471 protein-coding genes, 6 tRNA genes and 2 pseudogenes (1 of these 479 cut by a window edge) are annotated in these 433,802 nt (G+C 69.9%); 166 read left to right on the top strand and 313 right to left on the bottom strand.

Going from position 1 to position 433,802, the window contains the following annotated elements; all coding sequences use genetic code 11:
* Positions 1–212 precede the first annotated feature (212 nt).
* The gene (locus ACIBEJ_RS17175; RefSeq protein WP_397183702.1) at positions 213–638 is read left to right on the top strand and encodes a hypothetical protein; all 426 of its coding nucleotides are present in this window, start codon (positions 213–215) and stop codon (positions 636–638) included.
* On the opposite strand, the gene tsaD is transcribed toward ACIBEJ_RS17175, so the two are convergent.
* From tsaD to ACIBEJ_RS17240, 13 genes are all read right to left on the bottom strand, one after another.
* Entirely contained in the window at positions 582–1,607 is a 1,026-nt protein-coding gene (gene tsaD / locus ACIBEJ_RS17180; protein WP_397183703.1) for a tRNA (adenosine(37)-N6)-threonylcarbamoyltransferase complex transferase subunit TsaD, read from the bottom strand. The two genes, ACIBEJ_RS17175 and tsaD, sit on opposite strands and share 57 nt — an antisense overlap.
* Positions 1,600–2,034, bottom strand: coding sequence for a ribosomal protein S18-alanine N-acetyltransferase (gene rimI, locus ACIBEJ_RS17185; RefSeq protein ID WP_397184318.1), 435 nt, complete (start codon positions 2,032–2,034; stop codon positions 1,600–1,602). Before rimI ends, tsaD begins: the two co-directional genes overlap by 8 nt.
* An 11-nt stretch (positions 2,035–2,045) precedes the next feature.
* Positions 2,046–2,717 (bottom strand): tRNA (adenosine(37)-N6)-threonylcarbamoyltransferase complex dimerization subunit type 1 TsaB, encoded by a 672-nt coding sequence (gene tsaB / locus ACIBEJ_RS17190; protein ID WP_397183704.1) that lies wholly within the window; start codon positions 2,715–2,717, stop codon positions 2,046–2,048.
* 25 nt (positions 2,718–2,742) lie between these two features.
* A complete protein-coding gene (locus ACIBEJ_RS17195) occupies positions 2,743–3,606 on the bottom strand; it encodes a phosphotransferase family protein (RefSeq protein ID WP_397183705.1) in 864 nt (287 codons plus the stop codon).
* Between the two features lie 43 nt (positions 3,607–3,649).
* Positions 3,650–4,177 (bottom strand): class F sortase, encoded by a 528-nt coding sequence (locus tag ACIBEJ_RS17200; RefSeq protein WP_397183706.1) that lies wholly within the window; start codon positions 4,175–4,177, stop codon positions 3,650–3,652.
* A gap of 2 nt (positions 4,178–4,179) precedes the next feature.
* Positions 4,180–4,806: a hypothetical protein gene (locus tag ACIBEJ_RS17205; RefSeq protein ID WP_397183707.1), complete on the bottom strand. Its 627-nt coding sequence runs from the start codon at positions 4,804–4,806 to the stop codon at positions 4,180–4,182.
* 207 nt (positions 4,807–5,013) lie between these two features.
* The gene (gene tsaE, locus ACIBEJ_RS17210) at positions 5,014–5,475 is read right to left on the bottom strand and encodes a tRNA (adenosine(37)-N6)-threonylcarbamoyltransferase complex ATPase subunit type 1 TsaE (RefSeq protein WP_397183708.1); all 462 of its coding nucleotides are present in this window, start codon (positions 5,473–5,475) and stop codon (positions 5,014–5,016) included.
* Positions 5,475–6,518, bottom strand: coding sequence for an alpha/beta fold hydrolase (locus tag ACIBEJ_RS17215; RefSeq protein ID WP_397183709.1), 1,044 nt, complete (start codon positions 6,516–6,518; stop codon positions 5,475–5,477). The genes tsaE and ACIBEJ_RS17215 overlap by 1 nt, the downstream gene beginning before the upstream one ends.
* On the bottom strand, positions 6,515–7,639 hold the full coding sequence (gene alr, locus ACIBEJ_RS17220) for an alanine racemase (RefSeq protein ID WP_397183710.1): 1,125 nt from the start codon (positions 7,637–7,639) through the stop codon (positions 6,515–6,517). The genes ACIBEJ_RS17215 and alr overlap by 4 nt, the downstream gene beginning before the upstream one ends.
* Positions 7,640–7,686: 47 nt before the next feature.
* Positions 7,687–9,126 (bottom strand): NAD(P)H-hydrate dehydratase, encoded by a 1,440-nt coding sequence (locus tag ACIBEJ_RS17225; RefSeq protein WP_397183711.1) that lies wholly within the window; start codon positions 9,124–9,126, stop codon positions 7,687–7,689.
* 9 nt (positions 9,127–9,135) lie between these two features.
* Positions 9,136–9,489, bottom strand: a complete 354-nt coding sequence (locus ACIBEJ_RS17230) for a holo-ACP synthase (RefSeq protein ID WP_397183712.1) — start codon at positions 9,487–9,489, stop codon at positions 9,136–9,138.
* 9 nt (positions 9,490–9,498) lie between these two features.
* Positions 9,499–10,224 (bottom strand): TetR/AcrR family transcriptional regulator, encoded by a 726-nt coding sequence (locus ACIBEJ_RS17235; protein WP_397183713.1) that lies wholly within the window; start codon positions 10,222–10,224, stop codon positions 9,499–9,501.
* Between the two features lie 86 nt (positions 10,225–10,310).
* Positions 10,311–11,723: an alkaline phosphatase PhoX gene (locus tag ACIBEJ_RS17240; protein ID WP_397183714.1), complete on the bottom strand. Its 1,413-nt coding sequence runs from the start codon at positions 11,721–11,723 to the stop codon at positions 10,311–10,313.
* 166 nt (positions 11,724–11,889) lie between these two features.
* On the opposite strand from ACIBEJ_RS17240, the gene coaA reads away from it, so the two are divergent.
* Positions 11,890–12,792 carry a type I pantothenate kinase gene (coaA, locus tag ACIBEJ_RS17245; protein WP_397184319.1) on the top strand — a complete coding sequence of 301 codons (903 nt, stop codon included), beginning with the start codon at positions 11,890–11,892 and terminating at the stop codon, positions 12,790–12,792.
* On the opposite strand, the gene ACIBEJ_RS17250 is transcribed toward coaA, so the two are convergent.
* The gene (locus tag ACIBEJ_RS17250) at positions 12,764–12,910 is read right to left on the bottom strand and encodes a hypothetical protein (protein WP_397183715.1); all 147 of its coding nucleotides are present in this window, start codon (positions 12,908–12,910) and stop codon (positions 12,764–12,766) included. The two genes, coaA and ACIBEJ_RS17250, sit on opposite strands and share 29 nt — an antisense overlap.
* 62 nt (positions 12,911–12,972) lie before the next feature.
* Between ACIBEJ_RS17250 and ACIBEJ_RS17255 the strand changes: the two genes are divergently transcribed.
* From ACIBEJ_RS17255 to ACIBEJ_RS17275, 5 genes are read left to right on the top strand one after another with little or no spacing between them, the layout of a single operon-like run.
* On the top strand, positions 12,973–13,899 hold the full coding sequence (locus tag ACIBEJ_RS17255; RefSeq protein WP_397183716.1) for a DUF389 domain-containing protein: 927 nt from the start codon (positions 12,973–12,975) through the stop codon (positions 13,897–13,899).
* A gap of 40 nt (positions 13,900–13,939) precedes the next feature.
* Complete coding sequence (locus ACIBEJ_RS17260) at positions 13,940–14,851, top strand: ABC transporter ATP-binding protein (protein WP_397183717.1); 912 nt, start codon at positions 13,940–13,942, stop codon at positions 14,849–14,851.
* Complete coding sequence (locus ACIBEJ_RS17265; protein ID WP_397183718.1) at positions 14,841–15,698, top strand: ABC transporter permease subunit; 858 nt, start codon at positions 14,841–14,843, stop codon at positions 15,696–15,698. Before ACIBEJ_RS17260 ends, ACIBEJ_RS17265 begins: the two co-directional genes overlap by 11 nt.
* On the top strand, positions 15,695–16,609 hold the full coding sequence (locus ACIBEJ_RS17270; protein WP_397183719.1) for an ABC transporter ATP-binding protein: 915 nt from the start codon (positions 15,695–15,697) through the stop codon (positions 16,607–16,609). The genes ACIBEJ_RS17265 and ACIBEJ_RS17270 overlap by 4 nt, the downstream gene beginning before the upstream one ends.
* Positions 16,609–17,328, top strand: a complete 720-nt coding sequence (locus ACIBEJ_RS17275) for an ABC transporter permease subunit (protein WP_397183720.1) — start codon at positions 16,609–16,611, stop codon at positions 17,326–17,328. The genes ACIBEJ_RS17270 and ACIBEJ_RS17275 overlap by 1 nt, the downstream gene beginning before the upstream one ends.
* A gap of 111 nt (positions 17,329–17,439) precedes the next feature.
* Here the strand turns inward: ACIBEJ_RS17275 and glmM are convergent, their stop codons facing one another.
* From glmM to rplM, 3 genes are read right to left on the bottom strand one after another with little or no spacing between them, the layout of a single operon-like run.
* The gene (gene glmM, locus ACIBEJ_RS17280; protein ID WP_397183721.1) at positions 17,440–18,789 is read right to left on the bottom strand and encodes a phosphoglucosamine mutase; all 1,350 of its coding nucleotides are present in this window, start codon (positions 18,787–18,789) and stop codon (positions 17,440–17,442) included.
* Complete coding sequence (gene rpsI, locus ACIBEJ_RS17285) at positions 18,790–19,314, bottom strand: 30S ribosomal protein S9 (protein WP_397183722.1); 525 nt, start codon at positions 19,312–19,314, stop codon at positions 18,790–18,792.
* A 26-nt stretch (positions 19,315–19,340) separates the two neighbouring features.
* Positions 19,341–19,784 (bottom strand): 50S ribosomal protein L13, encoded by a 444-nt coding sequence (rplM, locus tag ACIBEJ_RS17290; protein WP_397091260.1) that lies wholly within the window; start codon positions 19,782–19,784, stop codon positions 19,341–19,343.
* Between the two features lie 309 nt (positions 19,785–20,093).
* On the opposite strand from rplM, the gene ACIBEJ_RS17295 reads away from it, so the two are divergent.
* The 3 genes from ACIBEJ_RS17295 to ACIBEJ_RS17305 all read left to right on the top strand — a co-directional run bounded on the left by ACIBEJ_RS17295 (position 20,094) and on the right by ACIBEJ_RS17305 (position 24,313).
* Positions 20,094–20,834 (top strand): CAP domain-containing protein, encoded by a 741-nt coding sequence (locus ACIBEJ_RS17295; RefSeq protein ID WP_397183723.1) that lies wholly within the window; start codon positions 20,094–20,096, stop codon positions 20,832–20,834.
* A 17-nt stretch (positions 20,835–20,851) separates the two neighbouring features.
* Entirely contained in the window at positions 20,852–21,670 is an 819-nt protein-coding gene (locus ACIBEJ_RS17300; protein WP_397183724.1) for a hypothetical protein, read from the top strand.
* A gap of 102 nt (positions 21,671–21,772) precedes the next feature.
* Positions 21,773–24,313 (top strand): hypothetical protein, encoded by a 2,541-nt coding sequence (locus ACIBEJ_RS17305; protein WP_397183725.1) that lies wholly within the window; start codon positions 21,773–21,775, stop codon positions 24,311–24,313.
* Between the two features lie 334 nt (positions 24,314–24,647).
* Here ACIBEJ_RS17305 and truA read toward each other — a convergent pair whose 3' ends face one another.
* The 57 genes from truA to ACIBEJ_RS17590 all read right to left on the bottom strand — a co-directional run bounded on the left by truA (position 24,648) and on the right by ACIBEJ_RS17590 (position 70,561).
* Complete coding sequence (gene truA, locus ACIBEJ_RS17310; protein WP_397183726.1) at positions 24,648–25,496, bottom strand: tRNA pseudouridine(38-40) synthase TruA; 849 nt, start codon at positions 25,494–25,496, stop codon at positions 24,648–24,650.
* A 78-nt stretch (positions 25,497–25,574) separates the two neighbouring features.
* On the bottom strand, positions 25,575–26,129 hold the full coding sequence (rplQ, locus tag ACIBEJ_RS17315; protein WP_397183727.1) for a 50S ribosomal protein L17: 555 nt from the start codon (positions 26,127–26,129) through the stop codon (positions 25,575–25,577).
* A 123-nt stretch (positions 26,130–26,252) separates the two neighbouring features.
* Positions 26,253–27,269 (bottom strand): DNA-directed RNA polymerase subunit alpha, encoded by a 1,017-nt coding sequence (locus ACIBEJ_RS17320; RefSeq protein ID WP_397183728.1) that lies wholly within the window; start codon positions 27,267–27,269, stop codon positions 26,253–26,255.
* A gap of 101 nt (positions 27,270–27,370) precedes the next feature.
* Positions 27,371–27,997 carry a 30S ribosomal protein S4 gene (gene rpsD, locus ACIBEJ_RS17325; protein ID WP_397183729.1) on the bottom strand — a complete coding sequence of 209 codons (627 nt, stop codon included), beginning with the start codon at positions 27,995–27,997 and terminating at the stop codon, positions 27,371–27,373.
* Positions 27,998–28,017: 20 nt separating this feature from the next.
* The gene (rpsK, locus tag ACIBEJ_RS17330; RefSeq protein ID WP_020542285.1) at positions 28,018–28,422 is read right to left on the bottom strand and encodes a 30S ribosomal protein S11; all 405 of its coding nucleotides are present in this window, start codon (positions 28,420–28,422) and stop codon (positions 28,018–28,020) included.
* Positions 28,423–28,466: 44 nt separating this feature from the next.
* Positions 28,467–28,847 (bottom strand): 30S ribosomal protein S13, encoded by a 381-nt coding sequence (gene rpsM, locus ACIBEJ_RS17335; RefSeq protein ID WP_397183730.1) that lies wholly within the window; start codon positions 28,845–28,847, stop codon positions 28,467–28,469.
* A 195-nt stretch (positions 28,848–29,042) separates the two neighbouring features.
* Positions 29,043–29,156, bottom strand: a complete 114-nt coding sequence (gene rpmJ / locus ACIBEJ_RS17340) for a 50S ribosomal protein L36 (RefSeq protein WP_003956441.1) — start codon at positions 29,154–29,156, stop codon at positions 29,043–29,045.
* Between the two features lie 65 nt (positions 29,157–29,221).
* Entirely contained in the window at positions 29,222–29,443 is a 222-nt protein-coding gene (gene infA / locus ACIBEJ_RS17345; RefSeq protein ID WP_012887858.1) for a translation initiation factor IF-1, read from the bottom strand.
* Between the two features lie 303 nt (positions 29,444–29,746).
* Positions 29,747–29,995 (bottom strand): hypothetical protein, encoded by a 249-nt coding sequence (locus tag ACIBEJ_RS17350; RefSeq protein ID WP_397183731.1) that lies wholly within the window; start codon positions 29,993–29,995, stop codon positions 29,747–29,749.
* 145 nt (positions 29,996–30,140) lie between these two features.
* Positions 30,141–30,542, bottom strand: coding sequence for a hypothetical protein (locus ACIBEJ_RS17355; protein ID WP_397183732.1), 402 nt, complete (start codon positions 30,540–30,542; stop codon positions 30,141–30,143).
* A 97-nt stretch (positions 30,543–30,639) separates the two neighbouring features.
* A complete protein-coding gene (locus ACIBEJ_RS17360; RefSeq protein WP_397184320.1) occupies positions 30,640–31,071 on the bottom strand; it encodes a DUF1707 domain-containing protein in 432 nt (143 codons plus the stop codon).
* Positions 31,072–31,090: 19 nt separating this feature from the next.
* The gene (gene map / locus ACIBEJ_RS17365; protein WP_397183733.1) at positions 31,091–31,897 is read right to left on the bottom strand and encodes a type I methionyl aminopeptidase; all 807 of its coding nucleotides are present in this window, start codon (positions 31,895–31,897) and stop codon (positions 31,091–31,093) included.
* 109 nt (positions 31,898–32,006) lie between these two features.
* Positions 32,007–32,657, bottom strand: a complete 651-nt coding sequence (locus ACIBEJ_RS17370) for an adenylate kinase (protein WP_397183735.1) — start codon at positions 32,655–32,657, stop codon at positions 32,007–32,009.
* On the bottom strand, positions 32,657–33,967 hold the full coding sequence (secY, locus tag ACIBEJ_RS17375; protein WP_397183736.1) for a preprotein translocase subunit SecY: 1,311 nt from the start codon (positions 33,965–33,967) through the stop codon (positions 32,657–32,659). Before secY ends, ACIBEJ_RS17370 begins: the two co-directional genes overlap by 1 nt.
* A gap of 171 nt (positions 33,968–34,138) precedes the next feature.
* On the bottom strand, positions 34,139–34,594 hold the full coding sequence (gene rplO, locus ACIBEJ_RS17380) for a 50S ribosomal protein L15 (RefSeq protein ID WP_397183737.1): 456 nt from the start codon (positions 34,592–34,594) through the stop codon (positions 34,139–34,141).
* Between the two features lie 2 nt (positions 34,595–34,596).
* Positions 34,597–34,779 carry a 50S ribosomal protein L30 gene (rpmD, locus tag ACIBEJ_RS17385; RefSeq protein ID WP_020542293.1) on the bottom strand — a complete coding sequence of 61 codons (183 nt, stop codon included), beginning with the start codon at positions 34,777–34,779 and terminating at the stop codon, positions 34,597–34,599.
* A gap of 2 nt (positions 34,780–34,781) precedes the next feature.
* Complete coding sequence (gene rpsE / locus ACIBEJ_RS17390; protein ID WP_397183738.1) at positions 34,782–35,414, bottom strand: 30S ribosomal protein S5; 633 nt, start codon at positions 35,412–35,414, stop codon at positions 34,782–34,784.
* A 52-nt stretch (positions 35,415–35,466) separates the two neighbouring features.
* Positions 35,467–35,850, bottom strand: coding sequence for a 50S ribosomal protein L18 (gene rplR / locus ACIBEJ_RS17395; protein WP_397183739.1), 384 nt, complete (start codon positions 35,848–35,850; stop codon positions 35,467–35,469).
* 2 nt (positions 35,851–35,852) lie between these two features.
* On the bottom strand, positions 35,853–36,395 hold the full coding sequence (gene rplF, locus ACIBEJ_RS17400) for a 50S ribosomal protein L6 (protein ID WP_397183740.1): 543 nt from the start codon (positions 36,393–36,395) through the stop codon (positions 35,853–35,855).
* A 16-nt stretch (positions 36,396–36,411) separates the two neighbouring features.
* The gene (rpsH, locus tag ACIBEJ_RS17405) at positions 36,412–36,810 is read right to left on the bottom strand and encodes a 30S ribosomal protein S8 (protein ID WP_397183741.1); all 399 of its coding nucleotides are present in this window, start codon (positions 36,808–36,810) and stop codon (positions 36,412–36,414) included.
* Positions 36,811–36,978: 168 nt separating this feature from the next.
* Complete coding sequence (locus ACIBEJ_RS17410) at positions 36,979–37,164, bottom strand: type Z 30S ribosomal protein S14 (RefSeq protein ID WP_020542298.1); 186 nt, start codon at positions 37,162–37,164, stop codon at positions 36,979–36,981.
* Positions 37,165–37,167: 3 nt separating this feature from the next.
* Complete coding sequence (rplE, locus tag ACIBEJ_RS17415; protein ID WP_397183742.1) at positions 37,168–37,743, bottom strand: 50S ribosomal protein L5; 576 nt, start codon at positions 37,741–37,743, stop codon at positions 37,168–37,170.
* Positions 37,743–38,039 (bottom strand): 50S ribosomal protein L24, encoded by a 297-nt coding sequence (rplX, locus tag ACIBEJ_RS17420; protein ID WP_397184321.1) that lies wholly within the window; start codon positions 38,037–38,039, stop codon positions 37,743–37,745. Before rplX ends, rplE begins: the two co-directional genes overlap by 1 nt.
* Before the next feature lie 12 nt (positions 38,040–38,051).
* Positions 38,052–38,423 carry a 50S ribosomal protein L14 gene (rplN, locus tag ACIBEJ_RS17425; RefSeq protein ID WP_090769698.1) on the bottom strand — a complete coding sequence of 124 codons (372 nt, stop codon included), beginning with the start codon at positions 38,421–38,423 and terminating at the stop codon, positions 38,052–38,054.
* 209 nt (positions 38,424–38,632) lie between these two features.
* Positions 38,633–38,914, bottom strand: coding sequence for a 30S ribosomal protein S17 (gene rpsQ, locus ACIBEJ_RS17430; protein WP_397183743.1), 282 nt, complete (start codon positions 38,912–38,914; stop codon positions 38,633–38,635).
* On the bottom strand, positions 38,907–39,146 hold the full coding sequence (gene rpmC, locus ACIBEJ_RS17435) for a 50S ribosomal protein L29 (RefSeq protein ID WP_157252530.1): 240 nt from the start codon (positions 39,144–39,146) through the stop codon (positions 38,907–38,909). Before rpmC ends, rpsQ begins: the two co-directional genes overlap by 8 nt.
* Positions 39,146–39,565, bottom strand: a complete 420-nt coding sequence (rplP, locus tag ACIBEJ_RS17440; RefSeq protein WP_397183744.1) for a 50S ribosomal protein L16 — start codon at positions 39,563–39,565, stop codon at positions 39,146–39,148. The genes rpmC and rplP overlap by 1 nt, the downstream gene beginning before the upstream one ends.
* A 2-nt stretch (positions 39,566–39,567) precedes the next feature.
* Complete coding sequence (gene rpsC, locus ACIBEJ_RS17445) at positions 39,568–40,422, bottom strand: 30S ribosomal protein S3 (RefSeq protein WP_397183745.1); 855 nt, start codon at positions 40,420–40,422, stop codon at positions 39,568–39,570.
* Positions 40,422–40,775 (bottom strand): 50S ribosomal protein L22, encoded by a 354-nt coding sequence (gene rplV / locus ACIBEJ_RS17450; protein WP_397183746.1) that lies wholly within the window; start codon positions 40,773–40,775, stop codon positions 40,422–40,424. The genes rpsC and rplV overlap by 1 nt, the downstream gene beginning before the upstream one ends.
* Positions 40,776–40,804: 29 nt before the next feature.
* The gene (gene rpsS, locus ACIBEJ_RS17455; protein ID WP_030451498.1) at positions 40,805–41,083 is read right to left on the bottom strand and encodes a 30S ribosomal protein S19; all 279 of its coding nucleotides are present in this window, start codon (positions 41,081–41,083) and stop codon (positions 40,805–40,807) included.
* 11 nt (positions 41,084–41,094) lie between these two features.
* Positions 41,095–41,931, bottom strand: coding sequence for a 50S ribosomal protein L2 (gene rplB, locus ACIBEJ_RS17460; protein ID WP_379570559.1), 837 nt, complete (start codon positions 41,929–41,931; stop codon positions 41,095–41,097).
* 90 nt (positions 41,932–42,021) lie between these two features.
* Positions 42,022–42,324 (bottom strand): 50S ribosomal protein L23, encoded by a 303-nt coding sequence (rplW, locus tag ACIBEJ_RS17465; RefSeq protein ID WP_397183747.1) that lies wholly within the window; start codon positions 42,322–42,324, stop codon positions 42,022–42,024.
* Positions 42,324–42,980, bottom strand: coding sequence for a 50S ribosomal protein L4 (rplD, locus tag ACIBEJ_RS17470; protein ID WP_397183748.1), 657 nt, complete (start codon positions 42,978–42,980; stop codon positions 42,324–42,326). The genes rplW and rplD overlap by 1 nt, the downstream gene beginning before the upstream one ends.
* Complete coding sequence (gene rplC / locus ACIBEJ_RS17475) at positions 42,977–43,630, bottom strand: 50S ribosomal protein L3 (RefSeq protein ID WP_397183749.1); 654 nt, start codon at positions 43,628–43,630, stop codon at positions 42,977–42,979. Before rplC ends, rplD begins: the two co-directional genes overlap by 4 nt.
* Before the next feature lie 14 nt (positions 43,631–43,644).
* A complete protein-coding gene (gene rpsJ, locus ACIBEJ_RS17480) occupies positions 43,645–43,953 on the bottom strand; it encodes a 30S ribosomal protein S10 (RefSeq protein ID WP_012887830.1) in 309 nt (102 codons plus the stop codon).
* A 267-nt stretch (positions 43,954–44,220) separates the two neighbouring features.
* Positions 44,221–45,414 carry an elongation factor Tu gene (tuf, locus tag ACIBEJ_RS17485; protein ID WP_379614540.1) on the bottom strand — a complete coding sequence of 398 codons (1,194 nt, stop codon included), beginning with the start codon at positions 45,412–45,414 and terminating at the stop codon, positions 44,221–44,223.
* A gap of 116 nt (positions 45,415–45,530) precedes the next feature.
* Entirely contained in the window at positions 45,531–47,630 is a 2,100-nt protein-coding gene (gene fusA / locus ACIBEJ_RS17490; protein ID WP_397183750.1) for an elongation factor G, read from the bottom strand.
* Between the two features lie 36 nt (positions 47,631–47,666).
* Positions 47,667–48,137 (bottom strand): 30S ribosomal protein S7, encoded by a 471-nt coding sequence (gene rpsG / locus ACIBEJ_RS17495; protein WP_184958080.1) that lies wholly within the window; start codon positions 48,135–48,137, stop codon positions 47,667–47,669.
* A gap of 2 nt (positions 48,138–48,139) precedes the next feature.
* Positions 48,140–48,514, bottom strand: coding sequence for a 30S ribosomal protein S12 (gene rpsL, locus ACIBEJ_RS17500; protein WP_020542315.1), 375 nt, complete (start codon positions 48,512–48,514; stop codon positions 48,140–48,142).
* A gap of 831 nt (positions 48,515–49,345) precedes the next feature.
* On the bottom strand, positions 49,346–53,221 hold the full coding sequence (locus tag ACIBEJ_RS17505; protein ID WP_397183751.1) for a DNA-directed RNA polymerase subunit beta': 3,876 nt from the start codon (positions 53,219–53,221) through the stop codon (positions 49,346–49,348).
* 14 nt (positions 53,222–53,235) lie between these two features.
* Complete coding sequence (gene rpoB / locus ACIBEJ_RS17510) at positions 53,236–56,703, bottom strand: DNA-directed RNA polymerase subunit beta (RefSeq protein ID WP_397183752.1); 3,468 nt, start codon at positions 56,701–56,703, stop codon at positions 53,236–53,238.
* Positions 56,704–57,139: 436 nt separating this feature from the next.
* The gene (locus tag ACIBEJ_RS17515) at positions 57,140–57,637 is read right to left on the bottom strand and encodes a hypothetical protein (protein ID WP_397183753.1); all 498 of its coding nucleotides are present in this window, start codon (positions 57,635–57,637) and stop codon (positions 57,140–57,142) included.
* On the bottom strand, positions 57,634–58,125 hold the full coding sequence (locus ACIBEJ_RS17520) for a hypothetical protein (RefSeq protein ID WP_397183754.1): 492 nt from the start codon (positions 58,123–58,125) through the stop codon (positions 57,634–57,636). The genes ACIBEJ_RS17515 and ACIBEJ_RS17520 overlap by 4 nt, the downstream gene beginning before the upstream one ends.
* Positions 58,101–59,291 (bottom strand): MlaD family protein, encoded by a 1,191-nt coding sequence (locus ACIBEJ_RS17525; protein WP_397183755.1) that lies wholly within the window; start codon positions 59,289–59,291, stop codon positions 58,101–58,103. Before ACIBEJ_RS17525 ends, ACIBEJ_RS17520 begins: the two co-directional genes overlap by 25 nt.
* Entirely contained in the window at positions 59,288–60,268 is a 981-nt protein-coding gene (locus ACIBEJ_RS17530) for an MCE family protein (protein WP_397183756.1), read from the bottom strand. Before ACIBEJ_RS17530 ends, ACIBEJ_RS17525 begins: the two co-directional genes overlap by 4 nt.
* The gene (locus ACIBEJ_RS17535; protein WP_397183757.1) at positions 60,265–61,254 is read right to left on the bottom strand and encodes an MCE family protein; all 990 of its coding nucleotides are present in this window, start codon (positions 61,252–61,254) and stop codon (positions 60,265–60,267) included. Before ACIBEJ_RS17535 ends, ACIBEJ_RS17530 begins: the two co-directional genes overlap by 4 nt.
* The gene (locus tag ACIBEJ_RS17540; protein WP_397183758.1) at positions 61,245–62,237 is read right to left on the bottom strand and encodes an MCE family protein; all 993 of its coding nucleotides are present in this window, start codon (positions 62,235–62,237) and stop codon (positions 61,245–61,247) included. Before ACIBEJ_RS17540 ends, ACIBEJ_RS17535 begins: the two co-directional genes overlap by 10 nt.
* Positions 62,234–63,292, bottom strand: a complete 1,059-nt coding sequence (locus ACIBEJ_RS17545) for an MCE family protein (protein WP_397183759.1) — start codon at positions 63,290–63,292, stop codon at positions 62,234–62,236. The genes ACIBEJ_RS17540 and ACIBEJ_RS17545 overlap by 4 nt, the downstream gene beginning before the upstream one ends.
* On the bottom strand, positions 63,289–64,068 hold the full coding sequence (locus ACIBEJ_RS17550; protein ID WP_397183760.1) for an MlaE family ABC transporter permease: 780 nt from the start codon (positions 64,066–64,068) through the stop codon (positions 63,289–63,291). Before ACIBEJ_RS17550 ends, ACIBEJ_RS17545 begins: the two co-directional genes overlap by 4 nt.
* Complete coding sequence (locus ACIBEJ_RS17555; protein WP_397183761.1) at positions 64,068–64,805, bottom strand: MlaE family ABC transporter permease; 738 nt, start codon at positions 64,803–64,805, stop codon at positions 64,068–64,070. The genes ACIBEJ_RS17550 and ACIBEJ_RS17555 overlap by 1 nt, the downstream gene beginning before the upstream one ends.
* 63 nt (positions 64,806–64,868) lie before the next feature.
* A complete protein-coding gene (locus ACIBEJ_RS17560; protein WP_397183762.1) occupies positions 64,869–65,870 on the bottom strand; it encodes an ABC transporter ATP-binding protein in 1,002 nt (333 codons plus the stop codon).
* A 115-nt stretch (positions 65,871–65,985) separates the two neighbouring features.
* Positions 65,986–66,111, bottom strand: a complete 126-nt coding sequence (locus tag ACIBEJ_RS17565) for a hypothetical protein (RefSeq protein WP_397183763.1) — start codon at positions 66,109–66,111, stop codon at positions 65,986–65,988.
* A gap of 458 nt (positions 66,112–66,569) precedes the next feature.
* Positions 66,570–66,962: a 50S ribosomal protein L7/L12 gene (rplL, locus tag ACIBEJ_RS17570; protein WP_397183764.1), complete on the bottom strand. Its 393-nt coding sequence runs from the start codon at positions 66,960–66,962 to the stop codon at positions 66,570–66,572.
* 67 nt (positions 66,963–67,029) lie between these two features.
* Positions 67,030–67,554, bottom strand: a complete 525-nt coding sequence (gene rplJ, locus ACIBEJ_RS17575; RefSeq protein ID WP_397183765.1) for a 50S ribosomal protein L10 — start codon at positions 67,552–67,554, stop codon at positions 67,030–67,032.
* Positions 67,555–67,803: 249 nt separating this feature from the next.
* The gene (locus ACIBEJ_RS17580; RefSeq protein ID WP_397183766.1) at positions 67,804–68,649 is read right to left on the bottom strand and encodes a DUF1396 domain-containing protein; all 846 of its coding nucleotides are present in this window, start codon (positions 68,647–68,649) and stop codon (positions 67,804–67,806) included.
* 100 nt (positions 68,650–68,749) lie between these two features.
* Positions 68,750–69,565 carry a maleylpyruvate isomerase family mycothiol-dependent enzyme gene (locus ACIBEJ_RS17585; RefSeq protein WP_397183767.1) on the bottom strand — a complete coding sequence of 272 codons (816 nt, stop codon included), beginning with the start codon at positions 69,563–69,565 and terminating at the stop codon, positions 68,750–68,752.
* 48 nt (positions 69,566–69,613) lie between these two features.
* Positions 69,614–70,561 carry a helix-turn-helix domain-containing protein gene (locus ACIBEJ_RS17590; protein ID WP_397183768.1) on the bottom strand — a complete coding sequence of 316 codons (948 nt, stop codon included), beginning with the start codon at positions 70,559–70,561 and terminating at the stop codon, positions 69,614–69,616.
* Between the two features lie 71 nt (positions 70,562–70,632).
* On the opposite strand from ACIBEJ_RS17590, the gene ACIBEJ_RS17595 reads away from it, so the two are divergent.
* The 5 genes from ACIBEJ_RS17595 (at position 70,633) to ACIBEJ_RS17615 (ending at position 74,372) form a co-directional block, all read left to right on the top strand.
* Positions 70,633–70,962: a cupin domain-containing protein gene (locus tag ACIBEJ_RS17595; RefSeq protein WP_397183769.1), complete on the top strand. Its 330-nt coding sequence runs from the start codon at positions 70,633–70,635 to the stop codon at positions 70,960–70,962.
* Positions 70,963–71,256: 294 nt separating this feature from the next.
* Positions 71,257–71,430 carry a hypothetical protein gene (locus ACIBEJ_RS17600; protein ID WP_397183770.1) on the top strand — a complete coding sequence of 58 codons (174 nt, stop codon included), beginning with the start codon at positions 71,257–71,259 and terminating at the stop codon, positions 71,428–71,430.
* Positions 71,427–71,822 (top strand): DNA-binding protein, encoded by a 396-nt coding sequence (locus tag ACIBEJ_RS17605; RefSeq protein ID WP_397183771.1) that lies wholly within the window; start codon positions 71,427–71,429, stop codon positions 71,820–71,822. The genes ACIBEJ_RS17600 and ACIBEJ_RS17605 overlap by 4 nt, the downstream gene beginning before the upstream one ends.
* Positions 71,823–72,002: 180 nt before the next feature.
* Positions 72,003–73,262, top strand: coding sequence for an ATP-binding protein (locus ACIBEJ_RS17610; protein WP_397183772.1), 1,260 nt, complete (start codon positions 72,003–72,005; stop codon positions 73,260–73,262).
* A 408-nt stretch (positions 73,263–73,670) separates the two neighbouring features.
* Positions 73,671–74,372 carry a hypothetical protein gene (locus ACIBEJ_RS17615; RefSeq protein ID WP_397183773.1) on the top strand — a complete coding sequence of 234 codons (702 nt, stop codon included), beginning with the start codon at positions 73,671–73,673 and terminating at the stop codon, positions 74,370–74,372.
* A gap of 299 nt (positions 74,373–74,671) precedes the next feature.
* Here the strand turns inward: ACIBEJ_RS17615 and ACIBEJ_RS17620 are convergent, their stop codons facing one another.
* The 6 genes from ACIBEJ_RS17620 to ACIBEJ_RS17645 all read right to left on the bottom strand — a co-directional run bounded on the left by ACIBEJ_RS17620 (position 74,672) and on the right by ACIBEJ_RS17645 (position 78,216).
* Positions 74,672–75,088, bottom strand: a complete 417-nt coding sequence (locus ACIBEJ_RS17620; RefSeq protein ID WP_397183774.1) for a DUF2690 domain-containing protein — start codon at positions 75,086–75,088, stop codon at positions 74,672–74,674.
* Between the two features lie 570 nt (positions 75,089–75,658).
* Positions 75,659–76,378: a 50S ribosomal protein L1 gene (gene rplA / locus ACIBEJ_RS17625; RefSeq protein WP_397183775.1), complete on the bottom strand. Its 720-nt coding sequence runs from the start codon at positions 76,376–76,378 to the stop codon at positions 75,659–75,661.
* Between the two features lie 64 nt (positions 76,379–76,442).
* Positions 76,443–76,874, bottom strand: a complete 432-nt coding sequence (gene rplK, locus ACIBEJ_RS17630; protein ID WP_397183776.1) for a 50S ribosomal protein L11 — start codon at positions 76,872–76,874, stop codon at positions 76,443–76,445.
* Positions 76,875–76,983: 109 nt separating this feature from the next.
* A complete protein-coding gene (gene nusG, locus ACIBEJ_RS17635) occupies positions 76,984–77,781 on the bottom strand; it encodes a transcription termination/antitermination protein NusG (RefSeq protein ID WP_397183777.1) in 798 nt (265 codons plus the stop codon).
* A gap of 42 nt (positions 77,782–77,823) precedes the next feature.
* Entirely contained in the window at positions 77,824–78,069 is a 246-nt protein-coding gene (secE, locus tag ACIBEJ_RS17640; RefSeq protein ID WP_397183778.1) for a preprotein translocase subunit SecE, read from the bottom strand.
* A gap of 74 nt (positions 78,070–78,143) precedes the next feature.
* Positions 78,144–78,216 (bottom strand) — tRNA-Trp (locus tag ACIBEJ_RS17645).
* Positions 78,217–78,387: 171 nt separating this feature from the next.
* Between ACIBEJ_RS17645 and ACIBEJ_RS17650 the strand changes: the two genes are divergently transcribed.
* Positions 78,388–79,590, top strand: coding sequence for a pyridoxal phosphate-dependent aminotransferase (locus tag ACIBEJ_RS17650; RefSeq protein WP_397183779.1), 1,203 nt, complete (start codon positions 78,388–78,390; stop codon positions 79,588–79,590).
* A gap of 328 nt (positions 79,591–79,918) precedes the next feature.
* On the opposite strand, the gene ACIBEJ_RS17655 is transcribed toward ACIBEJ_RS17650, so the two are convergent.
* From ACIBEJ_RS17655 to ACIBEJ_RS17670, 4 genes are read right to left on the bottom strand one after another with little or no spacing between them, the layout of a single operon-like run.
* Positions 79,919–80,398 carry a hypothetical protein gene (locus tag ACIBEJ_RS17655; protein WP_397183780.1) on the bottom strand — a complete coding sequence of 160 codons (480 nt, stop codon included), beginning with the start codon at positions 80,396–80,398 and terminating at the stop codon, positions 79,919–79,921.
* A gap of 23 nt (positions 80,399–80,421) precedes the next feature.
* Positions 80,422–80,958, bottom strand: a complete 537-nt coding sequence (locus tag ACIBEJ_RS17660) for a hypothetical protein (RefSeq protein WP_397183781.1) — start codon at positions 80,956–80,958, stop codon at positions 80,422–80,424.
* Between the two features lie 30 nt (positions 80,959–80,988).
* Positions 80,989–81,894 carry a PASTA domain-containing protein gene (locus ACIBEJ_RS17665; RefSeq protein ID WP_397183782.1) on the bottom strand — a complete coding sequence of 302 codons (906 nt, stop codon included), beginning with the start codon at positions 81,892–81,894 and terminating at the stop codon, positions 80,989–80,991.
* Complete coding sequence (locus ACIBEJ_RS17670; RefSeq protein ID WP_397183783.1) at positions 81,891–82,385, bottom strand: SigE family RNA polymerase sigma factor; 495 nt, start codon at positions 82,383–82,385, stop codon at positions 81,891–81,893. Before ACIBEJ_RS17670 ends, ACIBEJ_RS17665 begins: the two co-directional genes overlap by 4 nt.
* A 67-nt stretch (positions 82,386–82,452) precedes the next feature.
* Here ACIBEJ_RS17670 and ACIBEJ_RS17675 point away from each other — a divergent pair, with 67 nt between their 5' ends.
* Positions 82,453–83,478, top strand: a complete 1,026-nt coding sequence (locus ACIBEJ_RS17675) for an adenosine deaminase (RefSeq protein WP_397183784.1) — start codon at positions 82,453–82,455, stop codon at positions 83,476–83,478.
* A gap of 6 nt (positions 83,479–83,484) precedes the next feature.
* Here ACIBEJ_RS17675 and ACIBEJ_RS17680 read toward each other — a convergent pair whose 3' ends face one another.
* Entirely contained in the window at positions 83,485–84,267 is a 783-nt protein-coding gene (locus ACIBEJ_RS17680) for a hypothetical protein (protein WP_397183785.1), read from the bottom strand.
* The gene (locus ACIBEJ_RS17685) at positions 84,254–84,793 is read right to left on the bottom strand and encodes an RNA polymerase sigma factor (protein ID WP_397183786.1); all 540 of its coding nucleotides are present in this window, start codon (positions 84,791–84,793) and stop codon (positions 84,254–84,256) included. Before ACIBEJ_RS17685 ends, ACIBEJ_RS17680 begins: the two co-directional genes overlap by 14 nt.
* Positions 84,794–84,906: 113 nt before the next feature.
* On the opposite strand from ACIBEJ_RS17685, the gene ACIBEJ_RS17690 reads away from it, so the two are divergent.
* On the top strand, positions 84,907–85,644 hold the full coding sequence (locus ACIBEJ_RS17690) for a class I SAM-dependent methyltransferase (protein WP_397183787.1): 738 nt from the start codon (positions 84,907–84,909) through the stop codon (positions 85,642–85,644).
* Here the strand turns inward: ACIBEJ_RS17690 and ACIBEJ_RS17695 are convergent, their stop codons facing one another.
* Positions 85,645–86,196: an isochorismatase family protein gene (locus tag ACIBEJ_RS17695; RefSeq protein WP_397183788.1), complete on the bottom strand. Its 552-nt coding sequence runs from the start codon at positions 86,194–86,196 to the stop codon at positions 85,645–85,647.
* Positions 86,197–86,261: 65 nt separating this feature from the next.
* Here ACIBEJ_RS17695 and ACIBEJ_RS17700 point away from each other — a divergent pair, with 65 nt between their 5' ends.
* The 5 genes from ACIBEJ_RS17700 to ACIBEJ_RS17720 all read left to right on the top strand — a co-directional run bounded on the left by ACIBEJ_RS17700 (position 86,262) and on the right by ACIBEJ_RS17720 (position 91,917).
* Positions 86,262–86,642 (top strand): VOC family protein, encoded by a 381-nt coding sequence (locus tag ACIBEJ_RS17700; RefSeq protein WP_397183789.1) that lies wholly within the window; start codon positions 86,262–86,264, stop codon positions 86,640–86,642.
* 53 nt (positions 86,643–86,695) lie between these two features.
* Positions 86,696–88,558 (top strand): acyl-CoA dehydrogenase family protein, encoded by a 1,863-nt coding sequence (locus ACIBEJ_RS17705; protein WP_397183790.1) that lies wholly within the window; start codon positions 86,696–86,698, stop codon positions 88,556–88,558.
* Positions 88,559–88,763: 205 nt separating this feature from the next.
* Positions 88,764–90,038, top strand: coding sequence for an extracellular solute-binding protein (locus tag ACIBEJ_RS17710; RefSeq protein WP_397183791.1), 1,275 nt, complete (start codon positions 88,764–88,766; stop codon positions 90,036–90,038).
* Positions 90,039–90,108: 70 nt separating this feature from the next.
* Positions 90,109–91,029: a carbohydrate ABC transporter permease gene (locus ACIBEJ_RS17715; RefSeq protein WP_397183792.1), complete on the top strand. Its 921-nt coding sequence runs from the start codon at positions 90,109–90,111 to the stop codon at positions 91,027–91,029.
* On the top strand, positions 91,030–91,917 hold the full coding sequence (locus ACIBEJ_RS17720; RefSeq protein ID WP_397183793.1) for a carbohydrate ABC transporter permease: 888 nt from the start codon (positions 91,030–91,032) through the stop codon (positions 91,915–91,917).
* Positions 91,918–91,991: 74 nt separating this feature from the next.
* Here ACIBEJ_RS17720 and ACIBEJ_RS17725 read toward each other — a convergent pair whose 3' ends face one another.
* A complete protein-coding gene (locus ACIBEJ_RS17725) occupies positions 91,992–93,059 on the bottom strand; it encodes an epoxide hydrolase family protein (RefSeq protein ID WP_397183794.1) in 1,068 nt (355 codons plus the stop codon).
* A 45-nt stretch (positions 93,060–93,104) separates the two neighbouring features.
* Between ACIBEJ_RS17725 and ACIBEJ_RS17730 the strand changes: the two genes are divergently transcribed.
* On the top strand, positions 93,105–94,034 hold the full coding sequence (locus ACIBEJ_RS17730; protein WP_397183795.1) for a helix-turn-helix transcriptional regulator: 930 nt from the start codon (positions 93,105–93,107) through the stop codon (positions 94,032–94,034).
* A 122-nt stretch (positions 94,035–94,156) separates the two neighbouring features.
* On the opposite strand, the gene ACIBEJ_RS17735 is transcribed toward ACIBEJ_RS17730, so the two are convergent.
* The 7 genes from ACIBEJ_RS17735 to ACIBEJ_RS17765 form a co-directional block, all read right to left on the bottom strand.
* A complete protein-coding gene (locus ACIBEJ_RS17735) occupies positions 94,157–95,335 on the bottom strand; it encodes a tyrosinase family protein (protein ID WP_397183796.1) in 1,179 nt (392 codons plus the stop codon).
* Between the two features lie 119 nt (positions 95,336–95,454).
* Complete coding sequence (locus tag ACIBEJ_RS17740) at positions 95,455–96,600, bottom strand: acetyl-CoA C-acetyltransferase (protein ID WP_397183797.1); 1,146 nt, start codon at positions 96,598–96,600, stop codon at positions 95,455–95,457.
* Positions 96,601–96,662: 62 nt separating this feature from the next.
* Positions 96,663–97,310, bottom strand: coding sequence for a hypothetical protein (locus ACIBEJ_RS17745; protein WP_397183798.1), 648 nt, complete (start codon positions 97,308–97,310; stop codon positions 96,663–96,665).
* 20 nt (positions 97,311–97,330) lie between these two features.
* Positions 97,331–98,056, bottom strand: coding sequence for a class F sortase (locus ACIBEJ_RS17750; protein WP_397183799.1), 726 nt, complete (start codon positions 98,054–98,056; stop codon positions 97,331–97,333).
* Between the two features lie 2 nt (positions 98,057–98,058).
* Entirely contained in the window at positions 98,059–99,363 is a 1,305-nt protein-coding gene (locus ACIBEJ_RS17755) for a hypothetical protein (RefSeq protein WP_397183800.1), read from the bottom strand.
* A 131-nt stretch (positions 99,364–99,494) separates the two neighbouring features.
* The gene (locus tag ACIBEJ_RS17760) at positions 99,495–100,298 is read right to left on the bottom strand and encodes a class F sortase (RefSeq protein WP_397183801.1); all 804 of its coding nucleotides are present in this window, start codon (positions 100,296–100,298) and stop codon (positions 99,495–99,497) included.
* On the bottom strand, positions 100,298–101,533 hold the full coding sequence (locus ACIBEJ_RS17765; RefSeq protein WP_397183802.1) for a hypothetical protein: 1,236 nt from the start codon (positions 101,531–101,533) through the stop codon (positions 100,298–100,300). The genes ACIBEJ_RS17760 and ACIBEJ_RS17765 overlap by 1 nt, the downstream gene beginning before the upstream one ends.
* A 317-nt stretch (positions 101,534–101,850) precedes the next feature.
* Between ACIBEJ_RS17765 and ACIBEJ_RS17770 the strand changes: the two genes are divergently transcribed.
* From ACIBEJ_RS17770 to ACIBEJ_RS17780, 3 genes are all read left to right on the top strand, one after another.
* A complete protein-coding gene (locus tag ACIBEJ_RS17770; protein WP_397183803.1) occupies positions 101,851–102,141 on the top strand; it encodes a low temperature requirement protein A in 291 nt (96 codons plus the stop codon).
* Positions 102,142–102,585: 444 nt separating this feature from the next.
* Positions 102,586–103,731, top strand: coding sequence for an acyl-CoA dehydrogenase family protein (locus tag ACIBEJ_RS17775; protein WP_397183804.1), 1,146 nt, complete (start codon positions 102,586–102,588; stop codon positions 103,729–103,731).
* Positions 103,732–103,757: 26 nt separating this feature from the next.
* Complete coding sequence (locus tag ACIBEJ_RS17780) at positions 103,758–103,919, top strand: hypothetical protein (protein ID WP_397183805.1); 162 nt, start codon at positions 103,758–103,760, stop codon at positions 103,917–103,919.
* Here the strand turns inward: ACIBEJ_RS17780 and ACIBEJ_RS17785 are convergent.
* From ACIBEJ_RS17785 to pdxH, 5 genes are all read right to left on the bottom strand, one after another.
* The gene (locus ACIBEJ_RS17785; RefSeq protein WP_397183806.1) at positions 103,916–104,686 is read right to left on the bottom strand and encodes an alpha/beta fold hydrolase; all 771 of its coding nucleotides are present in this window, start codon (positions 104,684–104,686) and stop codon (positions 103,916–103,918) included. The genes ACIBEJ_RS17780 and ACIBEJ_RS17785 overlap by 4 nt on opposite strands.
* A 17-nt stretch (positions 104,687–104,703) precedes the next feature.
* The gene (locus ACIBEJ_RS17790; RefSeq protein ID WP_397183807.1) at positions 104,704–106,923 is read right to left on the bottom strand and encodes a SpoIIE family protein phosphatase; all 2,220 of its coding nucleotides are present in this window, start codon (positions 106,921–106,923) and stop codon (positions 104,704–104,706) included.
* 123 nt (positions 106,924–107,046) lie between these two features.
* Positions 107,047–107,751, bottom strand: a complete 705-nt coding sequence (locus ACIBEJ_RS17795) for a metal-dependent transcriptional regulator (protein ID WP_397183808.1) — start codon at positions 107,749–107,751, stop codon at positions 107,047–107,049.
* A gap of 144 nt (positions 107,752–107,895) precedes the next feature.
* Positions 107,896–109,137 (bottom strand): MFS transporter, encoded by a 1,242-nt coding sequence (locus ACIBEJ_RS17800; protein WP_397183809.1) that lies wholly within the window; start codon positions 109,135–109,137, stop codon positions 107,896–107,898.
* Positions 109,138–109,147: 10 nt separating this feature from the next.
* Complete coding sequence (pdxH, locus tag ACIBEJ_RS17805) at positions 109,148–109,789, bottom strand: pyridoxamine 5'-phosphate oxidase (RefSeq protein WP_397183810.1); 642 nt, start codon at positions 109,787–109,789, stop codon at positions 109,148–109,150.
* 154 nt (positions 109,790–109,943) lie between these two features.
* Here pdxH and ACIBEJ_RS17810 point away from each other — a divergent pair, with 154 nt between their 5' ends.
* Complete coding sequence (locus ACIBEJ_RS17810) at positions 109,944–111,050, top strand: citrate synthase 2 (RefSeq protein WP_379614659.1); 1,107 nt, start codon at positions 109,944–109,946, stop codon at positions 111,048–111,050.
* Positions 111,051–111,099: 49 nt separating this feature from the next.
* On the opposite strand, the gene ACIBEJ_RS17815 is transcribed toward ACIBEJ_RS17810, so the two are convergent.
* Entirely contained in the window at positions 111,100–113,697 is a 2,598-nt protein-coding gene (locus ACIBEJ_RS17815) for an ABC transporter substrate-binding protein (RefSeq protein WP_397183811.1), read from the bottom strand.
* Positions 113,698–113,788: 91 nt separating this feature from the next.
* On the opposite strand from ACIBEJ_RS17815, the gene serC reads away from it, so the two are divergent.
* Positions 113,789–114,898 (top strand): phosphoserine transaminase, encoded by a 1,110-nt coding sequence (gene serC, locus ACIBEJ_RS17820; RefSeq protein ID WP_397183812.1) that lies wholly within the window; start codon positions 113,789–113,791, stop codon positions 114,896–114,898.
* On the opposite strand, the gene ACIBEJ_RS17825 is transcribed toward serC, so the two are convergent.
* Entirely contained in the window at positions 114,877–115,251 is a 375-nt protein-coding gene (locus ACIBEJ_RS17825; RefSeq protein WP_397183813.1) for a BlaI/MecI/CopY family transcriptional regulator, read from the bottom strand. The two genes, serC and ACIBEJ_RS17825, sit on opposite strands and share 22 nt — an antisense overlap.
* 140 nt (positions 115,252–115,391) lie before the next feature.
* On the opposite strand from ACIBEJ_RS17825, the gene ACIBEJ_RS17830 reads away from it, so the two are divergent.
* Positions 115,392–115,952: a TIGR00645 family protein gene (locus tag ACIBEJ_RS17830; protein ID WP_397183814.1), complete on the top strand. Its 561-nt coding sequence runs from the start codon at positions 115,392–115,394 to the stop codon at positions 115,950–115,952.
* On the opposite strand, the gene ACIBEJ_RS17835 is transcribed toward ACIBEJ_RS17830, so the two are convergent.
* From ACIBEJ_RS17835 to ACIBEJ_RS17850, 4 genes are all read right to left on the bottom strand, one after another.
* Positions 115,949–116,560, bottom strand: coding sequence for a rhomboid family intramembrane serine protease (locus ACIBEJ_RS17835; protein ID WP_397183815.1), 612 nt, complete (start codon positions 116,558–116,560; stop codon positions 115,949–115,951). The genes ACIBEJ_RS17830 and ACIBEJ_RS17835 overlap by 4 nt on opposite strands.
* Positions 116,561–116,658: 98 nt before the next feature.
* Entirely contained in the window at positions 116,659–117,426 is a 768-nt protein-coding gene (locus ACIBEJ_RS17840) for a crotonase/enoyl-CoA hydratase family protein (RefSeq protein ID WP_397183816.1), read from the bottom strand.
* Positions 117,427–117,432: 6 nt separating this feature from the next.
* Positions 117,433–118,206: an SDR family oxidoreductase gene (locus ACIBEJ_RS17845; RefSeq protein ID WP_397183817.1), complete on the bottom strand. Its 774-nt coding sequence runs from the start codon at positions 118,204–118,206 to the stop codon at positions 117,433–117,435.
* A 59-nt stretch (positions 118,207–118,265) separates the two neighbouring features.
* Positions 118,266–118,604 (bottom strand): STAS domain-containing protein, encoded by a 339-nt coding sequence (locus tag ACIBEJ_RS17850; RefSeq protein ID WP_397183818.1) that lies wholly within the window; start codon positions 118,602–118,604, stop codon positions 118,266–118,268.
* Between the two features lie 77 nt (positions 118,605–118,681).
* Between ACIBEJ_RS17850 and ACIBEJ_RS17855 the strand changes: the two genes are divergently transcribed.
* Positions 118,682–119,698 carry a potassium channel family protein gene (locus ACIBEJ_RS17855; protein WP_397183819.1) on the top strand — a complete coding sequence of 339 codons (1,017 nt, stop codon included), beginning with the start codon at positions 118,682–118,684 and terminating at the stop codon, positions 119,696–119,698.
* On the opposite strand, the gene ACIBEJ_RS17860 is transcribed toward ACIBEJ_RS17855, so the two are convergent.
* The 4 genes from ACIBEJ_RS17860 to ACIBEJ_RS17875 all read right to left on the bottom strand — a co-directional run bounded on the left by ACIBEJ_RS17860 (position 119,676) and on the right by ACIBEJ_RS17875 (position 124,084).
* Positions 119,676–120,419: an energy-coupling factor ABC transporter ATP-binding protein gene (locus ACIBEJ_RS17860; RefSeq protein ID WP_397183820.1), complete on the bottom strand. Its 744-nt coding sequence runs from the start codon at positions 120,417–120,419 to the stop codon at positions 119,676–119,678. The genes ACIBEJ_RS17855 and ACIBEJ_RS17860 overlap by 23 nt on opposite strands.
* Positions 120,416–121,174 carry a cobalt ECF transporter T component CbiQ gene (cbiQ, locus tag ACIBEJ_RS17865; RefSeq protein ID WP_397183821.1) on the bottom strand — a complete coding sequence of 253 codons (759 nt, stop codon included), beginning with the start codon at positions 121,172–121,174 and terminating at the stop codon, positions 120,416–120,418. The genes ACIBEJ_RS17860 and cbiQ overlap by 4 nt, the downstream gene beginning before the upstream one ends.
* A gap of 2 nt (positions 121,175–121,176) precedes the next feature.
* Positions 121,177–122,187, bottom strand: a complete 1,011-nt coding sequence (locus ACIBEJ_RS17870) for an energy-coupling factor ABC transporter permease (RefSeq protein WP_397183822.1) — start codon at positions 122,185–122,187, stop codon at positions 121,177–121,179.
* Positions 122,188–122,263: 76 nt separating this feature from the next.
* Entirely contained in the window at positions 122,264–124,084 is a 1,821-nt protein-coding gene (locus tag ACIBEJ_RS17875) for a glycosyltransferase family 2 protein (RefSeq protein ID WP_397183823.1), read from the bottom strand.
* Between the two features lie 312 nt (positions 124,085–124,396).
* Between ACIBEJ_RS17875 and ACIBEJ_RS17880 the strand changes: the two genes are divergently transcribed.
* Positions 124,397–124,735 (top strand): hypothetical protein, encoded by a 339-nt coding sequence (locus tag ACIBEJ_RS17880; protein ID WP_397183824.1) that lies wholly within the window; start codon positions 124,397–124,399, stop codon positions 124,733–124,735.
* 17 nt (positions 124,736–124,752) lie between these two features.
* On the top strand, positions 124,753–125,121 hold the full coding sequence (locus tag ACIBEJ_RS17885; protein WP_397183825.1) for a ClpX C4-type zinc finger protein: 369 nt from the start codon (positions 124,753–124,755) through the stop codon (positions 125,119–125,121).
* A 764-nt stretch (positions 125,122–125,885) separates the two neighbouring features.
* Here the strand turns inward: ACIBEJ_RS17885 and ACIBEJ_RS17890 are convergent.
* A complete protein-coding gene (locus ACIBEJ_RS17890; RefSeq protein ID WP_397183826.1) occupies positions 125,886–126,248 on the bottom strand; it encodes a MerR family transcriptional regulator in 363 nt (120 codons plus the stop codon).
* A gap of 67 nt (positions 126,249–126,315) precedes the next feature.
* Here ACIBEJ_RS17890 and ACIBEJ_RS17895 point away from each other — a divergent pair, with 67 nt between their 5' ends.
* The 3 genes from ACIBEJ_RS17895 (at position 126,316) to ACIBEJ_RS17905 (ending at position 129,880) form a co-directional block, all read left to right on the top strand.
* Entirely contained in the window at positions 126,316–127,377 is a 1,062-nt protein-coding gene (locus tag ACIBEJ_RS17895) for a dihydrodipicolinate reductase (RefSeq protein WP_397183827.1), read from the top strand.
* Between the two features lie 60 nt (positions 127,378–127,437).
* A complete protein-coding gene (locus tag ACIBEJ_RS17900) occupies positions 127,438–127,935 on the top strand; it encodes a carboxymuconolactone decarboxylase family protein (protein WP_397183828.1) in 498 nt (165 codons plus the stop codon).
* Positions 127,936–128,284: 349 nt separating this feature from the next.
* The gene (locus ACIBEJ_RS17905; RefSeq protein ID WP_397183829.1) at positions 128,285–129,880 is read left to right on the top strand and encodes a GMC oxidoreductase; all 1,596 of its coding nucleotides are present in this window, start codon (positions 128,285–128,287) and stop codon (positions 129,878–129,880) included.
* A 185-nt stretch (positions 129,881–130,065) separates the two neighbouring features.
* Here ACIBEJ_RS17905 and ACIBEJ_RS17910 read toward each other — a convergent pair whose 3' ends face one another.
* Positions 130,066–130,380, bottom strand: coding sequence for a hypothetical protein (locus ACIBEJ_RS17910; RefSeq protein WP_397184337.1), 315 nt, complete (start codon positions 130,378–130,380; stop codon positions 130,066–130,068).
* Positions 130,381–130,640: 260 nt separating this feature from the next.
* A complete protein-coding gene (locus ACIBEJ_RS17915; protein WP_397183830.1) occupies positions 130,641–130,883 on the bottom strand; it encodes a hypothetical protein in 243 nt (80 codons plus the stop codon).
* A gap of 69 nt (positions 130,884–130,952) precedes the next feature.
* On the opposite strand from ACIBEJ_RS17915, the gene ACIBEJ_RS17920 reads away from it, so the two are divergent.
* The gene (locus ACIBEJ_RS17920; protein ID WP_397183831.1) at positions 130,953–131,972 is read left to right on the top strand and encodes an ankyrin repeat domain-containing protein; all 1,020 of its coding nucleotides are present in this window, start codon (positions 130,953–130,955) and stop codon (positions 131,970–131,972) included.
* Between the two features lie 145 nt (positions 131,973–132,117).
* Here ACIBEJ_RS17920 and ACIBEJ_RS17925 read toward each other — a convergent pair.
* The 4 genes from ACIBEJ_RS17925 to ACIBEJ_RS17940 all read right to left on the bottom strand — a co-directional run bounded on the left by ACIBEJ_RS17925 (position 132,118) and on the right by ACIBEJ_RS17940 (position 135,018).
* Positions 132,118–132,190 (bottom strand) — tRNA-Thr (locus ACIBEJ_RS17925).
* Between the two features lie 21 nt (positions 132,191–132,211).
* The gene (rlmB, locus tag ACIBEJ_RS17930) at positions 132,212–133,174 is read right to left on the bottom strand and encodes a 23S rRNA (guanosine(2251)-2'-O)-methyltransferase RlmB (protein WP_397183832.1); all 963 of its coding nucleotides are present in this window, start codon (positions 133,172–133,174) and stop codon (positions 132,212–132,214) included.
* 23 nt (positions 133,175–133,197) lie between these two features.
* Complete coding sequence (gene cysS, locus ACIBEJ_RS17935; protein ID WP_397183833.1) at positions 133,198–134,589, bottom strand: cysteine--tRNA ligase; 1,392 nt, start codon at positions 134,587–134,589, stop codon at positions 133,198–133,200.
* Positions 134,590–134,631: 42 nt separating this feature from the next.
* On the bottom strand, positions 134,632–135,018 hold the full coding sequence (locus ACIBEJ_RS17940) for a PPOX class F420-dependent oxidoreductase (RefSeq protein ID WP_397183834.1): 387 nt from the start codon (positions 135,016–135,018) through the stop codon (positions 134,632–134,634).
* 55 nt (positions 135,019–135,073) lie between these two features.
* Between ACIBEJ_RS17940 and ACIBEJ_RS17945 the strand changes: the two genes are divergently transcribed.
* On the top strand, positions 135,074–135,994 hold the full coding sequence (locus ACIBEJ_RS17945) for a DUF2637 domain-containing protein (RefSeq protein WP_397183835.1): 921 nt from the start codon (positions 135,074–135,076) through the stop codon (positions 135,992–135,994).
* A gap of 63 nt (positions 135,995–136,057) precedes the next feature.
* A complete protein-coding gene (locus ACIBEJ_RS17950) occupies positions 136,058–137,236 on the top strand; it encodes a fumarylacetoacetate hydrolase family protein (RefSeq protein ID WP_397183836.1) in 1,179 nt (392 codons plus the stop codon).
* Here ACIBEJ_RS17950 and ACIBEJ_RS17955 read toward each other — a convergent pair.
* From ACIBEJ_RS17955 to ACIBEJ_RS17970, 4 genes are all read right to left on the bottom strand, one after another.
* Positions 137,233–137,502 (bottom strand): GlsB/YeaQ/YmgE family stress response membrane protein, encoded by a 270-nt coding sequence (locus ACIBEJ_RS17955; protein WP_397183837.1) that lies wholly within the window; start codon positions 137,500–137,502, stop codon positions 137,233–137,235. The genes ACIBEJ_RS17950 and ACIBEJ_RS17955 overlap by 4 nt on opposite strands.
* 73 nt (positions 137,503–137,575) lie before the next feature.
* Positions 137,576–137,863, bottom strand: coding sequence for a GlsB/YeaQ/YmgE family stress response membrane protein (locus ACIBEJ_RS17960; protein WP_397183838.1), 288 nt, complete (start codon positions 137,861–137,863; stop codon positions 137,576–137,578).
* 163 nt (positions 137,864–138,026) lie between these two features.
* Complete coding sequence (ispF, locus tag ACIBEJ_RS17965; protein WP_397183839.1) at positions 138,027–138,488, bottom strand: 2-C-methyl-D-erythritol 2,4-cyclodiphosphate synthase; 462 nt, start codon at positions 138,486–138,488, stop codon at positions 138,027–138,029.
* Between the two features lie 17 nt (positions 138,489–138,505).
* Positions 138,506–138,988 (bottom strand): CarD family transcriptional regulator, encoded by a 483-nt coding sequence (locus ACIBEJ_RS17970; RefSeq protein WP_030451583.1) that lies wholly within the window; start codon positions 138,986–138,988, stop codon positions 138,506–138,508.
* A gap of 242 nt (positions 138,989–139,230) precedes the next feature.
* Here ACIBEJ_RS17970 and ACIBEJ_RS17975 point away from each other — a divergent pair, with 242 nt between their 5' ends.
* Positions 139,231–139,803, top strand: a complete 573-nt coding sequence (locus tag ACIBEJ_RS17975; RefSeq protein WP_397183840.1) for a copper chaperone PCu(A)C — start codon at positions 139,231–139,233, stop codon at positions 139,801–139,803.
* Positions 139,804–139,849: 46 nt separating this feature from the next.
* Here the strand turns inward: ACIBEJ_RS17975 and ACIBEJ_RS17980 are convergent, their stop codons facing one another.
* Positions 139,850–140,542 (bottom strand): response regulator, encoded by a 693-nt coding sequence (locus ACIBEJ_RS17980; RefSeq protein ID WP_397183841.1) that lies wholly within the window; start codon positions 140,540–140,542, stop codon positions 139,850–139,852.
* Positions 140,539–141,717 (bottom strand): sensor histidine kinase, encoded by a 1,179-nt coding sequence (locus ACIBEJ_RS17985; protein ID WP_397183842.1) that lies wholly within the window; start codon positions 141,715–141,717, stop codon positions 140,539–140,541. Before ACIBEJ_RS17985 ends, ACIBEJ_RS17980 begins: the two co-directional genes overlap by 4 nt.
* Positions 141,718–141,841: 124 nt before the next feature.
* On the opposite strand from ACIBEJ_RS17985, the gene phoU reads away from it, so the two are divergent.
* Positions 141,842–142,486, top strand: coding sequence for a phosphate signaling complex protein PhoU (gene phoU, locus ACIBEJ_RS17990; protein WP_397183843.1), 645 nt, complete (start codon positions 141,842–141,844; stop codon positions 142,484–142,486).
* 48 nt (positions 142,487–142,534) lie between these two features.
* Here phoU and ACIBEJ_RS17995 read toward each other — a convergent pair whose 3' ends face one another.
* Genes ACIBEJ_RS17995 through mshA form a run of 3 tightly spaced genes read right to left on the bottom strand, consistent with a single transcriptional unit; the run spans position 142,535 to position 145,062 of the window.
* Positions 142,535–143,272 (bottom strand): phosphoglyceromutase, encoded by a 738-nt coding sequence (locus ACIBEJ_RS17995; protein ID WP_397183844.1) that lies wholly within the window; start codon positions 143,270–143,272, stop codon positions 142,535–142,537.
* Positions 143,273–143,282: 10 nt separating this feature from the next.
* Entirely contained in the window at positions 143,283–143,768 is a 486-nt protein-coding gene (locus ACIBEJ_RS18000; protein WP_397183845.1) for a YbjN domain-containing protein, read from the bottom strand.
* 10 nt (positions 143,769–143,778) lie between these two features.
* Positions 143,779–145,062: a D-inositol-3-phosphate glycosyltransferase gene (gene mshA, locus ACIBEJ_RS18005; RefSeq protein WP_397183846.1), complete on the bottom strand. Its 1,284-nt coding sequence runs from the start codon at positions 145,060–145,062 to the stop codon at positions 143,779–143,781.
* Positions 145,063–145,195: 133 nt separating this feature from the next.
* Here mshA and ACIBEJ_RS18010 point away from each other — a divergent pair, with 133 nt between their 5' ends.
* Positions 145,196–145,939, top strand: coding sequence for an SDR family NAD(P)-dependent oxidoreductase (locus ACIBEJ_RS18010; RefSeq protein WP_397183847.1), 744 nt, complete (start codon positions 145,196–145,198; stop codon positions 145,937–145,939).
* Complete coding sequence (locus ACIBEJ_RS18015; protein WP_397183848.1) at positions 145,932–146,717, top strand: class I SAM-dependent methyltransferase; 786 nt, start codon at positions 145,932–145,934, stop codon at positions 146,715–146,717. Before ACIBEJ_RS18010 ends, ACIBEJ_RS18015 begins: the two co-directional genes overlap by 8 nt.
* Positions 146,718–146,757: 40 nt before the next feature.
* On the opposite strand, the gene ACIBEJ_RS18020 is transcribed toward ACIBEJ_RS18015, so the two are convergent.
* Complete coding sequence (locus ACIBEJ_RS18020; protein WP_397183849.1) at positions 146,758–147,282, bottom strand: O-acetyl-ADP-ribose deacetylase; 525 nt, start codon at positions 147,280–147,282, stop codon at positions 146,758–146,760.
* A gap of 54 nt (positions 147,283–147,336) precedes the next feature.
* Here ACIBEJ_RS18020 and ACIBEJ_RS18025 point away from each other — a divergent pair, with 54 nt between their 5' ends.
* From ACIBEJ_RS18025 to ACIBEJ_RS18045, 5 genes are all read left to right on the top strand, one after another.
* Positions 147,337–147,693: a BlaI/MecI/CopY family transcriptional regulator gene (locus ACIBEJ_RS18025; RefSeq protein ID WP_397183850.1), complete on the top strand. Its 357-nt coding sequence runs from the start codon at positions 147,337–147,339 to the stop codon at positions 147,691–147,693.
* Positions 147,690–148,598: a M56 family metallopeptidase gene (locus ACIBEJ_RS18030; RefSeq protein WP_397183851.1), complete on the top strand. Its 909-nt coding sequence runs from the start codon at positions 147,690–147,692 to the stop codon at positions 148,596–148,598. Before ACIBEJ_RS18025 ends, ACIBEJ_RS18030 begins: the two co-directional genes overlap by 4 nt.
* A 60-nt stretch (positions 148,599–148,658) precedes the next feature.
* Positions 148,659–149,150, top strand: a complete 492-nt coding sequence (locus ACIBEJ_RS18035; RefSeq protein WP_397183852.1) for a helix-turn-helix domain-containing protein — start codon at positions 148,659–148,661, stop codon at positions 149,148–149,150.
* A 3-nt stretch (positions 149,151–149,153) separates the two neighbouring features.
* A complete protein-coding gene (locus tag ACIBEJ_RS18040; RefSeq protein ID WP_397183853.1) occupies positions 149,154–149,573 on the top strand; it encodes a hypothetical protein in 420 nt (139 codons plus the stop codon).
* 110 nt (positions 149,574–149,683) lie between these two features.
* Positions 149,684–150,049, top strand: coding sequence for a DUF2516 family protein (locus ACIBEJ_RS18045; RefSeq protein WP_397183854.1), 366 nt, complete (start codon positions 149,684–149,686; stop codon positions 150,047–150,049).
* Here the strand turns inward: ACIBEJ_RS18045 and ACIBEJ_RS18050 are convergent.
* Entirely contained in the window at positions 150,034–150,597 is a 564-nt protein-coding gene (locus tag ACIBEJ_RS18050; protein WP_397184322.1) for an SGNH/GDSL hydrolase family protein, read from the bottom strand. The two genes, ACIBEJ_RS18045 and ACIBEJ_RS18050, sit on opposite strands and share 16 nt — an antisense overlap.
* Before the next feature lie 168 nt (positions 150,598–150,765).
* Between ACIBEJ_RS18050 and ACIBEJ_RS18055 the strand changes: the two genes are divergently transcribed.
* Positions 150,766–151,500: an alanyl-tRNA editing protein gene (locus ACIBEJ_RS18055; protein WP_397183855.1), complete on the top strand. Its 735-nt coding sequence runs from the start codon at positions 150,766–150,768 to the stop codon at positions 151,498–151,500.
* Between the two features lie 70 nt (positions 151,501–151,570).
* On the opposite strand, the gene ACIBEJ_RS18060 is transcribed toward ACIBEJ_RS18055, so the two are convergent.
* Positions 151,571–152,479, bottom strand: a complete 909-nt coding sequence (locus ACIBEJ_RS18060) for a TetR/AcrR family transcriptional regulator C-terminal domain-containing protein (protein ID WP_397183856.1) — start codon at positions 152,477–152,479, stop codon at positions 151,571–151,573.
* A 111-nt stretch (positions 152,480–152,590) separates the two neighbouring features.
* Between ACIBEJ_RS18060 and ACIBEJ_RS18065 the strand changes: the two genes are divergently transcribed.
* Positions 152,591–153,673, top strand: coding sequence for an FAD-dependent monooxygenase (locus ACIBEJ_RS18065; protein WP_397183857.1), 1,083 nt, complete (start codon positions 152,591–152,593; stop codon positions 153,671–153,673).
* Between the two features lie 25 nt (positions 153,674–153,698).
* Here ACIBEJ_RS18065 and ligD read toward each other — a convergent pair whose 3' ends face one another.
* Complete coding sequence (gene ligD, locus ACIBEJ_RS18070; protein ID WP_397183858.1) at positions 153,699–154,604, bottom strand: non-homologous end-joining DNA ligase; 906 nt, start codon at positions 154,602–154,604, stop codon at positions 153,699–153,701.
* 60 nt (positions 154,605–154,664) lie between these two features.
* Between ligD and ACIBEJ_RS18075 the strand changes: the two genes are divergently transcribed.
* From ACIBEJ_RS18075 to ACIBEJ_RS18085, 3 genes are read left to right on the top strand one after another with little or no spacing between them, the layout of a single operon-like run.
* Positions 154,665–156,275 (top strand): DUF2207 domain-containing protein, encoded by a 1,611-nt coding sequence (locus ACIBEJ_RS18075; RefSeq protein WP_397183859.1) that lies wholly within the window; start codon positions 154,665–154,667, stop codon positions 156,273–156,275.
* Positions 156,272–157,216 (top strand): RNA polymerase subunit sigma-70, encoded by a 945-nt coding sequence (locus ACIBEJ_RS18080; protein WP_397183860.1) that lies wholly within the window; start codon positions 156,272–156,274, stop codon positions 157,214–157,216. Before ACIBEJ_RS18075 ends, ACIBEJ_RS18080 begins: the two co-directional genes overlap by 4 nt.
* The gene (locus ACIBEJ_RS18085) at positions 157,209–158,306 is read left to right on the top strand and encodes a serine hydrolase domain-containing protein (protein WP_397183861.1); all 1,098 of its coding nucleotides are present in this window, start codon (positions 157,209–157,211) and stop codon (positions 158,304–158,306) included. The genes ACIBEJ_RS18080 and ACIBEJ_RS18085 overlap by 8 nt, the downstream gene beginning before the upstream one ends.
* Here the strand turns inward: ACIBEJ_RS18085 and ACIBEJ_RS18090 are convergent.
* Together ACIBEJ_RS18090 and ACIBEJ_RS18095 are read right to left on the bottom strand one after the other, a co-directional pair.
* Complete coding sequence (locus ACIBEJ_RS18090; protein WP_397183862.1) at positions 158,301–158,921, bottom strand: response regulator; 621 nt, start codon at positions 158,919–158,921, stop codon at positions 158,301–158,303. The two genes, ACIBEJ_RS18085 and ACIBEJ_RS18090, sit on opposite strands and share 6 nt — an antisense overlap.
* Complete coding sequence (locus ACIBEJ_RS18095; RefSeq protein WP_397183863.1) at positions 158,918–159,958, bottom strand: sensor histidine kinase; 1,041 nt, start codon at positions 159,956–159,958, stop codon at positions 158,918–158,920. The genes ACIBEJ_RS18090 and ACIBEJ_RS18095 overlap by 4 nt, the downstream gene beginning before the upstream one ends.
* 179 nt (positions 159,959–160,137) lie before the next feature.
* Here ACIBEJ_RS18095 and ACIBEJ_RS18100 point away from each other — a divergent pair, with 179 nt between their 5' ends.
* Entirely contained in the window at positions 160,138–160,644 is a 507-nt protein-coding gene (locus tag ACIBEJ_RS18100; RefSeq protein WP_397183864.1) for a heme-binding protein, read from the top strand.
* A gap of 184 nt (positions 160,645–160,828) precedes the next feature.
* On the top strand, positions 160,829–161,410 hold the full coding sequence (locus ACIBEJ_RS18105) for an ankyrin repeat domain-containing protein (RefSeq protein ID WP_397183865.1): 582 nt from the start codon (positions 160,829–160,831) through the stop codon (positions 161,408–161,410).
* On the opposite strand, the gene ACIBEJ_RS18110 is transcribed toward ACIBEJ_RS18105, so the two are convergent.
* Positions 161,411–162,322, bottom strand: a complete 912-nt coding sequence (locus ACIBEJ_RS18110) for an asparaginase (RefSeq protein WP_397183866.1) — start codon at positions 162,320–162,322, stop codon at positions 161,411–161,413. It lies immediately after the preceding gene.
* A 49-nt stretch (positions 162,323–162,371) separates the two neighbouring features.
* On the opposite strand from ACIBEJ_RS18110, the gene dtd reads away from it, so the two are divergent.
* Positions 162,372–162,797, top strand: coding sequence for a D-aminoacyl-tRNA deacylase (gene dtd / locus ACIBEJ_RS18115; protein WP_397183867.1), 426 nt, complete (start codon positions 162,372–162,374; stop codon positions 162,795–162,797).
* Between the two features lie 77 nt (positions 162,798–162,874).
* Positions 162,875–163,288, top strand: a complete 414-nt coding sequence (locus tag ACIBEJ_RS18120; RefSeq protein WP_397183868.1) for a hypothetical protein — start codon at positions 162,875–162,877, stop codon at positions 163,286–163,288.
* 2 nt (positions 163,289–163,290) lie between these two features.
* On the opposite strand, the gene ACIBEJ_RS18125 is transcribed toward ACIBEJ_RS18120, so the two are convergent.
* The 4 genes from ACIBEJ_RS18125 to ACIBEJ_RS18140 all read right to left on the bottom strand — a co-directional run bounded on the left by ACIBEJ_RS18125 (position 163,291) and on the right by ACIBEJ_RS18140 (position 165,728).
* Entirely contained in the window at positions 163,291–164,229 is a 939-nt protein-coding gene (locus ACIBEJ_RS18125; protein ID WP_397183869.1) for a YgfZ/GcvT domain-containing protein, read from the bottom strand.
* Between the two features lie 10 nt (positions 164,230–164,239).
* Positions 164,240–164,653: a Fur family transcriptional regulator gene (locus ACIBEJ_RS18130; protein WP_397183870.1), complete on the bottom strand. Its 414-nt coding sequence runs from the start codon at positions 164,651–164,653 to the stop codon at positions 164,240–164,242.
* 283 nt (positions 164,654–164,936) lie between these two features.
* Positions 164,937–165,233: a DUF2470 domain-containing protein gene (locus tag ACIBEJ_RS18135; RefSeq protein ID WP_397183871.1), complete on the bottom strand. Its 297-nt coding sequence runs from the start codon at positions 165,231–165,233 to the stop codon at positions 164,937–164,939.
* Between the two features lie 6 nt (positions 165,234–165,239).
* Positions 165,240–165,728 carry an FABP family protein gene (locus ACIBEJ_RS18140; RefSeq protein ID WP_397183872.1) on the bottom strand — a complete coding sequence of 163 codons (489 nt, stop codon included), beginning with the start codon at positions 165,726–165,728 and terminating at the stop codon, positions 165,240–165,242.
* A gap of 89 nt (positions 165,729–165,817) precedes the next feature.
* On the opposite strand from ACIBEJ_RS18140, the gene ACIBEJ_RS18145 reads away from it, so the two are divergent.
* The gene (locus ACIBEJ_RS18145; protein WP_397183873.1) at positions 165,818–166,180 is read left to right on the top strand and encodes a DsrE family protein; all 363 of its coding nucleotides are present in this window, start codon (positions 165,818–165,820) and stop codon (positions 166,178–166,180) included.
* On the opposite strand, the gene ACIBEJ_RS18150 is transcribed toward ACIBEJ_RS18145, so the two are convergent.
* The 6 genes from ACIBEJ_RS18150 to ACIBEJ_RS18175 all read right to left on the bottom strand — a co-directional run bounded on the left by ACIBEJ_RS18150 (position 166,174) and on the right by ACIBEJ_RS18175 (position 174,032).
* Positions 166,174–166,518: a hypothetical protein gene (locus ACIBEJ_RS18150; RefSeq protein ID WP_397183874.1), complete on the bottom strand. Its 345-nt coding sequence runs from the start codon at positions 166,516–166,518 to the stop codon at positions 166,174–166,176. The two genes, ACIBEJ_RS18145 and ACIBEJ_RS18150, sit on opposite strands and share 7 nt — an antisense overlap.
* Positions 166,515–167,228, bottom strand: a complete 714-nt coding sequence (locus ACIBEJ_RS18155) for a type 1 glutamine amidotransferase (protein ID WP_397183875.1) — start codon at positions 167,226–167,228, stop codon at positions 166,515–166,517. Before ACIBEJ_RS18155 ends, ACIBEJ_RS18150 begins: the two co-directional genes overlap by 4 nt.
* Positions 167,218–168,447 carry a MurT ligase domain-containing protein gene (locus ACIBEJ_RS18160; RefSeq protein WP_397183876.1) on the bottom strand — a complete coding sequence of 410 codons (1,230 nt, stop codon included), beginning with the start codon at positions 168,445–168,447 and terminating at the stop codon, positions 167,218–167,220. Before ACIBEJ_RS18160 ends, ACIBEJ_RS18155 begins: the two co-directional genes overlap by 11 nt.
* A 15-nt stretch (positions 168,448–168,462) precedes the next feature.
* Positions 168,463–169,068, bottom strand: coding sequence for a thermonuclease family protein (locus ACIBEJ_RS18165; protein WP_397183877.1), 606 nt, complete (start codon positions 169,066–169,068; stop codon positions 168,463–168,465).
* Between the two features lie 10 nt (positions 169,069–169,078).
* Complete coding sequence (locus ACIBEJ_RS18170) at positions 169,079–171,913, bottom strand: ATP-binding protein (RefSeq protein ID WP_397183878.1); 2,835 nt, start codon at positions 171,911–171,913, stop codon at positions 169,079–169,081.
* A gap of 169 nt (positions 171,914–172,082) precedes the next feature.
* A complete protein-coding gene (locus ACIBEJ_RS18175) occupies positions 172,083–174,032 on the bottom strand; it encodes a hypothetical protein (RefSeq protein ID WP_397183879.1) in 1,950 nt (649 codons plus the stop codon).
* Positions 174,033–174,202: 170 nt separating this feature from the next.
* Here ACIBEJ_RS18175 and ACIBEJ_RS18180 point away from each other — a divergent pair, with 170 nt between their 5' ends.
* The 3 genes from ACIBEJ_RS18180 to ACIBEJ_RS18190 are packed head-to-tail and all read left to right on the top strand — an operon-like array spanning position 174,203 to position 176,436.
* Complete coding sequence (locus ACIBEJ_RS18180; protein ID WP_397183880.1) at positions 174,203–174,862, top strand: hypothetical protein; 660 nt, start codon at positions 174,203–174,205, stop codon at positions 174,860–174,862.
* On the top strand, positions 174,859–175,503 hold the full coding sequence (locus ACIBEJ_RS18185) for a hypothetical protein (protein ID WP_397183881.1): 645 nt from the start codon (positions 174,859–174,861) through the stop codon (positions 175,501–175,503). Before ACIBEJ_RS18180 ends, ACIBEJ_RS18185 begins: the two co-directional genes overlap by 4 nt.
* Before the next feature lie 6 nt (positions 175,504–175,509).
* Positions 175,510–176,436, top strand: coding sequence for a hypothetical protein (locus ACIBEJ_RS18190; protein ID WP_397183882.1), 927 nt, complete (start codon positions 175,510–175,512; stop codon positions 176,434–176,436).
* Here ACIBEJ_RS18190 and ACIBEJ_RS18195 read toward each other — a convergent pair.
* Positions 176,426–177,685: a hypothetical protein gene (locus ACIBEJ_RS18195; protein WP_397183883.1), complete on the bottom strand. Its 1,260-nt coding sequence runs from the start codon at positions 177,683–177,685 to the stop codon at positions 176,426–176,428. The genes ACIBEJ_RS18190 and ACIBEJ_RS18195 overlap by 11 nt on opposite strands.
* A 141-nt stretch (positions 177,686–177,826) precedes the next feature.
* On the opposite strand from ACIBEJ_RS18195, the gene ACIBEJ_RS18200 reads away from it, so the two are divergent.
* Entirely contained in the window at positions 177,827–178,195 is a 369-nt protein-coding gene (locus ACIBEJ_RS18200) for a tetratricopeptide repeat protein (protein ID WP_397183884.1), read from the top strand.
* Here the strand turns inward: ACIBEJ_RS18200 and ACIBEJ_RS18205 are convergent.
* Entirely contained in the window at positions 178,150–179,415 is a 1,266-nt protein-coding gene (locus tag ACIBEJ_RS18205; RefSeq protein ID WP_397183885.1) for a benzoate/H(+) symporter BenE family transporter, read from the bottom strand. The genes ACIBEJ_RS18200 and ACIBEJ_RS18205 overlap by 46 nt on opposite strands.
* A gap of 46 nt (positions 179,416–179,461) precedes the next feature.
* Here ACIBEJ_RS18205 and ACIBEJ_RS18210 point away from each other — a divergent pair, with 46 nt between their 5' ends.
* Positions 179,462–180,025: a helix-turn-helix domain-containing protein gene (locus tag ACIBEJ_RS18210; RefSeq protein WP_397183886.1), complete on the top strand. Its 564-nt coding sequence runs from the start codon at positions 179,462–179,464 to the stop codon at positions 180,023–180,025.
* Here ACIBEJ_RS18210 and ACIBEJ_RS18215 read toward each other — a convergent pair.
* From ACIBEJ_RS18215 to ACIBEJ_RS18265, 11 genes are all read right to left on the bottom strand, one after another.
* Positions 179,992–180,723: a methylated-DNA--[protein]-cysteine S-methyltransferase gene (locus tag ACIBEJ_RS18215; RefSeq protein ID WP_397183887.1), complete on the bottom strand. Its 732-nt coding sequence runs from the start codon at positions 180,721–180,723 to the stop codon at positions 179,992–179,994. The two genes, ACIBEJ_RS18210 and ACIBEJ_RS18215, sit on opposite strands and share 34 nt — an antisense overlap.
* Entirely contained in the window at positions 180,720–181,271 is a 552-nt protein-coding gene (locus tag ACIBEJ_RS18220) for an RNA polymerase sigma factor (protein WP_397183888.1), read from the bottom strand. Before ACIBEJ_RS18220 ends, ACIBEJ_RS18215 begins: the two co-directional genes overlap by 4 nt.
* A 204-nt stretch (positions 181,272–181,475) precedes the next feature.
* Positions 181,476–181,781: a DUF1416 domain-containing protein gene (locus ACIBEJ_RS18225; protein WP_397183889.1), complete on the bottom strand. Its 306-nt coding sequence runs from the start codon at positions 181,779–181,781 to the stop codon at positions 181,476–181,478.
* Positions 181,781–182,620: a sulfurtransferase gene (locus tag ACIBEJ_RS18230; RefSeq protein WP_397183890.1), complete on the bottom strand. Its 840-nt coding sequence runs from the start codon at positions 182,618–182,620 to the stop codon at positions 181,781–181,783. Before ACIBEJ_RS18230 ends, ACIBEJ_RS18225 begins: the two co-directional genes overlap by 1 nt.
* Entirely contained in the window at positions 182,617–183,030 is a 414-nt protein-coding gene (locus ACIBEJ_RS18235) for a DUF4395 domain-containing protein (RefSeq protein WP_397183891.1), read from the bottom strand. The genes ACIBEJ_RS18230 and ACIBEJ_RS18235 overlap by 4 nt, the downstream gene beginning before the upstream one ends.
* Positions 183,031–183,089: 59 nt before the next feature.
* Positions 183,090–183,203 carry a putative leader peptide gene (locus ACIBEJ_RS18240; protein ID WP_397183892.1) on the bottom strand — a complete coding sequence of 38 codons (114 nt, stop codon included), beginning with the start codon at positions 183,201–183,203 and terminating at the stop codon, positions 183,090–183,092.
* 3 nt (positions 183,204–183,206) lie between these two features.
* Positions 183,207–183,632, bottom strand: a complete 426-nt coding sequence (locus ACIBEJ_RS18245; RefSeq protein ID WP_397183893.1) for a thioredoxin family protein — start codon at positions 183,630–183,632, stop codon at positions 183,207–183,209.
* Between the two features lie 118 nt (positions 183,633–183,750).
* Positions 183,751–184,560 carry an anti-sigma factor family protein gene (locus tag ACIBEJ_RS18250; protein ID WP_397184323.1) on the bottom strand — a complete coding sequence of 270 codons (810 nt, stop codon included), beginning with the start codon at positions 184,558–184,560 and terminating at the stop codon, positions 183,751–183,753.
* The gene (locus ACIBEJ_RS18255; protein ID WP_157254790.1) at positions 184,560–185,072 is read right to left on the bottom strand and encodes a sigma-70 family RNA polymerase sigma factor; all 513 of its coding nucleotides are present in this window, start codon (positions 185,070–185,072) and stop codon (positions 184,560–184,562) included. Before ACIBEJ_RS18255 ends, ACIBEJ_RS18250 begins: the two co-directional genes overlap by 1 nt.
* A gap of 49 nt (positions 185,073–185,121) precedes the next feature.
* Positions 185,122–185,787, bottom strand: coding sequence for a DUF2993 domain-containing protein (locus ACIBEJ_RS18260; protein ID WP_397183894.1), 666 nt, complete (start codon positions 185,785–185,787; stop codon positions 185,122–185,124).
* A gap of 62 nt (positions 185,788–185,849) precedes the next feature.
* Positions 185,850–186,101: a MoaD/ThiS family protein gene (locus tag ACIBEJ_RS18265; protein WP_397183895.1), complete on the bottom strand. Its 252-nt coding sequence runs from the start codon at positions 186,099–186,101 to the stop codon at positions 185,850–185,852.
* 166 nt (positions 186,102–186,267) lie between these two features.
* Between ACIBEJ_RS18265 and ACIBEJ_RS18270 the strand changes: the two genes are divergently transcribed.
* Positions 186,268–186,960 (top strand): response regulator transcription factor, encoded by a 693-nt coding sequence (locus ACIBEJ_RS18270; RefSeq protein WP_397183896.1) that lies wholly within the window; start codon positions 186,268–186,270, stop codon positions 186,958–186,960.
* 556 nt (positions 186,961–187,516) lie between these two features.
* On the opposite strand, the gene ACIBEJ_RS18275 is transcribed toward ACIBEJ_RS18270, so the two are convergent.
* Entirely contained in the window at positions 187,517–188,044 is a 528-nt protein-coding gene (locus ACIBEJ_RS18275) for a GNAT family N-acetyltransferase (protein ID WP_397183897.1), read from the bottom strand.
* A gap of 510 nt (positions 188,045–188,554) precedes the next feature.
* Here ACIBEJ_RS18275 and ACIBEJ_RS18280 point away from each other — a divergent pair.
* The gene (locus ACIBEJ_RS18280; protein ID WP_397183898.1) at positions 188,555–188,821 is read left to right on the top strand and encodes a hypothetical protein; all 267 of its coding nucleotides are present in this window, start codon (positions 188,555–188,557) and stop codon (positions 188,819–188,821) included.
* A gap of 616 nt (positions 188,822–189,437) precedes the next feature.
* Here the strand turns inward: ACIBEJ_RS18280 and ACIBEJ_RS18285 are convergent.
* Complete coding sequence (locus tag ACIBEJ_RS18285) at positions 189,438–191,222, bottom strand: bifunctional metallophosphatase/5'-nucleotidase (RefSeq protein ID WP_397183899.1); 1,785 nt, start codon at positions 191,220–191,222, stop codon at positions 189,438–189,440.
* 107 nt (positions 191,223–191,329) lie between these two features.
* Between ACIBEJ_RS18285 and mshD the strand changes: the two genes are divergently transcribed.
* Positions 191,330–192,295 (top strand): mycothiol synthase, encoded by a 966-nt coding sequence (gene mshD, locus ACIBEJ_RS18290; protein ID WP_397183900.1) that lies wholly within the window; start codon positions 191,330–191,332, stop codon positions 192,293–192,295.
* On the opposite strand, the gene ACIBEJ_RS18295 is transcribed toward mshD, so the two are convergent.
* On the bottom strand, positions 192,228–193,232 hold the full coding sequence (locus tag ACIBEJ_RS18295) for an anion permease (RefSeq protein ID WP_397183901.1): 1,005 nt from the start codon (positions 193,230–193,232) through the stop codon (positions 192,228–192,230). The genes mshD and ACIBEJ_RS18295 overlap by 68 nt on opposite strands.
* Positions 193,233–193,850 carry a DUF47 family protein gene (locus ACIBEJ_RS18300; protein ID WP_184958320.1) on the bottom strand — a complete coding sequence of 206 codons (618 nt, stop codon included), beginning with the start codon at positions 193,848–193,850 and terminating at the stop codon, positions 193,233–193,235.
* A 198-nt stretch (positions 193,851–194,048) separates the two neighbouring features.
* Between ACIBEJ_RS18300 and ACIBEJ_RS18305 the strand changes: the two genes are divergently transcribed.
* Positions 194,049–195,278: an MFS transporter gene (locus ACIBEJ_RS18305; RefSeq protein WP_397183902.1), complete on the top strand. Its 1,230-nt coding sequence runs from the start codon at positions 194,049–194,051 to the stop codon at positions 195,276–195,278.
* On the opposite strand, the gene dcd is transcribed toward ACIBEJ_RS18305, so the two are convergent.
* Positions 195,250–195,825, bottom strand: coding sequence for a dCTP deaminase (gene dcd, locus ACIBEJ_RS18310; RefSeq protein ID WP_397183903.1), 576 nt, complete (start codon positions 195,823–195,825; stop codon positions 195,250–195,252). The two genes, ACIBEJ_RS18305 and dcd, sit on opposite strands and share 29 nt — an antisense overlap.
* A 92-nt stretch (positions 195,826–195,917) precedes the next feature.
* On the opposite strand from dcd, the gene ACIBEJ_RS18315 reads away from it, so the two are divergent.
* Together ACIBEJ_RS18315 and ACIBEJ_RS18320 are read left to right on the top strand one after the other, a co-directional pair.
* Positions 195,918–195,991: transfer RNA gene (locus ACIBEJ_RS18315), tRNA-Gly, on the top strand.
* Between the two features lie 506 nt (positions 195,992–196,497).
* Positions 196,498–199,512, top strand: coding sequence for an NACHT domain-containing protein (locus tag ACIBEJ_RS18320; RefSeq protein ID WP_397183904.1), 3,015 nt, complete (start codon positions 196,498–196,500; stop codon positions 199,510–199,512).
* Between the two features lie 67 nt (positions 199,513–199,579).
* Here ACIBEJ_RS18320 and ACIBEJ_RS18325 read toward each other — a convergent pair whose 3' ends face one another.
* Positions 199,580–199,897, bottom strand: a complete 318-nt coding sequence (locus tag ACIBEJ_RS18325) for a hypothetical protein (protein ID WP_397183905.1) — start codon at positions 199,895–199,897, stop codon at positions 199,580–199,582.
* A gap of 1,061 nt (positions 199,898–200,958) precedes the next feature.
* On the opposite strand from ACIBEJ_RS18325, the gene ACIBEJ_RS18330 reads away from it, so the two are divergent.
* Positions 200,959–201,366, top strand: coding sequence for a hypothetical protein (locus tag ACIBEJ_RS18330; RefSeq protein ID WP_397183906.1), 408 nt, complete (start codon positions 200,959–200,961; stop codon positions 201,364–201,366).
* Between the two features lie 414 nt (positions 201,367–201,780).
* On the opposite strand, the gene ACIBEJ_RS18335 is transcribed toward ACIBEJ_RS18330, so the two are convergent.
* Together ACIBEJ_RS18335 and ACIBEJ_RS18340 are read right to left on the bottom strand one after the other, a co-directional pair.
* Positions 201,781–202,347, bottom strand: coding sequence for a hypothetical protein (locus ACIBEJ_RS18335; RefSeq protein WP_397183907.1), 567 nt, complete (start codon positions 202,345–202,347; stop codon positions 201,781–201,783).
* A 42-nt stretch (positions 202,348–202,389) separates the two neighbouring features.
* Entirely contained in the window at positions 202,390–203,184 is a 795-nt protein-coding gene (locus ACIBEJ_RS18340) for an SDR family NAD(P)-dependent oxidoreductase (protein WP_397183908.1), read from the bottom strand.
* A 65-nt stretch (positions 203,185–203,249) separates the two neighbouring features.
* On the opposite strand from ACIBEJ_RS18340, the gene ACIBEJ_RS18345 reads away from it, so the two are divergent.
* A complete protein-coding gene (locus ACIBEJ_RS18345) occupies positions 203,250–204,041 on the top strand; it encodes an Imm10 family immunity protein (protein WP_397183909.1) in 792 nt (263 codons plus the stop codon).
* 20 nt (positions 204,042–204,061) lie between these two features.
* Here the strand turns inward: ACIBEJ_RS18345 and ACIBEJ_RS18350 are convergent, their stop codons facing one another.
* Positions 204,062–204,901, bottom strand: a complete 840-nt coding sequence (locus ACIBEJ_RS18350) for an LLM class F420-dependent oxidoreductase (protein WP_397183910.1) — start codon at positions 204,899–204,901, stop codon at positions 204,062–204,064.
* Between the two features lie 64 nt (positions 204,902–204,965).
* Between ACIBEJ_RS18350 and ACIBEJ_RS18355 the strand changes: the two genes are divergently transcribed.
* Together ACIBEJ_RS18355 and ACIBEJ_RS18360 are read left to right on the top strand one after the other, a co-directional pair.
* Positions 204,966–205,247, top strand: a complete 282-nt coding sequence (locus ACIBEJ_RS18355) for a hypothetical protein (RefSeq protein ID WP_397183911.1) — start codon at positions 204,966–204,968, stop codon at positions 205,245–205,247.
* A 176-nt stretch (positions 205,248–205,423) separates the two neighbouring features.
* Positions 205,424–205,576 (top strand): hypothetical protein, encoded by a 153-nt coding sequence (locus tag ACIBEJ_RS18360; protein ID WP_397183912.1) that lies wholly within the window; start codon positions 205,424–205,426, stop codon positions 205,574–205,576.
* A 1-nt stretch (position 205,577) separates the two neighbouring features.
* Here ACIBEJ_RS18360 and ACIBEJ_RS18365 read toward each other — a convergent pair whose 3' ends face one another.
* Positions 205,578–206,099: a hypothetical protein gene (locus ACIBEJ_RS18365; protein WP_397183913.1), complete on the bottom strand. Its 522-nt coding sequence runs from the start codon at positions 206,097–206,099 to the stop codon at positions 205,578–205,580.
* Positions 206,100–206,238: 139 nt separating this feature from the next.
* Here ACIBEJ_RS18365 and ACIBEJ_RS18370 point away from each other — a divergent pair, with 139 nt between their 5' ends.
* Positions 206,239–206,484: a hypothetical protein gene (locus ACIBEJ_RS18370; protein WP_397183914.1), complete on the top strand. Its 246-nt coding sequence runs from the start codon at positions 206,239–206,241 to the stop codon at positions 206,482–206,484.
* A gap of 51 nt (positions 206,485–206,535) precedes the next feature.
* Here ACIBEJ_RS18370 and ACIBEJ_RS18375 read toward each other — a convergent pair whose 3' ends face one another.
* The 5 genes from ACIBEJ_RS18375 to ACIBEJ_RS18395 are packed head-to-tail and all read right to left on the bottom strand — an operon-like array spanning position 206,536 to position 210,767.
* Entirely contained in the window at positions 206,536–207,207 is a 672-nt protein-coding gene (locus tag ACIBEJ_RS18375; RefSeq protein ID WP_397183915.1) for a molybdate ABC transporter substrate-binding protein, read from the bottom strand.
* On the bottom strand, positions 207,204–208,451 hold the full coding sequence (gene otnK / locus ACIBEJ_RS18380; protein ID WP_397183916.1) for a 3-oxo-tetronate kinase: 1,248 nt from the start codon (positions 208,449–208,451) through the stop codon (positions 207,204–207,206). Before otnK ends, ACIBEJ_RS18375 begins: the two co-directional genes overlap by 4 nt.
* Positions 208,448–209,077: a hypothetical protein gene (locus ACIBEJ_RS18385; protein WP_397183917.1), complete on the bottom strand. Its 630-nt coding sequence runs from the start codon at positions 209,075–209,077 to the stop codon at positions 208,448–208,450. Before ACIBEJ_RS18385 ends, otnK begins: the two co-directional genes overlap by 4 nt.
* Positions 209,074–209,820, bottom strand: coding sequence for a hydroxypyruvate isomerase family protein (locus tag ACIBEJ_RS18390; protein WP_397183918.1), 747 nt, complete (start codon positions 209,818–209,820; stop codon positions 209,074–209,076). The genes ACIBEJ_RS18385 and ACIBEJ_RS18390 overlap by 4 nt, the downstream gene beginning before the upstream one ends.
* An 11-nt stretch (positions 209,821–209,831) precedes the next feature.
* The gene (locus ACIBEJ_RS18395; RefSeq protein WP_397183919.1) at positions 209,832–210,767 is read right to left on the bottom strand and encodes a phosphoglycerate dehydrogenase; all 936 of its coding nucleotides are present in this window, start codon (positions 210,765–210,767) and stop codon (positions 209,832–209,834) included.
* A gap of 88 nt (positions 210,768–210,855) precedes the next feature.
* On the opposite strand from ACIBEJ_RS18395, the gene ACIBEJ_RS18400 reads away from it, so the two are divergent.
* Positions 210,856–211,539 (top strand): GntR family transcriptional regulator, encoded by a 684-nt coding sequence (locus tag ACIBEJ_RS18400; RefSeq protein WP_397183920.1) that lies wholly within the window; start codon positions 210,856–210,858, stop codon positions 211,537–211,539.
* Here ACIBEJ_RS18400 and ACIBEJ_RS18405 read toward each other — a convergent pair.
* Positions 211,536–211,769, bottom strand: coding sequence for a hypothetical protein (locus ACIBEJ_RS18405; RefSeq protein ID WP_397183921.1), 234 nt, complete (start codon positions 211,767–211,769; stop codon positions 211,536–211,538). The two genes, ACIBEJ_RS18400 and ACIBEJ_RS18405, sit on opposite strands and share 4 nt — an antisense overlap.
* A gap of 12 nt (positions 211,770–211,781) precedes the next feature.
* The gene (locus ACIBEJ_RS18410) at positions 211,782–213,128 is read right to left on the bottom strand and encodes a TRAP transporter large permease subunit (RefSeq protein WP_397183922.1); all 1,347 of its coding nucleotides are present in this window, start codon (positions 213,126–213,128) and stop codon (positions 211,782–211,784) included.
* 97 nt (positions 213,129–213,225) lie between these two features.
* Between ACIBEJ_RS18410 and ACIBEJ_RS18415 the strand changes: the two genes are divergently transcribed.
* Positions 213,226–213,735, top strand: a complete 510-nt coding sequence (locus tag ACIBEJ_RS18415; RefSeq protein ID WP_397183923.1) for a DinB family protein — start codon at positions 213,226–213,228, stop codon at positions 213,733–213,735.
* 7 nt (positions 213,736–213,742) lie between these two features.
* Positions 213,743–214,198 (top strand): hypothetical protein, encoded by a 456-nt coding sequence (locus tag ACIBEJ_RS18420; RefSeq protein ID WP_397183924.1) that lies wholly within the window; start codon positions 213,743–213,745, stop codon positions 214,196–214,198.
* Here ACIBEJ_RS18420 and ACIBEJ_RS18425 read toward each other — a convergent pair.
* Positions 214,195–214,779, bottom strand: coding sequence for a TetR/AcrR family transcriptional regulator (locus ACIBEJ_RS18425; protein ID WP_397183925.1), 585 nt, complete (start codon positions 214,777–214,779; stop codon positions 214,195–214,197). The genes ACIBEJ_RS18420 and ACIBEJ_RS18425 overlap by 4 nt on opposite strands.
* Before the next feature lie 52 nt (positions 214,780–214,831).
* Here ACIBEJ_RS18425 and ACIBEJ_RS18430 point away from each other — a divergent pair, with 52 nt between their 5' ends.
* Positions 214,832–215,698 carry an SDR family oxidoreductase gene (locus ACIBEJ_RS18430; RefSeq protein WP_397183926.1) on the top strand — a complete coding sequence of 289 codons (867 nt, stop codon included), beginning with the start codon at positions 214,832–214,834 and terminating at the stop codon, positions 215,696–215,698.
* Here the strand turns inward: ACIBEJ_RS18430 and ACIBEJ_RS18435 are convergent.
* A complete protein-coding gene (locus ACIBEJ_RS18435) occupies positions 215,695–216,201 on the bottom strand; it encodes a hypothetical protein (protein WP_397183927.1) in 507 nt (168 codons plus the stop codon). The genes ACIBEJ_RS18430 and ACIBEJ_RS18435 overlap by 4 nt on opposite strands.
* A gap of 17 nt (positions 216,202–216,218) precedes the next feature.
* Here ACIBEJ_RS18435 and ACIBEJ_RS18440 point away from each other — a divergent pair, with 17 nt between their 5' ends.
* Both ACIBEJ_RS18440 and ACIBEJ_RS18445 read left to right on the top strand, forming a co-directional pair.
* Entirely contained in the window at positions 216,219–216,719 is a 501-nt protein-coding gene (locus ACIBEJ_RS18440; protein ID WP_397183928.1) for a GNAT family N-acetyltransferase, read from the top strand.
* On the top strand, positions 216,709–217,149 hold the full coding sequence (locus tag ACIBEJ_RS18445) for a GNAT family N-acetyltransferase (RefSeq protein ID WP_397183929.1): 441 nt from the start codon (positions 216,709–216,711) through the stop codon (positions 217,147–217,149). Before ACIBEJ_RS18440 ends, ACIBEJ_RS18445 begins: the two co-directional genes overlap by 11 nt.
* Positions 217,150–217,176: 27 nt before the next feature.
* Here ACIBEJ_RS18445 and ACIBEJ_RS18450 read toward each other — a convergent pair whose 3' ends face one another.
* Positions 217,177–218,337, bottom strand: coding sequence for a GlxA family transcriptional regulator (locus tag ACIBEJ_RS18450; protein ID WP_397183930.1), 1,161 nt, complete (start codon positions 218,335–218,337; stop codon positions 217,177–217,179).
* A gap of 72 nt (positions 218,338–218,409) precedes the next feature.
* Between ACIBEJ_RS18450 and ACIBEJ_RS18455 the strand changes: the two genes are divergently transcribed.
* Positions 218,410–219,597, top strand: a complete 1,188-nt coding sequence (locus ACIBEJ_RS18455; RefSeq protein WP_397183931.1) for an MFS transporter — start codon at positions 218,410–218,412, stop codon at positions 219,595–219,597.
* A gap of 183 nt (positions 219,598–219,780) precedes the next feature.
* Here ACIBEJ_RS18455 and ACIBEJ_RS18460 read toward each other — a convergent pair whose 3' ends face one another.
* The 4 genes from ACIBEJ_RS18460 to ACIBEJ_RS18475 all read right to left on the bottom strand — a co-directional run bounded on the left by ACIBEJ_RS18460 (position 219,781) and on the right by ACIBEJ_RS18475 (position 226,361).
* Positions 219,781–220,395: an RloB family protein gene (locus tag ACIBEJ_RS18460; RefSeq protein WP_397183932.1), complete on the bottom strand. Its 615-nt coding sequence runs from the start codon at positions 220,393–220,395 to the stop codon at positions 219,781–219,783.
* Entirely contained in the window at positions 220,392–221,714 is a 1,323-nt protein-coding gene (locus ACIBEJ_RS18465) for an ATP/GTP-binding protein (RefSeq protein WP_397183933.1), read from the bottom strand. The genes ACIBEJ_RS18460 and ACIBEJ_RS18465 overlap by 4 nt, the downstream gene beginning before the upstream one ends.
* A gap of 272 nt (positions 221,715–221,986) precedes the next feature.
* Positions 221,987–223,120 carry an acyl-CoA dehydrogenase family protein gene (locus ACIBEJ_RS18470; protein WP_397183934.1) on the bottom strand — a complete coding sequence of 378 codons (1,134 nt, stop codon included), beginning with the start codon at positions 223,118–223,120 and terminating at the stop codon, positions 221,987–221,989.
* 16 nt (positions 223,121–223,136) lie between these two features.
* Positions 223,137–226,361, bottom strand: coding sequence for an indolepyruvate ferredoxin oxidoreductase family protein (locus ACIBEJ_RS18475; RefSeq protein ID WP_397183935.1), 3,225 nt, complete (start codon positions 226,359–226,361; stop codon positions 223,137–223,139).
* A 121-nt stretch (positions 226,362–226,482) separates the two neighbouring features.
* On the opposite strand from ACIBEJ_RS18475, the gene ACIBEJ_RS18480 reads away from it, so the two are divergent.
* Positions 226,483–226,947, top strand: a complete 465-nt coding sequence (locus tag ACIBEJ_RS18480; RefSeq protein ID WP_397183936.1) for an Lrp/AsnC family transcriptional regulator — start codon at positions 226,483–226,485, stop codon at positions 226,945–226,947.
* On the opposite strand, the gene ACIBEJ_RS18485 is transcribed toward ACIBEJ_RS18480, so the two are convergent.
* Both ACIBEJ_RS18485 and ACIBEJ_RS18490 read right to left on the bottom strand, forming a co-directional pair.
* A complete protein-coding gene (locus ACIBEJ_RS18485) occupies positions 226,944–228,362 on the bottom strand; it encodes a WGR domain-containing protein (protein ID WP_397183937.1) in 1,419 nt (472 codons plus the stop codon). The two genes, ACIBEJ_RS18480 and ACIBEJ_RS18485, sit on opposite strands and share 4 nt — an antisense overlap.
* Positions 228,363–228,442: 80 nt before the next feature.
* A complete protein-coding gene (locus ACIBEJ_RS18490) occupies positions 228,443–228,817 on the bottom strand; it encodes an SgcJ/EcaC family oxidoreductase (protein WP_397183938.1) in 375 nt (124 codons plus the stop codon).
* A gap of 91 nt (positions 228,818–228,908) precedes the next feature.
* On the opposite strand from ACIBEJ_RS18490, the gene ACIBEJ_RS18495 reads away from it, so the two are divergent.
* Complete coding sequence (locus ACIBEJ_RS18495) at positions 228,909–229,136, top strand: hypothetical protein (RefSeq protein ID WP_397183939.1); 228 nt, start codon at positions 228,909–228,911, stop codon at positions 229,134–229,136.
* A gap of 14 nt (positions 229,137–229,150) precedes the next feature.
* Here the strand turns inward: ACIBEJ_RS18495 and ACIBEJ_RS18500 are convergent, their stop codons facing one another.
* Both ACIBEJ_RS18500 and ACIBEJ_RS18505 read right to left on the bottom strand, forming a co-directional pair.
* On the bottom strand, positions 229,151–232,489 hold the full coding sequence (locus ACIBEJ_RS18500) for a S8 family serine peptidase (protein WP_397183940.1): 3,339 nt from the start codon (positions 232,487–232,489) through the stop codon (positions 229,151–229,153).
* Positions 232,490–232,714: 225 nt separating this feature from the next.
* Entirely contained in the window at positions 232,715–234,088 is a 1,374-nt protein-coding gene (locus ACIBEJ_RS18505; protein ID WP_397183941.1) for a carbohydrate-binding protein, read from the bottom strand.
* A gap of 313 nt (positions 234,089–234,401) precedes the next feature.
* Here ACIBEJ_RS18505 and ACIBEJ_RS18510 point away from each other — a divergent pair, with 313 nt between their 5' ends.
* Genes ACIBEJ_RS18510 through ACIBEJ_RS18520 form a run of 3 tightly spaced genes read left to right on the top strand, consistent with a single transcriptional unit; the run spans position 234,402 to position 235,977 of the window.
* Positions 234,402–235,034 carry an HAD family hydrolase gene (locus tag ACIBEJ_RS18510; RefSeq protein WP_397183942.1) on the top strand — a complete coding sequence of 211 codons (633 nt, stop codon included), beginning with the start codon at positions 234,402–234,404 and terminating at the stop codon, positions 235,032–235,034.
* The gene (locus ACIBEJ_RS18515; protein WP_397183943.1) at positions 235,031–235,507 is read left to right on the top strand and encodes a GNAT family N-acetyltransferase; all 477 of its coding nucleotides are present in this window, start codon (positions 235,031–235,033) and stop codon (positions 235,505–235,507) included. The genes ACIBEJ_RS18510 and ACIBEJ_RS18515 overlap by 4 nt, the downstream gene beginning before the upstream one ends.
* Before the next feature lie 47 nt (positions 235,508–235,554).
* Positions 235,555–235,977 carry an ester cyclase gene (locus ACIBEJ_RS18520; RefSeq protein ID WP_397183944.1) on the top strand — a complete coding sequence of 141 codons (423 nt, stop codon included), beginning with the start codon at positions 235,555–235,557 and terminating at the stop codon, positions 235,975–235,977.
* Here ACIBEJ_RS18520 and ACIBEJ_RS18525 read toward each other — a convergent pair.
* Positions 235,961–236,992, bottom strand: coding sequence for an AI-2E family transporter (locus ACIBEJ_RS18525; protein WP_397183945.1), 1,032 nt, complete (start codon positions 236,990–236,992; stop codon positions 235,961–235,963). The two genes, ACIBEJ_RS18520 and ACIBEJ_RS18525, sit on opposite strands and share 17 nt — an antisense overlap.
* 68 nt (positions 236,993–237,060) lie before the next feature.
* Between ACIBEJ_RS18525 and ACIBEJ_RS18530 the strand changes: the two genes are divergently transcribed.
* Complete coding sequence (locus tag ACIBEJ_RS18530) at positions 237,061–237,996, top strand: ribose-phosphate diphosphokinase (RefSeq protein ID WP_397183946.1); 936 nt, start codon at positions 237,061–237,063, stop codon at positions 237,994–237,996.
* Between the two features lie 22 nt (positions 237,997–238,018).
* Positions 238,019–238,708 carry a nucleotidyltransferase domain-containing protein gene (locus ACIBEJ_RS18535; RefSeq protein WP_397183947.1) on the top strand — a complete coding sequence of 230 codons (690 nt, stop codon included), beginning with the start codon at positions 238,019–238,021 and terminating at the stop codon, positions 238,706–238,708.
* A 114-nt stretch (positions 238,709–238,822) separates the two neighbouring features.
* Here ACIBEJ_RS18535 and ACIBEJ_RS18540 read toward each other — a convergent pair whose 3' ends face one another.
* Positions 238,823–239,368: a TetR/AcrR family transcriptional regulator gene (locus ACIBEJ_RS18540; RefSeq protein ID WP_397183948.1), complete on the bottom strand. Its 546-nt coding sequence runs from the start codon at positions 239,366–239,368 to the stop codon at positions 238,823–238,825.
* Positions 239,369–239,438: 70 nt separating this feature from the next.
* Here ACIBEJ_RS18540 and ACIBEJ_RS18545 point away from each other — a divergent pair, with 70 nt between their 5' ends.
* From ACIBEJ_RS18545 to ACIBEJ_RS18555, 3 genes are read left to right on the top strand one after another with little or no spacing between them, the layout of a single operon-like run.
* Complete coding sequence (locus ACIBEJ_RS18545) at positions 239,439–240,065, top strand: FMN-dependent NADH-azoreductase (protein WP_397183949.1); 627 nt, start codon at positions 239,439–239,441, stop codon at positions 240,063–240,065.
* Complete coding sequence (locus ACIBEJ_RS18550; RefSeq protein WP_397183950.1) at positions 240,062–240,376, top strand: DMT family transporter; 315 nt, start codon at positions 240,062–240,064, stop codon at positions 240,374–240,376. The genes ACIBEJ_RS18545 and ACIBEJ_RS18550 overlap by 4 nt, the downstream gene beginning before the upstream one ends.
* Before the next feature lie 20 nt (positions 240,377–240,396).
* Entirely contained in the window at positions 240,397–241,032 is a 636-nt protein-coding gene (locus tag ACIBEJ_RS18555) for a maleylpyruvate isomerase N-terminal domain-containing protein (protein ID WP_397183951.1), read from the top strand.
* Here ACIBEJ_RS18555 and ACIBEJ_RS18560 read toward each other — a convergent pair.
* Positions 241,029–241,595, bottom strand: a complete 567-nt coding sequence (locus ACIBEJ_RS18560) for a TetR/AcrR family transcriptional regulator (protein ID WP_397183952.1) — start codon at positions 241,593–241,595, stop codon at positions 241,029–241,031. The genes ACIBEJ_RS18555 and ACIBEJ_RS18560 overlap by 4 nt on opposite strands.
* A gap of 61 nt (positions 241,596–241,656) precedes the next feature.
* Here ACIBEJ_RS18560 and ACIBEJ_RS18565 point away from each other — a divergent pair, with 61 nt between their 5' ends.
* Both ACIBEJ_RS18565 and ACIBEJ_RS18570 read left to right on the top strand, forming a co-directional pair.
* Positions 241,657–242,775, top strand: coding sequence for an FAD-dependent monooxygenase (locus ACIBEJ_RS18565; protein WP_397183953.1), 1,119 nt, complete (start codon positions 241,657–241,659; stop codon positions 242,773–242,775).
* Positions 242,776–242,855: 80 nt separating this feature from the next.
* Positions 242,856–243,674: an NAD(P)H-binding protein gene (locus ACIBEJ_RS18570; RefSeq protein WP_397183954.1), complete on the top strand. Its 819-nt coding sequence runs from the start codon at positions 242,856–242,858 to the stop codon at positions 243,672–243,674.
* 37 nt (positions 243,675–243,711) lie between these two features.
* On the opposite strand, the gene ACIBEJ_RS18575 is transcribed toward ACIBEJ_RS18570, so the two are convergent.
* Complete coding sequence (locus ACIBEJ_RS18575; protein ID WP_397183955.1) at positions 243,712–244,767, bottom strand: alpha/beta hydrolase family protein; 1,056 nt, start codon at positions 244,765–244,767, stop codon at positions 243,712–243,714.
* 109 nt (positions 244,768–244,876) lie between these two features.
* Between ACIBEJ_RS18575 and ACIBEJ_RS18580 the strand changes: the two genes are divergently transcribed.
* A complete protein-coding gene (locus tag ACIBEJ_RS18580; RefSeq protein WP_397183956.1) occupies positions 244,877–245,980 on the top strand; it encodes a sensor histidine kinase in 1,104 nt (367 codons plus the stop codon).
* Entirely contained in the window at positions 245,977–246,624 is a 648-nt protein-coding gene (locus tag ACIBEJ_RS18585; protein ID WP_397183957.1) for a response regulator, read from the top strand. Before ACIBEJ_RS18580 ends, ACIBEJ_RS18585 begins: the two co-directional genes overlap by 4 nt.
* On the opposite strand, the gene ACIBEJ_RS18590 is transcribed toward ACIBEJ_RS18585, so the two are convergent.
* From ACIBEJ_RS18590 to ACIBEJ_RS18615, 6 genes are all read right to left on the bottom strand, one after another.
* Entirely contained in the window at positions 246,625–247,629 is a 1,005-nt protein-coding gene (locus tag ACIBEJ_RS18590; RefSeq protein WP_397183958.1) for an ABC transporter ATP-binding protein, read from the bottom strand.
* Positions 247,626–248,591, bottom strand: a complete 966-nt coding sequence (locus ACIBEJ_RS18595) for an ABC transporter ATP-binding protein (RefSeq protein WP_397183959.1) — start codon at positions 248,589–248,591, stop codon at positions 247,626–247,628. Before ACIBEJ_RS18595 ends, ACIBEJ_RS18590 begins: the two co-directional genes overlap by 4 nt.
* Positions 248,588–249,460, bottom strand: coding sequence for an ABC transporter permease (locus ACIBEJ_RS18600; RefSeq protein WP_397183960.1), 873 nt, complete (start codon positions 249,458–249,460; stop codon positions 248,588–248,590). Before ACIBEJ_RS18600 ends, ACIBEJ_RS18595 begins: the two co-directional genes overlap by 4 nt.
* Positions 249,457–250,512: an ABC transporter permease gene (locus tag ACIBEJ_RS18605; protein ID WP_397183961.1), complete on the bottom strand. Its 1,056-nt coding sequence runs from the start codon at positions 250,510–250,512 to the stop codon at positions 249,457–249,459. Before ACIBEJ_RS18605 ends, ACIBEJ_RS18600 begins: the two co-directional genes overlap by 4 nt.
* Entirely contained in the window at positions 250,509–252,323 is a 1,815-nt protein-coding gene (locus ACIBEJ_RS18610) for an ABC transporter substrate-binding protein (RefSeq protein ID WP_397183962.1), read from the bottom strand. Before ACIBEJ_RS18610 ends, ACIBEJ_RS18605 begins: the two co-directional genes overlap by 4 nt.
* Before the next feature lie 113 nt (positions 252,324–252,436).
* Positions 252,437–254,071: an ABC-F family ATP-binding cassette domain-containing protein gene (locus tag ACIBEJ_RS18615; RefSeq protein ID WP_397183963.1), complete on the bottom strand. Its 1,635-nt coding sequence runs from the start codon at positions 254,069–254,071 to the stop codon at positions 252,437–252,439.
* Positions 254,072–254,125: 54 nt separating this feature from the next.
* Between ACIBEJ_RS18615 and ACIBEJ_RS18620 the strand changes: the two genes are divergently transcribed.
* The 3 genes from ACIBEJ_RS18620 to ACIBEJ_RS18630 all read left to right on the top strand — a co-directional run bounded on the left by ACIBEJ_RS18620 (position 254,126) and on the right by ACIBEJ_RS18630 (position 255,261).
* Positions 254,126–254,467 (top strand): DUF2809 domain-containing protein, encoded by a 342-nt coding sequence (locus ACIBEJ_RS18620; RefSeq protein ID WP_397183964.1) that lies wholly within the window; start codon positions 254,126–254,128, stop codon positions 254,465–254,467.
* Between the two features lie 64 nt (positions 254,468–254,531).
* Entirely contained in the window at positions 254,532–254,759 is a 228-nt protein-coding gene (locus ACIBEJ_RS18625) for a hypothetical protein (protein ID WP_397183965.1), read from the top strand.
* Complete coding sequence (locus tag ACIBEJ_RS18630; protein WP_397183966.1) at positions 254,722–255,261, top strand: type 1 glutamine amidotransferase domain-containing protein; 540 nt, start codon at positions 254,722–254,724, stop codon at positions 255,259–255,261. Before ACIBEJ_RS18625 ends, ACIBEJ_RS18630 begins: the two co-directional genes overlap by 38 nt.
* A 974-nt stretch (positions 255,262–256,235) precedes the next feature.
* On the opposite strand, the gene ACIBEJ_RS18635 is transcribed toward ACIBEJ_RS18630, so the two are convergent.
* On the bottom strand, positions 256,236–256,865 hold the full coding sequence (locus ACIBEJ_RS18635; RefSeq protein ID WP_397183967.1) for a class I SAM-dependent methyltransferase: 630 nt from the start codon (positions 256,863–256,865) through the stop codon (positions 256,236–256,238).
* 358 nt (positions 256,866–257,223) lie between these two features.
* Positions 257,224–258,417: a cytochrome P450 gene (locus ACIBEJ_RS18640; protein WP_397183968.1), complete on the bottom strand. Its 1,194-nt coding sequence runs from the start codon at positions 258,415–258,417 to the stop codon at positions 257,224–257,226.
* Positions 258,418–258,517: 100 nt separating this feature from the next.
* Between ACIBEJ_RS18640 and ACIBEJ_RS18645 the strand changes: the two genes are divergently transcribed.
* The 3 genes from ACIBEJ_RS18645 to ACIBEJ_RS18655 all read left to right on the top strand — a co-directional run bounded on the left by ACIBEJ_RS18645 (position 258,518) and on the right by ACIBEJ_RS18655 (position 260,740).
* Positions 258,518–259,177 carry a TetR/AcrR family transcriptional regulator gene (locus ACIBEJ_RS18645; RefSeq protein WP_397183969.1) on the top strand — a complete coding sequence of 220 codons (660 nt, stop codon included), beginning with the start codon at positions 258,518–258,520 and terminating at the stop codon, positions 259,175–259,177.
* A gap of 40 nt (positions 259,178–259,217) precedes the next feature.
* A complete protein-coding gene (locus tag ACIBEJ_RS18650) occupies positions 259,218–260,060 on the top strand; it encodes a helix-turn-helix domain-containing protein (RefSeq protein ID WP_397183970.1) in 843 nt (280 codons plus the stop codon).
* 71 nt (positions 260,061–260,131) lie between these two features.
* On the top strand, positions 260,132–260,740 hold the full coding sequence (locus ACIBEJ_RS18655) for a dihydrofolate reductase family protein (protein WP_397183971.1): 609 nt from the start codon (positions 260,132–260,134) through the stop codon (positions 260,738–260,740).
* Here ACIBEJ_RS18655 and ACIBEJ_RS18660 read toward each other — a convergent pair.
* Complete coding sequence (locus ACIBEJ_RS18660; protein WP_397183972.1) at positions 260,737–261,579, bottom strand: undecaprenyl-diphosphate phosphatase; 843 nt, start codon at positions 261,577–261,579, stop codon at positions 260,737–260,739. The two genes, ACIBEJ_RS18655 and ACIBEJ_RS18660, sit on opposite strands and share 4 nt — an antisense overlap.
* Positions 261,580–261,728: 149 nt before the next feature.
* Between ACIBEJ_RS18660 and ACIBEJ_RS18665 the strand changes: the two genes are divergently transcribed.
* Positions 261,729–262,214: a SigE family RNA polymerase sigma factor gene (locus ACIBEJ_RS18665; RefSeq protein ID WP_397184324.1), complete on the top strand. Its 486-nt coding sequence runs from the start codon at positions 261,729–261,731 to the stop codon at positions 262,212–262,214.
* On the top strand, positions 262,211–262,918 hold the full coding sequence (locus ACIBEJ_RS18670; RefSeq protein WP_397183973.1) for a hypothetical protein: 708 nt from the start codon (positions 262,211–262,213) through the stop codon (positions 262,916–262,918). Before ACIBEJ_RS18665 ends, ACIBEJ_RS18670 begins: the two co-directional genes overlap by 4 nt.
* Here the strand turns inward: ACIBEJ_RS18670 and ACIBEJ_RS18675 are convergent.
* The gene (locus tag ACIBEJ_RS18675; RefSeq protein ID WP_397183974.1) at positions 262,915–263,721 is read right to left on the bottom strand and encodes an NmrA family transcriptional regulator; all 807 of its coding nucleotides are present in this window, start codon (positions 263,719–263,721) and stop codon (positions 262,915–262,917) included. The genes ACIBEJ_RS18670 and ACIBEJ_RS18675 overlap by 4 nt on opposite strands.
* A gap of 75 nt (positions 263,722–263,796) precedes the next feature.
* Between ACIBEJ_RS18675 and ACIBEJ_RS18680 the strand changes: the two genes are divergently transcribed.
* The 4 genes from ACIBEJ_RS18680 to lipB all read left to right on the top strand — a co-directional run bounded on the left by ACIBEJ_RS18680 (position 263,797) and on the right by lipB (position 266,100).
* Positions 263,797–264,708 (top strand): AraC family transcriptional regulator, encoded by a 912-nt coding sequence (locus ACIBEJ_RS18680; protein WP_397183975.1) that lies wholly within the window; start codon positions 263,797–263,799, stop codon positions 264,706–264,708.
* Positions 264,705–265,211 carry an HAD domain-containing protein gene (locus ACIBEJ_RS18685; RefSeq protein ID WP_397183976.1) on the top strand — a complete coding sequence of 169 codons (507 nt, stop codon included), beginning with the start codon at positions 264,705–264,707 and terminating at the stop codon, positions 265,209–265,211. Before ACIBEJ_RS18680 ends, ACIBEJ_RS18685 begins: the two co-directional genes overlap by 4 nt.
* A gap of 63 nt (positions 265,212–265,274) precedes the next feature.
* Positions 265,275–265,463: a PspC domain-containing protein gene (locus tag ACIBEJ_RS18690; RefSeq protein ID WP_397183977.1), complete on the top strand. Its 189-nt coding sequence runs from the start codon at positions 265,275–265,277 to the stop codon at positions 265,461–265,463.
* Between the two features lies 1 nt (position 265,464).
* Positions 265,465–266,100 (top strand): lipoyl(octanoyl) transferase LipB, encoded by a 636-nt coding sequence (lipB, locus tag ACIBEJ_RS18695; protein WP_397183978.1) that lies wholly within the window; start codon positions 265,465–265,467, stop codon positions 266,098–266,100.
* Here lipB and ACIBEJ_RS18700 read toward each other — a convergent pair.
* Together ACIBEJ_RS18700 and ACIBEJ_RS18705 are read right to left on the bottom strand one after the other, a co-directional pair.
* On the bottom strand, positions 266,097–267,623 hold the full coding sequence (locus tag ACIBEJ_RS18700) for an amino acid permease (protein ID WP_397183979.1): 1,527 nt from the start codon (positions 267,621–267,623) through the stop codon (positions 266,097–266,099). The two genes, lipB and ACIBEJ_RS18700, sit on opposite strands and share 4 nt — an antisense overlap.
* A gap of 381 nt (positions 267,624–268,004) precedes the next feature.
* Positions 268,005–268,247: pseudogene (locus ACIBEJ_RS18705) on the bottom strand (transposase); the annotation flags it as partial.
* A 131-nt stretch (positions 268,248–268,378) separates the two neighbouring features.
* Between ACIBEJ_RS18705 and ACIBEJ_RS18710 the strand changes: the two are divergent.
* The 3 genes from ACIBEJ_RS18710 to ACIBEJ_RS18720 all read left to right on the top strand — a co-directional run bounded on the left by ACIBEJ_RS18710 (position 268,379) and on the right by ACIBEJ_RS18720 (position 270,985).
* Entirely contained in the window at positions 268,379–269,575 is a 1,197-nt protein-coding gene (locus ACIBEJ_RS18710) for a macrolide family glycosyltransferase (RefSeq protein WP_397183980.1), read from the top strand.
* Positions 269,575–270,060 carry a hypothetical protein gene (locus ACIBEJ_RS18715; RefSeq protein WP_397183981.1) on the top strand — a complete coding sequence of 162 codons (486 nt, stop codon included), beginning with the start codon at positions 269,575–269,577 and terminating at the stop codon, positions 270,058–270,060. Before ACIBEJ_RS18710 ends, ACIBEJ_RS18715 begins: the two co-directional genes overlap by 1 nt.
* A gap of 271 nt (positions 270,061–270,331) precedes the next feature.
* Positions 270,332–270,985, top strand: a complete 654-nt coding sequence (locus ACIBEJ_RS18720; RefSeq protein ID WP_397183982.1) for a hypothetical protein — start codon at positions 270,332–270,334, stop codon at positions 270,983–270,985.
* Positions 270,986–271,167: 182 nt separating this feature from the next.
* Here ACIBEJ_RS18720 and ACIBEJ_RS18725 read toward each other — a convergent pair whose 3' ends face one another.
* Genes ACIBEJ_RS18725 through ACIBEJ_RS18735 form a run of 3 tightly spaced genes read right to left on the bottom strand, consistent with a single transcriptional unit; the run spans position 271,168 to position 273,641 of the window.
* Positions 271,168–272,619: an amidase gene (locus ACIBEJ_RS18725; protein WP_397183983.1), complete on the bottom strand. Its 1,452-nt coding sequence runs from the start codon at positions 272,617–272,619 to the stop codon at positions 271,168–271,170.
* A 19-nt stretch (positions 272,620–272,638) separates the two neighbouring features.
* On the bottom strand, positions 272,639–272,800 hold the full coding sequence (locus tag ACIBEJ_RS18730; protein ID WP_397183984.1) for a hypothetical protein: 162 nt from the start codon (positions 272,798–272,800) through the stop codon (positions 272,639–272,641).
* On the bottom strand, positions 272,793–273,641 hold the full coding sequence (locus ACIBEJ_RS18735; protein ID WP_397183985.1) for an SPFH domain-containing protein: 849 nt from the start codon (positions 273,639–273,641) through the stop codon (positions 272,793–272,795). The genes ACIBEJ_RS18730 and ACIBEJ_RS18735 overlap by 8 nt, the downstream gene beginning before the upstream one ends.
* Positions 273,642–273,697: 56 nt before the next feature.
* Between ACIBEJ_RS18735 and ACIBEJ_RS18740 the strand changes: the two genes are divergently transcribed.
* A complete protein-coding gene (locus ACIBEJ_RS18740; RefSeq protein ID WP_397183986.1) occupies positions 273,698–274,870 on the top strand; it encodes a pyridoxal-phosphate dependent enzyme in 1,173 nt (390 codons plus the stop codon).
* A 15-nt stretch (positions 274,871–274,885) separates the two neighbouring features.
* Here the strand turns inward: ACIBEJ_RS18740 and ACIBEJ_RS18745 are convergent, their stop codons facing one another.
* From ACIBEJ_RS18745 to ACIBEJ_RS18755, 3 genes are read right to left on the bottom strand one after another with little or no spacing between them, the layout of a single operon-like run.
* A complete protein-coding gene (locus tag ACIBEJ_RS18745) occupies positions 274,886–275,569 on the bottom strand; it encodes a hypothetical protein (protein ID WP_397183987.1) in 684 nt (227 codons plus the stop codon).
* The gene (hrpB, locus tag ACIBEJ_RS18750; protein WP_397183988.1) at positions 275,566–278,004 is read right to left on the bottom strand and encodes an ATP-dependent helicase HrpB; all 2,439 of its coding nucleotides are present in this window, start codon (positions 278,002–278,004) and stop codon (positions 275,566–275,568) included. The genes ACIBEJ_RS18745 and hrpB overlap by 4 nt, the downstream gene beginning before the upstream one ends.
* A gap of 4 nt (positions 278,005–278,008) precedes the next feature.
* Positions 278,009–278,323 carry an ArsR/SmtB family transcription factor gene (locus ACIBEJ_RS18755; RefSeq protein ID WP_397183989.1) on the bottom strand — a complete coding sequence of 105 codons (315 nt, stop codon included), beginning with the start codon at positions 278,321–278,323 and terminating at the stop codon, positions 278,009–278,011.
* Positions 278,324–278,413: 90 nt separating this feature from the next.
* Between ACIBEJ_RS18755 and ACIBEJ_RS18760 the strand changes: the two genes are divergently transcribed.
* A complete protein-coding gene (locus ACIBEJ_RS18760) occupies positions 278,414–279,529 on the top strand; it encodes an MFS transporter (protein ID WP_397183990.1) in 1,116 nt (371 codons plus the stop codon).
* On the opposite strand, the gene ACIBEJ_RS18765 is transcribed toward ACIBEJ_RS18760, so the two are convergent.
* Positions 279,487–280,413, bottom strand: coding sequence for a LysR family transcriptional regulator (locus ACIBEJ_RS18765; RefSeq protein WP_397183991.1), 927 nt, complete (start codon positions 280,411–280,413; stop codon positions 279,487–279,489). The two genes, ACIBEJ_RS18760 and ACIBEJ_RS18765, sit on opposite strands and share 43 nt — an antisense overlap.
* A gap of 71 nt (positions 280,414–280,484) precedes the next feature.
* On the opposite strand from ACIBEJ_RS18765, the gene ACIBEJ_RS18770 reads away from it, so the two are divergent.
* Complete coding sequence (locus ACIBEJ_RS18770; protein ID WP_397183992.1) at positions 280,485–281,792, top strand: FAD-binding oxidoreductase; 1,308 nt, start codon at positions 280,485–280,487, stop codon at positions 281,790–281,792.
* Positions 281,793–281,889: 97 nt separating this feature from the next.
* Here ACIBEJ_RS18770 and ACIBEJ_RS18775 read toward each other — a convergent pair whose 3' ends face one another.
* From ACIBEJ_RS18775 to ACIBEJ_RS18790, 4 genes are all read right to left on the bottom strand, one after another.
* Complete coding sequence (locus ACIBEJ_RS18775) at positions 281,890–282,735, bottom strand: aldehyde dehydrogenase family protein (RefSeq protein WP_397183993.1); 846 nt, start codon at positions 282,733–282,735, stop codon at positions 281,890–281,892.
* A 179-nt stretch (positions 282,736–282,914) separates the two neighbouring features.
* Positions 282,915–284,336: an aldehyde dehydrogenase family protein gene (locus ACIBEJ_RS18780; protein ID WP_397183994.1), complete on the bottom strand. Its 1,422-nt coding sequence runs from the start codon at positions 284,334–284,336 to the stop codon at positions 282,915–282,917.
* A gap of 2 nt (positions 284,337–284,338) precedes the next feature.
* Positions 284,339–285,268: a deoxyribose-phosphate aldolase gene (gene deoC, locus ACIBEJ_RS18785; protein ID WP_397184325.1), complete on the bottom strand. Its 930-nt coding sequence runs from the start codon at positions 285,266–285,268 to the stop codon at positions 284,339–284,341.
* A gap of 56 nt (positions 285,269–285,324) precedes the next feature.
* Positions 285,325–286,371 carry a hypothetical protein gene (locus tag ACIBEJ_RS18790; RefSeq protein WP_397183995.1) on the bottom strand — a complete coding sequence of 349 codons (1,047 nt, stop codon included), beginning with the start codon at positions 286,369–286,371 and terminating at the stop codon, positions 285,325–285,327.
* A 151-nt stretch (positions 286,372–286,522) separates the two neighbouring features.
* Here ACIBEJ_RS18790 and ACIBEJ_RS18795 point away from each other — a divergent pair, with 151 nt between their 5' ends.
* A complete protein-coding gene (locus ACIBEJ_RS18795) occupies positions 286,523–286,669 on the top strand; it encodes a hypothetical protein (protein ID WP_397183996.1) in 147 nt (48 codons plus the stop codon).
* 163 nt (positions 286,670–286,832) lie between these two features.
* Positions 286,833–289,691, top strand: a complete 2,859-nt coding sequence (locus ACIBEJ_RS18800; RefSeq protein WP_397183997.1) for an AAA family ATPase — start codon at positions 286,833–286,835, stop codon at positions 289,689–289,691.
* Positions 289,692–289,749: 58 nt separating this feature from the next.
* Here the strand turns inward: ACIBEJ_RS18800 and ACIBEJ_RS18805 are convergent, their stop codons facing one another.
* The 5 genes from ACIBEJ_RS18805 to ACIBEJ_RS18825 all read right to left on the bottom strand — a co-directional run bounded on the left by ACIBEJ_RS18805 (position 289,750) and on the right by ACIBEJ_RS18825 (position 293,786).
* A complete protein-coding gene (locus ACIBEJ_RS18805; RefSeq protein WP_397183998.1) occupies positions 289,750–290,316 on the bottom strand; it encodes a TMEM165/GDT1 family protein in 567 nt (188 codons plus the stop codon).
* A 221-nt stretch (positions 290,317–290,537) separates the two neighbouring features.
* Positions 290,538–291,569: a UDP-N-acetylmuramate dehydrogenase gene (locus tag ACIBEJ_RS18810; RefSeq protein WP_397183999.1), complete on the bottom strand. Its 1,032-nt coding sequence runs from the start codon at positions 291,567–291,569 to the stop codon at positions 290,538–290,540.
* A gap of 121 nt (positions 291,570–291,690) precedes the next feature.
* The gene (locus ACIBEJ_RS18815; RefSeq protein WP_397184000.1) at positions 291,691–292,872 is read right to left on the bottom strand and encodes a hypothetical protein; all 1,182 of its coding nucleotides are present in this window, start codon (positions 292,870–292,872) and stop codon (positions 291,691–291,693) included.
* A 34-nt stretch (positions 292,873–292,906) separates the two neighbouring features.
* Positions 292,907–293,335: a MaoC family dehydratase gene (locus tag ACIBEJ_RS18820; protein WP_397184001.1), complete on the bottom strand. Its 429-nt coding sequence runs from the start codon at positions 293,333–293,335 to the stop codon at positions 292,907–292,909.
* Between the two features lies 1 nt (position 293,336).
* On the bottom strand, positions 293,337–293,786 hold the full coding sequence (locus tag ACIBEJ_RS18825; RefSeq protein ID WP_397184002.1) for a MaoC family dehydratase N-terminal domain-containing protein: 450 nt from the start codon (positions 293,784–293,786) through the stop codon (positions 293,337–293,339).
* Between the two features lie 181 nt (positions 293,787–293,967).
* On the opposite strand from ACIBEJ_RS18825, the gene ACIBEJ_RS18830 reads away from it, so the two are divergent.
* A complete protein-coding gene (locus ACIBEJ_RS18830) occupies positions 293,968–295,053 on the top strand; it encodes a calcium:proton antiporter (RefSeq protein WP_397184003.1) in 1,086 nt (361 codons plus the stop codon).
* Between the two features lie 270 nt (positions 295,054–295,323).
* On the opposite strand, the gene ACIBEJ_RS18835 is transcribed toward ACIBEJ_RS18830, so the two are convergent.
* The 3 genes from ACIBEJ_RS18835 to ACIBEJ_RS18845 are packed head-to-tail and all read right to left on the bottom strand — an operon-like array spanning position 295,324 to position 297,490.
* Positions 295,324–295,809, bottom strand: a complete 486-nt coding sequence (locus tag ACIBEJ_RS18835) for a DinB family protein (RefSeq protein WP_397184004.1) — start codon at positions 295,807–295,809, stop codon at positions 295,324–295,326.
* Between the two features lie 21 nt (positions 295,810–295,830).
* Positions 295,831–296,574 carry an ABC transporter permease gene (locus ACIBEJ_RS18840; RefSeq protein ID WP_397184005.1) on the bottom strand — a complete coding sequence of 248 codons (744 nt, stop codon included), beginning with the start codon at positions 296,572–296,574 and terminating at the stop codon, positions 295,831–295,833.
* Positions 296,555–297,490, bottom strand: coding sequence for an ATP-binding cassette domain-containing protein (locus ACIBEJ_RS18845; protein WP_397184326.1), 936 nt, complete (start codon positions 297,488–297,490; stop codon positions 296,555–296,557). Before ACIBEJ_RS18845 ends, ACIBEJ_RS18840 begins: the two co-directional genes overlap by 20 nt.
* A gap of 246 nt (positions 297,491–297,736) precedes the next feature.
* On the opposite strand from ACIBEJ_RS18845, the gene ACIBEJ_RS18850 reads away from it, so the two are divergent.
* From ACIBEJ_RS18850 to rpmG, 9 genes are all read left to right on the top strand, one after another.
* On the top strand, positions 297,737–298,747 hold the full coding sequence (locus ACIBEJ_RS18850; protein WP_397184006.1) for a lysozyme: 1,011 nt from the start codon (positions 297,737–297,739) through the stop codon (positions 298,745–298,747).
* An 82-nt stretch (positions 298,748–298,829) separates the two neighbouring features.
* Positions 298,830–299,351: a C40 family peptidase gene (locus ACIBEJ_RS18855; protein WP_397184007.1), complete on the top strand. Its 522-nt coding sequence runs from the start codon at positions 298,830–298,832 to the stop codon at positions 299,349–299,351.
* 70 nt (positions 299,352–299,421) lie between these two features.
* Entirely contained in the window at positions 299,422–299,625 is a 204-nt protein-coding gene (locus tag ACIBEJ_RS18860) for a transposase (RefSeq protein ID WP_397184009.1), read from the top strand.
* A gap of 31 nt (positions 299,626–299,656) precedes the next feature.
* Positions 299,657–300,076 carry a hypothetical protein gene (locus tag ACIBEJ_RS18865; RefSeq protein ID WP_397184010.1) on the top strand — a complete coding sequence of 140 codons (420 nt, stop codon included), beginning with the start codon at positions 299,657–299,659 and terminating at the stop codon, positions 300,074–300,076.
* Positions 300,073–300,735 carry a two-component system response regulator CseB gene (gene cseB, locus ACIBEJ_RS18870; protein ID WP_397184011.1) on the top strand — a complete coding sequence of 221 codons (663 nt, stop codon included), beginning with the start codon at positions 300,073–300,075 and terminating at the stop codon, positions 300,733–300,735. Before ACIBEJ_RS18865 ends, cseB begins: the two co-directional genes overlap by 4 nt.
* Entirely contained in the window at positions 300,732–302,270 is a 1,539-nt protein-coding gene (locus tag ACIBEJ_RS18875) for an ATP-binding protein (protein WP_397184012.1), read from the top strand. The genes cseB and ACIBEJ_RS18875 overlap by 4 nt, the downstream gene beginning before the upstream one ends.
* A 164-nt stretch (positions 302,271–302,434) precedes the next feature.
* A tRNA-Thr gene (locus ACIBEJ_RS18880) sits at positions 302,435–302,510 on the top strand.
* A 157-nt stretch (positions 302,511–302,667) separates the two neighbouring features.
* Positions 302,668–302,741, top strand: a tRNA-Met gene (locus tag ACIBEJ_RS18885).
* A 70-nt stretch (positions 302,742–302,811) separates the two neighbouring features.
* Positions 302,812–302,976 (top strand): 50S ribosomal protein L33, encoded by a 165-nt coding sequence (gene rpmG / locus ACIBEJ_RS18890; RefSeq protein ID WP_101786011.1) that lies wholly within the window; start codon positions 302,812–302,814, stop codon positions 302,974–302,976.
* A gap of 318 nt (positions 302,977–303,294) precedes the next feature.
* Here rpmG and ACIBEJ_RS18895 read toward each other — a convergent pair whose 3' ends face one another.
* On the bottom strand, positions 303,295–303,789 hold the full coding sequence (locus ACIBEJ_RS18895) for a flavoprotein (protein ID WP_397184013.1): 495 nt from the start codon (positions 303,787–303,789) through the stop codon (positions 303,295–303,297).
* A 44-nt stretch (positions 303,790–303,833) separates the two neighbouring features.
* Here ACIBEJ_RS18895 and ACIBEJ_RS18900 point away from each other — a divergent pair, with 44 nt between their 5' ends.
* Positions 303,834–304,304: an NUDIX hydrolase gene (locus ACIBEJ_RS18900; protein ID WP_397184014.1), complete on the top strand. Its 471-nt coding sequence runs from the start codon at positions 303,834–303,836 to the stop codon at positions 304,302–304,304.
* On the opposite strand, the gene ACIBEJ_RS18905 is transcribed toward ACIBEJ_RS18900, so the two are convergent.
* From ACIBEJ_RS18905 to ACIBEJ_RS18915, 3 genes are all read right to left on the bottom strand, one after another.
* Positions 304,279–305,760, bottom strand: a complete 1,482-nt coding sequence (locus tag ACIBEJ_RS18905; protein ID WP_397184015.1) for a hypothetical protein — start codon at positions 305,758–305,760, stop codon at positions 304,279–304,281. The two genes, ACIBEJ_RS18900 and ACIBEJ_RS18905, sit on opposite strands and share 26 nt — an antisense overlap.
* A 23-nt stretch (positions 305,761–305,783) precedes the next feature.
* Positions 305,784–306,635 carry a zinc metalloprotease HtpX gene (gene htpX, locus ACIBEJ_RS18910; protein ID WP_397184016.1) on the bottom strand — a complete coding sequence of 284 codons (852 nt, stop codon included), beginning with the start codon at positions 306,633–306,635 and terminating at the stop codon, positions 305,784–305,786.
* Between the two features lie 217 nt (positions 306,636–306,852).
* A complete protein-coding gene (locus tag ACIBEJ_RS18915) occupies positions 306,853–307,344 on the bottom strand; it encodes a YajQ family cyclic di-GMP-binding protein (RefSeq protein WP_397184017.1) in 492 nt (163 codons plus the stop codon).
* Between the two features lie 217 nt (positions 307,345–307,561).
* Here ACIBEJ_RS18915 and ACIBEJ_RS18920 point away from each other — a divergent pair, with 217 nt between their 5' ends.
* Together ACIBEJ_RS18920 and ACIBEJ_RS18925 are read left to right on the top strand one after the other, a co-directional pair.
* Positions 307,562–307,903: a cupin domain-containing protein gene (locus ACIBEJ_RS18920; RefSeq protein WP_397184018.1), complete on the top strand. Its 342-nt coding sequence runs from the start codon at positions 307,562–307,564 to the stop codon at positions 307,901–307,903.
* Positions 307,904–307,993: 90 nt separating this feature from the next.
* Positions 307,994–308,075 (top strand) — tRNA-Tyr (locus ACIBEJ_RS18925).
* 144 nt (positions 308,076–308,219) lie between these two features.
* Here the strand turns inward: ACIBEJ_RS18925 and ACIBEJ_RS18930 are convergent.
* From ACIBEJ_RS18930 to ACIBEJ_RS18970, 9 genes and pseudogenes are all read right to left on the bottom strand, one after another.
* Positions 308,220–308,366, bottom strand: a complete 147-nt coding sequence (locus ACIBEJ_RS18930; RefSeq protein ID WP_397184019.1) for a hypothetical protein — start codon at positions 308,364–308,366, stop codon at positions 308,220–308,222.
* 11 nt (positions 308,367–308,377) lie between these two features.
* A complete protein-coding gene (locus tag ACIBEJ_RS18935; protein WP_397184020.1) occupies positions 308,378–308,824 on the bottom strand; it encodes a hypothetical protein in 447 nt (148 codons plus the stop codon).
* 13 nt (positions 308,825–308,837) lie between these two features.
* Positions 308,838–309,683, bottom strand: coding sequence for a hypothetical protein (locus tag ACIBEJ_RS18940; RefSeq protein ID WP_397184021.1), 846 nt, complete (start codon positions 309,681–309,683; stop codon positions 308,838–308,840).
* 300 nt (positions 309,684–309,983) lie between these two features.
* Positions 309,984–311,483 carry an NADH-quinone oxidoreductase subunit N gene (locus ACIBEJ_RS18945; RefSeq protein WP_397184022.1) on the bottom strand — a complete coding sequence of 500 codons (1,500 nt, stop codon included), beginning with the start codon at positions 311,481–311,483 and terminating at the stop codon, positions 309,984–309,986.
* On the bottom strand, positions 311,480–313,285 hold the full coding sequence (locus tag ACIBEJ_RS18950) for an NADH-quinone oxidoreductase subunit M (RefSeq protein WP_397184023.1): 1,806 nt from the start codon (positions 313,283–313,285) through the stop codon (positions 311,480–311,482). Before ACIBEJ_RS18950 ends, ACIBEJ_RS18945 begins: the two co-directional genes overlap by 4 nt.
* Positions 313,282–315,249 (bottom strand): NADH-quinone oxidoreductase subunit L, encoded by a 1,968-nt coding sequence (locus ACIBEJ_RS18955; RefSeq protein WP_397184024.1) that lies wholly within the window; start codon positions 315,247–315,249, stop codon positions 313,282–313,284. The genes ACIBEJ_RS18950 and ACIBEJ_RS18955 overlap by 4 nt, the downstream gene beginning before the upstream one ends.
* A gap of 215 nt (positions 315,250–315,464) precedes the next feature.
* Positions 315,465–315,761: pseudogene (gene nuoK / locus ACIBEJ_RS18960) on the bottom strand (NADH-quinone oxidoreductase subunit NuoK); the annotation flags it as partial.
* Positions 315,761–316,351 (bottom strand): NADH-quinone oxidoreductase subunit J, encoded by a 591-nt coding sequence (locus ACIBEJ_RS18965; RefSeq protein WP_397184025.1) that lies wholly within the window; start codon positions 316,349–316,351, stop codon positions 315,761–315,763. The pseudogene nuoK (ACIBEJ_RS18960) and the gene ACIBEJ_RS18965, both read right to left, overlap by 1 nt.
* Positions 316,348–317,508 (bottom strand): 4Fe-4S binding protein, encoded by a 1,161-nt coding sequence (locus tag ACIBEJ_RS18970; protein ID WP_397184026.1) that lies wholly within the window; start codon positions 317,506–317,508, stop codon positions 316,348–316,350. Before ACIBEJ_RS18970 ends, ACIBEJ_RS18965 begins: the two co-directional genes overlap by 4 nt.
* A 151-nt stretch (positions 317,509–317,659) precedes the next feature.
* Here ACIBEJ_RS18970 and ACIBEJ_RS18975 point away from each other — a divergent pair, with 151 nt between their 5' ends.
* Complete coding sequence (locus ACIBEJ_RS18975) at positions 317,660–318,844, top strand: serine/threonine-protein kinase (RefSeq protein WP_397184027.1); 1,185 nt, start codon at positions 317,660–317,662, stop codon at positions 318,842–318,844.
* Positions 318,845–318,852: 8 nt separating this feature from the next.
* Here the strand turns inward: ACIBEJ_RS18975 and ACIBEJ_RS18980 are convergent, their stop codons facing one another.
* Genes ACIBEJ_RS18980 through ACIBEJ_RS19010 form a run of 7 tightly spaced genes read right to left on the bottom strand, consistent with a single transcriptional unit; the run spans position 318,853 to position 324,857 of the window.
* Entirely contained in the window at positions 318,853–320,004 is a 1,152-nt protein-coding gene (locus tag ACIBEJ_RS18980) for a hypothetical protein (protein WP_397184028.1), read from the bottom strand.
* The gene (nuoH, locus tag ACIBEJ_RS18985; protein ID WP_397184029.1) at positions 320,001–320,942 is read right to left on the bottom strand and encodes an NADH-quinone oxidoreductase subunit NuoH; all 942 of its coding nucleotides are present in this window, start codon (positions 320,940–320,942) and stop codon (positions 320,001–320,003) included. The genes ACIBEJ_RS18980 and nuoH (ACIBEJ_RS18985) overlap by 4 nt, the downstream gene beginning before the upstream one ends.
* Positions 320,943–320,947: 5 nt before the next feature.
* Positions 320,948–321,469 carry an NADH-quinone oxidoreductase subunit C gene (locus ACIBEJ_RS18990; protein WP_397184030.1) on the bottom strand — a complete coding sequence of 174 codons (522 nt, stop codon included), beginning with the start codon at positions 321,467–321,469 and terminating at the stop codon, positions 320,948–320,950.
* Positions 321,466–321,975: an NADH-quinone oxidoreductase subunit B gene (locus tag ACIBEJ_RS18995; protein ID WP_397184327.1), complete on the bottom strand. Its 510-nt coding sequence runs from the start codon at positions 321,973–321,975 to the stop codon at positions 321,466–321,468. The genes ACIBEJ_RS18990 and ACIBEJ_RS18995 overlap by 4 nt, the downstream gene beginning before the upstream one ends.
* Before the next feature lie 58 nt (positions 321,976–322,033).
* Positions 322,034–323,101, bottom strand: coding sequence for a M48 family metallopeptidase (locus tag ACIBEJ_RS19000; RefSeq protein WP_397184031.1), 1,068 nt, complete (start codon positions 323,099–323,101; stop codon positions 322,034–322,036).
* A gap of 18 nt (positions 323,102–323,119) precedes the next feature.
* Positions 323,120–323,491: an NADH-quinone oxidoreductase subunit A gene (locus ACIBEJ_RS19005; RefSeq protein ID WP_397184032.1), complete on the bottom strand. Its 372-nt coding sequence runs from the start codon at positions 323,489–323,491 to the stop codon at positions 323,120–323,122.
* Between the two features lie 19 nt (positions 323,492–323,510).
* The gene (locus ACIBEJ_RS19010; protein ID WP_397184033.1) at positions 323,511–324,857 is read right to left on the bottom strand and encodes a glutamate-1-semialdehyde 2,1-aminomutase; all 1,347 of its coding nucleotides are present in this window, start codon (positions 324,855–324,857) and stop codon (positions 323,511–323,513) included.
* Positions 324,858–324,969: 112 nt separating this feature from the next.
* On the opposite strand from ACIBEJ_RS19010, the gene ACIBEJ_RS19015 reads away from it, so the two are divergent.
* The 5 genes from ACIBEJ_RS19015 to ACIBEJ_RS19035 all read left to right on the top strand — a co-directional run bounded on the left by ACIBEJ_RS19015 (position 324,970) and on the right by ACIBEJ_RS19035 (position 331,014).
* Positions 324,970–326,430, top strand: a complete 1,461-nt coding sequence (locus tag ACIBEJ_RS19015; protein ID WP_397184034.1) for a polysaccharide deacetylase family protein — start codon at positions 324,970–324,972, stop codon at positions 326,428–326,430.
* 33 nt (positions 326,431–326,463) lie between these two features.
* Positions 326,464–326,538, top strand: a complete 75-nt coding sequence (locus tag ACIBEJ_RS19020) for a putative leader peptide (protein ID WP_376773454.1) — start codon at positions 326,464–326,466, stop codon at positions 326,536–326,538.
* Positions 326,539–326,733: 195 nt separating this feature from the next.
* Positions 326,734–328,584, top strand: a complete 1,851-nt coding sequence (locus ACIBEJ_RS19025; protein ID WP_397184035.1) for a 2-oxoacid:acceptor oxidoreductase subunit alpha — start codon at positions 326,734–326,736, stop codon at positions 328,582–328,584.
* A complete protein-coding gene (locus ACIBEJ_RS19030) occupies positions 328,577–329,623 on the top strand; it encodes a 2-oxoacid:ferredoxin oxidoreductase subunit beta (protein ID WP_397184036.1) in 1,047 nt (348 codons plus the stop codon). The genes ACIBEJ_RS19025 and ACIBEJ_RS19030 overlap by 8 nt, the downstream gene beginning before the upstream one ends.
* A gap of 482 nt (positions 329,624–330,105) precedes the next feature.
* Positions 330,106–331,014, top strand: coding sequence for an NAD-dependent epimerase/dehydratase family protein (locus tag ACIBEJ_RS19035; protein WP_397184037.1), 909 nt, complete (start codon positions 330,106–330,108; stop codon positions 331,012–331,014).
* A gap of 53 nt (positions 331,015–331,067) precedes the next feature.
* Here the strand turns inward: ACIBEJ_RS19035 and ACIBEJ_RS19040 are convergent, their stop codons facing one another.
* Positions 331,068–331,436 carry a hypothetical protein gene (locus ACIBEJ_RS19040; RefSeq protein ID WP_397184038.1) on the bottom strand — a complete coding sequence of 123 codons (369 nt, stop codon included), beginning with the start codon at positions 331,434–331,436 and terminating at the stop codon, positions 331,068–331,070.
* Between the two features lie 162 nt (positions 331,437–331,598).
* Here ACIBEJ_RS19040 and ACIBEJ_RS19045 point away from each other — a divergent pair, with 162 nt between their 5' ends.
* From ACIBEJ_RS19045 to ACIBEJ_RS19060, 4 genes are all read left to right on the top strand, one after another.
* Positions 331,599–332,237: a hypothetical protein gene (locus ACIBEJ_RS19045; protein ID WP_397184039.1), complete on the top strand. Its 639-nt coding sequence runs from the start codon at positions 331,599–331,601 to the stop codon at positions 332,235–332,237.
* 237 nt (positions 332,238–332,474) lie between these two features.
* Positions 332,475–333,131: a polysaccharide deacetylase family protein gene (locus ACIBEJ_RS19050; RefSeq protein ID WP_397184040.1), complete on the top strand. Its 657-nt coding sequence runs from the start codon at positions 332,475–332,477 to the stop codon at positions 333,129–333,131.
* Positions 333,128–334,021 (top strand): glycosyltransferase family 2 protein, encoded by an 894-nt coding sequence (locus tag ACIBEJ_RS19055; RefSeq protein WP_397184041.1) that lies wholly within the window; start codon positions 333,128–333,130, stop codon positions 334,019–334,021. The genes ACIBEJ_RS19050 and ACIBEJ_RS19055 overlap by 4 nt, the downstream gene beginning before the upstream one ends.
* Positions 334,018–335,010, top strand: coding sequence for a GNAT family N-acetyltransferase (locus tag ACIBEJ_RS19060; RefSeq protein ID WP_397184042.1), 993 nt, complete (start codon positions 334,018–334,020; stop codon positions 335,008–335,010). The genes ACIBEJ_RS19055 and ACIBEJ_RS19060 overlap by 4 nt, the downstream gene beginning before the upstream one ends.
* Here the strand turns inward: ACIBEJ_RS19060 and ACIBEJ_RS19065 are convergent.
* Entirely contained in the window at positions 335,002–336,051 is a 1,050-nt protein-coding gene (locus ACIBEJ_RS19065; protein WP_397184043.1) for an acyltransferase family protein, read from the bottom strand. The two genes, ACIBEJ_RS19060 and ACIBEJ_RS19065, sit on opposite strands and share 9 nt — an antisense overlap.
* A gap of 109 nt (positions 336,052–336,160) precedes the next feature.
* On the opposite strand from ACIBEJ_RS19065, the gene ACIBEJ_RS19070 reads away from it, so the two are divergent.
* Both ACIBEJ_RS19070 and ACIBEJ_RS19075 read left to right on the top strand, forming a co-directional pair.
* A complete protein-coding gene (locus tag ACIBEJ_RS19070) occupies positions 336,161–337,474 on the top strand; it encodes a nucleotide sugar dehydrogenase (protein WP_397184044.1) in 1,314 nt (437 codons plus the stop codon).
* Complete coding sequence (locus ACIBEJ_RS19075) at positions 337,464–338,654, top strand: glycosyltransferase family 4 protein (protein ID WP_397184045.1); 1,191 nt, start codon at positions 337,464–337,466, stop codon at positions 338,652–338,654. Before ACIBEJ_RS19070 ends, ACIBEJ_RS19075 begins: the two co-directional genes overlap by 11 nt.
* 244 nt (positions 338,655–338,898) lie before the next feature.
* On the opposite strand, the gene ACIBEJ_RS19080 is transcribed toward ACIBEJ_RS19075, so the two are convergent.
* Positions 338,899–339,729, bottom strand: coding sequence for a glycosyltransferase (locus ACIBEJ_RS19080; protein WP_397184046.1), 831 nt, complete (start codon positions 339,727–339,729; stop codon positions 338,899–338,901).
* A gap of 26 nt (positions 339,730–339,755) precedes the next feature.
* Here ACIBEJ_RS19080 and ACIBEJ_RS19085 point away from each other — a divergent pair, with 26 nt between their 5' ends.
* On the top strand, positions 339,756–340,301 hold the full coding sequence (locus ACIBEJ_RS19085) for a dTDP-4-dehydrorhamnose 3,5-epimerase family protein (RefSeq protein WP_397184047.1): 546 nt from the start codon (positions 339,756–339,758) through the stop codon (positions 340,299–340,301).
* Positions 340,302–340,314: 13 nt separating this feature from the next.
* Complete coding sequence (locus ACIBEJ_RS19090; RefSeq protein WP_397184048.1) at positions 340,315–341,367, top strand: hypothetical protein; 1,053 nt, start codon at positions 340,315–340,317, stop codon at positions 341,365–341,367.
* On the opposite strand, the gene ACIBEJ_RS19095 is transcribed toward ACIBEJ_RS19090, so the two are convergent.
* The 11 genes from ACIBEJ_RS19095 to ACIBEJ_RS19145 form a co-directional block, all read right to left on the bottom strand.
* A complete protein-coding gene (locus tag ACIBEJ_RS19095) occupies positions 341,322–342,716 on the bottom strand; it encodes an O-antigen ligase family protein (RefSeq protein WP_397184049.1) in 1,395 nt (464 codons plus the stop codon). The two genes, ACIBEJ_RS19090 and ACIBEJ_RS19095, sit on opposite strands and share 46 nt — an antisense overlap.
* Before the next feature lie 2 nt (positions 342,717–342,718).
* Positions 342,719–343,423 carry a hypothetical protein gene (locus ACIBEJ_RS19100; protein ID WP_397184050.1) on the bottom strand — a complete coding sequence of 235 codons (705 nt, stop codon included), beginning with the start codon at positions 343,421–343,423 and terminating at the stop codon, positions 342,719–342,721.
* A 10-nt stretch (positions 343,424–343,433) separates the two neighbouring features.
* Positions 343,434–344,315: a hypothetical protein gene (locus ACIBEJ_RS19105; RefSeq protein WP_397184051.1), complete on the bottom strand. Its 882-nt coding sequence runs from the start codon at positions 344,313–344,315 to the stop codon at positions 343,434–343,436.
* 285 nt (positions 344,316–344,600) lie between these two features.
* Positions 344,601–345,461 (bottom strand): glycosyltransferase family 2 protein, encoded by an 861-nt coding sequence (locus ACIBEJ_RS19110; protein ID WP_397184052.1) that lies wholly within the window; start codon positions 345,459–345,461, stop codon positions 344,601–344,603.
* Entirely contained in the window at positions 345,458–346,894 is a 1,437-nt protein-coding gene (locus ACIBEJ_RS19115) for a lipopolysaccharide biosynthesis protein (RefSeq protein ID WP_397184053.1), read from the bottom strand. Before ACIBEJ_RS19115 ends, ACIBEJ_RS19110 begins: the two co-directional genes overlap by 4 nt.
* Entirely contained in the window at positions 346,891–347,853 is a 963-nt protein-coding gene (locus tag ACIBEJ_RS19120) for a hypothetical protein (RefSeq protein ID WP_397184328.1), read from the bottom strand. Before ACIBEJ_RS19120 ends, ACIBEJ_RS19115 begins: the two co-directional genes overlap by 4 nt.
* On the bottom strand, positions 347,853–349,091 hold the full coding sequence (locus ACIBEJ_RS19125) for a DUF4910 domain-containing protein (protein WP_397184054.1): 1,239 nt from the start codon (positions 349,089–349,091) through the stop codon (positions 347,853–347,855). The genes ACIBEJ_RS19120 and ACIBEJ_RS19125 overlap by 1 nt, the downstream gene beginning before the upstream one ends.
* The gene (locus ACIBEJ_RS19130; protein WP_397184055.1) at positions 349,088–350,107 is read right to left on the bottom strand and encodes an NAD-dependent epimerase/dehydratase family protein; all 1,020 of its coding nucleotides are present in this window, start codon (positions 350,105–350,107) and stop codon (positions 349,088–349,090) included. Before ACIBEJ_RS19130 ends, ACIBEJ_RS19125 begins: the two co-directional genes overlap by 4 nt.
* A 1-nt stretch (position 350,108) precedes the next feature.
* Positions 350,109–350,747 carry a PIG-L deacetylase family protein gene (locus ACIBEJ_RS19135; protein ID WP_397184056.1) on the bottom strand — a complete coding sequence of 213 codons (639 nt, stop codon included), beginning with the start codon at positions 350,745–350,747 and terminating at the stop codon, positions 350,109–350,111.
* On the bottom strand, positions 350,744–351,505 hold the full coding sequence (locus tag ACIBEJ_RS19140) for a glucose-1-phosphate cytidylyltransferase (RefSeq protein ID WP_397184057.1): 762 nt from the start codon (positions 351,503–351,505) through the stop codon (positions 350,744–350,746). The genes ACIBEJ_RS19135 and ACIBEJ_RS19140 overlap by 4 nt, the downstream gene beginning before the upstream one ends.
* Entirely contained in the window at positions 351,502–352,707 is a 1,206-nt protein-coding gene (locus ACIBEJ_RS19145; RefSeq protein ID WP_397184058.1) for a methyltransferase domain-containing protein, read from the bottom strand. Before ACIBEJ_RS19145 ends, ACIBEJ_RS19140 begins: the two co-directional genes overlap by 4 nt.
* Positions 352,708–352,756: 49 nt before the next feature.
* On the opposite strand from ACIBEJ_RS19145, the gene ACIBEJ_RS19150 reads away from it, so the two are divergent.
* The gene (locus tag ACIBEJ_RS19150) at positions 352,757–353,332 is read left to right on the top strand and encodes a dTDP-4-dehydrorhamnose 3,5-epimerase family protein (RefSeq protein WP_397184059.1); all 576 of its coding nucleotides are present in this window, start codon (positions 352,757–352,759) and stop codon (positions 353,330–353,332) included.
* Here ACIBEJ_RS19150 and rfbD read toward each other — a convergent pair.
* The 6 genes from rfbD to ACIBEJ_RS19180 form a co-directional block, all read right to left on the bottom strand.
* Positions 353,314–354,165, bottom strand: a complete 852-nt coding sequence (gene rfbD / locus ACIBEJ_RS19155) for a dTDP-4-dehydrorhamnose reductase (protein WP_397184060.1) — start codon at positions 354,163–354,165, stop codon at positions 353,314–353,316. The two genes, ACIBEJ_RS19150 and rfbD, sit on opposite strands and share 19 nt — an antisense overlap.
* Positions 354,165–355,094 (bottom strand): dTDP-glucose 4,6-dehydratase, encoded by a 930-nt coding sequence (gene rfbB / locus ACIBEJ_RS19160; protein ID WP_397184061.1) that lies wholly within the window; start codon positions 355,092–355,094, stop codon positions 354,165–354,167. Before rfbB ends, rfbD begins: the two co-directional genes overlap by 1 nt.
* Positions 355,091–356,155, bottom strand: coding sequence for a glucose-1-phosphate thymidylyltransferase (locus tag ACIBEJ_RS19165; protein ID WP_397184062.1), 1,065 nt, complete (start codon positions 356,153–356,155; stop codon positions 355,091–355,093). Before ACIBEJ_RS19165 ends, rfbB begins: the two co-directional genes overlap by 4 nt.
* A gap of 2 nt (positions 356,156–356,157) precedes the next feature.
* The gene (locus tag ACIBEJ_RS19170) at positions 356,158–357,567 is read right to left on the bottom strand and encodes a sugar transferase (RefSeq protein ID WP_397184063.1); all 1,410 of its coding nucleotides are present in this window, start codon (positions 357,565–357,567) and stop codon (positions 356,158–356,160) included.
* Positions 357,568–357,881: 314 nt separating this feature from the next.
* Positions 357,882–358,232 carry a hypothetical protein gene (locus ACIBEJ_RS19175; protein ID WP_397184064.1) on the bottom strand — a complete coding sequence of 117 codons (351 nt, stop codon included), beginning with the start codon at positions 358,230–358,232 and terminating at the stop codon, positions 357,882–357,884.
* Positions 358,233–358,279: 47 nt separating this feature from the next.
* Positions 358,280–358,648, bottom strand: a complete 369-nt coding sequence (locus tag ACIBEJ_RS19180) for an MmcQ/YjbR family DNA-binding protein (RefSeq protein WP_397184065.1) — start codon at positions 358,646–358,648, stop codon at positions 358,280–358,282.
* A gap of 73 nt (positions 358,649–358,721) precedes the next feature.
* Here ACIBEJ_RS19180 and ACIBEJ_RS19185 point away from each other — a divergent pair, with 73 nt between their 5' ends.
* Together ACIBEJ_RS19185 and ACIBEJ_RS19190 are read left to right on the top strand one after the other, a co-directional pair.
* Positions 358,722–361,976 (top strand): BTAD domain-containing putative transcriptional regulator, encoded by a 3,255-nt coding sequence (locus tag ACIBEJ_RS19185; protein WP_397184066.1) that lies wholly within the window; start codon positions 358,722–358,724, stop codon positions 361,974–361,976.
* Positions 361,977–362,042: 66 nt separating this feature from the next.
* Positions 362,043–363,182 carry an FAD-dependent monooxygenase gene (locus tag ACIBEJ_RS19190; protein ID WP_397184067.1) on the top strand — a complete coding sequence of 380 codons (1,140 nt, stop codon included), beginning with the start codon at positions 362,043–362,045 and terminating at the stop codon, positions 363,180–363,182.
* Between the two features lie 5 nt (positions 363,183–363,187).
* On the opposite strand, the gene ACIBEJ_RS19195 is transcribed toward ACIBEJ_RS19190, so the two are convergent.
* Positions 363,188–363,826 carry a TetR/AcrR family transcriptional regulator gene (locus tag ACIBEJ_RS19195; protein ID WP_397184068.1) on the bottom strand — a complete coding sequence of 213 codons (639 nt, stop codon included), beginning with the start codon at positions 363,824–363,826 and terminating at the stop codon, positions 363,188–363,190.
* 99 nt (positions 363,827–363,925) lie between these two features.
* Between ACIBEJ_RS19195 and ACIBEJ_RS19200 the strand changes: the two genes are divergently transcribed.
* Entirely contained in the window at positions 363,926–364,411 is a 486-nt protein-coding gene (locus tag ACIBEJ_RS19200; protein ID WP_397184069.1) for a GNAT family N-acetyltransferase, read from the top strand.
* On the opposite strand, the gene ACIBEJ_RS19205 is transcribed toward ACIBEJ_RS19200, so the two are convergent.
* Entirely contained in the window at positions 364,408–364,785 is a 378-nt protein-coding gene (locus tag ACIBEJ_RS19205) for a hypothetical protein (RefSeq protein ID WP_397184070.1), read from the bottom strand. The genes ACIBEJ_RS19200 and ACIBEJ_RS19205 overlap by 4 nt on opposite strands.
* A gap of 81 nt (positions 364,786–364,866) precedes the next feature.
* Between ACIBEJ_RS19205 and ACIBEJ_RS19210 the strand changes: the two genes are divergently transcribed.
* The 4 genes from ACIBEJ_RS19210 to ACIBEJ_RS19225 all read left to right on the top strand — a co-directional run bounded on the left by ACIBEJ_RS19210 (position 364,867) and on the right by ACIBEJ_RS19225 (position 368,088).
* Positions 364,867–365,724 carry a DMT family transporter gene (locus ACIBEJ_RS19210; RefSeq protein ID WP_397184071.1) on the top strand — a complete coding sequence of 286 codons (858 nt, stop codon included), beginning with the start codon at positions 364,867–364,869 and terminating at the stop codon, positions 365,722–365,724.
* Between the two features lie 9 nt (positions 365,725–365,733).
* A complete protein-coding gene (locus ACIBEJ_RS19215; protein ID WP_397184072.1) occupies positions 365,734–366,348 on the top strand; it encodes a GntR family transcriptional regulator in 615 nt (204 codons plus the stop codon).
* Between the two features lie 98 nt (positions 366,349–366,446).
* Positions 366,447–367,541, top strand: a complete 1,095-nt coding sequence (locus ACIBEJ_RS19220; protein WP_397184073.1) for a helix-turn-helix domain-containing protein — start codon at positions 366,447–366,449, stop codon at positions 367,539–367,541.
* A gap of 49 nt (positions 367,542–367,590) precedes the next feature.
* The gene (locus ACIBEJ_RS19225; RefSeq protein WP_397184074.1) at positions 367,591–368,088 is read left to right on the top strand and encodes a hypothetical protein; all 498 of its coding nucleotides are present in this window, start codon (positions 367,591–367,593) and stop codon (positions 368,086–368,088) included.
* A 117-nt stretch (positions 368,089–368,205) separates the two neighbouring features.
* Here ACIBEJ_RS19225 and msrA read toward each other — a convergent pair whose 3' ends face one another.
* Positions 368,206–368,868, bottom strand: coding sequence for a peptide-methionine (S)-S-oxide reductase MsrA (gene msrA, locus ACIBEJ_RS19230; RefSeq protein ID WP_397184075.1), 663 nt, complete (start codon positions 368,866–368,868; stop codon positions 368,206–368,208).
* Between the two features lie 123 nt (positions 368,869–368,991).
* On the opposite strand from msrA, the gene rarD reads away from it, so the two are divergent.
* Positions 368,992–369,903: an EamA family transporter RarD gene (rarD, locus tag ACIBEJ_RS19235; RefSeq protein WP_397184076.1), complete on the top strand. Its 912-nt coding sequence runs from the start codon at positions 368,992–368,994 to the stop codon at positions 369,901–369,903.
* A gap of 114 nt (positions 369,904–370,017) precedes the next feature.
* Here rarD and ACIBEJ_RS19240 read toward each other — a convergent pair whose 3' ends face one another.
* The 17 genes from ACIBEJ_RS19240 to ACIBEJ_RS19320 all read right to left on the bottom strand — a co-directional run bounded on the left by ACIBEJ_RS19240 (position 370,018) and on the right by ACIBEJ_RS19320 (position 388,380).
* On the bottom strand, positions 370,018–371,007 hold the full coding sequence (locus tag ACIBEJ_RS19240) for a polyprenyl synthetase family protein (RefSeq protein WP_397184077.1): 990 nt from the start codon (positions 371,005–371,007) through the stop codon (positions 370,018–370,020).
* Positions 371,008–371,016: 9 nt separating this feature from the next.
* Complete coding sequence (gene nuoN / locus ACIBEJ_RS19245) at positions 371,017–372,600, bottom strand: NADH-quinone oxidoreductase subunit NuoN (RefSeq protein WP_397184078.1); 1,584 nt, start codon at positions 372,598–372,600, stop codon at positions 371,017–371,019.
* On the bottom strand, positions 372,597–374,156 hold the full coding sequence (locus ACIBEJ_RS19250; protein WP_397184079.1) for an NADH-quinone oxidoreductase subunit M: 1,560 nt from the start codon (positions 374,154–374,156) through the stop codon (positions 372,597–372,599). The genes nuoN and ACIBEJ_RS19250 overlap by 4 nt, the downstream gene beginning before the upstream one ends.
* On the bottom strand, positions 374,156–376,000 hold the full coding sequence (gene nuoL, locus ACIBEJ_RS19255) for an NADH-quinone oxidoreductase subunit L (RefSeq protein ID WP_397184329.1): 1,845 nt from the start codon (positions 375,998–376,000) through the stop codon (positions 374,156–374,158). The genes ACIBEJ_RS19250 and nuoL overlap by 1 nt, the downstream gene beginning before the upstream one ends.
* A 70-nt stretch (positions 376,001–376,070) precedes the next feature.
* Positions 376,071–376,367: an NADH-quinone oxidoreductase subunit NuoK gene (nuoK, locus tag ACIBEJ_RS19260; protein WP_397184080.1), complete on the bottom strand. Its 297-nt coding sequence runs from the start codon at positions 376,365–376,367 to the stop codon at positions 376,071–376,073.
* Positions 376,364–377,128, bottom strand: coding sequence for an NADH-quinone oxidoreductase subunit J (locus tag ACIBEJ_RS19265; RefSeq protein WP_397184081.1), 765 nt, complete (start codon positions 377,126–377,128; stop codon positions 376,364–376,366). The genes nuoK (ACIBEJ_RS19260) and ACIBEJ_RS19265 overlap by 4 nt, the downstream gene beginning before the upstream one ends.
* Positions 377,121–377,636: an NADH-quinone oxidoreductase subunit NuoI gene (nuoI, locus tag ACIBEJ_RS19270; RefSeq protein WP_397184082.1), complete on the bottom strand. Its 516-nt coding sequence runs from the start codon at positions 377,634–377,636 to the stop codon at positions 377,121–377,123. The genes ACIBEJ_RS19265 and nuoI overlap by 8 nt, the downstream gene beginning before the upstream one ends.
* Positions 377,623–378,960 carry an NADH-quinone oxidoreductase subunit NuoH gene (gene nuoH, locus ACIBEJ_RS19275; RefSeq protein WP_397184083.1) on the bottom strand — a complete coding sequence of 446 codons (1,338 nt, stop codon included), beginning with the start codon at positions 378,958–378,960 and terminating at the stop codon, positions 377,623–377,625. Before nuoH (ACIBEJ_RS19275) ends, nuoI begins: the two co-directional genes overlap by 14 nt.
* Positions 378,957–381,305 (bottom strand): NADH-quinone oxidoreductase subunit G, encoded by a 2,349-nt coding sequence (locus ACIBEJ_RS19280; RefSeq protein WP_397184330.1) that lies wholly within the window; start codon positions 381,303–381,305, stop codon positions 378,957–378,959. The genes nuoH (ACIBEJ_RS19275) and ACIBEJ_RS19280 overlap by 4 nt, the downstream gene beginning before the upstream one ends.
* Positions 381,306–381,328: 23 nt before the next feature.
* Positions 381,329–382,618, bottom strand: a complete 1,290-nt coding sequence (gene nuoF, locus ACIBEJ_RS19285; protein WP_397184084.1) for an NADH-quinone oxidoreductase subunit NuoF — start codon at positions 382,616–382,618, stop codon at positions 381,329–381,331.
* A complete protein-coding gene (gene nuoE / locus ACIBEJ_RS19290) occupies positions 382,615–383,271 on the bottom strand; it encodes an NADH-quinone oxidoreductase subunit NuoE (protein ID WP_397184085.1) in 657 nt (218 codons plus the stop codon). Before nuoE ends, nuoF begins: the two co-directional genes overlap by 4 nt.
* Entirely contained in the window at positions 383,268–384,593 is a 1,326-nt protein-coding gene (locus ACIBEJ_RS19295) for an NADH-quinone oxidoreductase subunit D (RefSeq protein WP_397184086.1), read from the bottom strand. The genes nuoE and ACIBEJ_RS19295 overlap by 4 nt, the downstream gene beginning before the upstream one ends.
* The gene (locus tag ACIBEJ_RS19300; RefSeq protein ID WP_397184331.1) at positions 384,590–385,195 is read right to left on the bottom strand and encodes an NADH-quinone oxidoreductase subunit C; all 606 of its coding nucleotides are present in this window, start codon (positions 385,193–385,195) and stop codon (positions 384,590–384,592) included. The genes ACIBEJ_RS19295 and ACIBEJ_RS19300 overlap by 4 nt, the downstream gene beginning before the upstream one ends.
* Positions 385,196–385,242: 47 nt before the next feature.
* On the bottom strand, positions 385,243–385,794 hold the full coding sequence (locus tag ACIBEJ_RS19305) for a NuoB/complex I 20 kDa subunit family protein (RefSeq protein ID WP_397184087.1): 552 nt from the start codon (positions 385,792–385,794) through the stop codon (positions 385,243–385,245).
* A 2-nt stretch (positions 385,795–385,796) separates the two neighbouring features.
* Complete coding sequence (locus tag ACIBEJ_RS19310; protein WP_397184088.1) at positions 385,797–386,192, bottom strand: NADH-quinone oxidoreductase subunit A; 396 nt, start codon at positions 386,190–386,192, stop codon at positions 385,797–385,799.
* 76 nt (positions 386,193–386,268) lie between these two features.
* Positions 386,269–387,519 (bottom strand): geranylgeranyl reductase family protein, encoded by a 1,251-nt coding sequence (locus ACIBEJ_RS19315; protein ID WP_397184089.1) that lies wholly within the window; start codon positions 387,517–387,519, stop codon positions 386,269–386,271.
* 141 nt (positions 387,520–387,660) lie between these two features.
* The gene (locus tag ACIBEJ_RS19320) at positions 387,661–388,380 is read right to left on the bottom strand and encodes a demethylmenaquinone methyltransferase (protein ID WP_397184090.1); all 720 of its coding nucleotides are present in this window, start codon (positions 388,378–388,380) and stop codon (positions 387,661–387,663) included.
* Positions 388,381–388,489: 109 nt separating this feature from the next.
* Here ACIBEJ_RS19320 and ACIBEJ_RS19325 point away from each other — a divergent pair, with 109 nt between their 5' ends.
* Positions 388,490–389,701 (top strand): hypothetical protein, encoded by a 1,212-nt coding sequence (locus ACIBEJ_RS19325; RefSeq protein WP_397184091.1) that lies wholly within the window; start codon positions 388,490–388,492, stop codon positions 389,699–389,701.
* Here the strand turns inward: ACIBEJ_RS19325 and ACIBEJ_RS19330 are convergent.
* Positions 389,698–389,916 (bottom strand): DUF4229 domain-containing protein, encoded by a 219-nt coding sequence (locus tag ACIBEJ_RS19330; protein ID WP_397184092.1) that lies wholly within the window; start codon positions 389,914–389,916, stop codon positions 389,698–389,700. The genes ACIBEJ_RS19325 and ACIBEJ_RS19330 overlap by 4 nt on opposite strands.
* Before the next feature lie 277 nt (positions 389,917–390,193).
* On the opposite strand from ACIBEJ_RS19330, the gene ACIBEJ_RS19335 reads away from it, so the two are divergent.
* Positions 390,194–390,415, top strand: a complete 222-nt coding sequence (locus ACIBEJ_RS19335) for a BldC family transcriptional regulator (protein WP_157248821.1) — start codon at positions 390,194–390,196, stop codon at positions 390,413–390,415.
* Positions 390,416–390,668: 253 nt separating this feature from the next.
* Here ACIBEJ_RS19335 and ACIBEJ_RS19340 read toward each other — a convergent pair whose 3' ends face one another.
* The gene (locus ACIBEJ_RS19340) at positions 390,669–390,911 is read right to left on the bottom strand and encodes a hypothetical protein (RefSeq protein WP_397184093.1); all 243 of its coding nucleotides are present in this window, start codon (positions 390,909–390,911) and stop codon (positions 390,669–390,671) included.
* 10 nt (positions 390,912–390,921) lie between these two features.
* Positions 390,922–391,656 carry a hypothetical protein gene (locus tag ACIBEJ_RS19345; RefSeq protein WP_397184094.1) on the bottom strand — a complete coding sequence of 245 codons (735 nt, stop codon included), beginning with the start codon at positions 391,654–391,656 and terminating at the stop codon, positions 390,922–390,924.
* A 559-nt stretch (positions 391,657–392,215) separates the two neighbouring features.
* On the opposite strand from ACIBEJ_RS19345, the gene ACIBEJ_RS19350 reads away from it, so the two are divergent.
* Positions 392,216–392,536, top strand: a complete 321-nt coding sequence (locus tag ACIBEJ_RS19350; RefSeq protein WP_397184095.1) for a PLDc N-terminal domain-containing protein — start codon at positions 392,216–392,218, stop codon at positions 392,534–392,536.
* 9 nt (positions 392,537–392,545) lie between these two features.
* On the opposite strand, the gene ccsA is transcribed toward ACIBEJ_RS19350, so the two are convergent.
* From ccsA to ACIBEJ_RS19375, 5 genes are all read right to left on the bottom strand, one after another.
* Positions 392,546–393,505, bottom strand: coding sequence for a cytochrome c biogenesis protein CcsA (gene ccsA, locus ACIBEJ_RS19355; protein WP_397184096.1), 960 nt, complete (start codon positions 393,503–393,505; stop codon positions 392,546–392,548).
* Positions 393,495–395,057: a cytochrome c biogenesis protein ResB gene (locus tag ACIBEJ_RS19360; RefSeq protein ID WP_397184097.1), complete on the bottom strand. Its 1,563-nt coding sequence runs from the start codon at positions 395,055–395,057 to the stop codon at positions 393,495–393,497. The genes ccsA and ACIBEJ_RS19360 overlap by 11 nt, the downstream gene beginning before the upstream one ends.
* Positions 395,057–395,779 carry a cytochrome c biogenesis CcdA family protein gene (locus tag ACIBEJ_RS19365; RefSeq protein WP_397184098.1) on the bottom strand — a complete coding sequence of 241 codons (723 nt, stop codon included), beginning with the start codon at positions 395,777–395,779 and terminating at the stop codon, positions 395,057–395,059. Before ACIBEJ_RS19365 ends, ACIBEJ_RS19360 begins: the two co-directional genes overlap by 1 nt.
* Positions 395,772–396,338 (bottom strand): TlpA family protein disulfide reductase, encoded by a 567-nt coding sequence (locus ACIBEJ_RS19370; protein WP_397184099.1) that lies wholly within the window; start codon positions 396,336–396,338, stop codon positions 395,772–395,774. The genes ACIBEJ_RS19365 and ACIBEJ_RS19370 overlap by 8 nt, the downstream gene beginning before the upstream one ends.
* A gap of 79 nt (positions 396,339–396,417) precedes the next feature.
* Complete coding sequence (locus tag ACIBEJ_RS19375; RefSeq protein WP_397184100.1) at positions 396,418–397,056, bottom strand: histidine phosphatase family protein; 639 nt, start codon at positions 397,054–397,056, stop codon at positions 396,418–396,420.
* Between the two features lie 238 nt (positions 397,057–397,294).
* On the opposite strand from ACIBEJ_RS19375, the gene ACIBEJ_RS19380 reads away from it, so the two are divergent.
* Positions 397,295–398,152: an EamA family transporter gene (locus ACIBEJ_RS19380; protein ID WP_397184101.1), complete on the top strand. Its 858-nt coding sequence runs from the start codon at positions 397,295–397,297 to the stop codon at positions 398,150–398,152.
* Here ACIBEJ_RS19380 and ACIBEJ_RS19385 read toward each other — a convergent pair.
* Positions 398,145–399,044, bottom strand: a complete 900-nt coding sequence (locus ACIBEJ_RS19385) for a LysR family transcriptional regulator (RefSeq protein ID WP_397184102.1) — start codon at positions 399,042–399,044, stop codon at positions 398,145–398,147. The two genes, ACIBEJ_RS19380 and ACIBEJ_RS19385, sit on opposite strands and share 8 nt — an antisense overlap.
* Positions 399,045–399,237: 193 nt before the next feature.
* On the opposite strand from ACIBEJ_RS19385, the gene ACIBEJ_RS19390 reads away from it, so the two are divergent.
* A complete protein-coding gene (locus ACIBEJ_RS19390; RefSeq protein WP_397184103.1) occupies positions 399,238–400,134 on the top strand; it encodes an EamA family transporter in 897 nt (298 codons plus the stop codon).
* Here the strand turns inward: ACIBEJ_RS19390 and ACIBEJ_RS19395 are convergent.
* The 8 genes from ACIBEJ_RS19395 to ACIBEJ_RS19430 all read right to left on the bottom strand — a co-directional run bounded on the left by ACIBEJ_RS19395 (position 400,053) and on the right by ACIBEJ_RS19430 (position 408,616).
* The gene (locus ACIBEJ_RS19395) at positions 400,053–400,646 is read right to left on the bottom strand and encodes a GNAT family N-acetyltransferase (protein WP_397184104.1); all 594 of its coding nucleotides are present in this window, start codon (positions 400,644–400,646) and stop codon (positions 400,053–400,055) included. The genes ACIBEJ_RS19390 and ACIBEJ_RS19395 overlap by 82 nt on opposite strands.
* A 497-nt stretch (positions 400,647–401,143) precedes the next feature.
* Entirely contained in the window at positions 401,144–402,433 is a 1,290-nt protein-coding gene (gene hemL / locus ACIBEJ_RS19400) for a glutamate-1-semialdehyde 2,1-aminomutase (RefSeq protein WP_397184105.1), read from the bottom strand.
* 25 nt (positions 402,434–402,458) lie between these two features.
* Positions 402,459–403,100, bottom strand: coding sequence for a bifunctional DNA primase/polymerase (locus ACIBEJ_RS19405; RefSeq protein WP_397184106.1), 642 nt, complete (start codon positions 403,098–403,100; stop codon positions 402,459–402,461).
* Between the two features lie 137 nt (positions 403,101–403,237).
* Positions 403,238–404,221 carry a porphobilinogen synthase gene (gene hemB / locus ACIBEJ_RS19410; RefSeq protein ID WP_397184107.1) on the bottom strand — a complete coding sequence of 328 codons (984 nt, stop codon included), beginning with the start codon at positions 404,219–404,221 and terminating at the stop codon, positions 403,238–403,240.
* A gap of 12 nt (positions 404,222–404,233) precedes the next feature.
* The gene (locus ACIBEJ_RS19415) at positions 404,234–405,736 is read right to left on the bottom strand and encodes a uroporphyrinogen-III synthase (RefSeq protein ID WP_397184332.1); all 1,503 of its coding nucleotides are present in this window, start codon (positions 405,734–405,736) and stop codon (positions 404,234–404,236) included.
* 35 nt (positions 405,737–405,771) lie between these two features.
* A complete protein-coding gene (gene hemC, locus ACIBEJ_RS19420; protein WP_397184108.1) occupies positions 405,772–406,677 on the bottom strand; it encodes a hydroxymethylbilane synthase in 906 nt (301 codons plus the stop codon).
* Positions 406,674–407,942, bottom strand: a complete 1,269-nt coding sequence (locus ACIBEJ_RS19425) for a glutamyl-tRNA reductase (protein WP_397184109.1) — start codon at positions 407,940–407,942, stop codon at positions 406,674–406,676. The genes hemC and ACIBEJ_RS19425 overlap by 4 nt, the downstream gene beginning before the upstream one ends.
* Positions 407,939–408,616 carry a redox-sensing transcriptional repressor Rex gene (locus ACIBEJ_RS19430; protein ID WP_397184110.1) on the bottom strand — a complete coding sequence of 226 codons (678 nt, stop codon included), beginning with the start codon at positions 408,614–408,616 and terminating at the stop codon, positions 407,939–407,941. The genes ACIBEJ_RS19425 and ACIBEJ_RS19430 overlap by 4 nt, the downstream gene beginning before the upstream one ends.
* Before the next feature lie 115 nt (positions 408,617–408,731).
* On the opposite strand from ACIBEJ_RS19430, the gene ACIBEJ_RS19435 reads away from it, so the two are divergent.
* Entirely contained in the window at positions 408,732–408,968 is a 237-nt protein-coding gene (locus ACIBEJ_RS19435; RefSeq protein ID WP_397184111.1) for a glutaredoxin family protein, read from the top strand.
* A gap of 7 nt (positions 408,969–408,975) precedes the next feature.
* On the opposite strand, the gene ACIBEJ_RS19440 is transcribed toward ACIBEJ_RS19435, so the two are convergent.
* On the bottom strand, positions 408,976–410,415 hold the full coding sequence (locus ACIBEJ_RS19440) for an antibiotic biosynthesis monooxygenase (RefSeq protein WP_397184112.1): 1,440 nt from the start codon (positions 410,413–410,415) through the stop codon (positions 408,976–408,978).
* Between the two features lie 178 nt (positions 410,416–410,593).
* Between ACIBEJ_RS19440 and ACIBEJ_RS19445 the strand changes: the two genes are divergently transcribed.
* The 3 genes from ACIBEJ_RS19445 (at position 410,594) to ACIBEJ_RS19455 (ending at position 412,859) form a co-directional block, all read left to right on the top strand.
* Positions 410,594–411,232, top strand: coding sequence for a sigma-70 family RNA polymerase sigma factor (locus ACIBEJ_RS19445; protein WP_397184113.1), 639 nt, complete (start codon positions 410,594–410,596; stop codon positions 411,230–411,232).
* Positions 411,233–411,294: 62 nt separating this feature from the next.
* Positions 411,295–411,975: a DUF5667 domain-containing protein gene (locus ACIBEJ_RS19450; RefSeq protein ID WP_397184114.1), complete on the top strand. Its 681-nt coding sequence runs from the start codon at positions 411,295–411,297 to the stop codon at positions 411,973–411,975.
* Positions 411,976–411,986: 11 nt separating this feature from the next.
* Positions 411,987–412,859, top strand: a complete 873-nt coding sequence (locus ACIBEJ_RS19455; RefSeq protein ID WP_397184115.1) for an HAD family hydrolase — start codon at positions 411,987–411,989, stop codon at positions 412,857–412,859.
* A 42-nt stretch (positions 412,860–412,901) separates the two neighbouring features.
* Here ACIBEJ_RS19455 and ACIBEJ_RS19460 read toward each other — a convergent pair whose 3' ends face one another.
* From ACIBEJ_RS19460 to ACIBEJ_RS19505, 10 genes are all read right to left on the bottom strand, one after another.
* Positions 412,902–413,882, bottom strand: coding sequence for an alpha/beta fold hydrolase (locus tag ACIBEJ_RS19460; protein WP_397184116.1), 981 nt, complete (start codon positions 413,880–413,882; stop codon positions 412,902–412,904).
* 33 nt (positions 413,883–413,915) lie between these two features.
* Complete coding sequence (locus ACIBEJ_RS19465) at positions 413,916–414,932, bottom strand: LCP family protein (RefSeq protein ID WP_397184117.1); 1,017 nt, start codon at positions 414,930–414,932, stop codon at positions 413,916–413,918.
* Positions 414,933–414,934: 2 nt separating this feature from the next.
* Positions 414,935–415,516 (bottom strand): RNA polymerase sigma factor, encoded by a 582-nt coding sequence (locus ACIBEJ_RS19470; RefSeq protein ID WP_397184118.1) that lies wholly within the window; start codon positions 415,514–415,516, stop codon positions 414,935–414,937.
* Positions 415,517–415,574: 58 nt separating this feature from the next.
* Complete coding sequence (locus ACIBEJ_RS19475; protein WP_397184333.1) at positions 415,575–416,369, bottom strand: SDR family NAD(P)-dependent oxidoreductase; 795 nt, start codon at positions 416,367–416,369, stop codon at positions 415,575–415,577.
* Positions 416,370–416,432: 63 nt separating this feature from the next.
* Positions 416,433–417,266: a lysophospholipid acyltransferase family protein gene (locus tag ACIBEJ_RS19480; RefSeq protein ID WP_397184119.1), complete on the bottom strand. Its 834-nt coding sequence runs from the start codon at positions 417,264–417,266 to the stop codon at positions 416,433–416,435.
* Positions 417,263–418,249, bottom strand: coding sequence for an NAD-dependent epimerase/dehydratase family protein (locus ACIBEJ_RS19485; RefSeq protein WP_397184120.1), 987 nt, complete (start codon positions 418,247–418,249; stop codon positions 417,263–417,265). Before ACIBEJ_RS19485 ends, ACIBEJ_RS19480 begins: the two co-directional genes overlap by 4 nt.
* A gap of 21 nt (positions 418,250–418,270) precedes the next feature.
* Positions 418,271–418,369, bottom strand: coding sequence for a 30S ribosomal protein bS22 (locus ACIBEJ_RS19490; RefSeq protein ID WP_018654693.1), 99 nt, complete (start codon positions 418,367–418,369; stop codon positions 418,271–418,273).
* A 184-nt stretch (positions 418,370–418,553) separates the two neighbouring features.
* Positions 418,554–418,757, bottom strand: coding sequence for a helix-turn-helix domain-containing protein (locus ACIBEJ_RS19495; RefSeq protein ID WP_026214222.1), 204 nt, complete (start codon positions 418,755–418,757; stop codon positions 418,554–418,556).
* 312 nt (positions 418,758–419,069) lie between these two features.
* A complete protein-coding gene (locus ACIBEJ_RS19500; RefSeq protein ID WP_397184121.1) occupies positions 419,070–419,852 on the bottom strand; it encodes a phosphatase in 783 nt (260 codons plus the stop codon).
* Between the two features lie 7 nt (positions 419,853–419,859).
* Positions 419,860–421,023, bottom strand: a complete 1,164-nt coding sequence (locus ACIBEJ_RS19505) for an acetoin utilization protein AcuC (protein ID WP_397184122.1) — start codon at positions 421,021–421,023, stop codon at positions 419,860–419,862.
* Positions 421,024–421,115: 92 nt separating this feature from the next.
* Between ACIBEJ_RS19505 and ACIBEJ_RS19510 the strand changes: the two genes are divergently transcribed.
* The 4 genes from ACIBEJ_RS19510 (at position 421,116) to ACIBEJ_RS19525 (ending at position 424,623) form a co-directional block, all read left to right on the top strand.
* Complete coding sequence (locus ACIBEJ_RS19510) at positions 421,116–422,243, top strand: sensor histidine kinase (RefSeq protein ID WP_397184123.1); 1,128 nt, start codon at positions 421,116–421,118, stop codon at positions 422,241–422,243.
* The gene (locus tag ACIBEJ_RS19515; RefSeq protein WP_397184124.1) at positions 422,240–422,893 is read left to right on the top strand and encodes a response regulator; all 654 of its coding nucleotides are present in this window, start codon (positions 422,240–422,242) and stop codon (positions 422,891–422,893) included. Before ACIBEJ_RS19510 ends, ACIBEJ_RS19515 begins: the two co-directional genes overlap by 4 nt.
* Before the next feature lie 81 nt (positions 422,894–422,974).
* Positions 422,975–423,865, top strand: a complete 891-nt coding sequence (locus ACIBEJ_RS19520; RefSeq protein ID WP_397184125.1) for an ABC transporter ATP-binding protein — start codon at positions 422,975–422,977, stop codon at positions 423,863–423,865.
* Complete coding sequence (locus ACIBEJ_RS19525) at positions 423,862–424,623, top strand: ABC transporter permease (protein WP_397184126.1); 762 nt, start codon at positions 423,862–423,864, stop codon at positions 424,621–424,623. Before ACIBEJ_RS19520 ends, ACIBEJ_RS19525 begins: the two co-directional genes overlap by 4 nt.
* 511 nt (positions 424,624–425,134) lie before the next feature.
* On the opposite strand, the gene ACIBEJ_RS19530 is transcribed toward ACIBEJ_RS19525, so the two are convergent.
* From ACIBEJ_RS19530 to ACIBEJ_RS19555, 6 genes are all read right to left on the bottom strand, one after another.
* Complete coding sequence (locus ACIBEJ_RS19530; protein WP_397184128.1) at positions 425,135–426,319, bottom strand: ABC transporter permease; 1,185 nt, start codon at positions 426,317–426,319, stop codon at positions 425,135–425,137.
* Positions 426,316–427,359, bottom strand: coding sequence for an ABC transporter ATP-binding protein (locus tag ACIBEJ_RS19535; protein ID WP_397184129.1), 1,044 nt, complete (start codon positions 427,357–427,359; stop codon positions 426,316–426,318). The genes ACIBEJ_RS19530 and ACIBEJ_RS19535 overlap by 4 nt, the downstream gene beginning before the upstream one ends.
* Positions 427,356–428,708 (bottom strand): efflux RND transporter periplasmic adaptor subunit, encoded by a 1,353-nt coding sequence (locus ACIBEJ_RS19540; RefSeq protein WP_397184130.1) that lies wholly within the window; start codon positions 428,706–428,708, stop codon positions 427,356–427,358. The genes ACIBEJ_RS19535 and ACIBEJ_RS19540 overlap by 4 nt, the downstream gene beginning before the upstream one ends.
* Positions 428,709–428,741: 33 nt before the next feature.
* Entirely contained in the window at positions 428,742–429,947 is a 1,206-nt protein-coding gene (locus ACIBEJ_RS19545; protein ID WP_397184131.1) for an MFS transporter, read from the bottom strand.
* 137 nt (positions 429,948–430,084) lie between these two features.
* Positions 430,085–430,879 (bottom strand): pyrroline-5-carboxylate reductase, encoded by a 795-nt coding sequence (proC, locus tag ACIBEJ_RS19550; RefSeq protein ID WP_397184132.1) that lies wholly within the window; start codon positions 430,877–430,879, stop codon positions 430,085–430,087.
* A 55-nt stretch (positions 430,880–430,934) separates the two neighbouring features.
* A complete protein-coding gene (locus ACIBEJ_RS19555; protein ID WP_397184133.1) occupies positions 430,935–431,816 on the bottom strand; it encodes a proline dehydrogenase family protein in 882 nt (293 codons plus the stop codon).
* A gap of 184 nt (positions 431,817–432,000) precedes the next feature.
* On the opposite strand from ACIBEJ_RS19555, the gene ACIBEJ_RS19560 reads away from it, so the two are divergent.
* Positions 432,001–432,360 carry a hypothetical protein gene (locus ACIBEJ_RS19560; protein WP_397184134.1) on the top strand — a complete coding sequence of 120 codons (360 nt, stop codon included), beginning with the start codon at positions 432,001–432,003 and terminating at the stop codon, positions 432,358–432,360.
* Positions 432,361–432,479: 119 nt separating this feature from the next.
* Positions 432,480–433,802: the 5' end (the start) of a LamG-like jellyroll fold domain-containing protein gene (locus ACIBEJ_RS19565; RefSeq protein WP_397184135.1), read on the top strand. Its footprint extends 2,427 nt past the window's final position; the window shows 1,323 of its 3,750 coding nt (coding positions 1–1,323); the start codon lies at positions 432,480–432,482; its stop codon lies beyond the right edge, outside the window.

A 433,802-nucleotide genomic window follows, 5' to 3' on the forward strand; every position in this document is an offset into this window, starting at 1 on the left:
GTCGTCTTTTAACGCCCCCCGGTCCGGCTACACTCCGTTTATTTGTTCCACCACCCCCCCGCCGTGGCCGGGGCGGGGCGCGGGGGGGGCGGGGCCCCGCGCGCCCCACGATTCTCCGCCCCTGTGAGATGGATCACGAGGCTGGAATGTCACCGCCGGCGAGGTCGTCCCGTCCTCCGCATGGGAGAACGACTCCCGGAGGAGCGTGAATCATGCGGGACATCTTCATCAAGGCGGCGATCGTCATCTCCGCCGCCACCATGGCAGTCACCGGCGTCTGGATGCGCATCGATCCGGCCGGCTTCGCCGAATGGGCGAACTGGCCACTGCACGTGCACTTCCTGCACGATGCCGGCGTGTTCCAGATGGGCATCGCGCTGATGATGCTGACCGCCCTGTGGTGGCGGGACGTGGTGACGGTGGTGCTGGTCGGGTTCGTGTTCGCCAACACCTTCCACGCCGTGAACCACCTGATCGACAACGTCGCCCTGGGCGGCGGCAGCGGCTCCGACTGGTGGAGTCTCGGCCTGGTGTCCGTTCTGGCCACCGCCGCCCTGGTCGTGCGCAGGCGCGCGGTCGGGTCACACGTGAACGGTCGTGACCGGCATGGACGAGTCGGCGGGAATGTCCAGGGCTGACGGGGTGATCCCGGCCGCCACCAGGTCGGAGCCGAGCACGGCGACCATGGCGCCGTTGTCGGTGCACAGCCCCGGCCGGGGTACGCGCAGCCGTACGCCCGCCTTGTCGCAGCGTTCCTGGGCCAGGGCGCGCAGCCGCGAGTTGGCCGCGACGCCGCCGCCGATGAGCAGGTCCTTGACGTCGTACTTCTTGCACGCCTGAAGGGCCTTGCGGGTCAGCACGTCGACCACGGCCTCCTGGAAGGAGGCGGCGACGTCCGGCACGTGGATGGAGTCCTGGGCCTCGACCCAGCGGGCGACGGCGGTCTTCAGTCCGGAGAAGGAGAAGTCGAGGGTGCCGTCGTCCATCTTGCCCCGGGGGAAGTCGATCGCGGCGGCCGAGCCCTCGCGGGCGGCGCGGTCGATGTACGGGCCGCCGGGGAAGGGCAGGCCGAGGACCCGGGCGACCTTGTCGAACGCCTCGCCCGCCGCGTCGTCGACGGTGGAGCCCAGGGAGATCACGTCCTGGGCCACGTCGGGCACCAGCAGGAGCGAGGAGTGGCCGCCGGAGACCAGCATGGCGATGCAGGGCTTGGGCAACGGCCCGTGTTCGAGCTGGTCGACGGCGACGTGGGCGGCGAGGTGGTTGACGCCGTAGAGGGGGACGCCGAGGCCCAGCGAGTAGGACTTGGCCGCGGCCACCCCCACCAGCAGCGCGCCGGCCAGCCCGGGACCGGCGGTGACCGCGACCGCGTCGATGTCGGAGAACGTCAGGCCCGCCTCGGCCAGCGCCCCCTCCACGACCGGCGTCATCGCCTCCAGGTGCGCCCGCGAGGCCACCTCGGGCACGACGCCGCCGAACCTGGCGTGCTCGTGCATGCTGGAGGCGATCGTGTTGGCCAGCAGCGTGTGCCCGCGTACGATCCCCACCCCGGTCTCGTCACACGAGGTCTCGATGCCGAGAACCAGGGGTTCGTCCTTGTCAGCCATCCAGCTTCCTTCTCATCATGACCGCGTCGGTGCCGTCGTCGTAGTAGCGCCGGCGCAGGCCGATCTCCTCGAATCCGAAATGTTCGTAGACCGCCCTGGCCCGCGGGTTGTCGGCCCTGACCTCCAGGAAGATCTCCCTGGCCCCGCGCCTGCGCGCCTCGCCGAGCAGCTCGGTCAGCATGGCGCCGCCGATGCCGCGGCTCTGGTGCTCGCGCAGCACCGCGATGGTCTGCACGTCGGCCTGGTCACCGGCCGCGGCCAGCCCCGCGTAGCCGACGATCTCGTCGTCGTCGCGCACCGCGACGACGTAGTGGCGGGTGCGCGGCTGGTCGGCCAGCTCGCCGCGCATCATCCCCTCGCTCCACGCGTCCAGCGGGAACGTCGCCCGCTCGATGGCCATGACCGCGGGCAGGTCCGCCTCGGTCATCTGCCGCAGTCTCACGCCCGCTCCCTGGCGCGCCTGGGTTCCTTGCCGGTCACCGTCTTGGGCGGCTTGGGCTCGACCGCGTCGGGCCGCCGCAGGTAGATCGGGCGCGGCTCGTCGAGCGGCTGTCCCGCCGCGAGCCGCTCGGCCGCGAGCGCGGCCAGAAACCCCGCCAGAGGGTACGGCGGCGCCACCGCCGCCCCCAGCACCTCGGGATAGAGGTCGGCCCCCGCGACCGGCAGCCCGTCACGCGGGATGTCGGCGGGTTTGTCGACGAACGGCCCCTCGGCCCGGGTGCGCGCGTCGTCGTAGCGCGCCCAGAACAGCTCCTTGCGCCGCGCGTCGGTCACCACGAGGAAGGGCTCGTCGCGGCCGGTGCCGTAGGCGAGGGCGTCGAGCGTGCAGACGCCGTAGACCTCGGCCAGGCCGAGCGCGGTGCCGAGCCCCTGGGCGGTCATCAGCCCGACCCGCAGCCCGGTGTAGGGGCCGGGACCGGTGCCGGCGACGATGGCGGTCACCTCGCGCAGCGGCACCCGAGCCTCGGCCAGCACCTTCTCGATGGTGGGCACGAGCAGCTCGCCGTGACGGCGCGCGTCGACCGTGGTGGACTCTGCGAGGACGCGGTCACCGTCGTGGAGGGCGGCGGTGACGGCGGGTGTCGCGGTATCGAAAGCCAGGACCAGCACGAACAATGAGCCTACCGGCCCCGCGTCATGACCATCCTGTCCGTTCGCGAAGCCAGTCGACGGCGACCTCTCCCTGCGCCGCCTGGAAGGCTCTGACGGTGGGGATGCCGGGTGGGGGCGGCTGGCGGCTCTGCCGTACGAAAAAGCCCGCGAACGCGGCGATGACGCAGGTCACGGCCGGGTCGGGGTCGGTGAGCAGCTCGCCGGGACGGGGGCCGCCCTGCATGGCGACCGACGGCAGCATGCCGAGCCGGTCGAACCAGGGGGCGCCGAGGCAGGCGTAGGGCCAGTCCACGATGTAGACGCGCTCGTCGGTGAGCAGGACGTTGTCGGCGCGCAGGTCGGCGTGGACGAGCGTGTTTCCCGCGGCGGCCCGCTCCCAGCCGGACTCCAGCTCGGCCAGGGCGGCGAGGTGGCGGGTGATCCAGGGGTCGAGGCCGTCCTGGTCCTCGGTGAGCAGGAGGCGCCAGCCGCGGAAGGACTGTCCGAGGAGCTCGGCGATGGGCGGCGCGGCGATCGGGGCGGGGGTGAGCGTGGCCGACAGCTCGTCCACGGCGGCCAGGACGCGGTCGAGCTCGTCGCGCCGCCACGGCATCGCGGGCGGGCGGCCGTCGATGTCCTCGAAGAGCAGGACCACCCAGCCGTCCAGCTCGAAGGAGGTGAGCAGGCGCGGCGCGGGCAGGCCGGGCGGCAGCGCGGCGGCCACGCGGGCCTCGTCGCGGTAGAGGGAGACGGCCACGTCGTTGACGCCGGGCGCGACCGCCTTGACGAAGGCGCGGCGGCCGGTGTCGAGCAGCAGGCGGGCGGCGGTCGCGGGCGAGAAGCCGCCGGTCTGGGTGACCGCCTCCGTCACGTGCCCGCCGAGCAGTTCCTCGACCCGGGCGCGCACCGGCGCGGCCACCTCCGACCAGGGAACTCTTACTCCTGAGGCATCAGGCGGGGGAGGCATAGACGATGACGTTATCGTCGTACTCGCCCTTGGCGTAATCGAATTTTCCGCCGCAGGTGACCAGCTTGAGCCCGTCGTCGACGTAGACGCGCTTGGCGGGGAAGTCGTTCTTGTGCACCTGCTCGACCGAGTCGACCTTGTACTCCACGGTCTTGCCGTCGCTGCGCTCCACGCGGACGACCTGGCCCTTGCGCAGGTGCCGCAGCTTGTAGAAGACGGCGGGCGCCGTCTTGGTGTCCACGTGGCCGACGATGACCGAGGCGCCCTTCTCCCCCGGCACGGCGCTCTTCTCATACCATCCGGCCAGCTTGGGCTTCTCGTACGGCGGCAGCTCGACCTCGCCGTCCTTCGTCAGCCCGAGCTTCATCAGGGGGGCTTCCACGTCGATCGAGGGGATGTCGATGCTCTGCGGCACCACGGCCTCGGCCTTCTTCTCCACGGTCTTGCCGAACGCCACCAGCACCAGCCCGGTGATCGCCCCCGCCAGCACGACCCGTCCCGCACGGGCCATGCTCAGGCCCGGCGGCGCTTGAGGATCAGTACGGCACCGCCCGCGAGAGCCAGCCCGACGATCACGCCGACGGGACCGATCGGCATCGAGGAGTCGTCGGCGGCGTCCTGGCCGAACGTGCCGCCGCCGCCCGCCCTGGGCGCCTTGGTGGGCACGCCGGTGGGCGTGTCGTCGACGGACCTGACCACGCGCAGGGTGGCCTTGCCGATGTGGTTGGTGCCGTCGCACTTGACGTCGACGGTGTAGTTGCCGCGTTTGACGGTGCCGGAGACCGACGCCTGTCCGCGTACCCAGGGGACGGGCGCGGGGGTGGCGGTGCCGTTGGTGGGGCTGGCCGACGGCGTGGCGGGCGGCACCGGGTTGAGCGTGACGCCGGACAGGAACGCGTTGGAGGAGGCGGTGCCGACGTGCGCGGGCCCGCCGGTGGGCACGGGGCAGTTGGCCAGGATCCAGACCTTGGAGGTCTCGCCGGCGGTGACGCGGTCGGGGTTGAGCTGGACGTCGATCGCCGCCCGGGTGGCGGTCGCGGTGGCCGGCGGCGGAGAGGTCGTGGTCGTCGTCGGGCTCGCCGAGGGCGTGCCGGTGGGATTGGTCGAGGCGTCGGCTGTGCAGCCGACAACGCCGATCATGACGATGGCACCTGCGTACGCGACTTGTCTGACCCTGAGCACGGCCGCACCCCACTCCGCCGACTTCCCTCAGCATCCACCAGAATTGTGGATACCGCCCCACCTGATACCCAGAAAATCTAGGTAAATCCATGACCAATGATCATGATTTACGCCAATGTCGATACTCGTCAAGGGTGCCAGGGTTGCCGGGGCATGCGGAGCGTTTTACTCTTCTACGCGATCAGACGGCGTGTCGGCCCAGCGGGCGCCCACCCCGCGCACGGTGACCAGGCGCACGTCGTCGCCGCCCTCCCGGTCGATGTGGATCTCCAGGCGGTCCTCCGACAGCCCCTCCACCAGGCCCTCGCCCCACTCGACGATCGTGACCGACTCCTCCAGCGAGGCGTCCAGGTCGAGGTCGTCGACCTCGAGATTCCCCCCCAGCCGGTACGCGTCCGCGTGCACGAGCGGCGGCCCCTCGCACAGCGACGGATGCACGCGGGCGATGACGAACGTGGGCGAGGTGATCGGGCCGCGGACCTTCAGTCCCTCGGCGATGCCCTGCACCATCGTCGTCTTCCCGGCGCCCAGCGGCCCCGACAGCACCAGCAGGTCTCCCGCGCGCAGCCGGGCAGCCAGCCGCGCGCCGTACGCCCGCATGTCCTCCGCGGTGGCGAGCCTTTCCACTAGATCTCCTTGATCAGATCGCGCAGCGCCTGGTTGACCACGGCCGGGCGCTCCAACTGGATGAGGTGCGAGGTGTCGGGCACCTCGGTGAAGCTCGCCTGGGGCAGCGCCTCGGCCATCGCCCTGCCGTGCTCGGGCGGGGTGAGCCAGTCCTTGTCGCCCACGAGGATCGCGGTCGGCACCGGGTCGAGCACGTGCAGCGCCGAGAGCTTGTCGTGGTCCATGAGCGCCGGGTAGAAGTTCGCGAACACCTCGGTCGGGGTGGCGCGGATCATCGACTCGGCGAAGTCGACCAGGGTCGGGCTGACGTTCTTGGAGTCGCCGAAGCCCACGAAGCGGGTGATCAGGAAGGCGATGTCGCTGCCCGCGTGGCGGGTCCTGTCGACGAGGGAGCCGCGCTTGCCGAGCAGCGAGACCGTGCCCGGCGCGATCTTGTGGACCGCCTTGGAGACCATCGCGGGCAGGCCCAGCGTCAGCTCGGCCAGCTTGCCGGCGCTCGTGGCGATGAGCGAGACGGCGCGGATCTTGTCGCCGAACAGCTCGGGGTGGCGGTCGGCCAGCGCCATGACGGTCATGCCGCCCATCGAGTGGCCGACCAGCACGCACGGCCCCGGCACGAACCGCTCCAGCACCTCGGCCAGATCGTCGCCGAGCCGGTCGATCGTGCTGTCCTCAAGGGCGGCGCGCTGGGAGCGGCCGTGGGAGCGCTGGTCCCACAACACCAGGCGGTAGTCCTCGCGCAGGTCGCGGCGCTGATAGTGCCACGACTCCAGGTTGAGGCAGTAGCCGTGGCAGAGCACGATCGTCAGCGGCGCGTCCTCGGGGCCGTCGATCTCCACGTGCAGGTCGATGCCGTCGGAGGTGGTGTGGGTGCGCTCCCTGCCGCGCAGCTCGCCGAAGGGCTCGCTGGCCTCGGGGTCGGGGCGGAGCCTGATCCTGCCCACCGCCAGGCGCTTGGCCAGCGCCAGCCCCGCGACGCCCGCCGACGCGGCGCCGACGATCGCGCCGGCGATCCCGACCTTCCGACGTGTTGTCGTCGTCATGTCCCCTCATAAACTCTCGGCACGCGTGCGCCGATCTTGGTCACGATCTCGTGCGTGATCGTGCCGAGGTTATCCGCCCATTCCTGCAAGGTGGCCTCGCCCTCCCTGCCTGGTCCGAACAGGACGACCTCGTCCCCTGCCTCGATGGCGTCGTCGTCGACGTCGATCATGAACTGGTCCATGCACACCCGGCCGGCGATCGCCCTGCGGCGCCCCCCGGCCAGCACCTCGACCCGCCCCGTCGCGTGTCTGAGGATCCCGTCGGCGTACCCGAGGGGGACCAGGCCAAGCGTTGTCTCGCGATCTGTGACATAAAGGTGCCCATAGGACACTCCGGAATTCTCGGGCATGCGCTTGGCCAGGGCGAGCCGGGCGACCAGGGTCATCGCCTGGCGCAGGCCGAAATCACCCAGCTCGGGGATCGGGCTCAGGCCGTAGAGGGCGATGCCTGGCCGTACCAGATCGAAGCGGGCGCGCGGGACGTTCACGATCGCGGCGGAGTTGGCGATGTGCCTGATCACCTGAGACCCGCACAGCCCGGCCTGGTCGGCCTGCTTCAGCGCCTGGTCGAACGCGTCGAGCTGGGCGTCGATCGAGGGATGGCCGGGGATGTCGGCGCAGGCGAAGTGGGACCACAGGCCCACGACCTCGACGGCCCCCTCGGCGCTCAGTCTCGCGGCGGCGGCCAGCAGCTCGGGCCAGGCTGCGAGCGGCGCGCCGCCCCTGCTCATGCCGGTGTCGGCCTCCAGGTGCACCTTCGCGGTGACGCCCGTGGCGCGCGCCGCGGCGGCGATCTCCGCCAGCAGCCCCGTCTCCGCCGCCGACAGCTCGACGTCCGCGCGCAGCGCCTCCTCGTACGGCCCGCCCCGCGTCAGCAGCCACGACGTGACGGGAACGGTGACCCCCGCGGCCCGCAGCGCCAGCCCCTCGGCCAGCGTGGCCGTGCCCAGCCGGCCCACGCCCGCCTGGAGGAGGGCCCGCGACACCGGAACCAGCCCGTGCCCGTAGGCGTCCGCCTTGACCACGCCCATCAGCGCGGCGCCGTCGGCGTGCCCGGCGAGCACGGCGACGTTGTGCCTGATGGCGGACAGATCGATACGGGCCTCGGCCGGAGATGTCATCCTTCCAGTGTGTCAGCTGTCCCGGATGCTTGAGCGGGGTTCACCGGCTACGACAGCGACCTGATCGCCGCCGGGATCGCGGCGGCCACGTCCGCGGTGACCAGCGGCGCCCCGTCGGCGGCCAGCCGCCCCGCCAGCCCGTGCAGATAGGCCCCGCACGACCCGGCGTCGTAGCAGCTCAGCCCCTGGGCCAGCAGCGCGCCCGCCACTCCGGCCAGCACGTCGCCGGTGCCGCCCGTGGCCAGCCAGGAGGTGCCCGTGCGGTTGACGCGCACCGGCCTGTCCTCCTCGGCCACGAGCGTCGTGGAGCCCTTGAGCAGCACCGTCACCCCGAGTTCGGCCGCCGCCCTGCGCGCGTGCTCCAGCCTGCCCGCCTCGACGCGCTCGCGCGGCACCCGCATCAGCCTGGCCAGCTCACCGGCGTGCGGCGTGATCAGGACGGGCGCGCTGCGGCGCAGCAGCGCGGCGTCCCGCGAGACCAGCGTGAGCGCGTCGGCGTCCACCAGTACGGGCACGTCCTCGGCCAGCACCCTCCTGGCCAGCTCGTGGGCGAAGTCGCCGGTGCCGAGCCCCGGCCCGAGCACCCACGCCTGCACGCGGCCGACGCCGTCGAGCGAGGGCTCGGCCAGCTCGCTGATGACCGCCTCCGGCCAGTGGGAGCGCACCTGCGCCACGGGCGCGGCGGTGCCGACGTAGCGCACCATGCCCGCCCCGCCGTGCAGCGCGCCGCCGACGGCCAGCACGGCGGCGCCGGTGTACTCCTCGCTGCCCGCGGCCACCCCCACGACGCCCCTGCGGTACTTGTCCGACTCGACCCCCGGCTCCGGCAGCAGGTCGGCGACGTCGCCGTCGGTGAGCGCCGCGACGTCGGGATCCGGCAGGTACGCGCCCAGCCCGATGTCGACCAGCTCCAGCCGCCCCGTGTAGCCGGCGCCCGGGTCGACCAGCAGCCCGGTCTTGCAGGCGCCCATCGTGACCGTCACGTGCGCGCGTACCGCGGCTCCCGAGACCCGGCCCGTGCTCGCGTCCACCCCGGACGGCACGTCCACGGCCACCACCAGCCCCGGCCCGCGGTTGACCCGCGCCGCGGCCGCCGCGTACGGCTCCCGCAGCGCCCCCGCGACCCCGATGCCGACCAGCCCGTCGACGACCAGGTCCGCCCGGTCCACGGCCTCGATGCCGCGCACCCGCCCGCCGGCCTGCCGCAGGGCCGCCAGCCCCGCCTCGTGGACCTTGGAACCGGCCAGGACCGCCTCGACCTGGGCGCCGCGCCGCGCCAGCCGTACGCCGGCATAGAGGGCGTCGCCGCCGTTGTCGCCGCTGCCCACGAGCAGGACCACCCGCGCGCCGTAGACGCGCCCGAGCATCCCCGCGCAGCGGGCGGCGAGGCCGGCGGCGGCCCGCTGCATCAGCGTGCCTTCGGGCAGGCGGGACATGAGCGTCTGTTCGGCGGCCCTGATCTGGTCGGCGGTGTAGGCGGTAAGCATGATCAGAAGCTATCCCTCCGCGATCACGTAGGCCATCGCCACGCCCGCGTCGTGCGAGAGCGAGAGGTGCCAGCGCTTGACGCCCAGGCCGTAGGCGACCTCGGCGGCCTTGCCGCGCACGTGGAGCTCGGGCCGGCCGTTCTCGTCGCAGACGACCTCGGCCTCCAGGTGGCCGAGGCCGCGGGGCGCGCCGAGCGCCTTGGCGACGGCCTCCTTGGCGGCGAAGCGCGCCGCCAGGGAGTGGATGGCGCGGCCTTCCTGCTCGTCCGGCGTGAACAGCCGGTCGCGCAGCCCGGGGGTGCGCCCCAGCGCCGCCTCGAACCGCGCGACGTCCACCACGTCCACCCCGATGCCCAGGATCATGTTCCCAGGCTAGGGCAGGCGGGTCGCGAGCCCGTCGAGGATGCGGTCCACGCCGTAGCGGAAGTCACGGTCGCGCAGCGCGCCGGGGCCGCCCGCCTGCTTCAGCAGGTCGACGTCCAGCGCGTGGAGCCTGGGCAGGTCCCGGTTGGCCTCCGCCGCCGCGGCGCGGATCTGGGCCTCCAGCTCCTCCTCGGTCTGGCCGAGCCTGGCCAGCATCGACAGCAGCGCGGCCTCGCTCGTGGACATGCCGATGACGTAGGCGAGGAGCGTGCTCATGGCCTGGTTGGCCTCGTCGAGCTCGAACCCGGCCAGGCTGAAGATGGCGAGCATCCGGTCGGTCTGGCGCATCAGGTTGGGGCCCAGCTCGGCCAGGCCGACCTGCCCCAGGACGGAGGCCACCCACGGGTGGCGCAGGATCATCGAGCGCAGGCTGTCGGCGCAGGCCAGCGCCGCCTCCCGCCAGTCGCCGCGGGCCTCGGGGACGCGCAGCTCGCCGTACACCTCGTCGACGACGAGCTCGATGAGCTCGTCCTTGTTGGCGACGTGGCGGTAGAGAGAGGTGGCGCCGGCGTTGAGCCGGGTGCCGAGCGTGCGCATGCTGAGGTTGTCCATGCCCTCCTCGTCGAGGAGCTTCACGGCCTCGGCGACGATGCGCTCACGGCTGAGGGCGGGCTGTTGCTGCTGGCGGCGCGGACGGGTCCACACCGAGGGGATGGGCTGCTTCTGGGCGGGCATGCGAAACTCCTCTCACGTGCCCGCCAGCATAGAGTACGACGTACGCACGACGCGAACGTTCTGGATGGACGCGTACGACGTTCCCGTCAGAAGCCGCCCCGATGCCAGGGCCCCCAGATGGCGAACGACCTCCCCCGGTTCGACTGGACGTTGACGTAGAGGGTCCGCCCGCCGGGCCCGAACGTCGAACCGGCGAACTCCGCCCCCGGGTCCCCTGCCACGGGCGCCAGCCGGGCGAAGTCGAAGATCTCACCCCGCCTGGTCAGCCCGCGCAGGAAGTTGTCGCCGTCACCGTCCTCGCACAGCACCAGCGTGCCGCGGGGACTCGCCGTGACGTTGTCGGGCAGGTCGAGGACGGCCGAGCCCGGCGACTCGTAGGCGAGCTTCAACCGGCCGCTCCACGTCTCGTACGCCCAGACCTGCCCCCGGCCCTTGCCGAACCCGGACGGCGGCCGGTCGCCCGTGGCGGTGGCGCCGCCCTGGGTGGAGACGAAGTAGACGGTGCCGTGGTGGTGGACCGCGCCCTCCAGCCTGGAGAAGATCGCCGCGCCCCGCTCGAACCCCTGCGCGCCGACCGCCCGCACGGCCGTGTCGTTGCCCGGCGTCCCGGTGAACTCCGGGTCCGGCTCCGGGATCTCCACCCACCGGGTCCTGTACACGGCGCCCGCGGGCTGGCCCGCCGACAGATCCTTCCCGTCCTCATCCCGTACGGCCAGCATCTCCAGCCGCCCGCCGTCCAGGATGCGCCCGGCCTTCAGCGGATGCACCGGCGGAAGGTAGCGGTAGAAGCCCGACGGGAACCCGAAGTCGTCCTCGGTCAGGTACAGCGCCCCGCCGACCGGGTCGAAGGCGGCCGACTCGTGCGCGAACCGCCCGGCCGACCTGATCGGCTCCGGCCTGGCCACGCCGCTGATCGGCACCTCGAACACGTAGCCGTGCTTGCGCGTGAGCCTGGAGTTGTCGCCGCCGGAGAAGTCGTCGCCGACGTCCGGGCCGTTGACGGTCTCCTCGCAGGTCACCCAGGCGCCCCACGGCATCGGGCCGCCCGAGCAGTTCATCATCGTGCCGGTGAGCGAGGGCCCCGCGGCCAGCACCTCCCCGTACGGGGTCACCCGCAGCGTCACGGTGCCGCCCCCGGCGGCCTGGTCATAGGCCCTGTCCGGGTCGCCGAACGCGCCGACGGGCCCGTTGACCTCGTGGTTGCGCACCAGGATCGTGCTGCCGCGCGGCCCGCGGAAGGCGGCCATGCCGTCGTGCCTGCCCGGCACCTCGCCCGCGCCGCCGGGGAAGCGCTCACCCGCCACGCCGAACGAGCGGTAGCGGAACCCCTCCGGCAGGAAGAGCCTGACGCGGCCGTCCCTGGCGTCGGGCACCGGGCGGAGCGGGCCGTACCCGCCTCCGGGACGCACGCCGCCGCGGGCGCCCGCCTCGGCCACCCCGGCGAACGGCCCGGCGATCCCCGCCGCGACGGCCCCCGCGAGAAAGCGACGTCGATCCATACCGCAGACCTTCGGTTGTTCAATGTCCCACCCGGCAGAGGAGGTACATCATTCCCCGGACCAAGCCCCGGTAATCCCCGTCTTTTGTCCACAGGCTGTGGAGCGGGCACCCGTGGGGATCCGGTTTGTATACCGTCGCTACGCTGCCAACGTGAACAACGGCTACGTGGAACTGAGCAGGGAGCAGTGGAGCGACCTCCGCAAGAACACGCCCTTGACTCTCACCGCAGACGAGCTGGAAGCCCTGCGCGGCGTCGATGACCCCATCGACCTCGCCGAGGTCACCGACATCTATCTCCCACTCACCCGGCTGCTCAACCTGCACTACACCGGGTCCCAGCAGCGCAGCAACGTGCTGAGCGCCTTCCTCGGCAAGCCGGGGCCGCGCGTGCCGTACGTGCTGGGGATCGCGGGGAGCGTCGCGGTCGGCAAGTCGACCACGGCGCGGCTGCTGCACACGCTGCTGGCCCGCTGGCCCGAGCATCCCGACGTCGGCCTGCTGACCACCGACAGCTTCCTCTACCCGAACCACGTCCTCGAAGCCAAGGGCATCATGCACCGCAAGGGCTTCCCCGAGAGCTACGACCGGCGGGCGCTGGTGCGCTTCGTGGCGGAGGTGAAGGCGGGCGTGAACGAGGTACGCGCGCCGATCTACAGCCACCTCGAGTACGACATCGTCCCCGGGGCCCACCAGATCGTGAAAAACCCCGACATCTTGATCATCGAAGGGCTCAACGTCCTGCAGCCGGCTCCCCCGACCTCGCTGGCCGTCAACGACTACTTCGACTACTCCATCTACGTGGACGCGAAGGTCGAGGACATCAGGAACTGGTACGTCGACCGCTTCCACAAACTCCGCAGAACCGCCTTCGAGGACCCCAAGTCCTACTTCAAGTACATCGCCGAGCTCTCCTACGAGGAGGCCACCGACTTCGCCGTCGACGTCTGGCGCGACATCAACGAGCGCAACCTGGTCGAGAACATCGCCCCCACCCGCGGCCGCGCCGACCTCGTCCTGCAGAAGGGCGCCGACCACTCGATCAGGCGGGTACGGCTGCGCCGTACGTGAGATCCCCGCCCCCACCCTCCCCCAGCACGTAGACGGCGAACCGGCCCTGGCAGCCCTGGTCGTCGATGTCGGCGAACCAGCAGTCCTCGCCGTCGACGTGGCAGATGCGAATTGACATGCGCCCAGCCTGAAGGGACCCGTTCAACAGAACGTCAACATCGGATACACGACAATGACCCCGTGCTACATCTTCGATTGATCTGTCCGTCCAGCCGTACGGACGAGGCGCTGGGCGTGCTGGAGGAGTGTCCGGGCATCACCAACATCGTGGTGCTGCCCGGCGCCGCCCGCGAGCCCGCCGGCGACGTCATCCTGTGCGACACCGCGCGCGAGTCGGCCAACCAGGCCCTGGCCAGGCTCAAGTGGCTGGAGGACGAGGGCTCGATCGCGATCGAGCACATCGACCTGGCCCTGTCCAAGGTCGCCACGGAGGCGATCGAGGAGGCGCCCGGCGACCCCGACGACGCCGTGGTGTGGGAGGAACTGGCCCAGCGGGTCCACAACGACTCCCGCATCACGTGGGCGTACCTGGCCTTCCTGGCCATCGCCACGCAGCTCGCCGGCATCGGCGCCCTGCAGAACTCGCCCATCCTCATCGTCGGCGCGATGGTCCTCGGGCCGGAGTTCGGCGCGATCGCGGCCATCTGCTTCGGGCTCCTGCGCCGCCGCTGGCGGCTGGTGATCGAGGCGATGCGGACGTTGTTCATCGGCTTCACCATCGCCATCGCGATCACCTTCGCCTGCGCGCTGGTCTCCCACTGGCTCGGCTGGATCGACATCACGAACCTCAGGATCAACGACGAGGTCAAGTTCATCGTGAAGCCGGACCGCTGGTCGTTCATCGTGGCGCTGCTGGCCGGCGTGGCGGGCGTACTGTCGATCACCTCGGGCAAGTCCTCGGCGCTGATCGGCGTCTTCATCTCGGTCACCACCATCCCCGCCGCCGGATACCTGGCCGTGGCGCTCGCCGTCGGCGACTGGACCGAGGTCGCGGGACCGGTCTGGCAGCTCGCCGTCAACATCGCCGGCATGGTCTTCGCCGGGACCGTCACCCTGCTGATCCAGCGCAGAGTCTGGCCTCAAGTAGGACGCCCATCCTCCCCGTGAAGGAGGCCGCGGCGCCGCCACGGAGGGTAGTGTCCGGATCATGCACATCCTCGCTACCGAGGGGCTGACCAAACGCTTCCCGACCGTCACCGCGCTCGACGGGCTCACGGTGGACGTCGGAACCGGCGTCACCGGCCTGGTCGGCGCCAACGGCGCGGGCAAGTCGACACTGATCAAGATCCTCCTGGGCCTGTTGCCGCCCACCGCGGGCGGCGCCAAGGTGCTCGATCTCGACGTGACCACGCAGGGCACGCAGATTCGCCGCCTCGTCGGCTACATGCCCGAGCACGACTGCCTGCCGCCCGACGTGTCGGCCACCGAGTTCGTCGTCCACCTCGCCCAGATGTCCGGGCTGCCGCGCACGGCCGCCCGCGAGCGCGCCGCCGACGTCCTGCGCCACGTGGGGCTGGCCGAGGAGCGCTACCGCGCCATGGGCGGCTACTCCACCGGCATGAAGCAGCGGGTCAAGCTGGCGCAGGCGCTCGTCCACGACCCCAAGATGATCTTCCTGGACGAGCCGACCAACGGCCTCGACCCCCGCGGGCGCGACGAGATGCTGGCGCTGATCCGCCGCATCGGCACCGAGTTCGGCATCAGCGTCCTGGTCACCAGCCACCTGCTCGGCGAGCTGGAGCGCATCTGCGACCACGTGATCGTCATCGACGCCGGCCGCCTGCTGCGCTCCTCCGCCATCACCGAGTTCACCCAGGCCACGCAGAGCCTCACCGTCGAGGTCGAGGAGGGCGTGCAGCCCCTGGCGGAACGGCTGACGCAAGGCGGGCAACAGGTCTCCCAGCACGGCCGCCTCCTGCTGGTCAAGGTGAGCGGCCAGGAGACCTTCGACGCCATCCGCGACGCCGTGGTCGAGCTCGACCTGTGCCTCATCAGGATGGAGCAGGGCCGCCACCGCATCGAGGACGTCTTCAGGGAGGAGGCCGCGGATGTCGTCTGAGATCTATGACATCGGCTACCGCCACTACGACGGGCCGCGGCTCGGCGCCGGCTACGCGACGAGGGCGCTCACGCTGCACAGCCTGCGCGGCATCTTCGGCCTCGGCCGGACCGCCCGCAGCAAGATCATGCCGTTCCTGCTGGCCGTCATCATGCTGCTGCCCGCGGTCGTGAGCATCGCCATGATGGCCCTGATCCAGCAGCGCGGCATGGCCTACAGCGCGTTCGCGGTGATCATGCAGCCGGTGATCGCCATCTTCCTGGCCGCGCAGGCGCCCACCGTGGTCGCCCCCGACCTGCGCTACCGCGTGCTGCCGCTCTACCTCTCGCGGCCGGTGTCGGTCCCGCAGTACGTCGGCGCCAAGGTCATCTCGATGACGGTCGCGCTGTTCCTGCTGGTGGCGGTGCCGCTCACGCTCATCTACGCCGGCGAACTGCTCATCGACATGCCGGGGCCGCCGCAGACCAAGGAGTACCTGGGCGCGCTGGCCGTGGCGCTGCTGCTGTCGGTGCTGCTGACCACGTTCGGCCTGGCGCTGGCCTCGCTCACGCCCAGGCGCGGGCTCGGCGTGGCCTCGGTCATCGCCGTCTACCTGCTGACGCTGGCCGCCGTGCCGGTCATCTACGCGACGCTCATGTCGCTCAACGAGGAGAACGCCGCCCGCTGGGCCTGGCTGCTCAACCCGTTCTGGCTGGTCGACGCGGTCCAGGTGTGGCTGTTCGGCACCACGCCCAACAACGACGGCGGATACCCGCCGGGGCCCCTGCCCGCGCTGATCACTCTCGCGCTGATCGCCCTGGCCGCCGGCGTGCTGGCCCTGCGCTACCGGAAGGCGGCGGCCCAGTGAAACTCGAGCTCAACCAGGTCTCGCGCTGGTACGGCAACGTGGTGGCGGTCAACGACGTCACCATGACGATCGGGCCGGGCGTGACGGGCCTGCTCGGGCCCAACGGCGCGGGCAAGTCGACGCTCCTGCACCTGATGGCCGGCTTCCTCGGCCCCTCGGGCGGCAGCGTCACGCTCGACGGCACCAAGGTGTGGAAGAACCACCACATCTACCGCAGCATCGGCCTGGTGCCCGAGCGCGAGGGCGTCTACGGCTTCCTGACCGGCTGGCAGTTCGTCCTGTCCGCGGCCAGGCTCCACGGCCTGTCCGACCCGGTCAGCGCGGCCCAGAAGGCGCTGGCCACCGTCGAGATGGAGGAGCCCAAGGACCGCCGCGTCGAGACGTACTCCAAGGGCATGCGCCAGCGCGTCAAGGTCGCCGCCGCGCTCGTCCACGACCCCCAGGTGCTGCTGCTCGACGAGCCGTTCAACGGCATGGACCCGCGCCAGCGCATGCACCTGATGGACCTCATCCGCGGCATGGGCACCTCCGGCAAGACGATCCTGTTCAGCTCGCACATCCTTGAAGAGGTCGAACGCGTCGCCCAGCACATCGAGGTGCTGGTCGCCGGGCGCCACGCGGCCTCCGGCGACTTCCGGCAGATCCGCCGCCTGATGACCGACCGGCCGCACCTGTTCCGCATCAAGTCCAGCGACGACAGGAAACTCGCCGCCGCGCTCATCGTGGACGCCTCCTCGGGCGGCGTCACACTCGGCCCCGACGGCCTGGAGGTGCAGGCGGTGGAGTTCCGCCGCTTCGCCTGGCTGCTGCCGCGCGTCGCCCGCGCCGAGGGCATCCACCTGCACCAGGTCTCCCCCGTCGACGAGGACCTGGAGAGCGTCTTCTCCTACCTGATCAACCGGAGCACCTGATGAACACCGTGGTTGCCGGGATCACCTACCGCGCGCTCCTCGGCAGGCGGCGCATCCTGCTGCTGCTCCTGCTGCCGCTCGCGCTCATCGGCCTGGCCGTCCTGCTGCGCCTGACCGGCGCCGCCGACCAGCGCACGACCATCCTGCTCATGCAGAACTTCGCCATCGCCACGATGCTGCCGCTGCTCGGCCTCATCGCCGGCACCGGCGTCATCGCACCGGAGATCGACGACGGCACCATCATCCACCTGATGTCCAAGCCGATCTCGCGGCCGGTGATCGCCCAGACGAAGTTCCTCGTGGCCGCCTCGCTGCTGGCCGTCTTCGCCGCCGTCCCCACCTACGTGGCCGCCTGGCTCCTGGTGCGCGACGAGGACGGCATCGCCTTCGGGTTCGCCCTGGGCTCGTTGTTCGGCGGCATCGCGTACGCGGCGCTGTTCCTGCTGCTGGGCGTCCTCACCAGGCACGCGGTCACGATCGGCATCATCTACGCGCTGATCTGGGAAGGCATGGTGGGCAGCTTCGTCAAGGGCGCCCAGAACTTCTCCATCCAGCAGTGGGCCCAGGCCATCGCCGACCAGATCTCCACCTCGGCGTTCATCGACACGACCGCGGTGACGATCGGCTGGGCCGTACCGGCGATCGCGATCGTCACGGTCGGCGCGGTCGTCTGGGCGGGGATGCGGCTGCGCGCCTTCTCCCTCACCGGGGACGAATGAGACACTCCCCGGCACGGGGTCCTGCTGATCGAGGGCCCAGGCGCGTGTCCATCCCGGCGGGCGGGTGGAATGAGGAAAGGGGTACGGCGCCGCCGTACCCCTTGGAAACCTCTACGAGCAGGACGTGCGCACCACGTCGGCCAGGCGGCCCGCGACCTGCGAGGCCTGGTCCTCCGACGAGGCCTCGACCATGACCCGGATCATCGGCTCCGTGCCGCTCGGCCGGATGAGCACGCGGCCCGTCTCGCCCAGTTCGGCCTCGGCCGCCGCCACCGCGGCGACCAGTTCCGGCACCGACGCCTTGCCCTTGTCGACGTCCTTGACGTTGATGAGGATCTGCGGCAGCGCCGTCATCACCGACGACAGCTCCCGCAGCGTCTTGCCGGTCCGCGCGACCACCGAGAGCAGGTGGAGCGAGGTCAGCAGCCCGTCGCCGGTGGTGGCGTGGTCGAGCATGATGACGTGGCCCGACTGCTCGCCGCCGAGGTTGTAGCCGTCGGCCTTCATGCGTTCGAGCACGTAGCGGTCGCCCACCGCGGTCTCGATCACGTTGATCCCGGCCTCGCGCATGGCCAGCTTGAAGCCGAGGTTCGACATCACGGTCGCGACCACGGTGTCGTTGGCCAGCGTGCCCTCGTCGTGCATCGCCCTGGCCAGCACCGCCATGATGCGGTCGCCGTCGACGATCGCGCCCGTGTGGTCCACCGCGAGGCAGCGGTCGGCGTCGCCGTCGTAGGCGATCCCGAGGTCGGCGCCGCGCGAGATGACCACCTGCTGGAGCTTGTCCAGGTGGGTCGAGCCGTAGCCGTTGTTGATGTTGAGCCCGTCGGGCCTGGCGCCGATCGCCTCCACCCGGGCGCCCGCGCGGACGAGCGCCTCCGGCGCCACCATGTGCGCCGCGCCGTGCGCGCAGTCGACCACCACGTTCAGCCCGTCGAGGCTGCCCTGGACGGTGGTCAGCAGGTGGGAGATGTAGCGGTCGGCCTCGCCGTAGGCGTCTCTGACCCGGCCTACGGCCGAGCCCACGGGCCTGTTCCACGCCTCACCGAGCCGCCGCTCGATCTCGTCCTCGACCGCGTCGGACAGCTTGAAGCCGCCCCTGGCCAGGAACTTGATGCCGTTGTCCGGCGCCGGATTGTGCGACGCCGACAGCATGACGCCGAGGTCGGCGCCGAGCGCGGCGGTGAGGTGGGCGACGGCCGGGGTGGGCAGCACGCCGAGGCGCAGCACATCCACTCCGGACGACGCGAGGCCGGCGACCACCGCGGCCTCCAGGAATTCACCTGAAGCCCGGGGGTCCCGGCCTACGACCGCGACAGGCCTCTTGTGGCCTGTCGCGGCGAACGCGCCTGCATCGCCGAGGACGTGAGCCGCCGCGACCGAAAGGTCCATGGCGAGCTCGGCCGTGAGGTCGCGACCCGCGACCCCACGTACCCCGTCGGTGCCGAAAAGGCGCCCCACTTAGCGCTTGCTGTACTGCGGAGCCTTGCGGGCCTTCTTGAGGCCGTACTTCTTCCGCTCCGTGGCGCGGGCGTCACGGGTGAGGAAGCCGGCCTTCTTCAGCGGCGGGCGGTTGTTCTCGACGTCCAGGATCGCCAGCGCGCGGGACAGGCCCATGCGCAGGGCACCGGCCTGGCCGGTCACGCCGCCACCGTCGATGCGGGCGATGACGTCGAAGGCATCCTCAGCGCCGAGCACCACGAAGGGCTCGTTGACGATCTGCTGGTGGACCTTGTTGGGGAAGTAGACATCCAGCGAACGACCGTTGATCGTCCACTTGCCGGTGCCGGGGACGATGCGCACGCGGGCGATCGCCTCCTTGCGGCGGCCGGTGCCGTACGAGTTGCCCGTGGTGACGGGCTTACGCACGGGGGCGTCGGCGCTGGCGGCGGATTCGGTGGTGTACTCGGACGGGAACTCCTCGCCGGAGAAGTCCTCCAGCTCGGCCTCGACGACGGCCGTCTCGACACCGGTGGGCTCAGCCACGGTTCTCCTCTAAATCTTTCGAACTACTACTGGGCGATCTGGGTGATCTCGAACGGCACAGGCTGCTGGGCCTGGTGCGGGTGCTCGGAACCCGCGTAGACCTTCAGCTTCTTCGCCATCTTCCGGCCGAGGGAGTTCTTGGGGAGCATGCCCTTGACGGCCTTCTCGACCGCCCTGTCGGGACGCTTCTCCATGAGCTCGCCGTAGGTCACGGAACGCAGACCGCCCGGGTAGCCCGAGTGGCGGTACGCCTTCTTCTGCTCAAGCTTGTTGCCGCTCAGCGCGATCTTGTCCGCGTTGATGACGATGACGAAGTCACCGGTGTCGACGTGGTTGGCGAAGATCGGCTTGTGCTTGCCGCGGAGCAGGGTCGCGACGTGGCTGGCCAGCCGGCCCAGCACGACATCGGTCGCGTCGATGACGTACCACTGACGTTCGACGTCAGCGGGCTTCGGTGAGTACGTGCGCACGGTCGTAAGCCTTATCTTGCTCGGCGTCTTCTTGCGCTGCCGGGATCGGTCAGCACTTTGTCGGTCGGTGCGGGCGCACGACAGCCCGGACCTTCCGTCTCCCCGCCTCGATGGGCTTCACGGGAGATGACGCCGGACGCGCCGCGCATTGGTCGCTCAGGACCTATGCACACAACGATTGACTAGGCTACCTCACTTCAAGAGCTACCGGTAACCGGCGCCGAGTCTACCCGACACAGAACGGTTCTATTTCGTTTCCCGGCAATCCCTTCTTTACCACCACCGCTCATCCCTATCGTTGGCTGCGGCATGTGGCAGAACCTTCAGACCCGGCTGACCCAGCGGACCTTCCGGCGCCGGAACCACCTGGGTGTGCTGGCGTGCCTCTCTGCCGCGGTCTTCGCCGGCGTGCTGATCGGCCGTCTGACCGACCCCCAGCCGCCTGCCGAGCAGCTCTACCTCAACGACAGCGTGCCGCCCGCGGCGGCGACAGCCGTACCGACGCCCAAGAAGCAGCCGTTCGCGGCGGCGATCCCGCGCGAGACCACCCCGTCGCGGCCGCACGGCCGCGCGACCGCCAAGCCGCTGCCCTCGCCGTCGAGCGAGATCTCCGGCTTCTTCCCGCAGGACCACCCCACGCAGATCCTCGGCGATCCCGTGGTACGGCTGGAGCCCGAGTACGCCCGCCGCGTGGTCGTCCTCACCAACGGCGCCCGGGTCAAGAAGGGCTGCCGCCCGCTCCGCGTCGACCAGCGCCTGAACCGCTCGGCCCGCGCCCACTCGATGGAGATGGCCACCGCGGGCAAGCTCGACCACGTCTCGCCCGACGGCTCCTCGCCCTGGGAGCGGATGGAACGCGCGGGCTACCGCCAGGGCGCCGCGGAGAACATCGGCAGCGGCTACACCACCCCGGAAGAGGCGGTCAGCGGATGGCTGGCCAACCGTTCCCACCGGGGCAACATCCTCAACTGCGACATCGTGGCCATCGGCGTCGGAGTCGCCAACGGGCCGACCGGCCTGTGGTGGACTCAGGACTTCGGCTACCGCTGACACGGTAATCTCCCGGCATGGGTTTCCCCAAGAAGCGATCGACCGGCGGCGAAGACGAGGCCCCGGAGGCCACGACCGAGTCCACACGGCAGAGCAAAATGTGGAGCCCCTACGACGAGGGGCCCCGCTCGCGCGGACCGCTGTGGTTCGCCCTGGGCGGGCTGGCGGTGCTCGGACTGCTGGCCGGCGGCCTCGTCATCATGTGGAACGCCGAGACGCCCGGCCAGGCCGAGACGGCCCGCCGTACCTCCGCGCCGCTGCCGTCGGCGCCGCCCGGCGAGTTCGGCTTCGCCGGTGACCGCAAGACCGACCCGGAGCCGCTGACGGCCAAGGAACTCTTCCCGCAGAAGAAGTTCACCGTGGACGGGCGGTCGTACGAGATGACCACCAGCAAGAACGACAAGAAGTGCGGCGACGCGGCCAACGGCGAGAAGCTGGTCAAGGCCCTGAAGTCCGGCAAATGCAATCAGGTCGTACGCGCCAGCTTCCGCGACAAGGCCGGCAAGGTCATCGGCACCGTCGGCGTCGCCAACCTCAACTCGACCGCCTCGGCCACGAAGGTCGCCTCGGCGGGCGGCAAGGACAAGCGCTCGGTCTACGTGAAGGCACTGCCGGGCAAGGACGCGGTCACCAAGTACCTCGGATCGGGCTCGGGGGCCGCCGAGATCTGGACCCACGGCCACTACGCGATCATGGTCTGGTTCCAGAACAAGGACGGCTCGGAACCGGACAAGAAGGCCGCCAAGACCCTCGCCCAGGCGGCCGACGACATCGCGAAGGCGACCGCCTTCAAGGCCCTGGACGCGCGTTCGCTGAGCGGCTACCCCGCAAGCTGAACCCCCCACACCACCCCAGACCCGGACAAACCAGGCGGTCGATCCGGCCGGGAACGCCCATACCGGCATGACGATCTCGACCTTCTCGCTAGGCTCCCCCTTATGCGTGGCCAGGAACCCGGGTCCGAGCAAGAGCGCGCCGAGACCGACGGCTCGGTCGCTCCGGCGACGACACCGCCGCCGAGCTTCGGCCAGCTCCTCACACCCGCCGACGAGCAGACCACCGCCCCGCCCGTGCCGTACGGGGAGGGCGACCAGCAGGAGACCGCCGAACGCCTCCCATGGCCCAGCGCCGGCCCCCTCAACCCGGCGCCGGGAGGTCCTGGGGCCGGCGGCGCCCCCATCCCCGTGTACCCGGGTCCGCCGCCCAACCTTCCCGAGCCCGAGCCTTCCGACGACGTTGCGAGGCTGACCTCGCCGCCCCCGTCGTGGCCCGAGGCTCCCCGCGCCGCCACCCCGGCGCCCCGCCCCGACCTGCCTTCGGCCGGACACTCCGAAGGGCCGGACGACGGCCAGACGAGACACTGGCACCCCGGCCACCTCGCCCCGCCCCCCAACCCGATCACTCCCGGCGCGCGGGACACCATGGGCCATCCCCCGCCGCCCGCACCGGACACCTCGGGCTATCCCCCGCCGCCCGCACCGGACACCAACCCGGCCAACCCCCTCCCCAGCACACCGCAGTCCGGCCCGGCCGATCCCCTGCCCGGACTGCCGCAGGCAGGCCCGTCCGACGCCCCGCCCGGACCGCCACACACCGGACCGGCCGATGCCCCGCCCGGACTGCCGCACAGCAGCACGGGCCCAGCCGCGCCGCTGGCCGGAGAGGGCGCCGGGGTGCAGCCGTGGAACGTCGCGCCGGAGCCTGTGCCGGCTGCCGACCTGCCCGAGCTGCCCGCCTTCCCCGGCGCCAAGCCGTGGGAGGTGCCCAGCGAGGAAGCCGAGTACGACTGGTTCGCCGACCCGGAGCCGGACGACCCCCAGCTCACCCGGACCAACTGGCCGAAGCCCGACCTCCCCGCCGACACTCCGCCGACCGGCGAGCCCACGTGGGATCCCCCGCCCGGCTTCACCGCCGCGGCGGCGGGCATGCAGGTGTGGCCCTCCCCTGCCAGCGAACCCGCGGCACCCCCGTGGCCCGCGGCCACCGGCGAGCCCATCCCCGGCGCCGACTACGACGCCCAGGAGGCCCCGGCCCCCTGGCCAGGTACGCCCGCCGTACCCGGACCCCACCCCGCGCCCGGACCCCACCCCGGACCCGCGGGCCATGCGGACGCCCAGCACCCCACCCCCGACCCCCAGCGCCCAAACCCCCAGTACCCCAGCCCGGACGCCCACGCCGGCCATCAGCAGGTCCCCGGGCACCCTGGCGGCGCACCCGGTCCGCAGGGTCAGCCGTTCGATCCCGGGCTCACCAGTCCGGTGGCGCGTCCGGCCGAGCCGGGCGACATCCCGGTGTGGCCGATGAAGCAGTCCGAGGACACCGGCCCCCACCAACTGCCCGAACTCCCGTTCCCGCCGGAGGTCTGGGGCCCGAAGCCCGCGCTTCCCGCCCCCAGGCAGCCCATGGCGCTGCCTCCCGCCGACTCGGACACACCGCCCCACGGCCTGCCCGCCTTCCCCGGCCCCCGCCCTCCGGCGGCAGACCACCCGAACCCAGGCGGCCCCCAGGCACCAGGCAACATCCAGGCGCCCGTGTCGGGCGGACCCGTGCCGCCAGCAGGCAGCCCCCAGGCGCCCGTACCCGTCGGTCCCCCGAACAACTTCCAGCCCCCGCCCCGCCAGGGCTTCGGCAACCCGCCGTTCGCCGGACAACAGGGGCAGCAGGGCCAGCAGGGCCAGACGCAGCCGGGCAGCCTGTTCACCCCGGGCGGCCCCACCGCGCCCCCGCAACCAGGCCACCCCGGCCCCCAACCCCCGGCCAAGGGCAGAAAGGTCCTCCTGGCCGCGCTGGGCGTACTGGTCCTGGCAGGCGTGTCCACGGGCGCGTTCTTCGCCTACCGCTCCATGAACAGCTCCCAGCCCGCCGACGCCTCAGCCTCGCAACCCCCCGCCACGACCCAGCCGTCCGTCCCGCAACTCACCGACCCCCCGGACGACCAGTCAGGCGCCTCGGTCCTGAACTCCGAGCAGACCGACCCCAAGAAGCTGGCCATCACCGAAGCCTTCCCCGCCAAGAAGATCAAGATCGACGGCAGGTCGTTCACCAGGGTCAAGACCAGCCTGGCGGAGAAGTGCGAGAAGGCGGCATCGGGCCCGTTCGCCGACGCGCTGCGCACCCAGGACTGCAGCCGCGTCCTGCGCGCCACCTACGTCGACAGCAAGCGCCGCTACGCCGTCACCACCGGCCTGGCCGTCCTGCCCACCAAGGAAGCCGCGGTGGAGGCCGACCAGGCCAAGAACCTGAGCCGCAACCTCTGGTTCCGCGCCCTGCCCGGCTCGGCCGGCAGCGGCGGCGACCGCATCCACATCGCCGGCGGTTACGCGGCCGGCCTGGTCTGGGGCCGCTACATCGTCTTCAGCTACGCCACGTACGCCGACGGCCACACCCCGACCGACAAGGAAACCGGCCTGGGCAAGATCAGCGGCGGCTTCCGCGACCAAACCGCCAAGGTCCTGGAACGCCGCATAGCCGCCAGCTAACCCCGGCCCACGACCACACCCGAAAACCCGGCATGCATGGACAAGCACCGCGTGGGGGACGAACGGCTGCGCCCAGGTTCACCCCGGTCGCACGCCGCGTGACCCCGGTCCGCGCAAGCCGTACCCCCAACTGCCCACACGAGAGGCGCAAGGGCGCGCCCCAAGGGCTGCGCGACACAAGCGCTATACAGGGCGGGTCAGAGGGGGCGGAGCAACGCGAAGGCGGGCTCAGCAAGGCGCGCGACGCAAGAGCGCACCCCAAGAGGCCGCGCGACACAAGCGCGCGCCTCAAGGGGGCTGCGCAGCGCAAGGGCGCGCTGGGCAGGGCGGTGGGTTAGAGGGTGCGGACTCGGCGGGTGGTGGCGGCGCGGGTGGCGAGTTGGTCGGGGGCCGGGTAGGTGACCTCCTCCAGGCACAACCCGTGCGCGGGCGCGACATGCACCCCAGAATCCCGTACGGCTGCCGCCAACACCTCCCCCGGCCACTCCACAGGCCGACGCCCGTCCCCAGCCGCCATCAACGACCCGACCAACGCCCGCACCATGGAGTGACAGAACGCGTCGGCGACCACGGTGGCCACCAGCAACCCCCGCCCATCCCGCACCCACTCCAGCCGCTGCAGCTCGCGGATCGTCGTGGCCCCCTCGCGCTTCTTGCAGAAGGCCGCGAAGTCGTGCTCCCCCAGCAACCGCACGGCCGCCGCGTTCATGGCCTCGACGTCCAGCGACCTGGCATGCCAGACCACCTCCCGGCGCGCCAACGGGTCCACCCCACCCGGAGCATCACAGACCCGGTACGCATACCGCCGCGACATAGCCGAGAATCGCGCGTCAAAGCCCTCAGGAGCCACCGAGACGCGAAATATCCGTACATCGGGCGCCAGAACCCCAGCCAACCTCCGCACAAGCGCAGAAAGCCTCTCAGCCGTTCCCGCGAGCGCCACACCCCGGGGATCCAACCGCACCAGCGCCTCGTCTGACAGATCGACATGCGCCACCTGCCCCCGCGCATGCACCCCGGCATCCGTCCGCCCCGCGACGGTCAGCGAAGCCGGCTCGGGCAGCCGCAGGATACGCGTGAGCGCCTCCTCGATCTCGCCCTGCACCGTACGCCGCCCCGGCTGACGAGCCCACCCGGAGAAGTCCGTGCCGTCGTAGCCGAGGTCGAGGCGGAGCCGTACCACGATGTCATCCTCCTGAAAGCGAAAACGGGCCCGAAACCCCACGAGAGGGGTCCGGGCCCGTCAAACCAGCCTGAAAGATCAGGCCTCGTCCTTCTTCGCCTGAGTCTCGTTCTCCTCGGCGGGAGCCTCGTCGGCGGCGGCCTCAGCGGTCTCCTCGGCGGGAGCCTCAGTGGTCTCCTCGTCCTCGGTGGCCTCCTCGACGACCTCGGCGGCGGCCGCGGGAGCGGCGGCGGCCTCGGCGGCCGGGGTGGTACGCGAGACGGTGACCGGGTTCAGCTGCTCGGTGACCAGCTCGATGACCGCCATGGGCGCGTTGTCGCCCTTACGGTTACCGATCTTGGTGATCCGGGTGTAGCCACCGGGACGCTCCGCGAAGGTCACGGCGATCTCGGTGAACAGGTGGTGGACGACGCCCTTGTCCTTGACGACGGTCAGCACCTGGCGACGGTTGTGGATGTCGCCCTTCTTGGCCTTGGTGATCAGGCGCTCCGCCAGCGGGCGGACGCGCTTGGCCTTGGCCACGGTGGTGGTGAGACGGCCGTGGCGGAACAGATCGGTGGCGAGGTTCGCCAGGATCAGCCGCTCGTGAGCCGGGCTGCCGCCAAGACGTGCACCCTTGGTGGGCTTGGGCATTGCGTTCTCCTTGAGAGTGAACCCGCCCCGGCCGTACGAGGTACCGGAGTCGGGCCGCCAGGCGCCCCCGCAGGGGCGCCCGCGACAATCAGATGCGTGGGCGAAGGTCTCGCCCGGGACGTGCTAGTACTGCTCGGTCTCGACGTACGCGGAGTCGTCGTCGTCGTAGCCGCCACCGGCCACCGCGCTCGGGTCGAACCCGGGCGGGGAGTCCTTGAGCGCCAGCGACATCTCGTGCAGCTTCTGCTTGACCTCTTCGATGGACTTGGCGCCGAAATTCCTTATATCGAGCAGGTCCTGCTCGCTGCGGGCGACGAGCTCGCCCACAGTGTGGATGCCCTCGCGCTTGAGGCAGTTGTAGGAACGAACCGTGAGGTTCAGCTCCTCGATCGGCAGCGCGAGGTCGGCGGCCAGGGCCGCGTCGGTCGGCGACGGGCCGATGTCGATGCCCTCGGCCTCGACGTTCAGCTCGCGGGCCAGGCCGAACAGCTCGACCAGCGTCTTGCCGGCGGAGGCCACGGCGTCGCGCGGCTTCATGGCGGCCTTGGTCTCGACGTCCAGGATCAGACGGTCGAAGTCGGTACGCTGCTCGACTCGGGTCGCCTCGACCTTGTAGGTGACCTTGAGGACCGGCGAGTAGATCGAGTCGATCGGAATGCGGCCGATCTCCTGGCCGGGCTGCTTGTTCTGCGCGGCGGAGACGTAGCCGCGACCGCGCTCGACGGTCAGCTCCATCTCCAGCTTCGCCTTGCCGTTGAGCGTGGCGATGCGCAGTTCGGGGTTGTGCACCTCGACACCGGCCGGGGGCGCGATGTCGGCGGCGGTGACCTCACCCGGGCCCTGCTTGCGCAGGTACATGACGACCGGCTCGTCGTGCTCGGAGGAGACGACCAGTTCCTTGAGGTTCAGGATGATGTCGGTGACATCCTCCTTGACCCCCGGCACGGTCGAGAACTCGTGGAGCACGCCCTCGATCCGGATGCTGGTGACGGCCGCGCCCGGAATGGACGACAGCAGCGTACGCCGCACCGCGTTGCCGATGGTGTAGCCGAAGCCCGGCTCCAGCGGCTCGATGACGAATCGGGACCGGGTCTCGTCGAGCGACTCTTCGAGAAGAGTCGGACGCTGAGCGATCAGCATGTGGGATCTCCCCTTGTAGTGCGGCGACCGCTATATGACGCCGCTCTCTGTAACAGCCTAAATGGAGTACGGCATGCCGTACTCCATTCAGAGACGAGTGACTACTTGGAGTAGTACTCGACGATCAGCTGCTCCTGGACCTGGGTGTCGATCTGACCGCGGACGGGCAGCTGGTGAACCAGGACGCGGAGCTTCTCCGGCACGACGCCGAGCCACGGCGGAACGGTGCGCTCGCCGGCGGTGGCGCGGGCCACCTCGTACGGCATCAGGTTGCGCTTGTTCTCGCGGACCTCGACGATGTCGTGCTCGCGAACGCGGTAGGACGGGATGTCGACCTTCTTGCCGTTCACCAGGATGTGGCCGTGGCGCACCTGCTGGCGGGCGGCGTCACGCGACTGGGCGAACCCGGCGCGGAAGACGACGTTGTCGAGGCGGCTCTCCAGGATCTGGAGCAGCACCTCACCGGACTTGCCGGACTTGCGGGAGGCTTCCTCGTAGTAGTTGCGGAACTGCTTCTCGAGGACGCCGTAGATGCGGCGGGTCTTCTGCTTCTCACGAAGCTGGAGCTGGTACTCAGACTCCTTGGGACGACCGCGACCGTGCTCACCCGGCGGGTAAGGACGGATCTCGATGGGGCACTTGGCGGATTCGCACTTGCTGCCCTTGAGGAAGAGCTTGGTCTTCTCCCGACGGCAGAGCTTGCAGTCCGCGCCCGTGTAACGAGCCATTTCTCAATATCTCCTGGGTGTCAGACGCGGCGGCGCTTCGGCGGACGGCAGCCGTTGTGCGGAACCGGGGTCACGTCCTGGATGGAGCCGACCTCGAGCCCGGTCGCCTGCAGCGAACGGATCGCGGTCTCACGGCCGGAGCCGGGGCCCTTCACGAAGACGTCGACCTTGCGCATGCCGTGCTCCATGGCGCGGCGGGCGGCGTTCTCGGCGGCCATCTGGGCGGCGAACGGGGTGGACTTACGGGAGCCCTTGAAACCCACGTGGCCGGCGCTGGCCCAGGAGATCACGTTCCCGTTCGGGTCGGTGATCGAGACGATCGTGTTGTTGAACGTGCTCTTGATGTGGGCGTGCCCGTGAGCGACGTTCTTCTTTTCCTTGCGGCGCACCTTCTTCGGCGCGCCCTGGCGGCTCTTAGGAGGCATTGTTAGCCATTACTCCTGAGGTCTTCGGTCCGCGGCTGCGCGAACTACTTCTTACCGGGCTTCTTCTTACCGGCGACGGTCTTCTTCTTGCCCTTGCGAGTGCGCGCGTTGGTCTGCGTGCGCTGGCCGTGGACCGGAAGACCCTTGCGGTGACGGATGCCCTGGTAGCAACCGATCTCGATCTTGCGACGGATGTCGGCCTGGACCTCACGGCGCAGGTCACCCTCGATCTTGAAGTTCGCCTCGATGTAGTCACGCATCGGGACGAGCTCAGCGTCGGAGAGCTGGTGCACGCGCAGGTCGCCGTTCACGCCGGTGGCCTTGAGAACCTCAAGGGCGCGGGTGCGGCCGATTCCGAAAATGTAGGTGAGAGCGATCTCCAGCCGCTTTTCGCGGGGGAGATCGACGCCAACCAGGCGAGCCATGGTCGGGCATTCTCCTTCTCTGTGGCGGAGGTCTTGCGCCCCACTGCCCCTCCCCATGCCCGGGGTGAGGGCCTCGGCCTCCGACCGAGGGTGTCCCGCTGGTGCGGGTGTGGCACGCGATTACTTCTCAGGCTCCTCATGCGTCGAGCCCGCCACCCGTTGACGGGTGTCGGACTCGGAGAAGCCTTACCGCGACTAGCCCTGGCGCTGCTTGTGGCGCAGGTTGTCGCAGATCACCATGACGCGACCGTGCCGGCGGATCACCTTGCACTTGTCGCAGATCTTCTTGACGCTCGGCTTAACCTTCATTGTCCTTCGTATCCTCAGACGTGCTTCCTCGCGGGCCGGGGCCCGCGTTCAACGCCGGACCGGCGCTACTTGTATCGGTAGACGATCCGCCCACGACTGAGGTCGTAGGGGCTCAGTTCAACGACTACCCGGTCGTCAGGCAGGATTCGGATGTAGTGCATCCGCATCCGGCCGCTGATGTGGGCCAGGACCTTATGGCCGTTGTCGAGCTGCACCCGGAACATGGCGTTCGGGAGCGACTCAACCACAGTGCCCTCGATCTCGATGGCGCCGTCTTTCTTGGCCAAAATCCCTCGCGTTTCACTGATCGGTCGTCTGAGGTTTCGGTTCACTGCAGCCGCGACATCACGCTTCGAAGAGAGCGGCGATCGGCAAAGACCGCCGACGCGTGCCTGTCAAAGTGAGCCGACTAAGGAGTGTACGACACCTGAGCGAAAAACGCGAAACGCGTGTCAGGTGTCCTGACACAACCATGCGCCAGTTTAGCGCAAGTCCACGCCCGCGTACCCCACTCACGTGGGCACAGGAGGGTCACGTGCCCGCCCGGCGCCGACGACCGCCGACACGCGGCGCCGGGCGGGCACGAGTCTCTAGGGCGCGGCCCCACGCGAGCCGCGCCACCGCCTCCAGACGGCCACCACGCCGCCCCCGGCCGTCGCCACGAACACGACCAGCGCCCCCGCCAGCCATGCCGCCCGCGCCTCCTCCCCGGAAGGCTCGGGAGCCTCGGACGACACCACCGACGAGGCGACCACCCGGTCCGTGGCCACGCCGGCGTGCACCGCACCCCCCGTAAAGGAGAACGCGGTCACCAGCACACCGAGCAGGACACGTCTCATCTGTCCTCCTATAGCACCGGTTGGCTGGTCAAAGATCATCTACCCCTCTTGATCGCCGCCAACTGGCACCAGCGGTAAAGAGTTCCGGATATAGGGCAAAGCCCGTCCGCGACCAGGTCACGGACGGGCTCAGCGCGCGAGACGCCTAGTAGATGCGGTGCTTGCCGCCGCAGTAGTGGTTCGGCTGCTTGCCCCAGCAGGTGTAGGTGTACATCTTCTTGATGCCCTTGGCCTTCCAGGTGCCGCCGCCCGAGCCGTTCCAGTGGCGGTAGAACTTGTGCCAGCTACCGCCCTTGTAGTACTCGAACCAGACGTAGCCATACTTCTTGTCGCCGCCGAACTTCTCCTTGCCGGCCCAGGCGGTGTGCACGTACCCGCCGGACTTGAAGGTCTTGCCCTTGGCGTAGGCCTTGCCGTTGCTGGAGAAGTAGGATCCCCAGAACCCGGCCGAGCTCGACGTGTCGGTGCTCGCCTGGGCGGCGGGGGCGAGGGCGAGGCCGCCGGCGACGGAGCCGGCGATCGCCGCTGCTACGAGAAACTTGCGCATCTGACTTCCTCCGGGAGTTGGGCCGGCTGTTGCCGACACCGCTCACGCTAGGAAGCACAAGCCCGCCGATCTGCGCAGGAATGCACAGTTACCACTTTTACGTACGCCGCTGCCCGCCACCGAAGATCGTGCTCATCAGCAGGATCACGCCCCACGGCCCCATCACCCACAGCGGCCACGGATAGATGAAGTCCCCCGAGGTCACGCTGACGATCAGCCAGATCACCCAGTTGATGCCGCTGGCCGCCGCCCACGCGCCCCAGGCGCCGCGCATCCCGGGATGCATGCCCTGCTTGGGCGCGGGCGCCCCCGATCCGACCGCCTTCGCGGGCCGCGCCCGCAGGTCCACGTCGGGCAGGTCGGCCGTCAGCCTGGCCAGTTCCCCGTAGGTCTTGCTCTGGTACAGCGACTCGAGTCGCTCGTTGAACTCGTCCATGGTGATGCGGCCCTGCGCCGTGTGCTCACGGAGGACTGCGGCCACCCGGTCGCGATCGACGTCGGAGGCCCGCATCTCGGGGCTTTGCGCCATCACCCTCAACTCCCGGCCGCTAGTTCAGCTGTGCTAGACGCTCTTTGCCCCCATCGAGGGCGGTTAGCACCCAAGGACCATTATGTGTCACCGCGACGCTGTGCTCGAAGTGCGCGGAGGGCTTTCCGTCCATCGTCACGACGGTCCATTCGTCGGCCAGCACGCGGGTACGCGCTCCGCCCAGGTTCACCATGGGCTCGATCGCCAGGCACATGCCCTCTTCGAGCACCGGGCCGCGGCCCGGCTTGCCGTGGTTGGCGATCCACGGGTCCATGTGCATCTCGGTGCCGATGCCGTGCCCGCCGTACTCCTGGGGGATGCCGTAGCGTCCCTGGGACTTGACGTACTTCTCCACCTGGAAGCCGACGTTGGACAGGTTCGCGCCCACCTTGAGGGCGGCGATGCCCCGCCACATCGACTCCTCCGTCACCCGCATGAGCTCGACCAGTTCGGGCGCCACCTCACCCACCGGGACGGTCACCGCCGAGTCGCCGTGCCAGCCGTCCAGGATCGCGCCGCAGTCGATGGAGATGATGTCGCCCTCGCGCAGCGGGCGGGCGTTGGTCGGGATGCCGTGGACGACCTCGTCGTTGACCGACGCGCAGATCGACGCGGGAAAGCCCTGATAGCCCTTGAACGACGGGATCGCGCCCTCCTCGCGGATCGCCTTCTCCGCGATCACGTCGAGGTCCAGCGGCGTCATGCCGGGCTGCACCGAGCGCCTGAGCAGATCGAGCGTACGCCCGACGACCAGACCGGCCGCGCGCATCTTCTCCAGTTGCTCAGGCGACTTGATCTGAATTCCATGCCGGTTCTTCTTGAACACGTGTGGCACCCCCCCAGGGTGTTTCAACGGGCGGACGCGGGAGGTCAATTCCCCCCACAATAGCCGCGAGGTGGCACGGAATCCCGCGCCACCTCGCATATGTCGATCGCTATCCCATGAAGGGGCGAATCGCCTCCATAGCCCGCTGCGTGACCTCTTCCACCGGACCCGTGGCATCGACGCCCACGAGCAGGTCGTCCTTGGCATAGAAGGAGATCAGCGGGGACGTCTGCTCCTGGTAGACCTCCAGGCGGTGCCTGACGGTCTCCTCCTTGTCGTCGTCGCGCTGGAAGAGCTTGCCTCCACACGCGTCGCAGACGTCGTCCTTCTTGTCGTCGAACTCGACGTGCCAGATCCGCCCGCACTGACTGCAGGTACGCCGCCCGGCCAGCCGGCGTACCACCTCCTCGTCGTCGACCACGAGCTCAAGCACGAGGTCGAGCCCCTGCTCCCAGTCCTTCAGCATGTCGCGCAGCACCTCGGCCTGCGACACGTTGCGGGGGAAGCCGTCGAGCAGGAAACCGTCCTGCGCGTCGTCCTCCTGGAGCCGGTCACGGACCATGGCGATCGTGACCTCGTCGGGCACGAGGTCGCCACGGTCCATGTACGTCTTGGCGAGCTTGCCGAGCTCCGTGCCGCCCGAGACGTTGGCACGGAAGATGTCACCTGTCGAGATCTTCGGGATGGACAGGTTTGATGCGATGTACTGGGCCTGTGTCCCCTTACCCGCTCCGGGGGGCCCGACCAGAACCAGCCTCACTAGCGCAGGAAGCCTTCGTAGTTACGCTGCTGGAGCTGGCTCTCGATCTGCTTGACCGTGTCCAGGCCGACACCAACCATGATGAGAATGCTCGTCCCTCCGAACGGGAAGTTCTGGCTCGCGCCGGCGATGGCCAAGGCGACGATCGGGACCATGGCGATCAGACCCAGATAGAGCGAACCGGGCGCGGTCAACCGGGTGAGCACGAAGTTCAGGTATTCGGCCGTGGGCCGTCCCGGACGGATGCCCGGAATGAACCCACCGTACTTCTTCATGTTGTCGGCGATCTCAGCGGGGTTGAAGGTGATCGACACGTAGAAGTAGGTGAAGAACACGATCAGCAGGAAGAACGTGATCATGTAGATCGGGGTGTCGCCCGTCACGAAGTTCTGCGAGATCCACTGCACGACCGCATTCGGATTCTCCGCGTTGGCGAACAGCGACGTGAGAAGCTGCGGCAGGTAGAGCAGGGACGAGGCGAAGATGACCGGGATGATGCCCGCCTGGTTCACCTTCAGCGGAATGTAGGTGGAAGTGCCGCCATACATTCGACGCCCGACCATCCGCTTGGCGTACTGCACGGGGATCCGGCGCTGAGCCTGCTCGACGAAGACGACCGCGGCGATCATGAAGACACCGACCACCAGAACGGCGGCGAAGGTGAACTTGTTCGCCTGGAAGATGTTGGCCAGCTCGGACGGGAAGACCGCGACGACCTGCGTGAAGATGAGGATCGACATGCCGTTGCCGACACCGCGGTCGGTGATGAGCTCACCGAGCCACATGATCACCGAGGTGCCCGCGGTCATGATGATGACCATCGTGATGATCCCGAAGATGTTGTCGGGGTCAAGCAGGATCTCCTGCTGGCACTGCGGGAAGAGCTGACCGGTACGGGCCAGCGCGATGAAGGCGGTCGACTGGAGGACACCGAGGCCGATGGTCAGATAACGCGTGTACTGCGTGATCTTCGTCTGCCCGGCCTGCCCCTCCTTCTTCAGGGCTTCTAGTCGGGGAATCACGACGACGAGCAGCTGAAGAATGATGCTCGCGGTGATATAAGGCATGATGCCCAGCGCGAAAACCGACAACTTCAGAAGGGCGCCGCCGCTGAACAGCTGCACCATTCCGTAGATGTTGCCGGCGGAACTGTCTCGTGCCTGGTCGAGACAGGTCGCGAGGTTCTGGACGTGAACGCCCGGAGTCGGAAGAACCGAGCCGAGTCGGAACAGCGCGATGATGCCCAGAGTGAAGAGCAACTTCTTGCGCAGGTCCGGCGTCCGGAACGCCCGGGTAAACGCGGTCAGCACGGTCCCTCCTGCGCGCCATGGTGGCGGTGTGAGTATGCGATGGTGCGGGGATCTGCCATTTGAAGTGTCAAGTCAAGTCGAGCCGGACAGATGCCTGCCGTCTCGCGAACTCTAACGCACTACGGGCGTGGGGGCCCATGGTAAGGGCCCCCACGCCTCGTCATAGCGGTCTTACAGCTCGGTAACGGACCCACCGGCAGCGGTGATCTTCTCCTTGGCGGAACCCGAGAAGGCGTGAGCCTGCACGTTCACCGCGACGGAGATCTCACCCGTGCCGAGGACCTTCACCGGCTGGTTCTTGCGGACGGCACCCTTGGCGACCAGCGTCTCGACGGTGACCTCGCCACCGTCGGGGAACAGCTCGCCGAGCTTGTCCAGGTTGACAACCTGGTAGGTCGTCTTGAACAGCGCGTTGGAGAAGCCCTTCAGCTTCGGCAGACGGCGCTGCAGCGGCACCTGGCCACCCTCGAAACCGAGGGGAACCGTCGTGCGGGCCCGCGAGCCCTTGGTGCCGCGACCGGCGGTCTTGCCCTTGGACGCCTCGCCGCGGCCCTTGCGGACCTTCGACTTGTTGGCGCCGGGGGCCGGACGCAGGTCGTGAATCTTGAGCGGAGCCTTGTCAGTCATGACTAGTCGACCTCTTCCACCTCGACGAGGTGCGTCACCACGGCGACCATCCCACGGATCTCGGGACGGTCCTCCTTGACGACGACGTCGCCGATTCGCTTCAGGCCAAGCGAACGCAGCGAGTCACGCTGGTTCTGCTTGCCACCGATCTTCGAGCGAACCTGAGTGATCTTCAGGCGTGCCATGACTAGCTCACCGCCTTAGCCGCCGCGGCGGCCTCGGCGAGACCCTCGGCGCGCGCCTTGAGCATCGCCTTGGGAGCGACGTCCTCGATCGGCAGGCCACGACGGGCCGCGATCGCCTCGGGAGTCGACAGACCCCGCAGCGCCGCCACCGTGGCGTGCACGATGTTGATCGGGTTGTCCGAGCCGAGCGACTTGGACAGCACGTCGTGGATGCCCGCGCACTCCAGGACCGCGCGTACCGGACCGCCGGCGATGACGCCGGTACCGGCCGAGGCCGGACGCAGGAAGACGACGCCGGCCGCCTCCTCGCCCTGCACGGTGTGCGGAATGGTGCCCTGGATGCGAGGAACGCGGAAGAAGTGCTTCTTCGCCTCCTCGACACCCTTGGCGATGGCCGCGGGGACTTCCTTGGCCTTGCCGTAGCCGACGCCGACCAGGCCGTTGCCGTCACCGACGACGACCAGGGCGGTGAAGCTGAAGCGACGACCACCCTTCACGACCTTGGCCACTCGGTTGATCTTCACTACGCGCTCGATGTACGAAACGCCCTTGTCGGCGGCGCCACCGCGGCGGTCGTCACGACGGTCCCGCCGCTCGCCACCGGTGCCGCCACCGCGACGCGGAGCTGCAGCCATCAGTGGTTCCTCTTCTCAGCTGTTGCCATCAGTTGCGATCCTCGGTTCCTCATCAGAACTCGAGCCCGCCCTCGCGGGCGCTGTCCGCCAGAGCGGCGATACGGCCCGCGTAGCGGTTACCACCACGGTCGAACACGACAGCGGTGATACCGGCATCCTTGGCCCGCTGAGCGAGGAGCTCGCCGACCTTCTTGGCCTTGGCGGTCTTGTCGCCCTCGGCCGAACGCAGCGTGGCGTCCATGGTCGAGGCGCTGACCAGCGTGTGACCCTTGGAGTCGTCCACGATCTGGACGAACAGGTGCCGGGTCGAGCGGTTGACGACGAGGCGCGGACGCTCCGCCGTACCGACGACCTTCTTGCGGACGCGGCCGTGACGGCGGGCCCGCGAGACGGTGCGGGCAGCCGTGTGCTTGCTGAACGCAGTCTTGCCAGCCATGCCTACTTACCAGCCTTTCCGACCTTGCGGCGGATCTGCTCGCCCTGGTACCGCACACCCTTGCCCTTGTACGGGTCAGGCTTGCGCAGCTTGCGGATGTTCGCGGCGACCTCGCCGACCTTCTGCTTGTCGATGCCGTCCACGTGGAACAGCGTCGGCTTCTCGACGCGGAAGGTGACACCCTCGGGAGCGTCGACGATCACCGGGTGGCTGAAGCCGAGCGAGAACTCGAGCTGCGCCGGGCCCTTGGCCTGGACGCGGTAGCCGACACCGACGATCTCAAGGCTCTTCGAGTAGCCCTGGGTGACGCCCTGCACCATGTTGGCGATGAGCGTGCGAGACAGGCCGTGCAGCGCACGGACCTTGTTCTCGTCATTGGGACGGGAGACCGAGATGGTCCCGTCTTCGGCGCGAGCCACGGAAATGGGCTCGGCGACCTTGTGAGAAAGCGTGCCCTTCGGGCCCTTGACCTGGACGTCCTGGCCGGTGATCGTGATGTCTACGCCACTGGGCACAGGGATGGGCAGCCGTCCGATTCGCGACATGCTGTGTTCCTCCCCTCTACCAGACGTAGGCGAGGACTTCGCCGCCCACGCCACGCTTGCCGGCCTGCTTGTCGGTCATGAGCCCACCGGACGTCGAGATGATCGCGACGCCCAGTCCGCCCAGAACTCGAGGCAGGTTGTCCTTCTTCGCGTATACACGCAGCCCGGGCTTGGAAACCCGGCGCAGCCCCGCGAGCGAACGCTCACGGCTCGGCCCGAACTTGAGCTCCACCACGAGGTTCTTCCCGACCTTCGCGTCCTCTACGGACCAGGCCTGGATGTAGCCCTCCTGCTGGAGGATCTCGGCGATGTGCGCCTTGATCTTGGAATACGGCATCGTCACGCTGTCGTGGTACGCCGAATTCGCATTGCGCAGACGCGTCAACATGTCTGCGATCGGGTCGGTCATCGTCATGGCCAACGGCCTTCCTCGCCGCGGTTTCCAGTCGGTGAAGAGATTCTCTACCGGTGGACCTTCGGCGTGGTCACGGGCACTCCGGCGGAGCACCCAGATGTGGATATTTCTGAAAGTACGGCTGGCGCACTCCAGGGACGGCCGGAAACCGGCCGCCCCTTAGAGTACCTACCAGCTCGACTTGGTGATGCCGGGCAGCTCGCCCCGGTGCGCCATCTCGCGGAAGCAGACACGGCACAGGCCGAACTTCCTGTAGACGGCGCGGGGACGGCCACAGCGCGAGCAACGGGTGTAGGCCCGGACCTCGAACTTCTGCTTGCGCCCCGCCTTGGCGATCAGCGACTTCTTCGCCATCGTTTAGGCCTCCTTGAAAGGGAAGCCGAGGAGCTTCAGCAGCGCCCGGCCCTCGTCGTCGTTCTTCGCGGTGGTCACGATCGTGATGTCCATGCCCCGCGGCCGGTCGACCTTGTCCTGGTCGACCTCGTGGAACATGACCTGCTCGGTCAGACCGAAGGTGTAGTTGCCGTTGCCGTCGAACTGCTTCGGCGACAGGCCACGGAAGTCACGGATACGGGGCAGCGCCAGCGACAGCAGCCTGTCGAGGAACTCCCACATCCGGTCGCCGCGGAGCGTCACGTGCGCGCCGATCGGCATGCCCTCACGCAGCTTGAACTGCGCGATGGACTTGCGGGCGCGAACGACGGCCGGCTTCTGGCCGGTGATCACCGTGAGGTCGCGGACAGCGCCCTCGATCAGCTTGGAGTCGCGAGCGGCCTCGCCGACGCCCATGTTGACCTTGATCTTGGTCAGGCCGGGCACCAGCATGATGTTCTCGATGCCGAACTCCTCACGAAGCTTCGCGATGATCTCCTCGCGGTACTTCGTCTTGAGGCGCGGCGTCGGGCGCTCGGTCTCGGTGGTCGTGGCAGTCATCAGCTGTCCTCACCCTCCGAAGCGTCGGCCTTCTTCTCGTCGGCCTTCTTGTCGGCGGGCTTGTCGTCCTTGAGCTTCTTCACGTTGCTCACGTGGATGGGGGCCTCCATGGTCTGCACGCCGCCCTGCTTGGCGCCACGCGGACCCTGGTTGGTCTCCTTCGAGTGCTTCTTGATCAGGTTGACGCCCTCGACCACCACACGGTCCTCGTGCGGGAGGGAGGCGATCACCCGGCCCTTGGCACCCTTGTCCTTGCCGGCGATGACCTGAACCAGGTCACCCTTCTTCACGTGCAGAGACTTCGGCATTTACAACACCTCCGGAGCGAGCGAGATGATGCGCATGAACTTCTTGTCGCGCAGCTCGCGGCCGACCGGGCCGAAGATACGAGTGCCACGAGGGTCACCGCTGTCCTTGATGATGACCGCGGCGTTCTCGTCGAAGCGGATGTAGGAGCCGTCAGGCCGGCGGCGCTCCTTGACCGTGCGGACGACGACGGCCTTGACCACGTCACCCTTCTTGACGCCCGTGCTGCCGGGGAGGGCGTCCTTAACCGTGGCGACGATGATGTCGCCGATACCCGCGTAGCGCCGGCCCGAGCCACCGAGAACGCGGATGCAGAGAATCTCCTTGGCACCCGTGTTGTCGGCGACCTTGAGCCGCGACTCCTGCTGGATCACTGTTACTCCTGTTAGTCGCGCCGGTTCTCAGCGAGCTGAGCCTGGCGGAACCCGTCGTTGTCTTGTTCCCCCGGCCACAGCCCCTCCCCGGAGGGAGAGGCCGCACCGCAGGCGACGCGGCAGCCGTACGGCCGCCACGTCCTTGGACGCCGTCATGGGGGCTGTCGAGACAGCCCCCACGAGGCGCGCAATATGTCGAGCAGGCCGGCTTACTTGGCCTTCTCGAGGATCTCCACCACGCGCCACCGCTTGGTCGCGGAGAGCGGGCGGGTCTCCATGAGCAGCACGCGGTCGCCGACGCCACAGGCGTTGGCCTCGTCGTGTGCCTTGTACTTGGTCGTACGGCGGATGACCTTGCCGTACAGGCGGTGCTTGACGCGGTCTTCGACAGCGACGACGACGGTCTTGTCCATCTTGTCGCTGACGACCAGGCCCTCGCGGACCTTGCGGAAGCTCCGCTGCGTCGTCTCAGTGGTCTCGGTCTCAGCCATCGCTCGACTCCTTCTCAACAACCGTGACAATGCCGAGCTCGCGCTCGCGCATCACGGTGTAGATGCGGGCGATCTCGCGGCGGACGGCGCGCAGCCGCCCGTGGCTCTCCAACTGACCGGTCGCTGCCTGGAAGCGGAGGTTGAACAGCTCCTCCTTGGCCTCCTTGAGCTTCTGGACCAGGGTGTCCTGGTCCTCCACCCGCAGCTCGCCGGCGGTCAGGCTCTTGGCCATCACGCCTCACCCACTTCACGCTTGACGATCTTGCACTTCATCGGAAGCTTGTGGATCGCGCGCTTGAGCGCCTCACGAGCCACCGGCTCGGCGACACCCGAAAGCTCGAACATCACGCGTCCGGGCTTGACGTTGGCGATCCACCACTCCGGCGAACCCTTACCGGAACCCATGCGGGTCTCGGCGGGCTTCTTGGTGAGGGGACGGTCGGGGTAGATGTTGATCCACACCTTGCCGCCACGGCGGATGTGACGGGTCATGGCGATACGCGCGGACTCGATCTGGCGGTTGGTCACGTAGGAGTGCTCAATCGCCTGAATGCCGAACTCGCCGAAAGTGACCCTCGTGCCGCCCTTGGCGGCTCCGCTGCGGTCAGGCCGGTGCTGCTTGCGGTGCTTGACCCTGCGCGGGATCAGCATGGTCAGCTCCCTTCAGCACCCGGCTGCGCAGCCGGGCCGGTCTCGGGGGCGGCCTGTGCGGCCGCCTCGGTGCGGGGGGCGCGGTCGCCACGGCCACCGCCGCCGCCACGGCGGGCGCCACCGGCGCCACCACCACGACGCGGACGGTCGCCGCCGCCACCACGACGGTCGTCGCGCTCACGACGCTGGCCGGCGCGAGCACCGGCGGCAGCCGCCTCACGCTCGGCGCGGCTGGTCGGAGCCTCGCCCTTGTAGATCCAGACCTTCACGCCGATGCGGCCGAAGGTCGTGCGGGCCTCGTAGAAGCCGTAGTCGATGTCCGCGCGAAGGGTGTGCAGCGGCACGCGACCCTCGCGGTAGAACTCCGACCGGGACATCTCGGCGCCGCCCAGACGACCGGAGCACTGGACACGGATGCCCTTGGCGCCGGACTTCATGGCCGACTGCATCGCCTTGCGCATGGCGCGGCGGAACGAGACACGGCTGGAAAGCTGCTCGGCGACGGCCTGAGCCACCAGCTGAGCGTCGATCTCCGGGTTCTTGACCTCGAGGATGTTGAGCTGGACCTGCTTCTTGGTCAGCTTCTCCAGGTCGCCACGGATGCGGTCCGCCTCGGCGCCGCGGCGGCCGATGACGATGCCGGGACGCGCGGTGTGGATGTCCACCTGCACGCGGTCCGTCGTGCGCTCGATCTCGACCTTGGAGATGCCGGCCCGCTCCATGCCCTTCTGCAGCATGCGACGGATCGACACGTCCTCGGCGACGTAGGACTTGTACAGCTTGTCGGCGTACCACCGGCTCTTGAAGTCGGTCGTGATGCCGAGGCGGAACCCGTGCGGGTTAACCTTCTGGCCCACTATCGGGTCCTTCCCTTCGGCTCGCGGGACTCCACGATCACGGTGATGTGGCTCGTCCGCTTGTTGATCCGATAGGCGCGACCCTGGGCACGCGGACGGAACCGCTTCAGCGTCGGGCCCTCGTCGACCCACGCGCGGCTCACGACGAGCGTCTCGGGGTCGAGCTTGAAGTTGTGCTCGGCGTTCGCCATCGCGCTCGAGAGCACCTTGTAGATCGGCTCGCTCGCCGCCTGGGGAGCGAACTGCAGCACGGCCTGCGCCTCCGAAGCGGGCAGCCCGCGAATAAGGTCCACCACGCGGCGGGCCTTGAGGGGCGTGACACGGACGAACCGCGCCTGAGCCCTGGCTTCCATCGCTTACTCCTCTTACTTCTGAAGGCTGTTTATCGCCGGCTGCGGCGGTCTTCCTTGACGTGGCTGCGGAACGTCCGCGTCGGCGCGAACTCGCCGAGCTTGTGGCCGATCATCGACTCGGTGACGAACACCGGGACGTGCTTGCGGCCGTCGTGCACGGCGATCGTGTGACCGAGCATGTCGGGCACGATCATGGACCGGCGCGACCACGTCTTGATGACGTTCTTGGTGCCCTTCTCGTTCTGGGCGTCCACCTTCTTCTGAAGGTGGTCGTCCACGAAGGGGCCCTTCTTAAGGCTACGTGGCATTGTGGCTGCTCCTACCGCTTCTTCCTCTTGGACCGACGGCGGATGATCAGCCTGTCACTGGCCTTGTTCGCCTGACGGGTACGGCCCTCGGGCTTGCCCTTGGGGTTGACCGGGTGGCGACCACCGGAGGTCTTACCCTCACCACCACCGTGCGGGTGGTCGACGGGGTTCATCGCGACACCACGGACGGTCGGGCGCTTGCCCTTCCACCGCATACGTCCGGCCTTGCCCCAGTTGATGTTGGCCTGCTCGGCGTTGCCCACCTGACCGACAGTCGCGCGGCAACGCACGTCGACCATGCGCATCTCGCCGGACGGCATACGCAGCGTGGCGTACTGGCCCTCCTTGGCGAGGAGCTGGATCTGCGCACCGGCGGAACGACCCAGCTTGGCGCCACCGCCCGGGCGGAGCTCCACCGCGTGGATGAAGGTACCGGTCGGGATGTTGCGCAGCGGCAGGCAGTTGCCCGGCTTGATGTCGGCCGAGGGGCCGTTCTCGATCCGGTCGCCCTGCTTGAGGCCGGTGGGAGCGATGATGTAGCGCTTCTCACCGTCGGCGTAGTGCAGCAGAGCGATGTTGGCGGTCCGGTTGGGGTCGTACTCGATGTGAGCGACCTTGGCCGGGATGCCGTCCTTGTCATGCCTGCGGAAGTCGATGATCCTGTAGGCGCGCTTGTGACCGCCGCCTTGGTGGCGCGCGGTGACCCGGCCGTGTACGTTGCGGCCGCCCTTGCTGTGAAGGGGCGCAAGCAGCGACTTCTCGGGCGTGCTGCGGGTGATCTCGGAGAAGTCCGAGACACTCGAGCCGCGGCGACCCGGGGTCGTCGGCTTGTACTTACGGATGCCCATCTTTTTCGTTCATCCTTTGTCGGTTACATGGGAGAGCCCGCCGCACAAAAGTGCGGCGGTTCGCCCTTTTCTAGCTATGTACGGCGAGCACTAGCCGATCTGACCGAAGATGTCGATCCGATCGCCCTCGACCAGGCTCACAATCGCGCGCTTGGTGTCGGGACGCTTGCCGAACCCGGTGCGGGTGCGCTTGCGCTTGCCCTGCCGGTTGATGGTGTTCACGCTGGTGACCTTGACCCCGAAGATCTGCTCGACGGCGATCTTCACCTGAGTCTTGTTCGCGGTCTTGCGCACCAGGAACGTGTACTTGTTGTGCTCATCGATCAGGCCGTAGCTCTTCTCGGAGACGACCGGCTTGATGATGACGTCGCGCGGGTCGGCGATCTTCTCCATCAGGCGTCTTCCTTCTTGCTCGACTCGACCGAAAGCCGCGCGACGACCTGGTCGTAGGCCTCCTGCGTGAAGACCACGTCGTCGTGGACGAGCACGTCGTAGGTGTTCAGCTGCCCGGCGTCCAGCAGGTGGACCTCCGGAGCGTTGCGCAGGCTCAGCCAGGTCAGCTCGTCGGCCTCGTCGACCACGACGAGGACGCGGGCGGACTGGGTGATCTTACGCAGCGCCTCGAGGGCGGCCTTGGTCTTCGGGGTCTCCCCCGTGACCAGCGTGCTGACCACGTGTACGCGGTTGCCGGACGCCCGGTCGGACAGGGCGCCACGCAGGGCGGCGGCCTTCATCTTCTTCGGGGTCCGCTGCGAGTAGTCGCGCGGAACCGGACCGTGGACGACGCCACCGCCGGCGAACTGGGGCGCGCGGGTCGAACCCTGACGGGCGCGGCCGGTGCCCTTCTGGCGGTAAGGCTTCTTGCCGCCACCGCTGACCTCACCACGGGTCTTGGCCTTGTGGGTGCCCTGCCGGCGAGCGGCGAGCTGGGCCACGACCACCTGGTGGATCAGCGGAACGTTGACCTTGGCCCCGAAGATGTCCTCGGGGAGGTCGACCGTGCCGGTCTTCGCGCCGCTGGCGTCGAGGACGTCAATAGTGGTGCTCACTTGGCAGCCCCCTTCTTGGCAGCGGTACGGACGAGGACCAGGCTGCCGTTGGCGCCGGGGATCGCACCCTTGATCAGGATGAGGCCCTTCTCGGCGTCCACGGCGTGAACCTTGAGGCTCTGCACGGTGGTGCGGACGTTACCCATCCGACCAGCCATGCGAAGACCCTTGAATACGCGGCCCGGGGTGGCGCAGCCACCGATGGAACCCGGCGAGCGGTGCTTGCGCTGCGTACCGTGCGAGGCACCCAGACCGCCGAAGCCGTGACGCTTCATGACACCGGCGAAGCCCTTGCCCTTGCTCTTGCCCGTCACGTCGACGAACTGGCCGGCCTCGAAGGTGTCAGCCAGCAGCTCCTGGCCCAGGGTGTAGTCGCTCGCGTCGTCGGTGCGGATCTCCGCGAAGTAACGGCGCGGGGTGATGTCGTGCTTACGCAGGTAGTCGCCGAGCGGCTTGTTGACCTTCCGGGGGTCGACCTGTCCGAAGCCGAGCTGAACGGCGGAGTAGCCGTCCTTCTCAGCGGTGCGGACGCGGGTCACCACGCACGGACCGGCCTCGACCACGGTCACCGGAACCATCCGGTTGTCCGCGTCGAAGACCTGGGTCATGCCGAGCTTCTTGCCCAGGACGCCCTTGATCGTCTTAGCCATGTCAGTGCGTTCCCTCAGAGCTTGATCGAAATGTCAACGCCCGCGGGGAGGTCGAGTCGCATGAGCGAGTCGACGGTCTTGGGCGTCGGGTCGATGATGTCAATCAGCCGCTTGTGCGTGCGCATCTCGAAGTGCTCGCGGCTGTCCTTGTACTTGTGCGGCGAGCGGATGACGCAGTACACGTTCTTCTCGGTCGGCAGCGGCACCGGGCCCGCGACCTTCGCGCCAGTCCGCGTCACCGTCTCGACGATCTTCTTGGCCGAGCTGTCGATGACCTCGTGGTCATAGGCCTTAAGCCGGATGCGGATCTTCTGTCCCGCCATAGTGGCCTCGGTGTCCTTCGCTGTCGTCTGAAAAAGTATCGTGCGGCCTGTTGCCGCTGTTCATACGGGCGAAACCGCCCGATAACCCCACGTAGCAGACGCATACGATCTGCTGTTTTCTTCCGTGATCCGGCAGTTACTTCGGTCACAACCTGCGGTCGTCCGAAGCCACTGCGAGATCACGGTGTTGCGTGGAGCCGTGGTGGAGCTTTCGCGAGTCGGCGGCCGGCCCCGGTGATGAGGCCGACCGCCGCCCCGGCGATCGTGCTACTTGAGGATCTTCGTCACGCGACCGGCGCCGACGGTGCGGCCACCCTCACGGATCGCGAACTTCAGACCGTCCTCCATGGCGATGGGCTGGATCAGCTCAACGCGCATCTCGGTGTTGTCGCCCGGCATGACCATCTCGGTGCCCTCGGGGAGGTTCACCACGCCGGTCACGTCAGTCGTACGGAAGTAGAACTGCGGGCGGTAGTTGTTGAAGAACGGCGTGTGGCGACCGCCCTCGTCCTTGCCCAGGATGTAGACCTGGGCCTCGAACTCGGTGTGCGGGGTCGTGGTGCCCGGCTTGATGACACACTGACCGCGCTCGACGTCCTCGCGCTTGATGCCACGCAGGAGCAGACCGACGTTGTCACCGGCCTGGCCCTCGTCGAGCAGCTTGCGGAACATCTCGACACCGGTGACCGTGGTGGTGGTCTTGTCTTCCTTGATGCCGATGATGTCGACGGTCTCGTTGACCTTGACCACACCGCGCTCGATACGACCGGTGACGACGGTGCCGCGACCCGTGATCGAGAAGACATCCTCGACCGGCATCAGGAACGGCTTGTCCGTCTCACGGACCGGCTCGGGGACGTTCTCGTCGACAGCGGTCATCAGCTCGATGATGCTGTCCTCCCACTTGGTGTCGCCCTCCAGCGCCTTGAGCGCGGAGACGCGGACCACGGGGAGGTCGTCGCCGGGGAACTCCTGAGCGGACAGGAGCTCACGAACCTCGAGCTCGACGAGCTCCAGGATCTCCTCGTCGTCCACCATGTCGGACTTGTTGAGCGCCACGACGATGTAGGGAACGCCGACCTGGCGGGCCAGGAGGACGTGCTCCTTCGTCTGGGGCATCGGACCGTCGGTCGCCGCGACCACCAGGATGGCGCCGTCCATCTGGGCGGCACCGGTGATCATGTTCTTCACGTAGTCGGCGTGACCGGGGCAGTCCACGTGAGCGTAGTGGCGCTTCTCGGTCTGGTACTCGACGTGCGCGATCGAGATCGTGATGCCACGAGCCTTCTCCTCGGGCGCCTTGTCGATCTTGTCGAACGGGGTCGCCTCGTTGATCTCGGGGAAGCGCTTGTGCAGCACCTGGGTGATCGCCGCGGTCAGAGTGGTCTTGCCGTGGTCGATGTGCCCAATGGTGCCGATGTTCACGTGCGGCTTAGTCCGCTCGAACTTGGCCTTAGCCACTGGTTCTCTCCTTAGAGAATCTGACTGACTTACTTCACACTCGGGCCCGGGAAGTTACCCGGCCCCTGGGCGGTGAGGCGGCTCGCACCGCCTCACCAGGGACTCCGGGGTTTGTGCTACTCGCCCCGGGCCTTCGCGACGATCTCCTTGGCGATGCCGGGCGGCACCTCCGCGTAGGAGTCGAACTGCATGCTGTAGCTCGCGCGGCCCTGCGTCTTGCTACGCAGGTCGCCCACGTAGCCGAACATCTCGGACAGCGGAACCAGGGCGGTGATGACGCGGGCGCCTGCGCGCTCGTCCATCGACTGGATCTGCCCGCGGCGACCGTTGAGGTCACCGATGACGTCACCCATGTAGTCCTCGGGCGTGGTGACCTCGACGGCCATCATCGGCTCGAGAAGTACGGCGTCCGCCTTGCGCGCGGCCTCCTTGAAGGCCATCGAGCCAGCGATCTTGAAGGCCATTTCCGAGGAGTCGACGTCGTGGGCGGCGCCGTCGGTCAGCGTCACCTTCACGCCGACCATCGGGTAACCGGCCAGCACGCCGAACTCGGCGGCTTCCTGGGCACCGGCGTCGACCGAGGGGATGTACTCCCTCGGAACGCGGCCACCAGAGACCTTGTTCTCGAACTCGTAACCGTCGTTGCCTTCGCCGAGCGGCTCGAGGTTGATGATGACCCGCGCGAACTGGCCGGAACCACCGGTCTGCTTCTTGTGGGTGTAGTCGACCTTCTCCACCTTGCGGCGGATGGTCTCCCGGTAGGCCACCTGCGGACGGCCGATGTTGGCGTCGACCTTGAACTCCCGCTTCATGCGGTCGATCATGATCTCCAGGTGGAGCTCACCCATGCCGGAGAGGATCGTCTGACCGGTCTCCTCGTCACGCTGGACGCGGAAGGTCGGGTCCTCCTCGGCGAGGCGCTGGATGGCGGTGCTGAGCTTGTCCTGGTCGCCCTTGGTCTTCGGCTCGACGGCCACGTTGATGACCGGCGCGGGGAAGTTCATGGACTCCAGGACCACCGGGTTGGCCACGTCACACAGGGTGTGACCGGTCGTGGTGTCCTTCAGGCCCATGACGGCGACGATCTGACCAGCGTGCGCCGACGGGCGCTCCTCACGCTTGTTGGCGTGCATCTGGTAGATCTTGCCGATGCGCTCCTTGCGGCCCTTGACCGAGTTGAGCACCGTCGAGCCCGTGTCGAGCGTGCCCGAGTAGATGCGCAGGTAGGTCAGCTTGCCCAGGTGCGGGTCGCTCATGATCTTGAACGCCAGCGCGGCGAACGGCTCGTCCGCGTCCGCGTGACGCTCGATCACCTCGTCCTCGTTGCCGACCGCGTGCCCCTTGAAGGCGGGGATGTCGGTCGGCGCCGGGAGGTAGGCGACGATCGCGTCGAGCAGGGGCTGCACGCCCTTGTTCTTGAACGCGGTGCCGGTCAGGACCGGGTTGACGGAACCGCTGAGGGTCGCGCGGCGGATGGCCGCGATCAGCTGCTCCTCGGTCGGCTCCTGAGCCTCGAGGAAGAGCTCCATCAGCTCGTCGTCGTTCTCGGCGATGGTCTCGACCAGCTTGTCGCGCCACTCGCGAGCGATCTCGGCGTGGTCGGCCGGGATGTCGACGATGTCGTACATCTCGCCCTTGGCCGCCTCCTCGCTCCAGAGCAGGCCCTTCATCCGGATGAGGTCGATGACGCCCTTGAAGCCGGCCTCGACACCCCACGGAAGCTGGACGACCGCCGGCGTCGCCGCCAGGCGGCTGACCATCATGTCGACGCAGCGGTGGAACTCCGCGCCGACGCGGTCCATCTTGTTGACGAAGCAGATGCGCGGGACGCCGTAGCGGTCAGCCTGCCGCCACACCGTCTCGGACTGCGGTTCGACACCCGCGACACCGTCGAACACGGTGACCGCACCGTCGAGGACGCGCAGGTTGCGCTCAACCTCGATGGTGAAGTCGACGTGGCCAGGGGTGTCGATCAGGTTGATCGTGTGACCATCCCACTCGGCAGTCGTCGCGGCGGACGTGATCGTGATGCCGCGCTCCTGCTCCTGCTCCATCCAGTCCATGGTGGCAGCGCCATCGTGGACCTCACCGATCTTGTAGTTGATGCCGGTGTAGAACAGGATGCGCTCGGTCGTCGTGGTCTTGCCCGCATCGATATGGGCGATGATCCCAATGTTGCGGACCTTGGCCAGGTCAAGAGCGGTCGTTGCGGCCACTTCTCTCGCGTCCTCGTCGTCTCGTCGAACCCGCTGTTACCAGCGGTAGTGGGCGAAGGCCTTGTTGGACTCGGCCATCTTGTGGGTGTCCTCGCGCTTCTTGACACTCGCCCCCAGGCCGTTGCTGGCGTCGAGGAGCTCGTTCATGAGGCGCTCGGTCATGGTCTTCTCGCGGCGGGCGCGGGAGTACTGCACCAGCCAACGCAGGGCCAGGGTGGTGCTGCGCGAGGCGCGCACCTCGACCGGGACCTGGTAGGTCGCGCCACCGACACGGCGGCTGCGGACCTCAAGAGTGGGCTTGACGTTGTCGAGGGCACGCTTGAGCGTGATGACCGGGTCGTTGCCGGTCTTGTCCTTGCAGCCCTCGAGGGCGCCGTAGACGATCGACTGCGCGATGGAGCGCTTGCCGTCCAGCAGCACCTTGTTGATCAGGGCGGTAACCAGGGGCGAGCTGTAAACCGGGTCAGACATGAGCTGACGACGGCCAGGAGAACCCTTGCGAGGCATAGTTAGCTCTTCTCCTTCTTCGCGCCGTAGCGGCTACGGGCCTGCTTGCGGTTACGAACGCCCTGAGTGTCGAGCGAGCCGCGGATGATCTTGTAGCGAACACCCGGCAGGTCCTTCACACGACCGCCACGCACGAGCACGATGGAGTGCTCCTGCAGGTTGTGGCCCACACCCGGGATGTAAGCCGTGACCTCGATGCCGTTGGTGAGCCGGACACGGGCCACCTTGCGCAGTGCCGAGTTGGGCTTCTTGGGGGTCGTGGTGTAGACGCGCTGGCAGACGCCGCGACGCTGCGGACTCCCCTTGAGGGCAGGAGTCTTGGTCTTGGAGACCTTGTCCTGCCGGCCCTTGCGGACCAACTGCTGAATAGTGGGCACTGCCACTCCGTTCGTGCCTAAGCCGGTGATACGTCAGGTTGTGCTTTTCGCAGGTACTGCCGGTGTCATGACCTGCTGTTTTCTCCCCTGCTTCGACCCACGCGGTCGGGCGTGTCGCGCTCTTACAGAGCCACACTCCCGCGCAGAAGAACGCCAGGGGGAGGCCACGCTGCGCCGTTGCGAGCGCACGCGTGAGAGCCCATGAATACACGGGCACGAAGGGCAAGACTACCTAGCCCCGCGCAGCACGTCAAAACGGCTGCGCGTCGATATGTTTCGCGCCGTGGTCAGTAGCAGACTCCGCGCCAAGTTTACCCGCTCCGGGCTACTGTTCTGCCCTCCTTACACCAACCTTCTACGCGGGTACGGCAAGCCCACCCCCACCAGGGCCTGAACACCCACCCAAAAGCCACGCACCCTCACTCCCTGACCCCACCGGCCACCGACAGCTCACGCCCGGCACAAGCCAACGTGAGACTCGTCACGGGGCCAACACGCCCACGCCCATTCCGCCGACACACCACGCCCGTCACACCCCCGCCCGTCGGTTCGGCCGACACCCCCACACCCGTCACACCGGCTTACACACCCCCGGGCACGTCACACCGGCCGACACACCTGCACCCGCGAGGCGGCCGAGAAGTCCAGCCCGGCGCGGGCCCAGGAGGCGCTCGTCACGGCGGCCGAGTGGCGCGGCCGCCGGCCGTCACCCTGGAACGTCCTCAGCCACGTGCGGTGGGTGGCGTGGGCTTGGCGGGAGCCGTAACAGAAAAGAAGAGGGAAAGCAGAAGCGCCCGAGATCCAGAGATCTCGGGCGCCTCAACCAGAGCACTAACGGTTGTACTGGCCGAAGTCGTACTCCTCCAGGGGAACGGCCTCGCCGGAGCCGGTGCCGAACGTGTAGTCGGCTGCCGAGCCGTCGTAGCCGCCGACCGTGTACATGGCGGCCTTGGCCTCCTCGGTCGGCTCGACCCGGATGTTGCGGTACTGGGGCATGCCCGTGCCGGCCGGGATGAGCTTACCGATGATCACGTTCTCCTTCAGGCCCAGGAGCGAGTCGGACTTGGCGTGGATCGCCGCGTCCGTCAGGACCCTGGTCGTCTCCTGGAAGGAGGCCGCCGACAGCCACGACTCGGTGGCCAGCGACGCCTTCGTGATGCCCATGAGGACCGGACGGCCGGCGGCGGGCGAACCGCCCTCGGCCACGGTCTCGCGGTTCATCTGCTCGAAGCGGGGACGCTCGACCAGCTCGCCGGGGAGCAGGTCGGTGTCGCCCGACTCCAGCACGTTCACGCGCTTGAGCATCTGGCGGACGATGATCTCGATGTGCTTGTCGTGGATCGACACACCCTGCGAGCGGTACACCTGCTGGACCTCGGCGACCAGGTGCAGCTGCACCTCGCGCGGGCCCATGATGCGCAGGACCTCGTTCGGGTTGACCGCACCCGCGATGAGCTGCTGGCCGACCTTGACGTGCTGGCCCTCCGAGACGAGCAGGCGCGAGCGCATCGACACCGGGTAGGCGATCTCCTCGGAACCGTCGTCCGGGGTGATGACCACCTTGCGGGTCTTGTCGGTCTCGTCGATCCGCGCGCGGCCCTCGGCCTCGGAGATCGGGGCGACACCCTTGGGGATGCGCGCCTCGAACAGCTCCTGGACACGAGGCAGACCGTGGGTGATGTCCGCACCGGCCACACCACCGGTGTGGAAGGTACGCATCGTCAGCTGGGTGCCGGGCTCACCGATCGACTGGGCGGCGATGATGCCGACCGCCTCGCCGACGTCCACGAGCTTGCCGGTGGCCAGCGAGCGGCCGTAGCAGGTCGCGCAGACACCGATCTTGGCCTCGCAGACGAGCGCGCTGCGGGTGCGGACGGTCTCGATGCCGGCCTCGACCAGCGCCGTGACGTGGATGTCGTTGATGTCGACACCGGCCGGGGCGATGATCTTGCCGTCGACCTCGACGTCCTCGGCCAGGATGCGGCCGTGCACGTTGGACTCGGCGTTGTCGGCCTTGACCAGGTTGCCCGACGCGTCGCGCTCGCCGACGTGCAGCGGGACGGCGCGGTCGGTGCCGCAGTCGATCTCGCGCACGATGACGTCCTGCGCCACGTCCACCAGACGACGGGTCAGGTAACCCGAGTCGGCGGTACGCAGGGCGGTGTCGGCCAGACCCTTTCGCTGACCGTGGGTGGAGATGAAGTACTCCAGCACCGACAGGCCCTCGCGGAACGAGGCCTTGATCGGACGCGGGATCGTCTCACCCTTGGTGTTGGACACCAGGCCGCGGATGCCGGCGATCTGACGCACCTGCATCTTGTTGCCTCGGGCGCCGGAGTTGAGCATCATCCAGACCGGGTTCGTCGCCGGGAACGCGTTGACCATGTCGGTCTCGACGTCCGCGGTGGCGTGGGTCCAGATCTCGATGAGCTCCTGGCGGCGCTCCTCGTCGGTGATCAGGCCGCGCTCGTACTCGCGCTGGACCTTGTCGGCCCGGCGCTCGTAGTTCTCCATGATCTCGGCCTTGTTGGGCGGCGCGACGACGTCGTCGATCGAGATCGTGACGCCGGAGCGGGTCGCCCAGCGGAAGCCCGCGTCCTTGAGCGCGTCGAGCGAGGCCGCGACCTCGACCTTGGGGTAGGTCTCGGCCAGCTCGTTCACGATCGTGGAGAGCTGCTTCTTGCCCACCTGGAAGTTGACGAACGGGTAGTTCGGCGGCAGCGTCTGGTTGAACAGGCACCGGCCGAACGTCGTCTCCAGGCGGATCGGGTCGCCCTGCTCCCAGCCCTCCGGCGCGACCCAGTCGCGCGCGGGGAAGACGTCCTTGAGCCGGATCTGGATCTTCGCCTGAATCTCCAGCTCGCGGCGGTCGAACGCCATCTGGGCCTCGGCCACGGAGCCGAAGACGCGGCCCTCGCCGAGGGCGCCCTCCTTCTGCGTGGTCAGCCAGTAGAGGCCGATGACCATGTCCTGGGTGGGCATCGTCACGGGCTTGCCGTCGGCCGGCTTGAGGATGTTGTTGGTCGAGAGCATCAGGATGCGTGCCTCGGCCTGGGCCTCAGCCGACAGCGGCAGGTGCACGGCCATCTGGTCGCCGTCGAAGTCCGCGTTGAACGCGGTGCAGACGAGCGGGTGGATCTGGATGGCCTTGCCCTCGACGAGCTGCGGCTCGAACGCCTGGATGCCCAGGCGGTGGAGCGTCGGAGCGCGGTTGAGCAGCACGGGGTGCTCGGTGATGACCTCTTCGAGCACGTCCCACACGACCGGGCGGGCCCGCTCGACCATCCGCTTGGCCGACTTGATGTTCTGCGCGTGGTTGAGGTCCACGAGCCGCTTCATCACGAACGGCTTGAACAGCTCCAGCGCCATCTGCTTGGGCAGACCGCACTGGTGCAGCTTGAGCTGCGGGCCGACGACGATGACCGAACGGCCGGAGTAGTCGACGCGCTTGCCCAGCAGGTTCTGGCGGAAGCGGCCCTGCTTGCCCTTCAGCATGTCGCTGAGGGACTTGAGCGGACGGTTGCCGGGGCCCGTGACCGGGCGGCCGCGGCGGCCGTTGTCGAACAGCGAGTCGACGGCCTCCTGGAGCATCCGCTTCTCGTTGTTCACGATGATCTCGGGGGCGCCGAGGTCAAGGAGACGCTTGAGGCGGTTGTTCCGGTTGATCACACGACGGTAGAGGTCGTTGAGGTCGGAGGTCGCGAACCGGCCACCGTCGAGCTGCACCATCGGGCGCAGGTCCGGCGGGATGACCGGGATGCAGTCGAGCACCATCCCGCGGGGCGAGTTGGTGGTGTTGAGGAACGCCGAGACGACCTTGAGCCGCTTGAGGGCGCGGGCCTTCTTCTGGCCCTTGCCGCTGCGGATCGTCTCGCGCAGGTTCTCGGCCTCGGCGTCGAGGTCGAAGCTGGTCAGGCGGTCCTGGATCGCCTGCGCGCCCATGCCGCCCTTGAAGTAGCGGCCGAAGCGGTCGCGCATCTCGCGGTAGAGCAGCTCGTCGCCCTCAAGGTCCTGGACCTTGAGGTTCTTGAACCGGCTCCACACCTCGTCCAGGCGGTCGAGCTCGCGCTGCGCGCGGTCGCGCAGCTGACGCATCTCGCGCTCGGCGCCCTCGCGGACCTTGCGGCGCTGGTCGCCCTTGGCGCCCGCGGCCTCAAGCTCGGCCAGGTCGCCTTCGAGCTTCTTCTGCCTGGTCTCGATGTCGGCGTCGCGGCGCTGCTCGATGTGCTGCCGCTCGACCGAGATCTTCGCCTCGAGCGAGGGCAGGTCACGGTCACGCATCTCGGCGTCGACCTGCGTGATCATGTAGGCCGCGAAGTAGATGACCTTCTCAAGGTCCTTCGGGGCCAGGTCGAGCAGGTAGCCGAGACGCGAAGGAACGCCCTTGAAGTACCAGATGTGCGTGACGGGCGCGGCCAGCTCGATGTGGCCCATCCGCTCACGACGCACCTTGGCGCGAGTGACCTCGACGCCACAGCGCTCACAGATGATGCCCTTGAAGCGGACGCGCTTGTACTTGCCGCAGTAGCACTCCCAGTCGCGGGTCGGGCCGAAGATCTTCTCGCAGAAGAGCCCGTCCTTTTCCGGCTTGAGAGTCCGGTAGTTGATCGTCTCCGGCTTCTTGACCTCGCCGTGTGACCACTGGCGGATGTCGTCGGCCGTCGCCAGCCCGATCCGGAGCTCGTCGAAGAAGTTGACGTCCAGCATGTGCGATCTCCCCCTCAGACTTCTTCCACGCTGCTCGGCTCACGCCGGGACAGATCGATACCGAGCTCCTCGGCGGCCCTGAAGACGTCCTCGTCGGTGTCGCGCATCTCGATGGACATGCCGTCGCTGGAGAGCACCTCGACGTTCAGGCACAGCGACTGCATTTCCTTGATGAGGACCTTGAAGGACTCGGGGATGCCGGGCTCGGGGATGTTCTCGCCCTTGACGATGGCCTCGTAGACCTTGACCCGGCCCAGGACGTCGTCGGACTTGATGGTCAGCAGCTCCTGCAGGGCGTAGGCCGCGCCGTACGCCTCCAGCGCCCACACCTCCATCTCACCGAAGCGCTGGCCACCGAACTGGGCCTTACCGCCGAGCGGCTGCTGGGTGATCATGGAGTACGGGCCGGTGGACCGGGCGTGGATCTTGTCGTCCACCAGGTGCAGCAGCTTGAGGATGTAGCTGTAGCCCACCGCGATCGGGTAGGGGAACGGCTCGCCGGAGCGGCCGTCGAACAGCTGCGCCTTGCCGCTCTCCTGGACCATGCGGTCGCCGTCGCGGTTGGGCAGGGTGTTGTTGAGCAGGCCGACGATCTCCTCCTCGTGGGCGCCGTCGAAGACCGGCGTGGCCACGTTGGTGCGCGGCGCGACCTGCTCGAAGCCCTTCTCGCGCAGGCGTTCCGCCCACTGCTCGGTCAGGCCCGAGATGTCCCAGCCGCGTGCCGCGATCCAGCCGAGGTGAGCTTCGAGCACCTGCCCGATGTTCATTCGGCCGGGCACGCCCAGCGGGTTGAGGATGATGTCGACCGGCGTGCCGTCCTCCAGGAACGGCATGTCCTCGACCGGCAGGATCTTGGAGATGACGCCCTTGTTGCCGTGGCGGCCGGCGAGCTTGTCACCGTCGGTGATCTTACGCTTCTGGGCCACGTACACGCGGACCAGCTCGTTGACACCGGGGGGAAGCTCGTCGCCCTCATCACGGGAGAACACGCGGACGCCGATGACCTTGCCCTGCTCGCCGTGGGGCACCTTCAGCGAGGTGTCACGGACTTCGCGGGCCTTCTCCCCGAAGATCGCGCGCAGCAGCCGCTCCTCCGGGGTCAGCTCGGTCTCGCCCTTGGGCGTGACCTTGCCTACCAGGATGTCGCCGGGTACGACCTCGGCGCCGATGCGGATGATGCCGCGCTCGTCGAGGTCGGCCAGGACCTCCTCGGAGACGTTCGGGATGTCCCGGGTGATCTCCTCGGGACCCAGCTTGGTGTCACGGGCGTCGACCTCGTGCTCCTCGATGTGGATCGAGGACAGGACGTCGTCCTGGACCAGCCGCTGGGACAGGATGATCGCGTCTTCGTAGTTGTGGCCCTCCCACGGCATGAACGCCACGAGCAGGTTCTTGCCCAGGGCCATCTCGCCCTGGTCGGTGCAGGGACCGTCGGCGATCACCTGGTTCACCTCGACCCGGTCGCCTTCGACGACGATGGGCTTCTGGTTGAACGAGGTGCCCTGGTTGGAACGCTTGAACTTGGCGACACGGTAGGTCGTGCGGGTGCCGTCGTCGTTCATCACGGTGACGTAGTCGGCGGAGACCTCCTCGACCACACCCGCCTTCTCGGCGCTGATGACGTCGCCGGCGTCGGTCGCGGCACGGTACTCCATGCCGGTGCCGACCAGCGGCGCCTCGCTCTTCAGCAGCGGCACGGACTGCCTCTGCATGTTGGAGCCCATGAGCGCGCGGTTGGCGTCGTCGTGCTCCAGGAAGGGGATCATCGCGGTGGCGACCGACACCATCTGGCGCGGCGACACGTCGATGTAGTCGACTTCCTCGGCACGGGCCAGCTCGGTCTCGCCGCCCTTGGTGCGGACGAGGACGCGCGACTCGGCGAAGGTGCCGTCGGCGTTCAGCACCGTGTTGGCCTGCGCCTTGACGAAGCGGTCCTCCTCGTCGGCGGTCAGGTAGTCGACCTGTTCGGTCACCTTTCCGTCGACGACCTTGCGGTAGGGCGTCTCGACGAAGCCGAAGGCGTTGATCCGGCCGTAGGAGGCCAGCGAGCCGATGAGGCCGATGTTCGGGCCTTCCGGCGTCTCGATCGGGCACATCCTGCCGTAGTGGGACGGGTGCACGTCACGGACCTCGAAGCCGGCCCGCTCACGCGACAGACCACCGGGACCCAGCGCGGACAGACGCCGCTTGTGCGTCAGGCCGGCCAGCGGGTTGGTCTGGTCCATGAACTGCGACAGCTGCGAGGTGCCGAAGAACTCCCGGATCGAGGCCACGACCGGGCGGATGTTGATCAGGGTCTGCGGCGTGATCGCCTCGACGTCCTGGGTGGTCATGCGCTCGCGCACGACGCGCTCCATACGCGCCAGGCCCAGGCGGACCTGGTTCTGGATGAGCTCGCCGACACTGCGCAGCCGGCGGTTGCCGAAGTGGTCGATGTCGTCGGTCTCGACGATCCGCTCACCCTGGGCGCTCGGCATCGACTCCTCGCCCGCGTGCAGGCGGACGATGTACTCGATCGTGGAGACGATGTCGTCCTCGGTGAGCGTGCCCTGCGTGATGTCGCTGTCGACCCCGAGCTTCTTGTTGATCTTGTAGCGACCGACCTTGGCCAGGTCGTAGCGCTTGGGGTTGAAGTACAGGTTCTCCAGCAGGGTCTGCGCCGACTCCTTGGTCGGCGGCTCGCCCGGACGGAGCTTGCGGTAGATGTCGAGCAGGGCGTCGTCCTGGCCGGCCGTGTGGTCCTTCTCCAGGGTGGCCCGCATCGACTCGTACTGGCCGAAGCGCTCGAGGATCTGTTCGTTGGTCCATCCCAGTGCCTTGAGAAGCACGGTGACGGCCTGCTTGCGCTTGCGGTCGATGCGCACACCGACGCTGTCGCGCTTGTCGATCTCGAACTCCAGCCACGCACCCCGCGAGGGGATGACACGGCAGTCGAACAGGTCCTTGTCGGAGGTCTTGTCGACACTGCGGCCGAAGTAGACACCCGGGGACCGGACCAGCTGGGAGACGACGACACGCTCGGTGCCGTTGATGATGAAGGTGCCCTTCGGCGTCATGAGCGGGAAATCGCCCATGAACACCGTCTGGCTCTTGATCTCACCAGTGGTGTTATTGATGAACTCCGCCGTCACGAACATCGGGGCGGAGAAGGTCATGTCCTTGTCTTTGCACTCGTCTACTGAGTACTTGGGCGGCTCGAACCGGTGGTCACGGAACGACAAGGACATGGTCCCCGAGAAGTCCTCAATGGGACTGATCTCTTCGAAGATCTCTTCGAGGCCCGACTGGGTCGGGACGTCCTTGCGCCCGGCCTGGCGAGCCGCCTCTACCCGGGCCTTCCACTTCTCGTTGCCCAGCAGCCAGTCGAAGGACTCGGTTTGCAGGGCGAGAAGATCAGGAACTTCGAGGGGCTCCTGGATGCGCGAAAAAGAGACGCGACGGGGACCAGCGGGTACGGCGGAGGCGTTGCGCGAGGCTGCCAACAGATGTCCTTCCGAGGGCTCGCGGCGGACTGACTACACGCACGCCAGACAACCTCGCAACGTGAGCAAGCATCGCGGGTCGTCAAAGGGCAGCGCAAAGGGGCAGTGTAGCCGAACGGCACACGCCTGTCCACTTCACCTTCGCTGCATGCTCCACGTTGGTCGCAGCATCGCCCGTTCGGACGCAAACGTCAAGCCCACAAGCCCGACTTTCCGCCGGGTCGAGGCCGGGACGCTGGGATTTCTCCCCTGCGTGACCGGGCGCCTACCGTCAGGCCCAAGACGATACCCGCGAACGGGGACGGCTAACGCTCCGTCACACCGAGGGTCGAACCCATGCCGACAACCGGTGTAGCAGTGACGGGGATACCCGTGGACAAGGACTCGCTAAACCTGAATTTTGATAACAATTGAAGGACGCGCCGCGCCCGGGGCCTCAGGCGGTGCCCAGCAGCGTCGACAGGTCGCCGACGAGCCACCGGCCGGCCGTCCTGATCATGACGAACCTGGCGCGGTTCTGGGTGATCTGTTGCTGGGGCTCGGCCTCGCCCGGCAGCTCCTTGACCGTACCCGTGTTGACGAACAGGAGAACCTCGACCCGGTCGGGATCCGCCCGCTCGACGGCCGCCCCGGTGACCGCGGTCGTCTGGACGGCTTTCTGCGCCTTGGCGGTCGGCACGAGGGTGGTGGCCAGCTCCTTGTAGTGGGTGGTGAGCTGCCCCGTGGTGTGCTCACCGGCCCGCGCCAGATCCTGCTCGATCGTGCGGTGGTTGTACGACAGCAGGTCCGGCGCCACGGCTTTGGCGGCGGCCATGGCCTCCACGCCCGCCGTACGCCCGTCGCGCAGGTGCCGCAGATCGGTCCACATCAGCCACACGGCGGCCGACAGCCCGAGCACGAGCGCCGCCAGCACCCCGATCACCACGGCCTTCACAGCACCTGCACCGCCTTCGACACCAGCCAGACCCCGCCGACCTTGGTCACGTCCATGGACCAGCGGTAGAAGCGCTCCTGAGGGGCGTTCTTCGAGCCCTCCCAGCGGATCTCGACGTCCGCCACCACCAGCACCTTGGCCAGGCCGTCGGCCATGGACTCCAGCCCCCTGGCGCGCAGCACGCCGTGCTGGACGACCTTGTTGGTGATCGTGGTCTCCTTGAGCCGCGCGGCGTTGGCGGAGTACTCGGCCCGCGCGGTCCCGGTCGAGGTCGCCAGGATGCGCCCGAGGTCGGCGTCGACGGTCTTGTAGTTCAGCGAGAGCAGGTTGACCGCGTGGGTGCCGGCCGCGTCGAGCGCGGCGACCCGGTCGTCGTCCTTGGCCTGCTCGCCGCGGAGCTCGCCGCCGACCCACAGCGCGAGCCCGCCCAGCAGCAGCGCCAGCGCACCGAGCACGATGATCGTCAGCCGAGAGGCGGTGCCTGCCATGCCCGTTCCTTCCCGATCGCCGGATCATTACCCGCGAGCCACTCTTCCAGACCCGGGATCGACGGGGGTACGCCCGGCGGGGGCACATCCGCGCCCCCGCGCACCCCGGTCGGCGAGCCGTCCGGCTCCGTGCAGGTCGCGCGGGGGTCGACCGCCTTGACCCGGGTGTCGTGCGGGTAGCGGCGGTGCACGTCCTCGTAGCCGCGCGTGCACGGCGGCGGCACGGTGAGGTTGAGGTTGAGCCCGAAGTGCAGCCCGTCGCGGCCGACCACGGTGAAGGCCGCCGCCACCCCGGCCGGATAGCCGATCATGAGCTGGCGCAGCGCCGCCACCCGGGCCGAGGCGGTGCGCCCGCCGACGATCAGGTTGCCCAGCAGGGGCCGCAGGTGGGGTTCGATCCCGTCCACGAGCTTCTCCGCCGCGCGCGCGGCGGGCCTGGCGCCGTCGATCGTGCGCTCCAGGTCCGCGGAGCCCTCGCGCAGCGAACCGGTCAGCGCGGCGAGATCCCGTGCGAACGCCCGCAGATGTCCGCCCTCGGCCCGCTGCGTGCGCAGCACCTTTCCGCCCTGCTCGATGAGCGTGACCGTCTCCGGCAGGACCGCCTCGGCCGCCGCCGTCAGCTCCTCGCCCGCCGCCAGCAACCGCCGCAGGTGCGCCGCGTTGCCGCCGAAGGCGCGCTCCATCTCGGTCACGACGGTCGCGGCGTCGCGCGGGTCGACCGACCTCAGCAGCCGCTCGGCGTCGCCGAGCACCTGGGCGGTGGTGATCGGCAGCGCGGTGCGTTCCCTGGCGATCGTGTCCCCCTCCTTCAGGTACGGCCCCGCCGTACCGGCCGGCTGGAGGTCGAGGTACTGCTCGCCCACCGCGGACCGGTTGGCGACGACGGCCAGCACCCCCGCGGCGGGCACCCGCGGCTCGGCGCGCAGGCGCAGCACGGCGCGCACCCCGTCGGCGGTGAGCGAGAGCGACTCGACCCTGCCGATCCTGACGCCCCGGTAGGTGACCTCGGCGTGTTCGAACAGGCCGCCGGTCCCGGCCAGCTCGACGCCGATCCGGTAGGCGGGCTCGAACAGGTCGGCGCCGACCCGCGCGTACCTGACCAGCGTGTACGCGGTGGCGGTGAGGCTGATGGCGAGGAAGGCGGCCAGCTTGATCCGCAGGCTCATCGCGGGCTCCTGCCGAGGAGGTTGTCCAGGGTGGTCGCGGGGGTGAGGTCGACGGTGACGTCGACGTTGCCGTAGTCGCCGCGCAGCAGGCCGGTGGCCGAGCCGGGGAAGGGGAAGGTGAGCGCGGTGCCCAGGTTCGTGGCGATCTCGTGGCGGGCGCGGTCGAGGTCAGCCAGCAGGGCCCGCAGGTGGGCGAGGTTGGCGAGGGTGTCGTCCTGGGAGCGGGTGACGACGCGGGCGGCGGTGCGGCCGAGGCGGGCCAGGGCGGTGAGCATGCGGGTGAGGTCGGCGCGCTGGCGGCGCAACTGGCCGACGGCAGGGCCGATGTCGGTGGCGACGGCGCGCAGGGTGCTCCGCTGGGCGGCGAGGGTGGCGGCGAGCCGGTCGAGGTTGCCGATGAGCCGGACGATGTCGCCCTTGGAGGCGTCGAGCGCGGCGGCGAACGTGTCGAGCCTGCGCAGCAGCCGCCTGACGGTGCCGGTGCGGCCGTCGAGCATGCCGCCGAGCTCGGTGTTGATGGTGGCGAGCTGTTCCAGGCCGCCGCCGTTGACCAGCAGCGAGGCGGCGGCGAGCACCTGCTCGACCTCGGCGGTCCTGGTGGTGCGGCTCAGCGGGATGGGGCCGCTCAGGGTGCCGGATCCGGCTGGGACGAACGTCACGAACTTCTCGCCCAGCAGGCTGGTCTGGGAGATGGCGGCGCCGGTGCCCGCGGGCAGCGCCGCGTCCGCCCTGATCGTGCAGGTGACCTCGGCGTGCCAGCCGGGGGTCAGCTCGATCGCGGTGACCTTGCCGACGGTGACGTCGTTGAGCTTGCACAGCGAGTGCGGCACGAGGTCGAGGGCGTCGGCGAACTCGATCGTCACCTGGCGCGGGTCGTCGCCGAGGTCGGCGCCGCCGGGCAGCGGGAGCGACTGCACGCCCTCGAAGCCGCAGCCGGCGGCCAGCAGCAGGGCCAGGATCGCGGCGGGCTTCTTCACGGGGCCAGCCCTCCGATCGTGCGGTCGGGCATCCGTACGGACGCGGGCAGGGGCACGAGGTTCTGAATGATCGCGTCGAACCAGCGGCCATTGCCGATCGCGTCGGTGAACTGCCTGGTGAAGGGGGCCAGCAACCGCAGCGAGCGGTCGAGGCTCTCCTCGTTGCGCCGCAGCAGCGCGACGAACTCCCGCAACTGCCGCAGAGCGGGCTTGAGCGTGGTCCGGTGCTCGGCGATCAGGCCGTCGATCTCGCGGGTCAGCTCCAGCGTGTTGATCAACAGGCTGTGGATGACGGCGCGGCGGGCGGAGATCTCGCGCAGCAGGAGGTCGCCGTCCTTGATCAGGGTGCGGAGCTCCTGGTTGCGGTCCGCCACCAGGCCGGTGACGGTTTCGGCGTGCCGTACCAGAGTGTGGAGTTTGTCGTCGCGGGACGCGACGGTGCGCGAGAGGCGGCCGAGGCCGCGGACGGAGGCGCGGATCTCCTCGGAGGAGCCGTCCAGGGTCTGGGCGAGGGTGTCGAGGGCGCTCTTGAGCGCGCCCGCGTCGACGCGGGCGGCGCTGTCGGCGAGGTCGCCGACGGCGGGCATGATCTCGTACGGCACGCTGGTCCGCTCGACCGGGATGGTGTGGTCGAGGCGGCCGGGTCCGCGCGGTTCGAGCTGGACGTGGTGGGAGCCGAGCAGCGTCGCCAGCCGGATGTGCGCGCGGGTCCCCGAGCCCAGCGGGATCTCGCGGTCCAGCCGCAGGCCGACGCGGACGTGCGCGCCCGCCAGTTCGACCGCGCTCACCTCGCCGACCTTCACTCCCGCGACGACGACGTCCTCGCCCGGCCGCAGTCCGGCGGACTCGGCGAAGGCGGCCGTGTACACGGTGCCGGTCTTGAGCTGGGGCACGACCAGAACGCCGGCCACCAGCGCCGCGGCCACGACCAGCCCGGCGACGCCGAGCGGGAGCGGATCGCGGTGGCGGAAGGGGGTCAGCGGCATCGGCGGCCCTCGTTGACGATCTTCGGCGTGGTGGTGGCGCCGGATCGGACCTCCAGGGAGCAGAGGTAGAAGTTGAACCACGAGCCGTAGGAGACGGCCCTGGTGAGCTGGTTGAGCCGGAGCGGCACGTCCTTGATCGTCTTGTCGAGCAGCGCGCGCTCCTCGTTGAGCGCGGTCAGGAAGGCGTCGGCGTGGCGGACGCCGGCCTTGAGGTCGGGCCTGGCGCGCGCGGTGAAGCCCGCCGTGACGCCGGCCAGCCGGTCGAGGGCGGCCAGGGAGTCGCCGATGGCCTCGCGATCGCCGGCCAGGCCGCTGACCAGGGATTGGAGGTCGGCGACAAGCTCGCTGTAGGCGTTCTCGCGGCCGGCGATCTCGGCCAGCACGGCGGTCAGGTTGTCGATCACCCGGCCGATGACGGCGTCGCGGTCGGCGAGCGTGCCGGTGAGGGAGGCGACGTGGCCGAGCAGGCTGTCGACCGTGCCGCCCTCGCCCTGGAGCACCTGGACGATCTGCCAGCTCAGCTTGTTGACGTCTTCCGGGCGGATGGCCTTGAGCAGCGGGCGGAAGCCGTTGAACAGCGCGGTGACGTCGAGCGCGGGGCGGGTGTCGGTGATCAGCTCGCCGGGGCGCAGCGCGCCGGGGCCGCCGCGGCCGGTGGACAGCGCCAGGTAGCGCTCGCCCACGAGGTTGCGCCAGCGGATGGCGGCGATGACGCCACGGGGCAGGCGGGTGCGTTCGAGGACGGTGAAGGAGACCTCGGCGCTCGTCCCGGCCAGCGCGATCTCCTCCACGCGGCCCACGCGCACGCCCGCGGCCCGCACGTCGTCGCCCGGCCGCAGCCCGGTGGCGTCGGTGAAGACCGCCCGGTAGACGTGGGCCGCGGCGAACTGGGTGCCGGAGATCGTGATCGCCAGCATCGCCACGCACAGCGTCGTGGCCAGCCCGAACAGCCCGAGCCTGGTCGCCGCCTGCCAGGTGGTCATCGCAGCATCAGCCCCGCCAGGTCCTCGGCGCCATCGGAGAAGCGCACCCCGGGGAAGGGCACCTGGGGGCGGGGCAGGCCGTAGCAGCGCGGTCCTCGGGTGTCGCGGTACGCCGGCGCGTCCACCCCCTCCCGGTACGGCGGCGCCGGCCTGACCAGCTCCAGCACCGCCTTCACCCGCCCGTCGCCGAACGCGTCGTCCAGCAGCGGCCCGAGCCGGTCCAGCCCCTGGAACACGCACGGCACGGTCGGCGAGTAGCGGGCGGCCAGGTCGAGTGCGGGCCTGGTCACGTGCTGGAGCCCGGCCAGGCCGGTCTCGTTCTCGGTCAGCAGGGCGTCGGCCTTGCCCGCGCTCCTGGTGACCGTGCGGGCGAGCCGGTCGATCTCGGCCGCTCTGCCGGTGAGGGTCCTGCTCAGCGCGGCCGAGTCGGCCAGGGTGCGCAGGAGGTCGGGGGCGGCCTGGCCGTACAGGTCGGTGACGTCGGCGAGCGCGGCCAGGTCGCGGCGGAGCGCGGGCAGGTGCGGGGTGAGCCGGGCGAGGTAGTCCTCGGCCCGGTCCAGGGTGGCGCCGGTCCTGGCGCCCCTGCCCTCCAGCGCGGTGGCGAGGGCGGTCAGCGTGGTGGCCAGCTTCTCCGGGTGGATGCTCCGCAGCAGCGGCAGCAGCCTGTCGAGCACCTGCGCCACCTCGACGGCGGCGGCGGGGGCGCTCAGCCGGTCGCCGTCGCGCAGGTCGGTGGTCGGGGTCGCGGGCGGGACGAGGTCCACGTACTTCTCGCCGAAGACGGTCTTCGGCAGCAGCCTGGCCGTGGCGGCGCGGTCGACGGGACGGTCGAGCGCCAGGGTGAGCTCGGCGCCGCCCGGGGTGGCCTTCAGCGCGGTGACCTCGCCGACGAGGACGCCGCGCACCTTGACGTCGGCGCGCGGGCCGAGCTGGAGACCGGCCCTGGGCGCCGACAGCGTCACGACGGTGGCGCCGGAGAACACCTTGAAGTACGCGGCGCCGCTCGCCGCGGTGAAGGCGGCGATCAGGGCCAGCAGGGCGGCGCCGTACCTCATCCGGCCAGCCTCACCGTCGTCGTGGTGCCCCAGATCGCCAGCCCGAGCAGGACGTTGGCCACGTTCACCGCGACCAGCACCGCGCGCACCGCCCGCCCGACCGCGACGCCGACGCCCGCGGGGCCGCCGGTGGCGTGGAAGCCGTAGTAGCAGTGCACGAGGATCACCAGCACGGCGAACAGCACCACCTTGCCCAGCGACCACAGCACGTCGTAGGGGACGAGGAACAGGTCGAAGTAGTGGTCGTAGGTGCCGGTCGACTGCCCGTACAGGACGGTGGTGATCAGGCGGGTGGCGACGTAGGAGGCGAGCAGGCCGAGGACATAGAGCGGGAGCATCGCGGCGAACCCGGCGATCAGCCGCGTGCCCACCAGGAACGGCACCGAGGGGATCGCCATGACCTCCAGCGCGTCGATCTCGTCGCTGATCCGCATCGCGCCGAGCTGGGCGGTGAAGCCCGCGCCGACCGTCGCCGACAGTCCGATGGCGGCCACGATGGGGGCGATCTCGCGGGTGTTGACGTAGCTGGACAGGAACCCGGCGAAGGCGGAGGTGCCGATCTGGTCGAGGGCGGTGTAGCCCTGCAGGCCGACCTCGGTTCCGGCGAAGAAGGTCATGAACGCGACGATCGCCATCGTGCCGCCGATGACGGCCAGGCCGCCGGTGCCGAGGCTCACCTCCGACAGCAGCCGCAGGACCTCCGAGCGGTAGCGCAGCGCGCGGGGCAGGTTGAGGAGAGCCCTGGTGTAGAACTCGCCCTGCCGGTTGAGTGACATCACCACACCGCCGCGCTGATGAGGAAGTTCTCGGCGAACAGGACCATGGCCGCGTAGACCACCGTCTGGTTGACGGCCTCGCCCACGCCCTTCGGCCCGCCGGCGGCGCTCAGCCCCTTGAAGCAGGCGATCATCCCGGCCGTGGCGCCGAAGACGACTGCCTTGACCGCGGAGATCCACAGGTCCGACAGCTCCGCCAGCGCGTTGAACGACTGCAGGTACGCGCCGGGCGAGCCGCCCTGCGCGACCACGTTGAACAGGTAGCTGGCGATCAGCCCCACGGTGGTGACCAGCCCGTTGAGCAGCGGCGCGACGACCGCGCACGCGGCCACCCTGGGCACCACGATGCGGTGGAGCGGGTCGATGCCGAGCACCTCCAGCGCGTCGATCTCCTCGCGGATCCTGCGGGCGCCGAGGTCGGCGCAGATCGCGCTGCCCGCCGCACCGGCGATCATGAGTGCGGTCACCACAGGGGCGGCCTCGCGCACGATGCCGAGCACGGCGGTCGCGCCGGTGAACGACTGGGCGCCGAACTGCCGGATCAGGTTGCCCGCCTGCAGCGCGAGCACGGCCCCGAACGGGATCGACACCAGCGCCGTGGGCAGGGCGCTGACGCTGACGATGAACCACGCCTGCCGCAGGAACTCCCGCCAGTGGAAGGGCCGCCTGGGCGCGGCCCTGAGGGTGTCGAGCGTGAGCGCCACGAACGCGCCGCTCGCCCTGATCACGTCTCGCATCCTTTCGCCTGCGGAGAGTAGTCGTCCGTGGCCGCGAAAAAGGCCGGTCCTGTCATGCTCGGACTACCTGACGCCGTTCAGATGGGCGTTGAGCAGGCGGGGATACTCCTCCAGCCAGTTGCGGCCCCGGTCGTCGACGAACGAGCCCTGCGGCGGGATCACCCCGTGGGCGGCCAGCCAGGCGCCGGGCGGCTGCTGGCCGCGGCGCACCCGGTTGCCCGTGGGCATGAGCTGCGGCGGGATCGGCGGCAGCGCGCCGGGGTCGTGGCCGAGCTGGGCCTCGGCCTCCAGCTCGGAGACGTCCTTCTCCTCCGACATGCCGATCGGGCCGTGGCGCCGCGCGTTGAGGAACTGGCGCACCACGGGCTCGTCACTCGACAGCAGCATCTCGCGCGGCCCGAACATCACCAGCTCGCGGCGGAACAGCAGCCCGATGTCGTCGGGGACCGTCCTGGCCGTGTTGATGTCGTGGGTGACGATGAGGAAGGTGGCCTCGAAGTCGGTGTTGAGATCGACGAAGAGCTGGTTGAGGTACGCGGTCCGGACCGGGTCGAGACCCGAGTCGGGTTCGTCGACCAGGATGATCTCCGGATCGAGCACCAGCGCCCTGGCCAGGCCCGCGCGCTTGCGCATGCCGCCGGAGATCTCGCCGGGCAGCTTGGACTCCGCGCCGAGCAGGCCGACCAGCTCCATCTTGTCCATGACGATCTGGCGGATCTGGCTCTCGCTCTTCTTGGTGTGCTCGCGCAGCGGGAAGGCGATGTTGTCGAACAGGCTCAGCGAGCCGAACAGGGCACCGTCCTGGAAGAGCACGCCGAACAGGCGGCGCAGCTCGTAGAGCTTGTCCTCGCTGCAGTTGGCCAGGTCGTAGCCGTCGATCCAGATGTGGCCGCGGTCGGGACGCAGCAGGCCGACGAGCGTCTTGAGGAACACCGACTTGCCGGTGCCGGACGGGCCGAGCAGCACCGAGATCTCACCCGCGGGCAGCGTCAGCGACACGTCCTGCCAGATGACCTGCCGACCGAACGATTTGGTCAGCCCCTCGACCACGACTTCGACGCCCACCGGTCACCTTCCGCGAGCATGGGGTAACGTGACGCACACTTTACTTTCAAGCTCCCATCACGTTAGCCCCGTTCGGCGAAATTGGAACAGATTCTAATAACTTGTTACTGGCCGGTTATCGGGGTCTGGTCAGGTCGAACACCGTCGTACCGCCCACCGTTTCGGGCTCGTACGTCCGCTCGACCCAGGCGGCGATCTCGGCGGCCGGGCCGCCGCCGAGGCCGCTGGGCAGCCGAGTCACGAGATCTTGCTTGTGGTGGGGGCGGAGAGTGAGGGTGGTCGGTGTCTGGGGGCCTTGCTGGGGGCGGAGGCGCCTGCACGGCGGCCGAGTAGTAGGCGTTGGCCCACCCAGACGCCCCCAAACCCCACAGATAAGGTACGGCGGCGCCGCCGAGCAGCCCGATCACCTTCCAGTTCATGCCAGGGACGCTAGGCACCCCGCCTGAGACGGCGATGAGAGGGAAAATGAAATTCCCTGAGCCCTGGACGGGCCAAGAGCGGAGTTGTTGCGGCGAGAACTCCGTGAGCCCTGACGACCATCGCTCGACAGAGGCGCGCTGGGTGCGGCGGGGCGGGTGGGGTGGCGACAGCCGTAACCTCAAGGCCCGAAAACGGCGAGGCACCAAAAGCCCGCGACAAAAGAAAAGAGGCGGCACACCCGGCACCTGGGTGTGGCCGCCTCTTTCCGAAGCGTGAAAGTTACTTCACGGTGACGCTGGCGCCGGCGCCCTCAAGGGCAGCCTTGGCCTTCTCGGCCTGCTCCTTGTTGACCTTGCCGTCGAAGACCGGCTTCGGAGCGCCGTCGACCAGGTCCTTGGCCTCCTTCAGGCCGAGGGAGGTCAGCGCGCGGATCTCCTTGATGACCTGGATCTTCTTGTCGCCGGCGGCCTCGAGGATGACGTCGAACTCGTCCTGCTCCTCAGCGGCGGCCTCGCCACCGGCGGCGGCCGGGGCGGCAGCGGCGGCAACGGCGACCGGGGCGGCGGCCTTGACGTCGAAGGTCTCCTCGAAGACCTTCACGAACTCGGAGAGCTCGAGAAGGGTCATCTCCTTGAACGCGTCGAGCAGCTCGTCGGTGCTGAGCTTCGCCATGTTTTCCTCCGTAAGGGATGTGCTTTAAAGGTGGATCGGGACCGCGGTTTGGTGCGGCAACCCCCAGCTACTCGCCGGCCTCCGCGCGCTTGGCGCGCAGGGCTTCGGCCAGCTGAGCCATGTTGGTGGGCAGCGCGGCGAACATGGCGGCAGCAGCGGACTGCTTCGCCTTCATCGCACCGGCCAGCTTCGCGAGGAGAACCTCGCGCGACTCAAGGTCGGCGAGCTTGGTGATCTCCGTGGCGTCCAGCGTCTTGCCGTCGAGGACGCCGCCCTTGATCACCAGGAGGGGATTGGCCTTGGCGAAGTCACGCAGACCCTTGGCAGCCTCGACGACGTCGCCGCTGACGAAGGCGATCGCGGTCGGGCCGCTGAGCAGGCCGTCGAGGCCCGTCAGACCGGCCTCGTTGGCAGCGATCTTGGTGAGGGTGTTCTTCGCCACGGCGAACTTCGCATTCCCACCGAGTGCAACGCGCAGCTCCTTGAGCTGAGCGACGGTGAGACCGCGGTACTCGGTCAGAACGGCTGCGCTGCTGCCCTCGAACTCGTTCTTGAGCTCGGCGACCGCGCTCGCCTTATCCGGCCTCGCCATGGGCCTCCTTCCAGGATGTTCCGCCGGCGAAGGCCCAGAAATGAGAACAGCCCCGGGCGCAGGGCGCACGGGGCTTCACACACACGTATCGTGTGGGGAAACTCGCATCACACCTGCGCGGGCCGTCCGCAAGAAGCGGATCCTTCGGTCACCAGGACTGGCCAAGGTGACAACCGGCGGTCTTCGGCAACGACCAGAGTACGGGCTGGTCGCCGAGTTTCCAAATCGATGTTCTCTTGTGGGTTGTCGCTACGAGTTCGACGGGCTCGGCTGCGGGACGTTCGACGGCATCTCGCCGACCTGGTCCGCGGGCGGAGCCTGGATGTTGACCGGCTCGTTGAAGCCCTTGAAGAACAGCGTGGCGTCGAGCTTGCCGCCCTGCTTCTCACCGTTGAGCTGGAGCTTGGCGGGAAGGCCCTGACCGTCGACCCAGATGTCGAACTTGACGTCCTTCAGCTCGGCCAGGTTCTCCTTGGCGCGCTGCTGCTCGTCGGCCGGAAGCAGCATGACCGCCGCCTCGACCGGGAACGTGCCGCTGAAGTGGGTCGTGTCGACGCCGTTGACGCTCTCGGTGCCGACTTGCTTGACGTCCTTCGAGGCGGTGACCATCTTCGTGACCGCCGCCAGGTCGAACTGCTGTACCTGCGCCAGATACTGCTGCACCTCACCGCGGCTGTCGGCCTCGCGGAGCGGGACCTTGATCCACGGCTTGGTGGCTCCGACGAGCTTGTTGAGCGCGTCGACCTTGACGTAGACGACGTCGCCCTGGAGGACCGCCTTGGCCCCGCCCGGCAGCTCGCGGTTACCGAACCCCGCCGTGTCCACGGTGAGATCGATCGCCAGCGTCGGCTTGCTCTGGTAGAGCATCCGGCCCTGGAGCTTGCCGCTCTCCCCGTTGGGGTCCGTCGCGTTCACCACCGCGTCAACGGTGTAGCTGGAAACCTGCTCGGTCTTCTGCGCAGCCTGCGTGAGCACCTCCGAGGCGGCCAGGTTGACCTGGATGGGCTGCGCCGTCGATCCACAACCTGCTACCCCGGCCACCACCAGCGCGGCAGCAGCCGCGGCGGCAGCGAGAGAAAACCTACGCTTCACCATGCCTCCGACCCTATGTGGCGAATCACCGATCTGGCGGCTTCCCCGCACAAACCCAGGGAAACCTCGGGGGAATCCCCTAGACCTGCACCACATCTGCACATCACATGGGCGGCACCAGCTCGAAGTACCGGTCGAGCAGCCCGCGATCCCCTGAGACGGCCAGCCGTTCAGCCGGGATCCGCTGCCACAGGAACAACATCAGTTGCGAGGCCGTACCCGAGACCTCCACCCCCGGACCGGAGACCTCCCCATCCGGACCGGAGAGCCCCATATCCGGCGACCCCCCACGAACCAGCCTGTCCCCCTCGAACCGCACCGTCCACGACCCCTCGTCACACACGAACCGAAAGGTCTCCCCCGCCCCCGCCGGAGCCCCCTTCAACGCCCGCCTGCCCGGCACCATCACCTCGAACGTCTGCGCCACGGCGTCCGCGGCCAGCTCGGCGTCCATGTCCCCGGGCTCGCCGAGGGCGTTCTCCGCGTCCCACCGGTGTACCGCGGCCTCGATCATCTGCATCCGCGCCCAGAACCCGGCCGTCTGCTCCGCCGACCACGTCCACACCCGGGTGTCCGGAGGTGTCCTGACAAACACCTCTTCCAGTACGGCGGCGCCCTCCGCGAACCAGTCGACCAAGCCGACCGGCAACACCCCGAGGCTCGGCGCCCGACCCGAAAGCGGCCATCCCTCGGTGTCGGACGGCAGCAGATGCGCCAGCCCCGACGGATCCGGGGCCTGCGCGAGCCGTTCCTCGATGACCGCGGTCACCACCCTGTGCACGCCCGCCAGGTGCATGACCAGGTCGGACATCGTCCACCCCGCACAGGAGGGAACAGGCGGCGCCTCCCGCCCCGCCACCCGCCGACCGGCGGCCTCGAACGCCCGGACCTCACGACGAAAGTGCCCGACGTAATCCATCCCCCCACTCTCCCACCTCGCACACGCTTGCCCCGGCCCCGCGCGCCCCTACCCACGTCCCTCTCCGCCGAAGGTCCGGCGGTACGCGGCCGGGGTCGTGCCGAGGCGGGCGTGGAAGTGCCGGCGCAGGTTCACCGCCGACGAGAGCCCCACCCGGGCGGCGATCGTCTCAACCGGCAGCGGGGTCCGTTCCAGCAGTTCGCGGGCCGCGTCCACCCGCTGGGCAAGCAGCCACTGCCCGGGACTGACCCCCAGATCAGCGGCGAAGCGGCGCGCGAACGTACGCGGCGACAACCGGGCCCGCCGCGCCAGGTCCCCCACCGTGAGCGGCTGGTCGAGCCGCCCCGCCGCCCAGTCCAGCACCGCCCCCAGCGACCCGTCGCGCTCCCGGACCGGCGCCGGACGCGCGAACTGCGCCTGCCCGCCCTCCCTGCGCGGCGGCATCACCATGTGCTGGGCGATCTCCGTGGCATAGGCGGCGCCGTGGTCGTTCCTGACGAGGTGGAGACAAAGGTCAAGCCCCGCAGCGGTGCCCGCCGACGTCGCCACGTCACCGTGGTCGACATAGAGCACGTCGGGATCCACCGTCACGTCCGGATACCGCAGCGCCAGCTCCTTTGTCCGCCGCCAGTGCGTGGTGGCCCGCCGCCCGCTCAGCAGCCCAGCCTCGGCCACCAGGAACGCCGCCGTACAAATGGACACGATCCGCGCCCCACGGCGATGCGCCCGCCGTACCGCATCAACGATCTTCCGCGGCACGTCGTCGGTCTGCCAGCCCGGAATCACCACCGTGTCCGCGCCGTCCAGAGCCTCAAGCCCGTCGCCCACCCCGATCGTGTAGCCGCCGAGCGTGGGCACCTGGCCGGGTTCGAGGGCGCAGATGGCGAAGTCGTAGCGCGCGGGCATCCCCGGCCGCGACAGCCCGAACACCTCCGTGACACAGGCGAGTTCGAACGGCGCCTGCGGAGGGTGTACCAGCGCCACCACTCTGATCATGGCAGCAATATACCCAGAGATGACATTCCAGCCACTTTTGCCCTGTCACCAGGCCCGGCACGATGACCCACATGTCAGAAATCCCGAAGCTCACCCACGTGGCAATCGACGCCGTCGAGACCAGCGACATAGCCCCCGGCATCGTCCGCCGCGGCCTGCCCGGCGGCGCCCTGGCCGCCCGCGCCTTCGACTTCGCCCCCGGCACCACCTGGCCCGAGCCCGACCACCACGCCACCGACGAGCTCATCTACGTAGCCTCAGGCGAACTCTTCGACAACGGCCAGACCTTCCCGGCCGGTTCATTCCTCCACTACCACCCAGGCTCCGTACACCAGCCCGGCACCCGAACCGGCACCCGCATCCTGGTCTTCAGCCTCCCCCACCCCACCCCCACAGACTGACCACCCAGGGCCCCCTGGATCACGGCCAAGGTCTGCGACCGTCTGACCATGGGCCTGTCGACGAGTCCACCGTGAGCGCTTCCCGAGTACATGATCATCGAGGCGATCCAGCGAGCATGGGCTGGCATTTGCTACTTCGAGTAGTAAAGTGAGCTCATGAGCATGCCAGAGCAAGACTTCTCCCCGGGAGACGGTCCGGCCGCCAAGGTAAGTGTGTCGTTGAGAGCGGGCAACATTCGTGCCGTCCGAGAGAGAGTCGGTGCTCGCGGGTTTTCCGCCTACGTGGATGCCGCTGTGGAGCGTCAGATCGAGCGGGATCTCTTGGAGGAGGCCCTGCAGGCGAACGAGACCGCGTCTGGGCCGATCCCGCAGTCCATGCGCGAGGAGGCGGCCGAGCTGTTCCGCCGGGTGAAGTCGGCGCCCGAACTTCAGGGGGAGGACGAATGGCGCGGTCACGAAGCCGGTTGAGCGCGGGCACCGTCGTTCTCGATTGCCAGGGACTCGTGAAGTGGTGTGAGGCCGACCAGCGAGTGACGGCGTTCGTACGGGAGGCGCAGGGCAACGACTTTCGAGTCGTTGTCAGCGCCATGACACCGATCGAGGCCCAAGACGTGCGAGTCAAAGGCGATCGTCTTAGGTGGTACCTGTCCCGGCTGAAGATCGAGCCTGTGACCGAAGACATCTCCTCGCGAGCGATCGAGCTTCTCCGAGATACCCGCCTGCACGGTCACAAGTACGCCATCGATGCCGTCGTCGCGGCCACCGCGCTGCACTCGGTGCGTCCTGCCATCGTCCTGACGTCCAACGAGGACGACATGAACAACCTGTGCGGGAAAGCCGTGCAGGTGGTCGCGGTCTAGGCCCGTTGCGCAACGTGCTGGAGTCTACGGATCATCGCTGGGGGTGAATCACTACCCACTACCGAACCAAGACGTCGGCACCCCGCAACGGCCCCCAGAGCGCGACCATCCCACCGTGATCACAGCGACCATCCCACCACGAGAGTGGCGACCAGCTCACCACGCTGCCATCATGAACCCATGGTCACGACACCATCCGGGCAGTTGGTACGGCGCCACGCCGAACAAGCGGTCGCAGACGCGTTGACCGACACCCGAGTCGTCCTGATCAACGGTGCCCGGCAGTCCGGCAAAAGCACACTCGTCCGGCAACTGGCGAAGTCAGGCGACACGGAGTGGCGTGACCTGGACACCCCGCTGACCCTGCAGGCCGCACTGAGCGACCCAGGCGGGTTCGTCGACTTTCCTCAGCGCATGGTCATCGACGAGATCCAGCGAGCCCCCGAACTGCTCCTGGCCATCAAGTCCCAGGTAGACGCCGACCCGCGACCCGGCAGATACCTGCTCACCGGCTCGTCGCGGCTCCTCGCCCTGAAGGATCTACCCGACACCCTGCCCGGCCGGATGGAGACGATCGAACTCTGGCCGTTCGCACAGGGCGAGATCGACGGGCAACCCGACGCGTTCATCGACGCGATCTTCACCCACGGCGCCGAGCTGAGGCACACCTCCCAGATCACCAGAGCCGACTACGCCGAACGCCTGGTACGCGGCGGCTACCCCGAGGCGGTCGCCAGGACCAACGTTCGCCGCCGACAACGCTTCTTCGACTCCTACGTCGGCGACCTGATCAACCGCGATGTGAGGCAACTGTCGGAGATCGAACGCACCGCGGAACTGCGGGCGATGATCAGGCTGCTGGCGGCCAGGTCCGGCCAGTTGCTCGTCATCCAGAGCCTGAGCAGTGACCTCGGCCTGCCCGGCACCACGACCAGACGGTTCCTCGCGCTCCTGGAAGAGGTCTTCCTCGTCAAGCGCGTACCCGCCTGGTCGAGGAACATCAGCAACCGAGCCATCCACACGCCCAAGATCGCCTTCGTGGACTCGGGTGTGGCCGCGAACCTCCTCGGCGCCGACGCCCGCGGCCTGCTCCGGCCGGGTTCCGCGTTCGGCCCGCTGCTGGAGGGCTTCGTCTTCATGGAACTGGCCAGGCAGACCACCTGGTCGGGAACCTTGGCCGACCTCTATCACTACCGGACCAAGGACAAGGTGGAAGTGGACGCCATCCTCGAAACCCGCCAGGGACGGGTGGTGGGCATCGAGGTCAAGGCGGCGTCCACCGTGCGACCGGTGGATTTCCAGGGCCTGCGCCACCTCGCCGCACGGGTCGGGCCCGACTTCGTCGCCGGCCTGGTCCTGCACACCGGCACGGACACCTTCTCATTCGGCGACCGGATGCTGGCCGTACCGGTGAGCGCGTTGTGGGAGGCCAAGCCCTGAGGGCCGTCATCTCCCGGTCCAGCCGGCGACGCACTGAACCCTGGCGAATCAGCTCCAGCCCGGCCAACGTCCCGACACCCTGACCGCAGCCTTGCCCGCCCGTCGATGAAGGAGGCGGTGAAGCTCCGGCGTTATGGCGTCGATTGCCCGGTCGTGCCGCTGCAAGCGAGCGCTGATCCCCCGGCCCGGCGTGACATCCAGCCCCTGATAATTCCCGCAGGACGGCCCCGCCATAGGGCCAAGAAGGTCCAGGGCTACAAGCCGCGACCTTTCGCTCCGATGTCCCCCAACCCCAAGTCCTTCCGTGCGACAGCGGCGCGACCGGGGCTGACCTCGCAGGTAGTGAACAATCCAGGGGATTTCAGCATCCCACATAACCGAGTGACGTCACGATCAGGAGGAGCAGCCATGGATACCCGTCGGGAAAGTCAGGTGCGGCCTCGTTCGGCTCGCAAGGCCGTGGCGCTGCCGACCGCGGTGATCGCCTTAATGACTGTGATCGGTTCAGCCACGCCCGCACGCGCAGAGAACCAGACTCCGGCCACGGCGAGCGCGACCGTGGAGATAGCCATCCCCATGGGGTTCCTGCTGTATGAGAGCAAGGCGACGAGGAAGAGGCTGGAGAAGTCGGTCGTCCACACCCGCATGCGATGGAGGACCAGTGACCGCCTGGGCGAGCCACTGCTGATCGACCCGTGTGCCACGCGGAAGCAGACCGACAAGGGTCGCCAGGCCGCACGTACCATCACGGGGCGTTCGGTTTCGTGGGACGGTGACTACTCCGAACAGGTGATCGTCTACCGGAATGAGACGGCCGCACGCGCGGCCGTCAAGGGCCTGCGTTCCGATCTACGGCGGTGCGCCAACCGAAACCGCCATCTCTACCGGGTGAAGGACACGCGCATCGGACACGAGGCGTTCATGGTGAACATGTGGAAAGTGGCCTCAATCGATGGAGCCACCGTCATGCGACAAGGCAGGACCGTGGCCATCTACACCAGTCCAAGCAACAGTGACGGGCCGGACAATCCTCCGAGGTGGCGGGCGGTGGAGTACGGAGGAATCGAGGCCAGGAAGATGGCGAAGAAACTCGCCGGCACTCCTCTTTGAGCTTGCCATCAGGCGGCGAGCGCCTGATGGGGTGGGAAGCGATTGAGGGTCCGGTCGCCGAACCGGCGCTGACGTAGGGCCAGGTCATCCAAATCGACGACGTGGCCGGCGTTGGAGATGACGCATTCTCTGCACTTGCCGATCTTGCGGTGTTACCAATCGCGCCACTCGTCAGTGATCTTGTGGGGTTCGTGACCGCCTTGGGGGACGATGGGCACCTCTCCGGTCGGTTGCCGTAGCCGGGAGATGATCGCGCTCAGCACGTCCGCCTCCGAACTACTCCCCCAAGGCAACTGTCGTCAGAAGAGGGCCTGGCCCACCGTCGGCCTGGCGCAGACCGAGGAGTTCTCGAAGCAGGCTTCCGTCGGACGCGTGCCGTCGACCATCTTCGTCCACGCGACATGGTGGACCATGTTCTCGAACAGCGGCGAGCCGTTGTTGTTCCTGACGTAGATCCTGCGGTTCAGCGGCGCACCGATCACCGTGGCCCACTTCGCCTTGCAGGAGGGGCTGTAGTAGCCCTGCAGCAGCCGGTCGCGGAACCAGACCTCCGCGATCGGCCTGCCGTCCTTGTCGCAGCCGGTGGTGACGGGGTCCTTGTTGAAGCATCCCGCGCCGGTGCAGGGCGGCGGCGCCGCTGTGGCCGCTGCCGCAGGGTGGGGCCCGGAGAGCAGGGCCGCGACGACGAGGCCGGTGCCGATGTTCCTGACGCGCATGACTCCCCCAGAAGATCACTAAGCGTTGTCGATCAGGAGCATAGAGCAACAGCGATCTTGCCCCAAGAACCCACAGGTGGGCGCTACCGAGTGAACGGCCAATTGGTATTCGCCCCCGGCGCCATGCGGTCGCGCACCCTTTCAACCACAGTCCACACCGCTACCGCCACACAGACGAGCGGCAGTCACCATGGCTACAGGCAGCCGGAGCCCGCTGGTCACCTCCGAGCGCGCCTGACCCGGGTTCACCGTTGAAGCCACGCTTCACGACTCCACGGATGCAAGCGGGCGATACCTACCCGGCCGCCTCCACACCCACGGCTCACTACTTCACAAATCCGCAGACACACAGGGCGACACCATCGCCGTGTAGGCGCCTGCCAGACCTGGGCTTGCCCCCGGAAATGGGCTGCCCGAGCGGAGCGAGGACCACGCTTTTGGGTGGGGGCGCGGGGGGCTCTGCCCCCCGATCGGACACAGCCCGGAGCCGCCCAGCGCGAAGCGCCCCCACGAAACAGCGAAGGCCCGAGCCTTTAGGGCCCGGGCCTTGTGCTGTTGCAGCCGGTACGGCTAGCCGTCCAGCTCCGCGGTGAGCCCGCGGGTGGCGTTGGGGTCGACCGGGACGCCGGGGCCCATGGTGGTGGAGAAGGTGACCTTCTTCACGTAACGGCCCTTGGCGGCCGACGGCTTGAGACGGAGCACCTCGTCCAGCGCGGCGGCGTAGTTCTCGATGAGCTGGCGCTCGGGGAACGACGTCTTGCCGATGATGAAGTGCAGGTTCGCCTGCCGGTCGGTGCGGAACTCGATCTTGCCGCCCTTGATGTCCGTCACGGCCTTGGCGACGTCGGGCGTCACGGTGCCGGTCTTCGGGTTGGGCATGAGGCCACGGGGACCGAGCACGCGGCCCAGGCGGCCGACCTTGCCCATCAGGTCGGGGGTGGCCACGACGGCGTCGAACTCGTTGAGGCGGTTGCCCTTGGAGATCTCGTCGATGAGCTCGTCGGCGCCGACGATGTCGGCTCCGGCCTCGCGGGCTGCCTCGGCACGGTCACCGGTCGCGAAGACCAGGACCCGGGCGGTCTTACCGGTGCCGTGCGGGAGGTTGACCGTGCCGCGCACGATCTGGTCGGCCTTGCGAGGGTCGACGCCCAGCCGGAGCGCGACCTCGACGGTCGCGTCGAACTTGGTGGTGGTGGTCTCCTTGGCCAGCTTGGCGGCTTCGGCCGGGGAGTAGAGCTTGTCGCGGTCGACCTTGGCGGCCGCGTCCTTGTGCGCCTTGCTGCGCTGCATGGGAATCTCCTGTGGTGGAGTCTGTGGTACGGGCCAGCGCGGCCCTTCCACGGCGGTCGGGAAGTTACTCGGCGACGGTGATGCCCATCGACCGGGCGGTGCCGGCGATGATCTTCTCCGCTGCCTCGATGTCGTTGGCGTTGAGGTCCGGCATCTTGGTCTCGGCGATGCTGCGGAGCTGCTCGCGGCTGAGCTTGCCGACCTTCTCCTTGTGCGGGACCGCGCTGCCCTTGTCGAGGCCGAGAGCCTTCTTGATCAGCTCGGGCGCCGGGGGCGTCTTCGTGATGAAGGTGAAGCTGCGGTCTTCGAAGATGGTGATCTCAACGGGGATGATGTTGCCCCGCTGAGCCTCCGTCGCAGCGTTGTACTGCTTGACGAAGTCCATGATGTTGACGCCGTGGGGACCGAGGGCGGTACCGACGGGCGGGGCCGGGGTGGCCTGGCCAGCGGGGAGCTGGACCTTGACCAGGGCCGCGATCTTCTTCTTCGGAGGCATTTTTCCTACTCCGGGTCCTGATAGGTGATGTGTTCGGCCGGGTACCTGGCCGAACATGTCGGAAGGCCGCCCTTCGCGAGAGACGGCCAGCCGAACGACTCAGTGTATGTCAGATCTTGGAGACCTGGTTAAACGACAGCTCGACCGGGGTCTCGCGGCCGAAGATCGAGACCAGCACCTTGAGCTTCTGCGACTCGGGGCTGATCTCGCTCACCGAGGCGGGCAGGGTGGCGAACGGGCCGTCCATGACGGTGACCGACTCGCCGATCTCGAACTCGACCGTGGGGCCGGCGGCCGCCTTGGTCTTGGTCTGCTTGGCCTCTTCGCTCGGCTCCGGGGCCAGCAGCTTGGCGACCTCGTCGAGGCTGAGCGGGGAGGGCTTGTTGGACAGGCCGACGAAGCCGGTCACACCGGGCGTGTTACGCACGGCGGCCCAGGACTCGTCGGTCAGCTCCATGCGCACCAGGACGTAGCCGGGCAGCACGCGCTCCTTGACCGGGACCTTCTTGCCGCTCTTGAACTCCTGGACGGTGTGCGTGGGCACCTCGACCTGGAAGATGTAGTCCTCCATGTTGAGCGACACGTTGCGGCTCTCGATGTTGGACTTCACCCGGTTCTCGTAGCCAGCGTAGGAGTGGATGACGTACCACTCGCCGAGCTGGCCACGCAGCGACTGCTTGAACTCCTCGACCGGATCGACGTCCGGAACGTCCTCGTCGGCGTCCTCGCCGTCGGCCTCGTCGGCGTCGTCAGCCTCGTCCTCGGCCTCATCGACCTCGTCGACGGCAGCCGGAGCCTCGTCGACGACCTCGTCGTCGGCGGGCTCTGCAGCCTCGTCAGCGGCCTCTTCCGGCTCAGCGTCCCACTCTTCGCGGGGCTCGTCGGCCGGGAATGAAGACTCGGACACGGTGACATTTCCTCTTTCGTCGAATCGCGTGGCGGCGAAGGGTCATTCCCCGCCGAAGACGCGGATGACGCCCCAGCCCAGGGCGGCGTCAAGGCCGTAAACGATCGCAACCATGATCAGAACGAATATCAGAACGACCGTGGTGTAGGTGATGAGATCCTTGCGTGTCGGCCAGATGACCTTACGCAGCTCGTTGACCACCTGCCGGTAGAAAAGGGCAGGAGATGTGCGGGTCTTCTTCTCGCCACTAGGCTTGCCTGCGGTCTCGCCGCGCGTGTCGATCGCCACAGTCCTCACCTGATCCGTCGTGTCCAACGCAGTTGCGGCGCGCTTTCACGCCCAAGCTGCGCGGACCGCACTCGCAGGGCACGAGGGACTCGAACCCCCAACCGCCGGTTTTGGAGACCGGTGCGCTACCAATTGCGCTAGTGCCCTATGTCGCCAACCAGACTACCCCGGTCAGCTCACTGCCCGGACCCAACCGCGGCTCGACATGCGGCGGCAGGACCAGGCTAGAGTCTACGGGGGAATACCCCGCTACGTCGAACCGAATCTGATCGCGCAGGTCAAGGCCCCCAAGAAACGGCAACGTGGGAGCATGGAGGCATGTCCACCCGACCCCGCGTGTCCACGCGAATTTCCGCGATCTCCGAGTCCGCCACCCTCGCCGTCGACGCCAAGGCCAAGGCGATGAAGGCCGCGGGCCGCCCGGTCATCGGCTTCGGCGCCGGCGAGCCCGACTTCTCCACGCCCGGCTACATCGTCGAGGCGGCCGTCGAGGCCGCGCGCGACCCCAAGAACCACAAGTACACCCCGGCCGGCGGGCTGCCCGAGCTCAAGCAGGCCATCGCGGAGAAGACGGCGCGCGACTCGGGTTTCCAGGTCGAGGCCGCTCAGGTCCTGGTGACCAACGGCGGCAAGCAGGCCGTCTACCAGGCGTTCGCGACCCTGCTCGACCCGGGTGACGAGGTCCTGGTCGTCGCCCCGTACTGGACCACCTACCCCGAGGCGATCAAGCTGGCCGGCGGTGTCCAGGTCGACGTGGTGACCGACGAGTCCACCGGCTACCTGGCCTCGGTGGAGCAGCTTGAGGCGGCCCGCACCGAGCGTACGAAGGTGCTGTTGTTCGTCTCGCCGTCCAACCCGACCGGCGCGGTCTACAGCCGCGCGGAGGTCGAGGCCATCGGGCGCTGGGCGAGCGAGCACGGCCTGTGGGTGGTCACCGACGAGATCTATGAGCATCTTGTGTACGGCGGCGCCGAGTTCACCAGCATCGCCCACTACGTCCCCGCCGACCAGGTCGTCATCCTCAACGGCGTGGCCAAGACGTACGCGATGACCGGCTGGCGTGTGGGCTGGATGATCGGCCCCAAGGACATCGTCAAGGCCGCGACGAACCTCCAGTCGCACGCCACCTCCAACGTCTCCAACGTGGCCCAGGTCGCCGCGCTGGCCGCGGTGAAGGGCGACCTGTCGGCCGTGGCCGAGATGCGCGAGGCGTTCGACCGGCGCCGCCAGACGATGGTGCGCATGCTCAACGACATCCCGGGCGTGTTCTGCCCCGAGCCGAAGGGCGCGTTCTACGCCTACCCGTCGGTCAAGGGCGTGCTGGGCAAGGAGATCCGCGGCCGCCGCCCCCAGACCTCCGCGGAACTGGCCGAGCTGATCCTTGAGGAGGCCGAGGTCGCGGTGGTGCCCGGCGAGGCGTTCGGCACCCCGGGCTACTTCCGCCTTTCCTACGCGCTGGGCGACCAGGACCTCGCCGAGGGCGTGGGCAGGATCGCCAAGCTTCTGTCCGAGGCCCACTGACCCACGGCTTTCAGGCCCGCCACCGGAACAACCGAGGCGGGCCACAAAACCCACAAAAGCCACCAAGGTCACGCCACCCACCAGAACAACGAGGCGCGACCAGAGGTGAGAGGGGGCAACCGGGGGTGCCAAGAGGCAGCCCCGGTGACCCGGGGCAACCACGCGGCGGCCTCAGCGACCGGGGGCAACCAAGCGGGGCCCTCGAAAGCAGCGGCCGCGGAAGCGGGGACCTCGGCGATCCAAACGGCGGCCTCGGCGGCTCAAGGGGGCTGCCGGAGGGGGGCCGGGGGCGATCAAGAGCGATCTGGAGACGGCAGGGGCGGTGAGGTTACTCGGAGGCGATGGTGGCGGCGACCGTGGCGATCTGGTCAGCCAGGTCGGGGGTGGCCGCGACGTACACCGCCAGCCCCGGCCGCTCCAGCCACATGAAGTGCCGCACACTCCCCCGCGTGTTCCAGCGCAACGCCGGCAACCCCTCGTAGGTGGTCAGCCGCGCGGAGCCGACCAGCGTGACGAACCGCTGGGCCGAGTTCACCCCGCACACCACCCCGATCCACAGGGTGTCGTCCGCGCTGCCGAACGCGACGCCCTTGGCCTCGTACCGGCCGGGCAGCCCGGGGATGCGGGTGATCGCGTCGCCGCGCTTGAGCCCCGCGGGCACGGTGTAGGTGATCCGCTGCTCACCGCACCCGAGCACCGTCGCCCGCACGGGCTCGGCGCTGGGGCTGGGGACGACCCGGCTCTCCGGTACGGCGGTGCCGCACCCGCCCAGGGCGAGCACGAGCGCCACCGCTGCCAACCGCCGCATCGTCCCCCTTCCGGAAAAGGTCCCTAGTCGCCGACGGGAGCCTTCACCGAGGCCGCGATGGCGAGCAGTTCCCTGGCCAGCGACTCGCTGACCCGGATCCACGCCCCCGTGCCGACGCGCTCCAGCCAGACGATCATCCTGCCGCCTTCCGGATGGGCGCCGACCGCGGCGGGCCTGCCGCGCACGGTGGTCTCGCGGGCACGGCCGAGATCGGCCCGCTCGCGATAGGTCTCCCAGTCAGCAGCGACAGTACCGTGTTCGACCTGCGCCTCGACCGTCGCTTCGCCGCTTTGGAAGCGGGCCCAACCGCCCTCCACGCCCTCTTCCTGGGCGATCACCCCGCCGCCGGTTCTTTCGAGTCCGTCGGGAAGGTGGGTGAGCCAGAAGTCGTCGGAGACCACGGCGATCGTCGTCGGCTCGACGATCGCCGGGGCGGGAGGCGGCGGCGCGGGACGGGGTTCGTGTCCGAAATCTGTGGAGAAGACCAGAGACAGGGCGACCACCGACGACACCAGTGCCAGGACCGAGAACGCGGCACGCCACCACTGCCCCGAACGCATACCCGGTAGATCCCCGGTTTCCGGCGTTCCCTACTCGGAGGTCGGGCGAATTCCCTCCGCGACCCTGACCAGTTCGTCTTTGATCGCGTCCTTGCCGATCTTCTCGGCCCGGAACGGGCTCATCATGACCTCGACCGCGAGGCCGTCGCGCAGCTTCCAGCCGATGGTGTGGGTGCCGCCCTCCGGCTCGGTGTACGCCCCAGCCTTGGCCACCTCGCCCCCCTCCGAGACGTTGGCCAGGTACGCCTTCTCGCCCTTGATCTCGACCGTCTCCGCTCCCTGGCCGGGGAACTCCGCCAGCCGGTTGGTGACGAACGAGGCGGCCTCGCCCGCGAAGACGACGACCTGGATGGAGTAGGAGCCGTCCTTGTTGGGCTCGTCGAAGGAGGTCGTGTAGGAGGTCTTGCCGAAGCCGTTCTTGCCCGACCACTTGCCCCAGGCCAGGCCGTCGGGCAGGTAGGTCACCTCGATGCCGCCGAACCTGCGGCCGTCGCCGAGGTCGCCCAGATCCTGTTGCGCCGCGAAGAGGGTCACCTTGGTCCCGGGATCGACCTCCTGGCCCGCGGGAGGGTCCTGCCGGATGACGAGATGCGGCACCTCGGACACGTCGTCGACCTTCAGCCCCGCGGCCTTCAGCGTCCGCACAGCCTGGTCCAGCTTGAGGCCGTTCACGTCGGGCACGGTCACCTTGGTGACGACCACGGCCGTGGCGGTCTCGTTGCCCCTGACGGGCTTGGGTTCGCCGGAGGTGAGGACCACGGGCACCGTCACCGCCACCGCCGCGGTGAGCAGGGCGGCCCCCGCCGTACGGAATCTGACGACGTGGCGGCGGCGCGCGCGGCGCACGGAGCGTCCCATCGTCGGCGGCGCGTGCACGTCCGCGACGTGCCTGGCCATGGCCTCCCTGAGCTCTTCCTCGATGAGATCGGCGTTCATCGGAACACTCCTTCCTTGACGCTCTCGCGGATCTTGGCCAGTCCTCTGGCCGCCTGGCTCTTCACGGTGCCGAGCGAGCAGCCCAGCAGCGCCGCGGTGGCGCTCTCCGACTGGTCCTCCCAGTAGCGGAGCACCAGGACGGCCCGCATCCTGGGCGGCAGCCTGCGCAGTTCCTCGATGAGGCTGTCGCGCAGGTCCACGTCGGGTGAGCCGGCCGGGGTCTCCGGCGGCCGGGCGAAGGTGATCTCCTGCAGCACCCTGCGGCGCCTGGCCTTGTTGATGGCGGCGTTCACGACGACCTTGCGCGCGTACGCCTCGGGGTTGTCGCGGCGGATCCTCGGCCAGTGCCGGTAGACCTTCTCCAGCGCGCCCTGGACCAGGTCCTCGGCGTCGTGCGCCGACGCTCCGCAGACCAGTACCGCGGTCCGCAGCAGCGAGGTGCTTCTGGCGGCGACGAACTCGTCGAAGGCCGCCTCGTCTTCATCGGTCATCAGCGGGTCCCCTTTCGCCTTCCACAACACGCGAACCCGCCGGGAAGTTGAGTGGAAGAATAAGGAGATGCACCGCCCGCTCCACACGCTCCCCAAGGCCCATCTGCACCTGCACTTCACCGGCTCGATGCGCCACTCGACGCTGATCGAGCTGGCCAGGTCGCAGGGGCTGCACCTGCCGGACGCGCTGGAGGAGGACTGGCCGCCGCGGCTGCGCGCGACCGACGAGCGGGGCTGGTTCCGCTTCCAGCGGCTCTACGACATCGCCAGGTCCGTGCTGGCCACGCCCGAGCACGTCTACCGGCTGCTGCGCGAGGCCGCCGAGGACGAGGCCGCCGAGGGGTCGCGCTGGCTGGAGATCCAGGTCGACCCGTCCGGCTTCCAGCAGCGCTTCGGCGGGCTGACCGCGACGCTGGAGCTGATGCTCGACGCGGCCGCGCGCGCCGCCGGCCACGCCGGGATCGGCGTCGCGGTGATCGTCGCGGCCAACAGGACCCGCCACCCGCTCGACGCCAACACGCTGGCCAGGCTGGCCGTGCAGTACGTCGACCGCGGGGTCGTCGGCTTCGGCCTGTCCAACGACGAGCGGCGCGGCGAGGCCAGGGAGTTCGAGCGCGCCTTCCGCATCGCCAAGCGCGCCGGCCTGCTCTCGCTGCCCCACGGCGGCGAGCTGCTCGGGCCGCGCAGCATCGAGCAGTGCGTCCACGACCTCAACGCCGACCGGGTCGGCCACGGCGTGCGCGCGGCCGAGTCCGAGCGGCTCATGGAACGCCTGGCCGACCGGCAGATCTGCTGCGAGGTCTGCCCGACCTCCAACGTCGGCCTCGGGGTGGCAGAGCGCGCGGCCGACGTGCCGGTGCGGCGGCTGTTCGAGGCGGGGGTGCCGATCGCGCTGGGCGCCGACGACCCGCTGCTGTTCGGGGCGCGCCTGCTGCGCCAGTACGAGCTGCTGCGCGAGGTGTACGGCTTCCGCGACGCCGAGATCGCCGAGGTGGCCAGGCAGTCGATCAGGTCGTCGGCGGCGCCGGAGTCGGTGGCCAAGGAGATGCTGAAGGGCGTGGACGACTGGCTGGCGACGCCGTCGGCGCAGTGAGTGCCGTCAGCGCAGCGAGTTCGCGATCTCCGCGGCTCTTGCCCTGTCCTTGACGCCTTCGAGCCGGAACCCGATGCCGCTGCGCTCCCACAGCAGGGTCTCCTCGGCCAGGCGCAGCGGGAGCGGGGTGTCGTCGCCGCGCCGGAGGTAGCTGAGCCGGTGGGTGCCGGTGATCCACCACGCCTCGCCGTACCGGAGCCGGACGTTGTCGGGCCAGGGCTCGCCCATCTCCTTGAGGAAGACCGGGCTGAAGCCGCCGTCGAACTGGTCGAGCCTGACGCCGTCCCAGAACATCGACACCACGCGGCCCTTGTCGCTGATCCGCACCTCGTCGGGCTCGCCCAGGACGCCTGGCCGGTTGACCTCGAACTTCACCAGGCCGGAGAGCTGGTCCTGGGAGACCGTGCGCTCGCCGGGCAGCGGCGTGGGCGTCACGGGCGCCGGTGGGGCGTCGCCGATGCGCAGCTCGATCCCGGCCAGCCGCAGGATGTGCGCGACCGCCGCCCTGCCCTGCGGCGTGGCGGCGGTGATCGCCACCACGACCGCGACCACGACCGCCGTAACCACCCACCGCCGCTTCAGCGGCTTCCGCGCCACATCGTCCCGCCCCCGCGGCCTCCTGAAGATCCCACCCCGCCTCCGAGGTGTGGGTGTGGGGGTGTCGGAGGCTTCCAGGCGGGCGCGTACGGCTGCCGCCACCTCGGAGGGAGGCGGCGCGGGCACGTCGACGGCATCGCCGAGCGCGGTGAGTTCGGCTTCCAGATCGTCGAACGGCTCATGCGAGGTCACGGCCCACCTCCTCCCTCAACCGGGCCAGCCCACGGTGGGTGCTGGACTTGACGGTGCCCAACGGCCAGTCGAGCACCTGTGCGGTCTCCGCTTCGGACAGTTGTAAGAAGTACCGGCAGACCACGGCCTGACGTTCCCGATCAGGCAGCCGCCGCACCGCTTCCAGCAGCCGTGCCCTGCGGTCGGCGGCGACAGCCGTACCCTCGGGGTCGTCGGGGGCGGCGGCGGCGGCGCTCATGCTCGCCCGCAACGTCAGCTCGGTACGGCGGCCGCGCGAGCGGGTGAGGTTGTGCGTCTCGTTGGCGACGATGCGCAGCAGCCACGGCCGGAAGGGCGCGTCGCGGCGGAAGGAGGCCAGGTGCCGGTACGCCTTGACGAACGCCTCCTGGACCACGTCCTCGGCCTCGTCACCGGCGCCCAGCATGGCCGCGGTGCGGTGCGCGAGCGTGCTGTATCGGGCGACCAGCGCCTCGTAGGCGGACAGGTCGCCGGACAGCGCGCGGGTGATCGCCTCGTTGTCGTCCATGGACGAGACAGATTCCACCGCATCGCGGCCCCGCAGCGGAAGAGGTGAGCCTCATCGTTGGCCGGGCACTAGACTCTGGCAGATCCGTAGCCCCTTGAAGGAAACAAGGACTCATGTCTTCTGGGTATGACCGTGTAGTACAACCGGCGGCCGGTGACGAGGCCCTGGAGAACCACCTCGGTGGCGACGAGGCCAAGAACTACCGGCAGTACGAGTTCGACATGGTCGCACCGCACGTCGGCCGCTCGATGCTGGAGATCGGCTCGGGGCTGGGTCACTTCGCCGAGCAGTTCCTGCCGCGGCTGGACCGCCTGGTGGTCAGCGACTTCGACCCCTACTGCTGCGACCAGCTCAACAAGCGTTTCGCCGAGAACCCCGACATCGAGGTCCTGCACTTCGCGCTGCCCGACCCGGTCCCGATGGAGGGGCAGGTCGACACCGTCGTCCTCATGAACGTCCTTGAGCACATCGAGGAGGACGCCGAGGCCCTGCGCTCGCTGGCCAAGGTCACGGCGCCCGGCGGCCGGATCATCATCTGGGTGCCCGGCTACATGCAGCTCTACGGGGACTTCGACCGCAAGGTCGGCCACGTCCAGCGCTACACGCCCAAGACGCTGACCCAGACGGTCATGCGCGCCGGGCTGGACATCGACGTGTGCAAGCCGATCAACTTCCTGGGCGGCATCGCCTGGTGGGCAGCGGTGCGCAGGGGCGGCGTGGGATACCCGGACCCCCGGCTGGTCAAGATCTACGACCGCACGGTGGTGCCGACGACCCGGTTCATCGAGCGCTTCATCCGGCCCCCGTTCGGTCAGACGGTCTTCTGCGTGGCCCGGGTCCCCCAGGCCTGATCAGCCGAAGGCCACGTCCTTGGTCTCCACGGTGCCGCCCTTGCGGCCCGGGGCGGCGTGGTAGCGCCAGTAGAGGTTGGTGTGGGCGATGACCTGGCCCGGCGTGGGAGCGCCCCAGGCGGTCTGGTCCTCCGTGGTGTGGGCGTCGCTGACCAGCGTGGCGTCGTAGCCTCGGACGATGGCGCCGTGGAGGGTGGAGCGGATGCACGCGTCGGTCTGCGCGCCTGCCACGACCAGATGGCCTACGCCCAGGCCCGACAGCACGCTCTCCAGGTCGGTGTCCTCGAAGGAGTCGAGGTAGAGCTTGTGCACGAGCGGCTCGGCTGGGTCGGGGGCGAGCTCCGGCACGATCTGCCAGCCGTCGCTGCGCAGCGGCAGGTCCTCGTCGGAGTGCTGCACCCACACGACCGGCACCTGCTCGCGGCGGGCCTTGTCGACGAGGTCCACGATGTTGGCGACGACCGTGTCACGCTCGTGCGCGGCGGCGACGACGCCGTTCTGCACGTCGATGACCAGCAGCGCGGTGTTGGGCCGGTTGTCGAGAGTGGTCATGGTCCCCTCCTGGTGAGCCGAGAAGCCACACCGTACCGGGCGGGACCGACAACTACAGTGGCCGGATGATCCGCATCGAGCGTCTCGATCACCTGGTCCTGACCGTCGCCGACCTCGACAGGACCGTGTCGTTCTACAGCGGCGTCCTGGGCATGGAGCCGGTCGTCTTCGGCGAGGGCCGGCGGGCGCTGCGCTTCGGTCCGCACAAGATCAACCTGCACCAGGCGGGCGACGAGATCGATCCCAAGGCCGCCCGGCCGACGCCGGGATCGGCGGACCTGTGCCTGGTCAGCGCCGTGCCGATCGACGAGGTCGTGGCGCATCTCGGCGCCTGCGGCGTGGCGGTCGAGGTGGGGCCGGTGCTTCGGGACGGCGCGCTGGGCGAGATGACGTCCGTCTACTTCCGCGACCCCGACGGCAACCTCATCGAGGTCTCCACCTACTAGGCCGCGCCTTCCGGCATGCGCGAAGGGGGCGTAACGTCGGCGGGAGGGCGCAGATGAGCGACTATGCCAAGGCACGAGAGCTCGGCGAGCAGGCCCGTGAGACGGAGTGGACCCGGCCCAGCTTCGCGAAGCAGCTTTTCCTCGGGGATTTCCGGCTGGATCTGGTCTATCCGGTCCAGGCGCTGCCCGAGGACGACGCCAAGCGGGGGGAGGACTTCGTCAGGGCCGTCCGGAGATTCCTGGACACGCGGGTGGATCCGGCGGCCATCGAGCGGACGGGCGTGGTTCCCGACGAGGTGGTCAACGGGTTCAGGGAGCTCGGGGCCTTCGGGATCACGATCGCCGAGGACTACGGCGGGCTCGGCCTGCCGTACCTCTACTACTGCCGGGCGCTCATGCTGGTCGGTTCGTACTGCCCGGCGCTGGCCACGTTGCTGTCGGCGCACCAGTCGATCGGGGTGCCGCAGCCGCTGAAGCTCTTCGGGACCGAGGAGCAGAAGCAGAAATTCCTCCCTCGCTGCGCTAAGGGGGAAATATCGGCGTTTCTGCTGACTGAGCCGGATGTGGGGTCGGATCCTGCCCGCCTCGCCACCACCGCCACCAGGGACGGCGACGCGTACGTCCTCGACGGGACCAAGCTCTGGACCACGAACGGCGTCGTCGCCGACCTGCTCGTGGTGATGGCGCGGACCGGGAAGAAGATCAGCGCCTTCGTGGTCGAGGGCGACTCGCCGGGCATCACCGTCCAGCGGCGCAACACCTTCATGGGGCTGCGCGGGATCGAGAACGGGGTCACGACGTTCACCGGCGTCCGGGTGCCCGCGGCCAACCTGATCGGGCGCGAGGGCGAAGGGCTGAAGATCGCGCTGACCACACTCAACACCGGACGGCTGTCGCTGCCGGCCACCTGCGCGGGCAACGCCAAGTGGGCGGTGAAGATCGCCCGCGAGTGGGCCTCGGCGCGCGTGCAGTGGGGGCGCAGCGTCGGCGAGCACGAGGCCGTGGCCACGAAGATCGCGTTCATCGCGGCCACAGCGTACGCGCTGGAGGCCGTCAGCGACCTGACCGCCCGCATGGCCGACTCCGCCGCCACCGACATCAGGATCGAGGCGGCGCTGGCCAAGCTGTACGCCACCGAGATGTCCTACACCGCCCTGGACGAACTGGTCCAGATCAGGGGCGGACGCGGCTACGAGACCGCCGAGTCGCTGGCGGCCAGGGGCGAGCGGGGCGTACCCGCCGAGCAGATGCTGCGCGACTCCCGGATCAACCGGATCTTCGAGGGCTCCTCGGAGATCATGAAGCTGCTGATCACCCGCGAGGCGGTCGACGCCCACCTGAGCGCCGCCGGCGAGCTGATCAACCCGGACGCCTCCCGCCACGAGCGGGCCCAGGCGCTGCGCCGGGCGACGGCCTTCTACGCCAAGTGGCTGCCGACCCTGGTGGCGGGCTCCGGCTCGCTGCCGGCCTCGTACCCGGACTTCGGGCCGCTCGCCCGCCACCTACGCTACGTCGAGCGGACCAGCAGGAAGCTGGCGCGCTCGCTCTTCTACGGCATGTCCCGCTGGCAGGGACGCCTGGAGCACAAGCAGGTCTTCCTCGGCCGGATCGTGGACATCGGCGCCGAGCTGTTCGCGATGACCGCCACCTGCGTGAAGGCCAGAGAGGACGCCGCCGACCTGGGCCGGCGCCCGCAGGAGCTGGCCGACACGTTCTGCCTGCAGGCCAGCCGCCGCGTCCAGACGCTGTTCTCCACCCTCTGGGACAACAACGACGCCCAAGAGGTACGGCTGGCGCGCTACGTCCTCGGCGGCCGCTACGACTTCCTGGAGGAGGGCATCCTCGACCCCTCGATCGAGGGCCCGTGGATCGGCGCCCCGGAGGGCGGGGAGAACGTGCGGAGAAAGATCCCCTGACACACCCGGTCTAGACCGGTTATCCCAGTTTGTGCGTTTGGATGTTTTCAAACCGATACCCACCGGTATAGACCGGCTGCTGAACAGAGGCTTACTCTGACGCAAACGCGGTGAGCTGTGGCTCACACATCCCCAAACCCTGTGGGCTGGGTCCGGGGCTGGTACGGACCAGCGTGACCCGTCCGACGAGAAGGCGGTATCTACGGTGAACATCAAGCTTGTGGGCGGCGCCGCTCTCGGCCTGGCCACCATGCTGGTCCTGTCCAGCTGTGGCGGCTCCGGCGGCTCGGGCACGCCGGCGGAGGGCGAGAAGTCCGCGGCGGCCGGCCAGGTCACGCTGAAGATGGTGGCGGCCGACTACGGCGACGGCCCCGGCGCGGCCAACTCCGGCGACAACTTCTGGAAGGAGGTCGTCGGCGAGTTCGAGAAGGCCAACCCGAACATCAAGGTCCAGGTCACGGTCATCAACTGGAACGACATCGACAAGCAGGTCGCGACGATGGTCCAGAACGGCCAGGCGCCCGACATCCTGCAGACCGGCGACTACTCCGGCTTCGTCAAGGACGGCCTGCTGCACAAGGTCGAGGAGATCGTCTCCCCGAACGTCCAGCAGGACCTGCTGGCCAAGTTCGCCGAGTTCGGCAAGGTGGACGGCGCCGCGTACGGCCTGCCGTTCGTCTCCTCCGCCCGCGCCCTGTTCTACAACAAGGAGCTGTTCGAGAAGGCCGGCGTCGCCGAGCCGCCCAAGACCTGGGACGAGCTCAAGGCCGCGGCCGAGAAGCTGAAGAAGTCCGGCGTCAGCCAGCCCTTCGGCCTGCCCCTGGGCCAGGAGGAGGCGCAGGCCGAGGCGTTCCTGTGGATGCTCGGCAACGGCGGCGGCTACAAGGACGCCGCGGGCAAGTGGGCGATCAACTCCCCCGCCAACGTCGAGACCTTCACCTACGTCAAGGGCCTCGTCGACGCCGGCCTGACCAGCCCGAACCCGGGCACCAAGGACCGCAAGACGGTTTGGGAGGACTTCGCCGCGGGCAAGGTCGGCATGGCCAACGGCGGCCCCATGTCCATCCCGATCTTCGACAAGGGCGCCGTGAAGGACAAGTACGGCGTCGTCGCGATCCCCGGCAAGACCGGCCCGCTCGACACCACCCTGGGCGTCATGGACTGGATCATGGCGTTCAACCAGAACAAGCACCCCGAAGAGATCAAGAAGTTCTTCGACTTCTTCTACACCGGCCCCGCGGCCGAGAAGATCGTGGACCTCTACAAGCTGCTGCCCGTCACCAACGGCGGCATCCAGAAGCTCTCGGGCGACGAGAAGCTCAAGCCGTTCCTCGACGGCCTGCCCAACGCCAGCTTCTACCCCTTCCAGGACCCCAAGTGGTCTGAGCTGAACACCCAGATCAAGCAGACCATGGGCGGTGCGGTGAAGGACCCGGCCAAGACCCTCGGTGAGCTCCAGAAGGTCGCCGAGGCCGGCTGATCGGTCCAGGGATGCGTACGGCAGGCGGCTCGGTGCCGGGCGCCTGCCGTACCTCCACGAAAGGGTTCGCATGAAGAAGCTGGAGCCGCTCGCCTGGGTCGGGCCCGCGGTCGTCCTGATCGCCGCGGTGGTCATCTGGCCGGTGATCGAGATGATCCGGTCGTCGTTCCTGCAGATCAGCCGGTTCGGTGTGGTCCGGGAGGTCAACTTCCCCGACAACTACACGAAGGTCTTCAACTCGAAGGACTTCGCGGACATCATGGTCCGCAGCGTGATCTGGGTGGTCGCGGTCGTCGCGCTCACCGTGCTGATCTCCCTGCTGCTGGCGCAGTTGTTCAACCAGAGGTTCCCCGGCCGCAAGGTGGCCCGCTGGGCGCTGATCGCGCCGTGGGCGGCGTCGGTGCTGATGACCGCGATCGTGTTCAAGTGGATGCTCGACCCCGAGGTCGGTGTCATCAACCTGATCCGGCGTGACCTGGGCGTCTTCCTCAACGACGCCTTCGGCATCGAGCCGAGCTCGATCGGGCTGCTGGGCGCGATGGGCGGCACCTCCGCCGACCAGCTCGGCCAGGCCTCCACCGCGATGCCCTGGCTGGTCTTCGTGGCGGTGTTCGTGTCGGTGCCGTTCACGACGTACGCGCTGCTGGCGGGCCTGGCCACGATCCCGGCCGACATCTACGAGGCGGCCAGGATGGACGGCGCGTCGCGCTTGCGCACCTACTGGTCGATCACGCTTCCGCTGCTGCGACCGGCGCTGACCGTCGCGGCGCTGATCAACGTCATGAACGTCTTCAACAGCTTCCCGATCATCTGGGCGATGACGAAGGGCCAGCCGGGCTACGACACCGCGACGTCCACGATCTTCATGTACATCCTGAAGGGCTCCGACATCGGGGCCTCGGCGGCGATGTCGGTGGTGAACTTCGGCATGGTCATCGTGCTGACCATCATCTTCCTGCGGGTCTCGCGATGGAACAAGGAGGTGGCGTAGGTGAGCACGCAGACCGCTCCCGCTCCGCTGAGCCGGCGGCCGCGTCCCCACGTGCGCCCGCGCCGCCCGCGGACGATGCCGCGGCTCAAGACCACGCTGATCGCCGGTCTCGCCTATCTGATCGGGTTCGTCTTCCTCTTCCCGTACCTGGTCATGGTGCTGATCGCGCTGCGGCCGCAGACCGAGCTGCGCACGGCGCAGTGGTTCCCCGACACCTGGGACCTGTCGGCGATCGGCGGCTTCTGGCGGGGCGGGCTGGCCGACAACCTGCTGGTCTCGCTGCAGGTGGCGATCGGCTCGACGCTGCTGGTGCTCGTTGTGGCGCTGCCCGCCGCGTACTACACCGCCCGGCACAACTTCAGGGGCCGCACGTTCTTCCTGATCCTGGTGCTGGTCACGCAGATGTTCCAGCCGACCTCGATGGTCGTGGGCATCTACCGGGAGTTCTTCCAGTTCGGGCTGGTGGACTCGGTGTGGTCGCTGATCCTGGTCAACGGCGGCTTCAACCTGGCCTTCGCGGTCTGGATCCTCAACGCCTACTTCTCCAGCATCCCCCGCGAGCTGGAGGAGGCGGCCTTCATCGACGGCAACGGGCGGATGGGCGCCCTGTTCCGCATCACGCTCCCCCTGGCCATGCCGGGCGTGATCACCGCGCTGATCTTCACGTTCATCGCGGCGTGGAACGAGTTCGTCGTCGCGCTGACCCTGACCACGAGCCCGGAGAACCAGCCGCTGCCGGTGGCGCTGCACTCCTACATGGGCCAGTACTCCGTGGACTGGCAGGGCCTGTTCGCCGGCTCGGTGATCGCCACGATCCCGGTGATCATCCTGTTCGCGCTCATCGAGCGGAAGGTGGTCGGCGGGCTCACCGCCGGCTCGATCAAGTAGGCCAACCCGCAGCGGGCGACCTCCTCCCGCCCGCCCCTCGGCCGCCGCGCGACCCGCGGCGGCCGAAGCCTTTCTCAGAGAAAGAACGCGCGCAGGTCGGCGACGAGCACCTCCGGCACCTCCATCGCGGGGAAGTGACCGCCTCTGTCGTACTCCGTCCAGTGCACGACCTTGTGCTCGCGCTCGGCGATGCGCCGCACGCCGGTGTCCCCGGGGAAGACGGCCACGCCGTGGGGCACTCCCGAGTACGGGCTCTGCCCGCCCCAGGCCGAGGCGCCCTCCTTGTAGATGCGGGCCGAGGAGCCTGCCGTACCGGTGAACCAGTAGACGCTGACGTTGGTGAGCAACTGGTCGCGGTCCACTTCCACACCGGCCCACTCGTGGAACTTCTCGGCGATCCAGGTGAGCTGGCCGACGGGTGAGTCGTGCAGGCCGTAGGCGAGGGTCTGGGGGCGGGTGGACTGGATCATGGCGTAGCCGAGCGCCTCCGTGTCCGGATATTTCGCCAGACGGACGCTTTCCTCCTCGGTCAGGCCCTCCAGCTCGGCCGGGTCGCCCGTCGGGAAGCCGAGACCGCCGTTGACGTGCACGCCGACCACCTTGTCCGGCGCCGCGCGGCCCAGTTCCGGGGCGATGACCGAGCCGGTGTCGGTGCCGTGCGCGCCGTAGCGCTCGTAGCCGAGGCGGTCCATGAGCACCGCCCACGCCCTGGCCACGCGCTTGAGGTCCCAGCCGGTCTCGCGGGTCGGGCCGGAGAAGCCGAAGCCCGGGATCGACGGCGCCACGACGTGGAAGTCCTGGGCCAGCGGCTCGATGACCTTCGCGAACTCCACGAAGGATCCCGGCCAGCCGTGGGTGATGATCAGCGGGAGGGCGTCCTTCTTGGCGGAGCGGACGTGGACGAAGTGGATGTTCTGCCCGTCGATCTCGGTGGTGAACTGCGGGAAGGCGTTCAGCGCGGCTTCCTGGGCCCGCCAGTCGAAGCCGTCGGCCCAGTACGCGGCCAGGTCGCGGGCGTGGTCGAGCGGGACTCCATAGGACCAGCCGGTCCCGGCGAGCTCATCGGGCCAGCGGGTGCGGGCCAGGCGTTCGCGCAGGTCGGTGAGGTCGGCGTCGGGGATGGCGATGGTGAAGGGCTTCATGACGACCACCCTAGGAAGCGCCTAGGTCAGGTACCGTCCTAGGTTGTGAGGCTGCTTTCTTTGCTGGGTCTGCTGCAGACCCACCGGGACTGGTCGGGCGCGGAGCTGGCCGAGCGGCTCGGCGTGTCCACGCGTACCGTCCGGCGGGACGTGGACCGGCTGCGCGAGCTCGGTTACCCGGTCAACGCCACAGCGGGAGCGCCGGGGTACCGGCTCGGGGCCGGGTCGCGACTGCCGCCGCTTCTGCTGGACGACGACGAGGCGGTCGCGGTGGCCATCGGGCTGCGTACCGGCGCGGGGGGCACGGTGGCCGGGCTGGAGGAGGTCTGCGTGCGGGCGCTGGCCAAGCTGGAGCAGGTCCTGCCCGCCCGGCTGCGGCATCGGGTCGACGCGCTCAAGGCGGTGACCGTGCCGCTGCCGCTGGGCGGTCCCGCCGTGGATCCCGGGGTGCTGTCGGCGATCGCGGGCGCGGCGTGGGCGCGGGAGAGCCTGCGCTTCGACTACCGCTCCCACGACGGGACACCCAGCAGACGTACGGCGGAGCCGTACCGGCTGGTCCATTCCGGACGGCGCTGGTACCTGGTCGGATGGGACGTCGAGCGGCGCGACTGGCGAACCTACCGCGTCGACCGGCTCACCCTGCGCACCCCGAACGGCCCGCGCTTCACGCCAAGGCCGCTGCCCGCCGACGACCTGGCCGCCTACACCTCACACAGGATCGCCAGCGCCCCCTACCGCTACCAGGGCCGCTTCACCGTCCACGGGCCCGCGGCCGCGGTGAGCGAGCTGATGACCGCGACCTCCGGCGCGATCACGCCGATCGACGAGAACACCTGCATGGTCCTCACCGGCTCCGACTCCCTCGACGAGCTGGCCCTGTGGGTGGGGCGGCTCGGCTTCCGCTTCGAGACGCACGAGCCGCCCGAGCTCGTCGAACACGTCCGCGCGCTGGGCGAGAGGCTGCTGGGGCGATAATCCGTTGCACTCCCGATGATCGCTCGCTTACTGTCGGAGCACCAAGAGCCACTACCTGGATGGGTAGTTGAAGCGCCTCCACGCCATGGGCGCGAACACCGCCGGCGCCCCGGTCCTGCTTGTCACAGGGCCGGGGCGCCGCCGTAGGTGTACCACTTGCCGTGGTCGAGCAGCTCGCGCGGCGTGACCGTCCAGCCGACCTCGTTCGCGAACGGCTCCATCGGCACGTCGAGCAGTTCGGCCGGCAGGAAGTGGGCGACCGAGCCGTGCCTGGCCTGCCAGTCGGCCCAGAGCTTGTCCACGTAGCAGTGGTTGAGGAAGAAGGCCGGGTCGTTCGGCGCGGAGGCGGGCAGCATGCTGCCGCCCATCCACACGTGGGCCCGGTTGTGCATGACCGGCCCGCCCGGCCAGCCCTCGACGAGGTTGCGGAAGCCCGCGCTCGCCGAGGCGTCGTAGGGCGCCTGGTCGTAGAGCGAGATCGCCATCGCCTGGCTGACCAGCCCGGCCCCCGACGGCCGGTCCGCGCCCGCGCCGAACTCCCTGCGCAGGAACTCCCTGTCGTCCTCGCGCACGGTCAGCCGCCACGCCCCGTTGCGGAAGGCGAACGGCCCGTCCATCACCTGCTGGTCCCCCGGACGCCCGTTGCCGCCGAGGAAGTCCGGGGTGAACGGCGTCGCGCCGCCGCTCTGCTGCACCGTCCAGTCCCAGTACGGCAGCGGCACCCCGAGCTGGGTCTCGAAGTGGACCAGCATCGCCCGGTGCCAGGGCAGGAAGCCGGCGTGCTGGTGGGCGTTCCATCCGTGCTCGGCGAAGGCCCTGCGGTGCAGGTCCACGAAGTAGTCGTAGGCCCCGGTGCGCTTGAGCCGCAGGAAGGCGTCCACGAGCGCGGACCTCTCCGCCGCGCTCAGCGCCGCGGCGTTCTTGCGCAGAACGGCCGCCCTGCGCCGGCCGCCGGCGTCGGGCTGCTCCAGCCGCACCTTGGGCGCCGGTGGCCGATCGACCAGTCTGGCGCCGCGCAGCAGCTCGGCCGCCTCAAGCGCCGCGCCCCTGAGCGTGCGGTGGCTGGTGTAGATGTTGAGCTCGCTGGTGAACCTGCCGTGCTGCTCCATCATCTCCAGCGCGACGCCGTCGATGAACACCGACCTGTTGAGCAGGCCGTGCATCTCCTGACCCGACGGGCAGAGCCTGATCTTCCTGCCCTTGTGCGTGAGCTCGACGCACCCGTCCACGGGCGGCGGGCCGGCCAGAAACGGCACCGCCCCCATCGCCATCAACACCTGCCGCCTGCTGGCACCGACCATGAGGCACCTCCTTCGCGATCTTGCTACCCGGAGATCCCTCTAGAGCTGGGCTGGGTAGTGCGCAAGATCATTAAAGGAGTTTCCGGCCCCGGGATCCGCCTCCCGGGGCCGTCGCCTGTCTACAGCCGCTCGATGATCGTGACGTTGGCCTGGCCGCCGCCCTCGCACATCGTCTGCAGGCCGTACCGGCCGCCGGTGCGCTCCAGCTCGTGCAGCAGCTTGGTCATCAGGATCGCGCCGGTGCCGCCCAGCGGGTGGCCCAGGGCGATGGCGCCGCCGTTCGGGTTGACCGTGGCGGGGTCGGCGCCCAGCTCCTTGATCCACGCCAGCGGGACCGGCGCGAACGCCTCGTTGATCTCCGTGACGTCGATCTGGTCGATCGACATGCCCGCCTTCTTCAGCGCCTTCTGGGTGGCCGGGATCGGCGCGGTCAGCATGTACACCGGGTCGTCGCCGACCAGGGCGAGCTGGTGGATGCGGGCGCGCGGGGTCAGCCCGTGGTCCCTGACCGCCTGCTCGGAGGCGATGAGCAGCGCGCCGGAGCCGTCGGAGATCTGCGAGGAGGTGGCGGCGGTGATCACGCCGTCCTCCTTCAGCGTCTTCAGCCCGGCCATCTTCTCCAGCGTCGTGTCGGGGCGGGGGCCCTCGTCGTCGTGCACGCCGTTGACCGGGACGATCTGGTCCTTGAAGTGGCCGTTGGCGATGGCCTTGGCCGCGCGCTGGTGCGACTCGTAGGCGAACTGCTCCAACTGCTCGCGGGTGAAGCCCCACTTCTGGCACATCAGCTCGGCGCCGCGGAACTGGGAGATCTCCTGCTTGCCGTACCGTTCGACCCACATGTCGCCGAAGGGGAACGGCATGCCCTTCTCCAGCGCAGCTGTGATCGACGAGCCCATCGGCACGACGCTCATCGACTCCACGCCGGCCGCCACCACGAGGTCCTGGGTGCCGGACAGCACACCCTGCGCGGCGAAGTGGATCGACTGCTGCGAGGAGCCGCACTGCCGGTCGATCGTGACACCGGCCGTGGTCTCCGGCAGTCCCGCGCTCAGCCAGGCGTTGCGCGCGATGTCCATGCTCTGCGGGCCGAACTGCATGACGCAGCCCATGATCACGTCTTCGACCGCGGCCGGGTCGACGCCGGTGCGGTCGATGAGCGCCTTCAGCGTCTGCGCGGCCAGGTCAGTGGGGTGGACGGTGGAAAGGCCGCCCTTCTTCTTTCCGACCGGGGAACGGACCGCCCCGACGATGTACGCCTCTGCCACAGTTGCCCTCCATGAAACCGAGCAATATTCGGTTACTGGGCAGACTACAACAGAACGATGCTCTACAGGAGATCCCCCGGGGCGTCGATCCGGAAGGACCACCGGTCCACCGCGATGCCCTGCAGCTCCTCCGCCAGCGACAGCGCGAGCCCGCCGACCTTCTCCAGGTCCTCGCCGCGCAGCTCCACCGCGGTCAGCTCCGTCGCGAAAGGCAGCAGATCCCGTACGGCCGGCGGCCGCGTCTTCAACGGCACCACCACCGCACGGAACCCGGTGCCCTCGAAGGCGCCCTCCTCGTCCGGGTCGGCCTCCAGCAGCTCGGCCAGGTCCGCGTCGGCCGGCCGTACCGGGAGGATCACCGCGGCGCCCCGCGGAACGTCCTCATCGGTCGGATCGCTCACCTCACCCCGGCACACCGCCAGCCCGCCCAGCCGGAACGCGATGCCCTCGGCCAGGTAGCGGTCGAAGTAGTCGAACGGCAGCGGCCCCTCCGCCGCCACCCGCAGCGCCCACACCTGCTCCATCTCGCCGCCCACGAGATCGGGCTCGGCCTCGACGGCGGCGTGGATCCTCGTGTCGGCGGCCAGGATGTCGTCGCCGTCCGCGCGGGCGTCCGGGTCGGCCAGTTGCACGATCCGCAGCAGTTCGGCCGGATCCGGCTTGGCGGGCACCGCCGCCGTAGGGCCAGTACGCAGTCGCCGCTTCGCCATCCAGCCCATAGCGCGTGTCCTCAGCTTCTGTAGGAGCTCGTCATTGTCGCGTAGACGATGATGTTGTCGGTGTAGTGACCGATGTTGCGGTTGTAGAAGCCGCCGCAGGTGATCAGGTGGAGCTGGGCGTTGTCGCCCTGGTCGCCGTAGACGCGCTGGGTGGGGAAGGTCGTCTTCGCCGCCTGCTCCACGCCGCCCACGGTGAACACCGCCGTCACGCCGTCCTGCCGCTTGACCTCGATCGTGTCGCCGTTGCGGATCTCGTACAGGCGGCTGAACACCGCGCTGCCCCGGCGCGTGTCCTTGTGCCCCAGCATCACCGACGGCCCCGCCTCACCCGCGGTCGGCCCGTGCCGGTACCAGCCGACCAGGTTCGGGTTGTCGATCGACGGGACCTGGATGGCGCCCCGCTTGTCCACCCCGATCGAGGAGATGGGCGCGTTGATGCCCAGCCGCTTGATCACGATTCGCTTGGGCGTGGAGGGCAGCATGGCGGGCGCCGGGTTGATCGGCGGCAACGGCGGCGGCACCGTCGCCTCCGCCTTGAACAACGCCTGCTGCGGCGCCCCACTGGCCTTCCCGTCGGGCTGCGTCCCCAGGTCAAGGCTGTCCCGCGCCAGCCCATACTCCTGAGGCGACCCCGCCACGATCAACAGCCCGGCCACAACGGTCACCACTCCGGCGATGGCCGCCAGAATCAACGTGATCCGCAGCCCGCCACCGCCCTGAGGACTCTGCGCGGCCACCCTCAGCTCCGGTTGAGCCCGCGCCGCCGGATCATCAACCCACCTGCGCCGGCGGCGAGGATGAGCAGTGACCCGGTAAGAATGAACATCCGCCCATCAGGCCCCATGTCCCCACCACCACCGGTGTCCGCCCCGGCCTTGGGCGTCTTGGTGACCTTCCCGTTGTTGTCCTTGGGGGTCTCGGTCACGAACTTCGTCGTGGTCTTGGTGGGCTTGGGGGTGGTGGTCGTGGGAGTGGGGGTCGGCGTCGGAGTGGGGGTCGGGGTGGTGCCGTTCCCCGCGGTCACGGTGAGCGGATAGGTCTTGAGGTCGGTCTGCGTCGAGTCGACCGTGCAGGTGATGGCGGCGGTGCCGGACTGCGGCGTGATCGTAAGTCCGCCGGGCTTCAGATTGGCCGTGCCCGCGGTGGTGGGCTTCACCTTGATGGATATGCCTGCGGCAGGAAAAACGACCGGCGCGTTGGCAGCGGTCGCGGCCGGAAGTGTGGCCTCGCCCTTGATGGTCGTCAGCCCAACGGTGCTGCCGCCGTCCACGGTCACGGAGAGCTTGCTGTTCGCCGGCAGACCCGCTGCGGGCGCCTCCAGCTCAGCTCCGGACTCGTTGTTCTCACCCTTCCAGGTGATCGTGACTTCCTCGTTCGTCTTCACGCTCGCCGGCGTGATCGTCAGCAGGACCTTGATATCCACCGTGGGGTTGGCCGCGCCCTGACACGTGTACTGGACGACGTCCGAGGTCCCGGTGCCGCCGCCGGTGCCAATGGAGAACGTCAGCGCACCGGGCTTGATCTCCACCATCGTGCCCGTTGTCGCTGCAGTGATCTTGAAGGCCACGCTCGCGGTCGGAACCGACGTGGACTGTGCGGTGATGGCGCCGCCCGGCTTGGTTCCGGTCTCGGCGGTGCCCCCGGTAACTCCAGCAGCCCAGGCGACGTTCATGGTGGAAGCTGCCGTAGGCGCCGTTGCCAGCGTGAGCGCCGGGATCTTCAGGGTGACATCGAAGCTGCCCCCCGCCGTCACCGAACTCGCGACCGTACTGATTTCAACCTGGACTGACGTGTTCGTGACGACGCCACCGGCGGTGCAGTTGAAGGTGGCCGTCTTCGGGCCCTTGTCGCCGGTACCGGTGCCGATCGGGACCTTCAGCGTGGCGTCGGGCGTGGTCGCGGCCGTACATGTCGACATCATGTTCGACTGGGCCGCGGCGGGCGACGTCAGGAGGACCGAACCTGCGACGAAGAGGAGCGTGCTTGCCAGCCCCAAGGCGGAGGTCTTCTGGGCGAGGCGGCGCCGCGCCTTGGACGTCAGCACTGTCTATCTCCGTTTCAGCGCAGGTTCAACAGGCGTACCAGGATTCCAGCCATTGGTCACGGTTAGGTTGAGATCGTACGAACTGACCCTGTAAATCTCCTGTAAACCTGAAAACCGGACCCAAGGGCCGGTCATCCTTTCTTCTTCGACAGGGTCGCGTACACGATCACGTTGTCCGCGTAGCTGTGCGCCGACTTGTTGTAGACGCCGCCGCAGGTCACGAGGCGGAGCTGGGCGTCCTTGGTGTTGCCGTACACGCGGTTGGTCGGGAACGTCGTCTTGTTCACCTGCTCGATGCCGCTCACCGTGAAGCGGGTGACCTTGCCGTCCGAGCGGTAGACGTAGATGACGTCGCCCTTGGCCAGTTCAGCGAGGCGGTTGAAGACGGCGGGGCCCTTGCGGGTGTTGACGTGGCCGTTGATGATCGACGGGCCGACCGCGCCGGGGACGGGGCTGTTGCGGTACCAGCCCGTCAGGTTCGGCTTGGTCAGCGGCGGGACGCCCAGGGTGCCCTTGGAGTCGAGGCCCACGCCGCCGATCGGGGCGTTCACCTTGATCTTGGGGATCTTGATCCGGGTCGGCTTGGCCTTCTTGGTCGCCTTCTTCGCCGGGGGGATCGGGGCCACCGTCGGGACCGCGGCCAGCGGCGGCGGGGCCTCCAGCTTGGCCGGGGTCAGCGGCACGTCCTTGCCACCCGGGCCCACGGTCGGGGAGAGCATGAAGGCGCCGGCGTTCTGGATCTCGATGGGGGTCGGCTGCTCGCCGTTCTCACCCTGACGCGGCTCGGCGGCTCCAGCCAGTACGCCGCCCGGCCCGCCCTCCACCCGCGGCGCCAACTGGAGCACGCCCACGGTCACCGCCACCACCCCGGCCAGCGAGCCGGCGACCAGCAGCCCGGGCAGCGCCCGGTTCATGGCTTTCTTCCGCTCACTCATCACTTCGCTCCTCCGGCGTGCTCGGCGCGGCGCCGCCGTACCAGCAACCCGCCCGACGCGCTGACCAGCAGCAGCGCCGAACCACCCGCGATCAGCCCGTACGGCCCGCCCGCGTCCTCCTCCGGCGCTTCACCCGTGTCCACCCCGCCCTTGGGGGTCTTGAGGACCTGGGCCTTGATGTAGCGGGTGGTGGTCGGCGAGGCGGAGGCACGCGTCGTCGGGGTCTTCACCGCGCCGGGGACAACGCCTACGTGCCAGGGGTCCGGGTCGTTGTCGCCGTTGTTGTTCGGGGGCGTGGTGGTCGGGGTGCTGGTGGGGTCGTTGCTGGTGGTGGGGGTGTTGGTCGGGGTGGGCGTGGTCGGCGGCGGGCTGCTCGGGGTGCCCGGGACGACCACGTCGATGCCGCCTCCGCCGCTCACGAGCTCGCACTCCGCCTCGTGGTGCTTGGGCGGGGACGGCAGGGCGGCGGTGATCACCTTGAAGGCGTCGAGGTACGCGCGGCCGTCGGCGGTGTTCTCAACCTCGATGGTGTGCGGCTTGTAGGCCATCTCGGGCGACTTCCAGAGCACCTCTTTGGCCTTGGTACCGGTCATCGGGGTGCCGTTGACGTCCTTGCCCGGCTCGACGAGCGGGTCGGTGATCGGCTGGCCGTCGATGAGGATCCGGATGGGGCTGAGGTCGCGCTCGCGGCGGCCGATGTACTCGACCTGGGTGCCGGTGAACTCCAGCTTGGCCTTCGCGTTCGCCGCCGTGGTGGTGTGCAGGTCGTTGAGGTGGTCGCCGAACTCCGCCTCGGTGTGGATGCGCGACCAGCCGCCGGTGTAGTCGATCCCGGCATGGTTGTTGTTGAGCGTGACCTCGCCCTGGGCCGGGGTGAACCTGACCACGAGCGAGCCGGGCACGACCCTGACCGTTCCCGGGCGCTGCACCGAGCCGGCGTCGGAAAGACCTTCCGGCACGACTAGCTGGTCGCCGGGCACGAGCGCGGCCTGCTCCTTGCCGCCCTTGGGCCGGAGCTGTCCGTCCCAGGCGCCGGTGATCTCGACGACGCCTTCCAGGTTGAGCAGCGAGCCCTTGGCGAAGTAGCCCGGCGAGCCGAACCGGCGGTCGCCCAGGTACTTGAGCGACCAGCCGACCTCCAGCTGGCCGGCAGAGTTGATCTTGGGGGTGATGCCCGCTTCGAGCTCCACCGGAATGGTGCCGGCCACGCCCCCGGTGCATCGGTACTTCGCCACGAGCGTGTCAGCTTGGCTGGGCACGGACAGCGCGACCACAAAGGCCGCAGAAGCCGCTAACCCGACCGAGGAGGCAACCACTGCCTTACGCCATCGACTCATGGGTCACTCCGATCACCCAGGCATACCAACGGTAGATCTTAGGGGCGGAACGGCGGCTAACGGGGCGATATGTGGCGGCGAGCGGGACTTGTGATGAAGCCGTGTCCGCCAGCCTGTCGCGGCCCTGGCCGCGCATGACTTCTCCCGGTCAGAACTCGCCTCCGAAAGGCCCGCCGGCCCGGGCCGGAGGTCCGGGCGTGGATGTCCTGGGGTGAGTGAGCGACGACCCGCACCCGCCCTATGACGACAGCGATGGCCCAGGCCCGCCTGCTGAGGGCTCGCGTGCCAACTGGTTCGAGCTGTTCTTCGACCTCGTCTTCGTGGTCACCATCTACCAACTCGCGCACGAACTGCACGGCAACCCGAGACCGGCCGACTTCGCGGTCTTCCTCGCCCTGTTCTTCCCCGCCTGGTGGGCGTGGATCAACCTGACCGTCAACGTCTTCGGTCCCGGCAACCGGCGCACACAGGCGATGCTCGTGGCCGCCATGCCGACCTCGGCCTGATGGCCGCCGCGATACCCGACGGCCTCGGCGAACGCGCCTGGGCCTACGCCCTCGGCGCCGCCTGGGTCCGGCTGGTGTACCTACCCCTGTGGTGGCGCGCCTGCCGGCCCGGGCCCATATCTTCCTTCGGGACCTTGCCGCGTGTTGCACGCGGCGGCTGGTCAAGCGCGGGGCGGCAGCTCCAAGCAGGGCGCCTGAGCGAAGCGAAGACCGCTGTGCCCTGGGTGGGCATCAGCCGCTCAACCATTTAGCTGGGCAAGGGGTGGGCCTTCCAAAATCAAAAACGCCTGAGCGAAGCGAAGACCTTTGTGGCCGGGGTGGGCACTCCAAATCAAAACGCCTGAGCGGAGCGAAGTCCTTGACCGGGCGAACCTGAAAGCGGGTATACCTCCAGGTAACAGAATCGTATTCTGTTGGCAGTCCATCCGACTTGGAGGCGAACAGATGCAGCGAGACCTCTTCGACGACGAGCACCTGCTCTTCCAGGAGACCGTCCGCGAGTTCATGGCCCGCGAGGTACTCCCCCACCACGACCAGTGGGAGAAGGACGGCATCGTCCCCCGGGAGGTCTGGAAGAAGGCCGGTGAGGTCGGGATGTTCGGCTTCGCCGTTCCCGAAGAGTACGGCGGCGCCGGGATCACCGACTTCCGCTACAACGCGATCATCACCGAGGAGATCATCAGGACCGGCGCCTCCGGTCTCGGCTGGGGGCTGCACAACGATGTCGTCGCGCCGTACCTGGTCGAGCTGACCGATGACGAGCAGAAGCAGCGCTGGCTGCCCGGGTTCGTCAGCGGCGAGCTGATCACCGCGATCGCCATGACCGAGCCGGGCGCGGGCAGCGATCTCCAGGGCATTCGCACGACGGCCATCCGCGACGGCGACCACTACGTCGTCAACGGTCAGAAGACGTTCATCACCAACGGCATCAACTCCGACCTGGTCGTGGTCGTCGCCAAGACCGACCCGGACGAGGGCGCGCGCGGCACCACGCTGCTCGTGGTCGAGCGTGGCATGGACGGCTTCAGCCGGGGCCGCAACCTGGAGAAGGTGGGGCTCAAGGCGCAGGACACCGCCGAGCTGTTCTTCGACAACGTCCGGGTGCCGGTGGCCAACCGGCTCGGCCCGAACGAGGGCGAGGGCTTCTTCCAGCTCATGAACAACCTGCCGCAGGAGCGCCTGTCGATCGCGGTGGTGGCGGTGGGGGCGGCGGAAGCCGTACTGGAGATGACGATCGAGTACTGCAAGACCCGGCAGGCGTTCGGGCGCAACCTCGGCAAGTTCCAGAACACCCGGTTCGTGCTGGCCGAGCTGGCCACCGAGGTGGAGATCGCCCGCCACTACGTCGACAAGTGCGTGCTCGCGCTCAACAAGAAGGAGCTCTCGGTCGTCGACGCCGCCAAGGCCAAGTGGTGGACGACCGAGCTGCAGAACAAGGTCATCGACCGCTGCCTGCAGTTGCACGGCGGCTACGGCTACATGATGGAGTACCCGGTGGCCAAGGCGTGGCTGGACAGCCGCGTGCAGACGATCTACGGCGGTACCACCGAGATCATGAAGGAGATCATCGGCCGCTCTTTCGGCTTTTAGCCGGAAAAATTGGCCATACTGGCCGTATGGACGGCGGCCTGATCCTCCTGGCTTTCCTGGCGTTGCTGTTCGCCTGGGGTCTCAACCGTGTCCGGCGGGCCCTTCGACTGGGCCCCGTCGGCTACATCGGCGTCATGCTGGTCTTCGTCATCGTCATGCTCCTGGTCTGGGGCCAGACGATGCGCTAGCGGGACTCGAGCACGACCCTGGCCACCAGGTCGGGATCGTCGCTCATCGGCACGTGCCCGCACCCCTTGAGCAGCTTCACCCGCTGCCCCGACCACTTGGCCGCGCGCACCGCCTGCCGGCGCGGGAGCAGCCGGTCGTGCTCGCCCCACGCGATCGTGATCGGCGCCTTGGGCGGCGCGGGCGGCATGAGGCAGGCGAACGACTCCAGCGTCTCGTCGAACCCGGCCGCGCATCCCAGCGCCTGCGTCGCCGCCATCAGCGCGGTCGGCGTCAGCCGTGACGGGTGGGCGACCAGCAGTCCCGCCGACAGCGCGCGTCCCAGCGGGTTCTCCGCCGCTCTGGCCGCCTGCTCGTACGGCACCGCCCGGGCCGCGGAACGCATCGCCCGCAGCGTCGTCTGACACCACACCAGCTCAGGACGCGACCAGAACCCGGCCGGCGAGAACGCGGCAGCCGTACGGACGACTCCGCGAGAAGCCAGCTCCAGCGCGATGTACCCCCCGAGCGAGTTGCCCGCGACGTGCGGCTCGCGCACCCTCATCACCGCGCAGAAGGACTCCACCGCGTCCGCGAGAGACTCCGCGGTGTACGGCGTGCCGTCCGGCAACCCTGGCGAGACCCCGAAGCCGGGCAGATCGATGGCGATCACGTCATAGGAGGCGGCGAGCCGGTCGAGCACCGGCAACCACGCCTGCCAGTGGTGCCCGATGCCGTGGATGAGGATCAGCGGCGCGCCCGAGCCACGACGTTCGTAGGCCAGCTCCATGCCGACGAGTCAACCACTCAGCGGCTGCGCGTGGGAATCTCGAACCAGACCGCTTTGCCTTCCCTGGTCGGGCGTGAGCCCCAGCGCTTGGCGAGCTGGTCGACGAGGTAGAGGCCGCGCCCGCCCTCGTCGTTCTCCCCCGCGCTGCGGATGCGCGGCAGGCGCAGGTCCTGGTCGAACACCTCGACCCAGACCGACTCCTCGCCCCTGCGCAGCCGGAGCGTGAACTCCTTGTCGCCCATCACCTCGTCCTCGAACGGCATGTCCCAGGACTCCTCGAACGGCAGCGGCGGCCCCTCGACCACCAGCTCCCTGCGCGGCACGCTCGCGGTGGCCGCGTGGAGCACCACGTTGGTGACGACCTCGGAGACCAGGAGGCAGGCCAGCTCGGCCCGCTCTTCGGGCACGTTCCAGCCGGTGAAGGCCTCGGCGGCCATCCGCCGCGCTTCGCCGACCATGATCGGCTGGGCGGGGAACGTGCGCTCCTCGACGTCGAGGTCCACGTCGCTGGAGCGCAGCACCAGGATCGCCATGTCGTCGTCGATCTCGCCGGGCACCGCGACCGTGGCGGCGTCGGCGATGCGCTCGACGTCGTCGCCGGTGGTCTTGGCGAGCTTGTCGCACAGGACCGCCAGCGTCTCCTCGTCGGTCGGGGAGCGGCCGTCGCGGGTGGGGCGGCGGTCGACCAGGCCGTCGGTGTAGAGCAGCAGCGCGGCGCCCGGCGGCAGCGTGCGCGTCTCCTCCTTGTAGACGAGGTCGGCGTGCAGGCCCTTGGCCCTGACGCCGAGCGGCTGGCCGACCTCCTCGATGTCCATCTCCAGGCACTGTCCGTCGACCAGCAGCAGCGGCGGCGCGTGGCCCGCGTTGGCGAACGACAACTGGCGTGACCAGGCGTCGTAGACGAGGTACTGGCAGGTGACGATCGGCGGGATGCTCACCTCGGTGCCGTTGTCGTCCTGCTCGGGGGTGGCGATGATGCGGGTCCACTCGTCGAGCCTGGCCAGGATGTCGGCGGGCGACTTGTCGTCCTGGGCGAAGGCGCGCAGCGCGGCGCGCAACTGACCCATGATGGCCGCGGCCTTGGCGCCCCGGCCCTCGACGTCGCCGATGACGATGCCGACCCGGCCCGCCGACAGCGGGATCACGTCGTACCAGTCGCCGCCCACCTGGGTCTGGATGCCCTGGCCGTGGGAGGCCAGCGGGGCGGCCGGGTAGTAGCGTACGGCGATCTCCAGGCCGTCGAGCTGCGGCAGCGCACGCGGGAGCAGGTGCTTCTGGAAGGACTCGGCGGTGTGCCGTTCCTCCTCGAACAGCAGCGCGTTGTCGATCGCGAGCGCGACCCGGGTGGCGATGGCGCCGACGAAGTCGCGGTCGAAGGCGTCGTAGTGGGGGCTGCGGCGGTCGGTGAGGTTGGACAGCCCGAGGTACATCAGGCCGAGCGTCTCCCCGCGCACGCACAGCGGGGCGACGATGGCGGAGGTCATGCCGACCTCGCCGCACAACTGGGCGCTGCCCTCGTGGGGGGCCGGGAAGCTGCTGGTGGCGAAGTCCTCGACCAGGATCGTCTCCTGGCGGCGCAGCGCGGTGTCGGCGTAGTGGCCGGAGGGGTAGCGGATCTCCGCGCCGACCGGCTTCCAGGTGCCCGGCGGCGGGGTCCAGCCCTGCACGTGCTGGGAGACGCGGCGCACCAGGCGCTCGCCCTCCATCAGCTCGATGAAGCAGTGGTCGGCGAACTGCGGCACCAGCATCTCGGCGACGCGCTTCAGCGTCTCCTCGACGTACAGGGAGCCGGCCAGGCGTTCGCCGATGCGCTCCAGCAGGCCGAAGCGGTCCTTCTCGCGCTCGTTGCTGCGCAGGGCCTCGCGGGCGGTGATGACCACGCCGGTCACCGAGCCGGACGGGTGGCGCAGCGGCACCGCCTGTGCCCGGACGTAGACGATGGTGCCGTCGCCCCGCCGTACGTCGAAGGTGCCCTCCCAGACGCCGCCCTTGAGGACGTGCTTGGCCAGCTCGATCGCGAGCGGGTGGTCCTTCTCCATGATCCCGAGGGACAGGACGGACGTCTCCCTGCTCGACGACTTGCCTGGGCGGCCGAACAGCTTCTCCGCGAAGGGGTTCCAGTAGAGCAGGTTGCTGAACCTGTCCGTCACGACGACGGCCATCTCCGCGTGATCCAGCACCGACCCGGCTGCCAGGTGATCAGCCGCGTCCGGTGACAGATCCCCCCATCGCTTCATCCGGAGACCACTCCTCGGGGAGGCTTATGCGAAAAGCGAACCACGGGCGCTCCTGCAACAGTCATGGCCGGGGGGAGTGGAGGGTTCTCCCTTGAGGGATTCAACCAAGCAGAAGCTCGTGCGTCAGCGCCTGGAGACGAAAACGTGCGCGGCAACCTCACGCGGAAGTTCCGCGGGAGTTCCGTTCGCGTCTCCGTCACCTGTCACCCGCACACCGTCGTCGCTCGCCGCGAGCGTCACCTCGCGTCCGGGTTGTATCCCAACTTGCTTGAGTTTAAGCATCACAGCGGGATCGCTTTGCACTTGTTCGCTAATTCGCCGCACGACAACCGGCATATCACGGGGTCCGGCAAGATCGGCCATGGCCTCCAGTGGCTTATCGGCTGCTTCATCCGCTTCGTGCGCGCCGAGCTCGGCCAGCCCCGGGATGGGGTTGCCGTGCGGGCAGACCGTCGGGTTGTCGAGCAGCGTGACCAGGCGGCTCTCCACCGACTCCGACATGACGTGCTCCCAGCGGCAGGCCTCGATGTGCACCTCCTCCCACGGCAGCCCGATGACCTGGGTCAGCAGGCATTCGGCGAGCCGGTGCTTGCGCATCACGCGCGTGGCCAGCGTGCGGCCGAGGTCGGTCATGGCCAGGTGGCGATCGCCTTCGACTTTCACCAGGCCGTCACGTTCCATGCGGGCGACGGTCTGGCTCACGGTCGGGCCGCTCTGCTGGAGCCGCTCGGCGATGCGTGCGCGAAGAGGGACGATGCCCTCCTCCTCGAGTTCGTAGATCGTGCGGAGATACATCTCCGTGGTGTCGATCAGGCCGTGTGCGGTCAAGGCTCCTCCCATCTTGATGCTACGCCGGTCCGGCGGGGACTGAGCCCGTCCGCGGCGGGCACAGAGGTCAAAGGGAACCCTATTGGGAGAACGACCGACGATGGCAAAGGACGGCAACAAACGAGCGGCCCCGTTCCTTCCCGATCACCGCCCGCGCGAGCGGTAGTTCCTGAATCCCGGTACGGCCAGCCCCACGAGCACCACGGCCAGCGCGCAGGCCAGACCGCCTCCCACCCAGGCCCCCGCCAGCCCGAACGCCGTAGCCGTGGCCCCGGCGCGCAGGTCGCCCAGCCGCGGTCCGCCCGCGACCACCACCATGAAGACCCCCTGGAGCCGGCCGCGCATCTCGTCGGGCGCGTAGAGCTGCAGGATCGACTGCCGCCACACCGAGGAGACCACGTCGGCCGCCCCGCCCAGGGCCAGGAACACCACCACGAGCCAGAGCGACTGCGCGAGCCCGGCGGCGGCGACGGACAGGCCCCACAGCGCGATGACGACGACGAGCGCGAGCCCCTGCCTGGTGACCCTGCCGACCCAGCCGGAGAACAGCGCGCCCGTGAACGACCCGAGCGCCATGGCCGCGTTGAGCCAGCCGAGCGCGAGCTCGTCCCCGCCGAACCGGGTGGCCGCCAGCTCCGGGAACAACGCCCTGGGCAGCGCGAACACCATCGCGATGATGTCCACGACGAACGACATGAGCAGCACCGGCGTCACCAGGATGTAGCGCAGCCCGTCCAGGACGGCCCGCGCGCCGGGCCGCGTGACCACGCCGACGGGCGGCAGCGGCGGCAGCCGTACGGCCGCATAGAGCCCGGCGCCGAACAGCACCGCGTCGATCGCGTACGCGGCCGCGAACCCGGAGACGGCCATGACCGCCCCGGCCAGCATCGGCCCGGCGACCGCGCCCACGCTGAAGACGAGCGACTGCAGGGCGTTGGCCGCCGGTACGCGCTCCGGAGGCAGGATCCTCGGGATGATGGCGCCCCTGGTGGGCGAGGTGATGGCGAAGCCCGTCGCGTTGACCGCCATCAGGCCCAGGAGCAGGTAGACGTTGCGCAGGTCCAGCAGGGCCTGCAGGAGGATGAGCAGGGTGCTCGCCCAGGCGATGAGCGAGCCGATGAGAAGGAGCTTGCGGCGGTCGACGGCGTCGGCGACCGCGCCGCCCCACAGACCGAAGACGACGAGCGGGACGAGGTTCGCCAGGCTGAGGAAGCCGACCCACAGGGACGACTGGGTGAGCACCCAGACCTGCTGGCTGGCGGCGACCACGGTCACGCCCATGCCGACGTGGGAGACCGCCTGGCCGATCCAGAGCCGCCGGTAGGCGGGTACCTGCAGTGGCCGGGTGTCCACAAGGTGCCGTTTGATCAAATCCCCGATTGCCACTTAAGGCACATTAAGGGGCAAGTCGCTCCAGCTCCCAGCCGGGGTGCGCCCGCCGGTAGCGCAGCCGGTCGTGCAGGCGGTCGAGCTGGCCCTGCCAGAACTCCATCTCGCTGGGCACCACCAGATAGCCGCCCCAGAAGTCCGGAACCGGTGGATCCTCCGGCCAGCGGGCCGCCAGTTCCTCGTAGCGCCGGTCGAGGTCCTCCCTGGATCGGACCACGGCCGACTGCCTGGAGGCCCAGGCGCCTATGCGGGAGCCGTAGGGGCGGGAGTTGAAGTACTCGGCGGAGCGCTCGTGCGGCAGCCGTACGACCGAGCCCTCGACGCGCACCTGGCGGCGGATCGGGTGCCAGGGGAACAGCAGCGACGCGCGCGGGTTCTCGGACAGGTCGCGGCCCTTGCGGGACTCGTAGTTGGTGAAGAAGACGAAACCGTGCTCGTCGTAGCCCTTGAGCAGGACCGTGCGGGCACTGGGCCGCCCGCCCGCGGAGGCGGTGGCGACGACCATGGCGTTGGGCTCGGGCAGGCCGGCGTCGAGCGCCTCCTGGAACCAGACGGTGAACTGGGCGATGGGGTCTGCGGCGACGTTGGCTTCGAGCAGCGGCTCGCCTTCGTACGAGCGGCGCAGCCCTGACAGCGAGGTGGCATCCACGAGACGGTATTCTTGCGCGCTTGGTGGCGATCCCACACAACGGCCCCCACCAGCGGTGATTGCGTTTCGGCGTGCCCGAAGACGAAGCACCCGATGGCAGGGGGTTAAATTGACGCGCCGGTATCTCGACATCAAGAAAGGGAGGCGGCCGAGAATGTCCGACTTCAAACCCGGCCTCGAAGGCGTCGTAGCCTTCGAGACCGAGATCGCGGAACCGGACAAAGAGGGGGGCGCCCTTCGATACCGGGGCGTCGACATCGAAGAGCTGGTCGGCCGTGTCCCGTTCGGGCACGTTTGGGGCCTGCTGGTCGACAACAAGTTCCAGCCGGGCCTGCCCCCGGCGGAGCCGTACCCCATCCCTGTTCACTCCGGTGACATCCGCGTAGACGTACAGAGCGCCCTCGCCATGCTGGCTCCCGCCTACGGCTTCAAGGCGCTGCTCGACATCGACGACGACCAGGCACGCGACGACCTCGCCCGCGCCTCGGTCATGGCCCTCTCCTTCGTGGCGCAGTCGGCGCGCGGCCTCGGCCTGCCGATGGTGCCGCAGAGCCGCGTCGACGAGGCGAAGACCATCGTCGAACGGTTCATGGTCCGCTGGCGCGGCGAACCCGACCCCAAGCACGTCAAGGCCATCGACGCCTACTGGACCTCCGCCGCCGAGCACGGCATGAACGCCTCCACGTTCACCGCCCGCGTCATCGCCTCCACCGGCGCCGACGTGGCCGCCGCGCTCTCCGGTGCCGTGGGCGCCATGTCCGGCCCGCTGCACGGTGGCGCCCCCGCCCGCGTGCTGCACATGATCGAGGGCGTCGAGCAGCTCGGCGACGCCAAGAAGTACGTCCAGAGCGAGCTGGACAAGGGCAACCGCCTCATGGGCTTCGGCCACCGCGTCTACCGCGCCGAGGACCCGCGTGCGCGCGTGCTGCGCCGTACCGCCAAGGAGCTCGACGCGCCCCGCTACGAGGTCGCGCAGGCGCTGGAGACGGCGGCGCTCGAAGAGCTGCACGCCCGCAAGCCCGACCGCGTGCTGGCCACCAACGTGGAGTACTGGGCCGCTGTCGTGCTCGACTTCGCCGAGGTGCCCTCGCACATGTTCACCTCGATGTTCACCTGCGCCCGCACGGCCGGCTGGGCCGCGCACATCCTGGAGCAGAAGCGCACGGGCAGGCTCGTCCGCCCCAGCGCGAACTACACCGGCCCCGCCACCCGCCCCCTGAGCGACGTGCCCGGAGCCTCCGAGGTCGCCGGCCTCATCTGAAGCCTGCCCCGTACGGCTGCCGCGCGTCCCGTGGCAGCCGTACGCCAGGTCACGGCGGCTTCACCCCCGCGGGCGCGTCATCCGGCAACCCCTCGCAGAGCGGGTTCTCCTTGGGCGCCGCACCGGCGTCCAGCGGCCCGCAGCGCACCACCGGCTGCGAATGACCGTGCTTCCCCCGCGCGACCCGCATGATGGCCAGCGCCTTGTCCTTCGGCCCGTGGCGCTCGGAGGGCCCGAAGTCGATCACGCCGCTCGACCCCTCCCACGCGGCGCCGCCCGAGGTGCGCGAGAGCCGGTACAGGATGTCGCCCCTGCTGGGCAGTCCCGCCTGCAACGCCGCCTTGTACGCCGTGTTGGCCGCCTGGTAGATCACGCTCGTGGCGTCATAGGTCAGGATGAGGTTGTCGTCGGGAGCACGCGGATGCGCGCCCTGCAGCAGCCTGCTGACGAACGCCGTCGGATTCACCTCGTCGGCCGCCCACATCGCCCGGTTGGCCAGCGACAGGTGGTAGACCTCGACCTGCTTCATGTCCGCGATGCCCGCCCCGTGATCGGCCACGACCTTGACCACGTCGTCACTCGCGATCACCTTGACCACGCCCTCCCCGCACGCCTTGCCCTCGATCACGTTGAGGAAGTCGCGGAACTCGGGCGCGCGCCCCGCGTAGACGATGACGCCGGGATCGAGCTGGCAGGCCCGCAGGACCGCCGCCGAGATTCCGCCCTGCTCGACCGTGTAGGGCAGGGACTCGGCGATCTTTATGCCGTGCCGTGGCAGCGCCTCCCTGAAGTCGGCGGCCAGGTTGTTGGTGTACTCGTCCTGCGGCGTGCCGTCCTGGACGATCACCGCCGTGGGCTCCGGCACCCCTTTGAGCAGCTTGTCGCGGATGTAGCGGGAGGCCAGCGTCGTCACGCGGAAGTTCGTCGGCGCCACGTGGAAGTAGTACGGCGACGTAGCGCCCGTGTCCTCCAGGTAGCCGAGCCGGTCGGCCGTCGCGGTGCTCGCCACCATCGGGATCTTCGCGTCGTGCAGCACACCGACCGCCTGCCTGACGCCCTCCACGCTGCGCGAGAACCCCACCACCCCCATCACGCGCGGGTCCTGCGCGGCCAGCCCGGTGATGAGCTCGGCCGTACGGCGGGCGTGGCCGTAGTTGTCGCCCGCGTTCGCGATCAGCACCCGCAGCCGGGGCGTGCTCGACACGGTGCGCTGGTACTCCTCGACGGCCGCCAGCTCCGCCAGCGAACCGGCCAGCCGCGTGTCGTCCACCGCCGACATCCTGATCGAGAACTCGCCGAACAACACGACGCTGACGTACCTGTTCGAGCTGACGGCGTACGCGTTGTTGGTGTCGATCTTCTTGATCAGGTTCGCCATCTCACCGCCGAACATGGTCTCCGGCGTGGACTCAGTGGCGTTGACGACCCCCACGCACTCCGCGCCCCGCCGCTCCACCCAGTCCAGCCCGCCGCAGTGCGCGGCGCGGTCCTGCTGCGTCAGCACGACCCAGACCGCGGGCAGCACCAGCAGCAGTCCGACCGCGAGCCAGTAGCCCACCGCACGGGCCTGGCTCGGCCATCTCCTCGCCGTGTACGGCGTGGCCGCCAGCGGAGCCGGAGCCAGCGCGTTCACCCGCAGCGGGGGCACGTTCAGCCGGACGGCCCGCTCCCACCGGTCCACCGCGGCGCCCAGTTCCCCCGGCCCCGGCGGTTGCGGCGGCGGCACCGGCTCGGGCACCGCGGCCAGCACGACCATCGGAGCGAGCAGCCCCGTCTCCTCCGTGGTCTCCTCCACCAGACGCAGGAACCGGGCGTTCGTCCCTTCCGGGTCCCCGACCTCCAGAAGCACCAGGCAGTAGAGCCCGCGCCCCCAGCTCGGCCACGGAATGAGCCATTTCTTGTACGCCTCGCGCAGATCCCGGCAGAGCGCGTGGACGAGTAATCGCTCGATGTCGTCGTCGCCCGCGTTCGCCAGCCGCAGCGCGTACTCCGGGAGCCTCTCGAACCTCTTGCGCTTCAGGTAGCGCATCCGGCCGAACCAGCCGGTGAACAGCGTGCCCCGGATCGACAGCACACCCTGGACCCCGGTGCCGACCAGCGCCACCAGGAGACCGAACAGCCACGGGAGCACGCCGACCAGGTCGGAGGCGCCGCCCACCCACCACACCGCCAGCGTGCCGAGCGGCACCCAGGTCGTGGCGGCCCTGGCCACGAAGTCGGCCAAGGTCCGCAGGCCGCGGACGTCGGCGTACTTGGACCTGCGCCAGTCCCTGAGCCGCCTCTTCATCTCGCGGTAGCCGGTGTGCGACTTCTCCGGCGGGACGCCCTCCGGCTTGTCCCGCTGCTCGCGCGCCCACAGCACGAACTGCGCCAGCGGGAAGCGCGGCGGCGGCAGGAAGGTCCCGCCCACCGGCTTGGCGAGCTGCCCCTCCGCACCCGCCAGCGCCTTCACCAGGTCATGGACGGTCGCGTTCCCGCCTTCCTGGACGATGGCGCTCGACACGCAGTCCTCGTACGGCTGCGCGAGCCACCTGGCCGCCTCGAAGGCGCCCTCGCCGGACACCAGCACCATCGGAAGAGGTGGGTCGGCCCGCCAGAACGCCGGCCGCCGAATGATCCCCGCAATCACGTTCCGCAGATCGGCCACGTCGCTGCCCCATCGATCGCAAGACCCACATCATGTCTCACATCTCGGACCCGGGCCAAGCCAGTCGTCGCACCTCAGTACGCTTGGGCAGGTGGCTGACATCGTGATTCCCGCTGACATCAAGCCCGCCGACGGCCGCTTCGGCTGCGGGCCCTCGAAGGTCCGTCCTGAGCAACTGGCCGCGCTCGCCTCCGCCGGGGCCGGCGTCATGGGGACCTCCCACCGCCAGAAGCCGGTCAAGAGCCTGGTCGGCCGCGTGCGCTCCGGCCTCGCCGACCTGTTCTCGCTGCCCGAGGGCTATCAGGTCGTGCTGGGCAACGGCGGCACCACCGCGTTCTGGGACATCGCCGCCTTCGGGCTGGTGCGCGACAGGTCGCAGCACCTGTCGTTCGGCGAGTTCTCCTCGAAGTTCGGCGCGGTCGTCAGCAAGGCGCCCTGGCTCGGCGAGCCGACGATCATCAAGTCCGAGGTCGGCACCCACCCGGAGGCCGTGCTCGAAGAGGGCGTCGACGTCTACGCCCTGACCCACAACGAGACCTCGACCGGCGTCGCGATGCCGATCGTGCGCGTGGGCTCCGACGACTCGCTGGTGCTGGTCGACGCCACCTCCGGCGCCGGCGGCCTGCCCGTCGACATCACCGAGACCGACGTCTACTACTTCGCCCCGCAGAAGAGCTTCGCCTCCGACGGCGGCCTGTGGATCGCGATCATGTCGCCGCGCGCGCTGGCCCGCGTCGAGGAGATCGCCGCCTCGGGCCGGTACGTGCCGGAGTTCTTCAGCCTGCCGGTCGCCATCGACAACTCCGGCAAGGACCAGACGTACAACACGCCGTCGGTGGCCACGCTGTTCCTGCTGGCCGACCAGATCGAGTGGATGAACGCCAACGGCGGCCTGGCCTGGACCACCGCCCGCACCGCCGACTCCGCCCAGCGCCTCTACACGTGGGCGGAGAAGTCCTCCTTCGCCACGCCGTTCGCCGCGCCGGAGTTCCGCTCGCAGGTCGTCGGCACCATCGACTTCAACGACGACGTCGACGCCGCCGCGGTGGCCAAGGCGCTGCGCGCCAACGGCATCGTCGACACCGAGCCCTACCGCAAGCTCGGCCGCAACCAGTTGCGCGTGGCGATGTTCCCGGCCATCGACCCGGCCGACGTCGAGGCGCTGACGACCTGCGTCGACTACGTGGTCGAGCGTCTCTGACCCGTCCGCCTGGCCAGTTCCTCCAGCAGGGCGAGCGCGTCGGCGTCCTCGACGCTCTGCGCGAAGCGCGCCAGCACCGGCAGTCTGTCGGTGCTGGCCGAGAGCGCTTCGAGCATCAGCCGGGTGAGGTGTTCGTCCCTGCTGTGCACGGCCGCGTACCTGAAGGCGTTGCGGTACGGCGTGCGGACCAGCAGCCCCTTCTTCAGCAGCCGCTCGGCCACGGTCTGCACCGTGGTGTAGGCCAGCGCCCTGTCCTCGTTCAGCCTGCCCAGGACTTCTCTGACGAGAAGCGGTTTCCGGGCGTCCCACAGCACGTCCATGATCGCGCGTTCCAGGGATCCCAGGGTTGCCACAGTTAACATTGTTGCCGGAAAACCCCCGCCGCGACCAGTGATGTCGAGATTCCGTAAAGTTGTGCGAGAAAGCACGCACGTGACGGGGGTTGACCGGAGTGACGTCCCATCCCACACGGCCTCTTGGCCTGGGGTACCTGATGTTCGCCAGCCGCTGGCTGCAGTTGCCGCTCTATCTGGGGCTGATCGTGGCGCAGGGCGTCTACGTGTGGCAGTTCCTGGTCGAGTTGTGGCACCTGATTCAGACGGTCGTCTCCGGCGATCCCAGCCACTCACCGGTCGCGTTGAGCTTCTCCAAGCTGACCTCGGGTGAGACGCCGAGCATGGAGGTCATCGTCATGCTCTCCGTGCTCGCCCTGATCGACGTCGTGATGATCTCCAACCTGCTCATCATGGTCATCGTCGGCGGCTACGAGACGTTCGTCTCGCGCATCAACCTCAACGGGCACCCCGACGAGCCGGAATGGCTCTCCCACGTCAACGCCAACGTGCTCAAGGTCAAGCTGGGCACCGCGATCATCGGCATCTCGTCGGTGCACCTGCTGCAGACGTTCATCCAGGCGCGCTGGATCCCCGACAACAAGATCATGTGGCAGACGTTCATCCACCTGGCCTTCGTCGCCTCGGCGATCGGGCTGGCGTGGATCGACCGGCTGCTGTCCCACTCGCCCGCCGAGCGGACCAGGGATCTGGTGCACTAGTAGGCGGTCAGGGGGGCGCCGCGGCGGCGGCGTAGCACCCAGGCCGACACCACGCCGGCGATCAGCCCGAACAGGTGGCCCTGCCACGAGATCCCGGGCTGGTTGGGCAGCACGCCGAGCAGCATCGAGTAGTAGGCGATCGCCACGCCCACCGCGATGACGATGTCGAGGATGCTGCGGTCGAAGATGCCGCGGGCCACCACGTAGCCGAAGTAGCCGAAGATGAGGCCGCTGGCGCCCACGGCGACGGTCCCGATCGGGGTGGTGAGCCAGGTGCCCAGCCCGCCGATGAGGATGATCAGCAGGGTGGCGGCCAGGAACCGGCCGAGCCCGCGTACCGCCGCCAGGAAGCCCAGGATGAGCAGCGGCAGCGAGTTGGCCATCAGATGGCCGAAGCCCACGTGCAGGAACGGCGCGAACAGGATGCCGATCAGGCCGGAGGGCTGCCAGCCGGCGATGCCGTAGCCGTCGAGGTTGACCGGCAGGACGTAGTCGGCGACTTCCAGTGCCCACATGGCGGCGACGGCCACCACGAGCAAGATCACGGCGCCCGCCGCTTCGGCGAGCATGCCACGCAAGCGGGACCGTCCTTCGGGCTGGCCGTTCATGCGCGCTCCTGCGGGGTCGGCTGACTTCCCTTTTACCGTACGCAGGAATCGTCACGGACGCGTAGAGGGGGCCCTCTTCTCGCGGAGAGGGCCCCCTGTTACTCGCCCTTCCAGTTGGGGGCGCGCTTCTCGGCGAAGGCCGCGGCGCCCTCCATCGCGTCCTTCGAGCCGAACACCGGCCCGACGATCGCGCCCTGCTTGACGAACATCTCCTCCAGGGACCAGTCCTGCGACTCGATGACCACCTTCTTGGTCGCCGCCAGCGCCAGCGGGGCGTTCGCGGCGATCTTCCTGGCCAGTTCGAGCGCCGTCTCCAGGGCGCCGCCCGCCGGGGTGACCCGGTTGACCAGGCCCAGCTCGTACAGGCGGGCGGCCGGGTAGTGGTCGCCGGTCAGGGCGATCTCCATGGCCACGTGGTAGGGGATGCGGCGGGGCAGCCGCATGACGCCGCCCGCGCCGGCCACCAGCCCGCGCTTGGGCTCGGGCAGGCCGAACTTGGCCTCCTCGGAGGCGACGATCAGGTCGCAGGACAGCGCCAGCTCGAAGCCGCCGGCCAGCGCGTACCCCTCCACCGCGGCGACCAGCGGCTTCTTCGGCGGCGCCTCGGCCAGGCCGCCGAAGCCGCGCCCCTCGACCACCGGGAGGTCGCCGGTCAGGAAGCCCTTGAGGTCCATGCCGGCGGAGAAGGTGCCGCCCGCTCCGGTCAGGACGTAAGCCGAGATGTCGGAGCGGGCGTCGAGCTCGTCCAGCGCCGCGGCGATGCCGCGGGCCACCGCGCCGTTGACGGCGTTGCGGGCCTGCGGGCGGTTGATGGTGATGACGGCGACGTTGCCGGATTCGTCGACGAGAACCTCAGAGTCAGACACGCGACCTCACTTGGGCTGGAAGCGGATGCCGCCGTCGAAGCGGACGACCTCGGCGTTCATGTAGTCGTTCTCGATCAGCGAGCGGACCAGGTGCGCGAACTCGTCCGGACGGCCCATGCGCTTCGGGAAGACCACGGGGGCCACCAGCTTCGCCTTGAACTCCTCGGAGTTCGGCGAAAAGCCGTAGATCGGGGTGTCGATGATGCCGGGGCAGATCGTGTTCACGCGGACGCCGATCGCCGCCAGGTCGCGCGCGGCCGGGACCGTCATGCCCACGATGCCGCCCTTGGAGGCGGAGTAGGCGAGCTGCCCGGTCTGGCCCTCCAGCGCCGCGACGGAGGCGGTGTTGATGACGACGCCGCGGTGGCCGTCCTCGGAGGCCGGCTCGGTCTTGGCGATGGCGGCGGCGCCGACGCGCATGAGGTTGAACGTGCCGATCAGGTTCACCTCGATGACCTTGCGGTAGCTGGCCAGGCTGTGCGGCGCGCCGTCGCGGTTGACGGTGCGCTCGGCCCAGCCGATGCCGGCGCTGTTCACGATCACACGGACCGGCTTGCCGGTCGCCACGGCGGCGTCCACCGCCGCCTGCACCTGCTCCTCGTCCGACACGTCTGTCCTGACGAAGACTCCGCCGAGCTCGTCGGCGATGGCCTTGCCGCGCTCCTCGTTGAGGTCGGCGATGACCACGGTCGCGCCGTGGGCGGCCAGCTCGCGGGCGGTGGCCTCACCGAGGCCGCTGGCACCGCCGGAGATGATTGCTGCGGATCCGTTGACGTCCATATCCCGGACCCTAACCCGACAACCGAATGAAGTTCTACTCGGGGTGGGTTAAAACGCGGTCACATGCCGCCGACGGCGCTGTCCACGTCGGAGTAGACCTTGATGCGCCGGTCCAGCCCGGTGGTACGCAGGATGCGGGCCACCGGCGCCTGCGGAGCGGCCAGGGACACGCCGCCGCCCTCACCTGTGGCCAGGCGCCACGCCTCGATCAGCACCGACAGGCCGCTGGAGTCCATGAACGACAGTTGCTGCAGGTCGAGCACCAGCCGCGCGCCGTCCTGCTTGATGGCATCGCGCACCTCGTCGCGCAGGAAGGGCGCGGTGAACAGGTCAAGCTCACCCTCAACGGCCACCACCACGGCGTCGCCCATCGAGTGTCGCGCAAGCCGCAGCTTCATGTTCGGCCCCTCCTCGATGAGCCACTGTACTTGGACATCCCCGATAAGCGGGCATGCACAAACTACGATCAACCACTATGCGGGAGGACGAGGCGGAGCTGGGCGTTCGGCTGCCCTCCGCGCCGATCGGCCCCATGCGCGCGGTGCTGCGGCGCATGGCGCTGGCCATGGGCGTGCTGGCCGCCATGTTCCTGCTGGTCGCGATCGACCTGGACGGCTACCGCGACAACGCCGACGACTCCGTCTCCCTGCTCGACGCCCTGTACTACGTCACCGTCTCGCTCTCCACCACCGGCTACGGCGACATCACCCCGGTCACCGACACCGCGCGGATCGTCAACATCGTGGCGGTGACGCCGCTGCGGGTGGCCTTCCTGGTCATCCTCGTCGGCACCACCCTTGAGGTGCTCACCAGGCGCACCCGCGACGCGTTCCGGATCAGACGCTGGAGGTCCAGGTTGAACGATCACACGCTGGTCATCGGCTTCGGCACCAAGGGCCGCTCGGCGATCCGCACGCTGCTGGAGAACGAGCGGCCCAAGGAGTCGATCGTCGTGATCGACTCCTCCCGCGCCCTGGTCGAGGAGGCCACCGCCGACGGGTTCGCCGGAGTCACCGGCGACGCCACCCGCAGCGAGGTGCTCAACCGCGCCCGCATCCGCACGGCCGCCCAGATCATCATCGCCGTCCAGCGCGACGACACCGCGGCGCTGGTCACGCTCACCGCGCGCAGCCTCAACGCCTCGGCGACCATCGTCGCGGCGGTGCGCGAGGCCGAGAACGACCCGCTGGTCAGGCAGAGCGGCGCCGACGTGGTCATCACCTCCTCCGAGGCGGCCGGCCGGATGCTGGGCGTGGCGACGCAGAGCCCCGCGATCAGCGCGCTCATCGAGGACTTCCTCGTCTTCGGCAAGGGCCTGGACCTGTACGAGCGCGCGGTCACCGCCGAGGAGGTGGGCAAGAAGCCGGCCGACGGCGACGGCATGGTCATCGCCCTGGTCCGCGGCGGTGAGGTGCTGACCTACGCCGACCCTCGGGCCCAGGCCCTGCGGGAGGACGACCGGCTGATCGTCATCCACGTTCCGCGGGTATAGCGAAGCCGTACGGCAGCTCAAGGCGGTGCGCGGCGAGCAGGCCGGGGTCGGCGAGCAGCGCGCGCGTGGGCCCGTCGGCGGCGATCACGCCGCCCGACAGGATCAGCGAGCGCTCGCACAGCTCCAGCGCGTACGGCAGGTCGTGCGTCACCATGAGCACGGTCACGTCCAGCGAGCGCAGGATCTCGGCCAGTTCCCTGCGCGCGGCCGGGTCCAGGTTGGACGACGGCTCGTCGAGCACGAGGATCTCCGGCTCCATGGCCAGCACGGTCGCGACCGCGACCCGCCGCCGCTGGCCGAAGGACAGGTGGTGCGGCGGCCGGTCGGCGAACTCCAGCATCCCCACCCGGTCCAGCGCGTCCTTGACCCGGCGTTCGAGCTCCTCTCCGCGCAGGCCGGCGTTGGCGGGGCCGAAGGCGACGTCGTCGCGGACCGTCGGCATGAACAACTGGTCGTCGGGGTCCTGGAACACCAGGCCGACACGCTGGCGGATCTCCTTGAGCGTGTCCTTGCGCACGGGGGTGCCCGCGACGGTGACGGTGCCGTGCCCGGCGGTGAGGATGCCGTTGAGGTGCATGACGAGCGTGGTCTTGCCCGCGCCGTTGGGCCCGAGCAGCGCGACCCGCTCGCCGCGCGCGACGGCGAGGTCCACCCCGAACAGCGCCTGCGTCCCGTCGGGGTAGGCGTAGGCGAGGTCCTTGACCTCCAGCGAGTGGTTCACAGAACCATCATCCCCAGTACGGCCAGCGCCCCGCCGGGCAGCGCCAGCGCGGTCACCCACTGCCGCGCGCTCGCGGGAAGCTCCTGCACCACCGGCATCCGGCCGTCGTACCCCCGGCTCAGCATCGCCAGGTGCACCCGCTCACCCCGCTCGTAGGAGCGGATGAACAGTGCCCCTGCCGAACGCGCGATGACCGGGATGTGCCGCATGTTGCGCGCCTCGAACCCGCGCGACTCCCTGGCGACCTTCATCCTGCGCATCTCGTCGACGATCACGTCCATGTAGCGCAGCATGAACATGGCGATCTGCACCAGCAGCGACGGCACCCGCAGCCGCTGCGCGCCCATGAGGATCGCCCGCGGCTCCGTCGTCGCGGCCAGCAGGATCGAGGCGACCACGCCGAGCGAGGCCTTGGCCAGGATGTTCCACGCCGCCCAGAGGCCGGGCACGCTCAGCGAGAGGCCGAGCACGGTGATCCGCTCCCCCAGCCCGATGACCGGGATGAGAAAGGCGAACAGCACGAACGGCAGCTCGATCACCATGCGCCGCGCCACGAACGTCACCGGCACCCTCGCCACCGCCGCCACCACCCCGAGCAGCGCCGCGTAGCAGCCGAACGCCCAGAACGCCTCGCGGGGCGTGGCCACCACCACGATCGCGAACGCCAGCACCGCCAGCAGCTTGCACTGCGGCGGCAGCCGGTGCACGGCCGACCCGCCCGGCCGGTAGAGCTGGTGGTGGTGGCCCGCGCCCATGCCTACGCCTCGGTCCTGACCTTACGGCTGCGCACCGCGTACGCGACGCCGGCCGCCACCAGCAGGGTCAGGCCGACCCCGATGATGCCCGCGACCCCGACCGGGATGCCGCCGACCTCGCCGTAGTCGGCCAGCGCCCACGTGCCGAACAGGTGGTCGGCGGCCTGGTCGATGAACCCCTTGTCCTCGGCCACGCGCTCCAGGCCGTCGGGCGAGGAGGAGGCGAAGAAGGAGACCACGCCGGCCAGGATCAGCGTCACGCCGATCCCGCCCAGCACGAACGGCCGCACCCCGGCGCCGGAACCCACCGCCTGCTCGCCCTCGACCTCGGTGGTCGATCCGTCGGCGCCGCGCAGCACGAGCGGCTTGGCCAGGCCGGCCGCGCCGTACACGAGATCGGGGCGGACCGCCAGGACGGCGCCGACGGTCACCGCGGTGATCAGCCCCTCGCCGATGCCGATCAGGACGTGCACGCCGCCCATCGCCGCGGCGACCGTGCCGACGTCGATCGGCGCGGTGCCGCCGATCGCGAACAGCGCCGTGAACGCCAGCGCCGAGGCGGGCACCGAGATGAGCGCGGCCAGGAACGCGGCGACCGTGATCGCGCCCTTGCCGCCGGCGAAGCGAGTGATCAGCCGGAAGACGCCCCAGCCGACCAGAACGGTCACGATGCCCATGATGGTGATGTTCACGCCGAGGGCGGTCAGCCCGCCGTCGGCGAAGAACAGGCCCTGGACCAGCAGCACCACGGCCACGCACAGCACACCCGTGTAGGGGCCGACGAGTATCGCCGCCAGCGCGCCGCCGAGCAGGTGTCCGCTGGTGCCGGCGGCGACCGGGAAGTTCAGCATCTGGACGGCGAAGATGAACGCCGCCACCAGGCCGGCCATGGGCGCGGTCCGGTCGTCGAGCTCACGCCGGGCGCCGCGCAGGCAGACCGCGACCCCCGCTGCCGCGACGACGCCGGCGGAGATGGACACTGCCGCGTTGAAGAAGCCATCGGGTACGTGCACGACTCCTGCCTCTCAGTAAGGAGGGGATAACGTCCTTACGATAGGTCATCGCCTTGCACCTGCACATAGATGGCATTTAGCCAAGAATTCTCCGCAGAATCGCCCTGGGTGTCAGCTTGCGGACGACCGTGCTCAGCCGTCCGCGTCCCGAGGTCGCGTACGGCCGCACGGTGCGCAGCACCGCGCCGCGCCACCACCGGCGCGCCGCGGGCACGCCCACGGCGCCGGTCTCGATGCGGAAGCGCGCGGGCGGCCCGCCGAGCTCCAGCTCCAGGTAGGCGTCCCAGGTGCCGGGCGCGAACCGCCCCACCGCCGGCCGCGCCGCGAAGGCCCCGCCGGGCAGCGCGGTGACGCGCTCGGTCCGCTCGCTGCCCGTGCGCCGTTCCTTCCACACCAGTCCGCGTACGGCTCCCGCCTCCACCGCCGACCCGCCGACCGTGATCTCGCCGTCGAGCAGCAGCCGGTGCCCCAGCCCCCAGCGCGTCCTGGTGATCCGCACGCTGCCCGGCACCGCCAGCACGTGCCCGCCGACGTCCAGGCTGAGGTTGCCGTTGTCCCTCGTGAAGTACGGCAGCGCCACCACGTTGCCGATCAGCCGCGGCGACGGCCTGCCCAGCCCGCCCTCGCGGTTGGCGCCCAGGCGGCCCAGCCGGGTCACCCCCTCCAGCTCGACCGCGACGTAGGCGTCCCACACGCCGGAGGCGAGCTGGGCCGGGTCGATCCGCACGGTGAACGCGCCGTTGTCGCACTCAGCGGGCAGCACCTGCTCGCCGGCCGGGTCGTGCCGGGCACGCAGCACGAGCGAGACGCCGTCGTTGTCGCGCATGCCCTCCAGCCCGGCCGTGCCGGTGACCAGCAGCCGCTCGGCCTCCCACCGCAGCCCGGTCAGCCGCCGCAGCACGGTCGCGCTCTCGATGTCGGCCAGGCGCAGCAGCCGGTCGATGTCGCCGAGTGCGGCCAGGCGCTGGCGGTCGGTGCTGGTGAGCCGCTCGGCCACGCCCGGCGTCAGGTACTCGTCGCACAGCGCCGCCACCTCGGCCGCGATGTCCTTGCGCCGGACGTCGTCGGCCTCCAGGAACGGCGCGCCGAGCTGGGCGAAGGCGTCGAGCCGGAAATGCCGCCTGAGCAGGTGGTCACGCAGCGGGCCCGGCTCGACGTGCCGGGTCATGAGCTCGATCGGGCCCCTGATCATGGTGAGCCAGGAGATGGGGTCGCGGCTGCCGGGCTGCTGCATGATGCTGCTGCCGTCCGGGCGGGCGGTCAGGTGGTAGCAGTCGTAGTCGGCGACGACGGAGATCGTCCCGGCGTGGCAGTAGGCGTGCACGGAGAACTGGATGTCCTCGCCGATGAGCTGGTCCTCGGCGAAGCGGATCGCGTGGCGCTCCAGCATCTCCCTGCGGAACAGCTTGAAGCAGCTCAGGCTGTTGTAGACGGCGCTCTCGCCCAGCTCCACCCGGTCGGCGCTGCGCTGGAACATCGACACGGGCGCGCGCCTGCCATGGCCCACGATGCGGCCGAGGACGATGTCGGAGCCGTTGCGGTCGGCCATCGCGACCATGCGCTCCAGCGCCTCGGCGCCGAGGTAGTCGTCGGCGTCGCAGAAGAAGACGTAGCGGCCGGTGGCGTGTTCGAGGCCGACGTTGCGCGGCCGCCCGGCGCCGCCGGAGCAGGGCTGGTGGACGACCTTGACGATGCTGCGGTGGTAGGCGGCGTAGAGGTCGAGCAGTTCGGCGCTGCCGTCGTCGGAACCGTCGTCGATGACGACGATCTCCTTCTTCACGCGCTGGATCAGCGCCGAGGTCAGGCAGCGGTCCAGGTAGGCCCGGCAGTTGTGGGCCGGGATGATGACGCTGACGTCCGCCGCATCCTCGTCGCACCCCGTTGTCGTATCAGCCACAGCCGCGCCCCTCAGCCGTCACAATCTGCTTGCATTCCGTTTCAGTATGTGACGAGGGACGGCTCTCGCGTGGGCGATCCGGCCTCTTTGGTGCGCCGTTTTCCTCCGCCGCAACCGCCGATATTTCCGGCCATATCCCCTAATGGGCGGCTATGCGGAGCATCGAATTCCGTTCAGGGGCGCTCTTTTTCCACCCGGAGGATAAGAACAACCCCGAAGGGAACAGTGCCCTACCCCCTGGCCGGAGCCGTGATCCACGCTCAAGACTCGCGCGTCTACACTCAGGCAACCTTGACCGGGAGGTGGCAGGTTATGGGAACCAGTCTCTACAAGCAGCTCGTGGCCCAGGCCAAGGTGCTTTACGCGGCCGAGGACGTTCTCGCTTCAGCGCGGCTGAAGGAGCTTTACGCATGTTCGGAACTGCTCCGCCGTACCAGGACCAGGGCTGAGGACATCGTGCTGGAGGCGCGCATGATGCTCGCCGACGCCGAGCGGCAGGGCGACCCCGAGCGGATCGTCGCGCTCAGCGCCCAGGTCGACCAGGCGCGCGCCGCCTACGACAAGGTGCTCGACGCCTACGTCACCCTGTGCTGCCGCATCCACGAAGAGCAGAAGGCACTGCTCGACGAGGGCTTGTCAGGAGTCGCCTGACGTTCTAGTGTCAGGCCATGCCTGACTGGAAAGACAAGCTGCACTGCTCCTTCTGCCACAAGAACGGCACCGAGGTCGCCAAGCTCATCGCCGGGCCCGGAGTCCACATCTGCGACGCCTGCGTGGGCCTGTGCGACCAGATCCTCGAAGAGGAACGGCTGGCCGAGAGCACCGAGCCGCGACTGCCCATGTGGGAGACGATGAGCGAGGACCAGATCCTCGACCACCTGCCGAAGATCGCGGCCGTCCAGGCCCAGATCGACGACAACCTGCGCGACTGGGTGGGCCACCTCCGCGGGCGCAACGTGAGCTGGGAACGCATCGGCGCCGCCCTCAGCATGACCCGGCAGTCGGCCTGGGAGAGATTCAAGGCGCCTTCCTTGTAAACCTGTGTGACTGCTGAGGCGTCTCCCAGCAAAGGGAGGCCCGCATGCGCGTGCTTGACGGCCTCGCGGCACCGGAACTCAGCGACTTGCAGCTGGAGATGGCGCTGATCGCGGTGCTGCACGAAGAGGCAGAACGACTCGCCGCCGAGTGAACGGGCTCCAGCTCCCCGGCCGCCCCGGGGAGCTGGAGCAGGGGCCACCCAACCCACCCAACACACCCGCGCTTGGCCATCCCACGCGTGGACCACCCACCCACGCTCCACCGCTCCACCCACCCACGCTCCGCCGCTCCACCCACCCGCGCGCCCATCCCCCCACCCACGCCATCGCCGTTCCACGCGTGCACCACCCCACCCACCTTCGCCCCCACCACACCCGCGCCCGCCACCCCACCCCAAGCCCCGCCGCTCCCCCACCCTCGCCATCGCCGTTCCACGCCCCACCGCCCCACCCAGCCCTGACCCGCCTTCACCACCCCACCCACACACCGCTTCTCCACCCGCGACTTCGCCACTCCACCCACCCGCGCCTTCGCCGTTCCACGCGCCACCGCCCCACCCACTCAGGTCACCGGTGGCGAACTGGGCTAGGTGGGGTGCGTGGTCCGGTTGCTCAGGGGGTGGGGGTGTGTGGTCCGGCCGCCCAGGTATGGAGCCAGGGCTGGAGGTGGTGGAAGCGCACTCCGGCACCCCAGGCAGCCGGAACCCGCCATTGGCATCCCAAAGCCCCGACCGCAAACCCAAGTCGGGGCCAGAGTCGTGTCGTCAGGCGTTGTCCGAGGCTGTGGCGATCACGTCGTCGAGGACCTCGCGGGAACGGACCAGGTCGGCGATCATCCGGTCGATCCGCTCGCGCTCCAGCGTGAGTTCGTCCACCAACGCCGGAGTGGCGATCGCCGCAGGGCCGCCGTCGGAGTCGCGCATACAGGGCAGCACCCGCGCGATCTTCTTGCTGTGGAGACCGGCGGCGAACAGCTCCTGGATTCGGATCACCCGATCGACCGCGCTCTCGGGATAGTCGCGGTGCCCGCCGGGCGTGCGGCCGGCCACCAGCAGCCCCTGCTGCTCGTAGTAACGCAGCGACCGCTCGCTCACACCGGCCCGTCTGGCCAGTTCGCCGATCCTCATCTCCATCCCCCTCCGCCCTCGATGGTAGGCCCTGTACACCGAACCAAGCGCTTGCTACGCTCCGCCCATGGTCTCCACGATGGTCTGGGGTACCGGCAATGTCGGCCGAGCGGCCATCCGAGCCGTCGAGGCCAACCCGGCCCTGGAACTCGCCGCAGTCATCGTCCACAACCCCGACAAGGTCGGCCAGGACGCCGGGCAGCTCGCCGGCCTCGGCCGCGATCTCGGCGTCACCGCGAGCGCCGACGCCGAAGCGGCGTTGGGGGCCCGGCCGGACGCCGTCGTGTACGCCGCCTCCGGGGAAATCCGCCCGGACGAGGCGCTCGCCGACATCGTCAGGGCCATCCGGGCCGGCGCCGTCGTCGTCACCCCCTCCCTCTACGCCCTCTACGACCAGCGCAACGCCCCACCCGAACTCCGCGACCCCGTGCTGTCGGCCATCGCCGAGGGCGGCGGCTCGCTGTTCGTCTCCGGCGTCGACCCCGGCTGGGGCAACGACGTGCTGCCGCTGCTGATCAGCGGGCTCGGCTCCGTCGTGGACGTCATCCGCTGCCAGGAGATCTTCGACTACTCCACCTACGACCAGGAGGACTCCGTCCGCTACATCGTGGGCATGGGCCAGCCGATGGACTACGAGCCGCCCATGCTCGCGCCCACGATCCCGTCGATGGTCTGGGGCGGGCAGATACGGCTCATGGCCCACGCGCTCGGCGTACAGCTCGACGAGATCCGCGAGAGCGTCGACCGGCGCGCGCTCGACGCGACGGTGAGCACCACGACGATGGGCAAGTTCGAGGCCGGCACGCAGGGCGCCGTCCGCTTCGAGGTGCAGGGAGTCGTCGGCGGCGCGCCCCGCATCGTGATCGAACACGTCACCCGCATCCACGCCTCCTGCGCGCCCGACTGGCCCACGCCGCCGGACGGCGTCGGCGCACACCGCGTGGTCATCGAGGGCCGCCCCCGCATCGAGGTCACCATCGAGGCCACCGACGAGGACGGCAACCGCTCCGCAGGCGGCAACGCCACCGCGGTCGGCAGGCTGATCGGCGCCATCGACTGGCTCCTGGCCGCCGAACCCGGCCTCTACGACGCCCTCGACATCCCCCTCAGGCCGGGAAGACTGACATGAGAACCGACGTTCCCGGCGACGCCGCATCGCCGCCGAGCTCTCGGACCCGGGAAGGCTGACATGAGGATCGACATCCCCGAGGGCAAGGACGCCATCGAGTACGTCTGGGGCGAGATGGTGCCCGGAATCGGCCCGGCCGCCTCCCACTTCTCGCTGTCGGTGTACGCCCACACCACGCTCGGGCTGCGCGAGTTCGAGGCGGCCCGGCTGCGGATCGCACAGATCAACGGCTGCGTCTTCTGCCTGGACTGGCGGACCGAGCGCGACGGGGAGAAGGTCGAGGACACCTTCGCCGACGCCGTGACCGACTGGCGCACCACCGACGCCTTCGACGAGCGCACCCGCCTGGCCGCCGAGTACGCCGAACGCTACGCCGTCGACCACCACTCCCTCGACGAGGACTTCTGGGACCGGATGACGGCCCACTACACCCAGCTCGAGATCGTCGAACTGAGCATGAGCATCGGCTCCTGGCTGGCGTTCGGCCGTCTCAACCGGGTGCTCGGCCTCGACACCGTCTGCAAGCTTCCCAGCGGAGCCTCCCCCGCCAGGAAGTGAGCGCCAGGACCGCGACCCCGAACACCCAAGCACCCCACCCCACCAAAGGCCCCCACGCACAAGCGCCCCGTCCAACCGCAACCCCCCACGCACAAGCGCTCCACCCCACCACAACCCCCCGCGCGCAAACACCCCACCCCACCACAGGCCCCCGCGCACAAACACCCCAGCCCACCACAGGCCCAGACACGCAAGAGCTCCGCCCCACCACAGAGCTGAACGGGCGCCAGCCCCCGCCCGCCACCGAGCGAAACCCGTGCGAGCCCCCGCCCACCGAGCCGACCTGGAGCAGGCCCGCTCGCACCGAGTGATGTAAAGGCGCGAATCCGTCGAGAGTGAGGAGTGATACATGTCGGGTGTCTCCCGTCGTGGCTTCATCGCTGGAACCGGTTCTCTCCTGGGCGCCGCGGTCCTGGCCGGTCGCGCCCCCGCCGCGCGCGCCGCCGTCATCACCTCAGGCGAGCGCGTGCCCGCCCTGGTGATCGGCACCGGGTACGGCGGAGCCGTCGCCGCCCTTCGCCTGGCGGAGGCGGGCGTGGCCGTACACATGGTGGAAATGGGGATGGCGTGGGACACGCCAGGCCCCGATGGCAAGATCTTCTGCAGCACGCTCTCCCCCGACTACCGCTCCTACTGGCTGCGCACGCGCACCAAGGCCCCCCTCAACTACTTCCTCGGCTTCCCCATCGACCGCGACATCCCTCGCTACACGGGCATCCTCGACGCCGAGGAGTTCAGCGGCATCACCGTCTACCAGGGCCGCGGCGTCGGCGGCGGCTCCCTGGTGAACGGCGGCATGGCCGTGACCCCCAAGCGCGAGAACTTCGCCTCGGTGCTCCCCTCCGTGAACGCCGACGAGATGTACGCCACCTACTACCCCCGCGCCAACTCCGGGCTCGGCGTGGGCCTCATCGATCCCGCATGGTTCGACACCACCGCCTGCTATCAGTACTCGCGCGTGGGCCGTAAACACGCGCAGCGCTCGGGCTTCCCGTTCGTCTTCGTTCCCGACGTCTACGACTGGGACTACATGAAGCGGGAGGCAGCGGGCACGGCCACCAAGTCAGCCCTCGCCGGCGAGATCCTCTACGGCAACAACCACGGCAAGAAATCCCTGCAACAGACCTACCTGGCCCGCGCCAGGGCGACCGGCAGGGTCACCATCTCCGCTCTCCACAAGGTCACTTCCGTCACCCCCGCCTCCGGCGGCGGCTACACCGTCGTCATCGATCAGCTCGACACCGGTGGCGCCACCACCGCCACCAAGACCGTCACCGCCGACCGCGTCTTCTTCGCGGCGGGCAGCGTCGGCACCAGCAAGCTTCTGGTGAAGCTGAAGGCCACCGGCGCGTTACCCAACCTGAACAACGAGATCGGCAAGGGCTGGGGCGACAACGGCAACGTCATGTGCGGCCGCGCCAATCACCTGTGGGACCCGACCGGCAAACTCCAGTCGACGATTCCGTGCTCAGGCATAGACAACTGGTCGGCGGGCGGCGCCTTCGCCGAGGTCGCGCCGCTGCCGACGGGAATCGAAACGTTCGCCTCGTTCTATCTCTCGATCACCAAGAACCCGAACAGGGCCGCGTTCACGTGGAACTCCGCGACGAGTTCGGTGGATCTGAGCTGGCAGACTTCCTGGAAACAGCCGTCCATCGACATGGCCAAAACGATCTTCGACAAGATCAACTCGAAAGAGGGCACGATCTACCGGACTGACCTCTTCGGCGTCTACAAGATCTGGGGCGATCATCTCACGTATCACCCGCTCGGCGGAGCCGTACTCAACAAGGCCACCGACAACTACGGGCGGCTGACAGCCTACCCCGGCCTGTACGTCATCGACGGCGCGCTCATCCCAGGCAACACCAGCGTGAACCCGTTCGTCACCATCACCGCACTGGCCGAACGCAACATCGACAGAATCATCGCCACTGATCTCTGATCAAGCCACCCCCGGCCCAGGTTATGAATCTGCAAGATCGCCTGAGCCGGGGGTGTCCGCTATTCCCTTGACCGGGGCCAGCGGATGCCATCATCTTCCCCACCCGCACCACGAGTTCGCAGGTGAATGGCAAGATGCGCCACAAGTGCCATCTGCCCGGAAAGACGTGACACGCCCACTTTCAGCTAGTGCGCGGTGCGTACGACCTTCGTCGTCAGTTCGAAAATGCGCACGATGTTGCCATCGGTGCCGTCTCGGGTCTGCCCAGTATCCCGGAAGACGATCCAGTAGCGGCCCGCGAGATACTCCCGATGCTCCAGTACCCCCGGCTGGGTCCTGACGAAAAGGTCGTCATACTCGTCGCGCAGCGAATCGTTTGGGTCTACCCGAAGATAGATTTCTTCCCTATCCCCCATTTGACCATTTTCGCATGTCAGTGCCGGTGCAAGGTCTGCCCGCCGTACATCTTCCTTGGCATTTCCCGTGCGCACCATCCGCAACGCCGACCACAGTCGGGCTCACCCGCCCGATCACCGACGGGCGGGTGAGCCCTTCTACGCCCTCGGCCGTAACCGCCGGGGTCCCCATCACCGTGAGGAGCCCACCAAACCGCCCAACAACGGCCAGGCAGGACACCCCAGGCGTGTCGTCACCGTACGCGCCCATAGCACCCCCGACCAGACCCAATGCAGAGTTCAATACCCAGCCGGCCTGCTTTTCTCTTTAGAAACCTTCCTAACAGTGACAGCCCATGGGCTTGTCAGTCGAAGTCGAAGATTGAGTGCTTGTCGTAGAAGTGCAGGATGTAACGGCACCTCGTGCAGATCATCAGCGTCATGCGGTGAGAGGTGATCCCCCACCGGCTGTCGAGCCGCCCTTCCTCCTGCTGGAATTCGGTGTTCCGACAGAGGGGGCAGACGAGTTGAGGGCTGGTCATGCCCGGAGAACGCTCAAAAGGGATGCCCGGTTCCGTTGGCCGGCCGTACAAGATCAGTGCCGGCAAGATCATGACGTGAGGTCGCCGGACCCTACCGAGGCGGTGCCCCCTTGCCCCGCAAGGTACCGATCAAAAATGTCGGCCCCGTGGGTCATGCTCAATGGTGCGCCCGTCCTGAGTCATCCGAGGAGTGTCATGGCTGCTACCGGCGACGTCGGATGGTGGATCGTCGGCTATGACGGGTGGTCAGACCTCGATTTGATCCGTGACCGGCTCGCCGCGGGCGCTGATCCCAACTCCGGCGTACGCGACTTCGACAGGCCGCTACACGTCGCGGCCGAGCAGGGATCGCCTGAGGTGGTCGCCGAACTGGCCATGCGGGTTGACGACGTCGACGCCGAACATCGAGGCCGTACCGCGCTGTGGATGGCCGTCTTCGAAGGGCGCGCGGACAACGCCCGAGCCCTTCTCACCGCCGGAGCGGACCCGTGGCGTCCCATGATGGGCGGCTGGTCCCCAGGCCGTCTCAGCCTTGCCGGCCCCACCCCCGGCCTCTTCCCCGCCCCCTCGCCGGAGATCGGCCTGTCCAAGGCCGAGGCCGCCGCCGCGGCAGAAGCCAACCGCCTGATCCCCGCCCTGGGAGACCTCTATCACGACGGCCTGAGCCTCGCCTGCGTGGCCGATATCAGCGCGGCCGAGGCCGCAGCGCGCCTGGAAGCCACACCTGCCGACAACGTGGACATCGACGTGCTTTACGAGGCCCCGTGGAACGTCCCGGATGCCGACATGATCGTCGGCATCACGGATGTGCCCGGCGGCTGCGTCATCGCCCAACCCTGGGGCCCCACCCCGTCCGCACCCGGCGTCATCGAGCGCGTCGCACAGGGCACGGTCTGCTACAGCATGTACTCCAACCCCAAAGGCGGCATCTTCGGCCACCTCGCCCGAGACGGCGCGGTCGTCGCCTGGGAGCCGGACAGCGCCTACATGGTTCCCCCTGACGCTGAGGCCGACAGCATCCTCGCCGCCCACCTCTACCGCGACCACCCTGTGGCGTTCTGCTGCGCCGGCGCAGGACTGCACCTGATGGACGCCCAGCCGATCACCGCACCGGATGCCTGGCTACGCCTGCCCGAACGGGACCGCCAAGCCTGACGTACGAACGTACGCCCCCGTCATCCACGAACAGGCCGCAACGGCGGCGCTGGCGATTCACCGTGTTAGCAAGATCGCCACATTGTCCTGACAAACAGGAAGCCTCTGAACCGAAGACACCCGGTTCAGAGGCTTCACAGCGCAGAGCCGACGAGGGGAATCGAACCCCTGACCTTCTGTTTACAAGACAGATGCTCTGCCGATTGAGCTACGTCGGCACGGCCCACCAGTGTAGACGCTCACCCGCTCCGATGACGAGCCACCTCGTACAAGGTAACCCCAGCCGCCACCCCAGCATTCAACGACTCGGCCGCAGCCCGCATGGGAATCCTGGCCAGCGCATCACACTGCTCCCGTACCAACCGGGACAACCCCTTCCCTTCCGACCCCACCACGACCACCAGCGGCTCGGTGAAGAGCGAGACGTCCGCGATGGAGACATCCCCGGAGCCGTCGAGCCCGACCACGAACAGCCCAGCCTCCCGGTACTCGCGCAGCGCCGCCGTGAGGTTGGCGGCGCGGGCGACGCGGAGGTTGGCGAGGGTTCCGGCGGAGGTCTTCCAGGCGCCGCCGGTCACCCCGGCCGAGCGGCGGGAGGGGATGAGCAGGCCGTGGGCGCCGAAGGCGGTGGCGGAGCGGGCGATCGCGCCCAGGTTGCGGGGGTCGGTGACGCCGTCCAGGGCCACGATCAGCGGGATCTCGGCGGCCTCCTCGGCCAGCGTGACCAGTTCGGCCGGGTGGGCGTAGTCGTAGGCGGGGATCTGGAGGGCGATGCCCTGGTGGACGGCGCCTTCGGTCAGGCGGTCGAGCTTCTCGCGGCTGACCTCCAGCAGGGCGATGCCCTGCTCGGCCGCGATCTTGATGGAGTCGCGGACGCGGTCGTCGTTCTCCATGCGCTGGGCGACGTAGAGGGCGCTGGCGGGGACACCGGCCAGCATCGCCTCCAGGACCGGGTTGCGGCCGCCGATGTACTCGGGGGCGTCCTCCGAGCGGCGCTGGCGGGCCGGCTGCCGGGAGGAGGCGCCGCCCTTGGACTCGCGGGCGATGCGCTCCTCGCGGGACTTGTCCTTGAACCAGTGGCGCATGTGGGCGGGCGGCGTCGCGCCCTTGCCCTCCAGGCTGCGCCGCTTCTGCCCACCGGTGCCCTTGGCCGGGCCCTTCTTCTTCGCCGGTCGACCGGACGCTCTACCACCTGCTGCCATGGGACCAAGGGTACCGGGGGAAATCAGCGCGCCAGTTCCCAGCGCGGGCCGTGCGGGGTGTCCTCGACGACGATGCCGAGGGCGGTGAGCTGGTCGCGGATGGCGTCGGCGGCGGCGTAGTCCTTGCGCTCCCTGGCCGACTTGCGCTGCTCAAGCGCCACCGCCACCAGCGCGTCGACGACGGGCTTGAGGTCGGAGCCGCCGGTGCGCCACTGGGGCGAGCGGGGGTCGAGGCCGAGGACGTCCAGCATGTTCTGGGTCTCGGCCAGCAGGCGGGCCACCGCCTCCTTGTCGCCCTTGGACAGCGCGACGTTGCCCTCCCTGACGACCTCGTGGATGACGGCCACGGCCTGCGGGGTGCCGAGGTCGTCGTTGAGGGCGTCGACGAACGCCTGGGGAAGGGGCGCGTCGGCGTCCACGTCGTGGATGACCTCCGCGGCCCTGGTCACGAAGCCCTCGATGCGCTGGTACGCCGCTGCCGCCTCCAGCAGCGCCTCCTCCGAGTAGTCGATGGAGGAGCGGTAGTGCGGCACGGCCAGGTAGTAGCGCAGCTCGACCGGCCGCACCTTCTTCACCAGGTCGGGGATGAGCAGCGAGTTGCCCAGCGACTTGCTCATCTTCTCGGCGCCGATCTTGAGCATGCCGTTGTGCATCCAGTAGCGGGCGAAGCCGTCTCCGGCGGCCTGCGACTGGGCGATCTCGTTCTCGTGGTGCGGGAAGATCAGGTCGAGCCCGCCGCCGTGGATGTCGAAGGTGGGGCCGAGGTACTTGGTGACCATGGCCGAGCACTCCAGGTGCCAGCCGGGCCGCCCGGGTCCGAACGGCGTCGGCCAGGTCGGCTCGCCCGGCTTCTCGCCCTTCCACAGGGCGAAGTCGCGCGGGTCGCGCTTGTGGGAGTCGTCGTCGCAGTCGAAGGCGGGCCGCATGTTCTCCAGCCGCTGGTTCGACAGCGAGCCGTAGCGGTCGGCGTAGGAGCGCACGTCGAAGTAGACGTCGCCGCCCGAGGCGTAGGCGTGGCCGCGCTCGATCAGCCGCTCCATCAGCGTGATCATCTCGGGCACGTGGCCGGTGGCGCGCGGCTCGACGGTGGGCGGAAGGCAGCCCAGCGTGTCGTAGGCCCAGGTGAAGGCGCGCTGGTTGCGCTCGGCCACGACGAACCAGGGCACGCCCTCCTCGGCCGACACCCTGATGATCTTGTCGTCGATGTCGGTGACGTTGCGGCAGAAGGTCACGTCGTAGCCGGAGCGCGTCAGCCAGCGCCTGAGCACGTCGAAGTTGACGCCGGAACGGATGTGACCGACGTGCGGAGGCGCCTGCACGGTGGCCCCACACAGGTAAATCGACGCCCGGCCGGCTTCGACCGGAACGAATTCACGGATGGCGCGCGTGCTGGTGTCGTAAAGGTGCAGGCTCACGGAAGAAAGGCTAACGCCTCGGGTGGTGTCGCAGGCCGACAATCAGCCTCTGAGAAAGACCTTCTCCGGACGTACCCGGACGATCAGCCGCTCCGCGCCCGCGTGCTCCTTCCAGGGCCCGCCGGTGTATTTGCGGGAAAGCTCCTGAATGAGGTCGCCCGACGGGTCGTCCTCCAGCGTGACCGCGCCGCGCACCTCGGCGTAGCGGAACGGGTTGTCCGGGTCGATGACGAGAATGCTGGTGCGGGGGTCGCGCAGGTAGTTGCGCGGCTTGCGCCGCCCCTTGATGGTCGAGAACAGGATGTCGTCGCCGTCCGTGCGCACCCAGATGACCGACGACTGCGGCCCGCCGTCCGGATTGATGCTGGTCACGGTGGCGTAGTTGGGGCCGTCGAACAGCCTGCGCACCTCGTCGGACAGCTCTGCCATGGAATCTCCCTTGATCGCTTGCTCTCACCCATTCTTCTGTAGTCTCGAAAACGCCATGGAAGTGACTCCCCCCTCCACGTTGCGCCGCCTGGGCCTCGCCCTCGCCGGACTCGCGGTGGCCGCCCTGACCGGCGCCGCCTGTGCCCTTTCCTTCGACGACCTGCGCGAACTGGCCATCCTCGGCGAGGCCAGGCCCGATCTCGCGTTCCTGTATCCGGCCGCGTTCGACGCGGTGCTCGCGGTCGCGCTGATCGCCGTCCTGCTGCTGCGCGCGGCCCGCCCGCTGGTGCGCGCCCAGGCCGCGGCGGCGCTCGTGCTGCTGATCGTCGCGGCCGCGGCGGTCAACGTCGCGACGGCGCTGCGCTTCTCCTTCGACGTACGGCAGGCCGCCCTGGGCGTGGCCCTCGCCCCCTGGATCATGCTGGCCGTGGCGCTGTGGTTGTGGCTGCTCCTGATCAAGCACGTGCAGGCGCGACGCGGCGCCGTACCGGAGGAGGCGGAGCCCGAACCGGACATCGTGCCCTTCCACCGACCCGAGCCACAGAAGCAGGAGGAGGAGCAGCCGCCACCGCTGTCGGAGCGCGTCACCCGCTGGTCGGCCCCAGAGCCAAAACCGGAACCGGAGCCAAAACCGGAACCGGAGGCAAAACCGGAACCGGAACCGGAGCCGGACCCGGAGCCCCAACCAGAGCCCGAGCCCGAGCCCGAACCGGAGCCCGAGCCGGAGAAGCCGGAACCCCAGCCCGTCCGCTGGGGTGATCGGGTCAAGCCGACCGACGTGCTCGTCCACCCCAGAACCCCCGAGGTCACCGACCGCGACGCCGACACCCAGCCGGTGCGGGTGTTCAGGGAGGAAGAGGAGGAGGAGACCCCCGACCCCGGCCACGGCCCGGAACAGGCCGACGAGAGCGAGCGCGAGGAGTCTCCCGCCCCCTCGGGACGCATGCGAAGCACCCCGTTACCTCCCGAGGAATGAAAGTTTGACCGTATGCTCACAGCCCCCTGACGTAGATGGGGGAATCAGCCACCCGTGGCGATCATGTCGTGGGTACCGGTCCCCGAGGGAACTGATTTCCCTCTCCTCAACCTGCCGTTCGGCGTGTTCTCACGCCGCGGCGAGCTTCCACGGGTGGGGGTGGCGATCGGCGACTACGTCATCGACATGCACCTGCTCACAACACAGGGTTCTCTGCCGCCGGCGTACTGGTTCGCCAGCGGCACGCTCAACTCCTTCCTGGCCGCGGGGCCGAGGGTGTGGCACAAGGTCCGCGCCGAGCTGCTCGAACTGCTCACCGACGAGCGCCGCAGGCCGCACATCATCCCGGCGCTGACGCCGCTGAAGGAGGTGCGGCTGCACCTGCCGATCAACGTGGCGGACCTGATGCTGTTCCAGACCTCGCTGGAGCACGCCACGAACGTGGGCCGCATGTTCATGCCGCCCGAGCGCGACCCGCTGCCCCGCACGTGGCGGCAGATGCCCGTCGGCCAGTACGGCAGGGCCGCCGCCGTCACCGTCTCCGGGACGCCGGTCGTGCGCCCGAGCGGCCAGCTCCGCGACGGCCAGGTGGGCCCGACGGCCAAGCTGGACCTGTCGGCCGAGATCGGATACGTGGTCGGGACGCCGTCGGCGCCGCCGTACCCCTTGGCCACGGCCGACTTCCCCGCCCACGTCTTCGGCGCGGTGCTGGTGAACGCGTGGCGGGCCTGGGACCTGATGGCCTGCGAGGCGCGCCCGATGGGCCCGTTCCTGGGGCAGGCGTTCATGGTGTCGATCTCGCCGTGGGTGGTGCCGCTGTCGGCCCTCAACCACGCGCGCACGGCCCAGCCGATCCAGGACCCCGAGCCCTCGGCCTACCTGACGATCAAGGAGGACGCCGCCGTCAAGGCCGAGCTGGACATCCGGCTGAACGGCCAGACGATCGGCAGGCCGAACTACAAGGGCCAGTACTGGACCGGAGCCCAGATGCTCGCGCACGCCGCTGTGACGGGCGCTCCGGTGCGCACGGGCGATCTTCTGACCACGGGACCCGTCGGGGGCGCCAGCACGCTCCTGGACCTCACCTGGAACGGCAGAGACCCGCTCGGGATGCCTGACGGCTCCGAGCGGGTCTTCTTGCGGGACGGCGACGCGGTGCGCATCACCGCCTCCGTCCCCGCGGCCGATGGGTCGCGCCTGGGGTTCGGCTCGGTCGCGGGGACCGTCTATCCCGCCGTCTAGGTTCTGCTGCCCCGGCGCAGCCCCGCGACGAGGCCGACGCCGACGACCGCCAGGACCACCTGCATCACCAGCTCGATCCAGTCGATGCCGCGGGTGGTCTCCACGCCGAGCACCTGGGCGATGAGCGTGCCGACCAGGGCTGCGACGATGCCTACGACGATGGTGAGGATCCACCCGATGGGCTGCCTGCCAGGAATCAGCAGGCGGCCGATTGCGCCTATCACCGCGCCGATCACAATGGCGCCGAGGATGGACTCGATGGTCATGTGGGCACCTCCCAGTGAACGTGAGCTCTTCACGCTCAGGGAGGCACGCCTACCCCGACGCCGGCGAATATGCCTAAGCGACCGGACCTGAAGTTCCCGAGCCGCGACCGGCCTGCATGCGGGCGATCAGCCAGACGCCGAGAACGGCGAGGGCGAGCTGGAGGATGTGCTCGAGCCAGTCGATGCCGCGGGTGTCGGCCCAGCCGAACACGTGGGCGATCAGCGTGCCCAGCAGCGCGGCCACGATGCCGACGATGAGGGTCAGGCCCATGGACATGTTCTGCTTGCCGGGCACCAGCAGCCGGCCGAGCGCGCCGACGATGGCACCGATGACGATCGCCGAGACGATGGCTCCGATCATGACAAGGTCCCCCCAGATCCACTTGCCGCTTCACAAAGGGTTTACCCGACAACACGGAGAGCTACGCATGGGAAGCGCGGCGGTCCGTACCGCGCCAGTGACGGACCGCCGCACTCCTGAGCCGGGATACCCTCAACGCATCCCGACATAAGACGCCTTACGGCTACGTAAGGTTCACCACGAGAGCCGTGGCGATCGCACCGATTCCCTCGCCCCTGCCGGTGAAGCCGAGCCCGTCGGTCGTCGCCGCCGAGACGCTCACCGGGGCGCCCACGATCGCGCTGAGGACCTTCTCCGCCTCCGCGCGCCGCGGGGCCAGCTTGGGCCGGTTTCCGACCACCTGGACGGCCACGTTGCCGATCTGGAAGCCCTCCGCGCGCACCCGGCGCACGGTCTCCTCCAGCAGCGCCGCGCCCGAGGCGCCCGCCCAGCGCGGGTCGGAGGTGCCGAAGACGGCGCCGAGGTCGCCCATGCCGGCCGCCGACAGCAGCGCGTTGCAGGCCGCGTGGGCGACCGCGTCGGCGTCGGAGTGGCCGTCGAGCCCGGTCTCGCCCGGCCAGTGCAGGCCGGCGAGATACAGTTCCCGCCCAGATGCGAACGGGTGGACGTCGATACCGACGCCCACCCGGGGAAGTTGCGCGTTCAGGAGTTGAGAACCTCGTCGAGCAGGGCCTCGGCCTTGTCCTCATTGGTCTTCTCGGCGAGTGCGAGCTCGCTCACGAGAATCTGCCTGGCCTTGGCGAGCATGCGCTTCTCACCCGCGGAAAGGCCGCGCTCGCGGTCCCTCCGCCACAGGTCCCGAACCACCTCGGCGACCTTGTTGACATCACCGGAAGCGAGCTTCTCGAGATTGGCCTTGTAACGGCGAGACCAGTTGGTCGGCTCCTCGGTGTGCGGCATCCGAAGAACGTCGAAAACCCGCTCGAGGCCTTCCTGGCCGACAACATCACGTACGCCGACAAGTTCTGCGTTTTCTGCTGGCACCTGGACGGTTAGGTCGCCCTTGTCGACCTTGAGCACCAGGTAGGTCTTTTCCTCACCCTTGATGGTTCGGGTCGTGATTGCTTCGATCCGAGCAGCCCCATGGTGGGGGTAGACGACAGTGTCGCCGACCTGGAAAGTCATGTGACAAGTACCCCTTCCGCTGTACTCCAGGGTACCACGCATCCACAGCCTCCCGGAACAGTGAAATCATCATAACTGCAGGTCAAAGCCGCATATTAGGGGTTGACATCCCTTCAACTCTGTGAATCACAAATGCTGACATACCGAATGACCTGCGGGGGTGCGGATATGACCATGGAATAGGCCGGATATGGTGGGCGCTGCCCACTCACACGCACGCGCGAGACCTAGGAGTTACCCCCGTGACCAGCCGTCGCTGGATTGTCGCCGCCGCCGCGTTCCTCGCGGCCCCCGTGCTGGCCGGCTGTGCCGCTGGGTTCGACGCCAACACCAACAAGCCGTACGCACCCGTCGAGGCCGGTGCCCTCATCGAGAACGGCGCGTACGGCGCCCGCGGCGTCCAGATCCCCCAGGCATTCATCCTCGGCCCCGACGCGGGCGCACAGCTCGCCCAGGGCGGCCAGGCGCCCGTCTACCTCAACGTGGTCAGCCAGGCCGGCGACTCGATCCAGGCCGTCAACTCCGACGTCGGCGCGGCCAAGCTGGCGGCGCCCGTCAACATCCCGGCCGGCGTGCTCACCAGCACGGGCAAGCCGACGCCCCAGATCATCATCCAGGGCCTGTCCAAGCCGCTCCACGGCGGCGAGAGCGTGCGCCTGTCCATCCAGTTCGCCAAGGCGGGCCAGGTGGAGATGCACGTGCCCGTGGTGACCCGCAGCCGCGAGTTCGCCGCCTACCCGGCGGCCCCGGGCGCCACTCCCGCGCCCACGCCGACGCCGTCGGCCAGCCACTCGGCCACCACCGGCGGCCACTAGAAGCCTCCACTCCGGTACGGCGGGCGGCCCGCCGTACCGGAGAAGGTCACTCCTCGACGGCGTCGAACTTGTAGCCGAGACCCCGCACCGTCAGGATGCAGCGGGGGTTGGACGGGTCGGCCTCGATCTTGGCCCGCAGCCGCTTCACGTGCACGTCGAGCGTCTTGGTGTCGCCCACGTAGTCGGCGCCCCACACGCGGTCGATGAGCTGCCCGCGGGTCAGCACCCGGCCGGCGTTGCGCAGCAGCACCTCAAGTAGCTCGAACTCCTTCAGCGGCAGCTGGATCTGCTCGCCGCGCACCGCGACCACGTGCCGGTCGACGTCCATGCGGACCGGGCCGACCGCCAGCACGGCGCTCTCCAGCTCCTCCACGACGTCACCCTGGCGGCGCAGCACGGCCCGGATGCGGGCGACGAGCTCGCGGGAGGAAAAGGGCTTGGTGACGTAGTCGTCGGCGCCCAGCTCCAGCCCCACCACCTTGTCGATCTCACTGTCCTTGGCGGTGAGCATGATGACCGGGACCTTGGAGCGCTGGCGCAGCGAGCGGCAGACCTCGGTGCCGGGCAGTCCGGGGAGCATCAGGTCGAGCAGGACCAGGTCGGCGCCGTTGCGGTCGAAGGTGTCCAGCGCTTCGGGGCCGGTCGCGGCGACGGAGACCTCGAAGCCCTCCTTGCGGAGCATGTACGAAAGGGCGTCGGAGAACGACTCCTCATCCTCAACTACGAGAACTCGGGTCATTGGACTGCCTCCAGGGGAATCGAGGGTGGTACAGCTACCGCCGTCCCGCCGAACGCGGGCAGGCGGAGGGTGAAGGTCGAGCCGGAGCCTTCCTTGCTCCACACGGACACCTCGCCCGCGTGGGCGACGGCGACGTGCTTGACGATGGCCAGGCCCAGGCCGGTGCCGCCGGTCGCGCGCGAGCGGGCGGCGTCGACGCGGAAGAAGCGCTCGAAGATGCGCTCCAGAGCCTCTTCCGGGATGCCGATGCCCTGGTCGCTCACGCTGATCTCGACGGAGTCGCCGGCCGGCCTGACGCTGACGACGACCCTGGTGTGCTCGGGGCTGTAGGCGATGGCGTTGGAGATGAGGTTGCGCAGGGCGGTGACGAGGAGTTCGTCGTCGCCCCAGATGCGCAGCCCTTCCGTGCCGCCGGAGACGAGGGTGATGTCCTTGGCGACGGCCTTGGTGTTGCAGTGGTCTATGGCGTCGTTGACGGCCTCGTCGATGGCGACCTGGCCGGGGGTGGGGATGGGTTCGGCGCCCTGGATCCTGCTGAGCGTGATCAGGTCCTGGACGAGGTAGGTGAGCCTGGCCGCCTCGTGCTGCATGCGGCCGGCGAAGCGGGTGACGGCCTCGGGGTCGTCGGCGGCGTCCTGGATGGTCTCGGCCAGCAGGCTGAGCGCGCCGACGGGGGTCTTGAGCTCGTGGCTGACGTTGGCGACGAAGTCGCGGCGCACCGCCTCGACCCTGCGGCGCTCGGTCTGGTCCTCGGCCAGCACCAGGACCTGCCCGTGGGAGCCCAGCGGGGCCACGCGCACGGCGAAGCAGGTGGTCTCCTGGCCGAACTTGTGCCCGGCCACGTCGATCTCGCTCTCCCTGATCTCGCCGTCGCGGCGGACCTGGCGGGCGAGCGCGAGGAGTTCGGCGGCCATGAGCCGGTCGCCCTTGACCAGCCCGAAGGCGCGGGCGGCGGAGCTGGCGCGCAGCACCCGGTCGTGGGCGTCGAGGACGACGGCGGAGGAGGGCAGCACCGCGAGGACCGAGGCGACGCCCTGCGGCAGGGCACCGGTCTCGTTGTCGTCGGTGTCCTCGTCTCTGGCGCGCGTCTCGATCTGGTTGCGATAGAAGAGGACGGCCACGGCTCCCACGACGAAGCCGGCCAGGGCCGCGAAGCTCAGGGCCATCTCACTCATGTCTTCGATGGTAGGTGGCCCGGCAGGCGCAGCAGACCCTTCCACCTGCGGATGAACGGTCCTTTCCCGGAAAGTTCACCTTGCGGTCGGGGTTCGTTCACAGATCCACCCGTACCGTGACGACATGCGCGACGCGTACCATGAAGAACTCGATTCCCTCACGGACAAGCTGGTGGAAATGACCAGGCTTGTCCGGTCCGCGATCTCGCGGGCCACCACTGCTCTCCTCGATGCCGATCTGCAGCTTGCCGAGAGCGTCATCTCCCGTGACGAGGAGGTGAACAGGATCTTCGCGGAGATCGAGACCACCATCTTCGAGCTGATGGCGCGGCAGCAGCCGGTCGCCGTCGACCTCCGCATGGTGATCACCGCACTGCGCATGGGCACCGACCTGGAACGCATGGGCGACCTGGCCGGGCACGTGGCCAAGGTCGCGCGGCTGCGTCACCCGGACTCGGCCATCCCGCCGGAGATGCGCTCGACCATCCTGGAGATGGGCCAGATCGCGGAGAACCTCATCACCAAGGCGGGCAGTTCCGTCGCCTCGCGTGACGTGGAGTCCGCGCTGGAGCTGGAGCAGGACGACGACGCGATGGACAGGCTGCACAGGAAGCTGTTCCGCAAGATCCTGTCCAAGGAGTGGTCGCACGGCGTGGAGCCGGCGATCGACATAACGCTGATCGGCCGCTACTACGAGCGATACGCCGACCATTCGGTACGGGTCGCCCGCGACGTGGTCTACCTCGTCACCGGCTCCCGCCCCGGCTAGAAGACCGGATCGGGGCTACCCGCGCCGGCGGGTAGCCCCGAGGAGCTTTCAGCGACCCTGGTTGGCCACGGCCTCGATGGCCGCCTTGGCCGCCTCCGGGTCGAGGTAGGAGCTCTTGACGGGCTTGTAGTCGGCGTCCAGGTCGTAGACCAGGGGGATGCCGGTCGGGATGTTCAGCCCCGCGATGTCGGCGTCGGAGATGCCGTCGAGGTGCTTGACGAGCGCGCGCAGCGAGTTCCCGTGCGCGGCCACCAGCACGGTACGGCCCGCCGCCAGATCCGGCACGATCGCGTCGTACCAGTACGGCAGCATGCGCTCCACCACGTCCTTCAGGCACTCGGTACGCGGCTGCAGCTCGCTCGGCAGGTTCGCGTAGCGGGCGTCGCCGGCCTGCGAGTACTCGTCGTCGTCGGCGATCGGTGGCGGCGGGGTGTCGTAGGAGCGGCGCCACAGCATGAACTGCTCCTCGCCGAACTCCTCGCGCGTCTGCGCCTTGTTCTTGCCCTGCAGCGCGCCGTAGTGGCGCTCGTTCAGCCGCCAGGAGCGCCGGACCGGCAGCCACGCCAGCCCGGCCGCGCCCAGCGCGAGCTGCGCGGTCTGGATGGCCCGGTCGAGCAGGCTCGTGTGGACCACGTCCGGCAGCACGCCGGCCTCGGTCAGGAGGCGCCCGCCGCGCCTGGCCTCCTCCTCGCCCTTGGCCGAAAGGCTCACGTCCACCCAGCCGGTGAACAGCCCCTTGGCGTTCCAATCGCTCTCGCCATGCCGTAGCAGCACCAAAGTCGCCATGGCGACAATCTTAGGAGCCGGGGTCGGGGTCGGCGAAGTGGGCGAACGCCTGGAGGTTCTTGAGCGACTCGCCCCGTTTGACCCGCCACTCCCACTCGCGCTTGATCGTCGAGGCGAAGCCCAGTTCGAGCGCCTTGTTGAACCAGTCGTCGGAGTACGTCAGGACGCAGCCGAGCAGGCGGTCGATCTCCTGCTCGCTGACGGCGTCGAGGGCGATCCTGCCGACCAGGTAGACGTCGCCGACGGGGTCGAGGGCGAAGTGCACGCCGTACATGCCGCCGTTCTTCGACAGCAGGAAGCGGTAGAACTCGGCGTGGTTCTCGTCGGGCTGGCGGCAGAAGAACGCCTCCACCAGCATCGCCTGGTCGCCCAGCACCAGCCAGGTGACGGTGGCGAGCTTGCGTCTGCCGGGCAGGGTGACCACGAAGGCGCCCGGCCGTTCCTCCTCGAAGGGCACCTCGGCGGCCTTCAGCGCCGCCTCCACAACCTCGCGCATGCCTGACACCCTACGAGTTGACCGCGACCGGCATCCGGTGGAGGTGGGCCATCGCGCCCGCGTACACCTCCATGAGGCGCGAGGCGGTGCTCTGCCAGCCGAAGGCGGCGGCGTGGGCGCGCGCCCCGGAGGCGAGGCCGTCGCGCCAGCGCGGTGCGGTGACGAAGCGCCGCAGCGCCAGCGCCCAGTCGTGCGGGTCGTGGCCGTCGACGAGCAGCCCGGAAACTCCGTCGCGTACGGCGGTGCGCAGCCCGCCCACCGACGCCGCGGCCACCGGGGTGCCGCAAGCCTGGGACTCCAGGGCGACGAGGCCGAAGGACTCGCTGTGGGAGGGCACCACGGTCACGTCGGCGGCCCGGTACCAGTCGGCCAGCTCCTCCTGCGGCGCGGGCGGCACGAGGCGGACCACGTCGGCGATGCCCAGCTCCGCGGCCAGGTCGACCAGGACGTCGGGGCGGGCCAGGCCGTTGCCGGAGGGCCCGCCGACGCAGGCGACGACCAGGCGATCGCGCAGCGAGGGGTCCTCGATCAGCATGCGGGCGGCGGCGCGCAGGAGCACGTCGGGGGCCTTGAGCGGCTGGATCCTGCCCACGAACAGCAGCAGGTGCGCGTCCTGCCGCACGCCCAGCCGGCGCCGGGCGGCGCCCTGCGAGGCGGGCTGGAACACGGTCAGGTTGACGCCCGGGTTGACGACGGCCACGCGCTCGGCGGGCGCGCCGTACAGCTCCCTGAGCTCGCGCGCCTCGTCGGAGGTGTTGGCCACGAGACGGTCGGCGACCTCGACCACCTGCTCCTCGCCGAGCACGCGGGCGGGCGGCTCGGGACGGTCGCCGGCGGCGAGCAGGAGGTTCTTGACCTTGGCCATGGTGTGCATGGTGTGGACCAGCGGCACGCCCCAGCGCTCCTTGGCCAGCCAGCCGACCTGGCCGGACAGCCAGTAGTGGGAGTGGATGACGTCGTAGCGGCCCGGGTCGTACATGGCCTCGGTCCTGAGCACGCCGGACAGGAACGCGCAGAGCTGTCCTGGCATGTCGGCGCGGTCGAGCTCCTCGTACGGCCCGGCCGTCACGTGCCTGACGGAGACGCCCGGCGCGATCTCCGCCACCGGCGGCAGGGCACTGCCGGTCTGCCGGGTGAAGATCTCCACCTCGACGCCCAGCTCGGCCAGCCTTCTGGCCGACTCGACGATGTAGACGTTCATCCCGCCCGCGTCGCCGGTGCCCGGCTGGTCCAGGGGGGATGTGTGCATGCTGATGGTCGCCACGCGGTTGACCCGTCGACGCCTCAACGTCACCACCTCCAACCCGGCTACAACCAGACAGACCTATGTCGCATTCCCGACAAACACCGACAAGCCGGAAAACAGGGGTACCCCTGCCCAAGCCATGGCCAGGAGTGGGCCTGGGCGTGCGTGGAAGGATGGGCGCATGACGAAGACGGCAGTGGTGACCGGAGCGAGCAGCGGCATCGGGGCGGCGACCGCGCGGCGGCTGGCCGCGGAGGGGTACGAGGTCGTGGCGGGCGCCAGGCGCCTGGAGCGGCTGGAGAAGCTGGCCGCCGAGGTCCCCGGCGTCAGGGCGCTGGAGCTCGACGTCACCTCCGACGCGTCCGTGACCGCCTTCGTGTCCGCCGTGGAGCGCTGCGACGTGCTGGTCAACAACGCGGGCGGCGCGCTCGGGATGGAGAGCGTGGCCGACGCCCGGCTGGCGGACTGGCAGAACATGTACGACACCAACGTCCTCGGCTCGCTCAGGATGACGCAGGCGATCCTGCCGAAGCTGGTCGAGTCCGGCGACGGGGTGCTGGTGATGCTGACGTCCACGGCCGGCCTGGTCTCCTACGAGGGCGGCGGCGGCTACTGCGCGGCCAAGCACGCCCAGACGGCCATGGTCGAGACTCTGCGCCTCGAACTGGTCGGCAGCCCGGTGCGCGTCATCGAGATCGCGCCGGGGATGGTGCACAGCGAGGGGTTCGCGGTGACCAGGTTCAGGGGCGACTCCGAGGCCGCCGCCCGCGTCTACGCCGGCGTGCCCGACCCGCTGACCTCCGACGACGTGGCCGACGCGATCGCCTGGTGCGTCACCCGCCCGGCGCACGTCAACGTCGACCGCCTCGTCATCCGCCCCCGCGCCCAGGCAGCCCAGCACAAGGTGCACCGCGTAAGTGCGTAGGCCGGTCGGGGAGATCACCAGGGGCACCACCGGGTACAACCGGCTGCGCAGGGCCGATCGCTGGCTCGCCGCCGCGCACGGGCACGTCCTGCGCGCCGCCGCCCGCCCGCTGGTGGTCGATCTCGGCTACGGCGCCTCGCACACGACCACGCTGGAGCTGTTCACCCGGTTGCGCAGGATACGTCCCGACGTCGAGGTGATCGGCATCGAGATCGACCCGGCGCGGGTGGCGCTGGCCAGGCCGTACGAGCGCGACGGGTTGTCCTTCCGGCTGGGCGGCTTCGAGCTGCCGGTCCCGCGCCCGCCCGACGTGGTGCGCGCCTTCAACGTCCTTCGCCAGTACGGCGAGGCCGACGCGTGGCACTACTGGCAGGAGCTGTGCTCCCGGCTCGCGCCCGGCGGCGTGCTGGTCGAGGGCACCTGCTCCGAGGTCGGGCACCGGGCGGTCTGGGCGGGCCTGGACGGGCACGGCCCGCGGACGCTGACGTTCTCGGCCAGGTTCGACGCCTTCGAGCGGCCCTCGGACCTGGCCGACCGGCTGCCCAAGACGCTCATCCACCGCAACGTGCCCGGTGAGCGCGTCCACGCCTTCCTCAAGGACTGGGACCACGCGTGGGCGGTCAGCGCCGCCTATGGCGCGCACGGCCTGCGTCAGCGCTGGCTGGCGGCGGTGGAGGTGCTGGGAGCCACCTGGCCCGTCCCCCAGCATGCGCCTCTGGGTGGACGGGCCAGGTGGCGGCTCGGGGAGCTGACCATCCCCTGGTCGGCCATTGGCTGATCTTCCTCACCCCCTCCCTCACCCGACAAGTCGCCAGATGTCACGATTTCCTGGCAAATTTCATAATCAAGTCGTGGAAGGTGGTGTAAGCGGGGGCGTCGAACAGCACGAACCTCGCCTCCACCACCGACGTCCCGGCTGATGAGACGGCTTTCAGCGCGATCCCGGCGGCATCGGCCATCGGCCAGCCGTACAGGCCCGTGGAGATCGCCGGGAAGGCGACCGTGCGCGCGCCGAGCTCGTCGGCCACCCGCAGCGACTCCCGGTAACAGGAGGCGAGCAGCGCCGAGCGGTCCTCCTCCCGCGTGTACACGGGACCGACCGTGTGGACGACCCAGCGCGCGGGCAGCCGCCCGGCGGTCGTGGCGACGGCCTGACCGGTGGGCAGACCGTCCCTGTAGCGCGCGGCGCGCAGCCGCCGGCACTCCTCCAGGATCTCGGGGCCGCCGCGCCGGTGGATGGCGCCGTCCACCCCGCCACCGCCCATGAGCGAGGAGTTCGCGGCGTTCACCACCACGTCCACCTCCTGCGTGGTGATATCTCCCTGTACCAGAGTGATGTCCATCTCACCGGCCTCCCGAATGGCTGCTCGACAACCTGTAGTACTACGCTGGAGCGTGTGAAGGGTCTTGGCGAGCTTGAGCGCAGCATCATGGACATCCTCTGGGCGCAGAGCAGCCCGCTGACAGCCCGCGAGGTCGGCCGGCTCATCGCCGAACGCGACCTCGCCCCCACGACGGTCATGACCGTCCTGGACCGTCTTACCCGCAAGGGCTTCCTCAGCCGCATCCGCGACGGGCGCGCGTGGCGGTACGAACCGGCGGAAAGCCGCGACTCGTACATCGCCGAGCTTATGCTGGAGGCTCTGGAGATGACGGGCGACCGATCGGCCGCCCTGACCCGCTTCGCCCAGGCGGTCCCCGCCTCCGAGGCGGAGATCCTGCGCAAGGCCCTTACGGAGCTGGAGGACGAGTGATCACCGCCACCGCGTTGGCTGCGCTCGCGACCGCGTGCGCGCTCGGCGCCTGGCGTTTCACCTCCGCGCGCTGGACCTATCGGGCGCCCCGCGTGGCCATCGTCCTGTGGCAGGCGCTCGGGCTGGCCTGGGGGCTGGCGACCACCGGCGCGATGCTGGCCTATGCCGTCCAGCCGTACAACAGCGGGCTGCTGCACGGGCTGATCGCCGTGGCGCAGGGCCGCGCACCGGTGGAGCCCTGGGATCCGCCGCATCTGTTCGCCCTGATCGCGGGGCTGACCGCGCTGGCCGTACTGGTGGCCGTGACGCTGACCGCGATGGCGCAGGCCCTGCGCGCCCGGCGCCGCCACCGCATCCTGCTGGCGCTCATCGCGCGCGACGACCCGTTCGTGCCCGGCGTGCGCGTGCTCGACCACCCCGGCGCCGCCGCCTACTGCGTGCCCGGCCTGCGCTCGCAGGTCGTGATCAGCGCGGGCGCCATGGAACTGCTGTCCGACGACGAGCTGACCGCCGTGCTCGCCCACGAGGCCGCGCACGTGCGCGAGCGCCACGACCTGGTGCTGCTGCCGTTCGGCGCGCTGCGCCGCGTGCTGCCCTGGTCGAAGGTCGTGCGCGACGCCCAGGCCCAGGTCGAGCTGCTCGTGGAGATGGCCGCCGACGACCGTGCCCGCCGCTACTGCTCGGCCCGCCGCCTCGCCACCGCCCTCCTGCGCTTCGGTACGGCCGGCGCCCTGCCCGCTCCGCACGGGATGCTGGGCAGCGTGACCGCCGCCAACGTCATGGCCCGCGTGAACCGCCTGGTCAAGCCGGATCCCGACCTGCGACCCCACCACCGCTACGGCTACCTGGGCCTGTCGGCCGCGCTCCTGGTCTCCGCCGCCAGCCTGTGGGTCATCCCGCTCTGACCGCTTGCATCTGCTAGCTCTGCGTTTGCAATTGCAAGCACCATGGGGCAGACTGTGGGCATGGCACTGCCCAAGGTCGGCTCGATCGGCGAGTACATCCGCGAGCAACGGCAGCAGGCGAAGATCTCTCTTCGCCAGCTCGCCGCCGCGGCGGGGGTCTCCAACCCCTACCTCAGCCAGATCGAGCGCGGGCTGCGCAAGCCGAGCGCGGAGATCCTCAACCAGATCGCCAAGGGTCTCCACATCTCGGCGCAGGCGCTCTACGTGCAGGCGGGTCTCATCGAGGACAAAGAGCCGCCGAGCGACGTCGAAGCGGCGATCCGGGCCGACACGCATCTCACCGGGCGGCAACGCCAGGTGCTCATCGACATCTACGAGTCGTTCCGCAAGGAGAACCACGCCGGAGACGAGCAGCCCTCCCAGAATGCCCGTCCCCAGCGTGATCCGGAATCGGACGACGACCCGCTGCCCGAGGACTACCTCGCCGCGTTGGAGCCCTTCGCGGCGGGTGCGGGCAACGAAAACGTCAACCAGGAAACGAGGGAAGGTTAACCCATGACGCTTGCAACCGAGGTCAAGAAGCTGACAGAGTCCAAGCCTTTTTACGCGGTCGCGGGCGCCGGCGACTACGCGGTGGAGAAGCTGCGCGAGCTGCCCGAGCAGCTCCAGAGGCTGCAGGCCCGCCGCACCGAGATCGCCAAGGACCTGCCCGAGCGGGCCCGCGTGCTCACCGGCAGGGCCGAGGGCTTCGCCAAGGACTTCCCCGAGAAGGCCCGCGCCTACGCCGACGAGCTGGGCCTCAAGGCCACCGAGGTCTACGAGGAGTTCGCCAGCCGCGGCCGCAAGGTCGTCAGCAAGGTCAGCGGTGAGGCCGCGCTGGAGCTGGAGGAGGTCTCCGAGGCCGCCGAGCCGGCCGTCGCCACCCCCGTCACTCCCGCCAAGAAGACCACCCGCACCCCCAAGGCCAAGGCCTGAGCGTGCGGCGCGAGGAGCCCGTCCCGTTCCGGGGCGGGCTCTTTCGTTGCCCGCGTGCCCGAGTTGCGCACTAGGCTGGGCCCGACAACGCAGCCTGGGGCGGAGCCAACATGAGTATGATCAACGGCGTTCTCAACCTTCTCTTCCTGGTGCTGGCCGCTGGCATCTTCGGCATGTCGGTCTACGCACTGATCCACGCGGTCCGGGTGCCGGCGAACGCGTTCGTCTCGGCGGGCAAGCTGCAGAAGAACCTGTGGCTGCTGATCCTCGGGCTGGCGACCCTGTTCTCCGCCGCCGGGGCCTGGTCCTACCTCAACGCCTTCCTGGTGGTCGGCGGGGTCGCGTTCATCGGCATCGGCGTGGGCATCTTCTCGATCCTCGCGGTGATCGCGGCCACGGTGTACATCGTGGACGTCAAGCCCGCGGTGAAGGGCATGGGCAGGGGCGGCAACAACGGCCCCTACGGCCCCTGGTGAGCCGCCTGAGCGCCCAGCGCGTCCGACAGCCACCGGGCCAGGCGGGCGTGGCCGGTGAAGGTGGGATGGACGCCGTCGGGTAGCAGGACCTCCGAGCGGCGGCCGGTCACCCAGCGCTGCTTCAGCGGGTCGAGGAAGGTGACGCCCTCGCGGGCGGCGACCTCGGCCAGGGCGTCGCGCACGGCATAGGCCTTGGGCGGGGCGTCGGCCAGCCAGATCGGGCCGACCATGACCACGCGGGTCTCCGGCCAGCGTGCGCGGGCGGTCCAGAGGAGACCGGCGGCGGCCCGCCGTACGCTCCGCAGGGGCCAGCGGCGGTCGTTGTGGCCGCCGGAGATGACGAACAGGTCGGGGGCGGGGCGCCAGGACAGCTCGGCGTCGAAGGAGTCCTGGAAGCTGCGGCCGACGCGACCCCTGTTGAGGTAGCCGGTGCCGCCGGCGCCGGCGATGACGGGCTGCCAGCCGAGCAGGCGGGCGGTCTCGGCGGCGTAGGAGCCCCAGGTCGGCACGGGGCCGGAGCCGACGGTGAAGCTGTCGCCGACGAACATGAGCACGGGTGTGGACCTCTGCTGGACCGGGGTCGGTTCCGGCGCGGCCGTCTCGCCCGCCGCACTGCCACATCCGGTGCAAATCACCATCATCAGTGCGGTCGGTGCGATCACCTGTCGATGCATCAGGCCGCGCATGACCACCTCACGGGCTCTAAGCTGCCGGACATGAGCTCCGACCTCTACGGGCGCACTGAGCGTCTCGAGCTGTCCGACCAGAACCTGCGCGAATTCGAGGCTGTCGTGCTTGACTCGGCGCCCGACGGGATCGTCTTGAGCAGGTCGGCATTCTACCCAGGCGGCGGGGGTCAGCCGGCCGATCACGGAGTTCTGCTCTGGCTGGGCGTGGAAACCCGGATCGCCGGGGTGCGCAAAGGCGACGATCTCCACCTGATTCCGGCCGAGGGCGACCCGGTGCCCCCGGTGGGCACGGTGGTGCGCGCCGCGGTGGCCGACGAGCGGCGTTCGGCGCTGATGCGCACGCACTCGGGGCTGCACGTGCTGTGCGGGGTGGTCTTCCGCGACTACGGCTCGCTGGTCACGGGCGGCAACATGGAGCCGTTCACCGCCCGCATGGACTTCAACCTGCCCGAGGTGCCGCCGGGCTTCAAGGAGGCGGTCGAGGACGCCTGCAACGCCGAGATCTCCGCCGACCGGCGCATCGACATCCGGGTGCTGCCGCGCAAGGAGGCGTTCGACATCCCCGACATCATCCGCACCGCCACCAACCTCGTCCCGGAGGAGGTCGAGGAGGTGCGCATCGTCGACATCGTGGGCCTCGACACCCAGGCCGACGGCGGCACCCACGTGGGCTCCACGTCGCAGATCGGCCGGATCAAGGTCACCAAGATCGAGAGCAAGGGCAAGGGCTTCCGCCGCCTGCGCATCGCGATCTCCGACTGACCCTCACCCGCCCGCCGCGTAGATCAGCCGAGCCCGCCCGGCCTACGCGCCTGAGGCAGCGGCCGGCCTGTCATGCCGAGGGTTCGATGATGGTCGCCAGGCCGTTGAGGAGCGGGGTCAGGCCGAACTCGAAAAAGGCGTCGAGGTCGAGGTCGTAGTCGTCGCCCAGCCCGGCGATGACGGCGGAGAAGTGCGGGTAGGCGCCCGAATCCCGGATGGCCGCCAGGCCGGGACCCTGCGCCGCCATCCACTCGTCGTCGCCCATGCCGCCCGCCGCGTCCTGCTGGGCCTCCCGCTCCAGGTGTACGGCCACGCCCTGCACGTAGTTGTAGACGAGCACGTGAATGTTCTGCCTGGTCGGCGCGTCGAGCTCGGAGCCGTCCAGGGCGGCCAGCAAATACTCCGCGTGCCGCATCAGGTTGGGCACGACCAGCGGCCTGGTCAGCGCGGTGACGTGCGGCAGCCAGGGGTGGCGCCGGTAGAGGCCCCACAGGCCGCGCGCCGACAGTTCGAAGCGGGCCCGCCAGCCCTCGGGTGACGGGTCCGGGTAGCCGAACTCCCCGTAGGCGGCGTCGGCCATCAGCCTGACCAGGTCCTCCTTGCCCCCCACGTGCCGGTAGAGGGACATGGTGGCGGCGCCGGTCCTCGCGGCGATGCCGCGCATGGACAGGGCGGCCAGGCCCTCGGCGTCGGCGATCTCGATGGCGACGCGGACGATCCGCTCGCGGGTGAGGTCGGAGTGCGTGGGGACACGCTCGCGGGCGGGGTCCGCGCCGGCGACGGTGCTGCCGACGCGGGGCTCGGAGGTGATCACGCCTTCCTGGGCCAGCAGGGTCAGCGCCTTGGCGGCCGTGGCCAGCGCGACGTTCCAGTCGCGGGCCAGGGCGCGCGTGGAGGGGATCCTGTCGCCTGGCTTCAGCTCGCCTTCCGCGACGCGCCGTTTGACGTCGGCCACGATCCGGGCGTAGGGCGGGGTCATGTGCGCCTCCTGTTCTAGTACAGAAGCTAGCAGAAATCGCAGTTGCACGAGCTGTGCGTACTCTGTACATTCAGTTTGCGTACAGCGTCAACGACTGAATGGAGAAGCATCGTGAACGTTCTCGTGTCCGGAGCGAGCGTCGGCGGCACCGTCCTGGCCTACTGGCTGCGCGAGCGCGGCGTCCGGGTCACCCTGGTCGAGCGGGCGCCCGCGCCGCGGGGCGGCGGGCAGGCCATCGACGTACGCGGCGCCGCGCTGACCGTCGCCGAGCGCATGGGGCTCCTGGAGGCGGCCAGGTCGCTCAGGACGGAGATGCTGGGCATGTCCGTGATGGACGGCGACGGCAACGAGGTGATGCGCTCGGAGGAGTCCACCTTCAGCGGGGGGCGCCTGGACAGCCCGGACATCGAGATCATGCGCGAGGACCTGATGGGGCTGCTGCTGGGCGCCGTCGAGGGTGTGGAGATCCTGTGGGGTGACTCGATCGTCTCGCTCGACGACGACGGCTCCGCCGTACAGGTGAGGTTCGAGAGGAGCGCGCCGCGCACGTTCGACGCGGTGGTCGGGGCGGACGGGCTGCACTCCAACACCCGCGCGCTCGTCTTCGGCGAGGAGGGGCGCCACGTCGAGCACCTCGGCACCTACGTCGGGCTGTTCCGCACCGAGAACTTCCTGGGCCTGGACCGCTGGCAGGTTTGGCACCGCGAGGGCGCGGCCGGCTTCGGCCTCTATCCGGCCAGGGACGGCGGCGAGCTGGTGGTGAACCTCGGCTTCGAGGCCGGGCCGATCGCCTACGACCACCGCGACATCGGGCAGCAGAAGCGGCTGCTCGCCGAGGCGTGCGGGGAGCTGCGCTGGATCGCGCCCAAGCTGCTGGAGGCGATGTGGGCGGCCGGCGACTTCTACTTCGACGTGATGGCGCAGGTGCACCTCCCCCAGTGGCACAGGGGCCGGGTGGCGCTCGTGGGCGACGCGGCCTACTGCGCCTCGCCCAAGTCGGGGCAGGGGACCAGCCTGGCGATGGTGGGAGCGTACGTGCTGGCCGAGGAGATGGCGGCGGGCGGCGGGTTCGGGCGCTACCAGGAGCGGATGAGCGAGTTCGTGGCGCTCAACCAGGCGCTCGCCAAGGAGAACCCGACCGGGCCCGCGCCCGAGGAGAGCGTGCGGCGCGCGGCCGACGCGATCACTCTGTGAGACCGCGCCCAGGCGGCCGGCGCGATCATTCTGTGAGGCCGCGCCAGGTGGGGTGGCGCAGGACGCCGTCCCTGGTCCAGCCGGCGTACTCGACCTCGCCCGCCAACTGGGGGTCCACCCAGTGGGCGGGCTCCGGCGCCGTCCCCGCGAACGGCGAGGTGGGCCGGGCCAGCGGCGCCATGCGCCGCGCGAGGTCACGCAGCATGCGCTCGGTGAAGCCGGTGCCCACGTGACCCACGTACCGCAGCCCCCCGGCCCCCGGCACCCCCACCAGCAGCGACCCGATCAGCCCGGAACGGCGGCCCTCGCCCGGCTTCCATCCGCCGACCAGCACGTCGAGCATCAGCGTGATCTTGACCTTGATCCACAGCTCGCTGCGCCGGCCGGGCAGGTAGGGCGAGTCGAGCCGCTTGCAGACGATGCCCTCCAGCCCGTGCTCGCGGGCCACGTCCATGACCACGCGGGCGCTGCCGGGGAACGACGGCGGCACCCGCACCCGCCCCCGGTCCAGGGCCAGCTCCTCCAGCAAAGCCCGTCTTCGCTCGTACGGCATGCGCAACGTCGAACGCCCGTCCAGGTGCAGCACGTCGAACGCGTGATACACCACCGGCACCGTGGCCAGCAGCGACCGGCTCGGCGTTCGCACGTGCATGCGCGACTGGAGCAGCCCGAAGTCGGGCGCCCCCGCCTCGTCCAGCGCGACGACCTCGCCGTCCAGCACCATGTTCCGTTCGCCGGCCAGGTCAGCGCGGAGCTCCGGATAGGCGCCCGTCACCTCGCGGTCGTTGCGCGAGAGCAGGCGTGCCTCCCCGTCGAGCAGATAGGCGACGGCGCGTACCCCGTCCCACTTGAACTCTGCGGCCCAGGCCGCCTCCCGCGCGGCGATGGGCAGCTCCCCGCTGACGGCCAGCATCGGCCTGATCAGCATCATTCCCCCTGGTCAGAGGCATACCCCTGCCAGACAAAGGGCGAACCGATACGATTTGCCGCCATGACCGGAATCAGGCTGACGCTGGCCGTGCTGGGCGCCGCCGCCCTGACGCTGACCGCCGTGCCCGCGCAGGCGGGCACGGCCGCCGCGCCGATCACCGACGACGTCACCCTGGAGCTGCGCAAGGACGGCGTGCTCAGGGTCAGCGAGAAGATCGGCGGCGAGGGCGAGGTCAAGCGGACCTTCCTCACCAGGACCCGCTACGACGACGGCAACGACCGCCTCTACCAGGTCACCGGCGTCAAGGGCGGGCAGCTCGCCGGCGACGTGCTCACCGTCAAGGCCCCAGCTACCGTCACCTACGAGGTGAAGGGCGCGGTCACGCCGTCCGGCGGCGTGGAGGAGCTGCGCTGGTTCGCGGTCAACGGCTGGAACGTCCCGGTCTCCAAGGCCACGGTGAAGGTCACCGGCGCCGGCATGGTGCAGAACCTGTCGTGCTTCGCCGGCGAACTGACCTCGGCCATCGGCTGCACGAGCGCCTCCATGGACCACGGGGCCACCGAGGCCGACTTCGAGCAGCAGAACCTCGCGCCCGGCCAGGCGCTGACCGTCGTGGTCGGCTACCCCAAGGGCACCAGCTCCGGCACGCCCATCCTGGAGCGGCGCTTCTCGCTGGCCGCCGCGTTCACCCTCGACGGGGTGACCGGCGGGGCCCTGGGCGCGCTGCTGGTGCTGATGCTGGGTGGGATCGGGCTCCTCTACTGGACGCGGGGGCGGGACGCGCGGGTCGCCGGGCAGGAGACCACCGTCGACCCGGTGCAGAACGGGCACTTCTCGCCGCCGGACGGGGTGCGGCCGGGGCAGATCGGCACGCTCGTGGACGAGCAGGCCGACGTCGTGGACGTGACCGCCACGATCGTGGACCTGGCGGTGCGCGGGTACCTGCGCATCGACGAGCAGCCCAGAGGGGCCTACGACGCGCCGGACTGGATGCTGGTCAGGCTGCCGAACGCGCCGGTCGAGGCGTTGCTGCCGTATGAGAAGGCGCTGTACGACGCGGTGTTCGAGGGCCGCGACGCCGTCCTCCTCTCCGACTTGTCCGGATCTTTCGCGAAAAATCTGGGGAAAGTGAGGGATGAGCTCTATGCGGATGTCGTGCGGCAGGGCTGGTTCGCCCGGCGGCCCGACACCGAGCGGACCCGCTGGACCACGATCGGCTTCGTGCTCATCGGCGCCGGGATCGTGGCCACGGTGGCGCTGGCCTGGTTCACCACCTACGGGCTGCTCGGCCTGGCGTTGATCATCGCGGGGGCGGCGCTGGCCGTGGGCGGGCAGTTCATGCCGGCCAAGACCGCGAGGGGGTCGGCGGCGCTGGCGCACACGCTGGGGTTCCGGCAGTACCTGTTCTCCGGCGAGCTGGGAAATGTCCCCGAGCAGCACCGAGTCGAGCTTTTTTCGCGATATTTGCCCTATGCCGTGATTTTTGATGGCGTGGAGCATTGGTCGCGGGTGGTGGCCTCCGTGACCGGCAACGGGCACCAGGCCGACAACCTGTACTGGTACCACGGGCCCGCCGAATGGGACCTGTCCAAGTTCGCCGGCTCGATGCGTACCTTCACCACCACCACGTCCGGCGCGATCTCCGCCACCCGGCAGCTCCGCTCGCTGTGAGGCCGGAGGATCTGGAGCTCCATCGCCGGGAGCTGCACGTTCACTGCTACCGGATGCTCGGCTCGTACCACGAGGCCGAGGATCTGGTCCAGGAGACGTTCCTGCGCGCCTGGCGCAGGCGGGACACCTCGCCGGACAACCTGAAGGCCTGGCTGTACAAGATCGCCACGAACGCCTGCCTGGACTTCCTGCGCGCCAACCCGCGCCGGCCGGAGCCGCGCCAGGAGCCCATCGTGGCCGACCCGGGGATGGCGTGGCCGACCTCCACCCACGTGCCCTGGATCAGCCCCTACCCCGACGACCTCCTCGACTCCGTCATCGAGCGCGAGACGATCGAGCTGGCCTTCCTGGTGGCGATCCAGCACCTGCCGGGCAAGCAGCGGGCCATCGTCATCCTGCGGGACGTGCTCGGCTGGTCGGCGCCGGAGACCGCCGAGGCGCTGGACACGACGGTCACCGCGGTCAAGAGCGCCCTGCAGCGGGCCCGGCCGGTGCTGCGCGAGCACCTGCCCGCCCAGCGCATGAACTCGGCCAGCGCCGAGGAACTGGCCGTGGTGCGCACCTACATCACCGCGCTCGAACAGGGCGACCCCTCGGTGCTGCCCGCGCTGCTCAAGTCCGACGTCTGGCAGACCATGCCGCCCTCGCCCCTGTGGATTCTCGGGCGGGAGTCGTTCGTGTCCGCGTGGGCGCCGCAGATGTCCGGCGAGGCGTCGTGGGGCGACTGGAAGGTGCTGCCCGCCCGGGTCAACCGCCAGCCCGCGATCGCCGCGTACCTGCGCAAGCCGGGTGAGGAGCGCTTCTCGCCGTTCTGGCTCGGTGTCTTCCGCATGGAAGGGCCGCTGATCAGCCAGATCGCCACCTTCGGCGACGAACTTTTCCCGGTTCTGGGTCTGCCCGATTCCTTTTCCGGGGACCCGTCGTCATATGGGCATGACTGATCTGCAGAAAAACGTACAGGCCGCTATCGACGAGCTCGTGGAGTCCGGTGTCGAGCGCGGCGTCCAGGTCGCGGTGTACCGGGAGGGCGAGCTCGTCGTGGACGCGGTCGCCGGCCTCGCCGACCCCGCCACGAACCGCCCGATGACCTCCGGCACGCCGGTCTACGTGACCTCCACCGGCAAGGGCATGATCGCCACGGTCGTCCACCTGCTGGCCGAGCAGGGCGTCATCGGCTACGACACGCCGATCGCGGAGTACTGGCCCGAGTTCGCCGCCCATGGCAAGGAGCGGGCCACCGTACGGCATGCCATGAGCTACCGCGCGGGCGTGCCGGGCGTGCCCGTGGACACAACGCCGGAGGACCTCGCCGACTGGGACCGGATGTGCGCGGCCATCGCCGACGAGAAGCCCTGGTGGGAGCCGGGCACCACGATCGGCTACCACCCGCAGTCGTGGATGTACTTGATGGGCGAGATCGTGCGCAGGACCACGGGCAAGACGGTCTCCCAGGCCCTGCGCGAACTGGTCGCCGAGCCGCTGGGCGTCGCCGACGAGCTCTTCCTGGCCGTGCCCGCCGCGGAACTGCCGCGCCTGGCCGTCATCGAGAGCTCCGAGGGCCCGCAGGAGGAGATGCCGCCGGAGGTGCTGGCGCAGATCCCCTTCTTCCGCGTCGTGGACGGCTACACCGCCGCGCCGATGGCGGCACTGCCCGACGCCGCCTTCAGCAACCGGCCCGACATCCTGACCGCCGACTGCGGCGCCACGGGCACCGCCAGGGCCCTGGCCCGCATGTACGACGCCCTGCTCAACGGCCTCATCCCGGCCGAGCGGCTGGCCGAGGTCACCTCGGTCCAGGCCAGCGGGACGGACGAGGTCAGCGGCATGCCGGCGACCTGGGGACTCGGCTACTCCATCGGGCTGACCGAGACGCTCGACCGGCCCACGTACTTCGGGATGGGCGGCAGCGGCGGCACCGCGGCCTTCGCCGACAAGGCCAGCGGGCTGGCGGTCGGGATCACCAAGAACCGCATCTGCCCGGGCAACCCGTTCGAGACGGTGGACCGGCTCGGGCAGCTCATCCTTCTATAGACGGATATAGCCGAGTTCGACGGCTTTGCTGACGGCCGCTGTCCTGGTGTCGACGCCGAGCTTGCCGTACACGTGGTTGAGGTGGGTCTTGACCGTGGCCTCGGTGATGAACAGGGCCTTGGCGATCTCCTTGTTGCCCGCGCCGCGGGCCAGGAGTTCGAGGATCTCGATCTCGCGCGTGGTCAGCGCGGGGCCGGGGTCGCGCAGGCGGCGCATCATGCGGGTCGCCACCCTGGGCGAGAGCGCGGTCTCGCCCCTGGCGGCGGCCCTGATCGCCTGGAACAGCTCGTCGGGCGGGCACGCCTTGAGCACGTAGCCGGTGGCGCCCGCGTCGATGGCGCGCACGATGTCGGCGTCGGTCTCGTAGGTCGTCAGCACCAGCACCTGCGGGGCCCCGTCGAGCGCCCGCACCTCCCTGGTCGCCGTGACGCCGTCGGGGCCGTCGCCGAGTTGCAGGTCCATGAGCACCACGTCGGGGCGGCGCAGGGCGATCAGGCGGAGCGCGTCGTCGGCATTCTCCGCCTCGCCCACGATCTCCATGTCGGCCTCGCCGCCGACCAGGGCCGCGATGCCCGCCCTGACCACCGGGTGGTCGTCGACCAGGAACAGCTTCATACCGGAATCCTCGCAGCCACTGCCGTGCCCTCCCCCGGCGCGCTCTCCACCGTCAGAGTCCCGCCCGCCTGCGCGACCCGGTCGCGCATCGCGCGCAGGCCGTAGCCGCGTCCCGGCCTGGTCACGGCCATGTTCTGGTCGAAGCCCACCCCGTCGTCGTAGACGTCCAGCGTGACCTCGTCGTCGAGGTAGGCGAGCGTGACGATCACCCGGCTCGCGTGCGCGTGCTCGCGCGCGTTCGCCAGCGCGCCCTGAGCCACCCTCAGCAGTACGGCCTGCGTCTCGTCGGCCAGCGGGAACTCGGTGCCCTCCACCCGGAACTCCGCGCCCAGCGCCTTCAGCGCCTCCGGCAGCGACCGCCCGGCCAGCGGCGCGGGACCGAGGTCGCGGACGAAGCGGCGGGCCTCGTCGAGGTTCTCCCCCGCGGCCTCGATCGCCGTCCTGACGTAGGAGCGGGCCTGCTCGGGATCGGACTCCCAGACGCGCTCGGCCGCCTGCAGCAGCATGCGCTGGCTGGTCAGCCCCTGGGCGAGGGTGTCGTGGATCTCCCGCGAGAGGCGCTCGCGCTCCTGCATGATTCCCGCCTTCCTCAGTTCCCAGAAGATCACGATGGTCATGGCCGCCACGGCGATCGGCGCCAGCACCAGGCTCGGGTCGAACCGGTCGGACAGGCTGATCTGCGCCACGATCACCGCGACCGTCAGCACGGCCGCGGCGGCCAGCGTCATCCGCAACGACAGCAGCCGCAGGCACAGGTACAGCAGCGGGATCGCGCACCACGCGAACGACGGCGCCAGCTCCACCAGCACCAGCCAGAGCCCGAGCACGACCGCCAGCCACACCAGCCGCCCCCTGCGCCCCAGCCGCTCCCACAGCAGCACGCCACCGGCGTAGACGAGTGCCAGCAGGCCCGCGTCGGCCAGCGCCGCAATGGTCTTGAGGTCCATCGCGTGGCGCACGACCAGGCGGGAGGCGGAGGCGGCCAGCAACAGGAAGAAGCCGGCGTGCATCGCCCGGTTGAGCCAGATCCGCTCCATGCCCGCCTCCTCGCCGTTGTGCGAGCGTAGGCGGCGCCCGCGGCGTTCACATCAACCGATCGGTTGACCTGCACGTCCCCCGATTCTCTCCCACGCCTCGATCGGTCTCCCGATGGCGTGGCCGGTTCCCCCCGGCAGTCTGGAACTCGTCGCAACAACCACTGACCTGGAGGAACACCATGAAGCTCCGTACCCGTCTCGCCGCCACCTCGCTCGCCGCGCTCGCCATCACGGGCGGCGTCACCGGCACCGCCGCGCAGGCCGCCGCCCCGGACGCGCCCGCGGTCGTCCAGACCAACGTGCTGTCGGCCGACGCCGCGCTCAAGATCGCGGATGCGGTGCAGAAGGAGGCGGCCAAGCAGAAGCAGCGCGTGAGCGTGGCCATCGTGGACCGCTCGGGCGCCACCCGGCTCATCCTCAAGGGCGACGGTGCCGGGCCGCAGACGGAGGAGTCGGCCAGGCGCAAGGCGTTCACCGCGGTCTCCTTCGGTCAGCCGACCAGCGCCCTGTCCAAGAACCAGGCCCTGGCCGCGATCCCCGGCACGCTGCTGCTGGCCGGCGGCGTCCCGGTCGCCTCGGGCGGCGCGCCGATCGCCGGGATCGGCGTGGGCGGCGCGCCGAGCGGCGACATCGACGAGGCCATCGCTCAGGCCGGTCTCAAGGCCGTCCAGGGCCGACTGGGCTGATGTCCGCTCCGAACTCCCAGGTGAGCGGCGAGGGAGAGAGGATAGGGGTGTGGGTGGGATTGGCAGGCGCGGGCTACTGCTCGCCGGAATCGGGCTCGTGGCGGCGGCCTGTGGTGGAGGTGGCGGCCGGGTGGTATCTACCCCTCCGGGCGGTACCTCCCCGACAGCCGTGAAAGGATCAGACGTGCTTGAGGAACAACTGCTTGTCGCCGCCGCCGCGGGCGAGGCCGCCGCCGTGCGCGAGGCCGTCACCGAGGGGGCCGATCTCGAGGCCCGCGACGGCCGCCGCCGTACCGCTCTGCTGCTGGCCTCGGCCGCCGACCACGTGGAGGTCGCGCAGATCCTGGTGGCGGCCGGCGCCGACCCGGACGCGCTGGACGCCCAGCACGACACCCCGTGGCTGGTGACCGGCGTGACCGGCAGCGTGGCGATGCTGCGCGTGCTGCTGCCCGCCAACCCGGACCTGACGATCAGGAACCGCTACGGCGGCGTCTCCCTGATCCCCGCGTGCGAGCGCGGGCACGTGGACTACGTACGCGAGGTGCTGAAGACCGGCATCGACGTCAACCACGTCAACGACCTCGGCTGGACCGGCCTGCTGGAGGCGGTGATCCTGGGCGACGGCTCGGCCAGGTACCAGGAGATCGTCCGGCTGCTGCTGGCCGCGGGCGCCGACCGTGAGCTGGCCGACCGGGAGGGCGTGACCGCCCTGCGGCACGCGGTGGAGAAGGGCCAGCGGGAGGTCGCCGACATCCTGCGGGGCTGACTACGGGCGCGGGCGGATCTCGCCTACGGGGCGGCCGCCGCCGTACAGGATGCCCTTGGCGAGGACGTCGAGGTCAGGGCCGGTCAGACCGAGGCCGCGCAGGGCGGCGACCGTGACGGGCGTCCGGGCGCGCGACGAGCCGTCCTCGATCTTGACGGTGCCGGCCCGCCCGTCCTCGAAGACGAACGCGTCGAACGCCTCCGCCCCGGACTTCAGCATCAGTCCGGGTACGGCCCGCATGAGCTTGACCTCGTCCCGGTGCGTGCCGGACGTCCACTCGGGGAAGGCGCGCATCGCGTCGAAGACCCGGCGCTCATGGCTGCCGGCCCCGCCGAGCGGAAGGGCGCGGAACGCCCTGGTCACCCCCAGCATCGACACGAAGAACAGCGGCGCGCCGCACCCGTCCACCCCGGAGGCGGCCACGCGCTCCCCGGTCAGCTCCTCGATCGTCGCCCGCACAGCCCGCTGCAGCGGATGCCGGGGCTCCAGGTAGGTCTCCAGCGGCCAGTCGTTGAGCACGCAGGTGGCGAGCATGGCGGCGTGCTTGCCCGAGCAGTTCATGTAGACACGCGAGCGGTCGGTGACGGTCCTGTCCTCCGGGTAGTCCTCGGGACACCGCAGCGCCGACTCGTCCAGCCCGGCCCCGGCCAGGATCTTGCGCACCCCGTCCACGTGGTACGGCTCGCCCGCGTGCGAGGCGCAGGCCAGCGCGAGCAGTTCGCCCTCCAGCGAGAGCCCGTGGCGCAACATCCCCAGCGCCTGCAGCGGCTTCATCGACGAGCGGGGCGAGGCGGGCACGTGGACCGCGCCGTGCGCGTCGACCGGCGTCCCGTCGGCGTCCACGGTGAGCATCCGCGCCAGATGCGTGGACTCCACGAACCCGGATCGGACGACCTCGACAACGAGCGACATTCCCGCCCCCTTTCCCCAGGAGTCTACGGATCGGGGAGAATGAGGTCCCATGCGGGCGGTGGTGCAGCGAGTGAGTACGGCCACGGTGGTCGTGGACGGTCAGACGGTGGGCGCGATCGACGAGCCCGGCCTGCTCGTCCTCGTGGGCGTCACCCACACGGACGCGGCGGAGCAGGCGCGCAAGCTGGCCGCCAAGCTCTGGGGGCTGCGCATCCTCGACGGCGAGAAGTCCTGCTCGGACGTGGGCGCGCCGCTGCTGGTGGTGAGCCAGTTCACCCTCTACGCCGACACGAGGAAGGGCCGCCGCCCCACCTGGCAGGCGGCCGCCCCGGGACCGGTGGCCGAGCCGCTCGTGGAGGCCGTGGTGTCGGAGCTGCGGGCACTCGGCGCGCACGTGGAGACCGGCCGCTTCGGCGCCGACATGAAGGTCTCCCTGGTCAACGACGGCCCCATCACGCTGGTGATCGACATCTAGGGTGGGGCTGGCCCCACCCATAACCAGCCATCCTGGCCCATTTCCCGAAATATCGGGCGCTTTCTATCGTCGCTGGTATGCGAAAGATCCTCTGGGCGCTCGCCGGGGCCGGGCTCCTCGTCGTCGCCCTGGTCATCCACTCCCACGGCCGCGAGCCCGGCCCCGCGCCCGTGCCTCGGACGGAGACGACCATCGGTCACCACGAGCTTCCGGGAACCGACCTGGTCGTCGATGCCGACGGGCCGGTCCGCCTCACCGTCGTGGCGGGCGGCGCGCGGCGGATCGTCATCAAACGGGAGCTGAGCTGGACCGGCGGGCGCCGCCACGAGGAGGCGTGGGAGGACGCCAGACGGCTGCGCATCGCCTACGCGTGCGACGACGGCTGCGCGGCCGACTACGTGCTGACCGTGCCCGACGCGACCCGGGTCAGGGTCGCCGGCGCGGCCAGGGGTCTCACCTGCGCCGCCCGGGTCACCTGCACGGAAGAATGAGTTCAGCGGATGCGGCGCCGCATGGCCGGATCGATGGTGACGTTGCGGCCCGCGTCCGGCGGGACGATGACCTCCTGCGTGGCGGCCACGCCTCCGGCCAGCAGCGGCGCGTCGACCGGAACGGTCCGCTTGACCACGGCCAGCGCGATCGGGCCCAGCTCGTGGTGCCGGACGGACGAGCCGACCGACCCCACCTCCTGGCTCTCGAAGATCACCGGCGCCCCGTGCGGCGGCAGCGTGTCCACGCTCCCGTCGAGGTGCAGGAACACCAGGCGCCGGGGCGGGTGGCCCAGGTTGTGCACGCGCGCCACCGTCTCCTGGCCTCGGTAGCAGCCCTTGGTCAGGTGTACGGCCGCGCCGATCCAGCCCACCTCGTGGGGGATCGTCTTGTGGTCGGTGTCGAGCCCGAGGCGTGGCTGGTACCGCTCGATGCGCAGCGCCTCGTACGCCCAGATGCCCGCCATCCGCCCCAGACCGGGACCCAGCTCAGCACGCGGGACGAAGCGGTCGCCGTCGGCGGTGGAGATCACGGCCAGCTCGTCGTCGGCGCTGGAGACCTCGACGCGCAGCATGAACCGCATCTTGTCGAGGTAGTCGATCAACGCCTGCGACGTGCCCGGCTCCACGTGCGCCAGTACGGCCTCGCCATCGTCGACCAGCGTGAGGTGGTGCTCGACCCGGCCCTGCAGATCCAGGATGAGCGTCTCGGTCCACTCCCCCGGCTGGAGGGTGTCGAGTTTGTTGGAGGTCAGGTCGTTGAGCCATTTCAGCCGGTCTGCCCCGGACACGCGTACGATCTCGCGATTGCTGCGGTCGACGACCGCCTCTCCCTTGATCAGCGCGCGCTGCTCGGCGAACAGGTCGCCGTAGTGCGCCGCCACGTCGGCGTCGGGGGCGTCGGCCGCGACCGCGCCAGGGAGATCGAGCAGAGGGCTACGCATGCCTTCCAGGTTATCGGCAGTTGCGGCAGAGCCCGAAGACGGTCAGGTGGTGGACGTCCGCGACGAACCCGAGCTGGTCGTCCAGCCCCTTGACCAGCCCTTCCGCCATCTCCGGCCCCACCTCCCCGATCTCGCCGCACCCCCGGCACACCAGGTGCACGTGGTCGGCGTCGGCGGCCAGGTGGTAGGTGGGCGCGCCGTGGCCGAGATGGGTGTGGGTGACCATGCCCAGCTCTTCGAGCAGCTCCAGCGTCCGGTAGACGGTGGAGATGTTCACCCCGCGCGCGGTCTGGCGGACCTTGACGCAGATCTCCTCGGGGGTGGCGTGCTCGAGGTCCTTGACCGCCTCCAGCACCAGTTGGCGCTGCGGCGTCACCCGGTAGCCCTTGGCGCGGAGTTCCTCGTGCCACTGCGTCTCCGTCATGCCCTGAGAATAATCGCTTGCCCGGGTTCGGGGGCCTCGCATAGCGTCGTCAGCACGCGGAAAGGAGGTGGTCCAAACAATGGTGATTCATAGTTGGGCTAGCGAGGTGGTTGTCCGCTAACGACGCGGACTCCATGTCTCGCGTCGTTTCGGCGAAATACGAGGCAACCACCGGGGCCCCGAGGCTGCTGGAGGGCGGGAGGTCCATCCCGACCCATGGCCCATCCAGCCCGTCCGCTCGAGCGGGCGGAGTCCGCCCGGGGCCCTTCTGCCTTTTCCGGGCTCAGTGCTCGCTGCGCCAGGGGATCCCGAGCTTCTCGCAGGACTCGCGGTAGAGCGTCACCACCGCCTTGCGTACCTGGGGGCGCTCGGTCAGCGTCTCACCCCACGGCACGCTGAGCCGTTCCCCGCCGTCGATCGTGAACTCGATCGCCTCCGCCGTCACGTCGCTCGTGACCGCCTCGGTGGCGTCCGGCCGCCCGCCCAGCCCGCGCACGATGATGAGCGCGTCGTCGGTGTGGTCGTCGTTCATGTGGCGCTTGATCGCCTCGACGACATCAGGGGTGAAAGGGGTAGTCATATCGGCTCAAGCTACCTTCTTCAGCTCCGCCGACATATGGGACGTCAGTGCCTGTCCCTCGGCGGCCATGTCATAGGCCCACATGAGGTTCCCGTTCACCAGCCCGTAGAGCCGGCGCCCCGCCGTGTACTCCTTGGCCGACTCCGTCCGCGCCACCACGTCGGTGCTCAGCTCGATCTTGTGGAAGACGACCTCACCCACGTAGATCTCCACGATGCCCGTGGGATGGGCCAGCAGCACCTCGAGCTGCCGCTCCGGCCGCGCCCGCCAGTAGCCCGTCTCCGTGGCCAGCGGCCGGACCCGGTTGCCGTCCCCGTCGAGCAGCCAGGTACGGCTCACGTACTCCAGGAACGGCTTGCCGTTGTGCCCGAACTCGATCTCCTGCCCGAAGTTGAAGCTGTCGATCGTCGGATAGCCGCCCACCCCGGCGCCTTCCCACCTGCCCAGGAGGAAGGAGATGTGCTCAAGATCCGGGTGCACCTCAGGAGTCTCCATGCCGCCCAACATTACTCTCCGTCGCGCGCCGTTTCCCGAGGGCCGGGCGAGGTTCTGGCGGCCGGGCCCAGGGGCGTATGGTGGCCTGCATGGCACGATCACTGGTGATCAAAGTGACCGCGGGGGCCGACGCCCCTGAGCGGTGCAACCAGGCCTTCACCGTCGCCGCCGCCGCCCTGGCCAGCGGTGTCCCCGTATCGCTCTGGCTGACCGGCGAGGCCTCCTGGTTCGCGTTGCCGGGAAGGGCCAAGGAGTTCAGCCTCCCCCACGCCGCTCCCCTGACCGACCTGCTCGACGCGGTCCTGGCCGCCGGCCGGGTCACGGTCTGCACCCAGTGCGCCGCCCGCCGCGAGATCACGGTGGACGACCTCATCGACGGCGTACGCATCGCCGGGGCCCCCGCCTTCGTCGAGGAGGCGGTGACGGAAGGCGCCCAGGCCCTCGTCTACTGACCCGCGATCCGCTCCACCGCCCGCATGGCGACCTTTCGCTTCGGATCGTCCAGCAGCCCGGTCAGCGTCCCCAGCCCGGCCACCATCGCCGCGCGGGCCGTCTGCGCGTGCGGGCCGGTGCCGGAGGCCACCTCGCCCAGCAGCCGGAGGATCAGCGCCCGCCGCGGTAGCCCCGGGATCGCCAGCGGCTCCATCAGCCGGCCCACGACCCAGGTGGCCTCCTCCGTGACCTCGTCGGAGTTGAAGGAGACGAAGCACCTCTCCCACAGCCGCCAGACGGCGTGCTTGTCCGCGGACCCGTCGGCCAGCCGCCGTAAGTCCGTTTCCGGCTCGGTCAACGCGGCAGCACAGCCGAGAGGCGTTCGGTGCGCAGGGCCTCGTACCAGCGGTCGTCCAGCGGCGGGAGGTCGCCGGCCGACCAGGACAGCAGGAGGTCGGCCAGCGCGGGGTTGCGGGCCAGGGCCGGGCCGTGGAGGTAGGTGCCGACGACGTGCCCGGCGTAGCAGCCCTCGAAGCCGTTGCCGTTGCCCACGCCGGTGACCACCTGGGACAGCGGCTTGACGCCAGGGCCCAGGTGGGTGACGCCCATGTGGTTCTCGAAGCCGGTCAGCGTGGGCAGATTGAGCGCGGAGTCGACCTCGGCGACGAGTTCGCCGACGGCGCGGGCGGGGCCGCGGCTGCTGCTGATGTCGAGCAGGCCGATGCCGTCGACCGGCTGGCCCTCCTCGCCGCCGAAGGTGGATCCCATGATCTGGTATCCGGCGCAGACGGCCAGCATGGCCGCTCCCCTGGCGATGGCGCGGTGGAGGCCGCCGTCGCGGCGCAGCCGTTCCGCGGCGAGGATCTGGGGCCGGTCCTCGCCGCCGCCGATGAGGTAGATGTCGCCGGTCTCGGGGACGGGGTCGGCCGAGCGTACGTGGACGACCTCGGCCTCGATGCCCCTGCGGCGGGCGCGCTGCTCCAGCACGAGCGCGTTGCCCTGGTCGCCGTAGGTGCTGAGCAGGTCGGGGTAGATCCAGACGATGCGCAGGGTGCTGTCAGACGGCACGGCCGAACTCCGATCGGATCTGCTGGAAGGCGGTGTAGTTGGCGATCACGTCGACCCGGCCGGGCGGCTGCGCGGCGAGGGCCTCGGAGAAGGTCTCCGCCAGCGCGAAGGGTACGTCGGCGACGTCGAGCCGCAACGCCAGGTCGAGCCGCCGCTCACCGGTGACGAAGACGGGACGTCCGCGCAGGATGCGGTAGTCGACGTCCCAGAGCCAGGAGGTGTCGCGGCCGTCGGGGCCCTGGGCGTTGACCGACAGGATGATCGGCAGCGCGGGGTCGGCGACGTCGAAGGCCTCCAGCCAGCCGGCCGGGTTCTTGGCCAGCAGCAGCCGGGCGTGGCGGCCGTCGCGCTCGACGGTGGTGTAGCGGCCGGCGACCGAGGTGACTTCGCGCAGCCTCGGCAGCGCCCGCTCGACCGGCAGGCCGAACGCCTCGGCGACGGCCAGGGCCATCGCGGCGTTGGAGCGGTTGGCGGCGCCCGGTAGCTGGATGTCGAGCACCCAGCGCTGGCCGCGCGGGTCGATCACGGCGTCGTCGTCGAGGATCCACTGCGGCTCAGGCCGGTGGAAGGTGCACTCGCGGCAGGCCCAGTGGCGGTCCTTACGGTCGAGCGGCCCGCCGCACTCCGGACAGCACCAGCTGTCCTCCTTCCAGCGCTGGCCGCCGGAGACCCAGGTGACCTTGGCCGCGGTGGAGGCGCCCCAGGTGACGAGCGGGTCGTCGCAGTTGGCGATGACGTGGGTGGGCTTGCCGGACAGGGCCCGGCGCCACTTCTGGGCCAGCAGCCAGATCTCGGCGGCGCGGTCCATCTGGTCGCGGCTGAGGTTCATGAGGCACACGACGCCGGCGCCGGTGGTGTCGAGGACCTCGGGCAGGTACTTCTCGTCGACCTCCAGCACGCCGTAGGGCGCGTCCTTGTGCTGCGACAGCGCGGAGACGTGCCCGGCGGGCATGTTGGCGCCGAAGGCGTTGGTCGCCACCTCGCCCATCTCCAGCAGCGCGGAGGTGATCAGCCGGGTCGTGGTGGTCTTGCCGTTGGTGGCGCTGATGAGGGCCAGCCTGCGGTCGCGCGCCAGTTGGCGCAGCAGGTCGGGCTCCAGCATGAGGCCCACGCGACCGCCGATCACCGAACCGTCGCCGCGTCCGGTCATCCTGGACAGGGTGGCGGCACTGCGCCCCAGGGCACTCGCGAGCTGAGCCCGCAGGGGAAGCTGGGTCATGGTTATGGATCCTAGTCAAGGCCGGGCATGCGGGGTCCCGGTACTCGGCGGTGGCGCCGAATTCGGGCCGTGGACGGGCGGCCTGGGGTCGGCGCAACCGCCCCACAAGCCCCTTTTTGCGGCCCGCGCCCGATCGGCCTGCTCCCTGAAGTCCTTCTCGTACGCCACGTTCGGCCACACGCGGAGAAAGAACGCGTTCCCGCCGGCAAGCTGCGACTCGTTCACCAGCACCCCCTGCGCGTTCCACACATAACGCAGTTGACGCCGGTAGTCGTCGAACTTCTGGGTGTCGAAGGCGAGGGTGACGATCGACCCCCGGGGCGCCAGCTTCAGCAACGCCTTGGTCGACTCCCCTGCCCAGCACTGGGGCACCGGCCGTACCTCCGGCGCGTCGATGCCGATCAGCCGCACACGCTGCTCACGCCCCGCGTACGCGCCGTCGACCGGCGAGACCACCATGGTGTCGCCGTCGTTCACCCACACCACCCGCGCGCTCTCGACCGACGGCGGGCTCGTGGGCGCCGGCTCGGTGACGGGCGGCCGGACGAAGGTGTCGGCCAGCATGTACACCGCGCCCAGGGCGGCGACAACCAGCAACGCTCCGATCACTATCAGTCGCACACCGGCAGACCTACCCAGACTCGGCGAAGGTGATCTCGGGTGCCCCGCCGTTCTCGAACGGCAGCACGAAGCGGCGCGGCCACGACAGCACGGCCTCCAGCCACCCCGCGCCCATGAGCTGCCCGACGTGCCGCAGCCGCGCGGCGGCCTCGATCCCGATCGCGACGGTCAGGATGTCGCGCTGCACGCCCTCGTTCTCGTCGTCGCCCAGGATGACCCGCCAGGCCAGCGCCCGGTTGTGGTCGATCTCCATGGACAGCGGATGATGGCGCAGCGCCCTGGCCCGGTGGCCGAGCAGCTCGCTGCGCACGAGTTCGGTGGCGGCGCCGGTGCCGAACAGCGCGTACTCCAGCGGCGGCGCGGGCGCGCGCAGGTCGGGCGCGGCATGCCCGAACGGAAACAGCCGGTCCACCTCGTGCAGCCAGCGCACCTGCGGAATCACCCACGAAGGCCCCGGCCGCTCGCCGCCGCCCTCGGCCCCGCCCAGCAGCTTGGCGCCCGTCTCCGCGGCCTTCTCCACCAGCAGCGCCGGGTCGAACCAGCTCCGCAGCGCCCAAGCCCGCCTGCTGACCGCCCGCTCGACGAGCGTGGCGAGCAGGCACTCGCGCCGCCTCGCCGGCATCTCGGCCCAGACCCCGGCGAGCGCGCGCGGCACCCCCGGCAGCGGCCGGTTGCCGACGAAGGCCAGCACGACGGTGTCGCACCAGATGCGCAGCCACGCCCACTGGGGCGCGTCCGCGAGCACGTCCGCCTCACGCAGCTCCACGAGCGTGCACGCCTGTCCGGTACGGCACGCCGCCCCGCAGGCCGCCGAGCGCCGCCCCCGGATCGGCGGCGGCGGACCCGGCAGCACCTTCTCCCGCGACTCCCCGAGTGGCACCCGGATGCGCAGCGGCCGGTCCATGCCGTCGGCGAACACCGCGGCTGCCCCCGGCTGCAGCGAGACGACCTGCCGGGACTGCTCGTCGCTGAGGTTCATGGCCGCGCCGACGAGCTGCCTGTCGTCCTCGGCCGGGAGCCGGTGGACGACCTTGAGCGCGGTGTTCTTGACCACGTCGGAGACGAGCTTGGTCGGGATCTGCTCGGCCACGACGATGCCCTCGCCGTACGCGCGGATCTCGGCGAGCATCCCGGCGAGCAGTTCGACGGCGTGGGTGGAGGCGCGGCCCGCGCCGCGGTCGCGCAGCAGCCGGTGCGCCTCCTCGATGACGATCACGTGCCGCAGCCCGGCGGACTTCTCGCTCCGGGCGCGCATCCGCAGGTGCTCCACGATCCGGATGATCAGCGTGCCCATGAGGAACGCCTTGTCCTCGTCGTTGGCGACGTCCTCGATGGCCAGGACGACGTTGCGTTCGAGCAGCCCGCCGACGTCGGCCGGGTGGCCGCCCTCGAAGAAGCGCCCGGCCGAGCCGACCCGCAGCGAGCGCAGCCGCAGGGAGATGAAGCCCTCGACGTCGGCCTGGACCTCGCGGCCGTAGCCGATCTCCTGGATCACGTCCATGGCGTGCTGCTGCAACTGCTCCAGCGTCGGGACGCTCGGCGGCACCTTCGAGCCGGGCACCGCGCCGCCGGTGACGACGTCCCAGCCGGTGGCCTCGTAGACCCGTTGCAACGCCAGCGACATGATCTGCGGGAACGGCTCCTCGGCGTCGAAGGCCGCCATGAACAACGCCCGGATCATGTCGATGTGCGCCTGCACCGGGTAGCCGGGCTCCGGCTCCAGCGGGTTCACGCTGAACGGCACGCTGTCCGGCGCCGACGGGTTGATCACCGTGACCGGGGTGTCGATCCGGCCCGCCATGGCCTGGTACTCGGCCTTGGCCGGTTCGATGGCCAGCCAGGGGATTCTGGCGGCGCTGAGCTGTTCGAGCAGGTGGCGGACGGTCTGCGACTTGCCGGAGCCGGTCGCGCCGGTGACGAAGGCGTGCCGGTTGAGCGTGGCCAGCGGCACCCGGAAGGCGCCCACGCCGCGGTCCTGGCCGTCGAGGATCTCGCCCAGGTCGAGCTCGCCCGCCTCGGACGCCTCCGAGGTGACGTCGAAGAACCCGGCGTCCAGCACCCGCAGGCCGGGCACCTCCCGCCTGGGCAGCCCGGCCAGGGCCGCCAGCGCGCCCGCGGTGGCCGCGAACGGCGCGGCGGCGCCGTCGCCCGGGTCCTGGAGGTTCAGGCTCAGCGCCTCGGGCAGCGCGTAGACGGCGCCGGCGGCGCTGCGCAGCCGGTACGGGTGGTGGCCGATCTCGACCGAGCCGACCAGGACGGGCGCGATCTGGCGCAGCTCGTCGGCGGTGGCGGCGCCGGCCAGTGCCCTGACGTTCCACAGCCCGGCCTCGCGGAAGGCGTCGAGCTCCTGCATGCGGCGTTCCGCGCGCTCGGCGTCGAACCGGGAACGCTCGGAGGCGTCGCCGTACTGCCTGAGGACGTTGAGCTGTGTGCGCAGGTGGGCGACCTCGGCGTCGAGCAGGTCGGTCGGCTCGGCCACCAGCAGCCAGGCGAACGGCCGTGACATGAGCGTGACCAGCGTCGACTCGAACAACGTGGGCCGCTTCAGCTCGTCGGGGTCGTGGTCCCTGCGCGCGTTCAGCGGCGGCGCCTGGCGGCCCGGACACGGCATCCACACCAGGTCGGCCAGGTCGGCCAGGCACTCCTCGCCCAGTTGCACGCCCCTGGCGCCGCCGGGGAACAGCAGCGGCTGCGGCCCGCGCTCCCCTTCCGGGCCGGGCGCGCGGCGCGGGTGCCGCGGCGGCGACAGCGGCCCCGCGTTGGTGATCAGCTCCAGCGGCGCGCCCGAGCCGCGGGAGAGCCAGCCGATGACGAGCGGACGTTGCCGCTGCGCCGCCGAGAGCACGGCCGGCAGGATGGAGACGAAGTCCCACTCCGCCGATGAACTTCGCGAGGGTGCGGCGATCGACTGGATTCTGTACCAGGGTCCGCTTAGCTGCATCTCATCCCCCCACAGATGGTTCTTAGTAAAGTCCGCCTCCATTCGGCGCGTGGCCCGGTCATTGGGGAGGTCCTTACCTCTCCTTGCGCCAGTCCAGACGGGGCGGGGGCGGGCCGAGGTTCGGGGGTGGCTCCTCGCCGGGGTCCTCGTTGCCGTTCTGCGCCAGTACGGCGTCGCGGACGTCCTCCAGCTCGCCAAGCGTGGTTTTGGGGAAGGTCAGTATCGCGGGATTGGCGTCGGCCAGGCGTACCCGGCGGCCCTCCGCGGTGGCGTCGGTGACGATCACGGACGTCGTGGGCAACTGCTGCAACTGGTGCGGCTCGACCAGGAACTCCCGCGAGCGCTGCAGCACGCGCTCCTTCTCCCCGATCTTGGTCGCGGTCCTGCCCCACTCGGTCGACTCGGTGATGTCCTCCGCCAGGTCGGTACGGCTGTCGCCGCGCTCCTCCGTCGACTCCTCCACCTGGGAGATCGTCGAGGTGTAGCCGCCGTCGAGCCCCGGCACCGAGGCGCTGATCGTCTCGGTGAGCTGGGCCAGCTCCAGCCGGTGCTCGGTGCCGACGTGCTCGCTGGCCACCCGCGCGTCCTCGGCGTTGCCCAGCCGCATGAACGCCACCGCCGCGTGGCCCCGGCCGAGCCGTTCCCTGACGGTGGGGGTCAGCGAGCGGTAGGTGAGCACGAGGCCGGTGCGCGAGGTCTCGCAGGCGTCCATGAGCCGGTCGAGCACGTCGCCGCGGAGCTTGTCCGCGCCCGCGACGATGATCGTGTGGTACCAGGGCCGCTCCGAGGCGGGCGACTGGCGCAGGATGTGGGTCAGCGCCGTGGCCACGTACGTGCCGAGGACCCGGTTGCCGAAGACGCCGGCCTGGCGGTCCATGCTGACCACGCGCAGGCGGGCGGGCGGGAGCCGTACGGCCTGGGTGCCGAGGGTTTCGAGTTTGCGGAGCTGCGACTCCAGCGCCCACGCGCGCTCGATCACCACGCGGTCGCTGACGCCGCGCCCGAACAGCGTGCCGATGCGCTCCAACTGCGTCGCGGTGATCAGCCCGAACCGCAGGTCGTCGCGCGGGTCGCCCACCTGGGCCAGCGCCCGCAGCGCCGCGGTGACCTGGCTGATCGTGGCGTTCTCCCCCAGGACCTCCAGCACCCGCTCCAGGATGGCGTTGTCGAAGCTGAGGTCGCGCGTGGTGCGGTGCTCCTCGCTGACGCTGACGACGTGGGCCAGCACGTCCGCGAACGCCTCGGGCTTGAGCGTGGCCCCCAGGTCCAGCCGGGGCAGGTCGACCGGCAGCACCCAGACGAGCGGGTCGTCGCCGCCGCGCCTGGCCAGCTCGATGAGGTCCTTGGCGATGGCGCCCTCGGACAGGTCGAGCACGGTCAGGTGCCCGCCGCTGTAGAGCCGGGTGGCGCCGATGAGCGTGATCAGCGCCGACCATCCGGGCAGCGTCCCGCCGGCCACGTCGATCCTGTCGATCTCGTCGGGTACGGCTACCGCGTACCAGTTGACCTGCCGGTCGTGGCGATCCTTGACCTCCTGCCACTCGCGGTAGCGCTGGGCGTGCTCCTCCTGGGCGCGGAACAACTCCTTGTCACGTTCCTGACGTACCCGGTCGTCGCGCGCCTGCTGCTCCATGACCCGGTAGCGCACCGCCCTGTCGCCCTGCAGCAGCGCGTAGCTGCAGATTCCCGCGACGCCGCCCGCGGCCACGAACCCGATCAGCGCGAACGACCAGTCGAGATACCCCAGCAGCGCCAGGGCGAAGATGAGCAGGGTAAGAAAGATCATGAACGTCCGGAAGATCCGGACGGGCCGGTTGAGCAGATCCTCCTGGAGCTTCTCGCGCCGCAGCAGCTCGGTGTCGACCTTGGCCTGTTCTCCGGCGTCCGCGGGCTCGCCGGTCTCGCCGATGGGCGAGGGCCGCTTGGGCGGCGGGCCGGGGTCGGGGTGCAGCAGGACGTACTGCCAGCCCAGGTAGATCCGGTCGGCCTGGAGCTGCGCATGCTCGGGATGCACGTCCGTCACGTGACCCTCCGGCTGCGATATGTCCTTGTTCCACGCCGACCTCGTCGTCGGCCGCTCGTGACAGCGTAAGAGCTAGAACCCCTATTCGGGCAGGGTTCCCGCCAAATCCATCAGAGGGATGGGACCATTGCGGCAGATGGGACAAGCGCGACCTATTACCATCCTTACCCATGACGGAACCCTCCGGCGCGCCAAGCACCCCCACCCGCCCGGTTGTGGTGCCCGCGATCGGCTTGGTCATCCTCACCACACTCGGCATCACCGCCCTCCTGGGCGGCCTGAACACCGCGCCGGACAAGCCGCCGCCCCAGATCGCCGCCGGCCAGAAGATGGATCAGGGCCTCTACGAGACCGAGTTCGTGGAAGCCAAGGTCACCCTCCAGCGAGGCGCCAACAGGTTCGCCGAGGACCGCCGTTATCTCGACATCCTCTTCAAGGTCACGAACAAGAGTGACGCGACGATCCCGACCGGTGTCGGCGCGAGTGCCTCGGGCGAAGGCAGCGGTTTCGCCAAAACGCTGATCAAGGTGACGCCCGAGATCAAGTCGGAGTGGGGCGCGCAGGCCTTCATCCCCTCGGGTGAGAGCAAGAGCTCGCAGTTGCATCCCGGCGTCCCGTCGAACGTGACCGTCCGCTACGAGCTGGACAAGGCGGCCACGGCTCCGACCGAGGTGGCCCTGAGCCTGTCCAAGCTGGAGGAGGTTGAGAGCATCCTCCAGGGCACGCCCATGTGGATGCCCGTCTCCAAGGAAGACCCCTTCACCCAGAAGCGCGCCGTCCAGGTGCTCTACACGATCAAGGCTCCGGTGAAGCAGGAGGACGCCCAGTGACCGCGACCGAGCAGCGGGCGCCGCGCGGCCGCCGCGCGCCCGGCCGTGAGCGCGGGGGCGGGGGCGCTTCCAAGGTCGTCAGCGCCGTTGTGGGCATCGCCCTGGCCGCGGCGGCCGTGTGGCTCCAGACCGTGGGGCTGAGCGCCGAGGAGATGAACAGGCCGCTCGCGAGCGTCGGCGACAAGGGCGAGGAGGTCGCCACCGGGCGGTTCAGCGTCCGCGTGGACGGCGTGAAGACGGCCAAGTCCGTCCGGGCAGGGGACGAGACCGCCGTCACGGAGAACGTCTTCCTGGTGGTCGAGACCTCCGCGACCGTCCCTCAGGAGCCCATCAAGATACGGCCGCCCGTGCTGGTGGCCGAGGACGGACGGCACTTCGACACCTCGGACAAGGTCGACAGGAGCAAGACCCTGGCCAACCCGTGGACGCAGCCGGGCTGGTGGTCCTCCGGCGTCTTCGTGTTCGACGTGCCCGCCGACGCGCTGAGGGGCGCCAAGGCGTCGTTCGTCGCGCCGACCAACGCGTTCTACGGCGAGCCGATGCTGCCGGCCGCGGAGGTCGACCTGGGCATCGACGAGGCGGCGGCGAAGCAACTCGGTTCGGCTCCGCAGGACGTCTACACGGTGACCGAGAAGAAGTAGCGGACGATGAGCACGAACGATTCAGAGCGCGACTGGTTCGCGCCGCCCGCCGGCCAGCCCGCCCAGCCCCAGCGGCCTCAGCAGCCGCGGCAGCCCGCCCAACCCCAGCAGCCCCAGCAGCGGCGGCGGCAGCAGCAGCAGTCGGCGCCGCCGGTCCAGCGCCCCCGCCGGGCCGCCGCCCCGACGCCGCAGCCGCGCCCCCGGCAGGCGATCCACGCCGACCAGCAGGTGTGGCCGCCCGCCGCCGCCGAGCCGACCGGCAGCTCGACCCAGCCCATCCCGGCCATCCCGAGCGCGGGCCCGTTGCCCCCGAGGCCGCCCCAGCCGCCGTGGACCCCTCCCGAGGAGACGCCGCCCGCCACGCCGCCGCGGCGACCGCGCCGGCTCCTGCTCGGCGTCGCGGCGGTCGCGGCCTTGATCGCGGCCTTCGGCGCGCCGACCGTAGACCGGTATCTGTTCTACAAGAGCGGCCGGCCGAGCCCGACCGTGCACCTGGTGGAGCCCGGCCAGACGCTCACCTACGAGCACGTGTCGTGGAAGTCGGCCATCGAACCCACGAAGGCGCCCCCCGGCAGCAGGCACAACACCCCCGACAAGCAGTGGCTGAAGATCACCGTCATCCGCTCGGCCACCGACGAGACCGGCGCCGTGCTCACGGCCAAGCCGGAGCTCTCGCTGAAGGACGCCGGCGGGCGGATGTGGAAGGCCGAGATCTACGAGGACGACCTGCCTGCCGACAAGCACGAGGTCGGCAAGGAGTACAGCTACCTGGCCCTCGCGGTCGTCCCGGCGACGGTCGGCGAAGAGGTCCAGCTGAACCTGGAACCCAACATCACCTACCGCTCGGACACCCCGACCAAGAAGTTGATGGACGTCAGCGAAGAGGACATGGAGAAGTCCCGTCGCAACGACGTGATCGTCTTCAGGCGGTGATGTCCTCGCCGCGGGCCCTGGCCCTGGTCGCCGCGATGTCGAAGGTGGCGGCCAGCAGGCAGTAGGTGAGCACGGTCACCAGCAGGTTCTTGACGAACAACACGGGCCAGCTCACCCACAGCCACATGTACGGCGTGGGCGAGCCGATCAACTCGCTGACCGCCCGCTCCAGGTAGTCCGCGCCGACGTGGAGGCCCACGTACAGCAGGCACATGAGCCCGAAGAGCGTCGCACCGCCCTTGATCGTGACGCGGAAGGCGTTCACCACCGGGACCCAGCGCTCCTGGAACCCGCCGACGACGCGGTTGACCGACCGCTGGGTGACCTCGTGCGAACCCTCAAGCCGGTCGACGCTGCCCGCCAGCCTGGTGCCCCGCACCGCGCGACGCGTGTCGTCGACCGAGCCGCCGAACACCAGCACGGTGACGGCCAGCCAGGTGAGCGGCATGACCAGCGCGGCGACCACGAAGGGCCATGTCTCTCCCGCCCAGGCCAGGAACGCCTCCAGGCCGGGGACGCTCTCCTTCGCCTCGGTGACGAGGTCGCCCGCCTCGGAGACCACGACCCGGTGCTCAGTCCAGTCGCTGCGCAGCTTGGCGAACGTGAAGACCGCGTTCAGCCCGCAGAACATGAACGCGAACTCGGCGAAGGCGGTCGCGACGCCGGCCAGCTTGCCGGAGCCGCGCTCGACCTGCCGCTCGAACAACATCTTCAGCCCCAGCGCCACCGCCATGGCGGCCAGCGACACGCGCCAGTCGAGCCCGACCAGGCCCGTGAGGTAGGTGACCTGCTCATTCGTGTCGTTGGCGATGTTGCCGAAGATGGTGGAGTAGAAGTTGTCGTCCAGGTTGTGCAGCGCGTCCATCTCGACGAAGGCCCTGGTGTCGGACTTGTACAGCTCCCAGGCGAGATAGATGACCGCGAAGGCCGGGGCGATCCGGTTCAGCGACGACCAGAACGACTCGTCCTCGGCGCCGCCCGCCCGGCGCGCGGCGCTCTCCCACATGACGGCGCGCAGCGAGAGCATCATTCCGGCGACCATCGTCATCGACACCATGACGATGATCGTCATGAAGGTGACGGTCGCGACCAGGCGGGCCTGGCGGAAGTCGCCGTGGGAGATCTCGGTCGCGAGGTAGAGCAGCGCCCAGCGCGCCAGCTCTCCCGCGGAGAACCACAGGATCAGCGGCAGCGCGCATTTGCCCGCCAGACGCAGGGTGTGGAGGGGCAGCGAGTACGGCGAGGGCACTCGCTGAGCCGGTGTTGGCCCAGGTCGAGGCGGTGCCATCACACCAGACGATCCGGACATCTGCAGAATCGTAGCGTTCTGTCCGGGATGGGCGCATCCACAACGCGGAATGACGCAGATAAGTTGATTGTTCAACCGTCCATGACGCTTCTCAACGAGATCGAGCGTTACCGCTACGCCGAGCGGTTGCTTGGCCAGCGGGACGCGCTCGGAGCCCTGTACATGCTGGAGCCGCTGCTCGACGAGCACGGCGACGACCGTGGCGTGCTTCTGCTCGCCGCCCGTGCCTACTTCCACTCCGCCCAGCTCGGCCGTGCCAGGAAGACCTTGGAGACGCTGGTCGAGCGTGACCCGAGCGACCACTATGCCCGGTTCCTGCTGGGCCGGACGCTGGAGCGGTCGAGCAAGCCCGAGCAGGCGCTGCCGCACCTGCGGATGGCCGCGGCCATGGCCGGCGAGCCCGACTACGCCGACTCGGTGACGCGCGTCGAGCGGAAGCTGTCCTTGTAGTTCATCAGCAGGTGGAAGGCGCCGCCGGCGAGCAGGCCCCAGAAGGCCGAGCCGACGCCGAAGAAGGAGACCCCCGAGGCGGTCACCACGAAGGTGAAGGCGGCGCTTTCCACCCCAGACCTTTCCACCCCGGCCCTTTCCACCCGGGCCTTTTCCACCCCGGCGGTAGCCACCCCGGCCGTATCCACCCCGCCCCTTTCCGCTCCTGCCCTGAACGCGGCCGCGATCGAGGCGGCCAGTGCGCCGAGCAGCGCCAGCCCCGCCACCGCCTCGATCAGGACCGGCGGGGCCAGCAGGACCAGTGCGGTCGCCAGGCCCGCGGCCAGGCCGAGCACGATCATGGAGATGCCCGAGGTCAGCGAGGCGATCCAACGGCGCGCGGGGTCCTCGTGGGCGTCGGGTCCGGCGGCGAGCGCGGCGGAGATGGCGGCCAGGTTGATCGCGTGGCCACCCAGGAAAGCTCCGGCGGCGGTGCCGGCGCCGGTGGTGAGCAGGATTTCGCCGAACGGCGGGCGGTAGCCGTACCCGGAAAGGACGGCCATGCCCGGGACGTTCTGGGAGGCCATCGTCACCAGGAAGAGGGGCAGGGCGATGCCGATCATCGCCGAGCCCGTGAAGGCCGGTACGGCCGGCGCCACCACCGGCAGCGCGTCGAACGTGAGCGAGGGCGCGGTCACCACGATCGCGACGACGGCGGCGGCCAGCGCGCCCGGGACCGCCCACATGCGGGCGAAGCGGTGGAGGAGCGCCCAGATCACGATCACGGGGATCGCCATGAGCGGCACCTGCGAGACCGCGGCCACCGGCGCCAGGCACAGTTTGAGCAGGATGCCGGCGAGCATCGCGGCGGCGACGGGCTGCGGGATGCGGGCGACGAGGCGGCCGAGCGCGGGGAACATCCCGGTGGCCATGATGGCCAGGCCGCACACCAGGAAGGCGCCGATCGCCGCGGCGTAGCCGCCGTCCACGGGTCCGGTGGACAGCAGGAGCGCCGCCCCGGGGGTGGACCAGGCGGCGGTGACGGGCAGGCGGTGCCGTACCGAGAGCACGATGGTCGTGACGCCCACGGCCACGCATAGGGCCAGCAGGCCGGAGGCGGCCTGGCGGGAGTCGGCGCCGACGGCGCGCAGGCCCGCCAGCACCACGGTGAACGAGCTGGCGAAGCCCACCACCGCCGTCACCATGCCGGCGACGACCGGCTTCAGCAGGCTGCGTTCCATTTACGGAACAGTAGTGAACCTGGCGGGGAGAGGGCAAGATGGGCGCATGGATTCCCGGCCGGCGATCGACGGCGACCCGCACGAGGTGGGCCAGCGGATACGCAGGCTGAGGGAGGCACGCGGCGTCTCCCTGTCGGAGCTCGCCAGGCGGGCCGGAATCGGCAAGGCCACGCTGTCCGGCGTCGAGACCGGCCGGCGCAACCCCACCCTGGAGACCCTCTGGGCGATCACCGCGCAGCTCGGCGTGCCCATCGGCGCCATCCTCGACACCCCCGCGGAACCCAAGGTCATGTACGGCGCAGCCGTCGAGGCCACCCTGCTGGAGGTGTTCGAGGACCCGGAGGTCACCTACGAGCTCTACCGGCTGCGCATCCCGCCAGGAACCACCCAGTCCTCCCCCGCCCACCACGCCGGCGTCACCGAGCACCTCACCGTCTTCCACGGCACGCTGGTCGCCGGACCAGCGTCCGCGCCGATGACGGCCGGACCCGGCGACCACCTGAGCTGGACGTCGAACGAGCCCCACCTCTACCGGGCGGAGGGCCCCGACGTCGTCCACGCCAGCCTGCTGATCCGCTACCCGGGGCGACAGACCTTGCAGGGGCGGTAGCCCTCCCGCTCGGCCTGCGCCAGCGTGCGGAAGCCGACGCGGTGCGCGGGCGTGATCCGGCGGGCGTTATGGCAGGTCGGGAAGCAGACCACGCCCGTGGTGTCGCTGCCCAGGTAGAAGACGCTCGAACCGGCCAGCTCGCGCATCCGCGCCAGATCCACGCCCTCGCCCGCCAGGACCTCCTCCTTGGCCTGCGCGCCGAAGACGTACTCGCCGGGCACGCCGTCGGAGCGCGTCACCCGGTGGCAGGGGATCAGCAGCGGCACCGGGTTGTTGCCCAGCGCGGTGCCCACCGCCCTGACCGCCTTGGGGCGGCCGATCCTGGCGGCGATCCACGCGTACGGGCGCACCTCGCCCCGCGGGATCGTCCGCGCCGCCAGCAGCACCTCGCGCTGGAAGTCGCTGACCCCGCGCAGGTCCAGCTCCAGCCCCGACGCCTGCCCGGTGCGCAGCGCGGGCACGAGCCCCGCGGGCGGCCGCTCCACCCGCACGAGCGGCCGTCCGAACCGCCGTCGAAACGTTTCGGCGAAGCCGTCGCCGTGGTGCACGTACGCGATGCCGTGATCGGTGAAGGCCACCGAAAGCTCGCCGATCGGCCCCGGAACGAGCGTCCACCGGGCGGCGATGCGGTCGTACAGGCCGGGCGGCGGCTCCGCGGCCAGTGCCGCGAGTCCGCTGATGATCGGGTCGTGGGTCATCGGGCACCTCCCAGAGTGCGCAGCCGCTTCAAACCTCGTGAGATATGCGATTTGACGGTGCCCTGCGGGATCCGCATGACCGTCGCGATCTCGCTGACCGGAAGGTCGACGACATGCCGCAGCACGACGGCCGCCCGCTGCTCCTCCGGCAACTGGACCAGCAGCCGGCCCAGTTCGTCCCCGGTCTCGTGCCGCAGCGCCATCTCCTCCACGCCCTCGCCCGGGTCGAACGTTTCAACCGGCTCGTCGAGCAGGTGGGGCGGCGGCTTGCGGGACTTGTGCCGGGCGCAGTTGCGCCAGACGTTCATCACGATCGTGACGATCCAGGCACGCGGCTGCAGGGCGGAAATGCGCTCGTGGTCGTAGTCGGCCAGCGCGCGGTAGGCACGCAGGAACGCCTCGGCCGTCAGGTCCTCGGCGTCGGCCCACTTGCCGGTCAGGCGCAGCGCGGTCGAGAAGACCAGACCCCGGTAGGCGTTGAAGAGCTCGCCGAACCCCTCATCGAGGTCGGCAAGCAGCGCCTTGCGCACCGGATCCAGGCATTCCATGTCAATCACAGTCCATAGAACACCATCGGGACCCGGGAGGTTGCACGGCCCACAGTGCGGCGTTACGGCGAACTGCCCGTGAGCCTTCACGACCGGCGCTCGACGGGGGCGCGCTGGGGGCGGCGGGGCGGGTGTCCGGGCGGGAGCCGTAGCGGATAAAAGAGACGGGCCCGCGCAAAGGCGGGCCCGTCAGGAGAGAAGCGGTCAGACCGCGACGGCGAGCTGGGAGACCTCGCCGAGGCGCGCGGAGACCTGCACGTCGCGGGTGACGCCGCCGCCCGCGATGATGCGCACCGTCCAGTCGCCCGGTGCGGCGAAGAAGCGGAACACGCCCTCGTCGGACACGACGACCTCGCCGGTGAACTCGCCCGAGTGGTCGAGCAGCCGCGCGTACGCGGTTCCGGCGCCGGTCACCACGCCCTGGATGACGGCCTGGGTGGACAGATCGATTCCTGCGGGCAGCGCGGCGGTCTGCTCCGGCGCGGCGCACCCCTGGGACACAACAGACATCAGCGGGCCTCCCCCAGCTCGATCGGCACGCCCACGAGCGAGCCGTACTCGGTCCATGAACCGTCGTAGTTCTTCACGTTCGCCTGGTCGAGGATCTCGTGCAGCACGAACCACGTGTGCGCGGAACGCTCGCCGATGCGGCAGTAGGCGATGGTGTCCTTGCCGAAGTCGACGCCCGCCTCCCCGTAGAGGGTGCGCAGGTCGTCGTCGGCCTTGAAGGTGCCGTCGTCGTTGGCCGCCTTCGACCACGGGATGTTGCGGGCGGTGGGCACGTGCCCGGCGCGCTGGGCCTGCTCCTGCGGGAGGTGCGCGGGAGCCAGCAGCTTGCCGGTGAACTCGTCGGGCGAGCGCACGTCGACCAGGTTGAGCTTGCCGATCGCGCCGACGACGTCGTCGCGGAAGGCGCGGATGGAGCTGTCCTGCTCCTGGGCCACGTAGGTGGTGGCGGGCTTGGACGGAACGTCCTTGACCAGCTCGCGCGAGTCGAGCTCCCACTTCTTGCGGCCGCCGTCGAGCAGCCGGACGTTCTGGTGCCCGTAGAGCTTGAAGTACCAGTAGGCGTAGGCGGCGAACCAGTTGTTGTTGCCGCCGTAGAGCACGACCTGGTCGTCGTTGGAGATGCCGCGCTCGGACAGCAGGGCCTCGAAGCCCGCCTTGTCCACGAAGTCGCGGCGGACCGGGTCCTGAAGGTCGGACTTCCAGTCGATCTTCACGGCGCCACGGATGTGGCCCTTGTCGTAGGCGCTGGTGTCCTCGTCGACCTCGACGAGTACGACACCGGGCGTGTCGAGGTTGGCCTCGACCCAGTCGGCATCCACCAGGACGGCGGAGCGGCTCATTGGGGAACCTCCAGTTTGGCGGCGGGCAGTAGACGGCGAATCAGCAGGTACATCTCGCAGCCAAGGCACAATCCGAAGGCTGCGTTGAGGAGGGCGGCGAGGAGGGCCGCTGCCGTCGCCCCCAGGGCGAGCGGCGTGATCCCGGTGAGAAAACCGATCAGCCCGGCACCCGCGAAGACCAGCCCGACAACCTGCGCGAAGCGCGGCGGGCGGGCGTCTTCCGTCTCCTTCGGGGCGCTCGTGACGAGCGCCTTGAAGAGCATGCTGTACGGCGGGCGCCCCGCCGAACCGAGTGCGAACACCACCGCCTGGGCGGCCAGGAGCAACGGGCTCTCTGTCGCCAGGACGAGGGTCAGGACCAATGTCGTGATCGCGGCGCCGAAGCGCAGCGCTCTAGGGTCGGCACGCATCGCTGGATGCTCCTGAAGGGGTCGGGTTGGGGCGGACCGGAATGTCCGCGAGACCGTCCTCAGGCAGCGCGACAGAGCGCGGTGGACACGCGGCAGAAATCAACCGCGCGCCGCTTCGTCAGCAGCTCTGTCGTGGGGTTCATGACGACGAGCGTACATCGACGTCTCGCCATCTGTCACATCTCGTCCGGCTCCTGAGACACCGCATCGCCCAGAGCCGCCAGCACGTCGGCCTTTCTGGGCTGCCCCGACGCCGTTTTAGTGATTTTTCCGGAGCTGTCCAGGACGAGAACGGTGGGGGTGCGGAGAATGTCCAACCGGCGTACCAGATCCAGCCGGGACTCCGCGTCGATCTCCACATGCGCCACGCCCGGCACCAGATCGGCCACCTCGGCCAGGATCCTCCGCGTGGCGCGGCACGGCTGGCAGAACGCCGTCGAGAACTGCACCAGCGTCGCCCGCTCCCCCAGCGGCGCCCCGATCTGCCCTTCCGTCAGCGCGTCCGAGGGGGTCTCGCGCATCCTTCCGTCGCGGCGCAGCCGTACCACCCCGATCACCAGGCCCAGCGCCAGCGTGCCGAGCGCCACCCACAATCCCGTCATCCCTCCCCCCAACCACCACGCATCCGGCGTTCTTCCCCCGGGCCTGGTCACCTCTGTCGCGAGGGGTGGCCGGCACCAGACCACAGGAGCAAGCCCGGCTACCCCGTCAGGCGGCTGGCTAGGCCCCGGTTCTGGTGTTCACCAGGAGCTTGCCGTTCTGGTCGACGATTCTGATGATCCTGATCGACTCCAGCGGCAGCTTGGTCTTCAGCTGGAAGACCGGCGGCTTCTCGTAGTTCTCCCGGCTGACCTCCCAGCCGTCGAGCGTCTCGCGCCGGTTGCCGTCGCCGAGGACGATCACGCGGCACCGGGTGCCGACCGCCACGCCCGAAACGGTGAGGTTCAGCTCGGTTCCGCCCTCGGCGGGCACCGCCATGATCGTGGCCCGCCTGGCGCCGTCGGCGCCCTTGAACTCCTTGCCCGCCGGAGCGTTCAGCGTCTGCGCCGAAGGCGACTCCGACGCGCTCTCGCTGGCGGTCCGCGGCTCCTGGCTCGTCTTCGCGTCGAAGTTGTAGTCCGGCTGGGCGTCGCTCTTGGCCGCGGGCGCCTCCTGTTGTTCGGCGCGCTCTCTGCCGGCGGCCGTCGAGCTCATGCCCTGTCCGCCGGTCGTGGAGGTCCAGACCGCGCCGCCGATGGCGAGCACCGCGGCCGAGGCGGCCACGGCCAGCAGGACCCTGCCGCGCCTGCTGCGCTTGGCACGGTCGTTCAGCAGCCGGTCGAGCACCTGGCGCGGGGGGCTGGCGACGAGTTCCACGTCGCGCTCGGACACCTTGCCCAGGAACGCGGTCACGCCCTCCAGCTCCGTCAGCTCAGCGCCGCACGCCTCGCACGTGGCGAGGTGGGTGTCGATCTCCAGCGCCTCCTCCGGGTCGAGCGCGCCGAGCGCGTGGGCGCCCAGCGACAGCCGTACCTCCTCACAGGTCATCATCACGGCGCCAACCCCCGCTCTTCCAGCGCCAGCTTGAGCGCCCGCAGCGCGTAGTAGGTGCGGGACTTGACCGTGCCCGGCGGGATGCCGAGCGTGGCCGATGCCTCCTTCACGGACTTCCCCCGGTAGTAGACCTCCATGAGCACCTCGCGGTGCTCCGGCCGCAGCGCCGCGAGGGCCTCGGCCACGGCCCACGACTCGACGGCCTTCTCCAGCTCGTCGTCCGCGGGGATCACGGCCAGCGCCTCGTCGCCCGTCTCCGGTGGCCGGGCCCTCCTCGCCCGGTGCTGGTCGACGACGAGGTTGCGGGCCACCGTGAACAGCCACGCGCGGATCGGACGCCCGGACAGCGCGTCGGGATGCCGCCAAGCCCTCAGCAGCGTCTCCTGCACGACATCCTCCGCCCGGCCGGAATCTCCGGTAAGTCGCAATACGTAGCCATACAGCGGCCCGGCGTGCTCGTCGAAGAGGGTACGGACAAGCTCCTCGTCGGCGGTGCCTGCTGGACTCACATCCTCATCACGTACGGCACGGCCAGGCGGTTCACCGGCGGCTTTGTCCTCATCCACGGAGCGGCACGTTCTTCCCCTCGGCCGACAGCTCCAGCCCGTCGGCCACGCTCTTCACACCCGTCACCTTCACGTCGAACGGCAGCTTGCCCTTGAACGGGATCGTGTAGGTGACGAACTGCGCGAGCTGGCTCGGCACCCCCTGGATCTTCGTGGCGGCGAGCTTGATGCCGCCGTCGGTCAGCTCCACCTTCAGCTCCGCGTTGAACTTCACCTTCTGCCCGGCGAACGGCACCTCCCCCGAGGCGACCAGGCTCTGCCCGTTGCCCGAGATCTTCACCCCCTGCGGGGCGAACTTGTCGATCGTCGCCCTGGTCACGGTGCCGCTGACGGTCAGCCGTTCCGCGCGGACGTCGGCGGTGTTCTGGATCACGTCGGCCAGCGGCGCGGTGACCCCGTAGGCCACGCCGTGCAGGTTGCGGATGGGCACGCCGCCGTAGGTGAGCGTCCCGAGGTCGAAACGGACCTCGGGATAGCGGCCCGCGAACGCCTGGGTCAGGAAGGGGATGCCCTCGATCGTCACCGTGGGCGTGCCGCTGAGGTCGGCGGCGGCTCCGATCCGGTTGGCCAGGTCACGCTGGACCCCGGCCACCGCGACCCGGTCGACGGCGACAAGGAGAACGATCAGCACGATCAGGAAAATGACCAGCTTGCGCATCGGACTCCTTTGGCACGGGGGGACATTGAGCTTACCGACCAATTCCCGGAAAAAGCTGGAGATCACCCACCGGCGAACGGCGGCAGGACCTCCACCGTCACCCCCTCACCCAGCACCACGTCGTCGTGCGCCCGCCGTCCCACCGGATCGCCGTCCACCAGGAACGACGAGCGCCGCACCACCCTGGCCAGATCGTCGCGCCCGGCTGTGATTTTCGTCATGAGTTCGCCAAGAGTGGCGGCCTCGAACGGCTCCTCCGCGACTCCCGCCGCGTCCTTCGCCGCCGCCCAATAACGAACCTTTCCCGTGGCCATAGGCTCCTCACAATCGTGTCGGCACCATTGTGCGCCCCTGTTAACGCGTACGTTTCGCTGTTCACCAGGTGGACGCACAATGAACGCGAGATTCCGTTGGGTTATCCTCACGTACGGGACCTGGGCGACGTAGCCCCCGGGTCCTTGCGCGTTTTGGGGAGGCGTGATGAGCAACCTGCTCCTGCTGACGAACGCTCTGGAGCCGTCGGCCGAGGTGCTGCCCGCGCTCGGCCTGCTGCTCCACTCCGTCCGCGTCGCCCCGGCCGAGGCCTCCGCCCTGATCGACGCCCCGCCGTCCGACGCCGTGATCGTCGATGCCCGCAAGGAACTGGCCCACGCCAAGAGCCTGTGCCGCCTCATCAGAACGACCGGCATCGACGTCCCGCTCCTGGTCATCGTCACCGAGGGCGGGCTCGCGGCGATGACCGCGGAATGGGGCGTGGACGACGTCCTGCTCGACAGCGCCGGACCGGCCGAAGTCGAAGCGCGCCTGCGGATGGCCACGGGGCGGCTGTCCCTGTCGTCATCCGAGGACGTTCCCGACGAGATTCGCAGCGGGGACCTTTCCATTGACGAGGCGACCTATACCGCGCGGTTGCGTGGGCGGGTCCTGGATCTGACCTTCAAGGAGTTCGAGCTCCTCAAGTACCTCGCTCAGCATCCTGGCCGGGTGTTCACTCGGGCGCAGTTGTTGCAGGAGGTGTGGGGGTATGACTACTTCGGGGGGACTCGGACGGTGGATGTGCATGTGCGGCGGTTGCGGGCCAAGCTTGGGACTGAGTACGAGTCGTTGATCGGTACTGTGCGGAATGTTGGCTACCGGTTTGTGCCGGAGCGGGGGGATTCGTCCCTCGTGTAGGTGGCGGCGTGACCCCCGTCGCCTCCCCGAGCCGAACTTGATCCGTTCGGGCACCATCGTTCTGCGGGCTGCGGATCAGCTCGTGCAGGGCTCGTGAGGTCGTCCCCTTCCCCGGCCACCCCCTCCGGTCCTGCCCTTGGCCTTGCTCCCGCCTTCCTGACCAGCCCGTGTGGCGGGCGATCCTCTCACCAGGACGGGCAGCCCGGAACATTCCCGCTCAGCCGGAGTTCTACGGCGAGCACGGTCCCCTCACCCGAGTCAGCAGGCCCTGCTCCTCCTGGGTCCGCCTCCACAAAGCGAGACGTGCACCGAACTGAGTGCGACTTCGAAGAGTGGCTTCCATGTGCGGCGGCCGGCGATGAGGCGGCCCATGCGGAAATGCCCCGTTCCTTTCTCCGGTGAGCCATAATCGCCACACCTGTAATCCGCCCGAAAGGGGATCGACCGTGGCCGAGCTCTTCATGATCACGAGCTGGCTCGTCCCGGCCATCGCCCTCTTCCTAATCATCTACTGGGCAGTACGGCTCGCCATAAGGCACGAGCGACACAGGCACGATTAGCGCCCCGGATCCACCTGACCGGCCCGCAACACAAGACGAAACCTGGTGTACCGCTCGAATTCAGCCACCACCCCGAACCCCAGCCGTTCCAAAACCGCGACACTCCGCAAGTTGCCATGCGTCACCCCGGCGAACACCTCCGTGGCCCCCAGCTCGACCCGAGCAAAGTCCACCAACGCCCCGCAGGCCGCAGTCATGTAACCCCTGCCGGTAGCCCCTTCATCCAGCCAATAGCCCATCGAATACCGAGGCGGATCAACCGGATTGAGGTCCACCCGGCCCACAAGCCGACCCGAGAGCCAGATCCCGAACCGCAGATTCCTCCCCGCCGATCGCGCGAACTCCCGCGCCACCGACTCCAACGTGGCCGCCTTGACCTCCTCGTAATCGCCGAAGCGAGTGAGATGCCCGCGATTACGCACGACCAAGTCGAAGTAGACCTCGGCATCATCGACCACAAGCGGCCGCAGAGTGAGCCGGGACACGGACGTCGCAAGAACAGGCAGCGCCAGATCATCAGCCACAACCATCGACGGTAACAAGGCCCCTGATGCCAATAGCGTGCCGCCCATGACAGACCAATCCGAGATGGCCTGCCCCACGTGCGGCCGGCTCTTGTCATTCGGCGGGTTGTATTTGATGCAGCGTGAGGACGACGGCCGCCGGACATGCAAGGTCCGCTGGTCCTGCCCCGGCGACCACCACTGGTGGTCCTGGGCCGACCGCCCAGACGACCCACTCACGGACTTCCCCCGCGAACTCCTGTAGCGCCTTCTTACGCCACCTACCCGCGAACTCCTCCAACGCCTCCTGCGATCCACGCACGAACCCCTCTGGCGCCCTTTCAAAGGCGTCCTCGCAAACGCCCTGACGAGCCCACTCACGACCTCGCCGCGAACACCTCTGATGCCTCGTTACGGGCGCCCCGCAAACTCTGCTGACGCCTTACCCATGAAGCTTTCGTGACCACATCTGACGGGCCACCCGATCCATCTACCTGAGCTCAGGGCTCCCACCAGGGCATATTGGGCAACATGGCGACACCGTGGCCCAGCCGCTACGCCGACGTCCCGGACCGTGCTCCGGTATCGCTGGCCGCGCTGCGCGGCCCCGCTGAAGGCGTCGTGCCGCTGCCCCTCCACCTCTGCTGGTCAGGACGGCGACAGTTCGACCTGGCGCAGCCATCCCAACGGCTGACGATGTACCAGACCGTCATCACCGAGGGCGAACGCGCGGACGTAGAACATTTCCTCGACCCCGATCACCTTGGCCTGGCCCACTCTCTAGTTCCGCTCCGTTGACCCAGCCAGGTCCCGTCCCCGGCATCTGACCCTGGCCAACCCGGGAGTTGGGTAGTCAGGAGGCAGCAGCCCCTTGAGCTGAGTCAGCACGGCCCATGCCCTGCGGCGCATGGCGTCGAAGGGCGAAGACCGAGTTTTGGGTCGGGTATGAGGCGGTGTCAGGTGCGGGCCTGGGCCCCTTTATGCTCCGCATCCCCTGCGGGCCGCCGATGGTGAGGTCTCGGCCAGGTGACCTGCTCACCGGCTTCCCGCCTCTGGGCCTGAACCGCCCTGTATCGCTGTCCCCATCAGCATCACTTTGCGCACCTGCCGCAAAGGCGCTTCACATGCAAGGCCCGCCATCTGCGTGACATGGTTCCTCCCCTGCCGAATCGACTGGGTGCTTTCTCCGCGTTTCAGCTGGCCAACGGGGCGGGGTGCTTGAGGGGCGGCAGCACCTCGATCTGGATCAAAGCTGCCTGAGCCCCCAGGCGCGTAGCGCCCAAGGGCGAAGACCGAGCTTCAGAGCGGGGTGTGGGGGCCGCGCCCCCACACGACACAGCCTGAGCTCCAGGGCGCGAAGCGCCTCACTGCGAAGACCGCGCCCCACGCCCAGCCCCATGCGAAGTCTGATTTGCTAGTCCACGGCAGTGATGCGTCCCAGCGCCGGAGGCGCGATCGGCTGGTTGGCGGTCAGGTAGGTGACCAGGGCGTCGATGTCGAGCGGCCCGCTCCACACGTCCGTCCCGTCCTTGAAGCCCGCGAAAGCGTCGCCGCCACCCACGAGGAAGTTGTTCGCCGCCACCCTGATCTGCTGAGCGTCGGTCACCGCGGTCCCGTCGATCTTCAGGTCCCGGACCTTGGAACCCCAGGCCGCGCCGCGGCTGTAGGTGTAGGTCAGGTTCGCGGACGGCTGCAGGATCTTCTGGAACGGCTGGCCGTTCGGACCCCCCACGAACTGCTGCTCCAACACCGTCTTCAACTGCGCCCCGGTCAGCGTCACCACCTGCATCAGGTTGTTGAACGGCTGAACCGTGAACGCCTCCCCGTACGTCACCACCCCGTCTCCCTCACCCGCGGGCGTCCCGGCGAAGGTCAGCGGAGCCCGGATCCCGCCCGGGTTCATCAGCGCCACCTGCGCGTTGCCACCGGTCTTGGTCGCGGCGAGCTGGGCGTCGGCGATCAGGTTGCCGAGCGGGGTCTCCCCGGTGGGGGTGGCCGCGTTCGAGATGTCCGCGGTGATCTTCCCGACGGGCTTGTTGGCGACTGGCGCCACCCGGTCCTTCCACGTCTGGACGAAGGTGGAGATCTCGGGGTCAGCCGCGATCGTGCGGGTCACGACGTGGTTGTCCGCGATGACGGTGTTGCGGAGGATGTCGCGGCTGCGGGTGTTCACCTGGAAGTCGACCTGGGTGATCACGCGGCCGAACGATCCGCCCTGCGAGTAGAGGCGGTCGTTGCCCGCCGGGTCCTTGACGGTGCACTTGTACGCCTGGTGCGAGTGCCCGCTGAGGATCATGTCGACTTCGGCGTCCACCTGGGTGGCGATGCGGTTGCCCGCCCCGGGGATGGCGCTGCAGGCGTCGGGCGACTGGCCGGCGTTCACCTGGTCGCCTTCGTGCACGAGCACGACCTGGGCCTTGACGCCGAAGAGCTTGAGGAGCTTGGACGCGACGTTGGCGGCCTTGACCTCGTCGACGAACTTGATGTCCTTGATGCCCTCCGCCGTGACGATGCCCGGCGTGGTCTGCGTGACGAGGCCGATGAAGCCGATCGGCACGCCGTTCTTCCACTTGATGCTGACGGGCGGCAGCGCGGGGACGCCCCAGTCCTCGAGCAGCCGCCTGGCCTCCGGCGTGCTGGACAGGCCGGCCAGCGCGTCGGAGCGCTCGTCCCTGTTCTTGAACAGCACGTTGGCCCCGACGTAGTCGAACTGGGCGCCCTTCCACCGGCCGGCGGGCGAACAGCCGTCGACCGGGTGGCAGCCGCCGTACATGATCCGGCGAAGTTCGGCGTACCCCTCGTCGAACTCGTGGTTGCCGACCGCGGAGACCTTCACGCCGATCTTGCCGAGGAACTCGACGGACGGCTCGTCGTGGTAGGCGGCCGAGATCAGCGGCGTGGCGCCGATGAGGTCGCCCTGGGCGACGCCGATGGTGTTGCGGTCCGACAGCCGCTTCATGTGGGCGGCCACGTACGCGGCGCCGCCGGCGTCGACGGTCTGGCCGTGCTCGTCGACGATGCGGCCGGAGGAGCCGGTGGGCGGCTCGAGGTGACCGTGGAAGTCGTTCAGCGCCAAGAGGCGGACGGGGACCGTTCTGGTGGTGGTCTTACCGGCGTCCGCGGGCGTGACGGCCAGGACGAACCCGCTCGCGGCGACGGCTCCGGCCAGCGCGAGTCGGGGGAGTAAGTGAGACGTCATGGACCAGACGTTACGGCCGCAATCCATGCGGCCCATGGCGCAAAGGTAACGATTCATCGGCGGGGTCCCTGGCGTTGTTTGCCATACGGACGCCTAGAGTTCGAGCCATGAGCGTGCGAGTGAAGGTCGCGGAACGACTTGCCGAACAGGAAATCACCGACGTTTTGGGTGTCGTGGAAGCGGCCACCGAGGCCGACGGCGTCCGCCCCCTGAACGAGCACGTGATGCTCCACCTGCGCTACGGCGGCGACGCCCGCGCCCGCTCGCTGCTCCTCTACGACGGCGAGGCGCTGGCCGGCTACGCCCACGTGGACCCCACCGACGAGGTCGAGGGCCCGAGCGGCGAACTGGTCATCCACCCCTCCTACCGCCGCCACGGCCATGGAAAACGCCTGCTCGGCGAGGTCATGAACCTGACCGGCGGCCGCCTGCGCCTCTGGGCCCACGGCGATCACCCCGCCGCGGGCGCTCTGGCGGCTTCCATGGGGTTCGAGAGGGTTCGTTCCCTGTGGCAGATGCGCCGGTCGCTGTTCGCGCCCCTGCCGTCCTTTGAGATGCCCTCAGGGGTACGGCTGCGCGCCTTCGTACCCGGCCGGGACGAGGAGGCGTGGCTCAAGGTGAACGCGGCGGCGTTCGCCCATCACCCCGAGCAGGGGGCATGGACGCTGGACGACGTGCTGCGGCGCGAGGCGGAGTCGTGGTTCGACCCGGCCGGATTCTTCCTGGCCGAGCGCGGCGACCGGCTGGTCGGCTTCCACTGGACCAAGGTCCACGGCTCCGACGAGCACGGCCACGAGCCGCTGGGCGAGGTGTACGTCGTCGGCGTCGACCCGTCCCAGCAGGGCACCGGCCTGGGCAAGGCGCTGACCGTCGCGGGCCTGCGCCATCTGCGTTCGCGCGGCCTCGCCCAGGTCATGCTCTACGTGGACGAGGCCAACGCGGCCGCGATCAGGCTCTACTCGGGTCTCGGGTTCAGCCGATGGGACGTGGACGTGATGTACGCCGCTACTCCACGAGCCAATGGAGCACGAAGTACGACAGTGCCGCGACAAGAGCCGCAGCCGGAATCGTGAGAATCCAGGCAGTCACGATGTTGCCCGCCACGCCCCAGCGCACGGCCGACAGGCGCTTGGTGGCGCCGACGCCCATGATCGCCGAGGTGATGGTGTGGGTGGTGGAGATCGGGGCGCCGAAGCCGATGGCCGCGCCGTACAGCACGGTCGCCGCGGCGGATTCCGCCGCGAAGCCCTGCGGCGGGTCGAGCGCGATGATGCGCCGGCCCAGCGTGCGCATGATGCGCCAGCCACCCGCGTAGGTGCCCAGTGAGATCGCCCCGGCGGCGGCCAGGATGACCCACTGCGGGATCGGGTCCTTCGGGGCGGCGTAACCGCCGACGGTGAGCGCCAGGAAGATCACGCCCATCGTCTTCTGCGCGTCCTGCAGGCCGTGCCCGAGCGCCATGGCGGCGGCCGAGACGGTCTGCGCGTAGCGGAAGCCGCGGTTGGTCTTCCCCGGTTGCGCGTTGCGGAAGATCCAATAGATTGCGATCATGATCGCGGCGGCGAGCGAGAAACCCACCAGCGGCGACAGGATCATGGGGATGACGACCTTCTCCACGACGCCGTCCCAGTGGACGATGCTGGCCGAGGCGAGCGCCGCGCCGATCAGGCCGCCGATGAGGGCGTGGCTGGAGGAGGAGGGCAGACCGAAGTACCAGGTGACCATGTTCCAGGTGATCGCGCCGATGAGGCCGGCGCAGACGACCACCAGACCGTGGGAGCCCTGTGGGGCGTCGATGATGCCTTTTCCGACGGTCTGCGCGACCTGGGTGCCCAGGTGGGCGCCGATGAAGTTCATCGCCGCCGCCATGAACAGCGCCGCCCTCGGGGTGAGGGCCCTGGTCGAGACGGAGGTCGCGATGGCGTTCGCCGCGTCGTGGAAGCCGTTGGTGTAATCGAAGATCAACGCCACGACGACCACGCCGATGACGAGGGCGAGCGTGAGGTCCACTTAGCTTTCCTTGACCGCGATCGACTCGATCGTGTTGGCCACGTGCTCGAAGGCGTCGGCGGCCTCTTCGAGGCGGTCGATGACCTCCTTCATCTTCATGACCGTGAGCGCGTCGTATTCACCGCTGAAAAGCTTGGCCAGCAGGCGCCGATACACCTGGTCGCCCTGGTTCTCCAGGCGGTTGACCTCGATCCAGTACTCGTTCAGGTTCTTCATCGAGCGCAGCCGCGGCATCGCCTCGGCGGTCAGCTCGGCCGCGCGTTCAAGAACCTCGACCTGCCGGATGACGTCCTTGGGGAGGTGGTCGATCTGGTAGAGGACGATGAGGTCGGAGGCCTCCTCCATGAAGTCCATCACGTCGTCGAGGTTCGAGGCGAGGCGGTAGATGTCCTCGCGGTCGAATGGGGTGATGAAGCTCTCATTGAGCCGGTTCATGATCGCATGAGTGCGTTCGTCACCGGCGTGTTCGCAAGCGCGCATCTTCTCGGCCAGGGCTTCCCGGTCCGAGCCGTCACTGATGATCTCAACCAGTAGCCGGGATGCCGTGACCAGGTTGTTCGCGGAATCGGCGAACAGGTCGTAGTAGCTGTCCTCACGAGGCGTGAGACGCAGGCGCACGTCGTTCTCCAGATGTGCGGGGATGGTCCGTGGAAGAGGGTACGGGTTACCAGGCAAAATGCGAACTTCATGTCCCCTTCATCATCTGGCTACCCTCCATCCCTTGCCCGACACGGCACGTGTGGATACCTTGATCACCATTTTGCCCACGTCCGCTTTGCTGGTTTTTGAGCCAGTTATGGCTCATCCTGGTGACATATGCGGGCAGCCGCCGGAGTGTTGGGAGATCGCGCCTTCCGTCTCCTTTGGTGCAGTCTCACCGCCTCTGTCGCGGCTGACTACATCTTTCCCATAGCGGTGGTGATCTCACTCGTCCGGGGTGGGCACGGCGCCGCCGCCATCGGCCTCGTCCTGGCCGGACGCCTGATCGCCCTGGTGGGCTTCGCCCTTTTCGGCGGCGTATGGGCCGACCGGCTCCCCCGCCGCGTCGTCATGGCCTGCTCCCAGCTCGGCCTCGTGGTCATCGCCCTGTTCGTGGCGATCTGGCCGCTGGCGCCGTTCATGGGCATCGCCGTCTTCCTCGGCGGGCTGTGCGAGGCGTTCTTCCGCCCTGCGTTGCAGGGCGTCCTGTCAACCGTTCTTCCCGAACGGCACCGCCGTACCGGAATCGCCATGACCAGCGTCTCCCTGCGCGGCGGATCGCTGCTCGGGGCGTTCACCGGAGCGGCGATCGTCGTCGTGTGGGGGCCGTGGGCCGCCTTTCTCGTCGCCGCGATCGGGTTCGGGTGCAGCGCCGGGCTCATCTGGCTCATGCGCGAGCCCGTGCTGCCCGCCCAGCCCCGCCACCCCCTCATGGACGAGATCCGCCAGGGCATGCGCGAGGTCTGGTCCAGGCCCTGGATGGCCGCGGTGATCGCGGTGCTCGCCCTGCACCAGACACTCATCGTGGCCCCGGCCCAGGTACTGCTGCCGGCCACCGCGGCCAAGCTCCAGTGGAACTTCCTGCCGCTGCACGAGGGCGACGCCATCTACGGGCTGTCGCTGGCCGCGCTCTCGCTCGGCGGGCTCATCGGGGCCGTGCTCGCCCTGATCCGGCCAGGGCCTCGGCCGGGGCTCACGGCCATGCTGGGGCTGCTGCCGTACGGGCTAGTGCCTTTGTCGCTTTTGACCGCGACGACGCCTTGGCCGGTGTTCACCTGTTTTCTACTGGCCGGGGTGGGGCTGGAGGTCGCCGCCATCGAATGGGTCATCGGGATGCTGCGCGAGGTGCCGCCTGGACGGCAGGCCCGGGTGGCCTCGCTGGAATGGGTGGCGGTGCTGGGGCTGACGCCGTTCGGGCTGGTCGCGACCGGTGTGCTCGTCGACACCGTCGGGGCCAGGCCGGTGCTGCTGGTCAGCGCGCTCACCGCGGTGCTGCCGCTGGTGGCGCTGGCCATTCCCGGGCTGGTGGAGCTGCGGTCTAAATCTTGGTCCGGTGAAAGTTCCTGAACGAGCGGGACGGGGTCGGGCCGCGCTGGCCCTGGTAGCGGGAGCCGTACTTCTGGGCGCCGTAGGGGTGCTCGGCCGGGGAGCTCAGCCTGAACACGCACAACTGGCCGATCTTCATGCCCGGCCAGAGCTTGATGGGGAGCGTTGCCACGTTGGAGAGCTCCAGGGTGACGTGGCCGCTGAAGCCCGGGTCGATGAAGCCGGCCGTGGAGTGCGTGAGGAGGCCCAGGCGGCCCAGCGAGCTCTTGCCCTCCAGGCGGCTGGCGAGATCGTCGGGCAGGGTGATGACCTCGTAGGTGGAGGCCAGGACAAACTCGCCCGGATGGAGGATGAACGGCTCGTCGCCTTCGGGTTCAACCAGGCGGGTGAGGTCGGGCTGCTCTACTGCCGGATCGATGTGCGGATATTTATGGTTTTCGAAGACACGGAAGAATCGATCGAGCCGGACATCGATGCTGGACGGCTGGATCATGTCCTCATCGAACGGGTCCAGGCTGAGCCTGCCGGACTCGATCTCGGCGAAGATGTCGCGGTCTGAAAGCAGCACGTGGAGCAACCTATCGTGGTTGGGGTGGTGGGGCGGGGTTGCTTGGGGACGGCTGGTTTCCGCTACAGTGGGGGGCGCGGCTTTCGGCCGATGCGGGTGTAGTTCAATGGCAGAACATCAGCTTCCCAAGCTGACAGCGCGGGTTCGATTCCCGTCACCCGCTCCAAAAGGCAAGGACTTCACTTTTGGGGCGCTTCGCGCCTGTGGGCTCAGGCTGTGTTCAGTGGGGGCGCGGCCCCCACGCCCCGCCTCACTGCTTGGGCTTCGCTCATGGGGCGCTTCGCGCCTAAGGGCTCAGGCTGTTCTTCCAGTCGAGCCGGGGGCTCGACCCCTTTCGGGCCTCCCTTCGGTCGGGCGCCCCTTCAAGGCCCACCCGTTGCCCAGCCAAGTGGTCAGCCAGTTGGATCCCGCCCCGCCCAAAGGTGCTCCGCTCCGCTCCGCACACCCTCTTCAGAGCTTGCGCCAAGACAAGCCGAACACCTGCTTTAGGTACACCCGTGACAGGAGCCAAGGCAGGACCTGCCAGCTAGCCCGACATCAACCTCCTGTTTAAGCCGGCCATCCGCCAGTCCGTACTGGAAGCCGCCCTCCGCAGGACAGGCAGTTGCCGCTTGCCTGAGCCGACCGCAGAAAAGCATTGAGCCGTGAGCGGCGGGCGGTGATGCTCATACCGTGACGAACGGCTGGTTCAGTTACACCAACGCGGTAAAGATCCTCGACGCGGACGCCAGGCTCATCGACGCGCTCGACCGGCTCGCCGGCGGTCTGCTCCTCGTAGCGACCGGAGGTGGCAGCCAGCTCGCGCTCAGCCTCTTCGACGCCAAGGGCGAACTGGTCGGCCTCAGCCGAAAGCTCGGGGCCGAGCTCGGCGATCGCCTGCGCGGGCTGAGCCGCTTCCCGCGCACCCAGCGCATCGCGGCTGCCCATACGGTCATCGTGGTAACGGCGTTCTTCGAGGCAGTAGCCGAGGGATCCCGCGGATTCAACGTCGAGGAACTCCGCCTACTGCGTGGGGAGGAATTAGCCATCGCTGGGGGCGGTGGAAGCGAGGTGTCCAGGCTCGGCCACTTGGTGCAGCGCCTTCTGCAAATGCAGGTGCCGTGTCCCAGCCCCGCCCTGCCGTACGAGATCGTCGTTCGGGACGTGGAGTCCTATTACGCGATGCTCGGCTCGCGGCTGCTGGAATTCTACGCGGGGCTGCGGTGGTGGGAACCGATGGACGGCGCGCGCAAGGACCGGCTCCGCCGGTGGCTCACCAGGGACCTGCCTGCCCAGGCCCGCGAGCGCTATACCGAGCTTTTCCATCGCTTCGGAGCCGACGTACCGGAGGTCGCCTACTGGAATAGCAGGATCGATCATCAGGCTACTCGGGAGCAACTCGACGCAGGCCTGCGTGACCTGCGGAGGCTGCTCCAGTCGGTCGGGGCCGGGACAGAGCCTCGCGGCGTGCGAGACGCCCTGTCCCGCCTCTACCGCTTGGCGCTCGGCAAACCCATCCTGTCAGCCACGGACCTGCCTGCGGGGGTACGGATCCCATCATTGAGCGATGCCCACCTCAGCTTATGCTTCCGCCTGGCTGCCGCAGGTGACACGGCGAGACCAGCAGAAGACCAGTGGTGGGCGGAGGTGCCGGTTCGCGAGGATTTACATGCGTTCCTATTCGGGCATCTCACCCATCCCACGGCCACCCGATACCCGCTGCTTGTGCTCGGCCAACCGGGAGCGGGCAAGTCCGTCCTAACCAAGGTGCTCGCCGCCGAGTTGCCTCCGGAGCAGTTCGCGGTGGTCCGTGTCCCCCTGCGCGAGGTGCCCGCGGAAGCGGACCTGCAAGCTCAGATCGAGCACGCTGTACGGCAGGCCACCGGCGAGCACCACCCGTGGACCTCGATTCACGAGACCGACGTGGTGGCGGTGATCCTCCTCGACGGCTTCGACGAACTGCTGCAGGCCACCCGGGTCGGCAACTCCGACTACCTGGAGCGAGTGGCGGCCTTCCAGGAACGGGAGGTCGTCCAAGGCCGCCCCACCGTGGTGATCGTGACAAGTCGTACCGCCGTCGCGGACCGTGCGCGGGTGCCTCAGGGCAGCGTGGTGATCCGGTTGGAGCCGTTTCAACGAGCGCAAGTCGAGCGCTGGCTGGCGATCTGGAATCTGGTCAACGGCACGGAGTTGGATACCGACGTGGTGCTCTCCCTGGGAGAGCTTGCCACCCAGCCGCTGCTGTTACTCCTGCTCGCTCTCTACGACGCGGGCGGGGAGCCACTGCGCCGAGAGGGTGAGCTTGCCCGTGGCGAGCTCTACGAACGGCTCCTAGCGCGCTTCGCCCGTCGTGAGGTCATCAAGTACGGCTCTCGACTCGGTGAGGCCGAATTGGCGCGGGCGGTCGACTCGGAACTGCTGCGGCTATCCGTGGTGGCGTTCGCCATGTTCAACAGGGACAGTCAGTGGGTTTCTGAGGAGGAGTTAGAGGCCGATCTACAAGCGCTGCTGCCAGCGCCGCCCGCCTCATCGCAGGGGTTCCTGCCTGCATTGAGCTTGAGCCAATTGGCTGTGGGACGGTTCTTCTTCGTCCATGAGGCTCAGGCGTTCCAAGACGAGCGGCGACTGAAAACCTATGAATTCCTGCATGCCACCTTCGGCGAATACCTGGTCGCCCGGCTGACCGCTCAGGAGGTACGCCATCTGGTCGCCGAGGCCGAACTGTCAGCCTCCAGAGCCAGACGGACCAGCCCCAACAACGCCTTCCTCCATGCGTTGCTCTCCCACGCTCCTCTCTCCTCGCGCGAGTCGGTCATGGAGTTCCTCCGCGAGTTGCTGGTGGACCTGCCCGAGGGCAAGGAACTGTTGCTCGGACTGTTCGGTGATGCGCTCAACTCCCGTACGCCGTCGGCGTACGACGCCTACCAGCCGGGCCGGATCGACGCGCTCAGATCGGTTCCGGCGCGACACGCCGCCTACAGCGTCAACCTGTTGCTCCTGCTCGTCGTGGTGTGCGGCGAAGTATCGGGCAGGGAGCTCTTCGGCGAGCCGGAATACGTGATCGCGAGGTGGCGTGCCCTAGCTCGCCTCTGGCAGTCGCAGATCACCTACAACGCATGGTTCAACCTGATCCACACCATCAATCTGAAGCGCGCTGGCGGAGGTGAGAGACGGGACGTGATCATCAGCTGGATCCATGAGGAACTGCCGAGAACGCCTAATGTGGACCCATACTGGACCTACGGCGTAAACGATCGCGGGGCCTACGCGTGGATGCACGACGAGTTCGAACCGTCGGCCCGGCAACTGCATTTCCTCTGCGGTTATGAGGAAGACATCCTGCTGCACACGGTGGAGCCGCTGTCAGCAGAGCTCGGCAGCTCTGTAACGACCTTCGCCGGATTCTGGCCGGACCGCGCCGTCTCACCAGCCCGCGCCCTGATCCGCCTGTGGCTGCTGTCCAGCCGCCGAGCCAACCCTTCCGAACTCGCAGCGGCCTACGTCGAATGCCTGCACCTCAGCCAGGCGTTCGCCCCTTTTGCTGAGCGTGACGCCATGCAGTATCTGGAGTTGGTCCTCGGCCATCTGAGTTTGGACGGGCAGCGACTGCGCGGCGTGCTCCACCTTGATGACGTGCCGATGGGATCCGACCAGTCCCAAATCGTTGAGAGGGTACGGGCAGAGTTGACCCGACTGGGATTCCGGTGACACGACTGATGCCGACAGGTGTCTCGTATGTGTTTGAGCAGCGTTCTGGCGAGGCCCTTTGGCCTCGCTACGACTTGCGGATGCGTCGGTGCGCCAGGGCGATCAGCCCTATCTGGATGACGAGCAGCGCCAGCGCGATCAGACCCGATGCGGCGGTTGTCCCTTCCTCGGAAAGCCCGCCAGCACATTCCGTTATGTTGCCGCCCGCATATGTAAGGGCGCAGGTGCGCCCGAGGACCATGACAGCGAGAAACCAGTTGGTGAGCAGAAGTGGGATTGCGCTCAGGACGATGATCGGTGTGATGCGACTCCGTTCGCCACCTGCCGGGGCCACCTTCACCGGATCAGGTTCAAGACACCCATCTACCTTGGAATCACGGCTCACGCCGAACACACAAGCATGGGCAAGCGATCACTACAAGGTCGGTGCGGTGCTGTTCCAGCCCGGTTAGCCGCCCTCCTCGGTGCCGAACGTCCCGCGCACTTAGTGTCAACGGCGGCGATCGTCGGGCTATCAGCGAAGGTGACGAACGGTCAGCCACGACCTCACCCGACTGCCCGGATGGCGCTGGGCGCAGTTCCCAAGCTGACAACCATCCAGCCTCGCCGTTCGTGACGTAGATGACCGGTGTCCTCTCCTCTGCGCTTTCGAGAGGCAGAAGGAGTCGACCATGCCAGCACAGCCGCAGGACTTCATCAGTGCGCCTGGGCTGGACAACCTGCGCGGCCCCTCAGGATCGGGAAGCGTTCGACGCTGAGGCTGAACGACGTGAGGGCAGCTTGAAGCACTGAACACGTTTGTGTGTCGATGGTGATTCTCGGTGCAGCCCGGAGGGCAGAGGCTTGGCTGGGCGGAGCCAGGATTCGAGTCGTACATCGATACCGCCGGAGAAACGGTCGATGTCATCGCGGCGATTGTCGAGCGGGTTGGTCGGTCCGTTGACGCGTTGCTTGTGGTCGCAGATCGGGACTCTGACGCTCGTGGTCTGATTCGGGAGTTGATCACAGCCCAGAGCCAGGGATGGGTGCTCATCGAGTAAGACCCGGTAGGCGGAGGCGATCGATGGCGTTCGGGCCGGCGCTCGGGGCACCGGCGGTGGTCAACGCCGTTCCGTAGCAGCCGCCGAACACACGCTGATGTCGTGGCCATGGCCTCGGTCTTTGAGGCGGCGATCGCCGTTGGCCTCAAGGCCCGAAATGCCGCACGGACGCAGCCCCGCCGCCCGGGCCCAGAAGAGGCGCCACCCAGGAGCGGCGCGACCCAGTAGATCCGTCCGGCAACGGGCCATCGAGCATGCGAGGGCTCGTGTCAGCGGCCATGTCAGGGCGGTAGCGGCCGCGTATCAGACGGGCGGGCGAAAGTAGCTGCCATGGCGGTTCGAGCGGCGAGAAGAACTCTCGGGCCGTCAGTACATATCCGTCTGAACGCTTCAAAGGAGCATCATCATGTCCCTCAACCTGACCGCCCAGGACAAGGCCACCCTTCGCACCGCCGCCTTCGGTGCCGTCACGCTGCTGGCCGCCGCCGACGCGGCCGGTTCGCCGCACAAGGCCGCCACCGCGGGTTCGCTCGCTCTGTACAGCTCGACCGGCCCGATCGGGCACGTGCTGGCCGCGAAGACCAAGGACATCACCCTGGAGGGCAAGTCGGTGGCCGCGATCGCCGACCACGTGCTGCCGGCCCTGACGGCGGCCATGGGCCTGCTCAAGCAGCAGGACGCGGCCGAGGCCGACAACTTCCGCGGCATCGTCCTGATCGCCGTCGAAGCGGCCGCCGTGGCGCACAAGGGCGCGGCCAGCCCTACCGCAGCCGAAATGACCCGCAAAATCACCACGGCTCTCGACGCCGCCTGACGGCACATTCACCACGGAAATGCGCGAGCGGGGTCCGGCCGGGCCCCGCTCGCGATCGGCTTGCCGCCGGTCGAAAATCCAACAGGATGTGGGTACGGCACGCCGAAGCGTGAACGAACTAAGGCGTTCTATGCAGGCGGCACGCGAGAACCAGTGTCACCGATGAACGGGGTGGCAGGCGTTCGGGAATCGGGGCGGATGGTGGCCGGCGGTCCTGGTTGCCGTCGTTTGCCTCGCGCTCTACCTGGCAACAGGAAATCCTCACGCGGACAATCGTCGTGGAGATACTCCGCGTCGCGGGCCATTCCGAGCGGGGCGCGGCGATGGTGCTCGCACTGCTCCACTTCGCCAACGTCCTTTCGAGGCCAGCAGATCCTCGCGGTGGCGATCATGCGCCACGAACACGACGAGGAGTTACGGCAGCCGCTCCCGCACCAGACGCCGATGACGTGCGGGAATGTCGTGGGCGGCCAAGGCGCGTCGCAGCAGATCGGCGTCGAATCCGTACGTGCTCAGGTGGTCAAGGATTGGGCCGTATCGATCGGGCCGGTCGCGGAGGAGTTCGGAGGCCAGCCGGAGTTCCAGCCGTACCACCGGCACCTCATGAGCGCCGCAACTGACCAGGACGTAATGCTGCCACGGCCCGCTGCCCACGCATTCCATGGCATCCGATACGGCATGCCGTTCGAGCGTGCTGAGTTCGAAGTCGACCCCGCCAACCGAGAACCGGGTGAAGTACTGCGAGGTGTCGGCAAGCCACGAGGCTTTGTACAGGCAGGGAAAGGCGGTGAGCGCCGAGGCGAACCTGTCCACGTCGTCCCGGCCGGAGAGCAATATGTCGATGTCCCCGACCGGGAGCGGAACGCCTTGATGGAGCGCGGCGCCGGTGCCGCACAACCGGTACGCAATGTCGCCGCCCACGGCGTCGAGGGCCGTCGACAGGGCCGTGGTTACGTCAGTCACATCCAGTGAGTCGCGCATGCGCGGCAACATATCCACGTCACGCGGGCACGCGTCAGTGGCTCAGGGAAGAATCGCGTCGACGTATCCGCCGTCGACGCGGAGTGCGCCGCCGGTGGTCGCAGAGGCGTGTTCGGAGCTGAGGTAGACGACCATGTTGGCGATTTCCTCCGGCTCGATGAGACGCTGCAGAAGCGACTGCGGACGGTGTTCGCGCATGAACGCGCGCTGCGCCTCGTCCCAGGGCAGATCCCGATCCACGAGCTGGTAGACGAAATCCTCGACGCCACCGGTGTGGGTGGGCCCGGCGATCACCGAATTGACCGTGACTCCGGTGCCGGCGGCGGCCTTGGCGAAACCTCGGGAGACCGCCAGGACCGCGGTCTTGCTCATTCCGTACTGGATCATCTCTGCCGGAATCGCGACGGCCGAGTCGCTGGCGATGAACTGCACCCGGCCGAACGAACGCTCCATCATCCCCGGCAGGTACGCCCGCGTCAGCCGTACGCCGGCGAGGACGTTGACCTCGAAATACCGGCGCCATTCCGCGTCGTCGATGTCCAGCGGCGGGCGCGACTCGAATATCCCCAGGTTGTTGATAAGGATGTCGACATCCGGCAGCTTTTCCACAGCCGTCGCGGCGCCGTCCTCGGTCGCCAGGTCGGCGGCCACCGGTATGACGTGCGCCCCAGGCACCTGCTCGGCCAGCCTTTTCGCCGCCGCGGCGGTCGATTCCTCGCCTCGGCCGTTGACGCCGACCCGGGCGCCGGCCCGCGCGAGTCCCGTCGCGATCGCCGCCCCGATGCCCTGCGTGGAACCGGTCACCAGGGCCGTTCTGTCCGTGAGATCAATGAGCATGATCCCTGACATACCCGCCCGCTAGCCTGCTCCCAACCACGGGAGAAAGAGGGGCGTGCCAGAAAATGGGAGAAGAGCCTTTCATCGCCATAGGCGAGGCGTTGAAGGCCGCCGCGCCGGAGGGCTGGGAGCACGTCGAAATCGATCGCGTCCAGCTCGGAACGTTCAGCATCACGACCGTCGTCTACGAGATGTCCGACGGCTCGCGGCGGACGCTTCATCACGCCGACGGCCTTGACGAGCCCTTTCAGCGTGCGAAGTCGGCGCTGTACGAGCCTGGAAAAGGCACGTGGTTGCGATGCCGGCTCGACTACGGCCGGCGCGGCGGCTCGTACAACCTCATGGCGCAGACCTTCAGCCAGGAGCCGCCTTTCGGGCCGGACATTGAGGTGCCGCCTTCCGCTTTCGCCGACGAACAGGCCCGGTATCCGCGCACGTCCGAACACACGCCTCCGTGGATGCCGCCCTCACCTCTTCCTCCTGCTCGCGCCGGGGAAATGGTGGCGCGAACGGCCGGCCGCGACGACGATTCCGGGCTGGTCACGTTCGGTCTCGCCGAGGATGTGGACGGCAATGGCAGGGCCCTGATTTTCATGGCGGCCGACGACGACGCGTACTGCATAACCCGGGAGCACGGCGCGGGCACCACCTATGGCGGCGTGACACTCTGCGATCTCACGTACGGCCGGCTGACCCTGCATTTCACCGAGGACGCGGCGCGGGAACTGGACGTGGACCCGGTGATGCGCATCGACCTCCACATCGACGACGACGGCGTCGAAATTCTCCGGCGCAGTTTGCGAGAGATCCTGCTGTCCGGGCCCCCGGATCAGCATCCTCATCACCTGCGCCTTTGATCAGTGACTGAGGGTTCACGTCAGAGGCCGAAGCGGCGGGCGAAGTCGGTCAGGTCCCGGCGTTGCTGTTCCACCGTGGTGGCCGGGGTGTTGACGACGATTCTGGTGACGCCTTCGCGGGTCAGGGCCGCGAGGCGGTCAGGGGACAGGTCGATGGGGGCGGTTCTCGTGTATTCCAGGGCGTCGGGGTCGCGGCCCGTGGCGATGGCGGTGGTGCGGACGAGTTCCCACTGCGCCGGGTCCGGACGGCCGCCGGGGAAGTAGCCGTCGCCCAGGCGTCCGGCGCGGCGGGCGGCGGGCGCGCTGGAGCCGCCGACGTGGATGGGCAGGTTGGCGATCTGGTGGGGTTTGGGGTAGCTGACCAGGTTGGAGAACGCGAAGAATTCGCCGGTATGGCGCACGCCTTCCTCGCCGCCCGACCACAGCAGGCGTAGAACCGCGATCGCTTCGTCGGCGCGACGGCCGCGCGTGGCGAAGTCGACGCCCAACGCCTCGGCCTCGCCGGGCAGCGCGCCGAGGCCGACGGTGAGCAGCCGCATGCGGCCGCCGGACAGCACGTCGACCGTGGCCAGGCGCTTGGCGAGGATCACCGGGTGGTGGTACGGCAGCAGCAGCACCCCGGTCCCCAGCAGGATGCGTTCGGTGGCGGCGGCGATGAAGGACAGGCAGTCGAGCGGGTCCAGGTACGGCAGCGCCGCCGGTATCTCGAACGCCCCCACCTTGGCCCCGGGATACAGGACGATGTGCTCGGGCACGTAGATCGACTCGAAGCCGCATTCCTCCGCAAGCCGGGCGAAGGCCACGAGCTTCTCCGGGTCGGTGCCGTAGTAGGGCGTGCTGTAGCTGATGCCGAACTTCATGACCCGGAGGCTAGAACGTTGACACCGGCGTCAGGTCAACCGTGCGAGTGCCATAGTGTTTGGTATGGCCGTCAACCGTGCCCTGGCCGCGATCCGCCTCGGCAACTCCCTGTCCGTCGACCGCTATCCACAGTGGGCCCTGTGGACGATGAGCGCCGTCGCGGGCTGGGTGGTCCTCACCCATGTGATCGGCCTGGCCACGGGGGTGCCGCAGAGTCTGCTGGCCGAGTCCATGCGATGGAACGTGGTCGTCCAGTGGGTCGAGCACAGCCTGGCGCTGGTGGCGATGGGGTTCCTGCTCGCCTCGATGATCGAGGCCCTGCTCCACCGGCGGCGTACCGCATAGCCCTTCTGACCTGCGAGAAGGCCCGCGCGGCGGCGACGAGTACGGATTGATATCCAGAAACCCCCCGCTGCGTGTCAAATGGGCTCATACTTACCGTAATGAAACCCAGAACAGCCGCGGTCCGGCGCCCCCTGCCAGGAAGTCCCTTCAACGTCCCTCAGGCCCCTGCGCCTCCGATGCCCGACTTCGAGGTGCAGGACCTGGTCAGCCACGACAAATACGGGTTGGGGTCGGTCATCCGTGTGGAGAAGGATGTCGCCGTGGTCGTGAATTTCGGCACGGAGACCCTTCGCATCACGGTGCCGTACGCCAAGCTCGTCAAGCTCTGAGCTACAGCCAACCGGCCCGCGCGTCTGTCAGGGGCGCGCCGGAGGAGGGGGCGGTGCCGAGCGCGCCCGCGCGCACGCCGTCGAGCAGCCGCCCCGCCGCCTCCACGATTTCCGGTACGGCCCGGCGAAGCGCGCCCTTATCCGCCTCGTCGAGCACGTCCAGCGGCCCGGCGGCCTCGATGAGCCGGTCGCTCAGCCAGCCCAAGGGGTCGGCAGTGAGCGCCCGGTCGAAGACGCGTGAGCTCGGGTCCCAGCCGGTGAACTCCGGGTGGTGGTGGGTACGGTCGAAGCTGCCCGGCGTACCCTCAACCGACTCCAGAAGATCCACCCGCCAGATGGGGCGGCCTACGGCGATCGGCTGGGCCGAGTAGATCGTCCCTTTGAGCTCGCCCCGTTCCAGCTCCCTGACTTCCAGGCGGACGCCGTGCTCGGGGCCTTCCTGGCCTTTGGCTGGTTTCGGGTCGACGAAGTAGAGGTCGCTCAGAACTACGCCGGTCTTCTCAAACCCAAAGACATAAAGCACAAACAGCCCATACCCCGCCCGGTCACCATCCAGCCCTACAACCCGCCACCCCAACCCTCCAAGGACACCGGAACCCCGGGACGCGCGCAGGCGAGATCGCGGGCCAAGTCGCGGGGACGCAGGCGAGGGGCAGGGCCCGGTGCGGGAACGCAGCGCGGAAGGGCGGCGCGCCACCGACCTCGAACCCGACGACGCCGACCCCACCCCGCTGGAGCGGCGGGTGCTGGAGTTGCTCGATCGGGTGGGCAAGGACGAGGTGGCGGCGCGGGCCATGGGGGTGTCGGTGCGGACCTTCCGCGGCTACGTCGCCGATCTGATGGAACGGCTGTGCGCGGCCAACCGCTTCCAGATCGGCACCCGGGCCAAGGAACGTGGCTGGCTCTAGCCGGTCACAAAAGCTCCTGACCGTACGAAAGCGCGCAGCAGGTCACCGAGGTCAGGGCAGTTCCAAGCCGGTCTCGGCGTACGCGCGATGCGCCTCGGGTGAGGTGAGGAAGGCGAGGAAGGCGGCGGCCGAACTGTCCCCGGCACGGGCGGCCACAGCCGAGAACTCACTGTAGTGCTGCACCTCCGCAGGAAACGGCCCGGCGATCCGAGCCTCAGGAACGAACCGCAACTCGCTGAGCTGCTGGATCGCCACATCAGCCCGCCCATCCACCACGGCATGGGCGATGAACCCCTTGTCGATCACGGTGGCGCGGGCGTTGACCTCCTCGGCGATCCCCAGTTCCTTGATCAACCGGGCGAAGTAGATGCCACTGGCCCCGGTCCGCGAATAGGCCACGCTGCGAGCGTCGAGCAGGGTCCGGGTGAAGGCCTCAAGGGTGGAGACGTCGGGGAGCGGCGCACCGGGCGGCACCGCCAGGCCGACCCCCGTCTTCGCGATCACCACCTTCGTGGAAAGGTCGAGGACGCCGTCGTCCAGGTCGTCGAAGGCGGAGGTGACGGCGATCATCACGTCAGGCCGCTCACCTGCCCGGATGCGCGCCATCAACTGGGTGGTGGGGTCGTAGACGCCGTCGACCGCGATGCCGGTCCTGCCGGTGAACTCGGCGAGAAGCACGTCGTCGAAGGCCTTCTTCACGGCCAGGGTGCTGAACAACTTCATGGGTTCTCCGATCGAGAGGCGTCGAGCAGAAGGCCGGGTTCGCCAAAGTTGCCCGACTTGAGCAGGAGGCTGAGGGACGGGGTGAGGATCCAGGGGACGCCACGGGCCGCCTCCGGGCCGATGACGCCGCCGGTGACGCCGAGCGCGCGGACGACCGCTCCCGAGGTCTCGCCGCCCGCCGCGACCAGCCGGGTGACGCCGCGCTCCACCAGACCGCGGGCGATCATGGCGAGGGCGGACTCCAGGATCTCGGCCGAACGTTCGCGGCCCAGCTCGCCCTGGACCTCGCGCAGCCGGTCGGGCGGCAGGCTGGAGTAGATCAGCGGGGCGCCGTCCTCGGGCCGCTGCGCGTCGTACCAGGCCAGGGCGTCCGCGGCGAGCGCCTCCTGGTCGGGGTGGGCGAGGGCGTCCAGGCGGTGGGCGGGCCTGCCGTACTCGATGACCGCGCGGACCTGTTCGAGTGTGCGCGCGGAACAACTCCCCGCCAGTACGGCCGCGCGGCCCCCCGGCACGTGCGCGGTCCCTTCGGGAAGCTCGCGACCGAGGGTACGGGCCAGCCCGGCGGCGAGCCCGGCCGCGCCCGCGACCAGCGGCATGCCGTCCAGCGCCTGCCCGGCGGCGAACAGGTCGGCGTCCTCGACCGCGTCCAGCAGGGCGTACCGCAGGCCGTCGCGCCGGAGGTCGGCGAGGCGTTCGCGGATGGCCGCCGGTCCCCCGCGTACCGCCGGCAAAGGGACGACCCCCGCCCGGTGCGCGGACTGGGCCTCCAGCACGCGCGGCAGGTAGGAGTCGGTCATCGGCGTGAGCGGGTGGTCGCGCATCGGCGACTCCGACAGCAGCCGCTCCCCCACGAACAGGTGCCCCAGGTACTGGGTGCGGCCGTGTTCGGGCGAGCTGGGGGTCATCGCCACCATGGGCGCGCCGAGGGCGTCGGCCAGGGCGTCGAGGACCGGGCCGATGTTGCCCTCGGGGGTGGAGTCGAAGGTGGAGCAGTACTTGAAGTAGATCTGCCCGGCCCCGGCCGCGCGCAACCGGTCGAGCGCGGCCAGCGACCGCGCGACGGCCTGGTCACGGGGTATGGTCCGCGTCTTCAGCGCGACGACCACGGCGTCGGGCGCGGGAGAGGTTTCAGAGGACAGCGCGGGAGGGGTGTCGAAGAACAGCAGGGTGCGCAGGCCGTGCCGGTGCAGTGCGACCGCGACGTCGGTGGCGCCGGTGACGTCGTCGGCGATCGCGCCGATCACGGCCACTCCCCGTCCAGTACGGCCCGCCGCAACGCGGCCGCGGCGGCGTGCGGACCGGAGACCACGGGCAGCCCGAGCGAGGCGGCCAGCACGCCGGCGGCCGGGGCCAGCGAGTACTGGGCCAGCACCACCGCCTCCACCCGCGCGGCGAACGGGGCGCAGGAGTCGTGCAGCGCCCTGGCCAGCTCCCGTCGGTCCGCGACCCCGAAAGCGGCCGGGCTGACCACGCCGTCCACGGCCACGCCGGGCGCCGCCGCGCTCAGCCGGGCGACGGAGTCGGCCAGCGCCTCCTCCAGGCTGGCCACGGCCAGCACGCGCCGGTGCCCGGACTCGGCCACCTGCCGGAAGGCGGCGTCGTCGGGGGCCAGGACGGGTACCGGCTGACCGGCCGACCGGGCGGCCGCGCCGTACAGGGAGCAGGTGAGCAGCACCCCGTGCGCGCCCGCGGCGACCGCGTAGCCGATCAGGGCGGACATGCGCGCGCTCGGCCCGGCCGCGCGGGCGTCGGCGAGGAGCTTGTCGTCGAGCAGGTTCCAGGGCTCGGCCTCGGGGAACGCGTCGGCCAGTCCGGCGACGGCGGGGGCGATCGCGGCGGGGACGGCGCTGATCAGCGCGATGCGGGTCATCCGGCCAGCTCCTCGATCCAGCCGAGGCCGTCGAGGGTGCGGCCGCGCGGCTCGTACTCGCAGCCGATCCAGCCCTGGTAGCCGCTCTGGCGGATGGCGGCGAAGACCGCGCGCCAGCCGATCTCGCCGGTGCCGGGCTCGTGCCGGCCAGGCGGGTCGGCGACCTGGTAGTGGAAGGTGTACGGCAGCAGCGCCCGCACCTTCGTGATCAGGTCACCCTCGTCGACCTGGGCATGGTAGAGGTCGAACAGCACGCCCACGTGCTCCGCGTCGAGCGCCTCGGCCACGGCGGCGGCCTGCGACTGGGTGCGCAGGACGCCGCCGGGGTTGTCGCGGTGGTTCTGGGCCTCCAGCACCAGGCGTACGCCGCTGCCGCGCGACTGCTCGGCGGCCCAGGCGAGGTTGGTGACCAGGCGGGCCTCGGCGCGCTCGCGGCTGACATCCTCGGGCAGGGTCCCGGCACGGACGTGGACGAGGCCGGCGCCGAGCGCGAGCGCGTACTCCATCGCCTGGGCGAAGCCCTCGCGGAACCCGGCGGCGCGGCAGGCGTCGGCGCCCTGCGGCGTGTTGATGAGCACCTGTTCGAGCCCGGCTTCGCGCAGGCGGCGGACGAGCTCGGCGGGGTCGTGGTCGTAGGGCGAGGGGTACTCGACGCCCTCGAATCCGGCCGCGGCGGCGGCGTCGAAGCGTGCCTCGAACGGCAGCTCGGTGAACAACCACTTCAGGTTCGCGTCGAAGCGCATGTCGTGGTCCTCTATCGGGGGTTGACCGTGAAGGCGGGGGCGCGGCCGTTCAGGACGTCGATGACCGCCTGCGCCGCCATCCGGCCCGAGCGGGCGCGGGACTCGGCGGTGGCGGCCCCGACGTGGGCGGTGACGATCACGTTGTCGTGCGCGCGCAGGCGGCTGGCCGCGGGCAGCGGCTCGACCTCGACCACGTCGAGCGCGGCGCCGCCCAGTTCGCCGCGTTCGAGCGCGTCGGCCAGCGCCTCCTCGTCGACCACGCCGCCGCGGGCGGTGTTGATCAGGTACGCGGTGGGCTTCATCCTGGCCAGCGCGGCGGCGTCGATCAGGTGGCGGGTGGTGTCGTCGAGGAAGATGTGCAGGCTGACGAAGTCGGCGCGGCGCAGCAGTTCGTCGAGCGGTACGGCGCGCACGCCGGTGCGGGCGGCGAAGTCGTGGTCGAGCTCCGGGTCGTAGGCGAGCACCTCCATGCCGAGGAGGGTGCCCAGTTCGGCGACCGACTTGCCGATGGCGCCGAGGCCCACGATGCCGAGCGTGGAGCCGGCCAGCTCGCGCCCGCTGGGCTGCTCCCAGCCGCCGTCCCTGACCGAGCGGATGTTCTGGGGCAGCAGCCGGGCGCAGTTGAGCATCAGGGCGAGGGTGTGCTCGGCGACCGCGCGCCGGTTGACGCCTGGGGTCGGGCATACGGCGATGCCGCGCTCGGTGGCCGCCTCCGTGTCGATGTTGTCGTAGCCGGCGCCGGTGCGTCCGATGACCTTCAGCCTCGGCGCGGCGGCCAGGACCTCGGCGGTGAAGGCGTCGGTGCCGGCGACCACGCCGTCGGCGTCCCGGACGAGGTCCGCGAGCCGGCCTGCCCGCTTGTGCACGACCTCGAAGCCCTCTTCCTTGAGCAACCGGTCGACGTCGTCGCCGGGGTGGAGCCAGGCCGTGGTCACGAGGACACGCATGATTAAGATCCTTTCCATCTAAAATATATTATAGAGCTAAATCCTATAGCTGATTGCCTGGGATAATCGGCTCGACGAGAGGAACGTGATGTCCGAGGCCCGCAAGAAGAAGCAGCCCCTTGCCGACCAGATGTACGACGTGCTGCTCGACCAGTTCATGACCGGGAAGCGGGTACCCGGCTCCCCTCTGAACATCGGCGCGCTCTCGCGCGAGCTCGACGTCAGCCAGACCCCGCTGCGCGAGGCCCTGGCCCGGCTTGAGCACACCGGGCTCGTGGTCCGCGAGGCGCTCAAGGGCTACCGGGTGGCGCCGATGTTCACCGACAGGGAGATCGGCAAGCTGATGGACGCCCGGCTGGTCCTGGAGCCGGCGCTGGTCTACGAGACGTGCCGGCGTACCACGCCGGAGTTTCTGGAGGAGCTTCTGGAGGCGGTCGAGGAGCTCGACCGCTCGGTGGGGCTGGCCGACACCGAGTCGAGCTCCTTCCGCTCCTACTGGGCGGCCGACGACCGCTTCCACGGCCTGATCGCCCAGCAGTGCGACAACCAGTTCCTGGAGACCGCCTACCGCTCGCTCAACGGGCAGGTGCAGCGTTTCCGCCTGTTCTCGCGGATGGGCAACACCGGCGCCGAGCACGCGGCCGCGGAGCACCGCGCGATCTACGAGGCCCTGGTGGAGGGCAACCCGGAGATCGCCTCGATCAGGATGCGCGAGCACCTGCAGAACGCCAACCGGCGCAGGAAGCAGCGCCCCGTCGCGGCGGCGGGCTAGACGAGTTCCTCCGCGTCCTTCGCCTCCTTCGTGTAGAGCTGCAGGAACGAGACGATCCCCGCCAGCGCGGCCACGACGCAGGTCCAGTCGGCGAACTCGCCGCCGAAGAACGACGTCAGCCCCGGGCTGGCGATCAGGATGCCCGTCACCTGGAAGAACGTCACGGCCACGCCGCCGAGCACGAAGGCGATCAGCAGGAGCCTGAAGACGGTGAGCAGCAGCGCGTACATGGGCTTCCTCTTTCAGAACGGGATCCACAGCAGGCTCAGCGCGACCACGATCCCGGCCACGAAGGACGGCACCAGGTAGTAGCCGATGACCGGCCGGAAGATCTTCACCGGATCGCTGCCGGCGATCCCGGCGGCGACGTAGAGGGGGGCGGCGCCGGGCGGCGAGCAGCCCTCCGCGCTGGCCCAGACGATGAGCGCGGCGTAGGCGAGGTGCGGCTCGACGCCGGCGCTGGTCAGCGCCAGGAACCCGACCGAGCCCACGGCCGCGATCGTGGCCGTCGTGCTCAGCGGACCGGACACCAGCAGCACGACCAGGCCGACGACCACCACCACGACCGGCGTGGGCACCCCCTGCATCCGCTCGATGAGCGGCGCGAGCTGCTCGCCCAGGCCGAGCGTCGACAGCGCCGCGGAGGCGGCGAAGGCCGAGACCATCGTCAGCCCGACGACGGCGAACTTGGGGCTGATCTCGCCGAGCATCGCCCACCATTCCCCGGTACGGCGCGGCAGCCTGCGCCACCCCACGATCACCCCGACCACCAGCATGAAGATCGGCAGCCAGAAGAGCACGGGGATGGTGTCGGCCGCGTCCTCGCCGATCCGGCCGACGACCCACTGCGCGCCCGCGCCCGCGGTGGCCAGGATGGGCAGCGCGACCGCGGCCAGCACCAGCAGCGAGGGCCAGCCCGCGCGCAGGGTCGCGGCCAGCGGGTGCACGTCGCCGGGGTCCATGCGGTCCACGCCGCGCCGCCGGACGATCACGTACGCGATGCCGAGCCGCATCACCACGGTCCACGCGGCGACCACGAACATCGGCACGATCATCTGGTCGGCGTTGAGCACCGGCGCGACCGTCGGGGCGGCCAGTAGCAGGAAGAACGCGCCGCTGAAGGGGAAGACGGCGCCGACCCCGGCGTTGCCCGAGATGACCAGGGCGGCGGTGTCGCCGCTGGTCTTCGAGCGCTTCATCCACGGGATCGCGATGGAGCCGATGGTGGCGGCGATGGCCGCGCCGTTGTGCGCGACGGCGCCGAACGCGCCGGAGCCGACCGTGGCCGCGTAGAGCGCGCCGCCGCGGCGCCGGCCGAGCAATGAGCTCAGGATGTCGATCAGCCGGCCGATCAGGCCGATCCTGGTCAGCAGTTCGCTGACGAAGACGAAGGTCAGGGCGGCGTACGTGACCTCGGACTTCATGCCCTCGATCAGGCTCTGCCAGGCGAGGGCGGGGGCGTCGAGGCCGGCGAAGGCGGTGCAGGCCAGGAAGCCGACGAACATGGACTCGGCGATGTTGCGCCGGAACGCGAGGTTCCAGACGACGATGACGGCGATGAACGCGGCAAGCGCGAGGATGGCGCTCATGGGAATGGGGGTGCTCCTCAAATAAAATACTATAGTGACATGTGATGCAGTCTCCCCGGCTTGGCACGCAGCGTCAAGGGGTCGGTAGCCTCTCCGGATGACGACAGAGCGTGTAGGGCCGCCGCTGATCGCCGACGAGCGCGAGATGCTCACGGCCTTTCTGGACTTCCACCGCGCCACCCTGGCCATGAAGTGCGACGGGCTGTCCGACGAGCAGTTGCGCGCCCGGTCCATGCCGCCGTCCACGTTGTCGCTGATGGCGCTGGTCCGGCACATGGCCGAGGTGGAGCGGCAGTGGTTCCGCCGCGTGGTCGACGGCGAGGACCTGCCGATGGTGTGGTCGGCGACGATGTGGGACTTCCAGGCCGCCTACGACGACACCGGCTGCACGCGCGAGCAGGCCTTCGGCGCCTGGGAGGAGGAGGTCGGGCACGCCAGGCGCATCCTCGGCGAGGCCGACTCCCTGGACGTGACCGCCTACAACGCCCGCTGGGAGGCCGAGGTGTCGCTGCGTATGGTGATGCTCCACCTGATCCACGAGTACGCCCGGCACAACGGGCACGCCGACCTCCTGCGCGAGGCGGTCGACGGCACGGTCGGAGCCTGAAACGCCGATGCTCACCCAGTCGGAGGTCGAACGCCTGCTCGCGCCCGCCGACCACATCGACCTCATCCAGAACGCCATCGCCGACGTCGTCACGCTGACGCCGTCGACCGAGCCCTATCTGTCCCTGGCCGACGTACGGCCCGGCAGCCTCGTGGCCGCGGTCGGCTCCGACGCGCCGGCCAAGCGCGAACTCCACTCCGACCTGCTGGCCGGCGCCACCCTCGTCACCGACGTCACCCACCAGTGCGCCGAGGTCGGCGAGCTGCACCACCGCCCGCGGACCCCGGTCAGGGCCGAACTCGGCGAGGTGGTCACCGGCGCCAAGCCCGGCAGGCTGTCGGCCGACGAGATCATCGTGTTCGACTCGACCGGCACCGCGATCCAGGACGTCGCCGCCGCACAGGTCCTCTACCGCGCGGCCGTCGAGAAGGGCGCGGGAACCCGGCTGCCGCTCTGGGACTAGGTCGCCGTCTCGATCATCGATACCAGGGTCGCGACGAGTTCCTCGGCCGTGACCTGCCACTTCTCGGCGGACAGGTGGCCGTTGACCTCCATGTCCGTGATCCCGTGCACGCTGGTCAGCAACAGGGGCGCGAACCGGCGGGTGTCCGGCTCGCCGACCACCTCGGCCACGATCGCCAGGTACTCGTCCTGGGCGCGATCGCCCGCCCGGTTCGCCGCCTCGACCACGGCCGGGTCGCCGGCCGGTGCGGCGAACATCAGCCGGTACAGGTGCGGCTGACGCCGTCCGATCGCCATCAGCGCGAACAGGGCCCGCCGCAGCCTGCCCGCCGGGGACTCCCGCGGATCGGCGCGCAGGGCCCGCACCTCGTCGGCGAGCCGGTCGAGGGCCTCGGTCGCGACGACGGTCAGCAGGCTGTCCTTGGCGGGGAAGTGCCGGTAGGGGGCTCCGCGGGTGAGTCCGGCCCGCGCCCCGACCGCGCGCAGCGTCACCGCGTCGGGACCACCGTCGTCGAGCAGGCCGGCGGCAGCGTCCAGCAGGGCGCGGCGGGTCGCGGCGGCCGATTCCAGGCGGGTCGTCATGCCGCCCAGCCTACAGTTGACACTGTCATCTGAGCCGTCTAGCGTCATTCAGGTGACAGTGTCATCTGAAAATCGGGATCATGTCGTCGTCACCGGAGCCTCGACCGGCATCGGCGCGGCCTCCGCCCGCGAGCTGGCCCGGCGGGGCTTCCACGTCCTCGCCGGGGTACGCCGCGAGCGTGACGCGGACGCGCTGCGCGCCCCCGGCATCGAGCCGGTCATCCTCGACATCACCGAGCCGGACCACGTCGACCGGCTGGCCGTCCGGGCCGGCGCGCGGACGGGCGCGCTGCGTGCGCTGGTCAACAACGCCGCCGTCTCCGTCAACGCCCCGGTCGAGACCCTGCCGCTGGCCGAGTGGCGGCGGCTGTTCGAGGTCAACCTGTTCGGCCACGTCGCCGTCACCCAGGCGCTGCTGCCCGCCCTGCTGCGCCACTCCGGGCGCGTGGTCAACGTCAGCTCGGTCGGCGGGAAGGTCGCCATGGCCACCTTCGGCGCCTACGCGGGCACGAAGTTCGCCCTGGAGGCGGTCAGCGACGCGCTGCGCAGGGAGATGGCGCCGCTGGGCGTCCAGGTGGTCGTGGTCGAGCCCGGCGGGGTGCGTACGGAGATGGGCGAGCGCGGCATCGCCGCCACGGGCCGGCTGGCCGCCGCCATGTCACCGGAGCACCGGGACCGCTACGGGCCGCTGGTCCAGGCCATCATGGGGCTCACCGCCGCGGGCACCACCGGCGGCACGTCCGCCGAGGACGCCGCCCAGGTGATCGCCAAGGCCGTGACCGCGCGCCGGCCCCGCACGCGTTACACCATCGGTCGCGACGCGGCGCTGCTCGCCCGGCTGTCGCGCCTGCTGCCCGACCGGCTGCTCGACCGCGTCACCGCGGCCGTCCTGCGCCCGCACTACCCGAGACCCACCTAGCCGACCGCCTTCAGGATGTCGGCCGCGACCTGGGTCACCGGGCCGGAGGCGTCCACCACCACGTCCTCCACCTGGGCCTCGGTCAGGATCCTGTCGAGTTCGCCGGAGCGCTTGAGGTGCCAGTCGAGGCCGTCCCGGTCGCCGGCGTGGCGGGCGGCCAGCCGTACGCGGATGGTGGCCAGGTCCACGCGCAGCCTGCAGACGGCGAGGTCGCCGCCCACGGCCTGGGCGATCCTCGCGCGGTGCTCGGCGTTCTCGGCCACGCCCGCGAGCACCAGTCGTTCGGCGCCGGTGGCGCGGAAGTTCGCCGCCACGTCGCGCAGGTTCCGCATCGTCAGCTCGAAGTTGAACCGGTCCCCCTCGGGCGGCGGCCAGCCGCGCGCGAGCTCGTCCAGGTCGATCACGCCGTGGGGCGTGCCGGCGGCGGCCAGCAGATCGCCGACCGCCTCGGCCGCCGACGTCTTGCCCGCCCCCACGGTGCCGATGATGAGAATTGTCCGCATTTGGCTAGAGTTGCACAGTGGTCATCACCATCCGACACGCGACGATCGAAGACGGGGACGTCCTCGGCGCCATCCATGCCGACTCCTGGGCGGTCGCCTACGCGCCGTTCTTCGACCCGGCCTTCGCCGCGCCGCAGGTGCGCGACCGCCGTACCCGCTGGCATGCCAGGCTCTCGCCCCTCAAGGACACGATCCTCATCGGCGAGGTCGACGGGCGCGCGCTGGCGCTGTCGTGGTTCGGCCCCTCCCAGACGGTGGACGGCATCGCCGAGGTCCACGGCTTCTACGCCCACCCCGACGGCTGGGGCAGCGGCATCTCCCCCGCGCTGATGACCGCCACGCTCGACCGGCTCAGGGAGGACGGCTTCACCCGCGCCCACCTGTGGACGCTCCGGGACACGCCGCAGTCGCGCCGCTTCTACACCAAGTGCGGCTTCGCGGAGACGGGCGCGGAGCGCGAGCACGACTTCGGCGACGGGCGGCCGCTGGTGCAGGTGGAGTTCTCCGTTGCCCTCTGAGGTGACCACCTGGGCGCTGCGGCCCGCCGTACCCGATGACGCGGACCCGATCGCCGAGCTGCGGGCCGTCGTGCTCCGCCCCGACCTGGAACGGCTCGGCATCTTCGACCCCGACCGGGTACGGCGGCGCTTCAAGGACGCCTTCCTGCCCGAGCACACCTCGATCGTGGAGGTGGACGCGACGTTCGCCGGCAGCATCGCGCTGCGGCCGGCCGGGGACGGGGTGTGGCTGGAGCACTTCTACCTGTCACCGTCCACCCAGGGGCGCGGGGTGGGGAGCGCGATTTTGCGCACGGTGCTGACCGACACCGAGGTGTTCCGCCTGAACGTGCTCCGCGACAGCCCCGCGCAGCGACTGTACGAACGCCACGGCTTCACCACCTACGCCCAGGACCCGACCGACCTGTGGATGATCCGCCCACCGTCATGATCGCGAAGGTCACGGCATGCGTTGCCCTCATCGGAAGGAGCGGCGGTAGGCGGCGGGGGTGGTGTTGAGGGCGGTGTGGAAGCGGCGGCGCAGGTTGACCGCCGAGGACAGGCCGACGCGGGTGGCGATGGTCTCGACCGGCAGGTCGGTGTCCTCCAGCAGGGCGCGGGTGGCGGCCAGGCGACGTTCCAGCAGCCAGCGGGCCGGTGGGACGCCGAGCTGGTCGGCGAACTGGCGGGTGAGGGTGCGGGGGGAGACTCCGGAGTAGGCGGCCATGTCCTCGACCGTGATGGGGTCGGACAGGTGGGCCAGCAGCCACTCCAGCAGTCCCGCCAGCGAGTCGGGCATGGGTCCGGTGGTCGGGAGGGGTGGGTACTGGCGTTGGCAGCCCTCCCTGCGTGGGCCCGCGGCCAGTTGGCGGCCGATGCGCATGGCGTGGGAGGAGCCGTGCTCCTGGAGTACCTGGTGGAGGCAGAGGTCCAGGGTGGCGGCCGAGGCTCCTGCCGTCGCGACGTCGCCGTGGTCCACGTAGATGACGGTGTCGTCGGGGATGATGCGGGGGTGGCGGGCGGCCAGGTCGGCGGTGAGTTCCCAGTGGACGGAGGCTCGGCGGCCGTCGAGCAGGCCGAGGGCGGCGGGGACGTAGATGCCCGCGCAGACGGCGACGATCCTGCCGCCTCTGGCGTGGACCTGGGCCACGGCGTCCAGTACCGCGGGGGTTGGGGATACGGTCCAGCTCGCGATGATGACGGTGTCCGCGGTTTCCAGGGCTTCCAGGCCGTGTTCTACCTGGATGGTGGAGCCGAGGGTGGTGGTGAGCGGGCCTGGGCGTTCGGCGCAGAGGCGGAAGCTGTAGTGCTGGGGGATCTCCTGGCCCTGGTAACCGAAGACGGCCGAGGCTGAGGTGACCGGGTAAAGTTCCTGATTCTCGCCTACCAGGGCTACTACGCGGTGCGGGTTGGGCGGGGGCGGCGCGGGCGGGCAGACCGGGAGGGTGATCGGGGGGAGCGCTGTTCGCAGGGGCTTGGGCGCTGTCTGGGGATACGGCGGTGCCGTTCGCGGGGACGAGGGTTCCGTTCGCGGGGACGGCGGTGCCGTTCGCGAGGATGGGGGTGCCGTTCGTGAGGATGGGGGTGCGGCGAGCGGGGAGGGCGGGGAGGAGAGCGGGGGCGGCGGCGCGGCGGGCATGGCGCAAATGTACCTAACGATGTCATCTGGGACACCGGCGCGCTGACGTGGAAATATCCAGACTTGGTGCCCATGTGGACGAGGAACTTCACCTTCTACTTCGGCGCCAGGACCGTCTCGCTGCTCGGCGACGCCATGATGCCCGTCGCCGCCGCGCTGGCCGTCGGCCAGGTGTACGGCATCGCCGGAGTCGGCTACGTGCTGGCCGTCTGGACCGCCTCCGCCGTCCTCGTCATGCTCTTCGGCGGGGTCTTCGCCGACCGGTTCGGCGCCAGGACCATCATGATCGCCGCGGACGTGTTGCGCATCTTCACCCAGGGCGTGGTGGCCTTCGCGTTCCTGGACGGCGCCCCGCCGTACCCGCTGCTGCTGGCGACGGCGTTTTTGTCCGGGATAGGGGCGGGCCTGTTCGAGCCGTGTGTGAACGGCATGGTGCCGCTCGTCGCCCGCGATCCGCAGCGCGCCAACGCCACCCTGAAGATCGCCGAGGCGATCACCCAACTGGCCGGCCCGGCACTGGCCGGAATCCTGGTGCTGGCGGCGGGCCCGGTCTTCGTCTACGCGCTCGACGCGGGAACGTTCCTGGTCAGCGTGGTGTGCCTGCTGCTGGTACGCGTGGCCGTACCCCGGCCGGAGCCCGCGAACGTGCTGAGCGACCTGCGCAGGGGCTGGCACGAGTTCAAGGCCAGGAGCTGGATGTGGTCGGTGATCCTGGTATGGGTGTTCTGGGGCGTGCTGGTGATCGGCCCTTATGTCCCGCTCTCCTCCCAGATCATCGGCCCCGACTACGGCTGGGTGATGGCGGCCCTGGGCTCCGGCACGGTGGTAGGCGGCCTGGTCGCCATCCGTCTGCGCCCCCGCCGCCCCCTGGCCGCCGGCGCGATCGCCCTGACCGGCTACACCGCGGTCCCTCTGACGGTAGCCCTGGGTCTTCCGCTCCCGGCCCTGATGGCCGGCCATGTACTGGGCGGCGTGGCGCTGGCCTTCTGGTCGGTGATGTGGTCGACCAGCGTCCAGACCCAGGTGGCACCCGACGTCCTCAACCGCGTCTCCGCTTACCAGGTGGCAGGCTCGGTGGCAGGCATGGCGGTGGGCCAGGCACTGGCCGGCCCAGCCGCCCTGGTGATCGAGCCCCGCACCTTCCTCCTGGGCTCAGCGGTGGTCACCATGGCCGTGGCCGCCGCCCTCCTCCTGATCCGCCCGGTCCGAGCCCTGACCCCCGCCGCCCCCCACCCAGAACCCGAACCGATCGCTTCTTGACAGTCCGCTCCACTGGTGGGCGGACTGTCAGATGGATGCAACGCGCGTCTGATCAGCAATGAGGCAACTGCTGCGCCCATTGAGACAGCGCCCTTCTCGGTGCGGCATCTCGCGGTGCGAGTCTGGCCCGTGGGCACAGCGAGCGCGATGCGACGGAGTACTGGCCGAGCGGATCAACGAGATCTACTGACTTCGGATGCGGTTGACCAATCGCCACACGCTCGAGCTGGGATTGGAGCCCTCGGGCGAACCATCACCCTCATGCTTGCTGTCGAGCTTCTGAGCACGCTCGACAGCCAGTTCGTACTGTTCCTCTAAATGTTGTAGCGCGTGGGGGGACAGAACCTTGCCGCAGTTGAGCTGTGTTGCCGCGATGGTCTGCGCGACCTTACGGTCGATCGCTGCGTATTGATCCTGAAAGTGGAGCATGAACCACAGTTCCAAGCATGGGTTGGAGACCGCAATGTTGATCCCATTGGCGCCGGCCATGACCATTGCGGCTGTTAGCCCAGGATGCTCGTCGACGTCGAACATGCACCAGTATTCATCGAACGCGTCGCCCCGGCCTCGCCTCTGGTCCCGCTCGTCCTCCCGTTTCCTCTTTGCCGCTTCGCGTACGAGGGGAAGGGGTGTCCCATGAAATTCGTCGATCGTGACCAGTACCTGATCTCTGAAAAGACGATGCCAATGCTGTAGGTAGAGCACCTCGGTGCGTTTGCCCTCGGTGTATACGCGCAGCGAGCGCCGCCGGGCGATCTTCGATTGGGGCTTCTGTGAGCGGCCACTCCTGCGCGTCATTCGCGACCGCAGGTTGTCATGAGGCGGGCAACCTCTACGAACTCCTCGTGACTCACGATCGGCGTAGCTCCGTATCGGCCGGACAGGTATCGCTTGGCGATCGACTCCTCCCGCCGTGGCGACAGATCCGAGAGTGGATACAGGCAACTGCTCCCGTCGGACCGCTTCTCCGTGAGCCAGATCTGATCGCGTCCCAGCGGGCGACTACCCGAACCGCTCCCCAGGAGCGTGGCAGCGTGTGAGCTGAAGACCAGTTGTGCTCCTTTGAGGTTCGCATCTGGGTCCTGGAAGAGGGCAACGAGGCGCTCCACAAGCGTCGGATGGAGGCTGGATTCCAGTTCGTCGACGAGGAGGACGGTCCCCGCCTGCAGGGCAGCGACCACAGGGCCTACGATCCCCAACCACACAAGGGTTCCGAGCGACTCTTCGGCGACTCCGAATTCCACGTCCTCTTTGACACCCCGGTGGCTCAGAACCAGGCCGAGCTCAGTTAGGTCGATTTCCGGAAATCCGTCCGCGTCGTCCTCTCGACCCGCCAAGATCAGTACGGCCCGCCGGATCCGGTCAAGTACCTTTGGATCAAGTGGCTGGATTCGGACATTGGAGATTCCCAGATCCGCCGCGCGGATGAGGGCGTGAACGCTGTCGCGTGTTTCCTTGTCATGCAACAGCTGGGTGGTATACGCCCACCGCTGAGGTCGACTCGACGCCTCCGCCAGCATCAGATTCCGCTCAAACCATCCGAAGAGGGGAAGGAGATCGGGATGTCCGCTCGCCGCAGCAGCCGAGAGGAACAGTGAGTTCGGCCTGGTGATGCGCTCGACAGCTCGTCCAAGTGCTCGCTTGCCAGCCGGGAAGGTTATGGGACTTCCATAGCAACGCTCGAACAGCAGCGCCGGCCGCCCCTTAGGCGAGTGGGATGCCCATTCGCGGATGATCTTCTCGCTATCCATGCTGACGCCATACTCGTAGCGGACCCCATCCAAGATGAGATCGATCTCGAATTTGGTCGGCCTGTCATCGGCGGCAGGATCAAGACGAAAGTGCTGCCGGTGCACCCCACCCGCAGGATCACCGGATCGGAACGAGAACAGAACGTGCTCGCGCAGCGCTGTCATCGCTCGCAGGAGGTTCGTCTTTCCTGATCCATTCGCCCCGAATACGCCAGCAGCCGGGAGCACCTTCAGGGTGCTGCCAACCTTCTGATGCCATCGCACCTCGCGGGGCACACCCTCCTCGGCTTGAGCTGTCGCTTCCATCGAGAAGTCCAACTCATCGCGGAACGAGTGGATATTTCCGGCCCGGAACGCCAGAAGCATCGAGAGTAGACCTGCTCCAGGGCGCGTCATAGGGCCAAGTATTGCTGGAAACCTGCGATTTTTCAATCGTACTTAAACCAGTCTCCGTTCACGGAGCGGCAAGGCGGGAGTATGGCACGGGATGTATGCCGTCGCCATGACCTCAACGATCGACCCTCAAACGCAGCGCACCGCACCGCCAATCCGGTGCCGCTCCTGAACCAGGCCGAAAGACGGGTTGATGCGGACGACCGCCTTCCCGCACGGTTCAGAGCGTGCGGACTCAAGCCCGGTCAGAGGTTGCGGGAGATCACCAGGCGCTGGATCTGGTTCGTGCCCTCGAAGATCTGCATGATCTTGGCTTCGCGCATGTAGCGCTCGACCGGGAAGTCGCGCGTGTAACCGTAACCGCCGAACACCTGCACGGCGTCTGTGGTCACCTTCATCGCGGCGTCTGTGGCGACCAGTTTGGCCACCGATGCCTGCCGGCTGTAGGGGAGGTCGGCGTCTCGGCGGCGGGCGGCGTCGAGGTAGGTGGCGCGGGCGGCGTCCACGGCGGCGGCCATGTCGGCCAGGACGAAAGCCAGGCCCTGGTGGTCGATGATCTTGCGGCCGAACGTGGTCCGTTCCTTCGCGTACGCCACCGCCGCGTCCAGGGCGGCCTGGGCCAGGCCGGTGGCGCAGGCGGCGATGCCCAGCCGGCCGGAGTCCAGGGCGCTGAAGGCGATCTGGAGGCCCTGGCCCTCCGTGCCCAGGAGGCGGCCGGAGTCCAGGATGGCGCCGTCCCAGTGGGCGGTGGTGGTGGGGATGGCGTGCAGGCCCATCTTCTCCTCGGGGCGGCCGAAGGTGAGGCCGTCCACGGCGCCGGGGGCCAGGAAGCAGGAGATGCCCCGGTTGCCCTCGCCGGTGCGGGCGAACAGGGCGTAGAAGTCGGCTATGCCGCCGTGGGTGATCCAGGCTTTGGTGCCGGTGATGCGGTAGCCGTTCTCTACCTTCTCGGCCTTGCAGGTCAGGGCTCCGGCGTCGGATCCAGCCTGGGGCTCGGACAGGCTGTAGCCGCCGATCTGGCGTCCGGCCAGCATGTCGGGGAGCCAGCGGTCGATCTGTTCCGGCGTGCCGTACTGCTTGAGGGGGAAGCAGGCGAGCGTGTGGACGCTGACCGCGACCGCGACGGCGGCCCAGCGGGCCGCCAGCTCCTCCAGGACCTGCAGATAGACCTCGTACGGCTGGCCGCCCCCACCCAGCTCTTCCGGATAAGGCAACCCAAGCAGCCCAACTTCGCCCAATTTCGCGAAAAGTCCGGCCGGGTACGTCTCGGCCCGCTCATGCTCCTCCACGCGGGTCGCGAGCTCCTTGTCGGCCATCGAACGGGTCAGGTCGAGCAGGTCGTGCGCTTCCTGGCTGGGGAGGAGGCGGGATACGGCCACGTGTCTGTCTCCGATCTCAGAGTCCGGCCAGGGCCATGCGGGCGCGCTCACGGAAGTCCGCGACCCGGGCGAGCTTGATGTCCTCGTACCCGCGGATCATGTCAGGCAGCGCGGCGATCTCGGCGACCGCCTCCGCGCTCGTGCCCGCGGCGAGGGCGGTACGCACCAGGGTGCGGTATTCGTGGATGAGCTCGCGCTCCACCCGGCGTACGTGAGCGTAGCCGAAGGGGTCGAGGGCGGTGCCGCGCAGGAAGCGCGCGGCCCGCAGCGTCCGGAACACCGGCTTCGCGGTACGGCGCAGCTTGATCTTCCGCTTCATGCCCAGGGCGCGCAGGATCGGCGGGTGGAGCAGGACCGCGACCTTGTCCTCCGGGGCGAACTCGGTCTCGAGGTGGAGCCTGGCGACCTCGTACTCGTCCTTGTAGGCCATGAGCTTGTACAGGCCCTTGGCGTAGGCGATGGCGACGTCCTCGTCGGCGGCCAGTTCGGCGACCTGCTGGACGTCGTCGGCGTAGGTGCGGGCGTAGTCGGCGTTCTGGTAGGCCGTGAGGTCGTCTGTCCTGATCGCCAGGATCTCGGCGAAGGACTGTGACTTTTCCTCACTCGGCTGCTGCAGCGCGGCGGCTCTGCCGTGGGCGAAGGCGGCGAGGTTCTTCTCGACGGCCGCGCCGTTCAGGCGGATCGCGCCCTCGATGGCCGCGGCGCTCATCGGCAGGCAGCCGTGCTGGTACGCGGCCCCGACGAGCAGCATGTTCGCCGGCATGTGGTCCCCGAACAGCTCCTCGGCCAGCGCCTGCGCGTCCAGGTAGAGGTTGTCGCGGGTCGCGGTCTCGATTCGGTCGAGCGCCGCCTGCGCGCCCGGCACCACGGCCCGGCCGGTCACCATCTCGGCCGTCGGCACGACCGCGGTGTTGACCACCGCGACGGTGTGGTCCTTGACCAGCACGCCCAGGTTGCCCTCGGCGGCGGCGCCGAGCAGGTCGAAGCCGATCAGGACGTCCGCCCTGGTGGCCTTGACCGCCCCGGTGATCGGCTCGGGCGAGACGCGCACGTCGCTGATGACCGGACCGCCCTTCTGCGCCAGCCCGGTCTGCTCCAGCCCGGCGGCGTGCAGGCCGTCGAGGTGCGCGGCCATCTGCAGGATCTGCGAGACCGTCACGACGCCGGTGCCGCCGATGCCGGGCATGCGCAGCGTGACCGTGCCGGTGAAGCGGGGCGTCGGCTCAGGCAGGCCGACGGGCGGCGGCGGGATCGGCTTGCTCTTGCGCGGACCTGGCTCGACCAGCAGGAACGACGGGCAGTCGCCCTTCAGGCAGCTCAGGTCGGAGTTGCACGACGGCTGGTGGATCCGGGTCTTACGCCCGAACTCAGTCTCCACCGGTTGAACCGACAGGCACGTGGACTTTTCCCCGCAGTCGCCGCAGCCCTCGCAGACCCGCTCGTTGATGACGACCAGTTCGGCCGGGGTGGGCAGCTTGCCGCGCTTGCGCAGCCGGCGTTCCTCGGCGGCGCACCGGTCGTCGTGGATCAGCACGGTGACGCCGTCCACCTGGGCGAGCTCGCGTTCGGTGTCGGCGAAGTCGTCGCGGTGCCGTACCGTCGCGACCGGGTCGAGCCGGACCCCTCGGTAGGAGGAGGGGTCCGCGGTCGTGATCACCACGCGGCGCACGCCCTCGATGGCCAGCCACCGCGTCAGCTCGGGGATGGCGAGCCGCCCCTCGGCGCGCTGGCCGCCGGTCATGGCGACGGCGTCGTTGTAGAGCAGCTTGTACGTCATGGACACCCCGGCGGCCACCGCGGCCCGGATCGCCAGCGAGCCGGAGTGGTGGAAGGTGCCGTCTCCGAGGTTCTGCACGAAATGCCGGTCATCGGTGAACAGCGCCAGCCCGATCCACTGCGCCCCCTCACCGCCCATCTGGGTGAGCCCGAGCTGGGTGCCGCGGGCGTCGCCGTCCAGCGCGATCATGGCGTGGCAGCCGATGCCGACGCCGACCAGCGTGCTGTCGTCGGTGCGGGTGGAGATGTTGTGCGGGCAGCCCGAGCAGAAGTACGGCGTGCGGGCGGCCACCACCGGCAGCATGCGCGAGCGGCGGGCCGCCTTGCCCAGGCCCAGCGCCTTGGCGACGTCGGCCGCGCCGACCGTCCCGCGCAGCGGCAGCAGCCCGCGCACCTTCGGCGCCTGCTCGCTGCCGTAGAGGGCGGCCTTGAGGTGGTTCTCCAGGAACGGCACCTTGTCCTCGACGACCAGCACCTCCTCCAGCCCGTCGAGCAGGCCGAGCAACTCCTCCCGGTCCAGCGGGTACGGCATGCCGATCCGGACCAGCCTGATGCCCCGCTCCTCCAGGTCCACCCCGGCGTCGGCCAGGGCGCGCTCGGCGGCGGCGAGAGCCGTACCGGAGGCGACGATGCCGAGCTTGGCCTGGCGCGCGCTGAACAGCACGCGGTTGAGACCCGCGGCGCGCGCGTAGGCGCGGGCCAGGTCGAGGCGGCGGGTGAGCAGGTCGTACTCGGCGTCCAGGGCGGCGGGCCCCACCAGCGTGGGCGGCTTGGTGTCGGCGCGGTCGTGGGCGGGCAGCTCGGGGCGCAGCGCGTCCAGGTCGACGGTGGCGGAGGCGTCGGCCACGTCCGCGACGATCTTCAGCCCGACCCAGAGGCCGCTGGCCCGCGACATCGCCACCGCGTGCAGCCCGAACTCGACGATCTCCGCGACCGAGCCGGGCACCAGCAAAGGCATGAACATGCTCTGGCACATCGGCTCGCACGAGCTCGGCACGGTCGAGGACTTGCAGCCGGGGTCGTCCCCGATCCACGCGACCGCGCCGCCCTTGGCCGCGGTGCCGGCCACGTTGGCGTGCCGGATGGCGTCGGCGGCGCGGTCGAGGCCGGGGTTCTTGCCGTACCAGAAGCCGGTGATGCCGTCGTGCCTGCGCCCTGGCGCCACTCCGAGCAGTTGGGTGCCGGCGACGGCCGTGGCGGCGAGCTCTTCGTTGAGCCCGGGGCGGAAGACGACGCCGGCAGGATCGAGGTGCCGGGCGGCGCGGGCCATCTCCATGTCGACGCCGCCCAGGGGCGAGCCCTGGTAACCGGAGACGAAGACGCGCGTGTCGAGGCCGCGCTCCTCGTCGATGCGGCGCTGCTCCAGCGTGAGCCGTACCAGCGCCTGGATGCCCGAGAGCAGCACGCGCCCGTCGCGGGCCGTGTACTTGTCGTCCAACGCCACCGTGTCTTCCAAGGCCACCATGCGCCAAGTGGAGCAATCACGGCAGTGCTTGCACAAGTATCAGGGGACATAATGCGATAAAGACGCAAATAGTTTGCGAGGGCTGGCACTTCGAGCGCCCTGGTTTGCGTGAGGAGCGGCCGTGAGCGAGATCGACGACATAGACCACCGGCTGCTGCGGCTGCTGCGTGAGGACGGTCGCAGGACCTTCTCCGAGATGGCCGCGGAGGTGGGCCTGTCCGTCGCGGCCGTCAAGCGCAGGGTGGACCGGCTGCGCGAGACCGGCGTGATCACCGGCTTCACCGTCCAGGTGGACTACGCCAAGCTCGGCTGGGGCATCGAGGCGTTCACCGAGGTCCGCTACTCGGGCGCCACCCCGGTCAGCGAGATCCTCCGCTCGACCACCGCGGTCCCGGAGATCCAGGCCGTCTTCACGATCGCCGGCGACCCCGACGCGCTCATCCACCTGCGGGTACGCGACCTGGACCACCTCCAGCAGATCATCGACGGCCTGCGCAGGACCGGCAACGTCACGGGCACCAAGACGCTCATGGTGCTGGGCTCCTGGACCCGCGACGCGCTGCGCAACCCCCGCCGGGGCGGCTAGAGCAGCCGCCTGATCTCGCCGTAGGCGCGGTAGAAGCCGCCGCGGCCGGCCGGGCGCACGCCGTCGACCAGGTAGCGGGCGCCCGCCTCGCGCACCGTCTTCGGGAACTGCACGTTCCACGACTCGAAGCCGGGGCTGACCACGCGTACCCGCAGCCGCTCGCCCTCCCTGACGCACTCCACGACGACGCCCTCGCCCGCCACGGTCTCCACGACGGTCTCCAGCACCGCCGACGGCTCGACGACCTCCAGCGACGCCGCCGCCTTCACGTCCAGCGGCTGCGGCACGTCGCCCGCGCGGGCCGCCGCGATGGCCGCCTCGCTCGCGTCGATGCAGGCCAGCGAGCCGTCCGTGGTCACGATGTAGAGGCGGTCGTCCAGGAACTGCATTGAGAACGCCGAACCGCAGCCGGTCGCCAGCTTCCACAACCGCTCGCCGGAGGCGTCGAAGCAGTAGACCGAGGAGTGGTTGTCGCCGGCGAACACGTGGCGGCCGCCCGGCGAGGTGGCACAGGAGTAGACCGCGCCGTCGCACTGGTAGACCGCCTCCACCCGGCCGTCGCCCTTGGCCAGGCGGTGGACGGTGCGGCGGGCCGTACCGGCGTAGATGGAGTGCTCCTCCTGCCAGCCGAACAGCACGTCGCCGGCGAGCTTGTTCTCCCAGACGAGCGTGCCGTCGGCGGTGTCGTAGCGGGCCACGCCGTTGGAGTGGCCGTGGTAGACGGTGTCCTCGTCACACCTGACCATCCAGGCGGAGTCGCCGGAGCCGGAGCGGGCCCACTGGAACTCGTCCTCGTAGTCGATCGTGGTGATCCGCCCCGCCCGGTCCGACACGCCCAGCACGCCGTCGTGGATGTCCAGCCAGTAGATGTCCACGTCCGCGGCGATCTCGTAGGCCGACCTGGGCACCTTGCCGCTCAGGTCGTAGACGCGGCCGTCGTCGCAGCCGGCGTAGATCCAGAAGTCGTCGGCCACGATGCACTTGACGCCGTCGGGCAGCCGGAAGCGGCCGGTCACGGTGCCGGAGTGGGTGACGGTGTAGACGTCGCCGCGCTGGTTGCCGACCCAGCAGCGCTCGCCGTCCACGAAGATCCCGAACGCCGCCGCGCCGCTGTCGAAGCGCCACAGCACCGGGGCCTGCTGTGCGGTCGAGCGCGTGCTCGCCATGGCCCTGCGGGTGATGGCCCTGCGCTGGCGCACTCCGCGTACGGCGGCGGCGTACCCCTTCCTGGTCTTCTCCCCGATCTTCTTGGCCGCCGCGGCCTGGGCCTTGGCCTCGCTGGGGAAGGCGGTGACCTTCGTCTGACCCGACTCGCCGATGCGCCCGTAGGTGATCGTGACCTGCGTGCCCGCGACGGTCACCTCGTAGAACTTGTGCGCTCCGCCGCCGTCTTCAGACAGCTCGAGGTAGGTCATGTGCGCTTCTCCAGTTTGCCCGGGACTTGATCCATTTGCCCCGGAGACTAGAGCAACCCGGCGACAGATTTCCCGAGGGTCTACAGGATCGGGGTGGTCTGGGCGGAGGCGATCTTCCAGGTGCCCTCGTTCTCCACCACGACGTACGTCAGCCAACCCTCCGTGGCGTGCACCGAGTCGCCGTCGCGTTCGTCGGAGACCTTCTTCCGCACGCCCACGATGGCCACGTCCGGCCGTACGAACCTGATGTCGGCCACCTCCACGCTCGTCACCACCTTGGCCAGCGGCGTCGCCAGCGCCGCCCTCATGGCCTGGCCGACCGCCTCCTTGCCCAGCACGCGGCGCCCGCCGAAGTTCACGATGCTCGTGTCGTCGGTGTGCAGGGCCAGGAACGGCTCGGGGTCGCTCTGGTGGCGGGAGGCGTCGGCCACCAGCTCACGGATCGCGTCTTCCATGATCCCATCCTTCCTTTATCGGAGCGCTGTGCTCCGATAAAGACTGTAAACCGGAGCGGAGCGCTCCGCAAGGGCGGGGTAGCGTGAACGGGTGGCCAAGGTCGCTTATGTGGTCGGGATCGACCGCTCGCTGGAGGAGTTCCGAGCGGCCGTCGCGGAGGTCGCCGGGGTGCGGGTGCTCAGGCAGCTCAGGCCCGGCCAGGCGGTCGTGGTGGCCGACGGGGTCGACGTGACCGCGCTGCCCGGGGTGCTGTGGGCGCGGGCGGAGAAGCCTCGGCACATGCACGAGGGGCCCGGCACGCGGCCGGACCCCTCATGACGAACGACGGGCTGCTACTGGACGGTTATCTTGTCCACCTCCACGGTGATCCCCTTCACCTGCGGGGTCGAGGTGGCGGTGGTGACGGAGCCGACTCCCTTGACCACGCCCTTCACCTTCATCGTGTAGGTGAGGGTGCCGCCGGGCGCGCCCGGCGTGCTGGTGACGCGGAGGTCGGTGGTGGGCGGGCCGGTGATCTGGCCGCCGGCCGTACCCTCGTCGTTCTCCGCGCCGACCGTCAGGCCGAACGCGGCCGGCGGGGCACCGGGCAGGTTGGCCGGGTCGTAGGCGTAGCTGATGTCCTCGGTGCCGTTGACACCGATCCACTGCTGGAAGACCTTCTGCGCCGAGGTGCCGAACAGGTTGACCCGCCATTCGAGCACCAGCCACGTGCTGACGCCGTCGGTGAGGGTCGCGGCGTAGATGCCCGGGGCGCCGGTGCCGTCGAGGTCGGTCCAGTACGAGGCCAGGACGTTGTTCGGACGGGCCGGGTCGGGCAGGGTCTGCGGCGTGAAGGAGATGTCCTCGCTGCCGCTCGTGCCGCCGGCCACGCTGTAGCCGTTCGAGACGATGCCGATGCGGTTGTAGGTCTTGCCCGCGTAGACGTACGGCGGGACGGTGAAGTTGAGCGCCTGCTCGTCACCGATGGGGACCGGCGCGATGCCGAAGTCGCTCAGCGGCAGGTAGCCGGCCGGGCTGGCGCCGGGGGCGATGCCGGGCTTGTCCGGCTGGCGGGCGGCCAGGGTCTGCTTGGTGGTGGCGATCTGGCTGCCGACCTTGGTGGCGCCGGTGACCGAGTTGAGGCGCAGCTTGCCGTCGAGCGTGCTGAGCGCGGTGACCTCGGCGTCCTGGAGCGTGTTGTTCTGGACGGAGACCGTGCAGACCGACTCGCCGGTGTTGAGCGGGATCGCGGCCGGCGCGCAGGTCTGGTCGATCGGGACGGCGCCCTCCTTGCGGAAGAACGCGACCGGCAGGTGCAGGTTGCGCGAGCCACCGACCTGCTTGAGGTTGACCTGGCCGAAGTACTGGCCGTCGGGCAGGTCGGGAGCGGCGATCACGATCTCCACCTTGGCGCTCTTGCCCGGCTTGACCACGATGAGCGGCGGCAGGACGGCGATCTGCGCGCCGTTCACGGTCGTGCCGGTGGCGGTGAACGTGAGCGTCTTGTTGGTGACGTTGGTGAGCGTGCGCTTGGCGGTGATGACACCGGGCATCGTGGGCGCGTTCACCGACGGCAGGTTGAGGTCGATGCGGTTGAGGGTGTCGGTCTCGGCGGCCACGAAGTTGGCGGCGCTCTCGTCCATGGTCAGGCCGGGGTCGCCGGCCTTGGTGAGGTCGATGCGCCCGCCGCCGAAGTCGAACGGGTCGGCCGGGGTGGTCCGGTCCTGCTTGGTGACCTTGGTGGTGGCGGTGCTCTCCAGCGCCGACTTGACCTGGCCGGGCGTCCAGCCGGGGTTGAGGGCGAAGACGAGCGCGGCCGAGCCGGCCACGTGCGGCGAGGACATCGAGGTACCGGCGATGCTCTGGTACAGGTTGCCGGGCGGGCCCTCCAGCGGGCTCTCCGGCGTCGGCGTCGTGCCGGCCAGGATGTGCAGGCCGGGCGCGGTGACGTCGGGCTTGAGGAAGTCGCCGCCGGGGCCACGCGAGGAGAACGTGGTGATGGCGTCGCCCTGCCACGTGGTCTTCGTGCCCTGCGCGAACGAGGCGGTGGTGCCGGGGTTGGCCGCGAGGAACGCCAGCAGCGCGTCACCGTCGGGCTTGTCCAGGTGGACGGTCGGCAGCCAGTGGTTGTCGGTCATGATGTCGAGCGGCGTCGAGTTGTAGAGCAGCATGCCCACGGCGCCGCCCTGCTTGACGTTGAAGCCCTTGAGCACGCGGTTCGGCCCGCGCTCGCACGCGACGATCTTCCCGGAGAACAGTCCGGGCGGTGCCGGCGTCGTGCACAGCGCGTTCGAGTACGGCGGCGCCGAGGCGAGCACCACCGGCGCGGGAGTGGTGACACCCGCGGTGACGGTGGAGCCGGAGACCGTGGCGGTGGCGGTGCCGGCGCCCTTGAGCGTGACCGTGGAACGGAAGGTCCGCGTCTGCGTCGAGGCGGCGACCGTGGTAACCCACGGGCTGACGTGGTTGACCGTGGCGGCGCCCGGCCCGTCGTTGCCCGCCGAGGCCGACACCAGCACACCGGCGGCGTACGCGTCGAGGAAGGCCAGCTCGACCGGGTCGCTGTAGGGGTCGGTGCCGCCGGAGATCGAGAAGTTGATCACCCGGACGCCGTCGAGGATCGCCCGGCCGACGGCCTGCGCGGAGTCGGAGGGGAAGCAGCCCTCGGCGCCGCAGACCTTGTAGACCGACACCTGCGCGGCGGGCGCGATGCCGTGGATGGGGCCGCGGCTGATGCCGAGCGGGTTGGCGTCGGCGACCGGGCCGCCAGCCGAGGTGGTGGCGGTGTGGGTGCCGTGACCGTTGGAGTCACGCGCGGAGTCCGGGTACACCTCGCCGCCGATGACGGCGTTGTAGGTGTCGAGGAACGGTCCGCCGCCGATCAGCTTGTTGTTGCAGGCGAACACGTCGGGAGCCGGGGTGAGCGGGTTGTCGCCGAAGTCGCAGACGCGCGGCGTGCCGTCCTTGGTGGGGCCGGGCGCCGGCAGGTTGCCGGGGTCGGCGAAGGACGGGTGCTCGGGCCAGGCGCCGGAGTCGAGGATGCCGACGTTGACGCCCTTGCCGGAGCTGGGCGCGCCGCCGAGCTTGTTGTAGATGGCGGGGGCGCCGATGAAGGCGGGGCTGGCGTCGGTGAGCATCTGCTCGGGCGCGTCGGACTGGACCGCGGCGACGCCGGGCAGCTTGACCAGGTTCTTGGCCTGGTTGGCGGGCAGGCGCAGGGCGATGCCGCCGTACACGATCCGGAGCTTCTGTCCCGGCTTGGCGGCGGGGACGTCCCTGCCGAGGGCCGCGAGGAAGTCGTTCTCGATCTTCGTGATGTGCGTCTCGTACTTCTTCGCGTCGGCGCCGTCCGCGTCGAGCGCCTTGCCGGTGGCCGAGGGGCTGGTGGCCGGCAGGCCCTTGAGCCCGCCCCGGTACGCCGCGAGCGCGTCGTAGTCGAGCTTGACCATCACGTTCACTTCACCGGCACTGGTGGCGCTGAGCAGCGCGGCGTCGTTCTTCGCGAGCTTGCCGGTGGCGGACTTGTCGCCGTCGACGAGCTGGCCGCCGGTGAGCGGCGTGACGCGCCACTTGTCCACCGGGGTGGGTGTCGGGCCCGCGAGGGCGGGCGGCGTCGCCGTGAGGACGAGGGCGAGAGCCGCGGCGCCCGCGGCTAAGCGTCCGGCGACGGATAAACGGGGATTGCTCGGCACTGAGAAACCTCCCTGAAGGGCTGCTGAGTACCCGACGGGAGGGGTGTCACCTCGACGCCCGCCCCGCGGGTGACATGCCAAATGCGGAGCCTAATTCGCAGGTCGAATCCGGCCTAGAGGGGGAAGTTGCCAGCCCTGACGGCGTCAGCATGGCAAGTGTCACCCTGGCCAAACAATGATCGAGCGCCCCGGGAGCCGCCGCTCCGGGGGCGCTCGCCTACCGGACTACATCCGCTGCCAGAGCGCAGGGACGGCCGGCGGTGTCCAGTCAGGCTGGGAGGTGTGGGACTGCAGGCACCGGTAGGAGGCGCCGTCATAGGTGACGGTCGCACCGGCCGCGTACGCGGTCCAAGGCGCCCAGGTCCCGCCGGGAGGCGTCCCGGTGGGGGTGGAGGTCGAGGTCGGCGTGGAGGTTCCGCCGCCGCCGGGGAGCGTGAGCCCGTACGTCTGCAGAATCTCGTTCACCGGCTGGTGGAAGGTCGTTCCGCCGCTGGAGCAGTTGCCGGAGCCGCCGGAGGTGACGCCCTGCGCCTGGTTGCCGGAGAAGAAGGAGCCGCCGGAGTCGCCGGGCTCGGCGCAGACCGAGGTCCGGGTGACGCCGGTGATCGTGCCCTGCGGGTAGGTGACGCTGGTGTTGTGCGCGCCGATCGTGCCGCAGTGGTACTGGGTGGTCGAGCCGGAGCGGCAGATCGAGGCGCCGACCGGGGCCTGCGTCGATCCGGTGATGGTGATGTTGCCCTGGCTGTAGCCGTTCACCAGGTTGGTGGGCGTCCACTGGCTGTTGACCTCGACCCAGGCGTAGTCGTTGCCGGGGAAGGACGAGCCGCGGAAGGTGCCCTGCGCGACGCGGTTGAAGCCGGTCGTGGTGGCGCCGGTGTTGCCGCAGTGGCCGGCGGTGACGAAGCCGCCCTGGCTGCCGGGCCGGTTCACGGCGAAGCCCACCGAGCAGCGGCTGCTGCTGCCGATGTAGTAGGCGTCGCCGCCGCGCACGTCGTAGAACGGCCTGGGCTGCTCCACCGACTTCTGGACCTGGACCAGCGCCGCGTTGACGCCGCTGGAGTCGACGAACTTCTGCGCGGCGACGAGGTCCTTGGCCTGGAGGACGACCTTGTTGGCGGTGATGTCGGCGTACCAGACGTGCACGCCGCCGGGCATGCGGCGGGCCAGCCTGTCGAAGCGGTCGACGACGGCCTTCAGGTCGTTGACCGAGTGGGACACCAGCACCGGTTTGGCGCCCAGCTCGGTGATCTGCGAGAAGCCGGCGGACTGGGTGGTGGCCAGGACCAGTTCGGCGGTGGGGCCGGTCACCCAGAGACCGCCGAAGTTGGTGCCCAGCCGGGCGGCGTAGTCCGCCTCCACCTGGGCGGCGGCGGCCTCGTTGACCAGCCTGGCCAGCGCCTGGTCGGCGGTCAGGCCGAGGTCGCGCTGCAGCGCGGCGACGACCTTGGGGTCGGGGTTGGCGACGACGGCGGCCTGTTCGCGCGCCTGCGCATAGGGGTTGGGGGGTTCGCCGGCGGAGGCGGCGAAGGCCACCACCGGGACGACTGCCAGGGTGAGGGCGAGCGCGACGCTCATCCCCACGACGTGCCTGCGGAGCATGGGGTTTCTCTCCTCGAATTGGGGGGCGCGCCGTCAACGTAAAGGGGAAAGTCGCCTTTCCGGGCATATCAACCTGTTAGGAACAGCGCGTTATGGCAGCACGAGAGAATGAGCGTTTCCGCAGGTGGAGCGCATGATTGAAGATCCGGTGAACGGCGGTGGCCGGACCATAACATCTGGTCCCAGCATCACGTTATGCCAGAGAGCTTGACAGCCGACAAACGCCTGTAGACGCGGGTGAACCACCTGGTCAGGTGACTCCGGCCGGAGAAACCCGCCTCAGGCTCCGTACCCTGGTGGGGTGGAAGCCTGTGTGTTCGACCTTGATGGCGTGCTCGTCGACTCCGAACCGGTCTGGGAGGAGGTGCGCCGTGCCTTCGTCGCCGAGCACGGCGGCGTCTGGCGGCCCGACACCCAGTCCAGGCTCATGGGCATGAGCACCGGTGAGTGGGCGGCGTACCTGCATGAGCTGGGCGTGGAGCTGCCGCCGGACGAGATCGCGCGCGGGGTGATCGAGCACATGAAGGCCCGCTACCACGACAAGGGGGTCCCGCTGCTGCCCGGCGCGGTCGAGGCGGTGGCGCGGATGGCGGCGGCGGTGCCGCTGGGACTGGCCAGTTCCTCGCCGCGCGCGCTGATCGACGCGGTGCTGGCCGAGACCGGGCTCGGCGCGCACTTCGCGGCGACCGTCTCCACCGAGGAGGTCGAGCGTGGCAAGCCCGCCCCCGACGGCTATCTGGCCGCCGCCCGTGAGCTGGGCGTGGCGCCGGACCGGTGCGCGGCCGTGGAGGACTCCAGCAACGGGCTGCGCTCGGCGCACGCGGCCGGCATGCGGGTGATCGCCATCCCCCACCCGGTCTACCCGCCCGCCGGCGACGCGCTGGCGCTGGCCTGGAAGGTGCTGCCCGACCTGGACGCCCTCACCCCCGCGGCGGTGGCCGGTTGATCAGGCCCAGGCGGGAGGCCGATCTGGACGCCTGCGTCGCGGCGCTGGCCGAGGTCCAGAAAGCCGACGGCTATCCGGTCTCGTGGCCGGCGGATCCGCGCGGCTGGCTGGCTCCGCCGTCCATGGTCCGGGCGTGGATCGCCGTGGACCCGGGAGCGGTCCTCGGGCACGTGGGCCTGGTTCCCGAGGACCTGGAGCCCGCCGTCGCCGCGGCCGTCGGCGGCGCGCGGGCGCTGAGCGTGGCCAGGCTCTTCGTGACGCCGCGCGGGCGGGGCAGAGGGCTGGCGGAGAAGCTGATGGCGACCGTGCGCGAGCAGGCGCAGGGCCCGCTGGCGCTGGAGGTCTCCGACGAGGGCGTGGCCGCGATCGCCCTGTACGAGCGGACCGGCTGGCGGCGCGTGGCCATCACCCGGGCGACCTGGCTGAACAACGCCGGCCAACCGGCCGTGTTGCACCATTACGTCATGCCATGACCCGGACTTGAGCGGTGCTTGCCTCGTTTCCGGATAAGAACCCACTTATGGCACAAGCTACGAACATCCTGCTCGGCGCGCTCAACGCGTCGGCGACCGGCGACGCCTCGGCGATCCGGAAGTTCTACTCCCCCGACGTGGTCGGCTGGAGCGCGGGCGAGGACATCGCCTCGATCGAGGACCTCATCGCCGAGGCCGTGGGCAGGAGCGACGCCCTGTCGGACATCCAGGTACGGGCTGCGCCGGTCGAGTTCCCCGGCGGCTCGGTGGTGGCGGAGTGGACGATGACCGCCCTGCACACCGGCCCGCTCAAGCTCGACGACGACCTGGAGATCGAGCCCACGGGCCGCCGGCTGGAGCTGCGCGGCGCGATCTTCGCCGAGCTGGACGACGGCAAGATCGCCGACTTCCGCCAGTACTGGGACCCCGCCGACCTGCTGGAGCAGCTCGGGCTCATGGACGGGGAGTGACCTCCCGCCCGGCGACCAGCGGCGTGGCCCACCGGGTGGCCGGATCGGCGTCGATCAGCACGGCACGGACGAACGCGCTCAGCGGCACCGCCAGGATCGCGCCGAGCGCCCCCAGCACATAGGTCCACACCAGCAGCGACAGCATGGTCAGCGTGGTCGAGAGCCCGGCCGAGGCGCCCGCGTACCTGGGCTGGATGACCGACTGGATCACGAAGTTGAGCGCGCAGTAGACGGCGATGACCCACAGCATGGTGACCGGCCCCGAGTCCAGCAGCGCCAGCAGCGCCGGCGGCACCAGCCCGATGATGAAGCCGATGTTGGGGATGTAGTTGGTGATGAAGGCCAGCAGCCCCCACAGCAGCGGCAGCGGGACGCCGAGCACCGCCAGCGCCACCGTGTCCAGCACGGCCACGACCAGCCCGAACAACGTCGAGACGACCAGATAGCCGCAGGTGCCCTTGGCGAACCCGGCCAGCGCGGAGACCAGCGGCGACGGGGACAGCCGCTGGATCGCCTCGTGCATGAACCGCGCGTCCAGGCTCATCCCGAACAACAGCAGCACGATCAGCACCACCGCCGACACCACGCCGAGCAGCCCGGTCAGCACCCCCTGCGCGGCCCTGACGACCTCACCGAGGTCGAAGCCGCTGAAGATCGTCCTGGCCTGCTCCGGGGTGACGCCGAGCCGGCCGAGCCAGGCCGTCAGCGACGCCAGCAGTTCCTGGTACTTGGCGGCGTAGGTGGGGACCAGCTCGGCGAGCTGGGCCAGCGCCACCACCAGCGACAGCGCCAGCGCGCCCAGGACGACGATGACCGTGGCCAGCGGCACGAACACGGTGACCCAGCCGGGCGCGCCCCTGCGCGTCAGCCACCTGCGCAGCGGGCTGACCGCGATGGTCAGCGTCAGCGCGAGGAAGGCGGGCCCGACGATCTGGCTCACCTGCTTGATCCCGGCGAGCGCGACCACGGCGGCGGCGACGCCGATCAGCAGCCGCAGACCACGGGACAGTTGCATGGCCGCTACGTTAGGGCAGCTCACGACCGCGAAGCGTGGTCAACGCGCCGACCACTATCCTGCGTGGCGTGCGCGACATCACTGTCTTCAGCGGAAGTGCCCACCCCGAACTGGCCGAGGAGATCTGTGCCCACCTGGGCACGCCTCTGCACCCGGTCAGCGTGAAACGTTTCGCCAACGACGTCCTGGAAGTGCAGTTGCAGGCCAACTGCCGCGAGCGCGACGTGTACCTGATCCAGCCCCTCGTCCCACCCACGCAGGAACACCTGGTGGAGTTGCTGCTCATGCTGGACGCCGCGCGCGGCGCCTCGGCCGCCAGGACCACGGTCGTCCTCCCCCACTACGCCTACGCCCGCTCCGACAAGAAGGACGCCCCGCGCATCTCGATCGGCGCCCGGCTGGTGGCCGACCTCATGGTGGCCGCGGGAGCGGGCCGCGTGCTGACGATGACGCTCCACTCGCCGCAGGTCCACGGCTTCTTCAGCGTGCCGGTCGACCACCTGCACGCGCTGCGGGAGCTGGCCGCCCACTTCCGGCGCCACGACCTGTCCAACGCGGTCGTGGTCTCCCCCGACCTGGGCAACGCGAAGGAGGCGGCGGCCTTCGCCCGCCTGCTCGGCGCGGGGGTCGCGATGGGCGCCAAGCAACGTTTCAGCGACGACCGCGTGGTGATCAGCTCGGTGATCGGCGAGGTCGCGGGCAAGGACGTGATCGTGCTCGACGACGAGATCGCCAAGGGCACCACGATGATCGAGCTGCTCGACCGGCTCAGCGAGCGCGGCGTCAACAGCGTCCGCGTGGCCTGCACCCACGGCCTGTTCTCCGGCGGCGCGATCGAGCGGCTCAGCGCCAGGCCGGAGGTCGAGGAGATCGTCTGCACCAACACCGTGCCCGGCCACAAGAGCGGCGGCAAGCTGACCGTGCTGTCCATCGCACCCGCCCTGGCCGAGGCGATGCGCCGCATCCACGAGGGCGAGTCGGTCAGCGCCCTGTTCGGCGCCTGACGTGCACACCGGCACGGACCTTATGCTCAAGCGCTTCCTCGGCGAGATCAGGGACGAGCTGCCCCTGCTCGCGCTGTGGGCGCACGGCTCGCTCGGCGCCGGCGACTACCAGCCGGGCCGCAGCGACCTCGACCTGATCGCCGTCGTCGAGACCCCCGTCGCCGATCCGGCCCGCCTTGAGGAGATCCACCGCGGCTTCCCCGACCTGCTCCACTGCTCCTACGTCGTCCGCGCCGCGCTAGCCGACCTCACCGCGCCGCACCTCACCGCCGCCCACGGCGAGCTGTTCCACCGCCCCGTCACGCCCGTGACCCGCCGTGAGCTGCACACCAACCCCGTCGAGCTGTACGGCGCCGCCGTCCCCGACCTGCTCCCCGAGGTCAGCGACGCCGACCTGCACGCGTTCATCCGGGCCGACCTGGCGGACTTCTGGCTGCTCAAGACCGGCGGCTTCAAGCGCTGGCTGCAGGACATCTGGGTCGACCTCGGCCTGATCACGGTGGCCAGGGCGGCGGTCACGCTCAGGGACAACCGCCTGATCACCAAGCGGGAGGCGTTCGAGGTGCTGGCCGAGATGGGCGCGCCCGAGCGGGTGGTGGCCGACGTCAGGGCCCGCCGCTACGGCACCCCGGGCCCGAAGCTCGGCCGCGCCCGCCGGGCGATGCTGGCCCGCTCGTTCGTCCGCACCACGATCCACCGCACCTTGGATTGAAGCGGTTCAACCCCTGGCTAGACCTTGGATTAGAGCGGTTTAAGCCCTGGCTAGAACGTTTCAAGGCCCGGTCCAGAGCGCTTCAGGCCCGGTCCAGAGCGCTTCAGGCCCGGTCTAGAGCGCGGTGGTCAGTCTGGTCAGGGCGTCGACGATCTGCCGTTTGCTCAGGCCGCGCTCGCGCCGCTGGTAGGTGTACACCTCCGGAGCCAGCGGCGCGAGCAGGACGTCCACCAGCGCGTCCGGCCCCGGCGTGCCCGCGGCGACCAGCAGCGCGCGCACGTGGACCCGCCAGAACCCGTAGGCCCCGGTCTCGAAGCGCTGCCTGCCCACCTCGGTCCCCAGCACCAGGTGGGCGTGCTCCTCCAGCAGGTCGCACATCGCCGCGTAGAAGGCGGCCAGCCGTTCGGCCGGCGGCGCGCCGGGTCCCAGCGGCGGCGGCCCCTGGATGAGCCGTTCCTGGAGCGCGCGCTCGTGCTCGTCCAGCAGGGCGACGGCGATGGCGGCCCGGTCGGGGTAGCGGCGGTAGAGGGTGCCCCGGCCGACGCCCGCCGCCTTGGCGATCTCGTCCATGGTGACGTCCTGCGGCGGCCGGGCGGCGAACAACTCCGCCGCCGCCCGCAGGATCTTGACGCGGTTACGGGCGGCATCGGCTCTTTCCATACCCAGGAATATATCCGGACAGCGCGTCCGTTTAAGCGGACAGCTTGTCCACTTAACCCCGGAGAGACCCATGCTGCTGCACCTGGACGCCAGCGCCCGCCGTACCTCCTTCTCCCGTGAGCTGTCCCGGACCTACGCCGACGCCTGGCGCGCCGCCCACCCCGGCGCCGGATACCTCTACCGCGACCTGGCCGCGGACCCGATCCCCCACATCACCGAGGCGTGGACGGAGCTGTGCGACCACGTGCTCCAGCACGAGATCACCGACATCTCCCGGTACGGCGAGGCCGCCACCACCCCGCCCAGGCAGGCGGCCTGGCAGACGCTCAAGCCGCTGCTCGACGAGGTGGTCAAAGCCGACGTCGTGCTGATCGGCACCCCGATGTACAACTACTCGATCCCGTCGTCGCTCAAGGCGTGGCTCGACCAGATCACCTTCCCCAAGATGTCGCTGCGCGGCCGCCGCTTCGTGGTGACCTCGGCCCGCGGCGGCGCCTACGGCCCGGGAACCGTCCGCGAGCCCATGGACCACCAGGAGCGCTACCTGCGCGACTTCTTCCAGGGCCATTTCGACGTCGAGGACGTCACCTTCATCAGCACCGAACTGGCCAACGCCCTGATCGACCCCAGGCTGGCGCACCTGCGCGAGCAGCACGAGGAGTCGCGCAGGGCCGCCCTCAAGGAGGCGTCGAAGTGAACTGGCTCATTCTCGCCCTGGCCGGGCTGGTCGAGGTGGCCTGGTCGCAGAGCATCAAGCCCACCCAGAACTTCACCCGGCCCATCCCCACCCTGGTCAGCCTGCTGCTGATGGCCGCGGCGGTGTTCCTGCTGTCGATCGCCATGAACACGCTGCCCGTCGGCACCGCCTACGCCGTCTTCACCGGCATCGGCGCCGTGGGGGCGATCGTGCTCGGCATCGTGCTCAACGACGACCCGGTGTCGGTCGGCAGGATGGCGGCGCTGGCGCTGATAGTCGGCGGGATAGTGTTGGCGCGGGTAACGACCTGACCCCTCCGAAAGGGATGCGCATGGGTGAGATCCGGGAGTCCTACCTGATCGCCGCCGGCTCGGCGGTCGCGTTGCTCAGCCACCCCGCTGTCGCCGCCGCGTGGGAGAAGCCGAGCGCGCTGACCGAGTTCAGCGTCGGCGGGCTGGCCGGGCATCTGGGTCACCAACTGGTCAGGGTGGAAGAGGTGCTGCCGCGGCCGGGCGCGCAGCCGCCCATCGCGCTCATCGACCACTACACCAACTCGCCCTGGGTCGAGGCCGGGCTCGACCACGAGAGCAACATGGCCATCCGGCAGGGCGGCGAGTCGATCGCCGCCTGCGGTCCCGGCGTGCTGGCCGGCCGGATGGCCGAGGTGCTCGCGCACCTGACCGAGGCGCTGCCCGCCGAGCCCGCCGACCGGGTCGTGCACCTCGACTGGAACGGCTGGTCGCTGCGGCTGGACGACTTCCTGCTCACGCGGCTCATGGAGATCGTCGTGCACTCCGACGACCTGGCGTCCAGCGTGGGCCTGGAGACGCCCGAGCTGCCGGAGTCGGTGATCGATCCGGTCATCGACCTGCTGGCGCGGCTGGCCGTACATCGGCATGGGGCTACGGCGGTCATCCGCACGCTGAGCAGGGCCGAGCGGGCGCCCGCCACCATCAGCGCCTTCTAGGACCCGATCGAGCGAAGGGCCGTGACGACGTCGCGGCCCTTCATCGCGCTCGCGGGGTCGAGCAGCCACTGGCCGAGCAGGCCGGTGAGCATGGCCTGGTAGAACGTTCCGGTCAGGCGGGCGCGCTCGGGCTCGGCGGCGGGGTCGACGCCGAGGAACAGCTCCGCCAGGCCCGTGCGCGCCTCGCCCATCACGCCGACCAGTTGCGCGCGGACCTCCGGTAGGTGATCGATCTGCCCGAGCAGGTCGAACTGCGTGACCCAGAGCGGCCGCATGCGCTCGAAGGACTCCACGACGCGGTCCCAGGCGCTCTCGAAACGTTCCATCGGGGTGGCGTCGGGCTTGAGGTCGGCGGTGAGCGTGGCCTGCAGTTCGTCGCCCCATTCGCGCATGACGTCGAACAGCGCCTCGTTCATCAGCGTGTCCTTCGAGCCGAAGTGGTAGCCGATCGCGGCCAGGCTCACGCCCGAGGCGTTGGCGATGTCGCGCGCCGTCGTGCGCGAGTAGCCCTTCTCCAGCAGACACGTCTTGGCACCGGCCAGCAGTTCCTCGCGATTTCCCATGGGAGGGAGATTAGCACAAACGTCTTGCACAAGCGTCTAAGACATGTGTACCGTTCAGGGCATGACGAACATCCTGATCTCCGGCGCCAGCGTCGCCGGCACCGCGACCGCCTACTGGCTGCGCCGCCACGGCTTCACCGTCACCGTCGTCGAGCGGGCGCCCGAGATCCGCAGGGGCGGCTACAAGGTCGACATCCGGGGTGCCGCGCTCACCGTGATCGAGCGGATGGGGCTGCTGGAGGCCGTGCGGGCGCACAGCACCGAGATGACGATCGCGACCAACTACGACGCCCGCGGCCGGGTCATGGCCACCATGGACGCCGACCTGTTCGGCGGCCGGCTGGAGAACGACGCCGAGATCATGCGCGGCGACCTCACCGACCTGCTCTACGAGCTGACCCGCGAGGAGGTGGAGTACGTGTTCGGCGACTCCATCACCGCCATCGCCGAGGACGGGACCGTCACCTTCGAGCGCTCCGCCCCGCGCCGCTTCGACTACGTGGTCGGCGCCGACGGCGTGCACTCCAACGTCCGCGGGCTGATCTTCGGCGAGGAGCGCCTGTTCGCCCGCGACCTCGGCTACCAGATCGCGATCGCCACCGTGCCCAACCACCTGGACCTGGACCGCGAGGAGGCGGTGCACCTGGCGCCGGGCCGTACCGCGAACGTCTACAGCACCAAGCAGGGCGACGACGCCAAGGCGTTGTTCATGTGGTCGGGCGAGCAGGACCTCCACGACGCCTTCGCCGGAGTGGGCTGGGAGGTGCCCAGGCTGCTGGAGGAGGTACGCCGGTCGGACGACTTCTACCGCGACTCGCTCACCCAGATCCACATGAACTCCTGGTCGAAGGGGCGCGTGGTGCTGGTCGGCGACGCCGGCTACTGCGCCTCGCCCGCCTCGGGGCAGGGGACCAGCCTGGCGCTGGTCGGCGCGTACGTCCTGGCGGGCGAGCTGGCCGGCGGCTCACTGGAGGGCTACGAGCGCGAGATGCGGCACTTCGTCGAGGAGAACCAGAAGCTCGGCCCGGCGAACATCAAGGGCATCGTCCTGGCGTCGGCCGGGATGATCTGGTTCCAGCTCAAGATGATCAAGCTGCTCCCCCGCCTGCCCTGGAAGAACGCCATGATCGACCGCATCGCGGGCGGCATCCGCCGGGCGGCCAACGCCATCTCGCTGTAGAAATATGTGGAATAAAGCGTTCCGTTCTGTTAGAGTGAAACCAGAACGTTCCGTTCCGCACTCTTCAGAAGGAGACCATCATGACCTTCCTCGTCACCGGCGCCACCGGCACCGTCGGCCGCAACGTCATCGCCGAGCTGCTTGAGGCCGGCCACCAGGTGCGGGCGCTGACCAGGAACCCCGAGAAGGCCGCCCTGCCCGAGGGCGTCGAGGTGGTCGCCGGCGACCTCGCGCGGATCGAGACCCTGGACGCCGCCTTCGACGGCGTCACCGCCGTTCACCTGATCAACTTCGCCGGCGACAACTACGAGCCGCTGGAGAACGGCGACCAGATCGTCAAGCTGGCCGAGAAGCACGGCGTACGGCGGGCCACCGTCCTCGGCGGTCGCGCCGACGGCCCCCTTGAGCAGGCGCTGACCGGAAGCGAGCTGGAGTGGACGCTGCTCAGCCCGGTCGAGTTCATGTCGAACACCAAGCAGTGGTGGGCCGAGACGGTCCGCGCCGGCGAGGTCATCAAGGAGCCGTTCGGCGGCCGGCTCAGCGCGCTGGTCCACGAGCGCGACATCGCCGCGGTGGCGGCCAAGGTGCTCGTGGACGGCGGCTACGACGGCCAGGAGCTCGTGCTGACCGGCCCCGAGGCGATCACCACCGAGGAGAAGGCCAGGCAGCTCGGCGCGGCCATCGGCAAGGAGGTCACCTTCGAGGAGCTGACCGAGGCCGGCGCCCGCGAGATGTGGGCCGCCAAGGGCATGGGATCCGAGCTGATCGAGTTCCTGGTCAACGCCCTCGGCAACACCCCCGAGATCGGCTACACCGTGGTCGACACCGTCGAGCGGGTCACCGGCCGGCCGGCGCGCACGTTCGCGCAGTGGGCGCGGGAGAACGCGGCCGACTTCTGAGCCCTACGGGGGCTCTCCGCGCAGAGCCCCCGCTCACCTACTTCCAGCGCTTCACCTCGGAGTCTTCCGGCCGGTCCAGCAACGGCGCCTTCGCGCCGCGCAGGTGCCTGTCCAGGAAGGCTCCCACGTATGTCCGGGTCAGCTTGAGCCCGCGCGGGCCGCCGATCTCCGAGCCGGGCAGGCCGATCTGCGGCTGCAGGACGCCGTAGTCGCTGAAACTCGCGTGTACGCTGCCGTCGACCGTCAGCCAGCGCTTCCAGCCCTTCATGTTCGCGAACGCCTGGCCCCAGGTCTCGTCCCTTCCCGTGGGCTCGTGCGAAACCGGGTTGCCGAACAGCAGGAACGGCCGCGTCAGCCGTCCCGGCACCGGCTTGAACGTGCCGTCCAGGTTGACGCCCGCCTTGATCCGCCGGTCGGCGAGCATCGCGTGCGCGGTGCTGTTGCCTCCGGCCGACATGCCGACCATGGCGACCTCGCCGACCCGCCACCGCTTCTTCACCTCGTCCAGCACGAACCGGACGTCCTTCACCCGGCCCGCCGCCACCTTCGCCAGGTCCTGTCCCTTGACGCAGGCCAGGCAGGTCGTGGTCCGGCCGTCGGGGAAGGTGGCGACGGCCTCGTAGGTGTGCTCGACGGCGGCGACGAGATAGCCGCGGCTGGCGAGGTCCTCGGCCAGGGTGGTCATCGTCGCCCTCGGCCAGCTGAAGCCCGGCGACATCAGCACCAGCGGCAGCCGCCCCTTGCGTGGCACGGCGTCGGTGGTGGCGTGTGTCCTGGTCCGCGAGAGGATCTCCGGCGGGACGTCGGGGAAGGGCTCCAGGATCAGCTCCGACTCCCGCGGGGTGAGGTAGCGCACCGGCTTCCCGCCCGCCTTCTTCGCCGGATACCAGACCGAGACCAGCAGCTCGCGTGCCGTGGCCGCCGGGTTCCACGGGTCGGGCCTGGAGGAGTCCACGAGGTGCAGCGTCGACATGCCCACCGGGTCCTTGCCGGTCGGCGCCGGCAGGCGCGGATCGTGGGCCGCCTGGACGGCGCCGGTCGTGGTCACGAGCGTCAGCGCGGCGGCGCCGACGATGGTCAGTGTGCGGTTCATGGGCCCAGAATCGCCGTGGCCCACCCGATCGCGCCCGATGCGAACGTCGATCGGGACCCGCTACTTTCGTCGTCATACGTGCAGGTCAGCCGGCCGTACTCTCGAAGGCATGCTCCGTGTCCTCCTCGGCGTCGCGACGTTCGCGCTCTCGCTCGGCCCCGCCACCGGCCAGCTCGGCGTGGCCTCCGGGCTGCCGCTGCCGGTCCTGCTGGCGATCGCCGGCGTCGCGGCCGTCGCCGCCTGGCACGCCCCGCGCGCGTGGTGGCCGCTGGCCGTCGTGGGCGCGGCGGCGTACGCGGGGCTGGGGATCTGGCCGCCGATCATGCTGGCCTCCTACTACGCGGGCACGACGCTTCGGCGCGGCCGTGACGTCGCCGCCTACCTGGGCGCGGGCGCGCTGGTCGTGGCGCTGTCGGTCGCGGTGGGCCGGGCCGTCGGCGGCGCGCGCGAGCTGGTGCTGGCCACGCCGGTCAACGCGGTCTTCATGGCCGTGCTCACGATCGTCGTGCCGCTGCTGGCCGGGCTGTGGATCAGGGCGCGGGCCGAGGTGCTCGCCGCCGCCCGCGAGCGCGCGGAACGCCTGGAGCAGGAGCAGGTCATCCGCGCCGAGCAGGCCCGCGCGCACGAGCGCGCGCGCATCGCCCGCGAGATGCACGACGTCGTCGCGCACCGCGTCTCGCTGATGGTCCTGCACGCCGGCGCCCTGGAGATGCGCGCCCCCGACGACGGTACGGCCCAGGCCGCGGCGCTGATCGGCGGCATCGGCAGGGAGGCGCTGGCCAACCTGCGCGACGTGCTCGGCGTCCTGCGGCACGACACCTCACGCGACCCCCAGCCCACGCTCGCCGACCTGGACCGGCTGCTGGAGCAGTCCAGGGAACTGGGCATCGAGGTGACGCGCAGCGACGAGGGCGAAGCGCGTCCCCTGCGCGACGCGGTGGAGCGGACGGCGTACCGGGTCGTGCAGGAGGCCCTCACCAACGTGCACAAGCACGGCGGCGGCGCACCGACCGCCGTGACGCTCCGCTTCCAGGGCGACGACCTGGAGATCGAGGTGCGCAACGCCCCCTCGGCCGCGCCCGGCCCCGAGCTGGGACCGTCGGGCTGGGGGCTGGTCGGGCTGCGCGAGCGGGTGGAACTGGTCGGCGGCACGCTCGCGGCCGGCGCCGCCCCCGACGGCGGCTTCCGGGTACGCGCCAGGATCCCCGCATGATCCGCGTCCTGGTCGTCGACGACGAGGAACTGGTCAGGTCCGGCCTGCGGATGATCCTGGAGGCGGCGGGCGGCATCTCGGTGGTCGGCGAGGCCCGCGACGGCGACGAGGCCGTGACGGCCGCGGCGCGGCTGCGTCCGGAGGTGGTGCTCATGGACGTCCGGATGCCCGGCGCCGACGGCCTGACCGCCGCCGCCCGCATCCTGGCCGGGGCCGAGCCGCCGAAGGTGGTCATGCTCACGACGTTCGACCTGGACGCGTACGTGCACGAGGCGCTCCGGCTGGGCGCGGTCGGCTTCCTGCTGAAGGACACGCCGCCGCGCGAGCTGGCCGGCGCCGTCCGCACCGTGGCGGCGGGACAGGCGATGCTGTCGCCCGCGGTGACCAAGCGGCTGATCTCCGCCTTCGTCGACCGCGCGCCGTCACGGGCGGAGCAGGCGCGCAAGCGGCTGGCCCTGCTCACCGGGCGGGAGGAGGACGTCATCCGCTGCCTCGCCCGCGGCCTGTCCAACGCCGAGATCGGCCGCGACCTCCACCTGACGGAGGCCACGGTCAAGGCCCACGTCAGCCGGCTGCTGGCCAAGCTCGGCCTGGCCAACCGCGTCCAGGCCGCGATCCTGGTCCACGACGCCGACCTGGGCTGATCAGGTGGTCAGCGCCGCGTAGTGGCAGGCCGCCTGGGCCGCGGGCACGGCGGGCAGCACCTGCAGCGGTTCGGTCCTGCACTTGGCGGCGACCCCCGCCTCCTCCGCCTTCCCCGAGGCCAGCACCTGGCAGCGCGCGTGGAAGCGGCAGCCGCCGGGGATGCGGGTCGGGTCCGGGGGCTCGCCGGTCAGGATGACGCGTTCCGGCGACTCGGGCAGCACCGACATCAGCGCCTGCGTGTACGGGTGCCTGGGCGCGGTCAGGACCTCCTCGACCGGGCCGGACTCCACGATGCGGCCCAGGTACATGACCGCCACCCGGTCGGCGATGTTCCATGCCAGGCCGAGGTCGTGGGTCACGACCAGGGCCGACAGGCCGAGGTCCGCGCGGAGCCTGAGCATGAGGGCGAGGATCTCGCCGCGTACCGAGGCGTCGAGCGAGGCCACCGGCTCGTCGGCCACCAGTACGCGCGGGTTGAGCGCGAGCGCCCCCGCGATGACGACGCGCTGGCGCTGGCCGCCGGACAGCTCGTGCGGGTAGCGCAGGAAGAAGCGCTCCGGCGGCCGGAGCCCGGCCCGTGACAACGCCTCGGCGACGACCTTCTCCTCGTCGGGCAGGCCGTGGATGCGCGGGCCCTCGGCCACCGCCTCGTACACGGTGTGGCGTGGGTTGAGCGAGCCGGTCGGGTCCTGGAGGACGAGCTGCACCTCGCGCCGGTATGCCTTCAGCGCCCGGGAGTCGTAGGCCAGGTTGGCGCCGCCGTACCGGACGGTGCCCGAGGTCGGGCGCTCCAGACCGAGCAGCGTGCGGGCGAGCGTGGTCTTGCCGCAGCCCGACTCGCCGACGAGCGCGACGATCTCGCCCGCGCCGACCGCGAGGTTGACGCCGTCGACGGCGCGGGCGCGGCGCCCGCGCGAAGCGAACTCCACGTGCAGGTCCCGCGCCTCCAGCAGCGTGGTGCGGGTGGCGTCCGCCCGTTCCACGGGCGTCTCGGTCTCGGTCATGACGCCTCCTTCACGTGCACGCAGGCAGCGGAACGGCCGGCGCCGGCCGACCAGAGCTCGACGTCCAGGGTCGGGCAGGCCTCGAGCGCGACCGGGCACCGGGGATGGAACGAGCAGCCGCCCGGCAGCTCCATCGGGTCGGGCGGATCGCCGCCCAGGCCCTTCGGCGCCATCCGGGAGACCGGGTCGCCGACGGTCGGGAAGGCAGCGGCCAGCGCCTTGCTGTAGGGGTGCCTGGCGTCGTGGAAGACCTCGTGGGCGGGGCCGTTCTCGACGATGCGGCCGGCGTACATGACGGCGAGCTGCCCGCACACGTCCGCCAGAACCGACAAATCGTGAGAAATCATGATCAGGGAGATGCCCTCGGAGGCCACCAGATCCTTGATCAGCGTCAGCACCTGGGCCTGTACCATCACGTCGAGCGCGGTCGTCGGCTCGTCGGCGATGATCAGCCGGGGCTCGCAGGCCAGCGCCATCGCGATCATCACGCGCTGCCGCTGGCCGCCGGACAGCTCGTGCGGGTAGCTGCGCGCCCGCCAGGACGGCAGGCCCACCTGGTCGAGCAGCTCGGCGACCCTCTTGCGCGCGCCCTCCGGCTTGGCCAGGCCGTGGACCAGCAGCGGCTCGGCGATCTGGTCACCGATGCGGCGTACCGGATTGAGGCCGTGCTGCGCGCCCTGGAAGACGATCGACGCCTCCGCCCAGCGCACCGCCCGCAGGCGGCCCCACTTCATGGTCAGCACGTCCTCGCCGTCGAGCAGGATCCTGCCGGTGACGCGGGCGTCGGCGGGCAGCAGCCGCAGCAGCGACATGGCCAGCGTCGACTTGCCGGAACCCGACTCGCCCGCGACGCCCAGCGCCGCGCCCGCCGCCAGCTTCAGCGAGACCCCGCGCACCGCCGGAACCTCGCCCGCGGCGATCCGGTAGGTGACGGAGACGTCGTCCAGTTCGAGCAGGCTCATCGCAACCTCGGGTTCAGCACGGCTTCCAGGGCCCGGCCGACCAGCGTGAACGCCATCACGACGGCGACGATGCACAGGCCGGGGATGACGATGTACCACCAGGCGCCGTTGGAGGCGGCGTTCCAGTCGTAGGAGCCGCGCAGCATGGTCCCCCACGACGTCTTGTTGGAGCTCACGCCGAGGAAGGCCAGCGTGGACTCGGTGACGATCGCGCTGGCCACCTCCAGCGTGGTGCTGGCCAGCAGCAGCGGCGCCACGTTCGGCAGCACGTGCCTGGTCATGACGTGCCAGTGCCCGGCCCCGAGCGCCTTCGAGCGCTCGATGTACGGCCGCGCCTCCACGGCCAGCGTCTGCGCCCTGATCAGCCGCGCAGTGGACGGCCACGCGGTGACCCCGATCGCCACGATGATCGTGGCCATGCTGCCGCCCAGGATGGCGGCCAGGACCAGCGCGGTGACCAGCGACGGCAGCACCAGGAACCAGTCGGTGACCCGCATGAGCCCGGCGCCGATCCAGCCACGGAAGTGCCCGGCGGCGATCCCGACCACGGTGCCGATCACCATGGCGAGCACGGCGGCCAGGAACCCGATGAGCAGCGAGGTCCGCGAGCCCCACCAGATCAGCTCCAGGATGGAGCGTCCCGACTCGTCGCGGCCCAGGGCGCTGTCGGTGCCGGGCGCGCCCCACCTCTGCCCGGTGCCCGAGACCACGCTGGTCACGCTGTCGTCGATGAACAGCGGCGCGATCAGCGCCATCACCACCGCGACCACCAGGATGGCCAGCCCCGCCAGACCCGCCGGCTGGGTGCGGAACGTGCGCCAGAACCGGCCGAAGGCCATCTTCCTGCGCGTCCACGCGACCGTGGTCATGCCGACCTCACCCTCGGGTCGAGGACGTGGTAGACCACGTCGGCCAGCGTGTTCATCAGGATCACCGAGACGCACAGCAGCATGAACGTGCCCTGCATCAGCGTGAAGTCCGGCACCTTGATCGCCCGGTAGAACAGTTGCCCGAGCCCCGGCCAGGTGAAGATGGCCTCCACCGTGACCGCGCCGCCCACGACGAAGCCGATGCGCATGAAGACGAGCGTCACGGTCGGCAGCAGGGCGTTGGGGACGGCGTGGCGGCGCCGTACCTGGTCGTCGCGCAGGCCCTTGGCCCGTGCGGTGGTGATGTAGTCCTGACCGACCTCGTCCAGCAGCGACGAGCGCATGACCAGCAGGTACTGGGCGTAGACGACCCCGACCATGGTCAGCACGGGCAGCACCATGTGCATGCCGACGTCCACGACGTAGGCGAAGCCCTCGGGCGCGTCCACGCTCTCGATGCCGCGGGTGGGGAAGATGCCGGGGATCGGGCCGATTCCGTTGCCGAGCGCCATGAGCAGCAGCAGCCCGAGCCAGAACGTCGGCACCGACCAGAACACCAGCGACGTGCTGGTGGAGAAGCGGTCGAAGCGGCTGCCGCGCCGCCAGCCCGCCTTGGTGCCCTGCCAGACGCCGAGCCCGACCGCGACCACCAGGGCGGTGCCGGCCAGCAGGATCGTCGCCGGCAGGCGCTCCAGGATCAGGTCGAGGACCGGGCGCTTGTACTCGTAGGAGGTGCCCAGGTCCAGCCGGAGCGTGCCGGTCAGGAAGTCGAGGAACTGGTCGAACAGCGGCTGGTCGAGCCCGAGCCTGCGGCGTTCGAGGTCGAGCTGGGCCGGAGTCATGTTCCTGCCCTGGGCCAGCGCCCGCACCGGGTCGCCGGGCAGCATCCTGAACAGGAAGAACGTGCCGATGATCACCATGCCGATGCTGAGCAGAGCCCCGCCCGCCTTGACCGCCGCGTACCGCAGCGTGCCCCGGTAGGCGGGGCGCTCGTCACCGGGGCCCGCCGCCTGCTCGGCGGCGGGCTCGATGGCTTCGAGCGGAGCTGTCATTCGCGCTCGTCCGCGACGCCCTTGCGACGCCTGGCCAGGAAGAGTCCGGCGCCGCCGACCACGACGACCGCGGCGACGATGCCGATGATCAGGCCGGTGTTGGAGCCGCCGGCGCCCGAGCCGGAGGATCCGGCCGCGGTGGCCTTGGCGTCCAGCGTGTAGAAGGGCCAGTAGCTGCTGCCGCCGTAGATGATGCCGTCACCCTCGGGAATCGAGGTCACGCTGGTGATCGTGTTCTTGCGGTAGCCCTCAAGGTCGTTCGGGTAGTAGATCGCGATCACCGGGGCGTCGGTGTAGAGCTTCTTCTGCATCTGCTTGATGATCTCGGCGCGCTTGGGGCGGTCGAGCTCCTTGAGCTGATCCTGGTAGAGCTTCTCGAACTCCGGGTTGCAGTAGAAGGACTCGGTGCCGCCGCCCTCGCCCGCCGCGTTCGGCCGCCGGCTGCACAGGTGCGTCGCCAGGACCTCCTCGGGGTCGGGGTTGACCGACCAGCCGCTGATCGCGATGTCGAACAGGCCGGTGACGCCGGTCTCCTCGGTGAACTTGCTGGAGTCCAGCCGGTTCGTCGTCAGCGTGATGCCGATCTCCTTGAAGAAGCCGGTCAGGTACTCGGCCAGCTTGTCCTCGACGGGCGTGTCGGTGTGGATGCTGAAGCGGAACTCCAGCTTCTTCTTGCCGTCGGGCATCGTGCGGACGCCGTCGGCGCCCTTCTTGTATCCGGCGTCGTCCAGGATCTTGTTCGCGAGGGCGACGTCGTAGGCGACCTTCTCCTCGCCGGTGGCCTCCCAGAAGAAGTCCGTGTACATCGGCGGCACGATCGAGCCGTCGGCCGGCTTGGCCAGGCCGTTCTGGACCTCGGCGACGAGCTTGGCCTTGTCGATCGCGTGGTGGAGCGCGGTGCGCACCTTCGGGTCCTTCAGCGCCGGGTGGCCGTCGCCGACGGGCTTGTCGTCGGTGGTGGTGGCGCCGTGGTTGATCTGCAGGTACGCCGAACGCCTGCCCTGCTTGTTCCACTGCTCGATGTTCGCGTCACCGGCGAGCGCCTGGAAGTCGGAGGGAGCGAGGCGGCCGATGAGGTCGATGTCGCCCTTCTTCAGCCCGACGATCGCGGCGGCCGGGTTGTCATAGAAGATGACCTGCAGCTCGTCGATCTTGGGCTTGCCGCGCCAGTAGTCGGGGTTGGCCTTGAGCTTGACGTACTGGTCCTTCTTGTGTTCCGTCGCGATGTACGGCCCGCTGCTGACGGCCGGATACTGGTCGGCCTCGAACTTGGCGATGTCCGTGACGCCCTCCCACACATGCTTCGGCATGATCGGGATGGGGTTCTCCAGCATGGACGCCTGCGGCGCCTTCAGCTTGATGGTGAGGTCCTGGCCCGAGGCGGTGACACTCTCGAAGTTCTCGACGGCCGGGCCGTTGGCGGTCTTGGCCGCCTCGTCCGTCATGATCTTGTTGAACGTCCAGGCGGCGTCCTCGGCGGTGATCGGCTTGCCGTCCGACCACTTCGCCTGCCGGATCTTGAACGTCCAGGTGAGGCCGTCGGCCGAGGACTCCCACGATTCGGCCAGGTCGGCGCTGGGCTTCAGCGTCTTGGAGTCGGGAACCGTGAGATAGCCGAACATCCAGCGATGAACCGAGGTGGAGATCAGCCGGACCGCGAGAAACGGGTTCATCGAGTCGACGGCCTGGGTCGCGCCCACGCGGACGATCTTCTTCCCCGCCGCCGGATCCTGAGCGAAGGCCACCTGGCCCTGACCTGCTATGACAAGCGCCACGCTCAACGCCGACAGGCGCGCGAGCCATTTCTTCATGTGTGCCTCACCTTCAGGCGGGGGGTTCCCTGTGTAGAGAAAGGCACACCATCCCGTACTCGCGTGTCAACGAGTGGCGGAAAATTGTTTCATTCTCGTTTCCTGGAGCGGTGTTAATTTTCAAAGACCTGCCCCTGGTCGACCTTGAGATGGCGATCCACCTGCACGGCCTCCAGCATTCGCCGGTCGTGCGTCACCAGCAGCAGGGTTCCCGGGTAGCTCGCCAGCGCCGACTCGAGCTGCTCGATCGCCGGAAGGTCGAGGTGGTTCGTGGGCTCGTCGAGCACCAGCAGATTGACGCCCCTGGCCTGCAGCAGCGCCAGCGCCGCCCGGGTGCGCTCGCCGGGCGAGAGCGTGGCCGCCGCGCGCGGCACGTGGGCGGCCCGCAGCCCGAACTTCGCCAGCAGCGTCCGCGCCTCCCCCGGAGCCAGGCGCGCCTCGCGGGTGAAGGCGTCGATCAGCGCCTCCTGCCCCACGAACAGCCCCCTGGCCTGGTCCACCTCGCCGACCACGACGCCGGGGCCCAGCGCCGCGTGGCCCTCGTCCAGCGGGATGCGGCCGAGCAGCGCGCCGAGCAGCGTGGTCTTGCCCGAGCCGTTGGCCCCGGTGATCGCCACCCGCTCCGCCCAGCCGATCTCCAGGTCGACCGGGCCCAGGGTGAAGCCGCCCCGGCGGACTACGGCCTGCCGTACCGTGGCCACGACCGCGCCCGCGCGGGGCGCGACGGCGATCTCCATCCGCAGCTCCCACTCCTTGCGCGGCTCCTCCACGACGTCCAGGCGCTCGATCATCTTCTCGGTCTGCTTGGCCTTCGCCGCCTGCTTCTCGGTGGTCTCGATGCGGGCGTTGCGTCCGATCTTGTCGTTGTCGGGCATCTTGCGGCGGGCGTTCTTGACGCCCTTCTCCATCCACGCCCGCTGGGTGCGGGCGCGCGCCTCCAGCCCGGCGCGGGTCTCGGCATACTCCTCGTACTGCTCGCGCGCGTGCCTGCGGGCCACCTCGCGCTCGTCCAGGTACGCCTGGTAGCCGCCCCCATACAGGTTGACCTGCTGCTGGGCCAGGTCCAGCTCCAGCACCTTCGTCACGGTCCTGGCCAGGAACTCGCGATCGTGCGAGACCACCACGGTGCCCGCCCGCAGCCCCCGCACGAACGTCTCCAGCCGGTCGAGCCCGTCGAGGTCGAGGTCGTTGGTCGGCTCGTCGAGCAGGAACAGGTCATACCGGCTGAGCAGCAACGAGGCCAGCCCCGCCCGCGCCGCCTGCCCGCCCGACAGCGTGGTCATCGGCTGGTCCAGGTCGACCTTGAGCCCCAGCTCGGCGGCGACCTCCTCGGCCCGCTCGTCCAGGTCCGCGCCGCCCAGCGACAACCAGCGCTCCAGCGCGACGCTGTAGGCGTCGTCGGCGCCCTCGGCCTGCTCGACGATGGCCTGCGTGGCCGCGTCGAGATCCTGCTGCGCCTTGGTCACGCCGGTGCGCCTGGCCAGGAACGCCCTGACCGTCTCACCCGGCCGCCGCTCCGGCTCCTGCGGCAGGTGTCCGACGACGGCCGTGGCCGGGCTCAGCCGGATCTCGCCCTCCTCCGGCGCGTCGATCCCCGCCAGCATCCGCAGCAACGTCGACTTGCCCGCGCCGTTCGCGCCGACCAGCCCGATCACGTCACCGGGTCCCGCCACCAGGTCGAGCCCGGAGAACAGCATCCGCTCCCCGTGCCCCGCCGCCAGGCCCTTCACCACCATCGTCGCACTCACGTGCATTGATGCTAGCCACCCTGAGCCGCGCCGAGCTCGTCTAGGGTCATGGGGATGTCCCGTCTGCCCGTAGCCGTCGCCGCCGCCGTCACCGTGGCCGCGGGACTGGGCGTGCGCGCGCTCTTCTCCGGCCCCTTCGCCAAGTACTCGGGCGACGCCCTCTACACCGTCCTGATCTACCTGCTGATCGTCCTCATCCGCCCGAACGTGCGGCCGTGGGTGGCGGCGCCGCTGTCCTGCGGGCTGAGCTGGGCGATCGAGTTCGCGCAGCTCGCCGGGATCCCGGCCGTCCTGCGCCCGCTGCTCGGCAGCACCTTCAACCCACCCGACCTCTTCTGGTACGCCGCTGGCGCCGCGCTGGCCGGAACCGTCCACACCCTGATAGCCCGCCGATGAGCACCTTCCCCCTCATCCGCCGCCAGGCCCTTTCAAGTGGCTGGTGTTCCCGCTGGGATAGGCGGTGCCGGTGTTGGTTGTAGCCCCCGGCCTGCGGGTGGAAATGGCCCGCATGAAAGAGATCAACATTTCCGACTCTGTCCTGGCAGGGCTGGGATTCTGGGTGGTGTTCCTCTTGGCGGGATACGCGCTGATCGCCCTCGCGCATATCTCCCCATCCACCGGAAAGGTGGCCCAAAAAGGGAGAAACCATCATGCAGGGAAAGACGATCGCATTCCTGGCAGCCCCTGAGGGCGTGGAGCAGATCGAACTGCTCGACCCCTGGAAGGCCGTCAAGCAGGCCGGAGGCACCCCGCGCCTGATCTCCACCGACTCCGGCTCCATCCAGGGCTTCAACCACCTCGACAAGGGCGACGCCTTCGCCGTCGACGCCACCGTGGACGAGGTGAGCGCCGCCGACTTCGACGCCCTCGTCCTGCCCGGCGGCGTGGCCAACCCCGACCTCCTGCGCACGAACCCGCAGGCCGTACAGTTCGTCCGCGACTTCTTCGACAGCGGCAAGCCGGTCGCGGCCATCTGCCACGCGCCCTGGACCCTCATCGAGGCCGACGTCGTCCGCGACCGCACCCTCACCTCCTGGCCGAGCCTCCAGACCGACCTGCGCAACGCGGGGGCGACGTGGGTGGACAAGGAGGTCGTGGTGGACACCAAGGGACCCGGCACCCTGGTCACCAGCCGCAAGCCCGACGACCTGAAGGCGTTCTGCGACGCGATGGTGGAAGCGGTCACCTGATCCGCCCCACCAGACCCATCGGCCAGCGCAGCCCAGAGCGTTCCCGCCGCAGCCATCCCAAGCCGGCGAGCGCCTGGGCCAGGGGGTCTCGCCCGACCCGGGCGGGCCGTTCACGAGGGCGACGAGCATCCCCGGACGCTAGCCGCGTATGCAAAGATGTCCACGCATGGCGGACTTGTACGAGCTGCTGGTGACAGCCGATCTCCCCGACGACCTCTCGGAAGCCGAGGTGGCCGAGCTGAGCTGGCACCTGGGGCTGGGCCCGGAGCCCGAGCGGTTCACCATCGTGACCGACTTCCCCGCCGAGTTCGTCGAGGACGGCGGCGAAGGCTCATGGAGCCCGGTCCCGCTCCCGGCACTGGCCCAGCGCGGACCCGCCGCAAGAATCCGCGGCGTGCTCTTCTCAGGTCTGGAACGCCGCGCCAACGAGGAACGCCGCCCCGGCCCTGACCTCACGCCAGGAGATCCACGCCGACGACTTCCAGGCGGCGACCCAGCTAATCCGCTGGCTGGAGGAGAGGGTGCGGGACGCCGCGTTCAACCTCTCCGTCCACATGCGCTTCTACGAGGACAACACCCTCGAACCCGCCCACCTCGTCAACGGCGAACTCGTCCCCCGGCCTACCAACTGACCGGTAGCTCACACCCGCCCAGATACCCCACCCGCAAAGCCACCCCCAACCCCAGACCTACCAAGTGACCGGTAGCTCACGCAGGCCATACACCAGCTAGCCACCCCCGTAGAGCCACGCACCGCCCCGGGCCTACCAAGTGGCCGGTAGCTCGTCCAGGCTCTGCGCCGGTAGCCGCCTTTGGAAGGCGACTCGCTACCTGGGCCTGCTAGAGACTGTCCCGTGATCATGCGGCGGGGTCCAGGAGTCAGATCATGGGCGTTTCAGGCGGTCGTCAGCCACAGGGCACCCCGTTCAGCCACAGGGCACCCCGTTCGCCCCAGATAGGCGGCGGGACCCGCGCTAAGGGCGGCGGGCCAGCAGGTGGGCGTCGAGGAAGCCGCGCTCGGAGGCTGGGTCGTGGAGTAGACGGGCGAACGTGGTGAGACCGGCGTCGGCCAGCGACTCTGCGAATCGGTCTACCGGCCAGCTGTACGCGGGTGCCACCTTGTGGTCGAAGCGGATCGGCTCCGGTCCGTCGGTCGCGAAGAACGAGACCAGGAGCAGCCCCCCTGATTCCAGGACACGCACCTGCTCGGCGAGCAGCGCGGGCAACTCCCCCGGCGGGGTATGGATCATCGAGTAGTGGGCCAGCACACCGCCGAGCGCGCCGTCCTCGATCGGAAGAGCCTCCATGCGCGCCTCGTCGAACCGCAGCGCCGGGTGAGCCCGCCGGGCGTACTCGACCATGCCCGGGGAGAGGTCGAGCCCGAAGGCGTCCAGCCCCAGGTTGTTCAGCATGGCCGTCAGATGCCCCGGCCCGCACCCGACATCGGCCGCCCGCGTGTTCCCTGCCGCTCGTACCAGCTCGGCGAAGGTGCCGATCATGTTCCGCGAGAACGGCTGGTCCTCCAACTGGTTGGCGAACAACGACGCGTACAGCTCGACAACCCCGTCGTAGGCCGCCCTGGTCTCATCCTGGTGCTCCGTCACGGGAGAAGAAGCTAACACCGCGCAGCACGTTCACCGCCTCCTCTGCGCCCGTCCCCAGAGCTGACTGCCCTTCACGGGACAAACCCTGAGTGATCGGTAGCTCGCACAGGCCGACTCAACCGCCCGGACCTACCAAGTGACCGGTAACCCGCAAGGCCGACTCAACCCCCCGGACCTACCAAGTGACCGGTAGCTCATGCGGGCCGTACGCCAGATAGCCGCCCTTGACGGGCAGCCGCCGGCCGGACCTACCTAGTGATCGGTAGCTCGCACAGGCCGACTCACCGCCCGGACCTACCTAGTGACCGGTAACCCGCAAGGGCCATTGCCGGATAAGCCGGCACGCCATGTGGGCGGCCTACCAGGTGATTGGTAGTTGGTGGAGGCCGTACGCGAGGTTGCCGTTCTTGTAGGGCAGTTCGGTTAGCGGCGCGGCGACTCGCAGGGTGGGGATGCGGCTGAAGAGGGTGGAGAGTGCGATCTCCAACTCGGCCCTGGCGAGGTGCTGGCCGAGGCACTGGTGTACGCCGTAGCCGAAGGCGACGTGGTGGCGGTTGCCGCGGTGCGGGTCCAGGTGTTCGGGGTCTCGGAAGACCGCGGGGTCCCAGTTGGCGGCGGCGAGCAGGGCGATGACGCCATCGCCCGCGCGGATCCGGGTGCCGCCGAGGTCGGTGTCCTCGGCCGCGATCCGGGTGGTGACGAAGTCGGCGATGCTGAGGTAGCGCAGCAGTTCCTCGACGACCGCGGGCGACAACTCCGGGTCCGCTCGCAGGGTGGCGAGTTGGTCGGGGTGTTCCAGGAGTGCCACGGTGCCGAGGGAGATCATGTTCGCGGTGGTCTCGTGGCCCGCGTTGAGGAGTATCAGGCACATCATGAGCAGGTCGTCGCGGCGGAGTTCGCCGGCGGGTTCCAGGTGTTCGGTGACGAGCTTGCTCACCAGGTCGTCGCCGGGTTCGCGTTGTTTGAGGGTGACCAGGGCGTCCATGTAGGCGCGCAGCTCTCCCAGCGCGACGGCGAACTCCCGCGCGGTGCTCTCCCCCGACACGCCGACGTTGCTGCGAGTCTGGAAGAACTCATGGTCCTCGTACGGCACGCCGAGCAACTGGCAGATCACCAGCGACGACACGGGCAGCGCGAACGCCTGGACCAGGTCCACCGGCGGGGTCATGGCGAGCAGGTCGTCGATCAGTCCGTTCACCGTGGCCTCGATGCCGGGCCGCATCGTCTTGATGCGCCTGACGGTGAACTCCTGGATGAGCATGCGCCGGTAGAAGCTGTGCTCCGGCGGGTCCATCCGGATGAACGGCGGCTTCCGCAGAAGCTGCGCCTGCCCCGGCAGCAGCGTGGGGAATCCGGGACGGGTGCCGTCGGCGCTGAAGACCGGGCTGCTCAGCACGGTCCGCACATCCTCATACCGGGTCACCAGCCAGGCGGTGCCGCCTGGCGGCAGCCGTACCCGGGAGATGGGCTCTTCCGCGCGCAGCCGTTCGTACTCGGGCGGCGGGGCGAACGGGCACTGCCTCAGGAGCGGAAAGTTCGCGCTGTCAGACATCAGCCTCTCCTCAATAAGCGGAGGAAATCCCTACGCTTTCCGGTGAGGGCTAAGCTAACACAATCGAAGGAGTTCCCTCCACTTATCCCGAGGCGACAGATTGACCGAGCACACCACCCGGCTGCGAGCCGACGCCCGCCGCAACCGCGAGCAGATCATCACCACGGCCCGCGAGGTCTTCCTTGAGCAGGGCATCCACGCGCCGCTGGAGGAGATCGCCCGCCGGGCAGGGATCGGCATCGCCACCCTCTACCGCCGCTTCCCCGACCGCCACACGCTCGTCCAGCAGGTGGCCCTGGCCAACCTGGCCCTGGTCGGCGAGGAACTCACCCGCGCCACCACCGCCCACCCCGACGCCTGGGGCGCCCTGACCCAGCTCATCCGCCGCCTGGTGGAGCTACGGCTCAGCATCATCATGCCGATGCTGCTCCCCGGCCTGGAGGAGGACGCCCGCGGCGAGGACGAGACGCTGCGCGCACAACGCGACCGCCTCTACGACCAGATGGAACACCTCACCCGCGCCGCCCAGCAGGCCGGACAACTCCGCCAGGGCGTCAACCCGATCGACATCTGGCTGGGCGTCATCAAACTGTCCCGCCCGCTCCCCGTGATCGGTTCCGACCTGAACGACCTGATCACCGAGCGGCAACTGCACCTGTTCCTCGGCGGCCTCCAAGCCACCACCCTCGACACCACCGATCCCCTACGCCGCCCGCTGACCCTCGACGAAATAGACCACCACCTCAGAACCACGGACTAGCCGGGCAGCTCGCGGACACACGATCGGCGACACTGGGTTCATGCGCTACGTGGGCCGGGTTCCCGCCCCGCCGCTCGACGGCTTCATCGACGACCTCTACTGCCTGACCGGGGCGCCGCGGCACCGCCGGATGAACGTTCCGCCGATGCCGTCGGCGCATCTGTTCGTCAACCTGGGCGAACCCGCCCTCCTGCGGGACTCCGATCCGGCGGTGCCGCCGGAGGTGTTCGTGGACGGGTGGTTCATGGGGGTGTGGACCAGGCGGTTCCTCATCGAGTACCCCCGCCGGGTCCGGCTCGTCGGGGTGCACTTCAAGCCGTGGGGGATTTCGCCGTTTGTCGGTGTTCCGGCCAGCGAGTTGCGGAACCGGTGGGTGCCGGTCGACGCCGTTTGGCGGCGTTCCCTGGACCGGATCCGCAACCGGATCGGCGACCTCGCCTCGCCTGCCGAGACCCTGCGGGTGCTGGAGGAGGAACTGCGGTCGCGACTCGCCGAGGGGCCGTCGCGCGGCCTCGCTCTGGTACGGCAGGCAGGGGGCCGCCTGGAGACCTCCCACGGCGTCGTCCCGGTCGGGGCGCTGGCCGACGACGCCGGGGTGAGCGGCAATCACCTGGCCACGTTGTTCAAGTCGCATGTCGGGGTCACGCCCAAGCGGGTGGCCCGGATCTACCGCTTCGCGCGGCTGATCGTGTCCGTGGACGCCCGCCGTACCATCGACTGGTCCGCGCTCGCCCAAGCGGCGGGATACTTCGACCACGCCCACTTCAGCCGGGAGTTCAAGGACTTCACCGGCCATTCCCCTACGGAATATCTGGCCCTGCGGCGCCGGTTCCCCGCCGAACCGGGGTTCCCGCCGGACAGCGGACCGATGCCCGCTGATTGATTTTTTACATGCTCACCCGCCCTCCGGCCGCCAGGATCGAGACGAACGCGCACCCGGATGGAGGAGGACCTGTGAGCACAGTGATCATGCACAACGTGGTGTCGGTGGACGGCTTCATCGCCGACGAGAACGACGGCGTCGGGCCGCTGCACGACTGGTACTTCAACGGGGACACCCCGATCAGGAGCACCGACCAGGACTACGACCATTCCGGCTCCGGAGGCGGCTTCAGGGTCTCGAAGGCGTCGGCGCCGTACGTGAGGTCGATGTGGGAGTCGATCGGCACGATCGTGATGGGCCGCCACTTCTTCGACCTGATGAACGGCTGGGAGGGCAACCCGCCCACCGGCGACCACGTGGTCGTGGTGTCCCACCGGCCCAAGCCCGAGGGCTGGCACCCCGAGGCGTCCTACCACTTCGTCGACGACCTGACGGCCGCGATCGGCAGGGCTCGGGAGCTTGCCGGGGAGCGGGTCGTCGCGGTGAGCGCCGGGGAGGTGGGCGGGCAGATGCTGGCGGCGGGGCTGGTGGACGAGGTGGCGATGGACGTGGTGCCGGTGGTGTTCGGGTCGGGCAAGCGCTACTTCGGCAGCGTCGAGGGGCAGCATCTGCTGGAGGATCCCCACGTGGTCCTGCAGGGCGAGGGGGTGCTGCACCTGCGCTTCCGGGTACGCCGCTAGCTGGGCGGCAGGGGGGTGATCCAGCCGAGCGCGAGGGCCAGGAAGATGAACGCGCCCAGCGCGATCCGGTAGATGACGAAGCCGGTGAAGCGGTGGGTGCTGATGTAGCGCAGGAACCAGGCCACGGCGGCGTAACCGACCACGAACGAGATGATCGTGGCCAGGATCGTCGGGCCCCAGGCGGGCGCCTGGCCCTCGCCGATCTCGGTCAGCTCCAGCAGGCCCGACGACAACACCGCGGGGATGGCCAGCAGGAAGGAGTACTTGGCCGCGTCCTCGCGCCGGTAGTCGAGCAGGAGTCCGGCGGTGATGGTGCCGCCGGAGCGGGAGACGCCGGGGATCAGGGCCAGCGACTGGGCGAAGCCGTACACGATGGCGTGGGTGAAGCTGAGGTGCTTCTCCAGCGTGAGCTTGTTGCGGGCGGTGCGGTCGGCGAACCACAGGATGATCGCGAAGACGATGAGCGTGGTGGCGATGATGCGCAGGTCGCGGAAGACGGTCTCGATCTCGGTCTTGAACAGCAGGCCGAGCGCGCCGATGGGCAGCGAGCCGACGATGATGAACCAGCCCATCCTGGCGTGGAACGCGCCGCGCAGGGCCGGTGTCCACAGGGAGCGGGTCCAGGTGGAGATGATCTCCCAGAGTTCCTTGCGGAAGTAGATGAGCACGGCGGTCTCGGTGCCGAGCTGGATCACCGCGGTGAAGGCGGCGCCCGGGTCCTTCCAGCCGACGAGCTCGGAGACGACGCGGATGTGTGCGCTGGAGGAGATCGGGAGGAACTCCGTCAGGCCCTGGATCAGGCCCAGGACAACAGCTTCGAGCCAGCCGATCACGCGCATACCCTCCCACGCCCGTCTCTTTGACGAAGCGAGGTTATCGGTCGTCGGGGGCGGGTGGTGACAGCGTGGCTCGTGGGAGCGGGCTTGGTCCCGAAATTTCGGGATATGGCTGTCGGCCGGATGGGGTGGGCCAGACGGTAGTACCTGTGATGGACACTTTCGCCGAGTACGTGATGACCCGGTCGGCACGGCTGCGCCGTACCGCCTACGTGCTCACCGGCGACTGGGGCACCGCCGACGACCTCGTCCAGACCGCTCTGGCCAAGGCGTGGACGGCGTGGCGGCGCATCGAGGGCGACCCCGATCCCTACGTCTACCGCATCCTCACCCACACCCACGCCTCCTGGTGGCGGCGGAGGTGGCGCGGGGAGGTGCCGACCGAGCGGCTGCCTGACACCCCGGGCGGCGACTTCTCGGCCGAGGCGGCGGAGAAGGCCGCGGTGTGGGCGGCGATCCGGGCGCTGTCGGACCGGCAGCGCGCGGTGATCGTCCTGCACTACTTCGAGGAGCTGACGCTCCCCCAGTGCGCCCAGGTGCTGGGGTGCTCGCTCGGCACCGTGAAGACGCAGCTCGGCAGGGCGCTGGCCAAGCTGCGCGTCCACCCGGGCATCCGGGCCGAGGAGGCGGCGCGATGACGTTCACCGAAGACGACCTGCGGGCGCTGCTGGACGAGCGCACCGCCTGCGCACCCGAAGGGGCGACGAGCGTGACCCAGATCGTACGGCGGGGCCGCCGCATGCTGATGATCCGGTGGGGGATGGGCGCGGTGCTGGCGGGGGCCGCCGCGCTCGTGGTGTTCCTGCTGGTCCCCTGGCGGGGTCCGGACCCGGTCCAGGTGGCCGCCGCGACGCCCTCGGCCGCCCCGGCCTCGGCCGCGCCGCGCGACTCCCGCGGCATGCTCGCCCATGAGCCGCCTCCCGCCCTCGACGGCGGGGCCCGCCGTACCGCCGGGGTCTCCAGCACCAAGTCGGCCGTCGGGCACGATCTGAAGCTCGGCCCGAAGTCCACCCGGGTGGTGGTGCGGTGCGAGGAAGCGGGCGCGTGGGTGGTCGTGTCCTTCAAGGGCGGGAAGGGGCGGACCGGGCGGTGCGACGGCGGCGAGGCCGAGTTCGAGGTGAACGGGAAGGGCAAGAGCGTGCGGGTGTGGGTGTTCCCCGGCCGCGCGCCCGTGGTGGACAAGCCGCTCGGGTCCTGCGCGGTGGCCCAGGAGGAGAAGGGGCTCTGCGACGGCAGGTACGCCGCCGCCGAGCTCATCCGGTATGACGTCGCCCTCTCTCTCGCCGCCGACCTGGGCGTGCAGCCAGGGGCCTGGTCGGCGGCGGTCTACGACCGGCCCTAGACCTTCCACGCCGGGGCCGCCTGCTTGGCGTACTCGGCGAAGTCGCGGGCCGGGCGGCCCAGGGCCTGCCGTACACCGTCGGCGAGGCTTTCGTTGCGGCCGTCGAGGACCTCGGCGAACAGCGCGTTCAGACCGTGGGCCTCTTCCTCGGGCACGCCCGCCGCGATGGCGCCGGCGGCGAACTCCTCCGGCGTGACCGAGACGTAGGCGACCTCGCGCCCGGTCGCCGCGCTGATCTCGGCGGCGGCCTCGGCGAAGCTGATCAGGCGGGGGCCGGTCAGCTCGTAGACCTTGCCGGCGTGGCCGTCCTGGGTCAGCGCCGCGGTGGCGACGTCGGCGATGTCCTCCACGTCGACGAAGGGCTCGGTGACCTCGCCGGCCGGCAGCGCGATGGTGCCGCTCAGCACCGGGTCCAGCAGCCAGCCCTCGTCGAAGTTCTGCATGAACCAGGAGCAGCGCACGACTGTCGCCTCGACGCCGGCGCCGAGGACGACCTGCTCGGCCTCCTGGGCGAGCTCCTCGTTGCGGCCGGACAGCAGGACCAGCCTGCGCACGCCGGCCGCGACGGCGAGTTCGGTGAAGGTGCGGATGCGGTCGAGCGCGCCGGGGAAGGCCAGGTCGGGGTAGTAGGTGATGTAGACGGCGGAGACGTCGCGGACGATGGGCGCCCAGGTGGAGTCGTCCTCCCAGTCGAACGCGGGACGCGAGCCCCTGCGCACGTCGAGGCCCATCGCCTCGAGCCGCGCGACCACGCGGCGGCCGGTCTTGCCGTTGGAACCGAGAACCAGTGTCGTGTTCGTCATGCCCTTTAGTTAAGTGCCTACGAATGAGACTGGACATGGTTGAAACGCGCCATTCCATGTGCGATCGTCTCAACCATGGACCAGCTTGCCGCACTCCTCGACGGGCCGCGTGCCCGGGGCGCCTTCCTGCTGCGTGCCCTCCTGGATCCGCCCTGGTCGATGCGGGTGGAGGACCAGGCGCCGCTCACGCTGGTGGCCGTGGTCAGGGGGGAGGCGTGGGTGGTCCCGAAAGGGGGTACGCCGGTCCGCATCAGCCCCGGGGAGGTGGCGATCGTGCGCGGGCCGGACGAGTACGTCGTGGCCGACCAGCCGGGCACCGTACCCCAGATCATCATCGGTGCCGACCAGCACTGCACCACGCTGGACGGCGAATCGCTCTACCAGTCGATGGACCTGGGCGTGCGTACCTGGGGAAACAGCGCCGACGGCGACACCATCATGATCGTCGGGACCTACGCCATGGAGACCGAGGTCAGCAAGCGGCTGCTGGAGGCGCTGCCGAAGCTCCTCGTGCTGCCGGGAGGGCCGCTGATCGGCCTGCTCGGCGCCGAGATGGTACGCGACGAACCCGGCCAGGAAGCCGTCCTCGACCGGCTGCTCGACCTGCTGCTGATCTCCACGCTGCGCTCCTGGTTCGCCGACCACGAGGCGCCCGCCTGGTACCGCGCCCAGAGCGACCCGATCGTCGGCAAGGCCATGCGCATGCTCCACAACAACCCCGCCCACCCCTGGACCGTCGCCTCGCTGGCCGCCGAGGTCGGCGTCTCGCGCGCCTCGCTGGCCAGGCGTTTCACCGAGCTGGTCGGCGAGCCGCCGATGGCGTTCCTCACCGACTGGCGCCTCGCCCTCGCCGCCGACCTGCTGCGCGAGCCGGGCGCCACCGTCGGCTCCGTCGCCAGGAAGGTCGGCTACGGCAGCCCCTTCGCCCTCAGCACCGCCTTCAAGCGGGTACGCGGCATCAGTCCCCAGGAATACAAGGTCGGATGAAACCCCTGGTGCTCGTCGACATCGACGGCGTGCTCAACCCGTTCGGCCGGCCGTCCGAGGACTTCCGGCGCTACCGGTGCGTGCTCGAAGGCGAGACCTACATCGTCCACCTCAACCCCCGGCACGGCAGGTGGCTGCTCGAACTGGCCGTGCGGGCCGGCGCCGAACTGGTCTGGGCGACCACCTGGGAACACCACGCCAACGAATGGATCGCTCCCCGCCTCGGGCTGCCGTCGCTGCCGGTCATCCGGGTGGCCCAGGACCGGCCCAGCGAGGTGGGTGAGATGTTCAAGACGCCGCACGTGGCGGCGTACGTGCGGGGGCGGCCGTTCGTGTGGTTCGACGACCTGCTGTTCTCCACCGACGAGCGCTATCTCAGGGACCACCCGGACGTCGGCGACTTCCTGCTCGTTCAAGTCGACCCGAAACGGGGGCTTACCAGGCGACATCTCGACCTCGCCACCGACTGGCTCACCCTGTCAGGGTTTTCTCAGGGTCCGTAGTGGAACGCGAACCGGCACCTTGTCCGTTTTCTCAAGTGAGTTCGCAACCAACGGAGGAGCGAGATGTACCGCTCGAAGGAGCACAGGATTCTGGCCGGCGTCTGCGGCGGCATCGCCGACAAGCTCGGCTGGTCGCCCACGGTCGTGCGCGTGCTGTGGCTGCTGCTGTCGCTGCTGCCCGGGCCCATGTGGGTGGCGTACGTGGTGCTGTGGATCGTCCTGCCCAACGGCCCGCGGAGTTACGCTCACTAGTATGAAGTCGCGCCCGCTCACGCTCATCCAGGACGATCTCGTCGACTACGACCCGGCGATGGAACGCATGACCGACCTGGTCGGCATGCGACAGCGAGACGAGCGGGGCGACACGCTGTGGTTGCTGAGCCACCCGATGGTCTTCACCGTCGGGCGGCGCACACCGCTGGAGCACCTGCCCGACCCCGCGCGCGGGGTGCCGGTCGTGGAGACCGGGCGGGGCGGCCAGCTCACCTACCACGGCCCAGGGCAGCTCGTCGGCTACCTCGTCGTCAAGCTCGGCGAGGACGAGGGCATCGTCGACTACGTCCGCGAGGTGGAGCTCCGCCTCGTCGAGGCGCTGGGCAAGCTCGGCCTGCCCGCCGAGCGCCGCGACACCCCGCCCGGCCACGAGCTCCTGACCGGCGTCTGGACCAGCGAGACCAGCCGCAAGATCGTCTCGATCGGCATGCGGCAGAGCCGCGGCGTCACCAGCCACGGCTTCGCCCTCAACGTCGACGGCGACCTCGAACCCTGGCACTGGGCGGTGGCGTGCGGCATGCCCGACGTGGACATGACCTCGGTCAAGCGCGAGCTGGGCGCCGCCGACATGACCGAGGTCCGCGAGACCGTCGCGACCGCGTTCGAGGCCCGCTAGGGCAACGGCACCTCGTCCACGGTACGGCGGGGCCCGGTGAACCAGCGCTTGGCCGACAACGTCCACCACAGGGCGATGCCCGCCAGCACCACGCCCACCGCGATCGGCGCGTAGTTGACCGCCGTCCAGGTGAACTCGGCGTTGCCCGGCACCCCCTTCGGCGAGACCGGCATGATGAAGTAGATCGAGATCACGACGATCTCGATGATGGCGATCCAGTTCAGGACCTTGTACTTCGAGCCCAGCGTCCAGGGTCCTGGCACGAACGCGGCGCCCTGCCTCAGCCGTAGCCAGATCGGGATCAGGAAGGCCAGGTAGAGGCCGATGACCGCGATCGACACGACCGCGAGGAAGGCGACGGGCGCGGCCGTACCTGGAGGGGCCCAGAGGGCGGGGAGCGTGATCAACAGCGCCACGCCGCAGCCGGCGAGGATGGCGTTGACCGGGGTGCGGTTGGCGTCGACGCGCGACCACAGCCGCCAGCCGGGCACCGCGCCGTCACGCGAGAACGCGTAGGTCATCCGCGACATCGAGGTCACGCAGCTCATCCCGCAGAAGAACTGGCCGAGCGTCGAGATCGCCAGGATCAGCGTCGCCGGCGCCCAGTCGAGCGCGGTCGTGAAGATCGTCGCGACGGCGCCGCCGCTCTCGTTGATCGCCTGCACGTCCGTGGCCGCGAACAGGAACGCCAGCAGCACGATCCAGCCGCCGATCGCCGAGTAGAAGATCGACTTCCACAACCCCTTGGCCGCCGCCGTCGACGCGCCCTGGGTCTCCTCCGAGACGTGCGCGCACGCGTCGAACCCGGTGATCGTGTACTGCGTGAGCAGGAAGCCCAGCGGCAGCACATAGAACCAGAACGGCAGGCCGCCCGTCCCGTCGCCGAAGCCCGAGTTGTTGATCGTCTCGGTGAACACGAACGAGACCGACTGGTGCTGCTGCGGCAGGAAGACCAGCAGCCCGACCACGACCGCCGCGCCCAGCACGTGCCACCAGACGGAGATGTTTTGCAGCAGCGAGATCAGGCGGTGGCTGTAGATGTTGATCAGCGCGTGGAGGATGAGGATGACCGCGAAGAAGCCGAAGACCCTTGCCAGGCTCGGCTCCCAGGTCGGGAAGAACTGGGTCAGGGTGAGGTCGAGGAAGGTGGCGCAGCCGTAGTCGACGGAGGCGGTGACGGCGATCAGGCCAACGAGGTTGAGCCAGCCGGTGAACCAGCCGTGGACCGGCTTGCCCAGCTTGGCGGCCCACCAGTAGATGCCGCCCGCCGTCGGGTAGGCGGAGACGAGCTCGGACATGCAGAAACCGATGATCAAGATGAAGATCGAGATCAGGGGCCAGCCCCAGGAGATGGCGACCGGGCCGCCGTTGTTCCAGGCTTGGTAGAAGGTGGTGAAACAGCCGGCGAGGATGGAGATGATCGAGAAGGAGATGGCGAAATTGGAGAAACCGCTCCAGGTACGTGCGAGTTCCTGCTTGTAACCCAGCTCGGCGAGTCGTTTGGAATCCTCATCCACAGACATGTGGTCTCCTCGGGGGGTTCTTTGGTCTACCTCTAGACCAATTCGATCCTCCGATCAAGCGGTTACACGAGAGTTTCAGGGTAGTAAGAGCTCCTCTTGATACTTCCGGGCTGACATGAGGCGTATATCCCGTCCAGCGTCAGGAGCCAAGGGCTCGGATTAGCTGTGGCGCCACAAGCTCGGACTAGCTGTGGTGCGCGCTTCGCGCGTGAAGGCAAGGCTGTCTTCTGGGCCCCACCCCTTGCCCAGCTAAGTGGTCGGCCAGTTGGAGCCCACCCGACAAGCTCGGACTAGCCGGGGTGCGCGCTTCGCGCGTGGGGCAAGGCTGTCTCCCCGGGGCCCGGCTAGGTGGTTGACCAGGTGGGGCTCGACCCGTTGCCCCGCCAGCAGGATCTGCCAGGTGCCATGAGCCGACCAGCGGTGATGCCGCTTGTACACCGTGATCCAGGAGCCGAACCGTTCGGGCAGGTCACGCCACGGCAGTTCGGAACGGGCCCGGTACGACACGCCGTCGATCGGCCTTCGATGGTCATTCCACCCCCAGCCCGCCACCCACAGGCAGCAGAAGGGCTTGAGCCGTTCCCACGCCGTGTCGGTCGGTGCTGCGGGCTCTGCACTGACCATGCGAAGGGAAGTGTCACAACTTCGGCGGCTGTCTTGTCGTGGCTGATGAACGAATCCGGTCCGGCACCGCGGTGAGGAAGGCGGGTCGTCATGAGGGTCACATGGGTTTGGGACGGCGGAGGTGTGGGGCGATGAGCGCCATTGCGTTTCTCAACATCGCCATGCATGGGCGCGTCAACCCGACGCTGCCCGTTGTGGCCGAGCTCGTCCGGCGCGGCCACACCGTCACGTATCACACGTCGCCCGCCTTCCAGAAGGAGATCGAGGACGCGGGCGCGACCGTGTTCCTCTATCCCGGAGGTGACCAGCCGCTGCCCGACCCGCCGATCCCGATCACGTTGATGGAAGGGCTCGTGAGCGGCGCGGCCCAGCTGGTGCCCGCCGTACTCGATGACCTGCGCGGCGTCCAGCCGGACCTGATCGTCCACGACAGCGCCTGTGTGTGGGGTGCGGTCGCCGCACGTGAGCTTGGGGTGCCCGCGGCTTCGTCGTACACCACGTTCGCCTTCAACCGGCGGGTGCCCAGCCCCACCCGTGCGTCGCTGGACCTGCTGGCCGGGGCACGGCCTCGGCAGTTCGCGAGCTACCTGCGCGCACGCAGGCGGCTCGACCGCCTCTTCGACACGAGCGGGCTGCCGTTGTTCGATGTGATCAACATCAGCGAGCCACTCAACCTGGTGTTCACCTCGCGGGCGTTCCAACCGGGAGACGTCGACCCGTCGTACCGGTTCGTCGGGCCCAGCGTCGGAGCTCGCCCGGCCGATCCGTCGTTCCCGGTCGATGAGCTGCGCGACCCGGTCCTGTACGCGTCGCTGGGCACGGTGGTCAACGGCGGCATCTGGCTCCTGCGCACCTTCGCCACGGCGCTCGCCCCGCTGGGCGGCACGGTGGTCATCTCCACCGGGCGGGACGATCCCGCGGCCCTGGAACCGTTGCCCGCCAACGTGATCGCCCGCAGCTTCGTGCCGCAACCCGAGGTGCTGTCCCGTGCCGCGCTGTTCGTCACCCATGGAGGGATGAACAGCGTCAACGAGGCGTTGTCCGCCGGGGTGCCGCTGCTGGTGGTGCCGCAGGGTAACGATCAGCCGTTGGTGGCGCGGCGCGTCGTCGAGCTCGGCGCCGGCCTGTCGCTCCAGAACAAGGACGTCTCCGTGAGCTCCGTGCGCGACCTGGCCAACCGGCTGCTCGACGGAGCGTGGTTCCGGACGCGGGCGGGCGTCCTGCGGACAGCCCAGCACGAGGCGGGTGGGTACCGGCGCGCGGCCGACGAACTGGAGCGGTACCTGCACGAGGCGCGGCCGGTCCCGCAACGCAGCGAGGCCGAGTGATGTCGCCCGCCGTCGTGGTTCTGCTGGTCCTCGCCGGGATGTCGGAGGCCCTCGGGCGCGTCCTGCCCTTCCTCGCGCGCAACCCCGGCAGGTCGTGGAGGGCGGTGGCCGGCCTTCTGGTCGCCGGCGGCCTCCTTGAGGCCGTGGTGTTCGCACTGTGGCCGCTGACCGCGTGGACCCTGGCCGATCTGGTGCTGCCCACGTCGCCAGGCGCCGTGCTCGTGTGGACGCCGGAGCTGGTCGCCCCGCTGGTGCTGTCGGCCGTCCTCGCGTTCCCGCTGCTCGGGCCGCTGTTCCATCTGTTGCTCCTGGTGGGAGTCGGGGCGGGGCTGGTCGGCCCGCTCGCCACGCTGACCGGATTGGGCTGGTGGGAGTCCGCCGGATGCGTGACCGTCGCCGGAGTGGGGCTGGGTCTCGCGGTGGAGGGCGCCCGGCGGCTGGTCGGCCGGTGGAACGCGGCCGAGGTGCCGGGGGTGGTCTGGTGAACGGCTTCCTGCTGTGGGCCCTGGTCGTCGGGGCGGTACTGCTCGCGGAAGGCCTCCTGGCCCGCTACGAGCTGCTGGTCTACGGCGCCGGCTGGCGTACTCCCACCGGCGAGCTCCCCGCGGACGTGCCCAACGCCCGCGGCGCGGCTCCCGAGCGCCCTCCGGACGCCTATCTGGTCTATCTGGACGGCATCGGCAAACGCTGGTTCCGCGACAGCCGCGACGGTGGTCAGCTCTCCTCGCGCTGCTCGCCAAAGCACCGGAGCTGCGGGTGCTCGGGCAGGTGCTGCCCTATTCGCCGCTGGCCAACCCGCTCGCCCAGCGGCCGGTCTGGGCGAGGCTCCGGCACCGAGCCGGGCTGTTGTTGTTCCTGCACAACGTCATGCAGACCTTCGTCGCCGCCGACAAGCGCTACCGTCCGATCTACAACCGTGCCGTCGGATCCCAGATCGCCACGCAGCTCCAGCGGGCCGGTTACAAGGCGGGCAGCGGAATCCCCGTGGTGCTGCTCAGCTACAGCGGGGGAGCACAGGTCGCCACCGGTGCGGTCGAGATGTTGTACACGACGTTGCGCTGCCCGCTGGTGCTGATCACCGTCGGTGGGTTTCACAACGGCGCCAACGACATGACACACGCCGAGCACCTGCATCAGCTCACGAGCGCCGACGACCTGATCGAGCGGGTGGGCGTGTGGATGTTCCCGCAACGCTGGCGGTTGTGGCGCGGCAGCGGGTGGAACCGAGCCCGCAGTGCCGGGAAGGTCACCACGCACTGGCTCGATCCGGCCACGCACTTCGGGCGGCGCAGCTACATCAGTCCCGCGGCCGAGTTGCCCGACGGCCGCACCCACCTCGACCGCACCGCCGACCTCGTGATCGCGCTGATCCGCGCCCGCCACAGCGCGGTCACGGAGGCCGCCGACTGAGGGCATCCTCCTGGAGTTACGGACTGTCCGACAAACGATCAACGGTCATCGCCCGGGCCCGTGAAAGGGAACGCCACATCTGCGAACTCAGGCAACGGCGCAGCATCGCCACCCGATTCGACAAGCCGGCCGGCCCACTATCCGGCGGGCGTCACCATCGACTCCGGCGGCCCGTCGGCCGGCTACAGCGAGTACCCGGGCGGGCGGACAGCCGGATGTGCCGTGGTGAGTTGGGCGGCGAGGCCGAGTAGGTGGGGTTCGCCGCCGGGTGGTGCGATGAGCTGCACCGCGATCGGCAGGCCGGTGGAGTGGGTGGCGATCGGTACCGACAGTGCCGGCCAGCCGCACATGTTCCACGGCCCGGTCGCCGGCGCGTACCTGGCGTTGGCCAGCACGTTGCTGAGCAGGCCCCGCTCCCGCCACCCGTCCGCGCGCGGCGGCACCGCGGCCAGCGTCGGGGTGATGAGCACGTCGGCGTCGCCGAACCAGCGGTCGGCGCCGTAGCCGCGCCAGCGTTCCCTGCCCTTGGCGCCGTCGAGCGAGAGCCTGGCGAGGATCCGTCCCGCCCTGCCGAGCGCGCGGCTGCGGCGCTCCAGCCGGCTGCGGTCCAGGCCGTCGGCGGCCTCGGCGGAGCGGGCCAGCCAGGCGGCGACCGTCGCGGGGCCCAGCCAGGCGGGCAGGCGTTCCCCGTGTTCCACGATCGTGTGCCCGGCCACGCGCAGCGTCTCGGCCGCCGCCTCCACCGCCGCCCGGAACTCCCTGTCCATCGGCAGTCCGGCGGGCAGCGGCTGGGGCGCGTAGGCGACGCGCAGGTCGAAGGGGCCGCCGGCCTCCGGCCTGATGGGGCGGTTCTCCCAGGTCCCCTCCTCGCCGTCGTCGGCCCAGACCGAGCGGAGCATGGGCCGCATCGGCTCGGTGCGGGCGCCGCTCCGCCACGACTCGGCCAGCCCGGGATCGGCGGCCAGCACGGAGAGCGTCATCGACAGGTCGGCCACGCTCCAGGCCAGCGGGCCGTTCTCGGTCAGGCCCCGCCAGTCGTTGACCGGCGGCGGGACCACACCGGGCCCCGGCTTCAGCGCCAGCACTCCGCAGCAGGCCGCGGGGATGCGCAGGGAGCCCATGCCGTCGTTGCCGAGGGCGATCGGGACCATGCCCGCCGACACCGCGGCGGCGGCGCCGGAGGAGGAGCCGCCTGCCGTACGGGAGAGGTCCCAGGGGTTTCTGACGGTGCCGTAGGCACTGTCGCCGAAGGCCACGAGGCCGAGCTCGGGCAGGTTGGTCAGTCCGACGACGACCGCGCCCGCCGCGCGCAGGCGGGCGACGGCGGGATGGTCCTCGCGCGCGGCGGCGGCGGGCGTGGCGGCCGAGCCGTGGCGGCACGCCTCGCCCGCGACCTCCAGGTTGTCCTTGACCGCCACGGGCACGCCCGCGAGCGGCAGGTCGGCCAGGTCGCGGCGCTTGCGCACCGCCCGCGCCTCCTCGACCGCGCGGGCCCTGACCAGGCGGAAGGCGCCGAGCCGCGGATCACGCTCGGCGATCACGTGGAGGTGCTCCTCGACGACGGTCTCCGGCGCGACGTCTCCATGCCGTACGGCTGCCGCGATCTCCACGGCCGACCTTCCTGCCCACAACATGCATAGAGTCTGCAGGTTTCTAGCGTTCGGTGCGAGGCTCCCGACCGGCTTCCTTCAAGGCCAGCCGCAACGCGAACTCGATCTGGGCGTTGACGCTGCGCAGGTCGTCGGCCGCCCACTTGGCGATGGCGTCGTGGACGGCCGGGTCCAGGCGCAGCAGGAGCTTCTTCTTGTCAGGCATAGAGGCTGCCGGCGTTCACCACCGGCTGGGTCGCGCGGTCGCCGCACAGCACGACCAGCAGGTTGGAGACCATCTGGGCCTTGCGCTCCTCGTCGAGGTCGACCACGCCCTCGGCGGCGAGCCGGTTCAGCGCGAGCTGGACCATCCCGACGGCGCCCTCGACGATGCGCGTGCGCGCGGCGACCACCTGGGCGGCCTGCTGGCGCACCAGCATGGCCTGGGCGATCTCGGGCGCGTAGGCGAGGTGGGTGATGCGCGCCTCCAGCACCTCGACCCCGGCCAGCTCGGTGCGCTCGCGCAGCTCGGTGGTGAGCTCCTCGGCGACGGTGGCGCCGTCGCGCAGGCTGGTGCGGGACTCCTCGTGCGAGTCGTACGGGTGGGTGGTGGCCAGGTGGCGCACCGCGGCCTCCGACTGGATGGAGACGTACTCCTCGTAGTCGTCGACGGAGAACACGGCCCGCGCGGTGTCGGTGACCTTGTAGACCACGACGGCGGCGATCTCGACCGGGTTGCCGTCGGCGTCGTTGACCTTCAGCCGGGCCGTCTCGAAGTTGCGGACCCTGAGCGTGACCTTGCGCTTCGTGGTGAGCGGGAGCACCCACTGCAGGCCGGTGTCGGTGACCGTGCCGACGTAGCGGCCGAGGAACTGCACGACATTGGCCTCGTTCGGGTTGATGACCGCGAAGCCGGTCAGCATGAGCAGCACGACCAGCCCGAGGACGATCGCGGGCACCAGCCCGGACATCCCGCCGTTCAGCAGGATCAGCCCCGCCGCCGCGGCCAGGGCGATCGCCACGAGCAGGGCCAGGAAGCCGTTGAGGCGGAAGGCACGTCGTTCCATCGCGACTCCTTGCTATCGAAGTGATATCACGATGATAGCCCACTAAACTCGAACGCGTGACCTCGCTCGCCCTCTCCCAGCGCTCGCTGGGCGACCCCTCGATCAGCTATCCGCTCGACCCGCCGCTCACCCGCGGCTGTCCCAAGACCAGCACCGACGCCCTGGCCTACCCGCTCGACGTGGACTACGCCTACGACCGGGTGCCGGCCGGGCTGTTCGAGCAGGCGCCGCTGCCCGACCTCGCGCGGTGGTCGCCGCTGCTGCCGCCGCTCCACGCGCCCACCCTGGGCGAGGGCGGCACGCCGCTGCTGGAGCTGGAGGACGGGGTCCACCTCAAGGACGAGTCCCGCAACCCCACCTGGTCGCACAAGGACCGGCTCAACCGCGTCACCGTGAGCGCCGCCGTGGCCGCGGGCGCGCCGGGCGTGGTCGTGGCCTCCTCGGGCAACCACGGCGCCTCCGCCGCCGCCTACGCCGCCCGCGCCGGGCTCAGGGCCGTCGTGCTCGCCTCGGCCGACTCGCCGCCGGCCGTCCAGTCGTTCGTGCGCGCGTACGGTGCCAAGGTCCTGACCGTGGACGCGGCCACGCGCTGGCCGCTGATGCGCGACATCGTCGACGAGCTGGGCTACCACCCGGTCAGCAACCAGACCGTCACCCACACCGGCCACCCCTACGGCCCCGAGGGCTACAAGACCATCGCCTACGAGCTGTACACCCAGCTCGGCCGGGTCCCCGCGGCGGTGTTCACGCCCACCGGCTACGGCGAGCTGATCTACGGCGTCTGGAAGGGCTTCACCGAGCTGCGCCGCACGGGCACGACGAAGGACCTGCCGCTCATGTTCGCCTGCGAGCCCGCGTCCGGCGGCCCGACCGCGCGGGCGCTGGCCGACGGCGACCCCGCCGCGATCGTCGAGGCGGGCCCGTCCGACGCCTACGCCATCCTGTGCGCGGTCGGCGGCCACCGCGCCGTGCGCGCGGTGGCCGACAGCGGCGGCCGGGCGCTGCTGGTCGGCGACGACCGGATGCGCGCCGCCCAGCGGGAGCTGGCCGGCCAGGGCGTCTGGCAGGAGCTCTCCGCCGCCGCGGGCCTGGCCGGGTTCCGCGCGCTGGGCCGTACCTTCGACGGGCCCGTGGTGTGCGTCGGGACCTCCAGCGGCTTCAAGGACCTCGGCGTCGGCGCAGGCCGTACCGAGGTGCTCGCCGACCCCACCTGGCGCGACGCCCTCTAGCGGTACGGCCGGCCGCTACTCCCCCTCGCGCAGCCAGACCCGCAGCGGCCCGATCGCGGTGAACCCGTGGCGGGCCGCGGCGGAGACGTCGCTCTCGTAGCCGACGAGCGGCCGCCCGGGAACCAGCCGGGCGGCCATCGCGAGCACGCCCGCCCACGCGTCGTCCACGTCCCGCCCGGCGGCGAACACGTTCGAGACCCCCACGACCTCCGCGCCGCTGAGCACCGCGCCGCAGACGATCTCGCCGTCGGCCCGACCGGCCAGCACCCTGGCGCCGTCCAGGATCGCGGGCAGGAACAGCTCGCCGTCGCTCCCGCCGTTCCAGGCCCGCTCCCAGGCGCGAAGGGTCGCGGCGTCCTCGACGGCCGACCACGCGATCTCGCCCGCCGCATCGGTGCCCTCGGGCGGCTCCCGGTGGATCCAGCTCGCCTCGAACAGCACCTCGAACCCGCCGTCCAGCTCCAGCGCCGCGAAGCTGTCCTTCACCGAGGCCCAGGGGCCGGCGTCGATGCCGTCCAGCACGTCGGCGGCGCTCGCGGCGGGATCGAGGGTGACGGCGTCGGGGTAGTAGGGCGGCGTCCTGCGGGCGCTGCTCCACACGGCGGGGCCGAAGCGTCCGGTGAGGCCGTGGGCCCGGCACATCAGGTCACACCACTCGGCGTTGTTGCGCGCCGCGGCCAGCACCCTCTCGTCGGTCATTTCCCCATTATCCGGGCGTTGGTGTGCCGGGTGGCCTTCGCCGTCAGCGGATCCTCCGGCCAGGGGTGCTTGGGATAGCGCCCGCGCAGCTCGGCCCGCACGGCCCGGTAGCCCTCGCGCCAGAACGAGGCCAGATCCGCGGTCACCGCCGCCGGCCGCCCCGCCGGGGACAGCAGGTGAATGAGCAGCGGCACCCCCGCGATCCTCGGGGCGTCGTCCCAGCCGAACAGCTCCTGCAGCTTGACCGCCAGCACCGGCCGCTCGCCCGAGTAGTCCACGCGCACGCGCGACCCGCTCGGCACCTCGATCCGCTCCGGCGCGACCTCCTCCAGCCGCCGGTTCCACGGGACCAGCCTGCGCAGCGCGGTGGCCACGTCGATGCGCTCCAGGTCCGAACGGCGGCGGGCCCGCGACAGTTCCGGCTCCAGCCATTGCTCGGCCAGCTCGGCCAGCGCGTCCGCGTCCGGCCACGGGTCGCCCTCCGCCCTGCGGCAGAAGGCCAGCCGCTCGCGCAGCGCCACGGCCTCGGGGGTCCAGGTGAGCACCTCCTCGGTACGCAGGCCGTACAGGAGGGCCTCCCGCACGTCGGCGCCGGGCAAAGGCCTGGAGGACAGCTCGATCGCGCCCAGCCGCTCGACCCGCCGCGCCACCACGTCGCCGCGCCGCTCGCCCGGCTGGGCCCGCCAGGCCACCTCGTCCTCGACCGTGACCTCGCCGGCGAGCATGGCCGTCTCCGCGTCGATCACCACGGCCTGCCGGATCCGCGCCGTGGCCGATCCCGTCGGCCGGTCGGCCACCGCGATGGCCAGCCACTCGGCCTCCCCCAGCCGCGAGCCCTCGCCGAGCCGCGCCTGCGTGCCGGAGGCCATGAGGTAGGCCCCGCCCCTGCGCCGCGCCACCCGCTCGGGGAAGGCCAGCGCGACCGTCACCCCGGCCACCGCGTCCTGCCGCTCCCCGCCCGGCGGTACGGCCCTGGCCAGCCGTTCGACCTCCTTGCGCCAGTGCGGCAGGGCGCCGCGCCTGGCTGAGCGCCAGACCTCGGCCAGGTCGTCGGAGGCGTCCCTGGGCAACTGGTCAGACAGCAGGGCGACCACCTCGGCGGCGCCGGGTCCGGCGTCCAGGAGCGCCCTGGCCAGGCGCGGGTGCACGCCCACCTGGGCCATCCGCCGTCCGCGCCCGGTCACGCGAAAGGCGGTGGGTCCGGGCGCGCCGAGGGTCTCCAGGGTCCGGGTGGTGGGTTCGAGCGCGCCGAGGGTCTCCAGGGTCCGCGTGGCGGCGGACATCGCGGCCGGTGGCGGCGGGGTCAGCAGGCGCAGGCCGGTGGCGTCCGCGTCTCCCCAGCAGGCGGCCTGCAGGGCGAACCCGGTCAGGTCCGCCAGGGCGATCTCGGGCTGGGGGTGGTCGGGCAGGCGCTGGTGCTCGGCCTCGCTCCAGCAGCGGTAGACGGCGCCGGGCGCCTCGCGGCCCGCCCGGCCCGCCCGCTGCACGGCCGCCGCCTTCGAGGCGCGGACCGTGGTCAGGGAGCCGAGCCCCCTCGCGTGGTCGGTACGCGGTTCGCGGGCCAGCCCCGAGTCCACCACCACGCGCACCCCGGGCACGGTCAGGCTCGACTCGGCCACCGAGGTGGCCAGCACGACCCTGCGGGCCTCGGCCGGGGCGAGCACGGCGTCCTGGACGTGCGCCGGGGCCTGGCCGTGCACCTGGAGCACGTCCACACCCGCGCCGGACAGCATCCCGGCCACCCTGGCGATCTCGGCCACGCCGGGCAGGAAGCAGAGCACGTCGCCCTGCCGTTCGGCCAGCGCCCGCCGTACCGTCGCGGCGACGTGGGACAGCAGCGCGGGGTCGACGCGCAGCCCGTGGGGCGGCGCGACCGGGCGGGGCGGCGGCGCCCACACGGTCTCGACCGGGTGCAGGGCGCCGGTGGCGGCCACGATCGGCGCGTCGCCGAGCAGCCGCGCGAGGGGCGCGGCGTCGGCGGTCGCCGAGGTGGCCAGCAGGCGCAGGTCCGGCCTGAGCGTCTCGCGGACGTCGAGCATGAAGGCCAGGGCGGTGTCGGCGTCGAGGTGGCGTTCGTGGCACTCGTCGAGGATGACGACGTCCACGCCGGGGAGTTCCTGGTCGCGCTGGAGACGTTGCAGGAGCACGCCCGTGGTCACGACCTCGACCAGCCGGTTGCGGCCGGTCCTGCGCTCGCCCCTGATCGTGTAGCCGGCGTCCATCCTGCGCGCGGCCGCCCGTACGGCCAGCCGCCGCGGCTCGGCGACCAGCACCCTCGCCCCCTGCTCGGCCAGCGCGAGGGGCACGACGGTGGTCTTGCCGGTGCCGGGCGGCGCGGTGAGGACGGCGGCGCCGTGCCGTTCCAGCACCTCCGACAGCTCCCCCAGCACCTCGCCGATCGGCAGGCCATCGGGGTCGTGGAACGGTCTGGGCACGGGATCAGGCCGGGTGGGCGGAGCTGACGATGGAGTCGATCAGGCCGGGGAAGCGGGCGTCGAGGTCGTCCCTGCGCAGGCTCAGCAGGCGTTCGCGGCCGTTCACGCGGGTCCTGGTCACCCCGGCCTCGCGCAGCGCGCGGTAGTGGTGCGACAGCGTGGACTTGTGGATGTCGAGGTCGTCGCCCGCGCTGGCGCACGACAGCTCGCTGCCGTCGGCGAGCTTGACTACCAGCTCCAGCCGCACGGGGTCGCCCAGCACCCGGAGCACCTCCGTGAGCTGGATGTCCTTCGCGTCCGGGTGGGGAAGCTGGCGCATGATGTCACTCTACTTCAGTTCCATTGTTTGACAACCATCCAACTATAAGCCAGCGTAGTGGGCGTGAATTCCAGGCTCTATCCACTCGCTGTGGGAAATTTCGCCGTTGGGACGGGCATGTTCGTCACGGCGGGGCTTCTCCCCCCGATCTCCCATGACCTGCGGATCTCGGTGGCCGCGGCCGGGCAGTTGGCGACGGTGTTCGCGCTGGCCTACGCCGTCCTCTCGCCCGTGCTGGCGGCGCTCACGGCCCGGATGCCGCGCAAGCGCCTGTTGCTGATCGCGCTCGGCGTCTTCGTCCTCGGCAACGCCCTGACCGCCCTCGCGCCCACCTACCCGCTGATCCTGGCCACCAGAGTGATCGCGGCGGCGGGGGCGGCCATGTTCACGCCGACCGCCTCGGGCGTCGCCAACGCGCTGACCACGCCCGAGCGCAGGGGCCGCGCGCTGGCGCTGGTCATGGGCGGGCTGAGCGTCTCGTCGGCGATCGGGGTGCCGCTCGGCACCTGGCTGGGCGGGGCGGGCGGCTGGCGTTCGACGATCTGGCTGGTGGTGGGGCTCGGCGTCGTGGGGCTGGTCGGCGTCGCGGTCAAGGTGCCCGAGGTGATGATCCCCGCCTCGGGACGGCTGCGCGACCGCTTCGCCCCGCTGACCGACCGGCGCGTGGGCGCGGTGCTGATGACCCAGTTGCTCATCTTCGCGGCGGGCTTCACCGCCTACACCTACATCGGCTCGCTCCTCGACCTGCCCTTGGCCGCGGTGTTGTGGGCGTGGGGGCTGGGCGGGATCATCGGCAACCAGCTCGGCGGCCGGCTCACCGACGCCTACGGCCCGCGCCGGATGATCTTCCTGAGCCTCGTCGCCGCGACCGTGTTCCTCGGGCTGATCCCGGTCGCGAACCTCTCGCTGCCGATCGCGCTGGTCTGGGCGTTCCTGTGGGGGACGGTGGGCTGGATGATGGCGCCCGCGCAGCAGTACCGGACGGTCGCGGCGGTCCCCGGCAGCGTGCCGATCGGGCTCGGTCTCCTGTCGTCCGCGCAGTACCTGGGCCTGTTCGTGGCCGGTCTCTCCGGCGGCCTGGCCCTGGAGTGGTACGGCAGAGCCGGCGTGATCGTGCTCTCCACGGCCCTCGGCGTGGTCGCGGTGCTGTTCACGCTGGCCACCTACCGCCGCGCGCCGGCGGCCGAGCCGGCGCCCGCCGCCTGACCCATTCCCGCCATCGTCTCCCTCGCGTGCTCGACCAGCGCACGGGCCGCCGGCCCAGCGGGCTGGTCGGTACGCCAGGCCAGCCCCATCTGCCCCCGCATCGCCGGCTCCCTGACCGCCAGCACGTGCAGGTCGTCGTGCCGCAGCACCGCCGAGCGCGGCAGGATCGCCACCCCCAGCCCGTGGGCGGCCAGCTTGGCCAGGAAGTACGGCTCGCTCGCCTCGAACGCCACCCGGGGCCGGAAGTCCGCCGCGGCGCAGGCCGACTCGAGGATGGAACGCAACCCCGTCCCGGGCGGCAACGTGATCAGCGTGTGGTCGCGCAGCTCCGGCACCGTGACGGAGTCGCGCCCGTCGAGCGCGTGCCCGCGCCTGACCGCGGCCACGACCTCCTGGTCGAGGACCACCTGGGTCTCCACCCCCGGGGGCAGCGGCGCGCCGAGTCCGAGCAGCGCCAGGTCCACCTGCCCGGCGGCGAGCGCCTCGGCGAGCGTGACCGGGTCCATCTCGTTGAGCGTGATCTCCACGGCCGGGTGCCTGTCGTGGAAGCCCGCGAGCAGCCCGGCCAGGTCGAGCGCCCAGGGCGCGGTGACCACGGCCATGACGACCCGCCCGCGCAGCAGCCCGGTGAACTCGTCGACGACGTCGCGCATCCCGGTGACCGCCCACAGCGCGGCCCGCGCGTACGGCAGCACCGCCCGCCCCACCTCGGTCAGCGTCACGCTCCGCCCCGACCGGTCGAACAGCGGCTGCCCCAGCTCCCGCTCCAACTGCTTGATCTGCGCGCTCACCCCGGGCTGCGCCACGTGCAGCTTGGCCGCGGCCTTGGTGAACCCACCCTCTTCGACCACCGAGACGAAGTACTCGAGCTGCCGCAGTTCCATAACTGAGGATTATAGCTGCGAGCAGAACAAGCTCTTGGACTTATGAGTGCCTCCGCGACGAGGATGGCGGCATGGCTCAAGAAATCACCGCAGAATCCGATCGGTACGACGGCGAGCGGACCGGCTTCCAGCTCTCCGCGAGCCACCGTCCCGACGTGATCTTCGCCGCGGAGACCGCGGCCGACGTACGCGCCGCCGTGGCCCACGCCGCCGGGCGCGAGCTTCCGGTAGCCGTCCAGGCCACCGGCCACGGCATGCCGGGGGCGAGCGACGGCGGCGTCCTCATCACCACGGGCAGGATGGACGGCGTCCGCGTCGACCCCGCCACCGCGACCGCCTGGATCGAGGCGGGCACCCCGTGGTCCAAGGTGGTCGAGGCGGCCGCCCCGCACGGCCTGGCCCCGCTCTCCGGCGCCGCCCCCGCGGTGGGCGCCCTCTCCTACACGCTCGGCGGCGGCATCGGCCTCATGGCACGCAAGCACGGCTACGCCGCCGACCACGTCAGGTCCATCGAGGTCGTGACGGCCGGCGCCGACCTGGTCCTGGCCACCCCAGACAAGGAGCCCGACCTGTTCTGGGCCCTGCTCGGCGGACGGGGCAACTTCGGCGTGGCCACCCGCCTGGAGATCGCCCTGGTCCCGCTGAGGACCCTGTTCGGCGGCGGGCTGTTCTTCGACGGCTTCGACGCGGTCCACGCCTGGCGCGAATGGGTGGCCGGCGCCCCGGAGGAGCTGACGTCGTCGGTGGCGGTCATCCCGTTCCCGGACGCCCCCTTCGTCCCGGAACCCCTGCGCGGCAGGAGGGTGACGCATGTCCGCATCGCCTACCTGGGCACTCCGGAGGCGGGCGCCGCCCTGATCGCGCCCCTGCGCGCCCACGCGAAACCCCTGATGGACACGGTGAAGGAGATCCCCTACACCGCCTCGGGAACCATCCACAACGACCCCACTGAGCCCGTGGCCGCCCAGTCCTCCCACAGCCTGCTGCGGGAACTGCCGCCCCAGGCGATCGAGGCGACCAGGGCCCTGGAGTCCAACATCATCGAGATCCGCCACCTGGGCGGCGCCCTGTCCCGCCCGACGGCGACCCCGAACGCCGTCGGCAACCGAGAGGCCGCCTACCTCTACGCGGTTCTCTCCCGAGGCTCAGAGGTGACGAACGAGCACGCGGAGACGGAAGCCGCCCTGCGCCCCTGGTCCACCGGCGGAAAGGCGCTGAACTTCCTGTTCACCGCACACGCCACAGAGGAGAACGTGAAGAGGGCGTTCACCCCGGAGGCGTACGAGCGCCTGAGAAGCCTCAAGAGGGCCTACGACCCGGCCGACCTCTTCCGCCACACCCACCGGATCCCGCCCCAGGGGGCCGACGAAGGGCCGTGACGGCGGGAACCACGTCCGGCGTGAGAAGCGACCCCCGCGATCGGCGCCCGCCCACGCCGGCGGGTGGCGTGGGCGGGGGCTCGCCGTAACGGATGGGCTAAATCCCGACCGGGTGCCAGACGGTCTTGGTTTCGAGGAAGGGGGTGAGGCGGGACAGGCCCGGGTCGGCCGACCAGTCGACGGTCGAGGGGCGGAGCACGCGCTTGAGGTTCTCGGCGGCCTCCTGCTCGCACTTCAGCGCCAGGTCGGGATCCTCCACGCCGGTCAGGTCCAGGCCGTTGACGTCCATGTGCGCGGCCAGCCACGGGGCCAGCTCGGACTGGTGGCCGGTCAGGACGTTGACCACCCCACCGGGCAGGTCGGAGGTGGCCAGCACCTCCGCCAGCGTGATCGCGGGCAGCGGCGCGCTCTCCGCGGCCACCACCACGCACGTGTTCCCGGTGACGATCACGGGCGCGATCACGGAGATCAGCCCGAGCAGCGGGTCGGCGGGCGCCAGGACCGCGACCACCCCGGTCGGCTCCGGCGTCGAGAGGTTGAAGTACGGCCCCGCCACCGGATTGGCCGCCCCGCGCACCGAGGCGATCTTGTCCGACCACCCGGCGTACCAGACGAGCCGGTCCACGGCCGCGTCCACCCGCTCGGCCGCGGCCTTCTTGGGCCCGCCCAGTTCCTCGGCGAACTGCGCCCGCCGCCCCTCCAGCATCTCCGCGACGCGGTAGAGGATCTGCCCACGGTTGTACGGCGTCGCCCCCGACCAGCCGGGGAACGCCTTGCGGGCGGCCACCACGGCGTCACGGGCGTCCTTGCGCGAGGCACGCGCCGCGTTGGCCACGAACTCGCCCTTGGCCGAGGTCACGACGTAGGACCTTCCACTCTCGGATCGCGGGAACGCCCCGCCGATGAACAGCTTGTAGGTCTTGCGGACGGCCAACCTACTCATCGCCGCGCCCCCTCCACGTGATCTCCTGCGTCAGTTGCACAGGAGCGAAGATCTGACCGCACCTGCTGACCCCGCAGCGGTGCGCGAACCAGCCGGTGCGCCCCGGCCGTCCGGCCCTGGCGAAGGCGTGGCCTCTGGCGGCCTGCGCGCGACGGGCCCTGCGCCTGACGCGCCTGTGCTCACACATCGAGGTACGCCTCCAGCCCGGCGAGCCCGCCTTCCCTGCCGTAGCCCGACTCCTTGTACCCGCCGAACGGCGAGGTGGGGTCGAACTTGTTGAAGGTGTTGGCCCACACCACTCCGGCGCGCAGCCGGTCGGCCATCCACAGGATGCGCGAGCCCTTCTCGGTCCAGACGCCGGCCGACAGCCCGTACGGGGTGTTGTTGGCCTTCTCCACGGCCTCGGCCGGGGTGCGGAAGGTGAGCACGGACAGCACCGGCCCGAAGATCTCCTCGCGGGCGATGCGGTGGGACTGGGCGACGCCGGTGAAGACGGTCGGCGGGAACCAGAACCCCTTCTCCGGGATGTCGCATGGGGGCGACCAGCGCTCCGCGCCTTCCGAGTCCCCGATTTCCGACATTTCACGAATCTTCGCCAACTGCTCGGCGGAGTTGATCGCGCCGATGTCGGTGTTCTTGTCGAGCGGGTTGCCCAGCCGCAGCGTGCCGAGCCGGCGCTTGAGCGCGGCCAGCAGCTCCTCCTGAACCGACTCCTGCACCAGCAGCCGCGAGCCCGCGCAGCACACGTGGCCCTGGTTGAAGAAGATGCCGTTGACGATGCCCTCGACCGCCTGGTCGATGGCGGCGTCCTCGAACACGATGTTCGCCGCCTTGCCGCCGAGCTCCAGCGTGAGCTTCTTGTCGGTGCCCGCGACGGTGCGCGCGATGATGCGGCCGACCTCGGTGGAGCCGGTGAAGGCGACCTTGTTGACGTCGGGGTGCGCCACGACCGCGGCGCCGGTCTCGCCCGCGCCGGTGACGATGTTGACCACGCCGGGCGGCAGGTCCGCCTGCTGGCAGATCTCCGCGAACAGCAGCGCGGTCAGCGGGGTGGTCTCAGCGGGCTTGAGTACGACGGTGTTGCCGCAGGCCAGCGCGGGAGCGATCTTCCAGGCCAGCATGAGCAGCGGGAAGTTCCAGGGGATCACCTGTCCCGCCACGCCCAGCGGCCTGGTACCGAACCCGGCGTGCTCCAGCTTGTCCGCCCAGCCCGCGTAGTAGAAGAAGTGCGCGGCGACCAGCGGCACGTCCACGTCGCGCGACTCGCGGATGGGCTTACCGTTGTCGAGCGACTCCAGCACGGCCAGCTCGCGGGCCCGCTCCTGGATGATGCGGGCGATGCGGAAGATGTACTTGGCCCGCTCGGCGCCGGGCAGCGCGCTCCAGACGCCGAACGCCTTGCGCGCGGCCTGGACCGCGCGGTCCACGTCGTCGGAGGTGGCGGTGGCGATCTCGGCGAGCTTCTCCTCGCTGGCCGGGTTGATCGTCTTGAAGGGAGTGCCGGAACCCTCGGCGAACTCTCCGTTGATGAACAGCCCGTAGGACGGCTTGATGTCGACGACATCGCGCGACTCGGGCGCGGGCGCGTATTCGAAGGCCATCGTCAGTCCAAGGTGAAGTAGTCGGGGCCCGCGTAGCGGCCGGTGGCCAGCTTCTCTCGCTGCATCAGCAGGTCGTTGAGGAGCGAGGAGGCGCCGAGCCTGAACCACTCGGGCGTCAGCCAGTCGTCGCCGGCGGTCTCGTTGACCAGGACCAGGTTCTTGATGGCGTCCTTCGTGGTGCGGATGCCGCCCGCGGGCTTCACGCCCACCTGGCGGCCGGTGGCGTCGCGGAAGTCGCGGACCGCCTCCAGCATGATGAGGGTCACCGGGAGCGTGGCGGCGGGGGCCACCTTGCCGGTCGAGGTCTTGATGAAGTCGGCGCCGGCGATCATGGCCAGCCAGGACGCGCGCCGTACGTTGTCATAGGTCGCCAGCTCGCCCGTCTCCAGGATCACCTTCAGGTGCGCCTGGCCGCAGGCGGCCTTCACCGCGACGATCTCCTCGTAGACCTTGAGGTAGTCGCCCTCCAGGAAGGCGCCGCGGTCGATCACCATGTCGATCTCGTCGGCGCCCGCCGCCACGGCCAGCGCCGTGTCGCCGACCTTGACCTCCAGGGAGGAGCGCCCGCTCGGGAAGGCGGTGGCCACCGAGGCGACCTTCACCCCGGAGCCCTTGACCGTCTCGGCGGCGACGGCCACCAGGTCGGGGTAGACGCAGACCGCCGCGACGCGAGGCGCGCCGCCACCAGGACGCATCGCCTTGGTGCACATCGCCCGCACCTTGCCGTGCGTGTCCGCGCCTTCCAGCGTGGTGAGGTCGACCATGGAGATGGCCAGGTCGATCGCCTGCGCCTTCGCGGTCGTCTTGATGGATCGGGTGCCGAGCGTCGCCGCTCGCTGGTCCGCGCCGACCCGGTCGACACCGGGCAGGCCGTGCAGGAAGGCCCGCAGCGTGGTGGCGGAGGCCGCTACGTCCGCGAGCGAGGTAGTCAGAGTTGACACCTCCACAGCATCGCCGACCGGGCAGGCTACCTCCAAACCGGATCAGGTCACCGATAGCTGAGGATCAACTGGCGCGTCACTCCAGCCTCACGCGTCTCGGCCGTCGCCCACATCGTCCTGGTTCCCGGCACGTTGGCCAGGCCGTTCAGGGTGACCTTGCCGACCGGGGTCCGCGTCCATCGCCTGCCCTCGCGGTGAGTGAGCACGTCCGGCAGGTCCTGGCGCCGCGTGGCCAGCCACAACCCGCCCGCGCCGTCCGGCGCGACCCTGCTGTAGGAGGTCCCGGCCGGGCGGTGGGGCAGCCGTTCCCAGAGAGTGCCGTTCCAGCGCAGCACCAGGGCCTCGCGCATGACCCGCTCCTCGCCGATGATGAAGGAGATTCCGCCCACGGCGTACGCCTCGTCCGGCCCGAGCGCCACGATGTCGTGCAGTTCCGCGTACGCGTCGCCGATCCGCGAGCGGCTGGGCAGCGAGATCGACGGCGCCGGCGAACGCCGCCACCCCGAGTCCGTCAGCCGCAGGATCGACGCGGCGTGCGCGGGCGAGGCGGCGCCGAGGCTGCTGAGCGCCCACACGTCCTTCGGCGAGGAGGCGGCGAAGTCGGTGATCGGCAGCGGGGAGGACACCTCCGACCAGCGCCTGCCCGTCCAGTGCCACACCACGTCCCGCATCCCGCGCGCGCCCGAGCGCAGCCCCGCCACCCAGCACTCCACCGGACTCGTGGCCAGCGCCGCCGTCGCGTGGGCGCCGGCGGCCTCGATCGGGCGCGCGTGCCACCTGCCGCCGGTGAGCTGGCGGGCGTCCACGCGGTCCAGGCTCTCCGCGAACTGCCACGCCTCACCCCGTCCCGCCGAGGTCACCAGGTACGGCGGCGCCCCGCCCGCCGTGTTCCGCCAGGCACTGCCGTTCCAGCGCAGAAGGGGTTGCCCGGTCCTGACCACCCAGGCATCGTCGCCGCCGGTGGCGCCCACGTCCTTGTAGCCGCCCAGGGAGCCGTCCGTCCTGGAGACCCGCCAGCTCGCCTCGTGAGCCGCGGCGGGCACGGCCGCCATCAGGGAGAACAGCGCCAGCGCGACGATCGCGATGCGTCTCATGGGGCATCATCGTGGCCTGCCTTAGGCGGGGGGCAGGCGTGTCCTAGGTAGGGGTAAGCCGATGGTTCGGCAAGAGATAAGGCATCCGCCTGATGTGACGGGGTGGGCCTTAGGAGGAGTGTTAGGGGTGCAAACGACAAAGGAGAACGAAATGAACCCCGAGCTCGACTTCCAGTTGATGAAGAGCCAGGCGAGCGAACTGCGCCGGGTCGCCGCCGAGCACCGCCGGGTACGTGAGGCGGAGCGTGGCAACAAGGCCGAGCGCCGCTCGGTCTTCGGCAAGCGCCGCACGTCATGACCCCCGCACGAGAGCCCGGCCGCACCCTCCCTCGCGGCCGGGCCTCACACCCCCCTTGACCACATCACGCAGGAAACACTCCCTCGTCGGTCCCCGCCGCCTCCGGTCAGCGCCTCCTTAAATGCGGCGAAAGCTACAGATAAGGCATGACATGCTGGACGACATGCTGGGACGTACGGTGAGTCCCGTCTTCGTAGGGCGGGAAGCGGAACTCGCCCATTTGGCCGACGCCATGGAAGAGGCCAGGCAGGGCACCGCCACCGCCGTGCTGCTCGGCGGCGAAGCCGGTGTGGGCAAGACGAGGCTGGTGCAGCGCTTCGCCGACCAGGCCGCCCAGGACGGCGCCCACGTGCTCTTCGGGGGCTGCGTGGAACTGTCCACCGACGGCCTCGCCTACGCGCCGTTCACCGCCGCGCTCAGACAGCTCGTCAGGGAGATGGGCACCGCCAGGATCGCCCGCCTCCTGCCGGAGGGCGCCGAGCGCGACCTGGCCAGGCTGCTGCCGGAGTTCGGCGAGCCCACCGTCGACGGCGACACCGACACCGGCCGCGCCCGCCTGTTCGAGCAGTTCCTCACGCTCCTGGAACGCCTGGCCGAGTCCCGCCCGACGATACTGTTCATCGAGGACATCCACTGGGCCGACCGCTCCAGCCGCGACCTGATCGCCTTCCTCAGCCGCAACCTCGCCGCCGCGCAGGTCCTGATCGTGCTCACCTACCGATCCGACGACCTGCACCGCCAGCATCCGCTCCGCCCCGTCCTGGCCGAGCTGAGCCGGGTCAGGGGCGTGCTCAGGCTCGACCTGCCCCGCCTGTCGCAGGACGAGGTGGCCGAGCAGATGACCGGCATCCTGGGCCGGGTGCCCGAGTACGCGCGGGTCCAGAAGGTCTTCGACCGCAGCGAGGGCATCCCGCTGTTCGTCGAGGCGCTGCTGGACGACCCCGACGGCGACTGCGCCTTCCCCGATTCCATGCAGGACCTCATCCTCAGCGCCGTCGAACGCCTGCCCGAGGAGACCCAGCGGGTCCTGCGGGTGGCCGCGGCCGGCGGCATCAGGATCGGCCACGCCCTGCTCGCCGCCGTCAGCGGGCTGTCCGACGTGGAGCTGGAGTCCGCGCTGCGCCCCGCCATCGCCGGCAACGTGCTGCAGATCGCCGACAACCGGGCGTACGTCTTCCGGCACGCGCTGATCCGCGAAGCCGTACACGAGGAGCTTCTGCCCGGCGAGCACCAGCGCCTGCACGCCCGCTACGCCGAGGAGATCTCCCGCGACCGCAAGCTCGTCCCGCCGGGACGGGCCGCGGTCGAGCTGGCCCACCACTGGTACGGCGCGCGCAACGACGAATGGGCCCTGATCTCCGCCTGGGAGGCGGCGCGCAAGTCGATGAAGGCCTTCGCCTACGCCGAGGCGATCCCGCTGCTCGAACGCGTGCTCATGCTCTGGGACAAGGTGCCGGGGGCGGCCGAGCGCATCGAGGCCGACCACACCTACGTGCTGGAGAAGGCCGCGCTGGCCGCGGGCAACAGCGCCGAGGTGGATCGCGGCGTGAAGTTCGTGCGGGCGGCGCTGGCCGAGCTGGACGAGACCACGCAGGCCGACCGCGTGGCCATGCTCATGGCGCGCTGGGCCGCGTTCAAGATCTCCAAGGGCAAGATGGGCGTGGTCGAGGACTTCCACAAGGCCCTGGAGCTGGTGCCCGACCACAGCCGCCCGCGGGCCGAGGTGCTGACGAAGCTCAGCCAGCACCTGATGCTCCAGGGCGAGGTCGAGGAGGGCACCGCCCGGTGCGAGGAGGGCCTGCTCATCGCCAGGGACATCGGCGACGAGTTCCTGGAGGGCGAGCTGCTCATGAACCTGGCGCTCGGCCAGGCCATGGACGGCGGCAGCCTCCAGCAGTACGAGACCAACCAGCGCGCCCGCGAGATAGGAGAGCGCATCGGCGCGCCCCGCCTCATCCTGCGCGCCATCGGCAACAACATCGACGCGCTCAACGACCTCGGCCGCTCCGAGGAGGCGCTGGAGCTCTCCTACGAGGGCGAGCGCATGGCCAAGCAATACGGCCTGATCAGAACCACCGGCGTCTTCATCCTCAACAACCGCGCCGAGGCGCTCGAACTCCTCGGCCGCTGGGACGAGGCGCTGGAGACCGCGGAGCGCTCGCTGCGCTTCGGGCCCAGCCTGCGCACCCGCCACCACATCCTGCGCGTGCAGGCCGACATCGCGCTGTCTCGCGGCGACCTGTCCACGCTGGAGAGCACGCTGTCCGAGCTGGGCGTGCTCAAGGAGCGCCCCGAGGACTTCGTCCAGGACATCACCTCCAGCTCCCGCCTGCACATGGGCTGGCACCTGCTGAAGGGCGAGCCCGAGTCGGCGCTGGAGGTGGCGCACCGGGTGCTGTCGCGGCCGTCGCAGTCCAGCAAGTCCGCGCTCGGCTGGCGGCTGCTCTCCCTCATCGCCCACGTCTGCGACCAGGCGGAGTCCTTCGACCCCACGCTGGCCGAGCACGTGCGCGGCCACGCCGCCGAGGCCGCCGCCACCCTGCGCATCTCCGGCCCGCCCGCCGAGGCCTACCGCCTGACCTACACCGGCGACTTCGACGCCGCCGCGGCCGCGTGGGAACGGCTGCGCCGTCCCCACGCCCAGGCCAAGGCGCTCCTGCACGCCGCGACCATCGCCGCCCAGGCGGGCGACCGGGACGGCGCCGCCGCGCGGCTGCGGGTGGCCCAGCCCCTGGCCAAGGGGCTGTGCGCGACCCCGCTGGTGGAGGAGATCGAGCTGCTCAGCCGGCGGGTGGGCGGGGCCGCCGCGCCGCCGTCGACGTCCGAGCTCCTGACGCCGCGGGAGCTGGAGGTTCTCCGGCTGGTGGCGCTGGGGCGCAGCAACCGCGACATCGCGGCCGAGCTGTTCATCTCGGCCAAGACGGTCAGCGTGCACGTGTCCAACATCCTGGCCAAGCTCGGCGTCTCCAGCCGGGGCGAGGCCGCCGCGGCCGCGTACCGGCTGTCGCTGCTGACGTCCTGACCGGCCACAAGACCCTGACCGGTTACCGGATCCTGACCGGCCACAAGATCCTGACCTGCTACCAGATCGCGTCGGCCAGCAGGATGATGCCGAAGACGGCGAACGCGGCGGCGGCGCCGTAACGGATGGCCTTCTCCGGCAGGTGCCTGCCGAGGATCCGCCCGACGACGATGGCCAAAGCGTCCGCGGCGACCATGCCGACCGTCGAGCCGATCCAGGTGCCGAGCCAGCCGTGCTGCGTGGCCAGGACGATCGTGGCCAGCATCGTCTTGTCGCCCAGCTCGCTCAGGAAGAACGCGACCGTCACCGCGATGATCGCGTTCCTGGTGGTGCGCTGGGCCTTCTTCGACTCCTCCTCGCTCAGCTCGTCACCGCGCAGCGTCCACAGCGCGAAGCCGAGGAAGGCGATGCCGGCGGCGATGGAGATCGCGGTGGTGGGCAGCGCGTCGCCGATCAGCCCGCCGACGGCGACGCTGAGCAGGTGGACGACGGTGGTGGCGATGGTGATGCCGGCCAGCACCGGCCAGGCCTTGAACCTGGTGGCGAACGTCATCGCCATCAACTGGCTCTTGTCACCCAGCTCCGCCACGAAAATGGCCACAAGACTGATCCAGAACGCTTCCAACGGTCCTCATTCCTACGAACCGGACCGGAGCGTCAATCGGGGCAACGACTCTTCGGCCCGGCATGACTGCCAGGCCGAAGGTCTCGTCCGCCTTGTTCAGGCCCACGTGGCCGGGCGCGCGAGCGCCAGTGTGTCGACCACGTGATTGGGACTACTCCCCTTCGGAATATCTCGACCACACTAACAGGAGGATCGTCGCGAATGTTCCTCAGGCGTCGGTGTCACAGCTCACAGCCGACCATCACGGGCTCGTTGACCAGCCGCACCCCGAACTTCTGCGCGACCCCGTCACGTACCTCCCTGGCCAGCGCCAGCAGGTCGGCCGCGGTCGCCACGCCGTCGGGGTTGGTGAGGGCGAGCGTGTGCTTGGTGGAGATGCGCGCCGGCCCGCGGCGGTAGCCCTTGGGGAAGCCCGCCTGCTCGATCAGCCACGCCGCGGGCACCTTCACGGTGCCGTCCGGCAGGTCCCAGCGCGGGTGGCCGGGCGCGCGCAGCTCCAGCTCGGCGGCCTGCTCGGGAGCGAGGACGGGGTTGGTGAAGAACGACCCGGCGCTGCGGGTGTCGGGGTCGTCGGGGTCGAGCACCATGCCCTTGCTGCCGCGCAGCGCCAGTACGGCTTCGCGGGCCTCGGCCAGCCGTACGCGCTCACCCATCGGCACCCCGAGCCGCGCGGCCAGCTCCTTGTAGGCCACCTCGCCCGACAGATCGGAGATGTCCAGCACGTACGTCACGCCCAGCACCACGTGCCGCGACAGATCCCGCTTGAACGCGCTGTCGCGGTAGGAGAACCCGCACCGGCGGGCCTCGATGTCCACCACCTGCCGGGTCTTGCGGTCGTAGGCCCGCACGCAGCGGATGGTCTGCGAGACGTCCTGGCCGTAGGCGCCGACGTTCTGGATGGGCGTGGACCCGACCAGCCCCGGAATGCCGGACATGCACTCGATGCCCGACCACCCCTCGCCGACCGCGCGGTCCACGAGCTCGTCCCAGTCCTCGCCCGCCTCGACCGTGAGCAGCACCTGGGTGCCGTCCCGCTCGGCCCGCACACCGGTCGAGGCCACCTTGACGACCAGCCCGTCGAAACCCTCGTCGGGCACGACCAGGTTGCTGCCGCCGCCCAGCACCAGCGTGGGAACCCCGTCGCGATCGGCCTCGGCGACGAAGGAGACGATCTGCTCCGCCGTGGCGGCCTCGACGAACTCGCGAGCCGGACCACCCAGGCCCAGCGTTGTGTACGGCGCCAGCATCTCCATGAGGCCCTAGCTTATGAGCCCTCCACGACGCGCGGCACCCCCGGCCCTCGACGCGGCGGGCGGCGACGGGCTGGTCGCGTGGTGGGCTCACGGTTCTGAACGAGGGGGCGGGCACGCGACCTCACGTGGCGCCGGTCAGCAGGCGCAGGACGCGGTCGTAGGTGCGGCGGGACTCGCGGTCGCGGTACTCCTCCGGCACGTCGTGGTAGCCGCGGTGGCGCACGGCGCGCACCGGGAGCGTCTCCTGTGGCACCACCAGCTCGCCGTCCAGGCCGAGCGAGAGTTCCAGGTCCGCGTTGCGGTAGTAGCGGGCGTCCTGCGGCATGGCGGTCAGCGCCTCGGCCCGCCGTACCGCCATGAGGTAGCCCATCAGCGCGCGGACCCGGCCAGGGCCCGCCTCGTGCCAGGTGCGCCCGTCCGCGTCGGGGTCGGCGCCCTTCCACCCCGCCGCGACCGCGCCGTTCTGGATCGCCGCCGTCAGCGGCGTGAGCGCGTCGCCCGTGAGGATCGTCGAGGTCTCCATCAGGACGTGCACGTCCGAGGTGTCCAACCGCATCAATGTCGTACGGCAGGCCCCCCACCCGGCCGACCCCCCGAACCAGTGGGGCTCCTCGGCCACGTGCCACACGCTCACCCGCTCGGGCCGCCGGATGGCGTAGTCGTGCAGCACGTCGCCCGCGCCGTCCCGGTTGCCCAGGTCGAGGGCGAGCACGGCGGCGTCGGTGTGCTCCAGCAGCGCCTCCATGCAGGCGCGCACGTCCTCGGGCGAGCCGTCGACGATCAGCCCGACCGAGACCGTGACCTCGGCGGTCTCGGTGCGCTGCCGTTCCCTGGTCACCCCCGCGTCGTCGAGCCGGTTGGCGGCCAGGCTGGCGTCCCAGATCCGCTGCGCGTGGAGCATGTCGTCGTCGGGCGGGCCGCTCGGTCCCGGGTCGCCGGAGAAGCCGAGCTCGGCGGCGGGATCCTCCTGGGCCCCCGCGCCCCGCGCGCCCGTCACCGAGCCACCGCCACCGCCGCCTGTGGTGTCGCGGCCGGTGCCCGAGGAGGGGGCGACGGCGCGCGGCTTCAGGCGGCGGGGCGGGCCGTCGTCGGTCACGGCGGAGATCGGGATTGAGCGGACGGTCGGCCAGATGGAGTAGGGCGGCTTCTCCCGCAACGTGTAGCCGTCAGCGGTGTCCTCGACCAGCCACCCGTCACGCTCCATCCGCGCGCGCAGCTCGTCGGCGAGCGCGTAGTCGCGCTCCGCTCTCGCCTTCACGCGTTGTTCGGCCAGCTCGATGACGTGGTGCGGCGCTTCACTCATACCGACCGCCCTACCCCAGGACAGGCCGCCTATATCAGGACAGCTGGACCACCGCACGTGCCTTGGAGAGCACATGGGCGTCGGCCGACTTCGCCACGAGCCCGACGACGACCCGCTTGTCCTCCAGCTTCTCCTCCACCACGCCGCTGACGGAGATCGTCGCGCCGGCGTCGTCGTCGGGCACCACGACCATCGAGGAGAACCGCACGCCGTAGTCGACCACCGCGGCGGGGTCGCCGGCCCAGTCGGTGACGAACCGTCCCGCCTGGGCCATCGTGAACATGCCGTGCGCGATGACGTCGGGCAGGCCGACGGTCCTGGCGAAGCGTTCGTTCCAGTGGATCTGGTTGAAGTCGCCGGAGGCTCCGGCGTACATGACCAGGTTGAGCCTGCGCACCGGGTACTCGGCGGCGGGGATCTCCTGGCCGACCTCGACCTCGTCGTACCTGATCGTCGCGGTCATCTCAGGCCGCCCCTCCGCGCTCGACGATGGTGTTGTAGGTGGTGCAGACGGGCTCGCCGGCGACGGTGCTGACCTCGCTCCTGATCGTGAGCAGCTCGTTGCGTCCGGCGCTGCGGATGTCGGTGATCGTCGATCGGGTGACCAGCTCGTCGCCGGGGTAGATCGGGCGTGTGTACTCGAACCGCTGCTCGCCGTGGACCACCATCGCGTAGTTCAGCCCCAGCTCGGGATCGGCGAGCGCCTCGCCGCCGCTCTGCAGGCTGAACACGATGGGGAAGGTGGGTGGCGCCAACACGTCCGGATGTCCCGCGGCCTGGGCCGCGTCCCGGTCGCGGTAGATCGGGTTGTGGTCGCCGATCGCCGCGGCGAACTCGCGGATCTTCACCCGGCTGACCTCGTACGGCGCGGCGGACGCATACGACCGCCCCACGAAATCACGGTTCAAGGCCATTCGTGCCCCTTCACGCGTACCTGAGCTTTGACCCGACCGTAACAGAACAAGGTTCGGCTGTCGCCGTCTCGACCTCATCGTGAACCGGCATTGCCACCCGATGACCCTGACCACGGATGATGCCCGTTCGTCAGATCGGACAGAAGTGAACAGACACTCCACTTAGGGCATGATCTGTACCATGCGCCGTTTCCTCGACTGGACCACCGCCGTCCCTCTCCTCGCACTGCTGGCGCTGGCTCTGACGTGGGGACGCGAACCGCCGATGGTCGTCGTGATCATCGTCGCGGTGCTGCTGGCGGGGGCCGTGCTGGCGGCGGTGCACCACGCGGAGGTCATCGCGCACCGGGTCGGCGAGCCGTTCGGGTCCCTGGTGCTCGCGGTCGCGGTCACCGTGATCGAGGTGGCGCTCATCGTCAGCCTGATGATCAGTGGCGGCGAGAAGACCGCGACGCTCGCCCGCGACACCGTCTTCGCCGCGGTCATGATCACCTGCAACGGCATCGTCGGGCTGTCGCTGCTCGCCGCCACCCTGCGCCGCCGGGTGGCCGCCTTCAACGCCGAGGGCACCGGCGGCGCCCTGGCCACCGTGGCCACGCTCGCGACGCTGAGCCTCGTCCTGCCGACGTTCACGACCAGCGCCCAGGGCCCGGAGTTCTCCCCCGGCCAGCTCGCCTTCGCCGCCGTGGCCTCGCTCGCGCTCTACGGGCTGTTCGTCCTCACCCAGACGGTACGGCACCGCGACTACTTCCTCCCGGTCACCCACGACGGCCAGGCCGTGGCCCCCGACGGCCACGCGCCCCAGCCGACCACCAGAACCGCGATGACCAGCCTCGCCCTCCTCCTCGTCGCCCTCGTGGCCGTGGTGGGCCTGGCGAAGGTCGAGTCCCCGATCATCGAGTCCCTCGTCTCCGACGCCGGGCTGCCGCACGCCGTCGTCGGCGTCGTGATCGCCCTGCTGGTCCTGCTGCCGGAGACCATCGCGGCGGTGCGGGCGGCCAGGCGCGACCAGTTCCAGATCAGCCTCAACCTGTCGCTGGGCTCGGCGATGGCCAGCATCGGGCTGACGATCCCGGCGATCGCGCTGGCGTCCATCTGGCTGGAGGGGCCGCTGGTCCTGGGACTCGGCGGCACCCACATGGTGCTGCTCGCCCTGACGGTCGGCGTCTCCACCCTGACGGTGGTGCCGGGGCGGGCGACGTTGCTGCAGAGCGGCGTCCACCTGGTCCTGTTCGCCGCGTTCCTGTTCCTGGCGGTCAGCCCGTGAACCCGGGTGACCTTGGGGTTGGACCGCCCGGGTGACCTTGGGGTTTACCACCCAACCGGCCGTTATGGGGGTTTGACCACTTGGCCGGCCGTGGGGTTGGCCAACTAAGCGGCCTCGGGGGTTTGACCACTTGGCCGGCTGGCGTGGCGCCGTTGCGGCGGGCGCCACGTCCGACGTGAGAAGCGATCCCCACGATCGGCGCCCGCGCGCGTCGGTGGGTGGGGGTGGGGCGGCGGGAGCCGTAACGGATCCTGAGCTTCTAAGGAGAGATCATCCCATCGACTTCTGGCCGTCGATGGACTCGCGGAGGATGTCGGCGTGGCCGGCGTGCTGGGAGGTTTCGGCGATGATGTGCAGCATCACGCGGCGCACCGACCACCGCACCCCCTGCTCGAACCACGGCGCCTTGGGCAGTTCGTGTGAGATGTCGAGGTCGAGCGTGCGGGCGAGCTCGTTCGTGGCCTCGGCCACCGACGCGTAGTGCTTGAGCAGGGCGCCGAGCGTCTCGCCCGGCCCCATCCTGAACTGGCCCTCCCAGTCCACCGGCACGCTCTCCATGTGCTCCGCGCCGCCCGTCGCGAAGCGCGCCCAGCGCTCCTCGACGTTGGCCACGTGCTTGACGAGACCGCCCAGTGACAGCGCGCTGGCCGTCGGCGTCAGGGCCGCCTGCTCGTCGGTGAGCCCTTGGACCGTGTAACGCAGGAATCCGCGGTGCTTGTCCAGCGTCTGGACGAGGTCGTCGCGCTCGCTCGACATGACGTCACCCCTTCCGGGGGTCTAGATGCCCTTGCGCATGGCCCGGTTTCCGGCATAGAGGCCGATCAGGGCCACCAGGCCGGCGGCCGCTGCGCCGTACAAGACAGAGATATCACCCACCTGGCCGGAGAAGAGCGAACGTTGGGCGTCGACGAGGTATTTGACGGGGTTCACGTAGCCGATGACGCGCAGCCACGTCGGGCCGGAGTCCACGGGCAGCAGCACCCCCGACAGCAGCAGCAACGGGAACAACGCCCACTGCGTGACCAGGTAGAACATCGTGCCGTCCGGCGCCGACTTGAGCGCCAGCACGAACGACAGCGAACCGAGCCCCACGCCCAGCACGATCAGCAGCACCAGCCCCAGGACCACCCCGGCGAGGTGAAGCTGGAAGCCCAGCGGCAGCGCCAGCAGGATGATCAGCACGGCCTGGAAGAACAGGACCGCCATCTCCTTCAGCGTCCTGCCGATCAGCATGGCGGTGCGGTTCAGCGGCGAGACCATGAGGCGCTCCAGCGAGCCGCCGATCGCCTCGGTGAGCAGGTTGTAGCCGGAGCCCATCGGCCCGGTCAGGCACATCATGACCAGAATGCCGGGCACGAACCACTGCCACGAGGCGTTCGTCGACCCCTTCAGCAGCGAGCCGAACAGGAACAGGAACAGCAGCGGCTGCAACATCTCGAACACCAGGTTCGTCGGCTCCCGCAGCGACGGGGTGAACTCCCTGGTGAAGACCGTCCTGACGTCACGCAGGAACGTCGTCATCGGCCAGACTCCTTCCGGTCAGCGCGAGGAACACGTCGTCGAGGGTCGGGCGCTTCGTCTCAGCCGCGGTGACCTTGATCTGGTGCGCGTCGAGGGTTCTGAGGCATTCGGGCAGCGCCGCCGGGGCGTTGGCGACGCGCAGCCGTACGGCGCCGCCGTCCACCTCGCCGCCGGTCAGTTCGGCGGCACGGGCGGCGTCCGGGGTGGTGAGGATGATGTGGTCGCCGGCGAGGTCGTTCTTGAGCTGTTCGGCGGTGCCGTCGGCGATGATCCTGCCGTTGTCGATGATGATCACCCGCTCGGCCATGGCGTCGGCCTCTTCGAGGTAGTGGGTGGTCATGAAGATGGTCATCCCGATCGCCTCGCGCAGGCGCAGGATGTGCGACCAGACCTCGGCGCGGCTGGTCGGGTCGAGACCGGTGGACGGCTCGTCCAGGAAGAGCAGCTTGGGCTGGTGCACCAGGCCGATCGCCAGGTCGAGGCGGCGGCGCTGGCCGCCGGAGAGCGTGCCCGGCTTGCGCCTGCCCATCTGCGCGAGGTCGAGCATCTCCAGCACCTCGTCGGCGCGGCGGCGGGCCTGCGTGGTGGGCAGGCCGTAGCAGCGGCCCTGCGCCACGAGTTCGTCGCGGACGCGGTAGTTCTCGCCCGCGCTGTTCTTCTGGCCGACGTAGCCGATGCGGGCGCGCACGCCGGACGGGTCGGTGGCGATGTCGTGCCCGGCCACCGTCGCGCTCCCCTTCGTCGGCGGCAGCAATGTGGTGAGCATTCGCAGAGTGGTCGATTTCCCCGCGCCGTTCGGGCCCAGGAAGGCCACGAGCTGGCCGTCCTCGACGTCCAGGTCGATGCCGCGCACGGCGTCGACCGTCTCTTTTCTTTTCAACGTGAAGCTCCGGGTGAGGCCCCGGGCGCTGATGATGGGCATGGCAAACAGCCCCTTGCTTGGGAGGCGGGTGGATTTCCCCAAGTCTGAGCAGGTCAGGGGTGTTTTAGCAAACGCGAACATAACATTCACATACGGCTCTGACCTGCGGAAACGCTACATAAGGGAACGGCCGGAATAGCCCTCCGACCTGGGATTTCACGGAATTTCCGACGAGCTCGGTTGCGGGGCCTGCCGTACTCCGGGAGGATCTCCCCGCATCCGGCGAAAAGGGGATCCCTCATGAAGCGTGTTCTTGTGGCCGCGGCGCTCGCCGCGGTCGGTTTCGGGGCGAACGCGTTACCCGCCCAGGCCGTCGACGGCGTGGCCGGCGTCGACGTGAGCAACTGGACCGGCGAGGTCGACTGGGCGAACGTCGCCTCGGGCGGCGCGAAGTTCGCGTTCGTCATGGCCAGCGAGGGCGGCGACTTCGTCAGCCCGACCTTCTCGGCCCAGTGGGAGGGCGCGGCCGACGCGGGCCTGATCCGCGGCGCCTACCACTTCGCCCAGCCGCACGAGTCGGACGGCGCCACCCAGGCCGAGTACTTCGTGCGGAACGGCGGCCGGTGGACCGGCGACGGCATCACGCTGCCGGGCGTCCTCGACCTGGAGGACAACCCCTACAAGGACCGCAACGGCAAGGACAACTGCTACGGCCTGTCCCCCGAGGACATGGTCACCTGGGTCAAGGGCTTCACCAAGCGCTACCACCAGCGCACCGGCCGCCACGCGATCATCTACACCACGACGAGCTGGTGGCGGACGTGCACCGGCGACTCGGACAAGTTCAAGGCCAACCCGCTCTGGCTGGCCCGCTGGGGCGCCGATCCGGGCGAGCTGCCGAAGAGCTGGAACCGGCACACGTTCTGGCAGTCGGCGGACAAGGGCCCGCTGGCCGGTGGCCAGAACTCCTTCAACGGCAGCGAGTCCGAGCTCAAGGAGCTCGCCATCTCGGCGGTCGAGCTGACCGTCTCCGGCCAGGCGAAGAGCCGCCGCACGTACACGGTCACGATCGCCAACACCGGCCCGCACCCCGCGGGCACGATCAAGATCTCCGGCCGCGCGTACGGCGGGCAGAAGATCGTCAAGGCGCCCGGCTGCAAGTTCAGCGGGACGGCCGTGAAGTGCACGGTGACCAAGCTGAACCGGGGCCAGAAGGTACGGCTGACGTTCACCACCAAGCCCCCGGCCAAGGGGAGCGTGGGGATCCGGTTCACGGTCGGGACGGTCGAACTGGATCTGAAGGCCCGCTGAACGCGCGATCTTGCCGGCCGTGCGCGAGGATGAATCCCGACATTCCCTAATTTGACCGGAGGCGCGGGCGGTGTCGGGGCGGGTGCGGCGTGGGCTGTTGCCCGCGCTGGTCTTGGTACTGCTGCTGGCCACGGCCTCGGCGCCCATCAGGGAGTGGGTGGCGCCGGACATCGTCAGGCTGGCCTACGAGATCGAGCGCAAGGACATCACCTACTCGTGGGGCGGCGGGCACGCCGAGGAACCCGGCCCGTCCAAGGGCACCTGCCTCGGTTACAAGGGCAGGATCAAGCCGTGCCCCGCCGCCAGGACCAGGGGGCTGGACTGCTCGGGGTTCACCCGATGGGTGTACGCGCTGGCGCACGGCGCCGACGTGCTCGGTCCCGGCAACACCGATGACCATGTGCGGCGCATGTACCGGGTCAAGAAGCCGCAGCCCGGCGACCTCGTCTATTTCGGAAAAATTACGAAAAAGCGCATCAAGACGCATCACGTCGGGATCTTCCTCGGCGGCGGGAAGATGATGAACGCCCCCGAGACCGGCGCGGAGATCCGCATCGACGACATCGCCGACAAGAAAGGCTTCGCCGGCTACTACCGGTACTGAACGCACGATGCCCAGGAGGCATGAGTCGCTGCGTGAAAATTGAGAGTCCTGGGGTCTACTCTGTGCCGCTATGGACAGGCGATGGGTGGGCCCCCGCGGCTACGAGGTCGTTCCCGCCACGCGGGCCGGCCGCCAGGTGCTGCGTATCCGGCGCAACGGCTGGCTGATCGCCGACTGCCTCACCGTGGCCGAGGTCGCCAGGCACGTGGACCTCGCCGACCTGTGCGAGGTGATCGCGCTGCCGATGAACCGTCGTTACAAAGCTGCGGGATAACCGACACAGGTGCCGCCATAACCTCGTTGACATGCGAAAAGAGGCTGCGGCACTGGCCGCGATCGCCCTGACCGCCGCGGCCTGCGGGGCCGGTGGCGGCGTACGCGTCGAGGGCCAGGCGCCCCCGCCGGAGTCCCGGGGCCCCGTCTACGTCGTCGCCTACATGGGCGACGCGCTGCAACGCCCCTCCGACTTCGCGCTGACCGAGTTCAGCAGCATGAACGGCGTCCGCTGGGACTCCTGGGGCGACGAGCGCGCCGTCGGCAGGGGCGAACTGCGCGGCACCTGGTGCCTGCCCGGCTGCGAGGCCAAGGGCCTGCCGGCCACGATCACCCTGACCCGCCTGACCCGGCTGGAGCGCACCGCCTACTACGCCCGCTTCACCGTCACCTCCGGCCAGAAGATCAAGGACGACCTGACCGACCAGAGGCTGGAGGTGCCGCCCCGATGACCGACGTCCTGCTGGTCGAGGACGACGCGGTGATCCGCGAGGCCACCCAACTCGCCCTCGAACGCCACGGCCTCGCCGTACGCACGGCCTCCGACGGCCTGTCCGGCCTGGCCGCCTTCGAGCGCCACGCTCCCGACGTGGCCCTGCTCGACGTCATGCTCCCCCACCTCGACGGCGTCAGCCTGGCCAGGCGCATCAGGCAGGCGGGCAATGTCCCCATCATCATGATCTCGGCCAGGTCCGACGCCATCGACGTGATCAACGCCCTGGAGGCCGGAGCCGACGACTACGTCACCAAACCCTTCGAACTGGGCGTCCTGCACGCCCGCATCCGCGCCGTCCTGCGCCGCGCCGCCGCCACGACCGCCCCGGCCGTGCTGACGTTCGGCGACCTGACGCTCGACACCCAGTCCATGGAGGTACGGCGCGGCGGCGCCCCCCTGTCCCTGACCCCCACCGAACTGAAGCTGCTGCTGGAGTTCGCGGCCAATGCCGGGATCGTCCTGTCCAGGGACACCCTGCTGCAGAACGTCTGGGACTACGCCTGGGAGGGTGACACGCGCATCGTCGACGTACACGTGCAGCGGCTCCGCTTCAAAATCGGCAACGACCGGATCGAGACCGTGCGCGGGTTCGGCTACAAGCTGAGGCGCTCATGAGCCTGCGCGTGAAGATCGCCCTGTCCCTGGCCCTCACCGCCGTCGCCGTGGCCGCGGCCATCGGCGTCCTCGTCCACCTGCGCACCGCCGAGACGCAGCTCGACACGGCCCGGCGCGGGCTCGACACCGAGTTCCGGTCGTTGCTGGCCCGGCAGGCGGAGGGCCAGGACGCCGGCCTGAACGTGGGAGCTCCGCTGCCCGCGCCGCTGGCCCGCACCATCACCAGCCGCCCTGTCCGCGCCACCTTCCTGGACGGCGACACCCTCTGGGCGGCCACCGTCCTGAACGGCCGCCCTGTCTCGTTGACCCGCTCGTACCACCCGGAACAGACCCAGCTCGCCGCCCTGGACCGCACGCTGCTGACCTCGGGGGTGCTGGCGGCGGTGGTGGCTTCGCTGGCGGGGATGGCGGTGGCGACCGGCCTGAGCCGCCGCCTGCGCCACGTCTCCCAAACCGCCACCCACATAGCCTCCGGAACCCTGACCGCCCGCGTCTTCCCCCCGCCCTCGAGGTCAGCGGCACCTCCACCAACGCCCACCCCACCCGTCGCCGCACACCCCCAGTCCGCACCCGCGCCACCACCGGACTTTGCCGCGCCCACGTCCACACCACCGCCCGCGGAGTCCACGGCAACCCCACCGCGTCCCGCGCCCACCTCGCCGGCGCCACCACCCGCGCGTTCTCCGGCGTCCACACCACCGCTTGCCGACTCCACGGCAAGCCCGCCCCTTCCCGCGCCCACCTCAGCCGCGTCCACACCACCGCGCCCTTCCTCTCCCGCGTCCACACCACTCAGCGGGCCCACCGCAACCCCACCGCGTCCCGTCCAATCCCCCGCTCTTCCCGTGGCCACCTCGCTCGTGTCCGCATCATCGGGTGGGTTCGTGTCGGGCAGGGAGGCCGGGCGGGTTGGGTGGGGTTGGCGGGGGGATGAGGTTGTGGCGGTGGGGAGGGCGGTTGACCGGATGGCCGACGCGCTCCAGGCAAGGCTGGAGGCGGAGCGCCGCGTGACGGCCGACATCGCGCACGAGCTGCGTACCCCGGTCACCGGTCTGATCACCGCCGCCGACCTGCTGCCCCCGGGGCGTCCCACCGAGCTGGTCCGCGACCGCGCCGCCGTACTGGGAAGGCTGGTTGAGGACATCCTGGAAGTCGCCCGCCTGGACGCCCACACCGAGCAGCCCGTCCTGGAGCAGCGGCTGCTGAGCGTTCTGACCCGCCGGGCTCTGGCCGCTGCCAGCACCTACGCCAACCCGGCCACCACGGCGTCCGATGTGGTGGAGTTGGTGGTGGTTCGGGATGTTGAGGTGGAGACCGATCCGCGGCGGGTCGAGCGCATCCTGGCCAACCTGGTGGCCAACGCCGTACGCCATGGTCATCCGCCCGTCACCGTCACCGTTGAAGGCGCCCAGGTGCGGGTGGAGGATCATGGGCCGGGGTTTCCCGCGGAGATGCTGGAAGTGCTGCGAGAACACGGGCCGCAGCGGTTCGCGAGCGGTGCGAGCGCCCGTGGCACGGGGGTGGGCTGGGGCTGACGATCGCCGCGGGGCAGGCCCGGATGCTGGGTGCTGAGCTGGAGTTCGGCAACACCGGGACCGGTGCCGTGGTGACGCTGAGATTGCCCGGAACCAGTTCGCATCATGGCTGACTGCCGTGTATGGTTACACCTGTCCGCGACGCAGATCGCACCAGCGGACAGGCCCCTATAGCTCAGTCGGCAGAGCGTCTCCATGGTAAGGAGAAGGTCAACGGTTCGATTCCGTTTGGGGGCTCCAGCTTCACCAGGCCTCACCGGAAGTTTTCGGTCGAGGCTTTTGTTATGAGATCTGGGTGAGGCATCGATGAGGTCAACCCACCTGACCAGGTGATGTACGTATGTGCTCCCGAGGTCGGGTATCCTCTACGGGTCCGGGTTGTTTTCGCCCGGCTCCAGGCGGAGTAGCTCAGTCAGGCAGAGCAAACGGCTCATAATCGTTGTGTCGCCGGTTCAAGTCCGGCCTCCGCTACGGCCCTTCCCAGGTCACCCGGCCTGGGCACGGGTATGTCCATGTCCCGAACGTAGAAAGGCACTCCCACGTGGCTGCCACAGACGTTAGGCCGAAGATCACGCTGGCCTGCCAGGAGTGCAAGCACCGCAACTACATCACGCGGAAGAACCGGCGCAACGACCCGGATCGGCTTGAGCTGAAGAAGTACTGCCCCAACTGCCGCACCCACCGCGCGCACCGCGAGACCCGCTAGCACTCGGCCGCGGTCAGGCCACCTCCCGATCCGGCCGACCGCGCCATCGCCGCGATTCCACACGCGGCCCGGGTCCGCAGGGCAAACACTCCTGCTACACACCGCACGAACCGGCACCTCACCCCGAGGCGCCGGTTTGTCGCATTTCCACACCCCACGCGACGCCCCCGAGCGCTCACAACCTGGACCCCGGTCGCCCCGCACCTACAGGCGACCCGTTCGGCCCAGAGCTCCACCCCCGCACATGCTCTCTCGTCGGCCCAAGGGTCAACCGGCCGCCTCTCGCCTCGGGCGCACGGCGCGGCGGGCCGTACTGGGTCATAGGGGTTGGGTGAGTTCCCGCAGGGCCAGGTGCCAGGGCTGGGTGGCCTGTTCGCCGTCCGAACCCTCCACCACCACGACCCCCTCGCCCCGCAGGCTCTCCACGCTCCGCACATATGGCGCCCGCGCCGACAGCGCAGCGTTGACGAAGGTCAGCACCACCACCGGAATCCCCAGCCCAGGCGCCTCGGCGAGCAGCCCGAGCGCGTACGAGTCCGTCATCCCCTGGGCGAACTTGTTCACGGTGTTGAACGTGGCAGGAGCGACGATGATCGCGTCAGGGCGAGGCGGCTTGGGTTCGTGGGGTTTGCGGTAGCGGCTGCGCACCGGCCGGCCGGTCTGGAGCTCCAGCGTCGGCACGTCGATGAAGTCCAGCGCCTGCGGGGTGGCGACGATCTGGACGGCCCACCCGGCGTTCTGGGCGAGTTCGACCAGGCGCCCGACGTCCGAGGCGGGCGCGGCGGCGCAGACGATGACGTAGAGGACCTTCACCGGGCCAGGCTAGACGACCCGGTCGGCGGCTTATGCTGTCGGTCGTGACATTGATCCCGTTGCGCCGGTTCACCGGTCGTGTGCTCCCCATCAACGAAGAAGGCCGGGTCCTGCTGCTGCACGGGTTCGATCCGGCCGCGCCGGAGCAGCCGTTCTGGTTCACGATCGGCGGCGCGGCAGAGGGCGAGGAGACGCTGCTGGACGCGGCAGTCAGGGAACTGTTCGAGGAGGCCGGGATCGCGGCGCAGGCCGGGGACTTCACCGGCCCGCTGGCGACCGGGACGATCTCGTTCAATTTCGCCGAGTACGCCATCACGCAGGACCAGACGTTCTTCGCGGTCCGGGTGCCCGGCGCGGAGGTCTCCTTCGAGCACATGGAGGAGGTCGAGAAGCGCACCACGCTGGGACATCGCTGGTGGAGCGTGGCGGAACTGGAAGCGACCGACGAGACCTTCTTCCCTCCGGACCTTCCGGCCATTCTCCGCAAGATCACACTGGACGGAGAATCCGGGTAGCGCCCGCGATCAGCGCGGTGGCCAGGAGCCATCCGGCGGCGATCAGCCCGTACGCGAGCCCCTGCGTCCACCCGGCCGGATCGAACAGCTCCCGCTGCCCGAACGCCGCAATCGGCAGCAACAGGTCGAAGGTGTAGGCGAACGCGTCGAACTCCGGGGATTCGGCTGGCTTGAGCGCTCTGGGTGGGTTAATGGCGAAGACGACCGTGCCCACGACCAGCAGCAGGACGAACCAGACCGCGGCCAGCCAGGGGCGGTAGCCGTACCCGACGGTGATGTCGAGGAGATTGCCCCAGATGCGACCACTGAAGGGAAAGGTACGGCGGCGCGCCCGCAGCTTGGCCAACTGCGTACGGCGGGCCAGATGCTCGTTCCCGTCACGCAGGCACCACGCGGCGAGCTGCTCGTACGGCTGCGGCCGGAACCCCGCCGGATCCCGGCCCGCCCAGTCGATGCGCCTGGTGACACCGCTGCCGCGCAGCGCCTCGTAGACCAGGCCGTTCAGGCGGAGCTTCTCCGGCCAGGTGGCGGGGTCGTCCCTGAGCGTGCCGACGCGGGAGTGGGCGAGGCTGACGACGCCCTCGATGGGCTCGGCTGGCTGCAGTACCAGCTCGCGGACCTCCATGTGGCTGGCGTGCAGCGCGTAGGGCGTGTCGGGGCTGTGGATGGAGCCGGTGATCGACAGGGTGCCGTTGACGCGGGCGCCGCGCAGGCGTACCACCCCGAAGGCATGGAAATCGCCCTCGACGATGTCCTCGACCGTGATGTTGTCGGCGGCCAGCGCGTCCTTGCCCGGGTTGCGGATGGTGGCGTTGCTCATGAACAGGCCGCCGTTGAGCCGCGCGCCGACCAGGCGCAGGCCGCCGGTGATGTCGGCGTTGTTGAGGTAGAGGCCGGCGTCGACCACCATCGAGCCCGACCACAGCGCCCACTCGTCCGCTGTGGTGATCTTCGTGCCGCCGAGCCAGAGGCCGCTCTCGAACACCGCCCGCGCCACCCGGACCGAACCGGTCACCACCGAACCCGACAGGCTCAGGTGCCCGGCCACCCGCATGCCGCTGCCGCGCAGGCCGGGCAGGTGGCAGTCGGTCAGGCGCAGCGTTCTGGTGGTCGCTCCGGCGAAATCGACGGGTTCCTCCAGGTGGCAGCCGCTCAGCACGAGTTCGTACCCGGTGCTGCCGCCTCTGAGGGCGATCTGGCCGGTGATGCGGGCGCCGCGCAGCCGTACGGCGGGGGCGGTTCCCGCGGCGGGCTCGTGGGCGCCGAGCAGCAGGGCCGAGATCACCTCGCCGCGCACGGTGCGCTCCGGGCCCCACGTGTCGCCGTCGGTGGGCGCGTTCTGACCCGCGGTACGGCCGGGCCCCGCGATGGGTTCGGCGAATTCGGTCCAGGCGCCGGTCTCGAAGGCCTTCCAGACCCGTTGCTCGGCCGCGTTGAGCCGCATGCGTAACGCCATGATCCAATTGTGCCGGAGCGGCCTCAGCGCCGGTAGCCCGCCATGCGCTCCAGCCTCGCCACCCGCTGCGACGTGGGCGGATGGCTGGAGAACATCCGGCCGAGCCCCGATCCGCTGAACGGGTTGGCGATCATCAGGTGCGAGGCCGAGGTCAGGCGGCTGTTCTCCGGCAGCGGCAGGCGGCGGGCGCCCATCTCGATCTTGCGCAGCGCGGAGGCCAGCGCCAGCGGGTCGCCGGTCAGCCGGGCCGCCGACTCGTCCGCCTGGAACTCGCGCGTCCGGGAGATCGCCATCTGCACCATTCCGGCCGCCACCGGTCCGAGCACCATCATGAGCAGCGCCCCCAGGAACCCGGGGCCCTCGTCGTCGTCGGAGCCGCCGAAGAACACCGCCACATAGCTGAGCCAGGTGATCATCGTGGCCAGCGCCGCGGTCACGGAGGACAGGAGGATGTCGCGGTTGTACACGTGTGACAGCTCATGCCCGATGACCCCGCGCAGCTCCCGCTCGTCCAGCAGCCGCGTCAGCCCCCACGTCACGCAGATCGCCGCCCGCCTGGGGCTCCGGCCTGTGGCGAAGGCGTTCGGCTGGGCCGTAGGCGAGATGTACAGCCTCGGCATCGGCTGCCTGGCCTCGGTGGAAAGCTCCCGCACGATCTTGTAGAGCGTCGGCTGCTCGACCTCGCTGACCGGCCGGGCCCGCATGGCCGACAGCGCGATCCGGTCGGAGAAGAAGTACGCGACCCCGGAGCTCCCCAGCGCCAGCAGCAACGCGATCTGCAGCCCGACCCTGCCACCCACCCAGGAGCCCACGACGAGGATTCCTGCCGACAGTCCGCCGAGTAGCACGGCAGTGCGCACACCATTGCGACGCAAGGCTCCCCCTTCCGTGGTCTGGGTTCACCAGCTCCAACGTCCATCCCCCACCTCAACGTTCCCGCCCAACCATCCCGTGCGGGGCCGGAGGAAATCTCCCGTTCTGGCGCATGTCCGGCTGACCTGCACGAACAAGCCCAGTCAGGGGTACGGCGGGCGGTCAGGGCGGGGTGTCAACAGGGGCGGGGCCCGGGGCACCGGCGTGCCCCGAGCGTCGCTAGCGGTAGTTCACGAACTGCAGGGCGATGTCCAGGTCCTTGCCCTTCAGCAGGGTGATGACGTCCTGCAGGTCGTCCTTCTTCTTGGAGCTCACCCGCAGTTCCTCGCCCTGGATCTGCGCCTTGATGCCCTTGGGGCCCTCGTCGCGGATCATCTTGGAGATCTTCTTGGCGTTCTCCTGGTCGATGCCCTCCTTGAGGGCGATCATCATGCGGTACTCCTTGCCCGACAGCTTCGGCTCGCCGGAATCCAGGATCTTGAGCGAGAGACCCCGCTTGATGATCTTCTCCTTGAACACGTCGAGGGCGGCGTTGGCGCGCTCCTCGCTGTTCGCCTTGATCTCGATGTTCTGCTGGCCGGACCAGCTGATCGAAGCGCCGGTGTTCTTGAAGTCGAAGCGGTGCCCGATCTCCTTGACGGTCTGGTTCAGCGCGTTGTCGACCTCCTGATGGTCGATCTTGCTGACGATGTCGAACGACGAGTCTGCCAATGCCCGAAACCTCTCAGACGTGCCAAGTCACGGCGGACTCGGCCTCTTCACTCTCGATAGCCCGCACGGGCGCCGCGGCCCGATAGTCCTTGATAAGCCTGACAAGCCTAGCCAGCATCCGCGCGCGGCGCTCAGCCGGTCAAATGTCGTTTACCCGAGCCTTGGCCGGGGAGATGGGGGTGAGCTGCGGGAATACCCACGACCAGGATGGTGAGAGGTGGAACCTTTGAACAAGCAGTCATTGACCGCGGTAGCCCGCAACCAGCTCGAAACCGCGCGTGTCGCCTCCAGCGGCCGCTCAGCCACCACCCTGTACGGCGGGCACGAGCAAGTCCTGCGCCAGACCATGATCGCCCTGGCCGCCGGATCCCGGATGGACGACCACAACAATCCCGGCGAAGCCACCCTGTACGTCGTGTCCGGCCGGGTCAGGCTGATGTCCGACGGGGTGTCCTGGGATGGGATGACCGGGGACCTGCTGATCATTCCGCAGGCCGTACACGCGGTGGAGGCACTGGAAGACTCGGCCGTCCTCCTCACCGTCGCGAAGCACCGCTGACGCGCGCCCACAAGCAGGACATTCTGATGTCACGTCCACCTCGAAAGTCCGCTATTCTTCTACCTGTCGCCGCGCAAGCGGGTCTGACACGGCAGGTTGCCCGAGTGGCCAATGGGAGCGGACTGTAAATCCGTCGGCTTAGCCTACCCAGGTTCGAACCCTGGACCTGCCACCCGCAGGACGAAGGGCCTCTGGTCTGCGCTCACGCGCACCAGAGGCCCTTCGCTTTATCCCGAGGCCCGCGGCGGCGGCCTGGGGGAAGTTCGCGGGAACGTCGCGGCGCCTGGCCCCTCCTGGCTTCGGCGCGCGTGGTCGATCAGAACTTGGCCGTGCTCAGCAGCCAGGACTCGACGCCGCGGTCCGGGGCTCGGCTGGCGAGCGCCTCCGGCTGCAGGGCGAGCGCGGCGGCGCTGCCCACGAGGAGTCCGGCGATGATCGTACGTCGGGATACGGATTCGGACATGGTGTCCTCCATTAGCGGATCTGTTGACGGATGAGATCCAGCACGTCGGCGTCAACGTGGCCCGCGGCGTGCCGCAGCAGTTCCTGGAGTGTGCGGGATTCGGGGTCGGCCAGCACGAGCGTGCGCCGGTCGGCCGGAAGTTCCAGCGCGACGATGCGCGGGGCCACCTTGGCCCTGGTCACGCGGCCGTGTGAGGTGTCCAGAGCGGTCACCTCGATCCAGCGGAAGCCGAGCCTGCCCTCGTCCGGCGCCTTGAGCCGGTCGTCGGCCCGCAGGCCGTCCATCGCCGCCGCCACCGCGGAGCGTGCTGACTTGTCGAGTGTCCAGCTCGGGTTCTCCCGACCCGAGTAAATCTCGACCGTCGCCACGCTCGGCGAAACGCCCTGGGCTCCCGAATTGCCGCAGGCGAGCATGGACAGCGAAACTCCGAGCACCGCGAGAACGAGCCGGACTGCCACCGGAACTCCCTGACTAGTTGATGGTGGACCGCGGATTAACCCGAGGGTAGATGTACGGGGATCCGTCTACTGTATACGGGCCCCTGTTGCATGTCACCGGATTGGTAATGGCCAGCCCGGAATTGTCGACGTTGGTCGCCGGAGTGCTTCCCGGTTTGTGCGCCCAGCGCCGCAGGCTGCCGGAGAAATCGGCGATCCGGTGGTAGAAGTGAAAGTCCGTGCCCGGCCAGATGCACAGATAGCTGACGAACCTGTCGTCGTTGCAGGCGCTGGTGTATCCGTCGCGGAACACCGCGGCCTTGATGTCGGCGACGGTCAGCGCGGTGAAGATCTGGCCGGTGCCGCGGCCGGGCTGGGCGAAGGTGCCGGTGGCCAGGCTGGAGGCGAAGTTGTAGCAGTTGTTCACGGGACGGCGGGCGCCGTTCCAGAACGTGTCGAGGTCGGCCCAGGTCGACGACCAGGTGACGCAGGCCGCGAGCCCGGCCGTGCCCGACTCCAGTTGCGCCGTCGGGGTGCCGATGGTCCGGTCGGACAAGCCGCTGACCTCGGGCGAGATGGTCGCCTGCGCGCCGGGGGTGTGTAACAGCCAGCGTTCGGTGACGTCCGAGACCCGTATCCCGGTCTCCTCTCTGAGCCGGAACGCCGGTGGGAGTCCGGCGGCGGCCAGGCGACTGCCACTGGACCGGTCGGCGGTCACGACCATTCCGCGATATCCCAGCTTGGACTCGACGTCGTTGACGGGTCGCAGTGCGGAACGATTCGCGTTGAGCCGGTCGATGAGTTCGCGTTCTTCGCGTGCCGTGAGCTGCCAATGCGGATTCGGACGTCCTGAAAAGACGTCGAGTTCGACCTGGAGCATTGCCTCTCCTTCGTCGCGGTCGTGGATTCCACAGCGAAGTTAACAGGCGAGCATGCGACTGGAAAGACACAAAATTCAGGCCCTGACGGCGCGCCGGGAGCGGCAATTCAGATTGAAACTTCCATTCACCGTCCGGTCACATTCGGCGAGGTGAGCCGAAAACGGGATTCGCGTTTTCATGTAATAGCTTTTACGACAGGGGTGTTCTCGTCTTATGCCACGTCCGGGTCGCTGATTCAGCGGGTTGAGCACGCGCTATGCGAAGGCGGCCGTTGTGATCGGCATCCGGGGTTTCGGCTCTCAACCGGTCAAGGTCAGGACCAGTTGCGGGGCCGCGGAGAACACGACGGCGACCGCCAGCGTCGCGGCCACGGCGGCCCAGGTGGCCGGGTGGGCGCGCGTGGACACGCGGGCCGGCGCGGTGGCCGGGGTGACGATCCGGGCGGTCCAGGCCACGTAGTAGTAGAGGCCGATGACGGTGTTGACGGCCATGACCACCGCCAGCCAGCCCAGGCCGCCCTCGACGATCTCGCGGAAGACCACGACCTTGGCGAACAGCCCCGCCAGGCCGGGCGGCAGGCCCGCCAGGCAGATCAGGCAGAACGCCAGCGCGATGCCCGCGGCCGGGGTGCGGAAGGCCAGGCCGCGGTAGTCGTCCAGCTCGTTGCGCGGGGCGCTCCGGGAGACGAGCATCACGACGGCGAAGGCGCCCAGGTTCATGGCGGCGTACAGGACCAGATAGGTCATGGAAGCGGCGACCGCGGTGGCCGTGCCCGCGGCGATGGCCAGCGGGGCGAGGATGTAGCCGGACTGGGCCACGGAAGACCAGGCGAGCATGCGTACGGCGGAGCGCTGGCGCATGGCCAGCAGGTTGCCCGCGGTCATGGTCAGGGCCGAGAGGATGGCGATCAACGGTGACCACGTCCGCGCCTGGCCCGGGAGCGCGGCCACGAGGACGAGGATGAGGCCCGCGAACCCGGCGGCCTTCGAGATGACCGACAGCAGGGCGGCGATGGGGATGGGCGCGCCCTGGTAGACGTCGGCGGCCCAGGAGTGGAACGGCACGGCGGCGATCTTGAATGCGAACCCGGCCGTCACCAGGACCACGCCGACCGTGACCACGGCGGGCAGGGCCCCCTGGGCGCCGGGGGCGGGGAGCTGGCCGCTCAGGACGGCGGCCAGGCGGTCGAGGTAGACGCTGCCGGTGATGCCGTAGAGCAGGGAGACGCCGAAGAGCATGATGGCGGTCGAGACCACCGAGACCACGAACAGCTTCACCGCCGCCTCCGAGCTGCGGCCGTCGTAGCGTCTCAGCGCCGTCAGGGCGAAGACCGGCAGGGAGACCAGTTCGAGGGCGACGACGAGCATGATCAGGTCGCGGGAGGCGGGCAGGGAGACGGCGCCCACGAGGGTGCACAGGAGCAGGAAGTACCACTCACCGACCGGGATGCCGCCCTCGGCCAGCTCCGTCATCGACAGCAGCACCACGACGACTCCGGCCACCAGCGCCAGACCGGCGAAGACCACGGTGAAGTGGTCGACCACGTAGGAGCACAGGGGGGTGGGGCCCGGGTTCAGGGCTTTCGGGACGCAGAACGTGGCCAGGCCGCGGGTGGCCTGCGTGGCCTGGGCGATCACGAAGGCCAGGGCGGCCAGCAATGCGGCCAGGGTGATGAGGCCCAGCGTGGTGCGTATCCGGGGGGTGGCGGGCAGGAAGGCGTCGAGCAGCAGCACCAGGCCCGCCGCCAGCGCCAGGATCAGTGGGGCGGCGATGACGAAGTAGTCGATCGACTGGATCACGACACGACCCCCAGCAGCGCCTCGACGGCGGGTGTGGTGAGCGAGAGCAGGAGGCCGGGCCAGAGGCCGAACAGCAGGATCAGCACGATCAGCGGCACCCAGGCGGCCATCTCGTAGCCGCGGATGTCGGGCATGCGGGACCGGCTGCCGATCCGTTCGCCGGTCTTCTCCAGGAGTGTGTCGCCTCGTTCGTCGGACGATCCGGTGGCGAGCGCGGACTGGTCGGTCGCGGGTGCGGCACCGACCCCCACATCCGGCTCCGACGCGGCAACGCCGGTCACGGCCGACGCCCCCGCACCGACGTCAGACCCGTGCGCGGCGACTCTGCCGGTTTCAAGCGTGTCTGGGGCGGTTCTGTCTGAGGTGTCCGCGCCGACGCCGGGTGCGGGTGTGGCCGTGCCCGTCGTGGGTTGGGCGCCGGGGAGTCCGTGGGTGACGCGGGAGAGCATGACCAGGAAGTACGCGGCGGTCAGCACGGCGCCCAGGCCGCCGATGACCATGAACGTCAGGAACAGCGGCCGGGACAGCGCCTCGGCCGGAGCGAAGGCGCCGAGCAGGGCGAGCATCTCGCCCCAGAACCCGGCGAGCCCCGGCAGCCCGAGCGAGGCGATGGCCGCGAAAGTGAGCACCGAGCCCAGGTGCGGAAGCGTGGCCAGCATGCCGGTGATGGAGGGCATGTCGGCGGTCGAGTAGCGCTCCTTGACGGCTCCGGCCAGGAAGAACAGCAGGCCGGTGATCAGGCCGTGGGCGATGTTGGCGAACAGGGCGCCGTTGATGCCGACCGTGGTCAGCGTGGCGAAGCCGAGCAGAACGAAGCCCATGTGACCGACTGAGGAGTAGGCGATCATCCGTTTCAGGTCGCGCTGGGCCAGGCAGGCCAGCGCGCCGTAGACGATGCCGACCACGGCCAGCGCGCCCAGCCACGGCGCCACGACGGCGGCGCCCTCGGGCAGGACCGGGATGGCGATCCTGGCGAAGCCGTAGGTGCCCATCTTCAGGAGTACACCGGCCAGCAGCACCGAGCCGACCGTCGGCGCCTCGGTGTGGGCGTCGGGCAGCCAGGTGTGCAACGGCCACATCGGGGTCTTCACGGCCAGGCCGATGCCGACGGCCACGAACGCGAGCACCTGCACGCCTCTGGACATCCCGGCGCCGTGTCCGGCGGCCAGCTCCACCATGTCGAGCGTGCCCGCCTGCGCCCAGATGAACAGCAGGCCCAGCAGCATGACGACCGAGCCGAGCAGCGTGTACAGGATGAACTTGATCGCCGCCGCCCTGCGGGCCTTGCCGCCCCAGACGGCGATCAAGAAGTACATCGGGATCAGGACGATCTCGAAGAACACGAAGAACAGCAGCAGATCCAGGGCCAGGAAAGTGCCGATCATGCCGACTTCGAGCACCAGCAGCGTGAAAACCAGCGCCCTCGGACGGCTGCCGCCCGCTCTGGGGTGCAGGAGCTGGCCGGGGCCGCGGGCGTCGCCGATGCCCAGGTAGACGAAGCACAGGAAGGTCAGCAGGGCGGTCAGCGCGACCAGCGGCAGCGAGATCCCGTCGACTCCCAGGTGGAATCTGAGCCCCAGCCCGGGAATCCACGGCAGGTCGAGGGTGAACTGCATACGGGCGGCCTGGCCGTACTGGAAGGTGGCCACCATGATCGCGGCCAGCATCAGGACCGCGCCGGAGACGGCCAGGCCGTACAGGCGAAGCGCGCGCCGTAGCGCGGGCGGGGGCGCGAGCAGCGCGAGGGCGCCCAGCAGGGGTACCGCCAGCAGCGCAACAGGCAGCCAGCTCTGCTCGCTCATCCGAACACCACCGCCCCGACGACGATCAGGAGCACTCCGGCGAGGACGCCGCTGACGTAGAGCTGCACGTTGCCGTTCTGCGCCAGGCGCAGCACCCCGGACAGGCCGCGGGCCGTGCGGCCGGAGCCGCGTACCGCGCCGTCCACGACCCGGTCGTCGGTGCCGACCACCAGCCGGGACAGCGCGAGGATCGGGCGGACGAACAGGGCCGCGTAGACGGAGTCGACGTAGAAGGCGCGCTCGCACGGGACGCGGAAGGGTCCGAGGATGCGCGCGGGGTCGACGACCGGATCGCCGCGCCAGAAGGCGTAGACGACTCCGGCGCCGAGCAGCGCGAGCACCACGCTGATCGTGGCCACGCCCACGTCGAGGTGGAGGCCGCCCGCGAAGCCCAGCAGGAGTGCCGGGACCGCGAGCAGGACGATCGGGATCAGCATGGACGGCGGCGCCTCGCGGGGATCGACCACGTGCGCCGTGCCAGGCTGCGGCTCGGGCAGGGCGATGGTCCGCGCGGGTCCGAAGAAGGTACGCAACCAGGCGCGGGCGGAGTAGGCGCCGGTGGCGACGACGGTGGCCAGGGCGCTGGCGTAGAGCAGCAGGGCGGCGGCGTCGGTGAGGGTGGCGCCGGTGACCGCCTCGTCCATGGCCAGCAGGAGGCTGTCCTTGCTGAAGAATCCGCTGGCCGGTGGCAGGCCCATGAGGGCGGCGAAGCCGATCGTGGTCGCCGCGAACGTGACCGGCAGCTCACGCCGCAGGCCGCCCATCTGGCTCATGAGGTTGGAGCCGACGTGGTGGATGACCGCGCCCGCGCACAGGAACAGCAGCGCCTTGAACGCGCCGTGCGTGAGCAGGTGGAAGATGGCCGCGTGGTCGGAGCCCGCGGCCAGGCCACCGGCCATGTAGGCGAGCTGGCTGATCGTCGAATAGGCCAGCACGCGTTTCAGGTCGTCCTGGGCCAGCGCGGCGAGGGCGGCGCCCAGCATGCCGAGCGCCGCCAGGACGGCCAGCACGTCGAGCGTGGGCCGCGCGCCGAGGAACGCCGGGAAGAGCCTGGCGACGATGAAGATGCCGGCGGCGACCATGGTGGCGGCGTGGATCAGCGCGCTGATCGGCGTCGGACCCGCCATGGCGTCGGGCAGCCAGGTGTGCAGCGGCACCTGGGCGCTCTTGCCCGCCACCCCGGCCAGCAGCAGCATCGTCGCGGTGACCAGCGTGGCGGTGGACATCTCCGGCACCTTGGCGAGCACGTCGGCGATGCGGAAGCTGTCCGCCGAGATGCCGAGCACGAAGATGCCGAACAGGAAGCCGACGTCACCCAGGCGCGTGACCAGGAACGCCTTGACCGCGGCCCTGGAGTTGGCCCGGTCTTCCCACCAGTGGCCGATGAGCAGGTAGGAGCACAGGCCCATGACCTCCCAGCCCACGTACAGCACCAGCAGGTCGCCCGAGTAGATGACGAGCAGCATGGCGCTGGTGAACAGGCTGATGAAGGCGCTGTAGGACGGGTAGCGCGGGTCGTCGTGGAGATAACCCACCGAATACACCTGTACGGCCAGCGCCACCAGGGTCACCAGCACGCCTAGGACTCCGGACAGGGCGTCCACCTGGAGGGTGAGCGAGATGGGGACCGTACCGGTGAGGATCGTGCCGTAGTCGGCGCCGACGGGGACGGCCGGGCGTTCGCCGAAGAAGGCGAAGCCTTGGGCGGCGGCCAGCCAGAGCGCCAGGGCGGCCGAGAGCGCGGTGGGCAGGATGGCGATCCAGGCGGCACGCCGGTTGCCGCCCCCATGGCCCCGCACCGCTACCCCGGTGCCGTCCGGCTTGTGGATCCCCGGCCCTTTGTTTTTCTGCGGGTGGGCCGGCCGGCGGGTTGCCGGCCAGCGGGAGAGGAGGAGTCCTGCGAAGGCGGCGAGGAACGGCAGCAGCACGATCAGCAGGGGGAACGGCGAGGACGTCGTGTTCATGCGCTGCCTCCTCGCCTGGCGGGGTGGCCGGGACGGTCCGCGCCGCCGCCATCCTGGTCGGAGGCGCCGTTGCCACGGGACGTGAGCCGCGGCGAGGTGACGGTGTCCAGTTCGGCGGGCCGGCGGTCGTCGGCGCGTTCGCCGTTGTCGCCACCCCTGCCGTCTCCCCCTGCGCCGTCGCCGCCCATGTCGGGGTCGCCCTCGGCGGGTTCGGCCAGGGCGCGCAGGCGGTCGAGGTCGACGCTCTGGCGGTTGCGGAAGAGCGCGAGCACGATGGCCAGGCCGAGACCCACCTCGGCCGCCGCGATCACGATGATGAACAACGTCAGCACCTGACCGCTGTGCAGGACGTCGGCCAGCCACATGTCGAACGCGACCAGGTTGATGTTGACGGCGTTGAGCATGAGCTCGACCGACATCAGCACGAGGATCGTGTTGCGCCTGGCCAGCACGCCGTAGACGCCGATGGAGAAGAGCAGCGCGGAGACGACCGCGGGGTACACGATGTGCACTAGGGCCCCCCGGGACCTTCAGCCGGAGCCTTGTCGCCGGACTCGCCCGCCGGCGGCGAGGCGCCGCGGATGTCGGTGCGGGACAGGACGATGGCGCCGATCAGCGCCGCGAGCAGGAGTACGGACAGCGCCTCGAACGGGAGCACCCAGGTGCTGAACACGCTCGCGCCCAGCTCGCCCGCCGCGCCTTCGCCCGGCTTCAGGGGCGCGTAAGCCGTACGGAAGCCGTCGATCACGACCGTGACCAGGACCGCGGCCGTCGCCAGCGCGACCAGGGCGGCCACCACGCGGTTGCCGCTGTCGAGGTCGGCCGAGCGTCCGATGGGGGCGCGCGTCAGCATGATGCCGAACAGCATCAGCACGACCACCGCGCCAACGTAGATCAGCACCTGCACCCAGGCGACGAACTCCGCCGTCAGCACCACATATCCACCAGCCAGCGCGCCGAAGCAGAGGACCAGCCAGAGGGCGGCGTGGACGAGTTGCTTGGTGGTGACGACGAGCAGCGCCGATCCGACGGCCACCGCGCCCAGGAGCAAGAACACGACCTCTTGCGTGGTGGGTGGCCAGAAGGGCGCCGCCTCGGTCACGAATCCTCCTCGGACTCCTGTGTCTCGTCGGGCTGCAGCCGCCCGGGTGGACGGATGGACCGTGGATCGGCCATCCGTCGTCTGCGGGAGCTCGCGGGAGAAGTCTGCTCTCCCGGATCGGACGGCCGCGACGACTCGCCGGAACCTGTGGACAACTCATCGGCGGACGGCTCACCTGTGGACAACCGTCCACCCTCACCGGCCTCGGGTCCGCCTCCGGAAGTCGCGGGCACGCCCCCTGCGGGCGAGCGGTCCGTGGCCTGGCCGCCTGCCGGTGCGCCACCTGCCGACGCCTCATCCGGAGGCGTCACCTGCGAAGACGTCTCCCCAGCGGCACCGGCGTCCTCGCCAGCTCCCGCCTCAGCGGTCTTCCCCTCCTCGACGGTCCCCGTGTCCTCGGCGGCCTTCACGCGCGTAGCGGGCTGCGTGTCCGTGGGCTGCTCTGCTGTCGGGGTGACGCCTGCGGCCGTGTCCCCTGCGGGCTTCTCACCCGCCGTGGGCGGTTCCGCTGTGGGTGGTTCCGTGGGGGGCGGGTGCTCTGTGGGGGGCGTTGTTGGGGGTTGCGGCGTGCTGGGGGTTTCGCGGGTTCTGGGGGTTCGGCGCGGGGCTGGGGTTTCGGACGGAGTCGGGCGTACGGCGGCGCCTGCCGTACCGGATGGGCGGCGAGGTGCGGCGGTCAGCTCCTTGGGCGGCTCCGCGCCCGAGTCATGGGCGGGCGGCGGCGGTACGGTCTGGACCCATCCCCCGAGCTGCTCCTTCTCGTGGAGAAGGTTGCGGATGTCGCCCTCCGCGTATTCGAACTCGGGTGACCAGAACAACGCGTCGAACGGGCACACCTCAATGCAGATGCCGCAATACATGCAGAGGGCGAAGTCGATCGCGAATCGGTCGAGGACGTTGCGCTGGCGGGGGCGGCCGCCTTCGGGGGCGGGGAGCGTCTCCTTGTGGGAGTCGATGTAGATGCACCAATCCGGACATTCGCGTGCACACAGCATGCAGGAGGTGCAGTTCTCCTCGACCAGCGCGATGACGCCGCGACTGCGCGCCGGGAGAGCGGGCTTGACCTCGGGGTACTGCTGCGTGACGGATCTGCGCAGCATGTGGCGCAGGGTGATGGACAGCCCCTTCGCCAGCCCTACTCCCGGTATCCGCACCATGGTTCAACATCATGACGCACTATGCGTCTGAGGTGAATGAGCCAGACTGTTGTCCCCAGTTTTTCCACAGACATCCACAGGCTGTCCCCGAGTTATCCACAGGCGACCCGCACGGCCCATCCCTGTCACCCCCGACCGATAGTGTTCCGGCATGCCACACCCCCACCCCGCCCGCCCCAGCGCCGGGATCTGGGCTGCCTTCGTGGGTTGGGCGATCCTCCCCTTCGTCAGTTGCGGCCTGGCCACCCCGCTCACCATCGGCTTCGCCGCCTACTGGCTGCGCAGCACCTTCACCGCGATCGCCGCCGTCGTCTACACGGTGTTCGTGGGCTCGTTCCTGATCACCATCGTCGGTTACGAGGAGTTCGACCACATACCGGAGCCCATGCGCTCGCTCATCACCATCGGCTTCGGCATCAGCTGGCTGGGCGGCGTGATCCACAGCGGCATCCTGGTCCCCTTCATGGCCAAGGCCCGCATCAAGTCGCCGACCGACCTCCACCAGCGCGTCACCACCCCCACCTACCACCCGCCGCCCGGCAACACCGGCTTCCACCGCCAATCGGGACAGCCCGCCTGGATCGGCCCGTACCGCGTTCTCCACCAGCTCGGCCGAGGCGGCCAGGGCGCGGTTTACCTGGCGACGGCGCCCGACGGCAACCGGGTCGCCGTCAAGGTCCTGCACGACCTGGTCGACGAGACCGCCCGCGCCCGCTTCGCCCGCGAGGTCGACTCGGCGCGCAGGGTGGCCACCTTCTCCACCGCGAGGCTCCTCGACGTCAACATCACCGGCCAGCACGCCTACATCGTCAGCGAGTACGTCGAGGGACCGTCCCTGGAACAGCTCGTCAAGAAGCACGGTCCGCGCGATCAGGACAGTCTGGTACGGCTAGCGTTATCCACAGCCGGTGCGTTGGCGGCCATCCACAAGGCAGGCGTCGTCCACAGGGACTTCAAGCCGAGCAACGTCCTGATCGGCCCGGACGGCCCGCGAGTGATCGACTTCGGCATCGCCAGGGCGCTGGATCAGGTCACGGTGACGCAGGGGAAGATGGTGGGGACGCCGCCGTACATGTCGCCCGAGCAGTTGACGGGTGAGGCGGTGGGTCCGGCTTCGGACGTGTTCAGCTGGGCGGTGACCATGATTTTCGCGGCCACGGGGCGTCCGGCGTTCGGCGAGGACACGGTTCCTGCGGTGTTCAACAGGGTGCTCACGGTTCACCCGGATCTGTCGCCGCTGCCGCCCGGGTTGCGGGGGATCATCGGGTCGTGCCTGAACAAGAGCCCGGCGGAGCGGCCGTCGGCCTCGGACGTGATGCTGGCGATCGTGCACTGACCCGGGTGTCAGACGGTGGCGTCGGCGGCCTTCGTGGTCAAAGCCAGGTACTCCTCGTGGGTGAGGGTGCGGATCTCCAGGGGGAGCTTGTGGCGGGCGGCGAACAGGTTGACGTGCTCGGGTGACCAGGGGCCCGGGAGGTGGTGGATGGGCTGCCCGTCGGCCGCCAGCACCACCAGACCGGCCAGGTCCTGGTACCGGTAAAGGAACAATCCGGCCGCGCCCCCTTGGACCCGGCTGCCCTGGGGCTCGGGGGTGCTCTTGGGGGTCGAGGGCAGGTGGTCATCGGGGTGCGTGCCCGGCGGTGGGGGTGGGGGTGGGGATGTGGCGGGTGGCTGTGGGGTGGAGAGGTGCGGGGTGGAACGTGGTGGGGTTGGGAGGGGTGGGGTTGGGAGGGGTGGGGTTGGGAGGGGTGGGGTTGTGGGGAGGGCGGTTTCGGTTTGGGAGGCGCGGTTGATGTAGAGGATGCCGGAGGTCAGTCTCAGGTGTAGGCCGCCTGTTGAGGCCACGATCGCCCCTTTGCGTACGCTTCGGCGTCCCAAGCGTTCGCGTACTGGCGCCAGGAACAACAGCAGTGGGCTGAACAAGAAGATCAGCCACTTGACCTCTACGACATCGATGAGCATGCGGCCGATGGCTGAGAAGCTCCGCCACACGTACCAGAACCCGGATGTGGTCAGGTAGACCATGGCGCCCAGGGCCAGCACGCCCAGTCCGATCGCCACCGGCTTTCGCCAGCGTGCGGGTGGGGGCGGCGAAACGCCGGTGATGCGCCTCCAGCCAGGTGCCCGTGCGGCCAGCGCGGAGCGTACCCGGGCGGCTGGAGCGCCGAGCGCCTCGTGCAGCGCAACGCCACCGGCGGCGGCGAAGTCCGCGACGGCCTCCCAGTCGCCGGGCAGGTCCGCGAGGACCAGTCCGTCCTGGTCCAGTACCGCCAAGCCGCTGACCGTCCGGTCGTAGGTGGGCAGACCGTTGGGGCCCACGACGGTCTGTTCGTAGCGGTAGTGGAGGAGAGAGGCGGGCGTCAGCCGTACCTGGGAGAAAGGCGGCACCTCGGGTGTGGGTGTTGGGGGTGGTTGGGAGGGGGTGATGAGGAGTTCGCCGGACGGGGACCAGGACAGGGTCACCGGGCCGGAGCCCGAGGAGCGCAGCGAGGTCAAAGGAGCACCTTCACGACTCCCGTCAACGCGAGCTGAACCAGCGCCAACGGCACCAGCCCCACCCAGGCCAGCTTCTGCAACTGGTCCTCACGCAGCCGAGGAAAGCTCACCCGCAGCCAGATCACCACGAAGGCCAGCAGGAACACCTTGATCAGCGTCCAGATCCACCCGGCCAGGAACGGGCCGTGCCAGCCGCCGAGGAACAGCACGGTGGTCAGGAAGGAGAGCACCACGATGCCGACGTACTCGGCGAGCATGAACAGGGCGAACCGCATCCCGGTGTACTCGGTCATCGGGCCCATGATGATCTCGGACTCGGCGATGGGCATGTCGAACGGCGGGCGGCGCAGTTCGGCGAGACCGGCGACGAAGAACACGACGCCGCCGATGGCCTGCCAGGGCAGCCACCACCACTGCCACTGGTCCAGGATGCCGGGCAGGGAGAGGGTCCCGGCGGCCATGGCGACGGAGGAGGCGGCCAGGACGAGCGGCAGCTCGTACGACATGAGCTGGGCGGCGGAGCGCATGCCGCCGAGGACGGAGTACTTGTTGGCCGAGGCCCATCCGGCCATGATCGAGCCGAGCACGCCGATGCCCATGACGGCCAGCACGAAGAACAGGCCGAGGTCGAGGTTGACGCCGAAGCCGTTCTTGTCGATGGGGATGACGATCAGCACGACGAGGTACGGCACGAGCGCCACCCCCGGTGCGATCATGAAGATGCGGCGGTCGGCCGCGGCGGGGATGACGTCCTCCTTCTGGGCGAACTTGACCCCGTCCGCGATGAGCTGGGCCCAGCCGTGGAAGCGTCCTGCGTACATGGGGCCGAGACGCGACTGCATGTGCGCCATGACCTTGTGCTCGGTCTGCCCGATGATGAGCGGCAGGAGCAGGAACACCGCGAGGATGACGGCGAAGCGCACGATCACGTCCAGCATGTGGCCTAACCTCCTGTGCCCCAGTCGGCGGGTACTCCGGGTGGGAGGGTCTTGCGGCGGCTCGGCGCGGACTCGCCGGGCTCCTTGGCGCCCGGCCACGCCTTGGCCACGCGCGCGGCCAGGATGAAGTCCTTGCGCAGCGGGTAACCCTCGAAGCCGTCGGGCAGGAGCAGCGGCACGAGGTGGGGGTGGCCGTCGAAGGTGACGCCGAACATCTCGTAGGTCTCGCGCTCGTGCCAGTCGGCGCCCCGGTAGACGCCGACGGCCGAGGCCAGGCGCGGCTCGGCGCGGGGGACCCAGGTGCGCAGCAGGAGCCGGGCGCGTTCGGCGGGGTTGTAGACGTGGGCGACGACGGAGAAGCCCTCGGGCGGGTCGTCGACGCCGGTCAGCCAGTCGAAGAACTCGTAGCCGAGTTCGTCGCGGGCGTGGGTGAGGGCCTCGGTCCAGTCGGCGGCGGCGACGTCGACGGTGTGGTCGCCGTAGGACTCGCTGAGCTGGGCCCGGTCGCCCCAGGCGGCGAAGCTCACACGTCCTCCTTGTGGGCGCGCGACCAGATGTAGCGGTCGCTGAGCTTCTCCCCCGCGATCTTCTCCTGAAGCTTCATGATGCCGTAGAGCAGCGCTTCGGGCCTGGGCGGGCAGCCGGGCACGTAGACGTCGACGGGGATGATCTGGTCGACGCCGTTGGTGACGCAGTAGGAGTCCCAGTACGGCCCGCCGGAGTTGGAGCAGGCGCCGAAGGAGATGACGTACTTGGGGTCGGGCATCTGCTCGTAGAGCCGTTTGACCGCGGGCGCCATCTTGTCGGTGACGGTGCCCGACACGATCATGAGGTCGGCCTGCCTGGGCCCGTTGGCGAACGGGATGACGCCGAACCTGATGAAGTCGTGCCGGCTGGTGGAGGTGGCGATGAACTCGATCGCGCAGCAGGCCAGGCCGAAGTTGAACACCCACAGGGAGTAGCGCCGCCCCCAGTTGAGCACGAACCGCATCGGCTTGGGCGCCAGCCGCGAGATCGGCCCCACGGTGGGCATCGGAAGATCGGCCATGGTGACCATTCTCGCGCGGGTGGCGGCGGAAGAGTAGAGCCCCCTACATGTACAGCGCGGCGCGCGCGTTGTCGACGACCTCTCCCGCGATCCGCCCCGCCGCCGCGCCGAGCTCGCGGTCGATGGGCTCCATCCGCGGCGCGCGCACCTCGGGTTCGGTGTACGGCCGGCCGGCGAGCAGGTCGTGACGCAGGTGGGTGGGCGGATGGGTGGTGTCCACGCGCAGTTCCCGCCGCCGGGCGGCGGCGCGGCGCCGGTCGCGCTCGTCCTCGGGCAGCGCCGCGGTGTAGGACCTGACCGCCTCCCACAGGTCGCCGCCGACCTGGTGGGCCTGGGTGGCGAGGTAGTCGTCCAGGTGGGGCAGCGCCCACAGCCCCTTGTCCATCGAGGACACGGCGGCCGACGACCCGGCCACGCGCAGCGAGATGAGGTCGGCGCGGTACTCGGCGCGCTGGGTGGCCCGGTAGGTGATGCGTTCGAGCACCGTGTGGAACCACCCGACGACGAGCCGCAGCGGCGCCACGACGATCTTGCCGAAGGTGAGGTGGTCGCCGTCCATCCTGACGGTCTCGTGCAGTTCGGCGAGGGCGCCGAGCGCGGAGCCGACGACCAGCCCGTGCCGGGCGTCCTGGTTGACGGAGTGGGCGATCTCGTGCCCGAGCACCGCGATCCGCTCCTGCGGGGTCAGCGCGAGCCAGAGCGGGTAGCCGAGCATCAGGAAGCGGCGCCGCCTCAGGCCGTAGGTGCCGTATTCGGCGTTGACCTCGCCGGTCACGACGACGGTGTCGGGTTTGGGCGCGCGCAGCGCGGTGGCGATCTCGTCCACGAGCCGGAAGAGCTCGGGCGCTTCGGTACGGCCCAGCGGCACCCCCTGGGGCAGCTTCCCCGGCCGCGGCGCCATGAGCCAGGCCAGCCCGAACGCCCCCGCGCCGAGGATGATCCCGATGAACCCGGGCCGGGTGACGAGCCAGATCCCGGCGCCGACGAGCGCGAGCGTCAGCAGGTGCACCAGGAGGGCGGCGGCGTAGGAGGCCGCGCGCACGAGGCGGCCGCCGGTGACGGAGCCCTGCCTGACCTCGTCGTAGAGGCCCTGGGCCCGCCATGACGTCATGGGGCAATATATCCGGCTCTAGGTCCAGGTCAGGACACGTTTGCGCCAGGCGTACAGGATGCCGAGGGCGATGAAGCCGAGGAAGACGAACATCTCCACGAGCGTGGTCATGCCGTAACCGGGGGCGGCGAAGACGGTGGCCCAGGGGAACAGGAAGACGGCGTCGACGGCGAAGACGACGTAGAGGTAGGTGAAGACGTAGTAGCGGATCTGGGACTGGGCCCAGCCGTCGCCGACGGGGTCGACGCCGCATTCGTAGGTGGTCAGCTTCTCCGGCGTCGGCCTGGTCGGGCGCAGGAGACGGTTGGCCGTCATGGCGCCGGCCACGATGATCACGCCGATGAGCAGGAGCGCGGCGACCAGTGCGTAGCTGCCGTAGTAGCCGTCCATGGGCTGATCGTAACCGGCGTCAGCGCAACCGGCGAGGGGCGGCGTGGCTGCGCAGGGCGGGTGCGACCGGGGCTCCGTTCAGGAAGCCTTCGACGCCGTCCTCCAGCGCCTTGCCGTACACGAGGAGGGCGGCGCGCGCGGCCTCGACGGTGCGCTCGATGTCCTCGGGGGTGTGGGCGGCGGAGACCACGAACGACTGGCACAGGACGCCGTGGCGCAGGAGTTCCTGGAGGAAGAGCGTGCGGAACGGCTGTGACGGCTGCCCGGCGGCGTCCTTGGTGGTGAAGATCAGGCAGGAGGGACGGCCGAGGACGGCGACGTGCGCGGACAGGCCGAGTTCGCGGGCGGCGGCGTTGACGCCGTCGGCCAGCGCGCGCCCGCGCTCCTCCATGACCGCGACCGGGTCGTGCTCGGTGTAGGCGCGGATGACCGCGCGCAGGGCGGTCAGCGACACCGTCTCGGCGCCGTGAGTGGACGACAGCAGGAAGACGCGGGCCCGGTCGGTGCGCAGGCCGCCCAGTTCCATGACCTCGCGGCGGCCGGTCAGCGCGGAGATGGGGAAGCCGTTGCCGATGGCCTTGCCCCAGCAGGCGAGGTCGGGGCGGATGCCGTAGTGCTCCTGCGCGCCGGGGTAGGCCCAGCGGTAGCCGGTGATCATCTCGTCGAAGACGAGCAGCGCGCCGCGCTCGGTGCACAGGGCGCGTACGCCTTCGAGGAAGCCGGGCTCCGGCTCCGCCAGGGCGGTGGCGGCCTCCATGATGACGCAGGCGATCTGCCCGGGATGCCGGTCGAACAGCGCGCGCAGCGAGCCGAGGTCGTTGTAGGCGAAGCGGAGGGTCTGTTTCCTGGTGGCCTCCGGCACGCCGGCGTTCATCTCCAGTGCGCCGACGAACCAGTCCTCGGTGGCGAAGAACGGCTGCGCGCAGACGGCGACGAGGTCGCGGCCGGTGAAGCCGCGGGCCAGCCGGATGGCCGCGGAGGTGGCGTCGGAGCCGTTCTTGGCGAACTTGACCATGTCGGCGCCGGGCAGGGGGGTGAGGAAGTCCTCGGCGGCCCGCAGTTCGAGCTCGGTGGGGCGGCTGAAGCTCAGGCCCTGGTCGAGCACCTCGCGCACGGCGTCGAGCACCGGCCGGTAGGCGTGGCCGAGGGTGACCGAGCGCAGGCCCATGCCGTACTCGACGAAGCAGTTGCCGTCGGCGTCCCACACCCGGGCGCCCTGGCCGCGCACGAGGACCGGCGCCATGCCCTCCGGATACTGGTCGTCGCCGCGCGCGTACGTGTGCGCGCCGCCCGGCACCAGTTCGTGGAGCCTGCGCTGCAGAAGAGTGGACTGGACGAACCCTGAAGACGGTCCTAGATCCCGCACCCATCACATCGTAGGCACGCAACTCCTTTACGTACATACCCCGCTAAAGGCTCGACTCCAAGATTCCCAAGGGACGGTAAAGCGCTCAAAGACCCCCCATAACCTGGCCCGCATGCACAAAATGCGATTCTTCGGAGGAATCGCGCTGATAGCTGCATCCGTCGCCGGTTGCGGCTTGGCCACCGCCTCCCCCGAGGGCGACCGCAAGGTCCCCGCCGAGCCGACGAAGATCGATTTCGTGACCCCCTCCGCCGTCAACGGTCTCGTCACCAAGACCCTCGGCGAAGGGGACGGCAGCGGCCGTTACGTGCACATCACCTACCCGGAGATCAAGGGGGCAGATCCGCTCAACGACCAGGTCCGCCAGGAGGCCGAGCGCCAGTTGCGCGCGTTCCGCGAGTCCACCACCAAGCACGGACCGGCCCCCCGGCCCGAGCTCAACGTGGACTGGCAGTTGCCCGTCGCCTCCGACGCCGCCATCGCGGTACGGCTGCGCACCGGCGAGTTCCACGGCGCCGACTGGGGCAACTCCAACCGCACCCTCTGGTACGACGGCCGCAGCAGGCAGGCGTTCCCCTCGACCGGGCTGCTCGGCGGCGAGGCGGCGCTGGGCGCGCTGGCGGAGAAGGTGAGCAGGCGGCTGGTGGCGCGCGGGTCGGGCACGGTGGCCGCGGATCCCGAGTTGTTCGACTCCATGGCCTTCAACCGCGACGGGGATCTCGTTGTGGAGTTCGACGACTGCCAGGTCGGCGCCTGCTCGCTGGGGCGGGTAGCGGAAGCCGTACCGGCGGGCGAGGTGGAGCCGCTGCTGTCGGCGGCGGGACGGCGGGCGCGGGAGGCGGCCCGCGCGGCCGCGCCGCCGACGCCGGACACCAAGCCGAAGGTGACGCCCACGCACAGCCCGGAGGCGACCAGCAACCAGGCGGGCTCGGTCGACTGCGCGAGGACCAAGTGCGTCGCGCTCACCTTCGACGACGGGCCGGGACCGCACACGGGGTCGCTGCTCGACACGTTGCGCGACGCGGGGGCGCGCGCGACGTTCTTCACGGTCGGCACCAACGCGGCCTCCCGGCCCGACCTCCTGCGCAGGATGAGCGGCGAGGGACATCTGGTGGCCAGCCACAGCTGGGCGCACCGGGACCTGTCGAAGCTGTCCAGCAGCAAGATCGCCGACTCGCTGGCCAGGACCGAGGACACGCTGACGGCCACGCTGGGTGAACGGCCGACGCTGGTGCGGCCGCCTTACGGGGCGATCAGCAAGGAAGTCCTGGCGGTCGCGAAGGAACTCGACGTCTCCCTGGTGAACTGGGACGTCGACACCCGCGACTGGCGCGACAGGAAGCCGGAGGTCGTGAGCAGGCGGGCGGTCAAGGGCGCGCATCCCGGGGCGATCATCCTGATGCACGACATTCATCGCACGACCGTTGAGGCGGTTCCGGACATCCTCAAAAAGCTCCGCGGGAAGGGTTACACCTTCGTCACCGTTCCAGAGTTGTACGGCTCTGCTGGGATGCAGGCCGGACGCCTGTACGTGTCGGGGGCGAGCGGTTCACGCAAGCAGCCCCTGGCGTAAACCGATCTTTGGGGGGACGTATAGTTGGCGCTCGTGACCCGAACCACCCTCTTCGCCCGCCTGCACGTCGATCTCGGCAGGCTCGCGTCCGGGCTGTGTCACCCTTAGTCGTTCTCCCCCGCAGCCCCTAACTTTCAACGCGTTTACCCGCATTGTGCGGCGAGGAAACGTCTTGACCCTCCCGAGGATCTAGCATGGAAACAGAGACCACGCCCGCTCCCGCGCGAAGGCGCGTCGAGGAGGACTCGTGACCGAGCGTAGCGAGGGCACCAGCGAGCACACCGCGCCGGCCAAGGAGGCGCCGTGACGAAGCAGGTTCAGCAACTCGACCGTGTGATCATCAGGTTCGCCGGCGACTCCGGCGACGGCATGCAGCTCACCGGTGACCGGTTCACCGCTGGCACCGCCGAGTTCGGCAACGACCTGTCCACGTTGCCCAACTTCCCTGCCGAGATCCGCGCCCCCGCAGGAACCCTGCCCGGTGTGTCCAGCTTCCAGCTGCACTTCGCCGACCACGACATCCTCACTCCAGGCGACGCGCCCAACGTCCTGGTGGCGATGAACCCCGCCGCGCTCAAGGCCAACCTCGGCGATCTTCCCCGGGGCGCGGACATCATCGCCAACACCGACGAGTTCACCAAGCGCAACCTGCAGAAGGTCGGCTACGACGGCAACCCGCTCGAGGACGACACGCTCGCCGAGTGGCGGCTGCACGCGGTGCCGCTGACCTCGCTCACGGTCAAGGCCCTGGAGGGCTTCGAGCTGTCGAAGAAGGACGCCGAGCGCTCGAAGAACATGTTCGCGCTGGGCCTGCTGTCGTGGCTCTACCACCGGCCGACCGAGCACACGATCACGTTCCTGGAGCAGAAGTTCGCCAAGAAGCCGGAGATCGCCAAGGCGAACATCGCGGCGTTCCAGGCGGGCTGGAACTACGGCGAGACGACCGAGTCGTTCTCGGTCTCCTACGAGATCAAGCCGGCCAAGCTGGCTCCCGGCGTCTACCGCAACATCTCCGGCAACCAGGCCCTCGCCTACGGCCTCATCGCCGCGAGCGTGCAGGCCAAGCTGCCGCTGTTCCTCGGCTCCTACCCGATCACCCCGGCCAGCGACATCCTGCACGAGCTGTCCAAGCACAAGAAGTTCGGCGTGCGGACGTTCCAGGCCGAGGACGAGATCGCCGGCGTCGGCGCCGCGCTGGGCGCGGCCTTCGGCGGCGCGCTGGGCGTGACCACCACGTCGGGTCCGGGCGTCGTGCTGAAGGGCGAGACGGTCGGCCTCGCGGTCATGACCGAGCTGCCGCTGATCCTCGTCGACGTGCAGCGCGCGGGCCCCTCGACCGGCATGCCGACCAAGACCGAGCAGACCGACCTGCTGATGGCCATGTTCGGGCGCAACGGCGAGTCGCCGGTGCCGATCGTGGCGCCCAGCTCGCCGAGCGACTGCTTCGACGCGGCGATCGAGGCCGCGCGGATCGCGGTCAAGTACCGCACGCCGGTCTACCTGCTGTCCGACGGCTACCTGGCCAACGGCTCCGAGCCGTGGCGGCTGCCCGAGGTCGCCGACCTGCCGGACATCTCCACCGAGTTCGCGGTGAAGACGGACGAGGAGTTCCAGCCCTACAAGCGCGACACCGAGACGCTGGCCCGCTCCTGGGCCATCCCCGGCACGCCCGGCCTGGAGCACCGCATCGGCGGCATCGAGAAGGCCGACGGCAGCGGCAACATCTCCTACGACCCCAACAACCACGATCTCATGGTGCGGCTCCGCCAGGCCAAGATCGACGGGATCGATGTCCCCGACGTCGAGGTCGACGACGTCCACGACGGCACCAAGGTGCTGGTGCTGGGCTGGGGCTCGACGTACGGGCCCATCGCGGCGGCGGTGCGGCGGATCAGGAAGGCCGGCGGCAAGGTCGCCCAGGCCCACCTGCGCCACCTCAACCCGCTGCCGGCCAACCTCGGCGAGGTGCTCAAGAGCTACGACAAGGTGCTGCTGCCCGAGATCAACCTGGGCCAGCTCGCGCTGCTCCTGCGCGCGAAGTTCCTGGTGGACATCATCAGCTACAACCGCGTGCGCGGGCTTCCGTTCAAGGCCGAGGAGCTGGCCGGGGTCATCCAGGACGTGATCGACAGCCGGGGAAGAGACAATGACTGAGCTGGTCAACGGCAAGGGGCTGAACCTCATCCCCAAGACCGACGTGAAGCAGACGCTCAAGGACTTCAAGTCCGACCAGGAGGTGCGCTGGTGCCCGGGTTGCGGTGACTACGCGATCCTGGCCGCGGTGCAGAGCTTCCTTCCCGAGCTGGGGCTCAAGCGGGAGAACATCGTCTTCGTCTCCGGCATCGGCTGCTCCTCGCGCTTCCCGTACTACCTCGACACCTACGGCTTCCACTCGATCCACGGCCGCGCGCCGGCGATCGCGACGGGGCTGGCGGCCAGCCGTCCCGACCTGTCGGTGTGGGTGATCACGGGCGACGGCGACGCGCTGTCGATCGGCGGCAACCACCTCATCCACGCGCTGCGCCGCAACGTCAACCTGAACGTCCTGCTGTTCAACAACCGGATCTACGGGCTGACCAAGGGCCAGTACTCGCCCACCTCGGAAGTCGGCAAGATCACCAAGTCGACGCCGATGGGCTCGCTGGACAAGCCGTTCAACCCGATCTCGCTGGCCATCGGCGCCGAGGCGTCGTTCGTGGCGCGCACGATCGACTCCGACCGCAAGCACCTGCAGTCGGTGCTGCGCGAGGCCACGGCGCACCGGGGCACGTCGCTGGTGGAGATCTACCAGAACTGCAACATCTTCAACGACAACGCCTTCGAGCCGCTCAAGGACCCCGAGGTCCGCGACGACATCACGCTGCGGCTGGAGCACGACCAGCCGATCGTGAGCACCACCAAGGCCGTCGTCAGGGCGGCCAACGGCGGCATCGAGGTGGTCGCGCGCGGGTCGGTGAGCGAGGACCAGATCCTCGTCCACGACGCCCACAACCCGGACCCGTCGGTCGCGTTCGCGCTCAGCAGGCTCGACGAGCCGGCGTTCGAGCACGTGCCGATCGGCATCTTCCGTCAGGTGGACCGCCCGGCCTACGACGTGCTCATGGCCGAGCAACTGGAGCAGGCGGCCGCCAAGCAGGGTCCCGGCGATCTCAGCGAGCTTCTGCTGGGCGGAGACACCTGGCGCATCGGCTGAGCCGAGCCGACAATGTCTCCGTAGCAGATCCTCTGTCGCGGAGACTCACTTGGCTGCCAAGAGCGTGCTGTCTGCCGTCTTGCTCTTGGCAGCCACATTTCTCGGCTTACCGGCGGTAACACTGCCGCCGGTCGTCGTCGCGCACGTCGGCGTCGTGGAGTCCGAGCAGGTTCCGGTCGAACCCGACTGCGGCGGCCACTCGTGCCGCCTGACCAGGTCTCCGCGGCACGCCGGGCCCGCGCACCACCCTTCCCAACGGGTCAGCCCCGTGGCCGCGCTCACCGCCGTGGCGCGTCCGCAGCGGCGCCGGCAGGAGATCCGCAGGTACGTCCCGAGGCGCCGTACGCGCGCCCGCCGCCGCCTCGCCAGGGCGGGTCCCGACCCGGACCCGCATAGTCCAGGGCACCCCCCGCCCAGCCCGAGGGGGCCGCCGCCCCTCCGTTCAGGCACGTTCCGACATGTCATGAAGGAGGGATAGGACAATGCCGCAATGGCAAGGAACCCGAGCGCTGGTCACCGGCGCCAGCGGGTTCATCGGATCGCACCTCGCGCGCAGGCTGGAACTGCTGGGCGCCGAGGTGCACGCGGTGAGCAGGCGACCGCGACCGCGGACCGGAGCCGAGATCTGGCACCGCTGCGACCTGCGGGAAGCGGGGCCCACCGCCGACCTCCTGGGAACGATCCGGCCCGGCCTGATCTTCCATCTGGCCAGCGAGGTCACCGGCACCAGAGACGTCGGCATGGTCAGGGCCATGCTCGACGGCAACCTGGTCGCCGCGGTCAACCTGCTGACGGCCGCGGCGGGACAGCCCGTGAAGCTCGTCTTCGCCGGGTCCGTCGAGGAACTGCGCTCAGCGGATTGCGTGCCGCACTCGCCGTACTCCGCGGCCAAGTCCGCGGCGTCGATATACGCGCGGCTCTTCCACCACCTGTGGTCGGTGGACGTGTCCGTGCTGCGCATCGCCATGGTGTACGGCCCCGGCCAGCGTGACACCGCCAAGCTGGTGCCGTACGTGACCACGGAGTTGCTCAACGGGCGTGCCGCCCGGATCGGCAGCGGCTCCAGGCTGGTCGACTGGATCTACATCGACGACGTGATCGAGGCGTTCATCGCCGCCGCGGAGAGCGACAGGGCCGCCGGCGGCATGTACGACGTGGGCAGCGGGGTGGGAGTGTCCATCAGGGACACGGTCGAGCTGCTCCATCGTCTGGCCGCCAGCCCGCTCACGCCGCAGTACGGCGCGCTGCCCGACCGGCGGCTCGAACGCGCCCACATCGCCGACCTCGGCCCGACCGGGGCGGCGCTCGGCTGGCAGCCCAGGACGCCGCTCGTCGACGGGCTGAAGAACACGATCGCCTGGTACGCCGACCAGCAGCACAGGAAGTCCTGACCAGAGAGAGGTGGCAGACCGGCGACCCCGGCCTGCCACCACTCGACCGGCCGTCAGACGGTCCGCGCGGCCTGCTCGGACTGAGGAGCGGGACGGAGCCTGGCGAGCTGGTACATGCTCATGCCGAACATCAGCACACCCAGCGGCACGTGCACGGTCTTCACCCCGGCGATGCCCAGGGCGATCTGCGCCAGCGTGAGGGCGAAGAACACGGCGGCGCCCAGGATGGGCCGGGGCGAACCGCCGCCCGGCCGCCACGCGAGGACGGCGGCGAGCAGGTGCACCAGTCCCACGGCGAAGATCGTGTAGGCGGAGGCGCTGTGCAGCGCCAATCCGCTGGGGGTGGTCAGCAGCAGTCCCGCGGTGATCGGGGCGGCGAACAGGGCGACGGTCTGCAGGATGAGCGCGACTCTCAAGAACACGGGGTGACTCCTTAGGTTTCTCCAGCACTCCGACGACACAGCATGGCGAAATGTCAGGAACGCACCTTCCGCGGGGTGGTAGTTGGCCGAAGGTGGCCTACCTGCGCCGGAACGCTGGCGTGGTGGCAGCCCGTGGGCGAAGATGACGCGGTGGGATCTCCCTTGCGGAACTTATTCGTCGACGGACCCAACTCCGTAGCGGCCAAGGCGCGGGCGCGCCGCTGGCGCTGGGTGGCCGAAAGCTTCCCCGACCTGGGCGACATGAACGTCATCGACCTCGGCGGCACCGCCACCGCCTGGATGCGCGCCCCGATCAAGCCGGCCGCCGTCCACGTCATCAACCTGGCCCACGAGGACCAGGAGTTGCCGAGCTGGCTCAGAACCGAGGTGGGCGACGCCTGCGACCTGCCCAAACGCATCCTGAGCAGCGACTACGACCTAGTCTTCTCCAACGCGGTGATCGAGCACGTGGGCGGCTACGCCAGGCGGCAGGCGTTCGCGGACGCGGTGCACTCGCTGGCGGGGCGGTTCTGGGTGCAGACGCCCTACCGCTACTTTCCGGTCGAGCCGCATGTGCTCTTTCCCTTCTACCAATTCCTGCCGCTGAACGTCAGGGCGCGCATCAACCGGCGCTGGCCGCTGGTGCACACCAAGTCCCCCGACTGGGCCGGAGCGCTCCAGGACGCGCTGGAGATCGAGCTGATCGGCCGCGCGGAGATGAAGCTGCTCTTCCCCACCGCGCGGATGCGGGCCGAGCGGGTGGCGGGGCTCACCAAGTCGCTGATCGCGATCAAGGCGTGACGGTCGCGGCCGGGCTGGCCAGCGCCGGACCGTGGGCGCGGGCCTTCCACGCTCCGGTGTTCGCCACGTTCGAGGAGCTTTTGGAACGTTGCGACGCCGCGCGCGGTCCGGCCTGGTGCCGGGGGTCGGCAAGCGCACGGTCCACCAGATGTACGGCCCGCACGGCGAGCTCCGCCTGGCCGCGGTGTAACGGGGTCATCCGCCGCCCGATTACCTAAAGCTGACTGGGAGGGGCATGTGGGGGATTCGGTCGTCAACCTGACCGTGCACGGCATCGGCGAAACCTGCCGGACGCTCGATCCCGGCGAGGATCTGACCTGGGTGAGCGTGGAACGTTTCGAGCAGGTCATGGACGCGGTGGTGAACCGGCCGGACGTGCGGGTCACCTTCGACGACGGCAACGCCTCCGACCTGGAGATCGCGCTGCCGAGGCTGCTGGAGCGGGGCCTGCACGCGGAGTTCTTCGTGCTGGCCGGCGAGCTGGGCAAGCCGGGCCGCCTGGACGAGGACGGGGTGCGCGCGCTGGTGGCCTCGGGGATGCGGGTGGGCTCGCACGGCTGGGCGCACCGCGACTGGCGGCACGTCTCGCCGCGCGAGTCGGAGCAGGAACTGGCCCAGGCGCACGCGGTGCTGAGCGAGGTGTCGGGACGCCGGGTGACCAGGGTGGCGATCCCGTTCGGCTCCTACGACCGCCGCGTGCTGGCCAGGCTCAGGCAGGCGGGGGTGACCCGGGCGTACACCAGCGACGGCGGCAGGGCCAGGGCGGGCGGCTGGCTGCAGGCGCGCACCAGCCTCAAGCACGACCTGGACGGCGCGTGGATCGAGCGGGTCCTGCACGCCAGGACGTCGCCGCGCGATCTGGGCGCCCGGCTCTACAAGAGGACGCGCGGATGAAGCGGGTCGCGGTGGTGATCGTCACCTACAACAGCGCCGACGTGATCGACGGCTGCCTGCGCTCGATCGTGGCGGGCTCCGAGGGCGTGAAGCTCATCGACGTGGTGGTGGCCGACAACGCCTCCAAGGACGACAGCGTGGCGCTGGCCAAGGCGGGCGGGGCCCGGGTGGTGGAGGTGGGCTCGAACGCGGGGTACGCGGCGGGCGTCAACGCCGCCGTGGCCGCGCTCGACCTGGACGAACTGGACGCCGTCTACCTGATCAACCCGGACTGCCGGCTGCGGCCGGGTTCGATCCTGCCGCTGGCCGAGGCGGCCTGGCGGGGGATCGCGGCGCCGTACATGGTGAATCCGGACGGATCGCTGCAGCCGTCGCTGCGGCGGATGCCGTCGCTCGGCAGGGCTGCGGTGGAGGCGGCGATCGGCGGGATCAGGGCGGGCCGGCTCGGCAGGCTGGGCGAGCTGGTGACGCACCCGAGCGAGTACACGCAGGCGCGCGAGGTCGCCTGGGCCACCGGCGCGGCGCTGTGCATGTCGGCGCGGATGCTGGCCGAGCTCGGGCCCTGGGAGGAGTCGTTCCTGCTCTACAGCGAGGAGACCGAGTACTGCCTGCGGGCCGCCGACCACGGCTGGGCCACCTGGTACGAACCGGCGTCGGTGATCGAGCACATCGGCGGCGACTCGGCGGTCAACCCGTCGCTGGCCGCGTTGCTCATGGTCAACAAGGTGCGGTTGTTCCGGCGCCGACGCGGCGCTCTGGCGGGCAGCCTGTACTTCCTCATCGTGCTGCTCGGCGAGGGCGCGCGGGCGCTGACCGGGCGCAGGACCTCGCGCGAGTGCGTGACCTGGCTGCTGCGGCCGTCGCGGCGCTGGAAGAGCCTGCCGCAATGAGGTTGCTGCCCTTCCACGAGCTGACGCTGGAGCAGCTCGACACCTGGCAACGGCTGCGCGCGGCCGATCCGGCGATGGACAGCCCGTTCTTCCATCCGCGCTTCGCCGGGGCGGTGCACGCCAGCGGGCAGGCCGTGCACGTCGCCGTGGGCGAGGACGCGCTGCTGGCCTGCCACCTCTCCGGCTCGACGCTGCGGCCCGCCGGGTGGCCGGGTGCGGACTTCCAGGGGCCGCTGGTGGCGCCGGGGGCCGTCTTCGAGCCGCTCGGGCTGCTGGGGAAGGGGGTGACGGCGTTCGAGTTCGATCATCTGGTCGAGGGGGCGGCCGGGTTCGACCGGTGGACGATCACTCGGCGGGCCTCGCCGTACGTGGAGGTGGAGGGCGGGCTGGACGGCTATCTGGCGCTCGCGTCGAAGGCGGGCAAGGACAACATGGGGCAGGCGCGCAGGCGCGCCGCCAAGGCCGGGCGCGAGCTGGGATCGGTACGCTTCGCCGCCGACAGCCTGGACGAGGAGGCGCTGGCGCGGGTGATCGACCTCAAGCGGGCCCAGTACCGGGCGACGGGCGCGCGCGACTACTTCTCCGAGCCGGGCCGCGCGGACCTGCTCAAGCTGCTCCTGCACACCCGCGAGCCGGACTTCTCCGGCATCCTGTCGACCCTGCACGCCGGCCCGCACCTGCTGGCGGCGCACTTCGGGATCAGGTCGGGCGGGGTGCTGCACTGGTGGTTCCCCGTCTACGACCCCGGGCACGCGAAGCTCGCGCCGGGCTGGATCCTGCTGCGCGAACTCGTGCTGGCCGCGCCGTCCCTGGGCGTGACCCGCATCGACCTGGGGCGCGGCGACGACGAGTACAAACGCCGTGCCAAGACGGGCGAGACGAGCGTGGGCCAGGGCCTGGTCACCCGCAATCCGGTACGGCGGGCCGCCCGCACCGCCCTGGAGCGGGCCAGGCCCACGCTGAGCCGGGTCAAGCGGCGGCTAACGTAGCCGCCGCTCCAGCGGCCGTTCGACATACCGGTACAGCGCCCACGACAGGACCAGCGCGACCGCGAGCATGCCCACGACCGCCGCCAGCACGACGGGAACCGCCCGGTCAGGGCCGACCAGCCGCCCCGCCACCCTGATCACCGGCTGGTGGACGAGGTAGAAGGCGAAGGAGACCTCCCCCAGCCACACCATGGGCCGCGAGGCCAGGAACGAGACCCGCTCCCCCAGGTTGTCACTCGTCGCCGCGGCCCCGATCAGCAGCGCGAACGGCCCCGCCGTCCAGGCCACCCATCCCCAGCGCTCCCACACGAACGGCACGGTGGCATAGGCCGCCAGCGCGACCAGCGCCGCCACCGGCAGCCCCGGCCCCCGCCACCGCCCGGAGGCGACCAGCAGCGCCAGCGCGATCCCCAGCGCGAACTCCAGCGCCCGCGTCACCGGGAAGATCCAGACGAACCAGTAGGCGACCTCGTCACCCATCGGCTGCGACAACAGCGGCACCGCCCAGATGCCGGCCAGCAACCCGCCCGCCACCCACCCCATCCGCCCCTCGGGCACGCGCCGCAGCAACGGCAGCAACACCGGGAAGGCCGCGTAGAAGGCGAGCTCACAGGAGAGCGACCAGGCCGGTGTGTTCCCCCCGAAGTAGTACGCCTCGACCGGCACCCAGCTCTGCAGCAGCACCAGCCCGCTCAGCGCCGGTCCGGCGGAGACGGCGGCGCCGGAGACGGCCAGCAGCGCCAGCACGGCCAGCCACGTCAGGACGTGATTGGGCAGCACCCGCGCGGCCCTGCGCCGCCAGAAGACGCCAGGGGAGGTGCCGGGCCGCGCCGACCACGTCAGCACCATCCCGGACAGAATAAAGAAGAAGGGGACGCCGGCGGCGCCCGCGGAGAAAAGGGCGGACAGCACCGCCTTCAACGCCGGGTCGCTGGTCAACCCGGCCGCGTGGATATGGAAACCGAAGACCGCGAAGGCGGCGATCCACCGTAAGCCGGTCAGTGAATCCAGCCGCTTGCGAGTTGCTACGAGCTCGCTCATCACCCGTAAATATCACGACCTGCCGTGTCTCGTAACGTTCCAAGCGCACCTGTCGATATCCGAGACGTGGGCGGGGGGATGCGCTGCCCTTGCTTGTCTGGGAGGGCAGATGAGGATCAGCGTCTTCGGCCTCGGGTACGTCGGTTGCGTCTCGGCGGCGTGCCTGGCTTCGATGGGCCACGAGGTCGTCGGAGTGGACGTCAACCCGGACAAGGTGGACCTCATCTCCCGCGGGCTCGCGCCCGTGGTGGAGGAGCGGATCGGCGAGCTCACGCTGGAGGTGGTGCAGGATGGCAGGCTGCGCGCCACCACCGACGCGGCCCAGGCCGTGGCGGCCAGCGACCTCTCGCTGATCTGCGTGGGAACGCCGTCGGCGGCGAACGGAAGCCTGTCGACGGCCTTCCTGGAGCGCGTGGCCGAGCAGATCGGGCGGGCGATCGACGGGACCCGCAGGCACACGGTCGTCTTCCGCAGCACCATGCTGCCGGGCACCTGCGCGGACCTGCTCATCCCGATCCTGGAACGCGCCTCCGGGCTGAAGGCGGGGACGCATTTCGGAGTCGCGGTGAATCCCGAGTTCCTGCGCGAGGGCACCAGCGTGCGCGACTTCTTCGACCCGCCGAAAACGGTGATCGGGGAATCCGATCGCGAGACGGGAGATCTGGTCGCCGCGTTATACCAGGATTTACCCGGCGAGATATTCCGCGTTCCGCTCCCCGTCGCCGAGATGACGAAATATGCCGACAATGCGTTCCATGCGATGAAAATTGGTTTCGCCAATGAGATCGGCGCCGTCTCCCAGGCCCTCGGCATCGACTCCCACCGGGTCATGGACGTCTTCCTGGCCGACAGGAAGCTCAACGTCTCCCCCGCCTACCTGCGCCCCGGCTTCGCCTTCGGCGGCTCCTGCCTGCCCAAGGACCTGCGCGGTCTCGTCTACGCCGCGCGCCGCGCCGACGTCTCCGTGCCGCTGCTGTCGCACGTGCTGCCCGCCAACGAGGCGCACCTGCAGCGCGCCCTCGACCTGGTCATCGCCGCCGACCGGCGCAGGGTCGGGCTGTTCGGGCTGTCGTTCAAGCCGGGCACCGACGACCTGCGCGAGAGCCCGCTCGTCGAGATGGCCGAGCGCCTGCTCGGCAAGGGCTACGACCTGCGCATCTACGACGCGAACGTCACCCTGTCGCGGCTGATGGGCGCCAACCGCGCCTACGTCGAGCAGCGCCTGCCGCACCTGGCCGACCTGCTCACCGACTCCGCGCCGGAGGTGCTCGACCACGCCGAGGTGTGCGTGGTCGGCTGCAAGGACCAGGCCGTGCTCGACGTGCTCGCGCACGCCGGAGACCGCCCGGTCGTCGACCTCGTCCGCCTGCCCGACGCCGAGCGGCGCCGGGCCCAACCTGGATACGTGGGCCTTGGCTGGTAGGAAAGCGCTGATCCTGGTCGAGAACCTGTCCGTGCCGATGGACCGGCGCGTCTGGCAGGAGTGCACGACGCTGCGCGAGGCGGGCTGGGAGGTGCACGTCATCTGCCCGCAGGGCGCCAAGCAGGACACCGAGCCGCACGCGGTGATCGACGGCGTCACGATCCACCGCTACCCGCTGACCGCCGCGACCGGCGGCCCCAAGGGCTATCTCAAGGAGTACGGCACCGCCCTGTGGCACACGTTCCGCCTGCTCGGACGCGTGGGCCCGGTCCACGTCGTGCACGGCTGCAACCCGCCGGACTTCTTCTTCCTCGTCGCCCTCCTGGCCAAGCTGCGCTGGCGCAGCCGCTACGTCTTCGACCAGCACGACCTCATCCCCGAGCTGTACGAGTCCCGCTTCACCCGCGGCCGCGACCTGCTCTACCGGGCGGTCTGCCTGCTGGAGCGGGCCACCTACCGGGTCGCCGACGTCGTCATCGCCACCAACGAGTCCTACCGGCAGGTGGCACTCACCCGCGGCGGCAAGCGCCCCGAGGACGTCTTCGTCGTGCGCAGCGCCCCCGTCGTCGAGCGCTTCCACCAGGTGCCGCCCGAGCCCGCGCTCAAGAAGGGCCGCCCGCACCTGCTGTGCTACCTGGGCGTCATGGGCCCGCAGGACGGGGTGGACTACGCGCTGCGTTCGCTGGCCAAGCTCCGCGACGAGGTGGGGCGGACCGACTGGCACGCGGTGTTCGTGGGGGGCGGTGACACGTTCGAGGCCATGGTCGAGCTGTCCAGGACGCTCGGGCTGGACGACGTCGTGGAGTTCACCGGCCGCATCCCCGACGCCGACCTGCTCCGCTACCTGTCCACGGCGGACGTCTGCCTGGCGCCCGACCCGCTCAACCCGCTCAACGACGTCTCCACCATGAACAAGATCATGGAGTACATGGCGATGGCCCGGCCGATCGTCTCCTTCGACCTGCGCGAGGCCAGGGTCTCGGCGGGCGAGGCGGCCCGGTACGCGCCGCCGAACGACGAGTCGGAGTTCGCCAAGCTGATCGCGTTACTGCTGGACGACCCGGACGAGCGCCGCAGGATGGGCGAGATCGGGCAGGCCCGGGTGTCGGGGCCGCTGTCGTGGGCGAACTCCCGCACCGCCCTGCTGGCCGCCTACGAGGCCGCCGTCACCCGCCGGTGAGCCACCCCATGAGCCCAACCAAAGCCCACCCCAACAGCCCAAGCACAACCCGCCGCACGAGCCTGACCACGACTCACCCCACGAGCCGCCTCACGCGCCGCACGGCAAACCGCCTCACGCGCCCCGCCACAAGCCGCTTCGCGTGCCTCCTCACGGGCCGGCCACCGAGCCTCCTTGCGGGCCGCCCCGTGGGGCCGGCCGCGAACCGCGCAGGTATGAGCCTGTCGTGGGTTGTGTCTTGAGGTCAGCGGCTGCTGGTGTCCGTGCCCCACTCGGCGGGACGGCCGCGCCGTACCCGGGTCAGGAGGCGGTCGGCCAGGAGGACGGCGAGGTAGCAGGCGGCGTCGAGCACGCTCACCCGGCGGGCGCGCAGCAGCGCGCCCAGGTCGCCCAGCCGCAGCGGCACCGCGTTGACCGGCCGGCCGAGTTCGGCGAGCTGCCGGTTGCCCAGCCGCACCCGCACGCGGCGCCGCAGGTGCGCGCGGACCGAGCGCGCGGGCCGCACCACGGAGGTCGCGCCGTCCACCACGACGCGCTCGTGGGGGGCGAAGCTCGCCTGCACCCAGCCGTCGTCGGACAGCACGTCGGGCAGCGGGAAGACCCGCGCGTGCCCCTCCTTGCCGAGCGCGTAGACGCCGACGCCCGCCAGCGCCCGGTGCGGCGCCACGAGCGCGTCGTGGACCCGGTGCACCCGACCGGCCACCCACGTGGCGCCCGCCAGGTCCCACACGGGCCTGGGCGCGGCGGCCAGCACACCCGGCCGCGCCAGCGCGGCCGCCAGCGCGCGGGCGGAGTCCGCGTCGAGCCCGACGTCGGCGTCGGCGTAGACCCGCGGAAAGGTACGGCAGGCCGCGTCCCCCATCCGCAACGCGTTGGCCTTGCCCGCGACCGGCGTCTCCAGCACCCGGACACCGGGCCGGGCGGCGGCCCGCACGGTGGCGTCGGTGCAGGCGTTGGCCACCACGATCACGTCGAACTCCCCCTGAGCCGCCCCGTCGAGCAGCCGGTCGAGTCCGGCCGCGATGACCGCTTCCTCGTTGTGCGCGGGGATGACGATGCTGGCGACGGGATTCACCTGTCGTTCCCTTCGGAAGGCCGACCATGAGAGTAGAGCGGACCACCCTGGACGGGGTCCTGCTGTTCGTTCCGACGCCCCACCGCGACGATCGGGGCCTGTTCACCCGGACGTTCGACAGCGTGCTGGCCGCCGAGCACGGGATCGACGCCGCCGCGTTCGTGCAGGACAGCCAGTCGCGCTCGCGCCGGGGCACGATTCGCGGAATGCACGGGCGGGCGGGGCGCGGGGAGGCCAAACTGGTGAGGTGCGCGCGCGGAGCGGTCCGTGACATGCTCGTCGACATCCGGCCGGGCTCGCCGACGTTCGGCGGGAGCCTGGCGGTGACGCTCGACGACGAGAGCTTCGTGACCCTCTACGTGCCCGCTGGATTCCTCCACGGTTTCCAGGCCCTGACCGAGCAGACCGACGTCTGCTACCGCATCGACCGCGAGCACGACCCGTCGGAGGACCTCTCGGTCCGCTACGACGACCCGGACCTCAAGATCGACTGGCCGCTGCCGGCCACGGCGGTCAGCGCGCGCGACCTCGCCGCCGGTTCGTGGGCGCGCCTGCTCGACCGCCTGACCTGAAGGAGTGGCTGCGATGCGACGGTTGTTCAAGCGCCTGCCCGCGCTCGCCGCGCTGGTGTGCGCGCTGGCGGCGTGCACGGCCGCGGGCGGGCAGGTGCCGTCGAGCGGCGCCCTGACCCCGCGGGGCGGGCCGACGGTCACCGTCACCGTGACCGCTTCGGCGAACACGCCGTCCCAGCCGACCGCCACCGGCACCAGCGCCACCACCGGCAAGCCGCAGCCGACGCCCGACTCCACGAGCAAGCCCACCTCGCTGGGCCCGCGCCAGGTCGTCACCCCGGACGGCCGCGTCTGTCCCGACCATCCCACCGCCGCCTGCACGGGTGTGCCGCCCGGCACCAAGCTCACCGAGGCGGTGCTCAACGACAGCGGCCAGGCCCACCGCGTCGACATGGCGGGGCGGCGGCTGGACCGCGTGCACATCAAGGGCGACCTGGTCGTCCTGGCCGACGACGTGGTGATCACCAACAGCGTGATCGACGGCCGCATCCTCAACGAGAAGGACAGGAAGCTCAAGCGCTTCACGATCAGCGACAGCACGGTCGGCCCCGCGCAGGGCTGCGACAGCCTGCCCGCGATCGGCGACGGCGAGTTCACCGCGGTCCGCGTGCACGTGCGCAACCACGGCGACGGCATCCGCTTCTCCGGCGACGACATCGTCGTCCAGGACTCCTTCATCGACCTGTGCTCCAACCCGAAGGACCACTCCGACGGCATTCAGGGCTACTACGCCAGAAGCAACCTGGTCTTCGACCACAACACGATCGACCAGCGCGACGTCCCCGACCACAACGCGCCGATCTTCATCCCGCGCACCCAGAACCCCGACGTCGAGAACGTCGTGATGACCAACAACCTGCTGATGGGCGGCACGTTCAGCATCCAGCTCTGGGACATCGGCGGGTACGTGATCTTCCGCAACAACCTGCTCGTCGACAACACCTGGGACTACAAACCGGCCGAGGTCGAGTGCGCCACCGTCGACTGGCGCGACAACCAGCTCGTCACCATCGACGACTCCTACCGGGTGACCGGGGTGGTCGGGCCGCTGGAGTGCATGGGCTGAGCCTCCTGTCTGGCGACGCGCAGCAGCGCGCCGCAGGTTCCGATGAGCAGGAACATCAGGCCGGTCACGGTGGCGAAGGCGAGCAGGTCGAAGGTGGCCGAGGCCACGATCGGGGCCAGCATGACGCCGGCCAGCGTGAGTCCGAGGTCGCGTACGTGCGGGTCCTTGCTCAGCCGCCTGGCCCAGAGCCCGGCCGCGATGGCGAAGGCCATCATGAGCACGTAGACGGCGACGCCGAGCAGCCCGAGGTCGATGGCGGTCTGCATGTACTGGTTGTCGAACACCTGATATTTCGGGAAATACCAGCTACCGGTGCCGCGCCCCAGCCACAGGTGCCGCTCGATCTCGGCCACGGCGATGCCGTAGTCGTGGGTGCGGTACTGCACGCTGGAGTCGGTGAAGAAGTTGACGAACAGGTCGAGGAAGGTGCCCAGCAGGCCGGGCACCGCCACCTTCATCACCGCGAGGAACCCGGCGAGCACCGCCAGGGCCCGCAGCCGCCGCTTCCACGTCCACCCGCACACCAGCACCGCGGCGATCGCCACCAGGCTGAGCACCGCCGAGCGCGAGACCGAGAACATCAGCCCGCCCCCGATCAGCGCCGTGCACGCCCACCAGCGCAGGTACGGCTGGCCCAGCGCCTTGGCCCGCAGCGCGTAGTGCGCCGCGATCGGCAGGAGCATCGCGCTGATGACGCCGAACTCGATCGGGTGCGCGGTGGTCGCCGACACCCTGCGCACCGAGCCGCGCTCGAAGACGTACAGGTCCTCCCAGCTCAGCCGGAGGCCGGGCAGCACCATGTAGCGCGTGATGTCGAAGCCGGTCATGAACTGGATCGCGCCGATGACGCCGATGATCGCGCCGCCTGCCACCGCCGCCTTCAGCACGAGGTTCAGGCGCTCGATCCCGCGTACGCCGTCGCAGACCAGCAGCCCGATGCCCAGGTTGGCCAGCAGGAGGAAGAGGTTCTGGTCGGCCAGGTTCAGCTCGTCGGAGGGCAGCCAGTGGTAGGTGCCGTAGCCGTAGCTGATGAGGTTCGCGGTGAAGAACAGGAACAGGCCCGAACGCGCCAGGTTGCGGCCCTTGGCCGCCCCGAGCGTGGTGGTGAGCTGGGTGAGCAGCCACAGGACCAGCCCGATCATGCCGATGATCGCCGCGGGCGTGACCGACAGCGGCAGCCCGCGCACGATGAGCGCGGCGGGCGTCGTCAGCAGGATCAGGATGTAGATGCACGCGACCGTGGCCCCGTCCGCGCGCGGGCCCGCGAACATGCCGTCCAGGTCGGCGACCTGGACGGGCCGGTGCCCGTTGAGGCTGGGCAGCCCGGCGGGCCGGAAGTCGATGGCCATGGTCAGGGCACCCGCTCGGGCAGGACCACCTCGGGCAGGCCCGCGTTCCCCGCCACCCGCCTGCGCCTGGCCAGCGCGATGCTCTCGGCGGCGTAGGCGGAGGTGAGCGCGGCCATGCCGCCGAGCGCCAGCGCCACGACCATGGCCCGCGACTTGCGGGCCAGCCGGGGCTCCGGGTCGGTGGGCGCCACCACGTCGGTGACCACGATGTACGTCGTGGCCGGGGCCGCGACCTGCACCTCCCGCTCGCGCAGCTCCACCCGCGCGCGGGCGCTGACCCGCTGCACCAGCTCGCGCGACAGGTCCGGCGACGGGCTCTCCACCTCGATGTAGACCAGCGGGCCGTTGGCCATCGCCTCCAGGTTGCTGCTGCCGTTGTTGACGCTCAGCTCGACCGCGCCGCCGGGCGGGGCGCCCAGTTCGGTGGCCACGTCGGGCGAGTTGAGCGCGGCGATGAGGATCGAGGCGGTGGCGGTCAGCCCGCGCTCGGTGACGATGAGCGGGTTGAGCTCCGGGTTGGGCTCCTTGGGGTTGTAGGGCAGCACCCCGCCGTTCTTGGGCAGGGTCAGGGCGATCACGGCGTTCGAGGCGTACTGCACCGGCACCGTGCGGTAGACCGCGAGCGAGGCGAAGATCGCCAGCGCGAACGCGGGCAGCACCACGTACCAGCGCCGGAACAGCACGCCGATCGTGCTCCAGAAGTCCATGGCGCCTCCGTCAGCCGCCGCGCTCGGTGGCCACGGCCTCTTCCGGCTCGCTGTCGTCCTCGGGCTCCTCCGTCTTCGCCTTGCCGTTGCCGTTGGAGCTGTCCTCGGCGACGACGGCGGGGAAGGAGTCGGTCGGCATGTCGTCCTCGTCCGACTCGACGGCGGGCGCGGGTTCCGGCCGCTTGTCCGGGATCTGCGCGTGCACCACCAGTTCCTTCTCCGGTACGGCCGGCGCCCGCTCCACCCGCCGCCTGGCCCGGCGGCGCTCCAGCCCGTACACGACGCTGATGCCCAGGAACAGCGCGAGCACGAAGCCCATCGCGGCGCCCATGACCTTGTCCATGGCGTCGGACTCGGGCGGCGTGGGCGGCACGATGTCCATGAGCACCACGTAGGTCGCGGTCGGCGCGCCCAGTTCCCGCTGGCGGCCGTCGAGCTCGCGGATCAGCCGCTCACGCGCCCTGGCCACGACGTCCGCCGACGCCTTGGCCGAGGTGCTGGTGGCCTCCACGTACAGGAACGGCCCGTCCATGCCGATGAGCCGCGGGCTGGTGCTGCCGTCGTTGACGACCAGTTCGGTGGGCCCGTCCTTGGGCGCGCCCAGCTCGACCCGCGTCTTCTCGACGCTCAGCGCGAGCACCAGCGTGGCGACGGCGGTGCTGAGCCCCTCGGTCTGGATGAGCAGCGGGTTGCCGCCGCCACCCGGGTTGACCGCGTTGCGGTTGACGACGCCGCCGTTGACCGGCGGCGACACCATCATGATGGTGCTCGACGTGTAGCGGACGGGGATGACGGCGAAGGTCGCCGCGGCGACGCCTACGGCGGCCAGGGCGACGGGGATCCCGATGCGCTTCTGCAGGAGGAGGCGCAGGAGCGCCTTCCAGAAATTCACGTGCCGGTCTCCCCCTCAGTGCCCGGGACGCAGGCCTCCAACACGGTTTCATCGTTCCAATCGGGCTTGTCGTTACATAGCACGCGCGGCTTCCGGTATCCGCTCAAGGTCGCCGGCCCGCATGAAGTCACCCAGCGTGATGTCGCTACACGCGGCGTCCACGTTCGGCGCGCCCCTCCCGGCCAGCACGTCGACGCGGCCGTGGCCGGACAGGTGAAGATCTCCCCCTTGAAGTGCTCCCCGCCCCAATTAATTGCTTATACCTCGGCAATATGGGGCCATCCGTTACATACCCGGAATGAGGCGCAGGAGGCGACGCGTACGGCGCCGCAACAGCATCCGCTGCCGGGCCGCGTAGTGCTTGTAGACCGCGGCATGGGCACGACGGCGCTGGTCGGCGTCCAGCCCCGCCTCGTCGGCGGCACGCAGCAGCTCGCGGGTGAAGATCACGTTGGCGAAGACGCCGCGCCACGTCGGCAGCTCGTGCCGCCTGGACATCTTCACCATGCGGGCCGGAATCCAGATGCGGGCCGCCAGCACCTCGTTGACGTGCGCCCACGGCCCGGCGAGGGCGTAGCGGGCCGCGGCCAGTTCGTCCTCGCGCACCAGGATCGGCCGGGGGATGCTCACCGCCACGTCGCGCCGCATGAGCCCATAGAGCGGGTCGATGATCGTGTAGCTCTCGGTCAGCAGCCGCAGCAGCTCGGCGAAGCGCTCGACCGGGTCGTCCGAGCCCAGCTCGGTGCCCTCGTAGCGGGCGGTGGTGGTCACGCCGTCCGTGGTGTACGCGGTCTGGTGCGTCACCAGGACGACCCGGGGATCGCGCTCGAACTCGCGCAGCACGCGCGAGACGTAGTTCGGCTCGATCCGGTCGTCGTCGCCGATCCAGCGGAAGTACTCGCCCGTCGACAGCTCCATCGCGGTCATGAAGTTGGGGATGGTCCCCAGGTTGCGCGGCTGACGGTGATAGAGCACGCGCTCGTCGGCGGCCGCCATCTCCCGGCAGATCTCCTGCGTGCCGTCCGTGGAGGCGTTGTCGGAGATGACCAGTTGGATGTCGGTGTGATCCTGGGCCAGGATCGATCGGACGGTCTCGGCCAGATGCTCGGCGCCGTTGTAGACGGGCAGGCCGATGGAGACGGTCATGACGCGACTTCCTTCTTCCCGAAAGAGGGCATCTTCCTGAGAACGGGCACGACGACAAGGGTGTAGACGAGCATGGCGGCGCCGCCCGCGGTGATCAGCTCGACCAGCGCCGGGGCGTCCACCAGCCGCTCGATCACGTACGCGGTGGCGGTGGCGAGCAGGGCGGCGAGCGTCGGGCGCACCAGCGAGGGCACGATGCCGCGCAGGTCCACGCCCGCCCTGCGCAGGAAGAACACGGCCAGCGGCAGCGCCGCGGCGACCGAGGCGACCGCCTGGCCGATGGCCGCGCCCCTGATGCCGTCGAGGTGGGCGCCGACGATGAGCGCGGGCAGCAGCACGAAGGCGTGGCCGAGGTTCATCCAGACCGTCGCCTTGGTAGCGCCCTGCGCGGTGAGGATGTCGTAGGTCAGCGCGACCAGCATCCTGACGACCATGACCACCGCCAGCCAGCGCAGCACTCCGGCCGACTGCCCCCACTTCTCGCCGTAGAGGAAGTCGATGAGCGGGTGCGCCAGGATCGCCATGATCACGGCGAATGGCAGGATCGCGGTGTAGAGCAGGGGTGTGGCCCGCCGTACGCCGTCGGACAGGCGTTCTCCGCCGTCCTCGGCCAGGCGGGAGAAGCCGGGGATGGCGACGTTCCTGATCGCGTTGCCGATCAGGCCCGGCACCCAACTGGAGACGTTGAAGGCGAGCAGGAAGTAGCCGAGCCAGTCCGGGCCCATGACCGCGCCGACCACGATGTAGCCGGCGTTGAGCAGCACGCTCTCCAGCCCTACGCCCGCCGCCGAGGGCAGGCCGAACTTCATCAGCTTGACCGCGATCGGCCGGTCGAAGGCGATCCTGCCGGGCAGCTTGGCCCAGAAGAAGACGATCACGCCGGTGATGACCGCGGCCACGACCTGGCCCCACGCGAAGCTGTAGGCCCCCGCGCCCGCCTTGGCCAGCGAGATCGCGACGGCCGCGTTGGCCACGAACCCGATCGCGATGGCGGTGGTCAGCTTGTCCTGCTCGAAGCGCCGCAGCATGGCGGCGCTGCGGACCGCGGTGAACGCCTCCACCAGGATGATCGCGGTCAGCAGCCGGACCACGCCGGTCGCCTCGGGCGCGCCGGAGGCGGCGGCGTAGTAGGGGGCGCCGAGCCAGAAGATCCCGTAGAGGATGATCGCGGAGACGAACGAGAGCAGGGTCGCGGTCGGCGTGACGTCTTCCAGCTTGCCGCGCCACTGCACGACCGCGGCCATGATGCCGAGGTCCTTGACCGTCATGACGAACGCGGTGGCGGCCATGGCCACCGCGAACAGGCCGAAGTCCTCGGGGGTCAGCAGGCGGGCCAGGACCAGGCCCATGGTGAACGAGCCGGCCCGGGTGATCAGGTTCCCGACCAGTCCCCAGCGCAGACCGCGTCCGGCCTGCTGACCAATGGATGTCACTGATGGTTCTCGCTCTCGTTGACACGTTCCAGCCAGATCTCCCGCCAGAACGGCACGAACTCGCGCGGGCAGTTGACGCTGTAAGCGCCCGCGCAGACGACGTCCTCGAGCGTGATGCACGGACTCTTCATGGTCAGTAACTCGCCTGTACGCTCGTCGACGCAGACCTCCACCCGTGAGCGGACCCTGGTCACCTTGCCGCAGTGCCTGGCCATCTCCTCTTCGAAACCGAGGCCCCTGTTGTTACGGTCGGCGTCCAGCGTCGCGAGGATGTCGGCCTTCGGGCGGATCCGCACGAGCTCCCCGGGTTTGAGGTCGAGCATGCCGGACGGGGTGCGCTTGAGCGTGCCGGGCGGCACGAAGCCCCAGTTGATGCCGTTCTTGATGCGCATCGGGCGGGGCAGCCGCCGCGAGAAGCGCTGCCAGTGGTTGAACAGCCCGACCAGGATCGTGCGCGCGGTCGCGAGCACCCCGGCGTTGCCGCTCTTCACGTCGGTCACGTACTGGCCGACGTCGCTGAAGCGCACGCACGTCGGCGCCGCGCGCAGCAGCTCGGTGGCCTGGCAGGAGAAACGGTCGAGACCCTTCAGCGTGTTGGCGTCCAGCAGCGGCAGCAGCTTCGGCGCCCGCCTGGCCGCCTCCTCCGGCTCCGCCGGCGTGACCTTCTTCAGCCACGCGTGCTTCCAGTAGAGGGAGCAGGCCGTCCCGCACCCGCCGTGCGCGCCGCCGTCACAGCGCGCCCCGGTCAGATGTACGGCATGCTCCATCCTGCGCATGCGCCCCTTCTCGATGGTGTCGCAGAGCTTGTGCGCCACCTTGTGCACGGTCATGCGCCGCCCGCAGTACTTGAGCATCTCCGGCATGAACGGCAGGCTGTCCAGCTCGCCCCGATCGTCCAGGGTGGCCAGGATCTCCTCTTCGCTCCGAACTTCCACCAGGTCCCCGACCCGGAGCTCCATCACGTCTTCTCCTTCAACAAGCTCGCGCCATGCAGCGCGACAGCGGCCTGGGCCACCGCCGAGAACGGCAGGTTCGCGCGCTCGGCGATGTCGAGCAGGGTGGTGTCGCCGTCGGAGAGGTTGAGCACCCATAACATCGCCATCTGGGCCTGTTTCGTGTCACTCCTTCCGCCCAGTGCTGAGTAGAGACCTCTCCGGCCTAGTTGCGGCTCGCCGTACGGGCTGAGGTTGAGGTAGGCCCGGTTGCCCTCCAGGACCTCGACGACCTGCTTGAGCGCGTCGAGGGTGTCAGCCATGGCCTCCTCGGTGACGAAGCCCGGGTTGTCGCCCGAGGTGTGGTACTCGGGGTAGCCGGCGTACGGGGTCCTGGTCAGGCCGCCGACCGGCAGGTTGAAACCGGGTGAGCAGTACTGGCGTTCGTCGTAGCCGTACGGCGAGAAGTCGTGCAGGGTGTGCGGTCGCTCGCGCAGCACGTGGGCGACGGCCCGGTCGATCTCGGCGTCGCCGCGCCTGCTGCGTTTGTACGTGAGCGGGCCGGGGTCGCCGGCGCAGGCCAGGGTGAGGCCGTGCTTGATCCGCTCGATCCGCCCGCGGTTGCGGGCCAGCCAGGTGATCGCGCCGATGGTGCCGGGCGCGAAGATGAACCGGTAGGTGTGGCGCGGGCTGACCAGGCTCTTCGCCAGCTCCACCGCGACCGCGACGCCGGCCAGGTTGTCGTTGGCCAGCGACGGGTGGCAGATGTGGCAGGAGATCAGCACCTCGTCGTCGAGCTCACCCGGGACGACGTGCTCGCCGTAGGTCAGGCTGCCGTCGGCCAGCGTGGAGTCGATGAGCACCTCGTAGGGGCCCTCGTCCATCGCGTCGAGCGTCTCCTGCGTGAGGCAGAAGCCCCAGGTCTCGCTGTAGTAGCTGGTGCGGTAGGGCACCAGGCCGGGCAGCGTGTGCAGCCTGGGGCGCAGCTCCTCCAGCGTGAACGTGCCGCGCACCGGCACGCTGTAGCCGACCACGTGCAGGTTGAGCCGCTGGAAGTCGACGACCTTGCGGCCGGCGGCGTCCTTGATCCAGGCGTCGCGGATGTTCCACTCCCGCGGCACGGTCCAGTCGAGCACCTCGGTGCCGGTCGGCACCTCGGAGACCGTCAGCGGCAGGTGCTCGCCGATGATCGACAACGTCTCGCGGACGCCGTCACCGGTGATGCTGCGGCAGATCGGATAAAGGCGCTCGACCAGTTCCTTCACGGGCGCAACGTCCCGTCCACGGTGCCCGCGCCCTGCCGGTCGGCCAGGCGGGCCAGGCGGGTGAAGCGGCGCTCGAAGCCGTGCTTGTCCAGGCCGTGCCGCTGGTAGGCGGCGACCAGTTCCGCCGCGCCCGCCGCCACCGTCCAGCCCGCCTCGAACTCCGGCATGGCCCGGCGGATCCTGGAGAAGTCCACGCGGTAGGAGCGCGGGTCGTTGCCCGCCTCGCCGGTGATCGTCAGCCGCGAGCCCGGCACCGCGTCGGCGACCTCCCGCGCGATCTCGGCCACCGTCACGTTGTTGCGCTCGGTGCCGACGTTGAAGGGCTGGTCGTGTACGGCCGCGCGCGGCGCGACCAGCGCGAGGGCGAACGCCTGGGCGATGTCCAGGGCGTGCACCAGCGGCCGCCACGGCGTGCCGTCCGACAGCACCCGGACCTCGCCGGTCAGGAACGCGTGCCCGACCAGGTTGTTCAGCACGATGTCGGCCCGCAGCCTGGGCGAGAAGCCGAAGGCGGTGGCGTTGCGCAGGTACACCGGCGAGAAGTCGTCGTCGGCCAGCTTGGCCAGGTCGTCCTCCACGCGCACCTTCGACTCGGCGTAGGGGGTGACCGGCTTCAGCGGCGCCTCCTCGCCGACCAGGCCGTCGCCGCCGGAGGCGCCGTAGACCGAGCAGGTGGAGGCGTAGAGGAAGCGGCGCACGCCGGCCGCCTTGGCCAGTTCGGCCAGCCGTACCGAGGCGTGGTGGTTGATGTCGTAGGTCAGCTCGGGCGCGAGCGAGCCCAGCGGGTCGTTCGACAGGGCCGCCAGGTGGACCACCGCGTCGATGCCGGTGAAGACCTCGGGCCCGGCGTCACGCAGGTCCACGGTGTGGCCGGGCGGGTCGTCCGGCGCCGGGCCCAGCACGCAGTCGGCGAACAGGCCGGAGTCCAGGCCGGTCACCTCGTGGCCCGCGGCGCGCAGGACCGGGGCCATCACGGTGCCCAGATAGCCTTGGTGTCCGGTCAGAAGTACCCGCATGTCAGTCTCCAGCCAGGTCGATCGTCAGCTTGTTCACGTGGAAGGCCTCGGCGTAGCGGCTGTTGCACTCGATGCCGCGAAGGCGCATCAGGCCGAGGAAGGTCTCGCGGTCGAACCAGGAACGCCGGCGCTGCGAGGGGTAGAACAGGTGGAGCAGGTCCGCCTTGCGCTCGGCGAGTTCGGGCTCGATCGGATGGTAGGCGCTGGGCCGGCCCATGTCGCCGTCCCACTTGGCGATCTCGTAGCCGAGCGTGAGATGGTCGCGGAAGGCCGTCGGCACCAGCTTGGCCAGGCCCCGGTGGTCCTGGTGGGCGTCGCCCGCCCAGGGGGCGAGGATCAGGTCGGGGTCGGTGGCGGCGCGCAGCTCCTCCAGCGCGTCCTTGGCCCGCTCCCAGTGGGCCGGCAGCCGGCCGTCCGGGATGTCCAGGACGGTCACCTGCACCTCGGCCTCCGGGCAGAACGCCTTCAGCGCGGCCCGCTCCTCGTCCTCCCTGACGGTGCCGCCGCCGGACAGGACGAGCGCGTCCACGCGGGCCGCGCCCAGCGTGAGCAGCGTGGCGCCGGCGCCGATCGCGAGGTCGTCGCAGTGGGCGCCGAGCGCCACGATCCGCTCCAGGCGGCCCGGCCTGAGTCCGATCATGCTTCCCACAGCGCCCACGGACGCTCGCCCCGGCTCCACGAACCGTCCAGCTCCAGGCGCTGGTTGACGGTGTCGCTCGGGCGCCAGTAGCCGCGGTGCTTGTAGGCGAGCAGGCGGCCGCGCTTGGCCAGCTCCATACAGCCGTCGGCCACCAGGTCGCCGCCCTCGGGGATGTGGTCGAAGATCTCCTGGCGCAGCACGAAGAAGCCGCCGTTGATCCACAGCGGCATCTCGCTGACCGGCGTGATGCCGCCGACCAGGCCCTCCTCGCCCATCTCGATGACGTGGAAGGTGTTGGACGTCGGCGGCACCACCATCATCGACGCGCCCGCGCCCGAGGCGGCGAAGCGGTCGATGATCTCGGGCAGCGGCGCGTCGGTCACCACGTCGGCGTAGTTGGCCAGGAACATCTCATCGCCGTCCAGGCGCTCGCGCACCCGGCGCAGCCGCTCGCCGATCGGCGAGTCGAGGCCGGTGTCGACCAGCGAGATCCGCCAGTCGGAGATGTCCGTCTCCAGCATCTCGATCGTGCCGTCGCGCAGCGCGAACTGGTAGGTGAGGAAGAAGTCCTTGATGTGCTGGGCGCCGTAGCCCAGGCACAGGATGAAGTCCTTGTGGCCGAAGTGGGCGTAGTACCGCATCACATGCCATAACAGCGGCCGGGGGCCGACGAGCTGCATGGGCTTGGGGATGTCACCGCCCACGCCCTCGTGCCGCATGCGCGTGCCGCGCCCTCCGCAGAACAGGACGACCTTCACTGGACGACCTCCAGCCTGGGGATCGGGAAGACCAGCCGGCCTCCCCACTCGCGGACGAAGGCGAGCTGCTCGACCAGCTCGTCACGCAGGTTCCACGGCAGGACCAGCACGTAGTCGGGCCGGTCGGCCTCGATCGCCTCCGGGGGCAGGATCGGGATCCTGCTGCCGGGGGTGAACCTGCCGTGCTTGTACGGGTTGCGGTCCACCGTGTACGCCAGCAGGTCCGGCCGGATGCCGCAGTGGTTGAGCAGGGTGTTGCCCTTGCCCGGCGCGCCGTACCCGACGACGGTCTTGCCCGCGTCGGCGGCGTCGATGAGGAAGCGCAGCAGGTCGCGGCGGACCTTGGCGACCCGGGCGGCGAAGTCGGCGTACCCGGAGATCTCGTGCAGTCCCGCGGCCTTCTCCCTCGCCAGGACGTCGGCCACCCGCTCCGACGGCGTCCCCTCCGGCTTGGCCCACAGCCGGATCGAGCCGCCGTGCGTCGGCAGCAGCTCCACGTCCACGAGCGTCAGCCCGCCTGCGGCCAGCGCGCGCTGCGCGGAGGCGGCCGTGTAGTACTGGAAGTGCTCGTGGTAGATCGTGTCGTACTGGTTCAGCTCCATGAGCGTGAGCAGGTGCTGCACCTCGATCGCGACCACGCCGTCGTCGGCCACCAGCGCCCGAAGGCCCTGGGTGAAGCCGACCACGTCCGGGATGTGCGCGTAGACGTTGTTGGCGACGACCACGTCGGCGGGGCCGTGCTCCTCGCGCACCCGCCGGCCCACCTCGGGCGACAGGAACTCGGTGAGCGTCGGCACGCCCTTCTCCACCGCGGCCGCGCCCACGTTGGCCGACGGCTCGATGCCCAGGCAGCGCACCCCGCGCTCGACCACGTGCTGCAGGAGGTAGCCGTCGTTGCTGGCCACCTCCACCACGAACGAGTCCGGCCAGAGCGCCAGCCCGTCCACGAAGCGGCGGGCGTGCTCCACCCAGGAGGAGGAGTAGGAGGAGAAGTAGGCGTACTCGGAGAAGGTGTCCTCGGGGGTGATCAGCGGCGGGAGCTGGGCCAGCCAGCACTCCGTGCACACCCGCAGGTGCAGCGGGAAGGTCTGCTCGGGCTGGTCAAGGCGGTCGGCGGTCAGGAACAGCTCGCACGGCGGCGTCGCGCCGAGGTCCACCACACCGGCCATCGCGCCCGATCCGCAGAGGCGGCAAACGATCATGTCAGCTCGACCTAGCCCTTTCAGGAGTGTTCGTGTGATGCTGCGCCTTATGAAGCCCCTGAGCATCGACGGTGCGTGGGAGTTCACCCCACGCGTCCACGCCGACCCTCGCGGCGCCTTCCTGGAGGCCTACAGAACCGCCGACCTCCCGCGCCCCTTCGAGACCGTCCAGGTCAACTGCTCGGTCTCCAAGGCGGGCGTGCTGCGCGGGGTGCACTTCGCCGACGTGCCTCCCGGGCAGGCGAAGTACGTGATGTGCGTGTCCGGCGCGATCCTCGACGTCGTCGTCGACCTGCGCGAGGGCTCCCCGGACTTCGGCCGCTGGGAGGCGGTGCGCCTCGACTCCGACGAGCGCAGGGCCGTGCTCATCGCCGAAGGGCTCGGGCACGCCTTCCTCGCGCTCAGCGAGCAGGCCACGGTGGTCTACCTGTGCTCCTCGGGCTACAACCCCGGCGGCGAGCACGGCGTCCACCCCCTCGACCCCGACCTCGGCATCGCCTGGCCGGTGGACGAGCCGCTGCTGTCGGACAAGGACGCCGCCGCGCCCGCGCTGAAGACGGCGCTGGAGTCGGGACTCCTGCCGTCCTACGCCGCATGCCGGGAGTTCTACGCGGGACTGCACTGACGACCGGCTCTCGTGGCCAGCACCGGCCAGGCGGCGTGCAGCGCCGTACGCCAGTCGCGCAGCGTCTCGCCCCTGGTGTGGGCGAGCAGGCTGTTGGCCGGGCGCTGGGCCGGCATCGGGTAGTCGGCCGTGGTGATCGGCCGGACCCGGTCGGGGCTCGTGCCGAGCAGGGTGAAGATCTCGCGGGCGAAGCCGTACCAGGTGGTCTCGCCGGCGCTGGTGCCGTGGTAGACGCCGGGCGGCCGGTCGGACTGGGCCAGCCGGACGAGGTAGTCGGCCAGGTCGGCGGTCCAGGTGGGCTGGCCGCGCTGGTCGTCGACCACGTCCACGGTCTCGCGCTCACCGGCCAGGCGGATCATGGTCTTGACGAAGTTGCGGCCTGCCGCGCCGTACAGCCAGGCGGTGCGCACCACGTAGTGACCGGCGGCGGCGACCTCTCCGGCGAGCTTGCCGCGCCCGTAGGCGTTGACCGGACTGGGCTCGTCATCCTCCAGGTACGGCCGCGCCGACCGCCCGTCGAAGACGTAGTCCGTCGAGAGCTGCAATAATCGCGCCCCGGCCCGCACGCACGAGTCGGCCAGCGCCTCGACCGCCGTGCCGTTGATCGCCAGGGCCTCGTCCTCGTGCTTCTCGGCGTCGTCCACCGCCGTCCAGGCCGCGCAGTTGACCACCACGCGCGGCTTGTAGGCGCACACGAAGTCGCGCACCGCGCGCGGGTCGCACAGGTCGAGGTCGGCGCGGCTCAGCGCGATCACCGGCTCCCCGGTGAGGGCGATCCGCTCCAGCACGTCGGTGGCCAGCATGCCGCCGCCACCGGTGATCAGCCAGCGCATCAGTCGTCCCACCGGTCCCCGTGCTCGGCGTACCAGCGGACGGTGTCCTTCAGCCCCTGGTCGAAGTCGACCTCGGGCCGGTAGCCGAGCGCGCGCAGCTTCGTGTCGTCGAGGGAGTAGCGCCGGTCGTGGCCCTTGCGGTCGCGCACGTACTCGACCAGGTCCCAGTCCTTGCCGCAGGCGTCGAGCAGGCGGCCGGTCAGCTCCAGGTTGGTCAGCTCGGCGGTGCCGGCGATGTGGTAGACCTCGCCCGGCTCGCCCTTCTCCGCGACGAGCCTGATGCCGGCGCAGTGGTCGCTCACGTGGACCCAGTCGCGGACGTTGCCGCCGTCGCCGTACAGCGGGACCTTCCTGTTCCTGAGCAGGTTCCTGACGAAGAGCGGGATGACCTTCTCCGGGTACTGGCGCGGGCCGTAGTTGTTGCCGCAGCGGGTGATCGAGACGTCCAGGCCGTGGGTGACGGCGTAGGCGCGGGCCATCAGGTCGCCGCCGGCCTTCGCCGCCGCGTACGGCGAGCGGGGCTGCAGCGGCGCGTCCTCGGTCCAGGAGCCGATGTCCACCGAGCCGTAGACCTCGTCGGTCGAGACCTGGACGACCTTGCGCGTGCCGGCCGACAGGCAGGCGTCGAGCAGGGTCTGGGTGCCGAGCACGTTGGTGCGCACGAACTCGGCGGCGCCGTCGATCGAGCGGTCCACGTGCGACTCGGCGGCGAAGTTCACCACGAGGTCGTGGCCGGGCACCACCTCGTCGAGCAGCGCGCCGTCGCAGATGTCGCCGTGGACGAACGTGTGGGGCACCTCGTCGAGGTTGCGCCGGTCGCCGGCGTAGGTGAGCTTGTCGAGCACGGTGATCTCGGCGCCGTCGTCCGCGCACAGGCGCGCGTACGCCGACCCGATGAACCCCGCGCCACCGGTGATGAGGATTCTCATGAGCTGATCTGGACCTTGCTGTGATCGCCCAGCACGAGGCGGTGGGCTCTGGGCGTGTTCGGGGCGGGGGTGACCTGGACGTCGTGGCCGATGAGCGAGGACTCGATGCGCCGCACGCCCTCGATGGAGGCGCGCGGCAGCACGATGGAGTACTCGATCTCGCTGTCGGCCACCACGCAGTCGGCGCCGATCGAGGTGAACGGGCCGACGTAGCTGTCGGTGACGCGCGCGCCGGCGCCGATGACGGCGGGTCCGACGACGCGCGAGCGCTCCACGCGGGCGCCCGGCTCCAGCCGCACCCGGCCGATCAGCTCGCTGTCCAGGCTCTCTCCCCGTACGGCCGGCTCCGTCGACTCCAGCACCAGCCGGTTGACCTCCAGCATGTCCTCGACGTTGCCGGTGTCCTTCCAGTAGCCGGTGATGGTCGTGGACTCGACGTGGTAGCCCCGGTCGATCAGCCACTGGATGGCGTCGGTGATCTCCAGCTCGCCGCGCCAGGACGGCTTGAGCTCGGCCACCGCCTCGTGGACGGCGGCGGTGAAGAGGTAGACGCCGACCAGGGCCAGGTCGCTCTTGGGGTGCTGCGGCTTCTCCTCCAGGCTCTTGACGCCGCCGTCGGGGTGCAGTTCCGCGACGCCGAACTGGCGGGGGTCGCCGACGCGGGTCAGCATGATCTGGGCGTCCGGCTTTCTCGCCATGAATCCGGAGACGATGTCGTTGATCCCGCCGACGATGAAGTTGTCGCCGAGGTACATGACGAAGTCGTCGCCGCCCAGGAAGTCGCGGGCGATGAGCACCGCGTGCGCCAGCCCGAGCGGCGCCTCCTGCCGCAGGTAGGTGACCTCCAGCCCGAACGCGGAGCCGTCGCCGACGGCCGCCTCGATCTCGGCGTGCGTGTCACCGACCACGATGCCCAGCTCGCGGATGCCCGCCGCGGCGATCGCCTCCAGCCCGTAGAACAGGACCGGCTTGTTGGCGACGGGCACCAGTTGCTTGGCCGAGGTGTGGGTGATCGGCCTGAGCCGGGTCCCCGACCCTCCGGCGAGGACGAGTGCTTTCACGGCTAGTAGGCCCCTTCTCCACGGGTGACGACCGACCAGGTCTTCCAGAGGATCTGCAGGTCGAGGATGAGCGACCAGTTCTCGACGTACCTGAGGTCGAGCCGTACCGACTCCTCCCAGGTTAGGTCGGAACGGCCGCTGACCTGCCACAACCCGGTCATGCCCGGTTTGACCACCAGGCGCCTGCGCACGTCCACGCCGTACTCGGCGACCTCCTCCGGCAGCGGCGGGCGCGGGCCGACGAGCGACATGTCGCCGGCGACGACGTTGAGCAACTGGGGCAGCTCGTCGATGGAATATCGGCGCAGGAAAGCGCCCACCCGGGTGACGCGTGGATCGTTCCTAATCTTGAAGAGCACGCCGTCGAACTCGTTCTCGTCGAGGAGGGTGTGCTTGAGTTGCTCGGCGTTTACCACCATTGTCCGAAATTTCAGGACCTTAAAGGTCCGGCCGTCCCTGCCCACCCGCGTCTGGCGGAACAAAACGGGCCCGGGACTGGTCAGCCGGATCGCCAGCGCGATACCCAGCAGCGGCATCGACAGCAGCAGCACGGCCAGCGCCGCGACCACCCGGTCGAAGGCGTTCTTCACCACCCGCTTGGCACCGCCGAACTCCGGATGCTCCAGGTGCAGCAGCGGCATCCCCGCCACCGGCCGGATGCTGATGCGCGGCCCCGCCACGTCCATGAGCGCCGGCGCGACGAACAGATCCGTCTTGTCCGTCTCCAGGCTCCAGGCCATCCTGCGCAGCGTGGTCCCGTCGAGCTCGGGACAGGCCAGCACCGCCACGGCGTCCGCCCCGACCTTGGCCACGACCTCGGCCACGTCGGCGAAGGAGCCGAGCACCGGCGTCCCTTCGAGGTCGGCGCCCATGGAGTCCGGCGGCAGGCACGCGCCCACGACCACCATGCCGTGGTGCGGCTGGCGGCGGAAGGTCACCACCAGGTCCAGCACGGCCTCCCGGTGTCCGACCGCGATGACGTGGCGCATGTAGTCGCCGACCGCCCGCCTGCTGTGCAGGCGTTTGCGCATGCGGTAGCGGAAGTAAAGCGTCGTGATGATCGCCAGCGGCAGCGTGGCCATGACGAAGCTCCTGGCGACGGCCGTCTGGGTGGCGTACGCGCCGATGGCCACCGCCGCCATCAGCCCGACGCCGCCGTTGAAGACCGCGCGGAACTCGTCAGTGCCCTCGCCGTGGGCTCGCTGACGGTACGCGCCGCCCAGCGTCAGCGCGAGCGGCCAGGCGACGAGCAGCCCGAGGCCCAGCGCGAACTCCTCCGCCGGGATGTACGCGCCGAAGGCCAGCCGTACCCCGAAGACGAAGGCGCAGCAGACCACCGCGCAGACGACGTCGCCCAGTAATAAGAGCCGTAGATACGCCCGCGTCCAGATACTGGATGCGTGACGCGGCATGGCCTGGAGGAGCACGACATCGGACTCCCCTATCCCCACCCTCATAACACCCCACCTGCAACTCTCGGCACCGCAATAACGTGACGTTCCTTGAAGCGCATGGGTTTACCCACATCCCACATGAACTCAAGGGCGGCGGCCCCCACTAAAGAGTAAAGATCGATTCCATGCTGGGGAATAACGCACTATGTCCACAATCGGACGCTAGGGCGCAGATTTCAGACCTTGACGGAACGATCCAAAGATGCAGCGAAGAGCAGGAGAAATGTCTGTTTGATCATCAGAAACCCAGCGATACCGCCAGAATTCAGGAACTAGTCATACTCCAGGTCTGGCAATGCGGACGGCGGATCCGGACTGCGCCAGACGACCACAACTCCGTCCTGCACCGATTCGGCGGCGACGGCCAGCCGGTCGAGATCGAAGTCGGGGAGATACCGCAGCCGCGCGAGGAACGTCGCGTCGGTCGCCGACCTCGGCACCACGCAGCCCTCGCCGTCGCGATCCAGCAGGATGTAGAGAACGTCGGCCCCGGATTCGGTGACAACCCGCACCTCGACCACGTCCTCCCACGCCAGCGCCTCGACGCTGCCGTCGGAGTAGTGCCGGGTGACGCCCTCCTCGGTGACGTACACGTAGGAGTCCGGCATCGGGTTGCCGTGCATGGGCGCGATTCTCGCGACTCCTGCCCTCCTCCCGCAAGGGCCTGCGCTTATACGTGCCTGCTGTCGGTGAGCCCCAGCGTCGCCTCGAACGCCGTCACCATCTCCTGCGGCGCCGTCAGGCACCACGCCTCGGCGACCAGCTCCCACAGCTCGTCGGGGTCGATCCTGTCCAGGTGCACGACCACCCATCCGAACCGCCCGGCGGTGAACTGCACCTCGAACACCTCGGGCCGCTCCGCCACGAGCGCCATCTGCTCCTCGATGGTGGCCTTGAGCCCGACCGTCTCCGTGCGCTCCCACAGGTAGCCGAAACCCCGCCCGCGGACCTTCATGCTGGTCCACTCGCCGCCGTCGCTGAGCTTGTGCTCGGGCAGGCGCCCCAGCATCTCCAGGAACTCGTCAACGGTGATACCCATGCCCTCAGGTCTAGCAGAGCGTACCGACAATTGCCCCACCGGCCGCCGATCCGGCAGTCAGTAGGGTGGGGGCATGTCGGCTCCCCGGTTCGGAGTCCTGGGGCCGTTGGAGGTCAGGGGCGAGGACGGCGCGCCCGTCGCGCTCGGCGGTCCGCGCCCCCGGGCGCCGCTGGCTCTCCTGCTGCTGGAGGCCGGCCGGCTGGTCAGCATCGAACGCCTCATCGACGGCCAGTGGGGCGAGGACCCTCCGGCGGGCGCGGTCAACGCGATCCAGGCCCACGTCTCCCGGCTGCGGCGGCAGCTCCCGCCCGACCTGATCGAGTTCCACGGCACCGGCTACCGGCTCGTGGTCGACCCCGACGACGTGGACGCCCACCGCTTCGAGCACCTGGCCGCCGAGGGCCGCACGCTGCTGGCCGCCGCACAGCCCGAACGCGCCGCCGCCACGCTCCGCCAGGCCCTCGCGCTGTGGCGCGGTCCCGCCCTGCCGGAGGTGACCCACGCCGCCGCCCAGGTCGCCCGCCTCGACGAGGTACGGCTGGCCGCGACCGAAGACCTGATCGAGGCGGAACTGTCCCTGCCCGCGGGCACCTCGGTCGCCGCCCTGAGACAGCTCGTCTCCTCGCACCCGCTGCGCGAGCGGCTGCGCGGCCAGCTCATGCGCGCCCTGCACGCCGGCGGCCAGCAGGCGGCGGCCCTGGAGGTCTACGAGGAGGGACGCAGGCTGCTGGCCGAGGAACTGGGCGCCGACCCCTCCCCCGAGCTGGCCGAACTCCACCTGGCGATGCTGCGCGCCGACGCGCCCAGGGCGGGCGGCCGGCTGTCCGCGCCCCTGACCAGCTTCGTCGGCCGTGAGGCCGAGCTGGAACGGCTCGCCGCCCTGTCCACCACCCGCCTGGTCACGATCACCGGCCCGGGCGGCACCGGCAAGACCCGCCTGGCAGTGGAGTCGGCCAGGCGGCACGTCAGTTCCGGCGGTTCCGCCAGTTCCGGGGGTTCCGCCACGTCCGCCAGGTCCAGCACTTCCAGCGGTTCCAGCGGTTCCAGCGGTTCCAAGGGTTCCGGCGGTCTTGGCGGTTCCTCCATTTCCCGGAATTCCGGGGGTTCCGGGGGTTCCGGGGGTTCCGGGGGTTCCGGGGGTTCCGGGGGTTCCGGGGGTTCCGGGGGTTCCGGTGGTTCTGGGGGAGCTGTCTGTTTTGTGGACCTGTCGGCGGTGGCCGACGGTGGCCTGGTGCCCCACGCGGTGACGGCGGCGCTGGGCGTGCGCGAGACCGGGCTGGGCCTGCTGCGCCCGCAGGATCCCGTCGAGCGGATCGTGTCCGCGCTGGCCGAGCGGGACCTGCTGCTCCTGCTGGACAACTGCGAGCACGTGATCGAGGCGGCGGCGCTGCTGACCAGGCGGCTGCTGGACGCCTGCCCGAAGCTGTCCGTGCTGGCCACCAGCCGCGAGCCGCTCGGGCTGACCGGCGAGGTACTCGTCCCGCTGGCCCCGCTCGCGCTGCCGCCCGACGACGCCGAGCCCGGCGAGTGGACGCGCGCCCCAGCCGTGCGGCTGTTCACCGAGCGCGCGGCGGCGGTCCGCCCGGGGTTCGAGCCGGGACCCGAGGTCGTGGAGATCTGCACCGCGCTGGACGGCTCGCCGCTGGCGATCGAACTGGCCGCCGCGCGCCTGCGCTCCTTCACCGTGGCCGAGATCGCCGCCCGGCTGGCCGAGCACGGCCGGTTCAAGCTGCTCTCCCGAGGCGACCGCACCGCCGCCGCCCGGCACCGGACGCTGCGGGCGGTCGTCGACTGGAGCTGGAGCCTGCTCAGCCAGGAGGAGCAGGTGGTGGCCAGGCGGCTGAGCGTGTTCGCGGGCGGCGCGGACCTGGCGGCGGTCGAGCGGGTCTGCGGCGACGGCGAGGTGCTGGCCGACCTGGTGGACAAGTCGTTCGTCGAGGCCGCCGACGGGCGGTATCGGATGTTCGAGACCGTCCGGCTGTTCTGCGCGGAGAAGCTGGAGGAGGCCGGCGACCCCGCCCGGGACGCGCATGCCGCCTATTTCCTGGAACTCGCGCAGGAAGCCGACCCCTGGCTGCTGCGGGCCGAGCAGCTCGACTGGCTGGCCAGGCTCTCCGCCGAGCACGCCAACCTCCAGGCGGCGCTGCGGCACGCCGTACGCCACGATCCGGCGACCGGGCTGCGGCTGGTCGGCGCGCAGGCGGCCTACTGGTTCCTGAGCGGGCGCCGCGGGCAGGCCGCCGCGTCGGCGCGGCATCTGCTCGACCGGGTGGGTGAGCCGCCGGCCGAGCTGGGTGAGGAGTACGTGTTGTGCGTGCTGCTGGCCGTACCGGATGTGGGGGCAGAGCAGTGGGCACGGGCGGAGGCGATCATGAACGCGCTGGACCGTCCGCTGCGCTACCCGTTCGGGACGGTGCTCTGGGGCATGGTCGCGGGCCCCGGCGCGCCCAGCGTCAACCGGCGGCGGGAGCGGCTGCTCGGGACCGGGCCGTGGAGCAGGGCCGTGGCGGTGCTGGGCCAGGCGCTGATCCACCAGCTCGACGGGCGTCCGGCCGAGGCCGAGCGCGGGTTCGAGTCGTCGCTGGCCAGCTTCACCGCCGTCGGCGAGCGGTGGGGCATGGCCCAGAACCTGGAGTCGCTGGCCATCCTGGCGAGCTGGCGCGGCGAGTGGACGCGGGCCCGCGAGCTGTGGCAGCGGGCCCTCGACCTGCTCGGCGAGCTGGGCGCGGTCGACGAGGTCGTGGACATCCTGTGCCGCCGGGCCGGCGGGCTGCTGCGCGAGGGCGACGAGGAGGCGGCGGCCGCCGACGTGGCCAGGGCCGCCGAGCTGGCCCGCACCACCGGGCGGCCGGCGATCGTCGAGCTCGCGCAGGGCGAGCTGGCCGAGCGGCGCGGCGACCCGGCCGCGGCTCGCGAACACTTCGAGCGCGCGCTGGCGACCGTTCAGCCCGGCCTTTACGTGACCGAGGGCATGCGGCCGTACGCGCAGACCGCCCTCGCGCTGCTGGCCGCGCGCGAGGGCGACACCGCGCGGGCGCGCGCGCTGCACGCCGAGGCCCGCGCGGGCGGCCCGCGCTCACTTTCCGGCGACCTGGCCGCCGTCGTCGAGGGCCACGCCGCCCTCGCCCTCCTCGACGGTACGGCGGAGCGCGCCGCCTACCTGCTCGGCGCGGCCGTGGCGCTGCGCGGCATGGCCGTCACCGGCGACCGCGACGTGGCCGAGACGGCCGCGGCGGCGACGCGGGCGATCGGCGCCGAGCTCTTCGCCGAGCACTACGCCAAGGGCGCGGCGCTGAGCAGGGAGCAGGCACTGACCGTGCTGTGGTGACCGTGCTGTGGTGACTGTCAGCCGGACGTCGCCGGGCTGTCAGCGCCTCCGCCCAAGCTCGTAGACATGCAGAACAGCAACATCCTCATCTCCGGCGCGAGCATCGGCGGCCCCGCGCTCGCCTACTGGCTGGCCCGCCGCGGCTTCAACGTCACCGTCGTCGAGAAGTCGCCCGCGCTGCGGACGGGCGGCCAGACCGTCGACTTCAAGGGCGAGACGCACCGGATCGTCCTGGAACGGACCGGCATCCTGCACGAGGTGCTGAAGCACCAGACCGGCGGCACCGACCAGCAGATCATCGACGCCCGCGGCCGGCGGCTGGCGACGCTCCCCGGCTCCTTCACCGGCGGCGACATCGAGATCGGGCGCGGCGACCTGTCCCGCATCCTGCACGACGTCGGCGTCGCGGCCGGAGCGCGCTATGTCTTCGGCGACTCCGTCACCTCGCTGACCGAGACCGAGGGCGGCGTGCACGTCACCTTCGAGCGGGGCGCGCCGCGTACCTTCGACCTGGTGGTCGGCGCGGACGGCATCCACTCCAACATCCGCAGGCTGGCCTTCGGTCCCGAGTCCCGCTACGTCAGCCACCGCGGCCACTACTACGCGCTGGCCGACCTGCCCGAGCGCTTCGCCGGCCCGGCGCTGATGTACAACGAGCCCGGCCGGATGATCGCCCCCGGCGGGCCGAAGGCGGGCGCGTTCTTCGTCTTCGCCGCCGGCGAGCTGTCCTTCGACCGCCACTCGGCCGAGGACATGCGGCGGGTCGTACGGGAGCACTACCGGGGCATGGGCTGGCGGAGCGCGGAGATCCTGGCGGCGATCGAGAACGTCTACCTGGACTCGGTCAGCCACGTCCGCCTCGACCACTACTGCAAGGGCCGCGTGGCGCTGATCGGGGACGCCGCCTATGGCAACACGCTGGGCGGGTTCGGCACCGGTCTGGCGATGGTGGCGGCGTACGTGCTGGCCGGTGAGCTTTCCGCGAGCGGCGGCGAGCACCGGGCCGCCTACCGGGCCTACGAGGACGCCTTCCTCGAGTACGCCAAGATCGCGCGTACCGGGAACGCCGGGCCGTTTCTCGCGCCGGTCACCAGGCGCGGGATCAGGATGCGCAACTGGATCTTCAAGTACCGGTTCCTGCTGGCGGCCATGATGAAGGTGGGCGACCGGGCGGCCACGAACATCGAGCTGAAGGACTACGCCTGACGTCTCTACCTCGACGTCCGCGCCGCCTTGCGCAGCCTGCTCTGTACGGCCCGCCGTACCAGAGGGCCCATCTCGTCCAGGACGCCGACCAGCACGGCGAGCTGTTCGAGCGAGTCCAGCGCCTTCGCGGCGCCGTCGGCGTCGACCCCCTCGTACAGTTCGAGCCCGATGAACGCGGCGGCCACCGAGCGCGCCAGCCCGGCCACGTCCACCAGCTCGGCCAACGGGGTCTCGCGCAGCACCCGCGCCAGCGTGTGTTCCAGCTCGACCACCCACAGGTTGAGGCCGGAGGCGGTCGCGGGGGCCAGTTTGGGGTCGGTCTGGCTGCCGGCCAGCAGTTGCGCGAGCACGGCGATGTTGCCGGACTCCTGCTCCTCATCGTGGATGGCGCGGCCGAGTTCGAGCAGCTCGCCAAGGGTCGTGACGGCGGCGAAGCGCTCGCGGTAGTGGGCGACCCGCTCGGTGGAGCCGTGTTCGCACGCCTCGGCCAGGAGCTGGTCGACGCTGCCGAAGTGGTAGAACACCAGCGCCTGGTTGACTCCCGCCTCGGTGGCGATCGTGCGTGCGGACACGCCGGCGATGCCCTGGGTGCGCAGCGTGGCCAGGGCGGCGTCGAGCAGCTTGGCGCGGGTGGTGGTGGACATCGGCTCCTCTTCTCACTGAAGGGTAGATCGGCCTGAGCGACCGCTCAAGTCAGCCCCGGCTCCCGCAATGGGGTATATCGGTACTAGGAGGGATATTTCGTGTCGGGGATAGCTTTGCGGGAATGGCGGGATGATGATGCCTCTGTGGTGCTTCGGGCGTTCCAGTCCGAGGACATGCGCAGACAGGCGCCCTGGCCCATGATCACCATCAAGGATGCCCAGGGCTGGATCGCCGCCTGGGAGGGCGTCGGCCACGCGTTCGCCGTGACGCTGGACGGCCTGGTCGCCGGCAACGTCGCCGTCACCGGCATCGACCGCCACCTCAACGGCTGGGTCTCCTACTGGACCGTCCCCGAGGCCCGCGGCAGAGGCGTGGCCGCCGCCGCCACCTCGATGCTCGCCGAATGGGCCTTCGAGGAGCGCGGCCTGTTCCGCCTCGAACTCGGCCACCGCGTCAACAACCCCGCTTCCTGCAAGGTCGCTCTCAAGGCCGGATTCCAGGCCGAGGGCATCGAACGCGCCAAGCTCAGCTACGACGGCGTCCGCTTCGACGTGGAACGCCACGCCCGCCTGGCCACCGACTAGCGCAGATCCTCCAATAACCGGTCGAGCAGCCGCACCGCGGGCTCGGCCACCTCGATCGTGTACTCGTCCAGCAGCACCAACGCCTCCTCCAGCGTCGGCACACTCGCGCGCGCCAGCTCGACGAGCGGCTCGTGCTCCGCGAGCACCTCCCCCTCCACCCGGTACGCGCCATCGTCGACCGCCACAGAAACGGCGAACCGGACCTCCCGCCCGTCGGGCAGCGTGAAGACGGTGCCCGCGACCGCTCCGGCGGGCGGGGCGAGATAGGTGAACGGGGCGCTGCGCACGAAGGGATGACGCAGTTCGGCGAGGGTTCCCGCGGCCCGGCTCAGCGCCGAGAGCAGGGCGGCCGCGGCCAGACTCTCGCTGTCCACGCACCCGAGCGTAGATCAGCGACGTCACTCCCGCCACCTCATCGCCTGGACAGGATTGTCTGTTTGTCAGACAATCCTGATATGCGCAATGGCCCGTCCGCCGTCGTCGCCGCCGCCGTCCTCTGGGGCACGGCAGGCACCGCCGGCCTCCTCGTCTCCGCCGACTCGGTGGCCCTGGCCGCCGCCCGCCTGGTGCTGGGCGGCGCCGCGCTGGCCCTGCTGGCCTGGTCGGGGCTGCGCTCCGCCCTGCGACCGAGCCTCCTGCTGGGGGCGGTGGCGGTGGCGGCGTACCAGCTCTGCTTCTTCGCGGCCGTCGCCCGCACCGGCGTGGCGATCGGCACCGTCGTCGCCATCGGCAGCGGCCCCGTCTTCACCGGCCTGCTGTCCTGGTTGCTCCACGGCCGGCGCCCAAGCGCCCGCTGGTCAGCCGCGACAACCGCCGCGATAGCCGGCAGTGCCGCCCTCATCGCCGGCAGCGGCACCGACACCGGCGGCCAGGTGCTCTCCGGCATCCTGTTCGCCCTGCTGGGCGGCCTCCTCTACGCCTATTACGCGGTGTCCGCCGCCCAGGCCATCTCCGCGGGCCTGCCGTCCAACGCCGTGATGGGCATCATGTTCGGCGGCGCCGCCGTCATCATGCTCCCCATCCTGTGGTGGCGCGGCACAGCCTGGCTGACGGCACCCCCGGCCCTGCTGGCCGTCCTCTACCTGGGCTTGGGCACCACAGCCCTGGCCTACTTCCTGTACGGCAGGGGCCTGCGCACCACCCCCGTAGCCACAGCCGCCACCCTGGCACTGGCCGAACCCGCGGTGGCAGCCCTCCTGGGCCTGATCGTCCTGGGCGAGAAGCTGGCCCTGCTGTCCGTCCTCGGCCTGGGCCTGCTGGCGATCAGCCTGGTGGCCGTAGCCCTTCCGGAACCACGCCCGGCGAGCCGCTAGAGTGCCAGGGTGCCGTTCAGACCCGTGTCCACCGTCGACGCGCTGGCCGGAGCGCTACGCACCCGAGTCCTGTCCGGCGACCTGGTTCCAGGCACCTCACTACCAGAACAGGAAATAGCCGCCACGTACGGCGTGGCCCGCCCCACGGTGAGGGAGGCGCTGGCCGTACTGGTCCACGAGGGACTGCTCCGCCGCGAACGCAACCGCAGCGCCCAGGTCCGCCTGGTAACGGCCGAAGACCTCGACGACCTCATGTACGTCCGCCGCCCGCTGGAAGACCTGATGGCCAAGGCGTTGGCCGGCCAAAGAGTCCAAGAGGCGGAAACGGCCCTGGCCCGCCTGGCGGCTCTCGCAGAGCAGGCCCCCTGGTCCGAAGTGGTGGCCGAACACATGGCCCTGCACCAGGCCCTCATCGAAGCGGTAGGCAGCCCCCGCCTGGAACGCCTCTACAGCACCCTGGCCGCCGAAACCCAGTTGGGCGTGGTCCGCCTACGCAAGGTCTACCAGGACCGCGACATACTGGTCAGAGAACACCAGGACCTCCTGAACGCAATAGCCGAAGGCCCAGAGGCCGCAGCCAGAGCCGCAGTAGCCCACCACCTAAGCCACACCTGGGGCACCTAAAAGCAAGACCCTCCCACAGCCGAAGACGCTGGCAAAGGTTATCCCCAGACCCTTCCCAACCGTGTACGAGCCCCCGACGGGCGTGCGATTATCGCACCATGAGCACGCTCGATTGGAACGAGATCGGGCAGCGAGTCCGTGAAGCACGGCTGGCCGTGAAGCTGTCCCAGGAACAGCTCGCCCAGCGAACCGATCTCGACAGGACCATGATCAGCAAGATCGAGGCCGGTTCGAGGCGGCTCGACGCACTGGAACTCGCCCGCGTTGCCCGTGCACTGGACATGCCACTCGGCCACTTTCTCCATGCGCCACCGGCGGTGATGTCACACCGCGCGCCACTGGCCGAGGACACCACGGCAGAAGCCACCCAGGCCTCGTATCGCATCGACAGCGCTCTGGCCATGTGGATTCGGGAGATCCGCCTGCTCATGTCGTTGAACATGCTGCAGCCGAACCCCATCAAGCAGTACCCGCACAAGGTCGACGGCCCTCATGCCGCCGCGGCCGCCGCCAGATGGCTGAGAGCCCAGCTCAACCTGGGAACCGGCGCCATAGAGTCGATGGCCGGCCTTTGCGAACGGTGCGGTCAGTACGTCCTGGTGATCGATCTGCCTGGGGACGGGGCATCAGCAGTGGACGACGACGTAGCGGCAGCCGTGGTGAGCCTCAAGGGAGATCCCGGTCGCCGGCGCAGCACCGCCGCCCACGAGCTCGGTCATCTCATTCTTGGCGACGAGTACTCGACAGACATAGCAGTCAGTGCCTCCCGCGCGGAACGCGAGAACATGGTGGACGCCTTCGCGGCGGAACTCCTACTGCCGGCGGAAGCGATCGTGCGCGCCGTCAGCACAGAGAGCGCGAATCGATCGACATTCGTACGGCTGGCCGCCGTGTATCGCACCTCATGGAGCATGACCCTGCGACAGGCACGAGCGGCTGAGGCCATGACGCCGCACGAGGAGAAGAAGCTGCGAGCCTGTCCCCCGACCTTCGCAGAGTTCAGAGACTCCGTCGGCTGGACGCCCCAGCCGGACCTCGACTCGATCCGCGTGCCCCCGAGCGTCGCGCACGCGGTGATGACCGCGTACCGACATGGCCACATCACCAGCGATCGTGCGCTGGAGTTAATGCACGGGCAGCTCGGCGACCCCGCGGACCTACCACCGAGGCTCGACGAAGACGAGGCTCCATGACGTCCGCGTCCCCGGGCGAGGACCCGCTCCCCCACTGGTGGTCGATGCCATGGTGCTGAACCACTTCGCCAGGTCCGACCGTCTGGACGTCCTCGGCGCCAGCGTCTCGTCCATGTCGACCACGCACATCGTCGCGACGGAGGTCGACAAGTACTCCGCCGCGTTTCCATCCCTGCGATCCATCACAGATCTCGAATGGCTGCGCATCCTCCCGCAGGACACCGACGAAGAGCTGATCGCCTTCGGGCAGTGGGTCGATCTCCTGGGTGCGGGCGACCACAACCTCGGCGAAGCCAGCGTCTTCACCGCCGCCGAAACGCACGGCCTGATCGCCATCACAGACGACCGCAACGCGACCAAGGTCGGCCGCAAGCGAGGGCTCGAGATCCACGGCACGGTATGGCTCCTGACGCGGCTTCTCCGACTCGGCAAGATGACACTCGTGGAAATCCGCAGCCACATCGACGCTCTGCGAGAGACCGGGATGCGGCTACCGTGCACCGGACGCGACCTCACCCGATGGGCACGCGAACGCGGACTGCTCTGAGAAACGGCATCCACGACTGGCGCGTCCCAACGAACCTCACCGAGAACGGCGCTGGCCCATGATCGATGCCGGATGTACCGAGCGACCGTGGGCCAGGGTCTAGCTGGCTGCGCGGGTCTATGCCTCGCCGGAGGTCAGGCCGACGGGGCAGGCCACGCCGGTGCCGCCGATGCCGCAGTAACCGTTGGGGACCTTGTAGAGGTACTGCTGGTGGTAGTCCTCCGCGTAGAAGAACTCCGGGGCCGGGGCGAGCTCGGTGGTGATGTCGCCGTAGCCCGACTGCTTGAGGACCGCCTGGTAGGCGTCCCTCGAAGCCAGCGCGGACTTCTCCTGCGCAGGCGAGTGGTAGTAGATGGCCGAGCGGTACTGGGTGCCGACGTCGTTGCCCTGGCGCATGCCCTGGGTCGGGTCGTGGTTCTCCCAGAACACCTTCAGGAGCTCCTCGTACGACACCTTCGCGGGGTCGTACACCACGCGCACCGCCTCGGTGTGCCCGGTGGCGCCGGTGCAGACCTCTTCGTAGGTGGGGTTCTCGGTGTAGCCGCCCTGGTAGCCGACCGCGGTCGTGTAGACGCCTTCGGTCTGCCAGAACTTGCGCTCGGCGCCCCAGAAACAGCCGAGGCCGAAGTCGGCGATCTCCAGCCCCTCGGGGTACGGCGGCGCCAGCGGAGCGTCGAGGACCGCGTGCCGCGAGGGCACCGGGATCCGGGCGGAGCGCCCCGGCAGGGCGTCCTCCTGACGGACCATCGATGTCTTGTTGCTGCCGAACAGCCAACCCATGGTGCACCTCCTGGTCTCACTGTACAGAGCACTGCAGAGGCACAAACCGTTAAGACCACCTAAATAGTCCCACATAGTAGTACGCGTTTGTGTTTAAGCATGTAATGTCCGAAAATGGGCTACATGCCTGACGAGAAGCGTGGTGTGTTGTTCGGGGTCGCGGCCTACGCGATGTGGGGTCTGTTCCCCCTCTACTGGCCGCTCCTCAAGCCCTCGGGGGCGCTTGAGATCCTCGCCCACCGCATGGCCTGGTCGCTGGTGGCCGTGGTCGTGATCCTCGCGGTCAGGCGGCACTGGTCGTGGTTCAGGGAGTTGCTGCGGCAGCCCAGGAAGCTCGCCCTGCTGGCCCTGGCCGCCGTGATCATCACGGTCAACTGGGGCACCTACATCTACGCCGTCAACACCGGCCACGTCGTCGAGGCCGCTCTCGGGTACTTCATCAACCCGCTGGTCAGCGTGCTGTTCGGGGTGCTGCTGCTGCGGGAGCGGCTGCGGCCGATGCAGTGGGCGGCGGTCGGGTTCGGAGCGCTGGCGGTGGTGGTGCTCACGCTCGACTACGGCAGGCTGCCGTGGATCGCGCTCACGCTGGCCATCAGCTTCGGCGTGTACGGGCTGGTCAAGAAGCAGGCCAACGTGGGTGCGGCCGAGAGCCTCACCGTCGAGACTCTGGTACTGCTCACGCCCGCCCTCGCCTACCTCGTCTTCCTGGAGACCTCGGGCCAGGCCACGTTCGGCCACACCAACCCGGGCCACGCGCTCCTGCTGGCCGGAGCGGGGCTGATCACGGCGGTGCCGCTGCTGTTCTTCACCGCCTCGGCGATCCGGGTGCCGCTGAGCACGATCGGCGTCCTGCAGTACATCGCGCCGATCCTGCAGTTCCTGTGCGGCGTCCTGATCGCCAAGGAGACCATGCCGCCGAGCCGCTGGATCGGCTTCTCGATCGTGTGGCTGGCCCTGTCGGTCTTCACCTACGACAGCATCAGCGCCGCCCGCGCCAACCGGAAGAAGGCCGCCCTGGTCGAGACGACGGTCTGACCGTCCTCGACGTACGGCCCGCCGCCGAAACCCAGAGCGGCCCCAGAAAGGGAGCTCCGGGCCGGCGGCCAACCACGCCGCAAATCACACTTCGACCCGAAATATCCCGAAAAATCAGCCCGAGCGCTCCACCACGTAATCGCACAGAGCCAGAAACGCGTCCTTGGCCGGGATGTCCGGCAGCCCCGACAGGTCCTTCCGCGCCCGATCCACCCAGGCGTCCAACTCGGCCCGCGCCTGAGCCATCGCCGGATGCGCCCGCAACAGCGTCAGCGCCTCCTCGACGTCCTCCTCCGCCACCGGCCCCGACAGCAACGTCTTGAGCCGCGAGTCCTCGGGCGAGGCCAGCAGATACAGGACGGGCAGCGTGCGAATGCCCTCACGCAGATCCGTCCCCGGCGTCTTGCCCGACTCCGACGAGGTGGAGGCCACGTCCAGCAGGTCGTCACCGAGCTGCCACGCCACGCCGATCGCCTCGCACGCCCGGCTCAGCCGCTCCTCCACGCCCGCCGGAGCGTTCGACAGCAGCGCGCCGAACCGTCCCGAGGCGGCGATGAGCGAGCCGGTCTTGTCGGCCAGCACGTTGATGTAGAAGGAGATCGGGTCGTCGCCGGGCTGCGGGCCGACCGTCTCCCTGATCTGGCCCTGCACGAGCCGGGAGAACGTCTGCGCCTGGACCCTGATCAGCTCGGGGCCGAGGTCGGCCAGGAGGTCGGAGGCCTGGGCGAACAGGTAGTCGCCGGTCAGGATGGCCACGGTGTTGTCCCACCGGGCGTTGGCCGACGGGGAGCCGCGCCGTACCGGAGCCTCGTCCATGACGTCGTCGTGGTAGAGCGAGCCGAGGTGCGTGAGTTCGATCACCACCGCGCCCGGCACGACGCCGGGCGCGGACGGATCGCCGAACTGGGCCGCCAGCAGCAGCATCAGCGTGCGGAACCGCTTGCCGCCCGCCTCGATGAGGTGCTTGGACGCCTCCGTGACGAAGGCGTCCTCGCTCTCCACCGACGAGCGCAGGAGCTTCTCGACCGCGCTCAGGCCACTGGCGATGTCCTGCGCCAACCGCTCGTCCTCAATGGGCAGATCAACAACCGGTGGCGCGGACATAGATACCCCTTATCTGATGAACAGGCCGGACGCAGCCTGGTTGGCGATGTCGAGTGCGGGCTGCGGGAAAAGCCCGACTCCTACCGTAACCAGCAGCGCGACGCCGATGACCACCGCGGTGCCCATGCTGGGCGCGACCACGGTGGGGCCGTCGGCGGCGGGCTCGCTGAAGAACATCAGCACGATGACGCGGACGTAGAAGAAGGCCGCGATCGACGAGGCGATGACACCCACGACGACCAGGCCGGTCATCCACGCGCCCATCGAGTCTCCGGTCTGTGCGCCGCTGTTGACGGCCGCCGCGAACACGGCGTACTTCCCGAAAAACCCGCTGGTCAGAGGGATACCAGCGAAAGCCAGCAGGAAGAAAGCGAACACACCGGCAAGCAGCGGAGATCGCTTGCCGAGTCCGGCCCAGCGGGACAGATGACCCGCCTCGCCGCCGGGGTCGCGCACCATGGTGACCACGGCGAACGCGCCCACGGTGGTGAAGCCGTAGACCAGCAGGTAGAACAGGATCGCCGACAGCGAGGTCGCGTTCTTCTCCGCGGCCTCGAACGTCGCCATCACGCCGATGAGCAGGAAGCCCGCGTGCGCGATGGAGGAGTAGGCGAGCATGCGCTTGATGTCGGTCTGCGTGATCGCCAGGATCGCGCCCACGATCATCGTCAGCGCCGCGACCACCCACATGACCGGACGCCAGTCCCAGTCCAGGTTGCCCAAAGCCACCCAGAACACCCGCAGGACCGCGCCGATGGCCGCCACCAGCGTGCCGGAGGCCATCAGGGCGGTGACCGGCGTCGGGGCGCCCTGGTAGACGTCGGGCTTCCACGCGTGGAAGGGGGCCGCACCGATCTTGAAGAGCAGGCCCACGCCGAGCAGCGAGAAGCCGAGCAGCAGCAGCGGGTCCAGGAGCGAGCCGGTCGACATCGCCTGGCTGATCCCGGGCAGGCTGACCGTGCCGGCGTAGCCGTAGATCATGGCCATGCCGTACAGGAAGAAGGCAGAGGAGAACGCGCCGAGCAGGAAGTACTTCAGCGACGCCTCCTGCGACAGCAGGCGGCGCCGGCGGGCCAGCCCGCACAGCAGGTACAGCGGCAGCGACATGACCTCAAGGGCCACGAACATCACCAGCAGGTCGTGCGAGGCCGCGAACAGCAGCATACCGCCGACGGCGAAGAGCACCAGCGGGTAGACCTCGGTGTGCGCGCCACCGCTGATCTCCGCCTCCTCCTCTTCCGCACTCCCGGGTACGGCTGCCGCCGAAGCGACGAAGTGGCCGTCGTCGTTGACCATCAGCACGGCGCCCAGCGAGAGCACCAGGATGACGCCCCAGATGAACAGCGAAGGCCCGTCCACCGCGATCGCGCCCATGGCGGAGGCGGTCGTCGGCACGCCACCCCTGGCGACCTGCACGATGACCAGCGCGAACGCGCCGATCAGGCTCAGCAGCGACAGCGGCACCTGGATGGACTTGCGCAGGTAGCGCGGCGCGAACGCCTCCACCAGGACGCCGATGGTGGCCGCGCCGAAGACGAGCAGCAGCGGCGCGAGCTGCCCGTACTCGATGGTCGGCGCCTCGAAGCCGTTCACTCGCCGGCTCCCTTCTCAGCGATGGCGGGGTTCTTGACGTCCACGTTGGTGAGCGTGTGCTGCACCGATGGGTTGATCACGTCCAGCAGCGGCTTCGGGAAGAAGCCGAAGCCGATGATCAGGGCGACGAGCGGGGCGAGCACCACGACCTCGCGGACGTTGAGGTCCTTGAAGCCCTTGACCGACTCGGCCGTCGGGCCGTTCAGCGCCCGCTGGACCATCCACAGGATGTAGACGGCGGCCAGGATGACCGCGACCGCGGAGACGATCGCCGCCACCGCGAGCGCGCCGGACCCGAACGCCTCGCTGGAGTACGTGCCGATCATCACCATGAACTCGCTGACGAACGACGACAGACCCGGCAGCGACAGACCCGCCAGACCGGCGACCAGGAAGAACCCGGCCAGGACCGGGGCAACCTTCTGCACGCCTCCGTAGTCCGCGATGTACGGCGAGCCGCGCCGGGCGATCAGGAAGCCCGCGACCAGGAACAGCGCGCCGGTGGCGAACCCGTGGTTGACCATGTAGAGGGCGGCGCCGGACTGCGCGATCTGCGACATCGCGAAGACGCCCATGACGATGAAGCCGAAGTGCGAGATCGAGGTGTAGGCGATCAGGCGCTTCATGTCCGTCTGCCCGATGGCCACGATCGCGCCGTAGATGATGCTGATCACCGCCAGCACCACGATCGGCATCGTGAACGCCTTGGCCGCCGCCGGGAAGAGCTCCAGGCAGAAGCGGAGCATCCCGAACGTGCCGACCTTGTCGAGCACGCCCACCAGCAGTACGGCGGCGCCCGCCGGAGCCTGGGCCGCCGCGTCGGGCAGCCACGTGTGCACCGGCACCAGTGGCGCCTTGATCGCGAAGGCGATGAAGAATCCGGCGAACAGCCACTTCTGCGTGGCCGGGTCCTGGATGGCGCCGACGAGCTCGGGGAACATGAACGTGCCCTTGCCCGCCGCGAAGTACAGCCCGATGACCGCGACCAGCATGAGCAGGCCGCCGAACAGCGAGTACAGCAGGAACTTCACGGCCGCGTAGGACCGCTGGGCGCCGCCGTAGGAGCCGATCATGAAGTACATCGGGATCAGCATGGCTTCGAAGAAGATGTAGAAGAGGAAGATGTCGGTCGCCGCGAAGACGCCGATCATCATCGTCTCCAGCACCAGGAGCAGCGAGAAGTAGGTCTTGACCGACCGCTTCGGCGCGATGACCGTGCCGTCCGCCGTCTTGACGCCGTCGGCGTCGTTCCACGAGGCCAGCACCACGATCGGCACCAGCACCACGGACAGGGCGATCAGCACCAGGGCGACGCCGTCCACGCCGACGCCGAACTTGACCCCGAAGCTGGGGATCCAGTTGTACTCGGCCACGAACTGGAAGCGGTCGCCGCGCGGGCTGAACTGCACCGCCATGACGAGCGTCAGCACCATGACGACCAGGGAGACCAGCAGGGTCACCTGCTTGGCCAGCTTGTCGCTGCCCTTGGGAAGCAGGGCCACCACGACGGCGCCCAGCACGGGCACCGCCATGAGAATTGGGAGCCAGGGTGACATCAGATGTTCCCAACGAGGAGCAGGGCGCCGGCCAGGAGGGCCGCACCGAACAGGATGGACAGCGCGTACGTTCTGGCGAAGCCCGTCTGCAGCCGCCGCATGCGGCCGGAGGTTCCGCCGATCGCCGCCGCCAGCCCGTTGACCAGGCCGTCGACGCCGCGGTTGTCGAAGAAGACGGCGATCCTGGTCAGCCACTGGCCGGGGCGCATGAACAGCGACTCGTTGAGCGCGTCGCCGTACAGGTCACGCCGGGCGAAGACGGTGAGGAAGGATCCGCGCGGGGCGAGCTCGGGGACCTCGGCCCTGCCGTACTTGAACCACGCGATGGCCACGCCGACCGCGACCAGCGCCAGCGTGATGCCGCCGGGGCCGCTGACGATGTGGAACTCGGGAGCCTCCGCGGCCGCGCCCACAGCCGGCGAGAGCCAGTTGTAGAGCGTGTTGTTGAGCACCAGGTAGCCGCCCAGGAAGATCGCGCCGAGCGACAGAATCATCAGCGGGACCGTCATCACCGCGGGCGACTCGTGCGGATGGGCGTCCTTGTCCCAGCGCGCCTTGCCGAAGAAGGTCATGAAGACCATGCGCGACATGTAGAAGCCGGTCAGGCCGGCACCGAGCACCGCGAGCCAGCCGAGCACCTGGTTGTGGTGCAGGGCGGTCTCGATGATGCCGTCCTTCGTGAAGAAGCCGGACATCAGCGGGAAGCCGATGATCGCCAGGTAACCGATGATGAAGGTGACCGCGGTGATCTTCATCTTGCCGAACAGCGCGCCGTACTTGCGCATGTCGACCTCGTCGTTCATGGCGTGCATGACCGAGCCGGCGCCGAGGAACATGTCGGCCTTGAAGAAGCCGTGCGTGATCAGGTGGCCGATCGCGAAGGCGTACCCGACGGGGCCGAAGCCGGCGCCGAGCATCATGTAGCCGATCTGCGACATCGTCGAACCGGCGAGGCCCTTCTTGATGTCGTCCTTGGCGCAACCGATGATCGCACCGGCCAGCAGCGTGGCACAGCCGACGATCGCCGCGGCCAGCGCCGCCGTGGAGCCGAGCGGGAAGAAGAACGCGCCCGAGCGGACCACCAGGTAGACGCCGGCGGTGACCATGGTCGCGGCGTGGATGAGGGCCGAGACCGGGGTCGGGCCCTCCATCGCGTCCAGAAGCCAGGACTGCAGCGGGAGCTGGGCCGACTTGCCGCACGCGCCGAGCAGCAGCAGGAGCCCGATCGCGGTCAGCGTGCCCGAGGACGCCTCGCCCACCTTGCCCTGCAGGTCGCCGAAGGCCAGCGTCCCGAAGGAGGTCCAGATGATGAACATGCCGACCAGCAGGCCGAAGTCGCCGACGCGGTTGACGATGAACGCCTTCTTCGCCGCGACCGCCGCCGACGGCTTGAACTGCCAGAACCCGATGAGCAGGTAGGACGCGAGACCCACGCCCTCCCAGCCGATGAACAGCCCGACGTAGTTGTCGGACAGCACCAGCAGCAGCATCGCCGCGACGAACAGGTTCAGGTAGGCGAAGAACCGGCGCCGCTCGGGGTCGTGCGCCATGTAGCCGATCGAGTAGATGTGGATCAGCGATCCGACACCCGTGATCAGCAGCGCGAAGCTGATCGACAGCGGGTCGATCAACAGCCCCATGTCGACCATGCCGGGGATGAACTCATAAAGGTGTACGGCCTGCCGCCGCGCGTCCTCGGGAAGCCCGAGCAACTCCACGAACCCGAGCACCGCCACGACGAACGAGGCGAGCGACATCGCCACGCCCAGCAGGTGTCCCCACTTGTTCGTGACCCTGCCGAGGACCAGCAGGATCGCGGCGCCGAGAAGTGGCAGGGCGATCATCAGCCATGACACACCGATCGCGCCGCTGCCGGCGAAATCGGCGATCTTAACGGGATCCACCAGTCACCCCTCAGTACTTCAGCAGGTTCGCGTCGTCCACGGACGCCGACCTGCGGGTTCGGAAGATCGTCACGATGATGGCCAGACCGACCACGACCTCGGCCGCGGCCACCACCATCACGAAGAACGCGATGACCTGGCCTTCCAGGTTGCCGTTCTGTCTGGCGAAGGTGACGAACGCGAGGTTGCATGCGTTGAGCATCAGCTCCACGCACATGAACACCACGATCGCGTTACGCCTGATCAGCACACCGAGCGCGCCGATGGCGAAAATCAGCCCCGAGAGGATCAGGTACTGCGTCGTCACTTCGACTCCTCCTCGACCTCGACCGAGTGCTTGATCGCCTCGGCGAGCTTCGGATCGGCGGGCAGGTGGCCGTGCTCGACGTCGTAACGCGCGATGTAGCGGTTGACCGACTTCTCCGAGACCGTGCCGTCGGGCAGCAGCGCCGGCATGTCGATGGCGTTGCTCCTGGCGTAGGTGCCGGGGCCGGGCAGCGGCGAGGGCTGGTCACCCTGGAAGCGGGCCCGCGAGAGGTCCTTCTGCGTGGCCTTGGCGGCGAGCCGCTCGCGGTGGGCGAGGACCATCGCGCCGAGCGCGGCGGTGATCAGCAGCGCCGAGGTCACCTCGAAGGCGAACACGTGGCGGGTGAAGATCTGCCCGGCCAGCGAGCGGATGTAGCCGCCCTGGCCGGTCGCGGCCGCCAGGCCCTTGGCGTTGCCGAAGACGGCGTTGCCGACGGCCAGGATGATCAGCGAGGCGAAGCCCAGCCCCGCGATCACGGCCCAGAAGCGCTGGCCCTTCAGCGTCTCCACGAAGGAGTCGGAGGAGTCGACGCCCACCAGCATCAGCACGAACAGGAACAGCATCATGACGGCGCCGGTGTAGACGATGATCTGCACCGCGGCGAGGAACGGCGCGTCCTGCGCCGCGTACAGCACCGACAGGCAGAGCATCACGCCGCCGAGCATCAGCGCGGAGTAGACCGCCTTGCGGCTGAACACCACGCCCAGGGCGGCCGCCACGGACACGACGGCGAGCACCCAGAAAGTGACTTGCTCACCCATTGGTCCGTCCCAGCCGGTAGTAGTCCTCTTCGGTCTCACCGAGCCGCATCGGGTGCGGCGGCTGCTCCATGCCCTGCGTCAACGGGGCGAGCAGCATCTCCTTGGTGTAGATGAGGCTTTCACGGTTGGTGTCGGCCAGCTCGTACTCGTTGGTCATCGTCAGCGCGCGAGTCGGGCAAGCCTCGATGCAGAGACCGCACAGGATGCACCGCAGATAGTTGATCTGGTAGGTGCGGCCGTAGCGCTCGCCCGGGGAGAAGCGCTCCTCCTCGGTGTTGTCCGCGCCCTCGACGTAGATCGCGTCGGCCGGACAGGCCCATGCGCACAGCTCGCAGCCGACGCACTTCTCCAGCCCGTCGGGCCAGCGGTTGAGCTGGTGGCGACCGTGGAAGCGAGGGGCCGTCGGCCGCTTCACCTCCGGATAGTTCACCGTAACGGGCTTCTTGAACATCGTGTGGAAGGTGACGCCGAAGCCCTTGACGGGGTTCAGCCAATCAGTGAGTCCCACTTGGAACCTCCTTGTGCTGCACCCCGTGGTAGTGCGGCAGATCGAGCGGCGGCACAGGGAAGCCACCGGCGGTCGGCTCGCGGTCCAGTTCCTCGTACTCGGCGGCGACCTTGGCCTTCTCGGCCTCCTTGCGGCGCTGGTTGACCGTGTCGAACCGGGCCCAGATGCCGAGCGCGCCGACGACCACGATGGCCGCGATGGTCAGGACTACCGCCATGCTTCCCTCGAAGCCGGAGCCTGGTCCCTCCCTGACGTACATGATCGCCCGGACCGAGGCCACGAGCATGATCCACGCCAGGTTCAGCGGGATGAGGACCTTCCAGCCCAGCGACATGAGCTGGTCGTAGCGGACGCGCGGCAGCGAGGCGCGCACCCAGACCACGAAGGAGAAGACCAGGACGAACTTGATGAAGAACCAGAGCAGTCCCCACCAGCCTTCGTCCGGCAGTCCGAAGGGAGCCTGCCAGCCGCCGAGGAAGAGCGTGATCGCCATCGCCGACGCGGTGAACGTGTGCAGGTACTCGCCCATCATGATCAGGGCGAACTTCAGCGAGGAGGAGTACTCGGTCTGGAAGCCGCCGACCAGCTCGCCCTCGCCCTCGGGCAGGTCGAACGGGATGCGGGCGGCCTCGCCGAAGCCGCAGATCACGAAGATCAGGAAGGACGGCAGCAGCAGGACCACGTACCAGGACGGCATCGGGATGCCGAAGAACTCCCCGCCCGTGGCCTGCGCCTTGACGATCTCCGAGGTGGACAGCGTCCCGGCGAACAGGAACACGCCGACGAAGGACAGGCCCATGGCGATCTCGTAGGAGACCACCTGCGCCGCGCTCCGCAGACCACCCAGCAGCGCGTACGGCGAGCGTGACGACCACCCGGCGAGCACCACCCCGTAGACCGAGATGGCGCCCATGGCCAGCATGAACAGCACCGCGACCGGAAGGTCCACGAGCTGCAGCGGCGTCTGGACCCCGAACAGGTTGACCATGCCGGCGAACGGCGTGATCGAGAAGGCCAGGAAGGCCGGGATCACCATGATGACCGGAGCGAGCAGGTAGAGGGTCTTGTCCACCGTGTTCGGGAACAGGTCCTCCTTCAGGCCCATCTTCAGGCCGTCGGCCACCGACTGCAGCAGGCCGAACTTGCCGGCCCGGTTGGGGCCGATCCGGTTCTGCAGCTTGGAGATGAGCTTGCGCTCGTACCAGACGCCGAACAGGATGCCCAGCATCAGGAAGGCGAAGAGCAGCACCGCCTTGACGATGGTGATCCAGAGCGGATCCTTGCCGAAGTCGGCAAGGGTCGGTTCTGTGGCGAGGAGGATCATGAGGCGCTCCCGATCGTGACGATGTCGCCCGACACCGCGCGCAGGTCGCGGGTGACCGAGCTGCCGCCGGAGTTCGCCGGCACCCACACCACGCGGTCGGGCAGTGCGGCGATGCGCACCGGCAGCGTGATCGCGTCGCCGATGACGAGCTTGTCGCCCTCGCCCACGCCGATCTCGGCGGCGGTGCCCTCGGAGACCAGCGCCTCCGCCGCGCGCGAGGTGCCCGCGAGGTAGGGCTCGCCGTCCTGCATGCGGCCGTCGTCGAGGAGCAGGTGCCAGGTCGCCAGCAGCGCCTGGCCCGCCTGCGGGACGCCCCCGGCGCCACCGGCGGCGTTGGGCGCGGCCACGTGGCTGCCGCGCCAGGCGCCGACCGCGCCGAGCTCGCGGCGGGCGGCCTTGGCGTCGGGCAGGCCCAGGTGCACGTCCATGCGGTCGGCCAGGTTGCCGATCACGTGGAGATCGCTCTGCAGGCCGGGCACCTTGATGGGCGCCTCGAACGAGCGGCCGCGGCCCTCCCAGTTGACGAACGTGCCGGACTTCTCCTGCACGGCCGCGACCGGCAGCACCACGTCGGCGCGGTCGGTGACGGCGCTGGCGCGGATCTCCAGGCTGACGATGAACGGCGTGTTCTCCAGCGCGGCCAGCGCGGCGGCCGGGTCGGCCAGGTCGTAGGGGTCGACGCCGGCGATCACCAGCGCGTCGATCTCCTCGGCCCTGGCGGCGGCCAGGATGCCGTCGGTGTCGCGGCCGGGAGTGGCCGGCAGCGAGGCGACGTCCCACGCCCTGGCGATCTCCGCCCTGGCGCTCTCGTCCTCGACCGGGCGGCCGATCGGCAGCAGGTTCGGCAGCGCGCCGGCCTCGATGGCGCCCCGCTCGCCCGCCCTGCGCGGGACCCAGGCGACCCTGGCGCCGGTGGCGGCGCTCAGCCGTACCAGAGCCGACAGCGCGCCGGGGGCGGTGGCGAGCCGCTCGCCGGCGAGCACGATCGTGCCCTCGGCCAGCGTGCCGATGAGGTCGCCGATGGCCTCGGCCTCGGCGCCCGGCGCGGTGCGGATGAGCGTGCCGCCCATCTTGGCCAGGCCCTTGGCGGCGAACGGCGCGATCGAGGTGACCTTGAGTCCGTGCTTCATCCACGCCTTGCGCAGGCGCAGGAAGACGATCGGCGACTCGTCCTCGGGCTCGAAGCCGACCAGGACGACGGCCGGGGCCTTCTCCAGGTCGGTGTAGGAGACCTCGATGCCCTTGCCGGCGACGGCGTGGGCGAGGAACTGCGTCTCCTCCGCCGAGTGCGGCCTGGCGCGGAAGTCGATGTCATTGGTGCCGAGCGCGAGCCTGGCGAACTTGGAGTAGGCGTAGGCGTCCTCGACGGTCAGCCTGCCGCCGAGCAGCACACCGGTCCTGCCGCGGGCGGCGGCCAGGCCCTGGGCCGCGACGGCCAGCGCCTCGGGCCAGGAGGCCGGGACGAGCACGCCCTCCTCGTTGCGGACCAGCGGCGTCTTCAGCCGGTCGGGCTGCGTGGCGTAGGTGAACGCCCAGCGGCCCTTGTCGCAGTTCCACTCCTCGTTGACCAGCGGCTCGTCACCGGCCAGACGGCGGGTGACCCGGCCGCGGCGGTGGTCGGTGCGCTGGGCGCACCCCGAGGCGCAGTGCTCGCAGACGCTCGGCGTCGAGACCAGGTCGAACGGCCGGGCCCGGAAGCGGTACGCGGCGCCGGTCAGCGCGCCCACCGGGCAGATCTGGACGGTGTTGCCGGAGAAGTAGGACTCGAACGGCTGGCCGTCGGCCACCCGTACCTGCTCCTTGGCCCCGCGCTCGAAGAAGTCGATGAACGGGTCGCCCGCGATCTGGTCGGAGAAGCGGATGCAGCGCGCGCACTGCACGCAGCGCTCGCGGTCGAGCAGCACCTGCGTCGAGAGCGGCAGCGGCTTGGGGAAGGTCCGCTTGTGCTCGTGGAAGCGGGACTCGCCCTGGCCGTTGGACATCGCCTGGTTCTGCAGGGGGCACTCGCCGCCCTTGTCGCAGACCGGGCAGTCGAGCGGGTGGTTGAGGAGCAGGAACTCCATGGCCGCCCGCTGCGCCTTCTCGGCCACCGGCGAGGTGAGCTGGGTCTGCACGACCATGCCCTCGGCGACCTCGATCGCGCAGGAGGGCTGCGGCTTGGGGAAGCCGCGGCCGTTGCCGGCGTCGGGGATGTCGACCAGGCACTGGCGGCAGTTGGCCGCCGGGTCGAGCAGCGGGTGGTCGCAGAACCTGGGGATCTGGATGCCCAGCAGCTCGGCGGCCCTGATGATCAGGGTGCCCTTGGGGACGCTGACCTGGAAGCCGTCGATGCTCAGGGTCACCAGGGAGGTTTCTACAGCGGTGGTCGTCACTGGTCACCCCAGACAGTGGACTTCTTCGCGTCGAACGGGCAGCCGCCGACCTCGAAGTGCTTGAGGTACTCGTCGCGGAAGTACTTCACCGACGAGTGGATCGGGCTGGCCGCGCCGTCGCCCAGGGCGCAGAAGGACCGGCCGAGGATGTTGTCCGCGATGTCGGTGATCGTGGCCAGGTCCTCCTCGGTGCCCTGACCGGCCTCCAGGCGCCTGAGCACCTGCTTGAGCCAGTAGGTGCCCTCGCGGCAGGGCGTGCACTTGCCGCAGGACTCGTGGGCGTAGAACTCGGTCCAGCGCAGCACGGCGCGTACCACACAGGTGGTCTCGTCGAAGATCTGCAGCGCGCGGGTGCCGAGCATCGAGCCCTTGAGGCCCACCTGCTCGAAGTCGAGCGGCACGTCCAGGTGCTCGGCGGTGAAGATCGGCGTCGAGGAGCCGCCCGGGGTCCAGAACTTGATCTCGTGGCCGGCCCTGATGCCGCCGGCCATGTCGAGCAGTTCGCGCAGCGTGATGCCCAGCGGCGCCTCGTACTGGCCGGGCCGCGTGACGTGCCCGCTCAGCGAGAAGATGCCGAAGCCCTTCGACTTCTCCGTTCCCATCCCGGCGAACCAGTCGGCGCCGTTGGTGACGATCGAGGGAACACTGGCGATCGACTCCACGTTGTTCACGACAGTCGGCGAGGCGTACAGGCCCGCCACGGCCGGGAACGGGGGCTTGAGCCGAGGTTGACCGCGACGCCCTTCGAGCGAGTCGAGCAGCGCCGTCTCCTCGCCGCAGATGTACGCCCCCGCGCCGGCGTGCACGACCAGGTCGAGGTCGTAGCCGGAGCCGAAGACGTCCTTGCCGAGGTAACCCTTCTCGTACGCCTCGCGCACGGCCGCGTGCAGCCTGCGGATGACGTGGAGCACCTCGCCGCGCACGTAGATGAAGGCGTGGTTGGCGCGGATCGCGTAGGACGTGATGATGATGCCCTCGACCAGCGAGTGCGGGTTGGCCATCATCAGCGGGATGTCCTTGCAGGTGCCCGGCTCCGACTCGTCGGCGTTGACCACGAGGTAGTGCGGCTTGCCGTCGCCCTGCGGGATGAAGCCCCACTTCATGCCGGTGGGGAAGCCCGCGCCGCCGCGGCCGCGCAGGCCGGAGTCCTTGACCGCCTGGATGACCGCGTCGGGGTCCATGCCCAGGGCCTTCTTCGCCGCGTCGTAGGGGCCGTAGCCCTCAAGCGTGAAGGAGTTGGGCTGGTCCCAGTTGGCGGTCAGGACCGGCGTGAGAGTTGTGCTCATGCCTCGGGGGCCTTCCATCCGTTGGCCTTGGCGACCTTGAGGCCCTCCAGCGAGGCGCCGGCGGCCGCGGGGCCGTCGCCCGCCAGCTCGTCGGGCAGCCCGGCGAGCACGCGCGAGGCCTCCTTGAAGGTGCAGAGCTTCTTCGGGCCGCGGGTGGGCGAGACGCTCTTGCCGTCACGCAGGTCGTCGACGAGCTGCTTGGCCGACTCTGGCGTCTGGTTGTCGAAGAACTCCCAGTTGACCATCATGACCGGGGCGAAGTCGCAGGCCGCGTTGCACTCGATGCGCTCCAGCGAGACCCTGCCGTCGGCGGTCGCCTCGTCGTGACCGACGCCGACGTGCTCCGACAGCTCCTCCCAGATCTGGTCGCCGCCCATGACGGCGCACAGGGAGTTGATGCAGACGCCGACGTGGAAGTCTCCGGCGGGCCGGCGCTTGTACATCGTGTAGAACGTCGAGACGCCCACCACTTCGGCCTTGCTCAGGCCCAGGATCTCCGCGCAGAACTCGTGACCGTCGTCGGAGACGTAGCCCTCCTCCGACTGCACCAGGTGCAGCAGGGGCAGCAGCGCGGAACGAGTCTTCGGGTAACGCCCGATGATCTCCTTCGCGTCCCGCTCAAGACGCTCGCGGACCTCCGGTGAATAGCTCACCGGTCAACACCTCCCATAACCGGGTCGATAGAAGCCACCGCGGCGATCACGTCGGCGACCTGGCCGCCTTCCGTCATGGCGGGGAAGGCCTGCAGGTTCGTGAAGGAGGGCTCGCGGAAGTGCACGCGGTAAGGCCGGGTGCCACCGTCGCTGACCACGTACGCGCCCAGCTCGCCCTTGGGCGACTCGATCGCGGCGTACGCCTGCCCGGCCGGCACCCTGAAGCCCTCGGTCACCAGCTTGAAGTGGTGGATCAGGGCTTCCATGGAGCTGCTCATGATGTGCGCGATGTGGTCGGGAGAGTTGCCGAAGCCGTCGGGGCCCAGCGCGAGCTGCGCCGGCCAGCCGATCTTCTTGTCCTCGACCATCACGGGCTTGCCCTTGAGCGGGCCGGCGATCCGGTCCAGGGCCTGCTCGATGATCTTGAGGGACTCCTCCATCTCCTTCATGCGCACCAGATAGCGGGAGTAGACGTCGCAGCCGCGCTCGGTGGCGACCTCGAAGTCGTAGGTCTCGTAGCCGCTGTAGGGCTGCGACTTGCGCAGGTCCCAGGGCAGGCCGGCGGCGCGCAGGATCGGACCGGTGACGCCCAGCGCCATGCAGCCGGTCAGGTCGAGGTAGCCGACGTCCCTGGTGCGGCGGACGTAGACGGGGTTCTCGTCGAGGAGCTTGCGGACGTCCTTGATCCGCTTGGGCATCTCCTTGAGGAACTCGCCCACCTTGTCCACGGCGCCCGCGGGCAGGTCGACGCTGACGCCGCCGGGCCGTACGTAGGCGTGGTTCATGCGCAGGCCGGTGATGTACTCGAACAGGTCCATGACCAGCTCGCGGTCACGGTAGCCGAACAGGAACGGCGTGGTCGCGCCCAGCTCCATGCCGAACGTGCCCATCGCGACCAGGTGCGAGGCGATGCGGTTGAGCTCCATCATCATCACGCGGATGGCCTGGGCCCGCTCGGGGACCTGGTCGGTGATGCCGAGCAGCTTCTCCACGCCCATGCAGTAGGCGGTCTCGTTGAAGATCGGCGCGAGGTAGTCCATGCGGGTCACGAACGTGGTCCCCTGGGTCCACGTCCGGTATTCCATGTTCTTCTCGATGCCGGTGTGCAGGTAGCCGATGACGCCGCGCGCCTCGGTGACCGTCTCACCGTCGAGGGTCAGGACCAGCCGGAGCACGCCGTGCGTGGACGGGTGCTGCGGGCCCATGTTGACGACCAGGCGCTCTTCCTCGGAGTCGCGCGCGCTGGTGACGACCTCGTCCCAGTCGCCGCCGCTGACCGAGTAGACCTTGCCCTCGGTCGCCTCGTCGTAGCCGGTGCTCATGAGTACGACCTCCTCTCGTCAGGCGCGGGGATCGTGGCGCCGCGGTATTCGACCGGGATGCCGCCCAGCGGGTAGTCCTTGCGCTGCGGGTGGCCGTCCCAGTCGTCGGGCATCATGATCCGCGTCAGCGCGGGGTGGCCGTCGTAGACGATGCCGAAGAAGTCGTACGCCTCGCGCTCGTGCCAGTCGTGCGTCGGGTAGACGGCGACCGACGACGGGATGTGCGGGTCGGCGTCCGGCGCGGAGGTCTCGACGCGCACCCGCGTGTTGTGGGTGATCGAGGCCAGGTGGATGACCGAGTGCAGTTCCTCGCCCTGAAGGTGCGGGTAGTGCACGCCGGTCACGCCGAGCGACAGCTCGAAGCGCAGGTCGGCGTCGTCGCGCAGCTTGCGCAGGACCTCCACCAGGCGCTCGCGCTTGACGTGGAGGGTCAGCTCGCCCCGGTCGACGACCACGCGCTCGATGGCGTCGTCCAGGTCGAGGGTGTCGACCAGGGCGTCGAAGTAGCCGCCGTAGGGGCGGGGGGTGGAAAGCTGGGGGGCCCGCCGTACGACGAGGCCGCCGTAGCCCGAGGTGTCTCCCGTGTCGTGGGCGCCGAACATGCCCTGGCGGGCGATCGGCGTCTCCGGTACCTCGGGAAGGTTGTCGCTCACTTCCCCGCCCCCTGGTCGATCAGCGGAAGATGGCGCAGGGCCTGCAGTTCGAGCTCGTCGATCTGCTTCTTGCGGTGCGCGCCGAACTTCATGTTCTGGATCTTGTCGTGCAGCTTCACGATCGAGTCGATCAGCATCTCGGGCCGCGGCGGGCAGCCGGGCAGGTAGACGTCGACCGGGATGATGTGGTCCACGCCCTGCACGATGGCGTAGTTGTTGAACATGCCGCCGCTAGAGGCGCACACGCCCATGGAGATGACCCACTTGGGCTCGGCCATCTGGTCGTAGATCTGGCGCACGACCGGCGCCATCTTCTGCGAGACGCGGCCGGCGACGATCATCAGGTCGGCCTGGCGGGGAGACGCCGAAGCGCGCTCCATGCCGAAGCGCGCCAGGTCGAAGTGGGGGCCACCGGTGGCCATCAGCTCGATGGCGCAACATGCGAGGCCGAAGGTGGCCGGCCACACGGAGTTCTTGCGCGCCCAGCCTGCGGCCTGCTCGACCGTGGTGAGGATGAACCCGCTGGGGAGTTTCTCTTCAAGTCCCATAATCAGTCCCAGTCCAGACCCTTGCGGCGCCACACGTACGCATAGGCGACGAGCACGGTGACGATGAACAGCACCATTTCGACCAGCGCGAACACGCCGAGGCCGGAGGCGATCACCTGGCCGTCGGCGCCCTTCAGCGGGGCGAAGGAGACCGCCCACGGGTAAAGGAAGATGATCTCGATGTCGAACACGATGAACAGCATCGCGGTGATCATGTATTTCAGCGGGAAGCGTCCGCCACCGACAGGCTGGGGCGTCGGCTCGATGCCGCATTCGTAGGCGTCAAGCTTGGCGCGGTTCCAGCGCTTGGGACCGGTGAAGGGAGCGATGGCGACCGAGAAGATCGCGAAGCCTCCCGCGAGAATGGCGAGCACCAGGATGGGCACATAAAGGTCCATCGCTACGCCTCCTCTTCTGTCGCCACGCGCGCGGGCGCGCAGTCTGACCTATAAGTTTGCCGGGTGGGTCTGCGGTTCATGCTGGTGGGGCGACCTTCGAGAGTGCGTTGATGATCCTGTCTGACGCATCGCCTCGCCGGTCGGTGAGATTACCAAGGAGTTTGAGCGCGAAGCGCATCAGCCTCGGGTGAGGCAGGCCGTGCCTCGTACCGAAGCTCATCACACCGGGCTTCCCGATCGCCTCGACGAACAATCTGCCCAAGGTGAAATATCCGCCATACGCGTCCTTGAGGACCTGCGGGTAGGTGCGCAGGATACGTTCCTGCTGGGCGGGGGTGGTGCCGCGGAGCGCCTTCGCGATCACCTCGGCGGCGATCTCGCCCGTCTCCATGGCGTAGGCGATGCCCTCGCCGTTGAACGGGTTGATGGCGCCGCCGGAGTCTCCGACGAGCACGAGGCCGCGGGTGTAGTGGGGCTGCCTGTTGAAGGCCATCGGCAGGGCCGCGCCGCGGATCGGCCCGGTCATGTTCTCCTCGGTGAAGGCCCACTCGGCCGGCATGTTCCTGCACCACCGCTTGAGGAGCTCGCGGTAGTCGATCTTGCCGAAGGCGTCGCTGGTGTTGAGCAGGCCGAGCCCGACGTTGCTGGTGCCGTCGCCGACGGGGAAGATCCACCCGTAGCCGGGCAGGAGCGTGTCCTCGTCCCACAGTTCGAGCCACGTCTCGAGGTAGTCGTCGTCGTGGCGCGGGCTCTGGAAATAGGTGCGTACGGCCACGCCCATCGGGCGGTCCTCGCGCTTGTGCAGCCCCATCCCGAGCGCCATGCGGGTGCTGTTGCCGTCGGCGGCGACCACGAGGCGGCTGCGATAGGTCGAGCCGTCCTTGGTGGTGACTCCGCTCACGTGCCCGCTGCGCCCGTCGAGGACGGGGCCGGTGACGTTGACGCCCTCCATGAGCCGCACCCCGGCCTTGACCGCGTGGGCGGCCATGATCTGGTCGAAGTCCTGGCGGGTGCGGACGAGGCTGAAGTCGGGGAAGCTGTCGAGCTGCGGCCAGTCGAGCTCGAAGCGGAGCCCGCCGCCGACGACCCGCAGGCCCTTGTTCCTGATCCAGCCGGGCCCGTCGATGTCGACGCCCATGTTCTGGAGCTGCTTGACCGCGCGCGGGGTCAGGCCGTCGCCGCAGACCTTCTCCCTGGGAAATCGCGTCTTCTCCAGGAGGAGCACATCCAGCCCCGACCTGGCCAGGTAGTACGCGGTCGCGGAACCCGCGGGACCGGCTCCGACGACGATGACGTCGGCGTCAACTGTGGCTGCTGGCACGGTCACTGGACTGTCCTGTCCTGTCCTGTCCTACACGCTCGAAGGCCGTGGGGTAAGGCGCCTTCGTTCCTTTGTGAACCCCTTCACAAACTTGTCGGCCCGCAGTCTAACGCTTTTACGGGGCAAAGTGGCAGCCGGGGGCCTCGTTCATGAGGCCGGCTTGTAACCACGGTGCATGGCGACGATGCCGAGGCTCAAGTTGCGCCAGGCGACGCGCTCCCAGCCCGCCTCCTGGATGATCCTGGCCAGCGACGGCTGGTCGGGCCAGTCTCTGATCGACTCGGCCAGATATTCGTAGGAGTCGTCGTTGGAGCCGAAGACCTTGGCCACCTTGGGCAGCATCCTCATCAGGTACTCGCGGTAGAACAGGTCGAAGGACTTGACCGTCACGTGCGAGAACTCCATGACCACCAGCCGCCCGCCCGGCTTGGTGACGCGCAGCATCTCGCGCAGCGCCACCGGGGTGTCGTGCACGTTGCGCAGCGCCACCGAGATCGTCACCGCGTCGAAGCTGTCGTCGGCGAACGGCAGCCGCATCGCGTCACCGGCGACGAACGGGATGCCGGGGCCGCTGAGCGCGTTGCCGCCGTGGCGGCGCACGCCGGTCTGCAGCATGCCGAGCGAGAAGTCGGAGGCGATGGCCCGCGCGCCCAGCGTGGTGAAGCTGTCGGTGGAGGTGCCCGTCCCCGCGCCCAGGTCCAGGACGACCTCTCCGGGCCCCGCGTCGACGGCCGCCGCGACCGCCTTGCGCCACTGGCGCACCTGGCCGAACGAGATCACATCGTTGACGAGGTCATAGCGCCGGGCCGTGCGATCGAACATCGCGGCGACCTCGTGCGGCTGCTTGTCCAACTGAGCGCGGGTCATGCGGCAAGCCTATTGCCCCCGCCCGTAAGCCCCTCATCGCGTGTGCTCTATCCCGACAATGAACGGAAAGTAGCCACTCCATAACGCACCGTCTGCTACTACTTGGCGCATGTTCGCGCGTGTCACCCTTGCAGCGGCCATCGCGATGGCCCCTGTCACGCACACCCGCGTGGTGTCCGCCAACCCGGCCGACACCACCCCCCACGTCCTCGACGGCATCGTCAACTCCATCGCCCTGGTGGGCGGCACGGTGGTGGTGGGCGGCTCGTTCAGCGAGGTAGCCGACGCGAGACGCACGAGAACCTACCCCCGGAGCAACCTCTTCGCCTTCGACCTGGCCACCGGCGCCGTCCTGCCGGACTTCGCCCCGGTCGTCGCCGGCCCCGTCCACGCGCTGGCGGCCGGCGCGGGCGGCACCGTCTACGCCGGCGGCGACTTCCCGTCCGTCAACCGCACGCGGGCGCGCGCCCTGGCCCGCCTGAGCCTGTCCGACGGCTCGGTGGTACGCGGCTTCGCCCCGCGCGTGTCCGGCGGCACCGTCACCACGCTGGCCAGGCGCGGCGCCCATCTCTACGCCGGCGGCGACTTCACCGCGCCGAGGACCGCGCTGGCCAGGCTCGACGCCACGACCGGCGCGGCCGACCCGAGGTTCACCATCGAGCCCGGCCTGCCGCGCACCCCGAAGGTCAAGGTGCACGCGCTGGCCGCGAGCGCCGACCGGCTCGTGGTCGACGGCAGCTTCACCGCGCTCGACGGCGAGCCGAGGCCGCAGCTCGGGGTGATCGACATCTCCACGCCGGAGCCCCGGGTGGCCAACTGGCGCACTGCCGCGTACGAGCCCGCCTGCCAGGACGTCTTCCCCAGCTACGTCCGCGGCCTCGACCTGTCGCCCGGCGGCGACTACTTCGTGGTCGTCACGACCGGCGGCAACGGCGACCCGCGGCGGCTGTGCGACAGCGCGGCCAGGTTCGAGACCTACACCAGCAGCCAGCGCGTCAGGCCCACCTGGGTGAACCACACCGGCGGCGACTCGCTCTACTCGGCGGCGGCGACCGGCGCGGCCGTCTACGTGGGCGGGCACCAGCGCTGGATGAGCAACCCGCGCGGGCGCGACTCGGCGGGTCCGGGAGCCGTGCCCAGGGAGGGCATCGCCGCCCTCGACCCGCGCACGGGAAAGACGCTGGCATGGAATCCGGGACGCGAACGCGGTATCGGCGTCAAGGCATTTCTGGCACACAGCCGCGGACTACTCGTTGGTAGTGACACAACACGACTCGGACGGGAGTACCATGCCCGGATTGGCATGTTCCCTCTGCCCTAGTCGTCCTGCGGCTTAGGCCGGTTGATCTTGTCGTTGATGCGGGCGCTCATGGCGTCACGCTGCTTGGACAGCAGGACGTAGCTGGCCACACCGCTGATCAGGAAAGCCACCAGGATCAGCACCAGCGGATTTTGCAGTCCGAGCAAGTACAGGACACCGAGGGTCACGATGAACAAGCCGATGCGCGACGCGGTGTAAACGAGAACGGGATGCACAGGTCAGAGGTTACTCGCCCCTGGTCGTGCCCCTGCGGGCCGCACCGGCCGCCGCTCTTCGCATCGGGCGCGAGCACTGCTACTGTTCCCAGTCAGGGTGTTTCGTAAAGAAACACCCACGAGAGCCCCAAAGAGGCTCTATCATATAACAATCGGGCAGTCAGCCGATAACAACCCGTGATCTTTGTAGAAAACCACGGATAAATCAGGCTTCGCTCGACACACTGGTTACCTGTCCGCCCGCTGGCAGGAAGCGGGATGCGAGGGGGAGAGATTGGTGGAGAGTAGCAGCGAGCGTCTGCTGACCCCAGGAGAGGTTGCCGCCCTCTTCCGGGTAGACCCAAAGACGGTTACGCGCTGGGCTGCGGCAGGCCGCATCAGCAGTATCCGCACCCCCGGAGGGCACCGGCGCTTCCGCGAGTCGGAAGTGCACGCCCTTCTTCGAGGCGAGGACGTTCTTACGGCCGAACGGCCGGCAGGTGAGTCCCCGCGCGTCTGACGTTCCGTCAGGTCGGTGATCCTGCGCCGCAGGATCACCGCCACGGATCCCACAGGCACGCTCTCCTCGCCGGTACGGCCCGGCCCCCACGGCCATGGACCGAGACCAGCGCCCCACCCCGCGCTGAACCCCGGCACGCGTGCCCACGCCTTCTACGCACATTGCCCGGACGACCCGAACCACGATCCGGCCTCCACCCCTCAGGCCGTCGCGGTGACCAACACCCCCCTCCGGTCAGGGTTGTCCCCCGGTGTCAGCCATCCTCCTGCCGCGCCTTGAAGGCCAGGAACTCCCGTTCCAGATCGTCGTTCTCCGCCAGCCAGCGCGCCCGCCGCTCGGCCGCCTCCTCTTCGGTGCAGGACTCCGGCAGCCACCGCTCGTAGTCGGGATCCCCGGGCTCCAGTTCCACGTACGCGTTGCCGATGAGACGCCCGTCTTCACTGGTCAGGCTCTGCGGCACGCGCAGGGTCCCGTCAGCGAGCCGGATGACGTACATCGCTCATCACCTAGATTCCGTAGCGCCGGTTGAAGAACAACATGACGTCGAGGGCCATCCGCGTGTCACCGCTCAGCATGTCGACCAGCGCCGGACGCTGGCGCGAGGCGATCGCGGCGAAGGCGTCCGCGAAGAACTCCTTGCGGCCGAGTCCGCCACCCTGCCGGTGGAAGGCGGAGGCCAGCATGGGAGCGGCCTTCTCGTAGAGTGCCACGAACTCGGGCAAGTCGGAGACCCAATCGCCATGCGGGGAGTCGATGTCGTCGAGGGCGTGGCCGACCTCGTGCATCATCACGTCGGGGGTGGGCGAGGGCCGGTCGCCGACGACGATCTTGCGGTCGCCGTACGCGCCGGCGCAGATGTCCCAGGATGCCTTGCCGGAGGGCAGCGGGGCGCCGCGCAGGTAGCCCATGTCGTCGAGGTCGGGGACGCCGCCGGCGCCGACGTAGATGCCTTCGAGGCCGATGGCCAGCTTGCGCTTCAGCCGTTCCGGGAGCCTGGCGAGGCTCTCCACGGCGCGCACGGCCTCCGGCGAGGGCGGACCGAGACGGGCGTCCCACTGGCGGTGCAGGACGGCTTCCAGCTCGCCGCAGTGCCGTAAGCCGTCGGCCTGGACGGGCGCGTCCGGCCGGTTCGGCTGCGCGCGCGGCGGCAGGTCGGTGAGCTCGAAGTCGTGCCAGGTGTACTGCGGCCGCTCCACGACGGCGGCGGGCAGCCGCTCACGCCGCCAGCCCGGCTCGTCCACCCGCTCAGGACCGCGCTCAGGACCCCGCCCAGGACCGCGGCCTTGCTCAGAACCGCGCGCCCCCTCGGACCCGCGTGCTCCGTCCGCGCCGCCGGCCTCCTCGGAGCCGCGCGTCCGGTCGGAGCGTCCTGTCCGCTCCGCGTCCTGCGCGCGCCCGCGGCGCTCGCGCCTCCTGAACGGCCACGCGCTCCGGTCCGCCTGATCGCGCGGGGTAGGCCCGTCCGCCCCGGGCGCCCTACCCGGCCGCTCCGCACGCCGCCGCTCGGCCTCCCTGAAGCCCTCGGCAGGCGCGTCACTGGACCAGAACGAGCGGTCCGCCTCCGGCGGCGCGTCACCGCGGCGCGAGAAGAGGTAGGACCCGCGCCGCCACCAACGTCCACGTCGATGCCGGCCCTTGTCGCTGGAGAAGGCCATCTCACCCCTAGACACCCTGCCCATCAGGCGAAACCCCACCGCCCCGCCTGATCCCGTTCCACGGTACGCGGCCGATCTTCCCGAGTCACCCGAAATGGGACAGCAAGCAAGCACGATCACGCCGCGGATGGCTTACAGTTCGGGCATGGCAGGTGTCCTGTTCACCCTGGCGGTGCTGGCTTTCTGGCTCTACTCCCTGTTCGACGTCATCACGACGCCGGAGGACGAGGTGCGGAACGTGCCAAAGGCCCTCTGGGTGCTCGTCATCATCCTCGTCCCCGTGGTGGGCGGGCTCCTGTGGTTCCTGCTGGGCCGGCCGATCCGCGGTGCCTCAGGCGGCGACGGCGGCGGGCCCCTGCGCATGCCGAAGCGGCCCGCGCCGCCACGTCAGGACCCGCCCAAGGGACCCGAGGACGACCCTGACTTCCTGCGCGACCTCGACAAGCGGATGCGCGGGGAGGAGTGACCTGCCGGGTCAGTTGCCGACGTCGGCGTAGCTGTGCATGCCGCCGAGGAAGATGTTGACGCCGACCAGGTTGAACATCAGGCACGCGAACGCGACCAGTTGCACGATCGTGGCGGCCCTGCCGCGCCAGCCGGCCGTGACCCTGGCGTGCAGGTAGGCGGCGTAGGCCACCCACGTGATGAACGACCAGACCTCCTTGGGGTCCCAGCCCCAGTAGCGTCCCCACGCCTTGTCGGCCCACAGCGCGCCGGCGATGACGGCGAAGGTCCACAGCGGGAAGGCCAGCACGATCGCGCGGTGCGCGACCCGCTCCAGGTCGGCGCGGGTGGGCAGGCGCGAGAGGCCGTCACCGCGGATGAGGTAGAGGACGCCGGCCGCGCCGGCCACGATGAACAGGCCGCTGGCCACGATCGCGGCGGAGACGTGGATGGCGATCCAGTAGGAGTTGAGCGCGGGCACCACGGGACCGGCGGCGGTGTAGAGGAACTTCACCGCGGCGCCGAGCCCGAGCACCGCCACGACCATGACGAACGGGCCGAGGAAGCGCACGTTCGCGCGGAGCTGCGTGATGAGGAACGCGGCCACGGCGGCCAGACAGATGGCGACCACGAACTCGTACATGTTGCCCCAGGGCCAGCGCTCCACCGCCAGCCCGCGGGTGACGATGGCGGCGGCGTTGGCCACCCAGCCGATCCAGGCCAGGGCCAGGCCCACCTTGCCCGCGGTGCCCGCCCAGGCGGGCGGTTCAGGCTCGGCGGGAACATCCACCGGACCGGGGGCCTGGTCGGGGGACTCGTCCTCCGGAGCGCCGACGGTCACGGGCTGCCTGACGCGGCCCTTGGCGGGTGCGTCGGTACGGGCCCTGCCGTAGGCCAGCTCCAGGGCGAAGCCGATCATGGCGGCGAGGTAGAGGAGCACGGCGCCGACGACGAGCTGATCGCTCGCCTCGGCCAGTACTTCAGCGGACATCCTTGTCTCCAGCTGATAGGACCTTGACGATGTCGGCGAACTCCTCGGCGAAGCCCGCGGCGGAGCCCTCGGTGCGGGTGAGGCCGCCCACCTCGGCGGTGCCGTCCTTGACCCGGACGAACACGCGGCGGCGGCGGATCATCAGCGAGAGCACGATGGACACGGTGGCCAGCCCGGCGGCGAGCAGGGCGGGCACCCGGCCCGGATCGTAGGCGATCTGAAGCGTCATCCACTCCTTGACCTCGACGAACTCCAGCTTGCCGAGCCCGTCGGGCAGGTCGAACGACTGGCCGGGGGCCAGCGGTTGTGGCGCCTTGGAGCCCATGACCACCGGCTTGAGCTTCTTCATGATCTCGGGGGGCGCCAGCTCGTACACCGACTGGGGTTGTCCCGAGCGGACCCCGAAGTCGCCCGTGAAGGCGCCGAGGACCTGCACCCTCGGCATGAGGTCGCCGGGGAAGCTGGAGGTGAAGCCGCCCGCCTGGGCGGGGGCGATGGTCGGCAGGAAGCGCAGGAGGAAGCCGAGCTGGCCGGGCTGGGCGTCGGGCGCCTTGAGCACGCAGCCGGAGACCCGGGTGGCGGGGAACTCGATCAGGCACGGTACCGCGCCCTCGAAGGCGACCTGGCCCTTGCCGTCGGTGACGCGGAAGTAGGGGGCGTAGCCGTTGCCGATGAGGTAGGTCTGGGTGCCGTTGATCTCCAGCGGCTCGTTGACCTTCAGCTCGTAGTCGCGCTCCGGGGCGCCCGGCGCGTCGTTGACCTTGAGGTGGGCGGAGAAGTCGAGCGGCTGGCCGACCTTCGACGGGTCGCCGCCGACCTGGTAGGCGGCCTTGAACTCGTCGAGCGTGAACGAGAACGGCTCCAGTGACTCGGCGGAGACCTGGCTGCCCGGCATGAAGCGGTCGTAGGCGGCGACGGTGTTGGCGAAGCCCTCGTCCTCCACGACCAGCACGTTGCCTCGGTAGCCGAACAGCGCGCCGATGCCGACGGCGACCAGCAGGCCGAGCAGGGAGACGTGGAAGAGCAGGTTGCCGGTCTCGCGCAGGAAGCCCTTCTCCGCCGAGACCCAGCCGTCGCCGGTCTCGACGCGGAAGCGCAGCTTGCGCAGCCTGCGCGCGGCCTCCTCCGCGGTCAGCCCCTCGTCGAGGACCGTGTGGTGGGGCAGGCGCGACAGGTGGCGCGGCGCGGCGGGCGGCTTGCGCCGCAGCTCCTTGAAGTAGGTGGCGGTACGCGGCACGATGCAGCCGATCAGCGAGGTGAACAGCAGCAGGTAGATCGCGGCGAACCAGACCGAGTTGAAGACGTCGAAGAGCTGGAAGCGCTCGTACCACTCGGCGCGGACCGGGTCGTTGAGGTAGATCTGCGCGACCTTGTCCGGCTCGACGCCGCGCTGCGGGATCAGCGAGCCGGGGATCGAGCCCAGCGCGAACAGGAACAGCAGGAGCAGCGCGGTCTTCATCGAGGTGAGCGTGCGCCACGACCAGCGCAGCCACGCCACGGGGCCGAACCCCGGCGGCTTGGGCGCCTGCTTCTCCATCTCCTGGACCGCCATCAGATCACCGGCTGGAATCCGCCGATGAGCCCCTGCAGGCTCGCGATCATCTGTCCCCACAACCCGGTGACGAGAAGGACTCCGACGGCGACCATCATGCCTCCGCCGATGCGGGTGATGAGCTGGGAGTGCTTGCGGATCGCCTGGAACGTCCGCAAAGCCCTGCTGTACGCCAGCGCCGCCCCCACGAACGGCAGCCCGAGCCCCAGCGCGTAGAAGACGGCCAGGGTGGCGCCGCGCGCGGCGCTGCCCTCGTTCAGCCCGAGCGCGAGCACGACGGCCAGCGTCGGGCCGATGCACGGCGTCCAGCCGAGCCCGAACACCACGCCGAGCAGCGGCGCGCCCGCCAGCCCCGCGGCCGGCCGGCGGTGGATGCGCACGTCACGCATGAAGCCCGGCACCACGCCGAGGAAGGCGAGACCGAGCACGATCGTCAGCACGCCGAGCACCCGCGTGATCGTCTGGGCGTTGCCCAGCATCAGCGAGCCGAGGCCGCCGAACAGCGCCCCGCTCAGCACGAACACCACCGCGAACCCGGCCACGAACAGCACGGTGCCCAGCACCAGCCGCCCACGCTTGGGGTCGGCGCTCATCCCCGTCACGTACGACAGGTAACCGGGCACCAGCGGCAGCACGCACGGCGACAGGAACGACACGATCCCGGCGAGCACCGCGATCGGCACGGCCAGCAGCAGCGACCCCGAGGCCACGACCTCATTCATCGCGGACCTTGGTGACCGTGTTCATCAGGTCGGTGTACTTCACCGCGCCCAGCGCCCTGGCCGCGATCCTGCCCTGCCGGTCGATGATCAGCGTGGACGGGATGGCCGCGGGCGGCACCGTGCCCTGGAAGGACAGCGCCACCTTCCCCGGCTGGTCGAAGATGCTCGGGTAACCGGACTGCTCGGTGCGCTCGAACGCGATCGCGTCGGCCTTGCGGTCCTTGAAGTCGATGCCGAGGAACTCCACGCCGCTCGCCTTGGTCTTGGCGGCGACGTCCTTGAGCACCGGCGCCTCGGCCCGGCAGGGCCCGCACCAGGACGCCCAGAAGTTGATCACCACGACCTTGCCCTTGTGGGCGGCCAGCGAGGCGGTGCCGCCGTCGAGCGTCGGCCCTTCGACGGCGGGGGCGGGCTTGCGCTCGGCGGCGGCGAAGACCTGCATCTTCCCGTCGCCGGCGATGAAGCGGGTGTCACCGGCCTGCGGCTGGCCGCTCTGGTTGCCCGCGCAGCCCGCGACCAGGACAGTCAGCAGGGCGAGGGAGACGGACGTCGCGCGCACGGGAGGATGATCTCCTTGTACTACAACCGGTAGAGCTTGCAACTCTACCGGCGAGGTCGCACGCCCTGAACACCAGGGCTCAGGCTCCCGGCAGACGCGGACCTTTCGCCAGCGACCCGGCGGGCTCGCTGTAGCCGACGCTGACGAGCCGGTCCCGGTCGAAGGTCAGGCTCGTGAGGCTGGCCAGCGCGCACTGCCGCCGCCGAGGGTCGTGCCACAACCGGCGCCCCTCGGCCGCCAGCCGGATCGCCCAGATCGGGAGCTGATGGCTGACCAGCACCACCTCGTGCCCGCGCGCGGCGGTCCGCGCCTCCTCGACGACCGCCCGCATCCGCGCCACGATCTCCAGGTACGGCTCGCCCCACGACGGCTTCCACGGGTTGTAGAAGTAGCGGTAGTTACGCGGGCTGCGCAGGATTCCGAGGCCGGCGCCCACCGTCCTGCCCTCCAGCAGGTTGCCCGCCTCCACCAGCCGTTCGTCGGGCGCCACGGTCAGGCCCAGCGCGGTGGCCAGCGGCGCGGCGGTCTCGCGGGCACGTTCCAGCGGGGAGGAGTACAGGGCCACGATGTCGCGGCCGGCCACGGCCTTCGCGACCATCTCGGCCATCTGCTGACCTGTCTCGGACAGGTGGTAGCCGGGCAGCCGGCCGTAGAGGATGCCGTGGGGGTTGTGCACCTCACCGTGGCGCAACAGGTGAACGACGGTGGTTTCAGCCATGGTGTGGCACAGCCTATCCGTTTCGATGGCGCTTATAGCCGACTCGGCCTCGTCCGAAAAGGGCACCGAGGGTAAAGTCGCCTTGACTGCGCCTAGGGTTCCGCGTTCCGGTCCGTCCTGATGACACACAACCAGGGCCGGGAGACAGGTCCGAGCGGCGCCGCGGCCTTGGCCGTACAGCTGACGGGACAAAAGCCTGGAGGCTCCTTATCCGTACACCCGGAAAGGAGCTCACCGCTTGACCGCCTGGGCCCTCGCTCTCGTCCTCGTCGCCGCCGTGGCCCACGCCACCTGGAACCTCCTCAGCAAGAAGGCCTCCCAGGCCGACGGCCTGATCTTCGTCTGGCTGGTCGCGGTCGCCTCGACCGTCATGTGGGGGCCGGTGTTCGCCGGGTTCCTGCTCGTCACGGGCACGCCGGTGCGGTGGCTCGACGTGGCGCTGGTCTGCGTCAGCACCTCGTTGCACCTCGGGTACTTCGTGCTGTTGCAGCGTGGATACCGCTACGGGGATCTTTCGACGGTGTATCCGGTGGCTCGGGGCACCGGGCCGATGCTGGCCAGCCTGGTGGCGGTGCTGTTCCTGGGCGAGCGGCCCGGCTTGGCGGGGATCGCGGGGATCGCGCTGGTCGGGATCGGGGTGTTCATGATGAGCGGCGGTGGCCGGTCCGATGCCCGCGGGCTGGGGTTCGGGCTGGGGACCGGGGTGTTCATCGCCGCGTACACGGTGTGGGATGCGCAGGTGGTGGGCGCGTTCGCGGTGGCGCCGCTGGTGCTGAACTACCTGGGCGAGGCCGGACGGGCGCTGGCGCTGACGCCGGCGATGCTGATGGGCGCGCGGCGGCGGCAGATCGGGGGGGTCTGGCGCGCGCACCGGTGGCACGTGCTGGGGGCGGCCGTGCTCGTCCCGCTGTCCTACCTGCTGGTGCTGTTCGCCTTCACGGTGGCGCCGGTGAGCGTGGTGGCGCCGACGCGGGAGATCAGCGTGCTGATCGCGGTCCTGCTCGGCGGCAAGCTGCTGGCCGAGGGCGACCTCAACCGCAGGCTCCTGGCCGCCGGGGTGATCCTCGGCGGCGTGGTGACGATCGCGCTCAGTTGAGCGCGCCCGCCTCCTTCAGCGCCTCGACCATCGCCCTGATGGCGGGACGGCGGGCGGCGTCGGTGCGCCAGATGGCGTAGATGCGGCGGGTCTGCCGGGGCAGGGTGGGGATCGCGCGCACCCGCGACGGCATGCAGTCGCGGCCCAGCCTGGGCACGATCGCGCAGCCGAGCCCGCCGGCGACCAGCGCCATCTGCGTCGGGTACTCGTCGGCCATCGAGACGATCTCCGGTTCGAGCTCGGCGCTGCGCAGCGTGTAGACCAGCCAGTCGTGGCAGATGGTGCCGGGTGAGGAGCTGACCCACCGCTCGCCGCTCAGCTCGGCCAGCTCGATCTCCTTACGGCCGGCCAGCGGGTGGTCGGCGGGCAGGATCACGTCGGCGATGTCGTCCAGGAGGATCGCCTTGGACAGCCCGTCGGGGATCGCCATGGGCCGGTTGAGCCAGTCCTGAACGACGCCCAGGTCGAGCTCGCCCCTGGCGACCTCACGCACCACGCGCTCCGGCTCCCGCTCGTTGAGCTGGATCTGCAGGTCGGGGTGGCGATCGCGGAGCGCGCCCAGCGCGGGCGGCATCAGGCCGCGGGCGGCCGTGGGGAAGGAGCCCACGTGCAGCTTGCCGACCACCGCGCCGCGCAACGCCTCGAAGTCGGCCTCCGCGGTCTCGACCAGGGCCAGGATGCGCTCGGCGTGCTCGGCGAGCAGTCCCGCGGCGTCGGTGAGCCGCACGCCGCGCCCGCTGCGCTCCATGAGCCGCGAGCCGGTCTCCCGCTCCAGCTTGGCTATCTGCTGCGACACCGCGGACGGCGTGACCATGAGGGCGTCGGCGGCGGCGCCCACCGAGCCGTACACGTGCACGGCGTGCAGCGCCTTGAGGCGATTCAGATCAAGCATCGAGTGTGAGCCTCCTCTCGTAAGCCACTCTAAAGGGTTTAGCGTAGAAAGTCTCGCTTGTGGTTGATTGTGTAGCGCGAGAAAATATATGCATGAGAAACAACAAGGCTCCGAAGACCGAGACCTCCTACCTCAAGAAGCTCGCCGAGCAGGCTCGTGAGCAGCGCAACCGCGCCTTGAAGTCCGCCTCTAAGTGAGGCCGCGCCATCTGGCCCTCGCCGTCGGCCTCGCGGCCGTGTGGGGCTTCAACTTCGTCGTCCTGGAAGTGGGCCTGCGCCACTTCCCGCCCCTGCTGTACTCGGCGCTCCGGTTCGCTCTGGCCGCCTTTCCCGCGCTCTTGCTCGTGGGACGGCCAGGCGTACCGTGGCGATGGGTCGCGGGTGTCGCGGCGGCGGTTGGAGTGGGTCAGTTCGGCTTCCTTCTGATCGGCATGCGGGCCGGGATGCCGCCCGGCCTGGCTTCACTGGTGCTGCAGGCCCAGTCGCTCTTCACCGTCGTCTTCGCGGTCACCCTGCTGGGCGAACGGCTCACCGGCCGCCGGATCACCGGGCTGACCCTCGCGCTCGGCGGCCTCGTCATCGTCGCCGTCGACTTCGGCGCCTCCGGCCCGTTCGGCGCCTTCGCGCTGTGCGTGGCCGCCGCCGCCTCGTGGAGCGCCGGGACGATCATGCAGCGCAAGGCCGCGCCGCCCGACTCGCTGCGGTTCATGGTGTGGGTGAGCGCGCTGTCGGCGCCGCCGCTGTTCCTGCTGTCGTTCGCGGTCGAGGGCGTGCCCGTGCTGAGCGCGCCGCTTGAGGGCTGGCTGGCGCTCGGCTACGTGGCGTTCATCTCCACGCTCGGCGGGTTCGGCGTCTGGGGCTGGCTGCTGCACCGCTACGACGCCTCCGTCGTCGCGCCCTACACGCTGCTCATCCCGGTGTTCGGGATGTCCTCCGCGGCGCTGTTCGTGGGCGAGCCCATCACGTGGGTGAAGGCGGGCGCGGCCGTACTCATCGTGTGTGGCGTCCTTTACGCCGGTACGCGGCCCCGATCCGCGCTTGCTCCGTCACCCTCGCCCGCACCGGAGCCCGTGGGGCGGTCGAGCCGGTAGATGACGTGGTCCCGGTCGTCGACCGGGTTGTCCGGCTCCAGCTCGCCCTCCGCCACGCGGCGCAGGCCCGCCTTCTCCAGCGCCCGCCACGAGGCCCTGTTCGCCTTGGACACCGGAACGATCACGCAGCTCGCCTCCGGGTCGGCCCAGGTCGACTCGACGATCGCGCGGATCATCGCCGGGCCCAGCCCCTTGCCCACCTGCTCCTCGTCACCGATCAGGTAGTCGACGCTGACCGCGCCCGGGGGCACGTCGAGAATGGGAGCCAGCTCCTCGGCGTACTCGGGATAGTCGGCATACCGGGAACGCTGCACCAACCCCAGGGGCCTCCCGTCCAGGAACACCAGAAGGTCCTCCGACGGCTCCTCCCCCCGGGCCGCCGGGCCGAAATCCCGGGCCACGGCTTCGGCCGAGGTCTCGTGATTCCACCACCGGGCCACGTGGGGCCGTTCCAGCCACTGCTTCACCAGCGGAAAGTCGTCCTCGGTGAGCCGACGCCAGGTGATCGCCATACCCCCGACGCTACCCGACCCACCCCACCCCCCGCCTCCGGTTATCCACCACCCCAACCGCCACGACCAGCCCGCGCCGGCCCGCCCGGCAACAGCCCGGTCCACAGGGGTCAGGCCACCCGGCAACACGACACCACCACCCAGCCACCGGGCACAGCCCACTCAGCCGCTCCCCGGCACGACCCGCCCACGCCGGGACCCGCCGGGCAACGATCGAACCCACCAGGGCCCAACCCGCGCGACCTCCGACGCGCCGCTCGGCACCCCAGGGCGGTCACAGCGCGACCAGCCCGGGTCGGCCCGCCCGGCAACGGTCCGGCCCGCTAGGGCCAAGACGCCCGGGACGCGCGGCACAGCCCGCGCGACACCCCAGGGCGGTCGCAGCGCGACCAGCCCGGGTCGGGTCTGCCCGGCGCCCGGTCGCGAGGGTCAGGCTGCCCAAGCCACGTCGCGCGGCCGTACCGGATAGGCGGCCGAACGCGGGACGGGGTGTGGGGTCAGGCGGTGGTGGCGGCGGCCTTGGCGGCAGTGGGCAGGGCGTCGCCGATGCGGTTCAGGGCCTCGTCGTCGTGCGCGGCCGACAGGAACCACGCCTCGTACGCCGACGGCGGCAGGTACACGCCCTGGTCGAGCATGGCGTGGAAGAAGGCGGTGAAGGCGGCCGTGTTCTGGGTCCTGGCGGCGTCGAAGTCGGTCACCTCGCGGTCGGTGAAGAAGATCGAGAAGAGGCTGCCCGCCGCCTGCAACCGGTGGGGCACGCCCTCGGCCGACAGCGCCTCGGAGGCCGCCTGCGCGACCGTGGCGGCGGCGGCGTCCACGCGGGCGTAGGCGTCGTCGTCGAGGTTGCGCAGCGTGGCCAGGCCCGCCGCGCAGGCCAGCGGGTTGCCCGACAGCGTGCCCGCCTGGTAGACGGGACCCTCGGGCGCGAGGTTGGCCATCACGTCGGCCCTGCCGCCGAAGGCAGCCGCGGGCAGGCCGCCGCCCATCACCTTGCCGAAGGTCATCAGGTCGGCGTCGACCGGGTCCAGGCCGTACCAGCCGGAGCGGGAGACGCGGAAGCCCGTGAGCACCTCGTCGACGATCAGCAGGGCGCCGTTGCGGGCGCAGATGTCCTTCAGGAACGCGTTGAAGCCGGGCGCGGGCGGCACCACGCCCATGTTGGCCGGGCACGCCTCGGTGATCACACAGGCGATCTCGCCCGCGGCGAACGCCTCCTCGACGGCCTCGCGCGAGTTGTACGGCAGCACGATCGTGTCGGCCGCCGACGCCCCGGTCACGCCGGGGGTGTCGGGCAGCCCGAACGTCACCACGCCCGAGCCCGCGGATGCCAGCAGGGCGTCCACGTGGCCGTGGTAGCAGCCGGCGAACTTGACCACCTTGGAGCGGCCGGTGAAGCCGCGTGCCAGGCGCACCGCGCTCATCGTGGCCTCGGTGCCGGAGCTGACCAGCCTGACCTTCTCGACCGGGGCCATCCGGGAGACGAGCTCCCCGGCCAGCTCGACCTCGCCCTGGGTGGCGGTGCCGTACGACATGCCGTGGGACAGCGCCGTGGAGACGGCCTCGACGACCGCGGGGTGGCGGTGGCCCAGGATCATCGGCCCCCAGGAGCAGACCAGGTCGACGTAGCGGTTTCCGTCGACGTCGGTGATGTAGGGGCCCTGGCCGTCGGCCATGAAGCGCGGCGTGCCGCCGACGGCGCCGAAGGCGCGCACGGGCGAGTTCACGCCTCCGGGCACGATGGACTTCGCGCGGGCGAACAGGCTCTCGGACTTGTCAGTGCGGCTCACCCCTCCAGGGTAGAGGCCGCCCCCGTCAGTCGGTGAGCTGCTCCAGCACGCGCAGCGGGTCAGGCAGCGGGCGGCCGTCCGGCGGGCGCAGCCACGAGACCGGCTGGCCGGTGGGCAGCGTGGAGGGCGGCGCGAGGACGTAGCTGTCGCGGCAGTGCCAGCGCAGCCCAGGCGTGTCGTCGATGGTCGCCGGGTCGCAGTCGAGGTGGCAGGACCACCACTCGTCCTCGTCGTCGGGGTTGCCGCGGGTGGCCACATAAAACAGAACCCGGTCGCCGTTGGCGGCGACCGGGCCTGAGCGGGAGCCGGCGGCGTCGATGCGCGTGAGCGCGGACAGACCGGCCGCCAGGGGTACGTCGAAGACGTCGAAGACGCGTCCCGTGGGGAGAATCACATTTGCGTCGGGCTCGTGCTGCCACCAGCGGGTGAGCTGGGCGGCGTCGGTGGTGGCCTGGAGATGCCAGGCCGGGGAGAGGGGATGCGCGCCCGGGTCGGGACAGCCGAGGCGGTCACAGGAACAGGCGCGCGGCCCGTGGCGCAGCGGATGCGCGCCCGGCACGCTGGGCCAGCCGAGAGCCGCATAGCCCAGGACCGCGTCGATCCTGGCCGGGCGCGTGAGTTTCGCGGCCCGCTTCCGCGTACGCCGAGCGAGTGGTACCCCGACCATGGTGTCTCCCGTTCGAAAATCCCGCGCGCCTGAGGAGGTCCCTGACCCCGGGGGCTCCAACGCACCACCTGGGACACACCAGCACTTGTTATCGCACTCTAACGCACAGGTCGCAGGGGTGAGCGGGAAACCCCCACCTAGAGCCGCCGAGCCACCTCGGTGGCCCAGTAGGTGAGGATCAGGTCGGCTCCGGCGCGGCGGATCCCGATCAGCGACTCCATGATCATCCGCTCACGGTCGATCCAGCCGTTGGCCGCGGCGGCCTCGATCATCGCGTACTCGCCGCTGACCTGGTAGGCGGCCACCGGCACGTCCACGTTGTCGCGGAAGGTCTTGATGACGTCGAGGTAGGACATCGCCGGCTTGACCATGACCACGTCGGCGCCTTCGGCGAGGTCCAGCCGTACCTCGCGAAGGGCCTCGTCCAGCGACCCGGCGGGGTCCTGCTGGTGTGAGGCGCGGTCGCCGAACTGCGGCGCGCACTCGGCGGCGTCGCGGAAGGGCCCGTAGAAGGCCGAGGCGTACTTGGCCGTGTAGGCCATGATCGGGACGTCGGAGAACCCGGCTCCGTCCAGGGCGGCGCGGATCACGCCCACCTGGCCGTCCATCATCCCGCTCGGCGCCACCATCTGGGAGCCGGCCTCGGCCTGCGCCACGGCCACCGAGGCGTAGCGCTCCAGCGTGGCGTCGTTGTCCACCTCGCCATCCGGGGTCAGCAGCCCGCAGTGCCCGTGGTCGGTGAACTCGTCGAGACACGTGTCGGCCATCACCACGATCGCATCGCCGACCTCGGCGTTCACCTCGCGCAGCGCCTGCTGGAGGATCCCGTCGGGGTCGTCGCCCGCGGAGCCGCGGGCGTCCTTCACCGCCGGGATGCCGAACAGGATCAGCCCGCCCACGCCCGCCTCGGCCGCCTCGTGGGCGGCCTTGCGCAGCGACTCCCGGGTGTGCTGGTAGACGCCGGGCATCGAGGCCACGGGGTGCGGCTCGGCGATGCCCTCCTTCACGAACGCCGGCAGGATCAACTGGGACGGGTGCAGGTGCGTGCCCGCGACCATCCGCCTCATGACGGGGGTACGGCGAAGCCGCCGCGGACGCGCGGCGGGAAACTCAGCACTCATGTGACGAAACTCCTATTTGCGGCGGCGTGCCCCGCGGCGGTTCTGCGAGGGCTTGCGCGGGGTGTCGCCCGCGGCGATCGCCGCCTGCCTCTGCTTAGCACCGTACTCGGCGAGGGCGGCGGCCAGCGCGGAGGCCGATGGCTTGTCCGCCATGACATCCACACGCAGGCCGAACTCGTCGGCCGTCTTGGCCGTCTGCGGGCCGATGACCGCGATGACGGTGACGTTGTGTGGCTTTCCGGCGATGCCGACCAGGTTGCGCACGGTCGAGGACGAGGTGAACAGCACCGCGTCGAACCCGCCGCCCTTGATCGCCTCGCGGATCGGCTGCGGCGGCGGCGCCGCCCGCACGGTCCGGTACGCCGTGACGTCGTCGCACTCCCAGCCCAGCTCGGTCAGCCCGGCCACGAGCGTGTCGGTGGAGATGTCGGCCCTGGGCAGCAGCACCCGGTTGATCGGGTCGAGCATCGAGTCGTACGGCGGCCACTCGGCCACCAGCCCCTCGGAGGACTGCTCGCCGGAGGGCAGCAGGTCGGGCTTGACGCCGAACTCGACCAGCGCCCTGGCCGTCGCCTCGCCCACCGCGGCCACCTTGAGCCCGGCGAAGGCCCGCGCGTCGAGCCCGTACTCCTCGAACTTCTCGCGCACCGCCTTGACCGCGTTGGCGCTGGTGAAGGCGACCCACTCGTAACGGCCGGTGACCAGGCCCTTGATGGCCCTGTCCATCTGCTGCGGCGTGCGCGGCGGCTCGACCGAGATGGTCGGCACCTCGTCGGGCACCGCGCCGTAGGAGATGAGCTGCTCCGACAGCGCCTGGGACTGCTCCTTGGTACGCGGCACCAGGACCCGCCAGCCGAACAGCGGCTTGGTCTCGAACCACGACAGCTTGTCACGCAGCCCGACGGCCTCGCCGACGACGATGATCGCGGGCTCGGTGAACCCGGCGTGCTTGAGGTCGGGCTGGAGCCTGCCCAGCGTGGTCGCCACGGTGAACTGCTCGGTGGTGGTGCCGGCGCTGCTGACCGCGACCGGCGTGCTGTCGGGCTTGCCGCCCGCGACGAGCGCCTTGCCGATGGCCACCGCGTCGCCGATGCCGTTGTAGATGACCAGCGTGCCCGGACAGGCGGCGTGCGAGGCCCAGTCCTGCTCCTGCGCGGCGTCGACCACGCGGAACTCGGGCACGTCCGCGGCAGGCGGGATGCCCGCGTAGGTGAGCACCGCGGTCGCCGGCGGCACGCCCGGCACGATCTCGAAGTCCACCCCGGCTGCGGTGCAGGCGGCGACCTCCTCGGTGATCGAGGAGAACAGCATCGGGTCGCCCTCGCACAGGCGCACCACCAGCGCGCCGTCGCCGGCACGCTTGAGGTAGTCGCCCTCGACCACCTCGACGCCCTCGCGGCAGTGCCTGAGCAGCGGGCCGAACAGGTCCTCGTCGAGGACCACCGCGTCGGCCTTGCCGAGCAGTTCGGCGCCGCGCAGCGTCAGCAGGTTCGGGTCACCGGGACCCGCGCCCACGAACGCCACGAAACCGGAGGTAGGACTATCGGAGCTCAATGAGAACGCTCCCCCATCAATCTGTCGGCCCCCTCGGCGAGCATCTCGGCCGCCAGCAGACGGCCCAGGCGGTCGGCGTCCGAGGACGGGCCGGCGGCGGACTTGCGGACCGCGGCCTGGCCGTCGAGCGAGACGACGGCCGCGGTCAGGTTCAAAGTCTGCCCGTCATCCGCGGCGAAGGCACCCACCGGAGCGGAGCATCCTGCCTCGAGTGCGGACAGAACGGCGCGCTCGGCCGCGACCGCGGAGCGGGTCCGCGGGTCGTCGAGCACGCCGAGGAAGGCGATCAGGTCGGCGCGGTCGGCGAGGCACTCCACCGCCAGCGCGCCCTGGCCGGGCGCGGGCAGCATCTCCTCGACCTCGAAGATCTGGGCGATCTCCGCGTCCCGCCCGATCCTCGTCAGACCCGCACAAGCGAGTACGACGGCGTCGAGCTCGCCCGAGGTCACCTTGCCGATCCGGGTGTCGGCGTTGCCCCGGATCGGGACGTACTCCAGGTCGGGCCGGAGCGCGCGCAGCATCGCGACGCGGCGCGGCGAGCCGGTGCCGACCCTCGCGCCGCTCGGCAGGTCGGCCAGCTTGTGCGCGCCGACCAGCGCGTCGCGGTGGTCGTGCCGGGTGGGCAGGGCGGCCAGCGTGAAGCGCTCGTCCCGCTTGGTCGGCAGGTCCTTGAGCGAGTGGACGGCGAAGTCGATCTCGCCCTCGACCAGCTTGTCGCGCAGCGCGCTGACGAACACGCCGGTGCCGCCGAGCTGCGCGAGGTGCGCCTTGGTGACGTCGCCGAAGGTGGTGATGCCGACCATCTCGATCTCGCGGCCGGTCTCGCGGGTGTAGCCGTCGGCGACCATCTGCGACTGCGTGGTCGCCAGCAGGCTTCTGCGCGTTCCCAGCTTCAGGGTCACAGCTCCACCTCCCTCACGGCCTCTGGCATCTTCGGATCAAGGTCGAACAGCTCGCGCAGAGCTTCCGCATAATGATCGCCCCCGGGCGAGGTGGCGAGCTGTTTGACACGCACAGTGGGCTCATGAAGGAGTTTGTCCACCACGCGCTGGACGGTCTGCGCCACTTCCCCGCGCGCCCGGTCGTCGAGCTGGGGCAGGCGCATGAGCAGCCGGCCCAGCTCGGCCTCCACGACGTCGGCCGCCTTGCTGCGCAGCGCCACCACGGTCGGGGTGACCCTGGCCGCGCGCTCGGCGTTCAGGAAGGCCGCCAGCTCGTCCGAGACGAGCGCGCGCACCGTCTGTACGGCGTCGCCCTCCCGCGAGCCGATGCCGGACTCCTGGATGGTCTCCAGGTCCACGAGCGTGACGCCGGGCACCTCGCGCACCGCCGGGTCCACGTCGTGCGGCAGCGCCAGGTCGAGCAGGAACACCTCGTCGGCGGACCGGCCGGCCAGCATGACCGGGGTGACCACGTGCGACCCTCCGCCGGTGCACGTGATCACAAGGTCGGCCGCGGCGAGCTCCTTGGGAACCTCGCGCAGCGGCACCGCCCGGCCGCCGACCGTCTCGGCGAGCCGTACGCCTCGCTCGAAGGTGCGGTTGGCGACCACGATCTCGCCGGCGCCCGCGCGGGAGAGCGTGGCGGCGGCGAGCGAGCTCATCGAGCCGGCGCCGACGATCAGCGCCCGCTTGCCCTCCAGCGGGCCGGCGAAGGCCAGGCCCGCGCTGACCAGGGACGCGCCCGCCTGATCGATGCCCGTGTCGGTGTGGGCCCGCTTGCCCACGCGCAGTGCCTGCTGGACGAGCTCGTTCAGCGTGGCGCCGACGGTGCCGTGCTTCTGGGCGAGCGTGAGCGCCCTGCGCACCTGGCCGAGGATCTGGCCCTCGCCGACCACCATCGAGTCGAGCCCGCACACCACCGAGAACAGGTGCTCGACCGCCCGGTCCTCATAGTGGACGTACAGGTGCGGCGTCAGCTCCTCGACGGGCACGCCGGTATGGACGCTCAGCAGCCTGCTGACGGCCGTCACGGCCGCGTGGAAACGGTCCACGGCGGCGTAGACCTCGACCCGGTTGCAGGTCGAGACGACCATCGCCTCGGCGACGCAGACGTCCTGCTGCACGTCGTGGAGGAGTTTGGAAAGAGTGTCCCCCGACACAGAGACGCGTTCGAGCATGGCCACCGGTGCCGTCCGGTGGCTGAGTCCGATCGTCAGAACACTCATTGACTGTCCACGGCCATGAGTGGCCCCCCAGCTTTGCGTTGCTCATGGAACGCAAGGATCTGCAGTTCTATTGATAGGTCAACCTTACGGACATCGACGCTGTCCGGCACGGAAAGTACGACAGGAGCAAAGTTCAGGATGCTGGTCACACCCGCGGACACCACACGGTCGCACACTTCCTGCGCCGCCGCCGCGGGTGTCGCGAGGACCACGATGGAGACCCCCCGCCGCCCGATCACGGCTTCCAGTTCGTCGATGTGCTCAACATTCAACCCCGCTATGTCGTCGCCCACGATTTCGGGGTCGGCGTCGAGGAGGGCGGCGATCCGGAACCCGCGGGAGACGAACCCGCCGTAGTTGGCCAGGGCGCGGCCGAGGTTGCCGACGCCGACGATGGCCACGGCCCAGTCCTGGGTCAGGCCCAGTTCCCGGGAGATCTGGTACACGAGGTACTCGACGTCGTAGCCCACCCCGCGCGTGCCGTACGACCCCAGATGCGACAGGTCCTTGCGGAGCTTGGCCGAGTTCACGCCGGCGGCCGCCGCCAGGTCCTCGGACGAGACGGTGGCGGTCCCGCGCTCTGCCATCCCGTTCAGCGCCCGCAGGTACAGCGGGAGCCGTGCGACCGTTGCCTCGGGTATGCCTCGGTCACGGGGCTGGGACGGGCTCTTCACGTGCCGGGGCTCCAGGGGAACGGGCGGCCTGTCGGCCGCGTCTTGGGAATCGAACCGTCTTTCAGGTTAATCCCTTTGTGAACCGACGCACAAAGTCACCACTACCGTGGACCCCATGCACGAGATCACGCTGTACGGCCGGCAGGGCTGTCACCTGTGCGACGACGCCCGCGCCGTCATCGCGAAAGTCGCGGCTGAGCTGGGGGTCAAGTGGACAGAAGTGGACATCGACGGCTCCCCTGAGCTCCGGGAAAAGTACAACGACATGATTCCGGTCACGCTCGTGGACGGGGTACAGCACGACTTCTGGCGCGTGTCGGAGGAACGCCTGCGGGCGGCCCTCGGCGGCTAGACGGGGCTCAGAAGAGCGCGGTCGGCAGCGGGACGACCTTGGCGGCGTTGACGTTGAGTTCGATGATGTTGGTGGCCAGGACCATCGCCTGGCGCTCGGTGACGAAGCGCTCGACGTGGGGCTGGCGCTGGTGGTCCCGGAAGGCGACCTCGTCGCGGTAGAGCTCGTAGACGATGCGCTGCAGGGGCGCGGACTTCACCGCGTGGCAGGCGTAGACGAGGGTGTCGGGCTCGCCCCTGCGCACGGCCTCGACGGTCTGGTCGGCCAGGTGGTCGAACCGCTCGCCGGAGCCGTCCATGAGGGTGAAGACGGTGAGCAGGCCGTAGATGCTGGGCGAGGGGCGGCCGCCGGCGGCGGGCTGGGGCGTGCTGGGGTGGAAGACCTCGGCGCCCGGGTAGACGACGCCGGTGTTCGGCATGTTGTAGCTGTCGGGCTGTGGCCGGGGCGGGCCGCCGCTGTGGCGGCCGAACGCCTGTTCCTGGCCGTTCATGATGTAGCCGGTCGAGGGTCCTGGATCCATCGCGGGGCTCATGTGGCCGGTCACGGGGATTCTGTTGCCGGTCGCGGGGCCCGGTTCCATGCGGGCGGCGTGGCCGACGTCCTGGTCCCCCGCGCGGTACTCGGCCACCAGGTCGCCCAGGCCCGAGGCTCTGGGCCTGGGAGGCTCCAGGGGCGCCTGGGCCTCCATGCGGGCGGGCGTGCGCTCAGGTACGGCTCTGCGGCCGGAGGCAGCGGGTTCCCGGCTCTCGTCCTTGATCTCGTCCTCCTCGTCCTCGTACGGCGCGAGGGGACGCAGCACGGCGTACCAGATCGCCGCGGCGGCCACGACGAGCAGCGCGGTGGTGAAGACGCCGGGCACGGCGAAGCGGACCGCGCCGATCAGGGCCAGCGCCGAGGGCGCGATGACGGCGGCGGCGTGCAGGTTGTCGGTGTCGTAGTCGTCGCCGTTGCGCCAGCGCAGCCCGGCGACGATCACGCAGCCGAGCAGGATGAGCGCGCTGATCACGTGCGCGCCGAGCAGGACGGAGCCCGCGATGAGGGTCCAGTGGGTCGAGCCGGGCGGCAGCGCCTTGGACATCTCCGTCGCCTTCAGCACCGGGTCGAAGACGATCACCACCGAGCTGACGATCGTGAACGCGATCCCGAACAGCCAGGCCAGGAATTTGGGTGGCGTCTTCTCCGCGAGGAGCTGGATGAGCCCGAGCGCCATCCACAGCGGGGCGATCAGGGATCCGGCCAGTTGGTAGATCCGGAACGTGCCCGCGCCGAAGCCGATAAGGTAGCCCGTGCCGATCGCGCCGAGCGCGACGCAGAGCATCGCCGTGGCGACCGTCCAGGCGATGAGCCACCCCTCACGCTCCTCGCGGAGGCTGCGGATCAGGGCACCGGTCGCGATCGCGGCGAGAAGCGCGCCGGCGAACGCGATGACAGCAACGAGGATCTCCATGGTGACTCCAATGCTGCCGGACGATGCCTCCCAGCCGGTAGCCGAAGAGGGAACGGGTCGGTCCACACCGTATCCGCCGATTACGGCTAGTGACGCCACCCTGAAGCGGATTGTGGAATTTCCGGTTGATTTCTAGAGTGTTCGAGCACGCCGCAGCCCTTACCCCCAGGGACACCGGATGCCTGACTCGTGGCCGTTCGCCGGGCTTCTGACGCCAGCGGTCGCTGGCAACGCCCGGACGAGCGAGCTTGCCGTGCGCGAAGAGATCCCAGATGACGTGCGTACGCTGGTGTTGCGGGCCAAGACCGGCGACACGGAGGCCTTTGGCACGCTCTACGACCGCTACGTCGATCTTGTCTACCGCTACATCTACTTCCGCGTGGGCTCCCACCCCCTCGCCGAGGACCTCACCTCGGAGACATTCTTACGTGCCCTCCGCCGCGTCGCCGACTTCACCTGGCAGGGCCGTGACTTCGGCGCCTGGCTGGTGACGATCGCCCGCAACCTGGTCACCGACCACTTCAAGTCCGGGCGCTACCGCCTGGAGATCACTACCGGCGAGGTGCTCGACGTACCGCTCGACGGGGCTTACATCCCGGAGAACGCGGTGGTCACGGCCATCATCAACGACCGCGTCCTGCGCGCCGTCCGAGACCTCAATCCCGAGCAGCAGGAGTGCGTGGTCCTGCGCTTCCTGCACGGCCTGTCTCTCGCGGAGACCGCGTTGATCATGGGGAAGAAGAGTGGAGCGATCAAAGCCCTGCAGTTCCGTGCGATCCGGGCGTTGGCCAGGGCTCTCAAGCACGACCTCGCGTAACCTCCGCACGCCGCGCCTCGTTAGGCAGGTGTCACACCGGACGGGGGCCACAGGGAGCAGTCATGGGTAGGGCGCGACCTCGCCGATGGCCGTTCGGAGCCACGCGCGGGTCGCAGGATCGGCTTCTCGGCCACCTGGACGAGCTGCGCAGGCTGCCTCAGGGCGGCGGGCCGGACGGCGACTTCCGCGAACGGCTGAGAACACGTTTGACCTCGGCCGACGCCCTCGCCGTGCCGCCTGTGCCGGAGTCGACCGGCAGGGCTCGGCACGCGCGGCGTACCAGGAGGGTGCGGTTGTCGTGGCCGTCGCAGCTCGCCACGCTCGGCCTGGCCGCGGGCATGATGATGTCCGCCTTCATCACCTACCAGTCGGTGCCCGGCGACACGCTCTACCCGCTCAAGCGCGCGGCCGAGCACACGCTGGTACGGCTCAGCACCGACGACAGGGAACGGGCCGAGCGCGAGATGGTCTCGGCCAAGGAACGCGCCTCCGAGGTGGCCGCGCTGCTCGGCGGCTCCGGAGACGGGCCGCTGGTTTCGGCTACGCTGAGTGACATGGCCGAATCCACCAAATCGGCCATCAAGCGGATGGAGCGGGTCGAGCCGCGCTCCCCCAAGCTCAACAGCTTCGCCCAGGACCAGCGCGACGCCGTGGCGCCCATGCTGGACCAGCTCACCGGCCCCGAACAGGACCAGGCGAACACCTATTTGCACTACATCGAAGGCCTTGCGGTGCCTAGGTAAGCTGCTGTTCCATGAGGCGGCTACTTCGACGACGACACGAGACGGAAGCCCGGGTCGCCGGCGAGGTCGCCGCTGCGGCGGCGGTCGTCACCGAGCCCGCGGACCCCGACCCGCAGGCCGCCGCGTTCTTCGACGTCGACAACACGATGATGCGCGGCGCCTCCATCTACCACTTCGCCAGGGGGCTGGCCACCCGTGGCCTGTTCACCACCTCCGACCTGCTGAAGTTCGCCGTCGGCCAGGCGGCGTTCCGGCTGCGGGGCAACGAGAACCCCGAGCACATCGCGGTCGCCCGCGAGACCGCGCTGGCCTTCGTCGCGGGCAGCAAGGTCGACGACGTCGTACGGCTCGGCGAGGAGATCTACGACGAGGTCATGGCCGACCGGATCTGGGCGGGCACCAGGGCGCTGGCACAGTCGCACCTGGACACCGGGCAGCGCGTCTGGCTGGTGACCGCGACGCCGGTCGAGCTGGCCCGCGTGATCGCCCAGCGGCTCGGCCTCACCGGCGCGCTCGGCACGGTCGCCGAGACCCGGGACGGCGTCTACACCGGACACCTCGTGGGCGACCTGCTGCACGGCCCGGCCAAGGCGGAGGCCGTGCGCGCGCTGGCCCGCAGGGAGGGACTCGACCTGACCCGCTGCACCGCCTACAGCGACTCGGCCAACGATCTGCCGCTGCTGTCGCTGGTGGGGTCGGCGGTGGCCATCAATCCCGACTCGGAACTGCGCGACCATGCCAGGAAGCACGGGTGGCCGGTCAAGGACTTCCGTACCGGGAGGAAGGCCACGATGGCCGCGCTGCCGATCGCGGCGGGAGTGGGCGCGGTGGCGGGCGGCATCGCCGCCGGAATCGCCCTGCGCCGCCACTACCGAACCAGATAACCCCCCTCCACGCGTCCGAGCGGGTCGCCACGGCAGGCGTGTCTACTGGGGCGCGAGGGAGCGGCGGATCAGGGCTTTCAGGGCGGTGTTGACCAGTTCTGGGCGTTCCAGGCCGAGCATGTGACCGGCGCCCGGCGCGATGACCAGGGTGGCGTCGGGCAGGGCGGCGGCGATTCTGCGGGCGTGGGCCGGGGTGGTGAGGCGGTCGCGGGCGCCGACCATGACCAGCGTCTCGACCCGGCTCAGCGCCTGGAGTGCGGCGAGCTTGTCGTGCGCCAGGATGGCACGCAGATAGCCGACCATGACCTCGGTGGGCGTCGAGGCGACCATCTGGTTGATGAAGCGCACGTGGTGGCCGCGCGCCTTGGGCCCGAAGGCGGCCAGTCTGGTGACCGGCCAGTTCGTTCCGGCGCGCAGGCGTGGCGGGCTGGCGTCGATGAGCGCCGCCCTGGCCTGGAGCCGGTTCAGCAGCAACGGCGCCGCCCTGCCGGTCAGCCCCTCCGCCAGCCTGCCCGCCGAGGTGCTGATCAGCGCCACCGCGACGATCCTGCCGCCGAACAGTTCTGGTCGCCTGGCGGCCAGCCCCATGATGGTCATGCCGCCCATGGAGTGGCCGGCCAGGACGACCGGCAGGCCGGGCGGGACCGCCGCGTCGATCACGGCCTCCAGGTCGGCGGCCAGCCGTTCGATCGAGCAAGGTCCCGCGGGGCCGGCGGTGGAGGCTCCGTGCCCGCGCTGGTCGTAGCCGACCAGGATGGCCTCGCCGGGCAGGGCCTCCCGCTGGTAGTGCCAGCTGTGCCGGTTCAGCACCCAGCCGTGTGCGAAGACCACGGCGTAGGCGGGCCGTACCGGCTCGCTGACGTCCACGTCGATGACGGCGCCGTCGTCCGTCTCCACGGGCAACCGCCGCCCACGCCGACCCCCGAGCGGGCCGGCGAGGGTCTCACCGGTGGTTCTTCCGCGGGCGAGGAGTCCTACGGCGGCGCCGAGGAGCAGGCCGGTCACGAGCACCTTGTACCGCATGCCCGCGACTATAGGACTTTTCGTCCAATAAGACTATCGCAGCTTCTCGAACAGCTTCGATGCCCCGGGCTCCTTCCACACCACGCGGTTGGGATCGTCGGGCGCGGGCCCCCAGGGAACGGTCAGGAACGCGGGCTTGCTCTCCCGCAGGCTGAGGGCGAGCTGGTACAGCTCCTCGACGCGCAGGTCCGACTTCGTCGCCTCCACGACCGCGGCCAGGAACTCGCGCGACCCCGCCGGATCCGCGATCAGCTTGGTCCTGGCCTTGGCGAGCATGGCGTTGAGCAGACCCTGCTGCCGCTTGATGCGCAGGATGTCGGAGCCGTCGCCGTAGTCGCGCAGCCGGAAGTAGCCGAGCGCCTGCTCCCCGTCGAGCGTCTGCCTGCCGCTGGGCAGGGTCAGCTTCGCCTTGCGGTCGTCGATGGGCGTCTTGATCGTCACCTCGATGCCGCCGAGAGCGTCCACGACCTTCTTGAATCCCGAGAAATCCACTTCCACGTAGTGGTCGACCCGGACGTCGGTCAGCTTCTCCAGCGTCTCGACCAGGCAGTCGACACCGCCTTCGGCGTAGGCGCTGTTGATGAGGTCGCGCCGCGCGGGAGCACCTCCGCACGCGGGGATCCGCACGAGCGAGTCACGCGGGATGCTCACCACCGTCGGCTTGCCCCGGTCGGCGGGCAGGTGCACGAGCGCGATGGTGTCGGACCGCGCCGACTGCTCAGAGCGCGAATCCAGCGGGCCGTACTTCTCGTTCCCCTCGCCCTGGCGGGTGTCGGAGCCGACGAGCAGGATGTTGCGCACGCCGGAGACGTTCACCGGCCGGCTTCCTGAGCCCAGCGGCGACGTGCGCTCCTTGCCGCCCAGCAGCAACGTGGGCACCGCGACGGCCACGGCGGTCGCGGCGGCCACCGCGCCCATCATCATCCAGCCGGCCCGCAGGCGGCGCCTCGGGGCCGAGCGCAGGTACCGGTGCCGCTGGCGGGCCAGCGTGGGGGGCGGCGCCTGCTCCAGTTCCGCGCCGAAGTCGCGGAGCAACTTCAGATCGTCCATCGTCACTCCTCCTCGATCATCGGGTTGGTCTCGCCAAGGGCCGCGCGTACCTTCCGCCTGCCCCGGTTGAGGCGGGAGCGCACGGTGCCGATCGGGATGTCCAGCGCCCGCGCGACCTCGTCGTACGTCAGATCGCCCCACGCGATGAGCAGGAGGACGTCGCGGTCCTTGGCGGGCAGGTCGGCGAGGGCGGCGGCCAGTTCGGGCCGGGCGGCCTGCGCGCTGACCCCCGCCGCCACGCGGTCGGCAGGGGACTCGACGTCGCCGTCGAGGGGCGCGCGGCGCAGGGCGCGGTAGCGTGCCGCCTCGCTGCGGTGGTGGCGGGAGATCAGCTTGGTCAGGATGCCGAACAGCCAGGGCCTGGCGTCGGTGTACCCCGTGTCGTAGCTCCTCCTGCGGGAGAAGGCCACCAGGAAGGTGTCGCCCACCAGGTCCTCGGCGGGTTCGGGGCCGAGACGCTTCACCACGTACCTGTAGAGCATTCCGGAGTAGCGGTCGAACAGTTCGGCGAACGCCTCCGGATCTGTCCAGGACGCGCTGACGAGCTCTGCGTCGGCGGCCCTGGTGGCGGGTTGCGTGATCATCTCCGCCCTTCTGTGGGGAATCAGTCAGGGATGTCTTGCCGCAACCCGCCGATCCGGTTCACAGCTCCTTGAGGAAGCCTCCGTCGATCACGAAGTCGGCGCCGGTCGTGCTGGCCGAGCGCGGGGAGGCCAGCAGCGCGACGGCGTCGGCGACCTCCTGCGGCTTTACCAGGCGTCCGGTGGCCAGCCGCATCATCTCAGGAGCGGCCCGCTCGATGACGGTCGCGGTGTCGCCGCCGGTCATCGAGGCCAGGACCTCGGCCGCGCCGCCCTCCTTGGTCCACCACGCGGTCAGGGTCGGGCCAGGCGAGACGGTGTTGACCCTGATGCCGCGCGAGCCGTACTCCTCGGAAAGGGCCTTTCCCGCGGAGTTCAGCGCCGCCTTGGCGGCGTTGTAGTCGACGTTCATCGGCGCGGGCTGCCGCGCGCCGCCCGAGGAGACGTTGACGATCGACCCGCCGCCGCGCTCCAGCATCAGAGGTACGGCCGCGCGCATCGCCCGCACCGCCGAGTAGAGGTTGAACTCGAACATCGCCCGCCAGTCCTCGTCCCCAGGGGTGAGGAAGCCGAAGCGCGGCAGCGTCACGCCGGGCGGCGGCCCACCGGCGTTGTTGACGAGGATGTCGAGCCCGCCGAACCGCTCGGCCGCGGTGGCGATCACGTGCGCGGGCGCCTGCGGGTCCATGAGGTCCACGGGCACGTGCACGACCTCGGGCGGAAGCTCGGAGGTACGGGTGCGCGAGGCCGCCACGACGTGGGCGCCCTCCGCGGCGAGGGTGCGGGCGACGGCCAGGCCGATGCCCTTGGAGGCGCCGGTCACGACGGCGACGCGGCCGGAAAGCTGCAGGTCCACGAGGGTTCCCTTCATCGGTTACGTCTCGTGAACACCTGCCTCGCCGGATCGGTTGCACCTTTCTCAGGCGAAGGCGTGGCCCCTTCTCAGCCGCAGCTCGTTGAGCATCTGCTGGATGACCTCGCGCACGTGGTCGGTGAGGTTGAAGACGAGCATCGGGTCGTCGGCCGCGCCGGGCTCGTACTCGTCGGTGCGGATGGGCTCGCCGAACTCGATCATCCACTTGGACGGCAGCGGCACCAGCCCCAGCGGCCCCAGCCAGGGGAACAAAGGCGTGATCGGCAGGTACGGCAGGCCCAGCGACCTGGCCAGCGTCTTCATGTCGCCGAGCTTGGGATAGATCTCCTCGGCGCCCACGATCGCGGTGGGCACGATCGGCACCCCGGCCCGGATCGCGGAGGCGACGAAGCCGCCCCTGCCGAAGCGCTGGAGCTTGTACCGGTCGGCGTACGGCTTGCCGAGCCCCTTGTAGCCCTCGGGGAAGACCCCGACCAGCTCGCCCTTGCGCAGCATCCGGTCGGCGTCCTCGCGGCAGGCCAGCGTGTGGCCGGACTTGCGCGACAGGTGGCCGAGCACCGGGAGCCGGTAGACGAGGTCGGCGCCGAGCAGCCGCAGCGCCCGCCCGGCCTCGTCGTGCAGCGCGACCTGGGTCATGAGCGCGTCCACCGGCAGCGTGCCGGAGTGGTTGGCCACGACGAGGGCGCCGCCGTCCTCGGGGACGTTCTTGACGCCGACGGTCTCCACCCGGAACCAGCGGTGGTAGATCGGGCGCAGGAGTTCGAGCAGGACCTTGTCGGTGAGTTCGGGGTCGTAGCCGAACTCGTCGACCTCGTACTCGCCGTTGAGTCGCCTGCGCAGGAAGGCCAGGATCTCGGCCAGCCGGTCTGGCTCGCTCATGTGAGCACGGCTCCAAGCCCGCGTACGCGAAGGAAGTCGTCGAAGGCCGCCGCGGTGGTGAACTTGGGCTTCCACCCGAGCTCGGCGGCGAGCCTGGAGGAGTCGACGACCCGGCCGTGGCTCATCAGCCTGAGCTGCTCGGGCGAGTAGTCGACCAGTCCGGCGCGCCTGGCCATCTCGCCCAGGACGCTGAAGGCGGGCGAGGCCAGGGGAAGGGAGAGCCGGCCCGCGCGGCGTACGCACTGGGACAGCAGAAGCACGCCTGCCCCGGCCACGTTGTACGTGCCGGGGTGGTCTTCGGTGGCCATCCGCCGCAGCACCTCGACCGCGTCGTCCTCGTGGACGAACTGCAGCCGCGGGTCGAAGCCGAACACCGTCGGCAGGACAGGCTGGGCGAAATAGCGGGTGACCGGCGAGTCGACGCCGGGACCCATGAAGTTGGCGAAACGCAGCATGGAGACGGTCACGTCGGGCCGCCGCCGGGCGAAGCCGCGCACGTAGCCCTCGACCTCGGCCGCGTCCTTGGCGTAGCCGTGGCCGGGGCCGTCGTGGGGCTCCACGTCCTCGTCGAACACCGCCGGATCCTTCGGCGACGAGCCGTAGACCGCGGTGGTGGAGCGGACCACCACGCGGCGCACGGTCGCCGACCGCTGGCAGGCACCGAGCAGTTGCATGGTGCCGATGACGTTGTGCTCCTTCATCAGCGCCCGGCCCGTGCTCCGGGAGGGAGCGCTGACCAGGCTCATGTGCACCACGGTGTCGATGTCCGCGGCCGCGATCACCTCGGCGATGTCGGGGCTGCGCAGATCCACCCGGACGAACTCCGTCCGGCCGAGAGAGCCACCGCCGTCTCGCGTCAGCGAGGGGGGCGGGACGGTGTCGACTCCGATGACGCGGCTGATGTCCGGGTCGGCAGCCAGGACGCTCGCCACCCGGGCGCCGATGTGGCGCGAGACCCCGGTGACGAGCACGGTGCGGGTCATCAGCGCCTCACAGCTGCGTCTCTACTTCTTGTTACGCCGCTGGATGCGCGTCTTCTTGAGCAGCTTGCGGTGCTTCTTCTTGGCCATCCGCTTGCGGCGCTTCTTGATCACAGAGCCCACGGGACCCCCAGGTAACTGATAGCAAGTCTGAATCGACGTGCGAGCGCACGCCGGCTCACAGACTACCGGCGATCGGTGGTAGATCGCCCCTCGGGGGTGGGAGCCCGGCCGCGTCGAGGCGACCGGGCCCTGTCCCACGGCGTGTATTCACGGCGTGAGTACGAACGCGCCGCTACTCCAACTGTCATCCGGCCTCGATGTAGGCCTCTCGCAGATAGTCGTGTACCGCCTGCTCAGGCACCCTGAACGAGCGGCCGACGCGAATGGCCGGCAGTTCGCCCGAGTGCACCAGCCGGTACACCGTCATCTTGGACACTCGCATGACCGTGGCCACTTCTGCCACCGTCAGGAACTTCACCTCGCTGAGAGGTCTTTCGCCTGCACCCATCGGACGCCTCTTCCGCACGTGTTTCCGGGTTATCCCCACTGGTGCCATTGCTCACGCACGTGTACTGCCGTCAGCGTAAGTCGGGACTCCGAGTGCGCAAACCCCCTATTTTCTCAGTTCGCGGAGCCACCTGTCAGCCAAACCAGCAAAATCGCTGGCCAGCAGCCGGGCAGAGCACCTCGCCAGGACGTTGGAACTGTCCAACTTCGTACACATAAGAGTCGCCCCACCCCCATCAAAAGTTGGCAAAGGGACGACGAGCCTCTTGGAATGCAGGCGCGAAAAGACGGTATGGGGATGACCGAATTCGACTCAAAGGGCACGTGAGACCCGTGTGACGAGATACTCCGTCAACGGTGTGTAATAGCGCGGAAGCACGTTGTCATCGAGCGGGACCACCACGTCGATCTTGCCCTCGGCCTCGCCCACGAACAGCGCTGGGTCGTTGCTGTCGGCGAAACCCACGGTGGGGATGCCCGCCTCGCCCGCCGCGCCGGCCCATCCGTGGTCGGCCACGACGAGGTCGGGAAGCTCCTCGCCCATCTCCGCGATCATCGCCACCATCGGCGCCGGATCGTGGCTGTGGACGAAGCCGCCGCGGTCGTCGAGCATCGCGACGTCCTGCAGGTAGCGGATCTTGCGCTTGCGCCCGAAGCCCTGACCCCAGTAGGTCCAGCCCTCGGCGGGCGTCAGCAGCACCGCGCCGCGCCCGGCCGCGAACCGCGCCAGAGGCAGATGTACGGCCAGCAGCCCCGTCGGATGCCCGGTGGCGAACAGCAGCCGAGGCGAGGGCCGCGACAGCGCGGCGGCGATCCGGTCGGCCATGGCGTCCAGCGCGTCGATCGTCCGCTCGGGATCGATGGTGTCCTGCCCGAAACGGTGCCTGGCGTCGGCCGCCACGCCCGCGGACTTGGCCATGAGCTCCAGGATGTCGCGGTAGGTCCAGGGCTGGGAGACGCTCAGGCCGAGCGTGTAGTGCGGATCCCGGTTGGCCAGGGAGCTGTAGTGGTCCAGGTTGTTCTCGCGCGGGGTCGCGACGGCGCCGGCGATGCGCGTGCGAACCAGGTGCTCGCGGAGTTCGTCGCGGGTCAGCACAGCTCTCCTAGGGCAGCGGGTCGATGCCGTGCAGAGGGAACACCGCGTTGCGCGTCGCCATGATCGCACGGTCAATGGGATCCGCAGGATCATAACCACCGGAAAAGTCATGAAATTCCGGACTACGGCCATCGGTCATGGTCAGCGGGGGTGTCTCGCCGGTGCGCTCGCGGACGAAACGCTGCCAGGACTCCGGCGTTCTGGTCGCCGGGTCCACGGGGCTGCCCGACGCCTCGGCCATGAGGTGCGTCCAGGCCCTGGGCACCACCTGGACCAGCTCGTAGCCGCCGCCACCGGTCGCGATCCATCTGCCGCCCGCCGTCTCGTGGGCCAGCCTGTGCAGCGCCTCGTACGCCGTGCGCTGGCCGTCCAGGCTCAGCATCAGGTTGGCCAGCGGGTCCAGGGCGTGGCTGTCGCAGCCGTGCTGGGTCACCAGGATCTCCGGCCGGAACTCGCGCAGCAGCGGCGGCACCACCGCGTCGAAGGCGCGCAGCCAGCCGCCGTCGCCGCAGCCCGCGGGCAGCGCCACGTTCACCGCGCTGCCGTCCGCGCCGGTCTCCTCCGGCCAGCCGGTGCCGGGGAACAGCGTGCGCGGGCTCTCGTGCAGGCTGATCGTCAGGACCCGCGGGTCGTCGTAGAACATCGCCTGCACGCCGTCGCCGTGGTGCACGTCCACGTCCACGTAGGCGATCCTCGTGACGCCCTTGGACAGCAGCCAGGCGATCGCCACGGCCGGGTCGTTGTAGACGCAGAAGCCGCTGGCCGTCGCCGCCATCGCGTGGTGCAGGCCGCCGGCGACGTTCAGGGCGTGCTCCGCCGTACCGTCGAAGACCGAGCGGGCGGCGGCCAGGGTGGCGCCGGCGATCAGCGCGGAGGCCTCGTGCACCCCGCGGAAGGCGGGGTTGTCCGAGGTGCCCAGCCCGGCGGAGACGTCGGGGCGGCCGTCCGCCGAGACGCGCTTGACCGCCTCGATGTAATCGCGCTTGTGCACCAGCGCCAGCTCGTCGTCGGTGGCGGGGACGCAGCCGGACAGGTCCACCCGCTCCAGCACGCCCAGCTCGCGGGCCAGCGCCATCGTCAGCTCGACCCTGACGGGCGCGAGCGGATGGCCGGGACCGAAATCGTAGGAGGTCAGGGCGTCGTCCCAGATCACCCTCGCCGCACCGGACATGAGTCTCCCTCCTAGCCTTTCGCCGACGTTACCGCAGGCGCGCGCAACCGCCCATCGCCATGATCCGGAAACCGCGGGGTATCCTCCGCGACATGCGCTTCCCCCGGCTGCTCCGCTTCGTGCGCAACCCGTGGGTCCAGGACGTCGCGCTGGTCTCCCCGCTCCTGGTAGGCAGCCTTTTCGCGCTGGGGGTGTCGATCTCCCTCCAGACCGACCCGACGGGGCCGCTGCTCCTGCTGGCGGGGGCGCTGCCCCTGGTGTGGCGGCGGCGGCACCCCCTCGTCGTGGCCGCGCTCACGGTCGGGCTGGACGTCTCCGTCCCGATCGTCATCGACTCCACGGTCTTCCTCGGGATGACCTCGTTCATCGCCCTGTACACCGTGGGCAGGCACCGCGCCGGCCGGCTCGTGCTGCTCACGGGGCTGGCCACGAGCACGGCCTACACGGTCTCGGGCCTGATCGACCAGTACGACCCCGCCCAGCCGGGCAGCGCGGTCCCGCCGTTCATCACCGGCTTCTTCTTCCCGTTCCTGGGTCTGGGCATCGGGCAGTTCGTACGGCTGCGCCGCGAGCTGAAGGAGCGCAGGCAGCTCGAGATGCGCGACGAGGCCATCCGGGGCGAACGCCGCCGCATCGCCCGCGAGCTCCACGACGTCGTCGCCCACCACCTGAGCGTGATCAACGCCCTCGTCGGCGGCGCCCGCACCGTGCTGCCGCCGGAGCCGACCCCGGCCCGCGAGGCCCTGGAGGCCGCGGAGGGCAGCGCCCGCCAGGCACTGGCCGAGATGCGGCAGTTGCTGCAGGTCCTGCGGGCCGACACCAACGACGGCCCGGACGCCGCGACCGGCGTGGGCGCCTCGGGACTGCCCGGCCTGGTCGAGCAGTCGGGCAACGCCTCGCTGCGCGTGGACGGCGAGCCGGTCCCGCTGCCCACCGCCGTCGACCACGCCGTCTACCGGGTCGTCCAGGAGGCGCTGACCAACTCGCGCAAGCACGCGCCGGGCGCGCGGGCCGGCGTCAGGGTCGCCTACCTCGGCAAGGCCGTCGAGGTGGAGGTGCTCGACGACGGCTCGCCGGTCAAGACCGTGGGCGGCGGCTCCGGGTTCGGATTGGGCGGTATGGCGGAGCGTGTGGCACTGTGTGGCGGTCGTCTGGAGACCGGGCCCCGCGCGCGCGGCGGCTTCCGGGTGTACGCGCTGCTGCCGCTGGAGAACGCATGATCAGGGTGTTGCTGGTGGACGACCAGGCGCTCGTGCGCACGGGCTTCAGGCTCATGCTGAACGCCCAGCCCGACATCGAGGTCGTCGCCGAGGCGGCCGACGGCCAGGAGGCCCTCGCGCGCAGCCGCGAGTTGCGGCCCGACGTCGTCCTCATGGACCTGCACATGCCCGTCATGGACGGCATCGCCGCCACCGAGCGCATCGTCGCGGAACTGCCCGGGTTGAAAGTGCTCGCGCTGAGCACCTTCGACCTCGACGAGAACGTCGTGGCCGCGCTCAGGGCCGGCGCGGGCGGGTTCCTGCCCAAGGACATCTCGCCCGAGGAACTCGTCGAAGGCGTGCGCGTCGTCCACCGCGGCGAGTCCGCCGTCGCGCCCCGGCTGCTCACCCGGCTGATCGGCACGTTCGTCCGGGCCACCAGGCCCAGGCCGGCGCCCGCCGCGCTGCCCGAGCTGACCGACCGCGAACGCGAGGTGCTCGTCCTCATCGCCAGGGGCAGCTCCAACCCCGAGATCGCCGCCCGGCTCGGCGTCTCGCCGTCCACGATCAAGAACCACGTGACGAGCCTGTTCGGCAAGACAGGAGTACGCGACCGGGCCCAGGCGGTGATCCTCGCCTACGAGGCGGGCCTGGTCAGCCCCGGGGAGTAGGACCACGCTCCTACCCCGCCCCTCCCCGAACGGTCCTCCGGCAGGACGCCCGCCACCGATCTCCCCGCCACCCTTGATTGCATGACCTCCATCAAGGCCACGGGCCTCACCAAACGCTATGGGAACACCACCGCGGTCTCCCACCTGTCGTTCACCGTGGAGCCCGGACAGGTGACCGGCTTCCTCGGGCCCAACGGGGCAGGCAAGTCGACCACGATGCGCATGATCCTCGGGCTCGACCATCCCAGCGGGGGGTCGGTGCTGGTGGACGGCGTGCCGTACCAGAAGCTCAGGCACCCGCTGCGCAAGATCGGCGCGCTCCTCGACGCCAAGGCGGTCCACGGCGGGCGCAGCGCGCGCAACCACCTGCTGGCCATCGCCCAGAGCAACGGGCTGCCCGCCGCCCGCGTCGAGCAGGTCCTGGAGACCGTCGGCCTGAGCCAGGTGGCCAAGCGGCGGATCGGCGGCTTCTCGCTCGGCATGTCCCAGCGGCTCGGCATCGCCGCGGCGCTGCTCGGCGACCCCGAGATCCTGCTGTTCGACGAGCCGGTCAACGGGCTCGACCCGGACGGCATCCTGTGGATCCGTACGTTCATGCGCAAACTGGCCGCCGAGGGACGCACCGTCTTCGTCTCCAGCCACCTCATGAGCGAGATGGCCCAGACCGCCGACCACCTCATCGTGATCGGCAAGGGCGAGCTGATCGCCGACACCGGCGTGGCCGACTTCATCGGCCGCAGCTCCCAGGGCTTCGTCAAGGTACGCTCGCCGCGCCTGGCCGAGGTCGCCCAGCTCCTCCAGGTGGGCGAGCTCCACCACGACCACCTGCGCGTCACCGGCATGGAACCCCTGGAGATCGGCACGCTCACCGCCCGCGCCGGGCTCCCGCTGGAGGAGCTCACCTTCGTCCGGCCCACGCTGGAGGCGGCCTACATGGAGCTGACCAAGGACAGCCTGGAGTACACGTCATGATCGACGTGATGCGCTCCGAATGGACCAAGATGCGGTCTCTGCGTTCCACGGTGTGGACGGCGATCGTGGCCTTCCTCATCATGGTCGCCTTCGGCGGGCTCGTCTCCTGGGCCGTCGTCTCCAGCGCCTCCGCCGACGCCACCGGCAGCCCCGGGCAGGCGGTGATGATCGGGCTGGTCGCGCTGCCGTTCGCCGCGATCGCGATGGCCACGCTGGGGGTGCTGGTCATCTCGGGCGAGTACCGAACCGGGATGATCAGGACGTCGCTGCAGGCCGTACCGCAACGCCTGACCTTCCTGTACGGCAAGGCCGTCGTCTTCACCGTCGCCGCCCTGGTCGTGGGCCTGGTAACCGCGTACACGGCCTTCTTCGTCAGCCAGGTCATCCTGGCCACGGGCGACTTCGCCGCCTCGGTCACGGATCCCGGAGTGCTGCGCGCGGTCACCGGCGCCGGCCTCTACCTGGCGGCCAGCGGCCTGTTCGGCCTGGCACTGGGCACCCTGATCCGCCACACCCCAGGCGCCATCGTGGCCGTGATCACCCTGAACCTGGTCCTCCCCCAGCTCACCACCGTCCTGCCCGGCGCGTGGGGAGAGGCGGTCAACAACCACTTCACCTCCAACGCCGGCCTGCAGCTCACCATGGTGGAGCCGCGCCCCGGCGGCCTGGCTCCGTGGACCGGTTTCGCCGTGTACCTGCTGTGGATAGCCGTGGCCATGCTCGCCGGCACCACCCTCCTCCACCGCCGCGACGCCTGACCCGCGCAGGCACGTTCCGTCCCAAGCCTCCGGACCTCACGGGGCTCGCGCGACGCCCGAACGAGCGCGAGACGGAGCGGAGCACGCGAAACGCCCACATGAGCGCGACACACGGCGCGGAGTGCAGAGCGCCTGCCCTGCGCAAAGCGCGCGAAGCGTCGCGTGAGCGTGACGCGGCGCGGCGCGGCGCGGCCGAAGCGTCGCGTGAGCGTGAAGCGGCGCGGCGCGGAGCGGGAGCGTGAAGCGGCGCGGCGCGGAGCGGGAGCGTGAAGCGGCGCGGCGCGGAGCGGGAGCGTGAAGCGGCGCGGCGCGGAGCGCCCGAAGCGCTCTTAAAAGCGCGAGACACGCGGCGCGGAGCGCCCGCATGGGCGGAACGCGGGAAGCGGGCGAGCAACGGGGGAAGGCGGGTCGACGGGCGGGCGTGGGGTGGGCGGGGAGGTCGCGTGGGCCGCTGGTGGTCGCTGCTCGGGTAAGTGCTTGGGCGAGGGTTGGGGGTTGCGTGGGGCGTTGGTTACTCGGCGCGGAGGGCTGTTACGGGGTCGAGTTTGCCGGCTCGGCGGGCTGGGGCTACTCCGAAGAAGACGCCTACCGCGGCCGAGACGCCGAAGGCCAGGGCTACCGACCACCAGGTGATGGAGGCCGGGACGGGGGTGAAGGTGGCGATGGCCAGAGCGCCGCCTACTCCCAGGGCTATGCCGATCAGGCCGCCGATCGTGGTCAGGAGGATCGCCTCGATCAGGAACTGGCGCAGGATGTCGGCCTGGCGGGCGCCCAGGGCTTTGCGGAGGCCGATTTCCCGGGTGCGTTCGCGGACGCTCACCAGCATGATGTTGGAGACGCCGACGCCGCCGACCAGCAGGGAGATTCCGGCGATCGCGGCCAGTACGCCGGTCAGCATGCTGATCACGGTGCCGATCGTGCCCAGGAGCTGGGTTTGGGTGACGGCGGAGAAGTGCTCGCCCGGGTAGCGGTCGACCAGGGCGTCTACGACCCTTTGCTGCAGCGGCTCGATCTCGTCGGGGCCGCTGGCGCCGACGGCCATGCCGTTGATGCGCGGGATGCCCAGGAGGCGCTGGGCGGTGGTGACCGGCATGTGGATTTCCTGGTCCCTGGCCACTCCGAAGGCGGAGCCCAGCTCCGCGTACACGCCCACCACGCGGAAGCGGGCGCCGGAGATCGACACCTGGCGGCCGATGGGGTCGATGTCGCCGAAGAGCTTGTTCGCCACCTCCGAACCCAGGACCGTGACGCGGCGCCGCGTGTCGACGTCGGTTTCGCTGAGGTAGCGGCCCTTGTCCAGGGGGCGGGCGAAGATCCTGGGCAGGTTCTCGTCGGTGCCGACGATGGTGGAGAACGCCTCGGCCCTGCCCACGCGTACCGTCTCGCCGGACTGCAGGGACACGGTCACCTTGCCGGGATCGCCCACCACGCGGCGCACGTACGCCACGTCGGCCAGGTCCAACCGGCTCTGCGTGGGTGCGGCGCCCACGTTCAGGCGGCCGGGGACGATCAGGATGATGTTGCTGCCCAGACCGGAGATCTCCCGCTCGACGGTGTCCTTCGCGCCCGTGCCCACCGAGACCAGGATCACCACGGACAGCACGCCGATGATCACGCCGAGCATGGTCAGCAGGCTGCGCATCCGGTTGACCCGCAGCGCCTCCAGCGCCATGCCGAACGCCTCACGCCCCCTCACCGCCCCTCCTCCCCGGTACGGTCCCCGCCCCCGGAACCACGCGACCCCGGCAAGACCCCGCGATCCCCGGCCCCGGAATCACGCGGGTCCGGCAAGACCCCGCGATCCCCGGCCCCGGAATCACGCGGGTCCGGCGAGGCCACGTGGTCCCCGGTCTCCGAAACTCCGGGACTCGGGTCCGGCTGTGGAGAGGAAGGTGGAGTGGTCGGGCGGTCGCTGGTCCCCGAAAGCCGGGGCTCCGGGTCCGGTTGGGGAGAGGGAGGTGGCGTGGGCGCGTGGTCCTCGGTCGCCGAATGCCGGGGGCTCTGTTGAAGGGGCGAGGTCGGTCGGGTTGTGGAAGGTGGGGAGGTGGCGGTGTCGAGTTCTATGAGGCCGTCGCGGACGTGGATCTGGCGGCGGGCGTGGGCGGCGATGTCGGGTTCGTGGGTGACCAGGACGATGGCGACTCCGCTGCCCGAGTTCAGGCGGTCGAGCATGGCCATGACCTCGGCCCCGTTGCGGGTGTCGAGGTTGCCGGTGGGTTCGTCGGCCAGGAGTACCTTGGGCTCGCCGACCAGCGCTCTGGCGATCGCGACCCGCTGCTGCTCCCCGCCGGACATCTGGGACGGGCGGTGGTCGAGGCGGTGGCCCAGTCCGACGGCCTCCAGAGCGGCCCGTGCGCGCTCGCGCCGCTCCGCCTTGCCCACGCCCCGGTACACCAGCGGCAGCGCCACGTTCTCCAGCGCCGACGTCCTGGCCAGAAGGTGGAACGACTGGAAGACGAAGCCGATGGTCCGGTTGCGCAGCTCAGCCAGTTCGGTGTCCGACAGGCCGGACATCTCCACGCCGTTCACGCGCAGGTGGCCGGAGGAGGGGCGATCGAGGCAGCCGAGCAGGTGCATGAGCGTGGACTTGCCGGATCCCGACGGGCCGATGATCGCGGCGAACTCCCCCTGTTCGATCCGGAGCGTGACGCCGCGCAGCGCCTCGACGGACACGCCGTCGAGCTGGTAACGCCGCGTGAGGTCGACGGCCTCCAGCGCCGCGGGTGGAGGGGTCATGGCAGTTGCTGGCCCTGCCGTACGGAATCCGCGCCCTTCACCACGACGCGCTCCCCCACCGACAGCCCGCTCAGGACCTCGACCACCGCCTCGCCCTGCGCGCCGAGCTTGACCACGCGCCGCTGTGCCACGCCGCCGGCGGCGGCCCAGACGACGCTCTCGCGCCCGCTGCTGACGATCGCCGCGGCGGGCACCGAGACCGCTTCGGGCGACTCGCGGACGATGAGGCGGGCCACGGCGCTCATGCCCGGTTTGGGGGCGGGCGCCTTGGTGCCGTCGTCGAAGGCGCCGGAGCCCAGGGTGAGACGGACCGGGTAGCTCACGCCGCCGGTGCTGGACTGCATGGGCGTGACGCCGACGCCGGCGACCTCGGCGGTGTAGGTGGCGCCGGGTACCGCGTCGAGCTCGACCTCGGCCTTGGCGTCCTCCTTGACGAGCAGGATGTCGGTCTCGTCGATGTCGGCGGAGAGGGTGAGCTCGGAGACGTCGGTGACGGTGATGATCGAGTCGCCGGCGGAGACGGGCACTCCGACCGCCACCGCGGTGCCGCCGCCGGAAGTGGAGGGCATGCTCGGGAGTTGCTGCCCGCCGCCCGGCAACTGGCTGAGCAGGCCGCTCAGGCCGGGGTTGGCGGCGCCGCTCTCGCCGGAGGCGCGGCCGAGCGTGACGACGCCACCGAACGGGGCCTTGATCGTGAGCGCGTCGACGGTGCCCTCGGCGGCCTTGACCGCGGCTCTGGCCTGGGTCAGCGAGGCCGCCTGCAGCGCGGACATCGAGGAGCTGAGGCCGGTGGCGGTCTGCGCGAGCGCCTGGGAGATCGTCCGTCCGAGCTGCGCGGTGATGCCGGCCAGCGCCTTCGACTGGGCCCGGTACTGCGTGCGCGCCAGGTCGACCGCGGCCAGCACCTGCTTGCGCGCCCGCGGGTCGTCGATCTTCCTGGCCTCGCGGGCGGCCTTGGTGAAGTGCGCGCTGACCTTGCGGTCGAGCCGCGAGGTGTCGAACGCGGCCAACTGGATCCGCGGCATGCCGAGCGACGGCGTCCTGGCCGGCTTGGCGGCCTTCTTGGCCTGCTTGAGCTGGTCCTCGGCCTGCGGGGAACGGATCTTGGCCAGGATCTGGCCCTTCTTCACGCGGTCGCCGTCGCCGACGTACAGCTTGGCGACGGTGCCCTGCGCGGGCGAGCGCAGGGTGGCGGTGGCCCGCGCGCCGATCGTGGCCGGGGCCTCGACGACCTCGGTGACGGGCGCACGCCTGACCTCCGCGAGCTGTACGGCGGGCGGCGCGTCGGCCGTGCAGCCGGTCAGTGCGAACAAGACGAGCAGCGGGGGGATTCCGCGACGGATCGTCACCCGACCCATCGTAAAGAGGGGGTCACGCGCGTCTCACACGGCGTCCGCCTTGGCCGGTCGTGGGGCGGCCAGCCGTACCCCTCGAACGGCCGGTACGGCGAGCAGCCCCAGACACCCCGACACCGCGATCACCGCGGACAGGCCCAGCACGCTCTCCGCCCCGACGAGGCCCGCCACCGGCCCGGCGACGGCGTTGCCGATGGGCATGGCCATGACGGAGCCGCCGATCTCGTAGGCGCTGACCCGGTTGAGCGCCTCGCCGGGAATGTTGGTCTGGATGCTGGTGGCCCACATGACCGACCAGAAGCCCCAGGCGGCGCCGCCGAACAGGTGTCCGGCCATCATGACGGGCAGCGGGGCGCCGAGGGCGATGGTGAGCGGTTCGAGGGCGAACAGGAGCATGCCGGTCGCGCCGGCGGCGAGCGGGCGGGCGGGGCGGATCCGCATGGCGACCAGGCCGCCGACGATGGTGCCCGCGCCGCCGGCGGACAGGACCAGGCCGTAGGCGGCCTCGCCGTGCGCGCCGGTGATGAGCTCGGAGCCGAGCGGGATGAGCGGGCCGAACAGCGTGATGCTGAAGATCACCCACATCAGGATGACGCTCCACATCCAGGTGCGGGAGCGGAACTCCTGCCAGCCATCCCTGAGCTGCTGGAGCATCGGTCTGGCCGCCTCCGCCCGGGTCACGCGTACCCGCATGAGCAGCAGGCAGAGGGCGCTGGCGGCGAACCCGGCGGCGTCCAGCGCGAACACGGTGCCGACGCCGGCCAGCCCCACCAGCGCGCCCGCGAGGCCGGGGCCGGCCAGCATCATGATCGACTCGGAGACGCGGAGTGCGGCGTTGGCCTTCTGGATGTCGGTGGTGATCCTGGGGATGGTGCCGGCGACGCCGGGGCTGTACATGGCGCTGGCGATGCCGTTGACCGCGGACAGGACGAGGATCTGCCACAGGGCTGGCCTGCCGGTCATGAACAGGACCGCGGTAGTGGCCTGGCTGACGATCCTGGCGAGGTCGGCGCCGATCATCATCCGGCGGGGGGTGAAACGGTCCATCAGGACGCCGCCGAACAGGATCAGGGCGACCATCGGGGCGGAGGTAGCGGCCAGGGCCAGCCCCACACCGGTGGCGCCGTGGCCCGCCTGCCGCATACCCAGGGCGGTGGCCACGGGCATCATGGCGAACCCGGCCATGGACACCGTCCTGGCCACGAAGAAGAGACGGAAGTCCCTGGTCCACATGGCCGCCCATCATGCCCCACCCAGGAAAGTTTCCTAACAGTGGGGCCACAGAGCGCGGGCCGCGAAGGCGCGCGGAGCGCGGGGGGCGAGGGGCGGAGCGCGAGGGGCGGAGCGCGGGGGCGCGCGAAGCGCGGGGGTCAGCCGGAGGCGAGTTCGCGGCCTCGGTCGCGGGCGGCTTCGATGGCGGCCAGGAAGGCGGCGCGGACGCTGTGACGTTCCAGTTCGGCGATGGCCGCGATCGTGGTGCCACCGGGGCTGGTGACGGCTTCGCGCAGGATCACCGGGTGTTCGCCGGAGTCGCGCAGCATGACGGCCGCGCCCACGATCGACTGCGTGACCATGTCCAGGGCGGCGGCCCGGGGCATGCCGAGCAGGATGCCCGCGTCCACCATCGCCTCGACCAGGTAGAAGAAGTACGCGGGCCCGCTGCCCGACAGCGCCGTCGCGGCGTCCTGCTGCGACTCGGGGATGCGCAGCACCTTGCCGACGGGCCGGAGCAGGTCCTCGGTGCGCCGCAGGTGTTCCTCGCCCGCGTGGGCCCCGGCCGAGATGACGCTCATGGCCTCGTCGAAGCGGATCGGCGTGTTGGACATGACCCGCACCACCGGCACGTCCACCCCCAGCCGCTGCTCGACGAAGGAGGTGGTGATGCCGGCGGCGGCCGAGATGACCAGGCGGTCGGCCGGGACGTACGCGGCGATCTCGGTGAGCAGGGCCGCCATGTCCTGTGGCTTGACGGCCAGGATGATGGTGTCGGCCATCTTGGCGGCCTCGGCGTTGGAGACCGTCTGCACGCCGTACGTCTCGCGAAGGGCCTGGGAACGCTCCGGCCGGCGGGTGGTCGCCACGATGTCGCCTGGCTTGAACCCGGCGCGCAGCAGCCCCGACAGCAGGGCCTCGCCCATCTTGCCCGTGCCCAGAATCGCGATCATGTCAGGCCCCTCGCAGGTGTAGACGCTGGCCCGCAGCCTACCGGGCGCGGCGCGGCTACTTTCTGGAGAGCAGGGAGCGGGCGAAGAAGGCGAGGTTGGCGGGTCGCTCGGCCAGGCGGCGCATCAGGTACGGATACCAGTCGGAGCCGTAGGGCACGTACACGCGGACCTGGGCGCCGAGCCCTGCCAGGCGTTCCTGCTCGGCGGGGCGCACGCCGTACAGCATCTGGTATTCGAAGGCGGTGGCGTCGCGGCCGTTGAGGACGGCGAGCGCGGCGGCGATCTCGATGAGGCGCGGGTCGTGCGTGGCGACCATGGGGTAGCCGCTGCCGGCCATGAGGATCTTGAGGCAGCGCACGAACGAGCGGTCGATCTCGCGGGCGGAGCCGTAGGCGCCGGGCGCGGTGTAGGCGCCCTTGCACAGGCGCACCCGCGCGCCGTCGAGGCGGGCGCAGCGCTCGGCGGCGTCGAGCAGGTACGCCTGGACGACGATGCCGACGCCGGGATGTTCCTTGCGCAGCGTGGCGTGGACCGACTCCAGCCCCGCGACGGTGTCGTGCTCCTCGGCGTCGAGGGTGAGCGTGATGCCCCTGCCGGACACGGCGTCGCAGATGGTGGCGGCGTTGTCGAGCGCGAGCTGCTCCGACAGGCGCAGGCCCAGCGCGGTGAGCTTGACCGAGACGTCGGCGCCGGGCGGCAGCCGATCGAGGACGGCGAGGTAGGCGCGCACGGCGCCGTCGGCCTGCGCCCGGTCGCGCACCTCCTCCCCGAGGTGGTCGACGGTGACCAGCAGCCGCCGGTCGGTCAGTTCGGTGACGACCGCGCCGACGTCGTCGGCGACGTAGCGCCGGACCAGATCCCTGGTCAGCGGGGAGGAGGAGACGACGCGCTCGGCGCGCTCGCTCTTGGAGACGGCGATGAGGGCCTGACGAAGCACGTCCCTCACCCTAACTTCAGCACCGCCGCGCCCGCCGGAAGTGGCGCATGAACCGCTACGCCGCCAGATCCGTCGAAGAGGTATGCGGACAATCCTCCTGGCTGGATGCCTGGTTCTGGTAACGAGTTGCGGTACGGCTGCGCCGCCCCAGTCGGCAGCCCCCAGCGGCACGAAGGCCGCCCCGGTGAGTTCGGCGCCGGTGGCACAGGTCCCGTCCACGACCCCGACCAAGGGCCCGGAGCCGGTCAAGCCGGTCGCCGACACGATCAACACCAGGAAGGTCCCCTTCGCCAAGGCCAAGTCCTTCGACAAGGGCCGCAAGGTCAGGCTCACCTGGGAGTCGGGCGTGGCCCCCTGCACGGTGCTGGCCCGGGTGAAGGTGAAGGAGACCCGGGGCAAGGTCACCATCACCCTGTACGAGGGAACGCCGAGGAAGGCCAAGGACGTCGCCTGCATCATGATCGCCGTCCAGAAGACGACGACGGTCAAGCTCAAGGCGCCGCTGGGCAAGCGGAAGATCGTCGACGGGGCGAAGCTCCGCTAGATCGGGAAATGTCCACATGAGGACAGCCCCAGTGACTTCCTCCGGTTTTGTTGCGTAGATCGAGACAAAACGGGTCACTGGGGGTTCTCTTGCGACGGCTTTTACGCGTTCTGACGTCCGTGCTCTTACTCACCGCCGGTTGGGTCGCGCTGGCCGCGCCACCCGCGCAGGCCCTGCCGGCGCAGTTCCAGAAACAGGTCGTCTTCAGCGGCCTGACGCGCCCGTCCAACATCGAGTTCGCCGCCGACGGCCGCGTCTTCGTGGCCGAGAAGAGCGGGATCATCAAGGTCTTCGACTCCCTCGCCGACACCACCCCCACCGTCTACGCGGACCTGCGCACCCAGGTCCACAACTTCTGGGACCGCGGCCTGCTCGGCATGGCCCTCCATCCCGGCTTCCCGGCCGATCCCCGGCTGTACGTCCTGTACGCCCGCGACGCCGTACCCGGCGGGAACGCTCCACGCTGGGGTACGGCCGGCGCCACCGACGACCCCTGCCCCAGCCCGCCCGGCCCCACCGGCGACGGCTGCCTGATCACCGGCCGCCTCTCGGTCATCTCGCCCACCGGCGCGGAGACCCCGCTGATCACCGACTGGTGCCAGCAGCACCCCAGCCACTCGACCGGCGACCTGCAGTTCGGCCCCGACGGCATGCTGTACGCCACCGGCGGCGACGGCGCCAGCTTCAACTTCGCCGACTACGGCCAGGACAACCTGCCCAGCTCCGACATCACCCCGGATAACCCGTGCGGCGACCCGCCCGGCCCGGTCGGCACCGCCCTGACCCCGCCGTCGGCGGAGGGCGGCGCGCTGCGCGCCCAGGACGTGCGCACCACCGGCGACCCGAGCGGCCTGGACGGCACGATGATCCGCGTCCACCCCGACACCGGCGCCGCCGCTCCGGGCAACCCGAACGCGGGCAGCCCGGACCAGAACACCGCGAGGATCGTCGCCAACGGCCTGCGCAACCCGTTCCGCCTGACCAACCGGCCGGGCACCGCGGAGATGTGGCTGGGCGAGGTCGGCTGGACCACCTGGGAGGAGATCAACCGCGTCGCCGCCCCGACCGCGGGCGTGACGAACTTCGGCTGGCCCTGCTACGAGGGCCCCAACCGGCAGGGCGGCTACGACGCGCTCAACCTGACCCTGTGCGAGAACTACTACGCTGCCGGGGCCGCCGCGCACGCCGCGCCGTACTTCGGCTGGAACCACAGCACCCGGCCGGCGCCGAGCGACCCGTGCCCGAGCGGCAACTCCTCGGCCAGCGGGGTGGCGTTCTACCCGGGCGGGCCGTACCCGCCCGCCTATGACGGCGCGCTGTTCTTCTCCGACTACAGCCGCTCGTGCGTCTGGGTGATGACCAAGGGCGCGAACGGCCTGCCCGACCCCGCGACGATCACCACGTTCGACTCGGGGGTGGGCGCGGTCGAGCTGGAGACGGGG

It is taken from the genome of Nonomuraea sp. NPDC050790 (genome assembly GCF_044456745.1).
Lineage (GTDB): Bacteria > Actinomycetota > Actinomycetes > Streptosporangiales > Streptosporangiaceae > Nonomuraea.

Excerpts from the sequence above, each read along its gene's own strand:
- ACIBEJ_RS18815 (WP_397184000.1), bottom strand. The coding sequence starts at position 292,872 with ATGAGTGAAGCGCCGCACCACGTCATCGAGCTGGCCGAACAACGCGTG.
- ACIBEJ_RS18605 (WP_397183961.1), bottom strand. The coding sequence starts at position 250,512 with ATGACAGCTCCGCTCGAAGCCATCGAGCCCGCCGCCGAGCAGGCGGCG.
- ACIBEJ_RS18580 (WP_397183956.1), top strand. The coding sequence starts at position 244,877 with ATGCTCCGTGTCCTCCTCGGCGTCGCGACGTTCGCGCTCTCGCTCGGC.
- ACIBEJ_RS17520 (WP_397183754.1), bottom strand. The coding sequence starts at position 58,125 with ATGGCAGGCACCGCCTCTCGGCTGACGATCATCGTGCTCGGTGCGCTG.
- ACIBEJ_RS18715 (WP_397183981.1), top strand. The coding sequence starts at position 269,575 with ATGTCGCCCGCCGTCGTGGTTCTGCTGGTCCTCGCCGGGATGTCGGAG.
- rpsH (WP_397183741.1), bottom strand. The coding sequence starts at position 36,810 with ATGACGATGACCGACCCGATCGCAGACATGTTGACGCGTCTGCGCAAT.
- ccsA (WP_397184096.1), bottom strand. The coding sequence starts at position 393,505 with ATGTCCGCTGAAGTACTGGCCGAGGCGAGCGATCAGCTCGTCGTCGGC.
- ACIBEJ_RS17585 (WP_397183767.1), bottom strand. The coding sequence starts at position 69,565 with ATGGATTACGTCGGGCACTTTCGTCGTGAGGTCCGGGCGTTCGAGGCC.
- ACIBEJ_RS18055 (WP_397183855.1), top strand. The coding sequence starts at position 150,766 with ATGAGCTCCGACCTCTACGGGCGCACTGAGCGTCTCGAGCTGTCCGAC.
- ACIBEJ_RS17670 (WP_397183783.1), bottom strand. The coding sequence starts at position 82,385 with ATGACCGATGAAGACGAGGCGGCCTTCGACGAGTTCGTCGCCGCCAGA.
- ACIBEJ_RS17535 (WP_397183757.1), bottom strand. The coding sequence starts at position 61,254 with ATGCCGCTGACCCCCTTCCGCCACCGCGATCCGCTCCCGCTCGGCGTC.
- ACIBEJ_RS17675 (WP_397183784.1), top strand. The coding sequence starts at position 82,453 with ATGCACCGCCCGCTCCACACGCTCCCCAAGGCCCATCTGCACCTGCAC.
- rpsJ (WP_012887830.1), bottom strand. The coding sequence starts at position 43,953 with ATGGCGGGACAGAAGATCCGCATCCGGCTTAAGGCCTATGACCACGAG.
- rplA (WP_397183775.1), bottom strand. The coding sequence starts at position 76,378 with ATGCAGCGCAGCAAGGCGCACAAGGACGCGGCCGCCAAGGTCGACCGC.
- ACIBEJ_RS17360 (WP_397184320.1), bottom strand. The coding sequence starts at position 31,071 with ATGGCGCAAAGCCCCGAGATGCGGGCCTCCGACGTCGATCGCGACCGG.
- ACIBEJ_RS17505 (WP_397183751.1), bottom strand. The coding sequence starts at position 53,221 with ATGCTGGACGTCAACTTCTTCGACGAGCTCCGGATCGGGCTGGCGACG.
- ACIBEJ_RS18840 (WP_397184005.1), bottom strand. The coding sequence starts at position 296,574 with ATGACGACGTTCCTGCGTGACGTCAGGACGGTCTTCACCAGGGAGTTC.
- ACIBEJ_RS17970 (WP_030451583.1), bottom strand. The coding sequence starts at position 138,988 with ATGACTTTCCAGGTCGGCGACACTGTCGTCTACCCCCACCATGGGGCT.
- rfbD (WP_397184060.1), bottom strand. The coding sequence starts at position 354,165 with ATGCGCTGGCTGATCACCGGTGGCGGCGGCATGCTGGCCACCGACGTG.
- ACIBEJ_RS17620 (WP_397183774.1), bottom strand. The coding sequence starts at position 75,088 with ATGCGCGTCAGGAACATCGGCACCGGCCTCGTCGTCGCGGCCCTGCTC.
- ACIBEJ_RS18810 (WP_397183999.1), bottom strand. The coding sequence starts at position 291,569 with ATGGAGATGCTGGCGCCGTACACAACGCTGGGCCTGGGTGGTCCGGCT.
- ACIBEJ_RS19250 (WP_397184079.1), bottom strand. The coding sequence starts at position 374,156 with ATGTCACCCTGGCTCCCAATTCTCATGGCGGTGCCCGTGCTGGGCGCC.
- ACIBEJ_RS19170 (WP_397184063.1), bottom strand. The coding sequence starts at position 357,567 with ATGCCGCGTCACGCATCCAGTATCTGGACGCGGGCGTATCTACGGCTC.
- cbiQ (WP_397183821.1), bottom strand. The coding sequence starts at position 121,174 with ATGGGCGCGGGCCACCACCACCAGCTCTACCGGCCGGGCGGGTCGGCC.
- ACIBEJ_RS18435 (WP_397183927.1), bottom strand. The coding sequence starts at position 216,201 with ATGCGGACAATTCTCATCATCGGCACCGTGGGGGCGGGCAAGACGTCG.
- ACIBEJ_RS19185 (WP_397184066.1), top strand. The coding sequence starts at position 358,722 with ATGTCGGCTCCCCGGTTCGGAGTCCTGGGGCCGTTGGAGGTCAGGGGC.
- ACIBEJ_RS19100 (WP_397184050.1), bottom strand. The coding sequence starts at position 343,423 with ATGGACTTCTGGAGCACGATCGGCGTGCTGTTCCGGCGCTGGTACGTG.
- ACIBEJ_RS18205 (WP_397183885.1), bottom strand. The coding sequence starts at position 179,415 with ATGGAACGCAGCCTGCTGAAGCCGGTCGTCGCCGGCATGGTGACGGCG.
- ACIBEJ_RS18905 (WP_397184015.1), bottom strand. The coding sequence starts at position 305,760 with ATGGCGTTACGCATGCGGCTCAACGCGGCCGAGCAACGGGTCTGGAAG.
- ACIBEJ_RS18620 (WP_397183964.1), top strand. The coding sequence starts at position 254,126 with ATGTCCCGTCTGCCCGTAGCCGTCGCCGCCGCCGTCACCGTGGCCGCG.
- ACIBEJ_RS17715 (WP_397183792.1), top strand. The coding sequence starts at position 90,109 with ATGAAGAAGCTGGAGCCGCTCGCCTGGGTCGGGCCCGCGGTCGTCCTG.
- ACIBEJ_RS19320 (WP_397184090.1), bottom strand. The coding sequence starts at position 388,380 with ATGACCCGCGCTCAGTTGGACAAGCAGCCGCACGAGGTCGCCGCGATG.
- ACIBEJ_RS18930 (WP_397184019.1), bottom strand. The coding sequence starts at position 308,366 with ATGTCCGAATCCGTATCCCGACGTACGATCATCGCCGGACTCCTCGTG.
- ACIBEJ_RS18630 (WP_397183966.1), top strand. The coding sequence starts at position 254,722 with ATGCAGGGAAAGACGATCGCATTCCTGGCAGCCCCTGAGGGCGTGGAG.
- ACIBEJ_RS17950 (WP_397183836.1), top strand. The coding sequence starts at position 136,058 with ATGTCGTGGGTACCGGTCCCCGAGGGAACTGATTTCCCTCTCCTCAAC.
- ACIBEJ_RS19225 (WP_397184074.1), top strand. The coding sequence starts at position 367,591 with ATGGTGCTGAACCACTTCGCCAGGTCCGACCGTCTGGACGTCCTCGGC.
- rplR (WP_397183739.1), bottom strand. The coding sequence starts at position 35,850 with ATGGCTGGCAAGACTGCGTTCAGCAAGCACACGGCTGCCCGCACCGTC.
- ACIBEJ_RS19220 (WP_397184073.1), top strand. The coding sequence starts at position 366,447 with ATGAGCACGCTCGATTGGAACGAGATCGGGCAGCGAGTCCGTGAAGCA.
- rpmC (WP_157252530.1), bottom strand. The coding sequence starts at position 39,146 with ATGGCCAAGAGCCTGACCGCCGGCGAGCTGCGGGTGGAGGACCAGGAC.
- ACIBEJ_RS17595 (WP_397183769.1), top strand. The coding sequence starts at position 70,633 with ATGTCAGAAATCCCGAAGCTCACCCACGTGGCAATCGACGCCGTCGAG.
- ACIBEJ_RS17685 (WP_397183786.1), bottom strand. The coding sequence starts at position 84,793 with ATGGACGACAACGAGGCGATCACCCGCGCGCTGTCCGGCGACCTGTCC.
- ACIBEJ_RS18045 (WP_397183854.1), top strand. The coding sequence starts at position 149,684 with ATGAGTATGATCAACGGCGTTCTCAACCTTCTCTTCCTGGTGCTGGCC.
- ACIBEJ_RS19130 (WP_397184055.1), bottom strand. The coding sequence starts at position 350,107 with ATGCGGGTACTTCTGACCGGACACCAAGGCTATCTGGGCACCGTGATG.
- ACIBEJ_RS19510 (WP_397184123.1), top strand. The coding sequence starts at position 421,116 with ATGCGCTTCCCCCGGCTGCTCCGCTTCGTGCGCAACCCGTGGGTCCAG.
- ACIBEJ_RS19535 (WP_397184129.1), bottom strand. The coding sequence starts at position 427,359 with ATGACCCCTCCACCCGCGGCGCTGGAGGCCGTCGACCTCACGCGGCGT.
- ACIBEJ_RS17660 (WP_397183781.1), bottom strand. The coding sequence starts at position 80,958 with ATGCGTTCGGGGCAGTGGTGGCGTGCCGCGTTCTCGGTCCTGGCACTG.
- ACIBEJ_RS18685 (WP_397183976.1), top strand. The coding sequence starts at position 264,705 with ATGAAACCCCTGGTGCTCGTCGACATCGACGGCGTGCTCAACCCGTTC.
- ACIBEJ_RS18830 (WP_397184003.1), top strand. The coding sequence starts at position 293,968 with ATGCGCCGTTTCCTCGACTGGACCACCGCCGTCCCTCTCCTCGCACTG.
- rpsQ (WP_397183743.1), bottom strand. The coding sequence starts at position 38,914 with ATGGCTGAGACCGAGACCACTGAGACGACGCAGCGGAGCTTCCGCAAG.
- ACIBEJ_RS17835 (WP_397183815.1), bottom strand. The coding sequence starts at position 116,560 with ATGAACGGCCAGCCCGAAGGACGGTCCCGCTTGCGTGGCATGCTCGCC.
- ACIBEJ_RS19505 (WP_397184122.1), bottom strand. The coding sequence starts at position 421,023 with ATGTCCGGTGCGGCGAGGGTGATCTGGGACGACGCCCTGACCTCCTAC.
- ACIBEJ_RS18950 (WP_397184023.1), bottom strand. The coding sequence starts at position 313,285 with ATGAGCGAGCAGAGCTGGCTGCCTGTTGCGCTGCTGGCGGTACCCCTG.
- ACIBEJ_RS18220 (WP_397183888.1), bottom strand. The coding sequence starts at position 181,271 with ATGGAATGCCTGGATCCGGTGCGCAAGGCGCTGCTTGCCGACCTCGAT.
- ACIBEJ_RS18340 (WP_397183908.1), bottom strand. The coding sequence starts at position 203,184 with ATGCTCATTGATCTCACGGACAGAACGGCCCTGGTGACCGGTTCCACG.
- ACIBEJ_RS18820 (WP_397184001.1), bottom strand. The coding sequence starts at position 293,335 with ATGACCGCGACGATCAGGTACGACGAGGTCGAGGTCGGCCAGGAGATC.
- ACIBEJ_RS19210 (WP_397184071.1), top strand. The coding sequence starts at position 364,867 with ATGCGCAATGGCCCGTCCGCCGTCGTCGCCGCCGCCGTCCTCTGGGGC.
- ACIBEJ_RS18735 (WP_397183985.1), bottom strand. The coding sequence starts at position 273,641 with ATGGAACGACGTGCCTTCCGCCTCAACGGCTTCCTGGCCCTGCTCGTG.
- ACIBEJ_RS19405 (WP_397184106.1), bottom strand. The coding sequence starts at position 403,100 with ATGGTCGGGGTACCACTCGCTCGGCGTACGCGGAAGCGGGCCGCGAAA.
- ACIBEJ_RS18600 (WP_397183960.1), bottom strand. The coding sequence starts at position 249,460 with ATGACCACGGTCGCGTGGACGCGCAGGAAGATGGCCTTCGGCCGGTTC.
- ACIBEJ_RS18860 (WP_397184009.1), top strand. The coding sequence starts at position 299,422 with ATGGACAGGCGATGGGTGGGCCCCCGCGGCTACGAGGTCGTTCCCGCC.
- ACIBEJ_RS19325 (WP_397184091.1), top strand. The coding sequence starts at position 388,490 with ATGTTCGCGCGTGTCACCCTTGCAGCGGCCATCGCGATGGCCCCTGTC.
- ACIBEJ_RS18235 (WP_397183891.1), bottom strand. The coding sequence starts at position 183,030 with ATGCGTGCCGACCCTAGAGCGCTGCGCTTCGGCGCCGCGATCACGACA.
- ACIBEJ_RS18385 (WP_397183917.1), bottom strand. The coding sequence starts at position 209,077 with ATGACCCGCATCGCGCTGATCAGCGCCGTCCCCGCCGCGATCGCCCCC.
- ACIBEJ_RS19070 (WP_397184044.1), top strand. The coding sequence starts at position 336,161 with ATGAGGATCAGCGTCTTCGGCCTCGGGTACGTCGGTTGCGTCTCGGCG.
- ACIBEJ_RS17775 (WP_397183804.1), top strand. The coding sequence starts at position 102,586 with ATGCAGCGAGACCTCTTCGACGACGAGCACCTGCTCTTCCAGGAGACC.
- ACIBEJ_RS18555 (WP_397183951.1), top strand. The coding sequence starts at position 240,397 with ATGGGTGAGATCCGGGAGTCCTACCTGATCGCCGCCGGCTCGGCGGTC.
- ACIBEJ_RS19365 (WP_397184098.1), bottom strand. The coding sequence starts at position 395,779 with ATGAATGAGGTCGTGGCCTCGGGGTCGCTGCTGCTGGCCGTGCCGATC.
- ACIBEJ_RS18120 (WP_397183868.1), top strand. The coding sequence starts at position 162,875 with ATGCGAAAGATCCTCTGGGCGCTCGCCGGGGCCGGGCTCCTCGTCGTC.
- ACIBEJ_RS18305 (WP_397183902.1), top strand. The coding sequence starts at position 194,049 with ATGCGGGCAGCCGCCGGAGTGTTGGGAGATCGCGCCTTCCGTCTCCTT.
- ACIBEJ_RS19190 (WP_397184067.1), top strand. The coding sequence starts at position 362,043 with ATGCAGAACAGCAACATCCTCATCTCCGGCGCGAGCATCGGCGGCCCC.
- rplQ (WP_397183727.1), bottom strand. The coding sequence starts at position 26,129 with ATGCCCAAGCCCACCAAGGGTGCACGTCTTGGCGGCAGCCCGGCTCAC.
- ACIBEJ_RS17960 (WP_397183838.1), bottom strand. The coding sequence starts at position 137,863 with ATGATCGGAGCCATCGTCTCGGCGATCGTCATCGGTGCCATCGTCGGC.
- ACIBEJ_RS18540 (WP_397183948.1), bottom strand. The coding sequence starts at position 239,368 with ATGGAAAGAGCCGATGCCGCCCGTAACCGCGTCAAGATCCTGCGGGCG.
- ACIBEJ_RS18825 (WP_397184002.1), bottom strand. The coding sequence starts at position 293,786 with ATGGCCTTGAACCGTGATTTCGTGGGGCGGTCGTATGCGTCCGCCGCG.
- ACIBEJ_RS18650 (WP_397183970.1), top strand. The coding sequence starts at position 259,218 with ATGCGCTACGTGGGCCGGGTTCCCGCCCCGCCGCTCGACGGCTTCATC.
- ACIBEJ_RS18250 (WP_397184323.1), bottom strand. The coding sequence starts at position 184,560 with ATGATGACCTGTGAGGAGGTACGGCTGTCGCTGGGCGCCCACGCGCTC.
- ACIBEJ_RS18675 (WP_397183974.1), bottom strand. The coding sequence starts at position 263,721 with ATGACGAACACGACACTGGTTCTCGGTTCCAACGGCAAGACCGGCCGC.
- ACIBEJ_RS18975 (WP_397184027.1), top strand. The coding sequence starts at position 317,660 with ATGCCACACCCCCACCCCGCCCGCCCCAGCGCCGGGATCTGGGCTGCC.
- cseB (WP_397184011.1), top strand. The coding sequence starts at position 300,073 with ATGACCGACGTCCTGCTGGTCGAGGACGACGCGGTGATCCGCGAGGCC.
- ACIBEJ_RS17810 (WP_379614659.1), top strand. The coding sequence starts at position 109,944 with ATGTCCGACTTCAAACCCGGCCTCGAAGGCGTCGTAGCCTTCGAGACC.
- rplV (WP_397183746.1), bottom strand. The coding sequence starts at position 40,775 with ATGGAAGCCAGGGCTCAGGCGCGGTTCGTCCGTGTCACGCCCCTCAAG.
- msrA (WP_397184075.1), bottom strand. The coding sequence starts at position 368,868 with ATGGGTTGGCTGTTCGGCAGCAACAAGACATCGATGGTCCGTCAGGAG.
- ACIBEJ_RS18125 (WP_397183869.1), bottom strand. The coding sequence starts at position 164,229 with ATGCGTAGCCCTCTGCTCGATCTCCCTGGCGCGGTCGCGGCCGACGCC.
- ACIBEJ_RS17885 (WP_397183825.1), top strand. The coding sequence starts at position 124,753 with ATGCCTGACTGGAAAGACAAGCTGCACTGCTCCTTCTGCCACAAGAAC.
- ACIBEJ_RS17920 (WP_397183831.1), top strand. The coding sequence starts at position 130,953 with ATGTCGGCCCCGTGGGTCATGCTCAATGGTGCGCCCGTCCTGAGTCAT.
- ACIBEJ_RS18730 (WP_397183984.1), bottom strand. The coding sequence starts at position 272,800 with ATGCCTGACAAGAAGAAGCTCCTGCTGCGCCTGGACCCGGCCGTCCAC.
- ACIBEJ_RS18595 (WP_397183959.1), bottom strand. The coding sequence starts at position 248,591 with ATGAGCCTGCTCGAACTGGACGACGTCTCCGTCACCTACCGGATCGCC.
- ACIBEJ_RS18110 (WP_397183866.1), bottom strand. The coding sequence starts at position 162,322 with ATGTCGCTCGTTGTCGAGGTCGTCCGATCCGGGTTCGTGGAGTCCACG.
- ACIBEJ_RS17980 (WP_397183841.1), bottom strand. The coding sequence starts at position 140,542 with ATGACCCGAGTTCTCGTAGTTGAGGATGAGGAGTCGTTCTCCGACGCC.
- ACIBEJ_RS18200 (WP_397183884.1), top strand. The coding sequence starts at position 177,827 with ATGACGCTTCTCAACGAGATCGAGCGTTACCGCTACGCCGAGCGGTTG.
- lipB (WP_397183978.1), top strand. The coding sequence starts at position 265,465 with ATGAAGTCGCGCCCGCTCACGCTCATCCAGGACGATCTCGTCGACTAC.
- ACIBEJ_RS18160 (WP_397183876.1), bottom strand. The coding sequence starts at position 168,447 with ATGACCCAGCTTCCCCTGCGGGCTCAGCTCGCGAGTGCCCTGGGGCGC.
- ACIBEJ_RS18350 (WP_397183910.1), bottom strand. The coding sequence starts at position 204,901 with ATGAAGTTCGGCATCAGCTACAGCACGCCCTACTACGGCACCGACCCG.
- ACIBEJ_RS19110 (WP_397184052.1), bottom strand. The coding sequence starts at position 345,461 with ATGACCGTCTCCATCGGCCTGCCCGTCTACAACGGCGCCGAGCATCTG.
- ACIBEJ_RS19065 (WP_397184043.1), bottom strand. The coding sequence starts at position 336,051 with ATGAGCGAGCTCGTAGCAACTCGCAAGCGGCTGGATTCACTGACCGGC.
- ACIBEJ_RS19460 (WP_397184116.1), bottom strand. The coding sequence starts at position 413,882 with ATGCGGTACAAGGTGCTCGTGACCGGCCTGCTCCTCGGCGCCGCCGTA.
- ACIBEJ_RS19455 (WP_397184115.1), top strand. The coding sequence starts at position 411,987 with ATGAGGCGGCTACTTCGACGACGACACGAGACGGAAGCCCGGGTCGCC.
- ACIBEJ_RS18035 (WP_397183852.1), top strand. The coding sequence starts at position 148,659 with ATGGCACTGCCCAAGGTCGGCTCGATCGGCGAGTACATCCGCGAGCAA.
- ACIBEJ_RS18780 (WP_397183994.1), bottom strand. The coding sequence starts at position 284,336 with ATGGCCTTCGAATACGCGCCCGCGCCCGAGTCGCGCGATGTCGTCGAC.
- ACIBEJ_RS17590 (WP_397183768.1), bottom strand. The coding sequence starts at position 70,561 with ATGATCAGAGTGGTGGCGCTGGTACACCCTCCGCAGGCGCCGTTCGAA.
- ACIBEJ_RS17780 (WP_397183805.1), top strand. The coding sequence starts at position 103,758 with ATGGACGGCGGCCTGATCCTCCTGGCTTTCCTGGCGTTGCTGTTCGCC.
- ACIBEJ_RS19440 (WP_397184112.1), bottom strand. The coding sequence starts at position 410,415 with ATGGAGATCCTCGTTGCTGTCATCGCGTTCGCCGGCGCGCTTCTCGCC.
- ACIBEJ_RS17895 (WP_397183827.1), top strand. The coding sequence starts at position 126,316 with ATGGTCTCCACGATGGTCTGGGGTACCGGCAATGTCGGCCGAGCGGCC.
- ACIBEJ_RS17260 (WP_397183717.1), top strand. The coding sequence starts at position 13,940 with ATGCACATCCTCGCTACCGAGGGGCTGACCAAACGCTTCCCGACCGTC.
- rpmJ (WP_003956441.1), bottom strand. The coding sequence starts at position 29,156 with ATGAAGGTTAAGCCGAGCGTCAAGAAGATCTGCGACAAGTGCAAGGTG.
- ACIBEJ_RS18755 (WP_397183989.1), bottom strand. The coding sequence starts at position 278,323 with ATGCGCCAGCTTCCCCACCCGGACGCGAAGGACATCCAGCTCACGGAG.
- ACIBEJ_RS18955 (WP_397184024.1), bottom strand. The coding sequence starts at position 315,249 with ATGAACACGACGTCCTCGCCGTTCCCCCTGCTGATCGTGCTGCTGCCG.
- ACIBEJ_RS19150 (WP_397184059.1), top strand. The coding sequence starts at position 352,757 with ATGAAGCCCCTGAGCATCGACGGTGCGTGGGAGTTCACCCCACGCGTC.
- ACIBEJ_RS18260 (WP_397183894.1), bottom strand. The coding sequence starts at position 185,787 with ATGCGCAAGCTGGTCATTTTCCTGATCGTGCTGATCGTTCTCCTTGTC.
- ACIBEJ_RS19180 (WP_397184065.1), bottom strand. The coding sequence starts at position 358,648 with ATGGGTATCACCGTTGACGAGTTCCTGGAGATGCTGGGGCGCCTGCCC.
- ACIBEJ_RS19480 (WP_397184119.1), bottom strand. The coding sequence starts at position 417,266 with ATGAGCGAGCCAGACCGGCTGGCCGAGATCCTGGCCTTCCTGCGCAGG.
- ACIBEJ_RS18455 (WP_397183931.1), top strand. The coding sequence starts at position 218,410 with ATGTGGACGAGGAACTTCACCTTCTACTTCGGCGCCAGGACCGTCTCG.
- ACIBEJ_RS17350 (WP_397183731.1), bottom strand. The coding sequence starts at position 29,995 with ATGAGACGTGTCCTGCTCGGTGTGCTGGTGACCGCGTTCTCCTTTACG.
- ACIBEJ_RS18425 (WP_397183925.1), bottom strand. The coding sequence starts at position 214,779 with ATGACGACCCGCCTGGAATCGGCCGCCGCGACCCGCCGCGCCCTGCTG.
- ACIBEJ_RS18575 (WP_397183955.1), bottom strand. The coding sequence starts at position 244,767 with ATGAACCGCACACTGACCATCGTCGGCGCCGCCGCGCTGACGCTCGTG.
- ACIBEJ_RS19095 (WP_397184049.1), bottom strand. The coding sequence starts at position 342,716 with ATGGCCATCGACTTCCGGCCCGCCGGGCTGCCCAGCCTCAACGGGCAC.
- ACIBEJ_RS18485 (WP_397183937.1), bottom strand. The coding sequence starts at position 228,362 with ATGACCTACCTCGAGCTGTCTGAAGACGGCGGCGGAGCGCACAAGTTC.
- ACIBEJ_RS19525 (WP_397184126.1), top strand. The coding sequence starts at position 423,862 with ATGATCGACGTGATGCGCTCCGAATGGACCAAGATGCGGTCTCTGCGT.
- ACIBEJ_RS18745 (WP_397183987.1), bottom strand. The coding sequence starts at position 275,569 with ATGACCGACGAGAGGGTGCTGGCCGCGGCGCGCAACAACGCCGAGTGG.
- ACIBEJ_RS19035 (WP_397184037.1), top strand. The coding sequence starts at position 330,106 with ATGCCGCAATGGCAAGGAACCCGAGCGCTGGTCACCGGCGCCAGCGGG.
- ACIBEJ_RS18095 (WP_397183863.1), bottom strand. The coding sequence starts at position 159,958 with ATGGAGCGGATCTGGCTCAACCGGGCGATGCACGCCGGCTTCTTCCTG.
- ACIBEJ_RS17690 (WP_397183787.1), top strand. The coding sequence starts at position 84,907 with ATGTCTTCTGGGTATGACCGTGTAGTACAACCGGCGGCCGGTGACGAG.
- ACIBEJ_RS17205 (WP_397183707.1), bottom strand. The coding sequence starts at position 4,806 with ATGATCGGCGTTGTCGGCTGCACAGCCGACGCCTCGACCAATCCCACC.
- rpsS (WP_030451498.1), bottom strand. The coding sequence starts at position 41,083 with ATGCCACGTAGCCTTAAGAAGGGCCCCTTCGTGGACGACCACCTTCAG.
- ACIBEJ_RS18405 (WP_397183921.1), bottom strand. The coding sequence starts at position 211,769 with ATGTACGCGCTGCTGCTCACCGTCTTCAGGCTCCTGCTGATCGCCTTC.
- ligD (WP_397183858.1), bottom strand. The coding sequence starts at position 154,604 with ATGATGCTGATCAGGCCGATGCTGGCCGTCAGCGGGGAGCTGCCCATC.
- rpsE (WP_397183738.1), bottom strand. The coding sequence starts at position 35,414 with ATGGCTGCAGCTCCGCGTCGCGGTGGCGGCACCGGTGGCGAGCGGCGG.
- ACIBEJ_RS18355 (WP_397183911.1), top strand. The coding sequence starts at position 204,966 with ATGGCCGTCAACCGTGCCCTGGCCGCGATCCGCCTCGGCAACTCCCTG.
- ACIBEJ_RS18465 (WP_397183933.1), bottom strand. The coding sequence starts at position 221,714 with ATGCTTCTGGCGTTCCGGGCCGGAAATATCCACTCGTTCCGCGATGAG.
- ACIBEJ_RS18395 (WP_397183919.1), bottom strand. The coding sequence starts at position 210,767 with ATGCGTGTCCTCGTGACCACGGCCTGGCTCCACCCCGGCGACGACGTC.
- ACIBEJ_RS19375 (WP_397184100.1), bottom strand. The coding sequence starts at position 397,056 with ATGGCTGAAACCACCGTCGTTCACCTGTTGCGCCACGGTGAGGTGCAC.
- ACIBEJ_RS17225 (WP_397183711.1), bottom strand. The coding sequence starts at position 9,126 with ATGCTTACCGCCTACACCGCCGACCAGATCAGGGCCGCCGAACAGACG.
- ACIBEJ_RS18265 (WP_397183895.1), bottom strand. The coding sequence starts at position 186,101 with ATGGCCACGGGAAAGGTTCGTTATTGGGCGGCGGCGAAGGACGCGGCG.
- ACIBEJ_RS17905 (WP_397183829.1), top strand. The coding sequence starts at position 128,285 with ATGTCGGGTGTCTCCCGTCGTGGCTTCATCGCTGGAACCGGTTCTCTC.
- ACIBEJ_RS18410 (WP_397183922.1), bottom strand. The coding sequence starts at position 213,128 with ATGAGCGCCATCCTCGCGCTTGCCGCGTTCATCGCCGTCATCGTCGTC.
- tsaD (WP_397183703.1), bottom strand. The coding sequence starts at position 1,607 with ATGGCTGACAAGGACGAACCCCTGGTTCTCGGCATCGAGACCTCGTGT.
- ACIBEJ_RS18050 (WP_397184322.1), bottom strand. The coding sequence starts at position 150,597 with ATGTTCGTCGGCGACAGCTTCACCGTCGGCTCCGGCCCCGTGCCGACC.
- ACIBEJ_RS18335 (WP_397183907.1), bottom strand. The coding sequence starts at position 202,347 with ATGCGCGACTCACTGGATGTGACTGACGTAACCACGGCCCTGTCGACG.
- ACIBEJ_RS17890 (WP_397183826.1), bottom strand. The coding sequence starts at position 126,248 with ATGAGGATCGGCGAACTGGCCAGACGGGCCGGTGTGAGCGAGCGGTCG.
- ACIBEJ_RS17240 (WP_397183714.1), bottom strand. The coding sequence starts at position 11,723 with ATGGATCGACGTCGCTTTCTCGCGGGGGCCGTCGCGGCGGGGATCGCC.
- alr (WP_397183710.1), bottom strand. The coding sequence starts at position 7,639 with ATGACATCTCCGGCCGAGGCCCGTATCGATCTGTCCGCCATCAGGCAC.
- rimI (WP_397184318.1), bottom strand. The coding sequence starts at position 2,034 with ATGACCGAGGCGGACCTGCCCGCGGTCATGGCCATCGAGCGGGCGACG.
- ACIBEJ_RS19495 (WP_026214222.1), bottom strand. The coding sequence starts at position 418,757 with ATGGGTGCAGGCGAAAGACCTCTCAGCGAGGTGAAGTTCCTGACGGTG.
- ACIBEJ_RS17695 (WP_397183788.1), bottom strand. The coding sequence starts at position 86,196 with ATGACCACTCTCGACAACCGGCCCAACACCGCGCTGCTGGTCATCGAC.
- ACIBEJ_RS17830 (WP_397183814.1), top strand. The coding sequence starts at position 115,392 with ATGTTCGCCAGCCGCTGGCTGCAGTTGCCGCTCTATCTGGGGCTGATC.
- ACIBEJ_RS18000 (WP_397183845.1), bottom strand. The coding sequence starts at position 143,768 with ATGCGCGAGGTTGTGGAGGCGGCGCTGAAGGCCGCCGAGGTGCCCTTC.
- ACIBEJ_RS19055 (WP_397184041.1), top strand. The coding sequence starts at position 333,128 with ATGAAGCGGGTCGCGGTGGTGATCGTCACCTACAACAGCGCCGACGTG.
- ACIBEJ_RS18145 (WP_397183873.1), top strand. The coding sequence starts at position 165,818 with ATGGCACGATCACTGGTGATCAAAGTGACCGCGGGGGCCGACGCCCCT.
- rpsG (WP_184958080.1), bottom strand. The coding sequence starts at position 48,137 with ATGCCTCGCAAGGGTTCTCCTGGCCGTCGTCAGCTCATGTCTGACCCG.
- ACIBEJ_RS18940 (WP_397184021.1), bottom strand. The coding sequence starts at position 309,683 with ATGCTCCAGGTCGAACTCGACGTCTTTTCAGGACGTCCGAATCCGCAT.
- nuoH (WP_397184029.1), bottom strand. The coding sequence starts at position 320,942 with ATGCTGGACGTGATCGTGCGCTTCGCCGTCATCCTCGCGGTGTTCCTG.
- ACIBEJ_RS17265 (WP_397183718.1), top strand. The coding sequence starts at position 14,841 with ATGTCGTCTGAGATCTATGACATCGGCTACCGCCACTACGACGGGCCG.
- ACIBEJ_RS18360 (WP_397183912.1), top strand. The coding sequence starts at position 205,424 with ATGCCCGACTTCGAGGTGCAGGACCTGGTCAGCCACGACAAATACGGG.
- ACIBEJ_RS18375 (WP_397183915.1), bottom strand. The coding sequence starts at position 207,207 with ATGAAGTTGTTCAGCACCCTGGCCGTGAAGAAGGCCTTCGACGACGTG.
- ACIBEJ_RS17855 (WP_397183819.1), top strand. The coding sequence starts at position 118,682 with ATGCGGGAGGACGAGGCGGAGCTGGGCGTTCGGCTGCCCTCCGCGCCG.
- ACIBEJ_RS17955 (WP_397183837.1), bottom strand. The coding sequence starts at position 137,502 with ATGACCATCGAGTCCATCCTCGGCGCCATTGTGATCGGCGCGGTGATA.
- ACIBEJ_RS18085 (WP_397183861.1), top strand. The coding sequence starts at position 157,209 with ATGACTGATCTGCAGAAAAACGTACAGGCCGCTATCGACGAGCTCGTG.
- ACIBEJ_RS18215 (WP_397183887.1), bottom strand. The coding sequence starts at position 180,723 with ATGACCCACGACCCGATCATCAGCGGACTCGCGGCACTGGCCGCGGAG.
- ACIBEJ_RS18210 (WP_397183886.1), top strand. The coding sequence starts at position 179,462 with ATGGATTCCCGGCCGGCGATCGACGGCGACCCGCACGAGGTGGGCCAG.
- ACIBEJ_RS19300 (WP_397184331.1), bottom strand. The coding sequence starts at position 385,195 with ATGTTCGGCGCCCACGACACGGGAGACACCTCGGGCTACGGCGGCCTC.
- ACIBEJ_RS18560 (WP_397183952.1), bottom strand. The coding sequence starts at position 241,595 with ATGGGAAATCGCGAGGAACTGCTGGCCGGTGCCAAGACGTGTCTGCTG.
- ACIBEJ_RS18400 (WP_397183920.1), top strand. The coding sequence starts at position 210,856 with ATGTCCGAGGCCCGCAAGAAGAAGCAGCCCCTTGCCGACCAGATGTAC.
- ACIBEJ_RS18390 (WP_397183918.1), bottom strand. The coding sequence starts at position 209,820 with ATGCGCTTCGACGCGAACCTGAAGTGGTTGTTCACCGAGCTGCCGTTC.
- rplO (WP_397183737.1), bottom strand. The coding sequence starts at position 34,594 with ATGACTGACAAGGCTCCGCTCAAGATTCACGACCTGCGTCCGGCCCCC.
- ACIBEJ_RS18010 (WP_397183847.1), top strand. The coding sequence starts at position 145,196 with ATGACGAAGACGGCAGTGGTGACCGGAGCGAGCAGCGGCATCGGGGCG.
- ACIBEJ_RS18225 (WP_397183889.1), bottom strand. The coding sequence starts at position 181,781 with ATGTCTGTTGTGTCCCAGGGGTGCGCCGCGCCGGAGCAGACCGCCGCG.
- ACIBEJ_RS18230 (WP_397183890.1), bottom strand. The coding sequence starts at position 182,620 with ATGAGCCGCTCCGCCGTCCTGGTGGATGCCGACTGGGTCGAGGCCAAC.
- ACIBEJ_RS18565 (WP_397183953.1), top strand. The coding sequence starts at position 241,657 with ATGACGAACATCCTGATCTCCGGCGCCAGCGTCGCCGGCACCGCGACC.
- phoU (WP_397183843.1), top strand. The coding sequence starts at position 141,842 with ATGCGCGACGCGTACCATGAAGAACTCGATTCCCTCACGGACAAGCTG.
- ACIBEJ_RS18865 (WP_397184010.1), top strand. The coding sequence starts at position 299,657 with ATGCGAAAAGAGGCTGCGGCACTGGCCGCGATCGCCCTGACCGCCGCG.
- ACIBEJ_RS19265 (WP_397184081.1), bottom strand. The coding sequence starts at position 377,128 with ATGGGTGAGCAAGTCACTTTCTGGGTGCTCGCCGTCGTGTCCGTGGCG.
- ACIBEJ_RS19310 (WP_397184088.1), bottom strand. The coding sequence starts at position 386,192 with ATGGACCTTTATGTGCCCATCCTGGTGCTCGCCATTCTCGCGGGAGGC.
- ACIBEJ_RS17900 (WP_397183828.1), top strand. The coding sequence starts at position 127,438 with ATGAGGATCGACATCCCCGAGGGCAAGGACGCCATCGAGTACGTCTGG.
- ACIBEJ_RS17305 (WP_397183725.1), top strand. The coding sequence starts at position 21,773 with ATGCGTGGCCAGGAACCCGGGTCCGAGCAAGAGCGCGCCGAGACCGAC.
- ACIBEJ_RS18190 (WP_397183882.1), top strand. The coding sequence starts at position 175,510 with ATGAGCACGAACGATTCAGAGCGCGACTGGTTCGCGCCGCCCGCCGGC.
- ACIBEJ_RS18280 (WP_397183898.1), top strand. The coding sequence starts at position 188,555 with ATGGCGACACCGTGGCCCAGCCGCTACGCCGACGTCCCGGACCGTGCT.
- rpsM (WP_397183730.1), bottom strand. The coding sequence starts at position 28,847 with ATGGCTCGCCTGGTTGGCGTCGATCTCCCCCGCGAAAAGCGGCTGGAG.
- ACIBEJ_RS19120 (WP_397184328.1), bottom strand. The coding sequence starts at position 347,853 with ATGGAGCTCCGGGTCGGGGACCTGGTGGAAGTTCGGAGCGAAGAGGAG.
- ACIBEJ_RS17610 (WP_397183772.1), top strand. The coding sequence starts at position 72,003 with ATGGTCACGACACCATCCGGGCAGTTGGTACGGCGCCACGCCGAACAA.
- ACIBEJ_RS18090 (WP_397183862.1), bottom strand. The coding sequence starts at position 158,921 with ATGAAGCTGTTCCTGGTCGACGACCACCCGGTGGTCAGGGCGGGCATC.
- nuoH (WP_397184083.1), bottom strand. The coding sequence starts at position 378,960 with ATGATCCTCCTCGCCACAGAACCGACCCTTGCCGACTTCGGCAAGGAT.
- ACIBEJ_RS19000 (WP_397184031.1), bottom strand. The coding sequence starts at position 323,101 with ATGACGTCATGGCGGGCCCAGGGCCTCTACGACGAGGTCAGGCAGGGC.
- ACIBEJ_RS19085 (WP_397184047.1), top strand. The coding sequence starts at position 339,756 with ATGAGAGTAGAGCGGACCACCCTGGACGGGGTCCTGCTGTTCGTTCCG.
- ACIBEJ_RS18450 (WP_397183930.1), bottom strand. The coding sequence starts at position 218,337 with ATGCCCGCCGCGCCGCCGCCCCCGCTCTCCTCCCCGCCCTCCCCGCTC.
- ACIBEJ_RS18075 (WP_397183859.1), top strand. The coding sequence starts at position 154,665 with ATGACCGGAATCAGGCTGACGCTGGCCGTGCTGGGCGCCGCCGCCCTG.
- ACIBEJ_RS19545 (WP_397184131.1), bottom strand. The coding sequence starts at position 429,947 with ATGTGGACCAGGGACTTCCGTCTCTTCTTCGTGGCCAGGACGGTGTCC.
- ACIBEJ_RS19340 (WP_397184093.1), bottom strand. The coding sequence starts at position 390,911 with ATGTACGTCATCCGGCTCGCTGACGGGACCCTGCGCGTGCCGCAGAGC.
- ACIBEJ_RS17650 (WP_397183779.1), top strand. The coding sequence starts at position 78,388 with ATGTCCACCCGACCCCGCGTGTCCACGCGAATTTCCGCGATCTCCGAG.
- ACIBEJ_RS18240 (WP_397183892.1), bottom strand. The coding sequence starts at position 183,203 with ATGGCGAGACGTCGATGTACGCTCGTCGTCATGAACCCCACGACAGAG.
- ACIBEJ_RS18520 (WP_397183944.1), top strand. The coding sequence starts at position 235,555 with ATGGCACAAGCTACGAACATCCTGCTCGGCGCGCTCAACGCGTCGGCG.
- ACIBEJ_RS17735 (WP_397183796.1), bottom strand. The coding sequence starts at position 95,335 with ATGGTCGGTGCCAGCAGGCGGCAGGTGTTGATGGCGATGGGGGCGGTG.
- ACIBEJ_RS17705 (WP_397183790.1), top strand. The coding sequence starts at position 86,696 with ATGAGCGACTATGCCAAGGCACGAGAGCTCGGCGAGCAGGCCCGTGAG.
- ACIBEJ_RS18795 (WP_397183996.1), top strand. The coding sequence starts at position 286,523 with ATGAACCCCGAGCTCGACTTCCAGTTGATGAAGAGCCAGGCGAGCGAA.
- ACIBEJ_RS19295 (WP_397184086.1), bottom strand. The coding sequence starts at position 384,593 with ATGAGCACCGGCTACGACGAGGCGACCGAGGGCAAGGTCTACTCGGTC.
- ACIBEJ_RS18690 (WP_397183977.1), top strand. The coding sequence starts at position 265,275 with ATGTACCGCTCGAAGGAGCACAGGATTCTGGCCGGCGTCTGCGGCGGC.
- ACIBEJ_RS17545 (WP_397183759.1), bottom strand. The coding sequence starts at position 63,292 with ATGAGGTACGGCGCCGCCCTGCTGGCCCTGATCGCCGCCTTCACCGCG.
- ACIBEJ_RS19450 (WP_397184114.1), top strand. The coding sequence starts at position 411,295 with ATGGGTAGGGCGCGACCTCGCCGATGGCCGTTCGGAGCCACGCGCGGG.
- ACIBEJ_RS18850 (WP_397184006.1), top strand. The coding sequence starts at position 297,737 with ATGAAGCGTGTTCTTGTGGCCGCGGCGCTCGCCGCGGTCGGTTTCGGG.
- rplE (WP_397183742.1), bottom strand. The coding sequence starts at position 37,743 with ATGACTGCCACGACCACCGAGACCGAGCGCCCGACGCCGCGCCTCAAG.
- ACIBEJ_RS17790 (WP_397183807.1), bottom strand. The coding sequence starts at position 106,923 with ATGAAGCGATGGGGGGATCTGTCACCGGACGCGGCTGATCACCTGGCA.
- ACIBEJ_RS18505 (WP_397183941.1), bottom strand. The coding sequence starts at position 234,088 with ATGCTCCGCAGGCACGTCGTGGGGATGAGCGTCGCGCTCGCCCTCACC.
- rplW (WP_397183747.1), bottom strand. The coding sequence starts at position 42,324 with ATGGAGAAGATCGCCGACCCGCGCGACGTCATCATCAAGCCGGTCGTC.
- ACIBEJ_RS19485 (WP_397184120.1), bottom strand. The coding sequence starts at position 418,249 with ATGACCCGCACCGTGCTCGTCACCGGGGTCTCGCGCCACATCGGCGCC.
- ACIBEJ_RS18800 (WP_397183997.1), top strand. The coding sequence starts at position 286,833 with ATGCTGGGACGTACGGTGAGTCCCGTCTTCGTAGGGCGGGAAGCGGAA.
- ACIBEJ_RS17235 (WP_397183713.1), bottom strand. The coding sequence starts at position 10,224 with ATGCCCGCCCAGAAGCAGCCCATCCCCTCGGTGTGGACCCGTCCGCGC.
- ACIBEJ_RS19240 (WP_397184077.1), bottom strand. The coding sequence starts at position 371,007 with ATGTCCGCGCCACCGGTTGTTGATCTGCCCATTGAGGACGAGCGGTTG.
- rpsD (WP_397183729.1), bottom strand. The coding sequence starts at position 27,997 with ATGGCTCGTTACACGGGCGCGGACTGCAAGCTCTGCCGTCGGGAGAAG.
- ACIBEJ_RS18490 (WP_397183938.1), bottom strand. The coding sequence starts at position 228,817 with ATGGAAGACGCGATCCGTGAGCTGGTGGCCGACGCCTCCCGCCACCAG.
- ACIBEJ_RS19425 (WP_397184109.1), bottom strand. The coding sequence starts at position 407,942 with ATGAGTGTTCTGACGATCGGACTCAGCCACCGGACGGCACCGGTGGCC.
- ACIBEJ_RS18475 (WP_397183935.1), bottom strand. The coding sequence starts at position 226,361 with ATGGTGGCCTTGGAAGACACGGTGGCGTTGGACGACAAGTACACGGCC.
- rpsK (WP_020542285.1), bottom strand. The coding sequence starts at position 28,422 with ATGCCTCCTAAGAGCCGCCAGGGCGCGCCGAAGAAGGTGCGCCGCAAG.
- ACIBEJ_RS17580 (WP_397183766.1), bottom strand. The coding sequence starts at position 68,649 with ATGGTGAAGCGTAGGTTTTCTCTCGCTGCCGCCGCGGCTGCTGCCGCG.
- ACIBEJ_RS17615 (WP_397183773.1), top strand. The coding sequence starts at position 73,671 with ATGGATACCCGTCGGGAAAGTCAGGTGCGGCCTCGTTCGGCTCGCAAG.
- nuoL (WP_397184329.1), bottom strand. The coding sequence starts at position 376,000 with ATGATCGCCCTGCCACTTCTCGGCGCCGCGATCCTGCTGGTCCTCGGC.
- ACIBEJ_RS17550 (WP_397183760.1), bottom strand. The coding sequence starts at position 64,068 with ATGTCACTCAACCGGCAGGGCGAGTTCTACACCAGGGCTCTCCTCAAC.
- ACIBEJ_RS17785 (WP_397183806.1), bottom strand. The coding sequence starts at position 104,686 with ATGGAGCTGGCCTACGAACGTCGTGGCTCGGGCGCGCCGCTGATCCTC.
- ACIBEJ_RS18135 (WP_397183871.1), bottom strand. The coding sequence starts at position 165,233 with ATGACTACCCCTTTCACCCCTGATGTCGTCGAGGCGATCAAGCGCCAC.
- ACIBEJ_RS18285 (WP_397183899.1), bottom strand. The coding sequence starts at position 191,222 with ATGACGTCTCACTTACTCCCCCGACTCGCGCTGGCCGGAGCCGTCGCC.
- ACIBEJ_RS17995 (WP_397183844.1), bottom strand. The coding sequence starts at position 143,272 with ATGGCGACTTTGGTGCTGCTACGGCATGGCGAGAGCGATTGGAACGCC.
- ACIBEJ_RS19465 (WP_397184117.1), bottom strand. The coding sequence starts at position 414,932 with ATGGACGATCTGAAGTTGCTCCGCGACTTCGGCGCGGAACTGGAGCAG.
- rlmB (WP_397183832.1), bottom strand. The coding sequence starts at position 133,174 with ATGGCAGCAGGTGGTAGAGCGTCCGGTCGACCGGCGAAGAAGAAGGGC.
- ACIBEJ_RS18995 (WP_397184327.1), bottom strand. The coding sequence starts at position 321,975 with ATGCCCACCGTGGGGCCGATCTCGCGGCTGGCGCCCAAGCCGATGCGG.
- ACIBEJ_RS18790 (WP_397183995.1), bottom strand. The coding sequence starts at position 286,371 with ATGAGACGCATCGCGATCGTCGCGCTGGCGCTGTTCTCCCTGATGGCG.
- rplC (WP_397183749.1), bottom strand. The coding sequence starts at position 43,630 with ATGGCTAAGACGATCAAGGGCGTCCTGGGCAAGAAGCTCGGCATGACC.
- ACIBEJ_RS18130 (WP_397183870.1), bottom strand. The coding sequence starts at position 164,653 with ATGACGGAGACGCAGTGGCACGAGGAACTCCGCGCCAAGGGCTACCGG.
- ACIBEJ_RS17320 (WP_397183728.1), bottom strand. The coding sequence starts at position 27,269 with ATGCTGATCGCTCAGCGTCCGACTCTTCTCGAAGAGTCGCTCGACGAG.
- ACIBEJ_RS19195 (WP_397184068.1), bottom strand. The coding sequence starts at position 363,826 with ATGTCCACCACCACCCGCGCCAAGCTGCTCGACGCCGCCCTGGCCACG.
- rplP (WP_397183744.1), bottom strand. The coding sequence starts at position 39,565 with ATGCTGATCCCGCGCAGGGTCAAGCACCGCAAGCAGCACCGGCCTGAC.
- ACIBEJ_RS19385 (WP_397184102.1), bottom strand. The coding sequence starts at position 399,044 with ATGCTTGATCTGAATCGCCTCAAGGCGCTGCACGCCGTGCACGTGTAC.
- ACIBEJ_RS18420 (WP_397183924.1), top strand. The coding sequence starts at position 213,743 with ATGCTCACCCAGTCGGAGGTCGAACGCCTGCTCGCGCCCGCCGACCAC.
- ACIBEJ_RS18590 (WP_397183958.1), bottom strand. The coding sequence starts at position 247,629 with ATGACCGAGACCGAGACGCCCGTGGAACGGGCGGACGCCACCCGCACC.
- ACIBEJ_RS19350 (WP_397184095.1), top strand. The coding sequence starts at position 392,216 with ATGGCAGGTGTCCTGTTCACCCTGGCGGTGCTGGCTTTCTGGCTCTAC.
- ACIBEJ_RS19175 (WP_397184064.1), bottom strand. The coding sequence starts at position 358,232 with ATGCACGGCAACCCGATGCCGGACTCCTACGTGTACGTCACCGAGGAG.
- ACIBEJ_RS17555 (WP_397183761.1), bottom strand. The coding sequence starts at position 64,805 with ATGCGAGACGTGATCAGGGCGAGCGGCGCGTTCGTGGCGCTCACGCTC.
- ACIBEJ_RS19360 (WP_397184097.1), bottom strand. The coding sequence starts at position 395,057 with ATGGCGGTCCAGGAGATGGAGAAGCAGGCGCCCAAGCCGCCGGGGTTC.
- ACIBEJ_RS18535 (WP_397183947.1), top strand. The coding sequence starts at position 238,019 with ATGCTCAAGCGCTTCCTCGGCGAGATCAGGGACGAGCTGCCCCTGCTC.
- ACIBEJ_RS17745 (WP_397183798.1), bottom strand. The coding sequence starts at position 97,310 with ATGGCGAAGCGGCGACTGCGTACTGGCCCTACGGCGGCGGTGCCCGCC.
- ACIBEJ_RS17945 (WP_397183835.1), top strand. The coding sequence starts at position 135,074 with ATGGAAGTGACTCCCCCCTCCACGTTGCGCCGCCTGGGCCTCGCCCTC.
- ACIBEJ_RS18710 (WP_397183980.1), top strand. The coding sequence starts at position 268,379 with ATGAGCGCCATTGCGTTTCTCAACATCGCCATGCATGGGCGCGTCAAC.
- ACIBEJ_RS18700 (WP_397183979.1), bottom strand. The coding sequence starts at position 267,623 with ATGTCTGTGGATGAGGATTCCAAACGACTCGCCGAGCTGGGTTACAAG.
- ACIBEJ_RS19060 (WP_397184042.1), top strand. The coding sequence starts at position 334,018 with ATGAGGTTGCTGCCCTTCCACGAGCTGACGCTGGAGCAGCTCGACACC.
- ACIBEJ_RS19090 (WP_397184048.1), top strand. The coding sequence starts at position 340,315 with ATGCGACGGTTGTTCAAGCGCCTGCCCGCGCTCGCCGCGCTGGTGTGC.
- ACIBEJ_RS18415 (WP_397183923.1), top strand. The coding sequence starts at position 213,226 with ATGACGACAGAGCGTGTAGGGCCGCCGCTGATCGCCGACGAGCGCGAG.
- ACIBEJ_RS18330 (WP_397183906.1), top strand. The coding sequence starts at position 200,959 with ATGTCCCTCAACCTGACCGCCCAGGACAAGGCCACCCTTCGCACCGCC.
- ACIBEJ_RS19445 (WP_397184113.1), top strand. The coding sequence starts at position 410,594 with ATGCCTGACTCGTGGCCGTTCGCCGGGCTTCTGACGCCAGCGGTCGCT.
- rplF (WP_397183740.1), bottom strand. The coding sequence starts at position 36,395 with ATGTCGCGAATCGGACGGCTGCCCATCCCTGTGCCCAGTGGCGTAGAC.
- rplJ (WP_397183765.1), bottom strand. The coding sequence starts at position 67,554 with ATGGCGAGGCCGGATAAGGCGAGCGCGGTCGCCGAGCTCAAGAACGAG.
- rplB (WP_379570559.1), bottom strand. The coding sequence starts at position 41,931 with ATGGGCATCCGTAAGTACAAGCCGACGACCCCGGGTCGCCGCGGCTCG.
- ACIBEJ_RS18460 (WP_397183932.1), bottom strand. The coding sequence starts at position 220,395 with ATGACGCGCAGGAGTGGCCGCTCACAGAAGCCCCAATCGAAGATCGCC.
- ACIBEJ_RS18970 (WP_397184026.1), bottom strand. The coding sequence starts at position 317,508 with ATGGTGCGGATACCGGGAGTAGGGCTGGCGAAGGGGCTGTCCATCACC.
- ACIBEJ_RS18345 (WP_397183909.1), top strand. The coding sequence starts at position 203,250 with ATGGGAGAAGAGCCTTTCATCGCCATAGGCGAGGCGTTGAAGGCCGCC.
- rpmD (WP_020542293.1), bottom strand. The coding sequence starts at position 34,779 with ATGGCACGCCTGAAGATCACTCAGGTTCGCTCGAAGATCGGTGGCAAG.
- ACIBEJ_RS17355 (WP_397183732.1), bottom strand. The coding sequence starts at position 30,542 with ATGCGCAAGTTTCTCGTAGCAGCGGCGATCGCCGGCTCCGTCGCCGGC.
- ACIBEJ_RS19015 (WP_397184034.1), top strand. The coding sequence starts at position 324,970 with ATGCACAAAATGCGATTCTTCGGAGGAATCGCGCTGATAGCTGCATCC.
- ACIBEJ_RS19395 (WP_397184104.1), bottom strand. The coding sequence starts at position 400,646 with ATGGCGATCACCTGGCGTCGGCTCACCGAGGACGACTTTCCGCTGGTG.
- ACIBEJ_RS19145 (WP_397184058.1), bottom strand. The coding sequence starts at position 352,707 with ATGATCGTTTGCCGCCTCTGCGGATCGGGCGCGATGGCCGGTGTGGTG.
- dtd (WP_397183867.1), top strand. The coding sequence starts at position 162,372 with ATGCGGGCGGTGGTGCAGCGAGTGAGTACGGCCACGGTGGTCGTGGAC.
- rfbB (WP_397184061.1), bottom strand. The coding sequence starts at position 355,094 with ATGAGAATCCTCATCACCGGTGGCGCGGGGTTCATCGGGTCGGCGTAC.
- ACIBEJ_RS18680 (WP_397183975.1), top strand. The coding sequence starts at position 263,797 with ATGGACCAGCTTGCCGCACTCCTCGACGGGCCGCGTGCCCGGGGCGCC.
- ACIBEJ_RS18040 (WP_397183853.1), top strand. The coding sequence starts at position 149,154 with ATGACGCTTGCAACCGAGGTCAAGAAGCTGACAGAGTCCAAGCCTTTT.
- ACIBEJ_RS18020 (WP_397183849.1), bottom strand. The coding sequence starts at position 147,282 with ATGGACATCACTCTGGTACAGGGAGATATCACCACGCAGGAGGTGGAC.
- ACIBEJ_RS17215 (WP_397183709.1), bottom strand. The coding sequence starts at position 6,518 with ATGACGACGACAACACGTCGGAAGGTCGGGATCGCCGGCGCGATCGTC.
- ACIBEJ_RS19305 (WP_397184087.1), bottom strand. The coding sequence starts at position 385,794 with ATGGGACTTGAAGAGAAACTCCCCAGCGGGTTCATCCTCACCACGGTC.
- ACIBEJ_RS17295 (WP_397183723.1), top strand. The coding sequence starts at position 20,094 with ATGTGGCAGAACCTTCAGACCCGGCTGACCCAGCGGACCTTCCGGCGC.
- ACIBEJ_RS19470 (WP_397184118.1), bottom strand. The coding sequence starts at position 415,516 with ATGATCACGCAACCCGCCACCAGGGCCGCCGACGCAGAGCTCGTCAGC.
- ACIBEJ_RS18775 (WP_397183993.1), bottom strand. The coding sequence starts at position 282,735 with ATGAGTAGGTTGGCCGTCCGCAAGACCTACAAGCTGTTCATCGGCGGG.
- ACIBEJ_RS17230 (WP_397183712.1), bottom strand. The coding sequence starts at position 9,489 with ATGATCCTGGGCATCGGGGTGGACGTGGTGGACGTCGCGCGGTTCGAG.
- ACIBEJ_RS19435 (WP_397184111.1), top strand. The coding sequence starts at position 408,732 with ATGCACGAGATCACGCTGTACGGCCGGCAGGGCTGTCACCTGTGCGAC.
- hemB (WP_397184107.1), bottom strand. The coding sequence starts at position 404,221 with ATGAGTGCTGAGTTTCCCGCCGCGCGTCCGCGGCGGCTTCGCCGTACC.
- ACIBEJ_RS18765 (WP_397183991.1), bottom strand. The coding sequence starts at position 280,413 with ATGGAACTGCGGCAGCTCGAGTACTTCGTCTCGGTGGTCGAAGAGGGT.
- ACIBEJ_RS18640 (WP_397183968.1), bottom strand. The coding sequence starts at position 258,417 with ATGTCTGACAGCGCGAACTTTCCGCTCCTGAGGCAGTGCCCGTTCGCC.
- proC (WP_397184132.1), bottom strand. The coding sequence starts at position 430,879 with ATGATCGCGATTCTGGGCACGGGCAAGATGGGCGAGGCCCTGCTGTCG.
- ACIBEJ_RS18570 (WP_397183954.1), top strand. The coding sequence starts at position 242,856 with ATGACCTTCCTCGTCACCGGCGCCACCGGCACCGTCGGCCGCAACGTC.
- rplK (WP_397183776.1), bottom strand. The coding sequence starts at position 76,874 with ATGCCTCCGAAGAAGAAGATCGCGGCCCTGGTCAAGGTCCAGCTCCCC.
- ACIBEJ_RS17665 (WP_397183782.1), bottom strand. The coding sequence starts at position 81,894 with ATGAACGCCGATCTCATCGAGGAAGAGCTCAGGGAGGCCATGGCCAGG.
- ACIBEJ_RS17940 (WP_397183834.1), bottom strand. The coding sequence starts at position 135,018 with ATGGCAGAGCTGTCCGACGAGGTGCGCAGGCTGTTCGACGGCCCCAAC.
- mshD (WP_397183900.1), top strand. The coding sequence starts at position 191,330 with ATGAGCGTGCGAGTGAAGGTCGCGGAACGACTTGCCGAACAGGAAATC.
- ACIBEJ_RS17250 (WP_397183715.1), bottom strand. The coding sequence starts at position 12,910 with ATGTCAATTCGCATCTGCCACGTCGACGGCGAGGACTGCTGGTTCGCC.
- ACIBEJ_RS18665 (WP_397184324.1), top strand. The coding sequence starts at position 261,729 with ATGGACACTTTCGCCGAGTACGTGATGACCCGGTCGGCACGGCTGCGC.
- ACIBEJ_RS18545 (WP_397183949.1), top strand. The coding sequence starts at position 239,439 with ATGCTGCTGCACCTGGACGCCAGCGCCCGCCGTACCTCCTTCTCCCGT.
- ACIBEJ_RS18270 (WP_397183896.1), top strand. The coding sequence starts at position 186,268 with ATGAGCAACCTGCTCCTGCTGACGAACGCTCTGGAGCCGTCGGCCGAG.
- rplL (WP_397183764.1), bottom strand. The coding sequence starts at position 66,962 with ATGGCGAAGCTCAGCACCGACGAGCTGCTCGACGCGTTCAAGGAGATG.
- ACIBEJ_RS18100 (WP_397183864.1), top strand. The coding sequence starts at position 160,138 with ATGAAGCTCCGTACCCGTCTCGCCGCCACCTCGCTCGCCGCGCTCGCC.
- ACIBEJ_RS17540 (WP_397183758.1), bottom strand. The coding sequence starts at position 62,237 with ATGACCACCTGGCAGGCGGCGACCAGGCTCGGGCTGTTCGGGCTGGCC.
- ACIBEJ_RS17725 (WP_397183794.1), bottom strand. The coding sequence starts at position 93,059 with ATGAAGCCCTTCACCATCGCCATCCCCGACGCCGACCTCACCGACCTG.
- ACIBEJ_RS18835 (WP_397184004.1), bottom strand. The coding sequence starts at position 295,809 with ATGTCGAGCGAGCGCGACGACCTCGTCCAGACGCTGGACAAGCACCGC.
- ACIBEJ_RS18525 (WP_397183945.1), bottom strand. The coding sequence starts at position 236,992 with ATGCAACTGTCCCGTGGTCTGCGGCTGCTGATCGGCGTCGCCGCCGCC.
- ACIBEJ_RS17200 (WP_397183706.1), bottom strand. The coding sequence starts at position 4,177 with ATGGCCCGTGCGGGACGGGTCGTGCTGGCGGGGGCGATCACCGGGCTG.
- ACIBEJ_RS18770 (WP_397183992.1), top strand. The coding sequence starts at position 280,485 with ATGGCTCAAGAAATCACCGCAGAATCCGATCGGTACGACGGCGAGCGG.
- ACIBEJ_RS18180 (WP_397183880.1), top strand. The coding sequence starts at position 174,203 with ATGACGGAACCCTCCGGCGCGCCAAGCACCCCCACCCGCCCGGTTGTG.
- ACIBEJ_RS17760 (WP_397183801.1), bottom strand. The coding sequence starts at position 100,298 with ATGAGTGAGCGGAAGAAAGCCATGAACCGGGCGCTGCCCGGGCTGCTG.
- ACIBEJ_RS18725 (WP_397183983.1), bottom strand. The coding sequence starts at position 272,619 with ATGTTGTGGGCAGGAAGGTCGGCCGTGGAGATCGCGGCAGCCGTACGG.
- ACIBEJ_RS19030 (WP_397184036.1), top strand. The coding sequence starts at position 328,577 with ATGACTGAGCTGGTCAACGGCAAGGGGCTGAACCTCATCCCCAAGACC.
- ACIBEJ_RS19520 (WP_397184125.1), top strand. The coding sequence starts at position 422,975 with ATGACCTCCATCAAGGCCACGGGCCTCACCAAACGCTATGGGAACACC.
- ACIBEJ_RS18670 (WP_397183973.1), top strand. The coding sequence starts at position 262,211 with ATGACGTTCACCGAAGACGACCTGCGGGCGCTGCTGGACGAGCGCACC.
- ACIBEJ_RS17410 (WP_020542298.1), bottom strand. The coding sequence starts at position 37,164 with ATGGCGAAGAAGTCGCTGATCGCCAAGGCGGGGCGCAAGCAGAAGTTC.
- ACIBEJ_RS17985 (WP_397183842.1), bottom strand. The coding sequence starts at position 141,717 with ATGAGTGAGATGGCCCTGAGCTTCGCGGCCCTGGCCGGCTTCGTCGTG.
- ACIBEJ_RS18585 (WP_397183957.1), top strand. The coding sequence starts at position 245,977 with ATGATCCGCGTCCTGGTCGTCGACGACGAGGAACTGGTCAGGTCCGGC.
- ACIBEJ_RS19005 (WP_397184032.1), bottom strand. The coding sequence starts at position 323,491 with ATGGACGGCTACTACGGCAGCTACGCACTGGTCGCCGCGCTCCTGCTC.
- ACIBEJ_RS18060 (WP_397183856.1), bottom strand. The coding sequence starts at position 152,479 with ATGACCCCGCCCTACGCCCGGATCGTGGCCGACGTCAAACGGCGCGTC.
- ACIBEJ_RS17175 (WP_397183702.1), top strand. The coding sequence starts at position 213 with ATGCGGGACATCTTCATCAAGGCGGCGATCGTCATCTCCGCCGCCACC.
- rarD (WP_397184076.1), top strand. The coding sequence starts at position 368,992 with ATGCCTGACGAGAAGCGTGGTGTGTTGTTCGGGGTCGCGGCCTACGCG.
- ACIBEJ_RS17880 (WP_397183824.1), top strand. The coding sequence starts at position 124,397 with ATGGGAACCAGTCTCTACAAGCAGCTCGTGGCCCAGGCCAAGGTGCTT.
- ACIBEJ_RS18610 (WP_397183962.1), bottom strand. The coding sequence starts at position 252,323 with ATGAAGAAATGGCTCGCGCGCCTGTCGGCGTTGAGCGTGGCGCTTGTC.
- ACIBEJ_RS18140 (WP_397183872.1), bottom strand. The coding sequence starts at position 165,728 with ATGGAGACTCCTGAGGTGCACCCGGATCTTGAGCACATCTCCTTCCTC.
- ACIBEJ_RS18245 (WP_397183893.1), bottom strand. The coding sequence starts at position 183,632 with ATGACGGGATTGTGGGTGGCGCTCGGCACGCTGGCGCTGGGCCTGGTG.
- ACIBEJ_RS17275 (WP_397183720.1), top strand. The coding sequence starts at position 16,609 with ATGAACACCGTGGTTGCCGGGATCACCTACCGCGCGCTCCTCGGCAGG.
- nuoF (WP_397184084.1), bottom strand. The coding sequence starts at position 382,618 with ATGAGCACAACTCTCACGCCGGTCCTGACCGCCAACTGGGACCAGCCC.
- ACIBEJ_RS18660 (WP_397183972.1), bottom strand. The coding sequence starts at position 261,579 with ATGCGCGTGATCGGCTGGCTCGAAGCTGTTGTCCTGGGCCTGATCCAG.
- ACIBEJ_RS17700 (WP_397183789.1), top strand. The coding sequence starts at position 86,262 with ATGATCCGCATCGAGCGTCTCGATCACCTGGTCCTGACCGTCGCCGAC.
- ACIBEJ_RS17525 (WP_397183755.1), bottom strand. The coding sequence starts at position 59,291 with ATGAGCCTGCGGATCAAGCTGGCCGCCTTCCTCGCCATCAGCCTCACC.
- ACIBEJ_RS17300 (WP_397183724.1), top strand. The coding sequence starts at position 20,852 with ATGGGTTTCCCCAAGAAGCGATCGACCGGCGGCGAAGACGAGGCCCCG.
- ACIBEJ_RS17845 (WP_397183817.1), bottom strand. The coding sequence starts at position 118,206 with ATGGACGTCAACGGATCCGCAGCAATCATCTCCGGCGGTGCCAGCGGC.
- ACIBEJ_RS19135 (WP_397184056.1), bottom strand. The coding sequence starts at position 350,747 with ATGATCGGACTCAGGCCGGGCCGCCTGGAGCGGATCGTGGCGCTCGGC.
- ACIBEJ_RS17655 (WP_397183780.1), bottom strand. The coding sequence starts at position 80,398 with ATGCGGCGGTTGGCAGCGGTGGCGCTCGTGCTCGCCCTGGGCGGGTGC.
- ACIBEJ_RS19515 (WP_397184124.1), top strand. The coding sequence starts at position 422,240 with ATGATCAGGGTGTTGCTGGTGGACGACCAGGCGCTCGTGCGCACGGGC.
- ACIBEJ_RS17850 (WP_397183818.1), bottom strand. The coding sequence starts at position 118,604 with ATGAAGCTGCGGCTTGCGCGACACTCGATGGGCGACGCCGTGGTGGTG.
- ACIBEJ_RS18875 (WP_397184012.1), top strand. The coding sequence starts at position 300,732 with ATGAGCCTGCGCGTGAAGATCGCCCTGTCCCTGGCCCTCACCGCCGTC.